Consider the following 461,373-nt stretch of genomic DNA (forward strand, 5'->3'; position numbering starts at 1 on the left):
AACTGCTTCATCTTTTGATTTATAAAAAACAGTTGTCAAAACATCTATCACAAAATCAAAAGTCGAATAATCATCATTATGTAAAATAACTTTATACATTTTTGGTTTCATTAATTCTATATCGATATCATAATCTAATTCAGTATTAGCCATAAAATTCCTTTCTTTTTATAAGAGATTATTATATCAAAATTTCTGTTATAATTATAATAGAAAGAATATTTTGATTTTGATAATAATAAAAGGGATAAACAATGTTAGGTGCAATAATAGGTGATATATGTGGTTCAGTTTATGAGTTTGATCCAATTGAAGTAAGAGATTTTTCTCTTATGAAAGATGGTGTTGATTTTACTGATGATTCTGTTTTAACAGTAGCTGTTGCTGATGCAATTTTGTATAATAAAGATTTTGCCGAAACAATTAAAAGATATGCACAGAGATATCCAGGAAGAGGTTATGGCGGAAGATTTTATGATTGGATAGATTCAGAATCATTAGAACCTTATGGAAGTTATGGAAATGGTAGTGCAATGAGAGTATCTTCTGTTGGATTTTATTATGATTCAATTGATGAAGTTTTAGAAAAAGCAAAAGAAAGTGCAGAAGTTACTCATAACCATAAGGAAGGTATAAAAGGTGCTCAAGCAGTTGCATTAGCAATTTTTTTAGCTAGAACAAATCATACAAAAGAAGAGATTAAAAATGAAATAGAAACAAGATTTAATTATGATTTAAGTAGAACACTTGGAGAAATAGAGAAAACTTATCATTTTAATGAAACTTGTCAAGGTAGTGTGCCTGAAGCAATAACAGCATTTTTGGAATCAACTGATTTTGAAAGTGCTATTAAAAATGCTATTTGGTTAAAAGGTGATGCCGATACACAAGCTTGTATGGCAGGAGCAATAGCTGAAGCTTTTTACAAAGAGATACCTCAATATTTAAAAGATAAAGCTTTTGAAATAATCCCCGAAGAGTTTAAAAAAATCATAGATGAATTTTATATTGCAATAAACAGTAATAATAGCATCTATAAGGATACAATAAAACAAATAGAAGTTCATTTTCATAAATTAATTAATGAGAGAATGAATGAGTTTGGTATAAAAAATGATATTGAATTACCTGAGTTAAATTCTAAGCAAATAAATTTATCAAAAAATATCTATTTTCCTATTTATGGAATGTATGGTGGTTTTTCTTATAGATTAGAGTTAAAAAAGGATAATTTAGAATTAATCTCTGAAAGTTGGTCGAGAATTGCAGGTGGTTCAGGCGAAAGACATATAATTAATAAAAATGGTTATGAATTAGTAGATGAGGGATTTGTTTAAAAAATAAAGGAATAAATATGGAAAAATTTGATTTTAAAGGTTTTAGAAAATATGGTGAGAATATTAATTTTCCCTCGATTACTACATACATTTCATTATTAAAAAGAGGATTAGAAATAGTAGATAAATTGGGACTTGATTTAAAACAAATTGATACAGGTTACTTTAAAGATAAGTTTAAGAAATATATGAACGAAAATAAGTTACATCAAGATTTATATAATGATTTTAAATCTGCATATAGAAAATATTTAATGTTTGAAAATGAAGAAATATCAAAAGATAATGAAATGAAAAAGGGAAATAAAATGCAAAACAAAAATCAATCACTAAATCAAATTTTATATGGACCTCCAGGGACTGGAAAAACATATAATACAATAAATAGAGCATTATCAATTATAGAAAATAAAACTTTAGATGATTTAGAAAATGAAAATAGAGAAGAGTTAAAAAAGAGATTTGATGAATATAAAAAAGCAGGGCAAATTGAATTTGTAACTTTTCATCAAAGTTATGGATATGAAGAATTTGTAGAGGGGATTAAGGCTGAAAGTGATGAAAACGGGAATTTAAGTTATCGTGTTGAAGATGGGATTTTTAAGAAATTGTCAAAAAAAGCAAAAGAAAATTTTGAAAATTCAAAACTAAAACAAAATCAATCAAATAGAAAGCTTTTTTTTAAATCAGTATTTCAAAAAGTAATATTAGATCCTTTAAAAATACAAAACAAATTAAAGATTTCCCTAACAAAAACATTTTTTTACATTTATAAAGTAAATAATAATACTATATATTTAGAAACATCTAATGGAAATAAAAATCTCCATTTAGCAATAAGTACATTAGAAGAAATGTATGAAGAAGAGAAAAATAATTGAATTAAGGGTGGATTAGAAATATACTATAATGCAACTTTAAAATTACTTCTTGAAAATTCAAACGAATTTAAATATGTAAATCAATTAAATTTGAAAAACTACATTCTAATAATAGACGAAATAAATCGTGGAAATATCTCAAAAATATTTGGAGAACTTATTACACTTATTGAATTGAGCAAAAGAATTGGAGCAGGTGAAGAGATAAAAGTTAGACTTCCATATTCAAATGAAGAGTTTGGAGTGCCAAAAAATTTATATATTTTAGGAACTATGAATACCGCTGATAGAAGTATTGCTCTGCTTGATACGGCACTTAGAAGAAGATTTGAATTTATTGAGATGATGCCAAAAGCTGAACTTTTAGAAGATATTAAAATTCAACAACATGATATTGATATTAAAAAGATGTTTGAAACTATAAATGAAAGAATTGAATATCTTTACGATAGAGACCACACCATTGGTCATTCTTATTTTATGAGTTTAGAAGATAATCAAACGATAGAAGAATTAACAAATATTTTTAAAAACAAAATTATCCCACTTTTACAAGAATATTTTTATGATGACTTTGAAAAAATTATGATGGTTTTAGGTAAAGGATTTGTAGATAAAAAAGAACTAGATTCTAATATTTTTGATTACAAGAAAGATGATTATTTGGATGATGAAAAATTCATATATGAAATTAAAGAAAATTTTGATTTTAGTGATTTTAGAAAATGATTTTAAAAGAGTTTGAATTTATTCAGTGTAAAGATAAAAATCAAAAAAATTTTATAAAAAAATCTACTTTTGAAGAGTTAGAAAAGTTTATTTTAGAAAATGAAGCAAGTGCTAATTATTTAAAAATTACTATGAAAAAAGGCTTTGGAAAAGTATTACAAGCTCAAAATTTCGTAGGTTTAATTCAAACAAAAGATGGCACTACGATTGAAATTCTTCCAAAAATCAAAAATAAAAGTGATGAAGAATTAAAAAAAATTGCTTTTAAAAATGCTAAAAACTTTGAAAAATTCTCCTTTTAAATCTTTTAATATGGCACAATTAAAAGCTAATAAAATGCCTCTTTTAGAAATTTTTATCTCAATGTTTTTAGATGAATTAGATAAACTTATAAAAAGAGGAATAAAAAGTGATTATATTCAAAAAGAGGAAAATTTAAAATTTCTAAAAGGTAAATTAAAATTAAAAGAGCAAATTAAGAAAAATTTTATTCATAAAGAGAGATTTTTTGTAGAATATGATGAATTTATGAGTGATAGGATTGAAAATAGAATCATAAAAACTACACTAAAATATCTTTATAAAAAGTCTAACTTAAATAAAAACCAAAAAAGAATTAGAGAGTTTTTGTTTGTTTTTGATGAGATAAAAAAGTGTAAAAATATAAAAATAGCTTTTGATAATATTAAATTAAATAGACAAATGAAAGATTATGAAAATATTATTTTATGGGCAAAAATATTTTTATTTGGAAATAGCTTTACACCTTACAAAGGAAATAGTGTTGCTTTTGCACTTCTTTTTGATATGAATCAACTTTTTGAAAGTTATGTTTATCATTATCTGAAAAATAAGATGAAAATCAAAAATATAAAAGCACAAGATAAAACTCATCATCTTGCATATTTGAATGGAGAAGATAAAAAGTTTCAGTTAAAACCGGATATTGTATTAGATAATGGGAAAGTTATACTTGATACAAAATGGAAAATTTTGAGTGAAGAAAAAATTCATAATGGAATTAATCAAGCAGATATGTATCAACTTTATGCTTATGGAACAAAATATCAAAATTGCGAAACTCTGTTTTTGATTTATCCAAAAGATAATGATATTGAAAGTAGTTATTATGAATTTTTTAAAAATAAAAGCTTAAATTTAAAAATATGTTTTTTTGATTTGTATGGAGATAATAATAAGTTAGAAAAAGAGATATTATTTTAACATCTCTTCCATTTCTTCTTCGCTAATAGTTTTAACTCCTAAATTTATAGCTTTATCATATTTACTTCCAGCATCTTCTCCATAAATTACAAAGTCAGTTTTTTTGCTAACTGATGAGGTAACTTTGGCACCTAAATTTTCGAGTATTTTTTTAATTTCACCTCTTGGTTTGCTCATCGAACCAGTTAAAACGATAGTTTTATTGGTAAATGGTGATTTTTTTATCTCTTTGATTTCTGGATTTTTTGGGTTTATTATCTCTTTTAGTTTTATAATTTTATCTTTATTAACTCTTATAAATTCAAGTAATGAATTTGCCATTTCCTCACCAAATCCATCAATTTCAAGAAGATTTTCTTTGTTAACATCTAAGAAATTTACTCCAAATTTCTCACAAAGTTTTTTACTTGCGACTTCTCCAATATGTTCAATTCCTAAACCATTTATAAATCGCCAGCATTCAGCTCCCTTAGAATTTTCGATAGAAGTAAGTAAATTTTGTGCTTTTTTCTCTTTGAATCCTTCTAATTTAAGAAGTTTATCCATTGTTAAAGAGTATAAATCCACAACATCTGTAATTAATTTTTCATTTACTAAAAGTTCAACTATTTTTCCTCCAAGACCATCAATATTCATACAATTTTTGCTTGCAAAATAGATTATAGCATTAATCACTCTTGCAGGACATGATAAATTTTGACACTTGATGAGAGCCCCTTCATCCAAAACTTCACTTCCACATACAGGGCAGTGAGTAGGGCGAGGGATTTTATTATCACTATGATGAGATACCACTTTTGTAATTTTAGGAATAACATCTCCACTTCTTATAATTATTATTTCATCGTTTATTCTTAAATCCATTCTTTCAATTTCATCAAAATTATGAAGAGTTGCTCTTGTAACTATAGCGCCATCAATTAGGGCAGGTTTTACAACTGCTACTGGTGTAATAACTCCCGTTCTTCCTACTTGTAAAATAACATTTTCTAATATAGTTTTTTTCTCAATAGCTGGGAATTTAAAAGCTACCATCCATTTTGGATATTTTACTGTATATCCCAAAATATCGTGTTTTGAAATATCATCAATTTTGATTACCATTCCGTCTAACATCATTTCAAAATCTTGGCGAAACTCTATAAATTCATTATATCTTTGTATAATCTCTTTTTTTGTTTCTACTAATGCTCTTTTAGGTGGTTCATTAAATCCTAATTTGTAGATAAAATTCATCATTTCATAATAACTATTATAATTTAATGAATTAACTCCAACGCCCCACGGATAAAACTCTAAATTTCTTTTAGCTGTAATTTTATTATCAAGTTGTCTAAGACTTCCAGCAGCTGCATTTCTTGGATTTGAAAATGCATCTTCGCCGTTTTTTAGTCTTTCTTCGTTTATTTTCTCAAATTCTTTTTTTTTGATGACAATTTCACCTCTAATTTCTATGAGTTCATTATAATTAATTGTTTTAGGAATAGAATTTATTACAAAAGCATTATTTGTAATGTTTTCTCCAATTTCTCCATTTCCTCTAGTAATTGCTTGTTTTAATTTTCCATTTTCATATATTAGATTTAAACTTGCACCATCAAATTTCGGCTCTATATAAAATTTATCTATCTGAATGGTTTTTTGAATTCTATTTATCCATTCATTTAATTCTTGTTCATTAAAAATATCTTCCATTGACCACATACGGCTTAAATGTTTAGCTTTTTGGAATTTATCTAATACTTTATAACCTATTTGCCCAGTAGGTGAAGTAGTGTCGATTTCGTTTGGATGAGCTTTTTCATATTTCAAAATTTCATGATAAAGTTTATCATATTCTTCATCCGTTGCAGTTGGATTATCAAGCACATAATATTCATAAGCATATTTTTTTAGAAGTTTTACTTTATCTTTATAGTCATTTAAAGTCATTATAAATCCTATTTTTAATTTTATTATAATAAATTATAACAAATTTTATAAATTTTTGATACAATTACTTAAAAACTAAATAAAAGGATTGAAAATGGGAATGAGTAGTACAGAATTAATTATTATTTTAGTGATTGTAGTTTTACTTTTTGGAGCGAAAAAAATACCAGAACTTGCAAAAGGAATAGGAAGTGGTATTAAAAATTTCAAAGAAGAAATGAAAACAGTAGATACTGAAGAAGATAAAAAAGAAGTTGAAAATAAAGCTACTGAAATAAAAGTAGATAAAGAAACTGAAACTAAAAAAGAAGCATAATGCTTGATGAAATAAGACCTCATATTGCTGAGCTAAGAAATAGATTATTTAAAATAGTAATTTCATATGGAATTGCTTTTTTAATTATATTTATGAAGTGGCAACTTGTTTATGCTTGGATGAAAAAGCCTTTAGAACAGGCTTTTGACAAGCCTATGATATTTACATCATTAGCTGAACCATTTTTAACAGCTCTTAAAATTTCGCTTTATGCTGGATTTGTATTGGCTTTGCCTTTTATAATGTGGCAAGTGTGGAAATTTATAGCGCCTGCTTTATATGAAAATGAAAAAAAGATGGCAGTTCCATTTGTGTTTTGGTCAACTATAATGTTTTTAAGTGGAGTTGCATTTGCTTATTATGTAGTGTTTCCATTTGGTTCTAATGTTTTAATCAATTTTGGTGGAGTTCAATTTGTAGCTATGCTTAAGATGAGTGAATATATTGGATTTTTTGCTAAATTTATGTTTGGGTTTGGAATAGCTTTCGAACTTCCTGTATTTTCATATGCTTTAGCAAAATTTGATTTAATTACAGATAAAACTTTAATGGATGGATTTAGATATGCAATTGTTATTATTTTTATAGTTTCCGCTATTCTTACTCCACCAGATCCAATGACGCAACTTTTAATGGCAATTCCACTAATTATTTTATATGGAGTTTCTATTTTAGTAGTAAAATCTGTAAATCCTTATAAAGAAGAAAAGGAAGAAAAGGAAGAAAAAAACAAAGAGGAAAATCAATAAAAGGAAACAAAATGGTAAAAGTATGTGTACCTTTAGCAGAGGGTTTTGAAGATATTGAAGCAGTTACATTAATTGATGTAATGAGAAGAGGCGGTATTGAAGTTATCGTGGCTGGAGTTAATGGAAGTTTGATAACTTCTGCACATAATTTAAAAATCCAAACCGATACGACTATTGATAAAGTAAGTGCAGACGAGCTTGATTTGTTTGTTTTACCAGGAGGTTTACCAGGTGCGACTAATTTAGCAAAAAGCGAAGAAGTAAAATCTCTTCTTCAAGAAATGGATAGCAAAGGGAAATATGTAGGTGCTATTTGTGCTGGTCCGATTGCTTTAAAAGAAGCAGGAGTTTTAAAAGATAAATATACTGCATATCCAGGATGGGAAGATAATATAAGAAAAGAAGGATATGTAAGCGATAAAAAAGTAGTTGAAGATAAAAATGTTTTGACTTCAAAAGGTCCAGCGACTGCTATTTGTTTTGGGCTTGAAATTGTTAAAAAATTTGTAGGAATTGAAAAATATAATCAATTAAAAGCTGGATTATTAGTAGATTTTTGCTAAACTTTTTTTAGAGATACTACCATTTAAAATAAGGCACTGACTAAATAAACGAAACAACTACAAATTTTAACGAAAAAAAGCGTTAAAAAAAGTGTGCTTAAACCCAAAGGGCGCTTGCGTTGACACTTTTTAGTTTTTTGTAGTGTTAAAAAATTTGTTTTATTGTTGAGTGTTTTAGAAGTGTGCCTAAATTAATATTTTTATTTAGATGAATTTTGATATAATTACTTAAAAACTTTAAGGATTTATTTATGTTAAAACCATTACTTATTGAAATAGGGGTAGAAGAATTACCTGCTATTCCTTTTTTAAAAGAACTTCCAAATATTGAAAAAAAGTGGAATAATATTTTAGAACAAAATTCACTTGAATGTGAGTTTAATTTTTATTACACACCAAGAAGATTAGTTTTATGGCATAGAGAATTTCCAACAAAACAACAAGATAAAATAAAAGAAGTTTGGGGAGCACCTAAAGCAATAGCTGGGAAGAATCCAAAAGCAGTTGAGGGTTTTGCTAAAAAAAATGATATTAGCCTTGATGAAGTTACTTACAAAACAAAAGGTAATCAAGAATTTTTATATATTAAAAAAGAGATAAAAGGTAAAGTTTCAAAAAATTTACTTCCTAAAATGGTAGATGAATTTTTAGACTCATTAAATTTTGGTAAAACTATGAGATGGGGAGCTAATCCAAAAGAATTTATTCGACCTATTAGATGGATAAATGTTATTTTAAAAGATGAACCAATTTTATTTACTTCAAGTTATGGTGTTAATAGTGCTGATTTTACATTTGGTCATAGAAATTACAAAGATCCAATTTTTATTGATTTTGTAGGGACTTATTTTTGCGAGTTAGATAAAAATGGAGTTGTTTTATATCAAGATGAAAGAAGAAAAAAAATCTTAAATGAAATTAAAAAAATAGAGCAAAATAACAACCTTAAAGTTGAGATTGATGAAGAGTTACTTGAAGAAGTAGTTACTATTACTGAATATCCAACTCCTTTGCTTGGAAGTTTTGAAGAGAAATTTTTAGAATTACCACCAGAAGTGATTATTACCTCAATGAAAGAACATCAAAGATATTTTCCTGTTTATAAAGATAACAAACTTACTAATAATTTCATAGTCGTAAGTAATTCTAAAACAGATGATTATAGTCAAGTTGTTAGTGGGAATGAAAGAGTTTTACGAGCTAGACTTAGTGATGGACTATTTTTCTGGGAAAATGACTTAAAAAATGGATTTAATATTGAAGGTCTTAAAAATATTACTTATATGGATAAACTTGGAACTGTTTATGATAAAGAACTTAGAGAAGCAAAAATAGCTGAAATTTTAGCAGATAAATTTAAAGAAGATAAAGAATTAATCAATAGAGCCGTAATGCTTAGTAAAGCAGATTTACTTAGCGAAATGGTATTTGAATTTACAGAACTTCAAGGAATTATGGGGTATTATTATGCTCTAAAATTTAGAAAAGATGAAAAAGTAGCTATTGCTATAAAAGAGCAATATACAAACAGTGCAACTAATAAATTTAGTGCAATTGTTTCACTCGCTGTTAAATTTGATACTTTAATGAGTCTGTTTAGCATCGGGAATTTACCAAAAGGAAATAGAGACCCATTTGGTCTGAGACGTGCAGCAATTGCTATAATTAATTTGATAAAAGAACATAATCTAAGTCTAAATTTAAAAGAATTTATAGAAGAAATAAAAGGAAATTATGAAAAATTTAATACAAATTTAGTAATTGAATTTATTTTAGAAAGACTTTTCCAACTTTATAAAGATGTAAATCCAAGTGTAATTAAAGCAGTATTGGCAAGTGGTGATACAGATTTGATTGAAATTGATAAAAAAATAAAAGCTTTAAATGAAATTGTAAATTCTGATGATTTTTCTGAAGTATTTACTACATTTAAAAGAGTTGCAAATATTGTAAAAGATGAAAAAATTGGTGATGTAGATGAAAGTTTATTAGTTGAAAATGCAGAAAAAGAATTATATCAAGCATTTAAAGAAAAAAATTCTCTTGAATTAGATTATTTAGAAAAAATGGATGTTTTATTTAGTTTAAAACCAGAAATTGATAACTTTTTTGATAATGTAATGGTAAATGTAGATGATGAAAAATTAAAACAAAATAGAATAAATTTAATAGGAAATATCTATAAAGCATTTAGCAATATTGCAGATATTAAGGAAATTAGTATATGAAATTGATTATTAATGGAGAAGAGAGAAAATTTGACTCTTCTATTACTATTTTAGAAATTTTAGAAAAATTGGAGATTAGTAATAAAGCTATGGCAGTTGCTGTAAATATGGAAATAGTTAAAAAAGACAATTGGGATAAATTTGTTCCAAAAGAGAATGATAAGTTAGAAATACTACAATTTGTAGGAGGAGGTTAAAATGGCAAGTATTTGGGTGGATTATTTAGAAAGAAATTTTTTAGATAATGAATTTAAAGAGTTAGTAAATAGTGGTTTGATAAATGGAATTACTTCAAATCCAGCTATTTTTGCAAATGCGATTACAAAAAGTGATGCTTATAAAGAGGATATTGTAAAATTAAAAGGTAAAACTCCAGAAAAAATATATGAAGAGTTAGCCGTAACTGATATTCAAAAAGCCTGTGATGTTTTAGAAGATAAATATAAGACAAAAGATGATGGTTTTGCAAGTATTGAAGTTAATCCTAAACTAGCAAATGATTATAGAGGTACAGTAGATGAAGCTCTGAGACTTGTTGATGAAATCCAGAGAAATAATGTTATGATAAAAGTTCCAGCAACCAAAGAGGGGTATAAAGCTATGGCTGATTTATCTAAAAGAGGAATAAATATAAATGCTACACTTGTTTTTTCTCCAAATCAAGCTATGAAATGTGCTGAAGCTTTAAGTAATCTTCCAGCAAGTGCTGATGGGGTTATTTCAGTTTTTGTAAGCAGATTTGATAGAGCTTTGAATGATAAATTAGAAAAAGTTAATTTAAGTAAAGATAGAGTGGGATTTTTTAATGCTATTAAAATTTATAATCAAATAAATGAAAAAAAATTAGCAAATGTAAAAACTCTTTTTGCTTCAACTGGTGTAAAACAAAAGTATTTAAAACCTGATTATTATGTGACTCAACTAAATTTAGATAATTCAGTTTTAACTTTGCCTCTTGATGTAATTGAATTTATTAAAGATAAAGAATTAAGTCCTGCATTTGAATTTCAAACAAAACATATAGATGCCTTTTTTAGTTTCTTAACTCCTGCGAATATTTCTATGCAACAAACTTATGAAACTTTAATGAATGAAGGGTTAAAAGCTTTTGAAAATAGTTTTAAAAATATGTTAAATACTTTAAAGGTATAAAAATGAATGAAGAACAACTTAAATTACTTGAACAAGTAAAAGCCTTTCTGTATAAAATGATTGAAATGGAAGGAAGTGATTTATATGTAAAATCAGGAGGTTATATATCAGCAAGAATAAAAGGTGATATTCATAAGTTGTCAAATTTTACAATTACTAGAGCTACTGGAATGGAAATTTGTAGAGCATTACTCAGAGGTAGAACAGATGAATTTATAGAAAAAAAAGAAGTAGATTTTACTTTTAAACTTGATGAAAATTATAGATTTAGAGGAAATGCTTTTTTTCAATTAGATGGTCCAACAGTTGTATTGAGGGTAATTCCAGCAAAAATATCAACTCTTAGTGAACTTCAAATGCCTCAATCTTTATATAAATTAGTTAATAAAGAGAGGGGGCTTGTTTTAGTGACTGGAGTTACAGGTTCTGGAAAATCAACAACTTTGGCTGCGATGATAAATGAAATAAATCATAAAGATGCAAAACATATTATTACAATAGAAGATCCAATTGAATTTGTTCATAAAGAAGATAAATGTATAATTGAACAAAGAAGTATAGGCCAAGATACTTTAAGTTTTACAAATGCATTAAAAAGTGCTTTAAGAGAAGATCCAGATATTATATTAATTGGAGAAATGAGAGATATTGAAACTATTGAAATTGCTTTACATGCAGCTGAAACTGGTCATTTAGTTTTTTCAACACTTCATACTCTTGATGCAAAAGAAACAATAAATAGAATTATAGGTATGTTTCCATCCCAAGAACAAAACAGAATTAGACTTACATTAGCTGAAATTTTAGAAGGTGTAATTTCTCAAAGACTTATAAAAACGGTAGATAATCAAAGAATGGCAGCAATGGAAATTTTACTTAGAACATCAAGAATTAGTGAATTAATTAAGGGAAATAGAGATGCTGAGATTAAAGATGCACTTGAAGAAGGTCATGAAGCTTATGGAACTCAAACTTTTGATGATGCCTTAGTAGAATTAGTATTAAGTGGACGAGTTTCAAAAGAAGAAGCCATTAAAAATGCTTCAATACCTGATGATTTAGCACTTAAAATCAAAAAAGCTCAACTATTAAATATGAGCTCAGATGAAAAAGAAGAAGAAATTATTGGCTTAAAATTATAATAAATAATTAAAGAAGGTAGAAAAAATAGAAATTTATGATATAATTCTATTTCAAAAAACTTAAAGGATTGAATAATGTTAGAAGGTATTATTAGAGAGAGTACTGGCAAAAAAGCTACAAAAGCTTTAAGAAAGGATGGTTATCTAATTGCTAACATTTATGGTAAAAATAAAGAAAACATAAATGCAGCTTTTAAAGAAAACGAATTTATCAAAAGTGTAAGAGCAAAAGAAACACTTGCATTTGATGTAAAAGTTGGAGATGATACTTATAAAGTAGTAATTCAAGAATATCAAAAAGACCCTGTTACAAGTAGACTTGTTCATGTGGATTTACTTTTAGCTCAAGATGGTGTAAAAGCTTATTACCAAGTTCCTATTAAAGTAAGTGGAACTCCAAAAGGTCTTAAAAATAAAGGTGTTTTAATCTATCATAGAAGAAGAATTAAAGTTAAAACAACTGCTGAAAAACTTCCAAATGGTTTTGAACTTGATATAAATGATTTAGATGTTGGAGATAATATTTTAATTAGAGATATTAAATTCCCAGAAGGTGTTGAATGTTATATTAACTCATCAGTACCAGTAGTTGGTGTAATTAAAGCTAAATAATTTAGCTTTCTCCTTTTTAGGAGTTAAATTATAAGTGTAATAATATTAAATTTATAATTTAACTGCAAAGGCTTTCAATGACTCTTATAGTTGGACTTGGTAATATAGGCAAGGAATATGAAAATACAAGACATAATATAGGGTTTATGGCTATTGATAAAATTCTTCCAAATTTAAATAATTATACAACTATAAATAAATCAATTTTTAAAGGTCAACTTTTTAAAAATGGAAATTATCTTTTTTTAAAACCTTCTACTTATATGAATCTTTCAGGTGAAAGTGTAGCTGCTGTTAAAAATTTTTATAAAATTGATAATAATGATATTATTGTTGTTCATGATGATTTAGATTTAAAATTAGGAGCTCTTAGGTTTAAAAAAGGTGGCGGAAATGCCGGTCATAATGGACTTAAATCTATTGATTCATATATAGGAAATGATTATCATAGAATTAGAATTGGAATAGGAAGACCTGAAGGTGAAATAAAAGTTGTGGATTATGTTTTAGGAAAATTTAAAGAAGAGGAATTAGAAAAATTAGATATAACATTGGATAATGTTCAGAAGGCTATATTTGATTGGGATGAGAAAACCTCATCTAAATACTCTCTAAAGGGTTAATTTGATTTATTTTAGAACTTTAATTATTTTATATTTTAAAAATTTTTTTGTAATTATTCTTAGTCTAGTTTCTTTTTTTGTATTTATAGATTTTATGTTTAATAAAGATAAATTACCAGAGAGTTTCAACCTTCAGTTTTTGTATGCTTTTTATCAAGGAGGAAATGCAACATTATTGATTTATCCACTTAGTTTATTATTTGCAATGATTGTTACTATAATAGAGCTAGTAAAGAAAAATGAACTTATATCTCTATTATCATTGGGATATTCCTTAAAAAAACTGTATAAACCATTTTTTATATTTAGTTTTTTTTTAACTCTATTTTTTATAGGATTTCAGTTTACTAAATTTTCTCTTTTTGCAAATAGTGCAATGCATATCAAACAAAGTGATTTTTCAAATAAAACAAATAAAAATCTTTTTTTTAAATTTAAAGATAAAATTATTTATATAAAAAAAATAGATATTTATTTAAAATCTGCAGATGGTATTAAGTTTTTTAAAATGAGTAATGATAAAATTAAAAAATTATTTTTTGTAAAAAAAGCCTCTTTTAAAAATAATGAATGGCATTCTAATAATATTTTTGCTAAAGAAATAAAAAACAGTTATATAACTACAAAACATATAAAAGGAACTTTTTTAAAAGGGTTTAAACCTACTATTTTAAATAAGTTAGAAACTAAATCTAATATGACATTAAAAGAAGCAATAGATACTTTATATTTTTTAAAAAAAGAAGATATAAATACAAATTTTATTAAAGTTTATATTTATAATGCAATAATACCTCCTCTTTCTTTTTTACTTTTAATGACTATTTTATTTTTTAAAGCTCCAATTCATAGTAGAATTTCAAATATTAAAATTTATATTTTAATATCTTTGATGAGCTCTATATTATTATGGGGTTTATTTTTATTGGCAAAAAAGATAGCATTGAATGGAATTTTAACTCCAAATATACTTTTTTTTACTCCATTTTCATTACTTTTGCTCTTAGCTATTTATTATTTTAAAAAAATTTGATAAAATCCATATAAAAAAAGGAAATGTTTATGGATTTTAAATATTTAGCTGGGAAATATTCAACACCTTTATATATATATGATTTTAATTATTTTACAAAACAATATAAAAAATTAAAAGAGGCTTTTAAAGCTAGAAAAAGTTTAATAAGTTTTGCAGTAAAAGCAAATTCTAATCTTTCTGTAATAAAACACTTTGCATCTCTTGAAAGTGGTGCCGATTGTGTAAGTATTGGAGAAGTAAAAAGAGCGTTGTTTGCAGGAATTCCCAAATATAAAATTATTTTTTCAGGAGTTGGAAAAAGAGATGATGAAATCTTAGAAGCATTAAAACTTGATATTTTAATGATAAATCTTGAATCAATGACTGAAATGAAAAGAGTTGAAGAGATTGCTAAGAAATTAAATAAAATAGCAAGAATTTCAATAAGAGTAAATCCAAATATTGACCCTAAAACGCATCCATATATCTCAACAGGACTTCATGAAAATAAATTTGGAGTAGATATTGATACTGCTACAAAAATGTATCTACAAGCAAAAAAGAGTGAAAATTTAGATCCTATTGGGATTCATTTTCATATAGGAAGTCAACTTACGGAACTTAAGCCAATTAAAGAAGCTAGCGTGATTGTATCTGATTTAGTTAGAAAACTTCAAAAAGTTGACATCGATATTAAATTTTTTGATATAGGAGGAGGGCTTGGAATTTGCTATAATAATGAAACTTTAATAGAACCTTATGATTATGCTCAAGTTATTTTGGAAACTTTAAAAGGACTTGATGTTACGATTTGTATGGAACCAGGTAGATATCTTACAGGAAATGGTGGATATCTTCTCACAAAAGTTTTATATGAAAAAATCAATGGAGATAAAAGATTTGTAATTGTTGACGCTGCTATGAATGATTTAATTAGACCAAGTCTTTATAATGCTTATCATAGAATTGAAGTATTAAGTGAAAGTAGGGAAAAAAGTAGAGCTAATATAGTTGGTCCAGTTTGTGAAAGTGGCGATTTTTTTGCGAAAAACATAGAAGCTCCAGCAACTAATTCAAATGATTTGGTAGTGATTCATAGTGCAGGTGCTTATGGATTTGTAATGAGTAGCAATTATAATACAAGGCCACGTGCAGCAGAAGTTGCTATAATTGATGGGGAAGATAAACTTATTAGAAGAAGAGAAACATTTGAAGATTTAATAGCACTTGAGAAAGATTATTTATAAAGGCAAATAATGCTAAATGAACTTAGAAAAGAAATTGATAGGATAGATGAAGAATTATTAACACTTTTAAATAAAAGAATGGAAGTTGTTAGAAAAGTAGGGGAATATAAAAATTCTTCAAATGCTCCTATCTATAGACCTGAAAGAGAAAAAGAAATTATTAATAGACTTACAAAACTCAGTATGCATCAAAATGGACTTTTGAAAAGGGATGATATTGAAGCTATATTTCTAGAAGTATTTTCTACAAGTAGAAATTTAGAAAGAACTGAAAGAATTGCTTTTTTGGGGCCTATTGGAACATTTACTCATCAAGCAGCTGAGAGTAGATTTGGCGCTACTGGAAAATATTTGCCAGTTTTAAATATTGAAGCAGTCTTTAAAAGTGTTTCTTTTAAAGAGAGTAAATATGGAGTAATTCCAATTGAAAACAATACAGAAGGGATTGTAAGTATTACACTTGATAGTTTAAGAAAATATGATGTAAAAATTGTAAATGAAATTTTTATGGATATTCATCACTCTTTTGCATCTCTTGAAGAAGATATTACAAAAATAAAAAAAATATATTCTCACCCACAAGCTTATAATCAATGTAAAACATTTTTGGAAGAATATTCTTTAATGAATGCTAAATTTATTCCTACAGAATCAACTGCAAAAGCTGCTAAACTTGCCAAAGAAGATAAGGAAGCAGGAGCAATTTGTTCGCATATTGCAGCGAAATTATATAAATTACCACTTTTATTCGCAAAAATAGAAGATAATGAAGCAAATAAAACTAGATTTATTGTTATAAGTGATTATAAAACTGGGAAGAGTGGAAATGATAAAACCTCAATTATTGCAAAAACATCTCATAAAAGTGGAGCTTTGTTTGAATTATTAAAAAAGTTTAAAGATGCTGGAATTAATTTAACTAAAATAGAATCAAGGCCTCTAAAAGATGATAGTTTCCATTCACTTTTTTATATAGATTTTGAAGGTCATATTGACGATAAAAATGTTGCAAAAATAATAGATAAAGAAAATATAACTTGGCTTGGAAGTTATGCAAAGGGAGAATAAAAATGTTTAGTGAAAATTTAGAAAAACTTACAACTTATGAAGCAGGTAAGCCAATTGAATTAGTTGTAAGAGAATATGGAATTGAGCCCAAAGATATAATCAAACTTGCAAGTAATGAAAATCCGTATGGATGTAGTAAAAGAGTTCAAAAAGAGGTTGAAAAGATAGTAAATCAAATGAGTGTATATCCAGATGACTCAATGTATGAATTAAAAGATGCACTTTCGAACAAATTTGATGTTAATGAAAAAAATATTATAATTGGGGCAGGTTCAGACCAAGTTTTAGAATTTGCAATTCATGCAGTTGAACCTAAAAAAGTTTTGATGGCAAATACAACTTTTGCAATGTATGAAATTTATGCTAAACATGTTGGTGCTGAGATTTTAAGAACTAATTCAATTTTTCATAATTTAGATGAATTTAGAGATAAATTGAATGAAAATCCAGATATTATTTTTCTTTGTTTTCCAAATAATCCAGTTGGAGAATGCTTAGATTGGACGGAGATAGAAAAATTCCTAAAAGAAGTTGATGAAAATATATTAATTATTATCGATGGGGCGTATCAAGAATATGGTGCATTTAAAGATAGTAATAAAAAAATAGAACCAAAAGATATTTTAAAATATAAAAATGTTTTATATACTGGAACTTTCAGTAAAGCTTATGGTCTTGGCGGTATGAGAGTAGGGTATGGGATTGCAAATGAGCATATAATTTCAAATTTATATAAACTAAGGCCTCCGTTTAATATTACTACTTTATCATTAAAAGCTGCTATTATTGCACTTAGTGATGAAAAGTTTGTAGATTATAGTATAGAAAATAATTTTATTGAAATGAAAAGATATGAAAAGTTTTGTAAAGAAAAAAAATTAAAATATATTGAAAGTTATACAAATTTTATAACCATTTTTGTAGATAATTCTACAAAACTTAGTGATGACTTACTGAAAAAGGGTATAATAGTTAGAAATTTGGCCGGATATAAAATGAATGCTATAAGAATAACTATTGGCTCAAGTAAGCAAAACGACAAAGTATTTAAAATATTAAATGAAATGGTATAAGGAAATAAATGGATATTAATGCGCTTATAAAACAAATTATTGCACTTACAAAAAAATTAAATAAACAACAAAAAATAATTATTATAGTTACTATTGCTTTTGTTGTTGCATTAATATCATTTTTAATTGTTTATAATTCATCTTCTAAAACAAATGGGGATGATGGATATAGAGTTTTGTTCGAAAATCTTAAACCGAGTGATGCAGCACTTATAGTCCAAGATTTAGATAAAAATAATATTTCTTATAAAATACCAAGAGATGGAGTGATTGAAGTTCGAAAGGATAAAGTACAAAAAGTTAGACTTCAAATTGCAGCTTTAGGATTACCTAAAAATAGTAAAGTGGGATTTTCTTTATTTGATAAACAAGAATTTGGTGCTACTGATTTTGAACAAAACATTAAATATTTAAGGGCAATAGAAGGAGAACTTTCTTCTACAATTGAGTCAATTAATGCAATTAAAAGTGCAAAAGTAAACATAGCAAAGCCTAAAGAATCACTTTTTGTGTCACAAAAAGTTCCAGTTACAGCATCTGTAATGATTGAACTCAGACCAAATATGGTTTTAAGTCCAAAACAGGTAATTGGAATTAAAAATTTAGTAGCTGCTGCAATTCCTAGACTTAAGCCAGAAAATGTAAAAATTATAAATCAATATGGGGATTTGCTTGGTGAAAATGATGCATTAACTGCAAATAATGACCTTCTAAAAGCTGAACTTGTTTATAAAAAAAGATATGAAAAAGCATTAGAAGATAAAATAAAAGATATTTTAGCACCAATTGTAGGTGGATATAATAAGGTCGTTGCAAAAGTAGATGTTGATTTTGATTTCTCAAAAGTTAAAAGTAAAGCAGAAATTTTTTCTCCAGATAATGTAGTTAGAAGTGAACAAACAATGGAAGAAAAAAGAGAAGGATATTCTCCAAAACAAATTGGAGGGGTTCCAGGAGCTGTGAGTAATATAGGACCGGTTCAAGGACTTAAATCTGGACAATTAAAAGATAAATATAATAAATCTACAACAACTACTAACTATGAAATATCTAAGACAATTAAAGATATAACAGAAAATTTTGTCAAAATAAAAAGAATTACGGCAGCAGTTGTAGTTGATGGTAAATATGATATGAAAAAAGATACAAAAGGAAAAGAAAAGCTTACTTATATTCCTTTATCGCAAGAAAATTTGAGCTCAATTATAAATTTAGTAAAAAGTTCTATTGGATTTAATCCTAAAAGAGGAGATGATGTAAGTGTAAGTAATTTTCAATTTAATGTTTCTTCTATTACACATCAGACATTAACTCCAGTAAATAAGGTTACTATGATGATTTCCCAATATGTAGGGCCATTTGGGCCTATTCTAAAATATCTTTTTTTAATAATAATCTTATTTATTTTTTATAAAAAAGTTATTGCTCCTTTTAGTGAAAAAATGTTAGAAATTAAACCAGAAGAAGAAAAATTCACTAAAAAAGAAATTAATTTTGAAGAAGAAGAAGTTGAAGATACTTATGATAAATTAAAAGACTTAAAAAATAAAGTAGAACAACAATTAGGTATTAATAATGATATTAATCAAGAAGATTTAAAATATGATGTTTTACTTGAAAGAATTAAAAATATGGCAGAAGAAAAGACAGAAGAAATTTCAAATGTTTTAAAGTCTTTACTTAAAGAATCAGAAGAGCATAAAAAGGGGTAATAAATGGCATTAACACCACAACAACAAGCATATTTAGATGAATTAAATATGGCAGAAAAAATAGCTATTTTACTTATTCAATTAGGAGAAGATATAACGGCACAAATATTTACTTATTTGGATGTAGAAAGTATTACAGAAGTTTCAAAGTATATAGCTACTGCAGGAGCTGTAGATAAAGCAATTGCCAGTGCTGTTTTGGAAGAATTTTATGTAATATTTCAATCAAATCAATATATTTCAACTGGTGGTATGGAATATGCAAGAGAGATTCTTTATAAAGCTCTTGGACCAGAAGAAGCTAAAAAAGTATTGGATAGACTTTCTAAATCACTTCAAAGTGAGCAAAATTTTGGATTTTTGGAAAAAGTTAAGCCAGAACAACTTGCAGATTTTATTGTACACGAACATCCTCAAACAATTGCTTTAATTTTGGCTCATATGGATCCTACTAGCGCAGCTGAAACATTGGGATATTTTACTGATGACTTAAGGGCGGAAGTACTTATCAGAATGGCTAATCTTGGAGATATTTCACCTACTATTATTAAAAGAGTTAGTGCTATTTTAGAAAGTAAATTGGAATCACTTACAAGCTATAAAGTTGAAGTAGGTGGAACTAGATTTGTTGCTGAAATATTTAATAGATTAGGACAAAAATCAGCTAAAAGTACACTTTCATATATTGAACAAGTAAACGATACATTAGCAAATCAAATTAAAGAAATGATGTTTACCTTTGATGATATTATTAAGTTGGATAAAACAGCAATAGTTGAAATTTTAAAAGCTGCAGATAAAAAAGAATTAATGATTGCACTTAAAGGAGCAAATGAAGAGCTTAAACAAAAATTCTTAGAAAATATGTCAAGTAGAGCTTCTGAGGCCTTTGTAGAAGAGTTACAATTTTTGGGTCCTGTAAAAGTAAAAGATGTAGAAGCATCTCAAAGAAAAGTTATTGAAATAGTTCAACAACTTGCAGAAGAAGGTAAAGTATCTATTGGTGCCCAAGAGGAAGTAATTGAATAATGGGAAAAATTTTAAATGTAGAAGAAGGAACACATAAAGTTGAAACATACGCGTTAAAACCTCTTAATTTAGAAAAAAATTCTAAAAAAGATGAGACAGTAAAAGTTGAATCTATTGATATAAAAGATATTCCTGAAAATAATAGTAACAATAACGAATTAATTGAAAATTTATTAAAAAACAGTGATGAAGTTTCAAGTCAGCTTGCAAAAATGCAAATACAATTTGAAACTCAACAACAAGAATTTCAAAAACAATTAACTGAGGTAAAAAAATTATCATATAAAGACGGATATAACGAAGGTTATAATAAAGCTAAAAATGAAAATGAAGAAGAAATTAAAGCAAGGCTAGGTAAATTAATTGAATTAATATCTAAAGTTGAAAAAGTCTATGAGGAGTATCAAAATAAAGCAGAAAATATAGAAAAAGAGCTTGTAGGCGTTGCTATGGATATAGCTGAACAAGTAATTGCTAAAGAGCTTAGTAAATATTCAAAAGAGATAGCTCTAAATTTGACTAAAGAGCTTATAAATGATATAAAAGAGGCCACAAAAATAGAAATAAAAATAAATCCAATTGATTATGAATATGTTAAAGAAAATTTACAACTTGAAAAAGTAAAAATTACGCCAGATAATGCTATAAGTCCAGGTGGAGTTGTTATTTTAAGTGATACTGGTAATATTGAAGCTGAAATTGGTGATAGATTTAAAACAATAAAAGAAAATATTGTAAAAGGTTAGAATTTGAATATAAAAAATAAAAATATACAAGAATTAGAAAAATTAGCAAAGGAAATAAGAGAAAAAATTATTGATTTAGTATCAACAAATGGAGGTCATTTAAGCTCAACACTTGGAGCAGTAGATTTAATTATAGGAATGCATTATGTTTTTGACGTTCAGAAAGACCCTTTTATTTTTGATGTTTCTCATCAAGCTTATGCACATAAAATGCTAACTGATAGATGGGATAGATTTGATAGACTTCGTCAGATTGATGGAATTAGTGGTTATACTCGTCCAAATGAAAGTAAATATGATTATATTAGTGCAGGGCATTCTTCTACTTCTATTTCAGTTGCTGTTGGAGCTGCAAAAGCCATAAAATTAAAAAATGAAGATAGAATCCCAGTTGCTTTTATTGGTGATGGAAGTATGAGTGCTGGAATGGCTTGCGAAGCTATGAATGAATTAGGCTTTAGAAAATATCCGGTAGTTATAATTTTGAATGATAATGAAATGAGTATAGGTAAACCAACAGGTGCAATTAGTAAATATTTAACTAAGATGAAAGCTGGAAAATTTTATCAAGGTTTTAAAGACAAATTCAAAGGATTTTTAGAAACACTCCCACAAGATTTTAAATATGCTGCTAAAAAATTTGAAGAAATGCTTGCAATAAATGGAATATTTTTTGAAGAAATGGGACTTGAATATATTGGGCCAATTGATGGACATAATTTAGAAGAAATAATTGAAACATTAAAAATAGCAAAAAAGTTAAAAAAACCAGTTGTTGTTCATGCAAAAACAATTAAAGGAAAAGGTTACAGACAAGCAGAAGGACATTTTGAGCATTGGCATGGTGTAAGTCCATTTGATAAAGAAACATGCAAACCTTTGAAACCTTCGACTTTAAATGCAACAAAAGTATTTAGTAACTATTTACTTAAAAAAGCTGATGAAAATGAAAAAATAGTAGGAGTTACTGCTGCTATGCCAAGTGGAACTGGAATGAAGCCACTTTTGGAAAAATATCCTGATAGATTTTGGGATGTAGCAATTGCAGAACAACATGCAGTTACTTCTATGGCTCCACTAGCAAAAGAAGGATTTCGCCCTTTTGTAGCGATTTATTCTACATTTTTACAAAGAGGGTATGATCAAATTATTCATGATGTTTGTATAGATAAATATCCAGTTATTTTTGCTATTGATAGAGCAGGGCTTGTAGGACAAGATGGAGAAACTCATCAAGGACTTTTTGATATAGGATATCTTAAAATTATTCCAAATATTACAATTTTCGCTCCACGATGTTTCAAAACACTTGAATATGCTATGGATTTTGCAATAGAATTTACTAATAATGCAACAGCATTTCGTTATCCAAGAGGGGCTTTTTATGAAGTAGAAGCCGAGCCTTCGCCTTTTGAATATGGGAAAGGTGAGTTATTAAAAGACAGGTAATAATATTATGTTAATAGGATATGGGAATGGAGTTGGTAGAGCTTGGCAAGTTAGTAAATTATTAGAAAAAGATGGAATTAATTCAGGAGTAGTTGACCTGCGTTTTATAAAACCATTAGATGAAAAATTGCTTCAAAATATAAAAGCAAAAACTATTTTTGTATTTAGTGATAGTGCTAAAATAGGAGGGGTTGGAGAAACTTTGGAAGCTTTTTATAATGAAGTTCAAATAGATAAACGAATTATATCTTTCGAAATTGAAGATAGATTTATTCCACATGGTCAAACTAAAGATATTGAAAAAATGTTAAAGATTGATATAGAAAGTTTGGCTAAGAGAGTTAAAGAATTGAAAATTGATAATTGATAATTGATAATTGATAATTAATATTTTTTAATAATTCTCAATTTTATGATTATTGAGTATAATTTCAAAAAACTTTTAATAAAGGAAATAAATGTTAAGATTTGCACCAAGTCCAACAGGTGATATGCATATAGGAAATTTAAGAGTAGCTTTATTTAATTATATTGTAGCTAAACAAAGAAATGAAAAACTTTTAATAAGAATTGAAGATACAGATAATGAAAGAAATATCGAAGGTAAAGACCAAGCAATTTTAGATATTCTAAATGCTTTTAATATAAAATATGATCAAATTGTTTATCAAAGTAGTAATTTCAAAACTCATTGGAAATTTGCAACGGATTTATTAACAAATAAAAAAGCGTTCGTTTGTTTTTGTTCGGCTGAGGATATTGAAAAAGAGAGAATAAAAGCAAGCGCAGAAAAAAGACCTTATAGATATTCTGGTAAATGTGAAACTTTGAGTGATATTGAAGTTTTAGAGAGAGAAGATGAACCTTTTGTAGTTAGACTTAAAAAACCAGAAGAAGCTATTGAATTTGATGATTATGCAAAAGGACATTTAAAATTTGAACCTTTTGATATAGATAGCTTTGTAATTTTAAGACAAAATAAAATTCCAACTTATAATTTTGCTTGTGCAATAGATGATATGCTTTATGATATTTCTTTAATCATCAGAGGAGAAGATCATTTAAGTAATACTCCAAAACAAATAGCTATTCAAAAAGCAGTTGGATATGATAAAAAATTAGAATATGCACATCTTCCTATTATTTTAAACAGTGAAGGTAAGAAAATGAGTAAAAGAGATGAAGCATCAAGTGTTTTATGGCTTTTTGAAGAAGGATTTTTACCAGAGGCAATTGCAAATTATTTAGTTTTACTTGGAAATAAACCTCCCAAAGAAATTTTTACACTAGATGAAGCAATAGAATTTTTTGATTTGAAAAAACTTTCAAAAGCGCCAGCTAGGTTTGATATTGATAAACTTAGATTTATAAATAGAGAACATCTTAAACAAATAGATGATTTAGCTTCTTTACTTCAAATTCATAAATCACTTAATAATTTAGCAAAAGTTTATCTTGAAGAAGCATCTACTTTGAAAGAATTAAAATCTAAAATTGATGATGTTTTAACAAAAAGAACTTTAAATGAAGAATGGAAAGAAGAAATCAAACTTATCAAAACTGAAATTTTAAACAGTGATTTAGAAGAAGATTATAATGAGTTTAAAAATAGAGTTTCAAAAAATACAAACCTTAAAGGAAAAAAACTTTTTATGCCTTTAAGATTGCTTTTGACAAATAAAACTCATGGACCAAATATTAGTGATATTTATCCAGCAATTAAAGATATGTTAAAAGAATTAATTAAATAAAAGGAGAAAATTATGGCAAGTTGTGAATTACCAAGTGCAGGTCAAAAAAACGAAAAATTATGTAAAATGTTAGAAGATACAAAAATAATGGCTGTAGTAGGGCTTTCACCAAAACCTCATAGAGATAGCAATATAGTTGCAAAATATTTTCAAGATAAGGGAGTAAAAATCATTCCTGTGTATCCAAGAGAAGAAACTATTTTAGGAGAAAAAGTTTATAGAAGTTTAGATGAGATACCTGAGAAAGTGGATATGGTAGTTGTTTTTAGAAAAGCTGAGGATACCCCTCCTATTGCTAAAAAAGCTGCAAACATTAAAGCAAAATATTTTTGGATGCAAGAGAGTGTTATAAATGATGAAGCTATAAAAATAGCTGAAGATGGTGGGCTTGAAGCTGTTCAAAACAGATGTTCTATGGTAGAAGATAAAAGGTGTCAAAATGCTTAATTTAGAATCAATAAAAAAGGCACAAAAAAATATAAATAAGGTTGTTACAAAAACTCCTTTTGCTTATGCTCCAGTTTTATCTCAAATGATAGGTAATGAAATTTATCTAAAAAAAGAAAATCTTCAACACACAGGTTCTTTTAAACTTAGAGGTGCTTTTAATAAAATAGCAACTTTAAGTGAGGAAGAAAAATCAAAAGGTGTAATCGCTGCAAGTGCTGGAAATCATGCACAAGGGGTCGCATATAGTGCTAGTTATTTTGATATTCCTTCAACTATTGTTATGCCAGAAGCAACTCCCATGACAAAAGTGAGTGGAGTTAAAAGTCATGGTGGAGAAGTTGTATTAGCGGGAAATAATTATGATGAAGCGTATGCAGAGGCGGTAAAATTATCAGATGAAAAAAGTCTTACTTTTATTCATCCATTTGCTGATTATAAAGTTATGGCAGGACAAGGAACAATTGCACTTGAAATGTTAGAAGAACAACCAGATTTGGAAGTTATTATAGTTCCAATCGGTGGTGGTGGTTTGATTAGTGGAATAGCTACTGCTGCAAAAGCAATAAATCCAAAAATTAAAATTATTGGAGTAGTTTCAAGTGGAGCACCTGCAATGTATAATTCTTACAAAAGTGGAATTATACAGGATTCTACAAGTGTAAAAACAATAGCAGATGGAATTGCCGTTAGAGATTCTAATCCAATGACTTTTGAAATAATAAAAGATATAGTAGATGATATTGTAACTGTTAATGATGAAGAAATAGCAACTGCAATTCTATATTTAATGGAAAAACAAAAAATTGTAGTAGAAGGTGCTGGGGCAGTTGGAATAGCAGCACTTATGCATCATAAACTTAAATTTAATTCTCCTAAAAAAATCGGAGTAGTAGTAAGTGGTGGTAATATTGATGTTACAATGGTAAATATTATTATTGAAAAAGGTTTAATTAAATCTAATAGAAAAATGAAATTAATTGTAACTTTAATAGACAAGCCTGGAAGTTTAATGAAATTAACAGAGATTTTAAAAGATGTAAAAGCAAATATTGTTCAAGTTGGTTATGATAGAACTGATATTAATTTATCTTTTGGTGATGCAAATGTATCTGTAGCACTTGAAACTAGAGGAGCAGAACATCAAGAAGAAATAAAAAAAGCTTTATATAAAAATGGATTTAGATTTGTAATTGAGTGAAAATAATTGATAATGGAAAATAGAGAATTGAGAATTTGATATAATTAGAAATATAAAATAAAGGAGAATATTTTGAGTAAATATTATGAAACAGTTATAGGTTTAGAAGTTCATGTTCAATTAAATACAAAAAGTAAATTATTTTGTTCATGTCCAACAAGTTTTGGTGATGATGCTAATATTCATACTTGTCCAGTATGTTTAGCACTTCCTGGAGCATTACCAGTTATGAATAGAGAAGCTATGAAAAAAGCAGTTATGTTTGGTAAAGCTATAGGAGCAGTAATTAATAGAAAATCTATTTTTGCAAGAAAAAACTATTTTTATCCAGATTTACCAACAGGTTATCAAATTTCTCAATTTGAAGTTCCAATTGTAGGAAAAGGTGAGTTGGTAATTGATTTTGAAGATGGAACTAAAAAAACTATTGGTGTTACGAGAGCACATTTGGAAATGGATGCAGGAAAGAATATGCATGATGGTCCTATTTCTAAAGTTGATTTAAATAGAGCAAGTACTCCACTTTTGGAAATAGTTAGTGAACCAGATATGAGAAGTAGCGAAGAAGCTATTCTTTATCTTAAGAAACTTCACGCAATTGTTAGATATATCGGAATTAGTGATGCAAATATGCAAGAAGGGAGTTTTAGATGTGACGCAAATGTTTCAGTTAGACCAAAAGGTCAAAAAGAGTTTGGAACAAGAGTAGAAATCAAAAACTTAAACTCATTTAGACATATTGCAAAGGCAATTGAATATGAAGTTGAAAGACAAATTGAAGCTTATGAAGATGAAACTTATGAAGATGAAGTTTATCTAGAAACAAGACTTTTTGATGTAAATAATGGTATTACTAAATCTATGAGAGGTAAAGAAGATAGTGCTGATTATAGATATTTTCCAGATCCAGATTTATTACCTCTTGAAATTGATGATGAAAGTATGGCCGCCCCAATTCCAGAACTTCCAGATGAAAAAAAAGAAAGATTTATAAAAGATTATGGAATAAAAGAGTATGATGCATTAGTATTAACAAGTGAATTGGAGATGGCTAATTTTTATGAAGAAGTTGTTAAATGTAAAGTTAGCGGTAAAAATGCAGTAAATTATTTAACTACTGAATTATTAGGAAGACTTAAAAAAACTGGAATTTTTGATATTACAAAATCTCCAATTAGTGCCAAAACTTTAGGAAAAGTTATATCAAGAGTTGAAGATGGTACAATTAATGGAAGAGGTGCAAAAGATTTACTTGATTTACTTATGGAAAAAGTTATAGAAGTTGACGACGCAATTGAAAAACTTGGAATTAAACAAATGAATGATGAAGGTGCTTTAATTGCTGTTATTGATGAGATTTTAACTAAAAACGGCGATAAAGTAGAAGAATATAAATCAGGAAAAGATAAACTATTTGGATTTTTTGTTGGACAAGTCATGAAAGCTACAAAAGGTAGCGCGAATCCAGCAAGTGTAAATAAGATTTTAAAAGAGAAACTTTCTTGATTGCAAAATTTCTAATTTTTTTAGCTAGATATTTAAATACAAACGAAAGATATAAAAAAACTAAAAAGTTTTTTTATAATCTTTTAGAAAATGATTCTTATAAATATAAAAAAGTTTTTGATACTTTTATGATTTTTATGGTCTTAAGTAGTGTTTTTGTTTTGCTTTATGATGTAAAAAATAGTTTAGGAGAACTTCTTTATATTTATGATATTTATGTTGTAACTACTATTTTTATTGTTGAATATTTACTGAGAGTTTGGGTTTATAATGATAATCGTAAAATTATTTTAAATGAACTTGAAGAATCTACATTTCTTAATAGGAAATTTAATACAAAAAAAATACTTTTTAAACTTGTAAAGAAAAAATTTGAATATATTACAACTCCATTTGCTATTATTGATTTGTTGGCTATATTACCGGCATTTAGGGCTTTTAGAATTTTTAGAATTTTTATGCTTTTTAGACTTTTTAAAGTATTAAGATATACACAAAGTGTAAATAGTTTTCTTTCAATTGTAACTACAAAAAAATTTGAAATTTTAACACTACTTACGTTAGTTGCTTTTATTGTTTTTATTGGTGGGGCTGTTATTTATGTTTTCGAATATGGTAAAAATCCAAATATCCATAATTTTTTTGATGCTCTTTATTGGAGTTTAGTAACAATTGCTACTGTTGGTTATGGTGATATTACTCCTATTACATACCAAGGGCGTATATTAACTATGTTTTTAATTTTATCTGGTATTGGTTTTATCTCTTTTACTACTTCGATTATAGCATCTGCTTTTAGTGAAAAATTAAGGGAAATGAAGCTAAATAGAATTGAAACAGAAGCCCATAAATTAAAAGAATTTTATTTAATTTGTGGATATTCTAAAATCACAGAATTAGTTGCCGGGAATTTTAAAAAAAATAAAGAAAGGTTTATTATAGTTGATCTTGATGAAAAAAAAATATTAGAAGCAAGTGATAGAGGGTTTTTAGCTTTAAAAGCAGATGTTACACAAAAAAAGATTTTAGAAATATTTGACTTTAAACATGTAAAATATATAATGGTTTTAACAAATGATGATATTATAAATACATTTTTAACTTTATCTCTTCATTCATATGCACCTAGAACAAAAATGATATCTATTGCAAATGATGAAAGAAATAGAGAAAAAATTCAAAAAGCAGGTGCGAATATAGTTTTAAATCCAACAAAAGCATTGTCTTTATTTGTTAAAGAGTACATAGGTAATCCTGTCTCATTTAAAGTTATTACTACAATTTTTGAGAATAATTCAAAAACAGGTGTTGATGAAATTGAAGTTTTAGAAAATTCTTTTTTAGAAAATAAATTTATTGGTGAAATAGAATTAAAAAAACATAAATTAGTTTTAATTGGCGTAGTTAAAACAAATAAAAGTAAAAATCATCATCATACGATTGATGTAAAAGATAAATATTTTTATTTCAATCCTGACTCTGATGTTTTGCTTGAAAAAGGAGATGTTTTGTTGGTAATAGGTGATGATAGAAGTATAAAATATTTTAAATATAATTATGTAGAGAAACTATCATGAAAAAAGAGATACTTTTTGGATATGGGAAAAATGGTAAAGCTGTAGCTCATGAACTCGAAAGAAAAGATTTTACTATTGTTGTGTTTAATGAAGAAGAAAAAAAAGATGCTGGGAATGATGGATATTTAAATGTAGAATTATTATCTAACGATATATTAGATGAAGAATTAATTGAAATTGGTATAAAAGATACTGAAATAGCTATATGTGTTTTAGAAAATGAAGCAAGAAATCTATTTTTAAGTTTAAGTATTCGAAATTTAAATAAAAATATTAAAATTATTGCAAAATCAGAAGATAAAGAGTATGTCCATAGATATAGACTTGCTGGAGTAAATAAAATAATTTCTCCTTATGATATAATAGCTAAAAGAATAGATGTGATATTAAAAAAACCTGTAACAATTGATATAATTAATTCTATTGTATTTGAAGATACAGATTTATATTTTTCTCAGATCGATATTATTGATAATTCATTTTTAGATGGAAAGAAACTTAGTGAAATAGAACTAGAACAAGAGTATAATTTAGTAATAGTTGGAATTATAAATAAAGAAAAAAGTAATAGATTACAATTTTTAGGTAATTATGATCATAAACTCGATGGAGGTGATATATTAGTAGTTATTGGCCCTTCTTCTGAGTTAGAAAGAATAAAAAATGAAATGGAGGTATCTACGAAATGGCACTCTCAGTAATTGGAGCAGGTAAATGGGGTGAAGCACTATTTAGTGCTTTTAAAATAAATAATAAAGTAGAAATAACTTCAAGGACAAAAAGAGATATTGATGGATTTGTAAGTTTAGATGAAGCATTAACAAGTGAATATATAGTTATTTCTATTGCTACCCAAAGTTTAAAAGAATTTTTGAAAAAAATAGATTTAAAAAATAAAAAAATATTAGTAGCTTCAAAAGGAATTGATAAAGAAAATTTTAAATTTATAAATGAAATTTATGAAGAGTGTGTAGATAAAGATAATTTAGCATATATTGGAGGCCCGAGTTTTGCAAAAGAAGTAATGGAATATAAACCAACCGCACTTGTAATTGCAAGTTATAATATAAGTTTAGCAAAAGAGTTTAGTGAATTTTTCCCAAATTTTATAAAAACTTATATCAGTAAAGATGTAATGGGAGTGGAAATTGCAGGTGCATATAAAAATGTAATAGCTATTGCTAGTGGAATTTGTGAAGGTCTTAATTTAGGAAATAATGCAAAAGCATCTCTTTTAGCAAGAGGGCTTGTTGAAATGGATAGATTTAGCGCAGTTTTTGGTGGAGAAAAAGAGACTATTTTAGGACTTGCTGGAAGTGGAGATCTTTTTTTAACTGCTAATAGTGTGTTATCAAGAAATTATAGAGTAGGGCTTGGACTGGCAGTTGGTAAAAATTTAAATACTATTTTAGAAGAATTAGGTGAAGTTGCAGAAGGTGTTTGGACTAGTGATGCGATTTATAAATTAAGTAAAAAATTTAGTATTTATACTCCTATAGCAGATGAAGTTTATCATATATTAAATGGTAAAAATATAAAAGAAAGTTTAAAGGATTTATTAAAGTGAGATTAGATAAATATTTAATGGAAAAAGGCTTTTTTGAAAGTAGGAATAAAGCGGATGAGGCTATTAAAAATGAAAAAGTTAGAATTAATGGAAATTTAGTTAAAAAGTCATCTTATAAAGTAAATGAAAATGATAAAATTGAAATTTTAGGAGAAAGTTTTGTTAGTCGTGCAGCGTGGAAACTAAAAAATTATATTGATAAATATGATATAAATATTCAAGATAAATTGGCACTTGACATAGGAAGTAGCACTGGTGGATTTAGCGAAGTTTTACTCTCAAATGGAGTTAAAAAAGTTGTTTGTGTAGATGTTGGTAAAAATCAATTACATAGTAAAATTAGAAATAATGAAAAAAGTGAAGTTTATGAAAAAACTGATATAAGAGAATTTCAATATTCCCAAAAGTTTGATGTTATAGTAAGTGATGTGAGTTTTATATCACTTCTAAAAATTATAGATAAAATTAACGCGCTTGCAAAGAATGATATAATTTTGCTTTTTAAACCTCAATTTGAAGTTGGAAGATTAGCAAAAAGAGATAAAAAAGGTGTAGTAATAGATGAAAGAGCTATTTTTGGTGCGTTAGAAAATTTTAAGCTTCAATGTAAGATTTTAGGTTGGGAATTAATGAGAGAAGAAGAAAGCTCAGTTTTAGGAAAAGAAGGAAATAAAGAATATATTTTACATTTTAAAAAGGATAAAAAATGATGAATTTAATTTTATTAATTGTAGCACTATTTATTGCATATAAAGTATATGAAAATATAAATAAATTTGGATGTAAATGTGAAAATTGTGGTAAAAACATCAAATGTGATGATGAATTTTGTATTCATTGTGGTGCACCAAATAAGCATAAAGAAGCATATATGGATAATGGACAAAAGCAAAATAGTAATTTTAATTATGAAGAACCTGAACAAGAAAAAGTTCATTATAACTATTATGAAGTGGTGGATGATTTAGATGGTGTAATAGTTTCTCTTATGGCAAAAGTTGCAAAAGATAATGGAATTGTTAGTAAAAATGAAGCAAAATATATTTCCCAGAGATATTTGGAACTTGCAAGATTAACACACAAAACGACTGATGTAATTGATGTTTATGAAGAAATCTTTAATCGTGAAAAAGATAGAAAAGATAATATTAAAGAAATTGCTAATAAATTAAAAGATTTAGATGAATCGGCTAAAGCTTATGTTTTAAAAGTTTTAACTGAATTATCTGGAATTGATGGCGAAAATGAGATTTTAAAAGAGATAAAAGAGGCTATGAAATTTGAAATGAAAGCAACAAATAGTTATTATGAAATTTTAAATTCTAAACCTACTGATAATTGGGATACTATAAGACATAATTATAGAGAGTTAGTAAAGCAATATCATTATGATAAATTAGCAAGTAAAAATTTACCAAAAGATATGCTGACATATGCAGGGCAACGATTAAAAGAGATAAATGAAGCTTATGATTCTTTGAAGAATTTAAAAGAAAAATAAAATATTATTTTTCTAGATAAGCAATTGGGTCTTTGAAACCTGCTTTTTCAAAACCTTTAAGTCTTAGCCTACAACTATCACAAACCCCACAAGCTTTATCTTCATTTTGATAACAGCTCCAAGTTAGACTTAAATTTACTTTTTCTTTTATTGCTTTTTTTACAATATCTTCTTTTTTTAGATGAATTAGTGGAGTTTTTATTTCTATATTAGTCTCTTTTTTTGTTCCTAAATTTATACTTTCTTGCATACTTTTTATAAATTCATCAGTACAATCAGGATAACCACTACTATCTTCCTCAACAACACCTATAAACATAGCTTTTGCATTTTCTTTTTCAGCAATAGCTCCAGCAATTGATAAAAATATACCATTTCTAAATGGAACATAAGTTACAGGAACTCCATCTTCTAAACCAGTAGTTGGGACAGAAATATTTTTATCTGTCAAAGCACTTGCTCCAATTTGAGTAAAAAAATCTAAATCTATTACATATTTTTTAGTTATATTTAATTCATTACAAACATTATTATAAGATTTTAATTCTCTTTTTTCAGTTCTTTGTCCATAATTAAAATGAACTGCAATTACTTCATAACCCTGATTTTTTGCTATATAAGCTGTTGTGGTACTATCCATTCCACCACTTAAAATTACTACTGCTTTTTTCATTATCGTCCTTTATTTAACTTTTATATAGTGTAATTCTACCAATTTTTTATAAATTTTACTAATAATAAGACCTGCCGCACTACCTCCATGACCTCCATGTTCTATCATAGCTGTAACTACAAATTTCGGATGTCTGTATGGCCCATAAGTTGTAAGCCAAGCATGTGATCTTTTCCAATAAGCCAATTCATCTTCTTTTTTTCTTTTTTTTACATCTTGTGGTATTGAGTGAACTTGTGCGGTTCCTGTTTTACCAGCTATTTGAAAATATGGTATTTTTATATGATTTGTGGCAGTTCCTCCAGGAGAGTTACAAACTTCCCACATTCCTTTTCTAATGATAGGTAATAATTTTTTTTCTTTGTTAGTTAAAACATCTTTTTGTTTTGGCATAATTATTTTAGTATCAATACTTTTTATGATTTGAGGGATTGGTAATTTACCAGTTGCCATTAATGCAGTATTTACAGCTACTTGTAAAGGTGTAACTAAAACATATCCTTGACCAATTGCACTATTTAGTGTCTCACCAATAAACCAATTTTGATGATACCTTTTTAGCTTCCATTTTTTGTTAGGAATTATACCACTTCGTTCATTTGGTAAATCTATTCCAGTTTTTTTGCCAAATCCCATTTTTTTGAGATTTTCAGAAATATAATCAATTCCAAGTAATAATCCAATTTGATAAAAATATGTATCTGCACTTCTTTTTATAGCCTTAAATATATCAGTCCAACCATGACCTGCAGCTCTCCAATCTCTAAATTTTCTATTTCCTATTTCTATATATCCAGGGCACCATAATTTTTTGTATGGGCTTATTTTCCCACTTGCAATAGCAACGAGTCCAATAGCTGGTTTTACAACAGAACCAGGAGGATAAAGACCAGCTATAGCTTTATTTAGAAATGGTTTAAAATTGTTATGAATTAATTTTTGCCACTCTTTAACAGATATTCCTTTTACAAATAGATTATTATTATATGAAGGATAGTTTACCATAGAGATAATTCTTCCTTTTGTATCCATAACAATAATAGTTCCTTTTTTATGGGATTTTTTAAAAAGATTAAATATAAATTTTTGTAAATTTACATCAATATTTAATGTTAAATTATGTGTACTTGGTTTAACTTTATTTATTTTTTTTATTATTTTATTTTTTGCATTTACAATTACATTTATATAACCTAGCTTTCCTGTTAATTCTTTGTTATATTCTTTTTCAATACCACTTTTACCAGTTATTTTTATATATTTTAATTGGGGATTTTGATATATTTGTTTTTGATTTGCTTTTCCTACATAACCTAAGATATGGCTTAATATCTCTTTTTGAGGGTAAATCCTTAAATAATCAGACTCTATTTTTATATTTTTATTTTGTATTAAAATAGGAAAATATGAATAAATATCATTATATTTTATATAATCAATCATATTTATATATTGATGGTTATACCACGAATTTTGTTTTTTATAATCTTGAAAAATTTTATTTTTATCTATTTTTATATAATTATTTATAAAGTTAATAGTTTTATTTAATTCTACATCTTTTAAATGTGGCTTTATAAGTAAAGCAAATCTAAGTTCATTATATGCTATTGGATTATGGTTTGTATCATAAATAACTCCTCTAATAGGTTTTATGTGTATTTTTTTATGTATGTTATTATTTGCTAAATTTGTATATAATTTGTGATTTATTACAGATAAATCAGATACTCTTATTATAATTAATAAATATAATAAAAATATTATTGTTAATATTATTTTTTGTTTCATTTAAATACTTTAAGAATTAATAATTCAATTAAAATATAATAAAATATATAAGTCCAACTAAAAATAAATGGGGTAGAGCTAATCATCAAAAACGAAGATAAAAAGCTAAAAAAAAGGATGTAAATTAAGATTATAGAGACATACTCGATATATTGTTTATCTATTTTTAGTTCTAAAAAAGTATAAATATATTTTTTATAAATAATCGTAAATAATAGCAGTAGAAATAGGGGATAATTATGTGATATTTCTGTAAAAATTAAAAAATTTATCAAAAAAAATAGTCTAAATTTTAATGTGATTACAATACCTATAAACAAAGGAAATAGTATAAAACTACTACTAAACATAACAATTATAAAAGGAATTGTTATATCTATTAAATAGTTTTTATAAGTGATATTTCGTTGCAATTTGGAAAATGAGGGCATTTGATACAATCACTCCATACTTTTTGACTTGGTACTTCTTCTTTTGGAATTTCTTTAAATCCTAAACTCTCAAAAAACTCTTTTTGATAAGTAAGTGTTAATAACTTTGTTAAACCTAATTTTTTAGCTTCTTTTTCCAATTCTTTTACTATTTTTTTACCTAATCCTTGTTTTTGATAATTTTTATCAACTGCTAAACTTCTAATTTCTCCTAATTCTTGAGAATAGATATGAAGTGCTCCTATTGCAATAAATTTATCATCTTTTTTTATTGCAATATATGAACGAATATTAGTAGCTACCTCATCATTCTCTCTTTTTAAGATAATACCTTCTAAAACAAATGGTGTTAATAAATCTTGAATTTTATGTATATCTTTTAAAATAGGTTTAATTGTTTTCATTTAAAATCTCCAAATAGTGTAGAGTAAATTTTATCATTTGCTTCTTTGATTCCTCTTTTTTTAGGTTAGAGACAAATATCGAATTTGGATACTCTTTTTTCAATTTAGCAAGTTCATTTTGTTTAAGTTTATCACTTTTTGTAAAAATAGTTAAAATTTGTTGATCTGCTTTTTTTATAAAATTTAAATATTCATAAACTTGGTTATCTATTTCTAAACCAGGATGTCTTGCATCTCTTAGTTGAACAAATAGTTTTATATTAAACCTGTTTGCTATAAAACTATTTAAATTCTTTTGCCAATTTCCTTGTTCTTTTTTACTTACTTTTGCATATCCAAATCCTGGTAAATCTACAAAAATTGTTTTTGCATCATTTTCATATAAAACTTCAAAAAAGTTTATCAATTTAGTTTTTCCTGGAGTTGATGAAATTTTTGCTATTTTTTGATTAGTAAGAGAATTTAAAAAACTACTTTTTCCTACATTACTTCTACCCATAAATGCAACTTCATTGAAATTTGGATCAATTGAATCTTTTATGCTTTGTGCTGATTTTATAAATTTTACTGATTTTATTTTCAATCATTTACCTTTAATATAAATTTTACAGGTTTTGTTTTTTGACCAAAAACTTGTGATTCACCTGTTTTTTTATTTATGATTACTTTGTTCCCAAAAAGTTGTTGATTATCTTCAATTTTTGTAATATGAACATTTCCTTCAAAAATAAATATCTCTTTTGGCGCAATATAAGTAAAAATATCACTATTCCCTTTATATGTAGAATTTTTATCATGAATTAAAAATTTTACATTACCCGTGGCAATCATTTTATCTATTTTTTTATTTTTATTAAAATATACAGTTAATAAATTACTTAAAATATTGTCTTTTTCTTTTGTAACATTTACATCTGTTGTGAAATAAGATATATTTTTTATTTTATCATATTTGAAATTTTTTGAAGTTATTTCTAAGTTTGAGCTCCAACCATAGATAACTATTAAAAAAATTATTATTTTTTTTACCATTTAAAACCCTTAATTACATAATATATATTGTTGGCTGTTATTATATCATTTTTATATACCATATTTTTACCTTTTCCATCTATTTTTTTATTAAAAAAATTAAAATAGTTTGATGATGCAATTTTAGTTTTAGGATTATATATAGCTTTATTTGCATTATATATATAATTATCTGTTATATACGACATATTATAAAAATTATATATATTATAAAAATGCAACTTTTTCGATTTTAAATTTGAATTTTTATCTACTATATACATTATTAAATTATATACAGTATAATCATTGTTATTTATATAATCTAATTTACTAAAAGTTCCATTTTCATCTAAGTTTAATGTAAATTTTTCGAAATTTCCTTGTTCTATTTCTATATTAGGTAAATTGATTTTATTGACTGTATTTACTCCTTTTTGTTTAAAAAAGAAAGGAGTAGAAATAGCTGTAATTAAAGAAAATATAAACAATATTTCTTTTATACCCATAATTTCATAAACTCATCTTCAAGTTTTTCTTGTTTTAAAATCATTTCTATCATTTCAGCAACACATCCTTCACCACCATTTTTGTGGAGGGTATGCTTTACTAAATCTTGAATTATTGGGTTAGCATCATATGGACAATAACTCTCTTTTACTCTTTTTAATAGTGTATAATCATTCATATCATCACCTATAAAAGCTACATTGTTATATGAAATGTTATTTTCTTTTAATATTTTATCAAGCTCTATTTTTTTATCTTTGATACCCTGACGAATAAAAGTTACATCTAATTCTTTTGCTCTTTTATCTACAATATTACTTGTTCTTCCTGTAATAATCGCACTTTTTTTACCAAGCATATTCCAACTTTTTATCATTAAGCCATCTTTTATATTAAAACCTTTTATTTCTTTATCTTCATTTGAATAATAAATTGTTCCATCTGTTAAAGTCCCATCTACATCTAATACAATTAATTCTATCATAATATACCTTTTGTTGATGGTGTTTCATCTTCTCTAAAATATAAAGCTCTTCTTAAGGCTACCGCAAAAGATTTGAAAGCTGATTCAGCTATATGGTGTTTATTTCTTCCCCTTTTTAGAATTAAATGGCAACTAATTTTTGAATTAAATACTAAACTTTTAAAAAATTCTTCAAAGAGTTCCATATCAAAATCTTTTATAACTCCATCCATTGGCAGTTCATAAACTAAATAAGGTCTTCCACTTAAATCAATATCACATTCTACACCAGCTTCATCAAGAATGGCAACTGCATTTGAGTATCTTTCTACATTTGAAATAGGGAATATTTCTTTATATAGAGCTTGGCCTAAAACTATTCCTACATCTTCTACTGAATGATGATAATCTATATGAGTATCACCTTTACAATATATTTTCATATCAATTCCACTATGTTTTGATAATGCTTCAAGCATATGATCAAAAAATCCAATTCCAGTAGATATATCATATTTACCTTTTCCGTTTATATCTATTTTTATATCTATTTTTGTTTCTTTTGTTTCTCTTTTTAATTCAGTCATTTTATTTCCTTATTAAACTAATTAATTAGTTACTATAAATCCATTTAAATTATTTCTTATTTTAAAGTTATTGGCCTCATTTCTTGTTTTAAAGTTTCCTATATAAACTTTATAGATATTATTTTTAGTTCGTATATAACTATTAAATCTTTTATATCTATTTTTTGTTATTTTAGCTCCTTTTAAAGAATTAAATGCACCAATCTGAATTTTTATTGTATCATTTTTTTGTTTAGATATAGATAAATTTTTATGATGTTTTAATAAAATAGGAGTAGAAAGAACTATTACATTAACAGGAGCTGTTCCAGTTTCATTAATTCCTATTTTTTTCCCTGCTGCATAACTCAAATCAATAATTCTTTCTTTTACAAAAGGACCTCTATCATTAATTCTTACAATTACACTTTTATCATTATTTAAATTAATTACTTTTACTACTGTTCCAAGGGGCAATATTTTATTTGCAGCTGTATATCCATACATATTATAAATTTCACCATTGGCAGTTAATTTACCATGAAAATCAGGTCCATACCAACTAGCAATTCCTTTAAAAATTTCACCTGAGTAAGCAGGAGTAGGGTAATACCATTCACCTAAAACATAATAAGGCTTTTGTAGTTTTGTATTATAACTTTTTTGTGATTTATTATAAAGAGTGTAATTATTTGGCATATTGTGTAAATAAAAATTATCACTTTCATAACATCCTGTAAAAAAAATAAGTATTATAAGTAGTAAAAGGTTATTTTTTGTCATATTTTACCTCATTGTTATATAAGTTGGAATTGATAGTTTTTGATTTTTATATATTGTAAAATTTCTTAAATTATTTAATTTTCTTATTTTTGCAGTTTTTGTATGATATTTTCTTGCAATTTTATTAAGCGAATCACCTTTTTTTACTCTATAAGTTATAATTTTAGGTATTTTTATATTATGTCTTATTGGGATTACAAGTGTTTGATTAACTCTTAAAAAAGATGTTCTTAAATGATTAAAATCTTTTATTATTTTATAATTGAGTTTAAAATTTCTAGCAATTCTGTTAAGTGAATCACCTTTTTTAACTTTATAAATAATTTTTCTAGCAATTTTTTTGTTATTAAATGTCATTCTAAATAGTGCTAATTTATTATATGGAATATAAATATAGCTATCTTCATTTGGAGGTGTGAAGGCATATTTTAGATGAAGATTATTTTTTCTAAGTCTAGAATAACTAATATGTAAAAATTTAGAAATATATCCTAGAGATGTACCGGCTGGTACATTTACTTTTATAATATTTGACATACTTCCTCTATTTAATAAATAGTGATTTTGATATTGTACAAAATTATTGGAATTTAGTAAAAAACTCATAGCTACAATTTTACGAATATATTTTCTTGTTTCTTTTGGTAAGTATTGTCTTTTAAGACCTTTTTGAACTCTAAGTAAATTTTCTAAATTTAAATTTTGGGGATATAATCTGTTAGTTTTTTTAAAAGAATAATATAATTTAGAAAATTTTCTATGATTTCGTTGATATTCTTTAATAAAACTTCTTAATTCTTTTATTTTTTTATTTTTTCTACATTTATGTGATTTACAATATAAATCAAGTTTTGCTCTTGTTACTGCTTCAATTACTCTTGCTTCACCACAATTGTAAGACATAATTGCAAGATACCATTTTCCTGTTTGTTTTTTTAAAAAAGATAAATATTTTATAGCAGCTATTGTAGATTTTATAGGGTCTTTTCTTTCATCTACATATGTATTGATTTTCAGACCAAAATGTTTAGCAGTTTGGGGCATAAATTGCCATAAACCGATTGCTTTTTTATTACTTTTAGCATCAGATGAGAAATAACTCTCAGCCATTGCAACAAAAACTATATTTGATGGAATATGTGCTTTATTAATCTCTTTTTTTATAAGTGGAATATAAGAATATCCATTTTCCAAAATATTTAAAAAATATCTTTTTTTTCTTTTTGAATATATATTAAAAAGATAATTAGTTTTTTTATCTTTTATAAAAGAAGGATTGATATTTAAAGAATTTAATGCTATTAAATTAGGATTTGATATATCAGTAGTTAAAAATGCATAAAGATTACTAATAAAGATTATAAATATAATTATATATTTCATATATTAAAAAGTTCCTTTGCATTGTTTGTTGTAATTTCTTCTACTTTTTTAGCACTAATATTCCAAAGCTCAGCAATTTTATCTCTTACAAGTGTAGTGTAACTTGGCTCATTTCTCTCCCCTCTATGAGGATGTGGTGTTAAATATGGGCTATCTGTTTCTATTATAACACGATTTTTAGGAATTTTAGGAAAAACTTCCACTAATTTTCTTGCATTTTTAAATGTAATTACACCACCAATTCCAAAATAAAAATTATCTTTTAATTTTAAAAATTGCGCGTCTGCATTAAAACAGTGTAAAACTCCCTTTAGAGTAGGGTATTTTAAAACGTAGTTTTCTAAAATTTCAAAAGCATCTTGATTTGCCTCTCTTATATGAATAATTACAGGTTTATTATACTCTATAGCAATATCAAGTTGTTTTTTAAATAATTCTATTTGAATCTCTCTTGTTTCTTTTGTATAGTGATAATCTAGCCCAATTTCTCCAACTGCTACACATTTAAGGTTATTTATATAATCAGTTAAATATTTAATTTTAAAATTTTCTATATCACTTGGATGAACTCCCACTGCAAAATATATTTCTTCATATTTTTCGGATAATTCAACTGCTCTTTTTATATCTTTTGGCGAAGCTGCTGGAATTATAAATTTTTCAACTCCATTTACTTTTGCTCTTTTTATAACTTCATCTACATCTAAATAATATTTTTCATTATCTAAATGGCAGTGAGTATCTATAATCATTTATTATTATCCTTTTACAAATTGTAACACTTTAACTATAAATAAGAGTAAAAGTGTTTAATTTAGTAACTTTTTAAAAATCTTTTATATAATTGTATCAAAAAATCAAGGAGAATAAAAATGAAACCTATCACAAAAGAAGAATGTTTAGAATATCATGCCAAACCAATACCGGGGAAAATTAGTGTAGAGGTTACAAAACCAGTAAAAGATGCAAGAGATTTATCTATTGCATATACTCCAGGAGTTGCTGAGCCTTGTTTAGAAATCGAAAAAAATCCAGATTTAGCATATGAATATACTGCAAAAGGAAACTTAGTAGCAGTTATTTCAAATGGAACAGCAGTGTTAGGACTTGGAAATATAGGAGCATTAGCTGGAAAACCAGTTATGGAAGGAAAAGGAGTATTATTCAAAACCTTTGCTCATGTTAATAGTTTTGACCTTGAAATTGATTCAAATGATGTTGATGAAATAGTGAAATTTGTAAAACAAGTTTCTCCAACTTTTGGTGGAATTAATCTTGAAGATATTAAAGCACCAGAATGTTTTGATATTGAAAAAAAAGCTCAAGCAATTTGTGATATTCCAATTTTCCATGATGATCAACACGGAACTGCGATTATTTCAGCAGCAGCTGTCTTAAATGGATGTGAAATTAGTGGTAAAAAAATTGAAGATTTAAAAATAGTTATAATTGGTGCAGGAGCTGCAGGTTTAGCTGCTTGTGAAATGTATAAAAGCCTTGGAGCAAAAACAATTATTGTAAATGATAGTAAAGGTCCAATTACAACAAAAAGAAGCGATTTAAATAGATATAAACAACCTTGGGCTGTTGATATGAATATTAAAACACTTGCAGATGCAATGGTTGATGCAGATGTTATTATAGGAAATTCTGCTGCAAATTGTATCACACAAGATATGGTTCAAACACTTGCTCCAAATGCAATGTTATTTGTAATGGCAAATCCAGAGCCAGAAATCAAACCTGAACTAGCTCTTGAAGTTAGACCTGATTTAATGTTTGGAACAGGAAGAAGTGATTATCCAAATCAAATCAATAATGTATTAGGTTTCCCTTATATTTTTAGAGGTTCATTAGATGTAAGAGCAAAAGCGGTAAATATGGAAATGAAATTAGCTGCTTGTCACGCGTTGGCAGAAATTGCTAAAAAAGCAGTTCCTCAATATGTAAAAGATGCATATAATGGTAAAGAATTAAAATTTGGAAAAGAATATATCTTACCAACACCATTTGATAGAAGAGTATTTGTAGATGTTTCAGTAGCTGTTGCAAAAGCAGCAATGGATAGTGGAGTTGCAAGATTAAATATTAATATTGATGAATATAAACAACATTTAATTAATGAACTTAAAGAAAAAGAAGGAATTGACTATGAAGCTAAATAAGCTTCTTTCTTCTTTTTATATTTTACATCCAATCAATTAATTTTTCAACCTCAGTAACTACATATGTTTTAAAATAATTTTCAATAGGTTTACTTGGAACTATGGCTTTGGAAAATCCCATACTTTTAGCTTCTTTTAGGCGAATATCCAAACTTACAACATCTCTTATATCACCAACAAGACTTACTTCGCCGATAAAAACAGTTTCTTTGCTTATTTCTCTATCACGAAAAGATGATAAAATAGCAGCTATTACAGCTAAATCTCCAGCTGGTTCGTTTATTTTGATACCACCTGTAATATTTACAAATACATCGTATTGATTAAAAGGAAGATTCAGTTTTTTTTCTAAAAGAGCTAAAATCATATTTAAACGATTATTTTCATAACCGGTCGTGCTTCTTTTAGGATTTCCATAACTCTCAGCCACTAATGCTTGAACTTCAATTACAATAGGGCGGGTTCCTTCCATTATAACTGTTATAGCACTTCCAATTTGTGGCTTTTTAGAAAAGAAGGTTCTATTTTGGGCAGATTCAATTCCTGTTTTTGTCATTTCAAAAATCCCAATTTCACTAGTTGACCCAAATCTGTTTTTGAAACCTCTCAAAATTCTCAATTCTTTACTTGCATCACCCTCAAAATATAAAACGGTATCAACCATATGTTCCAAAATTCTTGGTCCTGCGATTGAACCTTCTTTTGTAATATGTCCAACGATAAAAATAGGAATTCTAAGCTCTTTTGCAAGTCTCATAAGCTCAAATGTAGTTTCACGCACTTGTGAAACACTACCTGGCGCGGAAGTTATATTGTTTGAATATATTGTTTGAATTGAATCGATTATAATTAATTCATATTCCTTTTTTATTTCAGAAATTATATTTTCTAAAATTATTTCAGGATATAAAAACAACTTTTTATTGTGAGATTTAAGTCGATTAGCTCGAAGTTTTATTTGTCCAGGACTCTCTTCTCCAGCGACATAAAGAACTTTTTTATTTATATTTGAGGCAATTTTTAGCATTAAAGTGGATTTTCCAACTCCAGGACTTCCACCGATTAAAACTAAACTTCCTGGAACTATTCCACCACCTAAAACTAAATCAAATTCTTCATTTCCACTACTGAATTTTTCGATTTCATCTTCTTTTATGTCATCAATAGCTATAACTTTTGAAATACTATTTGTTAGAGGGTTTGAAACTACTTTTTCATTTACTTCTACGAAACTATCCCATTCTCCACAACTTGGGCATTTACCCATCCATTTACCACTAGTATAACCACATGATTGGCATTCAAATGTTTGTTTTTTTTTAGCCATTATTTTGTTTGAAAATCCCGTTTAAAATAGTATCGATAAACTCTACTTTATCAAACTCTATCAAATCATTTGGTTGTTCCCCAACTCCTATATAAAATACAGGAAGTTGTAAATTCCACACAATACTAAAAAGTGAGCCACCTTTGGCAGTTCCATCAAGCTTAGTAATAATAATTCCATCAATTCCTACCATTTTATTAAAGGCTTTTGCTTGTTCTGTAGCACTATTTCCTTGTGTTCCATCAAGAATTAATATTTTTCTATGAGGTGCACCAGACATAGCTTTATCCATTATACGAACAATTTTTTTAAGTTCATTTGCTAAATTTGTTTGTGTGTGAAGTCGGCCAGCTGTGTCAATTATTACATTATCAAAGTCCTTTGATATAGCAGATGAGATTGTGTCATAAGCCACTGCACTTGCATCATGACCTTGTTTCGTAGCGACAATTGGAATATCTAATTTTGTGGCCCATCTACTTAATTGCTCAATTGCCGCAGCTCGAAATGTATCTCCAGCACCTAAAATGACTTTTTTACCTTCACTTTTGTATTTATTTGCAAGTTTAGCAATAGTTGTTGTTTTTCCTGCACCATTTACACCTATGATTAATTCTACAAATGGAGTAACTTCTGGTTTTTTATAATGTTTAATATTACCGAATATTTTTGAAAGTTCTTTTCTCAAATCTTCTCTTGCGACAATATCAGGAAGTCTATTTACTATTCCTTCGACTAAATCATATTCGATATCACTTTCAATTAATATCTCTTCAATTATATCTTTTGGATATTTTTCTTTTTTTTCAGGAATTACAGATTTAATAGCTTCTGTTGTTTTTGCTAAACTTTTTGTGATTTTTTGTTTTGTTTTTTTTAAAAATCCAAACATTTTAATCCTTTATTTCATATTTTAAGACTTCATTTGGTATAAAGCCTTCATATTTTTTTGTACTATTTTTATCTAAAATTATTATACTTGGAAATATATGTATTTTAAAATACTTTTTAATCCTATTATTTTTTATAGAGTGAAAATTAGTTTTATTTTTAGTTAATTCTTCTTTTTGTGCTATCGATAATTTATTGTTATCTGTAAAAAGAAGAATATTAGTTTGATTTGTTTCATAAAAAATAGTATTGTTTTTTTCTTTAAAAACTAAATTTGGAAATTCAACTATAATTTTTACTTTTTCTTTAACTTTAGGTTGAGTTTCTATTAAAGATACTGTTTCATTTTTCTCTGTATTTTTTTTCTTGGAAGTATTTTGATTACAGCTAATTAATAATAATGAAAAAATAAGTAAAATATATCTCAATTTAAGCCTTTTTTAAATATAATTATATCAAAAAAAGGAATAAATTGAATAAAGTAATGTTTAGAAAAGAGTGTATTAAGATTTTAAATAAAAAAAATAGATATGTTTTTGATAAAAAAATCCAGAGAGAACTTTTTAAAAAACTTTCTAATAAGAAATATAAAAATATATTATTATATTTATCAATGGGAAATGAAGTTAGCACAAAAAATTTAATAAATAAGTTAAAAAGGAAAAATAAACAAATTTTTGTTCCATTTATGCAAGATATAAGTTTTAAAATGGTAAAATACTCATTGCCTTTAGAAAAAAAGAAATTTAATATATACGAACCAAAAAATAAGAATAAAACAAAAAAAAGAATAGATATAGCAGTTGTTCCTATTATTGGAATGGATAATAATTTTAAAAGAGTTGGTTTTGGTAAAGGAATGTATGATAGATTTTTTGATAAATTGAAATATAAACCAGAAATTATTTTTGTTCAAATTTATCCTTGTATTACAAAAAGTATAGTGACGGATATATATGATATAAAAGCTAACTCTTATATAACTTATAATTTGGTTTGTGACAGGAGAAAAAATGATAATAGAAGTCTTGATAGGGTCGGGTGTATCCCTAATAGCAGGGTTTTTTATAGAAAAAAAACTCAATGATGCTAAATATGATGTTTATGTAGCACAAGCCGAGGCGAAAGCTAAAGTAATTGAGCATGAAGCCCAAATGTTACTAAAAAATGCTAAAAATGAAATAGTAGAAAAAGAATTAGAAATTAAAAAACAGTATGATTCTGAACTTATGAAAATACAAAATGAATTCGAAAAAAAAGGATTATTACTAGATCAAAAAGAGAAAGAATTAAACGAATTAATTCAAGAACAGATTATGAAAGAAAGAACACTAACAAGAGAATTTAAAAATCTTGAAAAAGAAAAAGTTCGTTTAGCAAAACAAAAAGAAAAATATAATGCTAAAATGAAAGAAGCTAAACGGTTGATAGAAAGAGGAGCAGGTCTTACAAAAGAAGAGGCTAAAAAAATAGTTTTAGAACAAGCCAAACAAGATGCAAGAGCTGATATGTCACATATAGTTAGAAAAGCTGTAAAAGAAGCTGAAAAAAATGCAAAAAAAGAAGCGAATTGGGTAATAGCTCAAGCAACTAGCAGATTTGCAGGAGAATTTGCAGGTGAAAGACTTATAAATGTAGTTCATATTCCAAATGATGAAATAAAAGGAAGAATTATTGGTCGTGATGGTAAAAATATCAAATCACTAGAATCAACATTAGGCGTTGATATTATTGTAGATGATACTCCAAATGCAATCACTATAAGTCATTTTAATATCTATAGAAGACAAGTTGCAGTTGAAGTTATTACAAGACTTGTGGAAGATGGAAGAATCCATCCTGCGAGAATTGAAGAAATTCATCAAAAAGTATTAGAAGAATTTGAAGAAAAAGTATTAGAAGAGGGTGAAAATGTAATTCTTGAGCTTGGTCTTGGAAATTGTGCTATCCATACTGAACTTATAAAATTAATTGGAAAACTAAAATATAGAGCAAGTTATGGCCAAAATGCCTTAGGTCATTCACTTGAAGTGGCTTATCTTGCTGGAACTATGGCTGCTGAAATGGGTGGAGATGAGTTGCTTGCAAGGCGAGCCGGAATTATGCATGATATCGGAAAAGCTTTGACTAATGATTATGAAGGAAGCCATGTAACTCTTGGTTATGATATTTGTAAAAGATATAATGAACCAAGTGAAGTATTAAATGCTATAAAAGCTCATCATGGAGAAGAAGAAGTTAAAAGTATTGAAGCAGCAGTTATTTGTACAGCAGATGCCTTGAGTGCGGCAAGACCAGGGGCTAGAAGAGAAGTTTTGGAAAGTTTCTTGAAAAGAGTGCAAGGAATTGAAGAAATAGCATCAAATTACGAAAATGTAAGACTTGCTTATGCGATTAATGCAGGTAGAGAAGTGAGAGTTATTGTAGAAGCTGATTTGGTAAATGATGATGAAGCAATTTTAATGAGTCAAGAAATAGCTAAAGAGATAGAACAACAAATTTCTTACCCAGGAGAAATTAAAGTAATGGTAATAAGAGAGGTTAGAGCAATTAGCTATGCAAGTTAAACCTTGTGGAGAGTATCAAACAAATTGCTATATTTATAAAGATATCATAATTGACCCAGGAGTGGGGGCTACTTCTTGGGTTAGTAAAATCGTAACTTCTCCCAAAGCTATACTTTTAACACACGGACATTTTGACCATGTTTGGAGTGTGGCTGAACTACAAAAAAAATATAAAATCCCTGTATATATCCATAAAAATGATAAATTTATGTTAAGTGAAGATATTTTTAATGTTGGAGTACCAAAAGCAAAAGCTGATATTTTGATAGATAAAGATGAAACTATATTAATTGATGATATTGAGGTTAGCTTTAAGCACTTCCCAGGACATACCCCTGGATGTATGACAATTGAAATCGATGAGTATATGTTTAGCGGGGATTTTATTTTTAATGGAAGTATAGGAAGAGTCGATTTTCCTTACTCTTCGCCAAGTGATATGAAAAAAAGTTTCGATAAATTTCTAAAAATCAATTATGATAAAATTGTTTTACCAGGACATGGAGATAAAACTACTATCAAAAAAGAACAAAATAACATAAAAAACTTTTGGTATGATAGAATTTAAAAAATTATTAAGGATTTTTAAATGTTAATGAGAATTGGAATATTAATTTTATCTTTTATGGTTGTTTCTCTATTTGGAATGGATAATAGTAGGGCTTTAAAATTAAAAATAGAAAAAATGAAAAAAGAGCAAAGAGTTGCTTTAGTTATTGGAAATGATAAATATTATTCAAAGACTTTACCTAACTTAAAAAATCCTATAAATGATGCAAGACTTATGAAAAAGATTTTAGAAGAGAGAAATTTTAAAGTCTATTATTTTGAAAACGCTACAAAAAAAGAGTTTGCAAAAGCACTTAAAAGATTTGGAAATAAGTTAAAGAAAGGTGGAGTTGGATTATTCTATTTTGCTGGTCATGGACTTCAAGTCGATGGATATAATTATTTAGTAGCATCGGATTCAGATATTGAAGATAAAAGTGATGTGGAGTTTGAAACTATAGCACTAAATCATATTACAAAAAAGATGCAAAATGCAGGAAATAGATTGAATATTGTTATTCTTGATGCTTGTAGAAGCGACCCATTTAGCAGAGGGGCAGGAGGGGGGTTAGCTCCTATATCAAATGCAAAAGGGATATTTGTAGCATATGCTACAGAAGCTGGAAAAGTAGCGAGTGATGGAGATGGAAAAAATGGAGTATTTACTAAATATCTTGCAAAAAACATACTAAAACCACTTTCTATTGAAGAAGTATTTAAAAAAACAAGAGAAGAAGTTTATAATAAAACAAATGGAAAACAAATACCAGGGGTTTATAATCAAATTTTTGGAGATTTTTATTTTACTCTTCCTAAAATAGATAATAAAATAAAAACAATTAAATATATCAAACAAAATGTTAAAATTCAACCTGATGCAGAAGCTTGGGCTTTAATTAAAAATAGTGATTCTATTGAAAACATAGAATATTTTATAAAGGAATTTCCTAATAGTAAATTTAGTTTTGCTGCAAAAGTGAAATTATCTAAGCTTAAAGCTGCTTTGAAAAAGAAAAATAATTCATTAAAAATTACAAAAAATAACTTTCCTTTAATATTAAATAAACATTATAAAGTTATAACCAAACCAATTCGAACATTTATTGGACATAAAAGTTATGTTTATTCAGTAGCCTTTTCACCAGATGGGAGATATATTGCTTCTGGAAGTTTTGATAAAACTATAAAACTATGGAATGTAAAAAGTGAAGAGAATATTCGAACATTTATTGGACATAAAGATTATGTTAAGTCAGTAGCCTTTTCAGCAGATGGGAGATATATTGCTTCTGGAAGTTGTGATAAAACCATAAAATTATGGGATGTAAAGACAGGTGAGATTATAAGAACTTTTAGAGGACATGAATCTGATATTAATTCAATAGCCTTTTCCCCTAATGGGAAATATATTGTTTCAGGAAGTAGTGATAAGACACTTAAACTTTGGGATGTAAATACGGGTGAATGTATCCGAACTTTTATAGGTCATACCAATACTGTTTGGTCAGTAGCCTTTTCACCAGATGGGGGATATATTGCTTCTGGAAGTTTTGATAAAACCATAAAACTATGGAATGTAAAAAGTGGAGAGAATATTCAAACTTTTTTTGGGCATACTCCTCGTTGTTACATTAATTCAGTAGCTTTTTCGCCGGATGGGAGATATATTGCTTCTGGAAGTTCAGATAAAACTATAAAACTATGGGATATAAAGACAGGTAAAAACATTCGAACATTTAGAGGTCATAAAAATTCTGTCTTTTCAGTAGCTTTTTCTCCAGATGGAAAATATATTGCTTCTGGAAGTTCAGATAATACTATAAAACTATGGGATATAAAGACAGGTAAAAACATTCGAACATTTAGAGGTCATAAAAATTCTGTCTTTTCAGTAGCTTTTTCTCCAGATGGAAAATATATTATTTCAGGAAGTCAAGATGAAACTATAAAACTTTGGAAAGTGGAGTAAATTTAATTTAAAAAAGGTTAAATATGAAAAAAATTATAATGTTAGGATTGTCGGTTTTTGCGTTAAATGCTTATGTTCCGGTAACTTTAGTAGGACAAGCAAATGGAAATGGAGAAAAAGCAAATAAAGAAGCTCTCTCAGACCTTTCAAATCAAGTATCAGTTACTGTAAAAAGTAGTTACAAAGAGCTTCAAAAAGCTATTAAAAATAGTTATGAAAGTTATAAACAAAATTTAATCGAAACATCTTCTAATCTTCCTTTGAAATCTGTAAGATTTAAATATGAAAATGGAAAAACTTTGGCTATTTTAAATTCTTCATTAGCTTTGTCTGTTTATAAAAATGAGTTAAATAGACTAAAAAAAGAAAGTGAAGAGATTCAAAAAGAGATTAAAAGTGCAAAATCAAACACTCAGAAATATACTCTTTACAAAAGACTTCTTGAAAATGTAGGAGAATTTAATAAAAATAAGATTGTAGCTTTAGTTTTAAATGGGGAAAATTTACCAACTATAAATATTTCAGAAGCCAAAATTAAAAATGAATTAGAAAAACTTTCTCAAAAAGTTGATTCTATTGATTTAGCAGCTGAAATTTTATCCAAGGGAATTAATGAAAATGATATTTATGTTTATCCAATAAAAACAAATTATTCAGACGAAGTTACTCAATTTGCAAGAGTTTTAAAAGATGAAATAAGTAAAAATATTCAAATAGTCAATAAACCAACTAATGCAAGATATTTTATTAGAGGAAATTATGAAATATTAAAAGGTAAAATTTTTATAACTATTAATTTGATGAATATAAAGAATGAAATTTTGAAGACAAATTCTGTTATGCTTGATAAAAAAGCGTATAATTTTATGAATTATAAACCAAAAACGATTAGTTTTGATGAAGCTATAAATAGTAATTTTGTAAAAAATGAATTTAGAGTTAAACTTGGGATAAAAGGATATTATTCTTCAAATGGTATTGATTTAACTGAGGGTGATGATGTTAATTTAGTTTTGAAAACAAATAAACCAATGTGTTATTATATTGTAGGGCATACTTTAAAATCAAAAGGTAAAAAATACTCTTATTTACTTCAACTTAAAGATGATAAAGGAAGAGAAGCATTTATAGATAGAATTACTGGAGAAGATGTTAATAAAAACTATGCATTAGGAAAAATGGAAGTTACCAAACCTTTTGGTCGAGAATCTCTTCAACTTTTTGCACAAACTTTACTAAAAGGAAAATGTCATATAAATATTCCAAAATGTGAGTGGAGGGGAGATTTATGCATTATTGATGGAAAACCATCGAAAGTAGTGGAAAAAACAAGGGCATTGATGCTTAAAAAACCTAAAAAAGCTCTGAAAGCAGAGGCTATGATAGATTTTACTTCATTTCCAAAAGAGAAATAATTTATAAAGTTTTTAAAAACTCTAAAATTCCTTTCATTATATCTATTGGAGTTGGAGGGCACCCCTCGATAAAGTAATCGATTTTAAAAGGTACATCTGCTTTTATTGCATAAGTTTTTTCAAAAACACTTAAATTTTTTACACAATCACCTACAGCAATTACCCATTTAGGATTAGGAATTTGATGATAAGCATCAATTACATGATGATACATATTTGCGGTAATTACTCCAGTTAAAATCATAACATCAGCATGTCTAGGTGATGCTACAAAATGAATACCTAATCTCTCAAGATCATAATAAGGATTACTTAAAGCACTACATTCAGCTTGACAAGCATTACAACCTCCGCTGTCAACCATTCTAAGAGCTAAACTTCCTGCAAAGTTTTTATTTATTTTATCTTTTATTGTTTTTTCAATTTCTTTAATTTCTTTATCAAATTCTAAATTTTCTGTAACTATTCCAGTTTTTACTCTTTTTTCCCAAAATCTTAACATTTTTTATCCTTATAAATCATTTCCTGCATAGCTTAAATCAAAGCTTTTATTTATTACAGGGAAATCTGCAATAATATCTTTATAAACTGTTGTATGAAATGCTTGCCAATTTACATGACTTGCATCACGAACATAAAATCTATCAATTAATCCATCTTTTATTTTCATAAACATAAAAAGTTCACCTATGCTACTTTCTACAAAACTAACAAATTCTCCATCTTTAAATTCACTAAATTTAATACTTTCATCACTAGAAGTTTTTAAATTTCTTATTATTTCTATAGAATTTAAAATTTCTTTAATTCTAAGTTTGAATCTTGCTGCTGCATCGCCTATTTCTTCAGTTTGTAAAGCAAATCCAAAATTTTTATACCATTCATTGTTTCTTCTATCAATCTCTAATCCACTAGCTCTTGCTCCAAGCCCTACAACAGAATATTTTATAGCCTTATCAATAGTTAAAATTCCAGTAGTATCAAGTCTATCCCAAATAGAAGGAATATCAAAAATCCAATTTTTAAAAAATCCAATTTCTTTTTCTAAATAATCTAAAAATTCAATCAATTCATCATAATTAATTTGTATATTTTCTTTGATTGCACCAAATCCAAATCTATGTCCTGTAATTTTGGCAAGCATTCTTTTTGTTTCTTCTGCCAATTTTGAAGCATAAGCAAGAGCTGTCCCAAATCCAGCATCATTTGGAATACCTCCAAGATCTGTAATATGATGAATAAGTCTTTCAATTTCTAAAAGAGTTGCATATTTTTGTTTCAGACTATTTGGAATTTCTATTTCGCAAGCTTGGGCTAATATTTCAAAAAGAGCTATTTGATAAGCGATAGATTCATTTCCGCTAATTCTCTCTACTATTGGTTTAATTTCAAGAGGGGATTTGTTTTCACACATTTTTTCAATTGCACGATATTTATAAAAATGTCTTACTTCAATATGAAGCATATTTTCACCTGCTTGTGAAAATTGAAAATGTCCTGGTTCAATAATTCCTCCATGAATTGGTCCAACTGGAACTATATAAACACCTTCTCCACCAATCTCTTCATATTTATAAGGAAGAAAATCAGTAAATTCAATTTCTTTTTTTGTAAATTCTTTTCTTAAAGGATAAATTTCTTTTGGAAATCTTTCATGTTTAACTGTAGGACGATTATCAAAACTGTTGGTAAAATTTATTCCAAATTCATCTCTTATTTTTCTTTCCATCCAAATGGCAGCTGGATAATCTTTGGTAATAGTTTCTATTTCTGGATTTTCTTTATTTATTTGATGTTTTACGATTTTTCCTTCAAAAACATCTTGAATTTCAAAAACATCTCCTAAATCTAATGCAAATCTTGCTATAAATCTTCTCATTTTAATCCTTTTGCTATTGTGTCAATATAATCAAATCCGAAAAGCAGGGCAACTAATGATACAAAAAATAGAATCAACATAATTTTTTCACTTGTATATACAACTTTTTCTTTATCATTTTCACTTTCATTTTCATTTTCATACATAGCTTTTTGGTAAACATCTACAAATTTATAAAAAATTATACTTAATAAAATTAGAATAAAAATAATTCCTATTATCATTAAGACAAAATAATCTGAATTTTTAGCAATATCTATCATTGATTTAAATCCAAATATTTCACTAAAAAACATAGGACTTGGTGGAAGAGAAACTACTCCAAGTAATAATGCAGATATTATTAAACTTACATATTTTGGTTTTATATTTTTTAAAACACCTTTGAAATTAAATTTACCATTTTGTTCTAAAATTCCACTTGATAAAAATAAACCTGGTTTAAAAAGAGCATGTGCTGCAAAATGTAAAAGAGCTGCAAAATATCCACCACTTACCCAAAAAAGTGTAATTATTGTCATATGCTCAATTCCTGAAAGTGAGAAAAGTCTTACAAAATCTTTTGCTTTGTAGATTAAAAAACTTACCATGAATAGAGTAAAAATCGAATAAGTATAAACAAATCCAATCAAATGAGAATAATTAATGTGCATTTCTATTTGAGAGAATCTAAAAAATCCTAAAATAATAGCAGATTCCAAAATCCCACTAAATAAAGCAGCAACTGGATAAATAGCACTTCTTTCAATATCTGCAAGCCATAAATTCATAGGGAAAAATCCCATTTTTACAAAAAGTCCGGTAGTTGCAATAAAAAATCCCATTTCAAATAAGAAGTGATTAATATGGGCTGTGTTTTGTGAAAGTGCTAAAAAATTCATAGCATTTGCTCCAAGAGTTGCTTTTGCACTTCCATACATCAAAATAATTCCAAACAAAACTAAAGCAATGGCAATAGCTCCAATAATTAGATATTTCCAAGCTTCTTTGTGTGCAGCTTCGGTAGGTTTAACCTTTATCATATAAACAGTTGAAAGTGTTGCAAATTCAAGTCCAATCCAAAAAAGACCCATATTATTTGCTAAAATTGAAATTGTTAATCCAAGCCAAAAAATTCCAAAGAATCTATAAAATCTTTTTATATTCTTTTCTTCTAAAGATATTCTTTTAGGAAGACTTATCATAATTATACTTACTCCAATCCCAACAATTGAAGAAATTAGCATTATGAAAGAATTTAATTTATCTACCATAAAATATGTATTATTAAATGGGTGAAAAATAATCCAAAGAGCAGGTATTATTACACTTGTTGCAATTATACTCATTAAAATCCTATTAATTTTTGTATAACTTAGTAAAAATATTAAAATAGGTGGTATGAAAATTAGATTCATGCTTTTTCTCCTTCATTTTTAAATAATAGATTTATGATAATAATTAACATCATTAAATCTACAAATATACCAAGTTCAATTAACATTGGCATTCCTTCAACAGCACTGATTCCAAGTAAAAATAGACTATTTTCAATAAATAAAAATCCAACAATTCTTGCAGATATATTTTTTTGTTCTATTATTAAAAGAAGTGATAAAAACATACTACTAATTGCAATTGCAACATAATTACTATTCATTCCAAAAGAGCTGAGCATTGGTGATACTAAATAAAAAGTAAATACCAAAATTATAGGAACTATAATAATTGAATATTGAATACTAAGGCTAGGAGGTGCTTTTCTGTCTATATTAAATTTTCTTGTAATATATTTTAAAATGTATGGAATTAATAAAAATTTAATAACTATAGTGATAATTCCTGTAATTACCATGGCTGTATCTTCAATTCTAAAACCCAAGATTATAGCAATGCTACCAAGCATTAAAGAATTTAAAGCATACCATAAAAATAATCGGTAAAGCCTTGTAGTAAATAACGCTGAAATTAAAATAGCTATAAAAAATCCAATAAGTGCATTTATCATTGAGCACCTCCTAAAATATAAAATGTAACCAAACTTAAAAATCCAAAAATTATAGCAATTCCAAGTAAATTTGGAACTTTAAAGAGTCTAAGTTTTGCACCATTTACTTCAACTAATGCAACTGCTAAAGATACTAGTAATAATTTTAAAATAAAAATTATTGCTGCTAAACACCAGCATAAATCAGCTCCAAATGGAATAAACAAAGTTACAAAAATAGATGCAAAAATAATAAATTTAAAACTTCCTGCCAATTCGATAAGTGCTAGATTGGAACCTGTAGCTTCTAAGATCATCGTTTCATGTATCATTGTAAGCTCTAAATGAGTATCTGGATTGTCTACAGGAATTCTACCATTTTCTGCAATTAATAAAATGAAGAAACTAATCCCTGCTAAAATAAAACTTGCACTATGTTCTACTGGAAAATGATTTACCAAATTTAAAGCACTTGCTCCAATATTTATATTTCCCCCAATTAAAGAGACTGAAAAAATAGTTAATATCATTGCTGGTTCTACCAATGCAGAGACAAAAGCCTCTCTACTTGAACCAATTCCTCCAAAACTACTTGCACTATCAAGTCCTATTAGCATTAAAAAGAATGCTGAAAGACTTAAAAGTCCTGTAATAGTAAAAGCATCCATAAAAGATATATAAAAACTTCCAGAAAAAATAGGAGGAAGTAAAAAAACAACTAGAACAATAGGAGATAAAATCAAAAATGGTGCAATTCTTGAGATAGATGATGCTTCTTTTGAATAAATTATTTCTTTACTAAATAGTTTTTTTAAATCTAAATATGGTTGAAATGGTGAAACTGGTCTTTTAAATAATAGAAACATTTTTATACTTTTGATAAGCCCTGTTAAAAATGGTGCAATTATAAAAATAAACAAAGTTGTTAAAATATATTGAGTCATTTTTTACCTCCTATTACTATAATTCTAATAAATATAGACATTACTATAAATTCAAGTAAAATACTTCCCCAATTACTTTGATGATCAAAAACCCTATAACTAAATAGAACTGTTGCCAATAAAACAAAAATTAAAGAAGCATATTTTTCTTTTTCAAAATTACTTAATTCATAAATAATATCACTTATTTTATCTGTTAAAATCTTTGTATTGTCATAAAGAGATTTTTCAAATAAAGGTTTTACATGCACTTCATAAAGAGAATCACTAAATTTAGTTTTATGTCCTGCTAGTGTTGTTTTATGGGAATGAACTTCTGGTTTATAAAGCCATTCAAAAAATCTTCTAATAGGCCCAGCAAATCCTGTAGCTGTATATTGACTTCTTGCATTTGTATTGTATCCACAAGTCCAAGTATGATAAATTCTTGTCTTTAGATTTAAAGATTTATATACAAAAACAATTAGTCCAGTAATTACAAGTAATGCGCTCAAAAGTAGGAGTGGGGCAACTGCTCCTCCATTTAATGAGTGCATTACAAAATAAGTTGGAAATAGTTTTGAATAAATATCAACTATAGGTAAAGAACTATTTATTAAATGAATAATGTTTGGTAAAAATAACATAAGAAATATAACAACACCTCCCATCAAAATTTGTCCAATTAACATGAGCTTATTAACTTCTTTAGCATGTTTCGCATTTGTACTTCTTTCAAGTCCTAAAAAAGTAATTCCAAAAGCTTTTACAAAACAAGCAATTGCAAGTCCTCCCGTTAAGGCAAGGGCAAATATTGCAAATGGAAAAGCAAGTTTTAATATAATATCATTAACACTATGTGAACTTAACATACTTTGAAAAATCATCCATTCACTCAAAAACCCATTGGTTGGTGGAAGTGCTGAAATAGAAATAGCTGCTATCAAAAATAGATAAGCAGTAATTGGCATTGCTTTTATTAGCCCTCCATATTTTTCCATATTTTTAGTGTGTGTTTGATGTAAAACTGAACCTGCAGTCATAAAAAGTAAACTTTTGAAACTCATATGATTAAATGTATGATAAACACCTGCTATAAATCCAAAAGCTGCAAGTGTATAAAGATGTAAGGTAGTAAAGATCATCCCCACACCAATACCAATTAATATAATTCCAATATTTTCAATAGAATGATTTGCAAGAAGTGCTTTGATATCATGTTCTGCTAGGGCATATAAAACACCAACTAAACTAGATATTGCACCAATTGTTAGAATAATAACTCCCCATTCAAGAGGCCAATTTGGTAATATAAATATAAATCTTAAAAAAGCATAAATCGCAACTTTTAGCATAACTCCACTCATAAGTGCAGAAACTGGACTTGGTGCTTCTGGATGGGCATAAGGAAGCCATACATGAAATGGTACAGCTCCCGCTTTACTTAGGAAACCAACTGTAATTAATACAAATAATAAAGTAGGGTATTTGAAATTACTTGCTAACTCTTTCATATTACTAAATGATGCAAACGCATTATCTGGTGAAAGAATTAAGAAAAAAAGTAAAATAAATACAAAACCAAAATGGGTCATAAAAAAGTAAAATCGTGCAGCTTTTATTGCTTTATCTGTTGGTTCTGTTAAAACCAATTGCCACGAAGTTAAACTCATAAGTTCCCAAAAAAACAGGAATACAACTACTTCATTTGAAACAACAACACCAATCATTGAAATAATAAATGTAAAATAGTGGATTAAAAAATGTGTTTTTCTTTTTATGTGAGATAAATATCCACTTGCATAAAAAATATTTGGAATTGCTCCGAGTAAAATTAAAAATACAAATAGCAGTGAAAGAGAGTCAAAATTGAACATAGTTAGCAACCTTTTATGATATTCGATAAACTTCAAAGAGTTTAAGGCTAGTTTAAGTTTAAAAACTTATGTCGAATTATAATACTTTTTTCTTAATAATAACTTAAAAATAGTTAAAAAAATTATTAATTTACTTTAAATAACAATATAAATTTATGATATAATTCCAGCAAAAAAAATATTTTTAAGGAGATAATTTGGAATTTGAATATTATGAAATTTTAAAAGTATCAAAAACTGCAACAAAAGCAGAAATAAAAAAAGCATATAGAAAAAAAGCTATGAAATATCATCCAGATAAAAATCCAGGAGATAAAGAAGCAGAAGAAATGTTTAAAAAAATCAATGAAGCTTATCAAGTTTTAAGTGATGATGAAAAAAGAACTGTTTATGATAGATATGGTAAAGCTGGACTTGATGGTCAAATGGGTGGAAGAAGTGGTGGATTTGGAGGTTTCGAAGGTTTTGGAGATATTTTTGAAGAAATGTTTGGATTTGGTGGAAGAAGCAAAAAACCACGAAGAGAAACTCCATATAATTTAGATGTTTTAATAGAAGTTAATCTTGAATTTAAAGAAGCTGTCTTTGGTGTAAAAAAAGAAGAAGAGTATGAATATTATACTGTTTGTAAAGCTTGTGATGGTAAGGGTGCTAAAAAATCACATAGTTGCCCAACTTGCGGAGGAGCTGGTCAAGTATTTATGAGTCATGGATTTATGAAAGTTGCTCAAACTTGTCCAAATTGTCAAGGTTCTGGAATAATCATCGATGAAGAGTGTGATGAATGTAAAGGTAGCGGATATAAAATAAATAAAGACAAAGTAGAACTTGATATTCCAACAGGTGTAGATGATGGTATGAGAATGAGAGTACCAAATAAAGGTAATGAAGATTTCGATGGAAGAAGAGGGGATCTATATATTCATATTACAGTAAGAGAGGATAAAGTTTTTAAAAGAAATGGAGATGATATTTATGTGGAAGTTCCTATTTTCTTTACAAGTGCAATTTTAGGGGATAATATAAAAATACCTACTTTAAGAATTGAAAAAGAACTTGATATTAAACCTTATACAAAAGATAATACAAAATATAGATTTAAAAATGAGGGAATTGCTAATGTTCATACAGGACGCAAAGGAAATCTAATAGCTGTTTTAAAAATTATTTATCCTGAAAAATTAACAGATGAACAAAAAGAACTTCTTGAAAAACTTCATAAAAGTTTTGGAAAAGAAATAAATGAACATAAATCTATTTTTGAAGAAGCAATAGAAAAAGTAAAAGGATGGTTTAAATAAGTATCTCTTTAATTTTCTTTCTTTCTGCTTCATTTGTAGCAATTTCTAACTCTTGTATAAATAGTTTTTCCTCTTTTTTAAGATAAGCTCGTAAAATTTCCTCAAATTCATCAAAAAAAGCAAATATATTAACATCTTTATCTATAGCGCCTTGTTTAATTTTAGTATTCATATGTAGCATAATTTTTCTAACAAGCATATTTTCTAATACAATTCTATCAACTTCTTTATTTATCTGATTAGTTAATCTGTTTTGTAATGCAAAATGATTATTTATCTCTTTTTCTAATTCATTAGAATATTCTAACAATTTATTAAAAGTTACATCTTGATTATCGAAATCAAAAGTTTCTCTTAATTTATCCATTTTTTCATAATAAATATCTTTTAAAATCTTATGATTATCCAAAATTTTTTGTATCATTGTTTACCTTTTTATTTATATTCTTTTCCAACATTGGAATAAATTCTGTTTTGTCTATCTTAACAGCACCCATTCTTTGCAGATGTTCACTTCCACTTTGACAATCAATCCAATTAATTCCATTATCTTGACACACTTCACAAAAATAAATAAGTGCCAATTTACTTGCATCACTTTTTTTGGCAAACATACTTTCACCTGAAAAATAATTTCCAATTCCAACACCATAAAATCCACCAACCAATTCATTTTGAAAATAACTTTCTACACTTAAAGCAAAGCCTAGTTTATGTAAATTTGTATAAGCTTCTATAAAGTCACTGCTAATCCAGCTATCTCCGTGATGAACAGGTCTTTTAATAGAAGCACAATTTTTGATAACTTTTTCAAAATTTGTATTAATTCTAAAATCCCAATTTTGACTTCTTAATTTTTGAAGTAGTTTTTTTGTTTTTTTTACTTGATTTGTATAAAGAATCATTCTGTCATCAATATTATACCAATGAAACATACTATCTTCTGCTTGATACCAAGGGAAAAATCCTTTACTATATCCATTTAAAAGCCTTTGTGGTACCAAATCAGCACTTGCTCCTACAAATCCATCTTCAAAAGGTTCATAAGGGTTTGGAAATGTATAATCATCTAAGTAATAAAGAGGAGGATTTTGTGAGAGTTGATACATTTTTATCCTTTAAATTATAATTACTGCAGCTATTGCAAAGCCACCATCGTGAGTAATAGAAACATCTATTTGTCTGTTTTTTAGTTTATTAGCTAAATTTTTATTTAATAGGTTTATAATAGGTTTTCCTTTTTTAGTTTTAATTATTTCTATATCCAAAAAAGAAAATTCTTTGCCAATTCCTGTGCCTATGGCTTTGGAAAATGCTTCTTTACTTGCCCATATTCCAGCAATAGAAGAGGACTTTTTAGCCCACTTTTGTTCACTTTGAGTCATAAATTTATTTTTTACTTTATTTTTAAATTTTTCTATACTTTTTTCAATTCTAAGAATTGAAACTATATCAATACCTATCATTGAATTACAAAAGCTGTAAAATAGACATGTTTTATTTCACCTTTTGCTAAAATTGCATTTATATTTTTTTTAAGTTCTTCTTTTAGTTTTTCTTTTCCTTTGGCAGTTGAAATTTCAGGAGTTGTTTTACTTGAAAGAATTCTAATTACTACATCTCTCACTGCTGGTTTAATTTTATCAAGTTCTGGTTGAGTATCAGGACTATCAATTTCTAAATTAATTGTACATTTCAAATATCTAGTATTATTTGTACTTTTTAGATTCACTGTAAATGGATCAAGTGGATAAATAGGACCAATTTCTAATGCTTCAGTATCTTTTTTTACAGAAGATGATTTTTGTTCTATTTTTTTATCTGATGATTGTTGTACTGTTTCATTTTGAGAAGTATTATCTGCAAGTAAGAAATAAGCAACCAAACCACCTATAATTAAAAGTAAAAGTAATAAAACTATAATAATAATTAAGATTAATTTATTCCCACTGTTTGATTTTTGTTCTTCTTTTTCTCCGTTTTGTTCTTCTTTTTTTTCTTCTGCCATTTTATATCCTTTTTTTTGATATAATTTTACCAAAAAAAGGTTAAACTTTGATAGAAAATTTCTTTTTTAGCATAGGAAGTATAGTTTTAAAGATGTTTGATCTGATAATTGGGACATTAGGACGATTTTCTGTTTTCCAATTAGAAGTATTAAGACTATTTTTTAAAAGACCATTTAGAATTAAAGAAATATTATCACAAATAGAAATTATTGGTATGAATGCTTTTTTAGTGATTTTCTTAACAGCTTTTTTTATGGGAATGGTTGAGGCAGTTGAATTATATAGTGCCTTTCATAAATTTGGAATAGAAAATTATATGGGATATACAATATTTATATCTATTTGTAAAGAATTAGGACCGGTATTTGCAACTCTTATGGTAATTAGTCGTTCAGTAAGTGCAATAGCTGCTGAGCTAGGAACAATGAAAGTAACAGAGCAAATTGATGCTCTAGATGTAATGGCTGTTAATTCAAAACAATATTTAATTGTACCAAGAATTTTAGGAATGATTATATCTCTTCCAATTTTAATTTTAATGTTTGATACTATTGCAAATATAGGTTCATATTTGATTTCTACTTATGTTTTAGATATAAATGCTACAAGTTATTTAAACACAATTAAACAATATGCTGAATTTAAAGATTTTACACAAGGTATTATTAAAGGAGTTGTTTTTGCATATTTAATTTCCACAATCGCTACATATGTAGGTTATAATACAACTGGAGGAGCAAAAGGTGTGGGTAGAAGTACAACTACTGCAGTTGTTTTAGCATCTATTACAGTTTTTATAGCTGATTATATAGTTGCATCTATGTTTCTATTTTTTGGTTGGAATTAAGAGTTTAGCATTGACCTAAAACACTCAATAATAAAACAAATTTTTTAACACTCTAAAAATCTAAAAAGTGTCAACGCAAGCGCCCTTCGGGTTTGAAGCACACTTTTTTAACGCTTTTTTTCGTTAAAATTTGTAGTTATTTCGTTTATTTAGTCAGTGCTATTTTTGTTATATTAGGTTATTTATTTAATTTAAGTTTATTTAAATAAAGCACTTCCAACTCTAATCATATTACTTCCACATTTAATAGCAAGTTCAAAATCACTACTCATTCCCATTGAGCAAACTTTTGCACCTTTATTTTGCAGTTTTTCAAAAATAGAATGAGTTAACTCAAAAGATTCTATAATCTCTTTTTCTTCTTGGGAATGAGCACCAATTGTCATAACCCCTTGAAGATTTATATTTGGACAAGTCTCCAATATTTCATTATAAGTATCAATTGCAAGTTCTGGTTGAAGTCCTTCTTTACTTTCTTCTTTTGCTGAATTAATTTCAAGTAAACATCTAATTGGTTTGGTTGCTCTTTTATTTATATCTTTTGCTAATTCCAATGAATTAATTGATTGAATCATAAAAGGATTTAGTTTTAAAAGTTTATTTATTTTATTTTTTTGTAAATTTCCAATAAAATGCCATTCCAGTGGTAAATTATTTAAATCATTTATTTTTTCTTCTAAAACTTGAACTCTATTTTCTCCAAATGCTCTTTGACCTTCATTATAAAGTTTTTTAACCGCATCAGAATTACTGTATTTACTTACAGCTACTATCTTTACTATTAAATGTTCATTTACTTCAAGTCTTGCTTTTTCTACTTTTTGAATTAACTCATTTAATGTCATAATTTTCCTTTTTAAAATATTCTATTGCTTTTTCTTTGTCTCTAATTATAGCTGTTTTTAACTCTTTTATATTATTAAATTTACGAATTTTTCTTAGGAAATCTAAAAATTCTAATTCAAATAATTCTCCATTATCAATTATCAATTCTCCATTATCAATTATATAGGTTTCTATTGAAAAATTATTATCTGTTGAACGTATCCCTATAAATGTAATAGAAGGCTCTTTATTTAATAAAGTTAAATATACTCCATTTTTGGGAATTGTATAATTATAAATAGGTTTGAGATTAATAGTAGGTAAAAGTTCATTTTTACCAATTCCTTGACCTTTTATTTGAGTTGCTTTTATTTTATATAAATGATTCAAAAATTTAGTTGCTTTTTTTATTTTTCCTTCTTTTATAAATTCTCTAATAATTCTAGAATGAACTCCGACATTATCTATTTTTATTTCATCTATAATTATTACATCAAAATATTTTTTTAATATTTCAGGAGTTCCAAGTCTATTTTTCCCAAATTTAAAATCATATCCAATTACAATGGTTGTTGGATTAAATTCTTTTTTTATTTTATTTATAAATTCTAAATAAGTTAACTGTTTTATTTCATCCAAATTATAAAAATCACAAGGTAATACGGTGTATTCACATTTTGTTTTAAAAGGTGTTAATGAAGAACTTTTTTCTATTATTAATATTTTATCACTTAAAGAAAAAAGTTTTTGATGGGCGTAATGCATCCCATCAAATCCTCCAATTGCTAATTTCATTATGCTCTAGCTGCTTTTGCCATATCCCACATCGGTAAGAAAATACCAAGAGCAAGTAATAATACTAATGCTCCAATAAATGCTATCATAATAGGTTCAATTGCATCTCCTAAACCATCAATTATTATATCAAATTGTGTCTTATAATAATCACTTGCATTTTCAAGCATTGTGTCCAAATTCCCGGCTTCTTCCCCAGCTGCTATCATTTGTAAAGTAACATTATCAAGTATATTGTTTTTTTCAAGAGAATTAGTTAAATTTTGCCCTTGATTTATACTTTTAATAACATTTTCTATTTTTGAATTTAATACACTATTATCTAGAATACCATTTGAAATAGTTAAAGCATCTATCATAGGGATTCCAGCCTTTGTAAGTTTTGTAAATACCAACAAAAATCTACTTAAAGATGCATATTCTACAATAGGACCAACAATTTTCATTTTTAGCATTAAACCATCAATTCCATATTTATATGTTTGATTAGTCCTATAGAAATATTTATGAGCAATAAAAATTATTATGAGTATAGCAAGTGTAAGAAGCCCATAATTACTTAAAACATATTCAGCACCTATAAGAATCCTTGTTGGTAAAGGTAACTCTGTATGTAATTGTGAGAATATATCTGCAAATTTTGGAACAACATACATTATTAAAACAGTAAAAGCACCCGCCATTGCTGTAAGTGTAATTAAAGGATAACGCATAGCACTTTTGAATTTTTGTCTATTCTCTTCTATATTTTCATAAATATCAGCCATATCTTCAAGAGCTTCACCTAATTCACCAGTTTTTTCTCCAAGCTTCACCATGGCAACCGCAAGATTACCTACATAAAATTCATATTCTTCAAAAGTATTTGATAATGATAAACCATTATCTACATCATTTGCTGCTTTTTCAAACATTTCTTTTACTAAAGGATCGATAGAATTTTTGGCTATATTATCCAATGAATCTTTAATAGAAATTGATGCTTTAGTTAAAGCACCAAGTTGCCTAATTGCACTAATAAACATAGGATAATTTAATTTCTTTCTAGTAAATGTAGCTTTTATAATTTTGCCTAATTCTTTCATTTTTTCTTCAAATGGAACATTTATTTCTTCAGCTTTTATTATAATTCCTCTGCCTTTAGCATTTAACTTTTTAATAGCTTCTACTTTATTTTCAGCTTTTAAAATAATTTCTTCTTTTTGACCTTTTTTTAATATACTAACTTTATAAATTCTCATAAATCCACCTTTGTAACTCTAAATATTTCTTCTAAAGTTGTTTCACCTTGTAGAGCTTTTATTAAACCATCTATAAACATAGGTTTATAACCTTTTTCTTTAGCTTTACTTTCTAATTCATTAATAGTTATATTTTTTGCTATAAGACTTGATAATTCTTCATCAATAGTAAAAATTTCGCTAATCAATGTTCTTCCTTTATATCCTGTATTATTGCAATAATCACATCCTTCACCTTTATAAAATGGTTTATTTTCTATTCCTGGTATTTTTTCTTTTAATGCTTCAATTAAAGCTGGATTTGGTTTTGTTTTTATTTTACAGTGTGGGCAAATTCTTCTGACAAGTCTTTGCGCTTCAATAGCAATTGTTGCAGCACCAACCATAAATGGGTCAGCTCCCATATCAATCATTCTACTAACGGCACTAACAGCATCATTTGTATGAAGTGTAGATAAAACCAAATGGCCTGTAAGAGCAGCTTTAATAGCAATTTCAAGTGTCTCAAGATCCCTAATTTCTCCAATCATAATAATATCTGGATCTTGTCTTAAAATACTTCTAAGCGCTGAGGCAAATGTAAGTCCTGCAGATTCATTTACATTTACTTGTTGAACAAGTTTTATTTGATATTCTACAGGATCTTCAACTGTAATAAGCTTTTCTTCTACACTTTTAATTCTATTTAGTGATGCATATAAAGTAGTCGATTTACCACTTCCTGTAGGACCTGTTACTAAAACAATTCCATTAGGAGCTTTTAAAGATTTTTTCCATTTTTCTAAATTTTCAGAATTGATTCCAATATCTTCGAGTTCTTTCATAATATTTCTTTTATCAAGAATTCTAATAACAATACTTTCACCTGTTGCTATAGGCAAAGTTGAAACTCTAAAATCAAAATGATTACCATTTAATTCCATACTAAAACGACCATCCTGAGGTTTTCTTTTTTCAGAAATATTTAAACCACTTAATAATTTTACCCTAGCAGCAATAGCTGGAAACAGTTCTTTTTCTATACTTATAACTTCTTGCAAAAATCCATCAATCCTACTTCTAATATTCAATGAATTTTCACCAGCTTCTATATGAATATCACTAGCATCTTTAGATATAGATAACACAACTATATATTTTATAAATTGCATAGTAGCTGATTCTTCATCATTTTCTTCCTCAGCATTACCTAAAATTTCTTTTTTCATTTGCTCAATTATAGTATGTGCTTTTTCTCTATTTTTTAATTGATTAATATGCTTTAATATTTCTTTTTGTGAAGAAATTAGAACTTTTATAGGTTTGTTAAAATATCTTCCAATAGTGTTTTGAGCCTCTATATCTAATGGATCAGCAAAAGCAACTTCAATATTTTTATGATTTTCTTTTACAGGAATTGCTTGATATTTTTCCAAAATTTTTGCTGGAATTTTTTTTAAAAGTAAAAAATCTGGTTCAATTCTGTGAATTATAGGAAAATTTAATTGTTTAGATAATACTTGCATTATTATTTCTTCATTAACTAAACCTTCTTCTATTAAAATTTTACCTATTCTTTTATGGTTTGGAGAAGATTTTTGTATTTCTATAGCTTTTTGTAAATCTTCTTTTGTTATTGTGTTTTCTTGAATAAGCAAATCCCCAAGTCGTGTTTTTTTTATCAACATGTTAAATTCCTATTTTACCAATAAATATGTTTAGATTTTTTATTATTGTTTATTATTGTTATCATTATTTTATTATTTTTAAAATTTTTTAAAGGTTGTAATATATAAGTAACATTTTTTAATTTTATTATAAATTCGTCATTTTCTTTAATATAATTATGTTTCGATATATTTTCAAAAACTTTTGATAAAAAATGATTTGATTTAGGAAGAGATAAATTTGATAAATTTGTTTTATCATATATGAATTGAATAAGCAATCTTTTTATTAAATATAAATTTGCAACATATGAAGCATTTGCTCTTCCTATTTTTGTCTTGCCCATAAGTTTAGAAATTCTAATAGCACTATTTAACATATCATCTTTTACACAAGATAAAGCTACTATTGATAAATATATTTCATCATTTTTAAATTTAGTAAATTTCCATCCCCCTTTTTTACATACAGTTTTATAATTTTTATTTTTATATAAAGTATAAATCTGATTTTTGGTTATTGCAAATGAAAATGATGAAAAAATAATCAATGATAAAAATAATTTTAACATAAAGTAACCTTTTATTTGATTTGATAGCGTTATTTTATCAAAAATATTGTTAATTTCTTTTAAATATACTATAATTCTAAAAAAATAAGGAGAAAAAATGTCAATTAACGTTTATTATGACAAAGATGCTGATTTAAATTTGATCAGAAGTAAAACTGTAGCAATGATAGGATTTGGTTCTCAAGGACATGCACATGCGGAAAATTTAAGAGATTCTGGTGTAAATGTAGTAGTTGGGCTTAGAAAAGGTGGAGGTAGTTGGAAAAAAGCTGAAGCTAAAGGTTTTGAAGTATTAACAGTTGCAGAGGCTACTAAAAGAGCTGAAGTAGTTATGATTTTATTACCAGATGAAAATCAAGCTGAAGTTTATGCTAATGAAATTGCCCCTAATTTACAAAAAGGTGCAACAATTGCGTTTGGACATGGATTTAACATTCATTATGGAAGAATTACTCCTAGAAGTGATATTAATACAACAATGATAGCTCCAAAAGCGCCAGGTCATACTGTAAGAAGTGAATTTGTAAGAGGTGGAGGAATTCCTGATTTAATCGCAGTTGGACAAAATCCAAGTGGAAATACAAAAGAATTAGCATTATCTTATGCAAGTGCAATCGGTGGTGGTAGAACTGCTATTATTGAAACTACTTTCAAAGATGAAACTGAAACAGACTTATTTGGAGAACAAGCTGTATTATGTGGTGGAGTTACTTCATTAATTCAAGCTGGATTTTCAACTTTAACAGAAGCTGGATATGCTCCTGAAATGGCATATTTTGAATGTATGCACGAACTTAAATTAATCGTTGATTTAATGTTTGAAGGTGGAATAGCTGATATGAGATATTCTATTTCTAATACTGCTGAATATGGTGATTATGTAAGTGGTCCAAAAGTAGTAAATGAAGAAAGCAAAAAAGCTATGAAACAAATTTTAAAAGAAATTCAAAATGGTGTATTTGCAAAAGACTTTATTTTAGAAGGTCAAGCAGGATATCCAAGAATGAAAGCTGAAAGAAATAATGCAAGAGCATCTTTGATTGAAAAAACGGGTGCTAAATTAAGAGCTATGATGCCTTGGATTGGTAAAAATAAAATTATTGACCAAAACAAAAACTAAAATAATAAGAAAACTAAAAACTTTTTTAAGTTTTTGTTTTTTTTAAAATAAAGCACTTTCTAAAGAACTTTATTTTAAAAAAATAAGAAGGATTTATAAAAATGGGGCAAATCATAACAGTTACAAGTGGAAAAGGTGGAGTAGGTAAATCAACAACTACTGCAAATATTTCTTCTGCATTAGCAAAAAATGGTAAAAAAGTTATCGCAATTGATTTTGATATAGGGCTTAGAAATCTTGATATGATTTTAGGTCTTGAAAATAGAATTGTTTATGATGTAGTTGATGTTATGGAAGGTAATTGTAATTTAGCACAAGCCATTATAAAAGATAAAAGAACTCCTAATCTTCATTTTATTCCAGCAAGCCAAACAAAAGATAAAAACATTTTAAATAAAGAAAAAGTAAAAAAATTATTAGATGATTTAAAAAATGAATTTGATTATATTATCATTGATTCTCCTGCAGGGATAGAAAGTGGATTTGAACATTCTATATTTTTGGCAGATAGAGCCATTGTAGTAACAACTCCTGAAATTAGTGCAGTGAGAGATGCTGATAGAGTTATAGGAATCATCGATGCTAAAAGTCAAAAAGCAATAGATGGCAAAGAAGTTGAAAAACATATTATTGTAAATAGATTAAAGCCTGAACTTGTAAAAAGAGGGGATATGCTAAGTGTAGAAGATGTACTTCATATTTTATCACTGCCTCTTATAGGAGTTGTGCCTGATACAGAAGAGATTGTAAGTTCAACTAACTTGGGCGAGCCTATTGTTCATAATGAAAAGTCAGTAGCTGGAGAAGCATTTAGACGAATTGCAAAAAGAATAGAAGGTGAAGAAGTTTCTTTACTTGATTTAGAAAGTAATAAGGGCTTTTTTGCAAAATTAAAAGGGATATTTAAATGAGTTTTTTTAGTAGTTTATTTGGAAAAAAGAAATCTGGTAATATTGCCAAAGAAAGACTTATGATGATGCTTGAATATGAAAGAGCATCTACAAAAATAGGTAATATCGATGAAATGAAAAAAGATATTATTGATGTAATTAGAAAATATGTAAAAGTAAAAGATGTAAATATTAAAAATCATTCAAATCAAGATTTTGAAGCATTAGAGTTGGAAATTATTTTAGATAAATGAAAAAAACAACAAAAAGAAAAACAACAAAAAGAAAAAGAAAAATTTTTAAAAATAAATTTATTTTATGGAGTGTAATTTCAATAGTTGGTTTAATTGTTATTGGAACTGCTTTTGTAACAGGATATATTGTAGCAAAAAACTCAATTAAACCAAAAATAGTTGTAAAAAAAGATACTGGAGCCCAAAAAGCTCTGAGGGAACTTCAAAAATTAGTTGATGAAAATTTAAATAAAAAGCCTTCTACTCCTGTAAAAAAAATGACACCTAAAAATATAAAAAAAACTAAATCTAAGACTGTAAGCAGTGAAGCTATAGACTACGCTCAAAATAGTAAATATAAAACTCAAAAAAGTGTAACACCTATTATTTATACAAATAAACCAAAACTTGTAATAATTATGGATGATATGTCTTTTGGCGCGCAAGTTAAAGGGTTGAAAAATTTACATATGATAATAACTCCATCTTTTTTCCCGCCTACATATAATCATCCTTATACAGCAGAGTATGCAAAAGAGTTTAAACATTATATGGTGCATTTCCCTATGCAAGCTACTAATCCAAATTTTCATGAAGAACCTAAAACTTTGCATACAGATAGTAGTTATAATTTTATAGTAAGTAGAGTAATTTTTATTAAAAGAAATTTTCCAAATGTAAAGTTTGTAAACAATCATACAGGAAGTAAATTTACAAGTGATTTAGCAAGTATGCAAAAACTTTATAAATCCTTAGATAAATACAATCTTACTTTTATAGATAGTGTTACTACCTCAAAAAGTAAAGCACCAATTGTAGCAAAAGAAAATCATAAAATTTTACTACAAAGAGATATATTCTTAGATAATATCCCAAATGTAACTTATATTAGAAATCAACTAAAAAAAGCAGTAAAAATAGCTAAACAAAGGGGATATGCAATTGCAATTTGTCATCCTCATAAGACAACATTTGAGGCATTAAAAACAAGTAAAAATATTTTAAAAGGTGTTCAATTGATTTATATTGGACAAATGTATAATTTTGCCAAAAAACATAACTTATCAAGATTATAATCTTTTTTATAAAGGAGATATAAATCTTCTATATACTCCAAAAGTTGCTATCGTAGGAACTAGAAGACCTTCAAAATACACAAAAGAAATGACTGCACTTTTATCAGCTAAATTGTCTAAAAAATATACAATTGTAAGCGGAGGTGCGTATGGAGTAGATGCCGTGTCTCATAAAAATGCTAGAAAAACAATTATGGTGAGCCCCGCTGGAATTGATACTATCTATCCAAAAATAAATAAAAATTTAATAGAAAATATTATTGATAATAATTTGATGATTAGTGAATATGAAGGTAGTTATATGCCAAAAGCTTATAATTTTATTTATCGAAACAGAATTGTAGTAAATATTAGTGATTTTGTAATTATCACAGAAGCTGATGAAAATAGTGGAAGTATGAGAAGTTTTGAGTGGGCACAAAAATATAATAAAAAAGTTTTTGTTTTACCCCATCGGATAAATGAAAGTAAAGGAAGCAATTATTTAGCAAGAACAAATCAAGCAGAAGTTATTTGGGATATAGAAGAATTTATTTTAAGCTTAGGAATTGAAGAAAAAGAGAATAATAAAATAATGGATTTTAACGAAGCACTTTTGGAATATGGAGATAAACTATATGAAATGGAATTGGAAGGAAATGTAGAAATAAAAAATAATAGAGTCTATTTCTAAACATTTTTTACTTTTAGTAAAATTTTTGAACTATTTTCCAAAATAGAAGCTTTTTTAGCTAATTCTTTCAAATCTCTATCATATATATATGCACCATAACCTTTTATAATAACAATTTCATCTTTTAAAATATTTTTTTGAACTACATTTTCAACTTCTTCAATAAAATGCTTACTATCATTTATTTCATAAATTTTTTTATTCCCAATAACAGTTTCACCATAAAAATCTAATGCTTTAAATTGTCTATGATATAAACTATAAGTAACTAAATTTATAGGAAAAATATGAGCTATAAATTTTGCAGTTGATATTTTTTGATAAATAAAAGAGTGTATATTCGCATCAGAGCTTGCTTCTTTCCAAGAAAGATCTTTTTTATAATGAATTTCTGTAAACATTTCTTCTTCTAAAAATAAGGCATCACTTTTAGTTATGAGAAATTTATCGTTTTCGGTTCTTATAGAAAATGAAGTTTGATAAATATGAAACATTCTTTTTTGTATAAGCGTTTTAAGTATTTTTTCATAATCTTTTTTTATCTCTTCTTTCACTAATTTGCCTTTTTTGATATAATTCTATCAAAAAAAGAGAATTATGGAGATAAAAACTAATATACCTCATATACCTGTTTTACTAAATGAAACATTATCACTGTTTAAAAATATGGAAGAAGGTTTTTTTATTGATTGCACTTGTGGATTTGGTGGACATAGTGAAGCTATTTTAAAAACATTTCCAAATATAAAATTAATTGCAATTGATCAAGATATAGAAGCACTAAACTTTGCTAAAAAAAGATTAGAGCCTTTTAAAGATAGAGTAGAATTTGTTCATTCAAGAAGTAGTGAAGCTTTGCTTAATTATAAAGATAGAAAAATAGTAGGAATTTTGGCAGATATTGGAGTTAGTTCTTATCAATTAGATGAGAGGAGTAGGGGATTCAATTTTGAGGGTGAAACACTCGATATGAGGATGAATCAATCACAAGAATTTAGCGCAACAGATGTAATAAATCAATATAGCATAAATGAACTTGAAAAAATATTTAAAGAGTATGGGGAAGAAAGATATGCTAAAAAAATAGCTTCTAAAATAGTAGAAAGAAGAAAAGATACTAAATTCACTTCATCAAAAGAGTTGGCAGAGTTTATAGCATCATTTACTCCAAGAAGAAAAATACATCCTGCAACGCAAGTTTTTCAAGCAATTAGAATTGAAGTTAATCAAGAATTAGCAGAACTTAAAAAACTTTTGGAAAATTCCTTAAAGATTACGACAAAAGGGACGATATTATCTATAATCACATTTCATTCATTAGAAGATAGAATTGTTAAACATACTTTTAGAAAATGGAGTAAAAATTGTATTTGTCCACCAGAAGCATTTAAATGCGAATGTGGAAATAATAATGCAAAAGTAAAACTCATAAATAAAAAGCCTTTTGTAGCTTCAAAAGAAGAACTTTTAAGTAATCCAAGGAGTAGAAGTGCAAAAGTAAGAGGTGTTAAATTTTTATAAAAATAAATTTTGTTGCAAAAAAAGGATTTTAATTGCAAAATATGGTAACTGAAAAAGAAGTTTTATTAGACTCTCTTGAAAATGTTTTTTTAGAAAAAGATCAAAATATAACCATTAGTTTAGCTCTTTCTTTAGGCGCAGTTATATTTTTTGTACTTTTTTTATTTGTTCCAAAAATATATTTATCAAACAATATCTATAAACAATCTACAACAATAGATAAATTACAAAAAGAATATCTTTCTTTATATAATGAAAATGAAATTTTAAAATCAAAAATAGATAAATTAAAATTTAAAAATGGAATAAATCATTGAAGTTTTTTCTTAAACATTCTGTACTTACGCACACACTTTTTTTCTTTTTAATTATACTTTCTATAATGTCTTATAATCGTATACCAAAAGAACTTTTCCCTACTTCATCATTTGATAAAATTGCTATAAGTGGGGCTTACGCAGGGGCAAGTAGTGATACACTAAATAAAATAGCAGTTAAACCTATTGAAGATGGAATTAAAAATTACAGTGATGTAGCAGACATTGAATCAACTATTTTAAATGGAAGTTTTAATATTATTGCAGATATAAAACCAAACAGTGATTTAAATTCACTTCAAAATGATTTTAAAACAGTGGTAGCTAATATCAAAAGAAATTTACCTAGCGATATGAATGAACCTAGTGTAACACTTGTAAAAAAAGCTTTTCCACTTATTACTGTTACAATTGCAGGAAATATTAATAAATTTAAGTTACTTGATATTGCCGATAAGTTAAAACAAAAACTTTTAGTTTTAAAAGATTTATCAGAGATTCAAATAGAAGGAAAAGGTGATAAAGAGTTAATAATTAATTTAAACAGTGATAAGATTCAAGCTCTTGGTCTAGATGAAACACAAGCGGCAAATGCTATTTCTAATCTCTCTTCTATTATGCCAATAGGAAAAATAGAAGGAGTTAATCAATATTATTTGTCTATGAAAAATATTAAAAATATAAATAATATTAAAAATATAATTTTGACTATAAATAATAAAAAAGTATATCTGAAAGATATAGCAAATATAAAATATGATATAGAGACTCCTAATACACTTGGTAAATTTAATGGAATTAAAGATGTCTCACTCAGTATAAAAAAAGGTGATACTGGCGATGCCATAGCTTTAACTAAACAGATTAGAAAAATAACAAAAAAGTTTGCTAAAAATTATCCTAATTTAAAATTTGGTTTTAGTATGGACACTTCTGTTTGGGTAAAAAATAGACTTAATACAGTTATTTCAAATATTGAATTTGGACTTATTTTAGTGTTTTTTGCAATGTGGATTTTTATAAATAAAAGAATATCATTTGTAGTAACAATCGGTATTCCGACTTCTTTTGCTATTGCTTTGATAGTTTTAGATTATATGCATTACAGCCTAAATTTATTGTCTATGCTTGGAGCTTTAATAGCACTTGGTATGATTGTAGATGAAGCCATTGTGGTAGCAGAAAATATACAACGACATATGGAAATGGGTAAAAACAGAATGGACGCGGCTATTGATGGAGCAAAAGAGGTCTTTTGGCCAGTTATAGCAAGTTCAATGACCACTATTTTTGCCTTTTTACCACTTTTAATGATTAAAGGTGAAATTGGTATTTTTATGAAGATAATTCCAATAATGATAAGTGTTTTGATTTTATCTTCAGTTATGGAAGCTTTTATATTTTTACCTTTACACTCAAAAGAGATATTAAAACCAGAAGAAGGGACTAAAGAAAAACTATGGGAAAAAGTTAATCTTTATTATGAAAAAGTATTGACTTTTCTTGTAAAATTTAAATGGATTAGTTTAGCTTTATTTTTATTGGGTATTCCAACATTAATTGTAATAGGAATGAAATACTCTAAATTTCAGCTTTTCCCTGATTTTGATACAACTCAAATATATGTAAATGGAAGTTTTGATAGTAATAATACAATCTATGATACATTTAAAAATGTTTCAAAAGTAGAAGCTTTACTTAAACAAAAACTAAATGGAAATAATATAAAATCATTTACTACAATTGTTGGAATGAAACTTAATGGAAAATCAAATATTAATGCAGTTGCTAATAATTTTCAAATATTTGTGGATTTGTATGACAGAAAACCAACTGATATTTACAATAAATATATAGCACCTATTCTAAATCCAGTAAAATCAAACTTAGATGATGTAAAAAGAGAAAAAAGTGCCCAAGAAATTGTAAAAGAGTTACAAAAAGAATATAAAAATTTACATTTAAATATCCCTGAACTTAATGTAAAAGTGCCAGGTGTTGGAATAGTAAAAAGTGATATTGTTATTATGATTACAAAAGATGATATGAAAAAAACTTCATATGCCTTGAAAAAACTAGAAGCTAAACTAAAAAATATAAAAGGTGTTTATAATATTTATGATGATGCAACTTTGGGAGCAAAACTTTTAAAAATCAAAATAAATAAATATGGGCAAGAGTTAGGGATTAATCAAGCTTATATAGTTTCAGCTTTACGACCATATTTTAGTGAAGGTGAATTTGGAAAAACGATTGATGATGATGTAATTAAAATTAAATTAAAAGATATAAATAGAGATAGTTTTAAATTTTTACAAAATTTTAGAATAAATATTCCAAATACAAATCAATATATTTTACTAAATAAAGTTACAAATTTTTATATAGAAAATAATTTTCAAAAACTAAATAAATATGATGGAGTTTTAGCTAAGAGTGTTTATGCAAATGTAAATCATAAATTAATTACAACTAATGAAGTTTATAAAAGACTTCAACCTGTTTTAAATGAACTTAAAAAAGAAGGGATCAAATACAGAATAGGTGGCGCTAAAAAAGTATCATCTGCATTTATGCAAGATATGAAATATTCTGGAATTTTAGCGTTAATTCTTATTTTTATTACACTTGTAGCTATGTTTGATTCTGTTGTTTTACCATTTATAGTGATTTCAGTTATTCCATTATCATTTTTAGGCGTAATTATTGGAAATTTTTTAGTAGGGATTAATTTTACGATGATTGGGATGATAGGTGTTGTAGGACTTTTTGGAGTGGCAGTTAATGATGGTATTATTATGATTGAATTTATAAAAGATGCAAAAAATATAAATGAACTCATCAATAAAGCAAAATTTAGAGTAAGACCAATATTTCTTACTTCAATCACTACTATTTTAGGACTTTTAACTTTAATGTTTTATCCTTTTGGTCAATCTGTAATTTTACAACCACTTGCTATTGCTATTGGTTTTGGAGTTGCTTTTTCAACTTTATTAAATCTCTTTTATTTACCTCTCTTTTTTGCTATACTTAAAAAAATAAAATAAAGGAGTTTCTTATGTTTGAAGGTATAGCACTTGCTTTAGTTAAGACATTAGCAAGTTATCTATTCGGGGGATATTTAAAAGCACATTATGGAAGTGTTGAGATTGAAGGTGCTCCAAGTTGGTATGGGCATGAGCCAAGTGAGGCAATTTGTGTATCTACTTATAATAATGGTGGTCTTGAAAAATTAGAACTTACTAAAAAAGAATCAAAAATCATACTTAATAAAAGAATAGGGCATATTATTGAAATTGTAATTTATCAAAATTTTAAAAAATTAAAACCAGATGAAGAAAAATTTTTAGAAAGTATTCAAAAAGATAAAAAATTACCACTTTTTGTAGATTCTAATATGAAATTTCAAAATATAAAAGTTGATAAAGACAAAAAAATGGTATTTGTTAGAAGTTGTTTGGATAAAGAATCTTTTATAAAATATGAAAAATTAAGAGTAAAAGAACTTCAAAAAAAAGTGACTTTTTATAAATCAGATAAAGCTTTTGATGAATTGAATGATAATAAAAAAAATTATAACAAACCAGATGAAGAAGATAAAGCTTTTGGTGAGTTAGCTAAATAGAAATGAAAGTATATTTTAAAACATTTGGATGTAGAACGAATATATATGATACAGAACTTATGCAAAGTTTAGTAAATAGTGAAGTTGTACATGATGAAACAAAAGCAGATATTATTGTAATTAATTCTTGTACTGTTACCAATTCAGCAGATTCAAATCTAAGAAATTATATTTCACAAGTTAATCGTAAAAATCCAAATGCTAAAGTTTTAGTAACTGGATGCTCAGCCCATTCTATTGGAGAAGAACTTTACAAAGATGAAAGAGTTTTTGGAGTTTTTGGGCATAGTGAAAAAGAAAAAATAAATGAAATCATTTCTAAAAATGAAAGATTTTATAAAATTAGTGATTTAAATTTTGTAAATGAAAATATAGTTACAGATATTACAGGTAAAACAAGGGCTTTTATAAAGATTCAAGAAGGTTGTGATTTTGATTGTGCTTATTGTATCATTCCAAAAGTTAGAGGAAATGCAAGAAGTATGACAGAAGACAAAATATTATCTCAAATTGAAATTTTAAGTAAAAATGGATTTAGTGAGTTTATTTTAACTGGAATTAATATGGGAAGTTATGGTAAAGATACAAATACAAGCTTAGCAAAACTTCTTAAAAAAATTTTTGCAATTCCAGCTGTTAAAAGAGTTAGACTTGGAAGTTTAGAGCCAAGTCAAATAGATGAAGAATTTATGGATATTATTCAAAATGAAAAGCTAGAGAGGCATCTACACATAGCTTTACAATATTCTGATGATGAAATGCTTAGAATTATGAAAAGAAGAAATAGAGTAAATAAAACGCTTTCTCTTTTTAATAAGTTAACAGATATGGGCTTTGCTTTGGGAACTGATTTTATTGTAGGACACCCTGGAGAAACAGAAGAAATTTTCGCTCGTGCTTATGAAACTTTAAAAAAATTTCCAATAACTCATATTCATACCTTTAGATATTCTCCTAGAGCTGGAACTTACTCAGCAACTTTGAAACAAAATGTCCCAGGTGATATTGCCAAAAAAAGACATAAAAAAGTAGAGGAATTAATTCAAGGTAAAAATTTAGAATTTAGAAAAAATAGTAAAGTCCCTTTGAAAGTATTAATTGAAGAAGAAAAAAATGGATATTATCAAGGATTTGACCAGTTTTTTAATAAAGTTTTGATAAAATCACGAGATAATTTAGTTCATCAATGGATAACAGTAGATGAATATGAAATAAAGGATAAAAATTATGCAGAAAAATAATAAATTATTAGTAACTATTTTACTTTTAATTACTGCTTTACTAGGTCTTGCAATGTTGCAACAAAAAGGTTTTACAATGACAAATCTCTTGAATGATATGTTATCTGGATTTATTGTATTTGGATTTTTTTTATTAATTGTGGCTCTAATAAGAAAATTTGCACCAACTAATCAAAATCAAAATATGCCAAATGGAAGTGTTCAAGCACAAATGGAAGAAGTTGATAAAGATTTTATAATTGATGCTCAAAAATCAAATATTACTTTTGATGATGTAGCTGGAATTAATGAAGTAAAAGAAGAACTTGTAGAAATAATCGATTTTTTACAAAATCCTGAAAAATATAGAGAGTTTGGTATAAAAATGCCAAAAGGTGTTTTACTTGTAGGTCCTCCAGGAGTTGGTAAAACTTTGATAGCAAAAGCAGTTGCAGGTGAAGCAGGGGTTCCATTTTTTTATCAAAGTGGAGCAGGATTTGTGCAAATGTTTGTAGGAATTGGAGCAAAAAGAGTAAAATCTTTGTTTGCAAAAGCTAAACAAAATGCTCCTGCTATTGTTTTTATAGATGAAATTGATGCTATTGGTAAAGCCAGAGGTGCTTTAAGAAATGATGAAAGAGAAGCTACACTTAATCAACTTCTTACTGAAATGGATGGGTTTGAAAAAAACGAAGGTGTTATTGTAATTGCGGCTACTAATAAAGTTGATTTACTTGATGATGCACTTTTAAGAGCTGGTAGATTTGATAGAAGAGTTTATGTAGAACTTCCTGGACTTGAAGATAGAGAAGAAATTTTAAAAATATATTTGAAAAATAAGCCATTCAAAGATGATGTAAAGAAAATAGCAAAAATGACGGTTGGATTTAGTGGAGCTGCCCTTGCTAGTTTGGTAAATGAAGCAAGTATTTATGCTCTTAATCATAATAAAAAAGAGTTAACAATTGATGACTTTTTGGCAGTAAAAGATAAAGTTTTAGCTGGTAAAAAGAAAATATTAAGTTACACAGAACAAGAAAAAAATATTCTCTCTTTTTATCAATCAGCAAAAGCTGTAACAGCAAATTGGCTTGAAGTTGATTTTGAAAAAATGAGTTTGGTAAAAGATGATTTTAAAGAAATTGATAGAGAATTAGTTTCTAAATCTGAAATAGAAGCAAAAATTCAAGTATATTTAAGTGGACTTGTATGTATAGAAGATATATTTAACGAAAAATATTCAAACGCAAGTAGTGATATTAAAAAAGCAAAAGAGTTAGCTACTAAAATGATAACAGAATACGGAATGGGCGATAAAATCATCTCTAATGAAATGGAAGTAGCAACTCTTTTGGAAGAAAGCTATAAAAGAGCTCAAATTTTATATGTATCACAAAAAGAAGTTATTTTAAAAGTTCAACAAAAATTACTTGAAAAAGAAGTAATTACAAAAGCTGAAGTAAAGGAACTTTTTAATGAGGTATTATAGTGGTTTTGGATTTTGGAATGAAAAAAAACTTTTTGAAAATTATTTAGAAGAGGATGAATTTGTTGTCGCTGGTTTTAGTTATGGAGCACAAAAGGCATTAATTGATGCAGTACATACCACTAAAAGAGTGGATAAACTTCAACTTCTTTCGCCTGCTTTTTTTCCTAAAAATTCAAAGTTTGCAAAGCTTCAAATAAATGCTTTTAAAAAAGATAAAAATAGTTATATTAAACATTTTCTAGAAAATGTAAAATATCCGACTGAAATCAATTTAGATATTTATTTGGATGAGCCTGAACTTTATCAACTTGAAGAGATGTTTGAATTTAATTGGGGACTAGTTGAATATGCAAAACAAAAAAATATAACTATTGAAGTTTATGTTGGAGAAAAAGATAAAATAATAGATATTGAAAATGCAGTTAAATTTTTTAAAAATTATGCAAAAGTATATTTTATAAAAGATGCTGGACATCTACTTTAAGGAGAAAAAATGATAGTATTATCGACACTTATTGCAGCAATTGCAAATATTTTAAATATGGTATTAGGACTTTACATATGGATTGTAATTATAGCTGCACTTATTACCTGGGTAAGACCTGATCCATACAATCCAATCGTACAAATTTTATATAAACTAACTGAACCAGTTTATGCACTTATTAGAAAATATATTCCTACAAACTTTGGAGGAATGGATATAGCACCTTTGATTTTAATTCTATTTTTAGAATTTTGTCAAATGTTTTTTGTTAAATTATTGTTTGAGCTAGCCAATAGTTTAGGATGAAATTTTTAACTTTTTTTTTTCCTTTATTTCTTCTTGCAATTCCTAATTTAAAGGATGTATTATCATATCCAAAAACTTTTGTTCGAGATTTCTATATTACAGAGTATTTAAAAGAAGTTAACTCTACTAAAGAAGCTGATAAGCTATATAAAGAAATTACATTTAAGAAAAAACATCACCTATATATTTTATCTAAAAAATTTGATAAATATAAAAAGATTTATAATTGTAAATATCCTACAAGATTTAATTTTAAAGATATTAATTCTTCTTGCATTGTTCAAAATGGATTTAGATTAAGAGATTTATCAAAAATGAAGGATGAGGATATTAAAACTCTTTTAAATAAACTTCCTAAATCAACAATAAAGACAGAAATTAATGCAATTTTTAATAAAAACTATATTAAAATTTTGAAAAATAAAAAAGCTTTTTTTGACCTTTTTATACAAGATCCAAAAGATATAGAAATTCCTGAAATTTATCTCAATAATTTAGCAATAGATAAAAATTTTTACTATTTTTTAAATATAGTTGTTAGAAATAGAAGTCTGACAAATTTGCATAAATCATTATTTAATATTAATTATAAGCTAGTTAATGATAAAAGTAAATTTTTATTAGCCTTAAATGCAATTAATTATAATTATATTAATTATGCTATTGATATTTTAAAAAGTATCAAAAAGAAAAATAACAAAACTATTTTTTGGCTATATCTTTTAACTAAAAACAAAATTTATGCTAATAAGTTACTTCAAAATAAGCGCATAGATTTTTATACATTATATATTTATGAAAAATTTAAAAAAAGTTATAAAATTGATAGTGTAAAAATTTTCAATAAAGCTAAAAAAAATTATAATATTGATAACCCTTTGGATGTTATTAGATTTAATATAGATTACTCTAAAGTTAAGGATTATTTTAAATTTGCTAAAAAACTTGATAATAATGAAGTACTTCCTTTGAAAGCATTGGTTTTAGATAAAGCATTTAATTATACAAAGAATTATTATATTATGCCTAAATATGATTTAGATGATTTAAATATTTCAAGTAAAGCTCTTTTTTATGCATTAGCAAGACAAGAAAGTAGATTTATTCCTGCTCAAATAAGTCATTCTTATGCAATTGGACTTATGCAAATGATGCCATTTTTGATTAGAAATTTTAAACCAAATGAAGATATTTCTAAATTTTTTGAAACTAAAATAAATGTAAAATATGCTAAAAAACATATTTTATGGCTTGCAAAAAGATTAAATAATCCACTGTTTATTTCTTATGCATATAATGGGGGAATTGGATTTACCCAAAGAAAAGTAGTTCCTTTTTTTAAATTCAAAGGTATCTACGAACCATTTTTAAGTATAGAAATGGTTCCATATACCGAAAGTAGAAAATATGGTAAAAAAGTTTTAACTAATTATGTTATTTATTATAATCAATTAGGAGGAAAAGTAACTCTTCATGAGTTACTTCATAAAGGTAATAAATAAATCGGTACTGACCTTTTTTTACTTTAAAATTTGCAATTGTTTCACTTTATTTAGTCAGTGCCAATAAATCTTATGTTATAATTTCAAAATATTAAAAATAAAGGAATTTTTATGGCAGAACAAAAACTTTCAAGTGGAAGATTCAAAGAAGTTCAAGATGAATTATTAGATAAATTTAATGCTTCTATATTTTTTGATAACAAACTTTATGAAGAAGATATTAAAGGAAGTTTAGCTCATGCTAAAATGCTTGCAAATCAAAGTATTTTAACTAAAAAAGAATTTGAAGATATTCAAAAAGGTTTAGCCCAAGTTAAAAAAGAGATTGAAGAAGGTAAATTTGTTTATGATATCAAAGATGAAGATATTCATATGGCGATTGAAAAAAGACTTACAGAGGTTATAGGTGACGCTGGTAAAAAGCTTCATACAGCAAGAAGTAGAAATGACCAAGTAGCAGTTGATTTTAGAATGTATGTTTTGAAACAAGATAAAATTATTGCTGCTAAAATAAAAGAATTAATTAATTCTTTTGTAAAAATTGCCGAGGAGCATAAAGAAACTATTTTACCAGGTATGACTCATCTTCAACATGCACAACCAATTAGTTTTGCATTTCATATGTTAGCTTATACAAGTATGTTCAAAAGGGATTATGAAAGATTTATATCAAGCTATGAGAGAAACAATCTTTCCCCTTTAGGATGTGCAGCACTTGCAGGAACACCTCATCCAATCGATAGAGCTCAAACTGCAAAAGAGTTAGGATTTAGAGAGCCTACAATTAATTGCTTAGATACTGTTAGTGATAGAGATTTTGCACTTGAAATCCTTTTTAATATTGCTACTTTATCAATGCATATGAGTAGAATTGCAGAAGAATTAATTCTATGGAGCACAAGTGAATTTAAATTTGTAACAATTAGTGATAAATATGCTACAGGAAGTTCAATTATGCCTCAGAAAAAAAATCCAGATGTTCCAGAACTTATAAGAGGAAAAACTGGTAGAACTTATGGTAATTTAATTGCACTTCTTACAGTAATGAAAGGTCTTCCACTTGCATATAATAAAGATACACAAGAAGATAAAGAAGGTGTCTTCGATAGTGTAGAAAATATTTTATTATCTATGGATATTTTAATAGCTCTCATGAATACTTTAACAATCAATAAAGATAGAATGCTAAAAGCTAGCAAAATAGGACACTTAACTGCTACTGATTTAGCTGATTATTTAGCGAAAAATGGTGTGCCATTTAGAGAAGCTCATCATATTACAGGTAGAGCTGTAGCTTTGGCAGAAGATAAGGGAGTTGATTTAAGTGAACTTAATTTAAAAGAACTTCAAAGTATTGATGAAAGAATTGGAAGAGATGCAGATATGAGTTTAATTAATTCATTAAATAGTAGAAACTCTTATGGAGCAACTGCACCAAGTCAAGTTGAAAAACAATTAAAATATTTTAAGGAATTTTTAAATGAAAATTAAGACAAGATATATTGATGAAATGAAATTTGAAATCATAAATGATAAAACTACTATGATTATCGATGCAAAAGAGATGAGTCCTGTAGAAGTTTTTACAGGTGCTATGATCAGTTGTAGTGGGGTGGATATAGTTCATTTAGCTACTAAACAAGGATATGAAATTAAAAAATGTGAAATTGAAGCAGATATCATTAAAAAAGAATCATATCCTCAAACATTTAAAGAAGTTACTTTTATTTATGATATTGAAAGCAATGCAGATGATGTAGTAGCAAAAAGATGGGTTTTAAGTTCACTTGAAACATATTGCTCAACTATAAATAATATCAGAAATACAGCGAAAATTTATTATACAATTAAACATAATTCAAATGTTATAGCATACAAAGAAGCGATTTTATCTGGGAATAGTACTGGTGGACATCAATTAGAAAATTTTGATGATGATTTAGAAGGAATGGGTTGCGCTTGTTGTAACCATTAATAAAGGAATAGAATGAAAAAAGTATTAATAGCAGGAATTTTAAGTATAAGTTTATTTGCACATGGAGAAAGTAATGATCCTGGAATGAAATTGTTAGCAAAAGGTGAAAATCAAAAGGCTTTACAAACTTTTGAGCAAGAATGTCAAAATGGAAATGGTTGGGATTGTGGAAATGCAGGGCTTATGTTGTATATGGGAATGGGTATAAAGAAAAATATAGCTAAATCTAAAAAATATTATAACAAAGGTTGTGAGCTTAATGATATAGGAAGTTGCGAAAATCTAGGCGAAATTGCTTATAAAGAACAAAATATGGTTTCTGCGAAAGGTTATTTCGAAAAAGTTTGTGGAATGAAGAAATATATCAAAAATTCTCTTGATGCAAAAACAATAGCAGAAAGCTGTAAAAAAGCTAAGTCTATTAAGTAAAAGAGTTAAAATAACTCTTTTACTATTTCAAATTTATTAGCAGTCATTATATGAATTTTGGGATGAATTTTAAGTAAATTTTGAAATAAATTTCTACTTAGCTCAAGTCCTACTTTATACTCTTCATCTTTTGAAATATTATGCGCTTTTATAAGTGCTTCTATCCAACTATCAGGAACATAAATACCAGGCACATGAGAAGATAAAAATTGAGCAGTTTTTAAATTTGTAATTGGGAAAAATCCTAAAACTATTTGAAAATTAGCTCTTTCATCACTAAATTCTCTTCTAACACTTCTTTTGATATCAAGTAATTGTTTAGCTATATCTATATCATAAACAGGTTGTGTAATAATAGCTGTAGCACAATTTTTTGCTTTATTAAATATCTTTTTTTCTATAGTTGCGAAATTTTTTGCATAAGAGTTGCTTACTGCAAAAGCCGTTATATTTTTAGGTTTTATTTTAAATTCTCTACCACTATAATCAATTCCATTGTTAAAGCCTCTAATAATTTGAAGTAATAAATTTGAATTTCCCTCTAATACAGATTTACTATTTGGCTGATCACTCATTTTAGCAGGGTCTCCAGTTAAGGCTAAAATATTTACCACATCCAAATCATTTGCTCCTAATAAATCACTTTGAAGTGCGATTTTATTTCTATCTCTCATACTCATTGTAGCAATTACTGGTAAATTAAATTTTTGTTGAAGTTTGAATGCTGCTATAATTGAATTATATTTCATTTGTGAAAGAGGGGAATCTGTAGTCGAAAATCCATCTACAAATTTATAAGCTTCTGTTTTTTTTATTTTATCTAAAACACCATTAAACGTAGGAAGTTTTGGAGGAGTTGTTTCAAGTGTAATATATTTTTCATCACTTATAACTTTTTGGCGTAAATTCATAAAATAACCTTTTTTCATAATTATATCAAAATAAAATATAACTTGTTAAAGCATCAGCTAATAAAAAATCATTAGAAAAAACTCTATTTTCTTTTAAAGATAGTTTTCCTTCTTCTATTAAATTAAAGCATTTTCTTTTTTCTTCTTCATTTAAAATATTAATATTAAATCCAACTATACTTCTTAGTCCCAAAAGGACTTTTTCTTCTTTTGTATCATAGTTGTTTAAAGTTTCTATCTCTTTAAAAGTAGGATTTTTTATATACTTTTCTGGTAATTTATGAGTATAATATCTATTTTCCCCATCATATCCAACCGCTCCAGCTCCTAATCCAATATAAGAATCAAGTTTCCAATATCCTAAATTATGTTTACAAACTTTACCAAAATTAGAGATTTCATATTGATTAAAATATTTTTTAATACTATTTATAAACCATATCTCAAGTGCTTCATCTTCTTTCCTTTTATCTGAAGTTTTATAAAATTCTGTATTTTTTTCTATAGTTAGGGAATAGGCACTAATATGAGATATTTCTAAATTAACTGCTATATCTAAATCATTTTTAAGTAAAGTTTTATTATCAAGTTTAGTAGCATAAATCAGATCTAAATTTACATTATCAAAGACTTTTAAACTATTTTCAATAGAAAGTAAAGCAGCTTTTGAAGAGTGATTTCTACCTAAAAATTTAAGTTTTTCATCATCAAAACTTTGCACACCAAAACTAATTCTATTTACGCCAAACTCTTTTAATCCTTTAAGCCATTCTATTTTTGTTGAATTTGGATTAGATTCTATAGTTATTTCTGTATTTTTATTAATATAAGAAGATATTAATTTAAATAATTTTTCATAAAATTCTAAATTCATTACACTTGGAGTTCCACCTCCTATAAAAACAGATTTAAATTTATTAGGTTTTTTTTCGTTTTTAAATTGAGTTTTAAGTGCACTAAAATAATCTTTTTTCAAATAATTTTTAGTAGTATATGAATTAAAAGCACAATAAAAACATTTAGAATCACAAAATGGAATATGTATATAAAGCAAATTTATCCTTTTTATATAATTTTATCAAATTTTTATGTTAAAATAATAAAAACACTAATAAAAAGGAGTGTAAATGTCAAATAATATTTCTATTAGTAAAAGGATTATTTTTTTATTGATTATTACTATTTTATTAGTTACTATTGGAGCTATTGTAATTTCTATTAATTCTATTAAAAGATTAACAAATGATGAAATAGAATCTTTTACAAAAACAATGATGGATGAAAAAAAAGATGATTTATTACATAAATCAGAAATTATTACAAAAGTCATAGAGGCAAGTTATAATAAAACTAAACCTGAAAATATGGAAAGAGATTTAAAAAATAAATTAGCACAGAAAGCTGATATTCTTTTTAATGTTATTAATACTTTCTACAAAAATAATAAAAATAAAATAAGTGATAAAGAATTAAAAAATAGAATTAAAGAATTAGTTAAAGCTGTAAGATATGGAAAAAATGGATATTTTTGGATAAATGATTTTAATTATAAAATGATTATGCATCCAATAGAACCATCTTTAACAGGTAGAGTTTTCATAAATACACCAAAAGTTCCATTTGTTCAGTTGGCAGTAGATGCTCTTAAAAAATGTAATTGTGATAGAACTTATATTAAATATAAATTTTATTCTCCAAAAACTAAAAAATATGAATTTAAAGTATCACTTGTTAGAGTTTTTAAACCTTATAATTGGATTTTAGGAACAGGAGCTTATGTAAGCGATGTTACACCCCAAGCAAAAAGAGAAGCGTTAGAAGCAGTTAAAAATACAAGATATGGAAAAAATGGATATTTTTGGATAAATGACATGCATTATAAAATGATAATGCACCCAATTAAACCACAATTTAATGGTAAAACTTTTATAAATACACCAAAAGTTCCATTTGTCGAGTTAGGAGTAGATGCTCTTAAAAAAACAAAGAAAGATTATGCTTTTATTACATACACTTTTTATAATCCTGCAACTAAAAAATATGAAAAAAAATTATCAATAGTTAGATTATTTAAACCATGGGGATTTGTAATTGGAACTGGAACATATTTAAGTGATATAGATAAAACAATTTCTAAAATAAAACAAAAAGCAGATAAAGAAATAAAAAATGCATTAACAAAAATTTTAATACTTACTCTTATACTTTCAGGAATTATTCTATTAATTGCAATATTTATTAGTAAAAATTTTATAGCCAAGCCAATTAAAGAATTAAAAAATATTGTAAAAGATTTATCACAAAGTAATAAAAAAAGAGTTAATAATATTGAGATAATGGAGATTTAACAAAAAGAGTAAATATTGATTCAAAAAATGAAATAGATTCTATGATTATCTATGTATTTCTATCAATAATAATTAAATATTAATTCAAATAATTTGTTAGTAATATATGAATTAAAAGCACAATAAAAACATTTAGAATCACAAAATGGGATATGTATATAAAGCAAATTTATCCTTTTTATATAATTTTATTAAATTTTTATGTTAAAATTACAGAAATGCAAAAAAGGAGTGTAGATGTTGAAAAATATTTCTATTAGTAAAAGGATTATACTTTTATTAATTAGTGCTATTTTATTAGTTAGTATTATATCAATTGTTATTTCTGTTAATTCTATCAAAAGATTAACAAATGATGAAATAGAATCTTTTACAAAAACAATGATGGCACAAAAGAAAACTGATTTATTATCTAAAACAGAAATTATTAAAAAAGTAGTTGAAGTAAGTTATAACAAAACTAAACCTGAAAATATGGAAAGAGATTTAAAAAATAAATTAACACAGAAAGCTGATATTCTTTTTAATGTTATTAATAATTTTTACAAAATTAATAAAGACAAAATGAGTGATATAGAATTAAAAAATAGAATTAAAGAGTTAGTAAAATCTGCAAGATATGGGAAAAGTGGATATTTTTGGATAAATGATTTTAATTATAAAATGATAATGCATCCAATTAAACCATCTTTAACTGGTAAAACTTTTATAAATACACCAAAAGTTCCATTTGTTCAATTAGGGGTAGATGCTCTTAAAAAATGTAATTGTGATAGAACTTATATTAAATATAAATTTTATTCTCCAAAAACTAAAAAATATGAATTTAAGGTTTCATTAGTTAGAGTTTTTAAACCTTATAATTGGATTTTAGGAACAGGGGCTTATGTAAGCGATGTTACACCTGAAGCAAAAAGAGAAGCATTAGAAGAAGTTAAAAATACAAGATATGGAAAAAATGGATATTTTTGGGTAAATGATATGCACTATAAAATGATAATGCATCCGATTAAACCATCTTTAGATGGTAAAGTTTTTATAAATACACCAAAAGTTCCATTTGTCGAGTTAGGAGTGGATGCTCTTAAAAAAACAAAGAAAGATTATGCTTTTATGACTTACAGTTTTTATAACCCTACAACTAAAAAATATGAAAAAAAATTATCAATAGTTAGATTATTCAAACCATGGGGATTTGTAATTGGAACTGGGGCATATTTAAGTGATATAGATAAAACAATTTCTAAAATAAAACAAAAAGCAGATAAAGAAATAAAAAGTACATTAACAAAAACTTTAATAATCACTCTTATACTTTCAGGAATTATTCTATTAATTGCACTATTTCTTAGTAAAAATTTTATAGTCAAACCAATTGAACAATTAAGAGATATTGTAAAAGATTTAGCTCAAGGTAATGGAGATTTAACAAAAAGAGTTAATATTGATTCAAAAGATGAAATAGGCGAAGTTGCTACTTATATGAATATATTTTTAAATAAACTTAGTTCTATGGTCTCAGAACTTAAAAATACAACTAATATTGCTAAAAATATAATTGATGAAGTTCAAAAAGGAAGTAATCTAACAAGAAATACAGTTGCTAGCCAAAATGAATTAATTATAAAAACAAAAGAGTATATTAAATATATAGAAACTGATTTAGCAATAGCAGAAGAAAGTGTAATTACAACAGCAGAAGATATGAATATAGTATACAATACACTTAGAAAAACTACTAAAACATTAAATAATGTTGTTAGTAAAATAAGCGAATCATCAAATAATGAAATGGGATTAGCTAGCAAGGTTAATACACTTGCAGAACAAACTAATCAAATAAAAGACATTATTGGTATTATTAAAGAAATAGCAGACCAAACAAATTTACTTGCACTTAATGCAGCTATTGAAGCAGCAAGAGCCGGTGAGCATGGAAGAGGTTTTGCTGTTGTGGCAGATGAAGTTAGAAAATTAGCTGAACGAACTCAAAAAAGTTTAGGGGAAATTGAAGCTGCTACAAATATAATTGTTCAAGGTGTAATAGAAGCTCAAACAGAAATAGAAGATAATGCACAAGAGTCTCAATCAATATCATCTACAACAGAATCATTGGTAACCCAAACAAATGATTCTATGAAAAATTTAGAACATACGATAGAACTTTCTAAAAAAGCAGCAAGTGAAACTACAAAAATTGATACAAATGTAAGATTTTTAGTTGAAACAAGTGATGGTTTGACTAAAGAAGCAAAAATCACAGATAAAGTAAGTAGTGAGCTTAATAATATTTCCACTAAATTAGAAACAATATCTGATAAATTAAATCAAGAGATTAATAAATTTAAGATTTAATTCTTCTTTCCCTTTTTTCTCCTTCAATTTTTGTTATAATTTCATTAAAAAAGGAAGAAAATGGCTAAAAAAATTTACAGACCTAATGTAGCCGCTATAATTCTTTCTCCAAAATATCCTGAAAGTGTAGAAGTTTTAATCGCAAACAGAGTTGATTTAGATAATGTTTGGCAACTTCCTCAAGGTGGAATAGATAAAGGAGAAACTCCAAGAGAAGCCCTTCTTAGAGAATTAAAAGAAGAAATAGGAACTAACGATATTGAAGTACTAGCGACAATTCCAAATTGGGTAAGTTATGATTTTCCTCCAAAAGTAGCGGAAAAAATGCAACCTTATTGTGGGCAAAGACAAAAATATTTTTTGGTAAAACTTAAGCCAAATGCAAACATTAATTTAAATACAGAACTACCGGAATTCAAAGCATATCAATTTGTTAAAATGAGAGATTTTTATAAATATATAAATAATTTTAAAAGACCTGTTTATAAAGGGGTGTTAAAATATTTTAGAGAACAAGGATATATATAATGCTGGTAGTTCAGAAATATGGTGGAACAAGTGTAGGTGATTTAGATAGAATCCAAAATGTAGCTAATAAAGTTGCCAAAACAGCTGATGAGGGTAATGATGTAGTTGTAATAGTCTCAGCTATGAGTGGTGAAACTAATAAATTGATTGATTATGCTTGTCATTTTAGTAAAAGACCTCCTCAAAGAGAACTAGATTTATTAGTAAGTTCGGGAGAGAGAGTAACTTCCGCACTTTTGAGTATAGCTCTTCAAGAGATGGGTTATAAAGCTATTGCAATGACAGGAAGACAAGCAGGAATTAAAACTGATTCAAATCATACAAAAGCAAGAATTTCCTCAATCAATCCAATTCCTATGCAAAAAGAGATTAAAAAAGGTAAAATAATTGTAGTGGCTGGTTTTCAAGGTATTAATGAAAATGGAGATGTTACAACACTTGGAAGAGGTGGAAGTGATTTAACTGCAGTAGCTATTGCCGGAGCATTAAAAGCTGATGTTTGTGAAATTTATACAGATGTTGATGGTATTTATACAACTGATCCAAGAATTGAACCAAAGGCAAAAAGACTAGATAAAATTAGTTATGATGAAATGCTAGAACTTGCAAGTATGGGTGCAAAAGTTATGCAAAGTCGCTCAGTTGAACTTGCAAAAAAACTGAATGTAGATATTTTAGTAAAATCATCATTCAAAGATGAAGATAATAATGGAACTTTAATTACAAAAGAGGAAAATGTTATGGAAAAAGTATTGGTAAGTGGAATTGCACTTGACAAAAATCAAGTGAGAGTAACTATATTTGGACTTAAAGATAAGCCTGGAATTAATGCAGAACTTTTTAATAAATTAGCCAATAAAAATATAAATATAGATATGATAATACAAAATGTAGGATATGATAATAAAGCAAATGTAACTTTTACAGTTCCTGGGACAGAACTTGAATTTACAAAAGAAGTTATGAAAGATTTTGAAAATAGAAGTGATGAAATTACTTATGATGAAAATATTGCAAAAGTAAGTATTGTTGGCGTTGGTATGAAATCACATAGTGGAGTTGCTTCTAAAGCTTTTGATACTATGGCAAAAGAAAATATAAATATACAAATGATTTCTACAAGTGAGATTAAAATTTCAATGGTAGTTAATGAAAAATATGGTGAATTGGCAGTTAGAACTCTTCACGAAACTTATGGCTTGGACAAATAATTGAATCTACTTGAATGGACAAAAGAAACTATTAAAAGCGATAAGAGTTTTGATAGTTGGCTTGATGAAAGAGTGTTAGAATGGGTACCTTTATGCGATGATGCAATTACGGAGCTTATGCAAGGGACTCCATTTCTAGTTATAACAGATAGACAAAGAGATTGGTTTAGTCATTATATTATCAATAACATTAATAATGTTTCTAATAATCGTCCATTTGTGCCAGTATATCCTCTAATATCTTTTATTCCATATTCTCACAAAACTGATAAAATAGAATATCTTGATATGATAGAAGATATGCTTGATATTACATTTAATGGTAACTATAAATATTGGTATATTGGTAAAGAAGAAAGTAATATTTATAATTTAGTAAAAAGAAAAGAAGATTCTTTCGTCTGGCTTATGGATAGTGAAATTAGAAATAGTTTTTATATTAAAAGTTATGATGATAAATTAGACAGTAAACTTATGACTCTTTTAAAACTATTTAACAAAACAATAACTTCAAGTATATTTGGAGAAATTAAGCTTTGAATATAATTTATATATCTAATGATATTGAAAAAGCAAAAGAAGAAATTGCTTCTAAATATGAAAACCTTTATATTTTTGAAGATATTGATTTAAAGCTTGAGCTTGTAAAATCAATAAAAGAAGAAGCTTATCAAACTACTGGGCAAGATAAATATATTTTAATTAAAGCTATTAATTTTAGGATTGAATCTCAAAATGCTTTACTTAAAATATTGGAAGAAACCCCAGATAAAGTTAACTTTATTATTTTAACAACTTCAAAATATGCTTTACTTGACACTATTAGAAGTAGGATAAGTATAGAAACTGTAAATTATCCATTACCAAAAGTAGAATTTAATTTAAATATAAATAGATTAACTACAAAAGATATATATGAAACTTTAAAAAAATCACTTGATAAACAAGAACTTAAAAGTTTTATATATGAACTTTTCAAAAATATTCAAAATCCTGATGAAGAATTATTAGAAAATTTCGAATTGGCTATAAAACTAGTTGATTTAAATACAGATAGACAAGCTATTATTTCACTTTTATTACTTTCAATAAGGAATTTAAATGCAAATTTACAAACTTTCAAATGAGATAGATATTGTTAAATCTATGAATAAATTAAATGTTGATTCTGCTGGAATTACTATTATGAAAAAAAAGTCAAAACTTCATTTTTTTTACTTAAAAAACATATATTGTGGTGCAAGTAATATTCTAAAACAAGATGCTTTAAGTATAGGTGCAGAACTCATTGTACCTCATGGAGGAGTGGATTGTTCTGTGCAATATCATGATGCAATTTTGATATGCAATACAAAACAATTAGAAATTTTATCAAATAAAGAAAAATCTCAACCATTTAAATTAAAATTATTAGCAAAAATTTTATCTGAATTTAAACAAGAAAAAAAATTTCCATTAAAACTTATGGGTGTAATTAATGCAAATGATGATAGCTTTTTTAGTGGTAGTAGATTCAAAGGTGAATCAGCAGTTGATAAAATAGAAAAAATGATAGAAGAAGGTGCTGATATAATTGATATTGGAGGGGTTTCTTCTCGTCCTGGAAGTATTTATCCGGGAATTGAAGAAGAACTTAAAAGAGTAAAACCAATTATAGAAGAAATTTATAAAAGAAATTTATATCAAAAAGTTTCGTTTTCAATAGATAGTTTTGAGCCAAAAGTGATTGATTTTGCATTAAATCACGGATTTAATATAGCAAATGATATAACAGGCCTAGCAAACGAAGAAGTTGCAAAGGTAGTAGGGCAGTATAATGCTGGGGTGTGTATAATGCATATAAAAGGAATCCCTGAAAATATGCAAAATAATCCATATTATAAAAATGTAATTTTAGAAGTAGATACATATTTTCAAAAAAGAATAGAAACAGCTCTTAAACATAATATTGAAGATATAATTTTGGATATTGGAATAGGATTTGGTAAAAGATTGGAAGATAATTTAACTCTTATTAAACATTTAGAACATTTCAAAAGATTTGGATATGAACTTTTAGTAGGGGCTAGTAGAAAAAGTATGATAGACAAAATTATTCCAACTCCCGTAGAAAAAAGGCTTCCTGGAACTTTAGCTCTTCATTTAGAATCGGTTAAAAATGGGGCTACAATTATACGAGCACATGATGTGGCTGAGCATAAACAAGCTTTTGAAGTATATAAAGCTTTAGAAAATATAGATATATAAAAGGATAAAAATGATAAAAGAAAAATATATAGAGTTTAAAAGTGCCTTAGCAAATCAAGATACACAAAAAGCAGAAGAAAATTTTCAAGAAGGATTTAATAAATCAATAGAAATTTTTAATAAAAAAATTACTGATCAAGAAAGTATAATAATGGCTGAAGAAGAGGAGTTATATGCAACTCTATTTTTGTTTGATAATATGCTTGGACTGTGGTCTCAAAATTTAACAGAAGAAGCACTTCAAGTAGCTCAAGATATGTCAGTTTTAGTAGATAATCCCAAAATTAAAGAGATGTTTCTACTTTTTTCTTATGGAATGAATAAAAAAGAAATAGATGTAAATACATTCATAAATACATATGTTGATTTAGCTAAAGTAGATGAGGAATTTCCTATGTTTTTAGTTAATTTTAAAGACGGGGTTGAAAAATTAATTCCGGAAAGTATAAGGAAATAAAACTATGTTAAACAATATTTACAAACACTCACCAATAGAATCCCCATTATTCAATAAAAACAGTGAAAACTTCTTAGTAGAAGAAAAAGCATTATATGAATTTTCAAATAATGGAGAATGGCTAATTTTAAAAGTTAGAAAAAAAGATTTAACAACTTATGATTTAATAAAAATTTTATCAGAAAGAACTGGAGCTAAATCAAGAGATATCGGTTATGCAGGGCTTAAAGATAAATATGGATTAACTATACAATATATCTCAATTCCTAAAATATTTACAAAAGAAGTTGAAAAAATAAGACATCCAAAAATTAAAATTTTAGAAAAACATATACATAAAAATAAACTACAAATAGGACACTTAAAAGGAAATAGATTTTTTTTAAGACTAAAAAAAGTAAATCCAACAGATGCTAAAAAAATGGACAAAATATTAAAATCTTTTAAAAAATATGGGATTCCTAATTATTTTGGTTTTCAGAGATTTGGAAAAGATAATTCAGCAAAGCAGGGTAAAGATTTAATAGATGGAAATTTGGTAATTAAAAATAAAAAAATAGCTAAACTTCTTGTAAATGCTTATCAAAGTGAGCTTTTCAACAAATGGCTAACAGAAAGAATTAATTTATCTAATATTTTTGAAGAATTTACTCCCAAAGAACTTTCTAAAGAGTTTCCTAAAGATGTGATTGATTTTATCAAAAAACAAAAACATCCATTTAAACTTCTTCAAGGCGATTTGATGAGACATTACCCTCACGGAAGAGATTTTGAATTAAATTTAGATGAAATAGAAAGATTTGAGAAAAAAGATATAGCTCCAACTGGATTATTAAATGGTAAAAAAGTAAAAAGAGCATCTAAATACGCTGGGATTATAGAAGAAAAATATGCTAATTATATTCCTGGAAGAGATGGTGATAGAAGATATGCTTGGATTTTTCCTGAAGATATAGAAGGTAAATATAATGAAAAAGAGTGGCATTACAATTTGAATTTCTTTTTACCAAAAGGAAGTTATGCAACTGTATTTCTTGAACTTCTTTTAAATAGAGATGTATCGGATATGATGTAATGAAAAGAAAACTACCAAGAATTGCAACAATTGCGTCCAGCAGTGTAGCTTTTTTCTTAGCTATTACAAAAATTATCGTTGGATTTATGACAGGAAGTGTAGCCGTGATTGCAAGTGCAGTTGATTCTATTTTGGATATGTTTGTAAGTATTTTCAATATGATAGCTGTTCGTTTAAGTGAAAGCAGGGCAGATGAAAAATTTAATTATGGAAAAGGTAAAATAGAAGGGATGGCAGCCCTTTTTGAAGGACTTTTAATTATAGGAAGTGCTGGATTTATCATATATACAGCAATTAATAAATTTTTACACCATTCTACAATTACTAAAATTGATTTAGCCTTTTATATTATGATTTTATCTGTAACAGCTACATTTTTTTTAGTTCTGTTTTTAAATTATGTAGCTAAAAGAACTAATTCTTTAGTTATTAAATCAGATGCCTTGCATTATAAAACAGACTTAGTTTCAAATATTGCAATTATCTTAGTTTTAATAGCTGTTAAATTAACTGGTTATTATCAAATTGACTTTATAGTTTCAATCTTTATAGCTATTTATATTTTCAAAGAAGCATTAGACCTTGTAAAAGAAGGATTTCTAAATTTACTTGATATTAGTTTAGATTTTCAAACGGTTGAAAAAATAAAAACTATCATAAAAAAACAAACATTAGTTTTAGATTATCATTGTTTAAGAACTCGCCAAGCAGGAAATAGAAATTTTGTAGATATTCATTTAGTAATGACACCAGATATGAAACTTAAAATGGCACATACAATAATAGAACAAGTTGAAGGAAAAATAAGAAATATAAATAGTGACAAAATATGGGTAATAAATATTCATGCTGATCCTTATGATGATTCAGCTATAAATAAAATACAAGAAGAGTGTTAAGTAGAAAAATATATTTTAAAGAGAATATACATTATGTTAAGTAAAAATCATAACAATAATTAAGCTGATTTTAATGTTCATATCCAATTCGATACAATTATACATTTAGAACCAAAGAAAAACAAAGGCTCATTCCCTTCAAAAGAAGCGGCTTTTAAAGTCCTTTTTACTTCAACACAGGAGGTGCTGGAAAAATGGAAAAGCAATAGAATCAGGGATTGGTCGGAAATTTATCCTCAGCTTGTTATTTATTTCCAGGATATTTTTTAGTAAAATATATTTAAGGTTTTAGTCTATGGTTTGTATTTACACAGTTAATTTGATGAGCTCTATTTTTTAGCCATAGCTATAAAATCATCCCAATCTTTCCAAAATAGAGTTGTATTGTTCTCTTTATAATATTTTGGAATTTCAACATTTGGCACCACAGGGACAAAACTGGCATTTTTACTAAATATTTCTTGAGCTTTTTGTGATACTAAAAAATCGGCTGCTTTTTTAGTTTCTTCACTATACCCTTTTTTCATTATCATTACTTGTGTAAGATGAAGTGCTCCTTCTTTTGGCCAAGATATTGCTGTGCTATTATTTCTTGAAAACATAGCAAAAGGCAAAGATATAATTCCAATATCATATTGTTTGCTAGAAACTGCTTTATTTACATCTATTGGAGATCCTAAATATTCAACATCATTTTCAACAAAATCTTCACCTTTTTGCCCTAAAGTGTGTTTATAAAATTGTTTAAAAAGAATAGCTGGAAATGATGCTACATTTGTTGTAATGATTTTTCCTTTAAATCTAGGCTCTAACAGATCATTCCAAGCTTGTGGAGGATTTTTCATATCTTTGTTGTAAAATATAACGATTGGCATTACATAAATAGGTTTTAAAACCCATTTATCATCCAAAAGTTTTTTTGATTCTAAATTAGTATTTATGTCATATCTATACTCATTATCAAAAAGATTTGAATCATTTAAATAATCTCTCTCCCATAATATTTCGGGACACGTAGAAATCAGCATATCAGGAACTTCATCCATTTTTCCCTCTTTTATGTTTTTTAAATATATCAACTCATTAGAATGATAGTTACATACTTCTGAATTTGGACAAATTTTTTTCAATTCTGTAAATATATTTCTATATACATTCATAGGCGCCGATATATATATCTTATTTTTACTCATTTTATACTCCTATCTCATTTTCTAATATTTCAAGTGTTTTTTCATCTAATTTGCCACCGTGTCTTAAATTTTCTCTAAAAGTTTCAAGAATTCTATCTATCTTTTTAAAATATTTTAGATGTTCTCTTTCAATTTTATCTGATACTATAAGTTTAGACATTGAACCATTTTTCATAATAACTCTTTGCTTTGCTGTTATAATTAAGCTTGGATCATGTGAAGCCATTAAAACCATTTTACCCTCAGCTGCTAATATCTCAATCCCTTTTGTTTTATTAATTCCTGCATTTTCAATCTCATCAACCAAAACAATAGGAGCATTGCTAATAAGTGCCGTATCTGCTATCATCAAGGCTCTTGATTGTCCACCGCTTAAAGATGTCAGATTTGATGAAGCTGCTAGAGGTTCACCTGCTAAACTATTTGCCATCTCTAGTATTTTTTCTACAATATTTTTATCTTCAATTTTTCTACTTTTTGCATGCAATTTTATAAAACTACCCACATCCAAATCCATTATAAAGTGCATATTCTGGGATAAAGAAGCTGTTATCTGTATTCCCAAAGGATCTATCTTTTCTCCATTTACAAGTACTTTTCGCCCTGATGGTGAATCTCCATTTGCCAACTGTTCAACGTCAGATAATAATAAGCTTTTCCCAGACCCAGTAGGTCCTGCCAAAATAATAATATCACCCTTTTTGATTACCAATTCTTCTACAGCTTCTTTATTTCCATTTTTATCTACACCAGATATGATTTTTATCTCTTCTATTTTCATACTACTTCCTCTATATCCATTTTTATAACATTACCCATTTGATAATCGGCACCAAGTCTCGTCTCACCTTCGCAATATGAACATACTGCTGAGGGCATATCGTGTCTAAGTTCCATACCATTAAGTGATTGAGTTGATTTTGCATTTAAGACTAATCTTTTAAGATTTAATGCACCCATTCCTGTTAAACCATTTAGCTCAATTGCTTTTGCATGTGGATTAGCTTCCAAAACATTACTTCTAAAAACTTCTCTTTCTGCTTGAGAAACCATATCTCCTTTTGTGATTACAACAACATCTGCTGTTGTAAGCATAGGACCTATTTTTCTAGGCGTATCAATACCGCTAACACAATCAACAACTGCAATAGCCATACAATCTTTAATAGCAGGTGCACATCTATGACATAAACCAGCTGTTTCTACAATAGTTATATCTGCATTATGAGAAACACCAAATTCAAATATTTCTTCTGCATTTACTGCACCATAATGATCAGGACAAACATAATCACTAATTCCAACAACTACAGGAATATCTAATTTTTCTTTAAAAAGCTTTCCATCTGTTGTTTGATGACAATCAATTTTACCTATTGCAACTTTTATATTATCTTTTTTTAAAAGTTTAATTAGTTGAATCAACGCTAATGTTTTTCCAGAAGACGGTGGCCCTGCTACTGTTATAAATTTCATTTTTTATTTCTCCTTTTTTATTCTTTAATGATTATTTATTTTTTCAGAATCTAAATTAGATTGTGTTTCTAAATTTAAATTTTTAACTACTCTTATTAAAACTCCTATTCTAACAATAATTAAGCCAAGCTCTATTTCTGACAAAATCCAATTCTTGGATTAAAAGCAGACATAATATATCTTGTAAGCCCATAGATAAACCAAAATTCATCAACAATTATTAAACTTGTACCAGATGTTAATCTAAGAAAATCTAATATTTTAATAACACCTTTACCTATAATATTTGCTTTTTCAGCAATTTGATCTTCATTTTTTTCTGTCATTTTAAATTCTTTTACTATATTTCAAGAATTTTACAACAATAAAACATTTAAATCAACAATAAAACTAAACAATTTTTATCTTAATATAATGCACATTCTCGCTTAAAAATCTCAAAAATATCTAAAAACATCTCAAATTTATATAATATTGTGGTATAATTATTTATAATAATCCAAATTGCTAGTTAGAAAAAAAGTTTAATTTAATATATAATGCTCCATAAAAAGACTGTGGAGGTTTTTATGGAGCATAGAATTATAACATTTTTTTATTTAATCGATGAATATTTAAAAATAATGGGAATAAAAGATGATAGTAGAGCTAAAATATCAAATAGTAAAATATTGTTAAGAGGCTAGCTTTGAGTGTTTTTTAAAACTTGAGAATAAACAACAAAATTTGTTATTCAACTAGCAATTTGGGTTATAATATTATTTTTAATAATAAAAAAGGATGAAAATGCGAATAAAAATAAAAGATAGTGTAATGACAATTCCAGATAAACTAATAAAAGAGCTTTATAATCTTAATATAAACACTGCTAATGTAATAAATACCCTTTTGAATAAAGAAGTAGGAGATTCACTATGAAAAAAATATTATTAATATTATCTATACTTTTAACTATTTTATCAGCAGAGAAACTGGACAAAATAGTTATAGCTGGACCAGCTACAAATATTTCTTATCCAATATTTAGAATTATAGAAAGTGGCGCTCTTAAAAATATCGCTAAAAAAATCGAATTTAAATTATGGAAAAATCCTGACCAGCTAAGAGCAATGATTATTAATAAAGAGGTGGATTTTGTAGCAGTTCCGACTAATGTAGGGGCAATACTATACAATAAAAAACAGCCTATTAAACTATTAAATGTTTCTATATGGGGACTTTTATATGTTTTAGTTAGAAATAAAGAAATTAATTCTCTTAATAAACTTAAAGGAAAATCACTTGTTATTCCTTGGAGAGGAGATATGCCGGATATTGTAATTAGAAGTATTATGAAAAAAGAGGGACTAACTAAAAAAGATATTAATCTTATTTATGTTTCAAATCCTATAGATGCGGTTCATCAGCTTATATTAAGACGTCAGAATAATGCCCTGTTGGGTGAACCTGTTGTTTCAATGGTGCTTAGAAAAGCACATGAGCTTTATCGTGGTATTGATATACAAAAAGAGTGGGAAAGAACCTTTAAAACAGAGTCGAAAATACCACAAGCCGGGATGGCGGTTGTGGGGAAAATGCGTAATAATAAAAAAGTTGTAGAGAAGTTTGAAAAAGCTTATGAAAATGCAACGATTTGGTGTAAAGCCCATCCAAAAGAATCAGCTAAAATGATTGTAAAATATATAAAAATGTTTACTCCTGAAGCCATAGAAGATTCAATAACTAATGTAAAAATGAATGTTGTGCGTGCAAAAGATGCTAAAAATGATTTGAAATTATTTTTTAATCAACTAAAATCAGAAAATCCTAAAATAATTGGAGGGAAACTTCCTGATAAAGAATTTTATTATTGATTAATGCACTTAAAAAAATTATCAAAGATTTTCCAAAATTTTTGTGGAGTGGATGGGGGTCAATTGCTTCTATTTTGCTTTTTATTGCAGTTTGGGATATGGAAAGTCAGTTTTATGGAAATATGATCTTACCATCACCATTAAATAGTTTTCAAACAGTGCTTGATTTATTTAAAGATAAAGAATTTTTACAAAATTTATTAATTACTATAAATCGTGTAATTATTGGATTTAGTTTTTCTCTTTTAATTGGAACTATATTAGGATTATTAGCTGGTTTTTTTATAACTGCTTCAATTACTATCCGTCCAATTATCACTATTTTAATGGGAATGCCTCCAATTGTATGGATTGTGCTTGCTATGATTTGGTTTGGTATGGGTGATATGACAGTAGAATTTACGGTTTTTGTTGCATCTATGCCAATTGTTTTTATAGGAGCTTTGCAAGGTACTAAAACACTTGAAAACAAATTTAATGAAATGGCAGATACTTTTAAAGTTCCTAAATGGATGAAATTTACTGATATATATCTTCCTCATATTTTTTCTTACATTTTTCCAGCTTGGGTAAGTGCATTAGGAATAGCTTGGAAAGTTGTAATTATGGCAGAACTTTTAGCTACAAGTGATGGAATTGGTGCCGAACTTGCAATGGCAAGGAGTCAGCTTGATACTAACACAATATTTGCTTTAGTTGTTATTATAATAGGATTTTTGATGATTATGGAATATATCTTTCTTGAGCCTATAAAAAGAGAGGTAGAAAAATGGCGAGATTAAAAGTAGAAAATTTAACCTTTTCTTTTGAATATAAAACGATTCTTGAAGATATAAGTTTTGAAGTTAATAAAGGTGAGGTAGTTTCTATTGTAGGACCGAGTGGAGGAGGAAAAACAACACTTTTAAGGCTTTGTGCAAATCTTTTAGATAGACAAAAAGGAAAAATTGAAAATAGTTTTAAAACTCAATCAATTGCCTTTCAAGATCCATGTCTTTTACCATGGAAAAATGTTATAAACAATATTGCCTTTGGACTTAAAGCTCAAAGAATTCCTAAAAAAGAACAACTAAAAAGAGCTAAAGAAATTGCTTTAAAATTTGGCTTAGAAGAGGAAGATTTTGATAAATTTCCAAAAGAACTTAGTGGTGGAATGAGTCAACGAATTTCTTTTGCGAGGGCATTGGTAACAAAACCAGAACTTCTTTTTCTTGATGAACCATTTTCTGCTTTGGATATTGGATTAAAAGAAGAATTACAAAATCATGTTATAGAATTGGCAAAACAAAAAAAGACTACTATCTTTTTTATTACTCACGATATTATGGAAGCAGTGCGTCTTAGTGATAAGATTCTTGTACTTGAACCTGACCCAGGAAGAATAATCAAAACTTTTACATTTAATATTCCACAAAGTAAAAGAGATGATAGTTATATTTATAGTAAAACAACAAAACTTTTACAAGACCCTTATATTATTAAAACATTTGAATTGGAGTTAAAATAATGGTAGCAACTAAACATTACGAATCTTATCCAAAAGGAGATATTCCTTCTTATTTAGCATATGGATTTAGACCAGCATTTTTATTGATGCCTCTTTATATGATTATTTCTATCGTATTATGGGTATTATATTACAATGGATATATAACACTTGGATTTATCCAAGATGGTATTAGTTGGCATATTTATGAGATGCTTTTTGGCGTTGGGTTTTTAGGAATGGCAGCATTTGCATTAACCGGCACACCAGAACTTTATCCAGGAACAGTGCCAATTGTAGGTAAAACTCTGAGAAATTTATTTGGACTTTGGATTTTAGGTAGAGTAACATTTTGGACAATGAGTATCATAAGTGTATATCCTGCTGCAATTATTAATATTGTACTTTTTGCGTGGCTTACTGTTTTAATTGCAAAACCTATTTTTAAAGATCCTGCTAAAAGAAATGTTAGTATTGCTTATGCCTTTGTAGCTGTTCAAATAGTTCAAATTTGGTTTTTTCTTAGTGTTGCAGGGATTGTTTCAATTGCACCTTGGGAAGTATTAAAAATAGCTCTTGGAGTTTTTATGGTATTGATTGTACTTGCTATTCGTCGTGTAAATACAGAGACAATTAATGAAATTTTAGAACATGAAGGGGCTATGAAGAAGTATTTTTTGCTTGTCCTCCTGCTTATAATTTGACTATTTTTATGATTGCTCTTTTTACAACACTTGAATTTTTCTTTCCTCAAAATAGAGCTTTAGGATGGGTTGCATTAGGAACCGCTTGTGCATCACTTGCTATTTTAAATGATTTTATCAATTATGAAGAAACAAATATTCTTTTTAAAAAACTTATAATTTCTTTGGAGTTACTTCCTATACTTATTGCAATTGGTTATGCTCTAATTGGTTATAATTATCTTAGTGGATTAAAGCTATTTAACGGAGATCTTATTCATATGCTTACAGCTGGTGCGTGGACACTTGCTTTTTATATTGTAATGGTGGTAATTACAATTGTGCATACAGGAAGAGATATTGCAAAGAAAAGAGATTTTTGGATATGTTTTAGTGTGGGTTTAATAGTAATTGCTGCAATTCTTAGAACTTCAGCTGCTTTTTATCCTAATTATAGACTAACTATTTATCTTGTATCTACTTTTATTTGGATATCACCTTTTATAATTTATATTTGGCGTTATTATAAATGGTTACTTCAACCAAGAAAGGATGGGTTACCAGGATAATTTTTAATAAGTAGTCAGATAAAGGGTACAAATCAATAATTGGGAATTTTCTACCATATAAACTTAAAAATAGCTTAATTAATATATTTGAAAATAATAGGCTTCTATAATCCGCTACAATCCAAAAACTTAAAATTTTTTGACTCATATCATTCATAAACCCTTTTGTCTCATCTAAGGTAATTAAACGATGAATTTTTTTTGATGAACGAGTGAAATCATATTCTCCATAAAAATTAATAAAATTCCAATAAATAATTAAACTATTTTTAAGTGCATTAAGAATTTCTTCTTTTTCATTCTCATTTGATGATTGCTGTAATTTTTTTGTGATAAATCAATTACATATCCAGATTCTCTCTCATTTACATTGATTACTTGAGAATGAAAAAGTCTGTGTGATTCATCAATAAATGTGTAAGCTACAACACCTTTATCTATTCCAAAATATTTAAAAGAATACCCCGCATTAGTGGAATCAAGATTTTGTGCAATATTATATTTTTGTCCATCACTTGAAGTATGATTTATATCTTTATTAGCTCGCATAAGTTTTACAATTTCAAGCTTATCCATATAGGAAATTATCTTATCGTTTACTTCACTTGTATTTCCTTCACTCATATACCAACTTTTAATATTATCAAGTTTATTTTCACTAATACCTTTGGAAATTTTACTCATTTTTGGTAATGAAAGATTACTATTCTACAGTAAAATATTTATACAAACATAATCTATTTCAAAAAGCTACACTAATTCCTAGTGATGAATGGTTAGTAAAAATGATTGAAGAAAATAGTAATCAAAACAATATAAACAGAGTTAAAAATATAGTAAATAATAAAAAATAGAAAAATATAAATAATTTAGATTTTTATTCATTAAAATTATTATCTGTTTATACTAATTTACTTTATAATAAAAAAAAATTGATGAAAATATAAAAAGTAAAATAGAAAAAAGTGATAAAATTTTTGATATTTATCATTATAAATCTCCAAATAAAATACCACCTGAAAGACAATTTGAATTGGGCTATGCAAGAATAAATAATAATAATAATAATAATTATATGAAATTATCATTTTTAGGAGTATCTTATTTTCTTAATAATGATAATCAATAATATTTTGGGAAAAATGAATTGAAAATAGGATATTTATCTATTTTAGCAAATAATTCAAATATAAAATTAAATGATCTTACTTTATATGGTATGAAATCTTATATTCCATATGATACTTTAACAAATGATTTATCTTATCAATTTGAAGTTGTCCATAAAAAAAGATTATACAAAATCTTTTGACTATAAAAACACTTTTAAACTTGATGCTGGAGTTGGAATAGATTTTTTAATTGCTAAAGATATTAATCTATTTTTTATGCTAAATGATGAAGTTGGATACAATACCTAAGACCAAACTCACCTATTTTTTAATCCTAAAATTGATGGTATGATATATGAAATTTTTAATATGAAAACTTTTCTTTCTTATCAACCATTATTTATAGGAAATAATAAAGTTTATAATAAATATACTCTAAAACACAATATTTTTTTCAATCAAAACTTAACTATTTCAGCTAATATAGCAAAAATAAAAGGTAAAAAAGATTATACTAATTATGAATTTTCTTTGAAATATCTATTTTAATATAATTTTCTTCTATTTCTTAATTTTTTATGTTATATTATATAAAAAAGGATTAAAATAAAATGATAATGGCAATTACAACAAATGATGATAAAAATGTGGGAGAATTTAGCTCAGGTAAAATTTTATTGATTGATACAGATAAAAACACTCAAACAGAAGAAAGCTATATGAATGCTGTAAAATATGCAGATATTTTAGTTAGTTCTCATCTTGATGGATTTGACGCAGAAAATATTACAAAAAGTGGAGTTCATCCTGTTAAATTTCAAGGAACAATAGAAGAAGCGCTCGATTCGTTTACAGATTGTGGGCTTACAAGAACTATGCCAATTGGAGAAAGTGAAGGATGTAGTGGAAATTGTGGAATTTAATAAAATTTATATCTAATTTATTAAAGTTTTCTCATTTCAAAAAAATAAGAATATATTTTCAATTATAATAAATTAATATTTAGCGCTTTAATAATCAAATATATATCTGAGCCTATATCTAAATTTAATTTTTCATATGCGTTTGAAGTAATAATTACTATAAATTTTACTCCATTAACATTTACTTTTAAATCCATTAAATAATCTCTTTTTTCTATTTTTTCTATCTTTCCATTTATACAATTTTGAGCTGAATCTTCCTCATAGTTTACAGCAACTGTTATATTTTCAGGACGCACTGTAATTCTAACATCATCACCTATATTTGCTGTATCAGTAGAATATAATTTAAAATTATTTATTCCTAAAACAGTTAAATTTTTTTCTTTTCCAATTACTTTTCCATTTAAAATATTTGTTCCAACAAAATCAGCCACACACTCATTTTTTGGTTGGGAAAATATTTCTTCGGGAGTTCCTACTTGTAATATTTTTCCAAATTTTAGTAGTACTGTTTTATCTGCTAATGCCCAAACATCATCAAAATCATGTGTTACATGTAAAACTGTTATTTGATATTTTTTAGCAACATCTCTAAGCAACTTTCTCATTTCTTTTTTAATTTTATAATCAAGAGCACTAAAAGCTTCGTCCATTAGAAGAAGCTTAGGCTTTACAATCAAGGCTCTTGCTATGCTAGCTCTTTGCATCTCTCCACCACTTAATGTTAAAGGCTTTCTTTGTAATAAATGATCTATTTTTAAAAGTTTACTTATTTCGTTAATATCTTTATCGTTTTGAATTTTATTTTTATTATATTTTTTTAATCCATACATTATATTCTCATATACAGTCATATGAGGAAAAAGCATATAATCTTGATAGACAATGCTAATATGTCTTGATTCAATAGATTTATTAGTAATATTTTCATTATTTAAATAAATTTCACCTTTTTCAGGTTTATAAAATCCAGCAATTGTTTCAAGTAAAATAGACTTTCCACTTCCACTTGGCCCTATTATTGTAACATATTCACCTTTTTCAATATTTAAATCAATATTTTTAAGATAAAATTTTCCTAAAGTTATATTTATATCTTTAATCTCCAAAAACATTTTTTTTACCCTCCATATATTCAAAAAATAGTATAGCAATAAATGAAATAACAATAAGTACAATTCCACTTGTAATAGCCATACCTAAATTTCCATAAGAAATATTCAAAAACAGTGTTATAGGAAGTATTTCTGTTTTCATATAAGAGCCACCAGCTAAGATAAGAACAGCTCCAAAAGCACCCATTGATCTTGCAAAGGTAATTATAGTTGATGCATAGATTCCATTTCTTGCAAGAGGAACTGTTACATTTTTAAATGTTTCAAACTCTCCATATCCAAGACTTCTTGAAACAAATTCATATCGTCTATCAATAGCTTGAAAAGATGAATAGAGAATTCTAATTCCATAAGGTAAAGCTGTAAAAAATTGCGCTACTACAATGCCTGTTTTTGAAAAAACAATTTGTATTCCTAATTCATCAAAAAAAGTTCCAACAAAAGTTTTACTAAAAAGTAAGAGTAAAGCTAAACCTAAAACCAATTCAGGAAAAGCCATTGGCAAATTTATAATAGTTTTTAAAATAGATTTACCAAAAAAATCATATCTTGATAAGGCATAAGCAATAGGAATAGAAAAAAACAATACTAAAAAACTAGCTAAAGATGCTGTAAATAAAGATAATTTTATAGAATAAATCATTTCATCAGAAGATAATGCTTCAGCTACATCTTTAATACTTGGTACAAAAAACAAACTTAAAATTGTAATAAAAAGCAATAAAGTAATTAATAATGAGATAAAAATACTAAAAAATTTAAAAGAAAAAATTTTCATAGTTTAAATCCCCATTTCTTCCAAATTTTTTTTGCTTCATCAGATACTAAATATTTATTAAACATAAATGCAGCTTTTTTATTTTTACTCATTGTTCCAACTGCAGTTTCTATTGTTTTAATTATATTTTCATCTTTAGGAATATCTATGATGTCAAATTTCCCTTTTTTTTGTGTCCAAGTAGACATATCTTTCCATATAATAGCAACATCTACTTGATTCATAGCCATATAAATAAATAACTGATCTACTGTTCCAGCATAAACTATTATATTTTTTTTTACACTTTCAAAATTTTTATTTTTTTCTAACATCTTTACTGCAACTTTTCCAATTGGTATTGATTTTGGATTACCGATTGCAATTTTTAAATTTGATTTTGATAAATCATTAAGAGAATGTATCTCTTTTGGGTTCCCTTTTTGGACAATAAAAGCTGGAATATGCTTTGCTATTATTTTTACACTATTTCTATCTAAAAGACTTTTTTTTACTCCTTTTCTTATATAAAAAGCAGCCCCTGGTACAAATACATCACATCCTCTTATTTGTAAAGTTGGAAAAATTTCTCCTGCACCACCATAATGAACATCAATAGAAATATTATTTTTATTTTCAAATTTTTTTATAATTTCATTCATTGGCTTTATAAGCCCAGCTCCTGCACATAAAACTATATGTTTTTGGGCATAACTTTCCACAAATGATAAACTTAAAACTAATAATGCCATTAATATTTTTTTCATATTTTCTCCTTTTATTTTTTTGTAATTGAATTGTAACTTATAAAGTTAAAAGAAACTTAAATTTTCTTTTTTCTCGTATAATTTTAGGACTAAATTCAGAAAATAATTACAGAAAAGTCTTTATAAAAACAAATATCCACATTAATATCATAAATATCTCTTTATTTATATAAAAGTAGGGGCATCATTACTAAAAAGTATCAAATCCCCTGCTTTTGTATTTTCTGCTAATATTTTTTCAAGTTTAGACTTATCTCCTAAATATATTTTATTTGGTTTTTGAATATTTTCACATAATACATGACGATTTAAACTTCCTGTTACTATTACAATATCAAAAGTATCATTTATAGCTTTAGCGAGTTTTGTATTGAGTTCTTCATTTGCTTCTACAAGTCCTGGTGTAATTATAACTTTTCTACCATTATATTGTTTTGCTAAATTTACCCCTTCAAGCATACCTTCAATATTTCCATTAAAACTATCATCGATTATAAATTTTCCACCTACTTCAATTTTTTGAAGTCTATGAGGAATTGGTTGAATTTTTGCTATTTTTCTAATTAAATAATCTGTTTGGATATTTAACTCTTTCGCCATATAAAAAGCAAGTGAAATATTTATTGCATTAAAACTACCTAAAATCGGGGCTGTTAGATGTAAAGTTTGATCTTTATATTCCAAATCCCACTCTATTCCATTTAGAGTTGATTTTATATTTTTTATTTTATCTTTTATTTCTACACATTTATCTTCATTTACTTCATAAGTTATACTTTTTTTTAATTTTGGTGATAGTAAAATCTCTTTTTTTGTATTTATAATGTTTTCAATAGTTTTGAAATATTCAATATGTTGAGGGCCAATTTTACCAATAATAGCATATTCATTTTCTACAAACTCAGCTATTTCTTTTATATCACCCTTTTCTCTCGCCCCTGCTTCTACTATATAAATATCACAAATTGGTAAATTTGTATTTATATCCTGAACTATTCCTTTTAAAGTATTTACACTTCTTGGAGTTTTATAAGTATTAAATTTTTCGTGAGTTAATTGATAAAGAAAATTTTTTATACTTGTTTTTCCATAACTTGCTGTAATAGCTATAATTTTTGGATTTATTTGATTTAATTTAATTTTTGCTTCTTTTTTATACCCATTAAATAAAATCCATTCAATTATCTCACTACCAATACCTGCTAAGATAAGTGGTAAAAATATTCCATGTGGAGTATTGAAATAATAATCAAAAACATAACCGAGTAATGTAAGAAAAATTAATAATCCAAAGAATCTCTTGATTCTTGCAGTAAAAACCAATTTTTTATCAAGCTTTTTATTCCATACAAAAAGTGCCGGTAAATATCCAAAAAATAAATATATCCAAAAAAATTTCCCTGCTAAATAATAAGTAGCAACCGGTAAAATAAAATATAAAATATGCCATTGCCATTTGCTAAATTTAAAAATAACTCTCTTTAGTTTATAACTATACCATTGTAATACAATTGCCGAATAATACCCTATCGCTAAAATAGTAATAAAATTAATTAAATAATTTATATAATTCATTTTTTATATTCCCTTAGTAATTTATGATAAGTTGTAATTATATCAAACTTTGTAAAACTATGATAAAAAGCTTTTTTATAAGGCATAGCCATAAAAAGTAAAATAGCAAATAAATAAAAAATAATAACTGATTTAATATCTTTATTCCACAATTTCAAAGCAGTTCCAAAACTTTTTTTCATTCTATTTCCACTTAAATCAACACTATAAATTTCATCAAGCACCAAATGTGTAAAAGACCCTAAAAATATAAACATTCCAAAATACCAACTTACTAAATAGTTAAATTTAAAAACATAATAAAAAAGTAAACTAAAACTGAACCAAAAAATAAATCCTGCTGGAATTGAATGAAACATACCTCTATGAACTGTTAGCTTATTAAAAAAATTGAAAAGCAACATAACTCCCATAAAACTCAATATCCATATTAAAGCTAAATTAATAATAGGATACATTCCAATATATTTAAATAATATAAAAAATGAAATTAAATTTGCAAATAGATATTGCATAATTCTTGTAGGAGTTGAATTATCACTATCTATATCTGGTAAAATTCCCCCTACTATTCCTCCAACAAAAAGTAAAGTTGCATCTGATTTATCTACTAACCCACTATAATACATAGTCCCTGCCCCTACTGCACCAATAAATGCTGCTACATTAAAATGTGTTTGAAAATTTGCCATTTATTTCCCCTATTAAATTTTTTATATTTTTTGTAATTAAATTTTTGTTTTGTTTGTTTAAGAAAAAGTAGTGATCTCCACTTAACATAATAAGTTTACCATTTAATAATTCGGATATTTTTTGATTTGCTTTTGGTGATACTGCTTTGTCTTTATCTCCTCCAAAAACTATAGGTTTACCATTATAGTCATTAAAATATTTACTAAAATCTTCATTTACTACATTTTTAAAAGTTTGATACATATTTTCACTCATTTCTTTTGCATCAACACTCACAAAAAGTTTTCTTATTTTTCCCCCACCAAAAGGTTTTAGTAATTTAAATAGTTTTATTTTAACTTTTACTTTTAAAGATTTAGTCTCAATAATTCCAGCAGAACTAAGTAAAACAAGATATTTAGGATTTAAAAGAGTTGCTACTTTACCACCAAAACTATGCCCTACTATACAAAACTTCTCTATATTTAATTCTTTTAAAAATTCATCTATTTTATTGGCATATTTTTGTGTATTCCATACTTCATTTGTTTGACTTTTACCAAATCCAGGCATATCAATAAAAAGAAGTTTATTATTTTCAAATTCATCTTTGAAAACTTTCATAACTTCTTTATTACTCCCCCATCCATGCAAAAAAATAATTGGATTACCTTTATCTAAATTATAAAGTTCATAAGTAATTCCAAGCTTAAGAGCCACTATTTACCTTTAGCCATTTGAATTTTATTTATATAACTATAATCAATATCTATTCTTTTTTCAAATTTAAGTGAATTAGCTAACTTTTCTATAACCTCATCAAAATTTTCAAACAGATAATTCGCCATACTTCCTGGAATTGGATTTATTTCATTTAAATATATTTCTCCATTAAGTTCAAAAAAATCACATCTTATCAAGGCCCCTTCAAATAAATTTCCATAAATTTTACTAAAATTTTCTTTTATTTTTTCTTCTAAAATAGAATCAACTTTTTGAAATTCAGCTTCTTTTCTAGAAAAATCACAATATTTATCATCATAACTTAAGAAATCTTTTTTATTTACTTTTTCGACTTTAGAAAAAATCAATTTCCCTGCTTTGCATCCTGCAAGATTATACTCGCTAATTCCTTCTTTAAACTCTTCAATAATAGCTCCATCATCAAATTCAAAAGCTATATCAAGTCCATACAAATACTCTTCTTTATTCTTAGCAATAGTTACACCTATACTACTTCCAAGTCTTACAGGTTTTATAATTACAGGATAATTTTCTGGAATATAACTATTATTAGTCGCGTATCTATAATTTAAGACTTTAACGCCTATCTCTTTTGCATACATTTTTGTATAGAGCTTATTGTAACTTATTACGCTCGCTTCTACATTTGGAGTTATACATTTAATACCAAAAAACTGCATCATACCTGCAATTTTCCCATCTTCACCATCTCTTCCATGAATTAAATTTAAAACAACTCCATTTACATTAACGCTACCAAAAAGTTTTTTATAAGCAAATCCACCCTTTACAAAAGATAATTTTTTTACTTTTTTATATTCTAAACTAGCAAAATACTTACTTTTCATATTTTCTTTTTCTATCAAATAAAAATCTCTATCTTTATCTACAAATATAAAACTTAAATTATGTTTTTTTATTTTATCTTTTAATGTAATTGCACTAACTATTGAAATTTCATGTTCATAACTACTTCCACCAAATAAAATTATTAAATTCATTGCTATCCTTTTTTAAAAACTTGCTAATTTTTTAAGAGCCAATTTAACTGCCTCTTCTGTTGAAGTAACTTTTACATCTTTTAATGCTTTTATAATAGCATCCTTTTTAAATCCTAAATTCTCTAACGCAGTTATTGCATCTGGAATAGCACTATCTTCCGCGCTTATTTCACCTACACTAAATTCTCCAAGCTCCACAAGAATTCTACTTGCACTTTTGGGACCAATTCCTGGGACTTGTTTAAGTGCTGATATATTTTTAGTTTGAACTATACTTGCAAATGTTTGCGGAGTAAATGTCGAACATATTGCCAAAGCAACTTTGGGACCTACTCCATTAATTTTGATTAAAGTATCAAACATCTTTTTTTCAAATTCATTTACAAAACCATACAAAGTATAACTATCTTCTCTAATTATTTCAGTAATATATATAAATACATTATCTTTTAATTCAGAATATGTATTTACACTTACTCTAATTTCATAAATTACATTATTTACATCTATTAAAACACTATTTAATTTTTTTTTAAATATTTTTCCTCTAAGAGCTGCTATCATCTTTACTCCCTACTATTTTATATTCCATCTCTCCAAAATCTTTAAGCATAAATACTTTTGTATTTCTATCTTTTTCTTTTGTATCATATATTATTGTCATAGGAGGTTCAATCATATGAAATTCTATTCTATTGAATTCAGGAAAACCTGAATGAGAAACTACTTTTGCTAAAAATATACTATTTTGCATTCCCTCAAGTCCATTTTTAATAGATGCTATTTTTTCTTTTATTTCTTTTAGAGAATCTTCAATTTTTTTAGTTTGTTTTATAAAATCGTTATATTTTCTTAATTTTTGTAACCATACTGATTTAATAGGTATATTATTTTGTTTATATTCATTTATCTTCATTTTTAATTCATTAATTGAAAATTTATTTTTTAAAATTATTTGTCTATTTTCATCATATTTCTTTTTATATTGTCTAAATTTTATTTCAAGTTCTTTTATAGAATCTTCTTGTTTTTTAATATAATCAACTTTATTTTCCACTTTACCTTCATCAATTATAAATTTATTTTCACCACCTTTTAAAGTTTCAATTTCAATTAAATTTGATGATATTAAAGTAATATGCGAACCTAAAAGATCTACTTTTATCTCTTTTGCACTAACTTGACCACTAACTGCTTGTAAAATATGAACTTTCTCAGCTTCTATTTTCCCACCTTCAAGTCTATGGACTAAAACTTCTTTTCCTTTTAATAAACCTCTATGAACATTTATATCTGCATCAGTAGCAATTATTTTCGAGTTCCCATGTGTTTGACCTTCAATTACTAATTTTTTTGCTTTTATTTTAGTATTATTTCCTATATTACCTTTTACAACTAAATCTGTTGTTTCAACCACCATCCCATCGGCAATAGCCTCTTTCATAGCATCACTTTCATTTATCTCAAGTTTTATATCACTGTTTTGAGCCCCTCTAACATTCCCAGTTTTTAAAGATATTTGATTAACTTCCAGTTCATCTTTAACAAAAATAGTTCCATCCTTAACATAAACATATCCATTTTTATTTGCCATATATTTGATGGACTCATCATCTTCTTTTTTTAAAACATCATCATTATTACTATTAAAATTAGGAATTTGGCTTTCTTTCAATTCAGGAATTTTTATATATTTACCCCTACAATTTCTACCGTTTTTTCCTTCTTTTGGTTTTATTATTTCTATAATAACATCATCTTTTTTTATGGGATAAATAAACTCTTTTACAAATTTATCTTTTTTTTCTAAATTTTTATAATGTTCAATTAACTCCATTTTTATAGGATTAATAGGCGTAATAGCTTCACATAAAGTAACAGAAAAATCTTCTTCTATCATTCCAACTACTCTAATTTTTGTAATTAAATTTTTAATATCATTTACTAATTTTTCTTCAAAAGGTTTAAATTTAATTATCATTTGTGCTTTTAATTTCTTTTTATATAACTCATTTAATATAATAGATTCTAATTTATTAGAATAGTTAAGTAATGACTGAGGAGAAATTAGAAAAATAGCATGTGTTAAAGATCTATTAGCTTGAAATTTTCCTATTAACTCAAAATCATCCAAATATTCAAATTTTTTAATTTTTATTTCATACGATTGTTTAATCTCAAAATCTTCATTTAATAAAAGCCTGTTTTTTATAACTAAATCTTCAGTTTCGTCATCCATTAATACAAAATCACTATCTTTATGAAGTTTTATATATGTTTCAACACTAAAAATATCAAAATCTAAATTAGACAAAGCTAAATTATATTTTTTACTAACTTCTTCTAAACTGTTAGATACATTATTTGTTTTAACAATCTGTGTTGTAAATTTAATTTCTTTAGTTTCTTCTTTTTTATTTTTAAAAATACCAAACAATCCCATTTTTTTCCTTTTTATGCTACAATTTCATCTATGTTTAAAGCAATATTTACAAATAGTTTCGGAATTCTATTTTCAAGAATTCTTGGTTTTATCAGAGATTTATTAACAGCATCCATTCTTGGAGCAAATATATACAGTGATATTTTTTTCGTGGCATTTAAACTGCCAAATCTTTTTCGCCGTATTTTTGCAGAAGGTGCATTTACTCAAAGCTTTTTACCAGCTTTTAGTGCAGCTATTCATAAACCTTCTTTTTCATTTAATATTTTAAAAAAGTTTTTTATTATTATACTGTTATTATCCATAATTGTCACTATATTTGCCCCATATATTACAAATATTTTAGCATTTGGATTTAACAATAAAGCCAAAAATATAGCAGCCCCTTTAATTGCTATTAATTTTTATTATTTAGATTTCATATTTTTAGTTACTTTTTTAGCTAGTTTATTACAATATAAAAATCATTTTGCTACTACTGCTTTTTCGACTGGACTTTTAAATATAAGTTTAATTATATCATTACTTTTGTCATACAATAAAGAGCCTTTAATGATTATTTATTATATGAGCTTTGGAGTTTTAGTAGGAGGATTATTACAATTAATTGCACATTTAATTGCCGCTAAAAAATTTAAAATATTAAAACTTTTAGAGATTGGGTGTAAAAGTAAAAAAGAACCAGAACTAGGAGAAAAAAAATTCCAAAAAGCCTTTTTACCATCAGTTTTAGGAAATTCAACTGCCCATATTTCTGCTTTTTTGGATACTTGGCTTGCTACATTTTTAGTAAGTGGAAGTATTAGTTATTTGTATTATGCTAATCGTCTCTTTCAGCTTCCTTTAGCACTTTTTGCAATAGCTACAAGTGTTGCTGTATTTCCAAAGCTTTCAAAATATCTAAATAATAATGAAGAAAAAAAAGCCAATGAAATTATAAAAAAAAGCTTTTGGTTTTTAGCTATTATTTTATTAGTCGCTACTATAATTGCTTTTGTAGGTGCTAAATTAATTGTGCAATTACTATTCCAAAGAGGTGCATTTAATCATACTGATACAGTCAATACGGCTTTTGTATTACAAATGTATATTTTAGGACTTATTCCTTTTGGACTTTCTAAAATATTTTTAAGTTATTTATACTCTACTCATCGTCATATGAAAGCAGCTAAGATTTCTGCCATTTCTCTGGGATGGAATATAGTTTTTAGCTTAATCTTAATTTATCCAATGGGTGCAAGTGGATTAGCACTTGCAAGTACCTTTACAGGATATATTCTATTTTTCTTAAGCATTAAGGAATTTGGATTTGATAATTTTAAAAAATTGTTTACTTCACAATAAAAGTTAGGTACTGACTAAATAAAACGAAACAACTGTAAATTTTAACGAAAAAAAGCGTTAAAAAAAGTGTGCTTCAAACCCGAAGGGCGCTTACGCTCCCTTTTTAGCTTTTTGTAGTGTTAAGAAATTTGCATTATTGTTGAGAGTATTTTAAGTCAGTATTTAATTTTATCTTAATATTTTTGTTATAATTCCAAATATAAAAATTAGGAGTAAATTAAATGAAAATTTTCAATTCTCATACCAAACAAAAAGAAGAATTTAAACCAATAAAAGATAATAATGTAAAAATTTATGTATGTGGTCCAACAGTATATGATGATGCTCATTTAGGACATGCAAGAAGCTCAATAAGTTTCGATTTACTTCGAAGAACACTCGAAAAAACCGGTTACAATGTAACATTTGTAAAAAACTTTACTGATATTGATGATAAAATCATAAATAAAATGAATCAAACTGGTAAAACTCTCAAAGAAATTACAGAATTTTATATAAATAGCTATTTAAATGATATGGATAAATTAAATGTAAAAAGAGCAGATATTGAGCCAAAAGCAACTGAAAGTTTAGATGCTATGTTTGAACTCATTCAAATATTAAAAGATAAAAATTATACTTATGAAATAGAGGGTGATATCTATTTTGATACTTCAAAAGATAATGAATATTGTTCTTTATCTAATAAATGTCAAGAAAATACAGAAAGTAGAGTTTGTAATTTTGGTAAAAAAAATCCAGCAGATTTTGCTTTATGGAAAGCTTGTAAAGGCGAAGATGATGTATGTTTTGATTCTCCTTTTGGAAAAGGTCGTCCAGGATGGCATATAGAATGTAGTGCAATGATAAAAAAACATATAGCTTATGACGAGGAATTTGAAATTGATATTCATGGAGGTGGCGCAGACCTCTTTTTCCCTCATCACGAAAATGAAGAAGCTCAAAGCCATTCGGCTTATGACAATCATTTAGCTAAATATTGGATGCATAACGGATTTGTAAATATTAATGGTGAGAAAATGAGTAAATCACTTGGAAATAGCTTTTTTATCAAAGATGCACTAAAAATATATGATGGAGAAATTTTAAGATACTATTTAATGCAAACTTATTATAGAGATGGATTCAATTTTAGTGAAGAAGACCTTTTGGTAAGTAAAAAAAGACTTGATAAAATTTATAGACTTAAAAAAAGAGTTTATGAAATTATTAAATCCAATCAAGATAAAGAATTTGAAACTAAATTACTTGAAGCTATGAGTGATGATTTAAATATATCAAAAACGTTAGCCGTAATTGATGAGTTCATTTCTTACGCAAATGAAACACTAGATAAAAGTCCAAAAGATAAAGTTTTAAAACAAAAAATTAATTCTAATATAAAATATATTTCTGAATTATTAGGAATTGGTAGTAAAGATGCTTATCAATATTTTCAAATAGGAATCGATGAAGATACTAAAGAAAAAATAGAAAAATTAATTTCAAAAAGAAATGAAGCTAAAAAAGAAAAAAATTACGAAGAAGCTGATAAAATTAGAAATGAAATATTAAGTTTAGGGATAAAAATCCAAGATACACCAAATAAAACATTATGGGAGAAAGTATAATGTATGAAAAAATTAGACCAATTTTATTTAAAATGAATCCGGAAAGTGCTCATCATTTGGCTGAAATAGCTTTAAGCATGGCAAGACGATGTCCTCTATTTTTCAATTGGATGAGCGAAAAATATTTTGTAGAAAATGAAAAACTTCATCAAAAAATTTGGGGATTAGATTTCAAACATCCAATAGGAACTGCTGGAGGATTTGACAAAAATGCGACAATGATTCAAGCACTTCCGAGTTTAGGCTTTGCGTGGGGCGAACTAGGTGCAGTTACTCCAAAACCACAACCTGGAAACGAAAAACCTCGTGTTTGGAGACACATAAAAGAAGAATCACTTCAAAATGCTTTTGGATTCAATAATGAAGGAGTTGAAGTAATTTCTAAAAGACTTGATGAAATTTATCCATTTATTTTACCTCTTTGTATGAATATAGGTAAAAATAAAACTACTCCAGAATATAAAGCAATTGAAGATTATAAAATTTTAGTAAAAAAATTAAAAAATAGAGTTGATTTTTTTATAGTAAATGTATCAAGCCCAAATACTCCAAATTTGAGGGATTTATTAAATGAAGAATTTGTTTCTAATCTATTTATTGAACTTAAAAAAATCACAAACAAACCTATTCTAATGAAATTAAGTCCTGATATGGATATTGAATTTGCAATCCAAATCGCCAAAATTGCAGTCCAAAATGGAGCAGATGGAATAGTTGCTACAAATACAACTGTTGATTATAATTTGGTTAAAAATCCCCAAAACAGAGGTGGGCTCAGTGGAAAAGTTTTAAAAGAAAAAGCTTATAAAATGTTTGCAAGCCTTGCAAAAGAATTATTTGGCAAAACTATTTTAATAAGTGTTGGTGGAATTGATAGCGCTGAAGAAGCTTATAAAAGAATCAAAGCGGGGGCTAGTTTGCTTCAAATATTTACTGCTTTTATTTATCATGGGCCTGAACTATTAAAAACAATAAATGAAGGTATCCTTGAACTTATGAAAAAAGATGGATATAATCATATTTCAGAGGCTATTGGGAGTGATCTGAATAAAATATAAATTTGTAAAAAATTAAAAATTTTTGTAAAATTCGAATAAAGATATTAAAAAGGATATATATATGAATATAATAACTGGAAAAGTTTGGAAATTTGGAGATAACATAGATACAGATGTAATTATCCCAGCAAGATATTTGAATACATCTGACCCACATGAATTAGCAAAACATGTAATGGAAGATGTAGATCCAGAATTTTCTAAAAAAGTTCAACCAGGAGATATTATAATAGGAGGTTGGAATTTTGGTAGTGGAAGTAGTCGTGAACATGCTCCAATTGCTCTAAAAGCAGCAGGAATAAGTGCAGTAATAGCTAAAAGTTTTGCAAGAATTTTTTATAGAAATTCTTTTAATATGGGACTTCCTATTTTTGAACTTTTTGAAAGTGATGAAATAAATGAAGGCGATTTAATAAAAATTGACCTTGATAATGGAGAAATTCATAATTTTGAAACTGGAAAAACTTATAAATTTACTCCAATCCCGGAATTTATGCAAGAATTAATCGCAGCAGATGGACTTATAAATTATGCAAAAGAAGAGATAAAGGAAAAATAGATGAGTAATAAATATAAAATAGCTTTAATCAAAGGTGATGGAATTGGCCCTGAAATTGTAGATGAAGCTGTTAAAGTTTTAGACGCAATAGCGAGTGTAGAAAATATATCATTTGCATATAACGAATATTTAATGGGTGGATGTGCAGTAGATGTATTTGATAATCCATTACCTGCTGATACAATTAGTGGTGCTCTAAATAGTGATGCAGTTTTATTTGGTGCTATTGGTGGACCACAATATGATTCTTTGCCATCAGAAAAAAGACCTGAAATGGGGTTGTTAAAATTAAGAAAAGCTCTAAATGTATTTGCCAACATTAGACCAGCAGTTATTTTTGATGAATTAACAGAAGCTTCAACTCTAAAAGAAGAAGTAGTTAAAGGTGTAAATCTTTTAGTTGTTAGAGAACTAACTGGTGGAATTTATTTTGGAGAACCAAGAGAAAAAAAAGAAGATGTAGCATATAATACAATGATTTACACAAGAGATGAAATCAAAAGAATTGCAAAAGTAGCATTTGAACAAGCTATGCAAAGAGATAAAAAAATAACTTCAGTTGATAAAGCGAATGTTTTAGAAGTATCTAAATTATGGAGAGAAGTAGTTATTGAAATGTCAAAAGATTATCCGGAAGTAAGATTAGAGCATATGTATGTAGATAATGCAGCTATGCAACTTATTAGAAATCCAAAACAATTTGATGTTATTTTAACAGGGAATATTTTTGGAGATATTTTGAGTGATGCGGCAAGTATGATAATTGGAAGTATAGGTTTACTTCCTAGCTCAAGCATTGGTGGAAAAGTTGGGCTATATGAGCCAATTCATGGAAGCGCTCCTGATATCGCAGGTCAAGGAATTGCAAATCCAATCGCAACTATTATGAGTGCAAGTATGATGCTTCGAGATTTAGGGGAATTAAAAGCAGCTGATAGAATAGATAATGCTATAAAAGATGTTTTAAAAGAAGGATATAGAACTCATGATTTAGCTAACTTCGATGCAAAAGAAGTAGTTAGTACAGAAGAAATGGGAAGCTTGATAGCTGAATATGCAACAAAATAAAACTTATGCCAAAATTTTAGAATCACAAGGCTTTTTCACAGAAGCTTTTGTGATTTATAAAAAACTTCTTAAACAAAATCCAGAAGATGGAGAAATAAAAACTGCACTTAAAAGATTAAAAAAAATTAGAACAAAATTTAATGGAACCGATAATAATATAAAAGAATTTTTTATACAAATGAATGAAAATAAGTTTAATGAATTTGAAAAATGGCTTATAAAAGGCTTTTAAAGGAATAAAATGAATGATTTAAAAGATGTAATTTTACAAACTCTTGAAGAAATAGATGAAAATGATGAAATTACAGAGACTTCTACAGCCAATTCAATTGATAAAGATTTTTTATTTAATTTAAAAGAAAAATTGTTGGTTTTATTCGAAGGACTTCAATCTCCAAATATAGTAGAATTAGATAAAAAACTTGATTTAACACTTAATTTCCTTGAATTTACTCTTGCCCAAATTGAAAAAAAATTGAATGAGTGAATTAGAAGAAATAACAAACTTCCTTAAACCTTACACAAAAAGAGCCTATTTAGTAGGTGGTGCAGTTCGTGATATTTTACTGAATAAAACTCCTATGGATTTTGATATAGAGATATATGATATTGAGCCTAACCAATTTGAAAGCCTTATGCAAAAGCTTGGTGCCAAAGGAGTAGGAAAAAGTTTTTTTGTTTACAAATACAAAAACTTCGATTTATCTCTTCCAAGAATTGAAAATAAAGTTGCTAAAGGGCATAAAGGATTCAATGTTAAAGTATGTCAAGATGAAAAAAAAGCAAGTCTAAGAAGAGACTTTACAATAAATTCAATTATGATAAATATTTTTACAAATAAAATTTTAGATTTTTATGGCGGACGAAATGATATAAAAAGCAAAATTATTCGTCACATTGATGATATTAAATTTAAAGAAGATTCTTTAAGAGTTTTAAGGGCTATGCAATTTGCAAGTAGACTAAAATTTAAAATTGCCCCTGAGACTATTGAATTATGCAAAGAAATTAATTTAAATGATTTAAGTCATGACAGAATATACAAAGAGTTTGAAAAAATGTTTTATTCTAAATATCTATATTATGGTTTTTACTATTTTATAAAACTAGATATTGCAAAAAAAGTTTTTAATTTAGACATACCACCTACTCTATTTTGTAAACTAAGTAAAATATATAAAATAAATCCTCATCCAAGCTATTTTTTATATTATTTAAAAAATTATAAAAAATTTAATTTTGACTTTTTTCCAAAAAATATAAAACGACCTGCTTTAATGAAAAAGAAACCAAAAAAAATAAGTAATCGTTTTTTAATAGCTCTTTCGCTAAAATATTCTCTTAAGACTTGGTCTATTTTAAACAATAATTGCTGTAAAGAATGGTTAATTGAAAATAATTTATATGAAAAAAAATATAAACCCCAAAAAATAGACCCAAAAAATCCCAAAAAATCAATTTTAGAAGAGATAAAAAAGAAAAAGTTTGATATAATAAACTAAAAAATATGACACTGACTTAAAACACTGGGCAATACAGTTGTTTTATTTATTTAGTCAGTATCAAACAAGGACGAAAGTTGAAATATATTCTTTTAATAGATACAAAAGATGAAACAGGTTTAATTTATAAAATTTCAAAAGCTTTATTTGATAATAATATAAATATTACAAATGAACAAGAATTTGTAGATAATGAAAATTCTAAATTTTTTTATAGAAGTGAAATAAGTGGAGAAATAGATATAATCTCTCTAAAAAATAACCTTCAAAATATTTTACCATTAGCAAACATAAAAATAACTAAAAAGGAAACCAAAAATGTAGTGCTTTTGGCTACAAAAGAAGCTCATGCATTAGGCGATATCTTAATCAAACAATATGGAAAAGATTTAGATATAAATATTCAATGTGTCATAGCAAATAGAGAAAATTTAAAAAATTTAGTTGAAAGATTTGGAATCCCATTTTATTATATAAATGCTGATAATTTAGATAGAATTGAGCATGAAAATAAAATGATAGAAGTAATTGATAAATATAATCCAGATTTAATAGTTTTAGCTAAATATATGAGAATTTTAACTCCAAATTTTGTAAGCAAATATCCAAATAAGATTATAAATATTCATCACTCTTTCTTACCAGCTTTTATTGGTGCAAATCCTTATAAACAAGCATATAACAGAGGTGTTAAAATAATTGGTGCAACTGCACATTTTGTAAATAATGACTTGGATGATGGGCCAATAATAGAACAAGATATTACAAGAGTAAATCACGAAATGAGTTGGGAAGAAATGAGAAACAAAGGGCGTGATGTAGAAAAAAATGTATTAAGCAGAGCTTTAAAACTAGCGTTAGAAGACAGGATATTTGTATATGGCAATAAAACAATCATTCTCTAAAGAGGAGATAAAAACTAAAATCATAAAAGATAGATTATCTCATATTTTTAAAGAAAATCAAAAAAGTATTGCTAAAATTTTAGCTTATCTTATTAAAAGGCATAAAAAAAATGTTTAATATAGTTTTATTTAATCCACAAATTCCTCATAATACAGGGGCTATTGGACGCCTTTGTGTAAATAGTAATGTAAATTTACATCTTATAAAACCTCTTGGTTTTGATATAGGTGAAAAAGCAGTTAAAAGAGCTGGGCTTGATTATTGGCATAAAGTTAATTTAACAGTTTGGGAAAATTATGAAGATTTTTTTGCAAATGTGGATATAAGTAGATGTTTTTTCTCTACTACTAAAAGCAAAAAGCCCTACTTTAAAGCAAAATTCAAAAAGGGTGATTACATAATTTTTGGAAGTGAGACAAGTGGTATTCCAATGGAAATAATGAAAAAAAATGAAAATAATATGATAACTATTCCAATGGGAAAAGAAGGAAGAAGTTTAAATCTTGCTATTAGTGCTGGAATAGTTTTATATGATGCCATCAGACAAAATTTCAATGAATTTGATTGTGCTAATTGCGAAGAAAACTAATGACAAATGAAAAATTTAGAGGCGAAATAGATACTTTAAAAAAGTTTTTTGAACTTTACTGCCATGACAAACATCAAGATAGGATTATGCATGAAGGAAATTATAATATTCCTTATAATAACGAATATTTCAAACTAAATATTACTCTTTGTGATGAATGTAATTCTCTTTTATCTGTAAGTATTAGAAATTTACAAAACTGCCCACATGAAATAAAACCAAGATGTAGAAAATGTCCTAATCCTTGTTATGAAAAAGAAGATTGGAAAGCAGTTGCTAAAATTATGAAATATAGTGGAATGAAATTAGGTCTTGGAAAAGCTGGAAAAAGATTAAAAAAGTTTTTTAGAATAAAGTAAAGATTTTTATTTTTTATAGGCAATGACCTAAAACATTCAACAAGAGGGCAAATTTTTTCGTTTATTTAGTCATTACCTTTTCATATATTCAACAATCATTCCGTGAAAACGAGCATAACATAAATTTAAATCATTCTCATTTTCTTTGGCTATTTTATCAAAATTATCTTCAATACCACTTTGTAAAAAATATTGAATATCCTCATATTCAAAAAATTCCATACCTTTATTTGTTAATAGTTTTTGAGTATATTTATCAACTACCATAGTTTCTCTAAAACAAACATAGCACAAAATTGCATCTGCACTTTCAAATCCTATTCCTTTTTGAGATAAAAGCCATTCACGAGTTACATTTTCTTGAAAATTTTCAAAATCTCCAAACTCATCCACTATATTTTTTGCTAAAAGTTTTAATCTTTTTGATTTTTGATTTTTAAATCCACTTGGTGCAATTTTATCAGATAAAACTCTTTCATCAATTTGAATTAAATATTCCAAACTAACTTCATCTAAATTATTCATAGATTTGTGTGCATTTTGCCATTTTGTATTTTGAGTCAAAATCGTACTTATCAAACACCACAAAGTTCCTGCATTTGGCCACCAATACTTTGGAGAATTGATAAGTAAATTTTTATCTCTTAAAAACAGATATAAATCAAGTGATGTCATTTTTTTCCTTTTTTAAATTCGAATAATATAGACAACTAAAATAAATAAACGAAACAACTGTAAATTTTAACGAAAAAAAGCGTTAAAAAAAGTGTGCTTCAAACCCGAAGGGCGCTTGCGTTGACACTTTTTAGCTTTTTGGAGTGTTAAGAAATTTGCATTATTGTTAAGTGTTTTATTGAGTTGGCTATATTTAAACAATAAATTTTATAACCTAAAAGCCTTTTGAGAAATAAACTCTTCTTCAAAATCATAAGCCTTAATTTTAAAAGCATCTACACATTTTTTACCATCAAAATCAAAAACAACTGCTTGAAATATCTTTTTACACTCATCAACTACATCATATTTTTTACTAAACCCAGTTTTACATCTCTGTAAAGGTTCTTTTTCACTCATTCCAATTACATTATCAAAACACCCAGTAAGACCGATATCTGTTAAATATCCAGCACCTTTGTCAATTACTAAATCATCAGTCCCAATATGAGTATGAGTTCCAACAATTGCTGAAATTTTATTTTTAAGCATTAAAAACATAGCCCTCTTCTCTGCAGTGGCTTCAGCATGGAAATCTATAAAGATAACATAATCTTCTAACTCTTGAATATAGCTCTCTATAATTCTAAAAGGATTATTAAATCTAGGCATTGTAAAATCACCCATAAGAGAAATTATGGCTAATTTTTTTTCAACACTCACAAAAATTCCTTTTCCTGGTAACTCTTCATACATATTAAGTGGCCTTAAAATTGGCTCATTTTCAAGTAAATCAAAAATCTCTTTTTTATCAAAAGAGTGATTCCCCCCAGTCATCACATCAATTCCACTATTTTTAATCTCTCTATAATTTTTGGGAGTCATTCCAAACCCATGAGAAGCATTTTCATAATTAGCAACTACAAAATCAACACTATATTTTTCTTTAATCTTTGGTAAATGGTGTTTTACCATAACTCGCCCAGGTTTTCCTATAATATCACCAATAAATAATAATCTCAAAATTTACCTTTTTTTGATATAATTGTAACAAATTTTATAAAGGATACTTAAGTGGATTTTACAAAAATAGCAAAAGAAGTATTAAAAATTGAAGCTGATGCTTTAATGCAAGCCCAAATTGATAATGATTTTTTAAAAGCGATTGATATTATATTTAATACAAAAGGTAAATTAATAATTACAGGAGTTGGGAAATCAGGACTTATTGGAGCAAAAATGGCTGCCACTTTTGCAAGTACTGGAACACCAAGCTTTTTTATTCATCCCACAGAAGCACTTCATGGTGATTTGGGAATGATAAGAAAAGGTGACTCTGTTTTAGCTATTTCTTATTCAGGAGAAAGTGAGGAACTTGCCAAAATTTTACCACATATAAAAAGATTAGATATTCCTCTAATTGGTATGAGTAGAGACAAAACTTCAACACTCGGAAAATATTCAGATGCATTCATTCCTACAATTATTGAAAAAGAAGCGTGTCCCTTGGGAATAGCACCTACGACTTCTACAACTTTAACTTTAGCTTTGGGAGATGCTTTAGCCGTATGTTTAATGAAAAAAAGAAACTTTACAAGGGAAGATTTTGCATCATTTCATCCAGGTGGAAGCTTAGGAAAACAACTTTTTATAAAAATAAAAGATTTAATGAAAAAAGATTTTCCAACGGCTGATAGAAATATTTCTTTAAAAGAAGCTATTATAAAAATGACTGAAGGTAAAATTGGTCATCTATTATTTATAGAAGATGGAAAAACTATTGCCATTTTAAGTGATGGGGATTTAAGACGAGCTATGATGAGTGATAATTTTGATTTAAATAAACAAGCTTTTGAATTTGCTACTAAAAATCCAAAAACAGTAGATGAAAATTTACTTGCAAGTGATGTTTTAACCTTTATGGAAAAAAATAAAATACAATTACTTCCAGTAGTTGAAAATAACAAAACAGTTGGAGTAATTCATATACATCAATTAATTGAAGCTGGAATTAAATAAGGAAAAAAATGAGACTAAATAAATTTATAGCACACCATACAAAATATTCTAGACGTGATGCAGACAAGTTAATTTTTGATGGAAAAATCAAAGTAAATGGAGTTTTATGCATAAACCCTGCAACTGATATAGCGTCAGGTGACCAAGTAGAGGTAAACAATACTCTAGTTACTCAGAAAAAAAATTATACTTTTATTGTTTATAACAAACCAAAAGGTGAACTTGTAACTAAAAGAGATGATAGAGGTAGAAAAATAATATACCATTCACTCCCAACAAGATTTAATGGTATGAGATATGTTGGAAGACTAGATTATGCAAGTGAAGGTGTTTTAATTTTAGGAGATGCGATTGATATAGTGGATATTTTATCAACTTCAGACTTACCAAGAGTTTACAAAGTAAAAATCAAAGGTAATATCACAGAAAATATAATAAATGCAATGAAAAGAGGGATTGAGCTTAACAATAAAAGAGGAGCTCACAGTGAGAGTAAATTTAATCAATTAGAACTTCAACCTTTTATAAATTTTGAAATTATTAAAAATTCACCAACCTACTCTACTTTAAAAGTAGCTATAGCCGAAGGTAAAAACAGAGAACTTAGAAGATTTTTTGCCAATTTCGATAGAGAAGTTGCAGACTTAAAAAGACTTTCTTATGGATGGGTAAGTTTAAATAATCTAAAAGAAGGAAAATGGAGATATTTTACTCCTGATGAATATAATCTTTTACACGATTATTTGAAAATGCTAAAAAAAGAAGAAAGAAAAGAGCATTATAAACAAATCGATTTAGAAAGAGAGGGAGTAACTGAAGAATGTGTGGAATAGTAGGATATATAGGTAAAAACAATATAAAAGAGCAATTGTTAGATGGTTTAAAAGAGCTTGAGTATCGTGGATATGATAGTGCTGGATTTTCGATTATGAAAGATGGGGAATTATATTCATACAAATCAGTAGGAAAAATAAAAAATTTAGTAGAAAAATCAAAAAAATTCGAGATTGATGGATTTGGACTTGGAATCGCTCATACTAGATGGGCAACACACGGAAAACCTACTGAAATTAATGCACATCCACACTTTGCAGAATTTAGCTCAGTCGTGCACAATGGAATTATTGAAAATTACCAATCAATTAAACAACAACTTGAAAAAAAAGGAATAAATTTCTTATCTCAAACAGATACTGAAGTAATTGTTAAGCTTTTTGAAGATAAACTTGAAAATGATGCTTTTGAAGCATTTAAAAATACAATAAAAGAGTTAAAAGGTGCCTATGCAACTCTACTTCTAACAAAAAAAGAGCCAGAAACTATATTTTTTGCAAAAGTAGGAAGTCCTCTGTTAATTGCCAAAAATGATGAAGAAATATTTTTTGCTTCAAGTGACGCGCCAGTTGTAGGAAAAGCCAAAAAAGTAATATATCTTGAAGATGGAGATTATGGATATATAAAAAATAATCAAATTCATCTTTTTAGAAATGATAAAGAACTTCAATTAAATTGGAGTGATTTACCAAAAAATAGAGAATTCGCCCAAAAAGAAGGGTTTAGATTTTTTATGGAAAAAGAAATTTATGAGCAATCTCATGTGATAATTGATACAATGATGGGAAGAGCTTATGAAAATGGAATTAAATTTGAAGAGTTGGACAAAAACTTTTTAGATGGTATTACAAATATTACAATTTGTGCATGTGGAACAAGTTATCATGCAGGAATGGTAGGAAGTTATTTGCTTCAAAGAAATGCAAAAATAAAAACTACATTAGAAATTGGAAGCGAATTTAGATATAAAACACCACTTTTAACAAAAGATACACTTTTTCTTGTAATCTCTCAAAGTGGTGAAACTGCAGATACATTAGAAGCGTTAAAAATGGCTAAAAAAGCTGGACTTAAAACATTAGCTATTTGTAATGTAGATAATTCTTCAATCGTTAGACTTGCTGATAAAACAATCCTTACAAGAGCAGGAATTGAAAAAGGAGTAGCATCAACAAAAGCATTTGCTACACAAGTTATGGTTTTATGGATGTTATCAGACTTTTTTGGTGGAATAAATGAATACAAAACATTTATGAAAATTTCTAAAGCTTGTGAAGTTACAGAAAAACTACACGAAAAGATAAAAAGATTAAGTAAAAGATATTTAAATGGACACGGATTTTTCTATATTGGTAGGGATGTTTTTTATCCATTAGCGCTTGAAGGTGCTTTGAAACTAAAAGAGATTAGCTATTTACACGCCGAAGGTTATCCTGCTGGAGAGATGAAACACGGACCTATTGCCTTGGCTGATCCAGAGCTTTATACAATTGCACTTTTAAGTAAAAATTTACTTTTTGATAAAACAAAATCAAATATTGAAGAACTTTCAAGTAGAGATAGTACTATTCTTACAATTTCTTGTGAAGAGATAGAAACAACCGATGATTTTATAAAAATAAATGAAAGTAATCACTATATGATAGAATTTTATGAAATGATGATAATTACACAACTTATTGCTATGGAAATAAGCGTTCGTCTAGGAAATGATATAGATATGCCAAGAAACTTAGCAAAAAGTGTTACGGTAGAATAAGGAAAAATAATGGCAAAAAAAGAAGAATTAAAAGACGAAGAACCTATGAAATTAGGTGCAGGATTTGGAATTAAAATTTTAATAGTTGCAGCTAGTTTAATAGCTATTATAATTGGAGTTCCATATTTTTTGATGAAATAAACAAATTTTATGGTATAATTTTATTTCAAAATTCTCATCTGTCAATTTCCTTAGAAAAGGTTGCACGAAAGTGTTGAGGGACAGAGAGGAAAAAACCTAAACTAAAAAGATAAAACACAAGGAGAACTTATGGCATGTAATGTAACAATGAAAGACCTATTAGAAAGTGGAGTTCATTTCGGACACCAAAAAAGAAGATGGAATCCAAAAATGAAAAAATTTATTTTTGGTGTTAGAAAAAACATCTATATTATAGATTTACAAAAAACTTTGAGATATTTCAAATATACTTATAATATTGTTAGAGATTTTGCAGCAGAAGGAAAAACAATTCTTTTCGTTGGAACAAAAAAACAAGCAATTAATGTAATCAAAGATGAAGCAATTAGATGTGGAATGCCTTATGTAAATCACAGATGGCTTGGTGGTATGATGACTAACTTTAATACAGTTAAAAAATCAATCAGAAAACTTGATATCATTGAAAAAATGGAAGAAACTGGACAAATTAATTTATTAACTAAAAAAGAAAGATTAATTCTAAGTAGAACAAAAGCTAAACTTGAAAAATATATTGGTGGGGTTAGACATTTAACAACTACTCCTGATGTATTATTCGTAATTGATGCAGTAAAAGAAAAAATTGCTATTCTTGAAGCAAAAAGATTAAGAATTCCAGTTGTAGCACCACTTGATACAAACTGTGATCCTGATATAATTGATTATCCAATTCCAGGAAACGATGATGCTATTAGAAGTGTTCATTTATTTGCAAAAACAATGGCAGATGCTATCATTGAAGGTAAAGAATTAGCTGCAGAGGAAAGTGGTGAAGAAATTGATTTACCTATTTCAGAAGAAGAAGTTGCAGAAGTTGCAAAAGAAACAAAAGAAGAAGCTGTAGCTGAAACAAAAACAGAAACAGAAATCGCTGAAGAAGTAGCAGAAATTAAAGAATAATTAGAAGGAGTAAAAATGGCAAATATTACAGCTAAAATGGTAAAAGATTTAAGAGAAAAAACAAGTGCTGGAATGATGGATTGTAAAAAAGCATTAGTTGAAGCTAATGGTGATGAAGAAAAAGCAGTTGAACTTCTTAGAAAAAATGGTCTTGCAAATGCAGACAAAAAAGGAAGTAGAAATGCAGCAGAAGGTGTTGTAAATGTTGAAATCAGTGATGATTATAAAACTGCTACTATTTCTGAAATTAACTGTGAAACTGACTTTGTTGCTAAAAATTCAGACTTCCAAAAATTTGTTACACAAACTACTGAACATATTCAAAAAACAGAACCAGTTGATGTAGATGCTTTATTAAATGGTGAATTCAAAGGTGCTAAATTTGAAGAAGAACTTAAAACTACTATCTCTAAAATTGGGGAAAATATTGTTGTTAGAAGATTTACAACAATCAAAGCTGATAAAAATGGTGTTTTAAATGGTTATGTTCATATGGGTGGTAAAGTTGGTGTTGTTGTAGCAGCGGCTTGTGATAAGCCTGAAACTGCAGATGCTATCAAAGATGTTCTTAAAGATATTGCTATGCACGCAGCAGCTATGAATCCTAAATATTTGAATCCTGAAGCAATTCCAGCTGAAGATATTAAAAAAGAAGTTGAAATAGCGAAAGCACAACTTGAAAAAGAAGGAAAACCTGCAAAAGTAATTGACCACATTATCCCTGGTAAAATTGCAAAATTTGAAAAAGATAATTGTCTTACAAAACAAGAATATGTAAAAGCAGAAAAAAAAGAAAATGTTGAAACTTTCTTAAATAATATGGCTAAAAAAGCTGGCGGTGAAGCTAAACTTGTTGAATATATTAGATATGAAATGGGTGAAGGTCTTACTAAAAATGGATGCACTCTTGCAGAGGAAGTAGCTGCATCTCTTGCTTAATCGAGGTCTTTCCTTGATTAAGACAATTAATTTATCTCACGAATTTGATTATCCTCTTTTCAAAAATATTTCTTTAGAAGTAAAAGCTAAAGAAAAAGTAGCAATACTTGGCGTAAGTGGTAGTGGGAAGTCAACATTGCTTCATATTTTATCTACATTTCTAAAACCAAATAGTGGTGAAGTTTATCTATTTAATGAAAATATTTATTCTCTAAAAGAGAAAGAATTACTTGAATTAAGAAAAAATAAAACTGGTATTATTTTTCAATTTCATTATCTTTTTAATGGATTTTCAGCTCTTGATAATCTAAAAGTAGCTGAGATTTTAGCTAACACACAAATCAATGAAAATCTTTTAAAAAGATTAAATATAAATGATGTAATACATCAAAATATACAAACCTTAAGTGGTGGACAACAACAAAGAGTAAGTATAGCAAGAGTGCTTACTAAAAAACCAAAAATTATATTTGCAGATGAACCAACTGGAAATTTAGATAGAGAAAGTGCATTTGAAGTTATGGATATATTAGAAGAATATTGCAATAACAACAACGCTTGCTTAATAATGGTCACACATGATGAAGAAATAGCCAAAAAATGTGATACACTTTATAAATTACAAGATTATGGACTATACACAATTACTAAATGACAAAAATGTCATAACATTTTTTCTTTTATTTATCAGATGGAGTGCTTTAATAGCTTTTTTACCAGTCTTTAATTTTAAAACAATTCCTAACATGATTAAAGCTGCTTTTGTATTTTGGTTTACAATTATAACTTTTCCATTAGTTCCACTTATTACATTTGAGCCTACTCTAAACAATATAATTTTATCTATTATTAACGAAATTACATTTGGCTTTTTTACAGGAATTGCTTTACAAGTAATCTTTATGATTTTACAATTTGCAGGTGAGCTTATATCTTTTGTTATGGGACTTACAATGGCTACAATAGTTGATCCTAATAGTGGAATCCAAACTCCTGTAATATCACAATTTTTTAATCTATTAGCAGTTGTTATATTTTTAGCTGCAGATGGACATTATTTGATGCTTGAGCTGATAGCAAAATCTCTACATTCTATGCCTTTTGGACAATTTTTCGATATGAAAAGTATGGGGGAATATTTAATGTATGAAATGAATCATTTTTTTATACTAGGATTTTCTCTAGCTTTTCCAATACTCGCAGTATCATTTTTAAGTGATATAATTTTTGGAATGATTATGAAAAGTATGCCTCAATTTAACTTACTTGTAATAGGATTTCCTATTAAAATTGCAATTAGTTTTATGATTATAATTGCAATTTTAAGCAGTATGATATTTATGTTTAAAAAAGAAGTTTTTGATGTTATAAATATATTATCATCCTTCATTTAAATAATAAAATTAATTATTTAGCCTTCCACAACTTTTCAAAGATAGGAATAAATCTTCTTGTAAAAGTTCTATCATCATTTATATATAAAAGTTCATAATTTTTATGAAAAGCAGAATAAGTATAGTTAGCACTTCCAAAAGCCACTACTCTTTTATCAATTATTAATAATTTTATATGCATAATACCTTTATACTTTCCAATTGCCCTACCACTTAATAAATGAACTTTAATATTTCTTAATTTTTTTAATCTTGGAACTATACTAAAATATTTTTGATTATTATTTGAACTTCTATCGGCAACTATTCTAATGCTAATACCTTTTTTGGCAGCTATTTTTAAGGCTTTAAAAAAGACTTTATTGGTAAAAGCATACATTGCTATATCTATATTTTTATGAGCATGAGATATTAAATAAGAAATCTTTTTTTGAGCTTTTTTACCATCATTAGGCATAAAATATATTTTATCTTCCGCATTTAAAAATATTATACAAACAATTAAAATAAATATTTGTTTCATTGCTATCCTTTTTGGTATAATTATACTAAAAAATGGGAGAATATAATGAAAACAGCCCTATTATTTAGTGATAATGCTACCATAAAAAAACTTTTTTCTTTAAGTTTAGAAAAAATGGGTATGCAACTTATAGAAGGTGATATTAATAATCCACAAGAAGACGCTAATATTATATTTATAGATAATTCAATATATTCTGATGAATTAATACAAAAGCTACCTCATTCAACAAAAAAAGTACTTATTTTAGGGAAAAATGAAGAAAAAAAATCTGGTTTTGATGAATATATGAATAAACCATTTTTACCTACTGATTTAATAGAATTAATTAAAAAGACTGAAGAACAATCTAAAAATACACAAGAAGATATACAAAAAGATATCTTGGATAATAATGAAAATCTAGATCTAGATATAGATGATGAACTGTTTTCTGATTCAGATGATGAAATTTTCTCAGATGATTCTAATTTAGATGAAGATTTAAATGATATTGAATTAAATGAAGATTTAAATATTGAAAATGATGATGACTTAAAAATTGATAACATTGATGATTCTGATCTCTCTTTGGATGAGAATAATGTTCAAGCCGAAACAAATAATGATAATGAAATAGAAAATTTGGATGATGATGAAGATATAACTATTGATGATTCTGATTTGTCTTTGGATGAAGACAATGAGCAAGATAAATCAAATAATGATAATGAAATAGAAAATTTAGATGATGATGAAGATATAACTATTGATGATGCTGATTTGTCTTTGGATGAAAATAATAATCAAGAACAATCAAATAATGATGATGAAATAGAAAATTTAGATGATGATGAAGATATAACTATTGATGATGCTGATTTGTCTTTGGATGAAAATAATAATCAAGACGAATCAAATAATGATAATGAAATAGATTTAGACAATACAAACTTAGATGAAGATGATAAAACAAAGGATAAAAATATGGATTTAGATAAACTTGATAATGAACTTGAAGATATGGATGAAAAAAGTGTCGCTGAAGCAATTGGGGAAAATATAGAAGATATGGGTGAAAAAAATGATAATTTAGATAAGTTAGCCAACGAAGAAGCTGAAAATCTATCAGAAAATGAAGAAGAAAATAAAAATTTAACTGAAATACCAGAAAAAAACAAAGAAAGTGAAGAACCAAAGCAAAATTCAAATAACAATAAAGAAGCTGAAAATACAGTAAATTCATTATTAAATTTAAATCTGGAAGCGCTTAAAAACTCAGGTGCTACACTGACAATTACTATCAAATTTGATAAAGAATAAAAATGGGTAGCTTAGTTGTTTTATCCGGACCAAGTGGAAGTGGAAAAACTTCAATTGCTAGAGAAGTTTGCAAGAAAATTGGAAAAGATAAAACTATATTTTCTATCTCCTCCACAACAAGACTCCCAAGAAAAGGTGAAAAAAATGGAACTGATTACTATTTTGTTACAAAAGAAGAGTTTCTAAAAGACATAGAAAAAGGCTACTTTCTAGAATGGGCAGAAGTTCATGGAAACTATTATGGAACAAGTATAAAACCTATTGAAAAAGCAATGAAAGAAGGAAAAATTGTATTTTTAGATATTGATGTTCAAGGGTTTGAATCTGTTAAAAAAATATATTCTAATGTTATAACATCAGTTTTTATAACTACAAAAACTAAACAAATTTTAATTGAAAGACTTAAAAATAGAGGAACAGAAACTGAAGAAAGTTTAAAAATAAGACTTATAAATGCATTAAATGAAATGAAAAAAATAGATGAATATGATTTTTTATTAATTAATGACATCTTAGAAAACAGCATAGAAAAACTTGAAGCAATTGCAAAAGTATCATTAATAAAAGCAGATAAACAAAATTTAGATATATTTATAAAGGAATGGAATGAAACAAAAGATAATTAATATTATTAAAAATCATATAGATGATGAAATTATTTTACAAAAACCTAAAAAAGAAGAATTTGGGCATTTTGCAGTACCTGTATTTAAATATGCTAAACAAGAAAAAAGAAATCCAATGGAATATGCAACTGAACTAGCAACTTCATTTGAAAAATATGGTGAATTTGAAAGTGTAGAAGCAATTGGTGGTTTTGTTAATTTCAAACTTAGTGATTCTATGATGAATGAAATGGCAAATAGAGTCTTAGAAGAAAAAAATAATTTTGGAAAAGATGAAAAGAAAGAAACTATTTTACTTGAATATATTTCTGCAAATCCCACAGGACCTATGCATATAGGACATGCAAGAGGTGCAATATATGGAGATGCCTTGCTTAGAATAGGAAGACATTTAGGATATAAAATAGTTAGTGAATATTATGTAAATGATGCAGGAAATCAAATCAGACTTTTAGGTGTATCTTTATATTTAAGTGCAAGAGAAATCCTTTCTTATGATGTAAAATGGCCGGAAGAATTTTATAAAGGCGAATATATTAAAGAGTTAGCGTCAAAAGCAATCGATAAATTTGGAAAAGAATATTTTAATGATGAAAATAATATAGAAAATTTATCAACTTGGGCAAAAAATGAAATGCTAAAAGTCATCAAACAAGATATAGCAAATCTAAAAGTAACTCCTTTTGATAATTGGGTAAGTGAAAAAAAACTTTACAATAAATGGGATGAAGTTTTGAATAAACTGAAAAAAGCAAATGCAATTTATGAAAAAGATAATAAAATTTGGTTAAAAAGCACAGTTTATAAAGACGGTAAAGATAGAGTAGTAGTTAGAGATGATGGACGGCCTACATATCTTGCAGGAGATATTATTTATCATTTTGATAAGTTCAAAAGAAATTTTGATAAATACATCAACATTTGGGGTGCTGATCACCACGGATATATCGCAAGAGTCAAAGCTGCTATTGAATTTCTAGGATATGATTCTAAAAAACTTGAAATACTTTTAGCTCAAATGGTAGCACTTTTAAAAAGTGGAGAACCATATAAAATGAGTAAAAGAGCTGGAAATTTCATACTTGCAAGTGATGTAGTAGAAGATATTGGTGCAGATGCACTTCGTTTTATATTTCTAACAAAAAAAGCTGATAATGCACTTGAATTCGATGTAGATGATTTAAACAAAACTGATTCAAGCAATCCTGTATTTTATGTAAATTATGCTTATGCAAGAATTAATTCTATATTTGATAAATTAAATAAAACTTTTGATGATGTGAAAGAAGTTAAACTAGATAATTTAGAAAAAGCTGAAAAAGAGTTACTTTTTTTTGCCCTGCAACTTCCTTATGAACTTGAAGATTCATTCAAAAATAGAGAACCACACAGAGTTACAAACTTTTTAATAAATCTAGCTTCAAAACTCCACAGCTTTTATAATTCAAACAAAGTAGCTGGAGATGAAAGAGAAGCAATTAGATTAAAAATCTTAGCAAGCGTAGCTACAATCATCAAAACTGGTACGAATATTTTAGGAATTGAACTAAAGAACAGAATGTAATGCAAAAAGCACTGATTAGTGAATGTATGCTTGGAGTAAGTTGCAGATATGACGGAAAATCTAAACCATTAGATAAAAATATATTAGAGAAATTAAATCAAAAATATATTTTAATTCCTTTTTGTCCCGAAGCTTACACTCTCCCTACTCCAAGACCTGCAGCAAGATTTATAGGAGATAAATTAATTGATATAAATGGAGTTGATAAAACTGAAGCTTTTTTTAAAGGTGCGAAAAAAGCACTGAAAATTTGTCAAAACGAGAATATTAAAATATTTATAGGAAAAGAAAAATCTCCTAGTTGTGGGATAAAACAAACATCAGCTTATATAAATGGCTGTGAATGCAAATGCAACACTTACGGCCTTACAAGTAAAATTTTGAAAAAAAATGGAATTGAATTGATTAGCGAATGGGAATTATAATAATTGAGAATTGAGAATGAAAAAATGTTAATTTTAAAAAAAATTTTTAATTAAAATACTTCCCCATACAAAAACAGCAAATAAAATAGAGATAAGAACTGCTGAACTACCAGCATCTTTTGCTCTTTTTGCCATTTCATGATATTCCAAAGTTACCAAATCAACAACTCTTTCAATCGCTCCATTTAGTGCTTCCACTATCAAAATCAAAACTAAACTAAAAAACATAAAAAGTTTTTCAATAAAACTAACATCAATAAAATATAAAATAGTAATAAAAACAGTAAAAGCAATAATTTCCAATTTAAATGAAGTTTCATTTTTAAGTAAATCTTTTAGCCCATCAATTGCATAACTTGAGTTTTTGAAAATTGAATATTTTGGCTGATTTCTCATTTTTCTATCTTTCTATCATCTATAATTTCTACATCTATTACATCATCTTCACTATCAAATGGATTTTTATCTTGATTCTCTCTTTTTGGCAAAAATTGTCTTGCTACAAAAGCACCAAACTCATCAAATTGCATCAAAACCCCTAAAATATCACTAAAAACCCCTGGTAAAATAAGTAAAAAGGCCCCAATTAATTTAAACAACCCAATACTCATAAATTCTTCTTGTGATATCTCTTTTTTCATAACTTTTTGCATAGAATCAACCAGTGAAAAATGTAAAGTCCTTAAGATAAAAACACCTATAAATCCACTAAATAAAATTTCAATAAAAGTCCCAAATGGAGAGACTATAGATGTAAATTCATAAGTTACAAAAATTTCAATAAAAAGATAAGCTAAAAAATAAATCATATTATCTCCATTAATTTTTCATATACTTCATCACTTTTTATTTCAAATTTTTCCAATATTTTTCTATCTCTAATCTCAACAATACCATCTTTTAACTTTTTACCAATTACAACAGCATAAGGAAAACCAATAAGTTCAAAATCTTTGATTTTTGGTCCAAATCTTTCTTTTCTATCATCAAGAAGTATTTTTATTCCTACATTTTGTAATTTAGAATACAATTCTTCCCCAAATTCCACCTGTTCAGCTTTTTTAACATCTCCAATAATTATATCTACTACAAACGGCGCTATCTCTTTTGGCCAAATCATACCAAATTCATCATGATTTTGCTCAATTGCTGCTGCTACTAATCTACTAACCCCTATTCCATAACATCCCATAATAAAAGCTTTTGCTTTTCCTTGTTCATCCAAAAAAGTTGCATTCATAGGTTTTGAATAAACATCTCCAAGTTTGAAAATATGCCCAACTTCTATACCTTTTGTAAGTTTCAATCTTCCTCCACATTTAGGACATCTATCACCTTCTTTAACAGCTGCTATGTCTCCATATCGTGTAACATTTCCAAGTATATTAGCTTCTTTTAAACTTGCACCTTTGATATGATAAGGCTCGATATTTGCACCAGCTACCAATTCATCAGCACCTCTTAAATCATCATCAATAATATAATCTACTTTACTATCAAGTCCAAATGGTCCCACATATCCAGCAACTAACCCACTATTTTTAATCTCTTCTTCACTTGCATCTACTAAATCATCTGCAAATATTGCATTCTTTGCTTTTGTAACTTCTAGTTCGTCATCACCTCTTACGAAAAATACAACTATTTTTTCTTCATCTGCGAAAATTGCCTTTTTTATAACTGCTTTGATTATAAAATGTTTATCGACTCCCAAAAATTTAGAAACTTCTTCTATAGTTTTAATATTTGGAGTTTCGATTTGCTCTATCTCTTCTGTTTTTATAGGATTTTCTTTTTTAGGATTTCTTCTGCTTGCAACTTCTAAATTGGCAGCATAATCACAACTCTCACAAACAGCTAATGTATCTTCCCCACTATCAGCTAATACCATAAATTCTTTACTTCCAGTCCCACCAATAGCTCCACTATCAGCCATAACTGCTCTAAATTCAACTCCAAGTTTTGTAAAAATTTTTCTATAAGTCTCTTCCATTAGATTAAATTCTCTATCTAAATCTTTATCATTACTATGGAAAGAATAAGCATCTTTCATTACAAATTCTCTACCTCTAAGAAGTCCAAATCTAGGTCTTGCTTCATCTCTAAATTTTGTATTAATTTGATATAGATTTACAGGAAGTTGTTTATAACTTTTAATTGTATTTCGAACAATATCCACGAAACTTTCTTCATTTGTCGGACTTAAAACATAACATTGATTTTTTCTATCTTTGATTCTAAGCATTTCATCGCCCATTTTATCAATTCTTCCACTTTCAGCCCACAACTCACAAGGTGTTACAAATCCAGCAGTAACTTCATTTGCTCCTGCTTCATCCATCTCTTCTTTTACAATTTTTCTAATATTATCAAATGTCATCTTTCCAAGTGGTAAAAAATCGTATATTCCAGCTGCTATTTGTTTAATAAATCCAGCTTTTACTAAATATTTATGGCTTGGTAAACTGGCATCTTTTGGGTCTTCTTTTGTTGTATAAGTAAATAGTCTTGAAAATCTCATAATTATCCTTTAATCTGTAAATTTACCTGATTTTATTCTTTGCACTTCCATAAGCTCTATCTCTCTTGCACCACTAACTACTATTTCATCTTCTGGCACAAAACTTAAATCTTCATTTCTACCTTCATAATCTATTGCATTTAAAATAACTTTCATAGCATTAAGTCTAGCTTTAAATTTATCATCACTTCTAATAACAGTCCAAGGAGCATAAATTGTATGTGTATTTTTGAGCATTTCATATTTCATTGTTGTAAATTCATCCCATTTATCTTGAGCTTGAAGGTCAATTTCACTTAATTTCCATTGTCTAAGTGGATCTCTTTGTCTTTTAGCAAATCTTTTTGCTTGTTCTTCTTTTGAAATTGATAGATAAATTTTTACTAAAACAGTTCCGTTTCTAACAAGTGATTTTTCATATTCTACTACATCTTTTTTAAAGTTTTCATATTCTTCTTCTGTGCAAAATCCAAATACAGGCTCAACCATTGCACGATTATACCAACTTCTATCAAAAAGTACTATTTCTCCACCTCTTGGAAGTTGTTCTGTATATCTTTGAAAATACCATTGAGTTCTTTGTACATCACTAGGTTTTCCAAGAGCAACTACTCTATAATGTTTTTCATTCATATATCTTGTAACTCTTCTAATAGTTCCACCTTTTCCAGCTGCGTCTCTTCCTTCAAACAAAACTACCATTCTTTTTGAATTATTTTCTAAATAACTTTGCATTTTAATAAGTTCAGCTTGATAAGGTTTTAAAGCTTTTTCTGAAGAATACTTTTTTACTGCTTTTTTTTCTTCATCTTTTAGATTAGCATACTCATTCATCATATCTTCAAATTTCATTTTTTTATTCCCAACCATTACATATTCTGGATTATTAAATTCATTTAAATCAATTTCTCTCATTTCTTACCTTTATATTTTCTAAATTATGGTAAAATTATACCAAAAAAAGGTTACAAATTGGTTATTGCTCTTTATAATATAAAAGGAGGTGTAGGAAAAACATCAACTACAATAAATCTAGCTTTCAATGCCTCGAAAAATAATAAAGTATTAGTATGGGATTTGGACCCACAAGGAGCATCAACTTTTTATTTAGAAAGAAAAGTCAAAAATAAAAATTTAGTTTCAAAAATAACCAAAAAAGGTCTTGAAAAATATATAAAACATACAAATTTTGAAAATATTGACATAATTCCTGCAGATTTGAGTTCTAAAAGATTTAGATAAATATTTGGAAGATGATAAACTTTTGACAAAATTATTAAAAAGCATAACAGGATATAAATATATTTTTATTGATTCCCCGCCTACTTTATCTCCTATTTCACAAAATATATTTAAAGCTAGTGATGTGATAATTATTCCAACAATTCCAACAATTCTTTCTATTAGAACATATAACCAAATTGTAAATTATTTCAAAGCCTATACTTCCAAAAGAAAAGTGTTTACATTTCTTTCAATGGTGGATAAAAGAAAAAAAATGCATCTTGAAATAAGTGAAAAAATATTAAATTTACCTAAAAAACAAATTCTAAAAACTCCGATTTATAATTCTGTAATTGTAGAGAAAATGGGAGAAGAACTCGCACCTGTAGAAGTATTTGCTCCATTTAGTGAAGTTTCAAAAGCATATCAAATGTTATGGAAAGAGATAGAAACTAAAATCAATTAAATTTTCTTATAAAAAATCCCATTTTTATAATCTTTTTCTATTTTTTTATAACTATCAACAACCCCATTCATCGCAATATAGATTCCATTTTTGCTATTTTCTATAAATCCAATAGCTAAAAATAGATTTGCAGTAGCTTCTACTGAATTTATCTCATAAGGTTTCATCGCTCCACAAAAAACAATCTTTTTATCTTTAATTTCTGAAATAAATTTAGCTGATTTTTTCATCGTATCTGTTCCGTGAATTATAATTATTTTATCTTCTTTTATATTTTGTATCGTTTTTTGTAATAATTTTCTATCGTTTTTCGTAAATTCGAGTGAATCTTTCGAGATAATTTGAGTAATTTTATATTTTTGATTAAAAAGCGAGTTTTTTAAAATCTCTGATAATGCTTCATAATCCAAAGGCACTTCAAGAGTGCCTTTTACTCTATTATATCTTTTATTGAATGTTCCACCTGTATTGATAAAATGAATCATTTTTTTATATTTCTATAATCCTCATAAGTTCCCATAAAATCAGTAATCCCTCCATCTGGATTGATTTCTATGATTCTATTTGCAAAAGCATCTATAAAATCTCTATCATGAGAAACTACAATTGCTTGGCCATCATAATTGAAAATAGCTTCACCAAGAGCAATAATAGCTTCTAGATCTAAATGGTTCGTAGGCTCATCTAAGATCAATACATTTGGACCTATTAGCATTAGTTTTGAGAGCATCATTCTATGTTTTTCTCCACCACTACATTTTTCAATTGATTTTTCTTGTTCCTCTCCATTAAAAAGCATTCTTCCAAGTGCATTTCTAATATCACCTATTTCAGAATCTTTTTTGAATCCTCTAAGCCAATCATAAAGTTTTTCATCTCCTGTAATTATATCAGTTGTATTTTGTGGAAAGTAACCAATATCTGATTTTGCACCCCATATAACTTTACCCTCGTCAGGTTTTAGATTTTCTACTAAAATCTCACAAAGTGTAGTTTTCCCTATCCCATTTGGTCCAATTAATGCTATTTTATCACCTTTGTTCATCACAAAACTAATATCATTTAAAACTTTATGGCTATCAAAACTTTTAGAAATATGCTCTACAAAAAGAATTTCTTTTCCTATTTCTCTATTTTGTTTGAAAACAATACTTGGTTCTCTCCTACTTGAAAGCTCAATCGGTTTTAAATCAAGTTTATCAAGTTGTTTTTGTCTAGAAGTTGCTTGTTTTGCTTTTGAAGCATTTGCACTAAATCTTCGGATAAACTCTTCAAGTTGTTTTTTTTGTGCTTCTTTTTTATCTCTATCTGCAACTGCTTGTTTTTGCAACACAGTAGAAGACATATACCAATCATCATAATTTCCAGCAAATTCTCTCAGTTTTTTGAAATCCAAATCTATAATATTAGTTACAACTTCGTTCAAAAAATGTCTATCATGAGAGATTACAATCATTGTTCCTTCATGTCTTTTGAGTTGACTTTCAAGCCATGAAATAGTTTCCATATCTAAGTTATTTGTAGGTTCATCTAAAAATAAGATATCTGGTTTGGGAAATAATACTTGAGCAAGTAAAACTTTGAATTTATCTGCATTTGGAACTTCACTCATAAGTTTTAGATGTTCATCTTTGGAAAATCCCAAATCTTCTAGAATTTTAGTGATTTTAATATCATATTCGTAAGTAGGGTCTTCTTCTACTTTTATCATTTCAAGTTCACCAATTCTATTATTGATTTCATCGGTAAATTCTTCTGACATATATAATTTTTCTTGCTCTTTGATAGCATCAAAAAGTTTTTTATTTCCATATAAAACTGCATCAAAAAGAGTGAAATCTTCAAAAGCATATTGATTTTGACCTAAAACACCTACTTTCAAAGCACTATTTATAATTATTTCACCATCTGTAGCATCTTCTAAACCAGAAAGTATCTTCAAAAATGTTGACTTACCAGCACCATTTGCACCAATAAGTCCATATCTTTTACCTTTGTCAAGAGTTAAATTAACATCCTCGAACAAAACCCTACTTCCATAAGATTTTTTTAAATTTTGCACTTTTACCATAAAAAATTCCTTTTTTATGAAATTATAACAAAATTACCAGTTTAATTTATGATAAATTTGTTTATTTAAATGATCATGATTTGTCTTATTAGTATCAACTGTATTTTTATTAACATCATTATGAGAATTATCAACGCTAACTCCCATCCATTCTTTTGGTGCTTTATTTATAATTATATTTACACAAGGATGAGTTGAACAATCAGTATTTGATGCACTTGGGTCTTTATAAGCTTTCCCTGTTTTTGAATACCAAAGCCATGAAGCTATTCCTAAATGTAATGTTGCCTTATATGGTCTTGATGATATATTAGTATTTATATTAATATCTTGAATTCCATTTGTTATAGAATCCTCATTTAGATTAGTTACATTTATTGGATCTTTTGTATATGTTGAATTCACATCTCCATATGTTTTATTATGATCATTATTAGTTATCCAATTATTGTCATGATAATAGACAAAAAGAACAGGAATAACTACATTATTGGTATATAAAGATACACTTTTTGTAGTTACTTTAGCATATCTAAAAATAATATTTTGATCTATAGTTTTGGACCCATTAACATCATCTTCATCTGTTACATTTAAATCATTTAGTGTTAAATTGAAATCATTTACAGGTTTTGAAACTTTTCTATCAAAGTTTATTTTTAAATTCAAACTCAATATACCATTTGAGAAATTACCTTCACCTATTGTAAATGATATATTTTTATCTGTAATATTATTTTCTCCATACTCAGTTAAAACCTTCGATAAATTTTGTATATTAGTTGGAGAAAAAAGAATGGAAATATTGATATCTTTTGCATATAATCCAGCTCTATAATTTGTTGTAGTTTCATCTACTTTATTTTGTGCAGTAATCGTAGCTTTAAGATTTCCACTCATATTTAAATCTTTTGAAAGATATGTATAATTACCTTCATTGAAATTACTTACATTAATCTCTGTTACATCAAAATGATCTGGAATTACTCTAAAAAACCCTGAACTACCAGAATTAATAAATCTTTCGCTATCTGGTGTGTCATCTGCATCAACTTTTGCAAATTCACTACCATTTATTTCTGAAAGTGTTAGATTGATATCACCAACTTCTGGATATTTAAGATAATTAATATTGGCAACTCCATTTTCAAAATTAAAGCTATAATCTAAACTACCAATATTAGCACTACTATTAGCATCTTTTACACTTAAATTTAAATTACTAATTGATTCATTATAATTATCTACTCTATTACTATTTTCATCTACTGCATTCATGGAAATAAAAGAGATATTGTTATCTGCTTTATTAATTCCAGTTCCACTTATTCCAAAATGGTCTGGTCTAATTGCAAAGTTATCTGAACTATAAAATTTTCTAATACAAGGACCTGTATCTGTCGAAGTTGAACATTCTTTATAGTTATCATAAACATCCTTACAATAATCATATGGATATAAAGTATAATCATTTCCATCATAACTAGAGCATACTTTGAATTGCACATACACATCTCGATATGCTTTTGAGATATTAAAATTATGATTTGTTGTAGCAGGACTTGAAGCATCAAAAGGTTCATAATCAGTTATATTATTTTCATTATTATCATTATCAACTAATGCATATCTAATATCTATACCTCTTTTTGTTTTAATAGCATCATTATTTTTATTAATTGAAGCAATTATTAAACTAAAATTTTGATTAACAATTTTTGTGGTTATATTTCTATCACTTATACCATGATCTGTATCATTATTCCAAGCATCAAAAAAACCATGTGGTAATTCTCCTCCTCCAGAGCTAGAATTTTGACATTGACCAACAATTAAATCATAATGTCTTCCCTCTTCATCTTCATAATGTGCTAAATAAAGAGAACTCTCATACCATTTACAAAAATCAAAACCAAATAATGAATATGTATATGTTTGTTGATAATTGCTTTCATCTGTTGGACCATAATTGTAATTATTATCACCCAATTTATAAGTAACAATTCTATCATTGAATAAAGAAGCATCTATTCCTAATCCACTTACATTAACTAATCCACTATTTGATTGATCTGCATTTCTTACTTTATTTTCATCTTGATCTACTACTTCATTTCTATTAAACATGCTAAGAGAAAAAATTGATTTTTTATGTGCTTCATCTATACTTACATTACTTAAATTTTCATCTGATTTGATAGGAACTTCTATCTCAGAAAACATACTAATAGAAAACCCTGGACATTGTCCAAAATCAAAATTCATACCTGAAACTTTTGGAGTATCATAACATAAAGGACACTCACCATAACCCAAGTCATCAGCATTAGTATCATAATAAAAATAGTGCTTACTACCTTTAATACTTATATCACCTTCACTTGTTAAAGCTCCATGAAGTGTAAATCTGGATCCAGGTAAAGTAGTTTCTCCTTTTACATAAACAAATCCATTTAATTCTGTATCAGAACCACTAACATCAAAATCTCCACCTACATAAATAAATAAATTACTTGCTTTAGTATTTTCATCATTTATATTCATTCCACTTCCACTAGATTCTAAATTATTCTTGACAAATATACGAACAATTCCATTTTTTGGTAAAATAATTTTACTATTACTACCAGTAAAGGTAAGTTCGTCAAAATAATAATCTCCTGGCTCATCAAAAATAACTGTAGTATGACTACCACTAAATTTATAACTTCCAACTGTCATATATTTTATATTATTATCATCATAACTATTTGTAGGAGTTAGATGTATTGTTTTATTACTTCCAGTATAATGCTCATCATCACTACTTGTTAACAAAATATGATCATATTTATTTTTTGGTGGATCTATTCTACTACAATTTTGTAAATTAGAATCATCCTCATTTACTGAACATTGTAATTTATTCTGATTGTCATTATAAATTTGTGCAGAAATACTTGCAGAATTATAAACTTTGTGATTTGATCCTACAACTTTTATAGTTTTATATGAAGTTAAAGCACTTGGAAAAATTCCACATGTATAATTATTATCATAATCAACACCAAAAAGTAAACTAATCCCTATACTCATCATTAAAAATATTTTTTTCATCTTCCCCCCCCCCTTTTTTAAATTTGTTAAATTACCAATTTAATTTATGATAAATTTGTTTATTTGAATTGTTGATATCTTTCCTCTTTATTTTTATAGTATTGTTACTAACATTGTTTTCTGCATTTGGGACTCCAACTCCTGCCCAATCTTTTGATAATTTATTTATAATTATATTCGAACAAGGATGAGTTGAACAATCAGTGTTTGATGCACTTGGTTCTATATAAGCTTCCCCTGTTTTTGAATACCAAAGCCATGGATCTATTCCTAAATGTAATGTTTCTTTATATGGTCTTGATGTTACATTAGCAAGGTTTAGATCAATATTTTGAGTTCCTTTTGTAATATTATTTTCATTTAAAGTAACAGAAGTTCCTTTTGGATATGTATCATTCACATCCCCATATGTTTTATTAATATGATTTTCATTAATTACCCAATCATTATTATAATAGTAGTAATAATGAACAGGAACAACAACATCATTACCATATGTAGATACATCTTCTGCTTCTGCTTTACCATATCTAAAAGTTAAAGGTTGGTTTTTAAGATTATTTGAGACATCATTACCATTTGTAACATTATCATCATTTGTTACATTTAAATCATTTAATGTTAGATTGAAATCATTTACTGCTTTTGAAACTTTTCTATCAAAGTTTATTTTTAAACTCAAATTAAATTCCCCATTTGAGAAATTACCTTCACCTATCGTAAATGATATGTTTTTATCTATTAAAATATTATTTTCTCCATATTGAGTTAAGATTTTATCTGAAACATTATTTTCCGAAGTTGTAAATGGAATTGAAATATTTACATCTTTTGCATATAATCCAGCTCTATAATTTATTGTAGTTTCATTTGCTTCATTTTCTGCCGTAATTGTAGCATTAAGCTCTCCACTCATATTCAAATCATTAGAAAGATATGTATAACTACCTCCCTCGAAATTGCTTACATTAACATTTGTTATAGCAAAATGGTCTGGAATAACTCTAAATTTATTTGAAACATTAGATTCTATCAATCTTTGATCATCTGGTGTATCATCTTCATCTACTTGTGCAAATTCACTACCATTTATTTCTGAAATATTTAAATCAATTGTTCCAACTTCTGGATATTTAAGATAATCAATGGTAGCATTTCCATCTTTAAAACTAAAGCTATGATTTACTTCTGGAACATATGCACTTGAATTATTATCTATTGCATATAAAATTAATACATTACTTGATTTATTATAATCTTTTACTGGCTTACCATTTTCACCCACTGCAGTTATAGAAATAGTTGACATATTATTATCTGCTTTGTAAATAGAATTATTAGGCACATTTATTTCAAAATGGTCTGGTCTAATTGCAAAATTATCTGTGCTATAAAATTTTCTGATACATGGATCATCCCAAAATCCCCTCTTTTCTTTTACATCTGAACATTCATCCTCATTACCATTATGATCTACACAATCATCATAATCAAATAAAGTATAATCACTTCCATCATATTTAGAACATACTTTAAATTGCACATATACATCTTTATATGCTTTTGATATATTAAAATCAGGAGTTATATAAGCATCTTTAGAAGCATCAAAAGTTCCATAATCAGTTATATTATTTTCATTATTATCATTATCAACTAATGCATATTTAATATCTATATCATTATTCCACCCTTCAGTTGGCTGCGTATCAACTTCACCATCTTTAATTGAAGCTATTGTTAAATTAAAATCTTGATTAACAATTTTTGTTGTTATATGTCTATCATTTATACCATACTTTGCATCATTCCAATTCCAAGCATCAAAATATCCAATATGTGGTAATTCATTAGAGCCAGAACTAGAACAAGGCTTAAGTATTATAGTTTGATTAACATCATTTTTATCAGTATAATGAGCTATATACTCTAAACTATTACCCCAATTTAAAAAATCAAAACCCATTAATGCATTAGAATATAATTGTTTATAATTATTATCACTTGTTGGACCATAATCTCCTAATTGATATTGTATTGTTTTTGTATTAAATAAAGAAGTGTCCATACCAAATGCATTTAAATCTGCGAATCCATTATTTGATTGTGTTGCATTTCCTACATAGTTTCCATCTTGATCTATTACTTCATTGTTTTTAAACATATCAAAAGAAAAAATATTTTTATGCAATTCATCTATAGTTACATTCTTTAAAGCTTCACTAGCTTTAATTGGAACAGTAACTGTTGGAAGGAAACTAAAACCAAAAAAATGAAATCCACCCTCAATAGGCGGATCATAACAAATAGGGTCATCATCTGCATACAGACTTGAACCCACCAATCCCGATATAAAAAACATCGTAACAATAAAATGTGATAAACCACTTTTCATTATTTTTTTCATAATAACTCCTAATAAAATAATATATTATATTATATCACAAAAAAATAATATTCGGAAATAATTTGGAAATTTATTCATTTTGTATTCATTTTATAACGAGATAAATAGTAGAATAATTCAAAATTTAAAAAATTATCCTTGCTTTTTGTATCCCAAATGGGATATAATAAAACAAAAAAGGATTGAGAATGAAAACTCAAACAAGTATAAGAGTAGAAAAAGAGTATTTTCAAGAAGCAAAAGAAATTTTAGGAAGTTTAGGGTTAAGCTATTCAGAAGCAGTTAATATTTTTACTGCAATGATAGTTAAATACAAAGGATTACCTTTTGAAGTAAAAATTCCAAATAAAACTACACAAAAAGCTATTAAAGAAACAAGAGCTGGTAAAAATGTAAAAAAAATAAATTTAAATGAACTTAAAAGAATAAATAATGCTTAAACTTAAAAGACATAAGCAGTTTATAAAAGATATAAATAAAATAAAAATGACAGATACTCAATTTCAAAAATTTATTAATTACATCTCTTTACTGGTAAATAATAAAGAATTACCACCAGAAGCAAAAGACCATTTTCTAACTGGTGAATGGACTGATACAAAAGAGTTTCATTTAGGAGGCGACTTATTAGTTATCTACATCAAAATAAATAAAGAAATAACACTTATTAGAATAGAAACTCACTCACAGCTTTTTAAATAATGGTGCTGGGGGGGGGGAAGTTGAACCCCCCACGAGTTGCCTCACAAGCCCCTCAAGCCTGCGTATCTACCATTCCACTACAATCGCTCCTTTGAAATTATATATTGCATATTACAATACACAAAATAGATATTTTCAGAAGATTTTTAAAATTTATTCATTTTTATGCTACAATTATGTATTACAACAATACAAAGGATAAGTATGTTAAGCGTAGGACTTGATAAGCAAATAGAAAATAATAGAATTAAAGATAAAAAGGATGCAATAGAATATTTTATAAATAATCCAATTGATACTAAAATAGAAGAGCTTAAAGCTATACAAAAGGTTAAAAATGATAAGAATATTTATAAATATAATGGTGCGATTGGGGGGAGTTGAACCCCCACGAGTTGCCTCACAAGCCCCTCAAGCCTGCGTGTCTACCATTCCACCACAATCGCTTAAATAATCTCTAATAATTTATTATATTGAAAGATTTCGGAAGTATTTCCCAGAAGGGAAAGAGATTATCCAATAAATGGATTTGAGTAAAGAGCAATCAAAGCTAATACAAGTGTATAGATAACTTGTGCTTCAATCATCGCTAATGCGATAAACATTGTTCCCATTAGTTTCCCACCCATACCTGGGTTTCTAGCTGTTCCTGCAATTGTAGCTGCTGCAGTATGACCCATACCGATAGCACCACCAAGTGCTGCAATACCTAAACCAACTACTGCTGCTAAAACAGAGTAAGCTTTTACCATTTCACCATCTGCTGCAAATGCCATACCAGCGAATGCAACTAATAAAAATAGAACTTTTTTCATAAGTTTCTCCTAATATAAATTTTTGTGATACTTTCAATCACTTTCAAAGTCCGTTCGGCTTGCGTATCCCTACTTAACACTTTGTAATGGAATTATACAAAAAAAATTTATAATTTGCAATTTTTTATTTACTCATCAATATATTAATACAAAAATCCAAACAAATAAAGAGGAATTATATTTTCATTACCAAATTCAATATTATCTTTTACTAAAAAACTATTTTAAAAAGTATTTAACATAGATTGCCTTTTTTAATAAGCAAAAAGGATTAAACATTAAATCTAAAGTGCATAACATCACCATTTTGCACGATATATTCTTTTCCTTCAAGTCTCATTTTTCCGGCTTCTTTAGCGCCTTGTTCTCCACTACACTCTACAAAGTCTTCATAGCTAATCACTTCGGCTCTAATAAATCCTTTTTCGAAATCCCCATGAATCACACCAGCAGCTTGTGGAGCAGTCCAACCATTTACGATAGTCCAGCTTCTCACTTCCACTTTTCCAGCTGTAAAATAGTTGATTAGATTTAGTTTTGCAAATGCTTTTCTGATGATTTGCTCTAACCCACTCTCATCTGCACCTACATCATTTAAAAACTCTTTTTTCTCTTCTTCACTCATATCAATCATATCTTCTTCGAATTTAGCACAAAGTTTAACCACATCTCTGTTTCTTTCTTTTGCATACTCTTTTAACTTCTTAACATATTCATTATCTTCAGAAAGTCCCTCTTCATCTACATTTGCCGCATACATTACTTCTTTGTCAGTTAAGAAATTCATATCTCTTTTTATTGACATAAATTCATCACTATCATCAGTATAGCTGCTTACAGGATTATCTTCAAGTAAAAATTCATAAAGTTTTTCAGCTACTTCAAGCTCTTTGCCTGCATCTTTACTTCCTCTTGCTTGTTTTTTCAGTCTTTCTATTTTCTTTTCTAATTGTTGAATATCTGCATATAAAAGCTCTTGTTCTATAATTTCTACATCTCTAATAGGATCAACTGAATTTTCTACATGAATTACATTTGCATCATCAAAACATCTAACCATATGCAAAATCAAATCAGTTTCTCTAATGTTTGCTAGAAATTGATTTCCAAGCCCTTCCCCTTTGCTCGCACCCTTTACAAGTCCAGCAATATCTACAAATTCAATAGTTGAATATTGAATTCTTTCAGGTTTTACAATTTTTGCTAAAGCATCAATTCTTTTGTCTGGAACTGGAACTATCGCACTATTTGGCTCAATCGTACAAAATGGAAAATTTTGTGCATTTGCATTTTGTGTTTTTGTCAGTGCATTAAAAGTTGTACTTTTTCCTACATTTGGAAGACCTACTATACCTACTTTCATTATTATCCTTTAAAATTTTTTGGAATTTCTAAATTAAATGGAATTATATCTTAAATAAGTTGAATTTTAAAATATTCTTATTAGCTAATATCAATAAAAATAAAAGAAACATTGATAGTTTTCATTATTTATTTTTCAAATACTCTCGTGACATATTGACATTTAGGCAATATTCACCTATAATTTCAAAAAATAAGGTATTATTATGACACAGCAACAAATGAGTAAATTATTAGATATATCAGATAGAACACTTAGAGATTGGAAAAAAAGTAGGCAACGATTATATGAATTATTAGAATCAATAGATTACCGTGAAGCAAAAAGAAAAATAAATGCTGTAGATACTAATGATGTAATAGATTTTGATCCTACTGATTATTCTCATAATCTTTTTTGGCAAACAAATCAAAAAAGTAAACAAAAGGTTTACTCCATTATTTCTAAATATTTATCCAGTATGGATCCTAATGATATAAAAATATTATGCAAACAATTTGGTAAAAATTTAGTAAAAAGTGTATTAAGAGATAAATATAAAAAAATGTATGCAAAAGGTTTTATATCTACTAATGGTATGGATATTCCTCTAAGTGGAACTTTTGAAAAGAATGAAATGTATAGAAGACTAATAGGTATAATAAATGACTGCTAATGTTAAAAATACTTTAGATAAAATATGTAATAATGAAATATTTGATGATGAGCTCTATTTTACTGGAGGTACAGCTTTAGCTTATTATTTAAATCATAGAATATCAGAAGATATTGATATAGCCTCTCCAAAAACTTTACCATATAAAAAAATAATACCTGCAATAACAACTCTTGGTGGTATTAAACTACAAGATGAAAATGTTACTGCTTTAAGAATAGCTGGGCTATTTCCAGATGAATATATGATAAAGTTTATACTAAATAATGTAAAACTAGAATTTTTTCAAGCAAATAGACCTATCCAAAAAGATATTTTATCAAATGCATCTTTTTCAAATTATAAAGATTCAAATTTAAAAATACTTGATGTTAAGTCAATTGCTAAACTAAAAATAGTTGCTTTGATTATGAGAAATAAATTAAGAGATTTATTTGATTTTGGAGCAATGATAGAACATAATATTCTTTCAAACGATGAAATAGTAAATTTATTCTCAAAAATTGATAATAAAATAACTTCAATTGAAAATATTATTGATTTTATTAAATCTAAAAAAGAATCAAAAGATGATGAAGCTGTTTACCTAAGTGAAACAAATAGGATAGATTTAAATTTTCAAGAGATTAAAGAACAAGTAATTAAAAAACTCTACTATTGATAATTGCATTCTTTTCTCTTAGACAAAATAAGGAAAAAACCTTATTTATTTTTGAAGCTCATATAAAAATCTTAGAGTCATATTTACTCCAGCTCCAGTCGCTCCATGAGGATTGTATCCCCACTCTTTTTCTACAAAAGCAGGACCTGCTATATCAATATGAGTCCATTTATCTTTGTTTTCTTCTTCCACAAATTCACTCAAAAATAGCCCTGCTGTAATAGCTCCACCATATCTACTTGAAGCAATATTACAAATATCCGCTACATTACTTTTTAGAAGTTTTGGTAAATATCTATTAAAAGCAAGTGGAGTATAAAGTTCAGATACTTTCTCACCCATTTTTACAATCATTTCTTTTGTTTTATCATTAAATCCCATCACTCCACTTGTATATTCTCCAAGTGCAACTACACAAGCCCCTGTCAAAGTAGCATAATCAAACATATAATCAAAATCTTTGATATTTTCTTGTGCATAACATAAACAATCAGCTAAAACTAATCTTCCTTCTGCATCTGTATTTCTTACCTCGATACTTTTTCCATTTTTAGCAATTAAAACATCATCTGGTTTATAAGCATTTCCACCTATCATATTTTCAGCCGCACCTATAACTCCGTGAACTTCAATGTCAAGTCCTAGTTTTTTAACCGCATTCATAATTCCAAGAACTGCACTTGCCCCACTTTTATCACTTTTCATAGTTACCATATATTCAGCTGGTTTCAAACTAAGACCACCACTATCATAAGTTAGACCTTTACCAATCAATACAATTTTTCTTGTAGCTTTTTGGGGTTTATACGCTAAATGAATAAGTCTTGGAGTATGATTTGATGCTTTTGCTACTGCATAAAACGCACCATATCCTTCTTTTTTAAGATATTTTTCATCATAAATATTACATTCATATCCATTTTCTTTTGCAATTTTTTGGGCATAATCAGCCATAACTTCTGGATATACCTCATCTGGCATAGAGTTAACTATATCTCTTGTAAGATTTATACTCTCAGCTCTAATTTCAGCTACTTTTAGAGCTTCTTTTAGAAGTTCTTCATCTCCTGCAATCATCACTTTTTTTAGATGTTTTGCTTTTTTTGTTTTATATTTATCAAATTCATAATCACCTAAAATAAGCCCTTCTAAAAAGTTTTCTAAAATATCCCTGTTTTTTGTTTTTGGTGCTCTAATTTTGAAACATTTTGTTTTTTCTTTTAGAACTTTTGCAATTTTTGATGAAGCAATTTTGATATTTTCTTCATTTAAACTCTCAATTGCAATTATAAATTTTTTTCTTTCAGGTAAAAATAGAGTCTCTTCATTCTCACATTTAAACCCAAACTCACTATATCTATCTTTTTTACCAACTATAATTTCTGCTTCAAAACTATTTTCTTTTTTATAATTTTTTACTATTTCAAATTTCATTTTCTTCCTTTTTGTTAAAATACCACATAATTCCAAATACAAGTGCTAAAAACAGTACTGAAATATACCAATGATCTTTAGCCCATGTAATTAATTGTAAAATCTCTTTTCCATAAATATAAGCAGGTATTATAGTGACACTTGACCATACAAATGCACTAAAAAAATTTATTATAGCAAATTTTTTCTTATCATATCCACTTAAACCAACTGCTAGAGGAATGATTGAACGCATTCCATAGATAAATCTTTGAAAAAATATAAGCCACATTCCATATTTGCTAAGAAGTAGCCTTGCACGAGCAAACTTTCTTCTATGCTGTGCAAACTCACGATGAACATAACTTTTATTATATTTTCCCACATAAAACCAAAGCTGATCTCCTGCAAATCCTCCAAGACCTGCCACTACAATAGACATCGGCACATTCATATGCCCTGTATGAGATAATACCCCTGCCATCACAAGACCCGTCTCACCTTCTGCCATCGACCAAAAAAATAGGATTATATATCCGTAATCTTTTAGCCATTCTACTAATGTTGCTTCCAAATTTTTACCTTAAATTAAATTTACTCATCATCAAACTTCAAAATATCTTTTGCTTGAATCATATCTTTATCACCTCTTCCACTTAAATTGATAATAATTATTTCATCTTTTTTGATATCCATTTTTTTAAGATACGCAACTGCGTGAGAACTTTCAAATGCTGGAATAATTCCTTCTGTTTGAGAAAGCCACACAAAAGCATCAAGCGCTTCTTTGTCTGTGATACTATCATATTTTATACTTTTATTTTCGAAATGAAAAGCATGTTCAGGTCCTATTCCAGGATAATCAAGCCCTGCTGAAATAGAATAAGCTTCATGAATTTGTCCATCATCATCTTGGAGTAAATAACTCATTTGTCCATGTAATACTCCAGCACTTCCCTTTTGAAGACTTGCTCCATGAAAATCAGTATCAAGCCCTTTCCCTCCTGCTTCTATTCCAATACATTGCACCCCTTCATCTTCTAAAAAGTGAGAAAAAAGCCCTATTGCATTACTTCCACCACCAATACAAGCTATAACTTTATCAGGAAGTCTTCCTTCCGCTTCTAAAATCTGTTTTCTTGCTTCATAGCCTATAATTGCTTGGAAGTCTCTAACCATCATAGGATATGGATGAGGTCCGGCAACTGTTCCTATTACATAATAAGTATCTCTAGCATTTGTAACCCAATAACGAATTGCATCATTCATAGCGTCTTTCAGCGTTTTACTTCCACTCTCAACTGGATGAACTCTAGCTCCAAGCAATTTCATTCTAAACACATTAAGTTCTTGTCTTTTCACATCTTTTGCACCCATAAACACATCACATTCAAGTCCAAAAAGTGCTGCAGCTGTAGCAGTTGCAACTCCGTGTTGACCAGCTCCCGTCTCGGCTATTACTTTTGTTTTTCCCATTTTTTTAGCAAGTAAGCATTGAGCAATTGTATTGTTTACTTTATGAGCTCCGGTATGATTCAAATCTTCTCTTTTTAGATAAACTTTTGCTCCAAGTTCTTTACTAATATTTTCACAAAACCATAGAGGAGAAGGACGCCCAATATATTGCTTGAAATAATAATCCATCTCTTTCCAAAACCCTTCATCAAATCTATACTTATTGTAAGCAACTTTGAGTTCTTCTAATACTGGCATTAGTGTCTCAGGCACATATTGCCCTCCAAATTTTTCAAAATGTCCATTATCATCTGGATCATATATAGCTTTTGGAATATACATCTTTTAATCCTTTAAAATAGAAAATATCGGGCTTTGTAATTTTTTAGCCCCTTCTAAAAATTCAAGTTCAATAATAAAACAGCTTTCCACTACTTCAGCTCCTGCTTTTTTGATTAAACTCTCAGCTGCTTTTGCAGTTCCACCTGTTGCAATTAAATCATCAATCAATAAAACTTTGGGATTTTTAACATCTCTAAAAGCATCGATATGAATCTCAACCTCATCAAAACCATATTCAAGAGCATATTTTTCAGCAATTGTAGTATATGGAAGTTTCCCTTTTTTTCTAACTGGCACAAAACCTACATTAAGTGCATAAGACAGGGCAGAGCCAAAAATAAAACCACGACTTTCAATCCCTGCTACAAAATCAATGTTTTTATTTTCATATCTAACTTTTAAAAATTCTATTAAACTTTTAAAAGCTTTAGAATCATTCAGTAATGTTGTAATATCTTTAAACATTATCCCTTTTTGAGGAAAATCAGGAACGGTTCTAATTGAATTATTTAAAATTTCTTTAATATCCATAATAAGACCTTTAAATTTTTGTATAATTATAGCAAAAAAAGGTATATTAAATGATTAAAGCTTTAAGAGGTATGAAAGATATTATTGAAGATAGTGATAAATTTACTCATTTTATAAAAAAAGCTTCTGAGGTTTCTGAAAATTTTTGTTTTGAATATATAGAAACTCCACTTTTGGAAGAAACAAGATTATTCAAAAGAAGTGTAGGTGAAAGTAGCGATATTGTAAATAAAGAAATGTATCAATTCACTGATAAAGGTGGAAATGATGTTTGCCTAAGACCTGAAGGTACTGCTGGAGTTGTGCGAGCATATATGGAACATAAATTTGACAAAATGGCTACTCCTAAACAGTGGTATTATTATGGTCCTATGTTTAGATATGAAAGACCACAAAAAGGAAGACTTAGAGAATTCCATCAGTTTGGAGTGGAAAGTTTTGGTGAAGCAAGTGTTTATGAAGACATAAAAGTTATTTTGTTAGCAAGTAAAATTTTGGATAGTTTTAAGATAAATTATACTCTAAAAATTAATTCATTAGGTTGTAGTGAATGTCGTCCTACTTATATGAAAGATTTAGTCTCATTTCTAGAAGAAAAAAAAGATAATCTTTGTGAAGATTGTCAAAGAAGAATTATTCAAAATCCTCTAAGAGTATTGGATTGTAAAAATGAAAATTGTCAAAATGAGCTTCAAACTGCTCCAAAAATAACTCATAATTTATGTGAAAATTGTAATAAAGATTTTGAAAAATTACAAAATGAACTTAAGAAATTAAATATAGAATATGAAGTAGATACAAATTTAGTAAGAGGACTTGATTATTACAATAAAACTGCCTTTGAATTTGTAAGCACAGAAATTGGCGCTCAAAGTGCTATTTGTGGGGGTGGAAGATATGATAAACTAGTCGAAATGCTTGATGGAAAACCTGTACCAGCGGTTGGGTTTGCTATGGGAATAGAGAGACTTCTACCTCTTGTAAATATAGAAAATCAAAGAAACGGTATTTATTTAGGAATAATGACGGAAGATGCAAGAGATATGGCTTTAGCTAAATTTAATGAATTAACAAAAGATAACAAAGTTTATTTCGAAAATAGAGTTAGAAAACTAAATCAACATCTAAAAAAAGCAGATAAATTAAATCTTAAAAAAGTAATGATTATTGGAGAAGATGAACTTAAAAACGAAACATTTTGGGAAAAAGAGTTGTAAAGGCAAATAAATGGATTATGGTATAAATATGTGGGGACTTAATAACTTTTTTATAGATAATGATAAAGTTGCTATAAATTATGGAAATGAACCAACTCTTATAGAAATAGTAAAAGAAATCGAAAGTAAAGGATATGAGGGGCCTATTTTACTTAGATTTCCTCATCTTATTAAAAAACAGATAAATACTTTATATTCAAACTTTAACCGCGCTATTAAGGAGTTTAAGTATGAAGGAGAGTTTAAAGCAGTTTTCCCTCTAAAAGTAAATCAATTCCCATCATTTGTAGAGCCACTTAGTAAAATTACATCAAAATATAATTATGGATTAGAAGCTGGAAGTAAAGCAGAACTTATTTTGGCTATGACTTATAATAATATAGACTCCCCTATTACGGTAAATGGTTTTAAAGATAAAGAAATGATAAGACTTTGCTTTATCGCTGGGAAAATGGGATATGACATTACCGTAACGATCGAAGGACTTAACGAGCTTGATTCTATAATTGAAGTAGCAAAAGAGTTTGGAAAAAATTTAGTCCATATTGGGATTAGAATTAGACTTCATTCAGGCGGTAGTGGATTATGGGCAAAAAGTGGAGGAATTGAATCAAAATTTGGTCTAAGTGCTACTGAAATTATAGAAGCGACTGAGAGACTAAAAAAAGAAAATATAATAGACAAACTTAGAATGATTCATTTTCATATAGGAAGCCAAATAAATGATATAGCACCGGTCAAAAAAGCTCTTAGGGAAGCCGGAAATATTTATGCAGATTTAATAAAATTAGGTGCACATAATCTAAAAGCTATTAATTTAGGTGGTGGTTTGGCAATAGAATATTCTCAAAATCAAGAAATTAGAGATAAAAACTACTCAATTAATGAGTTTGCAAATGATGTTGTATTTTTACTAAAAGAAGTTACTACTAAAAAACAAGTCCCTATGCCAAATATTTTTACAGAATCAGGACGATTTATTGCAGCAACAAGTGCTGTTTTGATAACTCCTATAATCGAGCTTTTTAGCTCTGAATATACTTCAAAAGCCTTGAAATTAAAAGAAACAAATCCACCATTAATTGATGAATTAAATGATTTATATAAAAATATCAATGAAAATAATTATATAGAGTATTTTCATGATGCACTTGACCATTTAGAGAGTTTACTCACTCTTTTTGATTTAGGTTATATTGATTTGATTGATAGAAGTAATGCTGAGGTTTTAGTACATTTAACCATCAAAAAGGCGGTGATTTTTGCATCACATAAAGGCTTTAAACATAATGAACTTAAAAAAATAAATGATAGAATTCAAGAAAAATATTTAGCAAACTTCTCTATTTTCCAAAGCCTGCCAGATTTTTGGGGACTTGGACAAAGATTTCCCGTAATGCCAATAACTCATCTAAATAAAACTCCTACAAGAAGTGCTACTATTTGGGATATTACTTGTGATAGTGATGGTGAAATTCCTTTTAGCAAACAAAATCCACTCTATTTACATGATGTTGAATTAGACAAAGAAGAGTATTATTTGGGATTTTTCTTAATTGGTGCTTATCAAGAGATTTTGGGAATGAGACATAACCTATTTACTTATCCAAATGAAGCAAATATAGAGTTTGATGATGATGGAAATTATAAAATAACAGAATTATATTCAACTCAAAGCATAAATGATATTTTAATTGATTTAGATTATGATATAGATGAAATTCATAGAAAACTTAAAACTTTAATAGATAATCAAGATTTAAAAGAAGAAGAGAAAAAAGAACTTCTTGGAAAACTTTTAATTCATCTAAATGATACAGTTTATTTGAAAAAATAGAAGTTAATAAGGACTAACAGCATCCAAAAATTTAGCAAACCAATTTTTACTGGTTGCTTGTTCAACATCTCCTTCTGTTTTATATTCGATTTTTGCATCTGCAATATATTTAGAATCTATAGTATTTGTTGCATCAATATCATTTGCACGAATTACACCACAAACTCTAATTATATTTTTTTCACCATCAATCATTACTTGACGGCTTCCAGCAATAAAATAATTTCCATTTTTTAAAACTTTTATAATCCTTGCTGTTACACTTGCAGTAAATGAATCATCTCTTGTATTACTTCCTTGTCCTTGATAACTTCTATTAGTTGTATTATCAGTCAACGAATTTAGTCCAGGATGAATTCCTGCCATTCCTGCTACATGATTAATTCCAGCAGCTAACAAATTAACTCCTCCCATTGGAGTAGTTGTGGCTTCACTTGTCTGTTTTTTACCACTAGAAGTAGATTTTACTTTGAAATTGATTAAAACTGTTACAATATCATTTATTCTCATAGCTTTTTTATCAGAAAAAAGATTATCACCATTATTAAAAAGAGAACCTATATTATGAGATACTTCTATATCTTTTGATGGCATTTGCTCTACATATTTGGGAGGCGTCATATCTATATCAGGGTCCATTGGGTGATGAGAACAACCAATAAAAAATAATGGAAGTAAAAACAGATATTTTTTCATTAAAAAAGCCTTTTTAGATTTTTAAGCAAATTATATTCCTTTTAATTCTAAAACTGCTTTTTTAATATCTTCTTGTCTCATAAAATGTTCACCTACCAAAAATGCATCAACTCCATAATTATGAAGTTTTTTGAGCATTTCAAACTTATCAATTCCACTTTCAGCTACTTTTATACAATTTTGGGGAAGAAGTGGCATAAGTTCATGACTGAGTTCCATATTCATTTCAAATGTTTTCAAATTTCTATGATTAAATCCTATAATTTGGGCATCTACAAAAAGAGCTTTTTCTAAATCCTCTTTATCGTGAATTTCAAATAAAACTTCTAAACCTAAATTTTTTGCAAAATTATATAGTTCTTGTAGTTTTTCTTTAGACATAGCTTTTGCAATCAATAAGATAAAATCAGCTCCAACATTATAAGCCTCGGCTATTTGATAAACATCGATTATAAAATCTTTTCTAAGAAGTGGTATTTTTGAGAATTTTGAAATTTCTTTTAAATACTCTAAACTTCCTTGAAAGAAAAAAGGCTCAGTCAAAATACTCATAGCATCAGCTACTTCATTATACTCTTTTGCTATTTTTATCGGATCAAAGTCTTCTCTAATAACCCCTTTGCTTGGACTTGCTTTTTTCACTTCAGCAATTATTCTATATGGATTATCATTTGTTGATTTTAAAAATCTTTTTACATCTTTAATATCTCTTTTGACACTTAAAAGCTCATCAATAGATTTATCTTTTTTTAGATTTTCTTTTGTTTTTTTTATAATTTTTTCTAGAATACTCATAACATCTCCTAATTAATTTCTTATGTTTTAATATATCTTCATCATTACTTCTAATATTTTTTATTATATTATATGCTTTTTGACAATTATGGAGTTTATAATATCCCCATGCAAGTGAATCTAAAAAAGCTTCATCATTTGGTGCTTTTACAACTGCTTCTTTTACAAGTTCAAGCCCTTTTTTAGGATTTATATCATAATCAATAAGAATATAACCTAAATAATTTAAATATTTTGGACTTCTATCTTTTCTTATCAAAAAAGATAAATTATTTACTAAGTTTTTTATATTTACAAATCCTTTTGGAGATTTTGCAAATTTTGTAACTGCATATAAAAAGAAATATTCATTATTATTTGTTAATTTATATATTTGATATGCATATTTATAATTTTGTGTAGCTTTAAAAGCCTCTTCATTTACCGCTATAAGTAAATTATTATTAAGTCTATTTTCTTTTATAAAATTAATAGCTTTTTTGTATTTTCCTTGTTCAATATATAAAAATACGATTTTTCTTGCATAATTTTTTTCATTTGTTGCATAAAAGAGTTTTTTATAAATAGCTATTAAGTTATCATAATCATACAAAGATGCGTAAATATCTGCAAGTCTATTACAAATTAATTCATCACATCCATATAATCTAATATGAGTTTGATAATATGAAATAGCCTCATTTGGTTTTTTTAAATATTTAAAAAAAATATCTCCCATTTGTGCTAAAATTTTAGAAGAATGATTTATCGAATATGCACTTTTTAAATAGAGAATGGCCTTTTTATATTTTTTTTGAGTAATATAAATATATGCAATAATTTTGTACATTTCAATACTTCTATTTTCTTTCAAAGTCTCTTTTGCTATACTTAAAGCTAAATTTGTCTTTTTTAGTTTTAAATAAGATAATATTTGATATTTAACTACTTTTATTTTATAATTTGGATATTTTTTTATAAATCTATTTACTTTTTGAATCACTTCGTTATATTTTTTATCAAAAAACTTTATTTTAATACTTTCTTCTAAATATACATATTTATTAGTTTTTTTATATAATTTTTGTAAAATCTTAATAGCTTTATTTGAATTATCTTGTTGGGCTAAAATAGCTTTTATAATGAGTTCATCTTCATTCGCGATAACTTTTTTACCAATCTCAGGCTGATGCTCGGCACAACCAACCATAAATAGTGTTATAAAAATTAAAATTATTCTATGATACCAGGACATTCTTTTTTTACCTCTTTTATATTAGTTTTGAAAAAATCCCAAAATGGAAATGTTCTACACTGCGTTGGTCTAACATCATAAATAGTACATCTATTTGTTTTTTCATCAAAAAACAAACAAGCATAATTATCTTTTGAAATTAGTTTCTCTTTTATAGAAAATTTATATCCAACTTTTATTAAAAATTTTTGTTTAAATTCCTCAAGTGGAATATTTAAAAAATTTGCTATTTTTTGCATTTCAATTGGTGTTACCCATATATAACCACTTTCTCCTGTGCAACATTTTCCAGCACACGCTTCGCAAGCTTTTGGATTAAAACCAAAATTGAATCCTTCTTTTCTTATAATTTCATTCATTCTTTTATACTCTTTGTATTTGCTTTTTTATAAACTTCTTTTGCTTCTTTGCTAAATTCATCATCATCAAAATTAAAAATTGGTGTATGGAATTTTATCATACTTTTTGCATGTCTTTTCGCTCTTATCATTACTAAATTGGCAAATTTTTTAGTTTTAGGATAAATAAATTTTACATCTATAATTTTAAGAGGTTTTGGTAACATTTTAGTAACTTCATCAAACCTACTTGCTTCATAACAAAATATAAACTCACCTCGCTCTGTTAAAATAGAATTTACCTTTTGGAAAAACTCTTTCATTGGTAAATTTTCATCATATCTTGATATTTGCTTAATTTCATTATCACTTTTTTTATTTGATGGATAAAATGGTGGATTTGAAATAACATATTCAAACCTTTTATTAAATTCATAACTTAAAAAATTGTTGTGAATAATTTCTAAATTAATTTTATTATAGTTAGCATTTTTTTCTATAAACTTAGCCATTATTTCTTGAATTTCAATTACTGTAAGGTTAATTTGAAAATCTCTCGCAACTAAAAGGCCTAAAACTCCACAACCTGAACCAACTTCTAAAACATTTTTTTTGATAGAAAAATTACTAATAAAATCATATAAAAAGAGAGTATCACTATTATAACAATAACCATTTTTTGGTTGATACAAGATCATAGACTAATTTTTCCTTTTTTTGGTATAATTATATCAAAAAAGGTATATTTATGATAATAATTCCGGCAAGACTTTCCTCTTCAAGACTTCCGAATAAAGTTTTAGCTGATATAAATGGAATTCCTATGGTAATAAGAACGGCCTTAACTGCTCAAAAAGTTGATAATACAGTTATCGCTACTGATAGTGAAGAAGTTATAAAAGTAGCAAAGAAATATAATATTAAAGCTATTTTAACAGATAAAAAGCATAAATCAGGAAGTGACAGAATAAAAGAAGCAAGTGATATTTTGAAATTAAATCAAAATGAATTAATTATAAACTTACAAGGTGATGAGCCTTTTATTGAAAAAGAAATTTTAGAAAAAGTAAAAACTACTCTTGAAGAAATTGAAAATAAAAACTTTGTAATGGCAAGCTGTTATAAGCAAATAAATGAAATCCAGGCAGAAGACCCAAACATAGTAAAAGTAGTAATAGATAAAAATTATGATGCAATCTATTTTTCAAGAAGTAAAATTCCATATAATAGAGATAATTTTGTTCATATTTACAAAGGACATATCGGAATTTATGGCTTTAACAAAAAAAGTTTAGATAAATTTTGTGAAATTTCTGCTGAAATTGAAGATATTGAAAAATTAGAGCAATTAAGAGTCATATATCATTCTTATAAAATCAAAATGATAGAAGTAAAGACCAATAGTATTGGTATAGATACTATTGAAGATTTACAAAAAGCAAGAAGTATAAAATGAAAAAAATTGCAATTAGTATAGGTGACCTAAACGGAATCGGCCTTGAAATAGCACTAAAATCACATAATGAAATTAAAAAGTTAGTAAAACCTATTTATTGTATAAATGAATATATGTTAAATCAAGGCGCTAAACTTTTAAATAGAAAAATACCAGAAGATTTTGAAATATACCCAACTGCAGGGAAATTTGAAATAAAAATAGGTAAAAACAATTCAAAAGCTGGACTTTATAGTTTTAATTCATTTATAGATGCTATAAATTTAGCAAAAAAGAATAGTGTTGATGGCATTTGCACATTACCAATTAATAAAGAAAGTTGGAGCAAAGCTAATATAAAATATCACGGACATACAGAAGTATTAAGAGATATCTTCAAAAAACATGCCATAATGATGCTTGGTTGCTCTGAAATGTTTGTTTCTTTATTTACAGAACATATTCCTATAAAAGATGTTGCTAAAAATATTACAAAAGAGAAATTAATTTCATTTTTTATTGATTTTTATAACGAAGTCAAAAGTAATAAAATAGGAGTTTTAGCACTGAATCCTCATGCAGGTGATGGAGGAATTTTAGGAGATGAAGAAATAAAAGAGATAAATCCAGCTATCAAAGAAGCCAATAAAATTCTAAAAAAAGATATTTTTGTAGGAGCTTTTGTTCCAGATACATATTTTGTAAATCCATATCAATATAGTATTGCAATGTATCATGACCAAGGGCTTATTCCATTAAAAGTAAAATATTTTGATAAAAGTATAAATGTTAGTCTAAATTTACCAATTTTAAGGACATCAGTTGACCACGGGACTGCTTTTGATATAGCATATCAAAACAAAGCAAAAACCCAAAGTTATATAGAAGCTATAAAATACCACATAGGAGAAAACAGATGAGAAAAACACTCTTTTTTTTAATTACTCTATTTGTAATTACAGGTTGTGAAACAAAAGTTACTAGTGTATTACATCAAAATGAAACGCAAATAACTATTATGAAAAATACTCAAAGAGGTCAAATAATAAATTCACTAGATACTATAGCTATGATAAATGCAACATATTTAAATCCTATAATGAAAGCAGATGACAAAGATGCTAAAAAATATGAAATATTTGTAGTTGGTGTTTTTAATGGTGACGATATAAAAGGTTATGAAAAAGGTGGAATACATAATCCAAATTACACTTTAACTATGAATAATTCAAATTATGAAAAATCGAAAAAAGCTGGTGTCGAAAAAATGCAACTTACAAATTATCCGTTTTATAATCCATGGATGAAATATTATATAGTTTATTTTCCAAAAGTTGAAAGTAATATTATGACTTTAACTTATGCAAATAAAACATTTGGGAAAACAACACTTACTTTCAAAAAATCAATCAATCAAAAGTAACTTTGTTTCTCCCACTCTCTTTTGAAACATATAATAATTTATCAACTCTTGAAGTAAAAGTTTCTACAGTATCATCTTTTATAACTTCAGTAACTCCAAAACTACAAGTAATATTAATTCCTCCAATTTCATTATCTTCTATAATTTTTCTTAATTTCTCAGCTAATAAAACAGCAGAATTCAAATCTGTATAAGGACAAACTATCATAAATTCTTCCCCACCCCATCTACCAAAAAAATCACTTTTTCTAATATTATCCTTAATTAATTGAGTAAGTTCTATCAATACTTTATCTCCAATTTTATGTCCATAAGTATCATTAACTATTTTAAAATGGTCTATATCAAAAAATATTAAACTTAAATCTGTATTATATCTTTTTGCAACTTCTATCTCTTTTGCTAAAATTTCATCAATTTTTCTTCTATTATATATTTTAGTAAGTCCATCTTTCATTGATAATTCACGAAGCTGTTTTTCTAATTTTTTTCTTTTTTTAATATTAAAATATGCATAAATTCCCCAACCTCCAATTAAAAATAAAAATCCAGCTCCTATAAAAATAAACTGATTTATCTTTCTTTTAGAATAACCTTTTTGAATATTTACTGCTATCCATTTATTATAAATTTCCTCTTTTTTACTTTCTGGCATATTATCTATTATCTTATTTATTAAAGGAACTAATATTTTATAATCTTTTCTTATCATTATTTTCATATTAAATTTTAACGGAGTTTTTCCTGCAATTTTCAAATTTGCAAAACTGTATTTTGAAATATTATAAGCTAAAACAGGTAAAATATCTACTGCCGCGTAAGCTCTGTTTTCACTAACTAATTTTAAAGCTTCTTTTGTATTTTTAGTTTCAATAAGTTCTAAATTTGGATAATATTTTTTAAGAAATTTTTCAGCTGAATAATTTTTTCCTACTGCTATTTTTTTACCATATAAACTTTTCATATTTGCAATAAACCCTACATCATTTCTTGTAGCAATAGCTATTGGAAATGATGCATAAGTTTTTGTAAAAACAGCATATTTTCCTCTATCAGATGTATTTGTTGTAGAAATAGTCAAATCTGCTTGTTTTGTTTTTATAGCATTCAATACTTTTGGCCACTCTTTTACTTGAATACATTCACTTTTAAAGTGTAACTTATTTTTAATATATTTCCAATAATCAACAGCTATTCCAGAGATTTTTCCATTTTTCATAGTATTAAAAGGAGCCCAACTAACTGTAGTAATACATTTTAAAATATGAGTATTTATAAATTGTTGCTCTTTTTTTGTAAGTATATATGGGGAATAGATATTATTAAATATATTTTTATGATAATTTAATTTAAATAAAATATTATAAACAGTAACTATTTGTTCTATTTTTTCATTATCAAATAAAAAAGTTTTACTCAACATTTTTTTTAAAATTTTTGCTTCATATTTCAACTTATCTATACTAAAATTTTGAGTATTATATTTTGATTTTATAATTTTTATAGTTTCATCAGGATGCTTAAAAGCATAAATATATCCTTTTTTAGTAGCGTTAATTACTTTTAAAGCCCTATCTATATGATTTTCCAACTCTTTTTTACTTGTAAACAAAATATCTCCATAAAAATCAAATCCATAATCTTTTGGATTAAAAATTTTATATGGAATTTTTAACTGTTTTATTTTATAAAGTTCATTTGAAATATATATAGAAAAAACACCTTTTTTATCAATATTAAAATAATTTTCTTTTTTAAAATTAAACTTTTTTACATCATCTACACTTGAAAGCATACCTAAAATAGCTGGATTTTTATATGCAAATTGATCTAATACTATATTATATTTTAGAATATCTTTTAATGTCTTTATGTTTGGTAAATTTACAGCAACTAAAACATATGGAGATTCATCAAAAATTAGCATCAAAAGTTCAATATTTTTACCTTCCATAATCTCCATAACCAAACTACTATCACCTACTCCATAAGTTGCAGGAGTATTCAAAATTTTTTTTATTACATCTATATTTTTAGAAAGTTCTAATAAATTAACATTAAGTCCCTCTTCTTTATAAAAACCTTTCTCTTTTGCCATTATAAAACCAGCAAATTCAAACTGATATTTCCAATTAAGTTGAATATTTACTTTTTCATTTGCATAAACAAATATTATTAAAAATAAAATTATTAACTTTTTCATAATTTGCCTTTTTTATTTAATTATAGCATTCTTTTGAAATTTTGTATCATTAAGTCTAATAATATCATCTTTTTTTAGTTCATTTAACAACACTCTTTTACCATTTTTAGTAATTTCAACAAAGCCTTTTTTCTCTTTTTTCTCTGGATTATTCAGTATATATTGATTTTTCAGATTATTTAATACATTCTCTTTTTTATTTATAATATAACTTATTTGTTGCTGAAAATTTTTCTGCATAACATTTAACATAATAATATTTCTATCTATTATAGAACTAATTTTATTCTTAAATTGCATTTTTATCAGTCTTAATTCTTCAAATTTATTTTTAAATTCATTTTCTATAGAATTAATTTGATAAAGTTTTTTGATATTTATTAATTCTTGCTCTTTTTTATTCAAAATATGAAAAATTTTATGATTAAATTGATTTTTCAAATCACCTAGCATAAAAAAATGTTCATTTATATCTGGAAGTAATATTTCCATCGCATTTGATGGAGTTGAAGCTCTTTTGTCAGCTACATAATCACTTATCAAAACATCGACTTCATGACCAATAGCAGAAATTATTGGAGTTTTTGCTTCAAAAATGGCATTAGCAACCTCAACCGTATTAAAAGTCCATAAATCTTCTAAACTCCCACCACCTCTTGCTATAACTATAACATCATAATTCTCTTTATCTGCTTTTTTTATATTTTCAACTACATTGAATTTCGCATTTTCTCCTTGCATAAGAGAATTATATAAATAAAATTTAACTAAAGGCCATCTTTTTGATGCAATTTTTAACATATCTGAAAGTGCCGCACTTGGAATTGCAGTAATTATTGCTACTTTATTAGGATATTTTGGAAATGATTTTTTATTTTCCTCATTAAAATAGCCTTTTTGCAAAAGTTCTTTTTTTAACTGCTCATACGCAAATTGTAAATCTCCAACTCCTGCTGGTGTAATTTTGGAAGCAATCAGTTTATATTCCCCTCTTGGAGTATAGACACTAAGAGCCCCATAAATCACTACTTTTTGACCAGCTTCAAGTTTGAATTTTAGTCTATTTGCATTACTTTTCCACATTGCACAATTTAAAATACTATTTTCATCTTTTATACTAAAATAAATATGCCCCGTATGATGATAAGTTACTTGTGAAATCTCTGCTTCTACTTCTATAAGTTCGAAATGACTTTCAACTATTGCTTTTATTTGGATATTTAACTGGGTTACACTAAGTCTCATACGATTACTCTTTTTATATTTGGTTTTAGTTTTGTTAAAATATCATAAGTTATTGTATATGGATAATTTTTAGCAAATTTTCTAATGTCATCAAAAATACAAACTTTTTTATATTCGCCAATCACACTCATACTATCCATTGAAATTTTACCAACTGCTTTTGTTTCTTTTAGCATTAATTCTTTATCAAAATACAAAATTCCATCACTATAACCTAAATCAATTAAAGTAATTTTTGTATCTTTTTCAAAGATATACTTTTTATTATATCCAACATATTGATTTTTTTTAATTTCCATAACTTTGATAGCTTCACCCCATAAACTAGTAACTGGCCTTAAATTTTCATTTTTTATTCCTCCATAAAGAGCGATTCCAGGACGAACATAATCAAACAAATCATTTTGTGGCAACTTAAAAATAGCATCAGAATTTGCTATATGAAATTTAGGTATTTCATAATTATTTAGTTTACAAAATTTTACTACCCTATTTTTTAACTCTTTAAATCTTTGTAATTGAATAAATGTATCACACCCAACCTCATCACTGCAACAAAAATGAGAAAAAACACCTTTAACTTCGAATTTTTTAAAAGCTATTTCCAAAATTTCATTTAAATCTTCCAAAGATAAAGCATTTCTATGTATTCCTGTATCAAATTTTAGATGAATTTTTTTGTGTTTACATCTTTTAAGAGCCTTTAAATCGCTAATCGTATAACTAATATTCATTCCATTATAAGTAAGTTCTGGAAAAAAAACTAAAATTTCTTCAAAAAATGGCTGAATTAATTTTGCTTCAATATTATTTCGAACACAAACCCTTTTTATACCAGCTTCTTGTAATATTTTAGCAATTTGTAAAATTCCATGACCATAAGCATTATCTTTAATTACAGCAAAAATTTCTTTATTTGAAGTTTTTTGAATTATATTTATATTATGAAGTAAGTTATTTTTATTAATTTCAATAAACGCCAAGTTATTTACCTTTTTTATGAAATTATAGCAAAAAATTTATAATTGAAAATTTATAATTGAAAATTGAGAATTACAGTGCAAATTAACAAAACAAAATTTATAAATGAAAATGAAAATTTATTGGAAAGTAATTAGGTGGCTCCCCGAACTGGATTCGAACCAGTGACCAAGTGATTAACAGTCACCTACTCTACCGCTGAGCCATCGGGGATTAGTTACAAACTTCAATCTCGTTTGTGGAGTGAAATAATACAAAATAAAAGCTTAAAATAAGCTTAAATTTTAAATTATTTAGAAAATTCTATCTATTTCTATACGCTGTTCTATACACTGACCTAAAACACTCAACAATAAAATAAGCAAAAAAATTAACCACATTTATTATCAATTCTCAATTTTTAATTATCAATTATTAAATCTCCATCATTCTATCAAGTGCTAATTTTGCATCTTTAGCAACTTCTTTATCTACAATAATTTCATTATAAGGATTACCTTCATCAATTGCTTTTACAAGATTATAAAGTTCTTCTAATGATGTTTCGTTCATACTTGGACATTCTGGCTTTGTAGAAGACAATACAAAGGTATTTGGATGTTTTAATCTTTTGATAAAATTATATTCAGTCCCTACTGCTACTTTTTGTTCAGGTGGTAAATTTTCTATAAATTGTAAAAGTTGAGAAGTAGAACCTATAAAATCACATTTTTCACAAACTTCTGGCTTTGCTTCTGGATGAGCTGCTATTAAAATATCTGGATATTTTTCTTTATAAAATTCTATATCACTAACTTCAAAAAGTTGATGAACACTACAAAACCCGTCAAAACAAATAATATCTGCTTCTTCAAAATTATCTTCACCTACTATTGAAGCTTTTTTATTTAACATTTTTGCTATATTTGTCCCTAAATTTTGATCTGGCAAGAAAAATACTTTTTTATTTTGAGATAATACCCATTCTACAATATTTTTAGCATTTGCACTTGTACAAGTAAGCCCTCCTAGACGTGCTACTTTTGCTTTAATTAAAGCTGTAGAATTTACATAAACAACTGGTATAAAATCTACATTTTTTACTTGTAATTCTTTTACTGCTCTATCAAATCCTTCCTCTATAGCCATTCTTGCCATCGAGCAACTACCAAGTTTTGGCATATAAACTTTTAACTTAGGATTAATTGCTTTTGTTGATTCTCCCATAAAAGTTACACCACAAAAAATAAATTTTCCTTTTACATCTTTACTTTTTCTAGCAAGTTCTAAACTATCTCCCACTAAATCAGCACATTTAAAGACTTCATCTTTTTGATAATAATGAGCAGCTATTGTAATATTATTTTTTTCTTTTAATCTTAAAATTTCATTTATCAATTTTAATCCTTTTTTCATTTGAGTTATTATAGCAAATTTTTATTTAATTAAAAATTTAGAATTGAAAATTTAGAATTAATTATCCATTATCAATTTTCAATTATTCATTATTTTGATATACTTTCACAAAAAAAAGGCATAAAATGGAAAATTTACTATTTTATATTATTGCATATCTTACTGGTGGTATTCCGTTTGGATATTTAGTTCTTAAATACAAATATGGAATTGATGTAAGAAAAGAAGGAAGTGGAAATATTGGTGCAACAAATGTTTTAAGAGTTCTAAAAGAAAAAAAACCAGAAATTGCTAAAAAAGTTGCTTTAATGGCTTTGATTTTTGATGCTTTAAAGGGTGCTATTATAATTTTGATAGCTAAATTCTTTGGAATGAGCTTGGAAACACAATATGCTATTGCTGTTTTTGCTGTAATTGGACACTGTTTTTCTCCATTTTTAGGTTTTGAAGGTGGAAAAGGTGTGGCTACCACTGCTGGAGTTATGCTTGTTTTACTTCCAATCGAAGCTATTATAGGACTTATTGTTTGGGGAATTATGGCAAAAGTTACTAAAATATCATCATTATCATCTTTAACAGGTATTATAATTGGAATTGCATCAAGTTATATAATTCATCCTAATTTATTTGAAGGAAGTCATGCACCACTTGTGATTATTGCCTTGCTTGTAATTTATAAACATATTCCAAATATAGTAAGACTTATACAAGGAAAAGAAAGTAAAGTTGCATGATAAGTATAACCATTAAAAAGTTAGAATTTGAAACAATTATCGGCATTTTAGATTTCGAAAGAGTTACTCCTCAAAAAGTAATTATTAATTGTAAAATCAAATATAAATATGAAAATGAATACTTAGATTATGCAAAAGTTACAAATATTATCAAAGATATTCTTAATACAAAAAAGTTTGAAGTAATTGAAGAAAGCTTGAATTTTATTTGTAGTTATTTAAAAAATGAATATCCCTCTATAAAAACAATAAAACTTGAAATATTAAAACCCAATATTTTAGAAGATTGTATAGTTGGAGCTAAAATAATTAAAAAATATTAAATTTTTCTTAAATTTTGGGTATAATTCTCAAAAAACTTTAAGGAGAACTATTTTGAGATTTTTAGTTGCCGAAAGTGATTTGACTCTAAACCAAATGATTCAAAAAGCTCTTAATAATAACGGATATAAAACAGATGAAGCTTTAAGCATAGCAGATGCAAAATATTATACAAATATTAGAAATTATGATTTAATTATAGTTGATTACTCTTTTGGTAAAAAAAATATTTTTAATTTTATAAAAGAAATTAGAACAAATTTTACAATTACAAAAATAATAGTAATCAGTGATGAAAATGATATTCAAACAGAAATAGATGTTCTTAAAATAGGTGCTGATGATTACATAAAAAAACCTCTACACTTTGAACTCTTAATCGCAAGAATAGAATCTAAAATAAGATTTGGTAACTTTAAACAAATTCAAATAAAAGATTTAATAATTTCTCCAAATGAAGAAAAAGTTCTTTTTAAGTCAAAAGTTATTGAATTAAAAGGAAAACCATTTGAAGTATTTACTCATCTAGCAAAACATCCAAACCAAATAATTTCAAAAGAACAACTTTTAGATGCTATATGGGAAGAGCCAGAACTTGTTACACCAAATGTAATAGAAGTTGCAATTAATCAAATAAGACAAAAAATCGACAAACCATTAGGTATTACAACAGTTGAAACAGTTAGAAGAAGAGGCTATAAATTTTCATATTCTTCTTGATATTTATTAAATTTTATGGTATAACCCCCGAACAAAATAAAAGGAGTGAGAAATGTCACTATTAATTACAGAAGAATGTATAGCTTGTGATGCTTGTATTGATGAATGTCCGAATGAGGCTATTGAAGCTGATGATCCTATTTATATGATTGACCCAGATAAATGCACAGAATGTATAGAAGAAGGAGGTGAGCCTTCTTGTGTCCCTGCTTGTCCAGTTGATTGTATTATTCCTGATCCTGATAATGTAGAAAATGCAAAAGAACTTAAACTAAAAGCAAAACATATTAATAAAGAAGATTAATTTCTTCAATTCTTTCTTTCTTTTTTGGTATAATTATTCTTATTAAATAAAGGATTTTTTATGGCAAAAATAACTGCTGTTATTGATATAGGTTCAAATTCTGCAAGAATGGCTGTTTTCAAAAAAACAAGTCATTTTGGTTTTGTTTTATTAAAAGAAGTAAAAAGTAGAGTTAGAATTAGTGAAGGTGCTTATGAAAACAGTGGAAATTTACAACCAAATGCAATAAATAGAGCTATAAATACACTTAAAGAATTTAAACTTATAGCCCAGTCTCTAAAAGCTAGAAAAATTTTAGCAGTAGCTACTTCAGCAGTTCGTGATGCTCCAAACAAAAATCAATTTCTAAATTTAGTAAAAAAAGAAACTGGCTTACAAATAAAAGTAATTGATGGAAAAAAAGAGGCTTTTTTTGGAGCAGTAGCGGCTAGTAATCTACTCCCACAAAAAAGTGGAATTACAATTGATATCGGTGGTGGAAGTACTGAATTTGCATTAATTGAAAACAAAAAAATAATAGATAAAATTTCATTAAAACTGGGAACTGTTAGGCTAAAAGAGTTATTCTTTGATAAAAATAATATTGAAGGCGCTAAAAAATATATACAAACAGAGCTTTCTAAACTTCCCAATAACTTTAGAGATAATACAATTTTTGGAATTGGTGGGACAATAAGAGCTTTAAGCAAAGTGATTATGAAAAAAAACGAATATCCTATTGATATATTACATGGATTTACTTATAAAACAGATAAAGAAGAAAAATTTATAAATGAAGTGATTAAATCAGATTATAAAGATCTTAAAAATTTAGAATTTAAAGAAGAAAGATTTGATGTAATTAGAGAAGGTACATTGATTTTAAAAGAATCAATAAAATATATAAAAGCCACTAAAATAGTAACAAGTGGAGTTGGTGTTAGAGAAGGTGTTTTTTTGGCCGATATGCTTAGAAATTCAAACTATATGTTTTCATCAAATTTCAATCCAAGTGTTAAAAGTATTGAAGATACATATCAGATTGATAAAAAAATTTCTATTTATGAAACAAATCTTGCATTAAAACTTTTCGACATTTTAAAACCTATTCATAACTTAGATGAAAAATACAAAACTTACTTGAAATATGCTATTAAACTTTCTAGTGCAGGTAATTATATAGATTTTTATTCAAACCACAAACATACAAATTATATTTTATTAAATGCTTTACATTATGGATTTACGCATGAAGATAGAGTTTTAATCTCTAAAATAATTAGATATTACAGAAAAAAAAGAATAAAAAAAGAATACATCCAAAGATACAAAGAATTAGCACCAAATAAAGATATATTAGAAAATTTATGTAAAATATTTTTTATTACAAAAACACTAAATTCAAATCTTTCAAATCCTAAACTTGAACTAAATTTACAAAATAAAAAGCTTATCGTTAAAGGTGAAAATTTATATTTAGCAAAAGAAAATATGAATAAAAAAGAATGTAAAGTAGTTTTTGAATAATTATAGTGAGATTTATTTAAATAATTTATCTTATTATTTCTTAACACTTCAAAAAGCTAAAAAGTGTCAGCGCAAGCGCCCTATAGGTTTAAGTACACTTTTTTAACGCTTTTTTTCGTTAAAATTTGCAGTTATTTCGTTTATTTAGTCATTACCTTAATATAATCTTTTAAGTTGGATTTGGTATTACTTAAAAAGATGTACCTATAGAAAACTCAAATTTTCTTAAATCATCACCCTCTTTTGAACCTACAGGTAATGCATAAGTAAGATCTAATGGTCCAACCGGAGTTATCCAATCAAAAGATATCCCATAAGAACTTCTTGTAATATCAAATGAAGTTTTACCAATACTTCCATTATCAACAAATGCACTTAACCACATTTTCTTTTTTAAACTAACTGGAACTGATGCTTCTATACTATTTGAAAACATTCTATCCCCACCAATATTATCTCCATCACTATCTTTTGGAGAAATACTTCCCGTCTCATAACCTCTTACACTTCCAAGTCCACCAAGATAATATCTTTCACTAATTGGAGTATAACCTACTTCTTTTAGATAACCAAATCTAAATTTATATTTCAAAATAGTCATAATTTCAAATTTATCTTCTAATGAATAGAAAAATTTACCATAAATACTGTTTTTAAAGAAATTTTGTGTTCCACCAAGTCCTGCATAAGTCAAACTAATACCTGCATCGATACCGTGTTGAGGGAAAAATCTATCATCAGTTGAATTATAAGCAATTCCTGGAGTTAGATAACTTTTTGTAGAATTTTCTCTATAATCATCTTCTACTGTATCTTCAATATCACTCAAATGAAGTTTTTCATATCCATATGTCAAAAAGGCTCTACTATGTCTTGTAATTCCTCTACCACTTGTTACTGATATACCTTTTTTTGCACTAGTATATGAAGTTGCTTCAAATTTGGTGTTATAAATATTAGTTGAAAGTGAATATTTACTATCATGAACAGCAGGATTTGAAAGATTTATGTTATATGTAGTTGATAATGATGATTTATCTATTGAAAAATTCACTGATTGTCCACTACCAAAAACATTTCTCTAAGTCATACCTAAATTAACACCAAATTTAGAATAAGAGTTATAACTGATCCCTGCTTTTAAACTTCCAGTAAGACCTTCTTTTACATTTATAATAATTTTCATATGAGAATCATCTATTTTAACTTCTTTTAATTTAACATCATCAAAATATCCACTTCTTTTAAGTGCATTAATACTATCTTCTTTATCTGTAAGTGAATATAAATATCCAGGAGCTAAATAAACATTTCTTCTAATAACTCTATCTAATGTTTTAGTATCTCCACTGATTATTACATCACTAATATAAACTTTATTTCCAGGAATAACTTTGTAAATAACATCTACAGTTGAACCATGTTTTTTAATGTTAGGATAAACAACAGCATAAGCATATCCCTTATCTGCAACAGCCCTTTTTAACATTTTTATATCTTTTTTAACTCTCTTAATGTTAAAATAATATCCTTTTAATAAAAGTAAGTCATTTTGATATTTTTTAGTATCAATTATACCACTTGGTATATCTATTTTTATAGATGAAACTTCATATTGATTTCCCTCATGAATTTTATATTCAAGTTCAGCTTTATTATTATCAAAATTTGCTAAAAACAATGGATGAGACACTTTAACATCCAAATATCCTTTTGATAAATAATATTCTCTAAGAGTTTGGGGATCTCGTAACAAACCTTGAAGTGAAAAATCTCCCGCTTTCCTAAAAGGAAGCCATCCTAAAATATCTCTATCTACATCTTTAATATTATCTTTTATATCGCTAATAGACTCTTTTTTTACACCATAAAATTTTAATTTATCAATTACAATTGAATGACCTTTATTTAAAGTTATGGTTAATACTATTCCATTTCCTTTCTTTTTTGTATCAAAAAAGACAACTGTATTAAATCTACCTTTTGCATCATAATAACTTGTAATCAAATTTTTAAGTTTTTTTAATTTTGCTTCAGAAAAAATTTCCCCTCTTTTTATTTTAGTTTTAAGTATTTTTTTTAAATCTTCACTCATATTTTCATATTTTATATTCAAAATTTCAGGTTTTTCTATAAATTCAAACTTTAAAGTTCCATTTTCAAAATTAGCTTTAATATTTTTAAAATATCCATAAGAATAAAAATTTTTAATTGTTTTATCTACTTTTTGATAATCTATATAATCATCTTTATGTAAAAGTGAGATTTGCTTTGCACTAATAACAGATAAATGTTTTAAACCTGTAAATTCAACTTTATCTATTTGGTTATTCGTTGCAAAAAGCATTAATGGTGCTAAAAATAGTATTTTCTTCATAATAATAATTTCTCCTACTTAGTTAGTAATCATAATTAATTACTTTTTATCAAGAATTATATCAAAATTTGCTATAATCCTAATTAAAAATCATCTTTTTTAGATATTTGAAGGAAAATTTATGATTTTAGGTATTATTGGACTAGGTCTAATGGGAGGAAGCTTTGCTTTAAGTTGCAAACAAAATTATAATTTTACAAAGATAGTAGGAGTTGACCATAATAAAGAGCATTGTAAAATTGCCTTAGAATTGAATTTAATTGATGAAATTATAGAATTTGATGAACTAAGTAAATGTGATGTAATAGTCATTTCTGTTCCTATTTGTGCAATTATTTGTACGCTAAAAAAATTATCAAAAATGAATTTAAAAGAAAATGTAACAATTATAGATTTTGGATCAACAAAAGAAGAAATAAGTAAAAAATGCCCTACAAATATCAGAAAAAATTTCATTCCATCTCATCCAATGGCTGGAACTGAATACTCAGGACCGGAGGCTGCTTTACCTAACTTATTTGAAAATAAAGTAATGGTTGTTTGTAATATAGAAGAAAGTGGAGAATATCAAGTTAATTTAGCTTTAGATATTTATAAAAGTATAAAAATGAATATCAAAATTATGAATGCACACGAACACGACAGACATGCAGCTTTTATATCTCATATGCCTCATATCGTAAGCTATTCATTGACTAACTCTGTTTTAAAACAAGAAGATAAAGATCATATAGTAACACTTGCTGCTGGTGGATTTAGAAGTATGGCCCGCTTAGCTAAAAGTAATCCAGCTATGTGGAAAGATATATTTGAAAGTAATGAAAAAAACTTACTGAATGCAATTGATGCTTTTAGTAAAGAATTAAAGTTAGCAAAAGAATTAATTGAAAAAAAAGAGTATGATGAATTATATAAATGGATGAAAGAAGGTAATAAATTACATGAAATTTTGTAAAAAGGATATATTATGATAATTTTTATGCTTAAGTTACATTTAATCGAATTTATAAAAAGCCATAAAGATTTAATAAATAAAATTTTTTAAAGGAAGCAAATGTTATTAAAATATAAAAATGATTTTCCAAAAATAGATAAAACTGCTTGGATAGCACCAAGTGCTGATGTTGTAGGTGATGTAGAGATTGGAGAAGATAGTTCAATTTGGTTTGGATGTGTAGTAAGAGGAGATGTTCATTTTATAAAAATAGGTAAAAGAACTTCAATACAAGATATGTCAATGATTCATGTAACACACTTCAAAAAAGAAAAAATTATAGGAGATGGAAATCCAACAATTGTTGGAGATGATGTAACAATTGCTCATAAAGTTATGCTCCACGGATGTGAGATTAAAAATGCTTGTTTAATAGGAATGAGTGCAACTATTTTAGATGGTGCGGTAATTTCAGAAGAGAGTATAGTTGGGGCTGGAAGTTTAGTAACTAAAAATAAAAAATTTCCACCAAGAAGTCTAATTATAGGAAGCCCTGCAAAAGTTATTCGAAAATTAACTGATGAAGAAGTAGCAGGAATTTATGCAAATGCAAAACATTATGTAACATATAAGAATAATTATATAAATACAATTCAGTAAGGAACTAAATGATAAAAAAATTAGATTTACAAGATTATATAAACTCTTTAAAATCACTTTTTGCAAGAAGTAAAGATTTTATTTTAGAGGGAGATATAAATGTTCATTATAAATATATTCAAAAACTTCAAAAATATGATTATATTTCGCCAACCCAGACAATTAAATTAGATGAACAATTAATTAGAATTAAAAAACAGGGAATCTTATCCCATAAAGAAATTTTTGAATTTATTAAAATTATAAACTATTTTAAATATTTAAAATCTAGAAAATGGAGTGATTTAGAAGAGTGGTTTAGTAAAATATTAATCCCAGAAGAAATTGAAAATATAGTAAAAAAATATGACAAAAAAGGGAATTTAACAGGAATTGAAGAGCTTGAAAATATCAATCAATTAATTTCGCAAAATAGAAGTAATATTCGTCAATCTTTATATAAAGTTGTAAACTATTCCAAACTTAGTAGCTATTTAGTGGATAGACAAATTCATCTTGTAAATGATGAAGAGTGTGTAATGCTTAGAGGTGGATTTAATAGAGTTTTAAAAGGTGAAATAGTTGGAAGAAGTTCAAATGGATATTTTTATGTATTTCCAAACGAAATTTCAAGATTCAAAGATAAAGAAAGTGAATTATTAAGTAAAAAAGAAGAAATAGAATATCAATATGCAAAAGAATTTAGTGGAATTTTTACCAAATGGAATAAATTCTTAAGTTTTATAAATAAAGAATTTGATAGATTTGATTCATATAATGCCAGAATTAATTTAGCAAAAGGAAAAAATCTAGAATTTATCCTACCTAAAAAAGATAAAAAAATAGTCCTTAAAAATTTCTGTCACCCTGCTCTAAAAAACTGTAAAAGTGTTGATTTGGAATACAATAAAAATATTTTACTTATAACAGGAGTAAATGCTGGTGGTAAAACGATGCTTTTAAAATCCATCTTGACATCTGCTTTTATGGCTAAATATTTACTTCCTATGAAAGCACATCCAAATTCACATATAGGACATTTTAAAAATATCATAGCAATCATTGATGACCCACAAAGTGTAAAAAATGACATTTCTACATTTGCGGGAAGAATCAAAGAATTTGCTAAATTATTTAATTCTAAAGATGCTTTAATCGGAGTGGATGAGATAGAGCTTGGAACTGATGCAAATGAAGCAGCAAGTCTATTTAAAGTAATTATTCAAGAACTAATCAATCAAAAAATTGTAATTACAACTCACCACAAAAGATTAGCTTCACTTCTAGCAAATGATGAAAGAGTAGAACTTTTAGCGGCTATTTATGATGAAGAAAAACAAAAACCAACATATGAATTCATTCAAGGGACTATCGGAAGAAGTTATGCTTTTGAAACTGCTTTGAAATATGGAATTCCTGCAAGAATTGTGGATAAAGCTAAAAAAGATTATGGAGATGATTTAGAAAATTTAAATTTATTAATTGAAAAAACATCCAAACTTGAACTTGACCTTAAACTTAAAAACAGAAAAATTAATGAAAAACTTGAAGATATTCAAAAAACAGAAGAATCTCTAAAATATCAAAAAGAAGAGTTTAATAAAAATATAGAGCAAGAAAAACTTAAGCTATTAAAAGAGTATAATGAAGCTATAAAAGTAGCCAAAGAAGCTCAAAAAGCAAAAACACAAAAAGAGTTTCATCAAAAACTAAATGAAGCAAACTCTAAAAAATCTCAAATTAAAATCAAAAAAGAAAAGACAAATGAAAAAATAGAAATTGGAAATAATGTAAAATATTTCAATTCCAAAGGAATAGTAGTTTCAATATCTAATAAAAATGCGATTATTGATGTGGATGGTAAAAAAATAACTGCGCCACTTAATGCACTAAAAAAATATATTAAAACTAAAAAAGTTAGAAAAGTATCATTTAACAAACCAAGACCTTCCAAAATAGATATAAAACTTGACTTACATGGAATGAGATATGAAGAAGCTATGGAAAAAGCAGATAAATTTATAAATGATGCACTTTTGGCAGGTCTAAATGAAATAATGATTTATCATGGAATGGGAAAAGGTATTTTAGCAGCCGGAATTAAAAATCTCCTTAAAAGTCATCCATTGGTTAAAGAATTTTTCCCAGCACCACCAAATATGGGTGGATATGGAGCAACTGTTATTAAATTATAAAATTTTTACTCAAAATTTGATTTTTTATGATATACTTCTATCACTAAAGAAAGAAACTTCGGTTTCTGTGTTTAGAATTTATTATAAAGAGAATTAGAACATGAACATTTATGTTGGAAATTTGGCTTACAGCCTAACAGAAGATGATTTAGCAAACGAATTTGCTAAATTCGGTGAAGTAACTAGTGCAAAAATTATCGTTGACAGAGAAAATAACGATAGAAGTAAAGGTTTTGGATTTATCGAAATGAGTGATGACGCAGCTGCTCAAAAAGCAATTGAAGAACTTAACGGTAAAGAATTAGACGGAAGAAACTTAAGAGTTAACGAAGCTAAACCAAGACAACCAAGATATTAATATCATTAATACTAATATCCTTTTGGGATATTTAGTATTTTTGGATTAATTGAAGATAATTCCCCATTTTTCATAATCTCATCGTACCATTTTCCCAATTGACTACTTGCTATAAATAACCAATCAATTAATTCATCTGTTGACTTATCTTTTTTACGAGCACTTTCTAATACCTCTTCAACTAATTTTGCAAATATATTTACCCTATTTAATTTTAAAAACGCAGTAGCAGATTTTAGAGAATGAAAAATTCTAAAAAGATCATTTATAGAATTTTCATAATCATCATTTAATCTTTCAATCACTAAATCAATATCATCTATTATATAATCCCATTGATTCAAAAATTCTTCTACTATGTCTGAATCATTTTCTTCATTTAATTTATTTAAAATTCCCATATTCTATTCTTCAATTCTAATCAGATTAACAGGTTTTTTGACAAATTTTAATTTTTCTATCTCTTCTATTGAATTTTGAATATCTTTTTCGATTGCTTGATGAGTTGAAAGAAGTATTTTTACAAATTTATTTCCTTGTTTTTGAAGAAAATTATTAATTGATATACTATTTTTTGCAAAAATTGATGCTACTTTTTCAAGTACTCCAACCTCATCACTTACTGCAATTCTTAAATAATATTTACTTTTAATCTCATTTCTATCTCTTAATTTAAAATCCCCATTTTCTAATGGTTTTTCATATCCAAGCATAGGTGCATTACTTCCTCTTACAATTGAAATAATATCACTAATTACAGCACTTGCAGTTGCATCACCACCAGCACCTGCTCCATAATATAAAGTTTCCCCTACTTTATCACCAACTACACTAATAGCATTCATAACACCTTCAACTTTTGAAATCATTTGTTTATTTGGTACAAGTGTTGGATGAACTCTAAGCTCTATAAAATCTCCATCTTTTTTTGCAATTCCTAAAAGTTTAATTTCATAACCAAACTCTTTTGCAAAATCCATATCCATGGTATCTATATTTTCAATACCTTCTATTAAAATATCATCTGGTTTCGCGTCAATATTATAAGCAATACTTGCTAAAATAAGCAGTTTATGTGCTGCGTCAAATCCACCCACATCAAAAGTAGGATCAGCTTCAGCATAACCAAGTTTTTGTGCTACTTTTAAAATCTCATCATATTTTGCACCTTCTTTCATTTCAGTTAACATATAGTTACAAGTTCCATTTATAATTCCTTTGATTGATTCTATATGATTAGCACTAAGTCCTTCTCTAAGAGCCTTAATTATAGGAATTCCTCCTGCTACACTTGCTTCATATTCAAAAGGTTTATTAGTCATTCTTTGAAGCTCAAATCTATGATAAGCAAGAAGAGCTTTATTTGCAGTTACTACAGATTTTCCATTTTCAATAGCACTTTTAACTACTTTATAAGCTTCCTCTACTCCACCCATAAGTTCAACTACAACATCAATCTCAGGATCAGTTGTAACATCTAAATAATTATCACTCAGTTTAATATTTACATCTCTTTTTTTATTAAGATTTCTAACTATTCCAGTTTTTACGACTATCTCTTTACCACTTCTTGCACGAATTATATCTTTATTATCTTCCAAAATTTTAACTACACTTTGTCCAACTGTTCCAACTCCAACTATTCCTATTTTTATCATAAATCTACCTTTTTCTTTTTTATGCTATAATTATATCAAAAAAGGATAATAATATAATGAAAAAATATTTAGTAGGATTAGGAATTCTGGGATTACTTTTTACAGGATGTACACAAGAACAAAAAAACAGAATTTCAAGAGGTGTCCAAAATTGGACTGGTGTAAATGGAGTTTTAGATATTTATAATGGAGGAAAACTTGTAAGAAGATTTATCAAAATAAATAAATTAACTACTGCAACTGCAACAAGTGGAACAGAATCAAGAGCTTATAGATATGGATATGGATATATAGACTCAAATTTGAATTATAAAGTAGATAAAGATGAAAAAAAAGTATATTTTGAAATAAGTAACTATTCTACTCAATATATATTTTATGAAAATCCTACAAAATAAGAATAAATATGACAATGATAGAACTTTTTACAAAACTTTTAGAATTTAAATCAATTACACCAAATGATGATGGTGCTATGGAGTTTATAAAAGAATATTTAAATGAATACGAACAAATAGAAATAAATAAAAATGGTGTTAAAAATCTATTTTTATACAAAAAATTTAGTGAAGGCGAACATTTATGTTTTGCTGGACATATTGATGTTGTTCCTCCTGGAGAGGGTTGGGAGACTGATCCTTTTACTCCAACTATAAAAGATGATATAATTTATGCAAGAGGAGCGCAAGATATGAAAAGTGGAGTAGCTGCTTTTTTATATGCTCTTAAACATACGAAAAACTTCAATGGAACTCTTAGCACTATTATTACAAGTGATGAAGAAGGAGATGCTAAATTTGGAACTATTGAAGTTTTAAAATATTTAAAAGAGAAAAAGTTTTTACCTGATTATGCAATTGTGGCAGAACCGACTTGCGAAAAAGAGTTTGGAGATGCTATAAAAATAGGTAGAAGAGGAAGTATAAACGGAGTTTTAAAAGTTACAGGGAAACAAGGGCACGCAGCTTATCCAGAAAAATCAATAAATCCTATTCATCAAGTTGCAAAAGTTTTAGATAAAATTGCTGGAGTTGATTTGGATAATGGAGATGAGTATTTTTCACCAAGCCAATTTGTAATTACAGATATTCGCTCAGGAATGGAAGTTACAAATGTAACCCCAGGAGAGCTGAAAATGATGTTTAATGTTAGAAATAATACTCACACTTCAAAAGAAGATATCAAAAATTTTGTACAGAAATATTTTAAAGATATGAATTATATATTAGAACTAAATCAAAGTGCAAAACCATTTGTTACAAATCCAGCTTCTAAAATAGTTCAACTATTAAATAAAGCTATTACAGAAAAAACAAATATAAAGCCAAAACATTCAACTGCTGGTGGAACAAGTGATGCTAGATTTTTAGCAGAATTTGGAGTCAAAACCGTGGAATTTGGTGTTGTAAATGATTCAATTCATGCTCCAAATGAAAATACAAAACTAAAATATGTAGAGAAATTAACAAAAATTTTTCAACATACGATAAATGAATTTTGATATAATTAGATTAAAAAAGGAAATGAAATGAAAAAATTATTAATTGCAACTGCTTTAACAACAAGTATATTATGTGCCGAAAATTTTACAAATTTACAAACTACAAATTCAACACTTTTTGTAAATGCACAAGCACAAATATTACCATCTCAACCAATTTATGTAAGAGGTGGATATTTAATAAACAAAAATAAACATAATTTTGCATATGCTGGAATAAAAAGTGAAGGAAATTTATTAGGAGATGATTCTTCTATTGTAGCTTCACTTTTTATAGATGGAGTTTATACAAAAGATAATAGTGCTATACCAATCGGTATAGGAGCATCAACTTATTTACCATTTTTCCAAGTGCCTACTTTTATAAGAGGTGAAATAGAATATGCTCCATCAATTTTAAGCTTTAATAAAGCAAATAGATTTTTAAAAGGTACTGCTGAAATAGGAGTACAATTTATTAAAAATGCAGAAGCTTTTGTGGGATATAGAAATATTTCTTTTAATCATCTTTATAACAATGCAATATATGTAGGAGTTGGATTTAATTTCTAATCCCTCTCCTTTTAAATAATTAACATCGCATCTCCATAACTATAAAATCTATATTTTTTATTTATAGCTACTTCATAAAGGTCTAATGCTTTTTCTCTACTAATAAACGCACTTACAAGCATAATCAGAGTTGATTTTGGAAGATGAAAATTAGTAAGTAAATTATTTACTCTAATTGGCTTGTTTTGTGGATGAAGAAACAGATCGCATTCACCAAAAAGTTTTTTTTCTCTTGCATAATATTCAATAGTTCTTGTGGCCGTTGTCCCAACTGCCGTAATTTGAGTATCACTATCCAAAATTTTAGCAGTAAGCTCAGGAATGTCAAAAAATTCAGAATGCATAGGATGTTCAAGTATATTTTCAACTTCAACTGGCTTAAATGTTCCAGCTCCTACATGCAAAGTTAAAAAACTTTTATTTTTTATTTTTTCTAAAAGTTCATCTGTAAAATGTAGCGATGCAGTAGGTGCCGCTACAGCTCCAGGATTTTGGGCAAAAACAGTTTGATATTCATTAACATCGAGTTGTTCATCTTCACGATTTATGTATGGTGGAAGTGGAATATGACCTATTTCATTCAAAATTTCAACCAATTCTAAAAAATCAATTTTTTTATCATTTTGATAAAATTCAACTAACCTACTTCCATCTTCATTAAGCCCTCTTACAACTGCTTTTAAATTTTTTTCAAAAAACAGTTCAGTATCAACTTTTACTTTCCCTCGAATATAAACTAAAAACTTATCTTTAAATGGACGATTTAAAAGAAGTTCCATCTTTCCACCTGTCTTTTTTTGTCCAAAAATACGAGCTTTTACCACTTTTGTATCGTTAAAAATAAAATGAGAATCCCCTATAAAATCTAATATTTTATCGAAAGTTGTATGAGTTATCTTATCATTTTTTCTATCATAAACTAATAATTTTGCTTTATCCCGTGGAATTGCAGGATAAGCCGCAATTAATTCTTTTGGCAATGTATAATTATAACTTTCTACTAATAAATTTTTATCCATTAAATAGCCATTAGTGCTTTTTTAAGCTCATCAACTTTAGTTGAAAATTCTAAAGCAGTTTCTTTGTCAATAAGCCCTTCTTTTACAAATTTAACTAAAACCTGAGTTTGTGTCTGCATTCCTGTTTGGGTTTGATTAAGTTGCATTTGAGAATATAATTGATTAATCTTATTTTCTCTAATTAAGTTTGAAACAGCTGGGTTATTTAGAAAAATTTCATGAACAGCAACTCTTCCTCCTCCAATTTTTGGCAAAAGTGCTTGAGCAATAACTCCTACTAATCCCATTGAAAGTTGTGATCTAATTTGCCCTTGTTCTCCTGCAGGAAAAACATCAATAATTCTGTTTAGTGTTTGAACAGCACTATTTGTATGAAGTGTTCCAAACACAATATGCCCTGTTTCTGCTGCTGTAATAGCTGCACCAATAGTCTCTCTATCTCTCATTTCTCCAACCAATATAACATCCGGGTCTTCTCTAAGTGCATATTTGATCGCATTAGCAAATGATTTGGTATCTTTTCCAACTGTTCTTTGAGAAATTAAAGATTTTTTATGTTGATGAACAAATTCTACTGGATCTTCCATTGTAATAATATGTTTATGATATGTTTCATTTATCTCATTAACCATAGCAGCTAATGTTGTTGATTTCCCGCTTCCTGTAGGACCGGTAACTAAAATCAACCCTTTTTCTCTTCTTGTAAGTTGTTTAAAAATATCAGGAGCATTTATTTCATCTAAACTAAGAGGTCTTTCTGGAATAATTCTAAAAGCTGCTGCTAAACTTCCTCGTTGATAGTAATAATTTGCCCTAAATCTTGCTGTTCTAGGTATTTCAAAAGCAAAATCAAGCTCTAATTTCTCTTCAAGATAAGCTTTATCTTTTTCCGTTAATACGGAATAACAAAGTTTTAATGTATCATCTGATTCTAAATTTGGTAAATTTAGAGCTTGAAGCCTTCCGTCAATTCTAAGCTCTGGTGGAGCACCTACAACAAGATGTAAATCTGAAGCTTTATATTGAACAATTTGTTTAAGAAGTGTTTCTAATGTATAATTTAATGCCATTTTTTATCCTTCTATAATTTTTGGAACTATGAAATAATTTCCTTCAGTTTTTGGTGCATTATCTAAAATTGTTTTTATAGCATTATTATTTACTGGAATATCTTCTCTCATTGGAGTTGCTAAATTTAATACATTAAAAGTTGCTTCTGCATTATTAGTATTAACTTCTTGTAAAATTTCTACAAATTCTACAATTTGATTTAAATCATCAATCATTCCATCTCTATTTTCTACTTTCATCATTGATAATTTTTCAAGTTTTGCCAAAAGTTTATCATCTATTTTCATTATTTTATCCTTTTTGATATAATCATTTAATTATTTTACCAAAAAAGGAAGAAAATGAACAGAGAAAATAGCAAAAAACTATTTAAAAATGCACAAAAATATATAGTTGGAGGTGTAAATTCACCAGTTAGGGCATTTCAAAGTGTTGGTGGAACACCTGTTTTTATAAAAAAAGGTAAAGGTGCATACATTACAGATGTTGATAATAATAAATATTTAGATTATATTCAAAGTTGGGGGCCATTAATTTTTGGCCATTGTGATAAAGATATTGAAGAAGCTATAATTGAAACTGTAAAAAATGGAACAAGTTTTGGAGCTCCTACTGAAGTTGAAACTACACTTGCGAAAGAAGTTTTAGAACTTTTCCCTCATTTAGATAAAATAAGATTTGTAAGTAGCGGTACAGAAGCTACAATGAGTGCAATTAGAGTTGCAAGAGGAGTAAGTGGAAAAGATGATATTATCAAATTCAAAGGTGGTTATCACGGGCATAGCGATAGTCTTTTAGTTAGTGCTGGAAGTGGCGCGGTAACTTTTGGAAGTCCAAGTAGCCCAGGAGTTCCAACTGATTTGACAAAACATACACTTTTGGCTGATTATAATGATATCCAATCAGTTAAAAAATGTTTTGAAGCTGGAAATGTAGGTTGTGTAATTATTGAACCAATTGCTGGAAATATGGCTTTATTACCAGCTGACAAAGAGTTTTTACTTGAACTAAGAGAATTATGTACAAAAAACAGTGCTATTTTAATTTTTGATGAGGTTATGAGTGGATTTAGAGCAAATCTTAAAGGAAGTTATGGACTTTTAGATATAGAAGCTGATATGGTGACTTTTGGTAAAGTTATTGGCGGAGGTATGCCTGTGGGTGCATTTGCTGGAAAAGCTGAAATTATGAAACAATTAAGCCCAGAAGGACCAATCTATCAAGCAGGAACTTTAAGTGGAAATCCTGTTGCTATGAGTGCAGGTCTTGCAAGTCTTAAAAAATTAAAATCAAACCCATTAATTTATGATGATTTAGAAATAAAAGCAAATGTTTTGATGAAAGGTTTTAAAGATATTTGTGAAGAAAACAGTATTCCTTTTCATTATAATGTAAGAGGAAGTATGTTTGGATTCTTTTTTAATGACAAACAACCTAAAAATTTTGATGATGTTTGTAATGGTGATGAAAAAAGATATGCAAAATTCCAAACAGAGATGTTAAATAAGGGCTTCTATTTTGCACCAAGTGCTTACGAAACTGGATTTATCTGTGTAGCTATGAGTGATTTTGATATAGATAAAACATTAGCAGCATTTAGAGAAGTTGCAAAGAGTTTATGATGGAAAAAGAACCTAAATTTAAACCAATTATAGAGGGTGCAAACAAGCTTTCTCTTGGTATTTCAATAGTTGTTGCTATTTTACTTGGAGTTGGTCTAGGTAAACTTATGCAACATTTTTTTGGTGGTTCTATTTGGTGGCTTTGGCTTGGAATTTTATGGGGAGTTGCAGCTGCTATATTAAATATTTATAAAATGTATAAAATAGTCAAAAAAGACCTTGATTCAATAAAAGATGACCCAAAATATGCTCATCAATCTTATACTGATAAATATAAAGATGATGGACTTGATAAATATGGGAAATAGAAGATTAAAATATCTTCTTGACTTTCCATCATTAAATATCTAAAAAACTAATTTAAATTATCAATTTTTCTATTATCCATTATTCTTAAAAAATTCTATTCTTATTTCATTTGCTTTTTTAATTAATTCTAACTTTTTATTTTCTTCTTTAGTAGTATTTAATCCAAATTTTTTCATAAGTTTTATACAATTATAATAATCTCTTGCTTCTCCTAACAGTTTTTGGATTTTTTTTAAAAAATTAACTAATTTTTCTTCTTTTTTACTTTCTGAGAATACATATCTACATCTTTTTATAAAAATTCTCATTTTATGCAACTCTTTATCACTCATTGATAAAAAAATTTTTTTTAATCTTTTTAAACACTTTTTTTTTGATACAAGATATTTATTATTTTCTATATTTACTATTTTACTTTCAAATCCATCTAAAAATTCAATAAATTTAACAACTTCTTTTTCTCTATGTTTATGTAAATATTTTAAAATTTCTAAATCTTCACATTTTTCAATCAACACATCATAATCTCTTATTTTATTAGATTTTTTAATCAGAAGTTTTAATCCTAAGTCATCTTTTGCATTATAATTTAAAATTGATAATTTAGATCTACAAGCAACTCTTAAATCGTGAAGAATATCTACATCATTGCTATTTTTTTTATATTTTTCAATTAGATTCAGAATTTTCTTCATGATAATACCTTTGAAACAAAAATTTAACTTTCTGTTCTAACAATCAAACTATCCGGCAAATTAAATTTTTTAATAATTTCTTCTTCTTTTTCTCTCATTTCTCCATTATCTATCTCATGGTCATATCCTGTTAAATGTAAAAGTCCATGAATTAAAAGTAATTTAAATTCATCTGCCTTTGAATGACCTAATTCATTTGCTTTTTCTATAACTTTATCAGCAGAGATTATAATACTTCCAATAGGCATATGCTCACATGCCACATCAAGAGGAAAGCTCAAAACATCCGTCGGTTTATCGATGTTTCGATACTCTTTATTAAGTTCTTGAATAGTTTTATTATCAACTACAATTAACTCAAACTCTTTATCTGTTATAAATTTTGCTATTTTTTCAAACTCTTCTAAATTGATTTCTAAATTAGTTTGATTGTTAAAGTCTATCATATTAGTTTCCTTTTTTATGCTCCACAACCTGCACTTCCACCTCTCCAATATTTTTTTTCTAATTCTAAAAATTTAGCTTTTTCATCTTCACTCATAATTCTTTCAGAATATTCAAAATCCAAACCTAAATTTTTAAGTGGAAGTTTTATTGAATTAATCAATTGATCTTTTATTGGAATATTATCAAATGGCCATGCAAAAGTTGCTTTGACTTTATTATCTTCAAAATCTATATCTTCTAGCATCCCTAAAGTCACTAAACTTGTTGAAATTGCAGGATGTTGAATACTCTCTATTGTTTGAATAATTTTAAAAAAATCCATATCTATCTCCTTATTTTTTAATTAAATATTTTTTACTTATATCTTTTATTTCTTGATATACTTTATCAAAATCACTACTGTAAACCCTCGTTTCACTAAGAGTTGTCATCATATTTGTATCTCTAATAAATCTTGGAACTAATTGCATATGAATATGCTCTGGTATTCCTGCACCTCCGGCAATTCCTAAGTTAAATCCCATATTCAAACCCTCAGCACCCCATTCCTTTAAGATTTTTACACCTTTTTGCGACATAATTGCTAAATGAGATATTTCTTTTTCGCTTAAATCTTCCAAATTTGATGTATGAATATTAGGAATAATCATAAAATGCCCTGGATTATAGGGAAATTTATTCATTACAAAAAAACAAATCTCATCTCTATAAAAGATATAATTTTCATCATCTTTGTTTGAATCTCTAATATCACAAAAAACACATCCGTTTCTTTTAGTATTATGATATTCTCTTCTCCAAGGTGCATAAAGTCTATTCATATTTATACAAGTCCTAATTCATCTAAAATCGGTAAAATTTCTTTATCATAAATTTCTCTTAATTTATTTGGAATTAAAGCCATAGCATCTTCATCGTGTTTCCATTCTTCTATTTTTTCCAAAATTGCACTTTTCTTAAGTTCATCCAATGTTGGATGCTCTTTTATCTTTTTTTGTAATCTTTCAATGTCTTCTAATTTTAATTCTCTTTTATTCATTCTTTATCCTTTTATATTTTTGATATAATTTTACCAAAAAAAGGATAACTTTTTGAAAAATTTAAAAAGTTTGAATGAATTAATTGAAAATCTTCAAGAATTACCCACTATTGGTAAAAAATCTGCCACTCGTATGGCTATGTTTTTAGTAAAAAATAAATTTACAGCTATGAAAATAGCAAATTCGATTGAAACTGCAATTACAGCAATAGGCGAATGCAAAGAGTGTGGAAATCTAAGTGAGCATGAACTTTGTGATATTTGTATGAGCCAAAGAGAAAATAAACTTTGCATTGTAGGACATTCAAAAGATATAATTTTACTAGAAGAAAATAATATTTTTAAGGGCTATTATTTTGTAATGCCAGAACTCGATAACGAAAAAATAGAAAAATTACTCAAAATGATTGTTAACAAAAAAATTGAAGAAATAATATTTGGATATACCCATTCAATAGAAAATGAAGCTAAAATAATGTATTTAGAAGAAAGACTAAAAGATAAAAAGTTGAAATTCACCAAAATAGCCCAAGGAATTCCTATGGGTGTAAATTTTGAGAATGTAGATATTACATCACTTTATAAAGCTTTTAGTGGAAGAGTTTCTATATAGGTACCAACCAAATATATAAAAAATTATAAACATTGACCTAAAACACTCAACAATAAAACAAATTTTTTAACACTACAAAAAGCTAAAAAGTGTCAACGCAAGCGCCCTTCGGGTTTGAAGCACACTTTTTTTAACGCTTTTTTTCATTAAAATTTGTAGTTATTTCGTTTATTTAGTCAATATTTTTTATCCTACATTTTTAAATTTGCTCAATGCCTGATATAAATTCACAATCCAAATTCACTTACTTTAAAACTTTTAGAAAAATCAATATAAATTAATTTATCAAACTCCACTTCCAAACCTGCTAAATATTTAGTAGCTAGCATAGCCTCAACACTTCCCACAAGCCCTACCATTGCAGGCATAACTCCTGCAACTTTATAATTATTACTAATATTAAAAATATCTAAATTTTTTTCTTTAAACAAACATACTTGCCCTATCCAGCCTTCAACTGAACTATAAAGCCAAGGAATATTGCTATTTTTGGCAAATTTATCTATTTTTTCCCTTACTTCAAAATTATCGGTACAATCAATAATCAAATTTATTTCTTTATCAAAACTATCAAATTTATCGATAAAACATTCTATATTAGTTTCACATCTATCTATTTTTTGAGCTAAAACTTTAGCTTTCTTTTCTCCTATATCACTTTTAGTAAATTGAAATTGACGATGAATATTATGAATTTCAATTTCATCAAAATCCATAATATATATGTTTTTAAGACCAATACAGCTAAGCTCAGTAGCAACTACATTTCCAAGTCCACCCGCTCCCACTATCAAAACAGACTTATTTTTGAACTCTTTTTGATTATCACCAATTAATTCTATTTGTCTTCTAAACATTTAATTCCTTCATAAGCGGTATTCATCATTTTATCAATTTCTTCATAATTTATAACATACGGAGGCATAAAATAGATTACATTTCCAAGCGGCCGGAGTAAAACTCCATTTTTAAGTCCATATTTATAGACTTCAAGTCCTGCTCTTTTCTCAAATGGATAATCAATCATTTCAATTGCTGTTATCATTCCTGTTTGACGGATTTCTTTTACATTTTTTAAACTTTTAAATTTTTGTAAATTACTCCAAATATATTTTGCTTTTTTTTGATTTTCACCAATTACATCATTTTTCTCAAACAAATCTAATGTAGCATTTGCAGCACTTATTGCTAAAGGATTTGCTGTATAAGAATGGGAATGCAAAAAAGCTTTTAATTTTGCATAATCACAATAAAATTCTTGGTAAATTTCATCAGTAGTTAATACACAGCTAAGTGACATATATCCACCAGTCAAACCTTTACTTAAACATAAAAAATCTGGTTTAATTCCAGCTTGGAAATGAGCAAACATACTCCCTGTTCTACCAAATCCAACGGCAATTTCATCAAGAATTAATTTTACATCAAATTCATCACAGAGTTCTCTTAATCCTTTTACAAACAAAGGTGAATGCATTTTCATATCTCCTGCACATTGAACTAATGGCTCAATTATCAAACTACTCACTTGTTTATGATATTTTTCAAAATATTTTCTGTCTTTACTCAAAGCTTTTTTTGCTTCTTCATCACTTTGATTCTCTGGAATTGGTAAATGAATTGATTTTATAAGTAAAGGTGCATAAGTTTTTTTATAAAGTTCTACATCTCCCACACTTAAAGCACCTATTGTTTCTCCATGATATGAATTTTTAAGTGAAAAAAATAGTTCTCTTTTTTCACCTTTATTTAAATAATAATGAAAAGACATCTTAAGTGCAATTTCGACTGCACTACTTCCATTATCAGCATAAAAAACTTTATCAAGTTTTGTAAGTTTACATAATCTCTCACTAAGCCTCACGGCTCCTTCATGTGTAAAGCCCGCAAATATTACATGTTCAAGGACATCAATTTGTTTTTTAACCGCTTCATTTATGTATTCATTTGAATGACCAAATATATTTACCCACCAGCTTGAAATAGCATCAATATATCTATTTCCTTCAAAATCTTCAAGATAAACTCCTTTTCCTTTTTTAATAGGAATGAGCGGTAAAAACTCATGATCTTTCATTTGTGTACAAGGATGCCAGTTAAATTTCAAATCTTTTTGCATAAATTCACTGTTTTTCATCTTTTACCCTTTATTTTGGTCTCTTTTTTTAATATAATATCAAAAAACTAAAACAAAAGGTTTAATTTCATGATAACTTTTATGCAAACTCATAGAAAATGGTTAATAATTACAATATGGATAGCAACTTTTGCTTTCGTTGGCGCAGGATTTGTAGGATGGGGAGCTTATAGCTATGGTAAAAAAGAAGATACAGTAGCAAAAGTAAAAGATACACAAATAAGTGTAAAAGATGTGCAAACAATTTATAATCGACTTTTTAACCAATTAAATAAAGCAATGGGTGGAAAACTAGATGAAGCAACTGCAAAACAATTTGGATTACAAAAAGCTGCATTTCAAAGAGCTTTAACAAGGGCTATTTTAATTCAATTTGCAAAAGATAACGGAATTTATATAACAAAAGAAGAATTAGCAAAAAATATTGAATTGACCTCTATATTTCAAACTAATAAAAAATTTAATAAAAAATTATACAAAAAATTTCTAGCACAAGTTAATCTAACACCAAAAGAATATGAAGCAAGTATAAGAAAAGATTTAATCTTAAACAAAATTTTATCTGCATTATCTACTCCTGCTCATAAAGTTACACTTGATACAATAGCAAGTGCCATATTTATGGAAGATAAAGTAAATGCACAAATTATAAATACACCTGGAGTAAGTATAAGCGAAAATGAACTTAAAACTTTTTGGCAAAAAAACAAAAACAATTATAAATCACAAACAACTTATGATATAGGCTATTATTATGTACCTTTAAATGCAAAAGTAACTACAGTTGAATTACATAACTATTATACTGAACATAAAGAAAATTATACAGATGAAAATGGAAAAATATTATCTTTTGATCAAGCTAAAAATAGAGTTAAACTAGATTTATTGGCAAGCAAAACAAAAAGAGATGCTATTATCACTATGAAAAAATTAAAAAAAAGTGAAATTAAATTTAATATTTCTAAAAACACTCCTATGTTAAATAACTATCTTAATACAAACTTAATGAAAAAATTAATTCAAACAAAATTTTTAAAACCTGTATTAACTAAAAAAGGATGGTTAATTGCAAAACTTATAAATACAAACAAACCTGAAGTATTAAGTTATGAAAAAGCAAAAGAATTAGCTAAAGCTAATTTAATAATTCAAAAAAGAAGAAAAGCTTTAATTAAATTAGCTCAAAATGAACTTAAAACATTCAAAGGAGTTAATTTAGGATTTATTGGAAGAGAAGATATGCAAAAAATTGCAAAAAAATTAAATATTACTATAGATGAAGCTGGAGTATTCGAACAAACTTTATTTAATTCTAAAACAGCAACAGGATATGCCTTATTACCAACAAACAATCCGAGAAAAGCTATAATATTTAAAATTACGGCACAAAAATTGCTTAATATAGCAAAATATAAAAAGTATATAAAAAATGTGGAAAATTCTACAAAGCAACTAAAACAAAATACTTTAGAACAAAATTTGATTCAAAAACTAATGAAGCTATATGAATCAGATATAAAAATGTATATGAAAATTTAAAAGGATTAAGTGTTGAAAACAATTTTAGGAATTGATATCGGTTCTTCAAAAACAGTTGCACTAATTGCAGATATAGCAGATGAAGCTACTATTACTGGAGTTGGAATAACAAAAAGTAAGGGTATCAAAAAAGGCATAATTACAAATATTGACCAAGCAGCTACTTCTATAAAACAAGCTGTGAATGATGCAAAAAGAATTGCAGGTGTTAATGTAAATAAAACAATTGTTTCTATCTCTACTGCTTACACAAAAAGCACAAAAAGTCATGGAATAGTAAATATTCCAACAAATGAAATTACTATATCTGAAATAAACAGAGCTATCCAAACTGCTCTTCATAATGCAACCATTCCTCATGAATATGAAATCATACAAGCTTTACCTTATAATTTCAAAGTTGACGATATATCTGATATTGAAGATCCTGAAGGGATGAGTGGAAGCAGACTTGAAGTATCTGTTCATATTACAATGTCTCAAAAATCGGGAATTGAAAATACTAAAAAAATGCTTAAAATTGCTGGTCTTGAAATCGAAAATATAGTTTTAACCTCTTTTGCATCAGCAATTGCAACTTTAAATGAAGATGAAGAACAACAAGGAGTCGCATTAGTTGATATTGGAGCTACTACAAGTGATCTAATAATTTTCAAAGAAAATAGTGTTAGATATACAGATTTTATAGGTATTGGGAGTTATCATATTACAAATGATTTAGCAATGGCACTTCATACTCCAATAAAAGAAGCTGAACTTATAAAATTAAATATAAACAAATATTCTGATGAAGAAATAATAGAAATTCCTTTAATTGGAGATGAAAATAATACAAAAGCTGCAAATATTTCACTTATAAAAGAAGTAATGTCAGCTAGAATTAATGAAACACTTATTATTTTAAATGATTTAGTTGAAAAAAGTAGATTAAAAGCTCAATTAACTGGTGTTGTTTTAACAGGAGGATTTGCAAATTTAGTAAATTTAAGAGAAATAGCTATTCCTATTTTTGGAAATATGTCAGTTAGAATTGCGAAACCAAAAGAAATAAATGGATTGTTTGATAATTTAAAAGCCCCTGAATTTAGCACATCTATTGGACTTGTTATATATGCATTAGGAAATCATTCTTCTTATGAAATAGATTCTAATAGAAAATTTAGATCAAAATATTCTTCAAATTCAAATATCAATACCCCTATGGAAAATGATAATGACAATATATTTAATGACAAAGAAAAACCAACAGATAAAGAAAAAATTGTAAATTTAATGGATAGAAAAAACAAAAACAATGCATCTATATTCGAAAAATTTAAAATTTGGTTAAATGGAATTTTTTAAAACAAAAAAAGGAGTTAAAAATGGATAATGGTTACAAATTAATAGAAGAAAATGAATATTTGGAAAATGCTAAAATAAAAGTAGTTGGTGTTGGTGGTGGTGGTGGTAATATGCTTAATTATATGATAAATAAAGGCATAAAAGACATCGAAATGATATGTGCAAATACAGATGCACAAGCCCTGCAAGCTAATAAAGCTCCTATCAAAATCCAATTGGGAAAAGAAGTAACAAAAGGTCTAGGGGCTGGAATGAACCCTGAAATTGGTAAAGCTTCTGCTGAAGAAAGTTATGATGAAATTAAAAGAGTTCTAGAAGGTGCTGATTTAGTTTTCATTTCTGCTGGAATGGGTGGTGGAACCGGAACCGGAGCTGCACCTATTATTGCAAGAATTGCAAAAGAAGTTGGCGCTTTAACAATTGGAGTTGTTACAAAACCATTCAAAAGAGAAGGTGCTAAAAGATTAAAACTTGCTGAAAATGGTTTCAATACTTTAAAAGAAGAATGTGATTCAATAGTTACAATTTTAAACCAAAAACTTCTTTCTATAATAGATAGAAGAGCAAGTAGAAAAGATGCTTATAAAATGGTTGATAATGTATTATTCCAAGCTGTAAGTGGGATTACAAATATTATTATTGCTGAAGGTGATGTAAATACTGACTTTGCTGATTTACAAGCTGTAATGAGTCATAAAGGTATGGCACTTATGGGTATAGGTCACAAATCTGGTGAAAATTCTGCTTATGAAGCATTAACAGAAGCTATAGAATCACCTTTGCTTGATGATGTAGATATTATGAGTGCAAGAGGATTACTCATCAATACAACTACAAATGAAAATTATCCATTGGTTGATTTTGATGAAGCAATGAGCTCTGTTTTAGGTAATTTAATAGAAAATGAAGATGTAACTATTATCCAAGGGGAAGCTTACGATAATTCACTTGCAGATGATGAAATGGAAATTACAATTATAGCAACTGGATTTGATGATAATGAAAAAGCAGTAAACTTGACAAACAAACCTAGTACTGAAATTCCACAACATATAGATATAAATTCATTAGCAAAAAAAGTAGCTGGTGGAAATGATTTTGGATTGGAATTAAATGGCGAAGATATAGATATACCTACTTATATGAGACATAGTAAAGATTAATTTATTTAAATAATCTTCTTTTTTTTCTCTTTTTTAACTCCACTCCTCATGGCTCAGTTGGATAGAGCGTCACCCTGCGGAGGTGAAGGCCACAGGTTCAAATCCTGTTGGGGAGACCATTAAACTACCATAAACAAGGGATAAACCCCTAAAATAAGACAAAATAATCGCAGAGACTTTTGCATTTTATCACTTTAAACAGGACACTTTCAGGACATTTTCAGGCACACTTTTGACACAGTTAAGGCACATTTTTAACACAACTAATTAAATTTTAAAATAACTAAAGGTGTCGAATTCGACCCCTTTAAACCACTCGAAATCGAGGGGGTTGGAATTTAGAACTTAATTAGCAAACTCCACTCTACAAACATAACCACTTCCGTTTAGATTGTGGGTAACACTTTTAATAGAATAATCCCCATCATCTTCGGCAAAATCTTTAAGTTTTAATGTAGTTCCTGCAATTATATTCATCCCAGCAATAGCTAAACTTCCACTAACAATACCAGTATTTAGAAAACTCAAAACTCCATTTACTCTTTGTTTCGCTTCGTTTTTATCTTTAAAATAATCATTTAACACAAATTGTGGCTCTTCACTCCCAGATTCTACACTCTCTACTTTATTTGTCTTTGTATCGTGATAGAGTGCCTTAGCACTTTTATATAAAGTTTTATTTGCATATTTAATAGAATAACTACTTACATTTTTTCTATCTATTCCAAAGACAATATCATCATCCTTGTTTTTCTTAATAAAGATAAGTGCATTATTTTTAATATTAAAAGTTGCATTATACATTTTAGATAATCTATTAAGTAAATGTAGATCACCTTCATTTGTTTGAGATAAATGTTTAAAAAACACATTATCAAAATTACACTTATAACTTAGAGAGTTTCTACCTGCTATTTTTTTAACTAAATCAGGTAGAATAATGTTTTCATAACTTAAATTCCTTTTCTTTTTTATATTACCGTTAAAATTCACACTTGTAGCACTAACACTCAAAGAGTTTTGATTTTTAGAAGTAATTTGAACGGAAAATTTACCACAATAATAAAGTCCACTTTCTTTATATCCGAGCCATACTTTTATTTCATCTTTATAATTAGGGCGTTTATAAAGATTATCAAAATTTAAAGTTAAACTATCTGCTTTATCATCTGCTTCATCTTTAAAAGTTAAACTTACTAAATGCTTTTTTATATTATCAGTTACATTTTTTTCATTTACTTCTATTTTAAATTCTGGTGTTAATTCCATAAACTTACCTCTTTTATTATTTTTTCATCTGTACTTTTCGGTTCAGGTAAATAAACAATATCATCAATATCTAAAATTATCTTATTTATTAAATGTTTATTTAATTCTAATATTTTTTCAAAATCTTCAAGAGTTCCTAAGTTTTCATAAACAACTTGATCAAGTCTTTTATTTTCTGTTATTTTAATTTCAATCATAATAAGCCAGCAATTTAATTTTAAAATCATTTTTGACATAAGCTCCATTACTTAAAAACATACTTCTTGCTTCTGTTATAGATTCAATAACAACTTTTAAACTCTCTCCACTTCCAAGAGTTAATCTCACAGGCTTTTTTTTCTTAGCTATATCTTCAAGTTTTTTTAAAGATGAATTACTTTTTTTAATAAGTTTTCCCGAAATACTAAATTCTTCTTCATATCCTTTAATTGCTTGTAAAGTTGGGTTATTCCCTACTCTTTCTCTCTTAGCGTAATTAAATGTTATTGTTCTATTTAATTTCTCAAATTCTGTTTTATTTACTTCAAAAGTAAATCCACCTAAATCACATAGCATCGCTTAAGCTCCTTTGTTTATGATCGAAATTTATCTCTTCAATAACTTTTTTAATCTCTTCTTTTAGTTCTTCAGCGTTTGCTATTTTCCCATCTTTAGTTTCTACTTTTATACCACCAAAATTAAAATTATAGATAATATCTGGCTGAGCTGGTGGAATATTCTGTTTAGTTCCAACTGTTGCAGATTGTATATATTGAGCTTTTAAAGGAGACAATGCTTGTGCTGTAATAGGATTAGCAGTTGCTATAGTTGCCCCAACTGCTGTAGCTGCAATAATAGGTTTTACTTTATCTATTACAGGTTTTATATTTAGTTTTTTAGTTCCTTCCTTATCATCACTACCAAATCCAAAAAAACTTTTTATTTTACTACCAATAGAAGTTATCCATTTAAGTTTTGCACTAATCCATCCAATTAGTTTTTGCCAATATTTTTGTATTGTATTTATAGGAGATAAAAATATATTTGTTATAAAACTTGTCCCTTTTGCAAATCCACTTTTTAAATTATTCCAAAAATTAGAAAAGAAATTTGTGATAGTATCCCAGTTATTAGCAATTATTCCTATTGGAGTAAAAGAGAAAATCTTTTTTACAAAACTCCAAATAGCACTTACTCCATCTCTAAACCATTCAAATTTATGATACATATAAACAACACCAGCAACTAAAGCCATTATTGAGACTATAATTACCCCTATTGGATTAGCTTCTAATGCTAAATTAAATAATTTTACTGCAACAGCTGCTACTTTTGTAGCAAAAGTATATGCCTTAGTAGCATATTCTGCACCTTTTAAAATAGCAACTTTAAGACCTAATGCTCCACTCACAAAACTAAGCCCAGTTACAAAAGCACTTAATGCAATTCCAACAGTTCCTAAAACAACTGCTAATGCACCAAAAGCTGCTACTGCATAGAAAATATATTTTACAAAAGAGTTTGAATTTGCAACTTTATCAAACCATATTGTAAGTTTTCCTATTGCATCACTTGCGAAATTAACTGCTGGGGCTAAAAATTTCCCAAAAGTATCTGCAAGATTAGATATTCTTTGATGAAGAATTACAAATTCTTGTCCTTTATTCCTTGCTTTAGCCATATTTTTAACATTTTCTAAAGTTGCCTTACTTAAATCTTTTTGAGCTTTTGTTAAATCACCTGTTTTGTTATAAAGAGAAGTAATAATTTTAACCGCTTCTTCATTTCCAAAGGCCTGTTTTAATTTATTCATTTCATTTGCATCAAGTGTTTTCCCAAATTTTTCCTTAACTTTTTTTAATATATTTACCATTGGCAAAAGTTTTCCTGTGCTATCAGTAAAAACAAGTCCTAATTTTTTTTGTGCATTTACTGCATTACCCAAAAAGGCTCTATAAGCAGTTCCAGCTTCAGCTGCACTTGAGAAAGCACTTTTTGCATTACCTATAACTGCAAGTTCTTCAGAAAGACTTACTCCAAAACTTTTAGCAATTGATCCAATATTACTAATCCCTTGTTCTAAATCACTCCCATCTGTTCTAAACGCTTTAACTGCTGCACCAATATTTGCAGAAAATCTCTTACCAAAAGTAAGATCAGTTTCATTTGATTTTTTAAAAATACCATATCCAAGGGCAAAAAGTTTTGTCATCTCTTCTGTGCTACTTTTTGTAGCTTGTGCAGTTATAGCAGCAAATTTAGTATATTTCGCAACTCCTTCATCACTTAAAGAAGCAATACCACTTTTTATATCATAACTTGCTTTAATAAAATCAGGGGCTGTAATTCCAGCAAATTGATTACTCATCTCTTTTGCAGCTTTAGTAATCTTTTTAATACCATCTGGTTTAATTCCTAAACTTGCTATATCACCTTGGGCTTTTTCAACTTCTTGGTAACTAGTAACCATATCTTTTATAGGAGAAATAATCATTTTCCCCATTGCAGCAGAAGCAATAGAAACTTTTCCCATAGTAGTACCGAGTTTTCTAAGTCTATTATTTACCTCGTCAATTGCTTCTTCGGCTTGTTTAATTTGATTTTTTAGATTAAGTTTTTTTGAATTTAATTTATCTATTAGATTTGAAGTTCTATTTATTTCATTTTCAGTTTTACTAAATTCTTTTTTTGTTTTTTCAATCTCTTCATTGATTCCAATCTTTTTCTTATTAAGAGTTTCTATTTTTGTATCTACATTTTTTATTTCTTTTTCAAAAGTTTCAGCAGAAATTTTACCTTTTTTAAAGTCTCTTTCTAAAGTAAGCTTTTCTTTGTTAAGAGTTTTAATCTCGTTATCAACATCTTTTAAAGCATTTCTTGCTTTTTGTACTTTACCTTTAAGAGATTCAAATTTATCATTAAGTTTTAATTTAATTGAGCCAAGTGTTTCAAGTTTTTTATCAATATTATTTATATCTTTTGTTACTTTATCAAGTTTTACATTTTTAAATTTACCACTAAGAGCAGAAACATTCTCACTCATTTTAGAAAGAGGCTTACTAAACATATCTACTGCACTTATTGCCACTCCAAGTGTCATTAGTTTTTCCAAAATTTCTCCCTTTTATGTTATAATAATATAAAAAAGGTTTATAATGAATTTGATTTTTAAAACACTTTTTATATTCTTATATATTCTTTTTTCAATAGTTATGGCAGGAGTTGTAGGTATAGTTCTACATCTCCCTGATACTTTGCCTACTTATTTGTTTCTTTTAGGGATTTTTCTTCTGCTTCCAATATTTCCAAAGCTTTTAAAAAATAGACTTTAATTTTCTTAATTCTCATTTTTAAAATATCACTATAACTAAACTTTAATTTTGTCATTAAAATAACTATTATTTCTTCAAAAGGGAGCAAATTAACCCCCTCTACATTAAAAAATCACTAACCTCTTGCACGATAGCCATATAATTTTTACCTGGCATTTCTCTAAAATCCTCTGCAGTTAAAGGATGAGAAACAATAAGTTTTTCAGCAAGTTCTGTAATTACTTTTCCCATTTCTCTTTTGTTACCACCATTTGATGCAATTTCTCCGACAAAATCTTCCATATCTGCACCAAGAGGCTCTCTAAACTCAAGTTCTTTAACTTCTTTTCCATCTATTTCTACTGTTTTTGGTAAAACTACTTTAAATTTATCCATCACTTACCTTTTTACATTAAATTTTTTCTAAGTTCTTCTAAAATATCTACCCCATCTATTACAGCAACTAGGTTGTCAACATCTATCATAACACCTTGTTTACCATCTATTTCTAAAGTATATTGTCTAATGCTTACATGAATTGTTCTTTTAGCAGTTTCGCCACCTTTTAAAGAATTATCATTTACATTTATATCTCCAGCTATTGTTGCGACTACACCCTTTTTAACTCCACCTTGAACTATATGAGATTTACAAATAAAAACAACAGGTGTTCCTTTTTTCATATTTGCAGCCATTGCAGCATAAACAATAGGAGAATATTCATTTAAGTTTATTTCAGTTTCCATTTTTTCTAAAATTCCAGTTTGAATATCTCTTTCAATTCCCCCAACATTTACGCTTTCAAGTTTTTGTTTAATTTCAGGAAGTTTTACTTCTTCCACAACTCCTAAATGCCCAACTCCATCAATGAACACATTTACATCACTAATTTTTTCTGGTGTTCTTACAGCCATAATCTACTCCTTATATTGAATTTACCCATTCTACAAATGCAGAATTCCAGTCATCACTAAATACTAAGTCAAAGTCTAACTCTCTAATTGCTGGCATATTTGCAGTTTTAAGTACAAAAGTAAATTTACCAGCAGTTACATCACTTCTATTTGGATCTAAATAAACTTCATAACCAAGTGCAATTCCTGCACCTTTCAGTTTATTGAAAAAATCTATACAAGTCTGTTTTACATATTGAAGTTGGTCAGCGCTTCTATCTCTTGCCCATTTATTCGCTTTAATTATTGCATCAAGCCAACGATAAAAAGTTCTAACTCTTTCTAAACTTTGCCAAATAGGATCAATATCTCTTGTCTCAAACCCATAAGCACGCCAACCAATATCTTGAACAATTGAACCAACACCATTTTGTCTAAGTCTTCTTGCTTCACAATCAACACCATCAAAGTATTCGATAATTCTTTCACTACCACTAACACCTTTTACGATTCTATTTGAATGACTTCTTGCATAACCAAATTCATCAAATCCATTATCTCCACCAGCGTCCCAATAAGCGATATGTCCAGCTATTAAGGCACTTGTAGGATAAAGTTTTCCTTCTGCTTTACTCTTTCCATTATAAAGTAGCATATATCTACTTCCAAAGTTATTTACAAAAGAATTAGCACCTGCTTCATCAGGAGCATTTACATCCACTATCGCTGTTCCTTTAAATAAACTTGCAATAGAATCCATTTTAGCCGCTACATCTACATCATAAGAATATTCAGGACAAATAATTAAATCTGGTCTTGTCAAAATATTCTCATCTTGTGGAGCTGTTTTTAATACATCAAGTCCTGCTAAAACGCTATCTTTTGTAGTATCATTTCCGTCAGAATCTTGTGTATAAGCTACAAATTTAACGACTATTTTAGTATGCACACCTTGTAAGGCAATAGCATTTGCAGTTTTGTATGCTAAATCATCTTCTGTAGCACCTAAGCCTTTTAAATAATCTTTTATATCATCAGCATTGTTAAATACTTTAAACTCTCCATCACTATCTCCAAAAGGCACAACTATTCCAATTGGAGTACTACTGTCAACTATAACAGGTCTTGCTGCTTCTACGCTAATCCCCCCGTTAATTCCGAAATTCAAATCCATTTTTTCTCCTTATTTTAGATTCCATACCTTAATTTATGGTATGTTTTAATTGCTAACATCATCATTTTTGTTCTAAAACTTTTTTCTATTTCAAATAAAATTTTACTTCCTACTTCATCAGCCTCCTTATATTGTTCTTTATCACAAAGATAATCGTGAACCACAAAAAAGGGAGCGAATTTTGGTTGATACTTATCTACAAAAACCCTTAAAAATCTATTTTTTAAAGTCAAACCGTCTGTTACAAAACCCGCAGGAATTTTATATCCCGCTATTTCATAATCTTTATATAATTCAAAGTTTTTATCTGGACGAGGTTTTAAAATAGGATATTCCATTAAAGAGCCTCTATTTCAGTTTTTAAATTATTTAAATCATCAATACTTGTAACTGCTTCTATTTTATTTTTATATTCATCATATTTTTTTCTTAATTCAGTAGTCATTAGATTAAATTGAATATACATACTTTCTACATCTTGTGGAGTAAAATATTTATTGCCACTTTTAGTAGAAACTAATAGCCCAAATTTATACCAACTAACTTCATTATCTACTACTTCTACTTGAAAATCTGTTGATAAATCAGGCTTTGTATCAGAAGTTTTACCACCATTGAAAGTTATATAATAAATTCCATTATCTAAAATAATATCCATTGAATTATAAGTTGTAGAAGTAGCGTAATCTTTTGCTTTTTGCATTGCAGTTACTGCTAAATTATAATTAGCATTACCATTCCTTTGAGCTATATCATCTGTTTTGATAATATCATCGCCAAAAATAAACCCACTTGTTATTTTAAATTGAATTTTAGTTTTGAGTGAATTTAAAACTTGTTTTTTGGTCTTACTAAATTCTTCTTTACTTAATATATCTAAAAGTTCTTGTGGCTCTTGTCCTTTTTCATATTCAATAAACCCACTTGGTATTCTATAACCACTACCTTGTTTTAATTTATTATTTTCTATTTTATAAAAGTGTTTTAATTTATTTGTTAGCATTATGATTTACCCCCAAAGATTAGTATGTTTGCTATAGATATATCATCAAAATATGGAGAAGTATCTGCTGAACCATTCATATTTGATTGGATTTTAAATCCTGATTTGGTCTTCCCATCTGCTCCTCCCCCTCTAAGTCCTATTTCTCTTGTTCTGGGGTCATCACTATCTTCATAATCTTCACCATAAGCAACCACAATATAATTTGAATTATTCATATCTACTGAAAAACTAAGACTATACTTCCCAGTATCATCTCTAGTAACACTATCTATATTAAAACTATCTCTAATACTTCCATCTGAACCATCAAAATTAACCCAAGCAGTGCATTGATTTTTTATAGTAGAACCATCGCATTTTTTTATTGAATTGTTATCAAATTTAACAGGTTCACTTCCTCTAACTAAATCAGCATCTAAACCACTACCTGTTCCATCAACATTTTTAAGTTTATTTAAAATTAAACTATCATCAACATCTGCTAAATTTTTAACATCATCTTTCGTAGCAATTACAACTGTATCACTAATTACAGCTGTAACATCTTGTGCATTACTTACAACCGTATAAATATCAGTAACATTTTCTATTTTTACAACTCCATCAGACGGAATAAAATCAGGATTATCCGAATGTGTTACTGCATATAATATCTCTCCTAAATCTGGGTCATCTGCATATATTCCTATCTCTCTTGTAAAAAATCCATCAGTTAAACCTGTATTTGTTAAAACAAACCTTAAAACAGCAGTTCCATCACCTGTAACACTTAAATTATTGATAGGTAAATCAATCTTTTTAGAGACTAAGTCATCTAAATTTTCAGGATTAGTAGAACTATCCCAAACACCATCACCCAAAGCAACCTTTGTAAATTGCAATGTAGTTCCAGTTAAACTTTTCGATAAAAGATTTCGCCCTTTATCAGTTAACACTGTTCCATTAAAATCAGCCATTTTTAACTCCTATTGTGTTTTTGTAAATTATCCTGCTAACTCCTCCAAAAAAATTAGTAGAATTAGCAATATTTAAAGTAGGAATATTTACCCCAACTTTTATCTTATAAGTTTTTCTAAAACCATTTCCTAAATAATTAAAACTCTCTTTAATTAAAGGTTTTATTTTTAGATATACTTTATAGTTAAACCCTTCTTTATAAACATTAGCTCTGTAAATTGTGCTATTTATTTCTTTATCAATCCCTACGCTGTCTAATTTACTTCTTTCATTCTTAACAAAATTAAGTAAATTGACACCTTTAACCCAGTCTTCTTCTTTTTTAACTCCACTTACTTTAATTTTAAAATGATAAGGTTCTCCGTCATAATTAAACCATTCTTGAAGTTTAGCTTCGACACCTATAGCTTCAAAAACTTTTTTCACTGCCCCAACAGTTCCAAGTTTTGGATAATTGTGTTGTGCAAAAGTTACAAGTTTCCTTAAATCATTCTCAAAATCTCTAAATTTCCCAGCTTCATATTCATCAACCATTAAATTTAAGAATTTTTCATCAGTTTTTAGTGCATTATTAAAGTCTTTTACCTTTTGGATTTGTTCTTTAATATCACTTAATCTCTCACACCCTACTAAATCAAGTGCATTTATTTTTTCATCTATATTAGTTGGTAAAATTGTTTTACAACTCATTTGATACCTTATAAGAGATATTTACATTATTTAAAATTGCAATTGAATAATCATCTATTACAATATTTGCAGTAGGAGCAGTTAAATTTACATCTATTACATTTTCAATCATCAGTAAATTGATAATTCTTGCAATACTTACATCTTCTCCTATTTTAAACTTAATAGTGTTAAAATTATTAACTGCATTTGTATAAATACTACTTGCATCTACCCCACTTTTTATAGTGATTTCTCCTGTAATATCAAAACTTATTTCATTAGCCTTTTTTACTTGCACTAAATCAGTCAAAGGTCTTACTTCATCTGCATTTAAACTGTTTTCTATTCTTTCTTGCATAACATTATCAGCAACAGATGAATAATAAACAACATCCACAACTCCTGCAGATGGACTTAAAACTTTTACATCTTCAATTCTTTCATCACTTTTTAATGTAAAACTTTTATAAGTTAAACTACTTCCAGCAGTACTCTTATCTGCTAAACTTACTCTTATTCTCTCTTTAAGTTCTTCATCACTTTCAGGGTTACTTCCATTTATAAAATCATTTAATTGTTTTACTTTCACATAAGGAAGTGGAGAAACTTGAATTTCTATTTTAACTTTACTACTTATTGTTTCTTCTTGAAGTTCAATAACTCCATTTACACTTGTTTCCCCTGCTTTAATAGTTACATCATCTAAAAGTTTTGCAAAATGACTTCCTGTTTCATCTACTAATTCAAACTTTGCAGGAATTAAAACATCATAAGCCAAAATTGAAGTCAAACTAAAAGTCATATCAGCATAAGGTTTACTTCCAGGAAGTCTATAAATTCCGTATAAAGTTTCTGCTAAATTATCTAAATCATTATTTTGTGCAGTAGATAGAAAAAACCCTTTAGCTAAAATATTAAATAATGCTTTTAAATTTAATTCTCTATCACTAAATGCTCTTAATACAAGCATTACATTGTCGCCTTCTGCAGGTCTATAATCAGGTAAAATAGACTTAACAACACTAAGATTTTCATTTAAAATTTCATCATAACTTAATGTTTGAACTACATCAGGCAGGGTCAATTTCTATCCTTAATTTAAAATTTTTATCATTTAAAGCAATCACATCTACTTTTTTGCATTTAACTCTATCTATCCACTCGTCAATAGCTTCAAAAGTATATGAAATGGCTTTTAATCTTACTTCATCACTAAGAGTTCTATCTCTTAATTTGTATAGATCACTCCCATATTCAGGGTTCATAGGAATTGTTCCTTTTTTGGTAATCAAAACTCTTCTGATTTCTTCATCTATTCCTATGATATATCCATCAAAAGTTGCACTTCCTATTACTTCAATATCCATTATCTAGCCTCCGCAGTTGCACCATCAGTTGTGTCATGAGTATGATTAGTCAAATCACCTTTAACATCACTAATAACACCGCTAACTTCTAAATCACCATTCAATTTTGCTTTACCACTTCCACTGCTTCCACCAGCCATAGTTAAGTTTCCATTTAATAATAAATTCCCGTTTATCGTAACATCACCATTATTTATAGTTTTACTTGTAATTGTGCTGGTATCACAAGTGATATTTGTTGTAGTACAATTTACATTTGCATTATCACAAGTAACATTTATATCTTTTGGAGCATTGATATTTATATTTTTACCATCACTTTCAATTCTGACACCTTTTGCAAATTCGATAACTACATTTTCATCATTTGCACCATTTGGTTCTTTACAACCTTTATTGTAGATACTTGGAAGTATTAACCCACCATTTCCATTTCCAAAAGGAGCTAATACTGCCACTTGTTGTCCAACTCTTATAGGCATCCAAACTTTTACAAAATCATTAGCCCATAAAAACACAGGTAAAAAGTCTGTAACTCTTTCTAAAATATTAACTCTTGCTAGAGCTAAACCTTCAGCACTTTTTACCTCTGTAATAGTTCCAATTTGGACGATATTGTTTATCCTTCTTTTAAGTTCTTCAGTCATTGTTACCCTTAAATTGTCTTTTTAGAAACTTTAAAATCTCATATTGCCCACCTTTTATATCTTGTATATCCTTGTCAAAATTTTTAATAGTAATTTCAAACTCTTTTCTAGTTACAAATTTTTCTTCCACAGAAAGTAAATCAATATGATGAGCTGTAGTTTGTTCTAAAACAGTTATTTTTTGCTTATATGTATTAAGTTCTTGAACTTCTCTTTTTAATGCGTGCATATCTTGTTCAGTTAAAACAACTTTTTCACTTATCCCATCAAGTTTATTAAACATAGCTTTTTGTGCTTTCAAAAGTTCCCCGACTTGATACCTTATTAAAAACCAAGCTCCACCAAGAGAGGCTATAAAAGTTGAAATATATAAAACATCTTTATCTATATTCATTTTAAGCCTTTTACCATCGCTTCTGTTTTTTGTTTACTCCCTTCACTACTTCCAAAAAAATAAGAAAATATTTGAGTGGTTATACTACTTAAAACTCCTAAAATATAAAGAACAATATCCTTTTGAGTTCCTTCAAAAGTCCCTTTTGTAAATAAATAAAATAGAGTAAATGTTAAAATAACTGTTATCCCTGCTAAAATATCTGGAAATAATTTATTGAAAATTGGTGTTTTATCATTTGCATTCAAAGATACAAAAGTTTCTCTTGCATTTTGAGTATCTTGTAAATACATTTGTGTTTTTTGTAAAATTAATTCTTTATTTTTAATTTCAAAATCTTTTAACTTTTTAACATCATCAGGGCTTAGCTCTTTCTTAGTAGATAAATCTATCCCAGTTTTATCTTTTATAGCTTTGATAGCTTTATCTTTTCCAATACCAATAAAATTTCCTAATAAATTCATCCCTGCATTTGCTAACATTCCAACTAATGGTATCAACCTAATCTCCTTATAATTTCAGCTAATTCTTTAGCTCTGTTTGGTGTTTGTCTCGCCCATTTACTATCAAGCATCTCTTCACTTGCCATTCTGTAATCACTCTCTTTTAATGCACTCCACATATTTTTAAACTTCAAAACTCCACCAACTCCAAGTTGATAGCTCATATTTGCTATTACAACTTTTGCATTTTGTGGAAGTTTTTCATAAAAAGGCTCTAATTCAATAAGTTTTTTTATTTTATTATTTAATCTATGTTTTAAAAGTAACTCCGCTTCTTCTTCATTTAAAGGCAATTTAGTTCCATAACCAATAGTAGGAATACCTAAACTATCTTTATAAGACATTCCATTAAAACCTTCATGCTTTTTTATTAGATCTACTAAATTCATTTATATCTCCCATTTTGAAGTCCAATAAGTAACTTCTATTTCTATTTTCCCAAGACCAACTAAATATTCTTCGTAACTAAGTTCAATATCATTACTTTTAAAACTTACATAATCTCCGATAAGTGTTTGTTCTTCTAAATCTTTAATAACATTTAAAATATCTTGTAGTTTTTCTCTTAAATATAAAGTCGTTGCTTCTTCATTTCCTACTAAAAGGTCAATTTCAATTTTTAAAGAGTGCTTACTACTTCCACTAACTTCTTCACTTTCTACATTATCCGATGTATCTCTTACAACTACAACAGGATAAGATGCTATTTCTTGTGGATTTATTACCCATTCAAAAAACTTTTTTACAAATCCACCATTATCAATATCAAGTGTTTTAAGTCCATTTTTTAGATTATTTATTATTTCTTGTCTTTTCATAATCGTAGTATAGGAAAATAAATTTTTTTAAGGTAGTTGACTAGATTAAAATCTTGTAGAACTTTCTTTTGAAAGGAATAGTTTAGTAGTAAGTTCATCTTTAAAAGATTTTTTTGTTATATACCAAGTGGTATTTCTAAAAATCAAACTATCACCAGTTTTTATATCTTTTATATCTTCTTTTTTAGCAATAATTGCAGGAGAATATCCTAAATAACCATCATCAAGTAGATATTCACTTTTTTCATAGAAAATAACGGGAAAGGTTGCCCCATTATATTCAGCATTTTCGGCAAATTCATCAAGATTAAAAATTATTTCTAAATCTTCTTTAAAAAAATCTTTTAAACTCAATTATTTAGCCTTAATTAATTCAATAATTTCAGCTTTTTTCATTTTAGACTCTAACTCAATACCTTTTTGTTTTGCAATTTCTTCAAGCTCTTTAACTGTAAGTTTTTCTAAATCTAAAGTATTTTTCTCTTGACCTTCAAATTCTACTTTATTACTTCTTAGCGCTTGTCCTGCTAAAATCATTCTATTACCTAAATCATTACCAACTTCAATAATAGAACCTTTATCATATTTTTTGCCTTTATAAACCACAGCTCTTTTAATTTTTACAAACATTTTTTATCCTTATTTATTTAGAATGATTCTAATATTACTTGCACTATCTTTTGTTGTAACTGCATGTCCAGCAGGATTATACGCTCCAGAATTTGAATCAAGAGCCAAAATTCTATCATCTGGATTCCAGTATAATTTATCCCCAACTTTAATATCATCATCACTTTTTGCAGGAGCTTCCACAATTTTATCATTTAAATAAACAGTAATTGTATCTCCTGCTAATCCACTAGTACCTGCAACAGCAATCATTTCAGCACCAAAATCAATAATATCCCCTACTTCTACATTTTCAGATAGAGTAAAAGGTACTCTATCATCTTCCATTATAATATATGCTTCTTTACTCATTTTTATTCTCCTTTATTTTTGTAAAGACCTCTAAAGTCTTCTGCATTTACACCAAAATCGAACACCATTTCATATTCTATCCCATTTATATTGCTTTTATTTACTTCTTCTACGATAGGTCTTCTGTTTGTTCCTTGTAGATACCCTACTTTAATCGTTTTTCTTGCTGCTGCTAAATACCAAGCTTTTGCATCTTCAATTTCCATATCGCTAATTAAATTAAATGCACCTTTAAATGGATTAGCAACTCCAGCATTTCCTGCTTCAACTTTTGCAGTAGAATGTAAAAGTTCAAGAGCAGCTACTTCAATTTCTGGTGGAACTAATAGGAATTTTGGCAATATTCTTAATTGTTTTCCGTCAAAATCTTTTTGTCTCATCATTCTTGTTCTTGCTGCTGCTAAACTATCTGTAGCAAGTGCAGAACCGCTATCATCATAATTATTATGAGATGCATCAAAAATAGCTTTCCCGTCATTCATTGTATAATTAGCAAATTCGCCTCTTCCTTGTAATAAATCATAAACTAATCTATTTTGAAAAACTGCTACTTGTTCTACCATATCTTGTAAATCATCAGTGAACATACCTAAATCATCGTTTATAAGCATTTGTCTGCTAAATGCAAATCTTGCACCATAAGAATGAATTTGCCAAGTATTCCCAGCTTCACCTTTTTCGATATATTCAGTTTTTCCTAACTCTTGCACTTTTTTAAAGTTTGCTCCAAAACTTCCTTTTCTAACTTCTTGTCTCGGTTTAAAATCTTTAAAATCAACTGCTTGTGTCCAATCTCTAAAAGTTACAGGAGCACTTTGAAAACTATTTTGAATAACTTTATTTTGAACATTAGATAAAATTAAAGGAAAATCACTCGTTGTCATTGCTCTCACTAATTCGTGTTCGCTTGCTTCAAGTCCTAAACCTGCAACTTTTCTAACCATATTTTGAACAGACATACCTCTAAACATATCAGCGTCTTTGTGTTTCTCTTTTAGATTAAATCCACTTCTTAGTAATAGCCCATCTGCCATTGCTCTAACTTTTTCATTTCCGTTTTCATCACCATTTTTACCAGGATAAACTTTTGGTTGTTCTGCACTTCTTTCATCAAGTAAATTTCTCATAAAATCTTCTTTTGTTTTTGTTTTATCATCCAAAAATCTTTTAACTGTTTCTTTATCTGTTCCATAAGAAATAGCAATATCTTGAATATCACCTCTTCTTTGAAGTTCATTCATTTCAGTTTCTCTTGTTTCAACATTTTTTTCTTGAGTTCTTAATTTCTCTAACTCTTTTTCTTGTTCTGCACTTCTCTCTTTAAGAGCTGCTAACTCTTTTAATCTTTTTTGCATTTCTTCTTTAGTCAACAAATCATTCTCCTTAGTTTTACTTCTTCCTACTGTTGCACCTTTATCAAATCCAACACCAACTGCACTAACTTCGACCAATTCAAATTGAGTTACCCTAATTAAAGGGGGCTCATTTGTTTTTTCAATAGTTTCAATTCCTCTAACTTTATATCCAACAGATACATCAGATAAAATTCCTTCTCTGTATTTGTTAAATACTTCTACTGCATCAGCAGTGCTACCAAAAATAACATCTGCTTTTAGCTCACCGTTATCCACACGAACATTTTCAATTTTCCCAATAGCACTATCAACACTTCTATTGTGGTCCTTGAAAAATGTTTTTAAATTGCTAAAATCAGCACCATCTACATCAAGTTCTTCAACATATTGCACTTCACCACAACAATATCTCTCACCCTTATTATCTTTTGAAATAAGAATAAAAGGTACTTTTCTTTGCTTTTCATCAATCAGTTTTATTTGGGGAGATGCTCTTCTTTGTATCTCACTTCCAACAATTTTATTTTTTAGGTTCATTTAATGCTCCTTCTCCTAAATATTTTTTAATCATTTCATTTTCCTTTTTTTGTTGAATTAAAACCTCTTCAAAATCTTTACCTCTACTTGCAACCACCTCACTTTTTGTAGTAAGTCCAAGAGCCAACTCCATTTGAATAGATTTCATATCTTTTAATGGATCAACCCATTCTCGAGAAGGTGTTACCCATTTCGCTTTTAAAAATTTAGACTTATTTTTGAAGTACTCCACAGAATTAATAGTTTTAACTCTTCCAGCCATTATCATTGCATCAAGCCAACTCTCAAAAATAGGATTAAGTACATAATCGATTAAATGTTGTTGTTCGTAGTCAAATCTTTTATTATCCTGGATAAGACTTGCTCTTGCAGATGAATAATTTACCTTGCTATAATCTCTAAATGCTAATTCATAGCTTATATTCCTTGCAACTGCAATCATTCTAACAACCGTAGAAACAAATCCTGCATAGGTATTATCCATACTTCCATTGTGGTCAATTTTACTTATTTTTTGCCCTTTTTTAAGATAATGTACCATTACACCATTTATTACTTGTAAATCTTCAAGTTCATCATCCTGTGTAAGACCATTTTGAAATCCAGGGGCTTCATCTTGTTCTACAACATATGCAATATTCGCCCTTGCTCTTGCAGCTTGAATTGTAGAAGATTGGAAAGCAGAAAAGTTTTTAATATCTAAAATTGATTGTTTATATTCGCTAATTCCTCTATATTGGGTAGCTCTTTCTAATCTTACATAATTAATTACATCTCTTGCAGGTAGTTTAATCTCTTCATAAACAGTTTGATAATCTCTATTATTTATAATATTGTAAAAAATAGGTTTTCCATTATCATCAATTTCTATTCCGTCAATAATATTATCAAGTGTTGCATATTTTTGAATTCTATCCGCTTCTATAAGTTGAATTTTAAGAGGAAAATTTTTATCTTTTGTAAGTTTTTTATAAATTAAGATTTCTCCATCAACCATTCTTTGTTCTAAAATAAGTCTTTGTAAATCTCCAAAGTTAATTCGACCAGTAACATCACAGTTGCTAGATTTTTCCCATTCTCTCCATAATCTTTCTATTTCATCATCAAATTTAGAAATTCCAGTTTTACTTTGAAATTTAATACCTCTTCCTACAACATTATTGACAATAGTTTTATCAATATTCGCCATAATAGGATTATTTTCGTGCAACCATCTCGCTCTTGCTCTTAATCTATCTCTATCAGGAGTAGCGGTTACTTCAAAGGCAGAGTCTGCATTCCAAAAATCTTTATTTGCTTTGGTTATTCTTCCACCCTCGTAAAATTTTCGTTTTTTAAAGCCAAAAACATTTTTAAATTTAGCAAAAAGAGACACGGATATTTCTCCTTATAGGTTTTGTGTTACTTCCTAAAACATAATTTCTTCCATAAGATTCTATTTTATGGATTAATTCTTCTTCTCTTTTATAAAGAAATTGAATACTTTGATAAGTTATTTTTCTACCCTCAATCTCATAAGAACTAACTGCTCCGCTCTCTAATTTAGCAATAGCAGTTTGTAATCTATCAAGCTTATTTCCAAGAGTTTCAGCCAAAACATAACCTTTTTTTATCAAATTATAAATAAATAAAATTTTTTAAGGTAGTTGACTAGATTTAATATTTCTTAAAAAAGCCATTTTGGAGTATTTCTTTTTTATATTTTCCAAATGTTTCACTCTCTTTTAATAATTCTTCAACTATTTTTGTATAAGAAACACCTTTATCTTCTGCAATTTTCCTTAAAATATCAAAACTTAATTCTGTAATAGTTGGATGAATTGTAGTTTTTTTATAAAAAGTATCTTTTTTTGTTCTACTCATTTTATTGCTCCTTAAAAGTCATCTAAATAATTTTCACTTGTTGTGTTTTGAGTTCTAGACCTTTGAGAATTTATTTTCTTTCTAATTTGTGTTTGTGTTTTTCTCAAAAATCTAATTCCCAAAAGTTCACCTAAAAAAGTATTATAAACACCGCAATCCCATAAGTGATTATCGGCTCTACTATTTACTTTTTCCCACTTGTAAATTTCTCGCCCTCTTTTATTTACTTCAACTATTTTATGCTCACTTGTATATTGTTTTGCAAAAGTTTTATTTATATTTTTATGGATTGTAACAGTGTTATCATCTCTTATTTCCCCCTCTTTTTCTTTAAGTTTTAAACTTCTTGTAATTGAGTTATAAAGCATATCTTTAAAATAATCAGTATTAAGAACATAGACTTTAAGCCCAGTAGCAATACTTACCCCATCTCTTTTTCTCATTGCTTCACTTGTAATCCAAGGATTAGTCATTGTATCTTTACCTTTTACAGGTATGCAAATATCACTATTCATTGCACAAAATTCATAAACTTCTGCTGTATTAAATCCACTATCTATTCCACAAACTTTTACAAAATATTTATTTCCATTTTTATCTACATAATAAGTTCTGAAAATATCCTCAATATCACTCCAATTTTCAACTCTTCCAACTCTTAGTACATGTTTTTTATTTCCATACTGTAATGCTCTAACTTCATACCAAAAATGGTCTTTTTGTACATCCACCGCCATAACTAAAAAAACTGTATCATCAGGAACTAATCCCTCATTTAAGTTTATTTGTAATTCATATATCTTTTCAAAATCTTGCTCTTTTTGAGATTTTTCAAATACTTTTGCATTCCTTGTATTCTCCCAAACTTTCATATATTCATCATTTCCATATTTATCTTGTTGTCTTAATGCACTTAAATATTCTTTAAATATTGCATTCCAACTAAGCCAACCAACTGGAGAATAAAAACTCGGTAATCTATAACCTTTTTTAGTAGATTTTGGATTATGAGCTATCCATTTACCTTGTTTAAGCATTTCTGTTTTATTCCACTCTTCAATTAATTCTCCACATTTAGAACATTTATATTTAACATTTCCTTTAAGTTCATAAGTTTCATCATCATATTCATAGATAAAATTCTCTTTTTCAAAAATAATAAACTCCCCACATTTAGGACAAGGCACATAAAAATGCCTTTTATCACTTTCATTAAATTCTTTTTCTATATTACTTGCTCCTTTAACTGTCGGAGTAGAATTTATATAAATTTTTCTATTAGCAAAAGCATCAGTTCTTTTTTTTAAAAGTTCAACAGGGTTACCTTCTCCACCAACATCAAGTGGCCATCTATCCACATCATCACCCACAACTATTCTTCTACTTACACTTGCAAAAGTTGATTTAGTTTGCGCCCAACCAATCTTCCAGTTTCCACCTGGAAAAACAAGTTCAGTCGTGGTGGACCCACTGCTACTTCCTGCAGCTCTTTTTATTTTTTCTGATAATCTCATAACCTCAATTGACGGCCATATTTTAGTTTTTGAGTGAGTTCTAGCTATATCTTCTGTATGTAGGACCTGCAACATTGGACACGGATGTAAATCAGCATAATAAAATAAAACATTATTTCCTAATTCTGTATTGTGAGTAGGAACCATAAATTTTCCAGCAAGGAAAAGATGATTTTCTGAATTAACTCCAATACATCTTACAGGAACAGAATTAATTTTTTTAATATCAACAACTCTTCTTCGATAAGTTTCTGTAATTCTTACATTTCCTCCATTTTTTGACTTTAAATTATTGCTTTTTCTTTGCAAAAGTGAAACAATTCCATCTTCTTTATAAGCCAAAAATCTAACTACATAAATAATATTTGTTGAAACTTTTATTAAATGGTTTCCCAAATAACTGTCTTTATGTTTTTTTGTCACTTTTTTAGATTTATAACCTAAACTTGCCGCAAGTTCAAAAACATAATCAGCAATTTTTTCATCAATATTGTAAAACTCCACATAACCATTTTTATTTATATGACCATCACTATCAATTAATCCTGCTAATAAATATCTTCTTTGTATTTCAGAAGCTCTTAAATAAAAATCAGGTAATCTTTTATAAGGAGCAATTTTATATTCTTTCATCAATTTATAATATGATTTTTCTACAATTACATCATCTATTTTTGTTCCGTATTGATAATAAGCACTCCTTTGATTATGACATTTTCTACATCTTCCATTTATTGTTCTAACTTCTGAAAGTTTATGTCCTCTTTTGCAATATCCCTCTTTTTTATAAGGTTTAAAAATAATCTCTGTTGCATTTCCTTTTGAATGTTTATCAGTTACTTCACAGTAAACTCCAAATTCTTTTAAAATTTTTGCAACTTCATCAGCATCTTTATTCTCTATAGTTATTCTATTAGAATATCTATTACCATCTCCAAGCCATAGCCCAATTAAATAAGGATGAACAGGCAATATTTTTTCTTCTAATTTTAAAGGTTTTGTAACGGGAATTGCATATCTATTTCTCTTACCTTGTTTAAAATCTTTTATCATTTCCCCAGTAGTAGTAACTTGTTCTTCATATCTTTTAAATGTTTTTCCTACATACCTATGAACAAACCATCTATGAAACAAATCTGCAATTATTTTATTACCATCACTAAAAGTAATCTCATAACAATCTCTATTGTAAAAAATAGGAGTTACATAATTTACATCACATACATTTCCATTTTCATCAAAAACTTTATCACCAACTTTTATATCTCCCATTGTAGTCCAACCATCTATGGTAGGGATAGGAGTATCTAAACTTAATGGGGCTCCAATTTGTGTCCCTTTGATAAAAACTACTTCTTTAGTAGGACTTTGAGGAGACAACTCATCCATAATTTCTTTTAAATATGGTGTTCTATTAGTTCTCCAAATACCAGGTTCTGCACTTCCCTCACTTGGTAGCACACGATATTCATCCGCCCATTCACTGATAGTCAATATTTCATCAGGTTTTATTCCATTCAAAAATCCTTTTTCAAACGGCACTTTCAATATCCTTAGTAATATCCTCTAAAATTTTATTAACTTCATCTTCTAAACGACTTCTTATTGTATGTACATCATTCAAATTTGCAAGTTCATCAGATAATCTTATAGGAATTGTTTTTAAATTATCTTTTAATTTTTTCCCTATTTCAAAACCTTTTCGTTCGACTTCATCTCTATCAATCAAAAGTCCTTTTTCTTTTTGGAGCTTAAATTCTTTTAGTTCAGCACTTGCTAATTTATCTCTTAAGTCTGGTGGTAACTCTGTTCTATCAATTTCGTCAAGAATTTCAGTAGATACATCTATTTTCCCGTGTTCTATAAGCCATTTAATTGCCTTACTTATTGGAAATGTTCGCCTTTTACCTTGCATATCATAAGGTAATCCGTCATTTATCCAATTACTTATAGTCATTTTTGAGACTTGCAAAATAGGTAAATCTTTTAAAATACCTACAGAAACTAAAATATCATTGTCATCAGTTAAATCAAGTGTAATTTTTCCAGCCATTTTTTACCTTTTAAATTTATTCCTCTTTCATTATAAGCGGATTTTGCATTGTGTAATTGTGTAAACCTTAAAAAAATAAGTTATATGTATCGTTTTTGCGGTCGCAAGTGCCCGCGACCGATTTCAAGGGCTTACAGTACCTTAAATTTATTTAATCTTTCCCAAATAATAATCCAAGTTATGCTCAAACTCTTTCTCAAAAGTCTTCTGTGCTTCATCAAATCCTTTCTTCATTACATCTTTATTAAACATTTGTGGAATAGATAATGAATAAAGAGCACTTAGTTTTCTCTTCTCTTTCTTTCTCATAAACACTCTCATACTTCCATTCTTACCCTTAGCTAAGAACGCACCTGTAATTAACTTTCTTCCCTCACCTTTCTTAATTAAAACACTCACACCTTTTTTAGTTTGTCTCGCTCCAAACTTTGCAAGGTTACTTTGTCTTGATGCAATATTAATTTTATATTTAGAATTATCTTCTTTTTTTATTTTAATATAGTTTTTTAAATCCTTAGATTTAATATTGTAAGTTTTCCTAACTTCCTGTGTAGTAACTGTTTTAAATTTTGTAACAGTTCTTCTGGTCGTTCTCTTTACAATATTTTCAAGCATCTTTTCATTAATCGTGTTTTTAAACTCTTCCAAGCCCTTAAAATCTACCTTCAATTCCACTATATCTCCCTAAAATCTAAATAAGAATATCTATTCAAAAATAGTTTCTTCTTAATGTTATAAACATCAGTTTTAAAGCCTTTTACATCTTCAACTACTCTCATACCTCTTTCATCTACATACTCAAAATCTGCTATATAATGAATAGCTCTTATTGTAATTCCTTTATATTTAAAATTCTCTTGTAGCATAAACTTTGGTTGAAGTTTTAAATCTTTAATCTTCCCAGCTTTTATCAAAAGAAGAAGCTCAAAATATCTTGATGCCTCTTTTTTACTATCAAATTTCAATCCATCAAATTCTACTTTTTTTGCATTATATTTATGTTTTTTAGGCCACATTGTTATCTTCCTTTGTTATCAAATCAAAAGGGAATTTATTTGTCATTCTTCTAAACTCGATTAAACCTTTTTTATCTGGAAATATATCTGCAACTAAGCTACTTGCATATTCAATACTATTTTTTACAAATTCATCTTCATTATTATTTCTCATTTCTTGTGCAATCAATGTTGTTAACTTTTCAATATCATCAGTCAATATAATCTCTTTTGTTAAATTCAATCTCTTAAACCAAGCTAATATTACAACTGCTACAAGTGCCATATCCCAAGTTTGAGATATATCATCTGGCACTCTTTTTAAAATAAAATCTCTTATCCTTTCATTTGCAAATATTCTTCTAATTCTAAATAGTTTTTTATATACTTGCTTAAATATTAAATCAGCTTCTGTCATATCTTTTAGATCTAATTCTTTTTTGCCTTGTCTTTCCCATAGCTCATTCAAAAATGAATATGAAAGAAGCAAAAGTCCTCTTTCTCTTTTTTGTTTTTTAGTCATTTCCAATCCTTATAACTTTTTATACTCTTCATAATTTCTTGAGATCCACTTATAATTTTTCATATCGGTGATAGTGTCTTCTAATGATATTCCCAACTCTTTCAATAACTTTTCATCAGTTGTTTTTTCTATTATTTGTTTTGTAGCTACCATTCTACATTCTTTCATTTCTGCCATTGCCATAGCAACATCTCTTTCACGAATTATCTTTTGGAATAGAAATTCCCATTTATTTTTAATACAAGTAAAGTTATCTCCATAAAGTTTTTTTCTTTGTTTTATTATTTCTATGTTTACACTCATTTTAAATCCTCCATTTTTAATTCTCTTTTAATTCTTTCTTGTTCTAAAATCAATTCTTGATAATCTTTTGAAATTGCTTCAAATGCTTGTTTAGCTATTTCTCTAATGCTCCAATGAGCTGATTTAGATAATCTTAATTCTAAAAAGTGCAATAGACTTCTTAAATTAAAAGTTAATTGCATTTTATATATAAATGCTTGTGGAAGTGCCATTGCTAAGTTATCCATATCGTGTTTAGATATTTTTCCTTTTTCATTTCTATAACTATCAATTAACTTAATACAAGCTTGTCTATAATTTTCTAAAAAATTATCAATATTTTCATCATTATTAACTTTTGAATATTCAATATCAATAATATCAAGTGCATATCTGCTGCTTGTTACTGTTTGACTAACTGCAACTCTGTGTCTGCTCTCTTCTAATAATGCTTTAGTAGTCATCTTTACATTAAAAACTATTAAAGAATGCTCTAAAACCGACTGATGATTTTGATGAAATCCTACTCTCTTAATTAACTCATAATCTTTTTGACCAATGGTGTTACTATATAAGTCTATTTCCATCTTTATATCCCCACATACTGGACAATATAATTCTTCTCCTATATTAGCTGATAATTGTTCAAAACAAACTGGGCATATTAAATCAACTTTACTATCACTCAAATGATGATTGTCGTGTGAGTATCTTATTCCTTTGGCAATAAGCCAAAGAGGAGTAATATAAGTTAATTCTACTAATTGTTTACTCATTGTTCGTCTCCTTTTGTATTTATTTCTAATAAGTCATTACTTAGTCCAAACGCAATGTTATTATTCAAACCAATATATTGATTTCTATTTCTATAATATCTATTTTCAAGTTTCAATTTTTTTACTTCATTTTTTAGTTTTTTAATTTCATTATCTTTTTTGATAATGTTATTATTAGCTAAACTTATTTTTAAATCATAAGTATCAAATTCACTTTCAAGTCCCATATTTATATCTTTTATTTCTGTTATTCTTTTCACCAGTTTTGACATTTCAAATTCATTTTTAAAGAATTTATCTCGCATATCATCAACAGTTTTCTTTAACTCTTCTTTCAATTTTTCCATTTTGCTTGCTCTTACTAATCCTAATTTATACAAAACCATATCAATCATTTTTTTCCTTTTACAATCTTTTCTAATACATCATTTATCTTAACTAAAAACTTTATTTTCTTTTTATTTATACTAAGATTAATATTTTCTCTCTTCGGGGTAAATAATGTAACATTAAAAAAAGTAGTCCAACCACTAATACTTCCTAATATCCCAGAAATTTTATTGATACCTAATTTATTATCTTTTATAAAATAATAATATTCCACGCATAACTCATCTATATCTATTTGCAAATCATTCACAAAATTAATAAAAGCTCTATTTATTTGCTCTCCTCTAAACAAAATAGGATTACTTTTATAAATACCTCTTTGAGTAAAAAAAATATTTTTAGTCATTCCTGCTAAGTTATAATCTACAAAATCACTTTTATTGCATTTAACTGCTTCAATTGGTATAATTATTTTTTTAGAATTGAAGTCTATTTTTTTAATGTCAATAAATTTTAAGACTTCTTTTCTTCTTTTGTTTAGCTCTTCTAACTTTTTAAGCATCTTCATATCCTTTTTAAAATGTTTTGAAACTTCCAACAATTAAGTTTCGTTTTACTTGTTCTTTGTCGGTTTCTTTGTTCTCTATCGCAAGATTATTACTTTTTAGTATCTTTGTATCATTCACACTACTTTTAATCGTTACGGCTCTTGTTTCGTCTGTTAATCCAATTAGTATATTTGTTTTTGCTTTTACTGGATTTTTTCTATAATTTTGATAAAGTTTTATAAAATCTTTTTTTACCCAATCTAACTGTTCATAGTTTTTGCTACATAGCTCACTCCATTTACCACCTGTAATTGCTGTTATTGTTCCATTTGTAGCTATGTTTTGAAATTCTACATTTTGGTATCTTCCATATTTTTCTATTGCTTCTATCACTAAATTCCACTCATTTTGGGCTTCTACTTCCAAATTCTCTTTACTTACAAGTGCATTTAGTATATGTGCAGGTTTTGGCATATAGCTGTAACTCCATTCACTCATTACTTTTTTAACAGACTTTACAAACTTTTCATTACTCATATTTTGTAAAACTGCATAATATCCCATTATTGCATTCTCGCTTAAAGGCTTTGGTGCATACATATCGCTTAACATCATTAAATAACTATTAAAAATATTCATATCTAACATTTTAAAATCCTCCTTGTTGCTGCATTAATTTTATTTTTTTCATTGCTGCTTGTGCATTTCTTGCTGTTTCCTGTCCTACTTTGCTAAATCCACTTAAATCCATTCCATTACTTCCATTTGCTACGATTACTTGTTGTTTCTTATCTTCCTCTAACTCCCTTTTAATCCATCCAACTTTTACACCTGCCCACTCTTTACCTGCTTGAATTTCAAATATCTCTTCTGCATTTAATTTCATAGCACTTTTAATTCTCACATACTCGCTTAAAATATTATTTAATCCCATTGTAGTTTTAAAAGGCTTACCAAGTTCTTTTCTGTATTCGATTAACTTTTGTGCAAAATCTTCATCTACTCCTAAATTATTTAAAAGTTCAGAAGTTTGAGAATTAAAAAGTGTAAATTCTTTTTTTATATATTTTTTTTCTTTATTAGTTTTACTTCTTAATTCAGTTTTACTAATAGGATTAGTATTACTATGTTTCGCACTTTTTCCATTAATGCAATTATTGCGATAATGGTTTTTTTGCGATAATGGATTTTCTCCATCTTCGCATTTTTTGCGATTATGGTTATCAAATAAAGATAATATTGTTTCACCTGTAAATTTACCTGTTTTATCTTGTCCTCTTGATTTTTCTATCCAACCATTTTTAATTAATTCTTTCCAATATTTGTTTAAAGAATTATTAGAACCTATTTTTAATTGTTTTGATATATCAGTATTATTTATTTTCCAAGTATGTGGTTTAGAAGCTAAATAGCAATAAAGTCTAAAGGCTCCATTTGATATTTCATTATCAGCTATTAGCTCATTTGGAATAGTTGAATAATTTTTTGTTAGATTTTTTAAAATCATTTTTTAATCCTCCAATAAAATTTCATCAGTTGAAATATTTAAAGACTTTGCTATTCTCCTAATCCATACAGCGGGTATTCTTCTGTTTGGAGCAGATAGATATTGAAAGAATAAATCATCTCTAATACCAGCATCTTTTAAAATACTTTTTGTGGTTTGTTTTTGTTGTTTTAAAACTTTTTTTAAATTTCTTTTTATATTTATATTTTCATTCAAATAAAACTCCTTAAATAGTTTATATTCGTAATTTTAGCATTTTGCTAACTATATGTCAAGTAAAAGTTAGCATTTTGTTACTTAACATTATGCTAAACTTTCATATATAAAAACCGATTATTCAATAAAGGAGTAAATATGACATTCGCAAAAAAATTAGAAAAGGCATTAAAAAATATGAATAAAACACAAAAAGATTTAGCAGAGTATTTAGAAGTTCCAGCAGGTACTATCTCAACTTGGAAAAAAAGAGATTCTATTGGGAAAAAATATTTAAATGAAGTAGCCAATTTTTTAAATGTTCCAACTGATTATCTTTTAGGATATGACAACACAATCCCTTTAACCCATTACATACCAGTTATTGGCGAAGCAAGTTGCGGAGTTCCTACAAATCAATTTTTTTATGAAGATTACGACAAAATACCTGTTCCAACAGAGTTGTATCGTGAGGGTAGATATGCAGTAAAAGCTATAGGAGATAGTATGAATCCAAAAATCCAGGAAGGAAATATAGTTTTATGTGATACACAAGCATATATTGATAATAATAACATCGTTCATTACACTTTAAATAGGGAGAGTGGGCTTAAAAAGATACTTATGGACAAAGACAATAAACCTATAATGCTAGTGCCTTTAAATGATAGATATGCACCTATTCCAATCGGCAAAGATGATGATCTAAAAATGGCAAGATGTTTTAAAGTTATTACGGATTTGTGAAATGAATTTAAATATGAAAAATCTTTACAACTTTTCAAAAGATGATAAAACTTTTAAAAATGATTTTGATTTCGATAAATTTCATCCAGAAGGAGAAGAATATAAATATAAAATTTATTTAAATTCAGAAGAAATAACAAAAACTTTAATAAGTTGGTATAAAATAGAATTTAATCATTTTCATTTAGGATATATTGGATTTAAAGAAGATTTCCAGCATAAAGGTATTTTAAAAAATTATATTCATCCACATTGTATAGAATTTATGAAAAAACAAAATATTGAAATTATTACTTTAAAACCCTTAGTAAATGCCTTTGTTGTTTGGGTATTACTAGGATTTAAACCTATGAAAAAACCTGAAGAAATTGAAATGAAAAGGTTAATTAAAGAGTCTTTATTAGAAAACGATATAATATCAAAAGAAAATTTTGATAAAATACAATTAAAAGAAATAGTTGAAAAGTATAAGGAAGTATTAAAAGGTGAAAATTTCCCTCCTAAACTAGAAAAAATGTATTATACGAATTTTAGAAAGGTTATAAAATGAGAAGAGTAATTTTAACACATCCAAAAGCAACTTTATTAGATGTAATTGTAGATGGCTTTGGAAATATCTACAAAAAAGAATGTTTTGATGGAATTTATTTAGAAATTATAAAAGAGGCTATAAAAGGGGAATATGAACTCGAATTTGAAGATGGCCTTTTTAAGATTGATGAAAAAGATACTTTAAAAAATATTGAAAAATTAAAAGAAAACCCATTATATAGAGGGAAAATAGAAATCAAAAAAATAACTCCTAAAGATATTTTAGAATATACAAATCAAAAAGAAGCTCCAATTGATTTAGATAAAATTTGTGAGTTTTTTAATATAGAAGTTAATAAAATAGAAAAAATTAATTTTGATGGATTTAGTAAATATGAAAATAAAAAATATTACATTCATTATAAAAGTGGTATAACTTCTCCTTTTAGAGAAAGATTTACAATTGCTCACGAACTTGGGCATATATTTTTACATTTTTCAGAAAATAAAACATTTTTCAAAGATGAAAGTTTAAATAAAAAATTAAAACAAAACAATATAAAGATAGCAGCAAGAGGACTGAATAATAAAACATATTACAATTTGGAGAGAGAAGCTAATAATTTTGCTGCAAATTTACTAATGCCTTCTAATTTATTGAAAAAATATATTTCTTCATATATTTATGATTTTACAATAGATGATTTATCAGAAACTTTTCAAGTATCAAGAGAAGCTATTATAGTTAGATTAAAAATATTAGGAGTAATCCCTAATTATTAAAACCCACAAATTTTTTTAATATTATCTAATGTAGTTTTATATTCTTTTAATTTAGCCCTTCCCCAACAACATTTAAAGTATTTATAATACCATCCTTATACTTATAAATATCATTCAAAGAATCTAATAAATATTTTTCACTTTCTTTATCGCCCGTTCTTATTTCAAGATATTTATTTGAATAATTAAAATGTAATCTTACAAGCCACTTTCTATTATTATCATCTAATAAAATACCAAAATAACTTTTTGTATCTCTTTGTGCTATTCTATTTAAATCAATCTTTTCAGCAAATATAGATTTTACAATAAAATATCCTTCTAATTCCTCATCGGTAGTTACTATTCCATTATCTTTTGTTTCTTCGATTTGCTCCTCAATATTTTCATTTTCTATATTATTTTCATTATTTAACTTATCTTTTAAAGCATTTATTTTATCGTTTACTAAATCAGTAATTGTTTCATTCATAGCTTGTTTTACATAGCCTCTAAACTCTTCAATTACTTGCTGTCTAAGGTGTTTATTAATTAATTTACTGGCAAAAATTCTTATAAAATCTTCACTTGGTTCTTTCATTTCTTCTCTTAAAATACTTTTGACACCATTGACATATTTTTTTCTTCCTGCCATACTAAGTATATTTTCAACATTAAAGTTTTCTGATTTAAATTTTTCAAGTTCTTTAAAATCTCTATCTTTTAAATTTAATAAATCTATCGTTAAAAATGGACCTTTATCCATTACATTTGGTTTTTCTAAATCAGAATAAAATCTATATTCAATACCATTTGTTAAAACAGCAAACTTACTTTCTGTAACTGTAAAATATCTTTCTAATTGTGTTTTATGTCTATCTAATGTTTCAGTATGTGTTTTTGCTTCTATCAAAATTAATGGTTTATCTTTTACCATAATTGCATAATCTACTTTTTCATTTTTCTTTCTTCCTATGTCTGCTGTAAATTCAGGAACTACAACAGTTGGATCAAAGACATCATATCCCAAAACATTTAAGAAAGGTAAAATATAAGAAGTCTTAGTAGCTTCCTCTGTCAATATTTTATCTTGTGTATTTTTTATTTTATCTCCCAGATTATTTAATGCTATTTCAAAGTCCATACTAACCCCTTTTTATCTTTTTTAACATTATATCTAAATTTAATTAGCATTTTGCTAAATATCTCTTGACATTAAGTTAGCATTTTGCTAAAATTACAACATCGAAACAGATAATTGAAAACTTGTTGTTAAAAACCTCTAATAGTTAGTTGATTAGTGTGGGGAGAAAGGAAAAAAAAATGAAATGTCCAACTATTTCTGCGGATTGTTTGAAGAAGTGGATTGTTGAAGTTCTTTTAAGTCTTGAACATCAAGATTAAGAAATTCGGCTGCTTTAATTAACCATTCTTTTTCTTCATCAGGAGAAAAAGGCATATTTTTTACTTCAAATGCAGTTTTTATAAAAGCTCTTAACATTTGAAAATAATCAATTCCTTGTTCCATGTTACCTCCTTTATAAAATTAAATTTCCCCACACTAACCAGCTAATTATAGCTAAAAGACAATTAGAACACCTATGTTAGTTGATTAGTGTGGGGAAAAATGTATAAATTTTATAACCGTGTTGCATACTCCTCCTTTTGATTTTAATGAATATAAATATAGATATTTTACTCCTTTATATTCCCTGCACTCGTCAGCTAATTAAAAAATAAAATAAAAGGATTAAAATGAAAATGGAAACAAAATTTAATATTGGAGACAGTATATATTTTATGACAAGTGAAGAACATAGTAAAGACTTAACTATTCATAATTATAAAATTGTCAGTATAACGTTTTATGATAATAAAAATTATACTTATCTTATTAAAGATAATGAAAATGCAAGAGAGCCTATAGAAATAAGAGAAAATGGAATATATTCAACTTTCGATGAAGTATTAGAAGTATTAAAAAATAAGGAAGCACAATGAATAAAGATACAGTTAATAGAATTTTAAATAAAAAAAATAAAGCAATCTTAACAGCTAAAAAAATACTTGGTGAAGAAAAGTTAAAAGAGCTTATAAAAGTTGGAATTATCCCAATCGAATGGGAAGTTTATAAAAGCAATACAAAAAGAAGATGTGATGCCTTAAAAAAAATCAGAGAGATTGTAACTTCTCCCACTCTGATAAATCCACCGGAAGAGAAGTTGATAAATTGATTTCAAAAGGTAAATCATAATCTATATCAAGATAATAAACATCATCAGAAGCGGATAGAGGAGAATTATAGTAACCGAGTTTATCCCAAGTTCCATCTTCTAAATGAACAGATAATAACCAACCGTTGGATGTTGAAGATATTTTAAAATATCCATCATCAAATTTCCAAATATACATAAATTTCCTTTTTTAGGAATTATAACAAAATAAGGAGCAATAAAATGAATGGAACAATTTTAGAAAGTGATTTAGATGAATGGATGGAAAAAAGGAAAGCACAATGATAGAGGCAATATTTTTAGGAATTTTACCCATACTATTTTTATTAAGTTTAAAAATATATGAATGGTATCAAATCAAAAAAAACAGAGATTGGCATTAAGGAGAAATAAAGTGAAAGTAACAATTTGTGATATTTGCAAAACAAGAGTTAGTAAAGTTTTTAAAGTAAAAACGCCAAGTGGTAAAAAGTTAGATATTTGTAGTAGATGTTTAACTGTTGGCAGGAATAAAGGAAGATTTGTATATAGAATTGTAGTTTATTCGGAACGAGCAAAAGGTATTGAAGATGTTTATCTTGAAGATAGCGAAAATAATATAAATGATTTGTTAGAAAATATAAAAGAAACTTATGATAAAAAAGATATTAGCTATTATATAGAAATTGAAAAATACCAACAAATTAAAGGTAAAAAATGACTACACAAGAAGTAGAAAAATTAGTAATAGAAACTATAAAAGAAATCTTGGAGGAGGAAAAATGAAAACAAAAGATGCATTAAGAATAGCGTTAAGGTATTTAAACAGAGGAATAAATAAAAAAAGTTGTGAGAGTGTAAAAAAAAGAGATACTGCCGCGTATCTTTTTTTGAAAGAAATATATTTAAAGGAATTGAGTAATGGAAAACTTGGTGCCAGGATAAAGGGATGACTTTTAGCAAAAACCCTTACTACGACGGAAGCAATCCATACGAAACAGAATTTGAATTGGAAATTGATAGTGATGAAGTTTTTGAAGCAGTAAAACAAGAAATAAAAAATGGAGCAGATGAAATACCAGAAACTGTAGCCATAGTTATAATTAATGACAGCCCAAATTTCTTTATTGATAGAGAAATAGTTACTGATGTTAATCCATATTATTATCTAACAAATGAGCAAATTAGAGAACTTAAAAATTTAATCGAAAAAGGCGAAGAATGAAGTTACCAGCAATAAAAAATACAAAACTTGAAGTTCTTACAAAAGAAGAAATTACACCTCTTCTAAATGCAAAGATAGCAGAATATACTGAAAGAAACTTACCAATCGAACAATCCCTTGCAGACTATATAGCATTTGGCATTCAAAATATAGATAATAGAGTAGAACAGTTAAAAAACTATAAAAAGATGTTAGATGAAGAGATAAAAGAATTAAGCACACAAAAACAAAATATAAGCGAAGAAGTTGCTGAATATGTAGAAACTAATTTGGGTGTGGAAAAATTAAAAGGGGCAATCGTTAGCTCTGTAACAATCAAACCTGCTGGAGAAAGGAAAACTAAGAAGTTTATTCTTGATGTAGATAAAGATGAGTTAGTTAAGTCTAAAATGGCCCATTATGAAGAAGTTGTTACCCCTACTTTAAAACAAGTAAAAATAAATAAAAGGAGAAATTGAGAATGGCTGAAGAACAAAATAATGAGATAAAACCTTTTGAAGGTATTGCGTTACTTAATTATTTACAAGTAAATTTAAAAGTACCTAAGAATCAATATAATAAATTTGGAGGATATAAATATAGAGCACTTGAAGATATAGATGAAGCACTCAAACCTTTATTACAAATGACAGGTGCTGCAAAAACAAGAACAGCTGAAATAGTGTTAATTGGCAATAGATATTATGTAAAAGTTACTTCAAGCCTTTATGATTATAAAGGTAATTTAGTAGCTGAAACAGTCGGTTATGCAAGAGAGGCTGAAAACAAAAAAGGAATGGATGTATCTCAAATAACTGGGGCAAGCATTAGCTATGCGGCAAAATATGCTGAAGCGGCAATGTTTTGCTTAGATGATACACAAGACGCAGACGCAACCAATACGCATAATGAAGAAGATAATAATTCTAAACCTAAAAATATTCAACAAAAACAAACAAACAATAACAATGGTAATGCTGTAATTAGAAATAGATTTTTAGAAACTATTATTAAACTTGATTTACCAAAAGAAGATATTTCATATTTTTCAACCTGGATGAATGCACTAAATTATCAATTACGAAATGATGATGTAAAGATAGAGCTACTAAACAATCAAAATAAACTAAAAGGACTTATAAAAGATTATTTAGAAACTAAACAAACAGTTAAGGCTGCTAGTTAATGAAAATATCAAGAAACTTTAATCGTTTTTACCACTCTGTAATTAAAGAATTTTACGATAAAACACCTTTAAGACTTAAAACTGAATTAGGTGTACTTTATATGAAACAAATTACATACAATGGATTTAAACAAGTTTTGAAATTTATAAATCTTGATTACCCAAGAGATGAGAAAGGTTATCCTTTATCCACAAAAGATATAGGAAATGAGAAGTTAGTCCAGCATATAGAGTTTTTAATTAAACTTGCTGGAGAAAATGGAATTGAGTTTAGTTTTGTAGAACAAGAATGGGAAATACTTTTAAGGAGGAGTTATGGTTAAACAAACATCAAGAATTGCTTACAATGAGCATAGAAAAAATGGTAAAGCATCATCACAAAGAATGAGAATATATGAGTATATAAAAAAAGTAAAACAACCTATAACAAGAAAACAAATTGAAATTGGAATGGATATAGAAATAAATGCAGTATGTGGAAGAGTTAATGAGTTATTAAGATATGGGGCAATAGAAATAGCATTTAAAGATAAATGCCCTATTACAAGAAAAAAAGTTGAATTTTTAAAAGTAAAAGGAAGTAAAATTGATAGAAAAGTTTGTTAAAAATATTACACAAGAAGAGCAAGAAGAATTATGTTTTATAAAAAGTATAGCTGGTGATTATTATGCCACATTTATTAAGTTTTTTTCGAAAAATGCACCAATTGGTAAAATTTTAGATTACACCAAAAGTAGAATAATAGTTTTAAATAAATTTGGAGAACTTCAACCATTTCCAATGAGCTTACTTGATGAAGTTATCGAAGTATTTGACAATAAGTTTGTGGAAGAGATTGATGAAAAATATGGCGATCTATTTAAAAATGATTTACCATTATTCTTTATGCCAAAACCAAATTTAGTTGAAGTTATGAAAGAAGTTGAAAATGTATATCAAGCTGCTTTATTGTATAGAGCGAGATATAAAGAAACATTGAAAGAGTTTTATATAAAGGGACAAAATGTATAACAAAGTAATTTTAATCGGAAATCTTAGTCGAGATGTAGAGCTTAGATATACTCCAAGCGGTACTGCTGTAGCAAAATTTGGCTTAGCTACTAATAGAACTTACAATGATGCTGTTACAAAAGAAAAAAAACAAGAAGTTATGTTTATTGATATAACTATGTTTGGAAGAAGTGCCGAAACAGCTAATCAATGGCTAAAAAAAGGTAAAAAAGTTTTAATCGAAGGTAGATTGGTATTGGACCAATGGACTGATAACAGTGGACAAAAAAGAAGTAAACACTCTGTAATCGCTGAAAAAATGCAATTTATGGATAATAAAAATGAAAATAGTGGGAGTAATCAAAATAATAAGCAAAGTTATAATAAGCCACAACAACCAACTAAACCGCGACAAGAACCACAAATACCGTCAATTGATATAGACGATGAAGATATTCCGTTTTAATGGATAAAAAATTTATCCGTGATATTTGAAAATTTGTTGTTAATTTGACACCAAAAAGAGTGCTGGTCTTTTCGATGTCTTTAAATTTAGTGTTTGAATATATGTAAAGTATATTCAAATGCAAGTATGCTATAAGCTACTGCGGTTAAGAAATGGTTTATATCCATTTATACCCCCTAATTTCTTGCTAGCCCAAGCCCTGCCTACTAATAAAGAATAAAAGTTTTCACCATTTTTAGAGCAAAAAAAAAGCCCCACACCCAAAAATGGATATGGAGCTTATTAGAAGGTATTGCGAATTAAACCATTTACAATACTTTACATATGCTTATGAGCCAGCACTCTCATAAACTTATTAAACACTAAATTTAAAATGTCATTGCATTTATCTCCTTTATGAGATGTAAAATAATAACATAACTATCATAGTTAAACAAAATTTTATATAACAAAAAGGAGAAATCAGTAACAAATCGTAACAAATCATCTTACAGAAAAGGAAAGATGCATCAAATTTATATATAATTGTAAAACAATTCTTGACAAACGATTATAAATATAGCATAAACAAACACATTAAGGAGAAACAATGAATAACGAAAACATAGTCAAAAAAGTTTGTAAGGAACTTGGAATGACATATAAGCAACTTGGCACGGCGATTGGGTATAGTGAAAGTGCTATTAAAATGGCTGCTTCAACAGGCAAAGTTAGTGAACCACTTCAAAAAGCAATTGAACTTTATATTGAAACATTACAATTAAAACAAAAATTAGAAAAAGCTACTCAAATTAAAAGAACCCTCAAAGAATGGCTATCTGAATAAAGGTATAGGAGATAACTCCCATACCTTTAAAAGGTCATAATTTATCTTATTTATTATAATAAAATTATATATTTTATACTTTATCACTTGACATAGTTATATTTATTGACTATAATTCTATTCGAAAAGTCAAAATTTATACCAAAGGGGTAAAGATGAAGTTAGTAGAAGTAAAATTTAATCAAGATATAATTGATGTAATTGAGGATGGTAAACATTGGGTATCAATAAAAATAATTTGTAAAAATTTAGGTATTGATTTTAAATTTCAACATCAAAAACTAAAAAGCAATCCAGCATTTGGAGCAAGACTCGTAAAAGCACAAACAGCAGGAGGAATGCAAGAAGTTTTCTGTATTCCATTTGAAAAACTTAACGGGTGGCTATTCTCAATCAATCCAAATCGTGTAAATCCAGCAATCAAAGATAAACTAATCAAATATCAAGAAGAGTGTTTTGAAGTCCTATACAATCACTTCAACAAAAAACAAAACTACAGAAGCAGAGAAACAGAAGTAAAACTACTTGAAAAAGAAAGTTTAATTCAGCAACTAAAAGATAAAAACTACCAACTTAAAAATAAAAAAGCAAATTTAGTAAGAGCGTTGAATACTTTGACAAAAGAACAAGACCAAGAAAAAATCTCTCAAAAAGAAGCTCTATTAATAAATAACTCATTAGAAATAATTTATCAAGTGGGCGAAATGTATAACGGACTGAAAAAAACAAGAGATGAACTAGATGAGAGATTAAGCAGAATTGAAATTTTTAAACAAAATATAGAAAGAGTGATGCTAAAACCAAGACTTGTTGGAATAAACAAAAATGGAGAAAAGGAATATGTTGAAATTCCTCTCTCAAAATTAACAAAATAAAAAGGAGAAATTATGGATTTAGAAGCTAAAAATATGTTGTTAAAAATCCAATATGAGATAGAACTTTTAAAAGATTTTGTTATCCCAAATGAAATCTCTTTGAGTTCTTTAGCAGAAATATTATGTGTAAAATCGGAAACATTAAGAAAATATGTAACTCGAAATTTACTTGAAGGTAGGGACTATTTCAAAAAAAATGGTAGAATATATGTTGCAAAAGTCTCTGCGATGAAAATCAAGGAGAAATACAATGCGAAAAGATTATTACATTAGGAATAATATTATTTATGTTCAAGGTATGGTAGAAGGTGAAAGATACAGAATTAGCACTAAACTACCAAATACTAAAAAGAATATAAATTATATTAAAAAATATGCAAGAGATGAGTTGTTAAAGTTAGTTAATAAGCCAAAACCAAAACCTAAAACACATCTAAAAGATTTTGGTTTGCTAGTAGTAGAGAGTATTGAATATAAAGTTGAGAAAGCAACTTACAGAAATTATCAATCTCTTTTTAGACTTCATATTTTACCATATTTTGAGAATTTTGAGTTAAAAGATATAAAAGTTATTGATGTCGAAAACTGGCAAAGTAAACTTTTAGAACATTTATCTACAAGTAGAGTTCAAAAAGCAAGAATTTTACTTAAAAAGATACTCAAAAAAGCATATCAAAACGATTTAATAGAAAAGAATCCTTTTGAATTTGCTGAAGTGGTAAAAATGAAAAACAAAAAAAGAGAAATATATAGTCTAGAAGAAATGAAACTTATGCTTGATAATGCTACTGGCTGGCTAAAAACTTTCTTAATTGTAGCATTTGGAACAGGAATGAGAACTGGGGAAATAATAGCATTAAAATGGTATGATATTGATTTTGAAAATAATCTAATACAAGTTAGAAGAAGTATGAGAGATGGATTTTTAAAAGAGACTACAAAAACAGGTAATGATAGAACAATTACAATGCTTGAATTTGTAAAAGAAGAACTTTTAAATGCTCCAAGAAAAAATGAATTCTTATTTGTAAGCAAGTATGGTAAGCCTTTTAGTTATTCAGCTTCGATTATAGATTATCATTTTAAGCCATTACTCAAAAAGATAAATATAAAATACAAAAGTCTCTATGCTACAAGACACACATTTGCAACTTTAATGATTAGAGAAGGTATTGATATAAAATGGGTGCAAAATATGTTAGGTCATAGCACGGCTAAAATGACCTTAAATGTTTATGCACAATATACAAAAGTAACACCTAAAACTCTTAGAATTGCAAACAATATTATGGTAAGTTAAGGCACACTCTTGACACACTTGCTTTTTTAGAAAAACAAAACCCCTTATTAAAGAGGTTAAAAAGCATTATGTATAATCGGTGAAGGTCACAGGTTCGACTCCTGTTGGGGAGACCAAATTAATTAATAATTTATAATTGAAAATTGATAATGAAATAACAAATATTCATAAACTTAACTTATTAAAAATTCTCAATTCTCCATTTTCCATTCTCAATTATTTTTATAACATTGTCTATACATATCTTCTTTAGGATTATAAACTTTTGTTTTAACTCCCATTACACCTAAAATAGTACTAAAAGTATTATCGTGTGAATAAGGTTTATTTGCTAAATTCTTAGCACAAGTTTTATTTATATCATAATCATTTCCAAACCAAGCAACTGCTGCTGGATGTTTTTGAACATCTGGAGCTATCCAATATGGAAGTCCATGAAGATAAATACCATTTTCTCCTAAACTTTCACCATGGTCAGCAACATAAAACATTCCAACTGCATATTTATTTTGATTTTTTTTCAAAAATTTAATAACTTCATCTAAAAAATGATCTGTGTAAAGTATTGTCCCATCATAAGAATTTGTAATTTGTTTTCTTGTACAATCTTGTAACTGATTTGTTTTACAAATTGGCTCCCATTTTTGATAAGATTTTGGATATCTCTCAAAATATTTAGGCCCATGACTTCCTTTAGTATGAAGAACTATGAAAATTGGTTTTGAATTATTAACATCATCAACTTCTTTTTGTAATCCTTTAAGTAAAATATCATCATAACATCCTCCTTCATTACAAAATTTAGGATTATCATCATGATTATAATCTTCATATCCTTTAATTCTACTTGCTACTTTTTTAGAACCGGAATCATTATCTCTCCATAAAACATTCACTCCTGCATGACCTAAAACATCTATTACAGATTCAGTTGATTTTGCTTTTGCATCTGAATAATTACTTCTATCATAAGGAGAAAACATACAAGGTACACTTACTGCCGTTTCAGTCCCACAAGAATGTAAATTTGGATAATCTATCAAATCTTTAATTTTTAATAAATTCGGTGTTGTATCTCTTTTATATCCATTTAATGCAAAATGATCATATCTTCCAGCTTCACCCAAAACAAATATAAAAAGTTTTTGTTTTTTTGTTGTTGGCTCAATTGTAGCATCAAGTCCTATTTTCTTAAATGGTAAAGGTTTTCTAAGATAAGTTTCATTTACATATTTTCCAAGATTATAAATATAATAAGTTGGATTTGTATAATCTCTTAACACTTTATGTTCTCTAAAAAATGAAATAAATATTTTAGAAAATAGGAAAAATGTTACAACAATCACCACAAAACTAATAAATATATATTTAAATCTCGCAATTAATTCATTTTTTATACTTCTTTTTTTTATCTTTACAAAATATAAAACAATAGAAGGAATAACTCCTAAAATAAATATTTGTATAATTAAATTTAAATTCAGTAATCCCCCCATTTCTTTAGTGTCAGTTTCTAGCATATTTTGTATCATTTTATCATTAAGTAAAGTTCCATAATTATACATAAAATAGTTTGCAGCTGCACTTGCTATAAAAATAAAGATTAAAAATGGTTTGATAATCCATCTATTTGAAATAAGAGTAAATACCAAAACTATTACAGATAATAAAACTACACCTAAAGCTATTAAAAAAGGAACATTATGAAAATGTTCATAACTTCTCGTAAAAAAAGTCCAATTATCAAATAAAACTAAATAAATAGCACTAAATAAAATTACTTGTGTTTGCGTAAACTCTCTCTTAAAAAAATTTCTCATCATTTTCATCCTTCACTTTCTTGTTTTTGGGCTTCTTTTTCAACTTCTAAAACAAATCTATCAACTAACTCATTTTCAGGTAATTTTGCAATTATCTCACCTTTTTTCATAATAAGACCACTACCTTTTCCATAAGCAATAGCCACATCAGCCTCTTTTGCTTCACCAATAGCATTTACCACACATCCCATTACACTTACATTAAGTGGAGTTTTGATATGTTTTGTTCTCTCTTCAATCTCAGCTACTGCTTTTGGCAAATTAACTTCAATTCTTCCACAAGTCGGACAAGAAATTATATTTAGTCCATCTTTTATAAGCCCTAAATCTTTTAGAATTGCTTTACCTACTTTTATCTCTTCTTCAAGCTCTCCTGTAATAGAGATTCTCATAGTATCCCCTATTCCATCAAGCAATAAACTTCCAAGAGCAATACTACTTTTAATTGTTGCATGAAATTTTGTCCCAGCTTCTGTAACTCCTAAATGAAAAGGATAATCAACCAAAGGTCTTAGCATTCTATATGCTTCTACAGTTCTAAAAATATCGCTAGCTTTTAAACTAACTTTTATATCTGTAAAATCTAAATCTTCTAAAAATTTAATATGAAAAAGTGCTGATTCTACCATCGCTTTTGGAGTTTGTCCATATTTATTTTCAAGATGATCTTCTAAACTTCCAGAATTTACTCCTATTCTTATAGGAATATTCCTCTCTTTACAAGCATTCACAACTGCTTTTATTTTATCTTTACTTCCTATATTTCCAGGATTAATTCTCAAGCAATCCACAACTTCAGCGGCCATAAGTCCTAATTTATAATTAAAATGAATATCAGCAATCAAAGGCAAGCTTGTTCTCTCTTTTATAGTTTTTAGTGCTTTTGCATCTTCTTCATCCAAAACCGCCACTCTCACCATATCAGCACCAGCAAAATGGAGTCTATTTATCTGTTCTACTGTCGCTTCAATATCTTTTGTTTTTGAAAATGTCATTGATTGCACACTAATAGGAGCATCTCCTCCTACCTCAACATTACCTACTTTTATTTTTTTTGTTGGATATCTTTTTATCATTTTAAACCTTTATTGTATCAAGTATCTCTAATCCAAAGCCTTTAAGACCATAAAAATTATTTATATCACTTTTTGAAATCAAATACAATTTTTTTATACCCAAGTTTTTCAAAATTTGAGCCCCTATTCCAAACTCTTTTTGTTTATCTTCTGCACTACTTGAAATAAATACAATTACTCCTGAATTGTATTTAATATATTCGCTAACTTTATTAAAGTTATCTAAATTTTCTATAAAATCCACACTATTCATAACTGGATAAAATTTTATATTTGTAGTAGATTTTGGCTCATTTGCTAACACATAATGAATATTATTTTGATGGTCTTTGAAAGTTATTTTCTTAAATTTTATACCTGAAATTTCCACATCTTTTTCATCAATTTTTTCAATAAGTGATTCAAATTGTAATCTATATTCTACAATATCAGAAATATAAACCATATGGAGATTATGTTTTTTAGCAAATTCATCTAAATCATCTCTTCTTGCCATTGTTCCATCATCTTTCATAATCTCACAAATTACAGCAGTTGGTAAAACTCCTGCAAGTTTACAAATATCCACACTTCCCTCAGTATGTCCCGTTCTAACTAATGTTCCACCTTTTTTAGCAATTAATGGGAAAATATGTCCAGGACGAACTAAATCTGAAGGTTTTGTAGTTGGATTTGCAAGAAATTTTATTGTTGAATTTCTTTCGTATGCACTAATTCCTGTTTTACACTCTTTTGCATCTACACTAATTGTAAAAGCAGTTTCATAGCTTGAAGTATTTGAATTTACCATTGGTTGCAAATCAAGTTTCTTAGCAATTTCTTTATCAACGGCTACACAAATAAGCCCTCTTGCTTCTTTTGCAAGGAAATTTACCTTTTCAGGTGTAGAAAAAACTCCTGCATAAACTAAATCACCCTCATTTTCTCTATCTTCATCATCAACCATTATAATAATATTACCTTTTTGTATCTCTTCAATCGCTTTTTTTACTCTATCAATCGCATTCATAAAATTCTCCTATTTTTTTGAAATTATATCATCTTTATTATTTTTGAAATAAAACTTACTAAGTCCATAAGCAAAAATAAGTGCAAACACAATCCTAACCATCAAAACAACTGTAAAATCAGCTCCAAAAATTACAAATAACAGTGTATCTTCTACCACGGCATGACAAATCATCAAAAAAATTGCTATAAAAAACAGATCTTGTTTTTTTAGTTGTGAAGATTCCGTAATTAAAATACCTGCCCCATAAGTAATACCCAAAAAAAGCCCAACTATTATAGAAAAACTTTTACTTATATTTTTTTTACTATTTTTTATAAACTTTAAATTTTTTATAAAATTCATAATAAAAATTAAAGTAGTAATAAGAATAATTATTTTGATTGATAATATAACTGCATTTTCAAATGAATTAAATAACAAACTACTTAATGAATGATACTCTGTTTTATGGAATACATCAGTAGTAGAGATTGCACTACTAAAAAGAAATTTAGGTAATAAAGATGTCGTGAAAGCCGCAATTAATCCCACAAAAAATCGTAAACTATATGAAAATAAAGTACTAATACCTAATTTTTTCATAATAGCACTCTCTACGACTAAAGAGTGACAAATTCCCAAAAATACAGCTAATACACTCCACTGAACTACACTCATATGCAAAGGTGCTGCAAATGCCACTGCTGCATACAAATTCAAAAACATACCACTTATAATAGACAATGAAGCCTCCGGTGGTAAGCCCAAAAATGATGTAAATGGTTTTACTAAAAAAGATACATACGATAAAGTATTGTAATAATATAAAATATCAGCAAGTATATAAATAGGTATTACTAATTTTATAATAATCCAAGAAGATTTTATCGATGAATTTAGTGAAAATTTAAAAAATTCCATAAAAAACCTTTTTAAAAGAATTATAACAAAATTTTATATTATAAAATACAAAATTTTTAATTTCATATTATGTACAAATTTTAATCAATTATTAATACAAAATTATCTTAAAAAATGTTATAATTTTACTTACTGAAATAAAAAACAAGGAGAAAACATGAAAAAGTTATTTGCTTTTTTAGTAGTGTTAGGAATGTTTTTAACTTCAGCAAATGCTGATGATTTATTAAAAACAGTTCAAAACAGAGGTGTATTAAAAGCTGGTGTAAAATATGATTTCCCACCATTTGGATTCATTAATGCAAAAGGACAAGTTGTTGGATTTGATATCGATTTAGTTAAATATATAGCTAATAAATTAGGTGTGAAACCTGAATTTACTCAAGTAACTTCAAAAACAAGAATCGCAATGGTTCAAAGTGGAACAGTTGATATTGCAGCTGCAAGTATGACTCATAAAGTAAAAAGAGATTTACCAATCGATTTTACAATCAGTTACTTCTTTGATGGTCAATCATTATTAATTCCTGCAAACAGCAGTGTAAAATCTTATAAAGATTTATCAGGAAAAAGAGTTGCAGTAATTCAAGGTGCTACAAGTGGAGACAACCTAAAAAGAGTTAATCCAAATGTAAAACTTGTATATCTTCAAGAATATCCACAAGATGTAATGGCTTTAAGAAGAGGAAAAGTTGTAGCAGTTTCAACTGACTATACTTGGTGTATGGCTCAAGCTAAAGCTTCTCATGGAAAACTTAAAGTTGTTGGTGGAACATTTTCAAGTGAACCTTACGGAATGGGTATAAGAGAAAATCAATCAAATTTCAGAGATGCAGTTAACTTTGCACTTCAAGATGCTGTAAGCGATGGTACTTATGCAAAACTTTACAAAAAATGGTTTGAAGTAGAACCAAACAAACTTCCAGAAGTTTGGCCAAAATAATTTTCCCCTTTTCGGGAAATAAAGGAATAAAATGGGATATGAATTTGATTGGAGTGTTCTTCTTGAGTATAAAGGTTTACTTATTACGGGACTACTTACCACTATTAAACTTTCAGTTATTGGTATATTTTTAAGTTTTATCATAGGTTCATTAATTGGAATTGGAAGAGCTTCAAAAAATTTTTGGCTTTCACTATTTTCTAGTTATTATGTTGAAAGTTTTAGAAATATTCCACTAATTGTTCAAATGTTTTTTATTTATTTTACATTTACATTAACAAATGTTTTTCCATTTTTAAATACATGGGGAGATTATTTACATTTAAATGATACAAATGCTTTTTTTTCTGCATTAATTGCTCTTGTTTTATATACAAGTGCTTATATAGCAGAAGTTGTAAAAGCTGGTATAAATGCAGTTGCCAATGGACAAAAAGAAGCAGCACAGTCTCTTGGAATGAACTCTTTTCAAGTGATGTGGTTTATTATATATCCTCAGGCAATAAAAATTATTATACCGCCTATTACAAATCAATTTTTAAATTTGATCAAAAATTCATCATTAGCTATGACATTAGGAGTTGCTGAACTTACATTTGCAACACAACAAATTGATTCAGAAACATTTAGAGGGTTTGAAGCAGCCACTGCTGTAACAATTTTATATATGATATTAACTCTTTTTACTTCATTTGTAATGAATTTAATAGATATGAAGTTTTCAAAAGGAGTAAAAAATGTTTAAACACATAGAAAATTATTTTTCAAAACATAGAATTCAATTTTTTATATTTAATACAATATTAATTGTATCTATTTTAAAAACTATTCAAGTTTTTATTTATCCAGATACTCATTTTAATGAAATTTTTACAAAAGATAATATGAGATTTTTATTTTTTGGAAGACCTGGAGAAATAGGAGGATTAGCTCTTACATTTGTATTAGCAATAGTATCTATTTTTTTAAGTTTTTTCATAGGCTCACTTTTAGGTATTATGAGATGGAGCTCTGTAAAAATTATAAAAATTCCAGCTGTATTATATATAGAAATTATTCGTTCTATTCCATTACTAATGGTTATTTTTTGGGTATTTTTTGCTATTCCAGTTTTTTCTATGATGTTTTTTCACACGCAGGCCCATGTATCTCCAACAGTAGCAGCGATTATAGCTTTTACTGTTTTTACAAGTGCTTATGTAGCTGAAATTATTAGAGCTGGAATTAATTCTATCCCCAAAGGGCAATTTGAAGCAGCTAAATCTCTTGGAATGAATAGTACACAAATATTTATTTTAATCATTTTACCTCAAGCATATAGAAAAATGATTCCGGCACTTATTTCGCAATTTATCTCACTATTTAAAGATACATCATTAGCATATACAATTGGCGTTATAGAATTTTTTAGAGCTGCAACGATTATAAATAATAGACTTTATTTAAGTTTTGAAATATTTACTTTTGTAGCATTTGTATATTTTTGTATTGCTTTTAGTATGGGTAAATTCTCAGAACATTTAGAAAAAAAAGTTGAAAAACAACTTAATGCATAAGGAACATTAATGAAAAAAAATATTATAAATAAAAATATTATAGAAATGAAAGATATAAATAAATGGTATGGAGAATATCATGCGTTAAGAAATGTAAATTTCAATGTAAAACAAGGTGAAGTTGTAGTTATTTGTGGGCCAAGTGGTAGTGGTAAATCTACACTTATTAGATGTATCAATAGACTTGAAGAGATAGAAGAAGGCCAATTAATAGTTGATGGACAAGATTTATATGATAAAAAAACAAATGTAAATAAAGTTCGTCAAGAAGTTGGAATGGTATTTCAACATTTCAACCTTTTTCCACATTTAAGCGTATTAGAAAATATTACAATAGCACCGGTTAAAGTAAAGAAAAAAAGTAAAAAAGATGCAAAAGATATAGCAATGCAACTATTGCAAAGAGTTAAAATTCCACATCACGCACACAAATATCCAAGTGAAATAAGTGGTGGTCAAAAACAAAGAGTTGCCATAGCTAGGACTTTGGCAATGGAACCTAAAATAATTTTATTTGATGAACCCACTTCTGCACTTGACCCTGAAATGATTGGTGAAGTATTAGATGTTATGAAAGAACTTGCAAAAGATAACTATACTATCGTTTGTGTAACTCACGAAATGGGATTTGCAAGAGAAGTTGGAGATAGAATAGTTTTTATGGATGCAGGAAAAATACTAGAAGAAGATACTCCTGAAGAGTTTTTCAATAATCCAAAAACTGACAGAGCAAAAAAATTTCTAAGTGAAATTTTACACCATTAATAAAAAAACAAAAAGGAAAACAGATGAAAAAATTACTCATAACAGTTTTAGCACTAACAAGCTTAGTATTTGCTGCTGATTTTAATGTATGGAAACATTCAACACTTCACTCTATAACACAAAAAGGTGAAGTTAGAGTTTGTACAGAGCCTGGTTATGTTCCATTTGAAATGAGAGATAAACACAACAGAATCATAGGACTTGATATTGATATTGCTAAAAAAATGGCAAAAGATATGAATGTTAAATTAAAACTTGTTCCAACTGCATGGGATGGAATTATATCTGCTTTACTTACAGGAAAATGTGATATGATTATGTCAGGTATGACAATTACTCAACAAAGAAATTTAAAAGTTAGCTTTACTAACCCATACTTTTTAGTTGGTCAAACAATGCTTGTTAATAAAAAACATAAAAATGTAAAATCTTATAAAGATTTAGATAAGCCAGGTATGATTATTACTACAAAACTTGGTGTAACAGGAGAAATAGCTGCAAGAAAAATGTTCAAAAAAGCTACAATAAAAACTTTTGATAGTGAAAGTGCTGCCGTTCAAGAAGTATTAAATAACAGAGCAGATGCATTTATTTATGACAAACCATATAATGAACTATTTATGGCTGGAAAAGGAAAAGGAAGACTTATTTTCCTAAATCAAGATTTGACTTATGAACCTCTTGGTATTGCTATTAATCATGGAGACCCTGATTTCTTAAACTGGCTAAACAACTTTTTAAAACAAATTAAAAATGATGGTACATATAAACATATCTACAAAAAATGGCTTAAAAATACAGATTGGTTAAAAAGAGTTCAATGAAAAAATCTTTTACCAAAAGTAAAAAGATTGGACTTTTAATAGCCTTTCTTTTTTATCTTTTAGTCGGACTGTTTTTATATCATGCTGTTAGCAAAATAAACTATAGTTGGAAATGGAATATGATGCCAAAATATTTCATATATCATCAAAAAACACCTCTAACATCTCCTTGTGACGGAACATTACATATTTTACAAAATAAAGCAAAAATAGTATGTGAGGATAAAAGCATAAAAACTTTTGATATTTCAGGTTATAAATTAGAATTTAAAAATAATGATTATTTATATCAAGATGATGAATTTGCTTACAAAACTAAACTAAAACCTGGACCATTTATTATGGGTATGTGGGTTACAATAAAATTATCCGTAATAGCAATGCTAATTGCATTAATTCTAGGATTTATTATTTCTATAATGAGACTTAGTGGAATAACTGGACTTGATTATATAGGAAGTATTTATATCACAATTATCAGAGGTACACCATTACTTGTTCAACTTTTTATTTTTTATTTCATAATAGCAACAATATTTGATTTACCAAGATTTTGGGCAGGTGTTATCAGTTTAGCTATATTTTATGGATCTTATATTGCTGAAATTTTAAGAGGAGCTATTCAATCTGTTGATAAAGGCCAACATGAAGCTGCCAAATCATTAGGACTTAATTCTGTAGATAGAATGAGATTAATTATATTACCACAAGCTCTAAAAAAAGCATTACCTGCACTAATAGGAGAGCTTATATCATTAATCAAAGATAGTTCATTGGTATCTGTTATATCTATTACAGATTTAACAAAAGTAGGTAGAGAGATTGTAGCAAATACATTTTCTCCATTTGAAACATGGATTACTGTTGCATTATTATATTTAATGCTTACATCTATACTTTCATTTATGGGACATAAAATAGAAAAAAGAATGAAAGAAAAAGGTGGTATGTATTAATTTCGTAAATAAAAAAAATGCAGATTTTTTACTTCTAATTGTAGCAATAGGATGGGGAAGTACTTTTATACTAGTAAAAAAAGCATTAGCTGATTTACCAGCTTTTTCTTTTTTATTTATTAGATTTTTTTTATCATTTTTACTAATGTATATACTATTTTATAAAAAAATATCAATTGATAAAGAATCGATAATCGCGGCTTTTGTATTAGGATTTTTTAACTTTGTAGCATATGCATTTCAAACTATAGGCTTATATTATTTACCTTCAAATATAGTTGCCTTTTTGACTGGACTTTTTGTTGTATTTACTCCCATTATTGCTTTTTTTATATTCAAAAAATCAATATCAATCTATGCAATTATTGGAGTTATATTATCATTTACAGGTATATATTTTTTAACAACAGGAAAAATTGCCTTTTCATTACCTATTATTTTAGTTATTATATGTGCTATTTCTTATGCTTTTCATGTAAATTTCACAGATATATACTCAAAAAAATATAATATTTTTACTCTTGTTACTTTCCAATTTTTGACTGTAGCTTTATTTAGTTTAATTTTTATACCATTTGAAAATACATCAAATATTCATTTTTCATTTACAGTTATTCTTGCTATTATAATTACTGTATTGGTAGCAACTGTTTTTGCTTTTTTTGTACAAACTTTTGCACAAAAATTTACAACTCCCACTAAAACAGCTATTATTTTTGCTATGGAACCAGTAACTGCTTCAATATTTGGATATTTATATGGAGAAACTTTAACTATAAAACAAATAATAGGTGGTTTATTAGTAATCTTAGCTATCATTATTACAGAGGCTGGGGCAAATATTATAAAACAAATTACAAAAAACTCTTGACAAACTTTTATTTTTTTTTGTATAATTCTATTCACTTAATGGGGTATCGCCAAGCGGTAAGGCACATGGTTTTGATCCATGCATCCGGAGGTTCGAATCCTTCTACCCCAGCCACTTAAGTTTCTTTTTTAATTTCCCTAAATACATAAATAGTTGCTGATATAATTACAAATACCAAAAGTGTAATACTTACATAAATAACATCTTTATGGTCTGCTTTTTCTCCCAACACATAGCCTATCAAAAGTATAGAATTTACCCAAATTAAATTTGCAGTAAATGTTAAAGGTATAAAATATTTAAGTGACATATGAGAAATTCCAGCAGGAAGTGAAATGTATTGGCCAAATCCAGGAGTCAAAGGCACTAAAAAAACAGAAATTTTTCCATGCTTTTCAAAAAATTTAGTAACTTTTTTGATTATAGGTTTGTCTCTATATTTTCTAACCAAATATTTTGCAAAGTGATAATTAAACAAAGCACCACTTAAACTTCCCAAACTTGCAAATAACATAACTAAAACATAACTTTTTTCCCCAACTGAAGCTAAATAGCCATTTGGAATTAATATAAGTTCACTTGGAACTGGAATAAAAGTCCCTACTAAAAACATATAGATATATACACCAATATAGCCTATATCATCAGCAAAGCCAACTATAAAATTAATAATATTATCCATTTTTTACCTTTATATAAATTATAATTATTATAATAACAAAAACAAATGCAATAATTGTGATTTCTTTCAAATATTTATGAATTAATTCTTGATTTGCTCCTAAAAAATAACCTAAAAAAGTTAAAATCAATATCCAAATACCCGCTCCTAATGTCGTATAAATAGTAAATTTCATTGGATTCATTTTTGCAAGTCCTGCTGGAAAAGAGATATATTGTCTAATACCTGGAATGAGTCTTCCAGTAAAAGTAGAAATATGTCCATGCTTTTCAAAAAACATTTCCAATTTATTTACTTTTTCATTTGATATAATTTTATACAAAAATTTTCTTCCAAAATTACTAGCTAACAAATAATTAAACCAAGCTCCACTCAAACTACCAATAATTCCACAAAATAGAACTAAATATAAATTCATATCCCCTTTATAAGCTAAATATCCAGCAGGTATCATCACAACTTCGCTTGGAAAAGGAAAAAAACTACTTTCTAAAAACATAAGTAAAAATATACCAATATAACCAAAACTACCAATTGTAGAGACTAAATAATTAACTATTTCTTGTAACAAAAAAATCCTTTATATTTATAATTATAACAAAACTTACTCCAATAAAAGAGAATATAAAAGCATCTTTTTCTGAATAAAATTGCCAAATATTTCCAATAACAATAGCTCCAAGAGAAGAAAAAATAGCTACTCCTGCATATAAAAATCCAAAAACACTACTTTTATTAACTGCATTTTGTGAGATATAACTTCTAATTGCATTTAAACTTGAAACAATAAAAACTCCAAGTAAAATAAAACTTGTAATCACAAATCCATAAAAAAGTGCAATAAGTGAAAGTAAAGCAAATATAAAACTAATATTTAAAATTTTTTTAGCCCCTATTTTATCAATTTTTAAACCTATAAAATAACTAAGTGTTGTTTGAGTTAAATTAAGCAATACAACTAACAAAGGAATATAAGCTATACTAATTCCACTCTCCTTTGCTTTGATTATATAAAAATTATCACTCATCATAAAAAACATTATTCCAAAATAAGTTAAAAGAATTGGCAACAGACTATAATCATCTTTTAAATTAATTTTTATTTCTTTTTCCTTTTTTTTATAAGGCACATCATTTACGAAAAACAATAAAACTAAAACGGCAATAATACCAGGAATTAAAGTTGCCAAAAAGATATTTTGAAAAACATATAATTCTTTGCCTAAGTAAAAAAGGACAAAAAAAACTATCAAAGCCCCTACCACTTCTCCTGCAATATCCATCATTTTATGAAAGCCAAAATTTTTACCACTTTCATCTTTTGGTGCATAATAAGAAATTAAAGTATCTTTTGTAGCACTTCTAACTGCTTTTCCCATTCTCTCAAGTGCTCTTAAAGTCGCAACACTTTGCCACGAAGTAGCAAAATATAATAATGGCTTTGTAACAGCAGAAATAAAATATCCTATAACTAAAAATAGTTTCACTTTTTGATATTTATCACTCAAATATCCAAATACAAATCTAAAAGCATACGAAACAAATGTCGCAATGGCAATTACATATCCTAACTTATCAACCCCTTGACCAAGAATATAAACTATATAAATTGGCAAAATTGTAGTTACCATAGCACTTGCCATATCTGTAAAAAAACTTACAAATCCCATAGCTATTATGTTTTTATTAATCATTAAAACCCTTTTTTATTATAAATTTTATAAAAAATATATCCAATAATTGTTACAATTATAATACTTATACCAAAATATTTTCCATATATCTCAAACGCATCACCTAAATAATAACCCCCAAGTAAAAATGCTGGTGCCCAAAAAGCCGCAGTCAATATATTTACTAAAATAAATTTATCTATTTTAATACCATTTGCCCCTGCTAAAAATGGAGTTATCCATCTAGTAAAACCATTTGACCTACCAATAAAAAGAGCTTTAAATAAATTATCATCAAGTAATTCTTTCATTTTATTATATTTTTTTTCATCTATTTTTAATTTTTTAGAATGTTTTCTCAAAAATTCCTCTCCCACCTTTTTACCAATATAATAACCAATAATATCCCCTAATAATATTCCAATATAAGTTACTATTATTAAAATATTTATATTTACAACACCTTTAAAAGAAAGTATTCCAAAAAATATAGTTAAACTTTCTGATGGAAAAATCATACCTGTAAAAGGAAGTGATTCTAATACAGAAGCGATAAATAAAACCCCTACAATTACAAAAAAAATAGTATCTGGAGGATAAGAAAGAATCCAATTAAAAAATTCTTGTGTTAAATTATCTAAATTCATATAATATTCTCACTTACTTTTAATTTTAATAAATATATAACTATAACTTCTACACTAGATATAATAATACTTAATTATATCAAAATGCCAATGAACTCCTACATAAATTCTTGCGATTCCACATCAATTAAAACAATTGATTATGAATTATGCTATATATTTTAATAAAAATATAAAAAATCTGGGCATTTATAACAAGAAAGATTTAAATCAAAGAAAAAATAATAAAAGAATTTTTATATACAAAATCGGATAATGATACTATGTTTATAGAGACACCAAGTGTAGAAGATAGACCGAATAAACAAAAACTATATAAAGCATATAAGATTAGTTATTCAATTTTAGACAACAGTTTTAACAATCCACTTATCAAATCAATTGGTTCTGGTGGACATCCTTTTATCCATAAATCCACTGGCAATTTATCTTTTATGCCACCCATACAGGCATAACTATCTTTAAAATCTCCACCATCCATCGCACAGTCTCCAACAGCTATAATAAACTTTGGATTTGGAGTTAGCTCATAAGCATTCATTAAAGCTGGATACATACTTCTCGTGAGTGCTCCTGTTATCATCAAAGCGTCTGCAAACTTTGGTGAAGGCACAAAAGAGATACCAAATCTTTCTAAACTATAATAAGGATTAGAAAGCGCATTTATCTCAACTTCACAGGCATTACAACTTCCTGTATCAATTTCCCTTATAGAAAAACTTCTTTTGAAAATTTTATCTACTCTTTGCTTTAATTTTAACCCTAAAACTTCTATATTTTCTTCTTTTAGTTCCAATTTTTCGCTAAGAAGTTTATCACGAAATCTTATCTTAAATAAATCTATCATAAGTCATTTCCTGCATAGCTTAAATTTAAACTTTTATTGACCAATGGAAAATCTCCTATGACATCTCCCAAAACGGCAAACTGAATACTTTGCCAATTCATAAAACTAGGATCCCTTGGTTTAAATCTAACTACTTTTTTATTTTCTATCTTCACAAAATGGATAATATTTCCACGATTACTCTGAGCATATCCAAACCCTTCACCATCTTTTATTTCATATTTTATTTTTAGTCTTGGTTTATCAACTTGAGATATATAATCTGTGCAAATTTTTATGATTTTAAAACTGTTTTGTATATCACTCAATTTTACCTGCACTCTTGCATTTACATCACCCTCGTCTAAAACAAGCGTTTCAAAATCAAGTTTATCATAAATCAAATATGGATGAGTTTTTCTAAAATCACTAAATCTTCCACTTGCACTTGCCGTAAAGCCAACACAAGAAAGATCTTTTACCGTTTCATTTTTAATTCTTCCTGTCGTTTCAAGCCTTTCTAATATACTTGAAGAGTTTTTCATAATCTTTTTGTATTTATTGAATGTAGCATTTACCCCTTCAACTGTATTCATAATCTCTTTTACATGTGGTTTTATATTTTTAGATACACCGCCAATTACTACAAAATCTTTGAAAAATCTATTGCCACTAAGAAGCTTTATCAGTCGCATAATATCTTCTTTTAAGGCACTAACTCCACTTGCTCCAAAAGAGTATCCTGCATCTTGAAAAATTCCCGCAAAATCAGATAAATTACAAGAAATACGCTCCAATTCTGCTCCTATAACTCTACAATACTGAGCAAAACTTGGAACTTTAACATCACAAATCTTTTCAACTGCCATAGCAAAACTAAGAGCATAAGAAAGGGCATTGTCTCCTGAAATCTTTTGAGAAATTCTTAAAACATCATCAATATCTTTTCCCGCGCAAAGTTTTTCTATACCTCTGTGTTTCCAAAAATGTCTTATTTCAAGCTGAAGTATAGGTTCACCAGACATAGCAAATCTAAAATGTCCAGGTTCTATGACCCCTGCATGAATAGGACCTACTGGAATTGTATAAACACCCTCACTTTTTATATCTTTATATTCATAAGTGCCAAAGTTTTTACTTTTAGTGATATCATGAATCATCGGATGAAAAGCAATAGGATAGTTTTCAGGATGCAATGACAAAGCTCTAAAATCCGGATGATTTAATGGTTTTAATCCAAAAAGATCATATATCTCCCGCTCAAACCAATTTAATGCAGGAATATCATTTGTGAAACTTTCAAATTCATCTTTTACAACTTGCTCCACTATGAAAAAATAATCTTTTTTAGGATAAGAATAGAGATATTTTATAACAAATTCATCTTTTTCCTTGAGTGCTACAACACTGCTTAAGTCACAATCCAAGTCCCTAAAAAGGTATAATGATATAGATTTTAACTGTTTTGTTTTTATGGTTACAAAATTTCTATCTTCAATGAACTCATCACAAAAATAATGGATTGAGTCAAATATCTCTTTCATTAAAGGGCTCCTTTGTTACTTAAAATATTTACAGCATTATTTAGCAAAATTTTCATATTTTCTGGCATAGTAATGCCAAGATATATCATAATAGCTAAAAGTATCGCCATAGGAATCAACATTTTGTAATCCTCTTTTTTCTTTTCATCACTTTTTCCCATTAGCATAAAGCTAAAAAGATATATAAAACCACCAAATATCATCACTAAAAAAAGTAAAATAACAACTGTCTGCCAATACATATGGGCATCTAATGCAGAAGTTAAAATCAAAAATTCACTAACAAATATATTAAATGGAGGAATTCCTGTAATTCCAAGAACTCCAAGAGTTATAAATATGGCAGTTAGTGGCATACTTTTATATAAACCTTTGATTTTTGCAATCTCTCTTGTGTGAAAATTCACCAAAATCGATCCTACACTAGAAAACATCAACCCTTTTGCAAAAACATGGTTAATTAGATGTAATAATCCTGCAAAAATCCCAAGCCTATTTCCTATACCAAAAGCAAAAGCCATAAGCCCCATATGCTCCATAGAGGAAAATGCTAGAAGTCTTTTATAATCTTTTTGTCCTATTATCGCAATAGCAGCTATAAAGATTGAAAGCATACCGACAATAAGCAAAAGAATAGATGTAAAATGTACCAAACCAGCACTATCAACGATAATTTTAAGTCTTAAAATCACATACAATGCAGAGCTAAGTAAAACTCCACTCATAAGAGCACTTATAGGAGTGGGCGCTTGAGAATGTGCATCAGGAAGCCAAGAGTGCATAGGAGCAAGTCCAGCTTTTGTACCAAAGCCAACCAAGAAAAAAGCAAATGATATCTTTAAAAGTATAGGGTCAAGATTATGAGAAATTTTTATAATATTTATCCAATTTAAAGAGTTCATCCCCTCACCCAATGTGTGATAAGTAGCAAAGTAGAGTGTAACTACTCCCAAAAGCCCCAAAGCTATACCAAATGAACAAATTATTATATATTGCCACGAAGCTTTAACTGCTTCTTTGGTGTTATAAAAACCTATCAAAAAAGTAGTAGAAAGTGTTGTTCCTTCTATCGCTATCCATACAATTCCAAAATTATTTGAAAGTAAAACTACACTCATGCAAAATATAAATAAATTCTTCCACATGTAAAAGCTTTTAACCTTTTTTGCATTCAAGCCGTGCTCTTGCTCCTTTTTCATATACCCGATAGAGTAAATCGCTACACAAAAAACAAGTAAAAACAGTGAAGTTAAAATTAAAACATTAAGAGAATCAAGAAAAAAATAATCTTTAGCTTCCAATATTATTTTGTGATCTATCACTTTTGGTATATAACTAAAAGTTCCTACAAAAAGGATACCAGTTATAAAAACTTGTGCTATATAGATAAATCTAAGCGGAAGAAACTTTAAGATTGCTGTCCAGATTAATTGGGTTGATAGTATATATTCCATGCTTTACTCCTTAAAATCACTAACGCTTGTTTTATCCATATCATCTATATCGTGGTTGATATGATGAATGATAAGTGAAGCCATAGTAGCACCAACTATAACATCAAAAAATATACCGATTTCCACTATCAAAGGCATACCATAAGTCACAGAAGTGGCAACTAACATAATGCCATTTTCCAAAGTCAAAAATCCTATAAGTTGCGTGATAGGCTTTTGCCTTGAAACCATAATAAATGCACCTATAAAGATAATTGATAATGAAATGGGAAATATCTCTTTAGCTATCACACTTCCTCCAAGATTTATGTATCTTGTTAGTAAAAATGTAAACATTATAATTGCAGAAATAACCATCAAAGAGTTTGTTATATTTATAAATGTTTTTATCTCCCTTTTAATTTTCATCTCATCTATCGTTTTAAAAAGAGCATAAGGTATAATCAAACACTTGATAACAAGCGTTAAAAATGAACTAACATATAAATCAAAAGAAGAGCTGTAAATCCCTATACTAAGTATAGAAATAGCAACAAAAAATGACTGAATTGCATATACTTTAATTGAAAAGTATAATCTATCACTCGTAATTTGCAAAATTGCTAAAACCAAAACAAAAGCACCAATTAATTCTATAAAATTTGAAAACATTAAAACACCACCTTATAACCTATATGTAACCATCGAAATCAATGCTAAAACAAAACCAAACATCATGGCATCTGAAATCCTAAAATATCTTAACTTTGCGAGTGTCAGCTCACCTATAGCTATGATAATTGCCAATATACCCATCTTTAAAAAATAAACAAAAATACTAAATCCTAAGCCCCAGATACTGTTTATATCATAAAATCCAAGAGGCATAAAAATATTTGAAAAAAGAGTAAGAAGAATCGTTGTTTTTACAAAAGAGCCTATCTCCAAAAGCGCTAAATTTCTACCACTTGCATCCAATATCATAGCTTCGTGAATCATGGTTAATTCAAGATGAGTTTCAGGGTTATCTATAGGAATTCTACCAGATTCTGCCAAAGTGACAAAATACAAAGCCATCAAAGCCAAAGTAGAAGAGACCGGATATTTAAAAAATATATCTCCATGCATCGAATTAAATATATGACTGATATTTGTCGAATTACTTTGAAGTGCAAAAGTAAAAATTACCATTATAAGTGCTGGTTCTGCCAAAGATCCTACAGTCATCTCACGGCTACTTCCAAGTCCTCCAAAGCCTGAGCCCTGATCAAACCCAAAGAGTGCCAAGAAAAAAGTTCCAAGTGCCAAAATATAAACCATAGCTATAATATCACCGGTAAATGAGAGTAAAGTGTTACCATTAAAAACTGGTAAAAATGCAGCCACAGTTATAGGAACAGCTGCTACTATATAAGGAGCAATTTTTGATATATATGAAGAATCCTTTGAAAGTACTACTTCTTTTTTCATTAATTTTGCCAGATTAAAATATGGTTGAAAAAGCGAAGGACCGGCTGAGCCTCTTATAAGAGATTTTGTTTTTTGCATAAGACCGGCTATAAAAGGTGAAATCAGTAAAATGATAAAAAATTGCAACAAAGCCATAAAAGTAGTTTTCATTTATTTTACCCCTCCTTTAATCGCATATACCAAAAAGGCAACAGCAGTGATAAATATGTATAAAAGATATATATGAATTGAGCCGTTTTCAATTTTACTCATCAAATAAGAACTGCTTTTTACAAAAATTTTAAGTATTAGATTATAAATACTCTCTATACCATCATGTGAGTGTGCTTGGTACTCAAGAGTTGGAAAAAAATATTTTTTCTTTCCTGAGAGTGGATAAACTTTTTCTTTTGGATGATAAAAAAATGCAAATATCTTTCTAATCGGTTGCGAAAATCCACTTGCAGTATATTGGTTATGAGCATCATTGTTTAGTTGCCCACATACCCAAGTGGAACACATTCTGGTTTTTGTATTTCCAAATTTTTTGACTAAAGCATACAAAATAAATATACCAATTACAAATCCAATTGCTAGTCCAAGGGTACTTAAATGTCCAAAGGAAAAATCTGGAGTTGAAATCATAAATGCATGAGAAGTTGTGCTATTTGATACATCAACACCTAACAAAAGTAAAGTAATAGGAGCCACAAGTCCTACTACTATATTTGGGAAAAGTCCAAACACTGCACAAAGAATTGCTAAAAACCCCATACCCCATAACATATATTTCCCAACTTCATTTGCCTCTTTAGCCCCTACACTTCTTGGCTTTCCTAGAAATGAAATTCCTATTACTTTTACAAAGCAAGCAGCTGCAAATGCACCGGTTAGTGCCAACATAGATGCAAAAAGAGGTACAAAAATATGTATAATATTTATGTCTATTTTATTGTTTAAAAGTAGTGATTGATATGTGAGCCATTCACTAACAAATCCATTAAATGGCGGAAGTGCCGAAATCGAGATAGAACCTATAATAAAAAACAGTGTAGTATATGGCATTAGTTTTATAAGACCTCCATATTTTTCCATGTCTTTCGTATGAGTTTTAAGAAATGTCGCACCTGAACCTAGAAAAAGTAAGCTTTTAAAAATCGCATGATTATATGTATGAAATAGAGCTGCAAGCAATCCAAATGAAGCAAGAATAGGCATATGATTTGAGTAAAAAAGCATAGCACTTCCCAATCCCATCAAAATAATACCAATATTCTCTATACTATGATATGCAAGTAGCCTCTTTAAATCGTGTTGAGCTAAGGCATACATAACACCAAACAGAGCAGACAGGGCACCTAAAAGTAAAACTATAAAACCATACCACCAAGGAATAGCATCTAAAAAGTAAAAATAAAATCTAATCATCATATAAATTGCTGTTTTTATCATGACTCCACTCATCAAAGCCGAAACATTTGAAGGTGCAACAGGATGAGCTTTTGGAAGCCAAACATGAAGCGGAAACATTCCTGCTTTTGTTCCAAAGCCTATCAATACGCATAAAAATACCCAAAATTTTGTACTATCATCCAACCTTACATGTATCCAATTTTCAAAAGAAAAAGAGCCTGTTTTTAGATACATCAATATGAAAGCCACCATGATAAAAGCAGTTCCAAGATGTGTCATAAAGATATATAAAAACCCACCTTGTCTATTTTCTTCATTTTCATAATTGTAAATTACCAAAAAGAAAGAAAGAGTCGACATAATCTCCCAAAAAATTAAAAATGAAACTGCATTAAAACTAGTAACAACAAAAAGCATAGATGCAACAAATGAACTAAACAAAAAAGCAAATAATCTCTTATGATGATAATCTTCATCAAACACATAATTTAATGAATATGTAGAAACGCTAAGAGTTATAGTTGAGATTATCATAACAAAAAGCAAAGATAAAGGATCGAGCTTTATGGAAAAATCCAAATAAGGCAAGGTTGAGTGAAACATTAAAACACTATTGTATTTATGCTCTATTAATAAAACAGCAGAAAAAATCAATAATGCCAGACTAGAAAATGCTTGTATGATAAAAGCAAATTTGGGCTTAACGAAAAAAAATATAGGTAAAACCATTAAAACGATATAAATCAAGATCCTCCCCCTCTAATATTAAATGAAATCTGTATAAACAGAAAAATCAAGTAATAAAAAACTTAGTGTAATTATACTACAATTTTATTTGAAATTAAAATTTAGTCTAAAAATAATAGCAGGGTAAGAAAATTACTTTTAACTTAATCAGTTGAAAATTTTGACTTAATTATTGAAAGTTTTATCTTAAAACTTATTTGCTAAATTAATAGCACTACTCCAAGCAAAATGGAGATTATATCCACCTCTATCTCCATCAATATCTAAAATCTCACCTAAAAAATATAAATTTTTCATTTTTTTACTCTCCATATTTTCATTAATTTCAGATAAACTAATTCCACCACTCATAACCTCAGCAAATTTTTCTTCTTTTGTTGCCACTATTTCAATTTTAAAGTTTTTCAGATTATATATTGTTGTATTTAATTTGTTTGATTTTATAAAAGGTATCAGTTTTGATGGAATTATTCCTCTTAAATCATCTCTTAAAAGCACTAGTTTTTTCAATTTTTCTTTTGAATATTTAGGGAAAAAATCTACTACAATTTCTAAAAATTCATATTCAGTTAATCTTTTTGCAACTCCTACTGAAATATCCAAAACAGAAAGCCCACTTATTCCATAATTTGTAAAAAGTAAATCTCCATTTGTTGATTTTATTTCAATCCCATTTGAAAAAAGAGTAAGTTTGGATTTTATTTTAACCCCTGCACATTTTTGAAAATTCTTTCTTGTTTTTAACTGCACTAAGCTTGGATAGAGAGGATAAATGGTATGAAATTTAAAGTTTTCTAATATTTTACTACTTCCAAATCCTGCGTTACTTCCAGTAGCTATAATCAATTTATCAGCTTTAAAATTACCTTTGTTTGTAAAAACTTCCAAATTTTTAACTTTATTAACTTCACATTCAGTTATTATTTTTACACCAGCTTTTTTAGCTTCTATTTCCAAAATATCAGCCACGGCATTTGCTTCTAAACTCATAGGAAAACATCTACCATCTTCCAAAGAGACAAAAGGTATTCCTAATTTTAAAAAAGTTTTTTCAACTTCTTTATAATTTACAATAAATTTTTCTATGAGTTCAGGATTATTTGAATGAAAATTATTTGTGGATATATTTAAATTTGTAATATTACATCTACCGTTCCCTGTAGTTCGTAGTTTTCTAGCTACTTTTTTATCTTTTTCAAGAAGTGTAACTTTATAACCTTTCCTAGATAAAAGAATAGAAGCGAGTAAGCCACTCGCCCCTGCTCCAATAATTACAATCATAATTCAGTTTTTAGAACTGCTCCATGACTTGCGTTTGAAACTAACAATCTATATTGTTTTAGCCATCTTCCTTTTATTTCTTTATCTTTTGGTTTAAATTCAGCTCTTCTTTTAACTATTTCTTCATCAGATAATTTTACTTCAATTTTGAATTCATCTGTATTGATATAAATTTCATCTCCATCTTTTAGAAGTCCTATCATTCCACCTTCTGCTGCTTCTGGTGAAATATGCCCGATACTAAGCCCTCTTGTAGCTCCACTAAATCTACCATCAGTAATAAGTGCAACATCAGCTCCAAGTCCCATTCCCATAATTAAACTAGTAGGTGCTAACATTTCTTGCATTCCAGGACCGCCTTTTGGACCTTCATATCGGATTACAACTACATCACCTTTTTTAACTTTTCCATTCATAATCCCGTCAAGTGATTCTTGTTGAGAATCAAAACAAACTGCATGTCCTGTAAACTCTCTGCTTCCTGTAATTCCCGCAGTTTTGATTACACAACCTTCTTCGGCTAAATTTCCAAATAAAACAGCAAGTCCACCAACTTTACTAAATGGCTTATCAAGTGGATGGATGATTGAAGCATCTAAAACCTTTGCATCTTTTATTCTTTGGGCAATAGTTCCACCTTCAATAACTAGATTATCAAGATATAAAACAGTATCACTTCTTCCTGAAATTTCTTTCATAACTGCACTCATTCCACCAGCTTTATTGATATCTTCCATATGAACTGTTTGAAGTGATGGAGAAATTTTTGTAATATGACTTACATGTTTTGCAATTTCATTAATTTTTGAAATATCAAAATCAACTCCTGCTTCATTTGCAATAGCTAACATATGTAAAACAGTATTACTACTTCCACCCATTGCCATATCTACTACAAATGCGTTATGAATAGCTTTTTCATTTATAATATTTTTAATTCTAAATTTTTCTGTAAGTTTTTCATCTTTTGCAATTTCACAAATTCTTCTTGCTGCTTTTCTTAATAACTCTTCTCTCTCAGGTGTAAGAGCTACAATAGTTCCGTTTCCTTTTAGTGCAATTCCCATAGCTTCAATTAATGTATTCATTGAATTTGCGGTAAACATACCACTACAACTTCCTGCACCTGGACAAGCAACACATTCAAGCTCTTTTAGCTCTGCTTCGCTCATTTCACCTTTTTCAAATTTACCAAGTCCTTCAAATACAGTTGCTAAATCAACAGGAGTTCCATCACTCAAATGTCCAGCAGCCATAGGTCCACCAGTTACAAATATAGTTGGAACATTTACTCTAAGTGCACCCATTAACATACCTGGTGTAATTTTATCACAGTTTGGAAGAGCTATCATAGCATCAAGTTTATTTGCATTCATTACAGTTTCCACTGAATTTGCTATAATTTCTCTACTTGGTAATGAATAAAGCATTCCATCATGTCCCATAGCAATTCCATCACCTACACCAATTGTATTAAATTCAAATGGAACACATCCATTTTTTTTAATTTCATCTTTTATAATTTCAGCATATTTATTTAAAAAGAAATGTCCTGGAATAATTTCTATAAAACTATTTGCTACACCAATAAATGGTTTATCAAAATCTTCATCTTTAAGTCCAATTGCTCTAAATAGACTTCTATGTGGAGCTCTTGCAAACCCTTTTTTTACTTCATCACTTCTCATAAATTTCTCCTTGTATATATTTTCAGCTTATTTTATCACTTTATTGCTAAAATTACAATAAATTATCTAAATTGTTTTATAATATTTTGTAAAATTCTTACATAAACTTCTCTAAGCTGGGAATATAAGATTAAAGTTGTAGCAGCAATTTCAGCTGTAAATTTTTTATTTTCTTTTCTATATTTATATCTAACTTCTCTAAATTTTTTATAAGCTGGGTTTCTATTTAAATTTCTCATATAAACTTCTAATGATTGTTGTGGACTTTTAAATATTCTAACTGTATGAGTTTTATTGGCATCTCTATTTTTAGGAACTAATCCTCTACCAGTATAAGTCCATTGACCAAAAAGATTATTTGCTTTTTTTGCAAAATAGCTTTTTCCCCATGCACTCTCAACTGCACCTTGAGCTAATACAAGTCTAGGAGGAATTACATCAATTTTTTTAAAAAATTCTTCTTTATTATAAAGATTATGAATTTTATATTTTTTAGCAAATTTTGATAAAACTATTAAACTATCAAAATCTAACATATAAAAAGGTTTATGAAAAATAGACCGAGCTAAATATCTTTCTTGTAATATTTTTTGATTCTCTTTTTCAATCATAGGAATAAGTATTCTTTTGAATTCTTTTTTTTGTTTTTGCAAAGGTAATTTATAATAATACTCAGGTAATCCTGCAAACAAAAAACTAAAAGTAAAAATAAGTAATAATTTTCTCAAAACAAATTCTCCTGTTGTAATGCTTTAACTTTATAACTTTTCCTATGAATATCACTAAATCCGTGTTTTTTCATCTCTTCAATGTGTTGTTTTGTGATATAACCTTTATGTTTTGCAAAACTATAATTTGGATAAATATCAGCTATACTTTTCATAAATCTATCTCGTGTAACTTTTGCAAGAATAGAAGCTGCACTAATCTGTGGTACTTTATCATCACCTTTTATCATCGTTTCCAAAATATCAACTCCAAATTTAGAATTACCATCAAAAATATATCTATTTGATTTTAATGAATTCACTATTTTTTTTAAACAATAATTAATTGCAAAACTAAGTCCCTTTTCATCTATAATTGTATTAGAAACTTCAACTATTTTATATTCACTTTTTTGAATAATTTTATCAAACAAAATTTCTCGTTTTTTCTCTGTTAATTTCTTTGAATCTCTAAGACCTTCAATTTTTTCTTTTAAAATAACACCAGCCATAACCAAAGGACCAGCAATTGGCCCCCGTCCAGCTTCATCTATTCCACAAATGCCCATATCCAAAACGGTTTTACCTCCACTTTTATATCTTTATAAATTAATTCATACTCATTTGAAATTGTAACTACCTCAATTTTATCATATTTTATTTTTTTAGGCAATTTTTTTAGTTTTTCAAGTAACTTTTCTTCATCAATAAAAGAATAAACTAAAATAATTTTATCTTTTTCTGGCAGATAAAAATTGACATTATCTAAATAATAAATCTCCTCATCAAGTTCTAAAAATATCATATTTTCAAGTAGTGCAGTTACATTTTTATCATAAGTTAAAGCAGTTTTATATCCAAAATTATAACTAAACAACTTTTTAGGGGCATTTAATGAATTAAATCTATCTACAAAAAATATAACTTTATCTTTTTGAAGTCTTTCTAACTCATTATAAAATTTATCTTTTGAAAGTTTTTTTGTTTTTTTTAGAATTTGATATATTTGATAAAGAGAAAACTTCTCTCCAATATTAGAAAAACAAAATTTTAAAATATCATAATCATAATCCATAAGTTTGAGATTTGTTTGCAATTTTTTAGCCTTAAAAAAATCATCCAAAAAAAGTAGCTCTGCACTATTTCCATCATTCAAAAAATAGTTAAATGTATGAGTAATACTTTGATGCCTATCAAATGAAAAATACTCCTCAAAATCTAAATTTTTAAGTGCTATCTTTTTAAATCCCCTAACAAACATATCTTTTGAAGAAGTTATAAAAACACGAGTATTTGGAAGAGGGAAAAACCGATTATAATTTTCAATAATAACTAAATCATATCCTTTTAAATCTATCTTTTTTCCTCTTGGATCCTCTAAATCAATATAGATAAACTTACCTTTGAAATTTTTTAAAAATTCCAAAATTAAAAATGTTTTTCCTACACCTTTTGGACCTATAATAAGACTGTTTCTATATTCTAATTTCACTTTTCTTTCATATATGGTAACTTTTGGAAATTTAAAATCTTCTGGATTTAAATTCATTTTTTACTCCATATAACTAAAAATGCTATAAAAACTATAATTGCTTCATATAAAAATAAATTCTTACCATATAAATATCCACTAATAAATGAACCTAAAAATGCTGCTAAGCCATATCCTATTCCTGCATAAAATTGTTGAGCTAGCGTTTGATTTTTATATTTACTTGAAATATACATAAGTGCAGCCGTATGAAAAATAGCAAAAGAAAAAAGATGTAAAGTCTGAGAAAAAGCTATCAAAAGAATATTTCCTGCAAATAAATATAGAATAAACCATCTAATTGATGTCATAAAAAGAGAAATCTTGATGTAAAAAAGAGAGTTATTTTTATTTAAAAATTTATATTGATATATAAATATCACTATTTCAGCCACTACTCCTATAGTCCAAAGCCATCCATTTATTTCTTTTGGAATACCATTTGATAAATTGTAAATTGTAAAAAAGTTATAAAATCCCCCAAATGAAATTTGAAGTAAAATTAAAGCTATCCAAAACTGCCATTCTTTTAAAAAATCTATTTTTTCATAATATTTTGATATACTAAAATTTGGATTTATAAAATAAAAAGCAAAATAAGAAGTAATTAAATTTAAAATTAAAAAAAGCCATATGAAATTTACATTAAAATAACTTAATCCCAAAGCAACTGCTACAAACCCCACACTACCCCAAAGTCTTGTTTTTCCATAATGGGCTCCAAGTTTATTTATAGCTAAAGATTCAATATATGGAAAATTAATCGACCAAACAACTCCTAAAATAGTAAATCCAATCAAATAAATAAAAAAATTATTTATAAAAAATATAATTGGAATGAGCGCTGAAATAACTATACTTATTTTAAAAATAGTTGTAGTAATTGCCTTTTTTTGAAAAAAAAATGGCGTAATAAAACGACTAATTGGAAGAGCAGAAAATAAAATTCCTATCTCCTCAGGAGGATATCCTAAATTTTTAAGATAATTTGGAAAAAATATTACATAAATTCCTATTGTTGCAAAATAAAAAAAATAATAAAAGCTAAGATTTAATTTCATTAAAAAACTTTTATAATTGTTTTATTTCATTTATATAATTTTGAATTTGTTCTTGTGTAGTTTTATATTCATACTTTCTATGTTTGGCAGACCAAACAGAATCAGGAAACCAAGCGTCATTTTTATACCTAGGTATTATATGAATATGAAGATGTGGAACATAATTACCAAGACTAGCAATATTAACTTTATCTGGTTTTATATGTTTAAGCATAGCTTTTTCGATTTTATAAATAGCTTTTGAAAGTTCTAAACTCTCATCTAAACTCAAATCACTAAATTCAGCAATATGCTTATTTAAAATAATTCTTGTAAAGGCTGGAATTTCATCTACTAAAATAACTCTAAAAAGTTCATTTTTATAAATTACATTTTCATCTTTAGCAAGGCATAAAGGGCAATTCATTAATTCCCTCTACTTCCTGGTTTGATAGCTTCACTACCATCTTTACACATTGGACAATTTTCTGGGTCATATGTTTCAAATACAAAATCACCTAATGCAAAAAATGGTAAATCTTTTGGCAATTTACACTCTTCTTTTGCTTGTAACTTACTTCCACTTCTTTTACAAAGTCCTCTATTTGCAATAGCAGAAAATCCCACAACTTCTGCCCCTCTTTTTTCTATCTCAGCAGCTGCTTCTAAGGCACTTCCACCAGTTGTAATTATGTCTTCACAAATTAAAACTTTTTCGCCTTCTTTTACTTCAAAACCTCTTCTTAAAGTCATTTTTCCATCTACTCTTTCAGTAAATATAAATCTTGTTTCTAAATGTCTTGCAAGTTCATATCCAGCAAGAAGCCCACCAATTGCCGGAGAACAAACAGTATCAATCTCTAGTCCACTTTCTTTGATCTGTTTTGCTAATTCACTAAGAAGAGTTTGGGCAACTTTTGGATTTTCTAATACTTTTGCACTTTGAAGATAATTTGTACTATGTTTTCCACTACTAAGTTTAAAATGTCCTGTTAAAAGAGCATTATTATCTTCATAAATTTTTCTCACATCAATCATAATAATCCTTAAACTTTCATAATTTCAGCAGTTTTTTTAGCTACTATTTCTTCAATTTTTACAACATAAGAATCTGTAATTTTTTGGGTTTCATCTAATCCATCTTTTTCTTCATCTTCTGTAATTTCTTTATCTTTATGAAGTTTTTTAACTTTATCATTTGCTTCTCTTCTAACATTTCTAATAGCAATTTTTGCTTTTTCTGTAAATTCTTTTGCTTTTTTAGCTTGTTTTTTTCTTTCTTCTTCTGTCATTGGTGGAAAAAATAGTTTAATAACTTCACCATCATTATTTGGATTAACACCAATATTTGCTACTTGAATAGCATGTTCTATATCTTTTAGTAAATTTTTTTCCCACGGATTAATTGTAATAGTTGTAGCATCTGTTGCTAAGACAGAACCTACTTGATTAAGAGGAGTTGGAGTTCCATAATAATCTATTTTTACATTTTCAACTACTACTGTTGAAACTTTTCCAGTTCTTAGTGTATTTAAATCATGTCTTAAAGCCTCTATTGATTTATCCATATGCTCTTTTGTATAATCATATATTTCATTTAATGTCATATTCTCTCCTTCAATTTTTTGTTATCATTTTAATATAAATTTCATTATTATACCTAAAAATTACCCTATTTCTAAACTTTTGAAGTTTAAAATTTGGCGAATATTGCAAATATCCATTTTTAGTTTTAATCCACTTCCAACCAAGTTTAGTAATATAAACTTCTATTTTTTTATAAGGTACAATTGCAGATATTTTTTTAATTATATTTTTATCTCTAATTAATTTAAAACTTTTTACTTTCATTTCTTTAATATTTAATCTTTTAGAAATATCCACATCACCCGTAAGTGCAATTCTAGGAACATCTACGAAAGAAGTATTTTTATTAATTCCACCTTCATTTTGATTGTAAATATATTTAAATCCAAAATTAAGCAATACTTTTTGAACTCGTTTGTTATACTCACCATAAGGATAAGCATAACTATCTGGAGAATATCCCATATTTTTGGTAAATAAGTTAAAAGATTTATTTGTGTCTTTCATAATCTCTTTGTTTGTTAAAGTAGTTAAATGTGGATGAGCATAAGAATGGAGCTCTACATCTCCATATTTTCGAACTTCTCTAATCATTTTCCAAGTCATAAAATCACCAAAATGTCTATCAGTACCTTCTACATATACAAATAGTGTAAAAGGATAATGAAATTTCTTAAATATAGGAAAACCATTTTTATAAAAAGATTTGAAGCTATCATCTATTTGAAAAGATACATATTTATCTACATTTTTACCATCTTTTGCCATTTTTAGCAAAGTTTTAGAATTTACCACTTTATAATTATGTTTTTTTAAATAATTAAAATTTTTAAGGAGTTCTTTCGTAGAAGTGTTTGTATAAAGATGTCTAAAATCATTAAAACGATGATATAAAAATATATGTCCATCTGCCCACAAAAAAAGGGGTAAAAAGAAAAAAATTAATCTCATTTAATAGGTGCTGATGGAACAGTAGGAACTTTTGGAGCAACTGGAGTGATTTTTATATTATCAGTTACTGACGCAGATTTTTGAGAGTTATAGATATAAACTAATGTTAATGTATTTATAACAAAAAGTAATCCTAGTGTAAATGTGGCTTTTTGTAAAAAACTAACAGGTCCTTTTGCACCAAAAAGTGAATCATTACTTCCACTATATGCACCAAGTCCAATTGATGAAGATTTTTGCATTAAAACTGCAAGTGTTATTAAAACTGCAAGTGTTATTTGAATTATAATTAATGTAGATGTCATTAATATCCTTTTTTTGATAAAATTATATCAAAAAAAAGAGAATTTATGAATATAAAAAAAGAATTTTCCAAATATGCAAATGAATATCAAAAATTAAATATTATTCAAAAAAAAATTATTCAAAAAATTGCTCCTTTATTAGAAAATAAAAATATTTTAGATCTAGGCTGTGGAAATGGAAGTTTACTTGAATTTGAAAAACCTAAAAATTATATAGGAATTGATTTTAGTAATGAAATGTTAAAATTAAATCCTGCAAACAATTTATATAATTTTGATTTTAACACTCAAAAATGTTGGAATTTTATAAATAAACAAAATTTTAATATTTTAGTTTCTCTCTCAGCTTTACAATGGGCAAATAATTTAGAATTTATTTTTAATAATATAAAAAACTTAAATAAAGAGTATATTTTGACAATTTTTACATCAGATACATTTAAAACTTTACACAAAACAGCAAATATAACTTCTCCAATTCATACAAAAGAAAAAATTATTCAAACATCACAAATTTTAAATCCTAAAATAGAAATCATTAATTATCACTTAGAATTTAAAAATCCACTTGAAATGCTTAGATATATCAAAAAAAGTGGAGTTAGCGCTGGAGTTAAAAAACTTTCATACAAAGAAGTGATGAAAGTTATACAAAATTATCCTCTTAATTATCTTGAATTTGAAATTATAATTTTAAAACCCAAAAATATGATATAATTAATATAAAAAGGTTCAATACATATGAAATTTAAAGACTTAAAATTATCAAAAGAGATTCTAAAAGCAGTTGAAGAAATGGGCTATACCCAAACTACACCTATTCAAGAAAAAGCAATTCCAGTTATCTTAGAAAGAAAAGATGTTTTAGCTGGAGCTCAAACAGGAACAGGAAAAACGGCAGGTTTTACTTTACCAATATTACAACTTTTATCCCAAACAACACCAGTTATGAAAAAATTCCATGTTAGAGTATTAGTTTTAACTCCAACAAGAGAATTAGCTATACAAGTTGGAGAAAACATCAAAAGTTATGGGAAATATTTACCTTTCAAATCAACAGTCGTTTTTGGTGGAGTTGGAATAAATCCACAAAAAGCACATTTAAGAAGAGGAGTTGATATTTTGACAGCTACTCCTGGAAGATTATTAGATTTAGTTGGACAAAAAGCAGTTGACTTATCATCAGTAGAATTTTTTGTTTTAGATGAAGCAGATAGAATGCTTGATATGGGATTTATTCACGATATTAAAAAAGTTCTAAAATTATTACCAAAAGATAAACAAACACTTCTATTTTCTGCAACTTTTTCAGCAAATATTAAAAAATTAGCAAATGAATTATTGAATAAACCAGCTTTAATAGAAGTTGCAAAAAGCAATAGCTCAGCACAAACAATCAATCAAATCGTTCATTTTGTGGATAAAAAAAGAAAAAGAGAATTGCTCTCACATTTAATCCGAAAAAACAACTGGAAGCAAGTATTAGTATTTACAAGAACAAAACATGGAGCAAATAGACTATCTAAACAATTAATCGAAGATGGAATAACTTCATCAGCTATTCATGGAAACAAAAGTCAAGGTGCAAGAACAAAAGCTTTGAGTGAGTTTAAAAGCGGAATGATTCGAGTTTTAGTTGCCACAGATATAGCCGCAAGAGGAATTGATATTGCAGTACTTCCTCATGTTGTAAATTTTGAGCTTCCAAATGTATCAGAAGATTATGTGCATAGAATTGGGAGAACAGGACGGGCAGGAAATTTAGGAGAAGCTATTTCATTAGTTTGTATTGATGAAAAAGATTATTTAAAAGACATTGAAAAACTTATAAAAAAAGATATTCCAAAAATAGAAATAGAAGGATTTAAACCAGATCCAACTATAAAAGCAGAAAATCCGGACCCTAGAAAAAACAATTCAAGAGGAAATGGAAATAGACAAAAGAAAAATTTTACTTCTCATAACAAAAGAAGATAAATTCTTCTTTTAAAATCCAAAAATATGTGGAAAAAACACCATTCCAGCTAATACAGACATTTGAATCAAAATAAACGGAATTACACCTTTATAAATGTCAATCGTTGTAACCTCTTTTGGCGCTACTCCTCGAAGATAGAACAAACTAAATCCAAAAGGTGGAGTTAAAAATGATGATTGTAAATTCATAGCAATTAATATTGCAAACCAAATAGGATTGATACCTAAATCACTTGCAGCTGGTAATAAAATAGGAATAACAATATAACTTATTTCTATAAAATCTATAAAAAATCCCAAAAAGAAAATAATTGCCATTACCAAAAATATAAATAGCATTTGCGCATGCGGCAAGGAAGTTAGAAAATTTTCGATAATTTCATCAGCCCCACTATAAGTAAATACCATACTAAAAGCAGTTGCACCTATTAAAATAGCAAATACCATAGCTGTAATTTTTACTGCATCTAAACTCGCTTCTTCTACTAGTTTAAAACTCAAGCTCCTATAAAAAAATGCCAAAACAAGTGCACCCACGGCACCTACACTAGCACTTTCAGTAGCAGTAGCAATTCCTGCAAAAATACTTCCTAAAACTAAAACAATTAAAACAAGTGGAGGAATTAAGGCTATAAAAATTTCTTTAAAATTAATTTTCACACTTGGCATTGCTGGGGCTATATCTTTTTTGATATTTGCAATAACTAAAATATAGACAATATAAGCTCCCACCAAAACAACACTCGGAATTACAGCTGCTTTAAACAAATCCCCAACTGGCTCATTAAAAACATCAGCTAAAATAATTAAAACTATACTTGGTGGAATAATCTGTCCAAGTGTTCCACTCGCACAAATAGTTCCAGTAGCTATTCCTTTATTATATCCATGTTTAAGCATAACCGGCAAGGCAATAACTCCCATAGCAACTACACTCGCTCCTACAACCCCCGTACTCGCGGCAAGCATTGTTCCAATAATTATCGTAGAAACTGCTAATCCACCTCTAACTTTTCCAAACAAAGTTCCCATACTTTCGAGAAGTCTCGCGGCTATTCCACTTTTTTCTAAAACAACTCCCATAAAAATAAACAGAGGAATTGCAATTAATATTTTATTTCCAATAATTGCATAGATTCTAAAAGGCATCATTGAAAACATACTTAAAAATTCAGCACTCCAATCAGCGAAATGAACTACTCCATCTTGTGCTAATTCAAAATAACTTGCAATTGCACCAAAAATAAGTGCAACCGCGCCAAATGTAAAAGCAACATCAAATCCTATAAGTAACATAAAAAACGCAGCTACAAACATTATTAAACCAGTCATACTTCAACATCCTCTTTTACTTTTTTATTTTCTCTAAATATTATTATATTTTTCGTAATATATCCAATCGAAGTAATTATCAAATATATAAAACTTAAAGGAATCATACTTTTTATAATCCATCTATGAGTTAATCCTCCTGGATCATCACTAATTTCATTCGTTACATAGCTATCCATTACAAAATCATAACTAACATAAACAATAAAAATACTTATGGGAATTATAAAAAGAATAGTTCCAAGAATATTTATAACTGCCTGAGTTTTAGGTGAAAATTTATTGTATAAAAAATCAACTCTTACATGAGCTTCTTCTCTAAGTGCATAACTTATACCAAAAAGTATCATAACACCAAAAATATGCCATTCAAGCTCTTGCAAAGCAATACTACCACCATGAAAAAAATATCTACTAACAACATCATAAAAAACATTCATAATCAGTAAAATCATTATAATTGATAATATTTTACCTGTTATGGTGTTTAATTTTTCAAAAAAATTATCTAAGATTTTTACCATTCTTTACCTTTTCAGCAGGAGGGGTTATTTCCCTTCTACCTCTTTTGAAGTTTGTAAATATTTATAAATACTCATCATACTCCAAGGTCTTGCTTTTTTAATCCAAGCTTTTTGATTTGCCCAAATTTCTGCAAACAATTTATTTTTATTTGCATATCCTTGTAATAAATTTTGTGTAGCATTATACATAGCTTTTAATACAGGTTTTGGAAAAGTTTTTACTTTAATATCTGGATTATCTTTTTTCATTTTTGCCCAAGCATTTGCACTATCTGCAAAGTTTTCCATATACATATCAGCCGCACTTGCTTTCATAGCAGTAACAAGCATTTCTTTATAATTAGCTGGTAGTTTGTTCCAAGCTCTTTTATTTACCAAAAATTGCATTTCACTTGCAGGTTCGTGCCATCCTGTATAATAATATTTTGCAACTTTATTAAATCCCATTTTGATGTCCATTCCTGGTCCCACCCATTCAAGTGCATCAATTACACCTCTATCAAGTGAAGTGTATAGTTCACCTCCTGGAATATTTACAACTTTAACTCCAAGTTTTGACATAACTTCGCCAGCAAGTCCAGGGATTCTCATTTTTAGACCTTTTAAATCAGCCAAAGAATTAATTGGTTTTCTAAACCATCCACCCATTTGAACACCTGTATTTCCACCAGGAAAAGATAAAACTCCAAATTTGTCATATACTTTTTTCATATATTCCATACCATCTGGTTTTCCATCATGATTTTCATCCGCATAATAAAACCAAGCATATTGTTCTGCTACTGTCATACCAAATGGAACCGTAGTAAACCAAATTGTATTTATATCTTTTCCTTTCCAATAATAACTTCCAGAATGTCCCATTTGATAAGCACCTTGTTTTACCATATCCAAAACTCCAAGAGGTGCTTTTGTTTTTTCTGACCCTTCTACTTTGATAATAAATTTACCATTACTCATCTTCTTAACCATTTCAGCCATTTTGATTGGTGGAGAAGCAAGTGGTGTTAAAGTTGATGGCCAACTCATAGCAAGTCTCCATCTAACTGTTTTAGCTTGCACGCTTGAAGCTAGAAGCATACTCGAAACAACTGCAATACCTGAAAGTTTTAATACTTTTTTAAGCATAAAGACTCCTTTTTAATTTTTCATAATTTTAACATTTTTTAAATTCGTTATAAGATAATTAGAAAAGATTAGAATTAATTTGTAACTTTATGAAACTATTTTTTCTATAATTGTTATTTTTTATGTGTATAATTTGCTGACCAATAGCTACAATAGCACTATTTTCTTTTATATCTAACACCTCAGCATCCAAAAACAATTTATCATTTATTAAATTTTCTTTTGAAAAATCACTAATAACAGTTCCATTTTTAAGTTCAATTATTCTATTTGCAAGTTTATAAATTTCACTTAAATCATGACTTATCAAAATAGTCGTAATTTTAAACTCTTTATGAAGTCTTAAAATTTCATTTTGGAGATTAATTCGCATCTCCAAATCAAGAGCAGAAAGTGGTTCATCCAAAAGTAAAATTTCAGGTCTTTTCATCAAAGCTCTGCACAAACTAACTCTTTGCTTTTGACCTCCACTTAAAGTTTTTGGGTAACGATTTTTTAGTGGGATTAGTTCCGTAACTTCCAAAAGTCTATTTGCTAAATTTTTATCATTATTTACAAACAATAGATTTTCTTCCACATTCATATTCTCAAAAAGTGCATAATCTTGAAATAAAAATCCGATTTTTCTTTTTTGAGGTGGTAAATTAATTTTATCATTTAACCAAACTTCATTATCTACTTTTATTTCACCCTCAGCATTTTCTAACCCTGATAAAATTCTTAAAAATGTAGTTTTTCCACTTCCACTTTTTCCTTTAATCGCTAAAAATTCACCTTTTTTAATCTCTAAATTTACATCTAAAAGCATATTTTCAACTACTCCATAAAGTGGCTTTTTTACTTTAATTTTTATCAAAATTTAACCTTTTGTTTATTATTAAATATATAAACACCAACTAAAACTATAAAACTTAAAAATACCATAATTGCACTATAAATATGAGCTTTTTCATAATCCATATTTTCAACCAAATCATAAATAGCTACACTTGCTACTTCTGTTTTTCCTGGGATTGAGCCTCCCACCATCAATACAACTCCAAACTCTCCCACAGTATGAGCAAAAGTAATTACAATAGCTGTCATTATAGAAGGCTTTATATTTGGAAGTGCTACTTTTAGAAGTGTAACAAGTTTACTTTTTCCTGCTATATAACTTGCTTCTATCATAGATTTATTAAGACTTTCAAATCCATTTTGCAAAGGTTGCACCATAAAAGGAAAAGAGTATAAACAACTAGCAATTACAAGTCCATTAAAATTAAAAATTAATTTCATATTAAAATATTCTTCGAAAAATAAACCAATTGGAGAATTATAAGAAAGACCCCACAAAATATAAAATCCTAAAACAGATGGAGGTAAAACTATTGGCATAGCTGTTAAAGCTTCTAAAACTGGCTTAAATCTAGATTTTGTTTGTGAAAGATACCAAGCAAACGGAACTGCTATTATAAATAAAATAGTAGCAGTTGTAAATGCTAATTTAAATGATAAAATAAATGGAATCCAATTAATACTTAATAAACTATTCATATCCATATTTTTTGAATACTGTTTTTGCTTTTTTACTCAAAATAAAATTATAAAATTTTCTAGCTTCTGAGCTATCTTTTATAATTACAATTCCTTGATTTATTGGAGTATATAAGTTTTTATTTATGTTTATATAATTGGCTTTGTATTTTTTCATTTTAGGTGAAAACATTGAAGATTTTGCTACAAATCCCACATCAGCCGCATTTTTTACATAAGAAACTACCTGATTTACAGTCTCGGCATATACTAACTTATTTTTAACTTTATTATACAATTTAGCATTTTTTAAAATTTCAATTGCAGCTTTTCCGTAAGGTGCTGTTTTAACATTCGCAACTGCTATTGTTTGAACATTTTTTAAATCATTTAAATTTGTAAGTTTTTTTCTAATACTAAAAAGCACTAAAGCGCCTTTGGCATATATTTTTGGTTTAGTTATAGCTAATTTTTTTGAATATAAATAGCTTGGATATTTCATATTCGCTGATAAAAACAAATCAAATGGCGCTCCATTTTGAATTTGCGCTGTTAATTTTCCACTACTTGAAATTATAAATTTAACATTTATCTTTGGATAAAGTTTCTTAAATTCCTGTTTTAAAGCTGGCAAAGTATAAACAGTATTTCCAGCAGCTGCTACTAATATAGTTTTTGCAAAAACTATATCTAACATAAATAAACTCACTAATAGTAATTTTTTCATTTTTCAACCTTTATTATTTTTTAAATTATCAACCATCAATTTTCAATTACTCTAAAACATCTGTCAAAATAGTGGTTTTAAATTCCAAACTAAACCCAAAAGGAGTTTTAAGCATTAAAATAAGTCTTTTATTTCCACTTTTTGATTTTGATTTTTTATAAATATCCATTAATGTTTTTTCATAATCTTTATCAATATCCACTGAATAATAATAATCTTCCATTTTTAGAATTTTATTGACTTGAACTTCTTCACCCTTTGCTTCAGACAAAGTCATAACTTTTTTACAACTGATTCTTGTAAAATCTCCTACTTTTTCTATATAACATTTTACTGCAACAGGTTCATCTTTTGGCCAATTTTCAAAAACTTCAAGTTTATCTTTGAATACCATAAATTCTACTTCACCATGATAATCCATAAGTGTAATTATACCAAATTTATTTCCACTTTTTTTTGCTAAACGAGTTTTAATATTTTCAATTTTTCCTACAAACAGAGCATCTGATTTGTTAAGTTCTTCAATCTCACTTGAATAATTCAATTTTATATTTTCCATTTCTTTTTGATAATGGTCTAATGGATGCCCACTTACATAAAATCCTAATGATTCATATTCATTATCAAGTACTTCTTTATCACTCCATTCAGCCAAATTTTTAATATTTAATTTTTCATTTACAAAATCATCAAAATCTGCAAACAGTGAATTTTCTTTTCTTTTTTCTCCATCTTCTACACGTCTTTTGAAATCCAAAATTTCTTCTATCTGAGAAAATATAGCATTTCTACTAAATCCAAGTCCATCCATTGCACCTGATTTGCTTAAAACTTCCAAAACTCTTTTGTTTACCTTAGAAGTATCTACTTTTAAAATAAAATCTTCTAAATCTGCAAAAGGACGACTTTGCATAATTGATTCAATTGCTTTACTTCCAATACCTTTAATAGCACCAAGGCCAAAAAGTATTTCATTTTTTATCGGTGTAAAATCATCATTTGATTGATGAACACTTGGTGGAAGCAGTTCAAGACCTAATCTTTTAACTTCATTTATATATCGAACAATCTTATTTGTATTATCTTTCTCACTTGAAAGAAGAGCTGAGAAAAATTCAGCTGGATAATAGACTTTAAGATATGTTGTTTGATAAGTAATCATGGCATATGCAGCTGAATGAGATTTATTAAATCCATATCCAGCAAACTTTTCAATTAAATTAAAAAGCTCAATTGCATCTTCTTTTTTAAGACCTTTTTTAGCAGCACCTTCGGCAAATTCTCCTGCTTTTTGTTTCATATATTCTATGTTTTTTTTACCCATAGCACGACGAATAATATCAGCTTCACCAAGAGAAAATCCACCAATAGCCTGCACTATTTGCATAACTTGTTCTTGATATACAATAACCCCATAAGTTGGCTTTAAAATAGGTTCTAAAATAGGCGCAAAATCATCAAAAAAGTAACTAACTTTTTCACTTCCATTTTTTCTTTTGACGAAATCATTAGTCATTCCTGCGTCCATTGGACCTGGTCTATAAAGTGCCAAAACAGCAATCAAATCTTCAAAACAATTTGGTTTAAGTCTCTTATTCAAATCTTGCATTCCATCAGATTCTACCTGGAATAATCCAAGTGTATTTCCACTTGAAATTAATTCAAAGATTTTAGAATCATCCGTTTCCATTGTAGTAAAATCAATCTCTTTATTATAATTTTGTTTGATAAATTTAAGAGCATTATCAATTACAGTTAATGTTTTTAGTCCCAAAAAGTCAAACTTGATTAAATCCACATCTTCAAGAAAATTTAGAGAATATTGAGTTACAAAATTTTCATCTTGACGATAAAGCGGAGTTTTTTCCCAAAGTTTATTATCACTTATTACAACACCAGCTGCGTGCATTCCAGTATTTCTTTTGATACCTTCAAGATTAAGTCCAAATTCATATAATCTTTTATAAACTGGCTCTTCTTCTACAAGTTCTTTTATTTTCTCTTCTTCCTCTATCGCTTCACTCAATTTAATTCCCAATTTATCCGGAATTAATTTTACAAATTGGTCCGCAATAGAATAATTAATTCCAAAAATTCTAGCTACATCTCTTAAAACACCTTTTGCAAGAAGTGAACCAAATGTAATAACTTGAGCTACATTTTCTTTACCATATTTTTCCCTAACATACTCAATAATATCCCCTCTTTTATCTTGACAAAAATCCATATCAATATCGGGCATACTTACCCGTTCAGGATTTAAAAATCTTTCAAAAATAAGTCCATATTTAAGTGGATCTATATTTGTAATCCACAAAGAATATGCAACCAAACTTCCAGCTGCACTCCCTCTTCCTGGGCCAACTGGAATATGAGGAATTCTTGCGTTACATTCACGAACAAAATCCCAAACAATTAGCATATATCCAGGGAATTTCATTTGATTTATAATTCCTATTTCATACTCTAATCTATCACGATATTCTTGATGTCTCTCTTTTGGAATATAAACTAATCTTTTTTCCAAACCTTCACGACATTTATAACTAAAATATTCGGCATCATTATCAAATTCAAGCCCTTCTTCCTTAGCATATTCTTTTGTAAATTTAAATTTAGGTGGAGTTGGATCTCCAAGATCTAGCTTAAGTTCTATTTTGTCAGCTAATTTAGTAGTGTTTTCCAAAGCTTCAGGTAAATCTGTAAAAAGAGAATTCATCTCCTCTTTTGTTTTAAAATAACTTTTTTTAGATAACTCTCTATGTAAATCATCAAATTGTTTGTTTGCAGCAATGCATTCAAGTGCATCAGAATATATATAATCTAATTCATCCAAATGCCACACATCACTTGTAGCAATAAGTGGAATATCAAATTCTTTACTTAAAGTTTTAATATCATTTTCTATAAATTTTTCTTCTTTAAATCCATCTCTTCTAATTTCTAAATATAAATCATTAAATTCACTTTTATAAATTTTCAAAACTTCTTGTGCTTTTTCAAACCCTTTGGCACCATTTAAGAAGTTATCCTGATTTAATAAATTCAGATGAAAACCTACTTCACTTTCTAAATAATTTATGATTACAACTATTCCATCTTTATGAGTGATTAACTCTTCCCAAGGAATAATTGGATATTCATTGTTTTTATAGTGATATAAATATGATATTGAAGAAAGATACATTAAGTTATCATATCCAGCTCTATTTTTTACAATTAATTTAACTCTAAATTTTTCATTTTTGATATAAGCATCAATTCCAATAATTGGTTTAAGATTTTTAGCTTGTTTATAAAAGTCAACAGCACTAAACATATTTCCAAGTTCTGTAATAGCTAATGCTTTAAATTGATACTCCTCAGCTCTTTTTATAAGCTCTTTTAACTTTATAGATGAATGCAGTAAAGAATAATCTGTATGCACATTAAAATGAACAAAATCTAACACTTGATTGTAACCCTGTTTCTATGAATTTTACTTTCATATAGTGCTTCGTCAGCTCTTTTTAGAATAGTATCTCTTGTATCACCTTTTTTATGACAAGTAATTCCTAAAGAAGTTGTTAACGAAATAATATTATCTTTATATTTTAATTTTGTAGATGAGATTTTTCCTATAATTTTATTAGCAATTCTTTCTATATTTTTTTGATCTATTCTATTAAATAAGATTATAAATTCATCTCCTCCAAATCTATAAATTTTATCACTTTCTCTAATTAATTTTTTGATTAGTTGTACAAATTTTATTAAAACAAAATCTCCTATTAAATGTCCATAAGTGTCATTTATTTCCTTAAAATGGTCCAAATCAACCACCATTATAAAAAAATCTAATTTTTTATCATTTCCAGCTTCTAATATTTTATTTAAATGATCTTCCAATGCTTTTCTATTATAAGATTTTGTAAGTGAATCAATATGTAAATCTTTATAAGCTTTTTCAAGTTCTTTATTTAAGTTATCTATTTTACCTTTATATGAATCTAATTTATCTATTAAATTTTTTTCAAATTCTTTAACAAGTTTTATTGTTTCTTCATGTGTATCAGTAATTTCAACATTTTCGACTAAATTTTTAGAATGATTTTCTATTTCTTTATTTTGTTGTGAAATAAAAGCTGTAGTTTCTTTTGTTGTATTTAAAAGTTTTTCATTTATACCATCTCTTAAAGTAAGTTTAGAATCTAATTCTAACCCTTCTTCCTTTGCTAAATCATTAAAAATATTTTTATAATAAAGAGGATATGCTTCTTTTTCTGCCTTCTCTAACTCTTTTAATGTTTTTTTTACAATTTTTTCTATCATAAATAATCCTTTTTATAATTATCTAAAAATTCAACTGTATTAAAATAAATTTCATTATTATTTATTTTTACCTTATGTTTTTCATAAGTATTCCAAACTTTTAGATAATTATTTTTACCTCTTTTTTTTAATTCCAAACTTACAGCTGCATTTATAAAACCTCTAATAATATTAGAATCTGAATGATTTGATTTTCTCATAGGATGCCAAATTTTTTCTAATACCTCGTGAGCTTCGAAAAATTCTTTTTTTTCGATTAACTCACAAAACTCTTTAAATACTTTATCCAAGAACTTTTACTTTTTTTGAATTTATATTACAAACATTAGGAATTTTACCTTTTAATTTTAGTTTTTTATTATCAAGTGTTCCAATTCCTCTTTTTAAAATAGCTTTTGCTATCTTTTTTGCTTTTTTTAATGAATGCATATAACAACTTCCACATTGATACACATTAGCTTCTGGAATATTTTTTGTTTTTATAATATCTTTCATAGATTTTTCCCAAGCTTTGATAACTTCTTTGTCTTTTGGCGTTCCAATTACACTCATATAAAACCCAGTTCTACACCCCATCGGAGAAATATCTATAATTTCATAACCTTTTAGATGGTCTCTCATAAATCCAGCAAATAGATGCTCTAATGTGTGAATCCCTTCACTTGAAAGAATCTCTTTGTTTGGTTCTACAAATCTCAAATCATAAACTGTAATTGTATCTCCTGATGGAGTTTTCATCGTTTTTGCAACTCTCACAGCTGGTGCATTCATTATTGTATGGTCAACCATAAAACTATCTAACATTGGCATATTTTATCCTTTTATTTTTTTTCACAATATCTTTTTTTTAGACATTTATAACTATCTATTCTTCTATCTCTTAAAAAAGGCCAAATTTTGCGGACTTCTTTTGAAGAATTTAAATCTATTTCAACTTCTAGTATCTCTTCTTTCATTCCTGCATGTGCCAAAAACTCGCCTTGAGGACCTAAAACAAAACTATTCCCCCAAAATTTAATACCTTCTAAAACTCCACTTTCATCTTTTTCACTTCCTACTCGATTAACTGTAATGACAGAAAGTCCATTTGCAACCGCATGACCTCTTTGCACACTTATCCAAGCATCAAGCATTTTTTGTTTTTCTTTGGGAGTATTCTCTTTTTCACAAAGTTCATCTACTCTTGTTTTTGGACATTCAAGCCAACCTATTGCAGTTGGATAAATTAAAACCTCAGCACCTTTTAATGCCATAATTCTAGCGGCTTCTGGATACCATTGATCCCAACAGACTAAAACTCCTAGTCGTCCAACACTTGTATCAATTGGTTCAAACCCCAAATCACCTGGTGTAAAATAAAATTTTTCATAAAACCCAGGGTCATCTGGAATATGCATTTTTCTATATTTTCCAGCTATCCAACCTTTATCAAACACATAAGCAGTGTTATGATAAATTCCATCAGCTCTTTTTTCAAATAATGAAGTAACTAATACTATATCAAATTTTCTACTAATTTTAGCCCAAAATTTTATATCTTTTTTATAATCGTCAGCATAATCAAAAAATTTAGTATCTTCTGATTTACAAAAATACTCATTTTGATGAAGTTCTTGTAAAACAATTAATTCTGAATTAGTTTTACTAATCATTTCAACTGTTTTATTTACAGTTTTTTCTTTACTTCCATAATATTTTTGCTGAATCAGTGCTACTTTCATTCAACATCCTTAGAAACTAAACAATTGATCGAAATCTTTAGCATCTTTTTTAGGTTCTTCTTGTTCTTCTTTTTCTACAAGTTCAATTCTATATTTTGTAAGCATACTTGCGAGAGTTATATTAATCCCATTTTTACCAATTGCTTTTGCTTTTTGATCAGATTTTATTGAAACTTTAGCTATTGGCATTTCATCTTCATTTTTTGCTTCTTCTACTGTTACTCTATCAACAATTGCTGGAGATAAAGCACGAGCAATAAACATTTCAGGTGCAACATTATATTCAATTACATCTATATTTTCACCATTTAGCTCTCTTGAAACAGAATTAATTCTAACTCCTTTTGCTCCAATAATTGTTCCAATTGCATCAATATTTGGAGATAATGAACTAACTGCTAATTTTGCTCTAACTCCTGGAATTCTTGAAATAGAATGAATTTTAATAAGCCCTTCTTTTGCTTCTGGAACTGCCAATTTAATAAGTTCTTCTAAAAATTTAGGAGTAGTTCTACTTATTTCAATAGTAATACCTTTATTTTTGTCCATATTTACATATTTAATAACTGATTTCAATAAATCACCTACTTTAAAATTTTCACCTTTGATTCTATTTCTTTTTGGTAAAACTCCTTTTACCTCTCCTATTTCAATATAAGTATTTTCATCTTTATCCACCCTAACTACAACACCTGTAATTAATTCTCCTAATCTATCTTTATATTTACCATAAATTCCTTGTTCCATAAGTCTTAGTATTTGGAAATCAAGTTCTCTTTGTAAATTAGATGCTCCTGCTCTTCCTAATTTTTCAAAATCAAGTTCAAATTCAACTTTATCACCAATTTTTAAATTTTTATCAATATCATGAGCTTCATCAAGATAAATAAAATTTTCTCCATCTTCATAAGCTCTCTCATCTTTATCTTCAACTACCTCTGCTATTTGATATACATGAAGTTTTTTATTTTCTTTATCAAAATTAACAACAATATTTACATTTCCAAGCATTTTTTGTGCAGTTTTTAAAAGAGCTATTTTAAAAGCTTCTACCACATCTTCAAACTTCAAGCCTTTCTCATTTGCTAATGCATTAAGAATATCTAGTGTTTTATCCAATTTTCTACCTTTTTAATTACTTTTTTATAATTTTACACTAAAATTTTGATAAAATAAATATCAATTTTAATAAATTCACAATAAAGGCATAAAATGGAACTAAAATTAGTAACAACAGACAATAAAATAAAAACAGTAGATTTGGAAAAATTTTTATCAAAAGTTAAAAAAGACTCATTTTTTTATTTCTCAAAAGAAACATCTTATAAAGATTTACAAGATTTGATTGATTTAATTGAAAAAGAAGGTTATTCTGTATATTTCAGAGAAGTTAAATATACACTTGAAGATGATGGTTATATGTACGAAATGCATATATTATAAGGTTAAAGATGAAAAAGCTTTATATAGAAACATTAGGGTGTCTGATGAATATAAAAGATTCAGACCATATTATTGCTGAACTAAGTGATGAATATGAATTAACTTCAAATCTAAAAGAAGCTGATTTAATCATACTCAATACTTGTTCAGTTAGAGAAAAACCTGTCGCTAAACTTTTTAGCGAAATTGGTGTTTTTAATAAAAAAAGAAAAAAAGATTCAAAAATTGGTATTTGTGGATGTACCGCATCACATATGGGTAAAGAAATTATAAAAAGAGCTCCAACGGTTGATTTTGTTATAGGTTCAAGAAATGTGAGTAGAATAAAAGAAGCTATAAATATCCCAAAAACTGTAATTACTGATATTAATTATGATGAGACAACTTATCTTTTCAAAGAATTTAGAACAAATAAATTTAAAGATTATGTCAATATTACTCTTGGTTGTGATAAAAAATGCTCATTTTGTATCGTTCCTAAAACAAGAGGAAAAGAAATATCAATTCCAACAGATATAATTATAAATCAAATCCAAAAACTTGTGGATAATGGAGTAAAAGAAGTTACACTCCTTGGTCAAAATGTAAATGGATATGGAAAAAGATTTTCTGTAGTTCATAAAAAAATAAATTTTACAACATTACTTCAAGAAATTAGTAAAATAGAAAAACTTGAAAGAATTAGATTTACCTCACCTCATCCATTACACGCAGATGATGAATTTATAGAAGAATTTGCATCAAATCCTAAGATTTGTAAACATATGCATTTCCCAGTTCAAAGTGGAAGTACTAGAATTCTTAAAAAAATGAGAAGAGGATATACAAGAGAATGGTATTTAGATAGAATCAATAAGCTAAGAAAAATTCCTAATATTGTAATTTCAACAGATATAATAGTTGGATTTCCAGGTGAAACAGATGAAGATTTTGAAAATACACTAGATTTAGTAAAAAAAGCAGAATTTGAGCAAATGTTTAGTTTTTTATATTCTCCAAGACCTCACACAGAAGCAGCCAACTATACAGATACAGTTGATAAAGAAGTAGCTAAAAAAAGACTTTATAAACTTCAAGCGTTGCAAAAAAAGATTGTAGAAAAAAAATCAGAAGAAAAAGTAGGTAAAACAATGAAAGTTTTAATTGAAAAATATGAAAATGGCATTGTAAGTGGTAAAAGTGACAACTTTTATACTGTAAAAGCAAAAGGAGATGATAGTTTACTTGGTAAAATTATAGATATTAAAATAAAAGAACCTCATTTGAGTTCACTAACTGGTGAGATATGAAAAAAATAATACTATTTTTAATATTGGTTTTTACTATTTTTTTATACTATTTTTTTAATACAAGTTATAGAATTTCACTTGAAGCTAAAGCTTATTATGAGTTTGGAGAGTATGCTAAAGCAAAGGAATTAGCAGGGGAAGCTTACAAAAAAAATAGATATAATACAATGGCTTTTACAGTTTTAACTCAATCAAAAATTGCTGAAATTTGGCAAAATTATATCAAAGAAAGTAACGAATATCTTTTTGATATAGAATCCATTTCAAATAAAGAAGTAATTACAAAAACTGATAAAACTAAAATTAAAATGATGCTAGAAGTTATAATAGGTGAATTTAATAACCTTCCAAGCTCTAAATTATTAGATGAAGGGTTAAAACAAAAAGCTAAACAAAACTATACAAAGGCGGTGAAATTATATAATGGAATTTTTAATAGTAGAAGCTAAAACTTATTTAAAAACTATAGAAAATACAAAAAGTCAAACTACTTATAAAACATATAATACCGTTTTAAATGATGCTATTAAATATATAGAAATTGATAACAATCATTTAAGCATAAGTGGATATAGAATGAAAATAGCTTCTCAAAATAGAAAAACTATTGCAAAAAAAGTTTCTATTTTAAGAAGCTTTTTTAAATATTTAGAAAATAAAGGATATAATTTTAGAATTATAGGAGACGACCAAATTTCTGTTCCAAAAACTTTGCCTAAACCTGTATCAATGACAAATATAAAAGAAACTCTAAAAATTGCCGATTTAGTTGAATATACAACTATTATAACTGTATTTGGATTGGGTCTTAGGATTAGCGAAGCCAGAAATATATTACTCACAAATATAAATAAAAAATGGATAACAGTTATTGGTAAAGGTAATAAAACAAGAAATATACCATTAGAAAAACATATAAAAGATACAATTAATAAATATATAAAAATTTATTCTCCTAAAAAGTATCTATTTGAAAAAAATGGAGTTAAAATGAGTGATGCACAAATTAGATATATAATAGAAAAATCTTTTAAAAAAATAGGTATAAAAATAACACCTCATCAATTACGACATTCATTTGCTACTGAAATGTTAAATAACGGTGCAAGAATTAATGATGTAAGCGAACTTTTAGGACATGAATTTATCTCAACTACACAAATATACACAAAATTAAATTCTTCAACTAAACTTAAAAACTATATAAAGGCGCATCCATTATGTTCTCATTAATTAAATCATTTATAAAAAAAACATTTATAGCATATTATAAAGAAAATGATATATTTTATATTCAAAAAATTATAGTTAAAAAAAACAAAATTATAGAAGAATATGACAAAACTTTTGAAAATGAAAAAGAATTTTTAAATTTTATAAAAATGTCTTTAATGGAAAATACTCAGACTTATATATCAACACTTATAATGAATTATAATCAAGGTTGTTTAGATAGTTGCTCTCATAAAAGATATAAAGAATTCGGAATACATATTGAAAACATAAAAATTTTATGTGTAAATAATAAATTTTCTATATTTATTGGGATTTTTGAGTTACAAGAATTTAAAAAGAAAATAGAACAATATGATGTTGATTTAATATATTCTCCCTATTTAATAATAGAAGCTAATAAAGAAAAAACTATAAATACTTTATATGCATTAATTACACAAGAAAATATTGTATTAAGTATTTATAAAAAAGAATCTCCTTTATATAGTGCCATATATGAATTCAAACAAGAAGAAACTGAAAATAAAACAGATAATAATGAAAATGATAGTAATATGTTTAATGATGAAATTAGCATAGATGATGTTGAAGAAATAGATGACTTAGATGACTTAGATAATTTAGAAGAAAATATTGAAGAAAAAGATTTAGATAAATTAGATGACTTAAAAAATGATGAAAATAATGAAGATTTTACAAATATAAAAGAAGAAACTGAAATAACAAATTTTATAAAAGATTCAATAAAAGATTATTATGAAAATTACAGTGATGATTTTCTAGAAAATATTTATCTATTAAAAACTTATGAGTTTGATACAAAATTTTTAAAAGAAATAGGAGATGAATTGTTAGTAAATGTAGAAGTAAAAAAAATAGATATATTAAATGATATAAATTTATTAGCAAGGAAAGATATAGATGTATAGTTTTACAAAGCCTAAAATAAAACCTTTTTTTAGTGAAGACACTAAATTATGGTTAATATTTATAAGTGCTGTAACAGGTTTAATAATAGGCTTTAGCATGTTTTTGGCAATACAAGCTTATATTGATATAAAAAATGCAAAAAAATTACAATCTCAGATAATACAAAACAATATTATTATCAAAAAATTTGAAAAAAAGATAGATTTTATTAATAAAGAAAAAACTCTATATACAAATATTACTGTTAATAATCAATTATTAAAAGATGGTGTTAAAAATTTACTTGATTTAATCCCTGATCCTATAACTCTTACAAACATAAAAATAGAAAAAAATTCTTTAATAATTTATGGAATAACACCAACAAAAAATGTTTATAATATTTTATTATTACCACCATTAAAATCAATATTTACCCAAACTTTAACAAATTTTTATCAAATGGACAATGGTTGGTATAGATTTGAATCAATTAATACTTTAAAAGAGGAAGAATGAAATTAAAATTACCTAAATTACCAAGAGTAGAAATGTTTGGAATAGATATTGTAAAAAACTTTTTACTATTTTTTATATTTTTTATTATATTTATGATATTACTAGTGTTTTTAATTGCCCCAACAATCAAAAAATTCAAAGAAGTAAAACATAACTATTATATTACAAAAATAAAAGCAGATAAAATTCAAAATAAATTAGATAAATTAACAATTCAATATAAAGAATTATACAAAAAAAATCATAAAATAATATTGGCTTTTAAAATGGATTTTAATAAAGAAAGTTTTAAAATATTTAGCTCAAAATATATGAAAATAACAGATATTCAAGATAAAAATAGTTCTATATATGAAAAAGAATTTACTAAAAAATCTTATATTGTTTCTACTACTCTAAATTCTCCTACTAGCTTTTATAAATTTATAAATGATATAAAAAATACAAATAATGTTTTAAAAGTATATTACCCTGTAGTTTTTAAATCAAAGAATGGAGATATTAAACTTTTATATAAACTTGAAAGTTTTAAAAAAGTGAAATAAAAAGCTATGAAATATAATAAAAAACTCCTCCCATAAAAACAGCCCATAGAATTGGTAAAGTCTTTTGTAACTTTTCATTTTTTAAATTAAAAAGCATATTTGTAACCCAAAATGGAACTATATTCAGAGCTAAGATAAAAACATATTTTCCAAAATAATCTAATGTCGGATAAATAAAAATATCAAATTTAATCAGTGGCAAAAAAATAATTAAAAAACTTATATATAAAACTGATTTTTCTTTCATTCAATTCCTTTTTTTATGAAATTATACTATAATAAAAATAAAAAGGTAATAGATGAAATTACACTTAATTTCCCTTGGATGTGTAAAAAATTTAATAGATAGTGAAGTTATGCTTGGTAAATTAAAAGAGTATGAATTAACTGATAATATAAATGAAGCTGATGTAATTATCATCAACACTTGTGGATTTATAGAAAGTGCAAAAGAAGAAAGTATCAATACTATTTTTGAAGCTAATGAAAAAAGAAAAGAAAACTCTACTTTAGTAGTTACTGGATGCCTCAGTGCTAGATATAAAGAACTACTTCAAAAAGAAATCCCAGAAGTTGATATTTGGACAGGGGTCGGAGAATATGCCAAAATTGATGAATTAATAAAACAAAAAAAATCACTTTTTAGTGATGAAGTTTATCTGATTCATAATGAAGATAGAGTTATTACAAATTCGAATTATCACGCTTATATAAAACTTAGTGAAGGGTGCAATCAAAAATGTTCATTTTGTGCAATTCCATCATTTAAAGGTAAACTAAATTCTAGAGAAATCCCTGAAATTATAAATGAAATCAAAAGATTAAAAGATAAAGGATTTATTGATTTTTCACTTGCAAGTCAAGATTCATCTTCTTATCTTAGAGATAAAGGAATTCGAGATGGACTTGAGAGACTTATTGACGAAATTGATAAAATAGATGGAATTAATGTTAGAATCTTATATTTATATCCATCAACTACCACTAAAAGATTAATTAATAAAATATTATCATCAAAAACTGTTCAAAACTATTTCGATATGCCAATTCAACATATTAGCGATAAAATGCTTAAAATTATGAAAAGAGGAAGTAGTGTAAGAAAATTAAAAGAATTGCTACTTCTTATGAGAACAGAATTTTCATTTGTTAGAACTTCAGTTATAGTTGGTCATCCTGGAGAAAATGATGAAGATTTTGAAATAGTTAAAGATTTTTTGAAAGAGTATCAATTTGATAGAGTAAATATATTTGAATATTCTGATGAAGAAGGGACAGCGGCATATCTAAGAAAAGATAAAATCGCTCCTGAGATTAGAGAAAAAAGAATGAAAGAGATTGAAAAAGTAGTAAAAAAGGCAACTCAAAAAAGATTAAAATTATATTTAAATCAAACTTGTGAATGTTTTTTAGACGGAATGACAGACGATGAATTATTTTATTCAGTTCGCCCTAAACTTTGGACACCAGAAGTTGATGGAGATATTTTAATAAATGAAAGTGAAATAGAAAAGTTAAATATTGGACAAAAATATAATGTTTTAGTTACTGAGTTAGCAGGAGAACAATTAATTGGAAAAATTAGATCATTTCATAATAATAAGTGATAAAAAATGCAACTACAAATTAACGAATTACAAAACATAGAATTTAAACAATCTTGGAGAGATGAGTATATCAAATGGATTAGTGCATTTGGTAATACTGAAGGTGGAAAACTTTATATTAGTGTGGATGACAATAGAAATATTATTGGTATTAAGAATACCAAAAAACTACTTGAAGATATACCAAACAAAGTACGAGATATATTAGGAATAATGATAGATGTCAATCTAAAATTAGATGAAGGTAAAGAGTATCTTGAAATCATTATAGACAAATATCCATATCCTATAAGCTATAAAGGTTCATATTATTATAGAAGTGGAAGTACAACTCAAGAGCTAAAGGGTGTGGCTCTTGATAAGTTTTTACTTAGAAAACAGGGTAAAACTTGGGATAGTGTGCCAGTGCCCTATTTTGGAAATAAAGATTTAGACCCTTATGCTTTTAAACTTTTTCGCCAAAAAGCTGAAAGAAAACAACGAATTGAGCCTGAACTTTTGCAAGAAAGTGATGATATGTTAATAGATAAATTAAAATTAAGAGAAGGAGATTATTTCAAACGAGCTACTGCCCTATTATTTGCAAAAGAGCCTATGAAATATGTTATGGGAAGTATGATTAAAATAGGATATTTCAAATCAAATACTGATTTAGTTTATCAAGATATAATAGAAGGAAATTTATTTGAACAAGTAGATAAAACTATGGAACTTATTTTTACAAAATATCTCAGTGCTTTAATCAGCTATGATGGTATTCAAAGGGTTGAGAGTTTTCCTATCTCAGAATTAGCTTTTAGGGAAGCTCTAATTAATGCAGTTGTTCATAAAGATTACAGTTCTCAAAACAGCATACAAATAAGTGTATATGATGATAAACTTCTTATGTGGAATGCAGGAGATTTACCACCACATTGGACAATAGACACTTTGTTGCAAAAACATACATCTCAGCCACACAATCCTTTTATTGCTTATCCATTCTTTCTAGCAGGATATATAGAATCTTGGGGAAGAGGAATAGAAAAAATCATAGAAGAATCACAAAAATTCAATGAAATTACTCCAGAATTTAGATGGGAAAATGGTTTATGGGTAGAGTTTTATTTTAACAATAATAAAATTTCACCTAATGGGTTGGGTGAAAGGTTGGGTGAAAATCAACAAAAGATTATCAAGCTTATGCAAAATAATCCAAAAGTTTCAATCACAGCACTTGCAAAAGAACTGAATATAAGTACAACAGCAATAGAAAAACATATTAAAAAACTTAAAAAACAAAATATTATCCAGCGAATTGGTAGTGCAAAAGGCGGATATTGGAAGATTTTAAAATGAAATTCCAAAATAATCTACTAGCCTTTTCGGCAGGAGTTGATAGCACAGGCCCTTTTTTTTACTCTTTTAGAACAAAATATTACTTTTGATATAGCAATTGTAAATTATCATAAAAGAAAACAAGCTCATAAAGAAGTAGAATATGCTAAAAATTTAGCAAAAAAATATAATAAAAAAATATTTATAAAAGAGTGTTTTTTAGAAAATAGTAATTTTGAAATGAACGCAAGAAATTGTAGATACAGTTTTTTTGAAGAATTAATAAAAAAATATAATTATCAAACTCTTTTTATAGCTCATCAATTAAATGATAAAATGGAATGGTTCTTGATGCAATTAAGTAAAGGTGCTGGACTTAAAGAAATTATCTCGATGCCTTATGAAGAAAAACGAAAATTTTATACCATAAAAAGACCATTAATTGAACTAAGTAGAGATGAAATTTTAGAATATCTTCATAAAAATAATATAAAACATTTCATAGATGAGAGTAATGAGGATACTAAATATAAAAGAAACTATTTTAGAAAAGAATTTGCTTCCAAATTTGTAAAAGAGTTTAAAGATGGTATTAAAAGAAGTTTTGAATATTTAGAAACTGATAAAGAATTATTATTTCAAAAAGATTGGACAAAAGAAAAAGAACTCTACAAATTTAAAATTTCAAATCCACAAATTGATATCAAAAAAATTGATCTAATTTTAAAAGAGCTTGGATATATTCTATCAAAGCCCCAACGAGATGAAATAATTAAAACCAATTTTAGTTTAGTAGTTGGTGGAAAAATTGCTATTGATTCAAATGAAAAAGATATCTTTATAAGCCCATTTGTTGGGGCTAAAATGAATAAAAAATTCAAAGAAAAAATGAGACTTAGTAAAATACCACCAAAAGTTAGAGGGTATATTTTTACAACTTCACCGCCTCTTTCATAAGCTTTGCTACTTCATCTCTATTTATTTTAAAATCTACAAATTTTTCAAATTGCAAAACACCTTGATAAACAAGCATATCACTTCCATCTTTTAGTTTTAAACCATACTTTTCTGCCATTTTTTGAAAAGGAGTTTCGTGATAGATTACATCAACTGCATATTTTGCTTCCGTGAATAACTTCTCTAAAATATCTTTTGGTGCTGGCAAATTATCATCTTTAAGCCCTGCACTTGTAGTATTTATAATTAAATCATATTTTTTAGTTTCAAAATTATCCCATGTAAAACTATTATAATCTTGAAAAGATTTTAATCTCCCTTCACTTCTATTTAAAATAGTTGGATTTTTAAACATTTTACTTATAGCCTTAGCTGTCCCACCAGCTCCTATAATCAAAACAGATTCATAATTAAAATATTTTATACTTTCCATAAAACCCTCAGCATCCGTATTATATCCTACAATTTTATCATCTTCCAAAACTAAACAATTAACTGCTTTTATATCATTTGCAATTCCTCTAACCTCATCAGCTAATTTATAAGCCCACTCTTTATGAGGCACTGTTACGCTCGCCCCACTTATCTTTAATTTTTTAAAAACATCAATTATTTTACTACCATCTTCAAGTAAAGTTCTTGTATAACAGTAATTATTTAATCCATAAAATTTAAAACATTTATTATACATTCTTGGACTTTTTGAATGAAATACGGGACTCCCAAATATTGTAAAAAGTTTCATTTATTTACCTTGTTAAGAAGAAATAAAATTCTTCACCTTCAAAATCAAATCGAACTTCTACACCTTTTTTCTCTTTTACTAAAGCAAATAAAGAATCTATATCATCAAATATTTTAGGTAAAGTTAAATCAATCATTTTATCTTGTTTTGAAATATTAGCTTTTACATTACCTACAATAATATTAGCAAATTCCCCTACTATATCAACAAATTCTTCCTTTGTTTTAGCTTCCTCTCCAAGTAAAATTTTAGATACACTTTTTGTAAGATTTTCACTAAAAATTAAAACAAGCATTCCATCTAAATCACCATAAAATCCTACACTACTTGCTATATAATTATTTTCTTTATGATTAAATTCTAACGCTTTTATACCTGGTTTATCTTTTTTGGCTTTTACTCCTGTCATAAGTTCAATTGATTCAATAGTAGCATTTATAAAATAAGGTAATAAATTAATTGTATCTTTTGTAAGAGATTTTCTGTTTTTTTTCATAGTTTCAGTTACGCTTAACACTGCCTCTTTTACTTCTTCACTTTCATTAAATCCATCAATATCTTTAAAAAACATATATCCACTATCTTCCATATCCATTAAAATATTTTTATTTATTTCTTTTGTATCTAACGCAATAACACAAAGTAATGCCCCATATTCAGCAGATTCTACTGCCAATTTTGATAAATATCTAATAGCATGAATATTTATTCCTTTTACATAAGTAGCATCAAATACAAAAACTTTAAAACCTATAATCAAACTTCTTCTAAAATATTCTATATCAAATGATGTGGTAAATTCTGCATCTAAAAATCCATCCAAATAAAAAAATATCATATTATCTTTTGTAAAAGACATTACACGATTCGAAATTTTAGAAATTATACTTTTTTCTATAAAAAGATCATTAGGATTTGAGCTCTTTTTTGTTTGAAGTTCTTCTTTAGAATTTAAAACTATTGGAGTATATCCCCTTTTAATTAAATAATAAAGGATCATATTTTTATTTTCAACATTATCACTATACAAATATATATTTTTATTAAATGTATCGTTATTGTCTTGACAAAATACATTAGCAACTTCTGTGCTCTCTATAATATTAAAAAATTTTTCTTTTAATTTTAAAAATACACTTTCAACATTTTTATTAGGTGAAATAATAAAAGATTCTATATTTTTTTTATATAAATTTTCAAACACATCATTCAAAAATCTTACTGCATTTAAATTTAGACTGACTACACTACTACATACTAATTCTAATGATTTTATTTTTTTTCTTTCAAAGTTATTTATATCAGTTGGAGTAATAAGCATATTTACATTATTACCATCTAGAAAACCTTGTGGCTTAACAATAACTGCTGAATTTTTAAATGTTTTTGGAATATATGTATTTGTTGCCATTATTCTGCTACCAATTCTTTTAATGTTGCGACTAACGCACCAAGCTTATTTCTAACTTCCAAAGCCTCAAGTTCTGGTTTAGAATCAGCCACAATTCCTGCACCTGCTTGAAAAATTATTTCATCACCTTTTTTCATAGCAGTTCTAATTGTTATAGCACTATCCATATTACCATTAAATCCAAAATATCCTATACTTCCAGCATAATATCCTCTTTTGATACCTTCATATTCAGCAATTAATTCCATAGCTCTAATTTTTGGACTTCCAGTCATTGTTCCAGCTGTAAAAGTAGCTTTAAATAGATCAAACATATCATATTTTTCATCAAGTTCACCTACCACATCACTTACCATATGCATAACATGCGAATATTTTTCTACTCTCATTAAATCTTCCACTTTCACTGTTCCGGCTTTCGCAACACGACCTACATCATTTCTACCTAAATCTACAAGCATAATATGTTCTGCTATTTCTTTTTCATCATGAGTTATTTCATTTTCAAGTTCAATATCTCTTTTTAAATTTTTACCTCTTTTTCTTGTCCCAGCTATTGGTCTAAGTAAAATAACATTATCAGTAAGTCTTATCATTACTTCTGGTGAAGAGCCAATTATACTAAAATCATCAAATTCTAAAAAATATAGATAAGGGCTTGGATTTTTACTTCTTAATTTTCTATAAAATGTCCAATCATCAAGTTTAGCCTTCACTTTTAATCTATTTGAAAGAACTATTTGAAAAATATCCCCACTTTTTATCATCTCTTTTGCGTTTAAAACCATTTGTTTAAATTTATCTTCACTAAATACAAATTTAGGTTCATTTAATAATTTTGCAGATTTTAATGGTCGATGTTTATAAGTAGAATTAATTAAGCTCTCAATTATATTTATTTCACATTCATATTTTGCTTCATTAACAATAAAAGTTGCCTCAGTTGTTTTATGAGAATATCCAAAAATCATTTTGGGTCGTATCATATACAAATCTGGAATATCAGTTTGATCATCTAAATTATTCATATAAGTTTTTAAAACAGGTTCAAATACTTTCACCATATCATAACCAACATAACCGATAAATCCATCAATAAATCCAATATCTACTTCATCGGATAACTTTTTATATTTTTGAAAATCTATTTTTTCATAATAATCTTTTAAAAATTTAAAAGGCTCTATATCTAAAATTTCACTGTTTTTACCATTAAAATATTCTGTTTTTTCATTTTTATAAACAATTCTTTCTTTTTCCCCAATCACAATATATGTATAATTTCCATTACTATTATTCACCATACTTTCAAAAAGAAAAATCCTTTCATTAGAAAATTTTTCTTTTAATTTATTAAAAATAGCAACTGGAGAAAATTCATCAATTATAAATTTTTTATATTTCATTTTAACTTCTTAATAAATGCTGCTGCTGTAATTTTAGCTTTAACTTTTGATAACTCTTTTTGGGCTTCTTTTTTTGTAAAAGGCCCAACTAAAACTCTTTTTATTTGTTTTCCTTTAATATTAGCTTTTACTATTTTATAATTAAAATTATTTTGTTTAATCAATTTTAAAAATCTTTTAGAAGGCTCACCTCTTGTAACAGCTGCTACTTGAATATAGTAATTTTTAACTATTTTTATAGAAATATTTTGCTTCTTTTGTTTAGATTTAAGTTCTTTTTTTATAGTTTTTTTAGCTTCTATATTTTGAGTTTCTATTTTTACAGGTTCTGGTTTTTTGAATTCAGTTATATTATTTTCTTGCTTTGGCTGTGAAACTTTTTTTTCTGATTTAAATTTTATATTATCTATTTTATCACTTCTTTCTACAGGAATAGAATTAAAAAGCTCTGTATCTGCTTTTTGAGTTTTTGTAGTAGGTTCAGGTGGTAAAATCACTTGTGTATTATCTTTTGAAGTTCCAAAAGCAAATTTAGCAATTACTATACCTATTACAAATATTACAAATATAAGACCACCAATAATTAAATATTTTTTCATATTATTATTGTCATTTGTTATATTTCCCATTAAATCATTTTTTTCTTCCATTTTTTATCCTTTTTACATATGTTTAGCCCAAGATGAGCCTCTTTCTTTTTGATACACTTCATATGGTAAATTTAAAATATTAAATTCCTTTGGAAAATCTTGACTTGGAAACATCTTCCACTGTTTTGGTAATTTTTGAGATAATTTTTGAGATAATAAATTTGCCAATTGATAAGCTTCAGATAAATTTGTATGCCCTTTATGCACATAAAGATGCAAATGCCCTTCTGTTTTAGATTTATAGGCAGTAAAATTTAAAAATCCTTCATCTCTAAGCATTAATTGAGCTCTATGCCAAAATCTCTCAGGATCTCTTCCATTATATACAAATACAATATTTTCTACATATTCCCCTCTTATATTTTTTCTAATTAAATCGTGAGCAATTATTTCCTTTCTTTCATCATGTAAATTCATTACTTGCAATGTTAAAGTTTTATCAATTCTTTCATATTTATCAAAAAATGTTTTACCTTTATATATAATCTTTTCCTGAATTTTTCCAGTATATCTAAAATAATGAGTTTTATCAATTTTTATCATACTTATATCAACTGTATACATTTTATTTCCTTTTTAATTATTTATAAAATAATAATAGTTATCTTACAAATAACTAAGAGAAAAATCTCTTAGTATGTAGATTGCGTATAAATTACAAATTTCCCGGCTAATTCTTTTAATTCTTCCGCAATTTTTGCTTGTTTTTCATGATTATCAATATCATCTAAAACATCACAAATTCTATTTGCAATAATTTCAAACTCAGCTTCTTTCATTCCTCTTGCAGTAAGTGCTGGACTTCCTATTCTAACTCCACTTGTTACAAATGGACTTCTTTTTTCACCAGGAACTGTATTTTTGTTTACAGTAATTCCAGCTCTTCCAAGTGCCTCTTCTGCATCTTTTCCACTAAATTCTTTATCTAGAAAACTTACTAATACTAAATGATTGTCAGTTCCATCAGAAACTATTTTGTATCCTCTTTTCATCATAATATCAGCTAAAACTCTAATATTTGCTTTTACTTGTTTAGCATATGTTTTCCATTCTGGTGATAAATTTTCTTTGAATCCAACAGCTTTTGCAGCAATTACATGAACTAAAGGCCCACCTTGTAATCCTGGGAAAATAGCACTATTAATTTTTTTAGCATATTCTGCATTATTTGTGAAAATAGCTCCACCTCTTGGACCTCTTAAAGTTTTATGAGTTGTAGTAGTTACAATATCACAATAAGGGAATGGATGCATATGTTCACCTGCAACAACAAGCCCTGCAATATGAGCAATATCAGCCATTAAAATAGCTCCAACTGCGTCCGCAATTTTTCTAAATGCAGAAAAGTCAATTTCTCTTGCATAAGCACTTGCACCACAAACGATGATTTTTGGTTTTACAATTTTAGCAATATCCATTACTCTATCATAATCAATTCTTCCACTTGTTTCATCAATTCCATATGAAAATGAATGATAGTTTTTACCAGAAAAACTAACTTTAGCTCCATGAGTTAAATGCCCACCATTACTTAAATCCATACCTAAAATTTTATCTCCTGCTTTAAGTAAAGCTGCATAAACCGCCCCATTTGCTTGACTTCCAGAATGTGGTTGAACATTTGCAAATTCACATCCCATGAGCTCTTTTGCTCTATCAATTGCTAATTGCTCAACTAAATCTGCGTTTTCACATCCACCATAATATCTTTTATATGGATAACCTTCCGCATATTTGTTTGTAAATACACTACCCATTGCTTGCATTACGGCTGGACTTGTAAAGTTTTCACTTGCTATCATTTCTAAATAGTTTGTTTGTCTCACTAACTCTTTTTCGATAATATCGAATACTTCTGGGTCATTATTTTGTAAATAATTCATTTATTCTCCTTTATTTGTTTGTTTTTCTTCTTTTTTAATTGGTTTCATTGTTGGAAAAAGAATTACATCTTTGATAGAATGTTGATTTGTAAGTAACATAACAAGTCTATCAATTCCTATTCCTTCCCCTGCAGTTGGTGCCATACCATAGCTTAAAGCTTTGATATAATCTTCATCCATTTCAGTAGCTTCATCATCACCCAAATTTTTATTTTCAATTTGTTTTTTAAATCTTTCATATTGATCAATTGGGTCATTTAATTCGCTAAATCCGTTTGCAATTTCTCTTCCAGCTATAAAAAATTCAAATCTATCTGCTAATTCTGGATATTCATCATTTCTTCTTGCAAGTGGAGAAATATCTATTGGAAATTCTGAAATAAATGTAGGATTAATCAATTTTTCTTCTACAAATTCGTCAAAAAGTTCTCCCCACATTTTTCCAACACTATTGATATGTTTTGCAACCTCAACATCTGCTTTTTCTTTTAGATACTCTTTCATTTTATCTACATTATCTAAAATATCTTCTGGAACCCCTCCAATATTCATTAAGGCATTTTTATAAGGAACAACTTTCACATCACTAAAATCAATTTCTAATTCATCAAAAGGAATTTTAGTAGGAAGACCTAAATTTTCAAGTAAATAATTAAATAATTCAGTTGTTATTTCAACCAAATCTTCATAAGTTTTATAAGCCCAATAAAATTCAATCATTGTAAATTCTGGATTGTGAGTATAATCGATTCCTTCATTTCTAAAATTTCTATTTATTTCAAATACTGCTTCAAATCCACCTACAATTAATCTTTTTAAATAAAGCTCTGGTGCAATTCTAAGATTCATATCAATATCAAGTGCATTATGATGAGTAAAAAATGGCTTAGCATTAGCCCCACCTACAACTGTATGAAGCATAGGAGTTTCAACTTCTAAAAATCCTTTATCTTCAAAAAATCTTCTAATTAATGACACAATTTTACTTCTTGTTTTCATTACCTGTTTTACTTCGTCATTCATAATCATATCAAGATATCTTTGTCTATATCTTGCTTCTATGTCACTTAGTCCATGATATTTTTCTGGAAGTGGCGCTACTGATTTTGTTAATATTTTAAATTTATTTACATGTTGAGTTAACTCACCTGTTTTAGTAACAAAAGGATAACCACAAGAATATACAATATCTCCAACTTCAAGCGTTTTTTTAAGAATTGTATTATAATATCCTTCTGGTAAATTATCTCTTGAAAGATATAATTGAACTATTCCAGAATCATCTTCAATTTTTACAAATGCAGCTTTCCCCATCCATCTAAGAAATTTAACTCTTCCAGCTACACATAAATTTCTATCCTCATCTCTTTGATTTTCAAGTTCTTTTACATATTCACTGTTTTTAAGAAACTCTTCTATAGAAATTTTTTCTTCTATTTTATTATCATATGGATTTAATCCATTAACTCTCAGTTTCTCTGCTTTTTCAACTCTTTGAGCCACATATTTATCACTAAACAATTATTCTCCTTTATCTGTTGTTATATTTTTTTCAATAGTTTTAGATATTTTATCTTTTGTTTGTTCTATTGTCTTTGTTATATTATTACCAATTTTATCATTTATTTGTTGTTTTACATCATCTATTTTTTGTTTTACATTGTCAACTTGTTTTTTTACCTCTTCTGGTTTAATATTCATCAAAAATTCACCAGTTTTGATAAGATATGGATAAGTCACACTATTTTTAGACCATTTTTCAAGTTGATTATGCATAGCTTCGATTTTTGAAAGCATTGTAACAATAACAGCCACTATAATAAAAAATTTACCTGCTGAAAAAATAAGTCCACCTACCCTATCTAAAATCCCAAGTTGGGCTACTTTTATTATCTTTGAAATAATCATACCCAAAACAACAACTAAAAGCCAAGTTAAAACAAAAACAGCTACAAATCCAACGACATTAATTGCTGATTCATTTGGAATTTGAAAAATAGAAGAGTTTATAAATTTTCCAGCACTTTCATAATAAACACTTCCTAAATACACCCCTAAAACAATTCCTATAAGTCCTGAAATTTCTTTTATGATACCATTAAAAAACCCTTTTATTGCTAAAATTATCGTAATAGAAAGGATAATTACATCGAAAGTATTAAAATCCATATGAAAACCTTTATTTTTTTTGCTATTATACCAATAAATTTAATCGAAAAAAAGGTAAATCAATGAGATTAACAAAAAAAGAAGCTTTAAATTTACTAAAAAATGAAAAATTAATCACTTTACAAAAAATGGCATATAATAAAAAAAAAGAATTGCATCCAGATAACATCACAACTTTTGTAGTTGATAGAAATATTAATTATACAAATGTATGTTGGGTTGATTGTAAATTTTGTGCATTTTACAGACATAAAAAAGATGAAGATGCATACATTTTACCATTTGAGACAATTGATAAAAAAATAGAAGAACTCATTAAAATTGGTGGAACTCAAATACTATTTCAAGGAGGAGTCCATCCAAATTTAAAAATAGATTTTTATGAAGAATTAGTAGAGCATATTCATAATAAATTTCCAAATATAACAATTCACGGATTTTCTGCACCAGAAATCGATTTCATTGCTAAAATTTCAAAAATATCAATAGAAGAAGTTTTAATTAGATTAAAAGAAAAAGGACTCTCTTCAATTCCAGGTGCTGGAGCTGAAATTTTAAGTGATAGAGTTAGAGACATAATTGCCCCTAAAAAAATAGATGTAGATGAATGGCTAAATGTTCATAGACTTGCTCATAAAAATGGAATAAAATCAACTGCTACTATGATGTTTGGAACAGTAGAAACAGAAGAAGAAATAATCGAACATTTTGATTTAGTTAGAAAACTTCAAGATGAAACTAGTGGTTTTAGAGCTTTTATTATGTGGAGTTTTCAACCATACAATACTAAACTATATAAAGAAGGAATTGTAAAATACAAAACTTCACCAAATAGATATTTAAGGTATTTGGCAGTTGCAAGACTTTTTCTTGATAATGTTCCAAATATTCAATCAAGTTGGGTAACTCAAGGAAGTTATATAGGTCAACTAGCACTTCTTTATGGAGCTAATGATTTAGGAAGTACTATGATGGAAGAAAATGTAGTAGCAAGTGCTGGAGCTACAAATTCAATGGCACAAAGTGAAATGATAAGACTTATAAAAGATATAGGAGAAATTCCAGCACAAAGAAATACAGCTTATGAAATAGTTAAAAATTTTGAGTAAAATTATTTCCAATGAGCTTCTACTCTATTTTTTCCATTCTTTTTAGCTAAATATAAAGCATCATCACTATATTTCAATATTTTATCAAAATCATCTTTACATTCAATCAATCCACAAGCAACACCAAAACTACAATTAAAATATCCTACTTCTTCTATTTCAATAGAATTTATTACTTCTCTTAGTTTTTCTGCTATTTTTTTTGCTTTATCAAGCTTCAATGATTGAAGTAAAACTACAAATTCTTCTCCACCCCATCTTATAAAAAAATCATTTTCTCTTAAATGATTTTGGATTGCACTTGATAATTTTTTTAAAACTTCATCACCTTTTAAATGTCCATAAGTATCATTTATTTTTTTGAAATCATCAATATCCAACATAATTAAACAAATATATGTATTCTTTAAACTATCAATAATTCTATCAAATTTTTTTCTATTATAAGCACCTGTAAGTTCATCTCTTAAAGATTTATCTTCAATTTCATCCACTTTTACCTTAAAATCTGTAATATCTGTGCAATTCACTAAAATATAATTGTCAACTTTTCTTATTTTTAATTCATAAAATTTATTATTATAAGATACACATATCATCTTTTCTGAATCATCTATATTTTTGAAATATTCTTCTTTTAATGTCTTATCATTTTTTATTTTAGATTTAATAATATCAAAAACAGTTTTATAATTTTCAGTATTGTGTTTTTGCATAATATTTTTAGCTACTTTATTATAAAAAATAACATTATAATCTTCATCTAATAATATAAGTCCATCCGTTTGATAATCAAAAACTATTTTCATGAGTTTCGTATAATTTTTTAATTCTTGTTTTAAAACTAAATTATCTGCAGTTTTATTTAATTTTTTTAATATTTTTTCTTTATCAATTGGTTTTAAAATATAAGCATCTACTCCAATTTCAATAGCCTCTTTTAAATACCCACTATCCCCAAAAGCTGTAGTAAAAATAATAGGAACAGTTTCATTTATTTTACGAATTTCTTTTGCCATTTCTATTCCACTCATTTTAGGCATTTGAATATCTGAAATAACTATATCAATATGATTATTTTTAAATATCTTTAAGCCTTCTTCTCCATTAAAAGCACTATAAATATTTTTAGCATACTTTTTAAAAATCGAAGTAAAAATATTATTTACCGCTTCATCATCTTCTACATATAAAATATTTAATTTTTTTAAATTTTTTGTTACTTTTATCATTTTTTTAGCCTTATTGTAAACTTAGTACCATTTTTTATGTTTTTAACTTCTATCTTTCCACTCATTCTTTTAATTATTTCATTACTCATGTAAAGACCAAGTCCTGTTCCTTGGGTTTCTTTTGTAGTAAAATATGGCTCAAATATTTTTTCTATTATATCTTTATTAATACCACCACCATTATCTTCAATAGTTATAACTACCTCATCATTCAATTCATAATCACTTATTTTAATAACACCTTTTATATCTCTTTTAATAATAGCATCTTTTGCATTTGATATTAAATTTAAAATAACCTGTTTAAATTCATTTTTAAACCCTACTATTTTTATAGGTTTTAAATCTGTAACTAATTCTATATTATGAGCTTTTAATTGAGACTTTTGCATATCTAAAACTCTATTTATTTCTTCATTTATATAAAATTCTATTTTTTCTTTATCTTTTTTAAAGAAATTTCTAAAATCATCTATCGTATGAGACATAAATTTAATTGTTTCCATATTTTTAGTACTAAATTCTTCTATCTTTTTAATAGCTGTTTCATCACAGCCATCTTCTAACATTTCTGGTAAAAACTGAATATTTAAAGCTAATGCATTTAATGGCTGTCTCCATTGATGAGCAATCATTCCTATCATTTCACCCATTGCTGCAAGCTTTGATTGTTGTTGCAGGATTTTTAAATTTCTAGTATTTTCTTCTACTGCTTGTTTTACTTTTTCTTCAAGTCCTCTATTTATCTCTTTTATTTTTTTTGAATATCGATTAAGTTCTCTATTTTTTTTAGCTAAAACAATTAAAAACAGATTAATTAAAATAAAAATAAAAATTATAGTCCAAATTTGCCATTTGTATAATTCATAAATAGAAGTCGGTTTATTTACATATTTTATAGGTAAATTATCAATTTTAATACTACTTTCATCAATTCCAAATTTTCTAATATTTTTAACATTTATAAAAAGTTTACTAACATCATCTAATTGAAAACCTATATCTTTCATAGGAATTCCATTTAGATATTGAAATAATTTTTTCATATTTAATCTTGATTGTGTTTTAGCATCATTACAAACTCCACCAACTACATTACTATTACTACCCAAACTCCATACACCATTATGAACTAATATAGGATTTTTATACACTTTTGAAATTAATTGTTCTCCTAAATATGTTGGTAAAACATCTTTATATTTTATAATTCCTGAAATTGTTAAACCCATTAAAACAGAATTTTTATCGTAATTTTTTAATTTATCTAATATTTTATCTGTCTTAGATTCATTAATATATACAAATTTTATATCTTTTATATTTTTAAAAGCATTCATATATTGTTTTATTGTTTTATTCCCTGAAATAGAGTTATCAGATAAAACATAAACTGTTTGTAAATTTGGCATAAGCTTTTTTGCAAATTTTAATTGTAAAAGAGGTTCTTTTTTTTCAAAAACACCAGCATAAATATTTTTATCAAGTTTATTATATAGGCTTAAATTATTAACTCCTTGGAAAAATACTTTAGCTTTTTTAAATAGATTATTATTTTTATAAATTCGCACAAAATTTAATGCATTATCATCTGTTGTAATCAAAATATCAAAGTTTATATTTTTATATTTTTTTGTTAAATAATCAAAATAATTTTTATCCCTTTCTTTATTCGGAGGAAATCTCTTTGTATCCATAAACTCTACAAAAATATATTTATTTTTTATATTACTATTTTTTAAATATTCAACAATTGTATTTGATTGAATTTCTGTCCACTTAAGACTTGACGAATATGAATTTAAAACCAAAATATTTAGCCCAAAACTATAAACTGCAATTAACAAAATAACTATTTTTTTCATTACAAACCTTTTATATCTTTTCTGAGTTTATTAAATTCCCATTCTTTTTTATTTAATTTTATCATATTCTTATCAATATTCACAACAAGTAACTCTTCTTTGTTTGATAATTTATCAATAATATTGCCATCTGGACCACTCAAAAAACTTTCACCATAAAATTTCCAATTATCCCACTTTCCAATTCTATTTGCTCTTAAAACATAACAATTATTCAAAAATGCAAAAGTTGTAAGCATACTTTGCCATCTCTTTTGAGAATTAAAAGCACCTATACTTGGCACTACGACCAACTCTACATTTTTATCTCTAAAATATTTCCAAAATTCATCAAAATGTGCTTCAAATCCTGGTAAAACTGCAACTTTTATATTGTCTATTTTAAAAATTAAAGGTTTACTCTCTTTTGTATTAAAAAACTTTTTCTCATTCCAATGCTCATAAGGCATTAAAAGTTGTTGATGATAAACTTTTGTACTTTTAGCAGAAAATTTATAAAAACTTTTATAAATATTTTTTTTATCAACCGTTACAAGCGGTGCTATAATAGTAATATTATATCTATTGGCCAATCTTTTAAAAAGTCCCAATTGATGCTTGCTTTGCTGGGCTATAAAGTTAATTGGAGCTTTTTCTAAATCCTTGAAAAACAGATTCAATACATATTCTCCAATTACTACAAGCTTAACACCTTTACTTCTTAAAATAGATAAAAAATAATTAACTTTTGCTTTTTCATAAGGAAGAGTAGCTGTTTGAATAACTGCTACTTTCATTCCTTAATTTCCTCATATTCAAGTTTTGCTTCTTCTAATATTTTAGTAGCCTCTTCTAAAATTTTTATACCTTTTTTATAATATTCCATTCCCTGATACAAAGTAAGTTCTGGATCGTTAAGTTTATCAAGTAATTCTTTTGCTTCTTTTAATTTTTTTTCATAATCTTTCATTTAAAATCCCTTAAAACTTCTAATATAATCTCTTTATCAATATCTTTTTTTATTTTATAATTTCCTATTGCCTTTGGTAATACAAATTTAATAGAATTATTCATAGTTTTTTTATCGGCAAAAAAATGTTCATAAAACTCCTCTTCATCTTTTATTTTGAAAGTAGTTGGTAAATTATAATTTTCAATACACTCTTTTATAGTTTGTTCTTCTTGTTTTGTCAAATATCCAAGTTTAACGGCTAATCTATTTGCTATTATCATACCAATCGCAACGGCTTCCCCATGGATATATACAGAATAATTAGTCAAATTTTCAATTACATGACCAAATGTATGTCCATAATTTAGAACACTTCTAATTCCTCTTTCTTTTTCATCTTGATTAACTACACTACTTTTAATTTCAATCGAATTTCTAATAATATCTTCTACACTTTCTTTATTATCTTTTAAATTTTCGAAAAAAACAGCGTCAAACATTATTGCCATTTTAATTACCTCGGCCATACCTGCTGAAAATTCTCTTTTTGGCAAAGTTGAAAGAAAGTAAGTGTCAATATAAACAGCTTCTGGTTGATAAAAACTCCCTATTAAATTTTTACCATATTTATTGTTTATTCCAGTTTTGCCTCCAACTGAGCTATCCACCATTGATAAAAGTGTAGTTGGCACTTGAATAAATTTAATTCCTCTTAAAAAAATACTAGCCATAAATCCAGTCATATCTCCAATAACTCCACCGCCAAAAGCAATTAAAGTAGAATTTCTATCCAGTTTTGCATCAAAAAGTCTATCAAACCCATACGAAAAACTTTCCATATTTTTATACTCTTCCCCATCAGGCAGGGTTACAATATGTAATTCATCACATTTTAAATGATCCAATAAATATTTCATATGCAAACCACTCACAGTAGGATTCGTAATTACCGTTACTTTTCCTTTTACTTCTATAGTTTCTAAATCTTTTATATAAACATTATATTCTTTATTTGGTGTTATTACATTAACTATCATTTTTTATCCTTTTGTTGGTATCATAAATTGATTAAATTTATCCATTAAAATTTGAATCCTATTTGCATTTGGGAAAATAATACTCAAAAATTTGTTTCTTGGAATTTTATTGTTAAATGGTACAAAAAAGCAAATATTTTTCATTTTTTTAAATTCAAAATATGGATTTTTATCATTTATAATAAATTCTACATTTTTATAATAATACATTTTAGCTAAATTTTCATAATATTTAACAATTTCTTTTTTTTCTTTATTTACATTATCAGGATCCATTTCAAAGAATTTAATTGGATAGTCAAGTTGACTTGAAATATCAAATACAACAGGAGAAATTTCAGTTAATACTTCATCATCTCTTAATATAACTCCTGTTTTTTTACACATTTTTATACTTTCATCTCCAATTTTTAAAAAAGGCTTTTTAATCTTTAATAAAAAATTGATATTTTTATAATAAAATTTATTGTTTATAATAAACATACCTATTCTAAATTTCAAAAAATCATCTAACATTATTTCTTCAATATCATCTCTTCTATAATCCACAAAAATTTCAATTTCATCAAATTTTTCAAGTTTTCTATAAATATGTAAATCTGGATTTGTCACTCTAATAATTAACTTTTTAGATTTTAATTTTCTTTGTAAATAAATAGCAGATTTTAAAAGTTTAGAAACTTCTCTTTTAGACATTGTTTTCTTATCAATTAAAAGATAAATTTGATTTCCATAAGGTTCAGGGAAAAGCCCAACATCTTTTTTAATACTCTTAAATACATCTTTTAAAATTTGTGCTTGTCCTACAATTAATAATTTATCATAAGGATGAATTGTAGTCATTTTATTAGGTAAAATTAATTTCTCATTTCTATAAATTGCTACTATTCTCCATTTTGTAGCATTTTCTTTATTTAAAAGTTCTACATTTCTATATATAAAAGCACTTGAAACCGGAACTTGAATTTGCATAACTTCTTCTTTTCCAAGTCCTATAGTTCGTGCAAATACAGGAACGTCAGGTAATAAATCAATTAAAGTAGAATTAATTATATCTGGTAGTTTAACAACATTAATATTTTCATTTTCTATTTCTACATCCCAAAAATCTACAAATTCTATATATATATTTTCTTTAATAAAAAAATCTAATGATTTAATAGCATTTAATGCAAATAATCTATTCTTGATAACCACTATAATTTTAGAATATCCTCTATTTCTAAAAAAAGCTAAATTTGAAATAGAAGTAAATTGAATTTTATAAAAATTAATTTCATTAACCATTAAAGTTTTATCAATATCAGTTTCACTTTGATAAATAATATCAAATTCAGCTACATTTAAATAATTTTCTACTATGGATTTTATAAATTTTTTGGCTTCTTTACCTTCTGCTAAAATTAATACTCTATTCAAATAAAACCTTTTTTGATACAATTATACCAAAAAAAGAAGGTTTTTTATGGACTTCAAAATAGACAATACAAACGGCAAAGCAAGAGCTTGTACAATTAAAACAAACCATAGCACAATTCAAACACCGATATTTATGCCCGTTGGAACAAATGCAAGTATAAAATCACTTGATATGATTGATATGCTTAACTTAAATACAAAAATAATTTTGGCTAATACTTATCATTTATATCTTCGTCCAGGTGATGAAAATATACAAAAACTCGGAGGAGTTCATAAATTTACTAACTATCCAAACTCATTTTTAACTGATAGCGGTGGATTTCAAGCCTTTTCATTAAGTAAAAATATGAAACAAAATGAAGATGGAATTGGATTTAGAAGTCACATAGATGGAAGTAAACATTTTTTTACTCCAGAAAAAGTAATTGATATTGAATATAACTTAAATAGCGATATTATGATGGTTTTAGATGATTTAATTGCCTTACCAAACACAAAAGAGAGAATTGAATTATCTATTCAAAGAACAACTGAGTGGGCAAAAAGAAGTCTAATTCATCATATCAATAAAGGTAAAAAAAACAATATATTTGCAATTATTCAAGGTGGAACAAATTTTAAATATAGAGAGCAAAGTGCAAGTGAATTAGTTGGACTAGAGTATCAAAATCATTCATTTGATGGATTTGCTATTGGAGGACTTAGTGTTGGTGAAGAAAATAATTTAATGTATGATACAATTGAAGCAACTACTCCATTTATACCAGAAAACAAACCTCGCTATTTAATGGGAGTGGGAACTCCTGAAGATATAATTGAAGCAATTGATAGAGGTGTGGATATGTTTGACTGTGTTATGCCTACAAGAAATGCAAGAAATGGAACACTTTTTACCTCTTTTGGAAAAGTAAATATAAAAGCAGCGAAATATAAACTTGATGAAAATCCAATTGATAATGAATGTAATTGTTATACTTGTCAAAACTATTCAAGAGCATATTTAAACCACCTATTTAAAGCAAAGGAACTTACTTATTTTAGACTTGCAAGTATTCATAATTTACATTACTATTTAGATTTAGTTTCTTGTGCAAGAGAAGCTATTTTAGGAAACAAATTTAAAGAATTTAAAGAAGAATTTTATGGAAAAAGAAGTTAAATTAAAATTTATATTTTTTTATTTTTGTTATTAAATTGTAATCTATTTATAGCATAATCCTTTTGAAAAAGGAGAATTTTATGCTAAAACATTTAGATATTATAATAGGGTTTTTAATTTTTTCTTTTATTTTGATTTTTAAAATAGATTTTTATAAAGTTATTTTATATATATTAGAACTTATTGTATTAATTGAAGTAATTCAAATGATTATTATATTTTTCAAAAATGAAAGAATCAGAATTAGATATATGATTGATGCATCTATAATATATTTTACAAGAGAATTATTAATAACCGTTACAAAACACGGAAAATATGAATTAATTTTAGAATATGTATTATTGATTGGAATTTTTTTCTTTTTTAGATTTTTATCTTTAAAAGTAACATACAAATAAACATATAAAATAAATTTAAAACATACTAATATTTTTAATTATTTCAATGTTATTATTTTTCACAATAACAGCATCGATTTGATAAGCACTATTTATTTTATGTTTTTTAAGATATAAATTCATAGTTTTTATTATTTTTTGTAATTTTTTAGGAGTTATATTATAAATTGGTTCAAAAGTATTTCCACTTTTGACTTCTACAAAATGAAAAACATTATCTTTGAAAGCTATAATATCAATTTCACCAAAACGAGAATAAAAATTTCTGTCAACTATTTTATATTGATTTTGTTCTAAAAATTTAGTTACTTTATCTTCTGCTAAATTCCCTATTTCACGAGAATTCATTTAATATCTTTTTATATTCCTCTGGGATTGTTGTAACTTTCCATTTCTTTACATAAACTAATTTTATTTGAGCTTCAAAAATTAATTTATCATCTTTATAAATTGATTGAGTAATCAAAACTATTGATTTTTTGATAGAATTAATTTTGGTTTTAACTTCTACTAAATCTCCAAGTTTTGCAGGAGAAAAAAAAATAGCTTTTAAATCTCTTACTACAAACCCATCATCACTAAAATTTATACCATTTTTGAAAAAAATTTCACTTCTTGCTCTTTCACAAAAAGCTATATATTTTGTGTGATATACAACCGCGCCGGCATCTGTATCTTCATAATAAATTCGTATATTCACCTGTTCTTTCCTTATTTTTAGACCGCCCTAAAGATTAACTTAATTCAAATAGCTTTCTAATCTTTTTTTTAATATTATATCAGATTGAGAGATAATTCCATCCCAATTTGAAATATATTTTTGCTATTTTTTTGAAATATCCTTATAAACTAAATAAATAAGTTTTTTTAATAAATTATCATTCTTAAATCCTCTTTTTTAAGACTGTATTTTTCTCATCTTTACATTTTTTACTTAACTCTTTAAAATCTTTTCTTTATATTATTAACTGAGCTTACGCATATAAAAACTTAAAGATATAATTATTAAGTAGGATTTTCAAATAATATTCAATTATAGGAGAGAGAATTGCAATTAACATTAGAAAAGAAAGCAAAAAGAAGAAAGTAATATATAGATTTATACACATATTTTTTTATAGCCCAAAATTAGTATGCAACAGCAATAGGTTTATCAAAAATGACAAAAGGAGAAATAAGTCACGATAAAATAACAAGATTTTTAAATAAAAATGAGTTTAGCTCAAAAAATTTATGGAAAAAAGTTAAAAAAATAGTAAGAAAAATTGAAATGTGCATAACATCAGTTATTTAATACACTAATATCTTTCTTTATTTCTTTCCTTTATGTAAAATATTTTATTTTCTATCTTATACAAATTATAAAGCATTCCTAAAAATTTTAGAAAAGTTATTTATATTACAAATATCATAGAATCAATTCATAGATAATTTAGAACACTTATAAAAACAAAAGGAATATTTCCCAGTGATGAAAGCTTACTTAAATTACTTTTTATGGGTATCCAAAATACTTAAAAGAAATAAACTATGCTAATTAAAAATTGGGCACTCACAATTTTTCAACTAGCTATTTATTTTGAAAGTAGATTAAATAATGTCTAAAATTTATGATATAATTTTAGATATTATCTCAATGATAGATGAGATATAATTTCGGAAAAAGAGGCATTATGAGTAGTAAAGCAAAAGACAGAAGTTTAAATGAGTGGTTTACTGAAATAAAGAAGGGGGCTATTAAATTACCCCGGTTCCAAAGATATGAGGCATGGGACAGACATCGAATTGCAAGCTTACTTAAAACAATTATTCATGATTTACCTCTTGGAATAACATTGATATTGGAAGTTGATAAGGAACAATTTCAATCAAGATACCTTGAAACAGCGGTGCCTGAAGACACAACAGCAAGAGTCACAGAACATTTGCTTGATGGTCAACAACGTCTAACATCATTATGGCGTTCTCTTTACAATAATTATAATGATACTACATACCTTATTTATGTTCCAGAATTAGACAGCTATTATGAAAAGCCATGGGCAGATGAATGGGATGTATATATAAGGTCAAGATATATTAAGAATGGAAAACTATATCCCCTATGGACTGATATACCTGCAGACTGTTTACATAGAGGATGTATTCCTACTGATTTATTAAAACCGATTGATATGGTTAATGAGATTGATGAATGGATAAAAAAAGCTACACAAAGTTTTGAACCTAAAGAAGGTGAAAAAGACTTTATGATAAAGTTTAAACAGTACCAAACTAAAAAAGACAAAATCAAATCCATCATTAATCAACTCAGAGAAAATATCAAACATTATAATCTACCATATTTAGCACTTCCATCTGAAACAAATAAAGATACTGCTCTACAAGTCTTTATTAATATGAATACAAATAGTAAACCTTTATCTCGATACGATGTAATTGTAGCTGAAATCGAAGCAGTTAGAGGTGAATCTTTACATGACCTACAAACAAATCTTGATAGGGCTTACCCAAAAGTAAAAAACTATGAGGAATTAAACAAACTTATTCTCAATGTATCCGCATTACTTCAAGACAAACTTCCTAATGAACGTGGTGCTATAGAGATGGATAAATCTATTATGCTTGATAACTGGCATAAACTAGAAGATGGTCTAAATAAGATGGCTAATTTTATTGAAGACGAAGGGATTTTGGATGCATCAAGACTTCCAACTAATGCAGTTTTAGCAGTGATAGCAACCCTTTTTTCCGATATGCCTGAGAAAGGTGATATAAAAGGAAAAGCAGATGTAATCATCAAACGCTACATGTGGTCAGCATTTTTTACTGATAGATATGAAAATTCTGCTGCAACTCATGCCTATGCTGACTATCAAGAACTAAAAAATATTATATTTAGCCTTAAAGAAAACAAAATAATTGATATCAGTATCGTGCCTATATTCAATAGGGAAAGGTACCCTTTAGCTGATATAGAAGAGTTATTAGAAACAAAATGGCCGAAGAGAGCTATAATACGAGCAAAAGCCATTTTAGCTATTTCTACCTATCTGGGTGCTCTTGATTTTGCAGATGGTAAATCATTAAGTAGAGAAACTATTCAAGAACGAGACTATCATCACCTTTACCCTGATTCATTATTAAAAGAAGCTGGTATAGAATCCTACCTTGCACTAAATTGTGCACTAATTACAGATGTAACTAATAGAAATCTCATTAGAAGGAAAGACCCATCAATGTATGTTGATGAACGTATTAATTGGGCAGACGAGAATACTATTCATCATAGAATACAAACACATGTCATTCCAGTTCAAGAACTAATGAATGGTGATTATACAAATGTAGAAGGTGAAGAAAAGCATAAGAAACTACGACAAGACTTTAGTGCATTTTTAGAGGAACGTGCAAAACTCATCTATAGTGCTGTAGATTTACTGACAAATGGTAATTTTATTGATTATGCAAAGATAGTAGAAAGAAGAAATACTATTTTTGATAACTAATTTATATTTTTGCTTACATTGGGTATGCCCATATTGTGTCAAAAGTTTTAGTTTTTTTCACTAAAAGTTAAAAGGTTATTGTGCAAATATACTTATTTTAGTATGTTTTACCTAAAAATATAAGCATATCTGTATCTTCATAATAAATTCTTACTTTCATTTATCAGTAAATTTACCATAATTCAAATATTTTTCATATCTTTTTTTAATCATTTCATCAATAGTTAAATTTTTAAGTTCATTTACACTTTTTAAAAAATACTCTTTTAGCGAATTAGCTGCTCTTTTGTAATCTCTATGAGCACCTTCTAATGGCTCTTCAATAATATCATCAATTAATCCTAATTCTTTTAAATCTTTAGCTGATATCTTAAGTGCTTTTGTAGCAATTTCTGCTTTGCTTCCATTATCCCATAAAATTGCAGCACAACCTTCAGGAGATATGACACTAAAAACAGAATATTTCATCATAGCAACCTTGTCAGCAACTCCAATAGCTAATGCCCCACCACTTCCGCCTTCTCCTATAATTACCGAAATAGTAGGGACTTTTAATTTTGCAAGTTCAAGTAAATTTCTTGCAATTGCTTCACTTTGGCCTCTCTCTTCTGCACCAATTCCTGGAAATGCTCCTGGCGTATCTATTAAAAACAGAACTGGAATGTTAAATTTTTGGGCAAGTTTTGTAATTCTTAAGGCTTTTCTATATCCTTCTGGATTTGGCATACCAAAATTTCTTGCAATTTTATCTTTTGTTCCTCTTCCTTTCTCTTCACCAATTACAATTGATTTTTGCCCATCAATATATCCTATAAAAGCAACCATTGCTTTATCATCAGCAAAATGTCTATCTCCATGAATCTCATAAGCATCACTCATTATTTCATTTATATAATCAATTGCATGAGGTCTATCTTGATGACGAGCAAGTTGTAATTTTTGGTATGGAGTTAAATTTTTATAAGTTTTATTAATCTCATCTTTTAATTCTTTTTCATATAAAGAAATAGCAGATTCATCATTTTTAATCTTTGCAACTTCTAAATCTTTACCTATTTCTTCTATTTTTTTTTCAAAATCTAAATAAAAAGCCATTTTATTCCTTTTTTGTGATAAGCCAATATATAAAAATTCACTTAAATATTTATATAATTACTTTTCCCCAAAGGGAAAAAATTAAACTTTTTTGAAAACTATAACTCCATTTGTTCCACCAAATCCAAAAGAATTTTTCATTACATATTTTACATCTACTTTTCTTGGTTCATTTGGAATATAATCTAAATCACAATCTTCTCCACCATCTACAAAATTAATAGTAGGAGGTAAAATACCTTTATCCATGGCCATTAGTGAAATTACACTTTCAATTGCACCTGCAGCACCTAAACAATGACCTGTTGAACCTTTTGTTGAGCTAACTAATGGAATATGGTCAGCTAAAAGTTGTTTAATAGCTATTGTTTCATTTTTATCATTTGTTGCTGTTGATGTTCCATGTGCATTTACATAATCAATATTTGGTTTTCCAGCCATTTCCCAAGCCATTTTCATAGCTCTAAACGGACCATCAAGTGTAGGAGTTGTAATATGATTAGCATCTCCACTTTCACCTACTCCAACTATTTCACCATAAATTTTAGCACCTCTTGCTACTGCATCTTCATATTTTTCTAATACAAGTGCTCCTGCACCTTCTCCCATAATAAATCCATCTCTATCTTTATCAAAAGGACGACTTGCATGTGCAGGGTCATCATTTCTTGTTGATAATGCTTTCATATTAGCAAACCCTGCAATTCCAATAGGAGAAATAGCAGCTTCACCACCAACTACAAGCATTTTATCAGCCATTCCACATTTCATAGTTTTATAAGCATCTGTTATAGCATGAGTTCCAGCTGCACAAGCTGTTACACTACCAATATTAGGACCTTTCAAACCATATTCAATAGCAACAAATCCAGCAAGCATATTAACTAATGCAGAAGGTATAAAAAATGGTGATACTCTTCTTGGTCCTCTTGTTTCAATAATTACAGAATTTTTTTCAATTGCAGGAAGTCCACCTATTCCACTTGCACAAGATACTCCAAAACTTTCATAATCGTCTTTTTCAAATCCTGCTTCGCTCATTGCTTCTTTTGCTGCTTTAAGACCTAATTGAATAAATCTATCCGCTTTTTTTATATCTTTTTTATTCATAACAGTTGCAGGATCAAAATCTTTAATCTCAGCTGCTATTTGAACTGAATAATTACTCGCATCAAAACTTGAAATTGTGTCAACACCAGTTTTCCCAGCCAAAATATTATTAAAAGTTGTTTCTTTATCAAGACCAACAGCAGTTATCATACCCATACCAGTTACTACTATTCTACTCATTGTTTTCCTTTATTTATATTTATAAATAACTACAACATATAAAACTATAATTTTATTTGTTATAGTTATTTTCCCCAAAAGGGGTAAAGATTAAGCTTTTGCTTTTTCGATATAGTCAACTACATCTTTTACAGTTTTAATATTTTCTGCATCTTCATCAGGAATTTCAATTTCAAATTTTTCTTCTAATGCCATTACTAATTCAACAACATCTAAACTATCAGCACCTAAATCTTCTACGAAATCTGATTCTACTGTTACCTCATCAGGATTTACATTTAATTGTTCTACAACTACTTCTTTTACTTCATCAAAAATTGCCATTTTGTCTCCTTGGTTTTTATATTATTGAAATTATAACAAAAAAATTTAAAAAATCCACTTTTAAATTATTTTTACATATAAAGTCCACCATTTACTTTAATAGTTTCACCTGTAATATAGCTACTTTCATCACTCAAAAGAAAAGCAACAACACTTGCAACTTCTTTTGGATTTGCAAATCTTTTCAGAGGAATTCTATCTAACATTACACTTTTTACCTTTTCATTTAAATCTTTTGTCATATCAGTTTCTATAAATCCAGGAGTTACTGAGTTAAATCTAATATTTCTAGCACTTCCCTCAAGAGCAAATGTTTTAGTCATAGAAATAACCCCACCTTTACTTGCCACATAATTAGCTTGACCCATATTTCCCATTTGGGCCACTACACTTGCCACATTTACAACTGCGCCAAATCTTTTTTTACTCATAACTTTTACCGCTTCTCGACAACCAACAAATGTAGAAGTTAAATTTGCATCAATTACTTTTTTGAAATCATCTACACTCATTCTCATAGCAAGTTTATCATTTGTAATACCTGCATTATTTACAAGATAGCTTAATTGTCCATCACTATCAACAATTGTTTTAACAGCATCTACAAAAGCATTTTCATCTGTAACATCAAATCCGATTACAGCAGCAACTCCACCATTTTCTTCAATCTCTTTTTTAATTGCATCAGCCGCGTCAGCACCACTTCTATAATTAATCCAAACTTTCAAACCTTGATTTGCTAAATATTTTGCAATTTGGGCTCCAATTCCTCTACTTGCACCTGTAACTAATACATTTTTACCACTAAATTTCATAAATATCCTTTTTTTATTTTAATTATATAATAAAAAATGATAAAATTCTACGAAAAAAAGGATATTTACTTTGTTATATTACATTTATCAACATTTTGGAATAAATATTTTTCATTATATTTCAGTTAGAGCATTTATAGGGTTTCTTACATCATTCTTATTAACTATATTTATAATGCCTAAATTTATAACTTGGGCAAAACAAAAAGCAACTCAACCAATCTATGAATTAGCTCCTAAATCACATCAAGAAAAAGTAAAAACACCAACGATGGGTGGAGTTGTATTTTTAGGTGCCTCATTTTTTGCTTTACTTCTTGCAATGAAATTTCATTTTTATACATTTATTGTTATTTTAACGATGATTCTTTTTATGAGTATAGGTTTTATAGATGATAAAGCAAAAATTTTAGGTAATTCAAATCATGCAGGTTTAACTGCTAAACAAAAATTTATTTTACAATGGATATTTGCTTTTATAATAGCTGGTCTTTTATATTTTAGTGGATTCAATCGTGAACTTTATATTCCCTTTCATAAAGAAGCATTATTTGATATGGGAATATTTGCAATTCCTTTTTGGGCCTTAGTAATAGTTGCTACTTCAAATAGTGTAAATTTAACTGATGGGCTTGATGGACTTGCAACTGTACCATCAATATTTGCATTTTTCTCATTATCAATAATTCTCTATTTAATGGGAAATGTTATGTTTAGTAATTATCTATTTTTACCTCATTTAAATGTTGGAGAACTTACAATATTTGCTACTACTTTAATAGGTGCTTTAACTGGATTCTTGTGGTATAATTCTCATCCAGCTGAAGTTTTTATGGGTGATAGTGGAAGTCTAACAATTGGTGCTTTAATAGGAATATTAGCTATATTTGCTAAAAGTGAATTTTTATTAATTTTTATAGCTTTTATTCCTTTGATTGAATCATTATCTGTGATTTTACAAGTAGGAAGTTTCAAACTTAGAGGAAAAAGAATATTCAAAATGGCACCAATTCATCATCATTTTGAGCTAAAAGGTTGGGCAGAAAACAAAGTAATAGTTAGATTTTGGATAATATCATTTATTGCCAATTTAATAGCAATAATTTCAATTAAAATAAGATAAAGGATAAAAATGAGTAATTTATATAATGAAAGTGAAAAACTAAAGGCTGAACTTAAAATATTCAAATTAAAAAGTTTAAAAGAGAAAATTATACTTTTTGGAGTAATTTTACTAATTTTAGCAGAACTTGTTGTAGTAGTTAATTTTCTTAAAAAATCAGGATTTTTGGGTGCTACTAAACCACATAATCCTTATGTAGCTGTAATTAATTTTAATAAAGAAATAACAGTTGATTACATAAACAAAGTTGAAAGTAAAATGCAAGCTTTAAAAAATGATAAAAACGCAAAAGAAGTTTTGATGGTTTTCAATACACCAGGAGGAAGTCCAAGTGCAAGTGATGAATTTAATGCTTATCTAAAAGATTATACAAAAACTAAAAAAGTAAATGTTTATGTAGAAAGTATGGCCGCAAGTGGTGGATATTATATAGTTAGTGCGATTAAACCAATTATAGCAAACAAAAATGCAGTAGTTGGAAGTATTGGAGTTATTATGCCTCACTATGTTATTGGTAAACTTGCCAAAAAATTAGGAATTGAATCTGATGATATAACCGTTGGAAAATATAAAAAACCTATTTCTTTATTTGAAAAAGCTTCAACTGAGCAAAAAAAATATCTATATTCTCATTTACTTAACCCAACTTATCAAAACTTCTTAAATGTAGTCGCAAATGATAGAAATATATCTATTAAAAAACTAAAAATTTATGCAGATGGAAAAATTTATATAGCAAATCAAGTTAAAGGAATTTTAGTTGATAAGATTTCAACACTAGTTCAAACTAAAATTAATATAAAAAAAGAAGTAGCTAAAAGATTCAAATTAAGACCTAAAGATATTAAATTTTATAGAGTTTCATTAAATGATAGAAAAATGCCATTTTTCAAAATAGAAGTTGAAAATTCCACGCTTAAAACATTAGTAAACGGATTAAACTTAAAATGAAAAAATCACTTTTTGGATATGGGGGAACTATAAAAGCTATTGCTAAAAGTGGTGGATGGAATATTTATGATGATAAATTTACAGATATTTCTTTTGATGAATATGGAAACAAATTAAATCCAAGTAATTTATTTGAGCCTAATAAATCAAAACTTGAAATAACAAGTCCTGGAATAAGTCCATCAAATATTCTTATAAAAAAAGCTAAAAATCTAATAAGTGATTATGATTATTTTTATAATCAATTTCCTTTTAGCATATGGATAAGTGGAACAAATGGTAAAACTACAACAACTCAAATGATAGAATCACTTTTAGAAAATTCTGAGGCGGGTGGAAATATTGGGCTACCCGTTGCCAAAATGAATGATAAAAAACAATTTTGGATACTTGAAACAAGTTCTTTTACGCTTCATTATACAAAAACAGCAAAACCAAATATTTATATTTTACTTCCAATAACACCTGATCATATTTCGTGGCATGGAAGTTTTGAAAAGTATGAAAAAGATAAACTTTCAGTAATGCAAAGGATGGATGAAAGAGATATAGCAATTATTCCTGATAAATATAATAGCTACCCTACTTCTGCTTTTAAAATAACTTATAATAATTCTGATGATTTGATTAACTATTTTGAATTTAAAGAAACAAATTTTGATGAACCTTTTAGACTAGATGAGGTTTTAGCAAAAGCAGTTTATAAAATTCTATTTTTTGAAGAAAAAAGTTTAAAAAATTTTAAAATAGATGCTCATAAAATTGAAGAATTTAGAGATAATAAAAATCGTTTATGGGTAGATGATAGTAAAGCTACAAATATAGATGCTTCAATTAATGCTATTAAAAAATATAAAAATAAAAAGATTCATTTAATATTGGGAGGAGACAGCAAAGGTCAAAATTTAACCCCTCTTTTTGAAGAACTTAAAAATTATAATGTAACTTTATATTTAATAGGAAAGGATGCTCCTCTTTTTGAAGAAAAAGCTAAAAAATATAATATGAATTATCTTATTTCTAATACTTTAGAAAACAGCATAAAATTAATTGATAAAAATTTTCAAAGTGGAGTAGCTCTTTTAAGTCCTGCAAGTGCAAGCTTAGATCAATTTAACTCATACAAACAAAGAGGAGAAAAATTTAAAAAGTTAGTACTTAATTTAAGTTAGTTTTAAGGATGTTTTGAATATAATTTCAGTCCGCAAACAAGCCCAGATAGCTCAGTCGGTAGAGCAAAGGACTGAAAATCCTTGTGTCGACGGTTCGATTCCGCCTCTGGGCACCACTTGTTTGGCCAGATAGCTCAGTCGGTAGAGCAAAGGACTGAAAATCCTTGTGTCCCCGGTTCGATTCCGGGTCTGGCCACCACTTTATGAAACTTTCAAAAACAAAATTCCAATAAATTGATCTAATCAAAGGTATTTTAATGATTTACATACTTTCTAAACTTTTTACTTATCTTATTTTACCACCAGGAATTTTTATAATTTTACTTATTTTAGCAGCGTTTAAAAAACTAAAAACTCTTTTTTTAATATCTGGATTACTTTTTTATTTTATATCTACTGACTATGGTGCAAATCTTTTAAATAAACCATTAGAAAAAGATTATAAAAACCAAAAAAATATCAATTATGAAAGTGTAGTAGTTTTATCAGGTGGAAGCAATAAAAATGATACAATAAAAACTGCTCCTGATGCTTTTAAAAGATTAGTTTATGGGCTAAAAATAGCTTCTACTCATCATTTACCACTTATTTTTACTGGACGAGGTTTAAATGATTATACTGAAACAGACGCTGCAAAAGAAGATATAAACAATTTAAAAAAAGCGTTTAATTTTAATATAAAAGTTTATTATGAAAACAAAGCCAAAGATACTGTAGAAAATGCAAAATTTACAAAAAAATTAATTCGCAAAAATGGATTATCAAATAATATATGTTTAGTAACATCAGCTTATCATATGAAAAGAAGTGAAATAATTTTCAAACATTTTGGATTTAAAGTAACTCCTATGGCAACTGGATTTAATGTAAAAGAAAATCAAAATTTTAGTCTATTTCCAAAAGAAGAAAATTTCCATAAAAGTTATCAAGCAATACACGAATATTTTGGAATTTTAAGCCTACTTTTAAGAGGTTATAAAATTAATTAACTTATAAAAGCTCTAACTAAATAAACTAAACAACTACAAATAAACTATTCTAAACTCACTTCCTTTACCATATTCACTAATAACTTCCAATTTAAAGTTATGTAGCTTAATAATATTTTTGACAATAGAAAGTCCAAGTCCTAATGAATTATTCCAACTATTATCATTAACACGATAAAATTTTTCTGTAATTTTATCTATATCATTTTTTTTAATTCCAATCCCTTTATCAATTACGCTTATATGATTTTTAGTAACTTTTACAATGACTTTATCTTTTGAATATTTTATAGCATTTTCTATCAAATTGGTTAAAACTACTGCAAAAAGCATCTTATCTATTAAAATTTTACTATTTTCACCTTCTAAAATAATTTCTTTGTTTGGATAAATATCTTTAATATCTTCTATAATTTCTTTACTAAATTCATATAAATTTACACTCACAAAAGCTATTTTTTGAGTATTTTCTTCAAGTTTTATAGAGAGTCTTAAAGTATCTATCAATGAAGATAGTTTATCCCCATTTCTTTTTATTTTTTCTAAAAATTTTTTTCTAATAACAGATGAAACATCATTTTTAAGTAAAGTTTCACTATAACCATTAATTACAGCTATTGGATTTTTAAATTCGTGCGAAATTGCTGAAATTATTTCCTCTTTTTGAATATTTGACAATTCTAATTTTGCAATGGTAGATATATATTCCCTTTCATGTTTTGTTAGAATAGCAGAAATTTTACTAAGTAAAGTAGTAATTTTAGAAAATTCTTCTGAAAAATTTGATTCTATCTTATTTTCTTTTTTCTTTTTTGTAAGTTTAGTCAAAAATATCAAAATTTTATTGACTTCACCTTCTAAATTTTTATTTATTTTTCTTATGAAATAAAAAAGAATTCCTACAAAGAAAAACAAAACAACACCATTAATGACAATAAATTCAGTAAATTCTATTTGAAAATATTTTATTTTTTGATTAAGAATATTTTGAGTTAAAGCAGATATACCTATATTTGCAAAATATAGGTGTTTCATATAAAAATAACTCTCAACTCCAACTACAATTAAAAGCAATAAAAAAACAACAATTAAAACTTTTAAATATATATTGGAAAGTTTTAGCAAAACATATATCCTTCGCCTCTTATAGTTTTTATATATTGTTTTTCATTAAATGGATCAATCTTTTCTTTCAATCTTTTAACTGCTACATTTACAGTTTTTACCTGTTTATCAAAACTATCTTTCCATACATTTTCAAGAAGAATTTCTCTTGTCATAACTTTATTCGCATTTTTGATAAATTCTAAAAGTAAATCTTTTTCTAAATGCGTTAAATCAATAAGATAATCATCTATTTTTACTTCTCTTGTATCAAGATTAAAAATAATATCACGATGTTTTATAATTTTCAATTCTTTTTTAGTTCTTTTGATAACTGCTTTTACACGAACTTTTAACTCTTCTAAACTAAAAGGCTTAGTAATATAATCATCCGCCCCTCTTCCAAATCCTTGTAAAATATCCTCTTCTTTGTCTTTTGCAGTTAAATAGATTACAGGTTGATTATACCCCTTATCTCTTAATGTTTGAATAAAAATACTACCTTCAGTTCCAGGAAGATTTCTATCCATAATAATTAAATCAATCTCTTCTTTATCTAGAAGTTTTTGAACTGAATTTGTAGAAGTAAAAGTAAAAACCTTATAATCATTTAAAGTAAATTTAATTAAATCTAAAATATCTTCTTCATCTTCAACAATTAATATTTTATGCATTATGTAAATTTCCACCTAATTTATAAAACATAAGTAAATTTGCAATTTCAATAGTTCTATCTGCTATTTTTTCCATTTTTCTAACTGTTTTTAAAACTTTATTCAAAGTCCCATAATCACCTTGATTATTTTTTAATAATTCCTCTTCAATCGCATCATATAAATCATCTGTTTTATGCTCTTCTACTATAACTTCTTCAAATTTATCATTTAATTCATCTACATCTTCAATATCAAGCATTTCATAAGTTAATTTTAAACATTTTAAAGTTGCCTCTTGTAATGGAATTAAATATTCATCAATCATATCTTTTTCAATTAAATTGCAAACAGATAAAAATCCTTTTATAAAACTTCTTGTGTTTGTAGATGCTCTTAAAAGTTCACTTGTTGTTTTTAAATAAGCTACTAATCTTCTTAAATCTCTTGCTTCTGGAGAATACAAAGCTAAACTTTTAATAATTAAATTATCAATTTCATCAGCTTTTAAAATAGAATTATTTACATATACTTTTGCTTCATCAAATTCACTTGTATCACAATCTTTAAGTGCTGTTAAAATAATTTCATTTGCTTTCAATAAATTCTTATGAAATTCTCTAAGTTCATCTTTTATTTCTATTAAATATTTTTCTGCTAACATTTTTTCCCCTTATCCGAATCTACCGGTAATATAATCTTCTGTTTGTTTTTTCTTAGGATTCAAGAAAATTTGTTCAGTTTCTCCAAACTCAACTAAATCTCCTAAATACATAAAGGCTGTATAATCACTAATTCTACTTGCTTGTTGCATATTATGAGTTACAATAGCAATACTTATTCTTTCTTTAAGCTCAACTATAAGTTCTTCAATAGCTGCTGTTGAGATTGGATCTAGAGCACTTGTTGGCTCATCAAAAAGTAAAACTTCTGGCTCAACTGCAATAGCTCTTGCAATGCAAAGTCTTTGTTGTTGTCCTCCACTCATTCCAAGAGCAGATTCTTTAAGTCTATCTTTTACTTCATTCCATACAGCAGCTTCTTTAAGAGCTTTTTCAACCCTTCCTCCAAGCTCAGATTTGTTTTTAATACCTGCAAGTTTAAGTCCATAAGCAACATTATCGAAAATACTCATAGGAAATGGAGTTGGTTTTTGGAAAATCATACCAACTCTTCTTCTTAAATCAATTAGTTCTATCTCTTTTTTATACATTAAAATATTTTCCATTTTTCTATTTTTTATATCTTTTAATAAAATTTTACCCCCATATTGATTACCAGGATATAAATCATGAATTCTATTTAAAGATCTTAACAGAGTTGATTTACCACAACCACTTGGTCCGATTAATGCAGTAATTTTATTCTCTTCAATATTTAAATTTATATTTTTCAAAGTTGCTTCAGGTGCTTTTGGATAAGTAAAATAAAAATCCTTCATTTCCATTATATTTTTCATCATCTATTCCTTATTTTTTTTCTCTAATTACATATCTACCAAGTAAGTTTATAATCAAAACAAACAATGTCAATAAAAAGGCCCCTGCCCACGCGATTCTTACTAAATTTACATCTGGCATAGTTGCAAGACTATAAATAGCAACTGTCAAACTTGGAAACTCATAATTCATATTCATCGTAAAATATTGACTATTTCCACTTGTAAAAAGCAAAGGTGCTGTTTCTCCTGCAATTCTTGCAAATGCAAGTAAAATACCAGTTGTAATACCGATTTTGGCTGCTTTTATTATTATATCAAAAATCACTTTATGTTTAGGTGCTCCCAAAGCAATTCCAGCTTCTCTAAGCTCTTTTGGTACAAGTCCTAACATATCATCAGTAGTTCGAACAACAATAGGAATCATCATAATAGCTAAAGCTATACTTCCAGCCCATCCATTCGCATGACCTACTGGATTTACAACAACAGCATAAACAAAAACACCTATTACGATTGAAGGTGCACTCATCATTACATCACTTAAATTTCTAATAAACTCAGCATATTTACTTCCATTTGAGTATTCTTGAAGATAAATTCCTGCCATCATTCCAATAGGAACACCTATCACAACTGCAACAATAGCTAACATAAATTGACCTATCAAAAGGTTTCTAAGTCCATTATCAACTAAATCATTAGCAAATATATGCCAATCAATTGCACCAATACCTTTGATAGTAAGAGTTACTAGAATCCAAAAAAGAAATATTAGCCCCACAACAGCAGCTAATGTTGAAAGTATTAAAATTAATTTATTTATAAAAAATCTCATTTTTTATTCCTTAAAAAATAGAATTTAGCAAAACTTATAATAACAAAACTAAACACAAACAAAACAACTGCTAAATAAAATAGTGCTGCCATACTCATTCCACTACTTTCTGCAAATGAATTTGCTAAAACTACTGGAATCGAAACTGTCGGGTCTGTAATAACTTTTGGAAATGTAAAAACACCACCTATTACAAATGCAACTGCCATTGTTTCACCTAAGGCTCTACCAAGTGCCAAAATAATACTTCCAATAATTCCACTTTTTGCATAAGGGAAAATAACATCTTTTATTACTTCAAATTTAGTCGCTCCCATCGCATATGCTGATTCTTTCAAAACAGCGGGAGTTGTATTCATACTATCTCTTGTAAGACTTGCCATAAAAGGAATAATCATAACTCCTAATACAAGTCCAGCTACCAATAATGAAACAGATTGACCACCAATATATTCGCTAACAAGTGGACCAAAATAAAAAAGCCCCCATATTCCATAAATAATACTCGGAATCGCAGCAAGAAGCTCAATGGCAATTCCTACTGGTTTTGCTAATAATGGGGGAGCAATTTCACTTAAAAATATAGCAATTCCCATAGCAATAGGAACTGCAAAAAGCATCGCTATAATAGTAGAAAAAATAGTTCCTACAATAGGCACTAATCCACCATAAACTTCTTTTGTATTAGCACTACTTTCATCATCTTCATCGCTCGAAGCATCTATTGCATTATCAACATTATCATTATCTCCTAATCCTAACTGGGCATCTACATCATCACTTCCTAAATTATCATCATTAGTCACAATAGGTTGCTCTGTTTTTACTTCTTTAACATTTTTTTTATCTACTTTTGGAGTATCTACTTGAACAGTTACACCCCATCTTGGATCTGTTAAAAATTTCAGTCCAAACTCATCAATTGCAGGTTTTGCATAAATAAACAACACTACAAAAATAGAAGTTAAAAGTAAAAGAATCAATGTTGCACTTGTAAAAGATAGTTTTTTAAAAACTGATTCCATTAGCTGCCTTTAATTTTTTTGAGAGAATTATACAATAGTTTTGATTACAAAATGATTACAAAAAGAAAAAATCTTTTTGTGAAGATTCTCAAAACTGACCTAAAATACTCAACAATAAAACAAATTTTTTAACACTCAAAAAAGCTAAAAAGTGTCAACGCAAGCGCCCTTTGGGTTTGAAGCACACTTTTTTTAACGCTTTTTCTCGTTAAAATTTGTAGTTGTTTCGTTTATTTAATCAGTTTTAATTTTCATTATTTAACTGGAGCGATACCTTTATCTGCCCAATATTTTCTAATTTTAGCTTTTACAGAAGTTGGAAGTGGAATATATCCAAGTCTGCTTGCAGCTTCATCATGTTTAAATCCATAATTGAAAAATTCTGTAACTCTTTTTGCAACTTTTGGATTGTCATAATGAACTAAATCAAATGTAGCTGTAATAATTGGGTATCCATGTTTTGGATATGCAATTAACGCATAGAAATCATTTCTAGGACTTAACGCAGAATAAGCGGCACCTTTTGCAAATTCTTTTGGAGTTGGAGCTACAAAACTACCATCTTTTCCTTGAACAGATGCCATATTTAAATGATTTGCAACTGCATCAGCATAATCAACATAACCTATTGAATAGTTATTTTTCTTAATTTGAGCACTTACACCAAAGTTACCTTTACCAGCACTTCCTCTTCCTTGCATATCAGTTGGCCAGTTAGTAATAGCTTTTTTAACTCCATAATGATGGAACCATACTGAACTCATTTTTGCTAAATAGTATGTGAAGTTATAAGTTGTTCCTGATTTATCACTTCTGTGAACAAAGAATATTTTTTTATGTGGTAAGTTAACACCTGGGTTAGCTGCTTTTAATACTGGATTATCCCAATATACAATTGTTCCAAGAACGATTCCTGAAATTGCAGTTTCACTTAATCTCAATCTATTTACACCTGGCACATTATAAGCCATTGAAATACCACCAACTACTGTTGGGAATTGTGCTAAATGATTTTTTCTTAAATCTCTTGGGGTTAAAGGTTTATCACTTCCCCCAAAATCAACATGTCTGGCTTTAATTTCTTTAAGACCTGTTCCAGAACCTGTTCCTGTATAATTTACTTGATTTGAAGTTTGAGCATAAAAAGTTTTTATCCATGCTTTATTTACTGGTAATTGAAAACTTGAACCTGTTCCGTTGATTGTCCATGCAAATGAACTAACTGCTGCTAAACTTAATCCTGCGATTATTTTTTTCATTTTTCTTCCTTTTTTTAATTTGTTGATGAAATTATAAAAGTAAATAATTACAAAATGGTAACAAATGAAAAATTTAGAAAAAAAGATGATTATTACAACATCATCCCTTTTATAACAAAGAAAATCAAAGCAGAGAAAAATCCAGCAACAGGAACTGTAATAATCCAAGCAGCTATTATTTTTTTAAGCATATCTCTTTTTACATATTCAGTTTTTAGCTCTTTTTTAAGTATTTTTCTAAGTCTTTTAATTATTCTTTCTTGTGATTCAATATGCTCATATAATGAAACTATTTTTTCATAATCTTCTTTTGTTTTAGTAGATTGTTTTTGAATATTTTCAAGTTCTATAACCATAATTTTTAGATGTTCTTCCTCTTTTTCAAGTTCTTTTTTTGTTTCTTCTTCTTTATTTACCTCTAACTTCATAAATTCTCTTAAAAATCCTACTCCAAAAACTGCACCAATTGCTATGTGAGTAGAACTTACTGGAAGTCCAAGTTGTGAAGCAAAAATAACCGTAATAGCAGCTGCAAGTGCAATAGCAAATGCTCTAATTTGGTCAAGTTCTGTGATTTCACTACCAACTGTTTTAATAAGTTTTGGCCCATAAAGTGCAAGTCCGACAGAAATACCAACACCTCCAATTGCCATAACCCAAATAGGAATACCAGATTTTTCACTAATTCCACCATTTACAACAGCATCATTAATAGCTGATAATGGACCAACTGCATTAGCAACATCGTTTGCACCATGAGCAAAACTAAGCAAAGCTGCTGCAAAAATCAAAGGAATTGTAAATAAAGAATTAATTGCAACTCTTGAATTATCTAAATTATTAGCTTTTTTTGTAATATTTAATTTTACCAAAATGAAAATAATAATTGCTACAATAATTCCAAAAATAGAAGCTATTTCAAATGTAGGTGCTTTAGTTTGAGGTAAAAAAGTTAGAAAACTAGTAACATCTGTCCATATATGTTTAAAACCTTTAAGTGTAATATAAGTAGTGAAAGCCCATGCCATAATTGCTACAAAAAGTGGTACCCATTTTTTAGCTGCAGCTACCTTATCATCTTTAAAAACAACCGTTTTTTTAATAGTAAATAAAAATCCTGCTGCAATTAATCCACCAAGAATCGGTGAAATAATCCACGAAGCTACAATTTTACCCATTGTAATCCAATGAACTATTCCAAATCCTCCAGCTGCAATTCCAGCTCCCATGACACCTCCAACAATTGAATGTGTTGTAGAAACAGGCGCTTTGAAATAAGTAGCTAAGTTAAGCCACAAAGCAGCCGCTAAAAGTGCTGACATCATTGCCCAAATAAAAATATCAACATTTGAAAATGTATTTAAATCAATAATCCCTTTTCTAATTGTATTCGTTACATCTGCCCCAGCAATCAAAGCTCCACTTACTTCAAAAATAGCTGCTATCAAAATAGCGCCACCCATCGTTAAAGCCTTACTTCCAACAGCAGGTCCTACATTATTAGCTACATCATTTGCCCCAATATTCATAGCCATATATGCACCAAAAACTGTTGCCACTGCTAAAAATATACTATTATTCATACCTCCTTTTGTAGAAAGAGTATAAATCATAACCACAATTACAAATAAAATACCAACTCCCAGTCTCATAAAATCAATACCAGAGGATTTACGCGCCGCTTTTTCTAACTTTTTTACAGTATTTACTTCCATACATTTCCTTTATCATAAACTTATTACAAAATAGTAACAAAAAATTTTATAAAAATCACTTAAAAAATAAAATAATTATCTAATTAGTCTAAATTGCAAATTTTTGATACAATTTCTTTAAAAAAAGGCTGTTTGATGAATAATGAAATTTTAATTGAACTTATAACTTTTTTAGTAATTGCTTTTAGAATTTACATATTAAGTAGTATGCAAGTAAAAAGTGTTCTTGATAAAATGTTTGTTTTATATTCACTTAAAAATAATTCCCCATTTTTAGGCTATAGTATAATGTTTTATATTGAAATAATTTTGGTTGCAGAATATTATATTTTAGGAGTTTTAGATGTGGGATTGCTTTTTTTAGCTGCCATTGATATTTTCATTCAATATAAAAATATTTTTATTCATTTAGTTACAAATGACAAAGAAGTATATTTGGAAACTATAATTAAATCAAATTTCAAAACACTTACAAGAGATGAATATCATAAAATTGGGGATGAGCTTAAAAAACCTCAACCAGTTTGGAAACTATATTCTACAGAGCTCATTGTGTTTGCTTTTGTAGTTTGGACTATTTCAATGGGGAATGGATTTAATGGATAAAATTAAAATCTTTGGTGCAAGAGAAAATAATCTAAAAAACATATCACTTGAAATTCCTAAAAACAAATTAGTAGTAATTACGGGACTTAGTGGAAGTGGTAAAAGTACACTAGCCTTTTCTACACTGTATGCAGAAGGTCAAAGAAGATATATCGAAAGTTTAAGCTCATATGCAAGGCAATTTCTTCAAAAAACAGGGAAACCACAAGTAGATAAAATAGAAGGTCTAACTCCAGCAATAGCAATAGATCAAAAAACAACTTCCAAAAATCCTCGCTCAACTGTAGGAACTATTACAGAAATTTATGACTATTTAAGACTACTTTATGCAAGAGTTGGAGTGCAACATTGTCATTTATGTGGTGGTGAAATTACTCAAATGAGTGCAAGTGATATCATAAATGAAGTGCTAAAACTTCCAGCGAGTTCAAAACTTATAATTTATGCACCCTTGATAAAAGAAAAAAAAGGAAGTTTTGAAAGTTTAATCCAAGATTTAAGAAATAACGGTTATATAAGAGCTTTTATAGATGGAAGAGTGGTAAGACTTGATGAAGAGATAGAACTTTCTAAAACAAAAAAACATACAATTAAAGCTGTAATTGACAGAGTTATTGTGAAAGTTGAGAACTCTTCAAGAATTGCTGAAGCAGTAGAAAAAGCTCTAAATTTAGCTTATGGAGAAGTTGAAATCGAAATAATGAACTATGAAGAAGTAAATACTTCAAAGCTAATTCACTATTCTGAACATTTAGCCTGTTTCAAAGATAAAATATCATTTGAGCCATTAGAACCACTTAGTTTTTCATTCAATTCTCCAAAAGGTGCTTGCGAAGAGTGTAACGGACTTGGAATTAGCTATTCATTAGATTTAGAAAAGCTTATAAAAGATAAACCTTTAAACAAAGGTGCAATTCCACTTATTTGGGGATTTAACAAAAAATATTATCAAGATTTTTTCAAAGCTTTATGCAATAAATTCAATATTGATATGAATAAAAAATTTAATGAAATTGATGAAAAAGCACAAAATATTATTTTAAATGGAACCAATAATGACATATCTTTTAAATATGGAAAAAATATAATTAGAAAACCGTGGATTGGTGTAAAAAAATTAGCTTTTGATTTATCAAAAGAAGATGATTTAACAAATATTATGACAGAAAAAATTTGTCCTAAATGTAATGGATTTAGACTAAAATCTGAACATTTAGCAGTAAAAGTAGCAGGGAAAAGTATATCTGAGATAATTTCTATGCCAATTCGCGAGTGTTATGAGTTTTTTGATAATGATGAAAATTTCCAATACTTTACAAATCAACAAAAATTAATTGCTTCTTCTATTCTCAAAGAGATAAAAGAAAGACTCTATTTTTTAGTAGATGTAGGACTTGGATATCTTACACTTCATCGAGATGCAAGAACAATAAGTGGAGGTGAGGCTCAAAGGATTAGAATTGCTTCACAAATAGGAAGTGGGCTTACAGGAGTTTTATATGTTTTGGATGAACCAAGTATCGGTCTTCACGAAAGAGACACTTCAAAACTCATAAAAACTTTAAAAAACTTACGAGACAAAGGAAATTCTATAATCGTAGTCGAACACGATAGAGAAACTATACTTGCAGCTGACTGGATTGTAGATATTGGACCAGGAGCTGGAAAATATGGTGGTGAAGTTGTATTTAATGGTACAAAAGATGAACTTATAAAATCAAATACTTTAACAGCTAAATATTTACGAAAAGAACTTGATATAAATTATCAAAAAAACCGCCCACAAAACAAATGGCTAACTATAAAAAATGTAAATATTCATAATATAAAAAAACTTTCAGTTAAAATTCCTCTTGAAAATTTCGTTTGTGTTACGGGAGTTAGTGGAAGTGGGAAAAGTAGTTTAATCTTGCAAACCTTGCTTCCAACTGCAAGAGAGATTCTAAATCACGCTCATAAAATTGAAACCATAAAAGGCGTTAAAATTGAAGGCCTAAAAGAACTTGATAAAGTGATATATCTTGACCAAAGCCCCATAGGAAAAACTCCAAGAAGTAACCCAGCAACTTACACTGGACTTATGGATGAAATAAGAGGTCTTTTTGCTAAAACAAAAGAAGCACAAATCAGAGGCTATGCAATTGGTAGATTTAGTTTTAATGTAAAAGGTGGAAGATGTGAAGCTTGCAAAGGTGAAGGAGAAATCAAAATAGAAATGCACTTTTTACCAGATGTTTTAGTAAAATGTGAAAAATGCAACGGTACAAGATATAATTCTCAAACATTAGAAATAAAATACAAAGATAAAAATATAGCCGAAGTTTTAGCAATGAGTGTAGATGAAGCTTATGAATTTTTTGAAAAAATACCAAAAATCAAGCAAAAACTAAAAACGCTAAAAGATGTAGGACTTGGATATATCACTCTTGGACAAAATGCCACAACGCTAAGTGGTGGAGAAGCTCAAAGAATAAAATTAGCCAAAGAACTTAGTAAAAGAGATACTGGAAAAACATTATATGTATTAGATGAACCAACTACAGGACTTCACTTTGATGACATCGATAAATTAGTAAAAGTTATGCAACATTTAGTGGATTTAGGAAATAGTGTAATTGTGATTGAACATAATTTAGATTTCGTAAAAAGTGCTGATTATATCATCGATATGGGACCAGATGGAGGAAATGCTGGTGGAAAAGTAGTAGCCACTGGAAATATAGATAAACTTATAAAAAGTGATACTTATACTGCTAAATTTCTCAAAAAAGAGTTGGAAAGTTAAAACAGATCAGCATGACCAAAAAACACATCATGTTCATCATTTTTTCTCATATCTTCTAAAATATTTTTAGCTTTTTGTTTTGTTTCTTTATCAAAATAAATAAGCATATTTCTTGAAAATACAAAATCAAATTTTCCTAAACTTTTAAAAGAATCATCAAAAATATTTGCTACTTCAAAAGAAACTAATGATTTAATATTTTCTTTTAAAATATATTTATCATTTTCAATCTTAAAATATTCATTTAAAATTTCAGAAGATAAATTTCTAATACTTTTTTTGCTATAAATAGCTTCTTTTGCTTTTTCTATAGCTTCTGCATTTATATCAATACCTACAATATGAAAATTTGAAGCACTTACACCACTTTCTAACAAAGCAATAGCAATAGAATATGATTCTTCACCTGTTGCACACGGTGCACATAAAATTCTAATATTAGAATTTTCTTGTTTTACAAGTTTTACTAATTCTTCAATCTGCTTCATTTCTCTATAAAAAAATGTTTCATTTGTTGTAAGAGTATTAATTAGTTCTTGTTTTAATATTTTATCAGTTTGAATTATTTTTAATAATTGAGAAAATGAGCTGATTTTTCTTTGTCTACAAAATGAAACAACTTTACTTTTTAAAATATTTAGTTGTTTATCAAATGTAATACCTGTTTCTCTATAAAAATATTCTGCTATTAGAGTTACATCATTAAAATCTTCTTTAAATTTTATTGTTGACTCTTCATGTTCTTCATTCTTAGGCTTTCTTTTTCTAAAAAAACTAAACATTATTCGCTAAATTCCTTTATTATTTTAATAATTTCTTGTAAATCATACACTTCAATATTAGGTACTAATAATCTAGCTCGACTAGGCATACCATCAACTATGGCACTTTCTTGGCTTTCAGTAATACAACAAACAAAATTTTTACTTAAATTGATACAAGCATCTACTCCATCATCTCCTATTCCTGTTAAAATTACTGATAATATTTCAAATTCAGAAGAAAACTTAGTAAATGAATTAAAAACTATATTTATATTTGGATTATAATCATATTCCAAAGAAGATTTAGAAATAAAAACAAAATCATTATTCTCTTTTTTTAAAATTGTTTCACCTTCACAAACATAAATTTTTGAACTTTCTAAATGAGTTTTTTTATTTATAATTAAAACATTATTAGATGTGTAACTTTGAAGATTTTTAGCAAAGCTTTCTAAAAAGCCATTAACCATATGCTGAGCAATAACTATAGATGTATTATTAAGATTAGGCAAAGATTTAATAATTTTTATTATTTGCCCAGGACCTCCAGTAGAGGCTCCTATAAGAACAATTTTTTTAGGTTCGGAATGTTTCAAGTTGATTATTTAGTTCATTTGTAAGTTCATTAAGATGTTCAGCTGCTGATGCTATCTCTTCTACACTTCTTGCATTTGTGGATGATATTTCATTTATTTCTGTAATTTTATTTACAATTAATTCTATATTTTTACCAGTATGCTCAACATCCTCTACCATTTTATTTGTAGTATCTACAGAATTATCTACCATTATAACTGCTGAAGAAATTTTTTCTTCAGTTTCATTTGCAATATCTCCCAGCTTTTTAATTTCTTCAGAATTTTTATTCATTTGTGTTGATGCATTTAAAACAGACTGTATTACTAAACTTATAGTTGCATCAATTTCTGATAGTGATTTTTGCGTTTTTTCTGCAAGTTTTCTAACTTCATCTGCAACTACAGCAAATCCTCTACCATGTTCCCCTGCTCGTGCTGCTTCTATAGCTGCATTTAATGCCAATAGATTTGTTTGCTCTGCAATCTCAGAAATAATATTAAGTATATTTTTAACTTCATTTGCACTATTTGAAAGCTCATCCATATTAGATGCAAGTTCTGCTTCTTTTTGGGCTGATTCTTGTACTTGTGATGATAGGTTTATTATATCATCTTTGGCAGTTATTAAATTTTCATTAGCTTTTAAAATTTCTTCTTTTGACTGTTGTGTAATAGAAATTGTATTATATGTTTCATCTTTAATATTATTTGCTTGTTTTACTGTTTCATTAACAATCGCTACAGAAGATTCAACATTCTTTCCAACATTCATTGAAGTTGTTGATAATTCATGAGAAATTGAAGCGTTTTCATGACTTGTCTGTTTTACTGAATTTATAGCAGATTGAACTTTTTCTATAAATAAGTTTATATAATTTGAAACAATAGCTATTTCATCTTTAGCTTTTACATTTAATCTTTTTGTTAAATCTCCATCGCCTTCTGATAAATCTTTTGTTAAATCTTCTAATAATTTTAATGGTTTAATTAAAGAATTTATAAGTATATAACTACTTAAAAAAATAATAATAAGTGTAATTAAAATACCTGTAATTATAGAAATGACTTTTATATGTTCGTTTTGAGTTATAATTTCATTTTCAATTATAGTTTGCTCTTTTTGAGTTGAAAGTTTTATATTTTCAACTGATTTATTAATATATGTCTCAATTGCATTTGATTTGTTTATAATCTCATCTGTATTTTCATTGATTTTAATTATATTATTTACTTCTTTTTTATAATTTTTTATTAAATCAATTATTTTTTGTAATTCTTTTTTTCTTTTAGGGCTTTTGATATTTTCTTTAATATATTTTAATTTTTGATTTAATTCATTAAATATTTTTTGAACTTTTTTTATATGTATCTCATTATCTGCAATTAAATATTTAGCTACATAAACTTTTGCTAATAAAATAACTTTAATACTTTCTTCAGCTGCTTCATAAGTTTCTAAATGATTAGATTTTTTTCCTTCTTTCTTAAGTATTGTTAAAAGTTGTATAATTTTTTTATCATAAACATCCAACCTACTTATTATATCATCTCTTTGTTTGTATAATTTTACTACTTTATAAAAGTTATTGTGATATAGAGTTAATTTTTTATCTATATTTTCAACTTTAGTTTTTTGAGTTGGTGATTTAATTTCTTTTAATGCTTTTTTTGAAAGAGATTCTACTTTTTTATAAGCTTTTCTAAAATTGGTTATATCTTCTTTTGCTTTTGTTTTTAAAAAGTCTTTAACTTCTAAACTAATCACAAGTAAATTTGTTTCAATATTACAAACTAACACGCTATCATTGGCTTTTTCTTTATATTTTGTAAAATTTTGAGACGACTGATTAAGTTTAAGAATACTAAATGTAACTAATCCTATTACTAATAGAATTATAACGGTAAATGCCCACGTAAATTTGGCTTTGATAGTCATACTATACTCCTTTGATTTTATACAACACAATTATAATATATTACCCCCTCCCCCGTCAAAGTTTTGAAGTAAATTGAGGCAATATTAAAAATATGTTACATTTTGTAAATTTAAAAATTATAAATTTCTTTTAACTTTTCTTTGTCTATTACTTTTAATTTAGAGTGTTGATTTTCTATAATTCCTAATTCTTTGAATTTTTTAAGTTTTCTTGATAATGTTTCAGGTTTTATGTTTAATAAAGTAGCAATAGAATGTTGTTTTAGTGTTTCAAAAACTTCTGTTTCTTCATAAATAAATTTTGCAATTTTTGTTTGAGTATCAAGAATTAAATTCGAATGAATAACATTTTCCAAAAAATTCATTTTTTTAAGAAGTGATTGCATTATTTTAAAACAAATATCTGCTTTTTGCATACTTTCTTTAAATTTTTTAAAGTTTATTTTTAAAATAACTCCATCTTCAGTCATTGCACAATTTGCAGGAAATACCATTCCCAAAAGATTAGCTCTTTCTGCTATCATGGAAGGTGCAATAAATCTATGTATTATTATTTCATTATTTTTACTGTCAAATTTATATATTTTAACTGCACCTTTAATTACAATATGAAGATAATCAGAAGGATCATTTTCATAAAAAACTATCTCATCTTTATTTAACTGAGTAATCTTTGAAAACTTTTCTATCTCTTTTAGAGATTCATCATCAATATTTTCAAACAAAAATATATTTTTTAAATCCATAAATAAATGCCTTTTTGATGACATTATACTAAAAAATTATATTTTTGCACCTATTTGAGAAAAAAATCCAGCAGTTACTGTATCCATCGTAGCAATATGATTATTTAACCATGGTAAAAATGTAGTATCAAAATATTTTTCTAAGTTTTCATATTCATTTAAATGATTTTTTATTTTCTCTAATTCATTTAAAATTTTATTATGTTCCATTTTATGAGGTATCTTTGCAAAAAATTCATATTTTTCCATTAACTTTTGTTCAAAAGAAAAATGATTTTCAACATCTTTTACAAACTCATCATAGACATTATCTAAATTTTCTCTATTTTTAATAGCAATAAGTAATCTTTCTAAAACTTCGGCTTCTTTATTATGAACTTCATTCATTGGTTCAAAACTAACTTGTGATAATTCCATTTAGTATTCCTTTTTTTGTAGTTGTGGGAAGAGTTTAAAAGTAGAAAAAAAAAGAAAAAGCTTACTCAGCTAATTCTTTTCCAAAATCATTTGTTATATCACTAATTACACCCAAATTAAAGTGTTCATGTAAAAAGCTATAGATATCGTCATTCATAAATTGAGGTGCTCTTGCTCCAAGATAAATATCTTTAATTCCAAGATTAAGCAATGCAAGTAAAATAATTACTGCTTTTTGTTCCATCCACATTAAAGCAATTGAAATTGGTAATTCATTTACATCTTTTACACCTAATGCATCTGCAACTGCTAATGCAATATGAACTGCACCATTACTATCATTACATTGACCTAAATCTAAATATCTTGGGATCTCTGTTCCTGGAACTGTTCCAAAATCAATATCATTAAATCTAAATTTACCACAACTTGAAGTAATAATTACATGGTCAGCTGGAACTTTTTGAGCTAATTCTCTGAAATAATCTCTTCCGTGTCCTGGTGCATCACATCCTGCTATTACCCAGAATCTTTTGATTTTTCCAGTTTTAACTGCATCAAGAATTGCAGGGGCAAGTGTTAAGATTGTTTCATAATGATGACCTGTAACAATTGTTTCATCACTATCGAATCCAGTTACATCTGGTAAAGATAAAGTTTGATCAATTAATGGGTCAAAATTATCATTTTCAATTTTTATAGCTCCATTGATACCAGTAATTTTGTAAGTATAAAGTCTATCAATATAATTAGCAACTTTTTTTGATTTTTCTGGTGGAACAATACAGTTTGTATTTACAACACAAGTTCCATTCCATTTAGTAAATACATCAGTTTGATCAAACCAAGCTTTACCAATATTACCTTTTAAGTTTTTAAATTTTCTAAGTGCTGGATAACCATGAGCCGGTAGCATTTCAGAGTGAGTATAAATATTTATTTTATCTGCTAATCCTCTTTCTTCTATTCTTTCAAGTAATTTTTCTAACATATCTAAGTTATGCCCAGAAATTAAAATACCTTTCCCTTCTGCTTTATTTTGAGTAACAGTTACAGGAGTTGGAACACCCAATGCTTTTGTATGATTTGAACTTAATAAATCCATAACTTTTGCACCTGCTGCACCTACTTTCATAAGTTGAGCAATATGTTCATCAAAATTAAAGTTTACATTTGTTAAAGTAAAATATAAAGTTTCACTCATTGTATCATCAACTTCGATTAAAGTTTTTAAATCATCACTATTTGGATTCATATCAAGTAATTCTCTTGCATGTTCTCTATACGCTGCTAAACCTTTAAGTCCAAATATCATCATATCTTGAAGTCTTGATGTTGTAGCAGTTTTACCACATGTTCCTATATCTTGTCCATGAGCTCCACACCCTTCTGCCATACTCATTTCACATTGATAACAAAACATTTTTGGATGACAATCTTTTTGAGATGCACCTTTTGCTGCTGCTTCATTTCCTGTTAAAAAATCTAATAATCCCATAATTTCTCCTTGGTTTTTTGTTTTTTATTTGAAAGAATTATAGTATTAAAATAGATAAAAGTCATTGATTTTAATCAATAGGATAAAAGTTTTTTATAAAAATTGGCTATAAATTCATCATTTTTCAAAAATCCAACTAAATTTTCAAGTTCAGTTTTATGATTTTTTTCAAAATCTAATTGCATAGAAGTTTTAGAATCATAAGGAATATTTTTAGCTTGTTTTATAATTTTCTCTATTTCTTTTGTTTCATCTAATTCAATTCTTGAATTTTTAGCCAAACTTATCATTCTTCTTACAAATTCAATAACCTCATCTTCCTTGTTTTCAATCACCCAACCTATTGACTTTTTGTAATATGAAGTGAGAGTTGCAAATGTAGCAATAAAAAGATATTTTTTCCAAACATCAATATCTATATTTTCACTCGATTTTACTTTCAAAGTAGTTTTATTAAATAATTTATCTAATTTCTTATCTTTTTCATAACATAAATAAAATAATTTTGATTTTTTTTCAATTGCATTAATATCAACTTTATGAGAAAGTATATAAATACACCCTTTTTTGAGGTTAAATTTTTTTAATTTTTCAAAATGACCTACTCCATTTAATAGTGGCAAAACAGTTGTATTTTTATTTGAATAAGTTTTTATTATTTCTAAAACATCATCTAAATTATAAGCTTTTAGGGCTAAAATTATAACATCATAAATCCCATTCAATTTAGTTTTCACACAAACAGAGTATTCCTTATCCACATCTTTTATTTTTAATCCTTTTTTTTGAATAAATTCATTTGTTTTAGGAGTTGCGAAAAGTGTAACATCTATTCCATCTTTGGCTAAATTTCCTGCTAAATATCCACCAACACCACCTGCACCAATTATTAAAACCCTCATTTTTTCTCCAATATAACCTTAGTTTCTAATCCATCATCTACATTTTTCATAATTAATTGTCCATTAAAACCATTTTTAATAATCATTTCAGACATATAAAGTCCAAGTCCAACACCTTGATCTGCAAATTTTGTAGAAAAATATGGCTCAGTTAAACGATGTATGATTTTTTCATCAACTCCACCTGCATTATCTCTAAAAGTAATAATAACTTGATTTTCTCTCTCTTCAGTAGAAATAATAACTTTTCTATTTTTAATTTTTTTCTCTTCAAAAGCATCTTTTGAATTATTAAATATATTTACAAAAATTTGTTCTAAATCTGGTTCGACCCCAAAAAGTTTAATATCTTTTATATTCTTCTGAATTTCTATTTCATTTGCTTTATAACTTGCTTTTACAAATTTAATACTATCATTTAAAGCTTCAACTAAATTAAACTCTTTTTTTGTTTTATCCGGTTTCAAAAACCCAGTAAAATCATTGATAGTTTGACTCATTCCTTGAATTAATTTATTTGTATTTTTTTCAAATTCTTGCATCTTTTCATTTGTTAATTCTTTAGACTCATAATCTAAAACTAAATTAAAAATATATAAGCTCAAAGCATTTAAAGGTTGTCTCCATTGATGAGCAATATTTCCTATCATTTCACCTAAAGCAACTGATTTTGATTGTTGTGCAAGCATTATTTCTTGTTCTTTATGTTTCGTAATATCCACAAACATAGATACTCTATATTTTTTATTATTTTCTATAAAAAATGTTCTTGTTACTAAACAAACTATTTCTGAGCCATCTTTTCTTTTTCTTACTATTTCAAATGGCTCTAATACTTCATAAGTTTCTTTTAATATATTTTCTTCATTTTTTTGTACAAAATCTAAAAGATTTTTACCAATTACTTCTTCTTTTTTATATCCAAATATACTTTCAGTTCTTTTATTTACATCCACAATCATTAAATTATCATCAGCAATTACCACTGCTTCCATTACATTATCAACTATTTTCTTCATTTTTTCTTTTTCTTCTTCTATCTTTTTTATTGATAATTTAATTCTTTTCTTTAAATAATAATTTTGATAACTAATAGATAAAAATATAACTACAATAAAAAATATAACAATTAATATTACAGTTATATATTTTTTATAATTTATTGCTGGTTTTACATTTATAACCCATTTTTCATAAATTACTCTTTTCATATTAGGAGTAATAGAATTCAAACTTTTATCCAAAATATTTCTTAAAATAGGCTTATCATTTCTAACCGCTATTCTTAAATTATATTTAAAATCTGTATAGCCATTTATAATTAAATTGTCTAAACTATATTTTCTTTTGTAATATTCAAAAACAGGGATTGTTGCTATCGTAAAATACGCTTTTCCCTTATGGACCAAATCAAAAGCTTCTACATACCCTCTTGTTTGAATAATTTTTATATTTGGATACAACTTTTTCATCTTAGCAATAAGCCCTGAAGCTTGCTTTCTACTCATTATTTTATCTACAATTTCATTTAAATTATTGATAATTGGCTTATCATTCGTTGTAATTACTGCTAATTTATAATTTAAATATGGTTTTGTAAAAACAGCATACTTTTTTCTTTTATCTGTCATTATAGCAGATGGTAAAATCTCACATTTTTTCTCTTTTAAAAATTGTTGAGACTCTAGCCAAGAAGAAGTTTTAATAAATTGAAGTTTTAAATGTAATTTATCTGATAAAATTTTTAAAATATCAATGGAGATACCTTCTGGATTTCCTTTCTCATCACGAAATTCGATAGGAGCCCAATTAGGATTTATACATACTTTTATAGTGTTATTATTTTTAAGATAGTTTTTTTCTTCATTTGTTAAGTTATTTGCAAATACAATAGAAAAAAAAAGTAAAAAGATAGTAAATTTTTTCAAATTTATACCTTAAAACTTATCTAAAAATCTTTTAATATTTTTAGCAGCTTGTCTGATTCTTTTTTCATTTTCAATAAGTGCAATTCTTACATATCCTTCACCATAAGCACCAAAACCAACACCAGGACTAACTGCAACTTTTGCTTCAGTAAGAAGTCTTTTTGAAAATTCTAAACTTCCCATAAATTGACATTTTTCAGGAATTTTTGCCCAACAAAACATAGTTGCATTATTTTTATTTATATGCCATCCAGCATTTTCAAAACTCTCTATTACAACATCTCTTCTTTGTCTATAATTTTCTGTAATCTCTTTTACACACTCTTGCGGTCCATTAAGAGCAACTGTAGCAGCTACTTGAATTGGAGTAAACATTCCATAATCAATCCAAGATTTATATTTTTGAACTGCACCAATTAATGTTTTATTTCCTACTATAAATCCTACTCTCCATCCTGCCATATTATAACTTTTTGAAAGTGTAAAACTCTCAACTGCCACATCTCTAGCACCTTTTGCTTCGAAAATAGAAGGAGTTTTATATCCATCATAAGTAATATCAGCATAAGCAATATCACTTATAATCCACAAATTATTATCTTTTGCAAACTTAACTGCTTTTACATAAAATTCTTTTGTAACAGTTACAGTTGTGGGGTTATGAGGAAAATTCAATACCAAAAATTTTGGTTTTGGCACAGATTTAATCATTGCAACTTCTAAATCATTGAAAAAAGCTTCTTCATCAAGTTCATATTTATCATTATATTTAAGTTTTGTTTTTCTTACACTTGCGCCTGCTAACATAAAAGCATAAGAGTGAATTGGATAAGTCGGATCTGGTACAATCGCTACATCACCTACGTTTGTAACAGCTTGTGCTAAATGCACATAACCTTCTTTACTTCCCATTGTTGCTACTGCTTCAGTTTCTGGGTCAAATGTAACATTATATTTGGTTGCATACCAATTAGTTATAGCTTCTCTTAATTTATAAATACCTTTACTAACACTATATCCATGAGTTTTTGGCTTTTGCACTGATTCGATTAATTTATTAACTATATGTTTTGGAGTTGGACCATCTGGATTTCCCATTGAAAAATCAATAACATCTTCTCCTGCCCGTCTAGCTTGCATTTTCAAATCATTTACTACTGCAAAAATATAGTTTGGTAATCTTTCAATTCTTTCAAATTCATTCATATTATTTTCCTTTTATTATTATTCCTCTTTTAAAATTTTCTGGCGAATATATATCTGTAATTTTTATATATTCACAGGCCGGAGGAATTTGTAAAGTTGTAAAATTTACAACAATGTTTTTTCTAAATACATTAATAAAATTCATATTTTTATCATAAAACCAAACTGATGGATGCCAAGTATCTATTCTAGATGTTTTTATAGTTATTTTTGAAAACTTATCATTTTTTAACCAATATATTCCATTGGGATTGACAAAACTTTGCCTTTTATTTGTTAAATTTTTGACTTCTTTAATAAAACCATTTGAACAATCAAGCTTATAATTAAAAACTTCTTCATATCTTGAAATATCTAAAATTTTACAACCTCTTGAATTTAATTCATTAATTAATGACACAGGGTCAATAAAATGCTCACTTTTCATTTCTAAAGTTACATTATACATATTATCCGTTTTAGATATCTCAACTGGATAAAAATAGTAATACCCCAGATTAGTCAAACTATTATTTAAGATTTTTTGATTTAAAATAGGATTACCATTTTGAAATTCAAATTGTGTATCAATAATTTTAGCTTTATCAAAAAATAGTTCAATCAAACCATTATTTTTTAATTTTTTTACAATTGTAGTAATATTATAATTATTTTTAGGAAAAATTTTATCAATTAATTTTTGATATTTTTGATAATTATTTTCTCCCATAAGATTTTCTATCTTAGAAGTATTAGTTATAGCAAATGAATAAATTGATACTAAAAATAATAAAAATATTTTCCTCATCTAAAATTCTCTACTTTTTTATTAGTTATATTCATTTCCCCATTATTTAAAATAACTCTTGTAATTCTCTTTGAATTAGGGAAAATAGTTTCTCCATTATAAAATAATTTTACCATTCCATGTCCAAATTTAATAAACATTTTTTTACTTGCATTTAATTCAATAGGAGTACTTGTTAAAAATTCCTTACTTTTATTTAAATCTAAATAATATATTTTAAACCAAACTAATTGAAGTGGGTTTATCGTAAGATTTGTATCAATATATTTTTTAGAACTATTTTTTTCAACATTAATCATATTATTAGTTAATTTTGTTTTATTTTTCTCACTTTTATTTTCTTCAAAAGTTAAATTATTTGTAACATTACTATCATTTTTTTCTATTATCTTCTCAACTTTTAAAGTCTCTAAATTCGTATTATTATTTTCTGTTTGAATTTTTTCATTATGCTTCATATAATACAAAAGAATTCCGATAATGATAATTAAAATAAATACAAAAAAATAACCTTTATAACTTTTGTTATTTTTATCTAATTCTTCTATAATTTGCTGCTTTCCTGTTTTTTTAGAATCATCAGCAATAAAATAATAATTATTTGCTTTTTCTTCTAATTCACTAAAATCAACATCCTTAAATTCAGATTTCAAAATTTTTAAAAAACCTTTAAATTTTAATTTATCTATTTTATCAAATTTCTCTACTATTAATTTTTGTAAAAAAACTGGAGAAATAGATGTTCTTTTACTAATTTCTTCTATTTTATATTTTTTTAATAATTCATCCATTAAAAATCCTATCCATTAAAATACCACTTGCTACACTTACATTTAAAGAATCAAAATTTCTTTTCATTTCAATAGAAGCTATTTCGTCAAGTTTTGATTTAACTTTTTTAGTAAGTCCCTCACCTTCATTACCCATAATTAATGCCATTTTTTCAGTTTTTTCAATATCTTTATTTCCATCCATATCTGCACCAATGATTTTAAATTTATTTGTTTTTAAATCATTTATAACATCTAATATATTTTTAATAACTATTATAGGCATATCAATAGCAGCTCCTGCGCTCATTCTGATAACATTTTCCCATTTAAGTTCATTAATCCCAGTAATAATAACAGTATCAATTCCCAAACTATAAGCTGTTCTTATAATAGCTCCGATATTACCCATATCTGTAATATTATCTAAAATTAGTACTGATTTTAAATCTTTAATATTTTTGGAATCTTTTGGAGTGAAGTTTATATCAAGAAAATAGCCCTGATGATTTCCACCTCTTGCTAAACTTTGAGCTTTTTTATTATCTGTTACTTTTATAGGTATATTTGATTTTTGAAGTTCTCTAAACTCTTTTGCATCCAATTTTTTTGAGAGAATAATTTCATTTATTATCTCTTTGTGATTTTTTAAAAGATAATAAAAAATCCTTTTACCATAAACTATCATAAAATATACCTTTAATTTGTTTTAATGGTATTATTTTATCATAATTATTATAAATTTATGATAATTTTATAAGCTCATTATAGATTTCTTTGGTAGATTTGTCTGAAATTTGACTTAAAAGTTTAGCTTTTTCTTTTGGAGATAGTTTTAGAGATAAAATATCATCATAATTAAAAGTTATTGTATCATTTTTGATACCTTTATCAAATACAACAACCCATTCACCTTTTGTATTTGATAACTCTATATTTTTTACAAAATCTTTGATAAAAGTTTGATGTTTTTTGGTAAGTTCTTTTGCAAAAAAAACTATTCTATCAGGAATTAATTCTTTCAATTCACTCAAAAATTTTTCTATTCTATGTGGTGATTCATACAAAACAGCAATTTTATCGTGTGAAATAACTTCTTTTAACTTTTTTTCTCGAATATTACCTTTATGTGGTAAAAATCCAAAAAATGTAAATTCACCTTCAAATCCACTTGCCACAAGTGCTGTCAAAACTGCATTAGCCCCTGGAATCACATCATATTCAATATTATTAGTTTGTGCATATTGAATAAGTTTACTTCCAGGGTCACTAATACCTGGCATTCCAGCATCACTAACATAAACAACATTTTTTTCAAAAATAAAAATATCAATTTTTTTAATTATTTCAGTTTCATTATGAGAATGCATTGAATAAAAAGTTTTGTTTGAATAATCAATTTGAAGTAAATTTAGAAGTCTTTTAGTTACGCGAGTATCTTCACAAAAAATAACATCTGCTTCAAGAAGAGCTTTTTGGGCCCTTTTTGAAATATCAGACAAGTTTCCAATAGGAGTTGGAACGAGAGTAAGCAATTATTTAAGACCTGTATTTTTTCTTAAATTTATCTACTCTACCACCTGCACTAATTTGTTTTTCATTTCCTGTATAGAATGGATGACATTTGTCGCAAAGTTCGATTCTCATTGATTCTCTATTTGTATAAATATCAAATTCATTTCCACATGCACAAGTAACATGACATGGAATGTATTCTGGATGGATATCTTTTTTCATTTTCTGTCCTTCTTTTATTTTTAGTGCGGTATTTTATCAAAATTTTAAAATAAAATCAAATTTCTACTCTACAATGACTTTTTGGAGTTTCCCAAAATTCTATTGCCGTAGCTTCTACCCCTATTTTGGACATTTTTTTACGAACAATTTCCAAAATCCAAGCAGAAATATTTTCACTTGTAGGTATAAAATCGACTATAACCATACCTTCATATTTTTCAATTAACTCTTTTTTATCAAGATATTTCAAATCACAAATCCAATATCCTTCTTTAAAATAGAAAAATTTACTTTCATCCATTTTTTCATTTATAGAATAATGAGACATTAAATCACTAAAAAGTGGATCATTCCTATCTATTATAAATTTATGGTCAAGCACACTATCAAGCCACTCTTTAAACCAGTTAAGATGTTTAAAATCAGTTACCATTCCATTTTCTAATGTTTCACTTGTCAAATATAGTTTGATTTTTCCCTGATGCCCATGCAAATGACGACAAGCTAGACAACTATCTAAGCTATATTCTTTATTAAGCTCTTGCGACCAAACTCTGTGACCATAACAAAAATCAAATTGTTTATCTATACTCCATTTCATTTTAACCCCTATACTTTGGTGGTATAAGTTCTGGATTTGTTAGAAATTCACCTGTTGAATAAATAGAAGTAGTAGCAGCTCTATTATCACAAGCACCTCTAAAAGCTGTACATCCGTGTTTCATATTAAAAAGTGCTATATAAACAGAGTCTGTTTTGAAGTTTTCTTCTATTTTTTTACCTATATATCTTGTTAAATCTTCTTGAAGCCACCCTCTTCTAGCACACCAATTTACAAATCTATTTATTTTAGATATTCCACCTAAATACTTTTCGGGAATATACCCAATTACTATAAATGAATCATTATCATAATAATCTTCTCCAAATCTTATAAAATGATGTGAGCAAACTGCATTTAGATCAGTTTTTACAAACACTGGATTATGATTATCTTTATCATTTGGAAAAACTGCCATTCTTGGAGGTTTATTCCATCTTCCACTCATTAACTCATAATTATCTTCTGGATATGCACCTGTAAACATTTTTGCAATTCTTCCAAATGTTCCAATATTCCCATATTCTATATTTTCATAAACATTTGCATCATCCAAATTAATTTTTAGTGATTCTAAAACTTCTTTCATTTTATAAGTTGCAGTAAGTCTTAAAATATAATGAGCTTCATCACTAATAGTTTGATTAGTTTCATAAATATTTTGATTAACTTTAAAAGGTTTTATATTTTTATATTCTTCATAATATTTTTCAAAATTTTTAATATCATATTTTAAAGCATATCTTTTTTTAATAAACTCTTTCATTTTTATCCTTTCTACATTTACATTATTTCTTTATACCATAATTCTCAGGTTTTACATCTGTAAAATTATAATTTCTTAAATTATTTCTAAGGTTTTCTAACTCTTCATAATATTTGTCATATCCATAAGGTAAAAAATATTTGTAATATTGATGCTCATAATCTAATCTCTTTTTATGTTTTATTGGACAAAAATATAATTCTGTTCTACTTGCTATTTCACTAGAATATGCCATAAGTCCATTGAAATAACTACAATAAACACAACCAAGTTTATCAATTGGATGAAGATATTCTAAATTTTGTCTATCATAAAAAATATAATTGTTTCTCTTCACTAATGGAATTTTATAAACTCTAAAATTTATATTTTGATAAATCCATAAAAACAGATCTAAAATAATTACAGGAATTACCATTGCATAAATTATAGGCGAAGTTAATAAAGTTCCAAGAGGAATAGTTTTGAAATATTCTATAAATTCCTTAAAAGTCCATTTTTTATGAAATACTTTATTTTCTATTTTTTTATCAAGTTCAATTCTTAATTTCTTTTTAAGTTCATCCATTTCTTGTAAAATTTCATTTATTTTACTCATTTTTTTGTCCTTTTTTATTATTTTTTATTTTTATTGTTACAATTGTTCCTTTACCTAAAATTGAATCAAATTTAATTTTACCACCTATTGTATCAAGTGCTTTTTGAACAATTGAAAGTCCAAGTCCAAAGCCTTTAATATCCCTATTTCTGGAAATATCACTTCTATAAAATCTATCTGTTAAATATTTTAAATCCTCTTTTTTAATACCAATTCCTGTATCCATTACTTCAAATATTATATTTCCATCATCTTTATATAGAGAAATTTTAATAACTCCACTTTCTTTTGAATATTTAATAGCATTATCAATAATATTTATAAAAATAGCATTTATTAAAAAAGGATTTGATTTTATTTCAATGGGCTCTGTTTTTTCAAATTCAATTTTAAGATTTTTATACTTTGCTTTAAATGAAAGCTTTGAGACTACTTTTAATAAAAGTTCATCTAAATTTATATTCTCTTTTTGTTCCACTTCACTATCTATTTTTGAAAACATCAACATCTCTTCAACCATATCTACCATATAATCAATCTCTTTTAGAGAACTTTTTAATACATTCTTATAATATTCTTTATCTCTATCTTTTCTAAGGGCTAATTCCATTTCTCCTTTTAAAACAGTTAATGGAGTTCTAAGCTCATGCGAAACATCAGAATTAAATCTATGAATCATATCAATACCATTTCTAAGACGAATTACCATCGAATTAAAAGATAAAACTAACTCTTTTATTTCATCATTTTGAGATGGAATTGGAATAATTCTATCCAAATCCCCTACACTTATCTCATTAGCAGCTTTTGTAATTTCTCTTATTGGATTTAATACTCTATCCAAAATCATATTTGTACCAAGTAAAAGTAAAATAAGTAAAATAGGATTTAAAATAATCATTTTTATAAAAATATCTTGAAGTTTTAAATCAACTCTATATACTGGTGTTGCTACTACAATATAGCCTTTTACTGGTGCTATTATTTTTGTAATATGGATAGCAATTTTTCCATATTTTTTATTATGTGCTATCAAAAATTCTTGATTTGTTTTAATATAATTACCTAAATTTATATCCATAAAAGTAACACTTTTTGCAATAATATGCATATTTTTAGCACCAAAAACTGATATCATTACAGGACTTATTGGATAATCTAGTCTTGGAGGAATAGTTACTACTTTATTTATTGATGGAGGAGTAAAATTATCTTTTACATTGTTAGAAACTAGAACTAATGAATTTTTAATTTTATTGTAAAAAGAATATTTTAACATTTGATAAAATATTGTATTAAAAATAATCAATATTAACGCTATAAAAGTTCCAAGCCACCATAAAACTATGGTTTTTAAATTCTCTTTATTCAATAAAATACCCCATATTTCTTTTTGATTTAATTAAATATTTACCAAGTTTATTTCTAAGTCTATAAATAATTACTTGAATAACATTACTATTCACAAATTCCTCACTATTCCAAAGCTGATCTTGAATCATTTCAACTGAAACTAAACTTCCACGATTTGCCAATAAAAATTCTAAAAATTCAAATTCTTTTGCTGTTAAATTTACAATTTCTCCATTTTTTTTAACAAGTTTAGAATCAAAATCAACTTCAATATCATTAATGACTATTTTATCACTACCTTTCAAGGCACTTCTTCTATAAATTGCATTAATTCTTGCAATTAATTCATCAAAATTAAATGGTTTAGTTAGATAATCATCAGCACCTTCATTTAATCCTTCCAACTTATTTTCAATAGCATCTTTTGCAGTAAGCATTAAGACAGGAGTTTTTATATCCTTATCTCTTAACTGTTTTAAAATTTCAATTCCGCTTCTTTCGGGCAACATCCAATCTAAAATAATAATATCATAACGATTAACCTGGGCTAAATATTCTCCATCTTCTCCATTTGTAGCAGTGTCAACTATCATTCCTTCTTCTTCAAGTCCTCTTTGTAAGAGTGATAAAATTGCTTCATCATCTTCTATTACTAATAATTTCATCTTAACTCCTCTAAAATTGTTTCAATGATAATTATATCATCCTTAGCTTTCGCTTTTATAAATTTTTTGTCATTTTCATAAATTATTGTAATATTTTCCCCATAATTTGAAATAGTTATGATACCTTTTTTACTTGCTAATACTTTGATCTTCATTTTTTCTAAAAAGTTACTTGTTACTTTATCAATTTTTCCAAACCTATCAATTAATTCTTTTTGAATATTATAAATATCTTCAAACTCTTTTACCATAGAAAGTCTTCTATAAATTTCAATTCTAACTCTTTCATCTTCCACAAGTTCTGGGGAAATATAGGCATTTATATTTAGTTTTATTTCTACTTCTTTCCCTGTTTTAGCTTCACCACTTAAATTTTTTAAAGCATCTTCAAGAAGTTTAATATACATTGAATATCCAACATTTTTAATTTGTCCTGATTGAGCTTCACCAATAATATTTCCACCACCTCTTATCTCTAAATCATGCATTGCGAGAACCGCGCCACTTCCTAAAAATGAATTTTCTTCAAGTGCTAAAAGTCTTTTTTTTGCATCTTCACTTATTTCTTCTTTATCTTTTACTATAAAATAAGCATAACCTTCTTTATCTCCTCGCCCCACTCTACCTCGAATTTGATGTAAATCTGCTATCCCAAATCTATCAGCATTTTCTACAATTACCGTATTTACATTTGGTATGTGAATTCCACTTTCAAGAATTGTAGTAGCTATAATTAAATCATATTTTTTATTTACAAAATCGATCATACTTTTTTCTATTTGCGCAGGAGTTAGTTTAGCATGTAAAACTAAAATCCTTAAATTTGGAATCAATCTTTGAAGTTTATCTTTTTTAATTTCAATTCCAGCTATATTATTATAAATATAAAAAATTTGTCCACCTCTTCTAACTTCTCTAAAAATCACTTCTTTGATAAACTCATCTGAATACTCTTTTACAAATGTTCTTGTTTCTTGTTTTGTCTTTGGTGGAGTATTAAGTGCTGAAAATCCTTTTATTTTCGAAAGTGCTAAATTTAAACTTCTTGGAATTGGAGTTGCACTCATACTAAGCAGATGAACATTTTCAACCATATTTTTTAGTTTTTCTTTTTGTTTAACTCCAAATTTATGCTCTTCATCAATAATAACTAAACCTAAATTTTTATACTCCAAATTAAAAGCAGAATGCGTTGCTAAAACTATATCAATTATGCCTTCTTTAAGGCTTGCTTCAATTAATTTCTTCTCTTTAGATGTTGTAAATCTATCAACTTTAGCTATATTTACACTGTATTTAGCAAATCTTTTTTTGAATGTTTCATAGTGTTGAGAAACTAAAATAGTAGTAGGTGCCACCATAGCTACTTGATAACCACTTTTAACTGCTATGAATGAAGCCACCATTGCAATTTCAGTTTTACCAAATCCCACATCACCACTAAGAAGTCTATCCATTACCCTGGTTTTCATCTCTTCCATCAAATCTTGGACTGCTTTTTTTTGATCAGGAGTATAACTAAACCCAGCATCAAGTGTAAATTCCTCAACTCCATCAAATTTCATAGGTTTTGGAGATATTGTCTCACGAAGGGCTGAAAGTTTAATAATATCTGCGGCTATTGCAAATATTTTCTCTTTTACTTTTTCTTTGTTTTTACCAAATGTTGATTTACCCATTTTATCCAGAGTTGGAGTAACTCCACCAGGGGCGATATATCTATCAATTAAATTTAAATTTTCGATAGGAAGTAAAAGTTTATCATCATTTGCATATCTAATTTCTGCAAACTCTCCAGTTTTACCTAAAACTTGAAGCTGAACAAGTCCCATAAATTTACCAATTCCATGGGCTTCGTGAACTACAAAATCTCCCTTTTTCAAATCATCAATTAAAATTATAGGAGTTTTTTTCTTTTTGGATTTGAACTCATTTAATGAAATAATTATTTTCTCAGGACACTGAACATTTAATACAATATCACTTTTTGTAAATGGATAATTTATATTTTTTTCTTTTAGTAAAACTTCATTTTTAGCTAAAATTTCTATATTCTTTTTGGGATTTAATTCTATAAATTCTTTTATATTTTTTGGTTTAAAATCTTTACATTTACTTTCTTTTATAATATAAGTTTCAAATTCAAAAAGCTCATTAAAAAGTTTAAAATCTTCTATCTCCCCAGTCATATCATAAAGAAAATTAAATTTTTTAGTAAGTGGCTCTTTTTCTAAAAACCAAAATCCAAGTGAATAAATATCTTTATAAAAAACATCAAACTTACTCTCATCTATTTTTTTATTTATTTTTTCATACTCTTTTGAATCTAAACTAGCAATAGCTGGAAATATTTCTATACTTTCAATTTCATCTTTACTAATTTGACTAAACTCATCAAAACTTCTAATATTTTCTATTTCTGTATCAAACAAAGATATTCTATAAGGAATATCTGAATTAATAGGATAAATATCAATAATATCACCTCTAAAACTAACTTCTCCTTTTTCTTGAATAATACTAACCACTTCATAACCATATAAAACTAACTTTTCTTTTAGTGCATTTAAATTAATTGTATCAGCAAATTCAAGTTTTATAGAAGAGAAATATTTTTTAGTCGGTAGTTTTCTAAGTACTGTATTTATTGGAGAAATTAAAAGAGCATTTGAATTATAGTATTTAAAAAGAGCCGAATTTAGTTCAAAAAGTTCCTCTTTGAAACTTCTCATATCATCACCCGAGTTTGCTCTAAAATCAGGTAATATAACATAAGGTATATTCAAATATTTAGCAACTTCACCTACTAACAAAGCCTCTTTGTAATTTTTTGTAATTACATTATCAGCTTTACTGTTTTTTAAAAATTCAAGACTTTTTGCTTGCATCTTTTTTCTTTAATGTTGAATTCCCCTCAAATATTCCACCTTTTTCAATAATTAAATCTTTTATAATTATTTCACCATTTAACACTCCACCATTTATAATTTCTAAAACATCACACTCAATTTTACCTTCAAACTTACCATTTAAAATAAATTTAGAACAAACTATTTCACCTTTAACTAAACCGCTTTTACCTACACTAATTTGAGTAGAAGAATTAACCGTTCCCTCAATTTCACCTTCAATATGTAGTTTAGCCATTAAATTAAAATCACCTTTTAATTTTGCACCTTGTGAAATTATCGTTGTAGAAGTTTCTTTTGCCATTGTATTGCCTTTATTAAAGATTGCCATTTTACTTTTTGCTCCTTTTTAAATATCTCATTATAATTTTTTAAATTCCATTTTACAAAATATTTTGGATTTAAAGCCATACCAACATATCTTATTTCATAATGTAAATGTGGCCCATTACTAAGCCCACTACTCCCTGTATATCCAATCAAATCACCCTTTTTTATAAATTTTCCACTTTTTACTATGATTTTACTTAAATGCCCAAAAAGTGTTTTAAAACCAAAATTATGATCTAAAATAATTAAATTTCCATATCCACTTGTTGTATGATAATGTGCATATTCAACTATTGCATCAGCCGTCGCATAAATAGGTGTACCTCTTTTTGCTCTTAGATCAATTCCTGTATGAAACTCTCTTTTATGTAAAATTGGATGCATTCTCCAACCAAAAGGTGAAGTCACTCCTTCAAATTTCACAGGATATCCATTTGGAATATTTTGTAAAATATATTTTTTATCAACTGCATCTATTTTTGCTAAATCAAGCTTTTCATTTGCAGTTATATTTTTTGGTGGTGTAATTTGTAAAATAGCATCTATATCACTAATTTTATCATTTACTTCATCTAAAAATTTTTGTTTTTGAGTTATGTTTTGTTCTAAAATTAAAATTTTATTTTGTAAATTATTTTGTTTTTTTAAAAGAATTGTTATTTTTTGTTCTCTTTGAATTAAAAATTTTGTTTTTTCTTTAACTAAATTATTTAAATACGTAATCATTAAAAAACCACTAATAAATAATATTATTAACAATGTAATAAAAAAAGTTATAAATTTTTTTATTAACTGGGTAATTGTATATTGTTTACTACCATGTAAAGTTGTAATTGTTATTAAAGTACTATTTCTCATAATCTCTTAAAAATTTCTCCACTACTGAAAAACTCCCAAACACAAGTGTTAAATAATTTTCTAATTTTTTAAATTCTTCTGTTTTTATTTCTAATTTTTTTGCTGTTTTTATAACTTCATTTTTATCTGCAATTCTATCATTTTTTACATCAATTATAAGCAATTTATTTATAATTGGTTTTAAAATAGATAAAATTTCTTCATAATCTTTATCTTTATAGGTATTATAAACTAAATTTATTTTTTGATTTTTAAATTCATTTAAAATAACTCGTGCAGCCAATGGATTATGACCAACATCTATATATAAATTCTTATCTATTTTTTGAAGTCTTCCTTTTAATTCAATTCCTTTTAAATACTTTAAATTAAATCCTAAATTTTCTCTTTTGATAAAGGATAAAGCAAGTGCTAAATTATCAGCTAAATAAGAAGGAAAATTATTGCTTCTTATAAAATTTTGGATTTGATTTAATTCATTTTCATTTAAAAACTGAGAAAAACTTGGATAGTGTGATGCGATTTGCATAACTTCTGGATGAATTTGTTTACCTATAATTGCATTAGTTCTTATTGAATTTAATTTAGTAGTAGCTATCTCTTCAATAGTACTACCTAAAAATGATTGATGGTCAATATCAATAGGAGTAACTAAAGTCATATATCTATCAAATACACTTGTAGCATCATATTCTCCACCAAGTCCTGCTTCTAAAACAACATAATCAAAATTTTCAAAACATTTCATAGCAAGAAGTGTAGTATATTCAAAATAACTAAGTCTATCTAAATAATATTTTGGAATTAATTGTTGTAATTCTTGATGAGTTTTTTCTAATATTTTATCATTTGTATCTTTTCCATTTATCCAAATTCTTTCATTGAATTTCATAATATGTGGAGATATATAATGACCAACATTAAACCCCATTTTATAAAGATAAAAAGCCAAAAATCTGCCAGTGCTTCCTTTTCCATTCGTTCCAATAATATGAACTATTTTTTTAGGAAGATTAAAATTATCTTTTATTTCATTCCAACACTTAGGCATTCTATCATAATCAATTTCTTTATAAAAAAGAGGTTTTTTATTTAAAAATTTAGTTAACTTCAACTCTGTTTCTTCCCCCATTTTTAGCTTTATACAATCTTTCATCTGCTAATTTTACTGAATCTTGTATAGAACTAACCTCTTTTCTTTCGGCTACTCCTGCACTAATCGTAATTTTTATTCTTGTTTTTTTATACATAAATTTAGTTTTTTCTATAATTTTTCTAATTTTATCAGCAAATTTATAAGCACCTTCTTTTTCAGTTTCAGGAGCTATTATTATAAATTCTTCTCCCCCAAAACGACCTACTATATCAATATCTCTTGAATATCTATTCAAAATAAGTCCTATACTTTTTAAAATAACATCACCTGCTTCATGTCCATAAGTATCATTTACGTTTTTGAAATAGTCAATATCAAAAAATATCACACTATAATTTCTTGTAAATCGTTTATAAAATTCTTCTTGTTTTTTAAGTTCATCATTTAAAGCTTTTTTATTTAACATATTTGTTAAAGCATCAGTTTTAGCTTCTTTTTTCACTTTTTTCAATTTATCCTCAAGAATATCTATTTTTTTTCTCAAAAATTCTATTTCTTCATTCTCTTTTTCTAAATCATTAGTGAATTTTTTTATTTCTTCATCCAATCCAACTGTAATTGTAACTAATTTTTCTTTTACTACTTCAAATTTATCACTTGTATCAATTTTTTCTAAATCTTTCGAAATTATTTTTATCTCTTCTTTTGAAACATTACTATTTTTAAGAAAAGAAATTATTTTTCTTGATAAAGTTTCTGTAATCTTATCTATATCTATAAATTTCTTCTTAAGTTCATCTTTATCTTTTTTAATTCTTTTTTTAGTTAAAGTTTTTATTTCATCAGCCATATTTGAAGCTGTTATTAAAGAAGAATCTTTTTTTAATTGTTTATTTAAAATAGCAAGTTCATCATCCATAAAATTTGCATAACTTGGAGTTAAAGAAAAAATAATAGCATCTACTAGTTCACTAAAGTCTTCATCTTTTGCTAAACATTCCTCCAACTTAGGAAGCATTTCTAAAACATCATCATCATTCAAATGACATCTTTTTTTATACATTTGAAAATTTTTATCATCATAAGCAGTCATAAATTCTAACCATTCATTTCTAAGTTTTGCTATTTCATCTGGTTTTAAATAAGGTTTTAGAAAATCAATATGTTTAGATGCAATATATTTAGCTTTACTTGGAAACATATCTATAACTTGCAATACTCTTTTTGTGTAAGTAAAAAGTTCATTTGCAAATTCTTTCGTTTCATCTATATTTTCTCTATTTAAATTATTTATAAGAAATAACACCAACTCGCTTAAAGTATTAATTCTATAATTTGAAAGCATTTTTTGATATTTTTTATCAAGTTTTTGGATTAAATTAGCAACTTTATTACAATCTTCAAAAATAATATTAGCTTTTTTTGCTTCTTTACAAAATACTTCTTGGTATTCATCAGGTGTAAAAATATAATTTTTATCTTTAAAATTTGCTAATGCTTTTTTACTAATTTGTTCTATTGTTGTCATTCATTTCCTTTGCTGCAATTTTAAATTCAATAATTTGAAGTGCTTGAATAAAAGCCTGTTTAATAGCATTGTGTTTTGTATTATCATCTATAATTGAATTTGCAGTCGTTGCAAAATCATAACTTCCACTTGCACTATATGTAGTAATCACATTATGGACATCAGTAACATACGCAGTAACACTAGCACTTGCTCTATATAAAATAGGATAACCATTTGCATCATATCCTATTGCTGAAATTGATGTAGAATTAACTTTTAATTTAATATTAGACGAGCTATTTTTATCATTTAAATTAGCATCATAATCATTTACAACAGATTCATTTAAAGCATCTTTTAAATAAATAGAATCACTAGGATTTTTCACATCTATTTCTACATTTGTAGATATTTTATTACCAAGTAAAGGAGTGGTATAATCTGTTGTAGGTTTATAACCACATCCTGCTAAAAACAGTAATATTAAAAAACTTAAAGTAATATTTTGTTTCAATTCTACCCTTTTACTACAATATTTACTAATCTATTTGGAACTACAATCTCTTTAATTATAGTTTTTTCTTCTAACTGACTCGCAATAGCTTGTTTAGCCACTTCTAAAATTTCTTCTTTTGAAGAAGTAGCAGGAACTGAAATTTCTGCTCTTTTTTTACCATTTATAGTAACCGCCATATTGATTTCATCTTCTTTTAGCGCATCCACGTCAACTTCTAATTTTCCAAAATTATTTTTACCAAATAAATCATCGGCTAATTCATTAGAAATATGAGGAACAATAGGTTCTAAAATATTTGTAATAATCCAATATCCTTCTGTATAAATATCTTGATTTTCTATTTTATTAAGTTCGTTTAATGCTTCCATACAAGCTGCAATTAATGTATTAAAAGCAAATGTTTTTTCATAAACTTCTTTTGATTTTCCAAGTGCTTCGTAAACTTTTTTTCTAGCACTTTTTTCTACTTTTGAAAGTTTTATCGGATCAATTATTGGCTTTTTGTCTATTTTTTTAACTTTTTTACTATTTATATAAAGTCTATTTAAAAATCTAAATGCACCTTCCACTGCTTTATCATTCCATTCAAGTTCTTTTTCAGGTGGAGCTGCAAAAAGAGTAAAAAGTCTTGCAGTATCAGCTCCATATTTATTTATGAGTTCATCAGGATCAACAGTATTACCTTTACTTTTACTCATTTTAGAACCATCTTTTAAAACCATTCCTTGTGTTAAAAGATTTTTAAAAGGCTCATTTACACTTACATAACCTAAATCTCTGAGTGCCTTTGTAAAAAATCTAGCATACAATAAATGTAAAATTGCATGTTCAATCCCACCAATATATTGATCTACACTCATCCAATATTTTTCATCTTCAGCCCTAAAAGGTACATCAGAAGTTTCATGAAAATCAGTTACATATCTAAATTGATACCAACTTGATTGTACAAATGTATCCATTGTATCAGTTTCACGAATTGCATCACCTCCACATTTAGGACATTTTGTATATTTCCAAATTGGATGATTTTCAAGTGGATTTCCTTCACCTGTAATTTCTACATCATCAGGAAGAGTAATTGGTAAATTTTCAATATTTTCTGGAACTATTCCACATTTTTCACATTTAACAAATGGAATAGGAGCACCCCAATATCTTTGTCTGCTAATTCCCCAATCTCTTAGTTTATAATTTACTTTTTCTTCACCAATTCCAAGTTCTTCAAATTTAGCAATAATTTTCTTTTTAGCTTCTTTTGAAGATAATTTTGTAAATTCTTCAGAATCAACCATTATCCCTTGTTCTGTGTAAGGTAAAATTAATTCTCTATTTTTAGGTTCAATTACATGTTTTATAGGTAAATTATATTTAGTTGCAAACTCAAAATCTCTATCATCATGTGCAGGAACTGCCATAACCGCGCCACTTCCATATTCAACTAAAACAAAGTTTGCTACCCACACCGGAATTTTTTCATTTGTTAGTGGATGAATTACATCTATACCTAAATAAACACCCTCTTTTTCTTTTGCAGCTCTATCTTTTGGTAAAACAGCTTGCATTTGTAAAATTTTATTTTTTGTTTTTTCATCTAATAAATTATTATTTATCATATAATTTACAATTTCATGTTCTGGTGCAAGTGCTGAATAAGTAACTCCATAAACAGTTTCTGCACGTGTAGTAAATACTGAAAATTTTTCAAATTTACTGTTTAATTTAGTTTTACTTTCATCACTTAATTCAAAACTAAATTCAAGACCTGTACTTCTTCCTATCCAATTTTTTTGCATAGTTAAAACTTTTTTGGGCCACCCATTTTCCAATTCTTTCATATCATCAAGTAATTCCTGAGCATATTTTGTAATAGCAATATAATATCCTGGCATCTCTTTTTGGATAATAGGATTATCACATCTCCAACAACACCCATCAACTACTTGTTCATTTGCTAAAACTGTATGACAAGTTTCACACCAATTTACAGTTTGACTTTTTTGATATAAAAGCCCTTTTTCAAACATTTTAATTAAAAATTCTTGTTCCCATCTTGTATAATCTGGATTAGAGGTTGCAAATTCTCTAGTTTTAGAAAAACTAAGTCCTAAGCTTGCAAGTTCTTTTCTCATATAATCTATATTTTCATAAGTCCATTTTTTTGGATGAAGTTTGTTTTTAATAGCGGCATTTTCTGCTGGCATACCAAAACTATCCCAACCTATTGGATGTAAAACATTAAAGCCTTGTTGTCTATAATATCTGGCTAAAGCATCACCTATTGAATAGTTTCTAACATGTCCCATATGAATTCTTCCACTTGGATATGGAAACATACTTAAAATATATTTTTTATTTAAAGTTTTATCTTCTTTTGGTTCAAATTCACCAGACTCATTCCAAATCTTTTGCCATTTTTTTTCTATTTCACCTGGATTATATTGCATCTAATTTTCTCCTTAAAAGTTAAAATTCTTCTCTTGTTTTAGCTAATTCAATTGAAGCAAATACAAAAGCTACTATATTTGCAATAAATGCACCTATTGATAAAGAAAGTGCTATATGTGAATTATGTAATACTATTTCATAATAAGCAGCTGGAATTAAATGTAAATCAGCTACTAAACTTGCAGCAAAAAGTTCTGCAGCAAGTAGATTTTTTACCCCAATTTTTAAAATAGTTGAAATTAAATTCAAACAAAGTGCTGCAAAAAGTAACACACTACTTGTAGAATCATATAAATATCCAGCTATTGATGTAAGTGACATCAATGAAAAAAATACATATATTACCTTACCCCAATCCATTATAAAACTCCTTGCCCATATTGATTTCTAAGTTGTTCTTTTTCTCTTTTTATTTTTTCTTTTTTAGCTAATTGTTTTCTAAAATCATCTACTTTAAAAGTTAACCAAATTAAAAGTGGTGAAGCTATAAAAATAGATGAATAAGTTCCTGCAATTATTCCAACTAAAAGTGTAAAACTAAAAGGTTTTATAATCTCTCCACCAAACATATAAAGAGTTAAAACAACCAAAAATGTTGTAAATGAGGTTAAAACTGTTCTAGAAAGTGTTTGAGAAACAGCAGAGTTAATTAATTTTGCTAAATCTCTCTCTTTTGTAGTAACAATTTCTTCTCTAATTCTATCAAATACAACTATTGTATCATTCAAAGAATATCCTAAAATTGTAAGAAGTGCTGCTAAAACATCTAAATTTACATCTACATTAAATAAAGAAACAAACCCAATTGAGATAATAATATCATGAAAAAGTGCAATTACAGATGCAACAGCAAATTTCCATTCAAATCTAAATGCTACATAAATCAAAACACCGATTATTGCAAAAACAAGTGCTTTAATCCCATTATCTCTAAGTTCACTCCCTACTTGTGCACCAATAATATCAACTCTTCTAATTTTAAATTGACCTAATGGTTTTAAAATCTTAGAAACTTTATCACCTAAATCCTTTGTTACAGAATTTTTAGCAGTAACAGGAAATTTAACAATAACTTCCTCAGCACTTCCAAAATTTGTAACAGATACACCTTCAAATTTTTTGGATAACAATTTTCTAATATCTTTAATAGGAGCTGTTTTTTCAAACTGCACTTGAACAACTGTTCCACCTCTAAAATCAATTCCCCAATTAAAGCCTTTTGTAAAAGCTAAAATAATAGAAGAAATAATAAAAATTAAAGAAATAGAAATAAACAGATTCCTTTTTGACATAAAATTATAAATTTTACCACTACTAAACCATTCCATAATTACCCCTTCATTCCAAAACTTTTAGGAGTAAGTTTCATTCTATTTTCTAAAAACTCCCAAATTCCATGTGTTCCAAGAATTGCTGTAAGCATACTAGCTAAAATTCCTATTGCCATTGTAATTGCAAAACCTTTAATAGTTCCAGTTCCATAAGCAAAAAGTGCAAAAGCTGCAATTAAAGTCGTAATATTTGCATCAATAATCGCACTCATGGCATTTGAATATCCACCTTCTATTGATTTTTGTATAGATTTACCTTCTCTAATAAGCTCTCTAATTCTTTCATTAATAATAACATTTGCATCAACTGCCATACCTACAGTCAAAACAATACCTGCCATACCTGGAAGTGTAAGAGTTGCACCAAAAAGTGCCATAATTGCAATAATTAAAAATAAGTTAACAACTAATGCCATATTTGCAACAATCCCAGCTGTTCTATAATACCAAACCATAAATATAACAACCAAAACAAATCCACTAATAAGTGCTATTAAACTAGCTTTTATACTATCAGCTCCTAAACTTGGTCCTACACTTCTTTTTTCAAGTAAAACAATAGGTGCTGGCAAAGCTCCACTTCTTAAAGCAATTGCTAAATCATGTGCTTCTTTTACATCACTCACTGTAATTTGTCCACTTCCTCCACCAATTCTTTCTTTAATAACAGGTGCAGATAAAACTTTGTTATCAATTACAATTGCCAAAAAATCACCTACATGTTTTCCAGTCCAATCACCAAATATTTTAGCACCTTGACTATTAAGTGTAAAATTAATTACAGGTTGATTATTTTGATTAAAGGCAACTCTTGCATCTGTTATCATACTTCCATCTAAGATAGGAAGTTCTTTTACAATATAAGTTTTTGTAGTTCCTTTTTCAGGTAATATTTTATCTCCATACTCGGCTGCTTCTTCATTTGTAGTTGGATTATGTGCTGTATCAACTTGCATAAGTTCCAAATGAGCTGCTGTTGAGATTAATCTTTTAGCTCTATCTTCCTCAGCTTTTGTTTTAATTCCTGGAAGTTCTACTACTATTTTATCTTTTCCTTGTTTTGTAACACTTGGTTCACTAAGTCCAAAAGCATTAAGTCTGCTTCTAATAGTTTTAACTGCTATATTTATAGCATCTATTTTTGTTCTTTGTATTTCTTTTGGAGTAATATTAAGAGAATAAACTACTTCATCTTTTTTTGTTTGTTTATTTATTTGAAAACCTTGAAAAATTTTAAGTTCTTCATCCATTTTTTTCATATCATCTTTATCTAAAAGTGTAAATTTAACTCCATTTTTTAAAACCCTAATATCATCTGTATATAATTCTTTTTTTTGTGAAATATATCTAATTGTAGCTGCTGTTGTTTTAAGATTTGCTTTTATAGCTTCATCATATTTAACACCTAAAAGTAGATATAGCCCACCTTGTAAGTCAAGTCCTAATTTTATCTTTGGACCTTCACTTTGAGTAAAACTTGGGATAGAAAAAACTACCCCAAAAATGAAAGCCAAAGTAAAGATTATTAATCTATAACTTATTTTTTTCATTTATTTACCTTTAACCTCATCAACTTTTCTTGCTACTGCATCTTTTGTAAGTTTAACTTCTACATTATCGTTGATTTTAGCTTTGATAAATTCTTCTTCATTTTTAATCACTTCTGCTATAATTCCACCAGTTGTAACTATTTTGTCACCTTTTTTTAATTCATTAACCATAGCTTTGTGTTTTTTTGCTGATCTTTGTTGTGGTAAAATTACCAAAAAATAGAAAATAGCAAATAAAATTATAAGTGGTAATAATGAAGATAAAATCCCCGGTTGTCCAGCTGTACCTGCTGCATAAAGTGGTGTCATCGTAATCCTTTAAAATAATTTATCTCACTAAGGAGAGTTTATGAAACAATATTTTAACATATATTTATTAAAAGAGAGTTTAATTGTATCGATTTTTTTATCACTTCCTTTGTATTTGATACATTTTGGCATAGATTTTAAACTAATAAACACAATTATTATCATATTTGCACTCTTTTTATTTTTCAAAGCTAATATCAAAAGTTATCCTTTAATTGGATTTTTCACTTCAATTTTTTGGCTTTGGTGGATAGCCATGAGTTTTCGATATTATAATCTAACATATCTTATTCCGTTTGTTATTATTGGAATTGGTCTTTTTTATGGAGTTATATTTTGGCTTTTTACATTTTTAAGATATAAACTAATAATAATTTTCATTTTTGTTTTTGGACTAAGTTATATTTCACCTTTTGGATTTAATTGGTTTAGATATGATGTTTTACTTCCTCATACCTATTTTTATAATAAAACTCCTATACATCCAGCACCACTTAAAATAAAAATAGTAAATACACATATTTCTCAAAATCTAAAATGGACAAAAAAGTATATTTATAAAGAAATTAATAATAATCTTATAGAAATAAATAAAGCTATAAAAGAAAAATATGAAGTTGTAATCTTACCTGAAACTGTTTTTGCCCTGCCTCTGAATCTATATCCAGAATTAATACAAAAGCTTAATAAATTATCAAAAAATATTACAATAGTTACAGGAGCACTAAGTTATCAAAATAAAGCTTATTATAATTCAACTTATGTTTTTACTAATGGTAATTTTAAAATTTATAATAAACATATTTTAGTTCCTTTTGGCGAATATATTCCTATACCTTGTTGTAAAAAGTTATTAAATAAAATATTTTTTGATGGTGCTGAGGATTACAAAGCAAGTCCAAATTTTGCAAGTTACGAAATAAAAGGAGTAAAATTCCTAAATGCTATCTGTTATGAAGCTACAATCGAAAAACTTTATCAAGAAAAAGGAAAATATATCATTGCTATGAGTAATGATGATTGGTTTTTACCAAGTATTGAACCGACTTTGCAAAAACTTTTGATAGAATACTATTCACTTAAATATAATAAATATGTTTATCATTCAAGGAATTTATAATGAATCTCTTTATAACTGCAAACAATACAGATATGGGAAAAACTTATACCACTTTAAAACTAATTGAATCTCTAGGTAAAGAGTTTAGAATTGGAGTATTTAAACCAATCGAAACTGGTGTAAAAGAGTATCCACTCGATGGTAAAAAACTTTTAGAAGCTACTCAAAAAGTCAACCCTGAATTTAATGATATTACATTAGAAGACATAGTTCCTATTCAATTTAAACTCCCCGCCGCTCCTATTGTGTGTGGTAAAGTAAAGTTTGATAAAATCGATAAAGCATACAATAAATTAAAAAAACGATGTGATATTTTATTAATTGAAGGAGCTGGTGGGATTTCAGTCCCAATTACAAATAATTTCATAATGAAAGATTTTATTAGCTATTTTAATGCCAAAAGTTTATTGGTTATTGGTGGAAAATTGGGATGTATAAACGATTTAGCTTTAAATCTAAATTTTTTTACTCCTGATATTTGGACTATAAATGTTTTAAATGACGACTTTTTTATAACAACTTATCCATATCTAAAACAAAAATATAAAAAAGTCTTAATTATTCAAAATAATTTAGATAAAATAATAAAAAAGATAAAGGACTTAAATGATAGAAAATGAACATAATATAGAACTTAATACTCATAAAAAAATAAATCAAGCTTTATGTGGTAAATTAATTGCTCACACTGAAAAATATGCAAAAGTAAAATTCGAAGCTACTAAAGAAATGGCTGTAGATGAATTCGGACTTATTCATGGTGGATTTACATTTGGAGCAGCTGATTTTTGTGCAATGGCTACTGTAAATCATCCTAATGTTGTATTAACTAATTCTAAATCAAAATTTTTGGCTCCTGTAAAAGTCGGAGATATTGTTGTTTTTGAAAGTGAAATGATATTTGATGATGATAAAAAACAAGAAATTAATGTAGTTGGAAAAATTGATGATATAAAAGTATATGAAGGAATTTTTGGAACTGTAGTTTTGAAAAAGCATGTATTAAAACTTAAAATAAGTGATTAATTATAATAAAAGAAAAAGATAATGTTAAAGTTAATATTTTTTATATTATTTTTGAGTGTGAACTCTCTTTTTGCCAAAAATAATTCTTGGATTGATTTTCATTCTAAATTAAATAACCCTCTAACAAAACAAGAATTTTTATTTAAAATGGAAGATTTCAAATCTAATTATAATTATTCAAATTTTATAAATAAATTAAGTAATAAATATTTTAACATTTCTTATGAACAGCTAATACCTATACAACTTCCTAATTATCATCAAAAAACTAAAAAAGAATTTGCAAAATATAAACATTATGGACAAGTTATTTCAACTTATATAAGTATCAAACAAAAAGCTAATAATAACAATATGAGTAAAAAATATCAATGTTCTGAACTAGTTAATAGATTTTATAGAAAAGTTTTTCACATAAAGACTATTCAAAGAAATGGAATTGCTACGGCTAAAGAATATAATAATCTAATAGGTCATTTTGATTCAAAAAAAATAAAAATAATTTATTATCAAGTTTCTAATATTAATATTAAAGTAAAACCAAGAGCTAGTTTTGCACTTAAAAATATTTATGATATAAAAAGAAAAGGAAATAATTATATTTATTCTAAAAATTTTAATAAAATTTTTGAAAATCATCCACCTACAAATGGAACTATTTTATCTTTTGCTAATAATTTTCATTCTAAAACTAATATATATTTTGGACATACTTGTATTGTAAAAGAAGTTATAAAAATAAAAAATGGATATAAAATATATTGTTTTGAACAAAATGTAATTAGAAAAAAAAATCATACAATTTCTATAAATAGACCTATAACTTTTTTACAAAAAAATGGTCATTGGATAGAAATAGGAAGTGGTATATTAGGTCCTCATATAGGAAGAATAGGACCTCTAATTGGATGGAGTATTCCTTATTATATTAATAATACATATATAATTGATCAAACAAACTTTATAACTTTAATTACAAAATTAATTAATTCAAAATATTTAAATTTAAATGAATATCAAAATAAAATATTAAAACCATTTCAAGATAAAAACTCTTCATCTTATGTAATAAGGGAATTATTTAATAAAATAATTAATAATATTATAACTGCATATAAAATAAAAAATGAAAGTTTTTTTGATAAACTAATTTCTTGGTTTTAAAGTTTAAATTTTTCTTTTATTTCATTAAAAAGAGTTTCATCAAATGGTGGAACTTCTTTTTTGTAAGTGTAAAGATGGAGTTTATCAATATATTCTTTACTTCCTTCTTTATCTCTTATAATTTCAATTAATTGATAAGCAGTTTTTTTAGAATCACTTAAATCAAAGACATATTTCTCTTTTTTTGACCATTTTTTATAAATAAAATAAATTATTCCAATAATGACAAAAATAGAAAATAATAAAACTGCAATAAAAATATAAAAAGAGTAATCATTAACTTCAACTATAGGTTTTATATCTCTTAATTTATCCAAAAAGTCTCCTTAGTTTCAAAACATCTTCATCTGTATAAATTTTTTGAAATTTGATGTTTGAAGTTTTTAATAATTTAAATAAATTACTATCATTTTCTAAAAGTTTTGCTCTATAACTTTTATCAAATTGAGCAGTTTTTACCTGATTTGTAATAGGATCAATTATATTATAACCATTTAAAAGTTCTGGATTTTCTTCTAATCTATCACGAACAATAACTGAATAAGTATCATATTTTTTACCAAGTTTTTTGAGAATATCACTATATTCAAAAAAATCACTAACAATTATTAAAACTGAATTTTTGGGTAAATGTAAAAGTAAATTATAAATTTTTTCAAATTCAAGCTTAGCTTTCACATCTTCATCAAATTTACTCAAATTTCCCAAAAGTGCTTTATAACTTTTTGTTGGTTTTGAAAATAGATTATTTTTTGAAAACAGTTGCAAAGTTACTCTATCATCACTCCTAACACCACTAAATCCTAAAGTAGAAATAACTTCAATCATTTTTTCACTTTTCAACATTTTTGAGCCAAAAAAAGTTCTATAATCAAAAAGCCCAACTATTACAATATTAAGTTCTTTTTCTTCTGTAAAAACTTTAATATAAGGCTTTTGCTTTTTAGCAGTGATATTATAATCAATTCTTTTGACATTATCCCCAATTTGATATTCTCTAAGTTCTTCAAAATCAATACCTTCTGAATGTTTAGTGGAATAACGATTTCCAGCAAAGAGAGAAAAAGATTTTTTTCTTGAATTTATAATTATTTCTTTCATCTATAAACCTTTACAATTTCTGAATAAGTTGCATTTTTAGCATCTGAAGAAATAATTTGATTTACTTCACTTCCAGCATACATAAAAATCATATTTTCATTTAAATTTTCATCTTTTTTAATTTCAACTTCTAATTTTCCTATTTTTGTCTCTAAAATATATTTTCCTTCTAAATTTTTAGCATAAGCAAAATTATCTCTTTTAAATTGTGAATTTAATGAGTTTCTATTTTTAGCAGTTACAAGCCACATCCCATTTGGATATTCTATTTTTTCATCAATAAATTTAGCACTTTTTTGAATTTTATTTATTTCTCTTTTTGGTTTATAAATTTCATTAATATATTCATCTTCACTTTTTAGTCCACTAAAATTAAATCTTTTAAACATCTCTTTTGTAAATTCATATTCACTAATTCCAAAATCTTCTTCAACTGGTTCATTTTTAAATACAAACTCGTGGAAATAACTACTTTTTATATCTTTTTTAGCATAAAAATCCTTAGTAGGAATAAAAACATCAGCCCTTTTAGCTGTTTCATCTAAAAATTTGCCAAAAACAATAACTTTTTTATTTTCTGGAATTTTGAAATTTGGCAAGCTAATTAGTGGATTTGAAGCTTGAATAAAAACTATATCTATTTTGTTCCAATCAATTTCAAAAAGAGGCATTTTGTTTTTGTGAGAAACATCAAAAGGATTATATAAGTCCTCCATAGAACCACCTAAATATGCAATATTTACTTTTTCATTTTGAAGTGCAAAAATAGTTTGTGTAGTTTTATCACCCCATTTTGCCTTGCTAACTCCAAGTCCCAAAAATATAATAGCACCTTCATTTAACATTTTTTCTAATTCATCTACTTCTTTAATTCCAGTTTTCTTAAGATATTCTTTATTTTTTGTAATTAAATATTTAGCTAAAAAAATATCGCTATTTGGATTTATTTGATAAAAAATATTACTATTTTTAGCAGTTTTTGTCTTTCTTACATCTATACAAACTTTTTTACTATTTTTTATAAGAAGAATTAAATGTGTGTTTGTTTCATAACTATTTCTACCCCAAAATATAATATTCTTTGCTTTTTTGATTTTGTCGGTTGTAATAATCTGTGATTTTAATCCAGAATCAATTATTCCTTTTTCCCCAAGTCCATCACAACTACTTCCAACTGCAAATGTTGCACCTAATTTTTCAAAAAAAAGCTTAGTAATATTTTGCATAATTCCCATATTTCCACTACCTTTTAGAAACAAAATTCTATTAGACTTTGTGAATTTAAGTAGTTTTTCAACTTCATCTAAATTAAATTCAATATTATGTTTTGGATATTTAAAATAATTATTTAATTTTGGGCATAAAAAATTATTAGTAATACCCTCATTTGTAGGAATAAATTTATTCCCCTCTTTTTTCATTATACACATATCCCAACAATCAAGAGGACAAACAAGCATCTATTTCACCGGCACAGTAGATACGATTTGTTCAATTATATTATCAGCACTTATTTCATCCGCCTCTGCTTCATAACTTAATACCAATCTATGACGAAACACATCTTTTACCATACTTGCTATATCAACAGGTGTTACATAATCTCTGCCACTCATAAAAGCAACTGCTTTACTTGCTTTATACAGACTTATTCCACTTCTTGGACTTGCTCCAAAATCAATATATTTATGTTTAATTCTTGTAGCATTTACTAAATCCACAATATATTTTGTAAGTTCATCATCAATATGCACATTTTTTACTTGCTCTTGCATATTGAAAATATTATCTTTTTTACAAATTGCTTCTACTTTTCCAAATTTCTCATCTGCACTTCTTTTGATTACTTCAAATTCTTCTTCTGGAGTATTGTATCCGATTACAACTTTTAACATAAATCTATCAAGCTGTGCTTCTGGAAGATTGTAAGTTCCTTCTTGTTCCACTGGATTTTGTGTAGCCATAACTAAAAAAGGCATATCAAGTTTATAATTTTCATCAGCAATTGTAATTTGCTTTTCTGCCATTGCTTCAAGAAGCGCTGATTGAACCTTAGCTGGGGCTCTATTTATTTCATCTGCTAAAACTAAATTTGCAAAAATAGGTCCCTTTTTTACTCTAAATTCTCCACTTTTAATATCATAAATTTCTGTTCCTATTATATCTGTTGGAAGTAAATCTGGAGTAAACTGAATTCTCTTAAAATCTAAATTTAAAACCTTTGCTAAAGTATTTACCGTTAAAGTTTTAGCAAGTCCTGGTACACCTTCAAGCAAAATATGTCCATTTGTAAGAAGTCCAATAAGCAAGGCATCTATCATTTTATCTTGCCCTACTATTACTTTTTTTATCTCTTTTTTAATACTCTTTATCATAAAAGCTCCTATTTAATTATATTTAAAATTATAAAGAATTTTTATGAATATAAAATTAATTATAAAATGTAAAAATCCCCTTTCCACTTCTTTTTGAAAAATACATAGCTTCATCAGCTTTTTTTATAAGTTCTTTTATATTATTTGCATTATTTGGATAAATAGCAATACCAATACTTACACCTACTTCAACTAAAATATTATTTTTTATACTAATTGGTTTTGATATCTCTTTTATAATTTTACTTGCAACTGTCTTAATATTATCATTATTTATATTTTCTGCCATTATTACAAATTCATCACCACCAAGCCTTACAATAATATCACTTTTTCTAAATAATTCTTTTAACCTATTCGATACTTCGATTAAAACTATATCTCCAGCTTCATGTCCATAAGTATCATTTATAGCCTTAAATCCATCTAAATCCATAAAAAACAGAGTCAACTTTGTTCTATTTCTATCGATCCTTGCTTTTATAGTTGGGAATACTTCAATTAAAAATCCTCTATTATAAAGATCAGTTAATTTGTCTTTTGTAGATTTTGAAAAGAGAAATTTTTGCTCTTTATGAAATAAAAACAGAGTATAAAATAAAAATATAACTAATAAAATATCTATAAGTAATTGATATAAAAATTGAATCCACAAAGAGTGTTGTAATTTATCTATAATCTCATTATTTAATTTAGACATACTCAATCCAACTTTATTTAACATATTAATTTTAATAGTAATAGTATTATAAAAATATAAGGAATTTATGCCAAAATTTTGTTGTTTATTAAGAGCAATTTGCTCTATTTTTTTTACTTTTTGAAACACTTTACTATTTTGTAAATTATAAAATTTATTTTTTATTTTTTTATTAGTCAATTCCATTGATTCTTTAAAAAGAATCTTTTGTTCCGCTAGTAAATTTACATATAAAATATATAATTGTTTACTCCAACTATTTTGTGAAAAAATTCCTGATAAAACAGCTCTTTCTCTTCCAGTTCTCTCTTTTGCCATTTCAAAATTTCTATATGAGGAAAAACCCCTTATTAATTTGTCATTATTAGCAATTAATAAAATTTTTCCCATACTATCAAGCAAATTTTCGTTCATTTTACTATAAAAGTCTATCTCTTTTTCTAAATTTATTTTGTTATTTATAACTTCTTTTCTTATTGTCTTCAATTTATTTAAATATAATTTTACTTTTTGTATAGGAACTTTACTACAATAATGACTTGCATTCAAAAATTTATTTATGGCTTTATTTGTTAACTTTATTTTTTTTAAATATAAAATTTTAAATTCTTTAGAATATCTACCTAAATACCCCGCTCCTGTTCCTCTTTCTTGTTGTGATCTATGTAAAAATTCACTTATTATTTTTGAAAAATTATTTACTTTTTTCATACTATTTAAATTGCTATTTTTATTATATAAATAAATAGAAGTTGTAATTATTTGAATAAAAACCATTATAATTAAAACGAAAGCACTTATTTCTATAAGCTTATTTTTATTTTTTCGTTTCATCTTCTATAATTTCACCTTTTATTTTTGTAGTTGCTAAATTTACATTTACTATTTTTACATTCACTTTTTCAAAAAGTTCTACTTTTTTTCTATTTAAAAAGATTCTAGCGCCTACTATTTCATCCTCTATTTTTGCAATTGGAGGCTCTTTTGTATCTACTACAACTGCTTTAACAACTTGTCCTATTCTTTCATTTGCCCATCTTGCAAATTTTCTATCATAAAAATCCCATTCTATTTTCATAGCTTCTCTTTCTAATTCAGAAATTTTTACAACCAAGCTTTCTATATTTCTTAATATAAATTCTCTAAACTTTTGATTATTATGTATGATTGATTTAAGTAATCTATGTAAAGTCAAATCTGAATATCTTCTAATTGGTGAAGTAAAATGTGTATATTTTTCAAATCCAAGTGCAAAATGACCACTATTATAAGCCTCATATTTTGCTTGTTGTTGAGTTTTAATTATCATTTTATCTACATATTTTTCTATTCCTAATTCTTTTGATTTTTTTTGAATTTCTTTTAAAGTTTCAATAATATTGTCTTTATGATTTACATCTATTCCAAATGGTAATAAATTATTTAATAATGTTTGAAGATCTTTTCTTTGTGGCTCATTATGAACCCTAAAAATACCAAAATCAATCATACTAGCTGCTGCTTTATTTGCTAAAAGCATACAATCTTCAATTAATCCATGAGACGAAGTTTCACTTTCTATTTGAACTTTTTGAAGTTTTCCATCTTCATCTAAACTCATTTTAATTTCATCACTGAAAAATTCAAGTCCCTTTTGAAGTCTTTCTTGTTTTAGTTGTTTTGTAATTTCAAATAAAGGGAAAAGCCATTCTAAAATTTCTTTATCAATTTCATCTTTTTGAATATCTCCATCTAAAAATTCATCAATAGTATCATATGAATATTTTCTTTTTGAATTAATTACACACTCAATTAATTCTTCATCTATCACATTATTATTTTCATCAAATATTATTTTAAAAGTTAAAGCCAATCTATCCTCATTTTCTTTAAGAGAGCATATATTTTCACTTAAAGCTCTAGGTAACATTGGTATAGATTTATGAGGAAAATAAATACTAAAACCTCTCTTCATAGCTTCTTTATCTATTGCTCCATTTAAATAGACATATTCACTAACATCTGCAATTGCTACATATAAAGTTCTATTTTTAGTATCGTAATAAATTGCATCATCATGGTCTTTTGCAGTCTCTGGATCTATTGTACAAAAAGAAAGATCAGTTAAATCTTCTCTTGCATATAGACTTTTATCTACATAATTTCCAAAACTTTGTGCTTCATTTATAGCTTTTTTAGGAAACTCCTCATATCTATCATATAAAGCAAGAGAAATTTTTTCATCAACTTGTGCGTCATCTAAAACACCTAACACTTCTTCAATCTCATAAGTATAAGCATTAAGTTTAAAAACTGCATTTTGAGGAAGTTTTTTGAGTTGTTTTGGTTTTATATTTGTTTTTATCTCTTTACCTGTTTTAATATTTATTATAACTGGATTTGGTTCTAATGAGAGATATCCAACTATTGTCTCAAAAGCCTTTTTAAGAAGCAATATTACTTTTGCTTTTGGGCGAGAATTTCTATTAAAATATCTTTTTGCTAAGACTAAATCACCCTTTTTTGCTCCATTCAAATCTTCTGGTTCAATTAATAAATCTTTTTTACCAGTGTGGGGAGCAAGAAACCCTACTCCTTTTGAATTTATGTCAATAGTTCCTATTATATAATCACTTGTTAATTTTAAAGTTTTTTTACCATTCAAAGCTTTTATAGATATTAAATAATCAACTAAATCTTTATAATTTTTTGGGATATCTTTACGATAAATTCCTTTTGTAAGTTGAGTTATAAATTGAATCATTTAACAGTGCTAATCGCTTCATTTAAGGCATCTATATTTAAATTATATTTTTCAGCGATTTTCATACCTTTAGCTATATTTTCATCACTTAAAGGGTTAAATAAATCAACTGCCGTGTAAGTTACTGCTAACGCGGCTGAATATTCAATATAATCTCCAGCATTTTTTAAATCATCTGCAAATTTAATAGCATTTACAAGTTCATTATCAAATTTCCAATAACTAAATATTTCAGCTGTTACTTCTAATGTATCAGTATTTAAATATTCTCTTTCAAGCTCGCTTCTATTTCCATTAGCTAGTCTTTTTTGAAATTCCTCTGCTAATCCTTCTGTAACAAGAATAGAAGAAATAATTATTGCCCCAATTTCAATTAAAAATGATGCAGTTGAAAGAATATCAAGTTTACTTCTATCTCTTTTATACCAATTAACAACTAAGGCATTTTGAAGTTGTGAAACTAATACAAATTTACTTTCACTTATACCATAAGCACTTAAATCTATCTTCATAGAACTTTTAACAGCTGATGCAACGGCAAAACCTTTAACTGTACTCATTCCAAAAAGACTAATAGCTTGATCAACATTTTTAATTTGACGACTAAATCCATATAATGGAGAATTTGCTGCTTTTAATAAATTTGCAGTTAACATTGGATCTTCTTTCACTACTTTTACCAAATCTCCTATACTAGCTTCTGGATCTGATGTTATTTTTTGAATCTCTATTACACTTTTGGGAAGTGGTGGAAGAGATTTAATTTTCTTTAATATATTTTTATTCACTTAATACTCCTTAAATATTCTTTTATTTTTTGATTTTGACCATAAATTTCTAAATAAGCATTTAATAATTTTTTAGCTGTATTTATTTCTCCCAATTTTACCAAACTTTTAGCATAAAGCAACCAACTTTCTGCATTTTCTGCATTTATATTATTAGCCTTTTTAGCCCATTCAATACAATTATTATAATTTTTTTGATTAAAATATATATTGGCAATTTTTATAGCAGTTGTATATTCTGGAAATAATTTATAATTATTCAATAAATCTTCTAATGAATATTTTTCTTTGCTGACTTTAATTATTATTTTAGGCTCTATTTTAGGCTCTATTTTAGGCTCTATTTTATTTTTCTTAGTTTTATTTGTTTCTTTTTTAACTTGTTTTTTTAAAGATTTATTAATAAGAGTTGTGTTTACATCTGCTATGGGGGTACTATTTTTCTCTGGTGTTACTTCAGGAGTTATATTTACATCTGGCACAATAGGATTTAAAGTTAATTTATCAATTTTCTTTTTAGAAATAATTATATTTGTATTTATTTTTGTAGAAATATTTGTTTCAGACTTAATTATTTTATTTTTTACATGTTTTTTATTTTTATAAAATTGAAATCCATTATTATTATATAAAAGATAAAAGATAAAAGATAATATTATTAATATAAAAAAATATAAAAAATATTTTTTTATATTTCTTTTATAATATATTTTTTCTAATTCATCATAATTATGCATGAATTTCCTTTATAAATATATTAGCCATTTCTATATATTTATTATCTATTCTATTTTTATGCACTTTAGCTGGATATCTTTTATAAAAATAATTTATAATATCAAAAGTCCTATAGACAAGCTGATTAATCTCTCTTAAATTACCATTTGTAAACTTATAAATAAATTTATAAGTTGATTTTCTAAACATTCTATCTATTTCTTCAAATCCATTGTGAGTAAGTTTAGAAGAAATAAAAAAAACCATTTCATCATATTTACAAGGAGTAGTATTTAAAATATAATTAATCCGCGAGCTAAAATGTTTTTTTGCAAATATTTCTTTTGCTTTTTTTTCATGTGTAGCCAAAATTATTGTATAATTTTTATTATCTGCAAACATTCTTAATGTTTCAATTCTTTCTAAACTGAGTGTCTGTGCTTCATCTATAAATACAACTCTATGTCTTTCACTATCTAATAATAATAGTTCACTTAATGCATCTTCTTCTTCGATAGGATTATAAATAAAATACAAATCACTATCTATATTTTTTTCTTTTAATGAGGTATATACTTTATTCATCAAAAAGCTTTTTCCATTCCCTGCTTCTCCATATAAAAGTATCATTTTTTCTTTTTCATTAATAGCATACATCATATCTACTTCTAATCTTTTAGACAAAGGGGCATAAAGAGAGATATCAATCTTATCTCTAAAAAGCTCTTTTGCTTTATAAAACATATGTTAATATCCTAAATCTTTAATAGTCACTTTTTTATTTTGTCTAACAATATGAGGTGTTACTACAAATACTAATTCTACTTTATCAGAAACTTTATTTTTATAAGAAAATAAATATTTAACAACTGGTATCTCTTTTAATAAAGGCACTCCATTTTCTTGAAATGAATTTTGATTTGTTATAAGTCCTCCCAAAACCAATGTATCTCCATCTTTTATTCTAACAACTGTGCTCATTTTATTTTCACTAGTATCTGGCGGTAAATCTTTTCTATTAGTATCCTTTAATTGTGTCTGGTCTCTAAAAGCTGAAACAGTAGGATTAATTCTCAATATAATATTCCCCTTTTCACTTATTTCAGGAGTAATATCTAATAATATACCAATAAATTCACTTTTATTAGAATATTCTGCCGGCTGTGGATTACCATTTTTATCTGTATATGAAGCCTTTGTTAAAGCATTATAATTAATTGTATCACCAACACTAATTATTGCCTTTTGATTATTAAGTGCCACTATTTTTGGATTTGATAATGAACTAACATTTCCTTGTTGAGATAAAAAATTTAAAAGACCCGCTGCATTAAATAGTGTTTTATGAATTATTGAATCAACTCCTGTTATATTTACTGGAGCACTCAAAGAAGAAGATGAAGAACCTAAACTTAGTCCTAATTTAGACCAATTAATTCCAGTTTGATTACTTTTACTTAAATGAACTTCATAAATTCTAACATCTATCATAATTTGTTCATGTAATCTTTCATTTAATTTATTTATATAATTTCCAATTTTTGATAATTGTTTTTTAGTAGCAGTTACAGTTACTAATCCTGCATTCTTATCTATAATAGGAAGAGGCGCTTTATATTCACCATCTGAATTTAAAATATTATTTAAATTTGCTGCAAGACCAGACCAAAAATCGAATGTATATGCTGAATTTACTGAATTTGTATCACTACTATCTGAACTACTTGAACTATCTGAACTACTACTTCCTGCTGAAGAAGCAGAAAAATTAGAATTACCTGTTCTTGTAGAAGGAATATAATCAATATTAAAAGTTTTCGTTTTAATATATGAAATATGAAGTATATTATTTTTTATATTATAGAAAAAATTATTATTACTGATCAATAAGTCCAAAATTTGTAAAAAACTATAATTTTTTACAGAAACTCCACTTACTTTTAATTCTTTTGATTTTGATTTAGCTATTGAATCATCATATACTACATTTACATTACAACTATTAACTGCTATCTCTTTTAATATGGAACTTAAAGATACTTTTGCATCATTAGATATTGAAAAAGTAAACAATTTAGAACCACAAACTCCTGCCCACACTATATTTGTTAAGAAAATAATTAATAAAAAATATTTTTTCATTTTAATACCTTTAATTTAAATTTATTTGTTTTCATATTTCTCTGTAATATCTCTATTTTCTTTTTATGTTTGAACAAAATAGCTCCTTTTGTAATTTTAATTAATTTATAATTTTCTAAACTTTCACCTATTTTTAACCATTTTTTTTCATTTTTTTTCATATATTTGAAATTTAATAACACTTTATTATTTAAAATAGCTAATACCTCTAATTTAGGTTCTATTTGAGTAACAAAATGTTGATTGATAATATTTTTATTTCCTCTAATAATTTTTTTATCTACTACTTTATGTGATATATGAAAAGGATTATAAAGAGGAGTATTCAATTTCAAAGAATAATTCAACATATCATTTACATAATTTTCATATAATTTATAACTAACATTAGCAAAAGCTATATTAAAAGTCAATAAAAATAAAAATATTTTTTTCATAATTGGGCTCCATATATATTAATAGTTACAGAAGTTATCATTCCATCTGTTTTTAAAGACACTATTTTAACTAAATCTTTTCTAGATTCAAAAGTATTTATAAGTTTTACAACATTTGGGAAACTCCCTGCGACTTTTAATGTTACTTGCATTTTTAAGTTTACTAACTTATTATTATTTTTTTTATCATTTAAAAAAAGATTATTATCCAATTTTAATAATAATAAATTATTATTTTTTACATATTTAGGAATTGTATTATAGATATCCGCCCATCTATTTAAATTAAAAATTAAAAATTTAACTTTATTTATTAAAATATGCATTATAGTTTCAGCTTTTGTTAGTTCTTCTATCTTTACTTTTAATTCTCTTCTATCTTTTTTAATTTTTATAATAGAATTTTTCACTCTTATAATATTCATTTCTTTAGAATTTATTTTACTATTTAATTGTCTGTTTTTATTTAAAGAAGTATTAAACATATTATTTGTGACAGGAAATATAAAATAATAAACAATAAAAGCTATTATAATTAATGGTAAAAGAAAAGTTAATTTTTGCTCATTTTCTTTTTGAATTGCAAAGAAAGTATCTAATTGGTCTAATATTTTCATAAGTCCACCTTTACATTTATAACAGATGTATAATTTTGATTATTTTTATCTTTTATCACACCACTTGTTTCTACGTCAAGGTGTTCTTTTTTTACTAAATTATTTACAAAATTAGTAATATAAGCTTCATTTTTAGAAAAAACATTTAACTCTAATATACCTTTTTCAAAATTAATATTTTTAGTATAAATTTTATTTTTTTTCATATATAATGCTATTTTTGTCATTAAAGAAGATATAGGCACATAGTCTTTTTTATCTTTATGTAAAGTAGTTATAATTTTTTTTACACTTTCAATATATATTTTTTTATTTTCAGCTATTTTTTTCTCAATTTTATAAGATTTTAATATATTGTTGAAATTAGCATTTAATACATTAAAATTAGAAGTTAAATGATTTAATTTTACTTCTAATCTACTGTTTTCATAATTTTTAATAGTTGAATAAATACATTGAAATGCTGGATATAATAAACAAATAATAAGTGATACTATACTTATTGAAATAAATTGTCCACTTTTTCTAAAAAAGAAAGTAGGAGGTCGCTTTTTAAGTGTAAAATTATATAATTGATACTCTTCTTTATATGCATATTGAGTAGATAAAATATTTAAAAATGATAGCTGATCTATTTTAACATTATTAGGATTATACTTAGTATCAAATTTTAATTCATTTGCTTCTATTCCACCTAAATAAATATTTGTAAAATCAATTACTCCTGGAATAGCTCCATTTTCTGTCGAAATAAAAACTCTATCTATAGTTGATAATGCAAATTTTCTTTGTAAGGAACTAAATTGATTTATTATCATCATAAAAAGATTACTAAATGTTTCTGATAATTCATTAAATAAAATTTCTTCAGAATCATCATAGTGATCTAAATTCAAACCTTTTTTTGTTAATAAATCAACAAATATTTCATAAGTAAAATTTTTTATATCTATTTCACTTTCTTCTTTTAATTTTTTATATAAACTTTTCATACCTTGATTTAAAAGAACAGTTTGTAAAAATGTTCCATCAGCATATAAAGTTATTAAGGAAAAATCTTTTGTAAAATATATAAAAATATCTTTTTTAGGTTTTAATATCTTTTTTTTATATAAAGATTCAAATAAAAATCCACTATAACCTAAATAATCAATATAATTATACTCATTATTTATAGGTTCAAAATATTCTTTTATGACATCTTCTTGCACAATAATAACTTCAGCTATCATATTTTTTTCATCTGCAACAGAACTACTTAATTTATATTTAAAGATATACTTTTCAGATTCATCAAGTTCTAATTCTTCATAAGCTTTAGTTTCTATATAATCATATATCTCAATTTTATTAATTAAATTTTTAGGAATTTTCATTTCATAAGTAGTAATATATTTCATAGGAATATAAGTAGATATTAAAGTATCTTTAGAAATATTTTCTTTGAGAGTTTTTTTTCTAATAATATTCTCTTCTAAAATAAATACTTTATTAAAATCACAAGGATCAATCGTTGCTATTTTATTTAAATTATAAGAATATTTTTTTATTTTATTTAGTTTCATTAGTTTTAACCTTTTATTCTATATATCCTATCTCTTCAAGCATTTTTTTATTTTTAGTCCAATTAGAAATAGTTTTAACATATAGCTCTAAATATATTTTTTTATCACTAAATATTTCAAGCAATTTTCTTGCAGCTATTCCTATTTCTTTTATTTTCTTACCTTTTTTACCAATAACCATTGATTTTTGAGAATCTTTTTGAACTACAATCATTGCATATACTTTATCAAACTTATCCTTTTCTAAAATCTTTTCAATAATTATATCAGATTCATAAGGAATTTCATCATTTAATTTGTCAAAAAGTGCTTCTCTTATTAATTCTTTATAAATATCTTTAATATTTTCAGTCGAAATTATTTCTGGGTCATAAAAATATGGATGAGTTGGAAGATATTTAATAATTGTTTCAAGAAGTTTATCTCTATTAATATTATTTGTAGAAGAAATAGGAATTAATTCAAGATAAGATTTGTTTTCTAATGCTTCATATTCTTCTATTTTTTTATCTATTTTTTCAACTTCGAGCATATCTATTTTTGTTAGAACCAATAAATGAGGAATATTTTTTTTATTTAACTCTAAAAACTTTTGATATCCTTTAGTATCTTTTCTTGCATCGGCGATATAAAGAATTAAATCACTATCACTTAAAGCTTTTAAAGCTTCATTTAACATATATTTATTCAGTAATTTTTCTTTTTCATGAATACCTGGAGTATCAATTAAAATAATTTGATTATCTTTATACATTACAATTGCAGTAAGTCTTTTTCTTGTGGCATTTGCTTTTCTTGAAGTCATTGCAATTTTTTCACCAACAAGCCAATTAATTAGTGTAGATTTACCTGCATTAGGCTCACCTAATACTCCAACAAATCCACTCTTTTCATTATTATCTTCATCTGCAATTATAAATTTTTCCAAAATAATCCTTTATAAAATATATTTAGTACTATCCTCACTCTCTACAATACTACCAAGTTTTTCTTGAACATACTTATCTGTTATTTCATAAATTTCACCCTTATGCTCATCAGCTTCAAAATTTATCTCTTCTAAAACTTTTTCTGTAATTGTATGAAGTCTTCTAGCCCCTATATCTTCTGTTTTTTCATTAGCTAAAAATGCATTTTTTGCCATTGCTTTTAATGCTTCTTCACTAAATTTAAGCTCAACACCTTCAACTTCAAGAAGTTTTTGATATTGTTTAATAATAGAATGTTTAGGTTCTGTTAAAATTCTATATAATGCTTCTTCATCAAGGGAACTTAATTCAACTCTTAGTGGAAATCTTCCTTGAAGTTCAGGAATTAAGTCACTTGGTTTACTTACATGAAATGCACCTGCTGCGATAAATAAAATATGGTCTGTATTTATATTTCCATATTTTGTATTAACTGTACTTCCCTCTACAATTGGAAGTAAATCTCTTTGCACACCCTCTTTACTTGGATCTTGTCTTTGACTAGATGTAGCTGCTACTTTATCAAGTTCATCAATAAAAACAATTCCATTTTTAGCTCTTTTTAAAGCTTCTTGTTTGATTTGCTCACTATTTATAACTTTTTCACTTGCAATATCTTTTAGAAGTTCTTTTGCTTCTTTTACAGTTACTTCTTTTTCTTCTTTTTTACCTAAAACATTGAAAACTTTTGACAAACTCTCTTGTGCTTTTAAAATTTCAGGTGGTAAATTTGGATTTTCTTCTGGTTTTTCTTGTGTTTCTATTTTTATTTTTAAATGATCAATTTCACCACTTTTCACTTTTTCTTTCATTTTATTAAATGAAGTTTCATATTCAGCTTTTTTAGTTTCACTTGCATTTACTGGAAGTTTTGGTAAAAGTTTAGTAGTAATTTCATCTAAAATAAATTCTTCAATTTTTTCTTTATTATTTTCTTTCATTTCATCTTTTACTAAATTCATAGAATTATAAACCAAATCTCTAATCATGCTTTCTACATCTCTTCCTACAAATCCAACTTCTGTATATTTACTTGCTTCCACTTTTACAAAAGGCACTTTAATCATTTTTGCAATTCTTCTTGCAATTTCAGTTTTACCAACTCCAGTGCTACCTATCATAAGAATGTTTTTTGGCATAATATCATCTTGCCACTCTTTATCAAGCTTTATTCTTCTATCCCTATTTCTAAGTGCAATCGCTATTGTTTTTTTAGCATCTTTTTGACCTATAATATATTGGTCTAAATATTTTACTACTTCTTTTGGTGTCATAGTCATATTAATCCTTCAATTCTAAAATTTTTATATTTTTATTCGTATAAATACATAAATCACTTGCAATTTTTAATGATTCTTCTACTAATTCTCTTGGAGCTAAATTACTATGCTTATTTAAGGCTCTTGCTGCCGAAATAGCAAAATTTCCTCCACTTCCAATAGCTGCAATTTCTCCATCTTCTGGCTCTACTACATCACCTGTTCCACTTAAAATATAGATATGCTCTTTATTCAAAACAATCATCATAGCTTCTAATTGTCTTAAATGTTTATCTTTTCTCCACTCTTTTCCAAACTCAATAACTGCTTTTAACAAATCACCTTTTCTATTTTTAAGATGCCCTTCAAACATATCAAAAAGTAAAAAAGCATCTGCAGTACTTCCTGCAAACCCACTTAAAACCTTTCCATTATACAAAGTTCTAATTTTTGTAGCATTTCCTTTCAATACAGTATTACCGAAAGTGACTTGCCCATCCCCTCCAATTACAGCTTGTCCATTTTTTTTGCAAGCAAGTATTGTTGTAGCTTTAAACATCTATTTTCCTTCTACATTTATTTTAAGTTTTGCATGAATTGAATGACCAAGTTTTATATCCACTATATGTTCACCCACACTTTTTATATTTTTTGTATCTATCTGTTTTTTGTCCATTTCAATCTTTGTTTGTTCTTTTAGAGCCTCAGCAATATCTTCTTTTGTTACGGCTCCATATAAATGACCATTATTACCAAGTTTTTTTGTAATGTTTATAGTTAATTTTTCTAAAACTTCTTTTTCTTTTGTAAGTTCTGCAATTTCGAGAGCTTCAATTTCAGCATTTTTCTTTTGTTCTACTTCCCACTCTTTCATTACATCTTTTGTAGCAAGTTTAGCAAATCCTTTTGCTATTAAAAAATTTCTTCCATATCCCTCTTTAACCTCTTTTATCTCACCTCTTTTTCCAAGTGATTTTACATCTTTTATAAGTAAAATTTTCATTATTTTCCTTTGTTTAATATATTACAGATTTTATCTAATGTGTAATTCTATCAAAATTTATAATTAATTGTGATAAAATTGTGATAAAATTGTGATAAAATTCTCTATAAAAAAACATACAAAATAGATTATTTACTATCTATTGATAAAAAAAGAGGAAATTATGATATTAATTGTTAAACAAAAAACAAATGAAATTATAGGGGCTGATAAAGACTTTTTAAAATCCAATTCCATAGAAGAATTAAATCAAAAATTTTCAGACAATATTGATAATTTAGACAAACTAAAAAATGAAACAGAATATGCTAATTATAAGATTGAGTCCATACCTATAAAAGATTATAAAATATTATTTTTTTTAAAAGAGGCTAAATTAAACAATAATATAAATGATGATATAAAAATTAACATCGATCATCTTCTAAATAAACCTTTATTAGATAATTCTAGCAATAAACAATCTATTGATACTAGTGATAAACAACCTATATTAGAATTAGATAATATTATTTCCACTGAAAAACAAAATCTTCAAATTAATCAAAATATAGATAATAATAATAATGATATAAAAATTAACATCGATCATCTTCTAAACGAACCTTTATTAGATAATTCTAGCAATAAACAATCTATTGATACTAGTGATAAACAACCTATATTAGAATTAGATAATATTATTCCTAGTGATAAACAAAATCTTCAAATTAATCAAAATATAGATAATGATATATCACCTATAAATTCAATAAAATTTAATGATAAAAAAGAAAAAAAACCTATTGTTAATATAAATTTTGATGTAGAATCAATTAAATTAAAAAAGGAAAAAAACAATAATACAAAAGATAAAAGATTAAATATAAAGTTAAGTTTAGGAGTAAATAATTTAGAACAAAAAAAAGATAATTTATTAGATAAAAAAATTGAAGAAATTAAAAAAATTATTAATAATGAACTACAAATAGGAAGTAAAGAGCTAAACATAGATGATCAAACTATACAAAAATTTTTTAAAAAATTTATAGAACAATTAAAAAATGAAAAAACTATTATTTATAATGCTTTAAATAAAAAAGATTACAAAATATTACATGAATCTTTTCATAAACTAAAAGGAATTCTTTTAAATCTTAGAGTAAATCAATTAGGAAAAATTTTTACTAATCTTGATAATATGGCTATACAAAATAAAAATATTCATAAAATAGAAGAATCTGTAAATAAAATATATAAAATATTTGATACATTTTTCAAAAATGAAGAAAAATTAAAAATTAATACAAATATTTCCAAAAAAGATTTGAAAATAAAACTAATTTCTTTAAATGAAGTTCTAAATGAATTAAAAAATGAAAATTTAGAAAAAATAAAATTAACAATAAATTCAATTTATGAAAAATTTCCTTTATTAGAATTAAAAGAAATTATAGAAAGTAAAAATATATATGAAATAAAAGAAAAAATAAAAAAACTTCAAGACATAATAAACAAAGAAATATTATAATGAAAATCTTAGATATGCTAGGAGAATTAAGATGAAAAATTTAAAAATACAAACACTATTTAAAATTACAGGTACTATTCCTGCTTCTATTTTATTGATAGTGTCAGCTATTATTTTATATATCAATGTAGTAAAATATCAAAATACACAAAATTTACAAAAAAAAATAAAAATTGTAAATACACTTGATAATATCGTAATAGCTATTAGTAAAGAAAGAAAAAATAGTGTTGATTTTGTCATTGAACATAAAAATTCTACTCTTTTAAAAACAAATTTATTACAAAAAAGAAAAAAATTGGATTTAGCTATTAATAAATTAAAAAAAATTTTAAATAAATATCCAAAATTTAAAACTTCTCAAATAGAAACTATTATAACTTTATTAAATAATAGAAATATAGTTAGAAAAAAAATAGATCTTATTAAAATAGATATTAATAAATGTTTTTTCAATTATTATGCAAAAATTATAAAAAAAATTTTTCAATATGAAGCAAATATATCAGACATAAAAAATAAAAATTATTATATTGATACAAATGTTATAAATACACATCTTAAAAGTTTATTTATACAATCATCTGATATAAAAAAAGCTATCGAATTTTCAAATATTCAAAGAGCTTATTTATTATGTACTATTGCTACAAATAAACCATTACCTAAAAATATATATATTACAATATTTTTTAAATATTTTTATAATAATAATTCATTACCATTAAATTTTTTGAAAGAAAACCAAAATATTTACTCTATTTTGCTATCAAAACAATATAATGAACATTTAAATAAAATATACAAAAATATAGAAACTTTACAATCTACTATTATAAATTATTATACAAATCATAAATTTAATGGATATCCAATTAATAGTAATGAACTATATACCAATTTTACAAATAGAATTTCTGATTTAGTAAAAATAAATAATATTCTATATAAAAATATTAATATAGAAATTCATAATATAGAAAAAACATCTATGAATATGTTAATTGTAAGTATAGCTCTGTTAATTTTATCCATTATACTAATAATTATAGGTTTTATAACAGAAAGACTAACTCAAAACCAATTTATAGGCTTAAACGAATTGGTAGAAAAATTAATACCTCTAGCAAAAGATGATGATGATATAGTTATTGAAAAGCCTAAATCAACAAAAGATGCTTATAGAATTATTAACTTAGCGATACAAAATGCAATAAAAATTAGCGAAAAAGCTCAGGAAGTTTCTAAAGCTAAATCTTTATTCCTTGCAAATATGTCACATGAGATTAGAACACCTTTAAATGGTATTTTAGGGTTTTTAGAACTTCTTAAAACAACTAATTTAAATCCAGAGCAACTTGAATACATAAATATAGTAACAACATCAGCAAACTCTTTACTTGAAATTATTAACAATATTTTAGATATTTCAAAAATAGAAAGTGCTAAAGTAGAATTGGAATTAATAGCATTCAAACCTATCAATGAATTGGAAGAAACTATAGAAATATTTGCTGCCCAAGCAAGTGATAAAAATCTTTATTTAGCATCTTATATTGATCCTAGTATTCCAAAAATATTAAAAGGCGATATTGTAAAATTAAAAGAAATTATTACAAATTTTTTAAGTAATGCTATAAAATTCACACATAAAGGAGGTATCTCTTTTAAAGTAGAAAACAGAGGAATCAAAAATAATAAAGTAAAATTATATTTTGAAGTTACCGATACAGGAATTGGTATTACAGAAAAACAAGAAGAAAAAATATTTGAAGCATTTTCACAAGCTGATATTTCTATTACAAGAAAATATGGGGGAACCGGTCTTGGACTAGCTATTATTTCAAAATACGTTGAAATGATGGGAGGAAAAATTAAAGTCTATAGTAAAATTCATGAAGGAACAAAATTCTTTTTTGAAATTAAAATGGAAATATTAGAAAATAATCCTACCATTAAGCCAAATTTATATAATGAATTATATATTGCTGTAAAAAAATCAGAAAATTATAATGTAAAAAAAGATTTTTTTACAAAATGTTTAACTTATAATGGTGTTAAAATTTTATATTTTAATACATTAAATGAACTAAAACAAATAATTGAGGATAACGATATAAACAGTATAATTTTTTTGTATGAAGAAATTAATAATAATTATAAAGATTATATCAATGAAAAAAATTTAAAATATATAATTTTCGCAAGTTTAGAATATAAATCTAAAATAAAAGATTTAGATTATACACCTACTTATATTGTATGGGATCCTGTTAATACAAAAAAAATATCTAAAATGCTTAAAACAATAGATAACTCTAGATCAAATAAGCATACTGAAATTGAAAAAATTGAAAAAATTGAAAAAATTGAAAAAAATAATAAATTTGGACTAGAAGTATTGATAGTAGAAGATAATCAAATCAATCAAAAATTAATAAAAATTACACTTGAACAAATGAATATAAAAACAACCCTTGCTAATAATGGTCTTGAAGCATTCAACAAATATAAAGCAACACCAGAACAATATAATTTAATCTTTATGGATATTCATATGCCTATAATGGATGGTATAGAAGCTACCCATAAAATACTAAATTTTGAAAAAGATAAAAATATTAAACATACTCCTATTGTTGCTCTTAGCGCAAATGCTTTAAAAGGTGACAGAGAAAAATTTTTAGCTAAAGGAATGGATGAATATCTTACAAAACCTATAAGTAAAAAAGCATTAATTGAAGTAATTAAAAAATTTATAGAAGAAAAACAAGAAAACAAATTAAAATTAGAATCAGTTTCTAAAAATAATTCTTTAAAAGAAAATAATAATATATTAATTGCAATTAAAAATAATTTTGAAAGCAAAATTTTAGAAAATTATCTTAAAGAATTTAAATATAATAATATCCATATAGTAAATAACTTAAATGAATTAAAAAATAATATTGATAGCTCAAAACATAATATATTATTTGTTGATAAAGAATTTTTAGAATATGAAATAAATAATATAGCAAAAGACATAAAAAGCCAATTAAAAGAAATAGAAATAATTGGTTATCAAATAAATGGAGATTCAATAGATAAAACTATTGATGAATTTACAGAAGAAAAATTATTAAAAGTACTTGATTATTAAAGAAGAGTAATTTAATCTTATTTTAAGTTTCGATTGCTATAATAATCAAAAGTAACTTACTTAATAACTATATTTAGTTACTTAATAAAAGATAAAAGGAAAGTAATATGCCTAAAATTAATAGATATGTTGACATAGACAATGTAGAAAGAGAAGCAAAAAAAGATTATATTGATAGACACTCACCATTTATTTATTGTGAAGATTCTGCAAAAGCAGGAGAAAAATTTACAGTAAAAGTAAAAGTTGGAAACGAATATACTCATCCAGATGATTTTGATCATTATATTCAATATGTTCAATTATTTAATGGAGAAACTCTACTTGGACAAGCTACTTTTCCAGCAGGAACATTAGCTAATCAAAAAAGTCATGTTGAAGTTGATTTTCATATCATTCCAACAAAAAAAATGAAACTTGTAGCTATGGCATACTGTACAAAACACGGATTATGGGAAAGTGATCCAAAAGTTGTAGAAATTACAGAATAATTAATTTTGTAATTTATACTCTCGCTTTCTTTGGCGAGATGTAGATATATTTAACTCTTCTCTATATTTAGAAACTGTTCTTCTAACTATTTTCGTTCCAAATTTTTCATTAACTTTTGCAGTTATTTTTTCATCATTTAATGGAGATTCTTTATTTTCATTTTTAATCAAAGTTTTTATATAGTTTTTAATTTCCCTACTTGAAGTATTTTCATCTATTGCTTTTGAAAAAAATTGTTTTATTGGAATAAGACCTTTATCACATAAAATATATTTATTTGAAATAGCTCTGGAAACAGTGGAAGTTGCATATCCAAGCTCATCAGCAACATCTTGCATTCTCATAGGTTTAACCACTCCTCCTAAAAAAAAGTTATATTGCAATTCTACAATCATTAAAGCAATTTTATATAGTGTTGATTTTCTAAGCTCCAGTGCTTCAATCAAAGTTTTTGCTTCTTTTAATTTTTCTTTTGCAAATTTATCTGCATTTTTAGCTTCTTTTATAGAAATTTCTGGATAATATTCTTCATTTAGCTTTATATCCAAATTTCCATCTTTATTTAAAATAATAATATCAGGAACTATAAATTCATTATTCATATATTTTGCAGCTGGGACAATATTAAATTGTTGAATTAAATGAAGAGCTTCTTTAAAAAGCGGCTCTTTTTGATAATTTTCAATATATTCAAAATTTTCTATGATTTCTTTTGTAAAAAGATATAAAGTTTCATCTATTTCCAAATTATCAAGCTGGAATAAAAAAGCTTCTTTCATGTCTTTTGCTCCAACCCCAACAGGTTCTAAATAAGAAAATCTTTCTCTAATTTTTTCTACTTTATTTATATCTACATTCATTTCTATTGCTATTAACTTCTCATCTCCTTCAAAATACCCTTCATTTGTAATATCTTCCAAAAGTTGAATAGCTATCTCTTTTGATTTTGTAGTTGGAAAAAAGTGAGAAATTAATATTTGATTTTTCAAATCTTCATATAAAGATTTATTATTTAAAAGATTATTTTCAATAGTATCAGTACTTGAATTCTGGACATAATTACTAAAAGTTATAAATTTTTTATATCTAACATTTATAAATGGATTTTCTTTTTCTACATTCTTTACCATTTCATCAATTTCTTCAAATGATGATTTTAAAATAGGTAAAAATCCAAGAAGTTTATTTGAAAGTTTATTTTTGTTAGATGCCCTTAATTTCAATATACAAAATCCTCCCCTAAATAATATTTTTTCACATTTTTATCATTTACTATTTGCTTAGGATTTCCACTAAATAAGATTTCCCCATCTTTTAACACATAAGCTCTATCACATATATCAAGTGTCTCTTTTACATTATGGTCAGTTATTAAAACACCAATATTATCATTTTTCAAAAGTCTAACTAATGTTTTTATATCATTTACATTAACAGGGTCAACTCCAGCAAAAGGCTCATCTAAAAATAAAAATTTTGGATTTGGCACAAGAGCCCTTGCTATCTCAACTCTTCTTCGCTCCCCTCCACTAAGATTAATTCCTTTTCTTTTTCTAATATTTTCAATATTAAATTTTTCAAGTAAATATTCTACCCTTTTCTTACCTTCCTCGCTATCTTTTCCATAAATTAATTCACTTGCTACATATAAATTATCTTCTACACTCAAATCCCTGAAAATAGAAGCTTCTTGTGGGAGATACCCTATTCCTTTTATAGCTTTTTTATGAAGTGGAAGTTTTGTAATATCTTCATTATCAAATATAATTTGTCCACCATCAGGCACTACAAGTCCACAAATAAGGTAAAAAGTAGTGGTTTTTCCAGCTCCATTAGGTCCAAAAAGACCTACAACTTCACCAGAATTAATTTCTAAACTAACACCTTTTATAATAGGAGTCTTTTTTATAATCTTTTTTAATTTTCTGGCCTCTAATTTATGCACTCAAAAATCCTTTTATTATCAATTAATTCTATTTTTATTTTCAAATAATCAAAACCAAACTTTTTTAAATTTTTTTCAAGCTCTTCTCCCCATTCTATAAAATGGTATCCTTGTTTTTCAAGCTCTTCAAGCATTCCAAGTCTTAAAAAATCGTGAGAAGTTTTATTATACAAATCATAATGAAAAATCTTATCATCATAAATATTTTGAATAGAAAAAGTTGGACTTGTCACATTTTCTGTAATTTGCATACTTTTGACAAATTCTTTAACAAATGTAGTTTTCCCACTTCCAAGTGTTCCACTTAAAATAATAATATTTTTATTACTATTTTTAACACATTCTATTACTTTTTGTAAATCATCTATCTCTTTTACTTCTATTTTATTCATAATATGCAACAGAACTTTTCCCAAATTTTCTTGTTTTTATTTGTTTATATTTCCCTATCATTTCAGGAAATTCTATTCCAGTTTGATACTCTATTATTATTTTTTCTACATTAATCTTAGGAAGTTTAGCTATAGTTTCAATTACCTTGTCATAAATTTCTGCATTTCCTTCTCTCATAGCAAATGGAGGGTCAAAATAGAAAAATGCTTTTTCTTTATTTCTTTGAAGTTTATTAACAACATCTAAAATAGTATCAAAACTATCTCCCAAAATAACTTCACTATTATCCTTTTCTTTACACGCTTTTATATTTTCATTCAAAACTCTAAAAGAATTTCTATCTTTTTCTAAAAAATATGCAAATTTTGCACCTCTACTTAACGCTTCAAGCCCTACACTTCCAGTACCAGCAAACACCTCTACAAAAACAGTATCAACTACTTCAAACTGAAGTATATTAAATACAGATTCTTTTAAAATATTTTTACTACTTCTTGTTGTCTCTTTACTTGCCATATAAAGTTTTTTACCTCTATGTTTTCCGGCTATTATTTGAATATTACTTTTTATCATACTCTTCCTTTATTAAATTTTTTAATTTCATACTAAATTCATTTATTAAAATATCAAGCTTTTCTTCCAAATTATTACTTTTTTTATTTTTTTCTTTTTCCATTAAATCATCAAAAATATCCATCTCTATTTCAAATTTTCCTTCTAAATTTTTAATTTCTTTATTATTATCTTTTTTTTGCCAAATTTTTTCTAATTGCAACAAAAGTTGAGAATGCGAAAAAGGCTTTTTGATATCTTTTCCTATAATTATATCTCCTTTTTCATCACTTACAACAAGACCATCTTCCCAAATATAATCTTTCAAAAATTCTTCTAATGCTTTTTGTAGTAAAAGCGATTTACACTCGATTCTAAATCTCAAAATAACTCACTTACTTTCATAATTTCTTGAAGTTTTTCTTTGGCAAGGCCAGAATCAATTAAATACTCTGTCATTTCAATTCCTTCTTTTAAATCACCGACTTTATCATCTACCAAAAATGCTGCAGCTGCATTTAAAACAACAACATCTCTTCTTGGACCTTTTTCCCCATCAAAAATAGACAGTGTAATTTTAGCATTTTCTTTGGCATCTCCTCCAATTAAATCTGATTTTTTACCTTTTATATTATAATTTTGAGGATTAATTTCCATATTTTTTAGTCTATCTCCATCATAAAAAGCTGCTTTTGTAGGTTTTTCTATACTTATTTCATCCATTCCATCTAAACTACTTACAACCATTGCTTTTTTTGAATCCAACATAATTAAAGCTTCTGCTATTTTTTCTACATAATTAGGACTAAACACTCCAATTAATTGTTTTTGAACTCCTGCTGGATTTGTAAGTGGACCTAAAATATTAAAAATAGTTCTATGAGGCAAACTTTTTCTGATTGGCATAATATATTTCATAGCTGGATGATGATTTTGTGCAAAAATAAAACAAAATCCTGTATCTTCAAGCATTTTTACTTGTTCTGCTGGCTTTAAATATAAATTAATTCCCAAAGCTTCAAGCATATCAGCACTTCCACTTTTACTTGTAATACTTCTATTTCCGTGTTTTGCTACATAACTACCTCCACTTGATAAGACAAGTGAAACAGTTGTTGAAATATTAAAAGTATTACTTTTATCTCCACCAGTCCCACAATTATCTATAAGTTTTTCTTGTAAATCTTTTGGTACTGGAAGTTTAATAGAGTGTTCTCTCATAACTTTCGCTGCAGCTGCAATCTCTACAGCACTCTCTTCATTTTTGTATAAATAAACTAAAAACTCTTTTGCCGCGTCAATACTCATTTTTTCTTCAAATAAAAGTTTAAATTTTTCTATCGCTTCTTCGTATGTCATAATTACTCCTTAAATTAAAATAATTGTTTAAAATTATCTATAACTAAACTATCTAATTCTTTATCTGATATATTAGCAAGATCACTTTTATCATAAATATATAACAAATTTATTTTATTGTTTTTTATCTCTAAATATGAAATAAGACGATAACCTCCACTTTTACCAGCTTGTTTATCACTGTTTTTAATTCTTACTTTATAAATATTTTGATGTAATCTAACACCTAAATCATCTAAACATTTAACTTCATTTGTAAAAAAATGATCTATATCATTATTAATATTTCTAAATCTTTTTTTTAATTTTTTAACAGCTTTTAAATAAGTTGGTAATTCTATTATTTCAAATTTTTCTAATTTCATATTTCAATATTAACAAATTTATTTGTTTTTTTACCTTGATTGGTTTTTAATTCATAAAATGCTTGCTTAATATCATCATTAAACTCATCTTTTGTCATTTGTGTATCTGTTTTTGTTATAGTTTTTATAGATACACCATCATCCTTAAAAACATTTAAAATAGACAATATTTTTTGTGCTATATTTTCATCTTCTATTTGTAATTGTATAGTTTGCATTTTTTTCTCCTTTAAATTAAAATAATATCCACAACTTCACCTTCTTTTACTTTGCCTTTTGTTTCATCAATAATCGCTAATGCATCACTTTTTGCCATTGATAAAAAATTAGAAGTTTGTTGTGAAAAACTATTTTTTATAAAAATTTTACTATCATTATATTCTATATTTACTCTCACGAAATCCACTCTACCCTCTTTTGAGCGAATATTCTCTTTTGTAATCGCTTGAATTACTCTATTTTCCCACTCTTTAAATCCTGCCATTTTCTTAATAAAAGGATATAAAAACTCATGAAAATTAACTAATAAAGCAACTGGATATCCAGGTAATCCAAAAAACAATTTTTCATTTTTAGTTGCAAAAATCAAAGGTCTTCCAGGGCGAATATTTGTCATTGTAAATTTAGTATCAAATTCCAAATTTTGGGCAATATCTTTTACAAAATCATATTTTCCTTTACTTGAACCTCCACTGCTTAATAAAATATCATTATTATTTAGAGCAGTTTGAAAAATCTCAATCATTTCTTCTATTTTATCATTTACTTTTCCATAATATGTAATATCTGCTATATCTTTTAAGAGACCAAGTAAAATATAATAATTAGAATTTTTAACCCCTGCCGTGTCGGCTTGTTCAAATGGTTCTTTTACCTCATCACCAGTTACAATAATTCCAATTTTTGGTTTTTGATAAACTTCAATCTGATAATAACCAATATTTGCTAAAAGCGAAACTTTTTTATAATCTAAAAATTCTCCTTTTTGCAAAATAATTTCATCTTTTTTCATTTCCTCACCAGCAAAATTGATTAAGCTATGTTTTTCAACTGGCTTTTTTATTGTAATTTCATCTCCATTTTTTTCTACATCTTCAATTCTAACGACCGCATTCGCACCTTTTGGCATAACTGCACCAGTCATTATGAAAATTGCACCATCTTTTAACTCTTTTTGCTTACTTCCCGCTGCTGCTTCATCTGTAATTTTTAAAGTTATTGGAAATTCTAAATTATCAATATTTATAGCAAAACCATCAACGGCACTTTTATCACTTTCTGGTATGTCAAATTTTGCTTTTATATCTTCAAATAAAATTCTTCCATAAGCTTCATTTAAAGTTACAATTTCAAAAGATTTTTTAAATATATTCTCTTCAATTATATTTTTAGCATCTCTTCTTGTTTTTTTCATTGGATTTCTCCATTTACCGCTTCCAAAAGTCCACCGTGAGCTCTTTTAATTAACTCTTCTTTGGCTATTTTTTCACCAATTAAAAATCTTGGCAACCAAATATCAAATGATATTCTTTTAAAAAACAGAGCTGCTGCTGGAACTGCTACAATTGGGGTATCATTTATCCATCCCATTGTTAACATATTTCCTGGTTGAATTGGATTACCTCTAATAAATCCTTCAACTCCTGCATCTTTAACCGCTTTGTAAGTTACATCATCTGGATCCACACTTGTCCCACCTGTTAAAACTACTAAATCATATTTTTTAGAAAACTCTAAAATTTTGTCTTTTATTTTATCTTGAACATCTGGTAAAACTACTTTTTCTTCTATTTCACAAAGCAACTCTTTTAGTTTTGGTCTAAGCTTTTCTTCAAATTTATCTTTAATTCTACCTTTATAAACTTCATTTCCGGTAATTATAAGTCCTGCTTTTTTTTCTTTAAAAGGAACTACTTTTATAATTCCACCTTCTGCAATCTTTTTTGCTTTTTCAATATCACTTTTTGGTGCAACTAGTGAAATAATTCTAATTGCTGCTAGTTTATCACCTTTTTTAACTACTGTATTATTATAAATTGTTGGACAACTAGGCTCCCCAACTGAATTAAATTCATTTAGTTTTTCTACATCAATTTTACAAACTCCAAAACTATCTGAAAAAATTGTAATTTTTCCTTCTTTTGGCTCTTTTGAAAGATATGTATTAACTCCTGCAAGAGCATTTGAAAGAAGTATAGCTGCATCATTTTCGTGAATTTCATCTTCTTTTATTTCAAATACATAAATATGCTCTTTTCCTACATTTTTTAGAGTTTCTATATCTTCTTCTCTAATTATATGTCCTTTTTTAAAAATTCTTCCTTTAAATTTAGTCCCATCTACTTTTGTAATATCATGTAATAAAACTTCTCCAACTGCATTTTCTACTTTAATAATTTTTGCCATTATATTTCCTTTACATACTCATCTTTTAGTGATTTTGATACCGTTTTTGTTGTTGGTATTTTTAATACTTGAAACTTTTTAATTCTTTCAAGATATGTAATTTCAATAATATCTCCAACTTTTACGACTTTTGCAGGCTTTACTGCTTTATCATTAATTTTAACTACTCTACTTTTACACATATCTTCTGCTAAACTTCTTCTTTTTACAATATTTACTGTATTTAAAAATTTATCTATTCTCAAAGTAAAACCTTTTTTAGTTTAATTATAACATTTTTTGATATAATTTTGAAAAAAAGGATGATAATGAACAAAAAAGAAGTAAAAAAAGTTGTTTTAGCTTATAGTGGTGGGCTTGATACAAGTATTATTCTTAAATGGTTACAAGATGAATATAACGCAGAAGTAGTAACATTTACAGCTGATATTGGTCAAGGTGAAGAAGTTGAACCAGCTAGAGAAAAAGCTATAAAAATGGGAATTAAACCTGAAAATATCTTTGTTTTAGATATTCAAGAAGAGTTTGTAAAAGATTATGTTTTTCCAATGTTCAGAGCAAACACAATCTATGAAGGTGAATATCTTTTAGGAACTTCAATTGCAAGACCTCTAATTGCTAAAAAACAGATAGAAATTGCTGAGAAAGTTGGAGCTGACGCGGTAGCACATGGTGCTACTGGAAAAGGAAATGACCAAGTTAGATTTGAAATCGGATATTTAAGCCTAAATCCAGATATTACAGTTATTGCTCCATGGAGAGAATGGGATTTAAATAGTAGAGAAAAACTTTTAAAATATGCTGAAAAAAATGGAATTCCTATCGAAAAACATGGACATAAATCTCCATATTCAATGGATGCAAATTTACTTCATATCTCTTATGAAGGTGGAATTTTGGAAGACCCTTGGGCTGAACCTGAAGAAAGTATGTGGAGATGGTCAGTAAGTCCAGAAAAAGCACCAAATACACCAGAATACATAGAAATTGGTTTTGAAAAAGGTGACGCAGTTGCTATTAATGGAAAGTCACTAACTCCTGCTGTAATTTTAAGAACATTAAACGAATATGGAAATAAAAACGGAATCGGAAGAATTGATATCGTTGAAAATAGATTTGTTGGAATGAAAAGTAGAGGTTGTTATGAAACACCAGGTGGAACAATTTTACTAAAAGCTCACAGAGCGATTGAATCAATTACACTTGATAGAGAAGAATCTCATCTAAAAGATAGCATTATGCCAAAATATGCAGAACTTATCTATAATGGATTTTGGTTCGCACCAGAAAGAGAAGCACTTCAAGCATTAATTGATAATACTCAAAAAAATGTAAATGGAGTTGTTAGACTTAAACTTTACAAAGGAAATGTAGAAGTTGTAGGAAGAAAAAGTCCAAATACACTATTTAGCCCAGAATTCTGCACATTCGAAGAAGATGAAGTCTATAATCAAAAAGATGCAGGAGGTTTCATCAAACTAAATGCACTTAGATTTATTATAGAAGGTCATAACAGAAGAAATAGAGGTTAATTTCCTCTGTTTTTAAAACAACTTTCCAAGTTTCCTAAATCCATACCAAAAAAGAACAACTCCAATAATAAAAACTCCAGCAAAATCAGGCCAAATATCCATAAAACTTGAACCTCTAAAAAATATTGATTCACATCCATCAATATAATATCTAAGAGGTGAAAAAATAGTTATTTCTTGAAAAGCAGGAAGCATTGAATTAATTGGAGTCCACGCACCACTTAAAAAGAGTATTGGCATCATAAGCATTACTGTATATTGAGAAACTTCCATTACACTATTTGACACGGCTGCTATAAAAAGAGCTATACCACTAACAGAGAGCATAAATAAAAATGTAAGAAGAATAAAAAGCCAAAAGTTACCATTCATAGGAACATGAAAAAACAAAAATAAAACCACACCAACACTCACAATTGTCCCTGTCATTAGAATAATAATTTGAGAAATAACTTTAGCTAAAATTATTATTTTTGAATCAACTGGCATTAAAAGCATAATATCCCAAGTTCCTCTCTCTTTCTCTTTTACAAATACAATAGCCGTGAGTATAAGTCCTAACATCATAATAACACTCATAAGTTCACTTAAACTCATAAACCATTTAGAATTAGCATTTTGATTAAATAAAATATGACTTTTGATTTTTACAGGTAAATTTAATTTTTCAAACTTTAACAAAATATTTTGTAAATAAATAATAGTAATTTGAGCTTGCGATGCCGTAGTAGCATCAATTAAAACATTTATCTGTTTTGTTTTTTCAAATTTTTTATCAAAACTAAATCCTACCATTATCTCTTTATTAAAAATAGCTTTTTTAAGTGCTTTTTCATTTAAATAAGGCTTTGGTGGCTTAAATTCAGGCATATGAAAATGAGAAAGTATCTTAGTAGTTAAACCTGAATTTGTTTTATCAACATAACCAATAGCAACATTTTGAGGAGTTACTTTTATACCCTCACCTGCTGTATAAATATCAAAAGTAAATGAATAAATTACAAATACTACAAGTCCTGTATTCCTTAAAAATACCATTAATTCTTTCATTATAATTGTTAGAAAAGCTTTCATTTTAACCTCTTTTTAAGCAGTAAACTTCCAAGTAAAATAAGTGATACTCCATAAATAAACAAAATCCCTAAATAGAGTAAATTAGTTGAACTACTAAAGCCACTTCCTATCAAAAATGTATCATAAATAATATGATTGTAATACATTACAGGCAATAAATGTGCTTCTATATAACTCTCTTTATCCATTGACGAAATAGGCATTAAAATACCTGAATATAAAAATCCTGGAATAACAGTTACAAGTATTGTAATAACAAGTGCAGTTACTTGAGTTGAAGTTACCACAGAGACTAAAAGACCTATTCCTAAGCTAACAAGAATATAACTTTCAGTAGCTATGAAATATAACCAAAAACTCCCTCGAAATGGTAAATCAAAAATATATAAAGCTACTAATAAAAGTATAAAAACATTTACAGAATGAAGTAAAAAAGGAGGGGTGAGTTTCGCTATTAGAAATTCACTTTTTTTAATAGAAGAAGAGTAAAAATTAAAAATAGTGCCTACTTCTTTTTCTTTTACAATTAAAAGAGCAGCAAGAATTGCAGGCGCAATTAAAAGAGCTAAACCAATAATTCCAGGCACTATTGCCCAACTATCTTTCATAGATTGATTAAAAAGAGTTCTTTGATTAATTTTTATCATATTTTGACTTATAAGCATATTAGTACTTGCTTTATTTAAAAGAGTATTTATTACATATCCTTGCATAGTTGTAGCACGAATAGGAAACGCCCCATCTATAAAAACTCCAATTTCTGGCTTTTGATTCTTAAAAAGTTTTTTTTCAAAACATGCAGGAATATCTATTATAATATCAGTTTTTCCCTTTTTTATCATTTTAAGAGCTTTATTATCACTTATATTCAAAACTTTTGTATCATAATATTTTGAATGCTCAAACGCATTTATAATTTCAAGTGATGTTTTTGAATTATCATTATCTAAAATAATCGTTCTTGAATGAGTTACTTCCATTTTTATTCCATATCCAAATAAAAGAACTATCATAAGTGGCATTAAATAAACCATAAAAATCATTTTACTTCTAAAGAGATCAAGAAACTCTTTTTTGATATATGCTTTAATTATATTAATTTTCATTTTATAAGCCTTATAAATATTTCCTCGAAATTTTTTGCATCTGGAAACTCTTTATGTAAATTTTCAACCCTGTCATCTGCTATTTTTTTACCAGCTTTTAGTAAAACTACTCTATCACAATATTCTGCTTCACTCATATAGTGAGTAGTAATCAAAATAGCCATATCCATTTTTTCTTTTAATTCTTTCATCAATTTCCAAAATTGACTTCTTGCTATCGTATCAACCCCACTTGTAGGCTCATCTAAAAACAAAACAACAGGATCGTGTAAAATGGCAGCCGCTATTGAAAATCTTTGATTAATTCCAAGAGGAAGCTCCTTTGGAAATTTATCCATATAATTCTCAAATCCAAGAAGCTTCGCATACTCTTTTATTTTTTTATTCGCTTCTAAAATAGAAATTTTATGCATACTTGCAAAATAGTGCATATTTTCTCTAACCGTCATATCATCATACAATGCAAACTTTTGAGATACATATCCAATTTTACTTTTTAGCTCTAATCTATCTTTGTATGATTTTATCTCTTTATCTAAAAGTGTTAGTTTTCCACCATCCATCGGATACAATCCTAAAAGCATCTTAATAAAAGTAGTTTTCCCAGCTCCATTCGCTCCAAGAAGTCCTAAAATTTCACCTCTTCTTAGTTCCATATCAATAGAATCATCTGCAATAAACTTTCCAAAAATTTTAGTCAATTTTTCAGACTTCATCACAACTTCATTTGAAGAATTATCTATCTTATTTTTAATTTCTATATCAATTAATTCTTCATCTTTTTTCAAAGCATTTACAAAAAACAGAGCTTCCAAATCTGGCTTTGCTTTTGGTAATTCTAGACTATTTAGTGAATAAGTTCTTTTATTAAAACTAACACATTTTTCACATTTCATCTCACCTTGATAAGTATAAGACTCAACTGTTTTAATAAGTTCATCAGTTTTCCCACTTGCTATTATTTGCCCTTCATCAAACAACATAACTCTATCCATTTTTTGAGCTTCTTGCATATAGGCCGTAGAAATAAGTGCTGTTATGTTATCTTTTTGCCTCATTTCATTTACAATATCCCAAAGCTCAATCCTACTAACAGGATCGACTCCTGTAGTTGGTTCATCTAAGATAAGGAGTTTAGGCCGATGAAGAAGTGTCAAAACAAGTGAAAGCTTTTGCCTCATACCTCCACTTAAATTACCAGCTAATCTATCTTGAAATTTTTCAAGTCCTGCCATATTTAGAAGTCTGTTTTCATATTCTATATCTTTTTTAACTCCCCTAATATCTCGAAAAAAATCAAAATGCTCTTTTATAGTCATAAAATCATACAAAACTAGACCTAAACCTTGTGGCATAAGTCCTATATTTTTCTTAAATTTTTCAGCCTCTTTTGGAGAATGATAAGGCTTATTATCATATAAAATCTCACCTTCAAAAGTAATTACTCCACTAATTGCATGCAAAAGTGAGCTTTTTCCAGCTCCATCAGCACCAATAAGTCCGATAATTTCTCCATTTTCTGCTTTAAAAGATGCATTTTTTATACCATAAATATTTTTATATTTAACCGATACATTTTTTACTTCAATCATAACAGAGGTAAATTCTCCATACTTTTTGGTAATTCTTTTGAGCTATCTGTTGAAATAATTCCAATTGCTGGAAGTCCTAGTTTTAAAAGTGGATTATTAACAAGTGGTTTAAGATGCACTTCATAAACTCTTGTAATTCTATCACTTCTGACTGCTACCTCTTTTGGAGTAAATTCTGCTTTTTGTGCAATACTTACAACTTTTGCAAAAATTGGACTATTTAAATCATTATCCAAAAATATTTCAGCCTTATCTCCTACTTTTATTTTTCCATTATTAATCTCATCTACAAAAACAGATAAATAGTAACTTTTTGGATTTATTAAAGTAGCTATAACTCCACCAGCACCTATAACTTCTCCAACATTTGCTATTTTTGTATCTACAAATCCATCAATTGGTGATTTAATTGTAAGTTCATTTATCATGACTTCAATTTGTGCTTTTTGTGCTTGTAGTGCTTTAATCACTTTTGCTAATGCTTTTAGACTTTCAAGCTTAGTTTCAGATAAATTTAAATCTTTTTGTGTTACTTTTATAGCGTCTTTTAGTTGTTTTTGAGTTTGATATAATGCTTTTAATTTGTTTTTATCTGTTGTTAATTGAAGTTCAGCTATTTCAAGTTTGTGATGTTCAGCCAATTTTTTTTGCACTAATCTTTTAGTTCTTAATGTATCTTTTTTATCTTGTTTGATTATGGCAATTAAAGAATTTATATTATAATTTAACTCTTTTAATTTACTTTCATTTACATTTATAGCAATTTTAGCTTTTTGGATAGTTATATTTAACTCTTTTTTAGTTGTGTTTAGTTCTATCTCTTTTGCATCGATTTGATAAGATAAAGCAACTTTTTGTTTTTGATACTCAACTGAATTTAAAACTGCAATAACTTCATCTTTTTGAACTTTATCTCCATCATCAATTGTGATTTTTTCGATTCTTCCTGGATATTTTGTATTTAAATTGATTAAATCCCCGTTGATTCTACCAATTCCTTCAATTAAATATGGCGGAAGCTCTTTTGGATTTAACTTTTGATATATTGCAAAAGCCCCTACTACTGTTAAAGCAACTATAATAAATATCAATATTTTAGTTTTCATTATTCCCTCCATTTAGTTTTAATGTTAATTTTGTAAAAAATAGTTGAGATTCAACAAAAGATTTATTAGCTCTCGCTTGGGCAAGTTTTGAAATAGAATCATCTAAATCACTCGTAGAAACAAGCCCTTCTTTAAATTTATCTTTCATATAATGAAAATAACTTTCTCTTGCTTTTACTTCTTTGGTTGCTGCTTTTAATTCAGATTTCAAAGCATTTAAACTAAATTCATCATTTTTATATTCTGTTTTTATATTATTTAAATAATCATTATAATAAGTTATAGTTGAAAGTTTTTGAATCTTTGCCATTTCTATAGTTGCCATGTCACTTCCACCACTAAAAATATTATAATTAATTCCTAATGCAATATAACTTTTATCTCTGTTTTGATAATCATTTTTATCTATTATTGCGTTTGTTCCTTCTCTTTTAAGTCCTGCTTGAAGTCCAATTTGAGGATAAAACTTACTTTTAGCTAATTTTATATCTTTATCAGCTATTTTAAGAGCTGTTTTTATAGCTTTAACATCTGCTCTATTTTCAAAATTTGGAGTTTTTATTTTAAAATTTTGCAAATCTGAAATTGATACTATTTTTTTGTTTAAAATATATGAAAGTGAATTTAGTAATGAATTAATTTGTGATTTTGTGTTACTAATCTCTGCTTCTATTTCATACTTTTTTGCTTTTATATCTTCTAATGATGAAATATTTAATAAGCCCTCTTTAAAAAGGGCTTTACTCAAATCAACTGCACTAATTACTGCTTCTTTTGCCTTTTGTAATGCTTTTAATTTCTCTTTTAAAGCATAAATATTTGCATAAATTTGCCCACTTTGAAGAGTTAAAATTCTTTTGATATTTTTTAAATTTAATTCTTCTTTTGCTTTTTGAAGTTTGGCTTTTTCTATATTTGAAGTTATAGCAAACCCGCTAAAAAGTGGATAAGAATATTTAAACTCAAAACTATAATTATCTTTATTTCCTACTTTCATCGAAGTCATACCAGGAATTTTAGTTTTCATTATTGGATTATCTTTTAGATGACTATAATTATATGAGGCATCTAAACTTCCATAATTCAGGCCTTTTTGTGCTTTAATTTTGTGAGAGTATATTTCTATTTTTTGTTTTTGCATTTTTATTTTTAGTGAATTATCTATCAAATTAGATATTTGAGTAAAATCTTCAGCCATCATAAAAACAGGAAGTAAAAAAAATATTTTTTTCATAACGGGCTCCATTTTTGCTAATTATACCAACTATTTAGTTTGAATGTCAAGAAAGTTATAAATAATTCTTATCCACCCATCTACTAAAAAAATACAATGTCCAAATATGTTGTTTATATCTTTTATGCCCTGATTTTACGATATCTTTCAGATAATTTTCATTAAATAATTTTGTTTTTTGATTGATAGTTAAAATATAACTAAACTCATTTTCTTCTTTTAACCACTCTAAAAATGGATAAGCAAAACCTTTTTTTCTTCTATTTACGATTACTTCAGGAATATGTTTAAGAGCTACTTTTTTAATAAGTGATTTTTTTCGTCCTCTTATATTTTCTGGTAAATTAAAGACAAATTCAACCAACTCTTTATCAAGAAAAGGGCTTCTTGCTTCAATTGAATGGGCCATAAACATTTTATCAAGTTTCATAAGCAAAACTTCACCAAGCCAAACTTTCAAATCAAAATAAGTAAAATCAAATGAGTTATTAAAAGGTAAAAATCTTTGATAATCTATATCAATAATTCCCGATTTTTTACCCTTACTTTTTCCTTTTGTTTTGAGAACTCTATCAATTTGTCTTTGAAAAAACACTTCATTAATTCCACGAAAAACTGGTTCATTTGAAAAATATCTCCTAAAAACTTCCCACTCTTTTATATCTTCATAATTCCTTTGCATATATCTACTAAGCCACATTTTATTGGGTAAATTAGAGTTATTAAACTCTATAAATTCTTCATATCTTCTATATCCTAAAAAAAGTTCATCACTTCCTTCGCCACTCATCACCACTTTTAAAGGAATATTTTTAGCCAAATGAAAGGCTGGAATATAAGCACTATCTGCAATCGGCTCATCAATTATATTTACCACTTTTTCCAAATTCTCAAAAAAGTCAGATTTTGTCATATTGATTTCATTATGCTCTGAATTTATACTGTTTGCTACTATTTTTGCATATTTTCTCTCATCATAACTTTCATATCCATCATAACCTACCGAAAAAGTTTGAATTTTTTTAGGCATCAAAGTTGCAATCAAACTGCTATCAATTCCACCACTGAGCAAACTTCCAATCTCTACTTGGCTTTGCATTCGTTTATTTATAGAATTTTTAAGTAGTCTTTCTACCTCTTCCACTGCTTCACTTTCTGTAATATCTTTTATTTCTTCTCTTTTAAAATCATAATATTTGTGAATCTCTCCATCATAATAACATCCTGCTGGAAGTTTATAAATCCCTTGATAAATTGTATTCGGTGCAATTGATGAGTTTAAACTCAAATATTCAGCAAGGGCAGAAAAATTAATCTCTGGAGTATATCCTAAAAGTAAAATAATAGCTTTTATTTCACTTGCAAAATATTTATCACTAAAATATAATGGTTTTTTACCAAAGATATCTCGAAAAAGATATAACTTTTTATCGTAAATAGCAATTGCAAACATACCATCAAGTTTTTTGACAAATTCCACTCCATATTTCAAATAAAGTCTGTAAATTGCTTCTATTTCACTATCTGCATACTCTTTATAATTATAAATTTCACCATTAAAAACAATCATAATTCCATCTTTTAAAAATGGTTGAGTATTTTGATCGAGATTTTCTATAGCTAGGTGGGAAAATCCAAAATTTATATTCTCAAAAGTTTTGATATTTATATCATTATCACCACGATGAAGTAATAAATTTAAAGAATTTCTAAATTTGTCGATAGAAGTATCAAAGGCACCTAAAATTGCACACATATTTCCTCTTTTTAGATGAAATTATAACAAGTTTGGAATATGTTTTGCTTAAAAAAATAAAAAAGGACAAGTATGAAAAAAATTGCTTTAATTACAACTTTAATGGTTGGTAGTTTATTTGCTCAAACACAGCCGCAAACAACTACAGCCGCTGCTTCTAATAACAAATCTACAAAAGCGGTTAGTAATGTTGTTTCAAATATTACTATAAAACAAGCTCCAGATAATGTTAAAAATACTATAAAACAGGGTTCAAAAATAGGATGTAACATCTCCAAAACTCCAGGACTTAAAAATAATTGTATTTTAACAGTAGAAGCAAATGGAATAGGTGTTGCTCCAAGTAGTTCTGTTTCACCTGCACAAGCTACAGCAATGGCAAGACGAGCTGCAATAATAGATGGATATAAAGCACTAACTGAAAAGCTATATGGTATCAAAGTAAATGGAAGAGAAACAGTAAAAAATATGATTTTACAAAACTCTACTTTGCGTTCAAAAATCGCAGGAATTATTAGAGGTGCTATTATTGAAGACGAAGATTATAAAAATGGAATGTATAAAGTTGTAATGAGTTTAAAATTGAATGTTAAAAATTGGAATCAATATTTAAAAAACAATCCTCCGTACGCTAATTAATTTAGTTTATCGGCTAAATATTTAGCCGAGCTAAAACACCATTGGAAATTATAACCGCCAAGTTCTCCCGTAACATCCAAAACTTCACCTATAAAATATAAATCTTTTACAAATTTACTCTCAAAATCAATTAATTCTTCTAAATTAATTCCGCCTTTTGTAACTTCTGCTCGATTAAATCCAAAATTTCCAGCAGGTGAAAAAGTGTAATTTTGCAGTTTTTGTATAATAACTCCTAAATTTTGATTTTTATCTTCTATATTTTGTGATTTTAAAAATTCAGTCATAAATCTTTTTGGTAAATTTAGTAAATTTGATGGGGATTTATTTGATTTTATATTTTTGTATTTAGGTAAAAAGTTTATTTTTATATTTCCTTTTTCCCAGTAAAGTGACGCATTTAAAATAGCTGGACCAGTAATTCCTCTGTGTGAAAAAAGAATATTATTTATGAATTTTTTATTATTAACTTCTATTTCACTAAAAACAGAAACTCCACTTAAACTTTTCATCCAAAATTCATCTTTTTGCAGAGTCATTCCAACAAGTGCTGGCTTTAGAGTAATTATTGTATGCCCAAAATTCTCAGCAATTTTATATCCGATATCACTTGCTCCTAAACTTTTGAAACTAACTCCACCCGTAGCAACAACTACTTTTTTAGCTTCAATAATTCCTTTTGAAGTATGTATTAAAAAATTATCTTTTTTTTCTACTTTTAGAACATCAGCTATAAACTTTTTTTGATTAAGTTTATCTATAATATACTCACTAGTCTTAGCAAAATATTGATTATTTTTTATTTTTTGATATGGAATATTGGAAAAAAAGTTAATTACATCTTGGTTTGTATAATAATTTAAAATTTTAGAAATAAACTTTTTATCTCCTACATAATTATCAGCACTTACAAACTCATTTGTAAAATTGCATTTCCCACCACCACTTACTTTTATTTTTTGTGGTATAGGATTTTTATCAATTAAAATATACTCTTTTTGAAGATGGCGAGCAAGAAAAAGCCCACTAGCTCCTCCCCCAAGAATAGCTATTTCAGTTTTTTTCATTTTTCAAAAGATATAAATAAACTAAAGATAAAACTGGTACAAGTGTAAGTCCAAAAAAGTATGAAGCAAAATCAAATTGATTATTTTTTTGAAGCCATAAAAATCCTAACACTAAAACCACATAACCTAAAATTCTAATTAAATTAAAACCACCTTTGAAACTCATCAAAAATGCTTTATACCAAGGTAATTTTTTTAATTTTGATTTTTCAGGATTCCCAGAAGTTATAAGCTCAATTTTTTGTTTTAGATAAAAATTATTTGGCTTTTGTTTGCTCCAAATTAAACCTTTATTTAAATCTTTGAAACTATCTATGAACCATTTATAATCAATTTCATCATAAAGATTATATTTGTCTTCATACTCTTTTAAGATGTCTTTTGTGCTATTTGAAACACTTTTTTCTACTAAATTTTTATACCCTACAAAACTTCCAAGTATAATTAAACTTGCACTAAAAAATGCTATTTGAGTATTTAAAAACCAACTAAAATTACGCTCCATTGCACAAAACAAAACTACACCAATATCAACAGCAATAAAAATTCTAACTAACTTCAAAAGTTTATTCAAACATAAACCCTTTTGTAGTAAAAAATTTAGTGTTTGCTACAATTTTTTCTTTTATCAAGTCATTTTCAAGCATCTCATAAAAAACTTTTTTACTTTCATCATCTAAAATATTTTCAATATCACCTTCACTAAAAGGTCTTTTTGATAATGTTTTAGCAAGTTCTTCTTTTGTAAAACTCTCTTTTTTATTGGCTAAATTTTTTCTACTTGCTATAAAAATATGTTGATTTTTGATCTCTTTACTTAGTTCAAAAAGTTTCTCATATTCAACTGGTAAAACATCATAAGCAGGTGGTCTATCAATCGTAGAAATATCTACTCTTGCAATTTTTATTTCTTTTAAAACTTCATTTAAAGCTTTAAATTCTTCTATTTTATCGTTAATACCTTTAACGACTAAAACTTCAATAATCAAATCACCTTCATAAATTTTAGAAAATTCTTTAATTCCTTTTATAATATTTTCTATTTTAATCCCTTCAAGTGCTCTATCTATTTTTTTGAATGTTTTAGGATTTACAGAATCAAGTGATAATTTCACAATATCAAGTTTTTTTAGAGCTTTTTGGACATTAGGCTTATCAATATTCGATGAATTTGAAAGAATTAAACTTTTTTTATCTTTTTTAATTTTATTAAGTTCATCAATTAATTCATCTAAATATGGATAAAGAGTTGGCTCTCCATTTGCTGTAATTGTAATTACATCAGAATTATATTTTTCAATTGCCTCTAAAACATCATTTATTACATCTTTTACTTTTGGAGGATTTTCAATCGTATCAGTTTTTTTAGCTTTTTCAAGTTCACAATAAATACAATCAAAATTACAACATTTTTTTTCAGGAGACAAATCTATCCCCAAGCTCATTCCAAATCTTCTAGAAGAAATTGGACCAAATATATATTTCATACTATTCCTTAATGTTTTTCGTGTGATTTATGCATATAATAAAGAGACAGGGCTAATGCAAAAATACTTCCCGCTAAATATAACATATCAAGAGGTGTTGCAAAATCCATATGAATAACTTTTTTGAAAAAGCTAACAATTAATACCATTACAATTACATTTCCAAGTTTGCTTTTAAGTTCATCTAGATCATGAATTGCTAAAATTTTACTCCCTGCTTCACTCTCTTTTGCATCATCTATTTCACTAATAAAAAGTTCATAAATACCAAAAGCAAAAATAAGTAAAACAACAGCTATTAAATACAAATCAACTGCACCAATAACACCACTAACTAATGAATCATGGAAATCTTTCAAATGTATATGATTTATAAATACATCCCATGTAGCAACTACCATATCCCAAATATCTACACTCGCTACAATAAACAAAGCAGTCGCCCCAAAAAGTGCAAAAATAACTGGTAAAATAACCATAAAACGGCTGTTCCACAAAGCACCTTCAAAAACTCTTTCTACAATATTTCTCATTTATTACCTTCCATTTCTATCCATTTTTTAGCAATTCTAACTGCATTTGTAGCAGCACCTACTCTAATTTGATCAGCAACAACCCATAAATGTAGAATCTTATCATCAAATAAATCTTTTCTAATTCTTCCTACAAAAGTTGTATCAGTGTCAGTTGCAATTATTGGCATTGGATAAATATTATTTTTCACATCATCCATAACTTCAACATCTTCAAAAGCATCCAAAACTTCTCTTGCTTTTGTCACATTTACTTCTTTTTCACAATGTACACAAACATCTTCACTATGACTTCTAAGTATTGGGACTCTTACACAAGTTGCACTTAATGCTATATTTGAATGCATAATTTTGTTAGTTTCATTTACCATTTTCATCTCTTCTTTTGTGTATCCATTATCAGTAAAGCTATCAATATGAGGAATTACATTCAAAGCTATTTGATGAACAAAAGCTTTTCTATTTTTCACTTCCTCTTTAAGTTTAAAATTGAAAACAGCTCTATTTTGCTCCATTAATTCTTCCATTCCTTTTTTACCAGCACCACTAGTTGCTTGATAAGTCGCTACATCTACTCTTTTAATCCCAAATTCATCATAAAGTGGTTTAAGCGCTAATACCATTTGAATAGTTGAACAATTTGGATTTGCAATAATTCCTGTTTTTTTCCATAAAGCTATATCTTCTGGATTAATTTCTGGAACTACTAACGGAACATCATCATTCATTCTAAAATGACTTGTATTATCAATCACAACTGCACCTGCTTTTGCAGCACACTTAGCAAATTTAGCGCTTATACTTCCACCTGCACTAAAAAATGCAATTTCAATATCTTCTTCTTCAAATACATCACAAGTAAGCTCTTTTACTTCATAAGTTTTACCAGCAAATTCCACATCTTTTCCTGCGCTTCTTTTGCTTGCAAGCGGAACCATTTTATCTACTGGAATATTATATTCTGCTATTACTCTAAAAAGCTCTTCTCCAACTGCACCTGTTGCTCCCACTACTGCTACATTATAACCCATATTTTCTCCTTATTTTCTACTTTCTAAAAACAAATCTTTTACTTTTATCTCTTTATCACTCAAAATCGCTGCTCTTTCAATTACTGAAATAAGCTCTCTTACATTACCTGGCCATTCATAATCAAGAAGTTCATTTATAGCATTTTTGCTTAAACTTTTTTCTTCTAAAGAATATTCATTTATTACTTTTTTAAGTACCATTTCTGTTATCGGAATTATATCATCTTTTCTCTCATGTAAAGAAGGAATATTGATAGGAATTGTGTTTAAACGATAGAATAAATCTTCTCTAAATTTACCCTCAGATATAAAATTTTTAAGATTTTTATTTGTAGCACTTATAATTCTAATATCTAATTTTATAGGTTTAGTGCCACCTAATCTAAACATCTCTTTTTCTTGTAAAACTCTTAATAGTTTAGCTTGCAAATGATAAGGCATCTCTGCTATTTCATCCAAAAACAAAGTCCCACCATTTGCACTTTCAAAAAGACCTATTTTTTGAGCAACTGCATCTGTAAAAGCACCTTTTTCATATCCAAAAAGTTCACTTTCTACCAAAGTTTCTGGAATTGCACTCATATTAATTGCAACAAAAGGTTTATCTATTTTGTTTGAATTGTTATGGATAAACTTTGCAAACTCCTCTTTTCCTACTCCACTTTCTCCCAAAAGCAATACACTTGCATTTGTAACGGCCACTTTACTTGCTATTTCTAACACTTGTTTAATAGCAGGAGATTGGGCTATAAATTTATTTGGAATTTCTACTCTTTTTGTATTTTTTGTTTTTTCTCTGACAACCCTACTTCTCTCAATAGCTTCAATTAATTCCTCAACCTCAAAAGGTTTAGTAAGAAAATCTTTCACACCAAGTCTTATAGAATCAATAGCTTTATTTAAAGTAGCATTTCCAGTCATCATAATTACTTCATATTTCCCATTTAGCTCTTTTACAAATTCAATCCCATCCATTCGTGGCATTGTAATATCAGTAATTATTAAATCATATGAATCATCAAGCTTTTTAAGAGCATCAATAGCATTTCTAAAAGCTACTATTTCATAATCATCACTAAGCGCTAATTCTAGAGATTTTCTCATATTTATATCATCTTCAACTATTGCGATTTTCACAATTTTTCCCTTTTCAATCTTTATATTTATTATAAATTTCTAATACTTCATCTTTATTATCTAAAAATATTTGTCCAAAAAATGGATTAAATTGTTGTCCCAATTCTTCTTCAATTAAATTAAAAGCTTTTTCAACTGGCCATGCTTTTTTGTATGGTCTAACAGAAGTTAAAGCATCAAAAACATCAGCAATTGCCACAATTTGACCTTTGATATCAATTTCATCACCTTTTAATCCATAAGGATATCCTCTACCATTGAATTTTTCGTGATGAGTTATAGCTACTTCAGCTCCTGCTTTTAAATATTTATTATTTGGAAAATCTTTTAACATATCATAACCAATTATTGTATGAGTTTTCATAATTTCAAATTCTTCATCCGTTAATTTTCCTGGTTTCAACAAAATATTATCAGCTATTCCAATTTTACCTATATCATGAAGTGGTGCAGCATAAAAAAGTAAATCTTTAGTCTCTTCATCTAGTCCAGCTTTTTGGGCAATAATATTTGAGTAAAAAGCTACTCTTTTTGTATGTAAATGTGTATCTTCATCTCTATATTCAGCAACATTCGATAAAGCTGACAATGTCTCGTATTCAGCAGCCATAAGTTTTTTTGTAGCTTCTTTTACCTCTTTTTCTAATGTATGAGAATAATCTTTCAAAATTTTATTTGATTTAATTACTTTTTCACTATTTTCAACTCTAATAATTATTTCAGCCGTATCTATTGGTTTAGACAAGAATTCATTTGCTCCAACTTTTAAAGCTTCCAATTTAGTTTCATTACTATTTACAGCTGTTACCATTATACATATAATTTCTTTATCTTTTTCTTTTATTTTTTTAATAAGTTCAACACCATTCATCTCAGGCATCATATAATCTATAAAAGCCAAATCATATTGATTGGTTTCTAAAGATTTTAATGCTTCTAATGGATTTAAAAAACTATAAGTTTCATATCCTTTTTCTTTTAAAACCTCTTCTAATAAAATTACATTAATCTCATTATCATCTACTATTAAAATTTTCACCCTAATACCTTTCTATATTTATCTAAAACTTTTTGCATTTCTAAAAGCTCGTTTTTATAATCAATCTCTTTCTCTTCTCTTGCACTTTCTTCAATAATTTTGGCTATTTGGGCTAATTTATCAAATTTTATCGTTGCAGTTCCACCTTTGATTTTATGAGCTACTTTAGAAATAGTATCAAAATCACCACTATTTATAGCTTCTTCTAAATTTTTCATATCAGTTTTAATATTTTTAAAGAAAGTTTCTAATATTTTATCAAAAACAACTTCAGGAAGTCCTATTGATTTTGCAACTTCTTGTTTATTATATTCTAAACTATTTTCTTCTTCTACTTCTTCAACAATTTTCTCTTTTGATTCTTCAACTTCTTTTTTATTTTTTAGAAATTTATTTAATATTCTAAGTAATTCATTAGAATCAATAGGTTTAGCTAAATATCCATCAGCAACTTCTAAAAATTTCTCTTTATCTCCTTCCATTGAATTAGCTGTAAGCATAACAATTGGGGTAGCTTCTAAAGAATTTTCTTTTTCGTAATCTTTTATTTTTTTAGTTGCTTCTATTCCATCCATATTTGGCATATTCATATCCATAAAAACTAAATCAAACTTATCATTTTTAAATTTATCAATAGCTTCTATTCCATCATTAACTATTTCATATGTTATCTCTTTTTCATCCAATAAAGCACTTAAAAGTTGTTGATTTACCAAATTATCTTCTGCTATCAATACTTTTGCCTCAAACTTATTAAGCACAGATTTATTAGTACCTTTATTTGTAATTGATTTTTTATTATCTAAGAAATTAACAACACTATCTAAAATTTTTGAATTATTAAAGTTTTTTGATATATCTTTACCTACAACAACAAAATACTCTTCATAATCACTAAACTTTTCTAATAATGTTTTATCTTTTGTAAAAATCAAATCATTATCATTTATTTTATCTAATTTTTCTACAACTAAAACTTCTTTAACTATATTTTGTAAATAGTCTTTGATTTCATCACATCTATCACAATTAATAATTTTTACAACAATTGTTTCTAATGCAATCATTAACTCATTTTTTTTATTAGATTTCTTCAAATCTATACAGAAATAAAAAATACTTCCTTTTCTTTCTTCACTCTCAACTTTTAACTTAGAGCCCATTTTTTCAACTATTTTAGAACTTATATTTAGACCAAGTCCCGTCCCACCAAATTTTCTCGTAATTGAATTATCTGCTTGTGAAAAAGCTTCAAATATTGTGACTTGTTTATCTTTTGGGATTCCTATACCAGTATCTTTTACATAAAAACACAAAGTTAAATTGTCTTTTGTTTCTTTTTCTTTTTTTATTTCCAATTCAACTTTTCCATTTTCCGGAGTAAATTTAATAGCATTATTGATCAAGTTTGAAATAACTTGTTTTATTTTATATTCATCACTTATTACATTTATAGGAGAATTTATATCAATATTTACTTTATAATCTATATTCTTTTCTAATGCTTTAGCTCTAAAAAGTTGTGCTGTTTGCTTAAATGCAATTGCAGGATTGAACTCTTTTTCTTCAAGAGTTATATTTCCGGATTCTATCTTGGAAATATCTAAAATATCATTTATTATAGTAAGTAATCCCTTTCCACTTGAATCTATAATACCTAAATATCTTTTTTCTTTTCCTTTAATATTATTAGATTTAGAAAGTAACTCAGTAAATCCTAAAATACCATTTAAAGGTGTTCTTATCTCATGACTTATATTTGACAAAAATAGCATTTTTGCTTGTTCTGCATCTTTTGCTTTTTGCATAGCATGAATAATATCTGTAATATCTTGCCTTATAGCTATGAATTCTTGAATATTACCATTATTATCTTTAATAGGCGCTACAATTACTTTTATATAATAATCAGTTCCATTTTTATGCATATTTTTAAGCTCACCTTGCCAAATATTACCTGAAAGGATTGTTTTCCATAAACCTTTATATACTTCTTGTGACACATCAGGATGACGAACTATATTATGAGGTTTTCCGATTAGCTCTTCTTTACTATATCCACTAATTTTACAAAATTTTTCATTAACATAAGTTATAATTCCTTTTATATCAGTTTTTGATACAATCGAACTTCTATCTATAAAACCTATATATTGATTTAAATAATTATTTAATTTTTCTATCTCTTCTTTATCTTTTTCAAGTTGTGTAACATCTGCCATAGTAATAACTATATTTTCACTTCTTTTTAGTTTCTCAGCTGAAATTTTAAAAATATAGATTTTATCATTCTTTTTTATTTTCACTTCATGTAAAATATCAGGATTTTCTACCAAATATTGAACCCAATTTTTATTTTCAAAATCATAAATAAAGCCTTCCTCTTTTATAAAACAGTCACATACACAAGAATGAACTTTCATAAATTCTTCTAAATTATTAAAATCATCAAAAAATTCAAAAAACAATTTATTTACACTTTTTAAAGTTCTACCATCATTTACAATAATAATTGTATCTAATGAATCTAATGTATCAATATAAAAATTCTTCTCATATTCTGATTTTTTTAATAATTTTTCTATTTCTAGTTGATTATTTTTAATATTTTTTATTGTTTCATTAAAAATAGTTCTTATATCTTCAGCCTCTTTAACTAAAAGATGATCTTTTATTTCATAAAATTTTTTTCCTGCAACAATAAGTTTCATACTATTTATTAATTTATTAGTAGGTTTAATAAGTAATTTGTCATATAATAAGTTTAATATGAGTAATATCAAAATTATAAACAATATTACAATAATAAATTTATTTCTAATTTTAGAAAAAATTGTTTTATTCAATTTAGTCATATTATAATACAAAACTACATCAAAATTATAATTCTTAACTAAAAAATGTTTAACATAATAAATATCTCCATTTATACCTATTTTTTGAACTTTATCACTAATAGAAGTAGTAAACAGTTTTTTTTTATCTCCTTTGACAAAAATAGTTTTTTTACCATCTTTTATTAAAAGTCCATCTAGAGTAAATAAATTAGTTGTTCTCAACTCTTTAATCAATATATCTTTAAGATCTTGTAGATGTTTATATTTATCAAATGAAGCAAAATAAATAAACTTATAAGTTAAATCCAAATGATTTTGAATATATTTTTCATATTTATTTAAATTATGGGTTATTCTATCACAATTAATTTCTTTTTGTTGATTATAAAAAATATAAAAAGTAATAATAGAACTAACTATTAAAATAAGAATAAAAAGAGTAAAAAGAATTTGAATAAAAGAAAATTTTTTTTTCATTATCAAGACCTTTAAAAAATTATATTATAAGTATATCAAAAATTATTTACTTTTTTCTTGCATTATCATAATTCCATTTTTCAAAATTATATTAAACCTTTTAGGTGGAAATGAGAGTTTTGTACGATTTTGTAGAATAAAATTATTGATTTTATCATTGTTATAAATAATTACTCCATTTTTTGAAAGAACATCTACGATATTATCAGATTCATATTTAAAAATATCTTTTATAGTTTTATGTTTTGGATAATAAATAATAGTTTTTATAGTTTTTAATTTTGGATTAGTTAAAGCTTTTGAATACTCTATTTTATAGCTAAATAGTTTATAATTATGAGTTACGAATTGAAAAGAAAGATAATAATCAGTAGCAAAAAGAAAAATGGGAAAAAAAAGAATTTTCCACATTTTATTCAGAAATTAGCGGATCTTGAATAGGTTCAGCTGGAGTGTTCTCTGCTTCAATTTCTTCTTCATCTTTTTCGACAGGGGTTTTTGCAATTGAAACAACTTTGTCACCTTTATCAACCTTAATAATAGTTACTCCACTTGCATTTTTACCAGTTTTTCTAATTGAAGTCATATCAACTCTAATCATTTTACCTTTACTTGTAAGAAGCATCAAATCAAAATCTTCTTCTGTTGTAAGCATTCCTACTAAATCACCAGTTTTTTGAGTAAGTTTCATAGCGATTACACCGCTTCCACCTCTATTGGTAAGTCTGTAAGCACTAACTTCTGTTCTTTTACCAAAACCTTTTTCACTTACACTCAAAACTTCTTGATTTTCATCTGCAACTGCAAATGCACCTACAACTTCATCATCCTCTTTTTTGAATTTAATTCCTCTAACACCTCTTGCAGTTCTACCCATTTCACGAGCTTTTTCTTTCTCAAATCTAATAGCCTGACCTTTTTTAGTTATTATTAGAATTTCTTTATCTTCTGAATAAATAACTTTTGCAGTTACCAATTCATCATTTTCATCAAAAGTGATAGCTCTTACTCCACCATTTCTAATATTTTTAAATTCGCTTAAATTAGTTCTTTTAACAACTCCATTTTTAGTAAAAAATGCTAATGATTTATTTTCATCAAAATCAGTTGTTTTGATGATTGTCATTATTTTTTCATCTAGTTCAAGTTTGATTAAATTAACAATCGCTTTACCTTTGGCAGTTCTGCTTCCTTCTGGAATTTTATAAACTTTTAGCCAATGTAATTGTCCTCTATCTGTAATTATCATCAAAGTATCGTGTGAATTACAAACATAAAAACTTTCAATAAAATCATCTTCATAAGTAGTCAAAGCAGTTTTACCTTTTCCACCTCTATTTTGTCTTTCATAAGTTTTAAGAGGTACTCTTTTTACATAACCTCTATGAGTAATTGTTACGATTACTTCTTCTCTTGGGATTAAATCTTCACTATCAATTTCATCATAATCATCAATAATTTCAGTCACTCTTGGAGTATTATATTTTTCTTGAATCTCTTTAAATTCATCTTTTATAATACCTTCAAGTTTTTCTTCACTTTTTAGAATTGAAGTTAAATATTCGATTTTTTCCATAAGTTCTTTATACTCATTTTCAAGTTTTTCAACTTCTAATGAAGTAAGTCTTGAAAGTTTCATATCAAGAATTGCACCTGCTTGAATATCACTTAAAACAAATTTTTCAATCAATTTTTCTTTTGCATCTGCTGTATTAGCAGAAGTCTTAATAGTTTGCACTACTTCATCAATATTTGCCAAAGCAATTTTGAGACCTTCTAAAATATGAGCTCTTGCTTTTGCTTTTGTAAGTTCATAAATAGTTCTTCTAATTACAACAGTTTTTCTATGTCTCAAAAATAGTTCTAACAATTCAAAAATATTAAATAATTTAGGTTCTTTATTGTTGATAGCAAGCATATTGATACCAAAACTTGTTTGCATTGCTGTTTGTTTATATAGATTATTTAAAACAACTTCTGTAATTGTTCCTCTTTTAAGCTCAATCACAACTCTTATTCCATCTCTATCTGATTCATCTCTAATTTCAGAAATACCTTCAATTAATTTATCTTTTGCAAGTTGTGATATTTTTTCTATAAGTTTAGCTTTGTTTACTTGATAAGGAAGTTCATCAATTACGATAATATCTTTCCCTTTTGTTTCGATATGAACTTTTGCTCTAATTTTGATACTTCCTCTACCACTTTTAAATCCTGAAACAATTCCTTTTTTACCAAAAATAGTTCCACCAGTTGGAAAATCTGGACCTTTTACAATCTCAAGTATATCATCAATTGTTGCATCTTTGTTTTCAAGCATATAAATAAGCGCCTCTATTAATTCACTTAAATTGTGTGGAGGAATATTTGTAGCCATCCCAACAGCAATACCACTACTTCCATTTAATAAAAGATTTGGAAATCTTGTAGGTAAAACATCAGGCTCTTTCTCAGTAGCATCATAGTTTGGCACGAAATCAACTGTATCTTTTTCGATATCTTTTATTAATTCCTCACTAAGTTTAGTAAGTCTGGCTTCTGTATATCTCATAGCAGCTGCATTATCTCCATCAATAGACCCAAAGTTTCCTTGACCATCTATTAATGGAACTCTCATTGAAAAATCTTGCGCCATTCTTACAAGTGCATCATAAACTGCTGTATCTCCATGTGGATGATATTTACCGATTACATCCCCAACGATTCTTGCTGATTTTTTGTAAGAACTTCCAGCAGTGATTCCCATTTTGTGCATTGAATATAAAATTCTTCTATGAACTGGTTTTAGACCATCTCTTGCATCAGGTAAAGCTCTACCCACAATTACACTCATAGAATAATCTAAATAACTTTGTTTTAGACTATCTTCAATATTTACTTCTTTAATATTTCCCATAAAATTCCTTTTTGCAAACTTTTATATTTATAATATTACCAAAATTACCATCTTTTATCTACTAAAACAACACAAAATAATACATTTATTCCATATTTCTTCAAAGTTTGCTTTGCTTCATTCAAAGTTGTACCAGTTGTTACTACATCATCTACCAAAATTACATCAATATTCTTTTCGCCTTTGTACTCGAAATTTCTAGGATTATTTAGTCTAAACTTCAAATCTTTTCCAGCATACTGAACTTGATTTTTTGAAAGTAATTTTTTATATTGTGGAGTTATATATTTTGATTTTAAAGCATTATTTAAAATAGCCGTGTGAGAATAGCCTTTTTTAACTTTATCATCAATTGAAAGTGAAATTATATTTTCTTTGTAAACTTTACTAAACTCTGCAAATGAATTTTTTGCTAAAATTTTAAATATTCTACTTCCAAATGGATGATATTTATATTTTAAAAGAGTTTCAATATTTTCATAAGAATAAAAAGAGAGAATATCATCTCTTTTTTGAATCGTTGGAGTTAATAAGTTTTTTTGACATTTTTCGCAAATTATTTCAAGTGAAAAAGAGTTGCAAGTTAGACAAAACATCTGTTTCACTCATCAAACTCTTCATCATCTTTTGGGGGAGCAGTTACCAAAAGCCAAATGGCAATTCCAGCTCCAAGAGTAAAAAGCGCCGCTCCTGAATATTGAATAGGTAAATTTCCAGCTTTACCTCCTCCCATCATCATACCAATAGCAAAAAACATACAAATAGCTGCTAATATACCCATTTTTTCTTTAAATGTTAATTTTCTTTCTACTTTTTTTTCCTGTTTTTTCTCTTGCATCAAATCACCTCTTCATTATATTTTTTCTTATAATATCTTAAAACTGCCATTTTTACAATATCATTGAACACAAACCAAGTTAAAGCATAAGTCCACATAAATATTGCCCATTTCCAACCAATAGGAGTCATAAGTCCAAATCCATATACTGCAATTACTGTCCCAATAATTCTTGTAGAAAATGTCGCTGTAAATAAAATCCAACTAGGCCAAGGTCTTTTGAAAAACCAATCACCAATTCTTGTATTGTAAATAGTACCATGACCTGCAATTATAAGTTTTGCAAAAAATATAGCTTGCACAAAACTTACCCAACTTTGATTATCTTTCATATTTACCCAACTTGGAACATCTGGCAAAAATGAAACTGACTCTGGATGTGCTTTTAGATAAATCATTGTAATATAAAAAATCGTAAAACTACTCAAAACTCCAGCAAATCCAAGCCAACTTGACATCACAAATATATCTCTAAATTTCCAGCGAACTGGCTTTTTATCTACTTTTGTATTATCATAAGCAATTGTCATAATTGGAATATCGTTTAATAAGGCTAAAATAATAATCATTATAGCAGTTACTGGATAAAAGTTGAAAACAACGATAGCTAAACTCATAAATAGTACGATTCTTATAGTTTCAGCAATTCTAAAAATAACATAACTTTTCATTCTTTCAAAAATAATTCTTGCTTGAACTATTGCGTCAGTTATTACTTTTAGCCCAGGATTTAATAAAACAATATCAGCAGCCGCTCTTGCCGCGTCAGTCGCACCACTTACCGCAATTCCACAATCTGCTTTTTTAAGTGCAGGTGCGTCATTTACTCCATCTCCAGTCATACCTATAATATGATTTGCTTTTTGAAGTTTATCCACTATAAAATATTTATCTTCTGGAAAAACCTCAGCAAATCCGTTTGCCCCCTCAATAATCTCTATAATTTCAGATTCATGTTTTTTAACACTTCCTACAGCAAGAGGAGTTTCTTCTAACTCTTTTTTAACCTCTTTTACAATAGCATCAACTTTTTCTTTTACTTCATCTTCACTTAAATTTGAAACATTTTTTACAATTGCTTCTCCTAATATTTTAGATAAATAAATAAACTCTTTTGTACTTTGTCCTTTTAAATCTTTAATATTTTGAATATTGTCACCAATTCCCAAAATACTGGAAATATATTTAGCAACTGCTATATTATCTCCTGTTACCATTTTAACTTCTACACCATGAGCATTTGCAAGCTCTATTGATTCTTTACTATCAACTCTTGGTGGGTCAAAAAGTGGAACAAGTCCTACAAAATGATAGTCATTTTCATTTGCTTTTTTGTACGCAACTCCTAAAGTTCTAAATCCTTTTTCGGCATAATTTTCCACCATTTTAAAGGCTTCATTTTTATCAAATTCTTTTTGATTGGATAAATTAATTATGATTTGAGGAGCACCTTTTGCATAAACAACTCCATCTGCATATTTAGCTTCAGTTCTTTTTCTAACTGGATCAAATGGAATAAATTTACTCATTTTATGATGAGTTAAAAGTTCTTTATTTAAATTATTTTTATTTATATAATCAAAAATTGGAGCTTCTATAGGATCACTATTTTCTATTTTACTTGCAAGTGCCGCATAAATCATTAAAGTTTTTTCATCATAAGACTTTTCAACAAAAGGCTTAGCTAAACTCATTTTATTTTGAGTTAAAGTTCCTGTCTTATCACTACATAAAATATCCATTCCAGCAAGTTCTTCAATAGCTGCAAGTCTTGATACAATAGCTTGTTTTTTTGCTAATACTCCAGCACCAAGTGCCATAGTAACAGTCAAAACTGCTGGCATTGCTACTGGAATTGCTGAAATTGTTAAAACTAATGAAAAAATTAAAATATCAAAGAAATTTTCTCCTCTATAAAGAGCTATACCAATAATTATGGCAATTACAATTAATGTTGATATTATTAAAAAATTACCAACTTTTATAACCATTTTTTGGAAATGACTTTTTTCTTCATTTTCTGCTTTTGCTACAAGTCCAACTGTTTTACCAAAATAAGTATTAACCCCTGTTTTGGTAACCTTGGCTAACATCTCACCTTGTTTTACAATAGCATTTGCATAAACTTCTTCATATATTTTTTTATCAACTGGAAGACTTTCTCCAGTAAGAGCTGACATATCTACTTGAAGAAAATCACTTCCACTTAAAAGCTTAACATCAGCAGGAACTATATCTCCAATTTTTACTTTAATAATATCATCTGGGACTAACTCTTTTGACAAAACTTGTTTAAAAACTCCATCTCTTAAAACTAAAGCTTTGGGTGCTAATTTCTTTTTCAGAACTGAAATAGCATTTAAAGCTTTGCTTTCTTGATAAAGATCTACAAAAGCATTTATAAATAACATAATGATAATAATAGTAAAATCTTCCCATCTGTGCGCAATAGCAGATAAAATACCAGCTATTTCTATCATCCACGGAATTGGCCCCCAAAATCGCCTAAAAATTCTATGAAGAGTAGATTCTTCTTTTACAGATATTTCATTATAGCCATATTTCTGAAGCCTTTCTTCTACTTCTTTAGTTGTTAAACCTTTAATATTTCCATTCATTTATATCCCCTTCTTTATTCATATCTTATTATACCCTCAATTATATCATAATATATTACACCTTAATCAATCTTCAACACACTCAAAAACGCCTCTTGTGGAATATTTACTTTTCCTACTGACTTCATTCTTTTTTTACCAGCTTTTTGTTTTTCAAGTAGCTTTCTTTTTCTACTAATATCTCCACCATAACATTTAGCCGTTACATCTTTTCTAAGTGCTTTTACCGTTTGACGAGCAATAATATTATTTCCAATACTTGCTTGAATAGCCACTTCAAAAAGTTGTCTCGGAATGAGTTCTTTCATCACTTTTATAAGTTCCCTACCTTTATTTAAAGCTTTGTTTCTATCTACAATTAAAGTAAGAGCATCGACAGCTTCACCTGCAACTTTAATATCAAGTTTTACCAAATCACCCTCTTTATAACCAATCATTTCATAATCAAAACTTGCATAACCTTTTGTAATTGATTTTAATTTATCATAAAAATCTGTAACAATTTCATTCATTGGAATTTCATATTCAAGTAAAACTCTTTCTCCTAAATAGTCCATTTTTTTCTGCATTCCTCTTTTATGATTCAAAAAAGTTATCATATTTCCTACAAATTCATCTGGCACTAAAATAGTCGCTTTTACATAAGGTTCATAAAGTTTATCGATTTTACTAACATCAGGAAGTTCACTCGGATTTGAAACTACTATTTTTTCTCCATCAGTTTTCAAAACTTCATAAGTTACACTTGGAGCGGTTGCAATTAATTCAAGTCCAAATTCTCTCTCCAATCTTTCTTTTACAACTTCCATATGAAGCATTCCCAAAAATCCAACTCTAAATCCAAATCCCAACGCTTTCGAAGTTTCCGGCTCGTAAGTGATAGATGAATCATTTAATTTTAGTTTATCAAGTGCATCTCTTAAATCATCAAATTTATCTGTTTCAATAGGATAAATACCTGCAAATACAAAAGATTTAACTTCTTCGAAATCATCAGCAGGCTTGCTTGCTGGATTTCTAAAATCTGTAATTGTATCTCCCACCCTGATATCTGCTACATTTTTAAGTCCTAAAACGACAACTCCAATTTCACCTGTTTTTATTGATTTTGTAGCTATTTTTCTTTTGGGATGTGGATAATAAAGTTCATTTACTTTATGACTTTTTTCCGTTCCCATTACCAAAACATCTTGATTTGTTTTAATCTCTCCATCAAAAACCCTAACAAGTGCCAAAGCTCCTAAATAGTTATCAAACCAACTATCATAAATAAATGCTTTTAATGGTGCATTTTCATCTCCATTTGGAGCTGGAACTCTTTCTATAATTGCCTCAAGAAGCTCTGTAATTCCTTCACCAGTTTTTGCACTAGCCAAAATAGCACCACTCGCATCAATTCCCAAAGATTCTTCTATTTCAACTGCTACTCTATCGACATCTGCACTTGGCAGGTCAATTTTATTAATTACCGGAATTATTTCTAATTCATTATCAAGCGCTAAATAAACATTTGCTATAGTTTGGGCTTCTACACCTTGAGAAGCATCTACAACAAGCAATGCACCTTCACTTGATTTAAGTGATTTACTAACTTCATAACTAAAATCCACATGCCCTGGGGTATCAATCAAATTTAAAACATAACCTTTATAATGAAGTCTAACTGATTGAGCTTTAATCGTAATTCCTCTCTCTTTTTCGATATCCATATTATCAAGCATTTGAGCTGATAATTCTCTATCTGTTACTTCTCCACATTCCTGAATAAGTCTATCGGCCAAAGTGCTTTTTCCGTGGTCGATATGAGCTATTATTGAAAAGTTTCTAATTTTCTCTTGCATAAAATTTTCCTTTATAATTTATATATTTGAAATTATAACATTAAAAGTAGTATAATTTCATTAAAAAAGGACTAAAATGAACAGTATAGGTAAAAAGAAAATTTTGAGACTTTATATAGATTCACTCGATAAATACGATCATACTCCATTATGGGAAGTTGTTTTACAAAAAGCAAAAGAAGAAAGTTTAGCAGGGGCGACTATATTTAAAGGAATTGCAGGAATGGGACCTCACTCAAAAATTCATACATTTTCACTTCTTTCAATGAGCGAAAATTTACCTATTATTGTAGAAATAATCGATAATGAAGAAAAAATAGTAAATTTTGCAAAAACTTTAGAGAAAATAGTAGATGAAGGACTTGTAACTTTGACAGATACAGAAGTTATTCAATATAAACATAAGGAAAGTAAATGAATTTGACACTTTTAGCAATAATAGGTGCTGGTGGATTTTTTGGTGCTATTAGTCGGTTTTTACTGGCTGGATTTATGCAAAAAACATTTTCTTCTACACTTTTTCCTATTGGTACTTTAACAGTTAATATTGTAGGAAGTTTCATAATTGGACTAATGGTTGTAGTATTTGAAAACATCTCAGCACCTGAATATAAAGCACTTATAATGACCGGATTTTTAGGAGCACTTACAACTTTTTCAACTTTTTCACTTGAAAGTGTTACAATGCTACAAGAAGGTGATTATTACAGATTTTCTTTAAATATAGTTTTAAATGTAACTTTAAGTATAATTGCTACAATCATAGCAATTACTATTATGAGAAAATTATACGCATAATTATGAACATAAAAAAGCTTAGTTTAGAAGAATTAGAAGAACTTTTTTATGAAGTAAAAGAGGAAATACAACAAAGAAAAGAGAAAAAATTTTTCTTCTTTTCTACTCCTAAATGCTACTATCCCAAACACGGACCTGCTTATGTAGCAAGACTTTATTTTGATGGAGAATATATTCAAAGAGATTTCTTACCTTCAAATGGCAAAGAGTGGTGTAAAAAACAAAAACTTTACAAAGAAAGCTGGGAAGTGGAACTTATGGAGCTTGAAGTAATCGAAGTTAGAATTGAATACGCTTCACTTGACAAACGAGAATGGTATCAAGTCGTGAATGGAGAGCTTATTAGACTAAATGATATGGCCGAAGCCAAAGAAAAGATAAGGGTTTAAATGTATAAAAATATTTATATAGTTGTAGCAAATAAAGACGAGAATGAAAGTTATAAAGCTATAATTAATTATATAATTCAAAAATACAATATAACCCCTACTATTTTACACTTCAATGAAATATTAAAAAATGATAGTGATTATTCAACAAATATTTATATGTTATATTTATCGGACGAGAATATTAAACTTTTTTTAAACAATAATCTAAAATTTAATATAAATATTGCCATATTACCAGAGCCTACTTGTAAATATATTACAAAACTTTATGAAATTTCAGAAGATATTTATCAAGCAATTGATGATGCATTAAATGAAGAATTACTAAAAAAAATAGATATTTTAAAAGCTAATAATATAATTGTTTTTGATAGAGCTATTATTGGGGATATGCATGTAATAAATAAAATTACTCTTGATAAAATTTCTTTTTTTAAAAAAATTCAACTTTTTTTTCACAACCTTAAACATTTACAATTCAAAAGCTATACTTTAAGCCTCTCAGAAGATAAAAAAATTCAAACCGTTGCAACTGGTATAACAATATTAAAATATCCTTTAAATAAAAGTGAAAAGGCATCATCACTAAATAATGGTAAATTAAATGCTTTTATTTTAGCACCTACTTCTTTACTCGCTTATTTTAAATATCTTATATTTATATTTATATATCAAAAAATTCTTATAAATAATTTACCAAGTAGTATAGGATATATTAAATGTTCACAATTAACTATTAATTCATCTGAACCCATTGAAGCTATAATTGATGAAAATTTAATTTCTACTCAAAAATTAGAATTTATTGTTTACAAAGAAGCACTTAATTTACACATTAATAAAAACTTAACAGAAGTAGATTGCGAATCATCCAATCAAGATATAATAGATATCAAAACACTTCCATCTCAAAAAGATCTTCAAGATATTTTACTAAAAGGAAAATTACCTTTTCTCAAAAGAGCCAGTGAAGATGAATTCAAAGACCTTTTTACAAATCTTAGAAACAGTGCAAAGATTTCATCCATATTTATAACGCTTATGATTTTAAGCACATTACTTGCTACTACTGGATTATTTGAAAATTCAACGCCGGTTATAATTGGTGCTATGATTTTAGCACCACTTATAGCACCGATAGTTTCCCTTTCTATGGGAATGATAAGAAATGATAACTCACTTACAATCAATAGTTCAAAAACTCTTTTTTATGGGATAGTAACAGCTATTGTTTTTTCTGCCCTTTTTACATATTTAATGCCACTAAAAGAAATAACTCCTCAAATGGCAAGTAGGCTTCACCCTAATTTATTGGATTTAATGGTGGCTGTTTTTTCAGGAATTGCAGCTGCTTATGCCTCATCAAAAGAAGAAATAGCGCAATCACTTGCCGGCGTAGCTATCGCTGTTGCTTTAATTCCTCCATTAAGTATTACAGGAATAGGAATAGGTATGCTTAATTATCAAGTTATTTATGGTTCATTTTTATTATTTTTAACCAACTTGATCGGAATCATTTTGAGTGCATCATTAACTTTTATAATACTTGGCTATTCACCTATCAAAAGAGCTACAAAAGCTGTTATTTATACATCAATAATGTTTATTATAATTTCTATTCCGCTCTATTTTTCTTTTATTAATTTAGTTAAAAAAAACAACTATTTTAATCAACTAAAACCTTTTAAATATATAACACTTAATAAAAACAGACTTGAACTTCAAATTTTAGATATTAAAAAAAGTAATAAAAATCTTATAATTAATATTAATGTTTTATCTTCAAAAATAGTAACAGATAAAGAGTTACATAAATTGCAACAGATTTTATCACATAAACTAAATAAACCTGTTATTTTAAAAGCAAATACAGAAGTAATAATAAAGTAAATTTTATTTTAGATGGAGCTAAAAAATGGCTATAGAATTTTTGAAAGATTAATTAATAATATTTAAATTACTTAAATACTATCTTATCTAATCTTAAAATGCCTAAAATGCATTTTTTTAATATTAAATTTTAAATTCATTAAGAAACTAACTAAAATATAAGCTATTCCAGTTGGCACAATTACATTATAATCATATGTAATTTCAAGAGCCATTACAATAGCCGTAAGAGGTAATTTCATATTAACTCCGACAAATATTGCAGATCCAATAGCGGCAAAATAAAAAGGTGCTATTTCAAAAACAGTAAAATAATTAATAATTTCAGCATACTCATACCCAATAAGGGCACCTAAACTCATTAAAGTCACAAACATTCCACCTACAGCATTTACATAAATAGAAACACTCATTGCAATCATTCTAAGACAAATAATTAAAAATAATAATAATATGGGAATATGTAAATTATTATTTATCAGCATTATTACAAGTTTATGACCACTAAATGCTCCATAAGGAGAAATTAATAAAATTGTTCCTATAGTAAAACCACCTATAATAGATAATATCCAATTTTTATGAATTAAAAAATGACTTTTAAAAAAATTATTAAAAAAATTAAAAAATTTATCTTTTAAAGTTAGATATAAAAAATTAAAAAAAGCAATAAAAGGTATAAATAAAATACCACTAATTATATATTTAGACTCTGAAAATTTACCAGCTACATACTTAAAAGAAATAGGCTCTAAAAAATTAACTGCTATAGAAAAAGAAATTATACTAGCAAATATTATATAACTTAAAAAATCTTTTATAAATACACAAGCTATATTTTCAATAGCAAACGTTATTCCTGTTATTGGAGATACAAATATTGCAGAAAGTCCACTGCTAGCCCCTATACTTAAAGAAATATTTAATAAATTGTTAGGTAACTTAAAAATAGAATGAAATTTATTTGCAATCATAGCCCCAATTGCTACTGATGGACCTTCATCTGCAACTGCAAAACCACTAGCAAGAGAAATAGATGAAGCTATAATTTTAAAAAAAATACTTTTCCATGTACCAATAAATTTATTTTCCTCAACTGCTTTTGCAATTTCTAATACTCCATATTCTCTAACATTTTCATCTAATTTAATTAAATAATTAACAATAAAAATAGCAACAGTTGGAACTAAATATATATACCAAATAGGTAAATGCTTAATTGTTTCAATAGGGTCACCAAAAAATAAAAGATGTTTTAAAAGTTCTATTGATAAACCATAAATAACAATAAAAATTCCGGTAACACTTCCCACTACAAAAGAAAAAATAATTAATGTTAAGACATTAGCCATAATGATTTAATTCCTCCAATTAAAAATAAAAATGAAATAGCCCCAATTATAAGCCCAATAATTGTTATTATAACACAAGAACCAAATAAAAAAGACCTAAAGATAAAAAAACTTCGATAAATGTACTAAACATAAAAAATATTCCTTAATTTTTCCTAAAATTTCAAATAATTTTTACTGCTGTTAAAATAAATATCAAAACATACCACCATAAAAGTTGTTTTTTATGATTTTTTGCTTCAATTTTATGATAAGTTTTAATACCAAAAAATGTCCCTATCATTGAAAAAGCAGCTACTAAAAATCCAAGTTTATAATCAACCAACCCATAACTTGATAAAGAAATAAATCCACTTGTAGCAGAAAATACTACAAAAAATAGACTTAAACTAACTGCTTTTTTAAGGTCATATCTAAGCATCCCAACTAAAATAGGTGTAATCATTACAGCCCCACCAACTCCAACACTAATAGCAATACTTCCAACAAAAATACCAATTATAAATAGTAAAAATCTATTATTTATTTCATTATCTTCCGCGCTTTGATGAGGTGCATAAAAAAACTTAATAATTGCAAATGCTAAAATAGCCAAAAACATAAACCCTAAAAATTTACTTGAAAGATGACTAACTATAAATCCACTCATAGTGGCCCCCACAGCTCCACCTACTCCTAAAAAAACCCCTTCATTAAACTTCAAAAATCCTTTTTTATAATTTAAAAAACTTCCAAACATACTACTAACCATCATCTGAGTTACACTTACTCCAATTGCAGTTTTGATATCAAGTCCTAAATATAATAAAACAGGAACTAAAATAGTTCCACCCCCTATTCCAAAAAATCCACTAAAAAATCCGGTGAATATTCCTGCTATTATAAATTCTATTATCATTTTATACCTTTAAATAAATAAAATTACTCTTAACTTTAGCAAATTATACCACTTTTTGATATAATTCAAAAAAAAGGATTAAGTTTATGAATATTATTTTGACAGATGCAATCAAAAACTATATAGAAAGTATAGAAGCTAATATTTCTAAATGTAAAGCAAATCCTAAAAAAGGATATGTTGCAAAAATATCTATAAATGGTGATGAAAATATGGATATTTTTGTAGTAGTTCCTAAAATAAAACTTGATTATATAGCCCAGCTTTGGTTTGGAGATAAATCTGATTATAATAAAGAAGATTTAACTAAAGAAATAATAAATCAAATAGTTGGAAATGCCAAAATAATCGCATCTAAAAAAGAAATTAATTTTGATATTTCAACTCCTAAATATTTAGGAGAATACAAAAAAATAGATTATGATAATATATTAAAATATAAATTTAAAAATAGATGTTTTTATATTTTAATGAAGGAACATTAATTGTCAGAAGAAAATACACAAAATAATCCAAGAAAAACAGACAAAATTCTCCCTGATTATTCAGGATTATTAGATATGGAGGTTATTTTCGAATCAGACCTTGGAAGAGTTGATAAAACCCTTAGAGAGATTTTAAAACTTGAAAAAGGAAGTGTTATTGATTTGGAAAAAGCAGCAGGAGAAAGTGTAGATGTGTATGTAAATACCAGGATTATAGGGAAAGGGGAAGTTATGGTATATGAAAAAAATTTAGCAATAAGACTTAATGAAGTATTAGACAATAATGCAATACTTTATTATTTATCAAAGGAAAATTCATGGGTAGATTTATAGTTTTAATATTTCTTTTTATATTTGCAAATGCAAGTTCAATCCTGAATATAAGTTATTTCCCATTAAATAACAAAATAGATATACTTTTTTCACTTGATAAACCTTTTAATGGTAAAATTATATCTTTATCGCAAAATAGTTATAAAATCACAAATATAAATTTAGATAGAATAGAACAAAAAAAATTCAAAAACTCTCTTAATATAATCATTTCACCACTTGATGAAAATAGTATAAATTTAAAATTAAACTATAAAAATCCTTTAAATATAAAAGCCTCTATTACAGCCAAAGGATATGGACTTAGAATTAGAATATTAGGATTAAAAAATGCACAACAAGCTGCATTAAAAACTCAAAATATAAACAAGCAAAATATAAACAATTTAGGTGTAAATAATAGTTTTAATTATATAAATTATATAATGGTTATTGCAATTTTAATTTTTTTGATTATAATACTTATTTATGTCAAGAAAAAAACACTAAATAAATTACCAAAATCATTGCAACAAGATAATTATAAAGTTTTATATCAAAAAATGATAGACCCTAAAAATAGGCTTGTAATGATAGAAGTTTTTGATAAAAGATATCTTCTATTATTAGGAGATAAAAATAATATTTTACTTGATAATTTTTCAAAAGAGGCGCAACAAGATTTAAAAGATATATCAACACAAAACGAATTTGGAAAACTTTTAGATGAAAAACTTGATGATAATACAATAAATTTTATAAAAAATGCGAGTAAATTAAAGGAAAATGATGAATTTTGAATATGATGTGATAGTAATTGGTGGTGGACATGCTGGAATAGAAGCGTGTTTAAGTAGTGCTAGAATGGGTAAAAAAACACTACTTCTTACTATGTTAGTAGAACAAATTGGAGCTGCTAGTTGTAATCCAGCCATAGGAGGTCTTGCAAAAGGACATTTAGTTAAAGAAATAGATGCTATGGGTGGTGAAATGGCAAAAATCACCGATAAAGCTGGAATTCAATTTAGAATCTTAAATGAAAACCGTGGACCTGCTGTGAGAGGAAGTAGAGCTCAAATAGATATGGATGAATATAGAGTAGTTGCAAGAAATACAATTTTAAATACTCCAAATTTAGATGTTCGTCAAGAAATAGCAGAAGAAATTTTAGCCAAAAATGGTAAGGTTACAGAAGTTATTACAGAGCTAAAAAACACTTATAAAGCAAAAAAAGTGATTTTAACTGCTGGGACTTTTATGAAAGGTCTTATGCACTTTGGCCAAACGAAAATAAAAGGTGGAAGATTCAACGAAAGAAGTGCTGAAAAACTAAGTGATAGTTTAAGAAATTTAGGGTTTAAACTTGAAAGGCTAAAAACTGGAACTACTGCAAGAATTGATACAAAAAGTATTAATTTTGATGAAATGGAGATTCAAGCAGGTGATGAAAATCCTATTCCATTTAGTTTCACAACTAACAAAGAGGAGCTTAAAAATAGAAAACAACTTCCTTGTTATATCACTTATACAAATGAAACTACTCATCAAATTATTAAAGATAACTTTTATAGAGCACCACTTTTTACAGGTCAAATAGAAGGAATTGGTCCAAGATATTGTCCAAGTATAGAAGATAAAATCAACAAATTTGCTGATAAAGATAGACATCATGTATTTGTAGAACCTCAAACAATAGATGCAACAGAATATTATATTAATGGACTTTCAACATCACTTCCTATGGATGTACAAGAAGATTTCATTCATTCAATCAAAGGGCTTGAAAATGCAAAAATAGTAAGATATGGCTATGCAATTGAATATGACTTTATCCAACCAACAAATCTAAAACATTCACTTGAAACTAAACAAATCAAGGGATTATATTTTGCAGGTCAAGTAAATGGAACTACTGGATATGAAGAAGCGGCCGCTCAAGGATTTATGGCGGGAATTAATGCCGGTTTAAGTTTAGAAAAAAAAGAGCCATTAATTTTAAGAAGAGATGAGAGTTATATCGGAGTTTTAATAGATGATTTAGTTACAAAAGGAACAAAAGAGCCTTATAGAATGTTTACAAGTCGTGCTGAATTTAGACTTCTTCTAAGAGAAAGTAATGCTCATTTAAGACTTTCTAAATATGGATATGAATTAGGCTTAGTTAGTGATAAATTTATGAATAGAGTTAAAAAAGTCGGAGAAGAAATAGAAAAAGGAATGTTTGTTTTACACTCTTCATTTTTAACACCAAGTAAAGAAAATAATCAATTCTTAGCAAGTATCGATGAAGGATATATTACAGATAAAGTTAGCAAACAAGTAATTGCTGCAAGACATAGTTTTACCAAAGAAAAACTTTTAAAATTAGCACCAGAATTAGAAGAATTTAGCGATGAATCAATCGAACAAATTTTAATAGAAGCAAAATACTACTATTACATCAAAAAACAACAAAATCAAGTTGATAAAATGAAACATATGTTAAAAGTAAAAGTTCCAGAAAATTTTGAATACAAAGGAATTCCCGGTCTTAGCATAGAAATAATAGAAAAACTAACAGCCATTAAACCAGGTACCCTATTTCAAGCAAGTGAAATTAGTGGTGTAACTCCTGCAGCTATTGATATCGTGCATATGTGGATAAAAATGAGAGAAAAAGGACAAAAATGACTTATATTTATGTAGATACAAAAAAAGATTATATAAATAAAATAGATGAAGCTTTAAATAAAGCAATTAATTTAGGACTTGAAAATTTTAGATTTTTAGTAAATGATATAAGAAGTATAGATTATTTAAGAGAAAAAGGGTATAAATCAGTAAATTTAGACTCTTTTGAAGATGTTTTTAATATAGCTACACATGATGATAAATTATATTATCAAACTAATGAAAATGATGAATTTGTAAAAATTCAGTATTCAAATTCTGAAAAAATATAAAAATTAAGGAAAATAAAAAATGATAAAAACAAAAGAAGAATTTAAAGAATTAATAACAAGTATAGAGGATTTCGAAGGATACAAAAAGCCATTAGCTTTTGGTGTAGCTAGAGTAGATTATGGTCAAGTTCATACTGATAAAGTGCTTCAAGCCGTATATCCACTAATTAATTGGAATGAAAATTTTGGAAGTGGAGCTGTAATTATTAGAGCTTTAATCGAAAATGGAATTGCTGTTGGCTTTAACGAAAGTGAAATAGTAGCAACTTTAAATGCCAATATTGTAAATGATATTTTAGATATGTTTAATCCATTTTTGCTAGAAGCAAAAGCAGATAAAAATTCACACAAAAACATTCAACTATTTTTAACTTTACAAAAACTTTTTGAAGAATATGATTATAATAACTATAAAGTCACTATTCTTTTTAGTGATGATGCACCAAAAAGTGTAGAAAGTGTATATCTAAAACTTTATGCACTTTCACTTGGAAAAGCAAAACTTAGAGGAATTAATTTAAATGGTGCTTTTGGAGTTTTACCAAACTTAGCATGGACTGGAAATATTCCAATTGAGTTGGATTATCTAAGAGAAAATGAAATTGAACTTAAACTTAGAAATGAATATCCTAGAATCGACTTTGTAGATAAATTCCCAAGATTCCTGCAACATATTATCCCAGCTGATAACACAAGAATCTTAGACACTTCAAAAGTTAGATTTGGTGCACAACTTGCCGCGGGAACTACTGTAATGCCAGGGGCTAGTTACATTAATTTCAATGCAGGAACTGAAGGTGCTGTTATGGTAGAAGGTCGAATTTCATCAAGTGCAGTTGTTAAAAAAGGTGCTGATGTTGGTGGAGGTGCATCAATTTTAGGAGTATTATCTGGAACAAACGGAAACCCTGTAACAATTGGGGAAAATACGCTTCTTGGTGCAAACTCAGTAACTGGAATTCCATTAGGGGACGGATGCATCGTAGATGCTGGAATAGCAGTTTTAGAAGGAACAAAAATTACAATCAGTCAAAAAGAAAGAGCAAAAATAAAAGAAGTAAATCCAGAATTTGATGATTCAAAAGAAATTTATAAAGGACTTGAACTTGCAGGACTAAGTGGAATTCATTATAGATTTAATACAACAAATGGAAAAATGGTAGCATTTAGAAGTGTTAGAGAAGTGAAGTTAAATGAAGAACTTCATTGATTTTTGATATAATTCATAATTAAAAATTAAAAAGGCTTTATTATCAGATTAGATATTTATTTAAAAGAAAAAATTAATTCAAGTAGAAATCAAATAACAAACTTAATTAAGAGTGGTTTTGTAAAAGTAAATAATAAACCTATTATAAAGCCCTCTTTTAAAGTTAGTCAAAATGATAAAATAGAATATGAAATCCAAACTTTAGAAGAGCCAAAAGATTATAAAGTAGATTTTGATGTAGATATTATTTATGAAGATGATGAAATTTTAGTAGTAAATAAACCTCCATATTTAGTAGTTCACCCTGCTCCTAGTGTAAAAGAAGCTACTCTTGTGGATTGGCTAAAATCAAAAAATATCCGTCTTTCCACTATTTCTGGCGAAGAAAGACACGGAATAGTCCATAGAATTGACAAAGAAACTAGTGGTGCTTTAGTTATAGCTAAAACAAATGAAGCACATCAATTTTTGAGTGAGCAATTAAGTGATAAAAGTATGGGAAGATATTATTTAGGTATAATTGATTTACCATTAAAAGAAGATATAGAAATTGATAGACCAATAGGTAGAAATCCTAAAAATAGATTAAAAAATACCATTATTCATAATGGTAAAATAGCAAAAACAAGGTTTATAAAACTGTGTGGAGAGAAAGAAGAATTAATAGCTTGTAAACTATTTACAGGAAGAACTCATCAAATAAGAGTTCATTTAAATTCTATAAACAGACACATTATTGGGGATGAATTATATGGTGCGAAGGAAAGTTCGGATAGAATTTTGCTTCATGCTTATATATTATATCTTATACATCCAAAAACAAAAAAATTGATGCAATTTACTGCACCACTTTTTGATGATATGAAAGAAAAAATAAATCAAATTTGCAAGGAAGAAATAAATGAAAAACTTAATGAAAACTACATTATCTCTAGGTTCGCTAATTTTACTAATTACAGGTTGTACTCCTAATCAGCCAATTAAAAGTTCACCAAATATTAAACAAGTAGGATATGTACACTCTTTATCTGATAGAAATGCCATTGCTTTAGAATGGGGAATAGTAAATAGAGAAAACATTGCAGGATATTATATTCAAAGAAGTAAAGATAAAAAACACTATGAAACAATTGAAAAAATAAAAAATAGATATCAAACTCACTGGAGTGATACTGATGTAAAACCAAATCATACATATTTCTATAAAATATCAACTTACAATCAAAAAGGTATCCCATCTTTTGCAAAATTTATTCAAGCTCACACATTAGGACCAATAGAACCTATTCCTTTTATAGCTAATGCAAACTTAAAAGCAAAAGGAATGATAAAAATCGTATTTAGACCAAATCCAAATGAAAGAATTGAAAAATATAAAATTCAAAGATTTAATGATAAAAATGGTGAGTGGAAAACAATAGATACCATAAAACCAAGATTAAGTGCTGAATATATAGATAAAGGATTAGTTGATGGTAAAATTTATCAATATAGAATTATTTCTATAAGTTATGATGGATTAGATTCACTTCCTTCAAAAGTTTTAACAGCCAAAACTTTACAAAAACCTGCGATCATAATTCAAGCAATTGCCACAAATGATTTACCAAAACAAATACATCTAAATTGGAATAGAGTAAAAACAGCCATAAAATATAATATTTACGAGGCAAATTTTCCAACAGGTAATTTTGAATTAAAAGCATCTACAACAAATAATTTTTATAATGATAAAATAAACAAAAACGGAGCAGTTAGATATTATAAGATTACATCTGTTGATAAATATGGTATAGAATCAATGATGCCCCAAAATCCAGTAATGGGCTCAACTCTGTCAATTCCAGCAAAACCAATTGTTTCAATTGTAAGAGGTAATAACTCTATTAAATTTGTATTATCTTCACCAGATGGAAGAGCTGTAAAATATCTAGTTAAAAAAGATGATGGAGATAAAATATTAAAAATTCATAATGTTCATAATGGATGGACTGATACAAACATAAAACCTAAAAAAGATTATACATATAAAATTTATTCAATAGACAAAAATGGGCTTATATCAAATCCAAACGAAGTTGAGGTTAGTTTTTAATGCCTCATTTGTTTATAGATAAATTTAAAAATATTAAATTCCCTGTAAAAAGTGGGGATGTTGAATTTTTATTTAAAGTAGATAATTTAATCGCTTGTAAAATAGATAATAAAACTTTTTTTATCAATGTTAGAAAAAAAGGTGATAAATATTTAGTTAAATATGACAAAATCACTCGTCCTATTTCTTCATTACTAAAAAAAGCATATAAAGAATTTGTAAATTTAACAGATGCTAAAATTATAACTTCAAATGTGGAAGGAATTAGAGATAAAATTCCAAATAGTGAAGAATATATGCTTACAATCAATAATAAATTTGATTTCAATAAAGAAATAATTGTAGAAATTGGATTTGGAAGTGGAACTCATTTGCTTCATTTGGCTAAAACTTACCCTGATAAAACAATTATAGGAATAGAAATTCACAAACCTTCAATTGAGCAAATTTTAAGAAGAATAAAACATGAAAATATTACGAATATTAGAGTTATTGATTATGATGGAAGATTAGTTTTAAGTAAAATTGATTCAAATAAAGTTCATTCTATTTATGTTCATTTTCCAGTTCCTTGGGATAAAAAACCTCATAGAAGAGTAATTAGTAAATATTTTATAAATGAAGCTATAAGAGTGCTTAAAAAAGATGGATTTTTACACTTAAGAACTGATAGCGATAACTATTTTGAATATAGTTTCAATAAATTTATGAATTTAAATCAAAATGAACTTAAAATTTATAAAAATAGAAATCTAGAAGTAGTAAGTAAATATGAATCTAGATGGAAAAGATTGGAGAAAAATATTTATGATATTTTTCTTATAAATAATGATATTTCCAAAGATTTAAACGAAGAATTTGATTTTAGTTTCGGGTGTTTAGATGCTACAAAAGCTGAAAAAAAGGCATATATTTTTGATGAATTTGTAATACATTTTGAAAGAATTGAAAAAATTGATGAAGAAAATTATTTACTAAAAGTAACAATGGGTGCTTTTGAAAGACCTGAACATTTATATATAATCGCTGGTAAAAAAAGTTACTATTTCAACAAACCAATTAAACACAAACTAAATCAAAAAGTACATAATACATTAAAAGGTATATTGAAATGTCAAAAGTCATAACAGCTAAAAATCTAAAACTTGGATATAAAAATGAAGATATTATAAAAGATTCTTCATTTTCCATAAATACTGGTGAATTTGTATTTCTAACAGGTGCAAGTGGAACTGGTAAAACTACAATATTAAAGCATTTATATGGGGAACTAAAACCAAAAGATGGATTTTTACAAATTGGTAATTTTAATATGAATAAAATATCACATTCTCAATTATTATATTTAAGAAGATTTATAGGAATTGTATTTCAAGATTACAAATTAATAAAAGATTGGACTATTGAAAAAAATGTGAAATTACCACTAATTATAGCTGGTATGAAAGAAGAAAAAACACAAAAAAAAGTAGATAAACTTTTGGCAAAAGTTAAATTAAGTCATAAAGCTGAGCATTATCCATATGAATTAAGCGGTGGTGAACAACAAAGAGCAGCAGTTATTAGAGCAATAATCAATGAACCTGTGATAATATTAGCAGATGAACCAACAGGAAATTTGGACGATTTTTCTGCAAAAATAGTAATGGATTTATTTGCATACGCAAATCAACTTGGAATAACAATTTTAATCGCTACTCACCATTTACCTAAAGACTTTCATATTAAATATAGGAATATTCACATAGAAGGGAAAAAAATTTATGAATTATCTTAAGAACCATTTGTCTCTAATTTTAGCACTTATTTCAATACTTTTTAGTATAGAAGTATATTTTATTTTCAATAAAATTGTAGCTAATTACTCTCAAAAAATAGCAAATAATTATACTATAATTGTAGTTAGCAATAAACCTCTAAAAAATTTAAACTTAAAAAAAATATCTGAAATAGAGTCAATTAATATAGAAAATTCACTCCAAAATTTGAAACAAAATCTTCAAGGATTTGATATTAATAAATTAAAATCTGAACTTCCTTACTTTTATAAACTTCATTTTTCTAAATTTCCTACTCCAAATGAGATCAAACAATTAACAATAAAACTAAAAGACATTCCATCAATCAAAAAAATTGAAACTTTTAGAGCTAATCAAAACAGAATTTATAATCTTTTAGTTCTTACAAAAACAATTTCAATTATTTTTATGACAATTATTTTATTTATTTCATTTTTATTAATTCTAAAACAGATGGAAGTTTGGAAATTAGAACATAATGAAAGAATGTACATTATGGATCTATTTGGTGCTCCTTTTTTATTGAAAAGTGGTGTCTTACTAAGACTTGCAATAGTTGATTCTATAATCTCTGTCGTAATTATAGGTATCATTCTTCTATTTATATTAAATTCTAATATATATCAAAATCTTCTAAATCAACTAGGCATAACAATAAATGTAAATATTATAAAAAACTTAGCTCTATTTTTCGGTATTAGTATAATTCTTTCTATAATTTCTACAATGATTGTAATTTTTTCTAAAAAGAGTAAAAATTGATAAAAATTATTTTTATTTTCCTTTCTTTAACTCTATATGCCTCAAACATAAAAACAAAAATAATAAAAACAAAATCCAATATTGTTTTTACAAAAAATAGAATATCAAATATGAATTCAACGCTAGATAAATTAGTAAAACAAATAAATCAGCAAACAGATATTTTAAATAATATAAATAATAAAATATCTAAATTAAACAATAAAATTAATTTATTAAAAGAAACTCTTAATAATAACAATAAAAATTTACAAAAATTACAAAATCAAAAAACAGAGCTTGAACAACAAAAAGAAAAATTACAAAAAGAAGTCATTGAATTTATTTCAAATAATTATACAGCCCAAAAACAAGAAATTTCTTCTGTAGATGATTTAATCAATAGTGAAATTTTACTTACTGTTAGTAAAATAAGTGGTAAAAAAATGTCATCTATAGCTTCATTATATTCACAAATTAATTCAAAAATAACAAATATTACAAAACTTATAGATATGATTAAAAATTCAGCTACTCTTTTAGAAAAGAAAAAACAAGAATTAGCTAAATTAAAACAACAACAATATCAAAAATTGAGTATATTAAATACAAAAAAATTTACTTATAAAAAAAAATTACATAAATTAATTTATGAACAAAACAGAATGCAAAATCAACTTGCAAAACTAAATATTATTCAAAAAGAAACTGCAAAAAAAGCAAGAGAAGCAGCAAAAAGAAGAGCAGAAATAGCATACAATAAAAAAATTAAATATAATAGAAAAACTAAATATAATAGTGCCGCTGATAAAGTAAAAGTAAAAGATTATGGAAATGTTTATATGAAAACAAGAACTGCAAGATATAGAGGAACTAAAACAATTCCACCTGTAAAAAATGCTAAAATTATTAAAAAATTTGGTGCTTACATAGACCCGATTTATCATATTTCACTTTATAATGATTCTATCACTTTACAAACGAAGCCAAATGCAAAAGTTCGAGCTATATTTAAGGGGAGAGTTGTATTTGTAAGCAATCAAAACAACAACAAAATGATAGTAATAGAACATAGAAATCATTTACATTCTGTTTATGCAAAACTTAATAGAATATCCCCTTTTATCAAAAAAGGTTATAGAGTTAGAAAGAACGACATAATCGCAAAAACAGATGGAAAATTAGAATTTGAAGTAACTTATAAAACTTATCCAATTAATCCATTGAAAGTTATAAATTTAAAATAAAAGGAATTTAATGAAAGAAATATTATTTGACACGATTTCAATTATAACTATTCTAAACCCTTTGGCGGCAGCAGCTATTATGCTCTCCCTTGTAAAATACTCTGAAATAAAAGAAGTATCATTTAAAGCAAGTTTATCTGTTTTTATAGCTTCTGTTGTTACAATGTTAGCGGGTGGATTAATACTTAAATTTTTTGGTGTTAATATTCCTTCTATAAAAGCAATTGGTGGAGTTGTTTTATTGATAATTTCACTCAATATGGTGCAAGGTAAATCAATCGTAGCAACAAATTCTACAGAAGATGAGCATGAAGCAGCTAAAGATTTAGATAACATATCTATCATTCCGTTAGCTATTCCAATTTTATTTGGACCTGGACTAATCACAACTATTATAGTTTTAAACGCAAAAGAACATACTATTACTGGAAAATCAATATTATTTATTTCTATTTTATTATCTTCAATTATTACTTATATAATTTTAAGGAATTCTTCTTCTATATCAAAATTTTTAGGTATAAATGGACTTAAAATACTAACTAGAGTTATGGGACTTCTTATTGGAGCAATTGCATTTCTATTTTTAGTAGGAGGAGTTAAAGCTTTATGGCTAATGAGTTAGCCTTCACTATTTATAAGCTCAAATTCTCTCTTTTCTTCATTATATTGGAAAACATCCCCTGTCTCAATTACATAATACCATCCGATTACATTTAACTTTCCACTTTTCAATCTCTCTTCCACACACGGATAAGTAGTAAGATTTTCAATCTGTTTTAAGATATTTAATTGCTCTGTTTGAAATTCTTTCTCTTCTTTTGATAAATTTTTAGCTAAAACTCTGTTTTTTACCTCATCTGCCAATTCAAGCCAAGCTTTTACATTTGGCATTTTATTTAATTTTTCTTCTGGATAATACAATGCTTTACAACCACCACAATTGCTATGCCCACAAACAACAATATTATCTACTTCAAGTTTATTTACCGCATATTCTATAATAGAAGCTGTACATTTAAACCCCTCATTTGTAGCTCTATGAGGTGGCACCATATTTCCTATGTTTCTAATTACAAAAAGCTCACCTGGTAATGTTTTTGTGATTAAATTGGGAACTACTCTTGAATCACTACAACCAATATAAAGTGTATGAGGGTCTTGATGTTCTGCTATTTCATCAAAAATATCTTTATGCTCTTCCAAAAATTCATCTTTAAATTTTACAACTCCATCTAATAATCTTTTCATTTTAGCTCCTTTTTATTATTTTTTTCGCATTCACTATTTAAAATATTATTACACATTTCATCAAAAATATATTTATGAGCAAAAAAGAATGAATACCAATAAATAAAAGACATTGATCTTGTAGGTAAAAAATATGCAGTAAGAGCAAAAATATATTCATCATTTTCTTTTATAATTTTTCCTTGTAACCACCCAACTCCTGGCATTTTCATAGTTGATTTAAAACGAATTAATTTTTCACTTGGAGTATTTTTAAGTGCTGTAACAACCCAAAAATCAAATGTATCTCCTACTCTAACATTATCAGGCTTTACAACTCTTTTACCAAGTCCTCTACCTCCAAGAAATCTATCAATTAAAGCTCGAGTTTTCCACATCCACATAGGAGAAAAATATCCACATTTTCTATAATTTAAACTTTTTAGATTATAAAACACCTTATCAACTTCATTAGCTGAAATTTTTCTTTTTACTTTTTCTTTAAGTAAATTTCCTTGTTTTAAAGCAGTTGAAAATTGTTTTACTCTAAATATATTAAATACTGAATATTCATATGGTACATTCCATTTACACTCAATTTCACAATTTTCCATTCTTTTAACTGCAATTTGTATAGCTGTTTTATAATCAGTTGGATTAGGTACTAATTTCGTATCTCTATATTTTCCTATTAAAGCATCACTATAAACACTCTCAACTAATGGTTTTATCATATGAGATTCTATTCCACTGATTCTTGACATTATAAAAGCTAAAAAAGATGGATTATTTATTATATTATTTATAAATTTAGGTAATTTAATAAGTTTTATATTTTTATGTAAAATTTCTTTTGCATAAATTTGCACCATTTGAGTATATGTTAAAGCGTCATTATTACCTATTTCTATTATTTTATTATAATATTCTTTATTATCTATAACTTTTACAAGTGCATCTAAAATATCATCAATAAATGTTATATTTGCTTTTCCTTCATTCTTAATTTCAGGTAAAACAGGCATAATATTAGCAGCGGATTTAATAAGTTCAAAGCTCATAGACCCAGCGCCAACAATAATCCCTGCTCTCATTTCAGTTACATTTTTATGATATTTTCTTAGATAATCAGCTGTTTCTTGTCTTGAAATAAGATGTCTTGATACATTTTTATCATTTCTATCACCAAATCCTCCTAAATAAATTATCTGTTTTACTCCAGCTTTTGTGGACGCCATAGCTACAAGAGATGCTAAATCATTATCTTTTTTTCTATAATTTTGTTTAGTTTCACTTAAAGAATGAATTAGATAAAAAGCTACTTCAACTCCTTTTAAATTCTCCACTATCTCATCAAAATAAGAAATAGATAATTCTTGTTCTACTACACAAATATTTGGTTTTACCCCTATAAAAAAGGGGTTATTCGTATTAGTATATTCCAAACTTCTAATATTTCTAGCAAAAAGTGTAAGTTTATAATCTTCATTATATAAAGTTCTTGTAAGTCTTTTACCTATATATCCATTTGAACCAAAAATAGCTATTTTCATTATTTTCCCTTTAATATATTTTTATAATTTTTATAAATTGGTTCATCTACAAAAAATCCATCTATTGTAAACACTCCTTCTTTTTCAAACTTTTCAACAATCATTTTTGCATATTCTATATCTATTTTAAAAACCTCATTTGCTATCTCAACTTGCTTAGGTGTTATACACCCAATTCCAGCAAATCCATAAGATTTTTGAATTTCACACCAATTTTTAAATCCATCTAAATCTTTATATTTTTGATAAACAAACCCCACAGGAGTAATTCCTAAATACCTACTATTCAAACTAAAATCAATCAAAATTTTATGAATTAATTGATTATCTTCTCTTATTAAAGAGTGATTTAAATTAAGCTCATTAAATAGATCTAAAATACCTAAATAAAAGCCTTTAATTTGTGAATATCTAAACTTTTTTAGATTAAAAAACATTTCTTTAGTCTCTACTGAAAGATGAATATCATTATTAGTCATTTCAAAAACTTTTTCTAACTCCTGTGTAGAATTGATTTTTGGAACTCTAAAAGCTACATCAAACTCATTTAAAGTTTCAATCTCTTTAAATCCAGTTTCATAAAGAGAATTAATTCTAACTACTATTTTTTTATTTGTTCCTTTTTTTAAAACTTTTACTATATTCTTAAGTGCTATCTCCTTTTTATCTTTTGGCACTCCATCTTCGAGATTTAGCATTATAGTGGCATTAATTTCATCTATTTTTGAAAGATGTTTTTCATTATGAGCCGAAACCATTAAATAATTCATATTCATTTTTTACCTTTATGCAAATAATTATAGATAGATTTTATCTCATCATCTACTAAATATCCATACTTTGGCATAGCAGAATAATTTAAAGTTTTAAATTTTCCTTTTTTTAAAACTTTAGAATATTTAACTTTATTATAAAATATTTCATAACTTACTTTTGTAATATTTGGTGCGATTAATTTCTCTTTTTCACCTGTTTTATCATCTACATAAGTTGCAATCAATTTACCTTTTCCACCTTTTCCATGACATTTAGCACAACTAATTCCTCTTGGATTATTATAAAGCATTTCGCCATACTCCAAATTAGAAATAAAACTCTCTGCCAACAAAAAAATTGGTAAAATCAAAAAAATTAGTTTCATTACTTCCCTTTTATGGTAAAATTTCAATATTATAACTTAAAGGACTAACTATGACAATACTGGACGGTAAAAAGTTATCAGAAAAAATCAAAAATGAAGTAAAAATTGAAGCTGAAAATCTAAAAAAAGAAGGAATTACTCCTGGACTTGCTGTTATTTTAGTAGGAGAAGATCCTGCAAGCCAAGTTTATGTAAAAATGAAAGCAAAATCTTGCAAAGATAGTGGAATTTATAGTGTTGTTCACGAATTCCCTGCAACTATCACACAAAAAGAATTATTGGATACAATTGAAAGAATAAATCAAAATCCAAATATTCAAGGACTACTAATTCAACTTCCACTTCCAAAACACATCGACCCTACAATCGTTCTTGAAGCAGTGGCACCCGAAAAAGATGTAGATGGATTTCATCCATACAATGTAGGAAGATTAGTTGCAGGACTTGATAGTTTTGCACCTTGTACTCCATTAGGTGTTATGGAAATGTTCAAAGAATATAATATTGATGTAAAAGGACTTGATGCATGCGTAGTAGGTGCAAGTAATATCGTAGGTAAACCTATGCAAGCATTGCTTTTAAATAAATTTGCAACTGTTGATATTTGTCATATTTACACAAAAAATTTAGCAGAACATACAAAAAGAGCTGATATTGTTATAGTTGGAGTTGGAAAACCTAACTTAATTACAACTGACATGATAAAAGATGGAGCAATTGTTGTAGATATTGGAATTAACAGATTAGAAAGTGGAAAATTAGTTGGTGATGTTGATTTTGAAAATGTATCTAAAAAAGCTAGTTTCATAACACCAGTTCCAGGTGGAGTGGGACCTATGACAATCGCAATGCTTCTTAAAAATACGATTAAAGCTACTAAGGCTACTAAATGAAAAAGAAATTAATTAATTTTTACCACTGGTCAAATACATGGACTGGAACTATTGTTTTAGTTCTTATTTTTATGTTTTTTATAGCACAAGCTTTTTTGATTCCAAGTGGAAGTATGAAAAATACTCTTCTTATTCATGATGCACTTTTTGCTAAAAAATTTGCTTATGGAGTGCCAATTCCTCATATTCCTTGGCTTGAAATCCCAATTTTACCTGATTTTAGAGGAGATGGACATTTGATTGATGGCCCTAAACCCAAAAGAGGAGATATTGTAATTTTTAGATATCCAAAAAGTATAAAAATGCATTTCGTAAAAAGATGTGTAGCTAGAGGTGGGGATAAACTTTTTGTAAAAAATAAACTATTATATTTAAGAATTGCAAATAATGATGAAAAAACAGTAGCATTTGCTAAAAAAATGAAAGCAAAAATAGTAGAAGTAAATGGAGAAAAATTTGCTCTAAATCCATATATGACAATGCATCCTGGTGTTCATCATGACCCAAAAGTAAATGAAATAATGGAATTTGATGCACCTGTATTTAATTATGGTCCGATTATTGTTCCAAAAAATCAATTTTTTATGATGGGGGATAATAGAGACCACAGTGATGATAGTAGATTTTGGGGAACAGTTAAATACAAATACATCGTTGGAAAACCTTGGTTTATCTATATGAGTTGGGATAAAAACTACAAAATTAGATGGAATCGTGTAGGAAAAACTATGGATGAACTTGAAGAAGATCTAAGAAATAAAACACTTACAGTCGCTAAAATAGATAAAGATGAAAAATGATTGATATTATAAATTTTACTGCAATGGCTTTAGCTTTAGGTATTGCTGTTATTGGACATGAAATTATGCATGGATTTGTAGCGAAACTTTTCGGAGATTTAACTGCTACAAATGCAGGAAGATTAAGTATAAATCCACTTAAACATATTGATATAGTTGGGACTATAATTTTCCCAATTTTTTTATTTCTTTCTCAAAAAATGATGGGAGTAACTAGTCCAATCATTTTTGGTTGGGCAAAACCGGTTCCAGTGAATATGTTTACAATTATTAAAAATGGCGGTTTTTTAGCAGGAACTGCCGTAAGTTTAGCAGGTGTTACTTATAACTTTATTCTAGCAATTATTGCTTCATTTTTTATACATTTTGAACCAGCTTCATTAATTAGTACTTTTATATTTTATACATTATATTATACAATAGTAATTAATATTATTTTAATGGTATTTAATTTACTTCCAATTCCACCACTTGATGGTGCAAATGCTCTTCGTTTTACGGCTAATTACTTCGGAAATAGAAGTATTGGTGAATTTTTTGATAAAATTGGAAATTATGGAATGTTTATAGTTTTAATTTTACTATTTACTCCCTTATCAAATTATATTTTCGAGCCTGCTATGGAGTTAATTCACTATTTAATAAAATAAAGCTTTTTGCTTTATTTATAAACATCCTTTTTTATGATAAAATAATCATAGTTTTTTTAGTTTACTTTGCTATAATTATAAAAAATTAAAGGAGAAAAAATGAATATTAGTAAAATAAAAGTAGGAAGTAACCCTGATAAAGTAAATGCTCTAATCGAAATCCCGGTAGGAAGCAATATTAAATATGAAATAGATAAAGAAAGTGGTGCTATTGTATTTGATAGAATTATGTATTCAAGTTATCATTATCCAGCAAATTATGGATTTGTACCAAACACACTTGCAAAAGATGGAGACCCAGCGGATATTTTAGTGTTAACTGACTATGCGTTAGTTCCTGGATGTGTAATTGCAGTTAGACTTATTGGAATGCTTGTAATGGAAGATGAAAATGGAATGGATGAAAAATTACTTGCAGTGCCTGTTACAAAACTTGACCCAACTTATGAAAACATCAAATCTTACAAAGATTTACCAAAATTAACTCTTGATAGAATTAAAAACTTTTTTGAAACATACAAAGCACTTGAACCTAATAAATGGGTAAAAGTTCAAGATTTCGTAGGTGTTGAAGAAGCTACTAAAATGTTGCAAGATTCTATCGATTCTTATAAAGGTTAAAAATATGTTTGGAAAAAAATTAAAAGAATATGATTTAAAAGATATCGAAAAAGCACAATATGCAAAAATAACAACAAATAAAGGTACTATTTGGGTAAAATTATTCCCAGATGCTGTAGCTAATACTGTTGCAAATTTTGCTCATTTAGCTGAGACTGGATTTTACAACGGGCTTAAATTTCACAGAGTAATCCCTGGATTTATGGCTCAAGGTGGATGTCCTAACACAAGAGAAGGAGCTTCTGGAATGCCTGGGACTGGTGGACCTGATTGGGCTATTAAATGCGAAACTACTTCTGCTAAACAAATAAACAAAAGAGGAAGTATATCAATGGCTCATGCTGGTAAAAACACAGGTGGAAGTCAATTTTTTATCTGTTTTGTTGACTGTCCTCATTTAGATGGTGTTCATACTGTTTTTGGTGGAATTGAAGAAAACGATACTGAAAGTTTCAAAGTATTAGATTCACTTGCACAAAATGACGATATCGAAAAAATAGAAATTTTTGAAAAAAGAGATTAATTTCTCTTTTCCCCTCTCATCATCAAATACCAAATCACAAAAATAGGTACTACAAAATTAATAATAGTTACTAAAACAAGTAATTTTCCAAGTTGTGAATAATCGGCATGTGAAACAACTGCTCCATTTTGTACCACTTCCCTACTAACTACAAAAATTTTATTTAAATATTTAGTAAATAATCCACCAGCTGTTAAAGCCAAATTCATCATACTTGCCATCAAAGCAAACCAAGTAGCTCTTTTACCCTCCGGTGCATAAATAGCAATTAATGTAAGAAGAGGAATCATACTAAGTTCGGCAAATGGGGACTCAGCTGCTGTATCAATTAAAGCAATAGTTTTAGCTCCAAATCCAAAAACATGCTCGGTCCATTGATTCAATCCAAAATACATTCCAACTATTGGCAAAGTTAAAATCGTTCCAACAACTGTAAGCATAATCAAAGTCCAACCAATTGGCTTTTTCGTTATCCAATCACTCAAAAACCACATACCTAAAATAGCAAGCCCTGCTCCAATTTGTGAAAGTGTCCCAAAAAATGCCTTATTAAAATGTAATACATCAATCTCCCACCAAGTAACCCCTGGCCCAACTCCTGGCATCGCACGATATACAAAAATTACAATCGCTGCAATTATAATTTTTCTTTTTGTTTTTTCATCCAAATCATTAATAACATCTTTTATCATATAGCTAATTACTAAAAAGCTCACAACAAAAACTATCTCTTGTGAATATTCAAAATTATTATATCCCATAAACACTACAAAAACTGCAAAAGCTAATCCCCCACATAAAATTTTACAATCAATAGGAGTAGATTTTACTTTATCAAGTTTAACGATGCTAACTCCAATAATTGAAAGAAGTGGCACAAATAGAGAAATCTCAAATATAGTTTCATAAGAAAAAATCTGGGCAAGCCATCCACCAAGCCCAGCAACTATAAATCCAGATATAGTTAAAGCGAGTCTTCCTAAAACCTGCACCATTGCAAGCTCTCGTTCCACTATTTCTTGTGGCTTAGTTCTATCTACCACTTCTGTACTCATCGTATCAGCTACCACATCCTGTAAAACAAATCCAATAACTCCAATTACAGAAGCTAAGATATAAACATATTCAGTAGAAGCAAAATGAACCCAAGATTTATTTCCAGCTAATCCTATCATTAAAATTGTGCTAATAGTAATAAGCCCTGCACCGATATAGACATAAACTCTTCGTTGTGAACCAAAAATTGGTACACTATCGACTAACTGTCCAAATACCATTTTTATAGTCCAAGGTATGCTAAGCCAAACACCTAAACTAACAAGTGCCTCAGCAGTTAAATTTAAATGTTCTTTTACCCAAAAAGTTTCGGCAATACCTGAAAATCCACTTGCACCATATGAAAAATATATCATAAGAAGCGGTAAATATCTAAGTTTAAATGATTTTATTGGATTTAAAAAAGCGGCTTTCAAAGCATTCATATTAAGCCTTTGTAGTATTTATTTCCCAAAAAAGGGAAAAAAGTAATTATCTATGTAGAGGTCTAACTTTGTCAAATGGAGATTCTACAACATTTTTTCTATCTACGATATAAGGAATAAATGCTGCTGCTCTTGCTCTTTTTACTGCTTTTGATAAAGCTTCTTGATGTTTTTTACAAGTTCCAGTAAGTCTGCTTGGCATAATTTTAAATCTTTCACTAACACCAAGTTTTAAAGTTTCTAAGTCTTTATATGAAATAAAATCAATTTTCATATCACAAAATTTACATCTTTTTTTCCCGTATTTTTTTCTTTCTTGCATTTTTTTTCCTTTTAGAATGGTATATCTTCTTCGTCTATATCAATTGACGGTATTTGTGGCTCTTGTTGTGCAGGTGCCGGTTGTTGTTGTGTTTGTGGTTGTGGTTGGTTATTATAATTTTTATTATTATTTTGATAATTTCCACTATTATAATTACCTGCTCCACTATTTTCATTTTTATTATCCATAAATTGCATTCTTTCAGCGATTATTGAATGTTTACTTCTTTTTTGTCCATCATTTCCAGTCCATTGATCTAATACCAATCTTCCTTCAATTAAAACTTTTTTACCTTTTTTTAGCCATTGGTTAGCTGTTTCGGCACTTCTTCCAAACATAGTTATATCAATAAACATAACTTCTTGTTTTTTTTCTTTTGTAACAGTATCATTGTAAGTTCTATTAGTTGCTAAACCGAATTTAGCTACAGCAGTACCACTTGGAGTATATCTAAGCTCTACATCTCGAGTAAGATTCCCTATTAAAATAACTTTATTATACATTTATTTTACTTCTTTTACAGATTTTTCCCACTGAGTTATTTCTTTTTTATTTTCATATTTTACAGTTAAAAATCTAATTACATTTTCATTAATTCTTAAATTTCTTTCAATTTCTTTAATTGCACTACCTGGTGCTGTGAAATAACTAATTGTATAGTATCCTCTTTTGTTTTTTTGGATTTCATAAGCTAAATCTCTCATACCAATATTATCAACTTTTGCAATTTCTCCACCGTTGGCAGTAATAACTGCGTTTACAGTTTCAACTTGTTTACTGTTTTCTTCATCTGTTAATGTTGGTTTAAGAACAAATAGTAGTTCATAATGTTTCATTGTCTTCCTTTTGGTTTTTTAGCCCTTACCTACAAATTATAAGCAATTAATTACTTAAATTCATAAGAGCAAGGATTTTGGAACAAAATTATATCATAATAAAAACTATAATTCAATAAAATTTCAGGAGATTTAAAAATAAAATAATAATCTGAATTGTGATTTGAAATAAAAAAAGGGGTTAGAAGAAGGAAGGGGGGATAAACCTTCTTCTAAAAATGAAAAATAAAATGGGGAAAGATATTAAATAATATATATAAATATAGCAGATAAACTGCTTTTAATATCAAAATGGTGGTCGCTACTGGACTCGAACCAGTGACAACCTGCTTGTAAGGCAGGGACTCTACCAACTGAGCTAAGCGACCATTTGGCGTCCCCTAGGAGATTTGAACTCCTGTCGCCGCCGTGAAAGGGCAGTGTCCTAGACCCCTAGACGAAGGGGACACTCATATTTTATAATAATAAATATTCTACTCTAAAATCTATTTTAGTTAATGAAAAAATAAATTAAAAAGGGAAATTTTTTAGTGGTGACCCGTGTTGGATTCGAACCAACGGCCCATTCCTTAAAAGGGAATTGCTCTACCTACTGAGCTAACGGGTCAATTAAGTGGCGGAGCTGACGGGATTCGAACCCGCTACCCTCGGCGTGACAGGCCGATACTCTAACCAGATGAGCTACAACTCCACTTGATTGACTTTTTATAAATGGTGGTCGCTATTAGACTCGAACTAATGACAACCTGCTTGTAAGGCAGGGACTCTACCAACTGAGCTAAGCGACCAATGAAATGGTGATCCCTACGGGATTCGAACCCGTATCGCCGCCGTGAAAGGGCAGTGTCCTAACCGTTAGACGAAGGGACCAACCTGTTGTCTTAGGACTATTATATTCATCTTTCGATGTTTCACTATTAAAATGGTGACCCGTGTTGGATTCGAACCAACGGCCCATTCCTTAAAAGGGAATTGCTCTACCTACTGAGCTAACGGGTCAATTAAGTGGCGGAGCTGACGGGATTCGAACCCGCTACCCTCGGCGTGACAGGCCGATACTCTAACCAGATGAGCTACAACTCCACTTGATTGACTTTTTATAAATGGTGGTCGCTACTGGACTCGAACCAGTGGCAACCTGCTTGTAAGGCAGGGACTCTACCAACTGAGCTAAGCGACCAATGAAATGGTGATCCCTACGGGATTCGAACCCGTATCGCCGCCGTGAAAGGGCAGTGTCCTAACCGTTAGACGAAGGGACCAACCTGTTGTCTTAGGACTATTATATTCATCTTTCGATGTTTCACTATTAAAATGGTGACCCGTGTTGGATTCGAACCAACGGCCCATTCCTTAAAAGGGAATTGCTCTACCTACTGAGCTAACGGGTCAAAAACAAAAAATGCTTCTAAAGCCTCTGTTTTTGTGGAATGAAATTTTAGTAGAAAAAACTTCTTTTGTCAAGGGTTTTTATATTAAATTAGAAAAATTTAAAAAAATTCTTATTGCATTCATCATTGTTTTATATTGAACTTCTTCCCTACTTCCACTTAACTGAAGCCTTTCTACAACAAATTTTCCAAATTTATCACCAACACCAATAAAAACTGTCCCTACTGGTTTTGTAATTGTTCCTCCACTAGGACCTGCAATTCCACTCACAGCTATTGCATAATCACTCTCACTAATTTCTAATATACCAAGAAGCATTTGTTGAACTGTTTCTTCACTAACTGCCCCAAATTTTTCCAAAACCCTCTCATCAACTCCAAGCCATTTAGATTTAATCTCATTTGCATAACTAACCACACTTCCATCAAAGACATTACTACTTCCTGAAATTTTTGTTAAGAAACTTGCTATCAATCCTCCTGTACAACTTTCAGCAAATGTTATTTTTTTATTATTAGATTCTAATCTCTCTTTTAGATATTCAAAAATATTATTACTAATTATTATATGTGGAATAAACCCTCTTAATTGTTTCAATAACATTTCATTTAAATTAGAAATAACTATTTCACACCATCCACCTTCATTTTCGTAAATAGTATAACTCATATTAAATGATTCAAAAATAGGTTTTACAAAAAGTTCAGCAGTATCTTTATCATAATTAAAAATATGCAATTTATAATATTCACTATCTTTTAATAAAATAGCAGGTAAATAATCTATATATTTTAATACATTAATAACAGTATTGTTTAATTCTATTAGAAAACTATTCTTTTCATATAAAATACTTTTGGATGGAATTAATTGAGCCTCTTTTACTTCTAAAGAATCATCATTTAATGTAGCTACTATTTTACTTATAGTCGAATATAATTTTTCATTAGAAACAATTAATAATTGACTGTTTTCTTTTATAATTTTTTCTATATCAAATTCTAAATTTTCATAAAAATAAATTTTATCTGTTTTATACTCTTTTAAAATATAAGTTTGTAAAAAATCTTTATATTGAAATTCTTTACCTATAAAAATTAGTGCCATTATTATTCCTTTTATTGTATAATATATAATATAGTATAATACCAAAAAAGGATTAAAAATGAAATATAAAAATCTTGAAAATGAACTACCAGAAAAAAAGTTACCCCAAAAAGAAGTATTCAAAAAAAATGGGAAAATGAAAGATAAATTTTATGAAAAAGAGCTTTTAAAATTACAAATTCAACTAGTAAAATTACAAAATCATGTAAAAAAAACAGGAGAAAGAATTGTAATTTTATTTGAGGGAATAGATACAGCTGGAAAAGATGGAACAATTAAAAGAATTACTGAATATTTAAATCCAAGAAGTGCAAGAGTTGTCGCGCTTGATAAACCAAGTGATAGAGAAAAAACAGAATGGTATTTTCAAAGATATACAGAGCATTTCCCAGCAGGTGGAGAAATAGTTTTGTTTGATAGAAGTTGGTATAATCGTGCTGGAGTTGAAAAAGTATTTGGATTTTGCACTCATGAAGAATATTTGATATTTATAAGACAATGCCCTAGATTTGAAGAAATGATAGTAGATGATAATATTAAATTTTTTAAATATTGGCTTGATATTACAAAAGAAGAGCAAGCTAGACGCTTAAAATCAAGAGAAACAGACCCACTAAAAATGTGGAAATTAAGTCCCATTGATTTAAAAGGACATAAACATTATGAGGATTATCAAAAAGCAAAAGAAGATATGTTTCTAGCCACTCATACAGCTTATGCGCCATGGATTACAGTAGATGCCAATGATAAAAAAAGAGCAAGATTAAATATAATTAGAGATATATTATCTCAAATTGAATATGAAGGAAAAGATGAAAATATTATTCCTGATAGTGAAATTGTTTCAATGTATCATTTGGGTAAAAATAGAGAATAGAAAAGATTGTTACTTTATTACACAATATTATATTATTTTTTATCTAATATTGTGTAATTACTTACTCATTATTTTTTTATTTCAATATAATTATAAACAAAACATATAGAACAAAAAATAAAATGTTATTATTTAGTAGTTATGTGTTTATAAATATTTTAATTTTAAGGAGATTTATATGGAACAAATTAAATTAGGTAATCCTGCAGCAGTTGGTCTTGCAGGTTTTGGAATGACAACATTTTTATTACAATGTCATAATTTAGGATGGATAGGTACAGGTCCAGTTTTATGGCTTGGTTTATTTTATGGTGGTTTAGCTCAATTTATTGCTGGTTTTTTAGAATTTAAAGTAGGAAATAATTTCGGATTTAGTGCATTTGTTTCTTATGGTGCATTTTGGATGGCTTTAGCTGCATTTTTGATTTTTGGAACAAGTCCAGAAATTGTTAAAAGTTATCCTTTACTAAAATTAACAACTCCTGAGGTAGCATATTTTCTATTAGCTTGGACAATATATACAGGAATTATGTTTATAGGTTCTATGAAAGCAAATGGAGCATTAGCAATAGTATTCTTAACACTTTTTTTAGGATTTCTAGGTTTAACAATAAAAGAATTTACTGGTAGTGCTACTATTGGAACAATTGCAGCATGGGATTTATTATTATGTGCCTTTTCTGCATGGTATTTGATGGCTCATATAATTTTTGCTGATTTAGGTATTAATTTACCAGTTGGAAAAGCTTGGTTATAATATATTATAAATAAAATCTACTCCTTCCCTCTTCTTTGGGACCATTTTTACTCCTATATAGCTACTCCTATTAAATATTTTAATTTTAAATTGCACAAAAGAATTTTTTTTATTACAATTGCAAATTGAAAAGTCAAATTACCAATAAGTTAGGAGTAGCGTATGATTTTAGAATCAATCAAATATATGATCCTTGGTATGGGTATCGTTTTTATATTTTTGTTAGTCTTAGTACTTGTACTTAATTTACAGCATAAGCTTGTTGAAAAATATTTTCCTCAAAAAGAGAAACCTTCTCAATCACCAGTATCTTCAAGAAAAGACAAATTAAAAAAAATTGCTGCCATTGGCGCTGCAATTCACCACATGAAAAATCATAAAAAATAAAAGAGGTAAAAATGAAGAAAAAATATATAGATATAATGGATACAACTTTCCGTGATGGTTTTCAGTCTGTATTTGGTGGGAGAGTTTTGATGAAAGATTTTTTACCAGCATTAGATACTGCAAAAGAGATTGGACTAAATCATTTTGAATTTGGAGGAGGAGCTAGATTTCAAAGCCTTTTTTTCTATTTAAGAGAAAATGCTTTTGAGATGATGGATACTTTTAGAAAAAAAGTAGGACCTGATACAAATCTACAAGTTTTAGCAAGAGGTATCAATACAGTTATGCTTGATACTGGAAGCAGAGAAATGATTGATCTTTTTACAAAAATGTTTGCAAAACATAGTACAACAACTGTTAGAAATTTTGATGCGTTAAATGATGTGAATAACCTTGAATATTCATCAAAATGTATCAAAAAATATGGTATGAAAAATGAAATAGTTATTACTATAATGGATTTACCTCCTGGATGCAAAGGTGCTCATACACCAGAATTTTATGAAAAAACATTGAGAGAAATTTTAGATAGAGGAATAGAGTTTGATTCTTTAGCTTTTAAAGATGCAAGTGGAACAAGTTCTCCTCAAAAAATCTATGAAACTATAAAAATGGCAAGAAAAATTTTAGGTGAAGATGAACATATTAGACTTCACACTCACGAAACAGCAGGCGTTAGTGTTGCTTGTTATTTAGCAGCCCTTGAAGCTGGAGTAGATGGAATTGATTTAGCCGCTGCTCCTGTTAGTGGAGGAACAAGTCAACCAGATATCATAACTATGCTTCACGCAACAAAAAGAAAACCATTTGATTTAGGTGGACTTGATATGGAAAAAGTTCTTAAATATGAAGAAGTTTTAAAAGATTGTCTAAAAGATTATTTTATTCCACCAGAAGCCACACAAGTTAGTCCAATGATTCCTTTTTCTCCTATGCCAGGAGGAGCGCTTACAGCAAATACTCAAATGATGAGAGATAATAATATATTACATAAATATCCAGATGTTATAAAAGCCATGAGAGAAGTTGTAGAAAAAGGTGGATTTGGTACAAGTGTTACTCCAGTTAGCCAATTCTATTGGCAACAAGCATTTAATAATGTTATGTTTGGCCCTTGGAAAAAAATTGCGCCAGGGTATGGAAGAATGATTCTTGGGTATTTTGGAAAAACACCAGTTAAGCCAAATTCTTCTATTATTGAACTTGCAAGTAAACAGCTTAATTTACCTGTAACAAAAGAAAATCCACTTGATATTGCAGATAAGAATGAAACAAAATCTATTGCATATTGGAAGAAAAAACTTGAAGATGAAAATATAGAAACTACTGAAGAGAATATATTTATTTGTGCTGCATGTGGTGATAAAGGTATTTCATTTTTAAAAGGTGAAAGTCCATTAATGATAAGAAAAAAAGAAGATGAGGAGAAAAAAGAGATGAGTAAAACAAATGGAATCTATACAGTTACTGTTGATGGGGAAAAATTTGTTGTAGAAGTTGCTGAAGGTGGTGAAGTTGAAGTTAAACCTCAAGCAGATGCAAAAAAAGAGATAGTAAAAAAAGAAAGTAAAGGAAAAGTAGCGACTGAAACAACTGAAATAAACTCAGTAGTCCCTGGAACTGTTTGGAAAATTTTGGTAAATCCAGGTGATAAAGTAAAAGCTGGAGATAAAATAATGATACTTGAATCTATGAAAATGGAGATAGATATTCCAGCTCCACAAGATGGAGTAATTGCTCATATTGCTGTAAAAGTTAATGATACTGTCCAAGAGGGACAAGTTTTAGCTTCAATGGAGTAAGAAAATGAAAAATAAATTTATAACATTTTTTCTTGCACTATCAATCTTTATAGTACCCTTAGCTGCTGTAGTAACAGTTGATCATATATCATCTAAAAAAAATATAAAAGTTGAAAAAAAAGAAGTCCAAAACAAAGGAATGGAAGAACTTCTTGTTAATTTTTATAAACAGACTGGAATATATGCTTTTTTAAATCCAAAGGATGGAGTAAAAAATGCAAAAGGTGATGAAATAACAAAATTTCAACAAAGTTATGGTCGTATCATAATGATAGGTATTTCATTTGTACTTTTTTATCTAGCTATAGCAAAAGGATTTGAACCACTACTTTTAATACCTATTGCTTTTGGTGGACTTTTAGCAAATATTCCTCTTGCTAACATTATTGGAGATGGAGGATTTATAGGAGAATTTTTTAAAGCTGGTATTTCAAATGAGCTTTTCCCTATAATAATTTTTATGGGTGTTGGTGCAATGACCGATTTTGGACCGCTTCTAGCAAATCCAAAAACTGCACTTCTTGGAGCAGCTGCTCAATTTGGTATTTTTGGAACTCTTGTAGGAGCTGTAGCGTTAAGTCAAATGGGTATATTTGGTTTTAGTTTACAACAATCAGCTGCAATTTCTATTATTGGTGGAGCTGATGGTCCTACAACCATTTTTATTGCAAGTAAATTAGCCCCTGATTTATTGGGAGCAATGGCAGTAGCAGCATATAGCTATATGGCACTTGTACCTATAATTCAACCTCCAATTATGAAAGCTTTAACAACTGAAAAAGAAAGAAAAATAAAAATGACTACAAGAAGAAAGGTAAAAAAAATTGAAAAAATTTTATTTCCTCTTACTGTTTTAATACTTGCAATTTTGATTTTACCAGAATCTTCACCTCTTATTGGAGCTTTAACATTTGGAAACTTTGTAAGAGAATCTGGAGTTGTAGATAGACTTTCAAAAACTCTTCAAAATGAGCTTATAAATATTGTTACTATCTTTTTAGGACTTGCAGTTGGTTCAAAACTAGCTGCAGAATATTTTTTGGTTCCAGAATTTTTAGGAATACTACTTTTAGGACTTGTAGCATTTTCAATAGGAACTGCAGCTGGAATAATTATGGCTAAAATAATGAATAAATTCTCAAAAGAACCTATAAATCCTTTAATTGGTGCAGCGGGCGTTAGTGCTGTACCAATGGCTGCAAGAGTTACTAATAAAGTAGGAATAGAAGCTGATCCAACAAATGTATTATTGATGCATGCAATGGGACCAAATGTTGCAGGAGTAATTGGATCTGCAGTTGCAGCAGGTGTTCTTCTTTCTATATTTTAAAATAATTTGTTACAATTTTACACAAAATAAAATAAAATAAAATACATTTTGTGTAAATTCTCTACTTTAATAGATTTTTTTACTAAAATAAAACAAAAAAGGATATAAATATGACAAGTAAAAATTTTTACCCTCATAAAGAAATTTTTAAAAATCCAGATTTTAAAAATATGTGTGAATATGAAGATAAAGTAAAAGACTTTGAAAAAGATTATGAAGGTACATGGGCCGAACTTGCAAAAACAAAATTAACTTGGTTTAAAGAGTTTGATAAAACTTTAGACGAGAGTAATGCTCCATTTTATAAATGGTTTGTAGGTGGAAAATTAAATGTAAGTTATCAATGTATTGATAGACATTTAGAAGACAAAAAAAATCAAGCAGCTATTATTTGGGAAGCTGATGATGGAAGTAAAAAATCATATACTTATTTAGACTTATATAAAGAAACAAATAAATTTGCAAATTTACTAAAAAGTTTTGGAGTTAAAAAAGGCGATAGAGTTGTAATGTATATGCCAATGATTCCAGAAGCAGCGTTTGCTATGCTTGCTTGTGCTAGAATTGGTGCAATTCATAGTGTAGTTTTCGGTGGATTTAGTGCAGAAGCACTTAAAGATAGAATTTTAGATGCCGAAGCAAAAGTGGTAATCACAGCTGATGGTGCATATAGAAAAGGTAAACCTTATATGCTAAAACCAGTCGTAGATAAAGCTCTTGAAGGTGTAGAATGCGTAGAAAAAGTAATAGTAGTTGAAAGAAATAATGAAGATATTGAATGGAATAAAAAAGATGTAAGCTATAACGAATTGATTCAATCTCAATCTTCTGAATGTCCAGCAGAAGTGATGGATAGTGAAGATCCACTATTTTTACTTTATACATCAGGAAGTACTGGAAAACCAAAAGGAGTACAACATTCAACTGCCGGATATATTCTTTGGGCTCAATTAACAATGGAATGGGTATTTGATCTAAAAGCAAATGATACTTTTTGGTGCACAGCAGATATTGGATGGATTACAGGACATACTTATATCGTTTATGGACCACTTGCAGCTGGTGGAACAACACTTATGTTTGAAGGTGTTTTGACTTACCCTGATAGCGGAAGAGGTTGGAAAATGATAGAAGAACATAGAGTAAATCAATTCTACACAGCTCCAACAGCAATTAGATTACTTCATAAAATGGGAGCAGATGAGCCTAAAAAATATGATTTAAGTTCACTTAGAATCTTAGGAACTGTTGGTGAACCGATCGATCCACCAGCATGGAAATGGTATTATGAAGTAGTAGGACAAAATAGATGCTCAATCGTAGATACTTGGTGGCAAACAGAAACAGGTGGACATATGATTACTCCTCTTCCAGCAGCTACTTCTATTAAACCAGGATGTGCTACATTTGCATTACCAGGAATTATTGCTGAAATAATTGATGAAAATGGAAATAAAATGGCAGCAGATGAAAAAGGACTTCTTTGTATCACAAAACCATGGCCAAGTATGATAAGAACTATTTGGGGAGATAGCGAAAGATTTGTAGATAGTTACTTTTCAACTGCTAAAAAAGATGGAAAACCGGTATATTTTAGTGGTGATGGTGCTATTTATGATGAAGATGGATATATTTGGATTACGGGAAGAGTTGATGATGTAATCAATGTATCAGGTCATAGAATGGGAACAGCTGAGATTGAATCTGCTGTTCAAAAACACCAAGATATAGCAGAAGTTGCTGTAGTTGGAAAACCAGATGAAATTACAGGTGAATCTATTTTTGCTTATGTTGTCCTAAAAAACAGTGAAAATTTAGGTGAAGAAGTTGAACTATTTAAAGAACTAAATGAAATTGTAAAAACAGAAATAGGAAATATTGCAAAAGTTAGTGATATTGTATTTGTTCCAGGACTTCCAAAAACAAGAAGTGGTAAAGTTATGAGAAGAATTCTAAGAGCCATCGCAAAAGGTGAAGAAATCAAACAAGACACTTCTACACTAGAAGACCCAAGTGTAGTAGAAGCTATAATAAAAGCTGTTAAATAAATTAAAGAGTTTTTCTCTTTAATTATATTCTTTATAAAACACTCACTTGATTTCTACCATTATATTTTGATTTATAAAGAGCATCATCCACTCTTTTTATAAAAGTTTCAATATTATCTTCATTTATTAATTGTGTTACACCTATACTAATTGTTATTTGCTTTAATGGAGATATTTGTAACTCTTCAATATGCTTTCTAATTCTCGCAGCAGATATAGAAGCTTCAATTACTGGAGTCTCTGGCATAATAATCATAAACTCTTCTCCACCACATCTACAAAACAGATCTGTATTTCTTAATAAATTTTTAACAGCTTTTGTTACTTCTTTAAGTACAATATCACCTACATCATGTCCATAAGTATCATTTACCTTTTTGAAGAAATCCAAATCAAACATTACTAAAGATAAAGGAGTTTTGTATCTTTTTGCTCTACTTATCTCTTTTTCAATATTTTCATTAAAATATTTTCTATTTCCAATTCCTGTTAATTCATCAGTTATCGATAATTGTTCTAATTCTTTTTGATAAAGTTCTATTTGTGTTATATCAGATAATACTACAGTATAAAGTTCATCATCTTCATTATTAAGTTTTTGTACTTTTACTGAAAAATAATATGTTTTATCATTAAGTAAAATTTTTATTTTATGTTCTATATTTTGATTATTAAATACATATTTCGCCCAATGTTGATTATTAATTTCCTTACTTAAATAACCCTCTTCTTCCATAAACAAATCACAAATACAATAATGAATTATAAGAAATTCCTGTAAATTTTTAATTTTAAAAAATTCAAAAAATGCTTTATTTGCATCCATAACTCTATTTAAATTTGTTATTATTATAATATCTCTAGTAGAATTTAATATCTCTTCAAAATATCTTCTTTGATTTTCTATTTTAGATTTATTTTTATATAATATAAATAAAATAATTCCTAAAACAAATAATATACAAAAAGAACAAATCATTATATCATCTATAAAGTCATTGATTTCTTTATTATTCAAATTTTTATTATTTTCAAATATAATATAATATCCTACATTTTCACCATCAATATCTTTTAATGGATATGTAATAGTTAGATAACCTTTATATGTTTTATAATTTTTATTATTTACAAAATAATTTACACCTTTTTCTTTTACTAACTTTACTATTTTTTTATCTAGATTAAAATTTACAACATAATAATCAATAAAAGTGTATTTAATATTATGTGTAAGTTGTGATTTATATTTTTTATCCATTAATGTCAATATTTCAATTCCATTATTTTTTAATTGTTTTGCTTTTAACAGCTCCATTTTATTTTTGATATACCATATTGTAGAAAATAAAGCTAAAAAGCCAACTATACTTAATAATGCAATCATTAATATATTGCTTTTGGTTTTTTTAGTTTTATAAATTGGATTTTGCATATAAACATCCTTTTGAAATATTAAACTTTACTTTTATATTTTATATTCTAACAAAAGCTTCTTTCAAAACTCTTACAAAATGGTATAATCTTATAAAGAGTTTATACAAAAGAGGTATTTTTGACACTAAAACTAAAATTTATACTTTTAAAAATCATTATCTCTATTTTAATAGCTATCCCTATACTTTTTATAATAAATAATAAAAAGCATCTTTTAAAAGAAAATTTCGAATTAAAAGAGATGAACCTTTTTTATAATTTTTCTATCAACACAGAAAAATTTTTAAATGAAATTCTAAAGATTTACCACTCAAAAGAAAAAGAAATTATAGATTTACATTATAAAACATTACAATATTTCAAAACTCATCCATTAGATTCAAACTTATCTATTTTGCAATCAAAAATAAAAACTCATATTTTTATCACTGATGATAATTTAACTATCGTAAATACTACTTTTAAATATGACAAAGATTTTTCTCTAAAATTTGCAAAAAAGTTTTTTGAATCTCATAGAGGAAAAGTAGTTTTTTCTCCTCCGATTTGTGAACCAGCTAGTGGTGAGTTTATGAGTTTTAGTGATTCTTTTATTCCTCTACACAAAAATAGCAAAAAAGTTTTACAACTTGGATTTATTTATAACCAACCAAAATTATTAAAAATAAAAAAGAAACTAAAAAAAACATTGAAAAAGGAAACTTTTATAAAAAATCTTCAAACTTTTTTTATTCAACCAAATGTAAAACTTGCTCAAGAATGTAATATTCTAAAACCATTAGGTAGAAAATTTTCATTAAAAGAGATGATAAAAAATAATAAAATAGGTTTCGAAATTTTTAGAAAATTGCAAAAAGAAAATCCTTTAATAATTAAAAAGCCTCATAATATCAAAGAAATGTATATGCTTCAAAAAGGAATGTTTTCAAATGATAGTTTTATAATTTACAAAATTAGTTTTGATGAAAGTAAGATAATAAAACAAGAAAAAGAGTATAAAATTTTATTAGATATAATACTTTTTATATTAATTCTCTTTATATTGATAGAATTTTATTTTATCAGTAAACTTATAATTTATCCTATTCTAAATATAGAAGAAAAAGTAAAAGAAAATGAAAAAATAAAAAATGAAAATATTTTAAAAAGAAATGATGAAATAGGAGTTTTAGCTAAAAGTCATAATAAAAGTTTAGATGAAATTTATTCATTAATCGATTCAAAAACAAAATTTCTAAATTTCGTAGCACACGAACTCAAAACTCCTCTTGCAAATATAACACTAAACAATGATTTAAGGGATAAAATAAAAGGTGATGATAAATATTCACAGAGAATTAAATTATCACTTAAAACTTTACAAAACTCTTATGAAGATATTATATATTATCTTAGACTTAATAAAAATGGATATAAAAAAGAAAATATTAAATTTTCTAAAATTTTAAAAAATAGAATAGAGTTTTTTTCAGCTATTGCAAAAAATGAAAATAAAATAATAAAATTAATCACAAAAAATGAATTTGATATTTTTATTAGCGAATTTGAATTAATTAGATTAATTGATAACAATATTTCAAATGCTATTAAATATAGCACGGATGAAAATATAGAAATAGTAATAGAAGGTAAAAAAGTAGCATTTATAAATAGTGGAAATTTAAAAGATAATCAAAAAATATTTGAAGAATTTTATCGAGAAGATACTATTAAAGGTGGATTTGGAATTGGTTTAACTATCATAAAAGAAATTTGTAAAAAATATAATATAAAAATAGATATAGAAAATAAAAATAATAGAGTAAAATTTATTTATACTTTTAAAGGATAAAAGTGAAAATAGCAGTTTTAGAAGATGACAAATCTTTAAATGAGACAATTACAGAAACTTTAGAAGTTTTAGGATATGAAGTAGATAGCTTTTTTAATGGAAATGATATAATATCTCAAAAATATGATTTATATCTTTTAGATATAAATGTTCCTGGAATTAATGGATTAGAACTTCTAGAATATTTAAGATTTGATAAAGTTATAATAATGAGTAGTGATATAAATGAAATAAACATAAATAAAGCTTATAAAAATGGAGCTATTGACTTTATAAAAAAACCATTTTTTATGGCTGAAATAGAAGCAAAACTATCAAGATTTTTTCCAAAACAAATAGTAATTGGAGATTATATTTACGATAAAGATAAAAAAATTTTAATAAAAGATAACAAAGAAATAAAACTATCAAAAAAAGAATGGGAATTTATAGAACTATTTTCAGATAACAAAAATAGAGTAATAAGTTATGATGAAATAATAGAATCTATTTATGAAAAAGAGGTATCTTATACAGCTATTCAGACTGCTATTAGTAGAATAAAAAATAAAAGCGCACTAGAAATAGAAAACCTACCCAAAGAAGGATATATTTTAAAATCATAAAAAAGTATTATTTAATTTTTAAACTATCGAATATAAAATTGATAAAATCTTCGAAAAGTTCACTTTTTGTTTTATTTTTGTGATAAATTAAATACATATTTCTTTTAAAAATCAGATTTTTTATTTTAATTTCATAAAGTTTTTTTTCTTTTAACTCTTTTTTTACTACCTCTTTAGATACGCAAGTTATAGTATCTGGATTATTTATTAGAATTGTTTTAGCTTCTTCAAATTCATTATACTCCATAAAAATATCAATATCAAAGACTCCTTTTATATGATTTAGAAATATTTCTCTCGTACCTGAGCCCTCTTCTCTTAAAAGCCATTTTTTATTTTTTAACTCATCTATAAAAAGTTCTTTTTGTTTTTGTGCTGATACAATAATTAATTCATCTTCTTTTATTTTAACTTTTATAATATCTTTATCATCAACTTCATTTTCAATAAGTCCCAAATCAATTTTACCATTTTTGATATTTTCTATGATTTTTGTTGAATTTTGGATATCTTTTTTAATCAAAATATTTCTATTTTTTGATAAATAATCAAAAATAATCTGTGGTAAAATATATGTTCCAAGAGTTTTACTTGTGGCAACATATATAGTTCCTGCAATTTTTTCTTTTAAAAATTGATATTGGATATTTATAAGCTGATTATAAGGATTTATTGTCATTTTTTTAAACTCTCTACCTCTTTCGTTTAAAACAAGTTTTTTACCTATTCTATCAAATAACGGTTCTTTAAGTTTATTTTCTAAAGATTTTATAGATTGAGAGATAGCTGATTGCGTAATGGATAATTTTTTTGATATTTCCAAAATATTTTGAGTTTCAGATAATTCCAAAAAAATTTTAAGCTCTTTTAAAGTCATTTATTTCCTTATAAGTTTTATTTAATATTATATCAAAAAAATTTAATTTTACTTAATTAACCTTTATTACTATAATTTCAGAAAATTAAAAAGGAGATACAACAATGTTATCAAAAGAAAACAGAGCAAATACTCTAAATGGCCTTTTACTTGTAGCTTTATTTGCACTTGCTGCAATTCAAATATCAAATTTACCAGTCATTAAATCATTGAGATTTAGTCCATTAATTATTGGTATCGTAATAGGAATCATTTATGCAAACACATTAAGACATAAACTTCCTAAAGAATGGGTACCGGGTATTTTATTTTCTACCAAAAATATTTTAAGATTTGCCATTATTTTATATGGATTTAGAATTACTTTTCAAAATATTTTTGCAGTAGGTATGTCAGGACTTATTGTATCAATTACTATTGTATTTGGGACATTTACCATAGGATATTTAATAGGTACTAAAATTTTCAAACTTGATAGAGATACAGCTATTTTAACAACTGTTGGAAGTTCAATTTGTGGTGCAGCAGCCGTTTTAGCAACAGAACCTGTAATAAATGCAAAACCATACAAAAGTGCAGTAGCAGTTGGAACAGTTGTGATTTTTGGAACACTTGCGATGTTTTTATATCCGTTGGCTTATAAAGCTGGATTAGTACCTCTTTCGCCCGAAGGTATGGGAATTTATATAGGTGGAACAATTCATGAAGTAGCTAATGTAGTAGGTGCTGGAAGTGCTATAAGCCCTGAAGTTGCACAAACCGCAATTATCGTAAAAATGATAAGAGTTATGATGATCGCACCATTTTTAATTATACTTGGTATTTGGTTATCAGCCAAAGGTGATAATAATGTAAAAAAAGGAATTACAATACCTTGGTTTGCTGTATTTTTTATGCTAGTGGCAGGATTTAATTCTTTTGATTTGTTACCAACAAAAATGGTCGGTATAATAAATTCTTTTGATACATTTTTACTTACAATGGCTATGACAGCTCTTGGAATGGAAACAACTGTTGAAAAGTTTAAAAATGTTGGAATGAGACCGATTTATTTAGCATTTATTCTGTTTATTTGGTTAATATTTGGTGGATATTTTATAACAAAATTAGCTCTAAATTTTTAGAGCTTAAAATTTCTATTATCAAAACTTTTTTCTCCTCCTCTTTTATGCTACAATTTCATTAAAAAGGCTTATTTTGGCACTAATAAATATGCACGAAATTTCAAAACAATATGAAGCCCAAAAAATTTTATGTAATGTTGATTTTCATTTAGAAAATGGCGAAAGAGTTGCTATTGTTGGACAAAATGGAAGTGGAAAGTCCACACTTTTAAAATTAATTGATAAAACAATAGAAGCAGATGATGGAGAAATTATTCGTCAAAATGGTATAAAAATCAAAAGATTAAGACAGATGCCTGTATTTGAAAAAGATATGAGTGTAAAAAAAGCGATTGAAAATGAACTTTCAGAATTTAGAGAAGCATACCAAAAATATAATACATTAATTAAAGAACTTGAAAATGACTTTGAAAATAAAACTCTCCAAGAAGAACTTCATAAAATTACTACATTTTTAGATTTGCACAATGCTTGGAATTTAGATGATAGAATTGAAAGAATTATGCAAGAATTTGACCTCAAAAAATATGAAGATAGAGATGTTAATTTCCTAAGTGGTGGGGAGCAAAGAAGAGTAGCCCTCGCTAGCCTACTACTTCAAAAGCCAGATATTCTACTTTTGGATGAACCTACAAACCATTTAGATGTTTATATGGTAGAGTTTTTAGAAGATATTTTACTAAAAGAAAAATATACTTTTATCGTAATTTCACATGACAGATATTTTATCGATAGACTTGCCACAAGGGTAGTTGAGATTGAAGAGTGCCACCTTAGAAGTTTTAACGGTGGATATAAAAGCTATTTAGAACAAAAACAACAAATGCTTCATAATATTCAAAAAGGACACGAACATTTAATTAAACTACTTAGAAAAGAAGAAGAATGGCTTCATCAAGGAGTAAAAGCAAGACTAAAAAGAA

The 461,373-nt window shown here is 27.0% G+C and carries 497 protein-coding genes, 17 tRNA genes and 7 pseudogenes (2 of these 521 cut by a window edge); 223 read left to right on the forward strand and 298 right to left on the reverse strand.

Going from position 1 to position 461,373, the window contains the following annotated elements:
* A protein-coding gene (locus ACZ5OA_RS04210; protein WP_464908278.1) for an ATP-dependent Clp protease adaptor ClpS crosses the window boundary here: on the reverse strand, nt 1-153 show its 5' portion. Its footprint begins 144 nt before the window's first position; 153 of the gene's 297 nt are visible here — the first part of the coding sequence; it begins with the start codon at nt 151-153; the stop codon falls past the left edge of the window.
* Between the two features lie 101 nt (nt 154-254).
* On the opposite strand from ACZ5OA_RS04210, the gene ACZ5OA_RS04215 reads away from it, so the two are divergent.
* The 5 genes and pseudogenes from ACZ5OA_RS04215 to ACZ5OA_RS04235 all read left to right on the forward strand — a co-directional run bounded on the left by ACZ5OA_RS04215 (nt 255) and on the right by ACZ5OA_RS04235 (nt 4,171).
* Nucleotides 255-1,337, forward strand: a complete 1,083-nt coding sequence (locus ACZ5OA_RS04215) for an ADP-ribosylglycohydrolase family protein (RefSeq protein WP_464908279.1) — start codon at nt 255-257, stop codon at nt 1,335-1,337.
* A gap of 17 nt (nt 1,338-1,354) precedes the next feature.
* A complete protein-coding gene (locus tag ACZ5OA_RS04220) occupies nt 1,355-2,218 on the forward strand; it encodes a hypothetical protein (RefSeq protein WP_464908280.1) in 864 nt (287 codons plus the stop codon).
* A 90-nt stretch (nt 2,219-2,308) separates the two neighbouring features.
* Nucleotides 2,309-2,947, forward strand: a pseudogene (locus ACZ5OA_RS04225) (McrB family protein); the annotation flags it as partial.
* On the forward strand, nt 2,944-3,249 hold the full coding sequence (locus tag ACZ5OA_RS04230; protein ID WP_464908281.1) for a 5-methylcytosine restriction system specificity protein McrC: 306 nt from the start codon (nt 2,944-2,946) through the stop codon (nt 3,247-3,249). The pseudogene ACZ5OA_RS04225 and the gene ACZ5OA_RS04230, both read left to right, overlap by 4 nt.
* 10 nt (nt 3,250-3,259) lie before the next feature.
* Complete coding sequence (locus ACZ5OA_RS04235; protein ID WP_464908282.1) at nt 3,260-4,171, forward strand: 5-methylcytosine restriction system specificity protein McrC; 912 nt, start codon at nt 3,260-3,262, stop codon at nt 4,169-4,171.
* On the opposite strand, the gene ligA is transcribed toward ACZ5OA_RS04235, so the two are convergent.
* The gene (gene ligA, locus ACZ5OA_RS04240; RefSeq protein ID WP_464908283.1) at nt 4,163-6,103 is read right to left on the reverse strand and encodes an NAD-dependent DNA ligase LigA; all 1,941 of its coding nucleotides are present in this window, start codon (nt 6,101-6,103) and stop codon (nt 4,163-4,165) included. The genes ACZ5OA_RS04235 and ligA overlap by 9 nt on opposite strands.
* 94 nt (nt 6,104-6,197) lie before the next feature.
* On the opposite strand from ligA, the gene tatA reads away from it, so the two are divergent.
* The 26 genes and pseudogenes from tatA (at nt 6,198) to ACZ5OA_RS04370 (ending at nt 32,377) form a co-directional block, all read left to right on the forward strand.
* The gene (gene tatA, locus ACZ5OA_RS04245; protein ID WP_464908284.1) at nt 6,198-6,419 is read left to right on the forward strand and encodes a twin-arginine translocase TatA/TatE family subunit; all 222 of its coding nucleotides are present in this window, start codon (nt 6,198-6,200) and stop codon (nt 6,417-6,419) included.
* Nucleotides 6,419-7,168 carry a twin-arginine translocase subunit TatC gene (gene tatC, locus ACZ5OA_RS04250; RefSeq protein WP_464908285.1) on the forward strand — a complete coding sequence of 250 codons (750 nt, stop codon included), beginning with the start codon at nt 6,419-6,421 and terminating at the stop codon, nt 7,166-7,168. Before tatA ends, tatC begins: the two co-directional genes overlap by 1 nt.
* 11 nt (nt 7,169-7,179) lie before the next feature.
* Nucleotides 7,180-7,731 (forward strand): DJ-1 family glyoxalase III, encoded by a 552-nt coding sequence (locus ACZ5OA_RS04255; RefSeq protein WP_464908286.1) that lies wholly within the window; start codon nt 7,180-7,182, stop codon nt 7,729-7,731.
* Between the two features lie 251 nt (nt 7,732-7,982).
* Entirely contained in the window at nt 7,983-9,959 is a 1,977-nt protein-coding gene (gene glyS / locus ACZ5OA_RS04260) for a glycine--tRNA ligase subunit beta (RefSeq protein WP_464908287.1), read from the forward strand.
* Complete coding sequence (gene thiS / locus ACZ5OA_RS04265; protein WP_464908288.1) at nt 9,956-10,156, forward strand: sulfur carrier protein ThiS; 201 nt, start codon at nt 9,956-9,958, stop codon at nt 10,154-10,156. Before glyS ends, thiS begins: the two co-directional genes overlap by 4 nt.
* Before the next feature lies 1 nt (nt 10,157).
* Complete coding sequence (locus ACZ5OA_RS04270) at nt 10,158-11,111, forward strand: transaldolase (RefSeq protein WP_464908289.1); 954 nt, start codon at nt 10,158-10,160, stop codon at nt 11,109-11,111.
* Nucleotides 11,112-11,113: 2 nt separating this feature from the next.
* On the forward strand, nt 11,114-12,253 hold the full coding sequence (locus ACZ5OA_RS04275) for a type IV pilus twitching motility protein PilT (RefSeq protein ID WP_464908290.1): 1,140 nt from the start codon (nt 11,114-11,116) through the stop codon (nt 12,251-12,253).
* A 75-nt stretch (nt 12,254-12,328) separates the two neighbouring features.
* Nucleotides 12,329-12,865 (forward strand): 50S ribosomal protein L25/general stress protein Ctc, encoded by a 537-nt coding sequence (locus ACZ5OA_RS04280; RefSeq protein ID WP_464908291.1) that lies wholly within the window; start codon nt 12,329-12,331, stop codon nt 12,863-12,865.
* 77 nt (nt 12,866-12,942) lie between these two features.
* Nucleotides 12,943-13,488 carry an aminoacyl-tRNA hydrolase gene (gene pth / locus ACZ5OA_RS04285; protein WP_464908292.1) on the forward strand — a complete coding sequence of 182 codons (546 nt, stop codon included), beginning with the start codon at nt 12,943-12,945 and terminating at the stop codon, nt 13,486-13,488.
* Between the two features lies 1 nt (nt 13,489).
* Nucleotides 13,490-14,521 (forward strand): LptF/LptG family permease, encoded by a 1,032-nt coding sequence (locus tag ACZ5OA_RS04290; protein ID WP_464908293.1) that lies wholly within the window; start codon nt 13,490-13,492, stop codon nt 14,519-14,521.
* A 23-nt stretch (nt 14,522-14,544) separates the two neighbouring features.
* On the forward strand, nt 14,545-15,750 hold the full coding sequence (lysA, locus tag ACZ5OA_RS04295; protein ID WP_464908294.1) for a diaminopimelate decarboxylase: 1,206 nt from the start codon (nt 14,545-14,547) through the stop codon (nt 15,748-15,750).
* A 9-nt stretch (nt 15,751-15,759) separates the two neighbouring features.
* Nucleotides 15,760-16,818 (forward strand): prephenate dehydratase, encoded by a 1,059-nt coding sequence (gene pheA, locus ACZ5OA_RS04300; protein WP_464908295.1) that lies wholly within the window; start codon nt 15,760-15,762, stop codon nt 16,816-16,818.
* A gap of 2 nt (nt 16,819-16,820) precedes the next feature.
* Nucleotides 16,821-17,891 carry a histidinol-phosphate transaminase gene (gene hisC, locus ACZ5OA_RS04305; protein WP_464908296.1) on the forward strand — a complete coding sequence of 357 codons (1,071 nt, stop codon included), beginning with the start codon at nt 16,821-16,823 and terminating at the stop codon, nt 17,889-17,891.
* Nucleotides 17,892-17,899: 8 nt separating this feature from the next.
* On the forward strand, nt 17,900-19,603 hold the full coding sequence (fliF, locus tag ACZ5OA_RS04310) for a flagellar basal-body MS-ring/collar protein FliF (protein ID WP_464908297.1): 1,704 nt from the start codon (nt 17,900-17,902) through the stop codon (nt 19,601-19,603).
* 3 nt (nt 19,604-19,606) lie between these two features.
* Complete coding sequence (gene fliG / locus ACZ5OA_RS04315) at nt 19,607-20,632, forward strand: flagellar motor switch protein FliG (RefSeq protein WP_464908298.1); 1,026 nt, start codon at nt 19,607-19,609, stop codon at nt 20,630-20,632.
* Nucleotides 20,632-21,378: a flagellar assembly protein FliH gene (gene fliH / locus ACZ5OA_RS04320; RefSeq protein ID WP_464908299.1), complete on the forward strand. Its 747-nt coding sequence runs from the start codon at nt 20,632-20,634 to the stop codon at nt 21,376-21,378. The genes fliG and fliH overlap by 1 nt, the downstream gene beginning before the upstream one ends.
* A 3-nt stretch (nt 21,379-21,381) precedes the next feature.
* Nucleotides 21,382-23,194, forward strand: a pseudogene (dxs, locus tag ACZ5OA_RS04325) (1-deoxy-D-xylulose-5-phosphate synthase).
* Between the two features lie 91 nt (nt 23,195-23,285).
* Nucleotides 23,286-24,578, forward strand: a complete 1,293-nt coding sequence (gltX, locus tag ACZ5OA_RS04330) for a glutamate--tRNA ligase (RefSeq protein WP_464908300.1) — start codon at nt 23,286-23,288, stop codon at nt 24,576-24,578.
* A gap of 12 nt (nt 24,579-24,590) precedes the next feature.
* Nucleotides 24,591-25,025: a CoA-binding protein gene (locus ACZ5OA_RS04335; RefSeq protein ID WP_464906654.1), complete on the forward strand. Its 435-nt coding sequence runs from the start codon at nt 24,591-24,593 to the stop codon at nt 25,023-25,025.
* Entirely contained in the window at nt 25,018-26,226 is a 1,209-nt protein-coding gene (gene ilvA, locus ACZ5OA_RS04340) for a threonine ammonia-lyase (protein ID WP_464906655.1), read from the forward strand. Before ACZ5OA_RS04335 ends, ilvA begins: the two co-directional genes overlap by 8 nt.
* 72 nt (nt 26,227-26,298) lie before the next feature.
* Nucleotides 26,299-27,732 (forward strand): Asp-tRNA(Asn)/Glu-tRNA(Gln) amidotransferase subunit GatB, encoded by a 1,434-nt coding sequence (gene gatB / locus ACZ5OA_RS04345; RefSeq protein WP_464906656.1) that lies wholly within the window; start codon nt 26,299-26,301, stop codon nt 27,730-27,732.
* Complete coding sequence (locus tag ACZ5OA_RS04350) at nt 27,729-29,309, forward strand: NAD-binding protein (protein ID WP_464906657.1); 1,581 nt, start codon at nt 27,729-27,731, stop codon at nt 29,307-29,309. The genes gatB and ACZ5OA_RS04350 overlap by 4 nt, the downstream gene beginning before the upstream one ends.
* Complete coding sequence (locus tag ACZ5OA_RS04355; protein WP_464906658.1) at nt 29,306-30,010, forward strand: potassium channel family protein; 705 nt, start codon at nt 29,306-29,308, stop codon at nt 30,008-30,010. The genes ACZ5OA_RS04350 and ACZ5OA_RS04355 overlap by 4 nt, the downstream gene beginning before the upstream one ends.
* Nucleotides 29,995-30,876 (forward strand): NAD(P)H-dependent glycerol-3-phosphate dehydrogenase, encoded by an 882-nt coding sequence (locus tag ACZ5OA_RS04360; RefSeq protein ID WP_464906659.1) that lies wholly within the window; start codon nt 29,995-29,997, stop codon nt 30,874-30,876. The genes ACZ5OA_RS04355 and ACZ5OA_RS04360 overlap by 16 nt, the downstream gene beginning before the upstream one ends.
* Nucleotides 30,873-31,586, forward strand: a complete 714-nt coding sequence (tlyA, locus tag ACZ5OA_RS04365; protein ID WP_464906660.1) for a 23S rRNA (cytidine-2'-O)-methyltransferase TlyA — start codon at nt 30,873-30,875, stop codon at nt 31,584-31,586. The genes ACZ5OA_RS04360 and tlyA overlap by 4 nt, the downstream gene beginning before the upstream one ends.
* On the forward strand, nt 31,583-32,377 hold the full coding sequence (locus ACZ5OA_RS04370; RefSeq protein ID WP_464906661.1) for a DnaJ domain-containing protein: 795 nt from the start codon (nt 31,583-31,585) through the stop codon (nt 32,375-32,377). Before tlyA ends, ACZ5OA_RS04370 begins: the two co-directional genes overlap by 4 nt.
* 4 nt (nt 32,378-32,381) lie before the next feature.
* Here ACZ5OA_RS04370 and queC read toward each other — a convergent pair whose 3' ends face one another.
* The 11 genes from queC to ACZ5OA_RS04425 all read right to left on the reverse strand — a co-directional run bounded on the left by queC (nt 32,382) and on the right by ACZ5OA_RS04425 (nt 41,144).
* The gene (gene queC, locus ACZ5OA_RS04375) at nt 32,382-33,050 is read right to left on the reverse strand and encodes a 7-cyano-7-deazaguanine synthase QueC (protein ID WP_464906662.1); all 669 of its coding nucleotides are present in this window, start codon (nt 33,048-33,050) and stop codon (nt 32,382-32,384) included.
* A 9-nt stretch (nt 33,051-33,059) separates the two neighbouring features.
* Nucleotides 33,060-34,841, reverse strand: a complete 1,782-nt coding sequence (mrdA, locus tag ACZ5OA_RS04380) for a penicillin-binding protein 2 (RefSeq protein WP_464906663.1) — start codon at nt 34,839-34,841, stop codon at nt 33,060-33,062.
* A 379-nt stretch (nt 34,842-35,220) separates the two neighbouring features.
* Complete coding sequence (locus ACZ5OA_RS04385; protein WP_464906664.1) at nt 35,221-35,676, reverse strand: N-acetyltransferase; 456 nt, start codon at nt 35,674-35,676, stop codon at nt 35,221-35,223.
* Nucleotides 35,663-36,259, reverse strand: a complete 597-nt coding sequence (gene yihA, locus ACZ5OA_RS04390) for a ribosome biogenesis GTP-binding protein YihA/YsxC (protein WP_464906665.1) — start codon at nt 36,257-36,259, stop codon at nt 35,663-35,665. Before yihA ends, ACZ5OA_RS04385 begins: the two co-directional genes overlap by 14 nt.
* Nucleotides 36,256-36,708 (reverse strand): LptA/OstA family protein, encoded by a 453-nt coding sequence (locus ACZ5OA_RS04395; RefSeq protein ID WP_464906666.1) that lies wholly within the window; start codon nt 36,706-36,708, stop codon nt 36,256-36,258. The genes yihA and ACZ5OA_RS04395 overlap by 4 nt, the downstream gene beginning before the upstream one ends.
* Nucleotides 36,702-37,196, reverse strand: coding sequence for a hypothetical protein (locus ACZ5OA_RS04400; protein ID WP_464906667.1), 495 nt, complete (start codon nt 37,194-37,196; stop codon nt 36,702-36,704). Before ACZ5OA_RS04400 ends, ACZ5OA_RS04395 begins: the two co-directional genes overlap by 7 nt.
* Nucleotides 37,187-37,681, reverse strand: a complete 495-nt coding sequence (locus ACZ5OA_RS04405) for a KdsC family phosphatase (protein WP_464906668.1) — start codon at nt 37,679-37,681, stop codon at nt 37,187-37,189. The genes ACZ5OA_RS04400 and ACZ5OA_RS04405 overlap by 10 nt, the downstream gene beginning before the upstream one ends.
* Nucleotides 37,678-38,247 (reverse strand): imidazoleglycerol-phosphate dehydratase HisB, encoded by a 570-nt coding sequence (hisB, locus tag ACZ5OA_RS04410; RefSeq protein ID WP_464906669.1) that lies wholly within the window; start codon nt 38,245-38,247, stop codon nt 37,678-37,680. Before hisB ends, ACZ5OA_RS04405 begins: the two co-directional genes overlap by 4 nt.
* A gap of 21 nt (nt 38,248-38,268) precedes the next feature.
* Entirely contained in the window at nt 38,269-39,009 is a 741-nt protein-coding gene (locus ACZ5OA_RS04415; RefSeq protein ID WP_464906670.1) for a septal ring lytic transglycosylase RlpA family protein, read from the reverse strand.
* Between the two features lie 3 nt (nt 39,010-39,012).
* On the reverse strand, nt 39,013-40,392 hold the full coding sequence (locus ACZ5OA_RS04420; RefSeq protein ID WP_464906671.1) for a LysM peptidoglycan-binding domain-containing protein: 1,380 nt from the start codon (nt 40,390-40,392) through the stop codon (nt 39,013-39,015).
* Nucleotides 40,389-41,144 (reverse strand): TatD family hydrolase, encoded by a 756-nt coding sequence (locus ACZ5OA_RS04425; protein ID WP_464906672.1) that lies wholly within the window; start codon nt 41,142-41,144, stop codon nt 40,389-40,391. Before ACZ5OA_RS04425 ends, ACZ5OA_RS04420 begins: the two co-directional genes overlap by 4 nt.
* A gap of 120 nt (nt 41,145-41,264) precedes the next feature.
* Here ACZ5OA_RS04425 and ACZ5OA_RS04430 point away from each other — a divergent pair, with 120 nt between their 5' ends.
* Nucleotides 41,265-42,557, forward strand: a complete 1,293-nt coding sequence (locus ACZ5OA_RS04430; RefSeq protein ID WP_464906673.1) for a malic enzyme-like NAD(P)-binding protein — start codon at nt 41,265-41,267, stop codon at nt 42,555-42,557.
* 22 nt (nt 42,558-42,579) lie between these two features.
* On the opposite strand, the gene radA is transcribed toward ACZ5OA_RS04430, so the two are convergent.
* From radA to ACZ5OA_RS04445, 3 genes are read right to left on the reverse strand one after another with little or no spacing between them, the layout of a single operon-like run.
* Nucleotides 42,580-43,884, reverse strand: a complete 1,305-nt coding sequence (gene radA / locus ACZ5OA_RS04435; protein WP_464906674.1) for a DNA repair protein RadA — start codon at nt 43,882-43,884, stop codon at nt 42,580-42,582.
* Nucleotides 43,877-44,776, reverse strand: a complete 900-nt coding sequence (gene ftsY / locus ACZ5OA_RS04440) for a signal recognition particle-docking protein FtsY (protein ID WP_464906675.1) — start codon at nt 44,774-44,776, stop codon at nt 43,877-43,879. The genes radA and ftsY overlap by 8 nt, the downstream gene beginning before the upstream one ends.
* A gap of 1 nt (nt 44,777) precedes the next feature.
* A complete protein-coding gene (locus tag ACZ5OA_RS04445) occupies nt 44,778-45,203 on the reverse strand; it encodes a hypothetical protein (RefSeq protein ID WP_464906676.1) in 426 nt (141 codons plus the stop codon).
* 44 nt (nt 45,204-45,247) lie between these two features.
* On the opposite strand from ACZ5OA_RS04445, the gene ACZ5OA_RS04450 reads away from it, so the two are divergent.
* From ACZ5OA_RS04450 to ACZ5OA_RS04470, 5 genes are read left to right on the forward strand one after another with little or no spacing between them, the layout of a single operon-like run.
* A complete protein-coding gene (locus ACZ5OA_RS04450) occupies nt 45,248-45,862 on the forward strand; it encodes a 5-formyltetrahydrofolate cyclo-ligase (protein WP_464906677.1) in 615 nt (204 codons plus the stop codon).
* Entirely contained in the window at nt 45,789-47,342 is a 1,554-nt protein-coding gene (gene rny / locus ACZ5OA_RS04455) for a ribonuclease Y (protein WP_464906678.1), read from the forward strand. Before ACZ5OA_RS04450 ends, rny begins: the two co-directional genes overlap by 74 nt.
* Nucleotides 47,332-47,910 (forward strand): MBL fold metallo-hydrolase, encoded by a 579-nt coding sequence (locus ACZ5OA_RS04460; protein ID WP_464906679.1) that lies wholly within the window; start codon nt 47,332-47,334, stop codon nt 47,908-47,910. Before rny ends, ACZ5OA_RS04460 begins: the two co-directional genes overlap by 11 nt.
* 21 nt (nt 47,911-47,931) lie before the next feature.
* Nucleotides 47,932-49,860, forward strand: coding sequence for a caspase family protein (locus ACZ5OA_RS04465; RefSeq protein WP_464906680.1), 1,929 nt, complete (start codon nt 47,932-47,934; stop codon nt 49,858-49,860).
* 23 nt (nt 49,861-49,883) lie between these two features.
* Nucleotides 49,884-51,275 carry a hypothetical protein gene (locus ACZ5OA_RS04470; RefSeq protein WP_464906681.1) on the forward strand — a complete coding sequence of 464 codons (1,392 nt, stop codon included), beginning with the start codon at nt 49,884-49,886 and terminating at the stop codon, nt 51,273-51,275.
* Nucleotide 51,276: 1 nt separating this feature from the next.
* Here ACZ5OA_RS04470 and ACZ5OA_RS04475 read toward each other — a convergent pair whose 3' ends face one another.
* The 6 genes from ACZ5OA_RS04475 to ACZ5OA_RS04500 form a co-directional block, all read right to left on the reverse strand.
* Nucleotides 51,277-51,777 (reverse strand): NADH-quinone oxidoreductase subunit B family protein, encoded by a 501-nt coding sequence (locus ACZ5OA_RS04475; RefSeq protein WP_464906682.1) that lies wholly within the window; start codon nt 51,775-51,777, stop codon nt 51,277-51,279.
* 9 nt (nt 51,778-51,786) lie between these two features.
* Nucleotides 51,787-53,154 carry a hydrogenase large subunit gene (locus ACZ5OA_RS04480; protein WP_464906683.1) on the reverse strand — a complete coding sequence of 456 codons (1,368 nt, stop codon included), beginning with the start codon at nt 53,152-53,154 and terminating at the stop codon, nt 51,787-51,789.
* Complete coding sequence (locus ACZ5OA_RS04485) at nt 53,151-54,482, reverse strand: proton-conducting transporter transmembrane domain-containing protein (RefSeq protein ID WP_464906684.1); 1,332 nt, start codon at nt 54,480-54,482, stop codon at nt 53,151-53,153. The genes ACZ5OA_RS04480 and ACZ5OA_RS04485 overlap by 4 nt, the downstream gene beginning before the upstream one ends.
* Before the next feature lie 65 nt (nt 54,483-54,547).
* Nucleotides 54,548-55,141 (reverse strand): hydrogenase, encoded by a 594-nt coding sequence (locus ACZ5OA_RS04490; RefSeq protein ID WP_464906685.1) that lies wholly within the window; start codon nt 55,139-55,141, stop codon nt 54,548-54,550.
* Nucleotides 55,138-56,064, reverse strand: a complete 927-nt coding sequence (locus ACZ5OA_RS04495; protein ID WP_464906686.1) for a respiratory chain complex I subunit 1 family protein — start codon at nt 56,062-56,064, stop codon at nt 55,138-55,140. The genes ACZ5OA_RS04490 and ACZ5OA_RS04495 overlap by 4 nt, the downstream gene beginning before the upstream one ends.
* Complete coding sequence (locus ACZ5OA_RS04500) at nt 56,061-57,920, reverse strand: proton-conducting transporter transmembrane domain-containing protein (RefSeq protein ID WP_464906687.1); 1,860 nt, start codon at nt 57,918-57,920, stop codon at nt 56,061-56,063. The genes ACZ5OA_RS04495 and ACZ5OA_RS04500 overlap by 4 nt, the downstream gene beginning before the upstream one ends.
* 197 nt (nt 57,921-58,117) lie before the next feature.
* Here ACZ5OA_RS04500 and dnaJ point away from each other — a divergent pair, with 197 nt between their 5' ends.
* Nucleotides 58,118-59,221 (forward strand): molecular chaperone DnaJ, encoded by a 1,104-nt coding sequence (gene dnaJ, locus ACZ5OA_RS04505; RefSeq protein WP_464906688.1) that lies wholly within the window; start codon nt 58,118-58,120, stop codon nt 59,219-59,221.
* Here dnaJ and ACZ5OA_RS04510 read toward each other — a convergent pair.
* From ACZ5OA_RS04510 to fliL, 4 genes are read right to left on the reverse strand one after another with little or no spacing between them, the layout of a single operon-like run.
* Nucleotides 59,214-59,645 carry a hypothetical protein gene (locus ACZ5OA_RS04510; protein ID WP_464906689.1) on the reverse strand — a complete coding sequence of 144 codons (432 nt, stop codon included), beginning with the start codon at nt 59,643-59,645 and terminating at the stop codon, nt 59,214-59,216. The genes dnaJ and ACZ5OA_RS04510 overlap by 8 nt on opposite strands.
* Nucleotides 59,623-60,330, reverse strand: coding sequence for a leucyl/phenylalanyl-tRNA--protein transferase (gene aat / locus ACZ5OA_RS04515; RefSeq protein ID WP_464906690.1), 708 nt, complete (start codon nt 60,328-60,330; stop codon nt 59,623-59,625). Before aat ends, ACZ5OA_RS04510 begins: the two co-directional genes overlap by 23 nt.
* A gap of 9 nt (nt 60,331-60,339) precedes the next feature.
* Nucleotides 60,340-60,687, reverse strand: coding sequence for a holo-ACP synthase (gene acpS / locus ACZ5OA_RS04520; protein ID WP_464906691.1), 348 nt, complete (start codon nt 60,685-60,687; stop codon nt 60,340-60,342).
* On the reverse strand, nt 60,684-61,229 hold the full coding sequence (gene fliL, locus ACZ5OA_RS04525; RefSeq protein WP_464906692.1) for a flagellar basal body-associated protein FliL: 546 nt from the start codon (nt 61,227-61,229) through the stop codon (nt 60,684-60,686). The genes acpS and fliL overlap by 4 nt, the downstream gene beginning before the upstream one ends.
* A 47-nt stretch (nt 61,230-61,276) precedes the next feature.
* Here fliL and ACZ5OA_RS04530 point away from each other — a divergent pair, with 47 nt between their 5' ends.
* Nucleotides 61,277-62,077, forward strand: a complete 801-nt coding sequence (locus ACZ5OA_RS04530; protein ID WP_464906693.1) for an MlaE family ABC transporter permease — start codon at nt 61,277-61,279, stop codon at nt 62,075-62,077.
* Between the two features lie 197 nt (nt 62,078-62,274).
* Here ACZ5OA_RS04530 and ACZ5OA_RS04535 read toward each other — a convergent pair whose 3' ends face one another.
* From ACZ5OA_RS04535 to ACZ5OA_RS04555, 5 genes are read right to left on the reverse strand one after another with little or no spacing between them, the layout of a single operon-like run.
* Nucleotides 62,275-62,922, reverse strand: coding sequence for a YggS family pyridoxal phosphate-dependent enzyme (locus ACZ5OA_RS04535; protein ID WP_464906694.1), 648 nt, complete (start codon nt 62,920-62,922; stop codon nt 62,275-62,277).
* Entirely contained in the window at nt 62,909-63,697 is a 789-nt protein-coding gene (locus ACZ5OA_RS04540) for a riboflavin kinase (protein WP_464906695.1), read from the reverse strand. Before ACZ5OA_RS04540 ends, ACZ5OA_RS04535 begins: the two co-directional genes overlap by 14 nt.
* A complete protein-coding gene (locus tag ACZ5OA_RS04545) occupies nt 63,697-64,938 on the reverse strand; it encodes a type II secretion system F family protein (protein ID WP_464906696.1) in 1,242 nt (413 codons plus the stop codon). Before ACZ5OA_RS04545 ends, ACZ5OA_RS04540 begins: the two co-directional genes overlap by 1 nt.
* Nucleotides 64,935-66,605, reverse strand: coding sequence for a GspE/PulE family protein (locus ACZ5OA_RS04550; protein ID WP_464906697.1), 1,671 nt, complete (start codon nt 66,603-66,605; stop codon nt 64,935-64,937). Before ACZ5OA_RS04550 ends, ACZ5OA_RS04545 begins: the two co-directional genes overlap by 4 nt.
* A 14-nt stretch (nt 66,606-66,619) precedes the next feature.
* Nucleotides 66,620-67,156, reverse strand: coding sequence for a hypothetical protein (locus ACZ5OA_RS04555; protein WP_464906698.1), 537 nt, complete (start codon nt 67,154-67,156; stop codon nt 66,620-66,622).
* Between the two features lie 97 nt (nt 67,157-67,253).
* Between ACZ5OA_RS04555 and ilvC the strand changes: the two genes are divergently transcribed.
* The 5 genes from ilvC to ACZ5OA_RS04580 all read left to right on the forward strand — a co-directional run bounded on the left by ilvC (nt 67,254) and on the right by ACZ5OA_RS04580 (nt 71,148).
* Complete coding sequence (gene ilvC / locus ACZ5OA_RS04560; RefSeq protein WP_464906699.1) at nt 67,254-68,276, forward strand: ketol-acid reductoisomerase; 1,023 nt, start codon at nt 67,254-67,256, stop codon at nt 68,274-68,276.
* Between the two features lie 101 nt (nt 68,277-68,377).
* On the forward strand, nt 68,378-69,187 hold the full coding sequence (gene minD / locus ACZ5OA_RS04565) for a septum site-determining protein MinD (protein WP_464906700.1): 810 nt from the start codon (nt 68,378-68,380) through the stop codon (nt 69,185-69,187).
* Nucleotides 69,184-69,420, forward strand: a complete 237-nt coding sequence (gene minE, locus ACZ5OA_RS04570) for a cell division topological specificity factor MinE (protein ID WP_464906701.1) — start codon at nt 69,184-69,186, stop codon at nt 69,418-69,420. The genes minD and minE overlap by 4 nt, the downstream gene beginning before the upstream one ends.
* On the forward strand, nt 69,417-70,475 hold the full coding sequence (locus ACZ5OA_RS04575; protein ID WP_464906702.1) for a divergent polysaccharide deacetylase family protein: 1,059 nt from the start codon (nt 69,417-69,419) through the stop codon (nt 70,473-70,475). Before minE ends, ACZ5OA_RS04575 begins: the two co-directional genes overlap by 4 nt.
* Complete coding sequence (locus ACZ5OA_RS04580; protein WP_464906703.1) at nt 70,444-71,148, forward strand: DNA-processing protein DprA; 705 nt, start codon at nt 70,444-70,446, stop codon at nt 71,146-71,148. Before ACZ5OA_RS04575 ends, ACZ5OA_RS04580 begins: the two co-directional genes overlap by 32 nt.
* On the opposite strand, the gene ACZ5OA_RS04585 is transcribed toward ACZ5OA_RS04580, so the two are convergent.
* The gene (locus tag ACZ5OA_RS04585) at nt 71,145-71,702 is read right to left on the reverse strand and encodes a class II aldolase/adducin family protein (protein WP_464906704.1); all 558 of its coding nucleotides are present in this window, start codon (nt 71,700-71,702) and stop codon (nt 71,145-71,147) included. The two genes, ACZ5OA_RS04580 and ACZ5OA_RS04585, sit on opposite strands and share 4 nt — an antisense overlap.
* A 43-nt stretch (nt 71,703-71,745) precedes the next feature.
* On the opposite strand from ACZ5OA_RS04585, the gene rsmH reads away from it, so the two are divergent.
* The 12 genes from rsmH to ACZ5OA_RS04645 all read left to right on the forward strand — a co-directional run bounded on the left by rsmH (nt 71,746) and on the right by ACZ5OA_RS04645 (nt 84,022).
* Nucleotides 71,746-72,669 carry a 16S rRNA (cytosine(1402)-N(4))-methyltransferase RsmH gene (gene rsmH, locus ACZ5OA_RS04590; protein WP_464906705.1) on the forward strand — a complete coding sequence of 308 codons (924 nt, stop codon included), beginning with the start codon at nt 71,746-71,748 and terminating at the stop codon, nt 72,667-72,669.
* A 41-nt stretch (nt 72,670-72,710) separates the two neighbouring features.
* Complete coding sequence (locus ACZ5OA_RS04595; protein ID WP_464908323.1) at nt 72,711-72,986, forward strand: hypothetical protein; 276 nt, start codon at nt 72,711-72,713, stop codon at nt 72,984-72,986.
* Nucleotides 72,983-76,036, forward strand: coding sequence for an efflux RND transporter permease subunit (locus ACZ5OA_RS04600; RefSeq protein WP_464906706.1), 3,054 nt, complete (start codon nt 72,983-72,985; stop codon nt 76,034-76,036). The genes ACZ5OA_RS04595 and ACZ5OA_RS04600 overlap by 4 nt, the downstream gene beginning before the upstream one ends.
* 11 nt (nt 76,037-76,047) lie before the next feature.
* On the forward strand, nt 76,048-76,614 hold the full coding sequence (locus tag ACZ5OA_RS04605) for a hypothetical protein (RefSeq protein WP_464906707.1): 567 nt from the start codon (nt 76,048-76,050) through the stop codon (nt 76,612-76,614).
* Between the two features lie 2 nt (nt 76,615-76,616).
* Nucleotides 76,617-77,855, forward strand: coding sequence for a tRNA (N(6)-L-threonylcarbamoyladenosine(37)-C(2))-methylthiotransferase MtaB (gene mtaB / locus ACZ5OA_RS04610; RefSeq protein ID WP_464906708.1), 1,239 nt, complete (start codon nt 76,617-76,619; stop codon nt 77,853-77,855).
* Nucleotides 77,842-79,323 carry an AAA family ATPase gene (locus ACZ5OA_RS04615; protein WP_464906709.1) on the forward strand — a complete coding sequence of 494 codons (1,482 nt, stop codon included), beginning with the start codon at nt 77,842-77,844 and terminating at the stop codon, nt 79,321-79,323. Before mtaB ends, ACZ5OA_RS04615 begins: the two co-directional genes overlap by 14 nt.
* Nucleotides 79,310-79,807, forward strand: coding sequence for a pimelyl-ACP methyl ester esterase BioV (bioV, locus tag ACZ5OA_RS04620; protein WP_464906710.1), 498 nt, complete (start codon nt 79,310-79,312; stop codon nt 79,805-79,807). The genes ACZ5OA_RS04615 and bioV overlap by 14 nt, the downstream gene beginning before the upstream one ends.
* 12 nt (nt 79,808-79,819) lie before the next feature.
* Nucleotides 79,820-80,116 carry a YggT family protein gene (locus ACZ5OA_RS04625; RefSeq protein ID WP_464908324.1) on the forward strand — a complete coding sequence of 99 codons (297 nt, stop codon included), beginning with the start codon at nt 79,820-79,822 and terminating at the stop codon, nt 80,114-80,116.
* Entirely contained in the window at nt 80,113-81,618 is a 1,506-nt protein-coding gene (locus ACZ5OA_RS04630) for a transglycosylase SLT domain-containing protein (RefSeq protein WP_464906711.1), read from the forward strand. Before ACZ5OA_RS04625 ends, ACZ5OA_RS04630 begins: the two co-directional genes overlap by 4 nt.
* 111 nt (nt 81,619-81,729) lie before the next feature.
* The gene (argH, locus tag ACZ5OA_RS04635) at nt 81,730-83,109 is read left to right on the forward strand and encodes an argininosuccinate lyase (protein ID WP_464906712.1); all 1,380 of its coding nucleotides are present in this window, start codon (nt 81,730-81,732) and stop codon (nt 83,107-83,109) included.
* Nucleotides 83,099-83,593, forward strand: coding sequence for an OsmC family protein (locus ACZ5OA_RS04640; protein ID WP_464906713.1), 495 nt, complete (start codon nt 83,099-83,101; stop codon nt 83,591-83,593). Before argH ends, ACZ5OA_RS04640 begins: the two co-directional genes overlap by 11 nt.
* Nucleotides 83,594-83,605: 12 nt before the next feature.
* Nucleotides 83,606-84,022: a sel1 repeat family protein gene (locus tag ACZ5OA_RS04645; protein WP_464906714.1), complete on the forward strand. Its 417-nt coding sequence runs from the start codon at nt 83,606-83,608 to the stop codon at nt 84,020-84,022.
* 5 nt (nt 84,023-84,027) lie between these two features.
* Here ACZ5OA_RS04645 and ACZ5OA_RS04650 read toward each other — a convergent pair whose 3' ends face one another.
* Both ACZ5OA_RS04650 and hemW read right to left on the reverse strand, forming a co-directional pair.
* A complete protein-coding gene (locus ACZ5OA_RS04650) occupies nt 84,028-84,933 on the reverse strand; it encodes a methylenetetrahydrofolate reductase (protein WP_464906715.1) in 906 nt (301 codons plus the stop codon).
* A 25-nt stretch (nt 84,934-84,958) separates the two neighbouring features.
* A complete protein-coding gene (gene hemW / locus ACZ5OA_RS04655) occupies nt 84,959-85,987 on the reverse strand; it encodes a radical SAM family heme chaperone HemW (RefSeq protein ID WP_464906716.1) in 1,029 nt (342 codons plus the stop codon).
* A gap of 73 nt (nt 85,988-86,060) precedes the next feature.
* Here hemW and ACZ5OA_RS04660 point away from each other — a divergent pair, with 73 nt between their 5' ends.
* The 10 genes and pseudogenes from ACZ5OA_RS04660 (at nt 86,061) to ACZ5OA_RS04705 (ending at nt 96,053) form a co-directional block, all read left to right on the forward strand.
* On the forward strand, nt 86,061-87,281 hold the full coding sequence (locus tag ACZ5OA_RS04660) for a cache domain-containing protein (protein WP_464906717.1): 1,221 nt from the start codon (nt 86,061-86,063) through the stop codon (nt 87,279-87,281).
* Between the two features lie 237 nt (nt 87,282-87,518).
* Nucleotides 87,519-89,381: pseudogene (locus ACZ5OA_RS04665) on the forward strand (methyl-accepting chemotaxis protein); the annotation flags it as partial.
* A gap of 315 nt (nt 89,382-89,696) precedes the next feature.
* On the forward strand, nt 89,697-90,164 hold the full coding sequence (locus ACZ5OA_RS04670; protein WP_464906718.1) for an RNA pyrophosphohydrolase: 468 nt from the start codon (nt 89,697-89,699) through the stop codon (nt 90,162-90,164).
* The gene (locus tag ACZ5OA_RS04675) at nt 90,164-91,375 is read left to right on the forward strand and encodes an aspartate kinase (protein ID WP_464906719.1); all 1,212 of its coding nucleotides are present in this window, start codon (nt 90,164-90,166) and stop codon (nt 91,373-91,375) included. The genes ACZ5OA_RS04670 and ACZ5OA_RS04675 overlap by 1 nt, the downstream gene beginning before the upstream one ends.
* Nucleotides 91,376-91,915, forward strand: a complete 540-nt coding sequence (locus ACZ5OA_RS04680; RefSeq protein WP_464906720.1) for a HobA family DNA replication regulator — start codon at nt 91,376-91,378, stop codon at nt 91,913-91,915.
* On the forward strand, nt 91,912-92,502 hold the full coding sequence (locus tag ACZ5OA_RS04685; RefSeq protein WP_464906721.1) for a DNA polymerase III subunit delta': 591 nt from the start codon (nt 91,912-91,914) through the stop codon (nt 92,500-92,502). The genes ACZ5OA_RS04680 and ACZ5OA_RS04685 overlap by 4 nt, the downstream gene beginning before the upstream one ends.
* Nucleotides 92,477-93,622, forward strand: coding sequence for a dihydropteroate synthase (folP, locus tag ACZ5OA_RS04690; RefSeq protein WP_464906722.1), 1,146 nt, complete (start codon nt 92,477-92,479; stop codon nt 93,620-93,622). The genes ACZ5OA_RS04685 and folP overlap by 26 nt, the downstream gene beginning before the upstream one ends.
* Before the next feature lie 10 nt (nt 93,623-93,632).
* Complete coding sequence (locus tag ACZ5OA_RS04695; RefSeq protein ID WP_464906723.1) at nt 93,633-94,079, forward strand: DNA polymerase III subunit alpha; 447 nt, start codon at nt 93,633-93,635, stop codon at nt 94,077-94,079.
* Between the two features lie 4 nt (nt 94,080-94,083).
* Nucleotides 94,084-95,154, forward strand: a complete 1,071-nt coding sequence (locus tag ACZ5OA_RS04700) for a tRNA pseudouridine(13) synthase TruD (RefSeq protein WP_464906724.1) — start codon at nt 94,084-94,086, stop codon at nt 95,152-95,154.
* Nucleotides 95,154-96,053: a cation diffusion facilitator family transporter gene (locus ACZ5OA_RS04705; RefSeq protein ID WP_464906725.1), complete on the forward strand. Its 900-nt coding sequence runs from the start codon at nt 95,154-95,156 to the stop codon at nt 96,051-96,053. Before ACZ5OA_RS04700 ends, ACZ5OA_RS04705 begins: the two co-directional genes overlap by 1 nt.
* Before the next feature lie 329 nt (nt 96,054-96,382).
* Here the strand turns inward: ACZ5OA_RS04705 and ACZ5OA_RS04710 are convergent, their stop codons facing one another.
* From ACZ5OA_RS04710 to ACZ5OA_RS04725, 4 genes are all read right to left on the reverse strand, one after another.
* Nucleotides 96,383-97,246, reverse strand: coding sequence for an ABC transporter substrate-binding protein (locus tag ACZ5OA_RS04710; RefSeq protein WP_464906726.1), 864 nt, complete (start codon nt 97,244-97,246; stop codon nt 96,383-96,385).
* Nucleotide 97,247: 1 nt separating this feature from the next.
* On the reverse strand, nt 97,248-98,027 hold the full coding sequence (locus ACZ5OA_RS04715) for an ATP-binding cassette domain-containing protein (protein WP_464906727.1): 780 nt from the start codon (nt 98,025-98,027) through the stop codon (nt 97,248-97,250).
* Nucleotides 98,024-98,722: a GTP-binding protein gene (locus tag ACZ5OA_RS04720; RefSeq protein ID WP_464906728.1), complete on the reverse strand. Its 699-nt coding sequence runs from the start codon at nt 98,720-98,722 to the stop codon at nt 98,024-98,026. The genes ACZ5OA_RS04715 and ACZ5OA_RS04720 overlap by 4 nt, the downstream gene beginning before the upstream one ends.
* A 131-nt stretch (nt 98,723-98,853) precedes the next feature.
* On the reverse strand, nt 98,854-99,048 hold the full coding sequence (locus ACZ5OA_RS04725) for a hypothetical protein (RefSeq protein ID WP_464906729.1): 195 nt from the start codon (nt 99,046-99,048) through the stop codon (nt 98,854-98,856).
* 460 nt (nt 99,049-99,508) lie between these two features.
* On the opposite strand from ACZ5OA_RS04725, the gene ACZ5OA_RS04730 reads away from it, so the two are divergent.
* The 6 genes from ACZ5OA_RS04730 to ACZ5OA_RS04755 are packed head-to-tail and all read left to right on the forward strand — an operon-like array spanning nt 99,509 to nt 103,313.
* Entirely contained in the window at nt 99,509-99,640 is a 132-nt protein-coding gene (locus ACZ5OA_RS04730; protein ID WP_464906730.1) for a hypothetical protein, read from the forward strand.
* A complete protein-coding gene (locus ACZ5OA_RS04735; protein WP_464906731.1) occupies nt 99,637-100,575 on the forward strand; it encodes an ABC transporter substrate-binding protein in 939 nt (312 codons plus the stop codon). Before ACZ5OA_RS04730 ends, ACZ5OA_RS04735 begins: the two co-directional genes overlap by 4 nt.
* Complete coding sequence (locus tag ACZ5OA_RS04740; protein ID WP_464908325.1) at nt 100,575-101,357, forward strand: ABC transporter permease; 783 nt, start codon at nt 100,575-100,577, stop codon at nt 101,355-101,357. The genes ACZ5OA_RS04735 and ACZ5OA_RS04740 overlap by 1 nt, the downstream gene beginning before the upstream one ends.
* Entirely contained in the window at nt 101,345-102,082 is a 738-nt protein-coding gene (locus ACZ5OA_RS04745) for an ABC transporter ATP-binding protein (RefSeq protein ID WP_464906732.1), read from the forward strand. Before ACZ5OA_RS04740 ends, ACZ5OA_RS04745 begins: the two co-directional genes overlap by 13 nt.
* Nucleotides 102,082-102,765, forward strand: a complete 684-nt coding sequence (locus tag ACZ5OA_RS04750; protein WP_464906733.1) for an NnrS family protein — start codon at nt 102,082-102,084, stop codon at nt 102,763-102,765. Before ACZ5OA_RS04745 ends, ACZ5OA_RS04750 begins: the two co-directional genes overlap by 1 nt.
* A gap of 8 nt (nt 102,766-102,773) precedes the next feature.
* Entirely contained in the window at nt 102,774-103,313 is a 540-nt protein-coding gene (locus tag ACZ5OA_RS04755) for an NnrS family protein (protein ID WP_464906734.1), read from the forward strand.
* Between the two features lie 258 nt (nt 103,314-103,571).
* On the opposite strand, the gene ACZ5OA_RS04760 is transcribed toward ACZ5OA_RS04755, so the two are convergent.
* Complete coding sequence (locus tag ACZ5OA_RS04760; RefSeq protein ID WP_464906735.1) at nt 103,572-103,997, reverse strand: Tn3 family transposase; 426 nt, start codon at nt 103,995-103,997, stop codon at nt 103,572-103,574.
* 8 nt (nt 103,998-104,005) lie between these two features.
* Between ACZ5OA_RS04760 and ACZ5OA_RS04765 the strand changes: the two genes are divergently transcribed.
* The 4 genes from ACZ5OA_RS04765 to ACZ5OA_RS04780 all read left to right on the forward strand — a co-directional run bounded on the left by ACZ5OA_RS04765 (nt 104,006) and on the right by ACZ5OA_RS04780 (nt 105,348).
* Nucleotides 104,006-104,167, forward strand: a complete 162-nt coding sequence (locus tag ACZ5OA_RS04765; RefSeq protein ID WP_464906736.1) for a hypothetical protein — start codon at nt 104,006-104,008, stop codon at nt 104,165-104,167.
* Nucleotides 104,168-104,460: 293 nt separating this feature from the next.
* Entirely contained in the window at nt 104,461-104,625 is a 165-nt protein-coding gene (locus tag ACZ5OA_RS04770; RefSeq protein WP_464906737.1) for a hypothetical protein, read from the forward strand.
* A 148-nt stretch (nt 104,626-104,773) separates the two neighbouring features.
* Entirely contained in the window at nt 104,774-104,974 is a 201-nt protein-coding gene (locus tag ACZ5OA_RS04775; protein WP_464906738.1) for a hypothetical protein, read from the forward strand.
* A 62-nt stretch (nt 104,975-105,036) separates the two neighbouring features.
* Nucleotides 105,037-105,348 carry a hypothetical protein gene (locus ACZ5OA_RS04780; protein ID WP_464906739.1) on the forward strand — a complete coding sequence of 104 codons (312 nt, stop codon included), beginning with the start codon at nt 105,037-105,039 and terminating at the stop codon, nt 105,346-105,348.
* A gap of 62 nt (nt 105,349-105,410) precedes the next feature.
* Here ACZ5OA_RS04780 and ACZ5OA_RS04785 read toward each other — a convergent pair whose 3' ends face one another.
* From ACZ5OA_RS04785 to ACZ5OA_RS04825, 9 genes are all read right to left on the reverse strand, one after another.
* On the reverse strand, nt 105,411-106,466 hold the full coding sequence (locus tag ACZ5OA_RS04785; RefSeq protein WP_464906740.1) for an ATP-binding cassette domain-containing protein: 1,056 nt from the start codon (nt 106,464-106,466) through the stop codon (nt 105,411-105,413).
* Entirely contained in the window at nt 106,450-107,244 is a 795-nt protein-coding gene (locus ACZ5OA_RS04790; protein WP_464906741.1) for an ABC transporter permease, read from the reverse strand. The genes ACZ5OA_RS04785 and ACZ5OA_RS04790 overlap by 17 nt, the downstream gene beginning before the upstream one ends.
* A complete protein-coding gene (gene modA / locus ACZ5OA_RS04795) occupies nt 107,241-107,990 on the reverse strand; it encodes a molybdate ABC transporter substrate-binding protein (RefSeq protein WP_464906742.1) in 750 nt (249 codons plus the stop codon). The genes ACZ5OA_RS04790 and modA (ACZ5OA_RS04795) overlap by 4 nt, the downstream gene beginning before the upstream one ends.
* A 165-nt stretch (nt 107,991-108,155) precedes the next feature.
* Complete coding sequence (locus ACZ5OA_RS04800) at nt 108,156-109,565, reverse strand: Mur ligase family protein (RefSeq protein ID WP_464906743.1); 1,410 nt, start codon at nt 109,563-109,565, stop codon at nt 108,156-108,158.
* Nucleotides 109,562-110,257 (reverse strand): metal-dependent hydrolase, encoded by a 696-nt coding sequence (locus ACZ5OA_RS04805; protein ID WP_464906744.1) that lies wholly within the window; start codon nt 110,255-110,257, stop codon nt 109,562-109,564. Before ACZ5OA_RS04805 ends, ACZ5OA_RS04800 begins: the two co-directional genes overlap by 4 nt.
* Nucleotides 110,232-110,957, reverse strand: a complete 726-nt coding sequence (locus tag ACZ5OA_RS04810) for an alpha/beta fold hydrolase (protein ID WP_464906745.1) — start codon at nt 110,955-110,957, stop codon at nt 110,232-110,234. Before ACZ5OA_RS04810 ends, ACZ5OA_RS04805 begins: the two co-directional genes overlap by 26 nt.
* Nucleotides 110,957-111,982 (reverse strand): D-alanine--D-alanine ligase, encoded by a 1,026-nt coding sequence (locus tag ACZ5OA_RS04815; RefSeq protein WP_464906746.1) that lies wholly within the window; start codon nt 111,980-111,982, stop codon nt 110,957-110,959. Before ACZ5OA_RS04815 ends, ACZ5OA_RS04810 begins: the two co-directional genes overlap by 1 nt.
* Before the next feature lie 12 nt (nt 111,983-111,994).
* Complete coding sequence (gene ruvA, locus ACZ5OA_RS04820; protein ID WP_464906747.1) at nt 111,995-112,546, reverse strand: Holliday junction branch migration protein RuvA; 552 nt, start codon at nt 112,544-112,546, stop codon at nt 111,995-111,997.
* Nucleotides 112,530-114,425 carry a flagellar assembly protein A gene (locus ACZ5OA_RS04825; RefSeq protein ID WP_464906748.1) on the reverse strand — a complete coding sequence of 632 codons (1,896 nt, stop codon included), beginning with the start codon at nt 114,423-114,425 and terminating at the stop codon, nt 112,530-112,532. The genes ruvA and ACZ5OA_RS04825 overlap by 17 nt, the downstream gene beginning before the upstream one ends.
* Before the next feature lie 30 nt (nt 114,426-114,455).
* Between ACZ5OA_RS04825 and murJ the strand changes: the two genes are divergently transcribed.
* From murJ to ACZ5OA_RS04880, 11 genes are all read left to right on the forward strand, one after another.
* On the forward strand, nt 114,456-115,769 hold the full coding sequence (murJ, locus tag ACZ5OA_RS04830) for a murein biosynthesis integral membrane protein MurJ (RefSeq protein WP_464906749.1): 1,314 nt from the start codon (nt 114,456-114,458) through the stop codon (nt 115,767-115,769).
* A 221-nt stretch (nt 115,770-115,990) separates the two neighbouring features.
* Entirely contained in the window at nt 115,991-117,379 is a 1,389-nt protein-coding gene (gene cysS, locus ACZ5OA_RS04835; protein ID WP_464906750.1) for a cysteine--tRNA ligase, read from the forward strand.
* Nucleotides 117,379-118,437 (forward strand): quinone-dependent dihydroorotate dehydrogenase, encoded by a 1,059-nt coding sequence (locus tag ACZ5OA_RS04840; RefSeq protein WP_464906751.1) that lies wholly within the window; start codon nt 117,379-117,381, stop codon nt 118,435-118,437. Before cysS ends, ACZ5OA_RS04840 begins: the two co-directional genes overlap by 1 nt.
* A gap of 61 nt (nt 118,438-118,498) precedes the next feature.
* A complete protein-coding gene (gene leuD / locus ACZ5OA_RS04845) occupies nt 118,499-118,996 on the forward strand; it encodes a 3-isopropylmalate dehydratase small subunit (RefSeq protein WP_464906752.1) in 498 nt (165 codons plus the stop codon).
* On the forward strand, nt 118,997-120,064 hold the full coding sequence (gene leuB, locus ACZ5OA_RS04850) for a 3-isopropylmalate dehydrogenase (protein ID WP_464906753.1): 1,068 nt from the start codon (nt 118,997-118,999) through the stop codon (nt 120,062-120,064).
* A complete protein-coding gene (locus tag ACZ5OA_RS04855; protein WP_464906754.1) occupies nt 120,051-120,296 on the forward strand; it encodes a tetratricopeptide repeat-containing protein in 246 nt (81 codons plus the stop codon). Before leuB ends, ACZ5OA_RS04855 begins: the two co-directional genes overlap by 14 nt.
* A 9-nt stretch (nt 120,297-120,305) precedes the next feature.
* Nucleotides 120,306-120,551, forward strand: a complete 246-nt coding sequence (locus ACZ5OA_RS04860) for a CiaD-like domain-containing protein (RefSeq protein WP_464906755.1) — start codon at nt 120,306-120,308, stop codon at nt 120,549-120,551.
* Nucleotides 120,544-121,566, forward strand: a complete 1,023-nt coding sequence (locus ACZ5OA_RS04865; RefSeq protein ID WP_464906756.1) for a tRNA nucleotidyltransferase/poly(A) polymerase family protein — start codon at nt 120,544-120,546, stop codon at nt 121,564-121,566. Before ACZ5OA_RS04860 ends, ACZ5OA_RS04865 begins: the two co-directional genes overlap by 8 nt.
* 77 nt (nt 121,567-121,643) lie before the next feature.
* Nucleotides 121,644-122,471, forward strand: a complete 828-nt coding sequence (gene purU / locus ACZ5OA_RS04870) for a formyltetrahydrofolate deformylase (protein ID WP_464906757.1) — start codon at nt 121,644-121,646, stop codon at nt 122,469-122,471.
* A gap of 110 nt (nt 122,472-122,581) precedes the next feature.
* Entirely contained in the window at nt 122,582-123,061 is a 480-nt protein-coding gene (locus ACZ5OA_RS04875; RefSeq protein ID WP_464906758.1) for a tRNA (cytidine(34)-2'-O)-methyltransferase, read from the forward strand.
* Entirely contained in the window at nt 123,061-123,420 is a 360-nt protein-coding gene (locus ACZ5OA_RS04880; protein WP_464906759.1) for a nitrous oxide-stimulated promoter family protein, read from the forward strand. Before ACZ5OA_RS04875 ends, ACZ5OA_RS04880 begins: the two co-directional genes overlap by 1 nt.
* 72 nt (nt 123,421-123,492) lie before the next feature.
* Here the strand turns inward: ACZ5OA_RS04880 and ACZ5OA_RS04885 are convergent, their stop codons facing one another.
* Complete coding sequence (locus ACZ5OA_RS04885; RefSeq protein WP_464906760.1) at nt 123,493-124,095, reverse strand: 3-methyladenine DNA glycosylase; 603 nt, start codon at nt 124,093-124,095, stop codon at nt 123,493-123,495.
* A gap of 207 nt (nt 124,096-124,302) precedes the next feature.
* Complete coding sequence (locus ACZ5OA_RS04890; protein ID WP_464906761.1) at nt 124,303-125,097, reverse strand: TIGR00282 family metallophosphoesterase; 795 nt, start codon at nt 125,095-125,097, stop codon at nt 124,303-124,305.
* A gap of 51 nt (nt 125,098-125,148) precedes the next feature.
* Here ACZ5OA_RS04890 and ACZ5OA_RS04895 point away from each other — a divergent pair, with 51 nt between their 5' ends.
* The 8 genes from ACZ5OA_RS04895 to fliR all read left to right on the forward strand — a co-directional run bounded on the left by ACZ5OA_RS04895 (nt 125,149) and on the right by fliR (nt 132,120).
* Nucleotides 125,149-126,093 (forward strand): KpsF/GutQ family sugar-phosphate isomerase, encoded by a 945-nt coding sequence (locus ACZ5OA_RS04895; RefSeq protein ID WP_464906762.1) that lies wholly within the window; start codon nt 125,149-125,151, stop codon nt 126,091-126,093.
* A gap of 8 nt (nt 126,094-126,101) precedes the next feature.
* Nucleotides 126,102-126,926 carry a pseudouridine synthase gene (locus tag ACZ5OA_RS04900; protein WP_464906763.1) on the forward strand — a complete coding sequence of 275 codons (825 nt, stop codon included), beginning with the start codon at nt 126,102-126,104 and terminating at the stop codon, nt 126,924-126,926.
* Complete coding sequence (gene glmS, locus ACZ5OA_RS04905; protein WP_464906764.1) at nt 126,914-128,686, forward strand: glutamine--fructose-6-phosphate transaminase (isomerizing); 1,773 nt, start codon at nt 126,914-126,916, stop codon at nt 128,684-128,686. The genes ACZ5OA_RS04900 and glmS overlap by 13 nt, the downstream gene beginning before the upstream one ends.
* A gap of 9 nt (nt 128,687-128,695) precedes the next feature.
* On the forward strand, nt 128,696-128,827 hold the full coding sequence (locus ACZ5OA_RS04910) for a hypothetical protein (protein WP_464906765.1): 132 nt from the start codon (nt 128,696-128,698) through the stop codon (nt 128,825-128,827).
* 129 nt (nt 128,828-128,956) lie between these two features.
* Nucleotides 128,957-129,787, forward strand: a complete 831-nt coding sequence (gene rpsB, locus ACZ5OA_RS04915) for a 30S ribosomal protein S2 (RefSeq protein WP_464906766.1) — start codon at nt 128,957-128,959, stop codon at nt 129,785-129,787.
* Nucleotides 129,788-129,802: 15 nt separating this feature from the next.
* Nucleotides 129,803-130,726, forward strand: a complete 924-nt coding sequence (tsf, locus tag ACZ5OA_RS04920) for a translation elongation factor Ts (RefSeq protein WP_464906767.1) — start codon at nt 129,803-129,805, stop codon at nt 130,724-130,726.
* A 13-nt stretch (nt 130,727-130,739) separates the two neighbouring features.
* Nucleotides 130,740-131,381: an ABC transporter ATP-binding protein gene (locus ACZ5OA_RS04925; protein ID WP_464906768.1), complete on the forward strand. Its 642-nt coding sequence runs from the start codon at nt 130,740-130,742 to the stop codon at nt 131,379-131,381.
* Entirely contained in the window at nt 131,356-132,120 is a 765-nt protein-coding gene (gene fliR / locus ACZ5OA_RS04930; protein ID WP_464906769.1) for a flagellar biosynthetic protein FliR, read from the forward strand. Before ACZ5OA_RS04925 ends, fliR begins: the two co-directional genes overlap by 26 nt.
* A 13-nt stretch (nt 132,121-132,133) precedes the next feature.
* On the opposite strand, the gene ACZ5OA_RS04935 is transcribed toward fliR, so the two are convergent.
* A complete protein-coding gene (locus ACZ5OA_RS04935; RefSeq protein ID WP_464906770.1) occupies nt 132,134-132,643 on the reverse strand; it encodes a phospholipase D-like domain-containing protein in 510 nt (169 codons plus the stop codon).
* A 45-nt stretch (nt 132,644-132,688) separates the two neighbouring features.
* On the opposite strand from ACZ5OA_RS04935, the gene ACZ5OA_RS04940 reads away from it, so the two are divergent.
* Genes ACZ5OA_RS04940 through ACZ5OA_RS04955 form a run of 4 tightly spaced genes read left to right on the forward strand, consistent with a single transcriptional unit; the run spans nt 132,689 to nt 136,560 of the window.
* A complete protein-coding gene (locus tag ACZ5OA_RS04940) occupies nt 132,689-133,945 on the forward strand; it encodes a hypothetical protein (protein ID WP_464906771.1) in 1,257 nt (418 codons plus the stop codon).
* A 2-nt stretch (nt 133,946-133,947) separates the two neighbouring features.
* Nucleotides 133,948-134,571, forward strand: coding sequence for a guanylate kinase (gene gmk, locus ACZ5OA_RS04945; RefSeq protein ID WP_464906772.1), 624 nt, complete (start codon nt 133,948-133,950; stop codon nt 134,569-134,571).
* A complete protein-coding gene (gene argS / locus ACZ5OA_RS04950; RefSeq protein WP_464906773.1) occupies nt 134,552-136,135 on the forward strand; it encodes an arginine--tRNA ligase in 1,584 nt (527 codons plus the stop codon). Before gmk ends, argS begins: the two co-directional genes overlap by 20 nt.
* Nucleotides 136,135-136,560, forward strand: a complete 426-nt coding sequence (locus ACZ5OA_RS04955; protein WP_464906774.1) for a 2-thiouracil desulfurase family protein — start codon at nt 136,135-136,137, stop codon at nt 136,558-136,560. Before argS ends, ACZ5OA_RS04955 begins: the two co-directional genes overlap by 1 nt.
* A 33-nt stretch (nt 136,561-136,593) precedes the next feature.
* On the opposite strand, the gene ACZ5OA_RS04960 is transcribed toward ACZ5OA_RS04955, so the two are convergent.
* Genes ACZ5OA_RS04960 through ppk2 (ACZ5OA_RS04975) form a run of 4 tightly spaced genes read right to left on the reverse strand, consistent with a single transcriptional unit; the run spans nt 136,594 to nt 139,996 of the window.
* Entirely contained in the window at nt 136,594-136,956 is a 363-nt protein-coding gene (locus ACZ5OA_RS04960) for a diacylglycerol kinase (RefSeq protein WP_464906775.1), read from the reverse strand.
* Nucleotides 136,953-137,369 (reverse strand): FxsA family protein, encoded by a 417-nt coding sequence (locus tag ACZ5OA_RS04965; protein WP_464906776.1) that lies wholly within the window; start codon nt 137,367-137,369, stop codon nt 136,953-136,955. The genes ACZ5OA_RS04960 and ACZ5OA_RS04965 overlap by 4 nt, the downstream gene beginning before the upstream one ends.
* Nucleotides 137,366-139,081 (reverse strand): proline--tRNA ligase, encoded by a 1,716-nt coding sequence (locus ACZ5OA_RS04970; protein WP_464906777.1) that lies wholly within the window; start codon nt 139,079-139,081, stop codon nt 137,366-137,368. Before ACZ5OA_RS04970 ends, ACZ5OA_RS04965 begins: the two co-directional genes overlap by 4 nt.
* Nucleotides 139,082-139,090: 9 nt before the next feature.
* Complete coding sequence (ppk2, locus tag ACZ5OA_RS04975; RefSeq protein ID WP_464906778.1) at nt 139,091-139,996, reverse strand: polyphosphate kinase 2; 906 nt, start codon at nt 139,994-139,996, stop codon at nt 139,091-139,093.
* 57 nt (nt 139,997-140,053) lie between these two features.
* On the opposite strand from ppk2 (ACZ5OA_RS04975), the gene ACZ5OA_RS04980 reads away from it, so the two are divergent.
* Together ACZ5OA_RS04980 and ACZ5OA_RS04985 are read left to right on the forward strand one after the other, a co-directional pair.
* Entirely contained in the window at nt 140,054-140,323 is a 270-nt protein-coding gene (locus ACZ5OA_RS04980) for a ParA family protein (protein ID WP_464906779.1), read from the forward strand.
* 4 nt (nt 140,324-140,327) lie between these two features.
* On the forward strand, nt 140,328-140,771 hold the full coding sequence (locus tag ACZ5OA_RS04985; protein WP_464906780.1) for a ParA family protein: 444 nt from the start codon (nt 140,328-140,330) through the stop codon (nt 140,769-140,771).
* Here the strand turns inward: ACZ5OA_RS04985 and ACZ5OA_RS04990 are convergent.
* From ACZ5OA_RS04990 to ACZ5OA_RS05005, 4 genes are read right to left on the reverse strand one after another with little or no spacing between them, the layout of a single operon-like run.
* Nucleotides 140,768-141,256, reverse strand: a complete 489-nt coding sequence (locus ACZ5OA_RS04990) for an asparaginase domain-containing protein (protein WP_464906781.1) — start codon at nt 141,254-141,256, stop codon at nt 140,768-140,770. The genes ACZ5OA_RS04985 and ACZ5OA_RS04990 overlap by 4 nt on opposite strands.
* Nucleotides 141,253-142,842 carry an ABC-F family ATP-binding cassette domain-containing protein gene (locus ACZ5OA_RS04995; RefSeq protein ID WP_464906782.1) on the reverse strand — a complete coding sequence of 530 codons (1,590 nt, stop codon included), beginning with the start codon at nt 142,840-142,842 and terminating at the stop codon, nt 141,253-141,255. Before ACZ5OA_RS04995 ends, ACZ5OA_RS04990 begins: the two co-directional genes overlap by 4 nt.
* A 33-nt stretch (nt 142,843-142,875) precedes the next feature.
* The gene (locus ACZ5OA_RS05000) at nt 142,876-145,938 is read right to left on the reverse strand and encodes a hypothetical protein (RefSeq protein ID WP_464906783.1); all 3,063 of its coding nucleotides are present in this window, start codon (nt 145,936-145,938) and stop codon (nt 142,876-142,878) included.
* Nucleotides 145,939-145,969: 31 nt separating this feature from the next.
* A complete protein-coding gene (locus ACZ5OA_RS05005; RefSeq protein ID WP_464906784.1) occupies nt 145,970-148,345 on the reverse strand; it encodes a DUF6701 domain-containing protein in 2,376 nt (791 codons plus the stop codon).
* A gap of 188 nt (nt 148,346-148,533) precedes the next feature.
* Between ACZ5OA_RS05005 and ACZ5OA_RS05010 the strand changes: the two genes are divergently transcribed.
* The 3 genes from ACZ5OA_RS05010 (at nt 148,534) to ACZ5OA_RS05020 (ending at nt 149,431) form a co-directional block, all read left to right on the forward strand.
* Nucleotides 148,534-148,785, forward strand: a complete 252-nt coding sequence (locus ACZ5OA_RS05010; RefSeq protein ID WP_464906785.1) for a type II toxin-antitoxin system RelB/DinJ family antitoxin — start codon at nt 148,534-148,536, stop codon at nt 148,783-148,785.
* Complete coding sequence (locus ACZ5OA_RS05015) at nt 148,778-149,047, forward strand: type II toxin-antitoxin system RelE/ParE family toxin (RefSeq protein ID WP_464906786.1); 270 nt, start codon at nt 148,778-148,780, stop codon at nt 149,045-149,047. The genes ACZ5OA_RS05010 and ACZ5OA_RS05015 overlap by 8 nt, the downstream gene beginning before the upstream one ends.
* A gap of 204 nt (nt 149,048-149,251) precedes the next feature.
* Complete coding sequence (locus ACZ5OA_RS05020) at nt 149,252-149,431, forward strand: hypothetical protein (RefSeq protein WP_464906787.1); 180 nt, start codon at nt 149,252-149,254, stop codon at nt 149,429-149,431.
* Here ACZ5OA_RS05020 and ACZ5OA_RS05025 read toward each other — a convergent pair.
* The 3 genes from ACZ5OA_RS05025 to ychF all read right to left on the reverse strand — a co-directional run bounded on the left by ACZ5OA_RS05025 (nt 149,410) and on the right by ychF (nt 151,231).
* Nucleotides 149,410-149,493 (reverse strand) — tRNA-Leu (locus ACZ5OA_RS05025). The two genes, ACZ5OA_RS05020 and ACZ5OA_RS05025, sit on opposite strands and share 22 nt — an antisense overlap.
* Nucleotides 149,494-149,559: 66 nt before the next feature.
* Nucleotides 149,560-149,862 (reverse strand): F0F1 ATP synthase subunit C, encoded by a 303-nt coding sequence (locus ACZ5OA_RS05030; RefSeq protein ID WP_464906788.1) that lies wholly within the window; start codon nt 149,860-149,862, stop codon nt 149,560-149,562.
* Between the two features lie 271 nt (nt 149,863-150,133).
* Nucleotides 150,134-151,231, reverse strand: coding sequence for a redox-regulated ATPase YchF (gene ychF, locus ACZ5OA_RS05035; protein ID WP_464908326.1), 1,098 nt, complete (start codon nt 151,229-151,231; stop codon nt 150,134-150,136).
* A 199-nt stretch (nt 151,232-151,430) separates the two neighbouring features.
* On the opposite strand from ychF, the gene ACZ5OA_RS05040 reads away from it, so the two are divergent.
* Nucleotides 151,431-151,880 (forward strand): hypothetical protein, encoded by a 450-nt coding sequence (locus ACZ5OA_RS05040; RefSeq protein WP_464906789.1) that lies wholly within the window; start codon nt 151,431-151,433, stop codon nt 151,878-151,880.
* A complete protein-coding gene (locus ACZ5OA_RS05045; protein WP_464906790.1) occupies nt 151,870-152,541 on the forward strand; it encodes a nucleotidyl transferase AbiEii/AbiGii toxin family protein in 672 nt (223 codons plus the stop codon). Before ACZ5OA_RS05040 ends, ACZ5OA_RS05045 begins: the two co-directional genes overlap by 11 nt.
* Before the next feature lie 45 nt (nt 152,542-152,586).
* On the opposite strand, the gene ACZ5OA_RS05050 is transcribed toward ACZ5OA_RS05045, so the two are convergent.
* From ACZ5OA_RS05050 to ACZ5OA_RS05065, 4 genes are read right to left on the reverse strand one after another with little or no spacing between them, the layout of a single operon-like run.
* The gene (locus tag ACZ5OA_RS05050) at nt 152,587-153,975 is read right to left on the reverse strand and encodes a leucyl aminopeptidase (protein WP_464906791.1); all 1,389 of its coding nucleotides are present in this window, start codon (nt 153,973-153,975) and stop codon (nt 152,587-152,589) included.
* The gene (locus ACZ5OA_RS05055) at nt 153,965-154,528 is read right to left on the reverse strand and encodes a DedA family protein (RefSeq protein ID WP_464906792.1); all 564 of its coding nucleotides are present in this window, start codon (nt 154,526-154,528) and stop codon (nt 153,965-153,967) included. Before ACZ5OA_RS05055 ends, ACZ5OA_RS05050 begins: the two co-directional genes overlap by 11 nt.
* Before the next feature lie 20 nt (nt 154,529-154,548).
* Complete coding sequence (gene trpB / locus ACZ5OA_RS05060; protein ID WP_464906793.1) at nt 154,549-155,751, reverse strand: tryptophan synthase subunit beta; 1,203 nt, start codon at nt 155,749-155,751, stop codon at nt 154,549-154,551.
* A gap of 3 nt (nt 155,752-155,754) precedes the next feature.
* Nucleotides 155,755-156,282 (reverse strand): adenine phosphoribosyltransferase, encoded by a 528-nt coding sequence (locus ACZ5OA_RS05065; protein WP_464906794.1) that lies wholly within the window; start codon nt 156,280-156,282, stop codon nt 155,755-155,757.
* 50 nt (nt 156,283-156,332) lie between these two features.
* On the opposite strand from ACZ5OA_RS05065, the gene hisS reads away from it, so the two are divergent.
* On the forward strand, nt 156,333-157,499 hold the full coding sequence (gene hisS / locus ACZ5OA_RS05070; RefSeq protein ID WP_464906795.1) for a histidine--tRNA ligase: 1,167 nt from the start codon (nt 156,333-156,335) through the stop codon (nt 157,497-157,499).
* Nucleotides 157,500-157,509: 10 nt separating this feature from the next.
* Nucleotides 157,510-159,336 carry a biosynthetic arginine decarboxylase gene (gene speA / locus ACZ5OA_RS05075; RefSeq protein ID WP_464906796.1) on the forward strand — a complete coding sequence of 609 codons (1,827 nt, stop codon included), beginning with the start codon at nt 157,510-157,512 and terminating at the stop codon, nt 159,334-159,336.
* A 3-nt stretch (nt 159,337-159,339) separates the two neighbouring features.
* Here speA and ACZ5OA_RS05080 read toward each other — a convergent pair whose 3' ends face one another.
* The 5 genes from ACZ5OA_RS05080 to ACZ5OA_RS05100 are packed head-to-tail and all read right to left on the reverse strand — an operon-like array spanning nt 159,340 to nt 163,097.
* Nucleotides 159,340-160,032: a flagellar basal body L-ring protein FlgH gene (locus tag ACZ5OA_RS05080; protein WP_464906797.1), complete on the reverse strand. Its 693-nt coding sequence runs from the start codon at nt 160,030-160,032 to the stop codon at nt 159,340-159,342.
* 30 nt (nt 160,033-160,062) lie between these two features.
* Nucleotides 160,063-160,827: an indole-3-glycerol phosphate synthase TrpC gene (gene trpC, locus ACZ5OA_RS05085; RefSeq protein ID WP_464906798.1), complete on the reverse strand. Its 765-nt coding sequence runs from the start codon at nt 160,825-160,827 to the stop codon at nt 160,063-160,065.
* Entirely contained in the window at nt 160,772-162,061 is a 1,290-nt protein-coding gene (locus tag ACZ5OA_RS05090) for a tetratricopeptide repeat protein (protein WP_464906799.1), read from the reverse strand. Before ACZ5OA_RS05090 ends, trpC begins: the two co-directional genes overlap by 56 nt.
* Entirely contained in the window at nt 162,040-162,420 is a 381-nt protein-coding gene (locus ACZ5OA_RS05095; protein ID WP_464906800.1) for a YkgJ family cysteine cluster protein, read from the reverse strand. Before ACZ5OA_RS05095 ends, ACZ5OA_RS05090 begins: the two co-directional genes overlap by 22 nt.
* Nucleotides 162,417-163,097 carry a tRNA1(Val) (adenine(37)-N6)-methyltransferase gene (locus tag ACZ5OA_RS05100; RefSeq protein ID WP_464906801.1) on the reverse strand — a complete coding sequence of 227 codons (681 nt, stop codon included), beginning with the start codon at nt 163,095-163,097 and terminating at the stop codon, nt 162,417-162,419. Before ACZ5OA_RS05100 ends, ACZ5OA_RS05095 begins: the two co-directional genes overlap by 4 nt.
* Nucleotides 163,098-163,147: 50 nt before the next feature.
* Between ACZ5OA_RS05100 and kdsB the strand changes: the two genes are divergently transcribed.
* Genes kdsB through ACZ5OA_RS05115 form a run of 3 tightly spaced genes read left to right on the forward strand, consistent with a single transcriptional unit; the run spans nt 163,148 to nt 165,257 of the window.
* The gene (kdsB, locus tag ACZ5OA_RS05105) at nt 163,148-163,855 is read left to right on the forward strand and encodes a 3-deoxy-manno-octulosonate cytidylyltransferase (RefSeq protein WP_464906802.1); all 708 of its coding nucleotides are present in this window, start codon (nt 163,148-163,150) and stop codon (nt 163,853-163,855) included.
* Nucleotides 163,852-164,754 carry a 4-hydroxythreonine-4-phosphate dehydrogenase gene (pdxA, locus tag ACZ5OA_RS05110; RefSeq protein WP_464906803.1) on the forward strand — a complete coding sequence of 301 codons (903 nt, stop codon included), beginning with the start codon at nt 163,852-163,854 and terminating at the stop codon, nt 164,752-164,754. Before kdsB ends, pdxA begins: the two co-directional genes overlap by 4 nt.
* Nucleotides 164,751-165,257 (forward strand): hypothetical protein, encoded by a 507-nt coding sequence (locus tag ACZ5OA_RS05115; protein ID WP_464906804.1) that lies wholly within the window; start codon nt 164,751-164,753, stop codon nt 165,255-165,257. Before pdxA ends, ACZ5OA_RS05115 begins: the two co-directional genes overlap by 4 nt.
* Here ACZ5OA_RS05115 and ACZ5OA_RS05120 read toward each other — a convergent pair.
* From ACZ5OA_RS05120 to nadA, 5 genes are all read right to left on the reverse strand, one after another.
* Nucleotides 165,244-167,460 carry a transporter substrate-binding domain-containing diguanylate cyclase gene (locus ACZ5OA_RS05120; protein WP_464906805.1) on the reverse strand — a complete coding sequence of 739 codons (2,217 nt, stop codon included), beginning with the start codon at nt 167,458-167,460 and terminating at the stop codon, nt 165,244-165,246. The genes ACZ5OA_RS05115 and ACZ5OA_RS05120 overlap by 14 nt on opposite strands.
* 12 nt (nt 167,461-167,472) lie before the next feature.
* Complete coding sequence (gene xseA, locus ACZ5OA_RS05125) at nt 167,473-168,705, reverse strand: exodeoxyribonuclease VII large subunit (RefSeq protein WP_464906806.1); 1,233 nt, start codon at nt 168,703-168,705, stop codon at nt 167,473-167,475.
* Nucleotides 168,702-169,688, reverse strand: a complete 987-nt coding sequence (locus ACZ5OA_RS05130; protein WP_464906807.1) for an alanine racemase — start codon at nt 169,686-169,688, stop codon at nt 168,702-168,704. Before ACZ5OA_RS05130 ends, xseA begins: the two co-directional genes overlap by 4 nt.
* Nucleotides 169,689-169,824: 136 nt before the next feature.
* Nucleotides 169,825-169,899: transfer RNA gene (locus ACZ5OA_RS05135), tRNA-Asn, on the reverse strand.
* Nucleotides 169,900-170,100: 201 nt separating this feature from the next.
* Nucleotides 170,101-171,063 (reverse strand): quinolinate synthase NadA, encoded by a 963-nt coding sequence (gene nadA, locus ACZ5OA_RS05140; RefSeq protein WP_464906808.1) that lies wholly within the window; start codon nt 171,061-171,063, stop codon nt 170,101-170,103.
* 143 nt (nt 171,064-171,206) lie between these two features.
* Here nadA and plsY point away from each other — a divergent pair, with 143 nt between their 5' ends.
* From plsY to ACZ5OA_RS05165, 5 genes are read left to right on the forward strand one after another with little or no spacing between them, the layout of a single operon-like run.
* Nucleotides 171,207-171,815: a glycerol-3-phosphate 1-O-acyltransferase PlsY gene (gene plsY / locus ACZ5OA_RS05145; protein WP_464906809.1), complete on the forward strand. Its 609-nt coding sequence runs from the start codon at nt 171,207-171,209 to the stop codon at nt 171,813-171,815.
* The gene (locus ACZ5OA_RS05150; RefSeq protein ID WP_464906810.1) at nt 171,812-172,138 is read left to right on the forward strand and encodes a dihydroneopterin aldolase; all 327 of its coding nucleotides are present in this window, start codon (nt 171,812-171,814) and stop codon (nt 172,136-172,138) included. The genes plsY and ACZ5OA_RS05150 overlap by 4 nt, the downstream gene beginning before the upstream one ends.
* 52 nt (nt 172,139-172,190) lie before the next feature.
* Complete coding sequence (hsrA, locus tag ACZ5OA_RS05155) at nt 172,191-172,856, forward strand: homeostatic response regulator transcription factor HsrA (RefSeq protein WP_464906811.1); 666 nt, start codon at nt 172,191-172,193, stop codon at nt 172,854-172,856.
* A 52-nt stretch (nt 172,857-172,908) separates the two neighbouring features.
* Nucleotides 172,909-173,160, forward strand: coding sequence for a YfhL family 4Fe-4S dicluster ferredoxin (locus ACZ5OA_RS05160; protein ID WP_464906812.1), 252 nt, complete (start codon nt 172,909-172,911; stop codon nt 173,158-173,160).
* 60 nt (nt 173,161-173,220) lie between these two features.
* On the forward strand, nt 173,221-174,666 hold the full coding sequence (locus tag ACZ5OA_RS05165) for a Ppx/GppA phosphatase family protein (protein WP_464906813.1): 1,446 nt from the start codon (nt 173,221-173,223) through the stop codon (nt 174,664-174,666).
* A 190-nt stretch (nt 174,667-174,856) separates the two neighbouring features.
* On the opposite strand, the pseudogene ACZ5OA_RS05170 reads toward ACZ5OA_RS05165, so the two are convergent.
* Both ACZ5OA_RS05170 and bamA read right to left on the reverse strand, forming a co-directional pair.
* Nucleotides 174,857-175,732 (reverse strand): annotated as a pseudogene (locus tag ACZ5OA_RS05170) (BamA/TamA family outer membrane protein); the annotation flags it as partial.
* A 15-nt stretch (nt 175,733-175,747) separates the two neighbouring features.
* Nucleotides 175,748-177,043 carry an outer membrane protein assembly factor BamA gene (gene bamA / locus ACZ5OA_RS05175; protein ID WP_464906814.1) on the reverse strand — a complete coding sequence of 432 codons (1,296 nt, stop codon included), beginning with the start codon at nt 177,041-177,043 and terminating at the stop codon, nt 175,748-175,750.
* Nucleotides 177,044-177,164: 121 nt separating this feature from the next.
* Here bamA and ACZ5OA_RS05180 point away from each other — a divergent pair, with 121 nt between their 5' ends.
* The 4 genes from ACZ5OA_RS05180 (at nt 177,165) to ACZ5OA_RS05195 (ending at nt 181,169) form a co-directional block, all read left to right on the forward strand.
* Complete coding sequence (locus ACZ5OA_RS05180; protein ID WP_464906815.1) at nt 177,165-177,998, forward strand: prephenate dehydrogenase; 834 nt, start codon at nt 177,165-177,167, stop codon at nt 177,996-177,998.
* Nucleotides 177,999-178,097: 99 nt separating this feature from the next.
* Nucleotides 178,098-178,637, forward strand: a complete 540-nt coding sequence (locus ACZ5OA_RS05185; RefSeq protein WP_464906816.1) for a gamma carbonic anhydrase family protein — start codon at nt 178,098-178,100, stop codon at nt 178,635-178,637.
* Between the two features lie 8 nt (nt 178,638-178,645).
* Nucleotides 178,646-180,811 (forward strand): endonuclease MutS2, encoded by a 2,166-nt coding sequence (locus ACZ5OA_RS05190; protein ID WP_464906817.1) that lies wholly within the window; start codon nt 178,646-178,648, stop codon nt 180,809-180,811.
* A gap of 100 nt (nt 180,812-180,911) precedes the next feature.
* Nucleotides 180,912-181,169 (forward strand): RNA recognition motif domain-containing protein, encoded by a 258-nt coding sequence (locus ACZ5OA_RS05195; RefSeq protein ID WP_464906818.1) that lies wholly within the window; start codon nt 180,912-180,914, stop codon nt 181,167-181,169.
* Nucleotides 181,170-181,180: 11 nt separating this feature from the next.
* On the opposite strand, the gene ACZ5OA_RS05200 is transcribed toward ACZ5OA_RS05195, so the two are convergent.
* Both ACZ5OA_RS05200 and ACZ5OA_RS05205 read right to left on the reverse strand, forming a co-directional pair.
* Entirely contained in the window at nt 181,181-181,570 is a 390-nt protein-coding gene (locus ACZ5OA_RS05200; protein ID WP_464906819.1) for an Hpt domain-containing protein, read from the reverse strand.
* A 3-nt stretch (nt 181,571-181,573) separates the two neighbouring features.
* Nucleotides 181,574-182,827 (reverse strand): homoserine dehydrogenase, encoded by a 1,254-nt coding sequence (locus ACZ5OA_RS05205; RefSeq protein WP_464906820.1) that lies wholly within the window; start codon nt 182,825-182,827, stop codon nt 181,574-181,576.
* A gap of 56 nt (nt 182,828-182,883) precedes the next feature.
* On the opposite strand from ACZ5OA_RS05205, the gene ACZ5OA_RS05210 reads away from it, so the two are divergent.
* From ACZ5OA_RS05210 to ACZ5OA_RS05220, 3 genes are read left to right on the forward strand one after another with little or no spacing between them, the layout of a single operon-like run.
* Nucleotides 182,884-183,225, forward strand: coding sequence for a hypothetical protein (locus ACZ5OA_RS05210; protein ID WP_464906821.1), 342 nt, complete (start codon nt 182,884-182,886; stop codon nt 183,223-183,225).
* Nucleotides 183,226-183,233: 8 nt separating this feature from the next.
* Nucleotides 183,234-184,328, forward strand: coding sequence for a succinyl-diaminopimelate desuccinylase (dapE, locus tag ACZ5OA_RS05215; protein ID WP_464906822.1), 1,095 nt, complete (start codon nt 183,234-183,236; stop codon nt 184,326-184,328).
* Nucleotides 184,329-184,355: 27 nt separating this feature from the next.
* A complete protein-coding gene (locus tag ACZ5OA_RS05220) occupies nt 184,356-184,880 on the forward strand; it encodes a hypothetical protein (protein ID WP_464906823.1) in 525 nt (174 codons plus the stop codon).
* A gap of 11 nt (nt 184,881-184,891) precedes the next feature.
* Here ACZ5OA_RS05220 and queA read toward each other — a convergent pair whose 3' ends face one another.
* Genes queA through gatC form a run of 3 tightly spaced genes read right to left on the reverse strand, consistent with a single transcriptional unit; the run spans nt 184,892 to nt 187,257 of the window.
* Nucleotides 184,892-185,899, reverse strand: a complete 1,008-nt coding sequence (queA, locus tag ACZ5OA_RS05225; protein WP_464906824.1) for a tRNA preQ1(34) S-adenosylmethionine ribosyltransferase-isomerase QueA — start codon at nt 185,897-185,899, stop codon at nt 184,892-184,894.
* Nucleotides 185,899-186,969 carry a type IV pilus twitching motility protein PilT gene (locus ACZ5OA_RS05230; RefSeq protein ID WP_464906825.1) on the reverse strand — a complete coding sequence of 357 codons (1,071 nt, stop codon included), beginning with the start codon at nt 186,967-186,969 and terminating at the stop codon, nt 185,899-185,901. Before ACZ5OA_RS05230 ends, queA begins: the two co-directional genes overlap by 1 nt.
* 3 nt (nt 186,970-186,972) lie before the next feature.
* On the reverse strand, nt 186,973-187,257 hold the full coding sequence (gene gatC, locus ACZ5OA_RS05235; protein ID WP_464906826.1) for an Asp-tRNA(Asn)/Glu-tRNA(Gln) amidotransferase subunit GatC: 285 nt from the start codon (nt 187,255-187,257) through the stop codon (nt 186,973-186,975).
* A gap of 54 nt (nt 187,258-187,311) precedes the next feature.
* Between gatC and hemL the strand changes: the two genes are divergently transcribed.
* Both hemL and ACZ5OA_RS05245 read left to right on the forward strand, forming a co-directional pair.
* Nucleotides 187,312-188,592: a glutamate-1-semialdehyde 2,1-aminomutase gene (gene hemL, locus ACZ5OA_RS05240; protein ID WP_464906827.1), complete on the forward strand. Its 1,281-nt coding sequence runs from the start codon at nt 187,312-187,314 to the stop codon at nt 188,590-188,592.
* Nucleotides 188,592-188,900 (forward strand): AtpZ/AtpI family protein, encoded by a 309-nt coding sequence (locus ACZ5OA_RS05245; protein WP_464906828.1) that lies wholly within the window; start codon nt 188,592-188,594, stop codon nt 188,898-188,900. Before hemL ends, ACZ5OA_RS05245 begins: the two co-directional genes overlap by 1 nt.
* Nucleotides 188,901-188,972: 72 nt before the next feature.
* Here ACZ5OA_RS05245 and ACZ5OA_RS05250 read toward each other — a convergent pair whose 3' ends face one another.
* The 5 genes from ACZ5OA_RS05250 to ACZ5OA_RS05270 are packed head-to-tail and all read right to left on the reverse strand — an operon-like array spanning nt 188,973 to nt 191,082.
* Entirely contained in the window at nt 188,973-189,596 is a 624-nt protein-coding gene (locus tag ACZ5OA_RS05250) for a CHAD domain-containing protein (protein ID WP_464906829.1), read from the reverse strand.
* A 23-nt stretch (nt 189,597-189,619) separates the two neighbouring features.
* Nucleotides 189,620-190,042: an rRNA maturation RNase YbeY gene (gene ybeY, locus ACZ5OA_RS05255; RefSeq protein WP_464906830.1), complete on the reverse strand. Its 423-nt coding sequence runs from the start codon at nt 190,040-190,042 to the stop codon at nt 189,620-189,622.
* Nucleotides 190,043-190,056: 14 nt separating this feature from the next.
* Entirely contained in the window at nt 190,057-190,365 is a 309-nt protein-coding gene (locus tag ACZ5OA_RS05260) for an iron-sulfur cluster assembly protein (RefSeq protein WP_464906831.1), read from the reverse strand.
* A 10-nt stretch (nt 190,366-190,375) separates the two neighbouring features.
* Entirely contained in the window at nt 190,376-190,864 is a 489-nt protein-coding gene (locus ACZ5OA_RS05265) for an HIT family protein (RefSeq protein ID WP_464906832.1), read from the reverse strand.
* Nucleotides 190,865-190,866: 2 nt separating this feature from the next.
* A complete protein-coding gene (locus tag ACZ5OA_RS05270) occupies nt 190,867-191,082 on the reverse strand; it encodes a hypothetical protein (RefSeq protein ID WP_464906833.1) in 216 nt (71 codons plus the stop codon).
* A 52-nt stretch (nt 191,083-191,134) separates the two neighbouring features.
* On the opposite strand from ACZ5OA_RS05270, the gene recR reads away from it, so the two are divergent.
* Nucleotides 191,135-191,695, forward strand: a complete 561-nt coding sequence (gene recR, locus ACZ5OA_RS05275; RefSeq protein ID WP_464906834.1) for a recombination mediator RecR — start codon at nt 191,135-191,137, stop codon at nt 191,693-191,695.
* A 227-nt stretch (nt 191,696-191,922) separates the two neighbouring features.
* On the opposite strand, the gene ACZ5OA_RS05280 is transcribed toward recR, so the two are convergent.
* Together ACZ5OA_RS05280 and ACZ5OA_RS05285 are read right to left on the reverse strand one after the other, a co-directional pair.
* Nucleotides 191,923-192,552 carry a HesA/MoeB/ThiF family protein gene (locus ACZ5OA_RS05280; RefSeq protein ID WP_464906835.1) on the reverse strand — a complete coding sequence of 210 codons (630 nt, stop codon included), beginning with the start codon at nt 192,550-192,552 and terminating at the stop codon, nt 191,923-191,925.
* Nucleotides 192,534-193,832: an adenosylmethionine--8-amino-7-oxononanoate transaminase gene (locus ACZ5OA_RS05285; protein ID WP_464906836.1), complete on the reverse strand. Its 1,299-nt coding sequence runs from the start codon at nt 193,830-193,832 to the stop codon at nt 192,534-192,536. Before ACZ5OA_RS05285 ends, ACZ5OA_RS05280 begins: the two co-directional genes overlap by 19 nt.
* A 69-nt stretch (nt 193,833-193,901) precedes the next feature.
* On the opposite strand from ACZ5OA_RS05285, the gene ACZ5OA_RS05290 reads away from it, so the two are divergent.
* From ACZ5OA_RS05290 to ACZ5OA_RS05305, 4 genes are all read left to right on the forward strand, one after another.
* Nucleotides 193,902-195,374 carry a SurA N-terminal domain-containing protein gene (locus ACZ5OA_RS05290; RefSeq protein ID WP_464906837.1) on the forward strand — a complete coding sequence of 491 codons (1,473 nt, stop codon included), beginning with the start codon at nt 193,902-193,904 and terminating at the stop codon, nt 195,372-195,374.
* 9 nt (nt 195,375-195,383) lie between these two features.
* The gene (gene ftsA / locus ACZ5OA_RS05295; protein ID WP_464906838.1) at nt 195,384-196,718 is read left to right on the forward strand and encodes a cell division protein FtsA; all 1,335 of its coding nucleotides are present in this window, start codon (nt 195,384-195,386) and stop codon (nt 196,716-196,718) included.
* A 20-nt stretch (nt 196,719-196,738) separates the two neighbouring features.
* A complete protein-coding gene (ftsZ, locus tag ACZ5OA_RS05300) occupies nt 196,739-197,881 on the forward strand; it encodes a cell division protein FtsZ (protein WP_464906839.1) in 1,143 nt (380 codons plus the stop codon).
* Nucleotides 197,882-197,923: 42 nt separating this feature from the next.
* Nucleotides 197,924-198,000 (forward strand) — tRNA-Arg (locus ACZ5OA_RS05305).
* A 226-nt stretch (nt 198,001-198,226) separates the two neighbouring features.
* Here ACZ5OA_RS05305 and ACZ5OA_RS05310 read toward each other — a convergent pair.
* The 38 genes and pseudogenes from ACZ5OA_RS05310 to ACZ5OA_RS05495 form a co-directional block, all read right to left on the reverse strand.
* Entirely contained in the window at nt 198,227-199,150 is a 924-nt protein-coding gene (locus ACZ5OA_RS05310; RefSeq protein ID WP_464906840.1) for a phage late control D family protein, read from the reverse strand.
* Nucleotides 199,141-199,347, reverse strand: a complete 207-nt coding sequence (locus ACZ5OA_RS05315; RefSeq protein WP_464906841.1) for a tail protein X — start codon at nt 199,345-199,347, stop codon at nt 199,141-199,143. The genes ACZ5OA_RS05310 and ACZ5OA_RS05315 overlap by 10 nt, the downstream gene beginning before the upstream one ends.
* Nucleotides 199,340-199,705, reverse strand: coding sequence for a phage tail protein (locus ACZ5OA_RS05320; RefSeq protein ID WP_464906842.1), 366 nt, complete (start codon nt 199,703-199,705; stop codon nt 199,340-199,342). Before ACZ5OA_RS05320 ends, ACZ5OA_RS05315 begins: the two co-directional genes overlap by 8 nt.
* Nucleotides 199,695-202,241 (reverse strand): phage tail tape measure protein, encoded by a 2,547-nt coding sequence (locus ACZ5OA_RS05325; RefSeq protein ID WP_464906843.1) that lies wholly within the window; start codon nt 202,239-202,241, stop codon nt 199,695-199,697. The genes ACZ5OA_RS05320 and ACZ5OA_RS05325 overlap by 11 nt, the downstream gene beginning before the upstream one ends.
* Nucleotides 202,242-202,560: 319 nt before the next feature.
* Nucleotides 202,561-202,836, reverse strand: coding sequence for a phage tail assembly protein (locus tag ACZ5OA_RS05330; RefSeq protein ID WP_464906844.1), 276 nt, complete (start codon nt 202,834-202,836; stop codon nt 202,561-202,563).
* A gap of 11 nt (nt 202,837-202,847) precedes the next feature.
* A complete protein-coding gene (locus ACZ5OA_RS05335; RefSeq protein WP_464906845.1) occupies nt 202,848-203,354 on the reverse strand; it encodes a phage major tail tube protein in 507 nt (168 codons plus the stop codon).
* 10 nt (nt 203,355-203,364) lie between these two features.
* Nucleotides 203,365-204,507: a phage tail sheath C-terminal domain-containing protein gene (locus tag ACZ5OA_RS05340; protein ID WP_464906846.1), complete on the reverse strand. Its 1,143-nt coding sequence runs from the start codon at nt 204,505-204,507 to the stop codon at nt 203,365-203,367.
* Between the two features lie 14 nt (nt 204,508-204,521).
* Nucleotides 204,522-204,845, reverse strand: a complete 324-nt coding sequence (locus tag ACZ5OA_RS05345; protein ID WP_464906847.1) for a DUF1353 domain-containing protein — start codon at nt 204,843-204,845, stop codon at nt 204,522-204,524.
* Nucleotides 204,845-205,510 (reverse strand): hypothetical protein, encoded by a 666-nt coding sequence (locus ACZ5OA_RS05350; protein WP_464906848.1) that lies wholly within the window; start codon nt 205,508-205,510, stop codon nt 204,845-204,847. The genes ACZ5OA_RS05345 and ACZ5OA_RS05350 overlap by 1 nt, the downstream gene beginning before the upstream one ends.
* Nucleotides 205,510-206,469 carry a phage tail-collar fiber domain-containing protein gene (locus tag ACZ5OA_RS05355; RefSeq protein ID WP_464906849.1) on the reverse strand — a complete coding sequence of 320 codons (960 nt, stop codon included), beginning with the start codon at nt 206,467-206,469 and terminating at the stop codon, nt 205,510-205,512. The genes ACZ5OA_RS05350 and ACZ5OA_RS05355 overlap by 1 nt, the downstream gene beginning before the upstream one ends.
* The gene (locus tag ACZ5OA_RS05360) at nt 206,462-207,160 is read right to left on the reverse strand and encodes a phage tail protein (RefSeq protein ID WP_464906850.1); all 699 of its coding nucleotides are present in this window, start codon (nt 207,158-207,160) and stop codon (nt 206,462-206,464) included. The genes ACZ5OA_RS05355 and ACZ5OA_RS05360 overlap by 8 nt, the downstream gene beginning before the upstream one ends.
* On the reverse strand, nt 207,150-208,226 hold the full coding sequence (locus ACZ5OA_RS05365) for a hypothetical protein (RefSeq protein WP_464906851.1): 1,077 nt from the start codon (nt 208,224-208,226) through the stop codon (nt 207,150-207,152). The genes ACZ5OA_RS05360 and ACZ5OA_RS05365 overlap by 11 nt, the downstream gene beginning before the upstream one ends.
* Nucleotides 208,213-208,509: a GPW/gp25 family protein gene (locus ACZ5OA_RS05370; protein WP_464906852.1), complete on the reverse strand. Its 297-nt coding sequence runs from the start codon at nt 208,507-208,509 to the stop codon at nt 208,213-208,215. Before ACZ5OA_RS05370 ends, ACZ5OA_RS05365 begins: the two co-directional genes overlap by 14 nt.
* Nucleotides 208,509-209,156, reverse strand: coding sequence for a phage baseplate assembly protein V (locus ACZ5OA_RS05375; RefSeq protein ID WP_464906853.1), 648 nt, complete (start codon nt 209,154-209,156; stop codon nt 208,509-208,511). The genes ACZ5OA_RS05370 and ACZ5OA_RS05375 overlap by 1 nt, the downstream gene beginning before the upstream one ends.
* Complete coding sequence (locus ACZ5OA_RS05380; RefSeq protein WP_464906854.1) at nt 209,149-209,550, reverse strand: hypothetical protein; 402 nt, start codon at nt 209,548-209,550, stop codon at nt 209,149-209,151. The genes ACZ5OA_RS05375 and ACZ5OA_RS05380 overlap by 8 nt, the downstream gene beginning before the upstream one ends.
* Complete coding sequence (locus ACZ5OA_RS05385; RefSeq protein ID WP_464906855.1) at nt 209,547-210,050, reverse strand: hypothetical protein; 504 nt, start codon at nt 210,048-210,050, stop codon at nt 209,547-209,549. Before ACZ5OA_RS05385 ends, ACZ5OA_RS05380 begins: the two co-directional genes overlap by 4 nt.
* Nucleotides 210,047-210,442, reverse strand: a complete 396-nt coding sequence (locus tag ACZ5OA_RS05390) for a glycoside hydrolase family protein (RefSeq protein WP_464906856.1) — start codon at nt 210,440-210,442, stop codon at nt 210,047-210,049. Before ACZ5OA_RS05390 ends, ACZ5OA_RS05385 begins: the two co-directional genes overlap by 4 nt.
* Entirely contained in the window at nt 210,443-210,871 is a 429-nt protein-coding gene (locus ACZ5OA_RS05395) for a hypothetical protein (RefSeq protein WP_464906857.1), read from the reverse strand.
* A 45-nt stretch (nt 210,872-210,916) separates the two neighbouring features.
* The gene (locus tag ACZ5OA_RS05400; RefSeq protein WP_464906858.1) at nt 210,917-211,225 is read right to left on the reverse strand and encodes a hypothetical protein; all 309 of its coding nucleotides are present in this window, start codon (nt 211,223-211,225) and stop codon (nt 210,917-210,919) included.
* The gene (locus ACZ5OA_RS05405; protein ID WP_464906859.1) at nt 211,226-211,501 is read right to left on the reverse strand and encodes a Rho termination factor N-terminal domain-containing protein; all 276 of its coding nucleotides are present in this window, start codon (nt 211,499-211,501) and stop codon (nt 211,226-211,228) included.
* Between the two features lie 9 nt (nt 211,502-211,510).
* Nucleotides 211,511-211,852, reverse strand: coding sequence for a DUF2190 family protein (locus ACZ5OA_RS05410; RefSeq protein WP_464906860.1), 342 nt, complete (start codon nt 211,850-211,852; stop codon nt 211,511-211,513).
* 2 nt (nt 211,853-211,854) lie between these two features.
* Nucleotides 211,855-213,744 carry a phage major capsid protein gene (locus ACZ5OA_RS05415; RefSeq protein WP_464906861.1) on the reverse strand — a complete coding sequence of 630 codons (1,890 nt, stop codon included), beginning with the start codon at nt 213,742-213,744 and terminating at the stop codon, nt 211,855-211,857.
* Nucleotides 213,728-215,119, reverse strand: coding sequence for a phage portal protein (locus ACZ5OA_RS05420; RefSeq protein WP_464906862.1), 1,392 nt, complete (start codon nt 215,117-215,119; stop codon nt 213,728-213,730). Before ACZ5OA_RS05420 ends, ACZ5OA_RS05415 begins: the two co-directional genes overlap by 17 nt.
* Entirely contained in the window at nt 215,103-215,339 is a 237-nt protein-coding gene (locus ACZ5OA_RS05425; RefSeq protein WP_464906863.1) for a hypothetical protein, read from the reverse strand. The genes ACZ5OA_RS05420 and ACZ5OA_RS05425 overlap by 17 nt, the downstream gene beginning before the upstream one ends.
* A 61-nt stretch (nt 215,340-215,400) precedes the next feature.
* Nucleotides 215,401-215,607, reverse strand: a complete 207-nt coding sequence (locus tag ACZ5OA_RS05430; RefSeq protein WP_464906864.1) for a hypothetical protein — start codon at nt 215,605-215,607, stop codon at nt 215,401-215,403.
* Nucleotides 215,608-215,618: 11 nt separating this feature from the next.
* On the reverse strand, nt 215,619-218,393 hold the full coding sequence (locus ACZ5OA_RS05435) for a terminase gpA endonuclease subunit (RefSeq protein WP_464908327.1): 2,775 nt from the start codon (nt 218,391-218,393) through the stop codon (nt 215,619-215,621).
* Between the two features lie 51 nt (nt 218,394-218,444).
* Nucleotides 218,445-218,663, reverse strand: a pseudogene (locus tag ACZ5OA_RS05440) (phage terminase large subunit family protein); the annotation flags it as partial.
* Nucleotides 218,653-219,174, reverse strand: coding sequence for a hypothetical protein (locus ACZ5OA_RS05445; protein ID WP_464906865.1), 522 nt, complete (start codon nt 219,172-219,174; stop codon nt 218,653-218,655). The gene ACZ5OA_RS05445 and the pseudogene ACZ5OA_RS05440, both read right to left, overlap by 11 nt.
* A 147-nt stretch (nt 219,175-219,321) precedes the next feature.
* The gene (locus ACZ5OA_RS05450; RefSeq protein WP_464906866.1) at nt 219,322-219,849 is read right to left on the reverse strand and encodes a phage tail protein; all 528 of its coding nucleotides are present in this window, start codon (nt 219,847-219,849) and stop codon (nt 219,322-219,324) included.
* On the reverse strand, nt 219,849-220,190 hold the full coding sequence (locus ACZ5OA_RS05455; protein WP_464906867.1) for a DUF1064 domain-containing protein: 342 nt from the start codon (nt 220,188-220,190) through the stop codon (nt 219,849-219,851). The genes ACZ5OA_RS05450 and ACZ5OA_RS05455 overlap by 1 nt, the downstream gene beginning before the upstream one ends.
* Nucleotides 220,180-220,692 carry a hypothetical protein gene (locus tag ACZ5OA_RS05460; protein WP_464906868.1) on the reverse strand — a complete coding sequence of 171 codons (513 nt, stop codon included), beginning with the start codon at nt 220,690-220,692 and terminating at the stop codon, nt 220,180-220,182. Before ACZ5OA_RS05460 ends, ACZ5OA_RS05455 begins: the two co-directional genes overlap by 11 nt.
* 9 nt (nt 220,693-220,701) lie before the next feature.
* On the reverse strand, nt 220,702-220,995 hold the full coding sequence (locus ACZ5OA_RS05465) for a DUF6378 domain-containing protein (RefSeq protein ID WP_464906869.1): 294 nt from the start codon (nt 220,993-220,995) through the stop codon (nt 220,702-220,704).
* Complete coding sequence (locus tag ACZ5OA_RS05470; protein ID WP_464906870.1) at nt 220,992-221,750, reverse strand: FAD-dependent thymidylate synthase; 759 nt, start codon at nt 221,748-221,750, stop codon at nt 220,992-220,994. The genes ACZ5OA_RS05465 and ACZ5OA_RS05470 overlap by 4 nt, the downstream gene beginning before the upstream one ends.
* Nucleotides 221,747-222,145: a hypothetical protein gene (locus ACZ5OA_RS05475; RefSeq protein WP_464906871.1), complete on the reverse strand. Its 399-nt coding sequence runs from the start codon at nt 222,143-222,145 to the stop codon at nt 221,747-221,749. Before ACZ5OA_RS05475 ends, ACZ5OA_RS05470 begins: the two co-directional genes overlap by 4 nt.
* Nucleotides 222,142-222,642, reverse strand: coding sequence for a hypothetical protein (locus ACZ5OA_RS05480; RefSeq protein ID WP_464906872.1), 501 nt, complete (start codon nt 222,640-222,642; stop codon nt 222,142-222,144). The genes ACZ5OA_RS05475 and ACZ5OA_RS05480 overlap by 4 nt, the downstream gene beginning before the upstream one ends.
* Before the next feature lie 13 nt (nt 222,643-222,655).
* Nucleotides 222,656-223,276, reverse strand: coding sequence for a DUF6475 domain-containing protein (locus ACZ5OA_RS05485; RefSeq protein ID WP_464906873.1), 621 nt, complete (start codon nt 223,274-223,276; stop codon nt 222,656-222,658).
* Nucleotide 223,277: 1 nt separating this feature from the next.
* Nucleotides 223,278-224,135 (reverse strand): hypothetical protein, encoded by an 858-nt coding sequence (locus ACZ5OA_RS05490; protein ID WP_464906874.1) that lies wholly within the window; start codon nt 224,133-224,135, stop codon nt 223,278-223,280.
* Nucleotides 224,136-224,138: 3 nt separating this feature from the next.
* Nucleotides 224,139-224,351, reverse strand: a complete 213-nt coding sequence (locus ACZ5OA_RS05495) for a hypothetical protein (protein ID WP_464906875.1) — start codon at nt 224,349-224,351, stop codon at nt 224,139-224,141.
* 138 nt (nt 224,352-224,489) lie between these two features.
* Between ACZ5OA_RS05495 and ACZ5OA_RS05500 the strand changes: the two genes are divergently transcribed.
* The 3 genes from ACZ5OA_RS05500 to ACZ5OA_RS05510 are packed head-to-tail and all read left to right on the forward strand — an operon-like array spanning nt 224,490 to nt 226,391.
* Nucleotides 224,490-225,077 carry a helix-turn-helix domain-containing protein gene (locus ACZ5OA_RS05500; RefSeq protein WP_464906876.1) on the forward strand — a complete coding sequence of 196 codons (588 nt, stop codon included), beginning with the start codon at nt 224,490-224,492 and terminating at the stop codon, nt 225,075-225,077.
* A 13-nt stretch (nt 225,078-225,090) separates the two neighbouring features.
* Complete coding sequence (locus ACZ5OA_RS05505; RefSeq protein ID WP_464906877.1) at nt 225,091-225,627, forward strand: hypothetical protein; 537 nt, start codon at nt 225,091-225,093, stop codon at nt 225,625-225,627.
* A complete protein-coding gene (locus ACZ5OA_RS05510; RefSeq protein ID WP_464906878.1) occupies nt 225,624-226,391 on the forward strand; it encodes an ImmA/IrrE family metallo-endopeptidase in 768 nt (255 codons plus the stop codon). The genes ACZ5OA_RS05505 and ACZ5OA_RS05510 overlap by 4 nt, the downstream gene beginning before the upstream one ends.
* Nucleotides 226,392-226,437: 46 nt before the next feature.
* Here the strand turns inward: ACZ5OA_RS05510 and ACZ5OA_RS05515 are convergent, their stop codons facing one another.
* Nucleotides 226,438-227,514, reverse strand: coding sequence for a type I restriction endonuclease (locus ACZ5OA_RS05515; RefSeq protein ID WP_464906879.1), 1,077 nt, complete (start codon nt 227,512-227,514; stop codon nt 226,438-226,440).
* A 192-nt stretch (nt 227,515-227,706) separates the two neighbouring features.
* Nucleotides 227,707-227,898 (reverse strand): hypothetical protein, encoded by a 192-nt coding sequence (locus tag ACZ5OA_RS05520; RefSeq protein ID WP_464906880.1) that lies wholly within the window; start codon nt 227,896-227,898, stop codon nt 227,707-227,709.
* 227 nt (nt 227,899-228,125) lie between these two features.
* Here ACZ5OA_RS05520 and ACZ5OA_RS05525 point away from each other — a divergent pair, with 227 nt between their 5' ends.
* From ACZ5OA_RS05525 to ACZ5OA_RS05595, 15 genes are all read left to right on the forward strand, one after another.
* Nucleotides 228,126-228,371 (forward strand): hypothetical protein, encoded by a 246-nt coding sequence (locus ACZ5OA_RS05525; RefSeq protein WP_464906881.1) that lies wholly within the window; start codon nt 228,126-228,128, stop codon nt 228,369-228,371.
* Nucleotides 228,368-228,604 carry a hypothetical protein gene (locus tag ACZ5OA_RS05530; protein ID WP_464906882.1) on the forward strand — a complete coding sequence of 79 codons (237 nt, stop codon included), beginning with the start codon at nt 228,368-228,370 and terminating at the stop codon, nt 228,602-228,604. The genes ACZ5OA_RS05525 and ACZ5OA_RS05530 overlap by 4 nt, the downstream gene beginning before the upstream one ends.
* 394 nt (nt 228,605-228,998) lie before the next feature.
* Nucleotides 228,999-229,304, forward strand: coding sequence for a hypothetical protein (locus ACZ5OA_RS05535; RefSeq protein WP_464906883.1), 306 nt, complete (start codon nt 228,999-229,001; stop codon nt 229,302-229,304).
* Between the two features lie 61 nt (nt 229,305-229,365).
* Entirely contained in the window at nt 229,366-229,536 is a 171-nt protein-coding gene (locus ACZ5OA_RS05540) for a hypothetical protein (RefSeq protein WP_464906884.1), read from the forward strand.
* Nucleotides 229,533-229,808: a hypothetical protein gene (locus ACZ5OA_RS05545; RefSeq protein ID WP_464906885.1), complete on the forward strand. Its 276-nt coding sequence runs from the start codon at nt 229,533-229,535 to the stop codon at nt 229,806-229,808. Before ACZ5OA_RS05540 ends, ACZ5OA_RS05545 begins: the two co-directional genes overlap by 4 nt.
* Complete coding sequence (locus ACZ5OA_RS05550; RefSeq protein ID WP_464906886.1) at nt 229,805-230,266, forward strand: hypothetical protein; 462 nt, start codon at nt 229,805-229,807, stop codon at nt 230,264-230,266. Before ACZ5OA_RS05545 ends, ACZ5OA_RS05550 begins: the two co-directional genes overlap by 4 nt.
* 2 nt (nt 230,267-230,268) lie before the next feature.
* Nucleotides 230,269-230,973, forward strand: a complete 705-nt coding sequence (locus ACZ5OA_RS05555) for an ERF family protein (protein WP_464906887.1) — start codon at nt 230,269-230,271, stop codon at nt 230,971-230,973.
* Nucleotides 230,973-231,296, forward strand: coding sequence for a hypothetical protein (locus ACZ5OA_RS05560; protein ID WP_464906888.1), 324 nt, complete (start codon nt 230,973-230,975; stop codon nt 231,294-231,296). Before ACZ5OA_RS05555 ends, ACZ5OA_RS05560 begins: the two co-directional genes overlap by 1 nt.
* Entirely contained in the window at nt 231,289-231,579 is a 291-nt protein-coding gene (locus ACZ5OA_RS05565; RefSeq protein ID WP_464906889.1) for a hypothetical protein, read from the forward strand. The genes ACZ5OA_RS05560 and ACZ5OA_RS05565 overlap by 8 nt, the downstream gene beginning before the upstream one ends.
* Complete coding sequence (locus ACZ5OA_RS05570) at nt 231,560-231,985, forward strand: hypothetical protein (protein WP_464906890.1); 426 nt, start codon at nt 231,560-231,562, stop codon at nt 231,983-231,985. The genes ACZ5OA_RS05565 and ACZ5OA_RS05570 overlap by 20 nt, the downstream gene beginning before the upstream one ends.
* A complete protein-coding gene (gene ssb, locus ACZ5OA_RS05575; protein ID WP_464906891.1) occupies nt 231,978-232,430 on the forward strand; it encodes a single-stranded DNA-binding protein in 453 nt (150 codons plus the stop codon). The genes ACZ5OA_RS05570 and ssb (ACZ5OA_RS05575) overlap by 8 nt, the downstream gene beginning before the upstream one ends.
* Nucleotides 232,431-233,019: 589 nt before the next feature.
* Complete coding sequence (locus ACZ5OA_RS05580) at nt 233,020-233,256, forward strand: transcriptional regulator (protein WP_464906892.1); 237 nt, start codon at nt 233,020-233,022, stop codon at nt 233,254-233,256.
* 155 nt (nt 233,257-233,411) lie between these two features.
* Nucleotides 233,412-234,131, forward strand: a complete 720-nt coding sequence (locus ACZ5OA_RS05585; RefSeq protein ID WP_464906893.1) for a phage antirepressor N-terminal domain-containing protein — start codon at nt 233,412-233,414, stop codon at nt 234,129-234,131.
* A 12-nt stretch (nt 234,132-234,143) separates the two neighbouring features.
* Nucleotides 234,144-234,404 (forward strand): hypothetical protein, encoded by a 261-nt coding sequence (locus ACZ5OA_RS05590; RefSeq protein WP_464906894.1) that lies wholly within the window; start codon nt 234,144-234,146, stop codon nt 234,402-234,404.
* Entirely contained in the window at nt 234,382-235,431 is a 1,050-nt protein-coding gene (locus tag ACZ5OA_RS05595; RefSeq protein WP_464906895.1) for a tyrosine-type recombinase/integrase, read from the forward strand. The genes ACZ5OA_RS05590 and ACZ5OA_RS05595 overlap by 23 nt, the downstream gene beginning before the upstream one ends.
* A 212-nt stretch (nt 235,432-235,643) precedes the next feature.
* Here ACZ5OA_RS05595 and ACZ5OA_RS05600 read toward each other — a convergent pair whose 3' ends face one another.
* Genes ACZ5OA_RS05600 through ACZ5OA_RS05615 form a run of 4 tightly spaced genes read right to left on the reverse strand, consistent with a single transcriptional unit; the run spans nt 235,644 to nt 240,239 of the window.
* On the reverse strand, nt 235,644-237,254 hold the full coding sequence (locus ACZ5OA_RS05600; RefSeq protein WP_464906896.1) for a phosphoethanolamine transferase: 1,611 nt from the start codon (nt 237,252-237,254) through the stop codon (nt 235,644-235,646).
* 2 nt (nt 237,255-237,256) lie between these two features.
* Entirely contained in the window at nt 237,257-238,327 is a 1,071-nt protein-coding gene (ispG, locus tag ACZ5OA_RS05605; RefSeq protein ID WP_464906897.1) for a flavodoxin-dependent (E)-4-hydroxy-3-methylbut-2-enyl-diphosphate synthase, read from the reverse strand.
* A gap of 1 nt (nt 238,328) precedes the next feature.
* On the reverse strand, nt 238,329-239,336 hold the full coding sequence (locus tag ACZ5OA_RS05610; RefSeq protein ID WP_464906898.1) for a bifunctional 3,4-dihydroxy-2-butanone 4-phosphate synthase/GTP cyclohydrolase II: 1,008 nt from the start codon (nt 239,334-239,336) through the stop codon (nt 238,329-238,331).
* 9 nt (nt 239,337-239,345) lie between these two features.
* The gene (locus ACZ5OA_RS05615; RefSeq protein WP_464906899.1) at nt 239,346-240,239 is read right to left on the reverse strand and encodes a nucleoside recognition protein; all 894 of its coding nucleotides are present in this window, start codon (nt 240,237-240,239) and stop codon (nt 239,346-239,348) included.
* Between the two features lie 157 nt (nt 240,240-240,396).
* Between ACZ5OA_RS05615 and ACZ5OA_RS05620 the strand changes: the two genes are divergently transcribed.
* From ACZ5OA_RS05620 to ACZ5OA_RS05655, 8 genes are all read left to right on the forward strand, one after another.
* Nucleotides 240,397-241,182, forward strand: coding sequence for a transporter substrate-binding domain-containing protein (locus ACZ5OA_RS05620; RefSeq protein ID WP_464906900.1), 786 nt, complete (start codon nt 240,397-240,399; stop codon nt 241,180-241,182).
* 31 nt (nt 241,183-241,213) lie between these two features.
* Complete coding sequence (locus ACZ5OA_RS05625; RefSeq protein WP_464906901.1) at nt 241,214-241,927, forward strand: amino acid ABC transporter permease; 714 nt, start codon at nt 241,214-241,216, stop codon at nt 241,925-241,927.
* Nucleotides 241,920-242,738, forward strand: a complete 819-nt coding sequence (locus tag ACZ5OA_RS05630) for an amino acid ABC transporter permease (protein WP_464906902.1) — start codon at nt 241,920-241,922, stop codon at nt 242,736-242,738. Before ACZ5OA_RS05625 ends, ACZ5OA_RS05630 begins: the two co-directional genes overlap by 8 nt.
* A gap of 9 nt (nt 242,739-242,747) precedes the next feature.
* Nucleotides 242,748-243,503 carry an amino acid ABC transporter ATP-binding protein gene (locus tag ACZ5OA_RS05635; protein WP_464906903.1) on the forward strand — a complete coding sequence of 252 codons (756 nt, stop codon included), beginning with the start codon at nt 242,748-242,750 and terminating at the stop codon, nt 243,501-243,503.
* Between the two features lie 23 nt (nt 243,504-243,526).
* A complete protein-coding gene (locus ACZ5OA_RS05640; RefSeq protein WP_464906904.1) occupies nt 243,527-244,327 on the forward strand; it encodes a transporter substrate-binding domain-containing protein in 801 nt (266 codons plus the stop codon).
* Complete coding sequence (locus tag ACZ5OA_RS05645; RefSeq protein ID WP_464906905.1) at nt 244,324-245,283, forward strand: amino acid ABC transporter permease; 960 nt, start codon at nt 244,324-244,326, stop codon at nt 245,281-245,283. Before ACZ5OA_RS05640 ends, ACZ5OA_RS05645 begins: the two co-directional genes overlap by 4 nt.
* Nucleotides 245,270-246,154: a DMT family transporter gene (locus tag ACZ5OA_RS05650; RefSeq protein ID WP_464906906.1), complete on the forward strand. Its 885-nt coding sequence runs from the start codon at nt 245,270-245,272 to the stop codon at nt 246,152-246,154. The genes ACZ5OA_RS05645 and ACZ5OA_RS05650 overlap by 14 nt, the downstream gene beginning before the upstream one ends.
* Nucleotides 246,155-246,193: 39 nt before the next feature.
* A tRNA-Gln gene (locus ACZ5OA_RS05655) sits at nt 246,194-246,268 on the forward strand.
* Nucleotide 246,269: 1 nt separating this feature from the next.
* Here ACZ5OA_RS05655 and ACZ5OA_RS05660 read toward each other — a convergent pair.
* From ACZ5OA_RS05660 to secG, 21 genes are all read right to left on the reverse strand, one after another.
* Nucleotides 246,270-246,836 (reverse strand): DedA family protein, encoded by a 567-nt coding sequence (locus ACZ5OA_RS05660; protein ID WP_464906907.1) that lies wholly within the window; start codon nt 246,834-246,836, stop codon nt 246,270-246,272.
* Nucleotides 246,829-247,407 (reverse strand): DedA family protein, encoded by a 579-nt coding sequence (locus tag ACZ5OA_RS05665; protein WP_464906908.1) that lies wholly within the window; start codon nt 247,405-247,407, stop codon nt 246,829-246,831. The genes ACZ5OA_RS05660 and ACZ5OA_RS05665 overlap by 8 nt, the downstream gene beginning before the upstream one ends.
* On the reverse strand, nt 247,388-248,530 hold the full coding sequence (locus ACZ5OA_RS05670; protein ID WP_464906909.1) for an MFS transporter: 1,143 nt from the start codon (nt 248,528-248,530) through the stop codon (nt 247,388-247,390). The genes ACZ5OA_RS05665 and ACZ5OA_RS05670 overlap by 20 nt, the downstream gene beginning before the upstream one ends.
* Complete coding sequence (locus ACZ5OA_RS05675) at nt 248,530-249,156, reverse strand: DedA family protein (RefSeq protein ID WP_464906910.1); 627 nt, start codon at nt 249,154-249,156, stop codon at nt 248,530-248,532. Before ACZ5OA_RS05675 ends, ACZ5OA_RS05670 begins: the two co-directional genes overlap by 1 nt.
* A gap of 334 nt (nt 249,157-249,490) precedes the next feature.
* Nucleotides 249,491-250,003 carry an NADH-quinone oxidoreductase subunit B family protein gene (locus tag ACZ5OA_RS05680; protein WP_464906911.1) on the reverse strand — a complete coding sequence of 171 codons (513 nt, stop codon included), beginning with the start codon at nt 250,001-250,003 and terminating at the stop codon, nt 249,491-249,493.
* Nucleotides 250,000-251,526, reverse strand: coding sequence for a hydrogenase large subunit (locus ACZ5OA_RS05685; RefSeq protein ID WP_464906912.1), 1,527 nt, complete (start codon nt 251,524-251,526; stop codon nt 250,000-250,002). The genes ACZ5OA_RS05680 and ACZ5OA_RS05685 overlap by 4 nt, the downstream gene beginning before the upstream one ends.
* A complete protein-coding gene (locus ACZ5OA_RS05690) occupies nt 251,526-252,671 on the reverse strand; it encodes a proton-conducting transporter transmembrane domain-containing protein (RefSeq protein WP_464906913.1) in 1,146 nt (381 codons plus the stop codon). The genes ACZ5OA_RS05685 and ACZ5OA_RS05690 overlap by 1 nt, the downstream gene beginning before the upstream one ends.
* Before the next feature lie 312 nt (nt 252,672-252,983).
* Nucleotides 252,984-253,631 (reverse strand): hydrogenase, encoded by a 648-nt coding sequence (locus ACZ5OA_RS05695; RefSeq protein ID WP_464906914.1) that lies wholly within the window; start codon nt 253,629-253,631, stop codon nt 252,984-252,986.
* A gap of 12 nt (nt 253,632-253,643) precedes the next feature.
* The gene (locus ACZ5OA_RS05700; RefSeq protein WP_464906915.1) at nt 253,644-254,579 is read right to left on the reverse strand and encodes a respiratory chain complex I subunit 1 family protein; all 936 of its coding nucleotides are present in this window, start codon (nt 254,577-254,579) and stop codon (nt 253,644-253,646) included.
* Nucleotides 254,580-256,550, reverse strand: a complete 1,971-nt coding sequence (gene hyfB / locus ACZ5OA_RS05705; RefSeq protein WP_464908328.1) for a hydrogenase 4 subunit B — start codon at nt 256,548-256,550, stop codon at nt 254,580-254,582. It abuts the gene before it with no gap.
* Nucleotides 256,551-256,754: 204 nt separating this feature from the next.
* A complete protein-coding gene (locus tag ACZ5OA_RS05710; protein ID WP_464906916.1) occupies nt 256,755-257,849 on the reverse strand; it encodes an aminoacetone oxidase family FAD-binding enzyme in 1,095 nt (364 codons plus the stop codon).
* Entirely contained in the window at nt 257,846-259,537 is a 1,692-nt protein-coding gene (ilvD, locus tag ACZ5OA_RS05715) for a dihydroxy-acid dehydratase (RefSeq protein ID WP_464906917.1), read from the reverse strand. The genes ACZ5OA_RS05710 and ilvD overlap by 4 nt, the downstream gene beginning before the upstream one ends.
* Before the next feature lie 62 nt (nt 259,538-259,599).
* The gene (locus ACZ5OA_RS05720; protein WP_464906918.1) at nt 259,600-260,265 is read right to left on the reverse strand and encodes a glucosaminidase domain-containing protein; all 666 of its coding nucleotides are present in this window, start codon (nt 260,263-260,265) and stop codon (nt 259,600-259,602) included.
* Entirely contained in the window at nt 260,262-260,813 is a 552-nt protein-coding gene (locus ACZ5OA_RS05725; protein WP_464908329.1) for a ribonuclease HII, read from the reverse strand. The genes ACZ5OA_RS05720 and ACZ5OA_RS05725 overlap by 4 nt, the downstream gene beginning before the upstream one ends.
* A complete protein-coding gene (locus ACZ5OA_RS05730; protein ID WP_464906919.1) occupies nt 260,795-261,793 on the reverse strand; it encodes an AAA family ATPase in 999 nt (332 codons plus the stop codon). The genes ACZ5OA_RS05725 and ACZ5OA_RS05730 overlap by 19 nt, the downstream gene beginning before the upstream one ends.
* Nucleotides 261,790-262,836 (reverse strand): MFS transporter, encoded by a 1,047-nt coding sequence (locus ACZ5OA_RS05735; RefSeq protein ID WP_464906920.1) that lies wholly within the window; start codon nt 262,834-262,836, stop codon nt 261,790-261,792. The genes ACZ5OA_RS05730 and ACZ5OA_RS05735 overlap by 4 nt, the downstream gene beginning before the upstream one ends.
* A gap of 10 nt (nt 262,837-262,846) precedes the next feature.
* On the reverse strand, nt 262,847-263,242 hold the full coding sequence (locus ACZ5OA_RS05740; protein ID WP_464906921.1) for an HIT family protein: 396 nt from the start codon (nt 263,240-263,242) through the stop codon (nt 262,847-262,849).
* Complete coding sequence (pyrE, locus tag ACZ5OA_RS05745; protein ID WP_464908330.1) at nt 263,242-263,850, reverse strand: orotate phosphoribosyltransferase; 609 nt, start codon at nt 263,848-263,850, stop codon at nt 263,242-263,244. The genes ACZ5OA_RS05740 and pyrE overlap by 1 nt, the downstream gene beginning before the upstream one ends.
* Before the next feature lie 11 nt (nt 263,851-263,861).
* A complete protein-coding gene (gene frr, locus ACZ5OA_RS05750; protein WP_464906922.1) occupies nt 263,862-264,422 on the reverse strand; it encodes a ribosome recycling factor in 561 nt (186 codons plus the stop codon).
* 10 nt (nt 264,423-264,432) lie between these two features.
* Nucleotides 264,433-265,353, reverse strand: coding sequence for a polysaccharide deacetylase family protein (locus tag ACZ5OA_RS05755; protein WP_464906923.1), 921 nt, complete (start codon nt 265,351-265,353; stop codon nt 264,433-264,435).
* Nucleotides 265,350-265,658, reverse strand: coding sequence for a preprotein translocase subunit SecG (gene secG, locus ACZ5OA_RS05760; RefSeq protein WP_464906924.1), 309 nt, complete (start codon nt 265,656-265,658; stop codon nt 265,350-265,352). The genes ACZ5OA_RS05755 and secG overlap by 4 nt, the downstream gene beginning before the upstream one ends.
* A gap of 45 nt (nt 265,659-265,703) precedes the next feature.
* On the opposite strand from secG, the gene ACZ5OA_RS05765 reads away from it, so the two are divergent.
* Both ACZ5OA_RS05765 and ACZ5OA_RS05770 read left to right on the forward strand, forming a co-directional pair.
* Entirely contained in the window at nt 265,704-266,375 is a 672-nt protein-coding gene (locus ACZ5OA_RS05765; protein ID WP_464906925.1) for a methyltransferase domain-containing protein, read from the forward strand.
* A 24-nt stretch (nt 266,376-266,399) separates the two neighbouring features.
* Complete coding sequence (locus tag ACZ5OA_RS05770) at nt 266,400-267,635, forward strand: DEAD/DEAH box helicase (RefSeq protein WP_464906926.1); 1,236 nt, start codon at nt 266,400-266,402, stop codon at nt 267,633-267,635.
* Between the two features lie 9 nt (nt 267,636-267,644).
* Here the strand turns inward: ACZ5OA_RS05770 and ACZ5OA_RS05775 are convergent, their stop codons facing one another.
* The 12 genes from ACZ5OA_RS05775 to nusA are packed head-to-tail and all read right to left on the reverse strand — an operon-like array spanning nt 267,645 to nt 280,012.
* Nucleotides 267,645-268,967, reverse strand: a complete 1,323-nt coding sequence (locus ACZ5OA_RS05775; RefSeq protein ID WP_464906927.1) for a TRAP transporter large permease — start codon at nt 268,965-268,967, stop codon at nt 267,645-267,647.
* Complete coding sequence (locus ACZ5OA_RS05780) at nt 268,964-269,491, reverse strand: TRAP transporter small permease subunit (RefSeq protein WP_464906928.1); 528 nt, start codon at nt 269,489-269,491, stop codon at nt 268,964-268,966. Before ACZ5OA_RS05780 ends, ACZ5OA_RS05775 begins: the two co-directional genes overlap by 4 nt.
* 24 nt (nt 269,492-269,515) lie before the next feature.
* Nucleotides 269,516-270,619, reverse strand: a complete 1,104-nt coding sequence (locus ACZ5OA_RS05785; protein ID WP_464906929.1) for a TRAP transporter substrate-binding protein — start codon at nt 270,617-270,619, stop codon at nt 269,516-269,518.
* Between the two features lie 58 nt (nt 270,620-270,677).
* Complete coding sequence (locus ACZ5OA_RS05790; RefSeq protein WP_464906930.1) at nt 270,678-271,475, reverse strand: ABC transporter ATP-binding protein; 798 nt, start codon at nt 271,473-271,475, stop codon at nt 270,678-270,680.
* Entirely contained in the window at nt 271,472-272,155 is a 684-nt protein-coding gene (gene modB, locus ACZ5OA_RS05795; RefSeq protein WP_464906931.1) for a molybdate ABC transporter permease subunit, read from the reverse strand. The genes ACZ5OA_RS05790 and modB overlap by 4 nt, the downstream gene beginning before the upstream one ends.
* Nucleotides 272,148-272,861: a molybdate ABC transporter substrate-binding protein gene (gene modA / locus ACZ5OA_RS05800; protein WP_464906932.1), complete on the reverse strand. Its 714-nt coding sequence runs from the start codon at nt 272,859-272,861 to the stop codon at nt 272,148-272,150. Before modA (ACZ5OA_RS05800) ends, modB begins: the two co-directional genes overlap by 8 nt.
* Before the next feature lie 46 nt (nt 272,862-272,907).
* Nucleotides 272,908-276,312, reverse strand: coding sequence for a DNA polymerase III subunit alpha (gene dnaE / locus ACZ5OA_RS05805; RefSeq protein ID WP_464906933.1), 3,405 nt, complete (start codon nt 276,310-276,312; stop codon nt 272,908-272,910).
* Nucleotides 276,306-277,172 carry a GGDEF domain-containing protein gene (locus ACZ5OA_RS05810; protein WP_464906934.1) on the reverse strand — a complete coding sequence of 289 codons (867 nt, stop codon included), beginning with the start codon at nt 277,170-277,172 and terminating at the stop codon, nt 276,306-276,308. Before ACZ5OA_RS05810 ends, dnaE begins: the two co-directional genes overlap by 7 nt.
* Nucleotides 277,169-277,462: a DUF309 domain-containing protein gene (locus ACZ5OA_RS05815; RefSeq protein WP_464906935.1), complete on the reverse strand. Its 294-nt coding sequence runs from the start codon at nt 277,460-277,462 to the stop codon at nt 277,169-277,171. The genes ACZ5OA_RS05810 and ACZ5OA_RS05815 overlap by 4 nt, the downstream gene beginning before the upstream one ends.
* Complete coding sequence (gene luxS / locus ACZ5OA_RS05820) at nt 277,455-277,982, reverse strand: S-ribosylhomocysteine lyase (RefSeq protein WP_464906936.1); 528 nt, start codon at nt 277,980-277,982, stop codon at nt 277,455-277,457. Before luxS ends, ACZ5OA_RS05815 begins: the two co-directional genes overlap by 8 nt.
* Nucleotides 277,983-277,993: 11 nt before the next feature.
* Nucleotides 277,994-278,893: a carbon-nitrogen hydrolase gene (locus tag ACZ5OA_RS05825; protein ID WP_464906937.1), complete on the reverse strand. Its 900-nt coding sequence runs from the start codon at nt 278,891-278,893 to the stop codon at nt 277,994-277,996.
* A gap of 9 nt (nt 278,894-278,902) precedes the next feature.
* Complete coding sequence (nusA, locus tag ACZ5OA_RS05830; RefSeq protein WP_464906938.1) at nt 278,903-280,012, reverse strand: transcription termination factor NusA; 1,110 nt, start codon at nt 280,010-280,012, stop codon at nt 278,903-278,905.
* 93 nt (nt 280,013-280,105) lie between these two features.
* Here nusA and ACZ5OA_RS05835 point away from each other — a divergent pair, with 93 nt between their 5' ends.
* From ACZ5OA_RS05835 to ACZ5OA_RS05865, 7 genes are read left to right on the forward strand one after another with little or no spacing between them, the layout of a single operon-like run.
* A complete protein-coding gene (locus ACZ5OA_RS05835; RefSeq protein ID WP_464906939.1) occupies nt 280,106-280,336 on the forward strand; it encodes an HP0268 family nuclease in 231 nt (76 codons plus the stop codon).
* A gap of 8 nt (nt 280,337-280,344) precedes the next feature.
* Nucleotides 280,345-281,625: a tRNA (N6-isopentenyl adenosine(37)-C2)-methylthiotransferase MiaB gene (miaB, locus tag ACZ5OA_RS05840; protein WP_464906940.1), complete on the forward strand. Its 1,281-nt coding sequence runs from the start codon at nt 280,345-280,347 to the stop codon at nt 281,623-281,625.
* Nucleotides 281,622-282,074 carry a hypothetical protein gene (locus tag ACZ5OA_RS05845; RefSeq protein WP_464906941.1) on the forward strand — a complete coding sequence of 151 codons (453 nt, stop codon included), beginning with the start codon at nt 281,622-281,624 and terminating at the stop codon, nt 282,072-282,074. The genes miaB and ACZ5OA_RS05845 overlap by 4 nt, the downstream gene beginning before the upstream one ends.
* A complete protein-coding gene (locus ACZ5OA_RS05850; protein WP_464906942.1) occupies nt 282,049-282,858 on the forward strand; it encodes a tyrosine-type recombinase/integrase in 810 nt (269 codons plus the stop codon). The genes ACZ5OA_RS05845 and ACZ5OA_RS05850 overlap by 26 nt, the downstream gene beginning before the upstream one ends.
* Nucleotides 282,846-283,790, forward strand: coding sequence for a hypothetical protein (locus ACZ5OA_RS05855; protein ID WP_464906943.1), 945 nt, complete (start codon nt 282,846-282,848; stop codon nt 283,788-283,790). The genes ACZ5OA_RS05850 and ACZ5OA_RS05855 overlap by 13 nt, the downstream gene beginning before the upstream one ends.
* Nucleotides 283,783-284,289 carry a hypothetical protein gene (locus ACZ5OA_RS05860; RefSeq protein ID WP_464906944.1) on the forward strand — a complete coding sequence of 169 codons (507 nt, stop codon included), beginning with the start codon at nt 283,783-283,785 and terminating at the stop codon, nt 284,287-284,289. Before ACZ5OA_RS05855 ends, ACZ5OA_RS05860 begins: the two co-directional genes overlap by 8 nt.
* Complete coding sequence (locus ACZ5OA_RS05865) at nt 284,286-284,834, forward strand: hypothetical protein (RefSeq protein WP_464906945.1); 549 nt, start codon at nt 284,286-284,288, stop codon at nt 284,832-284,834. The genes ACZ5OA_RS05860 and ACZ5OA_RS05865 overlap by 4 nt, the downstream gene beginning before the upstream one ends.
* Before the next feature lie 4 nt (nt 284,835-284,838).
* Here ACZ5OA_RS05865 and ACZ5OA_RS05870 read toward each other — a convergent pair whose 3' ends face one another.
* The gene (locus ACZ5OA_RS05870; protein ID WP_464906946.1) at nt 284,839-285,081 is read right to left on the reverse strand and encodes a hypothetical protein; all 243 of its coding nucleotides are present in this window, start codon (nt 285,079-285,081) and stop codon (nt 284,839-284,841) included.
* 52 nt (nt 285,082-285,133) lie between these two features.
* Between ACZ5OA_RS05870 and rimO the strand changes: the two genes are divergently transcribed.
* Genes rimO through tilS form a run of 3 tightly spaced genes read left to right on the forward strand, consistent with a single transcriptional unit; the run spans nt 285,134 to nt 288,715 of the window.
* Entirely contained in the window at nt 285,134-286,441 is a 1,308-nt protein-coding gene (rimO, locus tag ACZ5OA_RS05875; protein WP_464906947.1) for a 30S ribosomal protein S12 methylthiotransferase RimO, read from the forward strand.
* Between the two features lie 6 nt (nt 286,442-286,447).
* Complete coding sequence (locus ACZ5OA_RS05880) at nt 286,448-287,779, forward strand: ATP-binding protein (protein WP_464906948.1); 1,332 nt, start codon at nt 286,448-286,450, stop codon at nt 287,777-287,779.
* A 36-nt stretch (nt 287,780-287,815) separates the two neighbouring features.
* Nucleotides 287,816-288,715: a tRNA lysidine(34) synthetase TilS gene (gene tilS / locus ACZ5OA_RS05885; protein WP_464906949.1), complete on the forward strand. Its 900-nt coding sequence runs from the start codon at nt 287,816-287,818 to the stop codon at nt 288,713-288,715.
* Here tilS and ACZ5OA_RS05890 read toward each other — a convergent pair.
* The 8 genes from ACZ5OA_RS05890 to ACZ5OA_RS05925 all read right to left on the reverse strand — a co-directional run bounded on the left by ACZ5OA_RS05890 (nt 288,690) and on the right by ACZ5OA_RS05925 (nt 296,979).
* Nucleotides 288,690-289,460, reverse strand: coding sequence for a shikimate dehydrogenase (locus ACZ5OA_RS05890; protein WP_464906950.1), 771 nt, complete (start codon nt 289,458-289,460; stop codon nt 288,690-288,692). The genes tilS and ACZ5OA_RS05890 overlap by 26 nt on opposite strands.
* A 4-nt stretch (nt 289,461-289,464) precedes the next feature.
* Nucleotides 289,465-290,871: a chemotaxis protein CheX gene (locus ACZ5OA_RS05895; protein WP_464906951.1), complete on the reverse strand. Its 1,407-nt coding sequence runs from the start codon at nt 290,869-290,871 to the stop codon at nt 289,465-289,467.
* Complete coding sequence (locus ACZ5OA_RS05900) at nt 290,871-292,277, reverse strand: anthranilate synthase component I family protein (protein ID WP_464906952.1); 1,407 nt, start codon at nt 292,275-292,277, stop codon at nt 290,871-290,873. The genes ACZ5OA_RS05895 and ACZ5OA_RS05900 overlap by 1 nt, the downstream gene beginning before the upstream one ends.
* Nucleotides 292,274-292,927, reverse strand: coding sequence for an SPOR domain-containing protein (locus ACZ5OA_RS05905; RefSeq protein ID WP_464906953.1), 654 nt, complete (start codon nt 292,925-292,927; stop codon nt 292,274-292,276). The genes ACZ5OA_RS05900 and ACZ5OA_RS05905 overlap by 4 nt, the downstream gene beginning before the upstream one ends.
* A gap of 12 nt (nt 292,928-292,939) precedes the next feature.
* Nucleotides 292,940-293,491: a DUF1882 domain-containing protein gene (locus tag ACZ5OA_RS05910; protein ID WP_464906954.1), complete on the reverse strand. Its 552-nt coding sequence runs from the start codon at nt 293,489-293,491 to the stop codon at nt 292,940-292,942.
* A 68-nt stretch (nt 293,492-293,559) separates the two neighbouring features.
* Complete coding sequence (locus ACZ5OA_RS05915) at nt 293,560-294,810, reverse strand: serine hydroxymethyltransferase (RefSeq protein ID WP_464906955.1); 1,251 nt, start codon at nt 294,808-294,810, stop codon at nt 293,560-293,562.
* Nucleotides 294,811-296,331 (reverse strand): lysine--tRNA ligase, encoded by a 1,521-nt coding sequence (lysS, locus tag ACZ5OA_RS05920; RefSeq protein ID WP_464906956.1) that lies wholly within the window; start codon nt 296,329-296,331, stop codon nt 294,811-294,813.
* A complete protein-coding gene (locus tag ACZ5OA_RS05925; protein ID WP_464906957.1) occupies nt 296,332-296,979 on the reverse strand; it encodes a CvpA family protein in 648 nt (215 codons plus the stop codon).
* A gap of 62 nt (nt 296,980-297,041) precedes the next feature.
* Here ACZ5OA_RS05925 and ACZ5OA_RS05930 point away from each other — a divergent pair, with 62 nt between their 5' ends.
* Complete coding sequence (locus ACZ5OA_RS05930; protein WP_464906958.1) at nt 297,042-298,088, forward strand: dehypoxanthine futalosine cyclase; 1,047 nt, start codon at nt 297,042-297,044, stop codon at nt 298,086-298,088.
* Between the two features lie 2 nt (nt 298,089-298,090).
* Here the strand turns inward: ACZ5OA_RS05930 and ACZ5OA_RS05935 are convergent, their stop codons facing one another.
* The 6 genes from ACZ5OA_RS05935 to ACZ5OA_RS05960 are packed head-to-tail and all read right to left on the reverse strand — an operon-like array spanning nt 298,091 to nt 304,572.
* On the reverse strand, nt 298,091-299,320 hold the full coding sequence (locus ACZ5OA_RS05935) for a GGDEF domain-containing response regulator (protein WP_464906959.1): 1,230 nt from the start codon (nt 299,318-299,320) through the stop codon (nt 298,091-298,093).
* Nucleotides 299,317-301,185, reverse strand: a complete 1,869-nt coding sequence (locus ACZ5OA_RS05940; protein WP_464906960.1) for an ATP-binding protein — start codon at nt 301,183-301,185, stop codon at nt 299,317-299,319. Before ACZ5OA_RS05940 ends, ACZ5OA_RS05935 begins: the two co-directional genes overlap by 4 nt.
* A complete protein-coding gene (locus ACZ5OA_RS05945; protein WP_464906961.1) occupies nt 301,185-301,961 on the reverse strand; it encodes a carbon-nitrogen hydrolase family protein in 777 nt (258 codons plus the stop codon). Before ACZ5OA_RS05945 ends, ACZ5OA_RS05940 begins: the two co-directional genes overlap by 1 nt.
* Nucleotides 301,958-302,134: an exodeoxyribonuclease VII small subunit gene (gene xseB / locus ACZ5OA_RS05950; protein ID WP_464906962.1), complete on the reverse strand. Its 177-nt coding sequence runs from the start codon at nt 302,132-302,134 to the stop codon at nt 301,958-301,960. Before xseB ends, ACZ5OA_RS05945 begins: the two co-directional genes overlap by 4 nt.
* Nucleotides 302,131-303,153, reverse strand: coding sequence for a 3-dehydroquinate synthase (gene aroB, locus ACZ5OA_RS05955; RefSeq protein ID WP_464906963.1), 1,023 nt, complete (start codon nt 303,151-303,153; stop codon nt 302,131-302,133). Before aroB ends, xseB begins: the two co-directional genes overlap by 4 nt.
* A gap of 3 nt (nt 303,154-303,156) precedes the next feature.
* Nucleotides 303,157-304,572 (reverse strand): TrkA C-terminal domain-containing protein, encoded by a 1,416-nt coding sequence (locus tag ACZ5OA_RS05960; RefSeq protein ID WP_464906964.1) that lies wholly within the window; start codon nt 304,570-304,572, stop codon nt 303,157-303,159.
* A gap of 46 nt (nt 304,573-304,618) precedes the next feature.
* Here ACZ5OA_RS05960 and tgt point away from each other — a divergent pair, with 46 nt between their 5' ends.
* Entirely contained in the window at nt 304,619-305,734 is a 1,116-nt protein-coding gene (gene tgt, locus ACZ5OA_RS05965; RefSeq protein WP_464906965.1) for a tRNA guanosine(34) transglycosylase Tgt, read from the forward strand.
* Between the two features lie 80 nt (nt 305,735-305,814).
* A complete protein-coding gene (locus tag ACZ5OA_RS05970) occupies nt 305,815-306,135 on the forward strand; it encodes a phosphate-starvation-inducible PsiE family protein (protein WP_464906966.1) in 321 nt (106 codons plus the stop codon).
* Nucleotides 306,136-306,150: 15 nt separating this feature from the next.
* On the opposite strand, the gene ACZ5OA_RS05975 is transcribed toward ACZ5OA_RS05970, so the two are convergent.
* Both ACZ5OA_RS05975 and ACZ5OA_RS05980 read right to left on the reverse strand, forming a co-directional pair.
* The gene (locus ACZ5OA_RS05975; protein WP_464906967.1) at nt 306,151-306,483 is read right to left on the reverse strand and encodes a YraN family protein; all 333 of its coding nucleotides are present in this window, start codon (nt 306,481-306,483) and stop codon (nt 306,151-306,153) included.
* Nucleotides 306,470-306,835 carry a YbgC/FadM family acyl-CoA thioesterase gene (locus tag ACZ5OA_RS05980; RefSeq protein WP_464906968.1) on the reverse strand — a complete coding sequence of 122 codons (366 nt, stop codon included), beginning with the start codon at nt 306,833-306,835 and terminating at the stop codon, nt 306,470-306,472. The genes ACZ5OA_RS05975 and ACZ5OA_RS05980 overlap by 14 nt, the downstream gene beginning before the upstream one ends.
* 432 nt (nt 306,836-307,267) lie before the next feature.
* Between ACZ5OA_RS05980 and ACZ5OA_RS05985 the strand changes: the two are divergent.
* The 3 genes and pseudogenes from ACZ5OA_RS05985 to ACZ5OA_RS05995 form a co-directional block, all read left to right on the forward strand.
* Nucleotides 307,268-307,405, forward strand: a pseudogene (locus ACZ5OA_RS05985) (IS701 family transposase); the annotation flags it as partial.
* 101 nt (nt 307,406-307,506) lie between these two features.
* Nucleotides 307,507-307,740 (forward strand): annotated as a pseudogene (locus tag ACZ5OA_RS05990) (transposase); the annotation flags it as partial.
* A 68-nt stretch (nt 307,741-307,808) separates the two neighbouring features.
* Nucleotides 307,809-309,644, forward strand: coding sequence for a GmrSD restriction endonuclease domain-containing protein (locus tag ACZ5OA_RS05995; RefSeq protein WP_464906969.1), 1,836 nt, complete (start codon nt 307,809-307,811; stop codon nt 309,642-309,644).
* 156 nt (nt 309,645-309,800) lie between these two features.
* Here the strand turns inward: ACZ5OA_RS05995 and accA are convergent, their stop codons facing one another.
* The 4 genes from accA to fabG form a co-directional block, all read right to left on the reverse strand.
* Nucleotides 309,801-310,739 carry an acetyl-CoA carboxylase carboxyl transferase subunit alpha gene (gene accA, locus ACZ5OA_RS06000; RefSeq protein ID WP_464906970.1) on the reverse strand — a complete coding sequence of 313 codons (939 nt, stop codon included), beginning with the start codon at nt 310,737-310,739 and terminating at the stop codon, nt 309,801-309,803.
* An 81-nt stretch (nt 310,740-310,820) separates the two neighbouring features.
* Complete coding sequence (locus ACZ5OA_RS06005) at nt 310,821-312,029, reverse strand: beta-ketoacyl-ACP synthase II (RefSeq protein WP_464906971.1); 1,209 nt, start codon at nt 312,027-312,029, stop codon at nt 310,821-310,823.
* Between the two features lie 90 nt (nt 312,030-312,119).
* Nucleotides 312,120-312,353 carry an acyl carrier protein gene (acpP, locus tag ACZ5OA_RS06010; protein WP_464906972.1) on the reverse strand — a complete coding sequence of 78 codons (234 nt, stop codon included), beginning with the start codon at nt 312,351-312,353 and terminating at the stop codon, nt 312,120-312,122.
* A 71-nt stretch (nt 312,354-312,424) separates the two neighbouring features.
* Nucleotides 312,425-313,168: a 3-oxoacyl-ACP reductase FabG gene (gene fabG / locus ACZ5OA_RS06015; RefSeq protein ID WP_464906973.1), complete on the reverse strand. Its 744-nt coding sequence runs from the start codon at nt 313,166-313,168 to the stop codon at nt 312,425-312,427.
* Between the two features lie 70 nt (nt 313,169-313,238).
* Here fabG and mraY point away from each other — a divergent pair, with 70 nt between their 5' ends.
* From mraY to ACZ5OA_RS06045, 6 genes are all read left to right on the forward strand, one after another.
* Entirely contained in the window at nt 313,239-314,291 is a 1,053-nt protein-coding gene (mraY, locus tag ACZ5OA_RS06020; RefSeq protein WP_464906974.1) for a phospho-N-acetylmuramoyl-pentapeptide-transferase, read from the forward strand.
* Nucleotides 314,292-314,300: 9 nt separating this feature from the next.
* Nucleotides 314,301-315,242, forward strand: a complete 942-nt coding sequence (gene sppA / locus ACZ5OA_RS06025) for a signal peptide peptidase SppA (protein ID WP_464906975.1) — start codon at nt 314,301-314,303, stop codon at nt 315,240-315,242.
* Nucleotides 315,239-316,414 (forward strand): UDP-N-acetylmuramoyl-L-alanine--D-glutamate ligase, encoded by a 1,176-nt coding sequence (gene murD, locus ACZ5OA_RS06030; protein ID WP_464906976.1) that lies wholly within the window; start codon nt 315,239-315,241, stop codon nt 316,412-316,414. The genes sppA and murD overlap by 4 nt, the downstream gene beginning before the upstream one ends.
* Nucleotides 316,415-316,454: 40 nt before the next feature.
* Nucleotides 316,455-316,530: transfer RNA gene (locus tag ACZ5OA_RS06035), tRNA-Phe, on the forward strand.
* A gap of 7 nt (nt 316,531-316,537) precedes the next feature.
* Nucleotides 316,538-316,613: transfer RNA gene (locus ACZ5OA_RS06040), tRNA-Phe, on the forward strand.
* Between the two features lie 58 nt (nt 316,614-316,671).
* A complete protein-coding gene (locus tag ACZ5OA_RS06045; protein WP_464906977.1) occupies nt 316,672-317,403 on the forward strand; it encodes a YdcF family protein in 732 nt (243 codons plus the stop codon).
* Between the two features lie 33 nt (nt 317,404-317,436).
* Here ACZ5OA_RS06045 and ACZ5OA_RS06050 read toward each other — a convergent pair whose 3' ends face one another.
* The 8 genes from ACZ5OA_RS06050 to ACZ5OA_RS06085 form a co-directional block, all read right to left on the reverse strand.
* The gene (locus tag ACZ5OA_RS06050) at nt 317,437-318,528 is read right to left on the reverse strand and encodes a sensor histidine kinase (protein ID WP_464906978.1); all 1,092 of its coding nucleotides are present in this window, start codon (nt 318,526-318,528) and stop codon (nt 317,437-317,439) included.
* Nucleotides 318,522-319,181 carry a response regulator transcription factor gene (locus ACZ5OA_RS06055; protein WP_464906979.1) on the reverse strand — a complete coding sequence of 220 codons (660 nt, stop codon included), beginning with the start codon at nt 319,179-319,181 and terminating at the stop codon, nt 318,522-318,524. The genes ACZ5OA_RS06050 and ACZ5OA_RS06055 overlap by 7 nt, the downstream gene beginning before the upstream one ends.
* Nucleotides 319,174-319,824 (reverse strand): PhoU domain-containing protein, encoded by a 651-nt coding sequence (locus ACZ5OA_RS06060; protein WP_464906980.1) that lies wholly within the window; start codon nt 319,822-319,824, stop codon nt 319,174-319,176. The genes ACZ5OA_RS06055 and ACZ5OA_RS06060 overlap by 8 nt, the downstream gene beginning before the upstream one ends.
* Nucleotides 319,825-319,833: 9 nt before the next feature.
* Nucleotides 319,834-320,619, reverse strand: coding sequence for a phosphate ABC transporter ATP-binding protein PstB (pstB, locus tag ACZ5OA_RS06065; RefSeq protein ID WP_464906981.1), 786 nt, complete (start codon nt 320,617-320,619; stop codon nt 319,834-319,836).
* Between the two features lie 10 nt (nt 320,620-320,629).
* On the reverse strand, nt 320,630-321,436 hold the full coding sequence (gene pstA, locus ACZ5OA_RS06070) for a phosphate ABC transporter permease PstA (protein WP_464906982.1): 807 nt from the start codon (nt 321,434-321,436) through the stop codon (nt 320,630-320,632).
* Nucleotides 321,433-322,461 (reverse strand): phosphate ABC transporter permease subunit PstC, encoded by a 1,029-nt coding sequence (gene pstC, locus ACZ5OA_RS06075; RefSeq protein ID WP_464906983.1) that lies wholly within the window; start codon nt 322,459-322,461, stop codon nt 321,433-321,435. Before pstC ends, pstA begins: the two co-directional genes overlap by 4 nt.
* 254 nt (nt 322,462-322,715) lie before the next feature.
* Nucleotides 322,716-323,720: a phosphate ABC transporter substrate-binding protein PstS gene (gene pstS, locus ACZ5OA_RS06080; RefSeq protein ID WP_464906984.1), complete on the reverse strand. Its 1,005-nt coding sequence runs from the start codon at nt 323,718-323,720 to the stop codon at nt 322,716-322,718.
* 92 nt (nt 323,721-323,812) lie between these two features.
* Nucleotides 323,813-325,435 (reverse strand): inorganic phosphate transporter, encoded by a 1,623-nt coding sequence (locus tag ACZ5OA_RS06085; RefSeq protein WP_464906985.1) that lies wholly within the window; start codon nt 325,433-325,435, stop codon nt 323,813-323,815.
* A 135-nt stretch (nt 325,436-325,570) separates the two neighbouring features.
* Between ACZ5OA_RS06085 and ACZ5OA_RS06090 the strand changes: the two genes are divergently transcribed.
* Together ACZ5OA_RS06090 and uvrA are read left to right on the forward strand one after the other, a co-directional pair.
* Nucleotides 325,571-326,041 (forward strand): excinuclease ABC subunit A, encoded by a 471-nt coding sequence (locus ACZ5OA_RS06090; RefSeq protein ID WP_464906986.1) that lies wholly within the window; start codon nt 325,571-325,573, stop codon nt 326,039-326,041.
* Entirely contained in the window at nt 326,034-328,826 is a 2,793-nt protein-coding gene (gene uvrA, locus ACZ5OA_RS06095) for an excinuclease ABC subunit UvrA (protein WP_464906987.1), read from the forward strand. The genes ACZ5OA_RS06090 and uvrA overlap by 8 nt, the downstream gene beginning before the upstream one ends.
* Here the strand turns inward: uvrA and ACZ5OA_RS06100 are convergent.
* The 30 genes from ACZ5OA_RS06100 to yajC form a co-directional block, all read right to left on the reverse strand.
* Complete coding sequence (locus ACZ5OA_RS06100; RefSeq protein WP_464906988.1) at nt 328,823-329,608, reverse strand: CheR family methyltransferase; 786 nt, start codon at nt 329,606-329,608, stop codon at nt 328,823-328,825. The genes uvrA and ACZ5OA_RS06100 overlap by 4 nt on opposite strands.
* Nucleotides 329,608-330,186 (reverse strand): chemotaxis protein CheB, encoded by a 579-nt coding sequence (locus ACZ5OA_RS06105; RefSeq protein ID WP_464906989.1) that lies wholly within the window; start codon nt 330,184-330,186, stop codon nt 329,608-329,610. Before ACZ5OA_RS06105 ends, ACZ5OA_RS06100 begins: the two co-directional genes overlap by 1 nt.
* On the reverse strand, nt 330,167-332,104 hold the full coding sequence (locus tag ACZ5OA_RS06110) for a methyl-accepting chemotaxis protein (protein WP_464906990.1): 1,938 nt from the start codon (nt 332,102-332,104) through the stop codon (nt 330,167-330,169). Before ACZ5OA_RS06110 ends, ACZ5OA_RS06105 begins: the two co-directional genes overlap by 20 nt.
* A 110-nt stretch (nt 332,105-332,214) precedes the next feature.
* Entirely contained in the window at nt 332,215-332,850 is a 636-nt protein-coding gene (locus ACZ5OA_RS06115) for a Crp/Fnr family transcriptional regulator (RefSeq protein WP_464906991.1), read from the reverse strand.
* A gap of 36 nt (nt 332,851-332,886) precedes the next feature.
* Nucleotides 332,887-333,267, reverse strand: a complete 381-nt coding sequence (locus tag ACZ5OA_RS06120; RefSeq protein WP_464906992.1) for a bacteriohemerythrin — start codon at nt 333,265-333,267, stop codon at nt 332,887-332,889.
* 61 nt (nt 333,268-333,328) lie between these two features.
* Nucleotides 333,329-334,690, reverse strand: coding sequence for a hydroxylamine reductase (gene hcp / locus ACZ5OA_RS06125; protein WP_464908331.1), 1,362 nt, complete (start codon nt 334,688-334,690; stop codon nt 333,329-333,331).
* A 149-nt stretch (nt 334,691-334,839) separates the two neighbouring features.
* Complete coding sequence (locus tag ACZ5OA_RS06130) at nt 334,840-335,667, reverse strand: ketopantoate reductase family protein (RefSeq protein ID WP_464906993.1); 828 nt, start codon at nt 335,665-335,667, stop codon at nt 334,840-334,842.
* A complete protein-coding gene (locus ACZ5OA_RS06135) occupies nt 335,664-337,595 on the reverse strand; it encodes a transporter substrate-binding domain-containing protein (protein WP_464906994.1) in 1,932 nt (643 codons plus the stop codon). Before ACZ5OA_RS06135 ends, ACZ5OA_RS06130 begins: the two co-directional genes overlap by 4 nt.
* A 9-nt stretch (nt 337,596-337,604) precedes the next feature.
* Nucleotides 337,605-338,801: an LL-diaminopimelate aminotransferase gene (locus ACZ5OA_RS06140; RefSeq protein ID WP_464906995.1), complete on the reverse strand. Its 1,197-nt coding sequence runs from the start codon at nt 338,799-338,801 to the stop codon at nt 337,605-337,607.
* 1 nt (nt 338,802) lies between these two features.
* Entirely contained in the window at nt 338,803-339,588 is a 786-nt protein-coding gene (locus ACZ5OA_RS06145; protein ID WP_464906996.1) for a hypothetical protein, read from the reverse strand.
* Entirely contained in the window at nt 339,585-340,379 is a 795-nt protein-coding gene (locus tag ACZ5OA_RS06150) for a hypothetical protein (protein WP_464906997.1), read from the reverse strand. The genes ACZ5OA_RS06145 and ACZ5OA_RS06150 overlap by 4 nt, the downstream gene beginning before the upstream one ends.
* Entirely contained in the window at nt 340,372-341,046 is a 675-nt protein-coding gene (gene rlmB / locus ACZ5OA_RS06155) for a 23S rRNA (guanosine(2251)-2'-O)-methyltransferase RlmB (RefSeq protein ID WP_464906998.1), read from the reverse strand. Before rlmB ends, ACZ5OA_RS06150 begins: the two co-directional genes overlap by 8 nt.
* 55 nt (nt 341,047-341,101) lie before the next feature.
* Nucleotides 341,102-341,893, reverse strand: coding sequence for a 16S rRNA (cytidine(1402)-2'-O)-methyltransferase (rsmI, locus tag ACZ5OA_RS06160; protein WP_464906999.1), 792 nt, complete (start codon nt 341,891-341,893; stop codon nt 341,102-341,104).
* 4 nt (nt 341,894-341,897) lie between these two features.
* Nucleotides 341,898-342,095, reverse strand: a complete 198-nt coding sequence (gene rpmE, locus ACZ5OA_RS06165) for a 50S ribosomal protein L31 (protein ID WP_464907000.1) — start codon at nt 342,093-342,095, stop codon at nt 341,898-341,900.
* 55 nt (nt 342,096-342,150) lie between these two features.
* The gene (locus tag ACZ5OA_RS06170) at nt 342,151-342,696 is read right to left on the reverse strand and encodes a 6-carboxytetrahydropterin synthase (protein WP_464907001.1); all 546 of its coding nucleotides are present in this window, start codon (nt 342,694-342,696) and stop codon (nt 342,151-342,153) included.
* A gap of 1 nt (nt 342,697) precedes the next feature.
* Complete coding sequence (locus ACZ5OA_RS06175; RefSeq protein WP_464907002.1) at nt 342,698-343,462, reverse strand: GTP cyclohydrolase I; 765 nt, start codon at nt 343,460-343,462, stop codon at nt 342,698-342,700.
* A 22-nt stretch (nt 343,463-343,484) separates the two neighbouring features.
* The gene (locus ACZ5OA_RS06180; RefSeq protein WP_464907003.1) at nt 343,485-344,060 is read right to left on the reverse strand and encodes a hypothetical protein; all 576 of its coding nucleotides are present in this window, start codon (nt 344,058-344,060) and stop codon (nt 343,485-343,487) included.
* On the reverse strand, nt 344,053-345,432 hold the full coding sequence (locus ACZ5OA_RS06185) for a sensor histidine kinase (RefSeq protein ID WP_464907004.1): 1,380 nt from the start codon (nt 345,430-345,432) through the stop codon (nt 344,053-344,055). The genes ACZ5OA_RS06180 and ACZ5OA_RS06185 overlap by 8 nt, the downstream gene beginning before the upstream one ends.
* Entirely contained in the window at nt 345,425-346,078 is a 654-nt protein-coding gene (locus tag ACZ5OA_RS06190) for a response regulator transcription factor (protein WP_464907005.1), read from the reverse strand. The genes ACZ5OA_RS06185 and ACZ5OA_RS06190 overlap by 8 nt, the downstream gene beginning before the upstream one ends.
* On the reverse strand, nt 346,075-348,966 hold the full coding sequence (locus tag ACZ5OA_RS06195; RefSeq protein WP_464907006.1) for a DEAD/DEAH box helicase: 2,892 nt from the start codon (nt 348,964-348,966) through the stop codon (nt 346,075-346,077). Before ACZ5OA_RS06195 ends, ACZ5OA_RS06190 begins: the two co-directional genes overlap by 4 nt.
* The gene (locus ACZ5OA_RS06200) at nt 348,947-349,291 is read right to left on the reverse strand and encodes a bactofilin family protein (RefSeq protein ID WP_464907007.1); all 345 of its coding nucleotides are present in this window, start codon (nt 349,289-349,291) and stop codon (nt 348,947-348,949) included. The genes ACZ5OA_RS06195 and ACZ5OA_RS06200 overlap by 20 nt, the downstream gene beginning before the upstream one ends.
* Entirely contained in the window at nt 349,264-350,043 is a 780-nt protein-coding gene (locus ACZ5OA_RS06205) for a M23 family metallopeptidase (RefSeq protein ID WP_464907008.1), read from the reverse strand. The genes ACZ5OA_RS06200 and ACZ5OA_RS06205 overlap by 28 nt, the downstream gene beginning before the upstream one ends.
* Before the next feature lie 121 nt (nt 350,044-350,164).
* A complete protein-coding gene (locus ACZ5OA_RS06210; RefSeq protein ID WP_464907009.1) occupies nt 350,165-351,307 on the reverse strand; it encodes a bifunctional folylpolyglutamate synthase/dihydrofolate synthase in 1,143 nt (380 codons plus the stop codon).
* Complete coding sequence (locus tag ACZ5OA_RS06215; RefSeq protein WP_464907010.1) at nt 351,276-352,799, reverse strand: GGDEF domain-containing protein; 1,524 nt, start codon at nt 352,797-352,799, stop codon at nt 351,276-351,278. The genes ACZ5OA_RS06210 and ACZ5OA_RS06215 overlap by 32 nt, the downstream gene beginning before the upstream one ends.
* Nucleotides 352,777-353,295: an LPS-assembly lipoprotein LptE gene (locus ACZ5OA_RS06220; RefSeq protein WP_464907011.1), complete on the reverse strand. Its 519-nt coding sequence runs from the start codon at nt 353,293-353,295 to the stop codon at nt 352,777-352,779. The genes ACZ5OA_RS06215 and ACZ5OA_RS06220 overlap by 23 nt, the downstream gene beginning before the upstream one ends.
* A gap of 2 nt (nt 353,296-353,297) precedes the next feature.
* Nucleotides 353,298-355,745: a leucine--tRNA ligase gene (gene leuS / locus ACZ5OA_RS06225; protein WP_464907012.1), complete on the reverse strand. Its 2,448-nt coding sequence runs from the start codon at nt 355,743-355,745 to the stop codon at nt 353,298-353,300.
* A gap of 19 nt (nt 355,746-355,764) precedes the next feature.
* Nucleotides 355,765-356,106: a DUF6394 family protein gene (locus ACZ5OA_RS06230; RefSeq protein WP_464907013.1), complete on the reverse strand. Its 342-nt coding sequence runs from the start codon at nt 356,104-356,106 to the stop codon at nt 355,765-355,767.
* The gene (secF, locus tag ACZ5OA_RS06235) at nt 356,106-357,074 is read right to left on the reverse strand and encodes a protein translocase subunit SecF (protein ID WP_464907014.1); all 969 of its coding nucleotides are present in this window, start codon (nt 357,072-357,074) and stop codon (nt 356,106-356,108) included. Before secF ends, ACZ5OA_RS06230 begins: the two co-directional genes overlap by 1 nt.
* 2 nt (nt 357,075-357,076) lie before the next feature.
* On the reverse strand, nt 357,077-358,627 hold the full coding sequence (gene secD, locus ACZ5OA_RS06240) for a protein translocase subunit SecD (protein WP_464907015.1): 1,551 nt from the start codon (nt 358,625-358,627) through the stop codon (nt 357,077-357,079).
* Nucleotides 358,628-358,936, reverse strand: a complete 309-nt coding sequence (gene yajC / locus ACZ5OA_RS06245) for a preprotein translocase subunit YajC (protein ID WP_464907016.1) — start codon at nt 358,934-358,936, stop codon at nt 358,628-358,630. It abuts the gene before it with no gap.
* Nucleotides 358,937-358,976: 40 nt separating this feature from the next.
* Between yajC and lnt the strand changes: the two genes are divergently transcribed.
* Genes lnt through ACZ5OA_RS06265 form a run of 4 tightly spaced genes read left to right on the forward strand, consistent with a single transcriptional unit; the run spans nt 358,977 to nt 362,246 of the window.
* Nucleotides 358,977-360,056, forward strand: a complete 1,080-nt coding sequence (lnt, locus tag ACZ5OA_RS06250; protein ID WP_464907017.1) for an apolipoprotein N-acyltransferase — start codon at nt 358,977-358,979, stop codon at nt 360,054-360,056.
* Nucleotides 360,056-360,676 carry a dethiobiotin synthase gene (bioD, locus tag ACZ5OA_RS06255; RefSeq protein ID WP_464907018.1) on the forward strand — a complete coding sequence of 207 codons (621 nt, stop codon included), beginning with the start codon at nt 360,056-360,058 and terminating at the stop codon, nt 360,674-360,676. Before lnt ends, bioD begins: the two co-directional genes overlap by 1 nt.
* Nucleotides 360,663-361,082 (forward strand): hotdog domain-containing protein, encoded by a 420-nt coding sequence (locus ACZ5OA_RS06260; RefSeq protein ID WP_464907019.1) that lies wholly within the window; start codon nt 360,663-360,665, stop codon nt 361,080-361,082. Before bioD ends, ACZ5OA_RS06260 begins: the two co-directional genes overlap by 14 nt.
* Nucleotides 361,083-361,103: 21 nt before the next feature.
* Nucleotides 361,104-362,246 (forward strand): hypothetical protein, encoded by a 1,143-nt coding sequence (locus ACZ5OA_RS06265; protein ID WP_464907020.1) that lies wholly within the window; start codon nt 361,104-361,106, stop codon nt 362,244-362,246.
* Here ACZ5OA_RS06265 and ACZ5OA_RS06270 read toward each other — a convergent pair.
* Genes ACZ5OA_RS06270 through rplI form a run of 17 tightly spaced genes read right to left on the reverse strand, consistent with a single transcriptional unit; the run spans nt 362,243 to nt 378,661 of the window.
* A complete protein-coding gene (locus tag ACZ5OA_RS06270) occupies nt 362,243-362,563 on the reverse strand; it encodes a hypothetical protein (RefSeq protein ID WP_464907021.1) in 321 nt (106 codons plus the stop codon). The two genes, ACZ5OA_RS06265 and ACZ5OA_RS06270, sit on opposite strands and share 4 nt — an antisense overlap.
* Nucleotides 362,556-363,347, reverse strand: a complete 792-nt coding sequence (locus ACZ5OA_RS06275; protein WP_464907022.1) for a DUF58 domain-containing protein — start codon at nt 363,345-363,347, stop codon at nt 362,556-362,558. Before ACZ5OA_RS06275 ends, ACZ5OA_RS06270 begins: the two co-directional genes overlap by 8 nt.
* Nucleotides 363,344-364,777, reverse strand: coding sequence for a molybdopterin-dependent oxidoreductase (locus ACZ5OA_RS06280; protein WP_464907023.1), 1,434 nt, complete (start codon nt 364,775-364,777; stop codon nt 363,344-363,346). The genes ACZ5OA_RS06275 and ACZ5OA_RS06280 overlap by 4 nt, the downstream gene beginning before the upstream one ends.
* 30 nt (nt 364,778-364,807) lie before the next feature.
* A complete protein-coding gene (locus ACZ5OA_RS06285; RefSeq protein WP_464907024.1) occupies nt 364,808-365,722 on the reverse strand; it encodes an AAA family ATPase in 915 nt (304 codons plus the stop codon).
* Between the two features lie 55 nt (nt 365,723-365,777).
* Nucleotides 365,778-367,256 (reverse strand): diguanylate cyclase, encoded by a 1,479-nt coding sequence (locus ACZ5OA_RS06290; RefSeq protein ID WP_464907025.1) that lies wholly within the window; start codon nt 367,254-367,256, stop codon nt 365,778-365,780.
* Entirely contained in the window at nt 367,240-369,165 is a 1,926-nt protein-coding gene (locus ACZ5OA_RS06295; protein WP_464907026.1) for a ribonuclease R family protein, read from the reverse strand. Before ACZ5OA_RS06295 ends, ACZ5OA_RS06290 begins: the two co-directional genes overlap by 17 nt.
* Nucleotides 369,162-369,953 (reverse strand): HDOD domain-containing protein, encoded by a 792-nt coding sequence (locus ACZ5OA_RS06300; RefSeq protein ID WP_464907027.1) that lies wholly within the window; start codon nt 369,951-369,953, stop codon nt 369,162-369,164. The genes ACZ5OA_RS06295 and ACZ5OA_RS06300 overlap by 4 nt, the downstream gene beginning before the upstream one ends.
* Entirely contained in the window at nt 369,950-370,690 is a 741-nt protein-coding gene (locus ACZ5OA_RS06305) for a tetratricopeptide repeat protein (RefSeq protein WP_464907028.1), read from the reverse strand. Before ACZ5OA_RS06305 ends, ACZ5OA_RS06300 begins: the two co-directional genes overlap by 4 nt.
* The gene (locus ACZ5OA_RS06310; RefSeq protein ID WP_464907029.1) at nt 370,683-371,414 is read right to left on the reverse strand and encodes an AAA family ATPase; all 732 of its coding nucleotides are present in this window, start codon (nt 371,412-371,414) and stop codon (nt 370,683-370,685) included. Before ACZ5OA_RS06310 ends, ACZ5OA_RS06305 begins: the two co-directional genes overlap by 8 nt.
* 3 nt (nt 371,415-371,417) lie before the next feature.
* Nucleotides 371,418-372,812: a type II secretion system protein GspD gene (locus ACZ5OA_RS06315; protein WP_464907030.1), complete on the reverse strand. Its 1,395-nt coding sequence runs from the start codon at nt 372,810-372,812 to the stop codon at nt 371,418-371,420.
* Nucleotides 372,809-373,249: a hypothetical protein gene (locus tag ACZ5OA_RS06320; protein ID WP_464907031.1), complete on the reverse strand. Its 441-nt coding sequence runs from the start codon at nt 373,247-373,249 to the stop codon at nt 372,809-372,811. The genes ACZ5OA_RS06315 and ACZ5OA_RS06320 overlap by 4 nt, the downstream gene beginning before the upstream one ends.
* On the reverse strand, nt 373,246-373,866 hold the full coding sequence (locus tag ACZ5OA_RS06325) for a hypothetical protein (RefSeq protein WP_464907032.1): 621 nt from the start codon (nt 373,864-373,866) through the stop codon (nt 373,246-373,248). The genes ACZ5OA_RS06320 and ACZ5OA_RS06325 overlap by 4 nt, the downstream gene beginning before the upstream one ends.
* On the reverse strand, nt 373,863-375,431 hold the full coding sequence (locus ACZ5OA_RS06330; RefSeq protein ID WP_464907033.1) for a hypothetical protein: 1,569 nt from the start codon (nt 375,429-375,431) through the stop codon (nt 373,863-373,865). Before ACZ5OA_RS06330 ends, ACZ5OA_RS06325 begins: the two co-directional genes overlap by 4 nt.
* 13 nt (nt 375,432-375,444) lie before the next feature.
* Nucleotides 375,445-376,359: a GTPase Era gene (gene era / locus ACZ5OA_RS06335; RefSeq protein ID WP_464907034.1), complete on the reverse strand. Its 915-nt coding sequence runs from the start codon at nt 376,357-376,359 to the stop codon at nt 375,445-375,447.
* A gap of 9 nt (nt 376,360-376,368) precedes the next feature.
* Nucleotides 376,369-377,679: an HslU--HslV peptidase ATPase subunit gene (gene hslU / locus ACZ5OA_RS06340; protein ID WP_464907035.1), complete on the reverse strand. Its 1,311-nt coding sequence runs from the start codon at nt 377,677-377,679 to the stop codon at nt 376,369-376,371.
* 1 nt (nt 377,680) lies between these two features.
* A complete protein-coding gene (gene hslV / locus ACZ5OA_RS06345; protein WP_464907036.1) occupies nt 377,681-378,217 on the reverse strand; it encodes an ATP-dependent protease subunit HslV in 537 nt (178 codons plus the stop codon).
* A complete protein-coding gene (gene rplI / locus ACZ5OA_RS06350; RefSeq protein ID WP_464907037.1) occupies nt 378,218-378,661 on the reverse strand; it encodes a 50S ribosomal protein L9 in 444 nt (147 codons plus the stop codon). It lies immediately after the preceding gene.
* A gap of 163 nt (nt 378,662-378,824) precedes the next feature.
* Here rplI and ACZ5OA_RS06355 point away from each other — a divergent pair, with 163 nt between their 5' ends.
* The 3 genes from ACZ5OA_RS06355 (at nt 378,825) to ACZ5OA_RS06365 (ending at nt 383,804) form a co-directional block, all read left to right on the forward strand.
* Nucleotides 378,825-380,171: a hypothetical protein gene (locus ACZ5OA_RS06355; protein WP_464907038.1), complete on the forward strand. Its 1,347-nt coding sequence runs from the start codon at nt 378,825-378,827 to the stop codon at nt 380,169-380,171.
* 31 nt (nt 380,172-380,202) lie between these two features.
* The gene (locus ACZ5OA_RS06360; protein WP_464907039.1) at nt 380,203-383,313 is read left to right on the forward strand and encodes an ATP-binding protein; all 3,111 of its coding nucleotides are present in this window, start codon (nt 380,203-380,205) and stop codon (nt 383,311-383,313) included.
* Nucleotides 383,314-383,420: 107 nt separating this feature from the next.
* Nucleotides 383,421-383,804 carry a class II SORL domain-containing protein gene (locus ACZ5OA_RS06365; protein ID WP_464907040.1) on the forward strand — a complete coding sequence of 128 codons (384 nt, stop codon included), beginning with the start codon at nt 383,421-383,423 and terminating at the stop codon, nt 383,802-383,804.
* Here ACZ5OA_RS06365 and ACZ5OA_RS06370 read toward each other — a convergent pair whose 3' ends face one another.
* Genes ACZ5OA_RS06370 through ACZ5OA_RS06420 form a run of 11 tightly spaced genes read right to left on the reverse strand, consistent with a single transcriptional unit; the run spans nt 383,805 to nt 391,070 of the window.
* Nucleotides 383,805-385,028, reverse strand: coding sequence for an RNA polymerase factor sigma-54 (locus tag ACZ5OA_RS06370; RefSeq protein WP_464907041.1), 1,224 nt, complete (start codon nt 385,026-385,028; stop codon nt 383,805-383,807).
* Complete coding sequence (lptB, locus tag ACZ5OA_RS06375) at nt 385,025-385,750, reverse strand: LPS export ABC transporter ATP-binding protein (protein WP_464907042.1); 726 nt, start codon at nt 385,748-385,750, stop codon at nt 385,025-385,027. The genes ACZ5OA_RS06370 and lptB overlap by 4 nt, the downstream gene beginning before the upstream one ends.
* Entirely contained in the window at nt 385,738-386,142 is a 405-nt protein-coding gene (tsaE, locus tag ACZ5OA_RS06380) for a tRNA (adenosine(37)-N6)-threonylcarbamoyltransferase complex ATPase subunit type 1 TsaE (protein ID WP_464907043.1), read from the reverse strand. Before tsaE ends, lptB begins: the two co-directional genes overlap by 13 nt.
* Nucleotides 386,135-386,716, reverse strand: a complete 582-nt coding sequence (gene rsmD / locus ACZ5OA_RS06385; RefSeq protein WP_464907044.1) for a 16S rRNA (guanine(966)-N(2))-methyltransferase RsmD — start codon at nt 386,714-386,716, stop codon at nt 386,135-386,137. Before rsmD ends, tsaE begins: the two co-directional genes overlap by 8 nt.
* Complete coding sequence (locus ACZ5OA_RS06390) at nt 386,703-387,080, reverse strand: hypothetical protein (RefSeq protein ID WP_464907045.1); 378 nt, start codon at nt 387,078-387,080, stop codon at nt 386,703-386,705. Before ACZ5OA_RS06390 ends, rsmD begins: the two co-directional genes overlap by 14 nt.
* Nucleotides 387,077-388,054, reverse strand: coding sequence for an anthranilate phosphoribosyltransferase (trpD, locus tag ACZ5OA_RS06395; protein WP_464907046.1), 978 nt, complete (start codon nt 388,052-388,054; stop codon nt 387,077-387,079). The genes ACZ5OA_RS06390 and trpD overlap by 4 nt, the downstream gene beginning before the upstream one ends.
* A gap of 14 nt (nt 388,055-388,068) precedes the next feature.
* Complete coding sequence (locus tag ACZ5OA_RS06400; RefSeq protein ID WP_464907047.1) at nt 388,069-388,419, reverse strand: type II toxin-antitoxin system RelE/ParE family toxin; 351 nt, start codon at nt 388,417-388,419, stop codon at nt 388,069-388,071.
* Entirely contained in the window at nt 388,416-388,637 is a 222-nt protein-coding gene (locus ACZ5OA_RS06405; protein ID WP_464907048.1) for a hypothetical protein, read from the reverse strand. Before ACZ5OA_RS06405 ends, ACZ5OA_RS06400 begins: the two co-directional genes overlap by 4 nt.
* A gap of 11 nt (nt 388,638-388,648) precedes the next feature.
* Nucleotides 388,649-389,833, reverse strand: a complete 1,185-nt coding sequence (locus ACZ5OA_RS06410) for a molybdopterin molybdotransferase MoeA (RefSeq protein ID WP_464907049.1) — start codon at nt 389,831-389,833, stop codon at nt 388,649-388,651.
* The gene (locus tag ACZ5OA_RS06415; protein WP_464907050.1) at nt 389,830-390,825 is read right to left on the reverse strand and encodes a molybdopterin-binding protein; all 996 of its coding nucleotides are present in this window, start codon (nt 390,823-390,825) and stop codon (nt 389,830-389,832) included. Before ACZ5OA_RS06415 ends, ACZ5OA_RS06410 begins: the two co-directional genes overlap by 4 nt.
* A complete protein-coding gene (locus ACZ5OA_RS06420; protein ID WP_464907051.1) occupies nt 390,825-391,070 on the reverse strand; it encodes an RNA-binding S4 domain-containing protein in 246 nt (81 codons plus the stop codon). The genes ACZ5OA_RS06415 and ACZ5OA_RS06420 overlap by 1 nt, the downstream gene beginning before the upstream one ends.
* A 63-nt stretch (nt 391,071-391,133) precedes the next feature.
* On the opposite strand from ACZ5OA_RS06420, the gene ACZ5OA_RS06425 reads away from it, so the two are divergent.
* Entirely contained in the window at nt 391,134-392,357 is a 1,224-nt protein-coding gene (locus ACZ5OA_RS06425; protein WP_464907052.1) for an argininosuccinate synthase, read from the forward strand.
* Nucleotides 392,358-392,369: 12 nt separating this feature from the next.
* Here ACZ5OA_RS06425 and ACZ5OA_RS06430 read toward each other — a convergent pair whose 3' ends face one another.
* The 6 genes from ACZ5OA_RS06430 to asnB are packed head-to-tail and all read right to left on the reverse strand — an operon-like array spanning nt 392,370 to nt 400,225.
* Nucleotides 392,370-393,431, reverse strand: a complete 1,062-nt coding sequence (locus ACZ5OA_RS06430; protein WP_464907053.1) for an ABC transporter permease — start codon at nt 393,429-393,431, stop codon at nt 392,370-392,372.
* Complete coding sequence (locus ACZ5OA_RS06435) at nt 393,428-394,537, reverse strand: ABC transporter permease (protein ID WP_464907054.1); 1,110 nt, start codon at nt 394,535-394,537, stop codon at nt 393,428-393,430. The genes ACZ5OA_RS06430 and ACZ5OA_RS06435 overlap by 4 nt, the downstream gene beginning before the upstream one ends.
* On the reverse strand, nt 394,534-396,129 hold the full coding sequence (locus ACZ5OA_RS06440; RefSeq protein ID WP_464907055.1) for an ATP-binding cassette domain-containing protein: 1,596 nt from the start codon (nt 396,127-396,129) through the stop codon (nt 394,534-394,536). Before ACZ5OA_RS06440 ends, ACZ5OA_RS06435 begins: the two co-directional genes overlap by 4 nt.
* Nucleotides 396,126-397,235, reverse strand: a complete 1,110-nt coding sequence (locus ACZ5OA_RS06445; RefSeq protein ID WP_464907056.1) for an HlyD family secretion protein — start codon at nt 397,233-397,235, stop codon at nt 396,126-396,128. Before ACZ5OA_RS06445 ends, ACZ5OA_RS06440 begins: the two co-directional genes overlap by 4 nt.
* Complete coding sequence (locus ACZ5OA_RS06450; RefSeq protein ID WP_464907057.1) at nt 397,225-398,469, reverse strand: TolC family protein; 1,245 nt, start codon at nt 398,467-398,469, stop codon at nt 397,225-397,227. Before ACZ5OA_RS06450 ends, ACZ5OA_RS06445 begins: the two co-directional genes overlap by 11 nt.
* Nucleotides 398,470-398,524: 55 nt before the next feature.
* Nucleotides 398,525-400,225, reverse strand: a complete 1,701-nt coding sequence (gene asnB / locus ACZ5OA_RS06455; protein WP_464907058.1) for an asparagine synthase (glutamine-hydrolyzing) — start codon at nt 400,223-400,225, stop codon at nt 398,525-398,527.
* A 72-nt stretch (nt 400,226-400,297) separates the two neighbouring features.
* Here asnB and ACZ5OA_RS06460 point away from each other — a divergent pair, with 72 nt between their 5' ends.
* The gene (locus ACZ5OA_RS06460) at nt 400,298-400,864 is read left to right on the forward strand and encodes a hypothetical protein (protein WP_464907059.1); all 567 of its coding nucleotides are present in this window, start codon (nt 400,298-400,300) and stop codon (nt 400,862-400,864) included.
* Here the strand turns inward: ACZ5OA_RS06460 and ACZ5OA_RS06465 are convergent.
* The 14 genes from ACZ5OA_RS06465 to lepA all read right to left on the reverse strand — a co-directional run bounded on the left by ACZ5OA_RS06465 (nt 400,861) and on the right by lepA (nt 418,665).
* Nucleotides 400,861-401,931: a BaiN/RdsA family NAD(P)/FAD-dependent oxidoreductase gene (locus ACZ5OA_RS06465; protein WP_464907060.1), complete on the reverse strand. Its 1,071-nt coding sequence runs from the start codon at nt 401,929-401,931 to the stop codon at nt 400,861-400,863. The genes ACZ5OA_RS06460 and ACZ5OA_RS06465 overlap by 4 nt on opposite strands.
* Nucleotides 401,918-402,505, reverse strand: a complete 588-nt coding sequence (locus tag ACZ5OA_RS06470; RefSeq protein WP_464907061.1) for a hypothetical protein — start codon at nt 402,503-402,505, stop codon at nt 401,918-401,920. Before ACZ5OA_RS06470 ends, ACZ5OA_RS06465 begins: the two co-directional genes overlap by 14 nt.
* On the reverse strand, nt 402,498-403,418 hold the full coding sequence (locus tag ACZ5OA_RS06475) for a radical SAM protein (RefSeq protein ID WP_464907062.1): 921 nt from the start codon (nt 403,416-403,418) through the stop codon (nt 402,498-402,500). The genes ACZ5OA_RS06470 and ACZ5OA_RS06475 overlap by 8 nt, the downstream gene beginning before the upstream one ends.
* Nucleotides 403,419-403,426: 8 nt before the next feature.
* Complete coding sequence (locus ACZ5OA_RS06480) at nt 403,427-403,951, reverse strand: YqhA family protein (protein WP_464907063.1); 525 nt, start codon at nt 403,949-403,951, stop codon at nt 403,427-403,429.
* Nucleotides 403,948-404,982 (reverse strand): aspartate-semialdehyde dehydrogenase, encoded by a 1,035-nt coding sequence (locus tag ACZ5OA_RS06485; protein ID WP_464907064.1) that lies wholly within the window; start codon nt 404,980-404,982, stop codon nt 403,948-403,950. The genes ACZ5OA_RS06480 and ACZ5OA_RS06485 overlap by 4 nt, the downstream gene beginning before the upstream one ends.
* 9 nt (nt 404,983-404,991) lie before the next feature.
* On the reverse strand, nt 404,992-406,119 hold the full coding sequence (locus ACZ5OA_RS06490; protein WP_464907065.1) for a sigma-54-dependent transcriptional regulator: 1,128 nt from the start codon (nt 406,117-406,119) through the stop codon (nt 404,992-404,994).
* 13 nt (nt 406,120-406,132) lie between these two features.
* A complete protein-coding gene (locus tag ACZ5OA_RS06495; RefSeq protein ID WP_464907066.1) occupies nt 406,133-407,158 on the reverse strand; it encodes an HD domain-containing phosphohydrolase in 1,026 nt (341 codons plus the stop codon).
* Complete coding sequence (locus tag ACZ5OA_RS06500) at nt 407,155-410,472, reverse strand: ATP-binding protein (protein WP_464907067.1); 3,318 nt, start codon at nt 410,470-410,472, stop codon at nt 407,155-407,157. Before ACZ5OA_RS06500 ends, ACZ5OA_RS06495 begins: the two co-directional genes overlap by 4 nt.
* Before the next feature lie 42 nt (nt 410,473-410,514).
* Entirely contained in the window at nt 410,515-410,883 is a 369-nt protein-coding gene (locus tag ACZ5OA_RS06505; protein ID WP_464907068.1) for a hypothetical protein, read from the reverse strand.
* A 1-nt stretch (nt 410,884) separates the two neighbouring features.
* Nucleotides 410,885-413,368: a DNA topoisomerase (ATP-hydrolyzing) subunit A gene (gene gyrA / locus ACZ5OA_RS06510; protein WP_464907069.1), complete on the reverse strand. Its 2,484-nt coding sequence runs from the start codon at nt 413,366-413,368 to the stop codon at nt 410,885-410,887.
* Nucleotides 413,369-413,412: 44 nt separating this feature from the next.
* Nucleotides 413,413-413,964: a ComF family protein gene (locus ACZ5OA_RS06515; protein ID WP_464907070.1), complete on the reverse strand. Its 552-nt coding sequence runs from the start codon at nt 413,962-413,964 to the stop codon at nt 413,413-413,415.
* A gap of 5 nt (nt 413,965-413,969) precedes the next feature.
* Nucleotides 413,970-414,206: a hypothetical protein gene (locus tag ACZ5OA_RS06520; protein WP_464907071.1), complete on the reverse strand. Its 237-nt coding sequence runs from the start codon at nt 414,204-414,206 to the stop codon at nt 413,970-413,972.
* The gene (locus tag ACZ5OA_RS06525; RefSeq protein WP_464907072.1) at nt 414,206-416,824 is read right to left on the reverse strand and encodes a plasma-membrane proton-efflux P-type ATPase; all 2,619 of its coding nucleotides are present in this window, start codon (nt 416,822-416,824) and stop codon (nt 414,206-414,208) included. The genes ACZ5OA_RS06520 and ACZ5OA_RS06525 overlap by 1 nt, the downstream gene beginning before the upstream one ends.
* A 62-nt stretch (nt 416,825-416,886) precedes the next feature.
* Complete coding sequence (gene lepA / locus ACZ5OA_RS06530; protein WP_464907073.1) at nt 416,887-418,665, reverse strand: translation elongation factor 4; 1,779 nt, start codon at nt 418,663-418,665, stop codon at nt 416,887-416,889.
* A 76-nt stretch (nt 418,666-418,741) separates the two neighbouring features.
* Between lepA and ACZ5OA_RS06535 the strand changes: the two genes are divergently transcribed.
* Genes ACZ5OA_RS06535 through ACZ5OA_RS06550 form a run of 4 tightly spaced genes read left to right on the forward strand, consistent with a single transcriptional unit; the run spans nt 418,742 to nt 421,745 of the window.
* Nucleotides 418,742-419,083, forward strand: a complete 342-nt coding sequence (locus ACZ5OA_RS06535; RefSeq protein WP_464907074.1) for a DUF190 domain-containing protein — start codon at nt 418,742-418,744, stop codon at nt 419,081-419,083.
* A complete protein-coding gene (crcB, locus tag ACZ5OA_RS06540; RefSeq protein WP_464907075.1) occupies nt 419,080-419,463 on the forward strand; it encodes a fluoride efflux transporter CrcB in 384 nt (127 codons plus the stop codon). The genes ACZ5OA_RS06535 and crcB overlap by 4 nt, the downstream gene beginning before the upstream one ends.
* Before the next feature lie 2 nt (nt 419,464-419,465).
* On the forward strand, nt 419,466-419,852 hold the full coding sequence (locus tag ACZ5OA_RS06545; protein WP_464907076.1) for a hypothetical protein: 387 nt from the start codon (nt 419,466-419,468) through the stop codon (nt 419,850-419,852).
* On the forward strand, nt 419,853-421,745 hold the full coding sequence (locus ACZ5OA_RS06550) for a TIGR00341 family protein (RefSeq protein ID WP_464907077.1): 1,893 nt from the start codon (nt 419,853-419,855) through the stop codon (nt 421,743-421,745).
* Nucleotides 421,746-421,828: 83 nt separating this feature from the next.
* Here ACZ5OA_RS06550 and ACZ5OA_RS06555 read toward each other — a convergent pair whose 3' ends face one another.
* Nucleotides 421,829-423,097 carry a chloride channel protein gene (locus tag ACZ5OA_RS06555; protein WP_464907078.1) on the reverse strand — a complete coding sequence of 423 codons (1,269 nt, stop codon included), beginning with the start codon at nt 423,095-423,097 and terminating at the stop codon, nt 421,829-421,831.
* A 163-nt stretch (nt 423,098-423,260) separates the two neighbouring features.
* A complete protein-coding gene (locus tag ACZ5OA_RS06560) occupies nt 423,261-423,995 on the reverse strand; it encodes a sulfite exporter TauE/SafE family protein (RefSeq protein ID WP_464907079.1) in 735 nt (244 codons plus the stop codon).
* 86 nt (nt 423,996-424,081) lie between these two features.
* On the opposite strand from ACZ5OA_RS06560, the gene ACZ5OA_RS06565 reads away from it, so the two are divergent.
* Genes ACZ5OA_RS06565 through ACZ5OA_RS06625 form a run of 13 tightly spaced genes read left to right on the forward strand, consistent with a single transcriptional unit; the run spans nt 424,082 to nt 435,451 of the window.
* Nucleotides 424,082-424,480, forward strand: coding sequence for a hypothetical protein (locus ACZ5OA_RS06565; protein WP_464907080.1), 399 nt, complete (start codon nt 424,082-424,084; stop codon nt 424,478-424,480).
* Nucleotides 424,481-424,813: a flagellar motor switch protein FliN gene (fliN, locus tag ACZ5OA_RS06570; RefSeq protein ID WP_464907081.1), complete on the forward strand. Its 333-nt coding sequence runs from the start codon at nt 424,481-424,483 to the stop codon at nt 424,811-424,813.
* Entirely contained in the window at nt 424,798-425,592 is a 795-nt protein-coding gene (locus ACZ5OA_RS06575) for a flagellar biosynthetic protein FliO (protein ID WP_464907082.1), read from the forward strand. Before fliN ends, ACZ5OA_RS06575 begins: the two co-directional genes overlap by 16 nt.
* Nucleotides 425,582-427,462 carry a tRNA uridine-5-carboxymethylaminomethyl(34) synthesis enzyme MnmG gene (mnmG, locus tag ACZ5OA_RS06580; protein WP_464907083.1) on the forward strand — a complete coding sequence of 627 codons (1,881 nt, stop codon included), beginning with the start codon at nt 425,582-425,584 and terminating at the stop codon, nt 427,460-427,462. The genes ACZ5OA_RS06575 and mnmG overlap by 11 nt, the downstream gene beginning before the upstream one ends.
* On the forward strand, nt 427,459-427,734 hold the full coding sequence (locus tag ACZ5OA_RS06585; protein ID WP_464907084.1) for a hypothetical protein: 276 nt from the start codon (nt 427,459-427,461) through the stop codon (nt 427,732-427,734). Before mnmG ends, ACZ5OA_RS06585 begins: the two co-directional genes overlap by 4 nt.
* A 19-nt stretch (nt 427,735-427,753) precedes the next feature.
* Entirely contained in the window at nt 427,754-428,944 is a 1,191-nt protein-coding gene (locus ACZ5OA_RS06590) for a tetrahydrodipicolinate N-succinyltransferase N-terminal domain-containing protein (RefSeq protein ID WP_464907085.1), read from the forward strand.
* 39 nt (nt 428,945-428,983) lie between these two features.
* On the forward strand, nt 428,984-429,916 hold the full coding sequence (locus ACZ5OA_RS06595; RefSeq protein WP_464908332.1) for an RluA family pseudouridine synthase: 933 nt from the start codon (nt 428,984-428,986) through the stop codon (nt 429,914-429,916).
* Nucleotides 429,846-431,039, forward strand: a complete 1,194-nt coding sequence (locus ACZ5OA_RS06600; protein WP_464907086.1) for a fibronectin type III domain-containing protein — start codon at nt 429,846-429,848, stop codon at nt 431,037-431,039. Before ACZ5OA_RS06595 ends, ACZ5OA_RS06600 begins: the two co-directional genes overlap by 71 nt.
* On the forward strand, nt 431,039-432,166 hold the full coding sequence (gene trmB / locus ACZ5OA_RS06605) for a tRNA (guanosine(46)-N7)-methyltransferase TrmB (protein WP_464907087.1): 1,128 nt from the start codon (nt 431,039-431,041) through the stop codon (nt 432,164-432,166). The genes ACZ5OA_RS06600 and trmB overlap by 1 nt, the downstream gene beginning before the upstream one ends.
* Nucleotides 432,151-432,816, forward strand: coding sequence for a cell division ATP-binding protein FtsE (locus ACZ5OA_RS06610; RefSeq protein WP_464907088.1), 666 nt, complete (start codon nt 432,151-432,153; stop codon nt 432,814-432,816). The genes trmB and ACZ5OA_RS06610 overlap by 16 nt, the downstream gene beginning before the upstream one ends.
* Entirely contained in the window at nt 432,803-433,600 is a 798-nt protein-coding gene (locus ACZ5OA_RS06615; RefSeq protein WP_464907089.1) for a hypothetical protein, read from the forward strand. Before ACZ5OA_RS06610 ends, ACZ5OA_RS06615 begins: the two co-directional genes overlap by 14 nt.
* Nucleotides 433,597-434,826 carry a murein hydrolase activator EnvC family protein gene (locus ACZ5OA_RS06620; protein ID WP_464907090.1) on the forward strand — a complete coding sequence of 410 codons (1,230 nt, stop codon included), beginning with the start codon at nt 433,597-433,599 and terminating at the stop codon, nt 434,824-434,826. Before ACZ5OA_RS06615 ends, ACZ5OA_RS06620 begins: the two co-directional genes overlap by 4 nt.
* 10 nt (nt 434,827-434,836) lie before the next feature.
* Entirely contained in the window at nt 434,837-435,451 is a 615-nt protein-coding gene (locus ACZ5OA_RS06625; protein WP_464907091.1) for a MarC family protein, read from the forward strand.
* Here ACZ5OA_RS06625 and ACZ5OA_RS06630 read toward each other — a convergent pair.
* The 4 genes from ACZ5OA_RS06630 to ACZ5OA_RS06645 are packed head-to-tail and all read right to left on the reverse strand — an operon-like array spanning nt 435,448 to nt 438,750.
* On the reverse strand, nt 435,448-436,077 hold the full coding sequence (locus ACZ5OA_RS06630; protein WP_464907092.1) for a carbonic anhydrase: 630 nt from the start codon (nt 436,075-436,077) through the stop codon (nt 435,448-435,450). The two genes, ACZ5OA_RS06625 and ACZ5OA_RS06630, sit on opposite strands and share 4 nt — an antisense overlap.
* Nucleotides 436,074-437,609 carry a DUF2867 domain-containing protein gene (locus ACZ5OA_RS06635; protein WP_464907093.1) on the reverse strand — a complete coding sequence of 512 codons (1,536 nt, stop codon included), beginning with the start codon at nt 437,607-437,609 and terminating at the stop codon, nt 436,074-436,076. The genes ACZ5OA_RS06630 and ACZ5OA_RS06635 overlap by 4 nt, the downstream gene beginning before the upstream one ends.
* Nucleotides 437,609-438,385: an HpcH/HpaI aldolase/citrate lyase family protein gene (locus ACZ5OA_RS06640; RefSeq protein WP_464907094.1), complete on the reverse strand. Its 777-nt coding sequence runs from the start codon at nt 438,383-438,385 to the stop codon at nt 437,609-437,611. Before ACZ5OA_RS06640 ends, ACZ5OA_RS06635 begins: the two co-directional genes overlap by 1 nt.
* A complete protein-coding gene (locus ACZ5OA_RS06645) occupies nt 438,382-438,750 on the reverse strand; it encodes a c-type cytochrome (protein WP_464907095.1) in 369 nt (122 codons plus the stop codon). The genes ACZ5OA_RS06640 and ACZ5OA_RS06645 overlap by 4 nt, the downstream gene beginning before the upstream one ends.
* A 50-nt stretch (nt 438,751-438,800) precedes the next feature.
* On the opposite strand from ACZ5OA_RS06645, the gene folD reads away from it, so the two are divergent.
* The 5 genes from folD to ACZ5OA_RS06670 all read left to right on the forward strand — a co-directional run bounded on the left by folD (nt 438,801) and on the right by ACZ5OA_RS06670 (nt 442,237).
* Nucleotides 438,801-439,643 (forward strand): bifunctional methylenetetrahydrofolate dehydrogenase/methenyltetrahydrofolate cyclohydrolase FolD, encoded by an 843-nt coding sequence (gene folD / locus ACZ5OA_RS06650; RefSeq protein WP_464907096.1) that lies wholly within the window; start codon nt 438,801-438,803, stop codon nt 439,641-439,643.
* Complete coding sequence (gene lepB, locus ACZ5OA_RS06655) at nt 439,640-440,443, forward strand: signal peptidase I (RefSeq protein ID WP_464907097.1); 804 nt, start codon at nt 439,640-439,642, stop codon at nt 440,441-440,443. The genes folD and lepB overlap by 4 nt, the downstream gene beginning before the upstream one ends.
* Nucleotides 440,440-441,093 (forward strand): site-2 protease family protein, encoded by a 654-nt coding sequence (locus ACZ5OA_RS06660; RefSeq protein ID WP_464907098.1) that lies wholly within the window; start codon nt 440,440-440,442, stop codon nt 441,091-441,093. Before lepB ends, ACZ5OA_RS06660 begins: the two co-directional genes overlap by 4 nt.
* Nucleotides 441,094-441,192: 99 nt before the next feature.
* Nucleotides 441,193-441,714 (forward strand): inorganic diphosphatase, encoded by a 522-nt coding sequence (gene ppa / locus ACZ5OA_RS06665; protein WP_464907099.1) that lies wholly within the window; start codon nt 441,193-441,195, stop codon nt 441,712-441,714.
* Nucleotides 441,715-441,718: 4 nt separating this feature from the next.
* Nucleotides 441,719-442,237: a peptidylprolyl isomerase gene (locus ACZ5OA_RS06670; RefSeq protein ID WP_464907100.1), complete on the forward strand. Its 519-nt coding sequence runs from the start codon at nt 441,719-441,721 to the stop codon at nt 442,235-442,237.
* Here the strand turns inward: ACZ5OA_RS06670 and ACZ5OA_RS06675 are convergent.
* The 16 genes from ACZ5OA_RS06675 to ACZ5OA_RS06750 form a co-directional block, all read right to left on the reverse strand.
* The gene (locus ACZ5OA_RS06675; protein ID WP_464907101.1) at nt 442,234-443,718 is read right to left on the reverse strand and encodes an MFS transporter; all 1,485 of its coding nucleotides are present in this window, start codon (nt 443,716-443,718) and stop codon (nt 442,234-442,236) included. The two genes, ACZ5OA_RS06670 and ACZ5OA_RS06675, sit on opposite strands and share 4 nt — an antisense overlap.
* A 46-nt stretch (nt 443,719-443,764) precedes the next feature.
* Nucleotides 443,765-444,040 (reverse strand): 30S ribosomal protein S18, encoded by a 276-nt coding sequence (rpsR, locus tag ACZ5OA_RS06680; protein WP_464907102.1) that lies wholly within the window; start codon nt 444,038-444,040, stop codon nt 443,765-443,767.
* Nucleotides 444,041-444,051: 11 nt separating this feature from the next.
* Entirely contained in the window at nt 444,052-444,543 is a 492-nt protein-coding gene (gene ssb / locus ACZ5OA_RS06685; RefSeq protein WP_464907103.1) for a single-stranded DNA-binding protein, read from the reverse strand.
* Entirely contained in the window at nt 444,544-444,876 is a 333-nt protein-coding gene (gene rpsF, locus ACZ5OA_RS06690) for a 30S ribosomal protein S6 (protein ID WP_464907104.1), read from the reverse strand. It lies immediately after the preceding gene.
* A 292-nt stretch (nt 444,877-445,168) separates the two neighbouring features.
* A tRNA-Val gene (locus tag ACZ5OA_RS06695) sits at nt 445,169-445,244 on the reverse strand.
* Nucleotides 445,245-445,247: 3 nt separating this feature from the next.
* Nucleotides 445,248-445,323, reverse strand: a tRNA-Glu gene (locus ACZ5OA_RS06700).
* Between the two features lie 84 nt (nt 445,324-445,407).
* A tRNA-Lys gene (locus tag ACZ5OA_RS06705) sits at nt 445,408-445,483 on the reverse strand.
* 7 nt (nt 445,484-445,490) lie between these two features.
* Nucleotides 445,491-445,567: transfer RNA gene (locus ACZ5OA_RS06710), tRNA-Asp, on the reverse strand.
* Between the two features lie 21 nt (nt 445,568-445,588).
* A tRNA-Val gene (locus ACZ5OA_RS06715) sits at nt 445,589-445,664 on the reverse strand.
* A gap of 7 nt (nt 445,665-445,671) precedes the next feature.
* Nucleotides 445,672-445,746 (reverse strand) — tRNA-Glu (locus ACZ5OA_RS06720).
* Nucleotides 445,747-445,799: 53 nt separating this feature from the next.
* A tRNA-Lys gene (locus ACZ5OA_RS06725) sits at nt 445,800-445,875 on the reverse strand.
* Nucleotides 445,876-445,882: 7 nt separating this feature from the next.
* Nucleotides 445,883-445,959 (reverse strand) — tRNA-Asp (locus ACZ5OA_RS06730).
* A 21-nt stretch (nt 445,960-445,980) separates the two neighbouring features.
* A tRNA-Val gene (locus tag ACZ5OA_RS06735) sits at nt 445,981-446,056 on the reverse strand.
* A gap of 7 nt (nt 446,057-446,063) precedes the next feature.
* A tRNA-Glu gene (locus ACZ5OA_RS06740) sits at nt 446,064-446,138 on the reverse strand.
* A 53-nt stretch (nt 446,139-446,191) separates the two neighbouring features.
* Nucleotides 446,192-446,267, reverse strand: a tRNA-Lys gene (locus ACZ5OA_RS06745).
* A 79-nt stretch (nt 446,268-446,346) separates the two neighbouring features.
* Nucleotides 446,347-447,375, reverse strand: coding sequence for a CinA family protein (locus ACZ5OA_RS06750; protein WP_464907105.1), 1,029 nt, complete (start codon nt 447,373-447,375; stop codon nt 446,347-446,349).
* Between the two features lie 58 nt (nt 447,376-447,433).
* On the opposite strand from ACZ5OA_RS06750, the gene ppk2 (ACZ5OA_RS06755) reads away from it, so the two are divergent.
* The 6 genes from ppk2 (ACZ5OA_RS06755) to acs all read left to right on the forward strand — a co-directional run bounded on the left by ppk2 (ACZ5OA_RS06755) (nt 447,434) and on the right by acs (nt 454,576).
* Nucleotides 447,434-448,252 carry a polyphosphate kinase 2 gene (ppk2, locus tag ACZ5OA_RS06755; protein ID WP_464907106.1) on the forward strand — a complete coding sequence of 273 codons (819 nt, stop codon included), beginning with the start codon at nt 447,434-447,436 and terminating at the stop codon, nt 448,250-448,252.
* 178 nt (nt 448,253-448,430) lie between these two features.
* The gene (locus ACZ5OA_RS06760; protein ID WP_464907107.1) at nt 448,431-449,009 is read left to right on the forward strand and encodes an acetate uptake transporter; all 579 of its coding nucleotides are present in this window, start codon (nt 448,431-448,433) and stop codon (nt 449,007-449,009) included.
* 162 nt (nt 449,010-449,171) lie between these two features.
* A complete protein-coding gene (locus ACZ5OA_RS06765) occupies nt 449,172-449,396 on the forward strand; it encodes an OadG family protein (protein WP_464907108.1) in 225 nt (74 codons plus the stop codon).
* Nucleotides 449,397-449,407: 11 nt separating this feature from the next.
* The gene (locus ACZ5OA_RS06770) at nt 449,408-451,198 is read left to right on the forward strand and encodes a biotin/lipoyl-containing protein (protein ID WP_464907109.1); all 1,791 of its coding nucleotides are present in this window, start codon (nt 449,408-449,410) and stop codon (nt 451,196-451,198) included.
* Nucleotides 451,199-451,202: 4 nt separating this feature from the next.
* Nucleotides 451,203-452,528: a sodium ion-translocating decarboxylase subunit beta gene (locus ACZ5OA_RS06775; protein ID WP_464907110.1), complete on the forward strand. Its 1,326-nt coding sequence runs from the start codon at nt 451,203-451,205 to the stop codon at nt 452,526-452,528.
* Nucleotides 452,529-452,638: 110 nt separating this feature from the next.
* Nucleotides 452,639-454,576, forward strand: a complete 1,938-nt coding sequence (acs, locus tag ACZ5OA_RS06780) for an acetate--CoA ligase (protein ID WP_464907111.1) — start codon at nt 452,639-452,641, stop codon at nt 454,574-454,576.
* 31 nt (nt 454,577-454,607) lie between these two features.
* Here the strand turns inward: acs and ACZ5OA_RS06785 are convergent, their stop codons facing one another.
* Nucleotides 454,608-456,011, reverse strand: coding sequence for a GGDEF domain-containing protein (locus ACZ5OA_RS06785; protein WP_464907112.1), 1,404 nt, complete (start codon nt 456,009-456,011; stop codon nt 454,608-454,610).
* A 120-nt stretch (nt 456,012-456,131) separates the two neighbouring features.
* Between ACZ5OA_RS06785 and ACZ5OA_RS06790 the strand changes: the two genes are divergently transcribed.
* Together ACZ5OA_RS06790 and ACZ5OA_RS06795 are read left to right on the forward strand one after the other, a co-directional pair.
* Complete coding sequence (locus ACZ5OA_RS06790; RefSeq protein ID WP_464907113.1) at nt 456,132-457,844, forward strand: sensor histidine kinase; 1,713 nt, start codon at nt 456,132-456,134, stop codon at nt 457,842-457,844.
* A 2-nt stretch (nt 457,845-457,846) separates the two neighbouring features.
* Nucleotides 457,847-458,449 carry a response regulator transcription factor gene (locus ACZ5OA_RS06795; protein ID WP_464907114.1) on the forward strand — a complete coding sequence of 201 codons (603 nt, stop codon included), beginning with the start codon at nt 457,847-457,849 and terminating at the stop codon, nt 458,447-458,449.
* Nucleotides 458,450-458,456: 7 nt separating this feature from the next.
* Here ACZ5OA_RS06795 and ACZ5OA_RS06800 read toward each other — a convergent pair whose 3' ends face one another.
* Complete coding sequence (locus tag ACZ5OA_RS06800) at nt 458,457-459,326, reverse strand: LysR substrate-binding domain-containing protein (protein WP_464907115.1); 870 nt, start codon at nt 459,324-459,326, stop codon at nt 458,457-458,459.
* 104 nt (nt 459,327-459,430) lie between these two features.
* Here ACZ5OA_RS06800 and ACZ5OA_RS06805 point away from each other — a divergent pair, with 104 nt between their 5' ends.
* Nucleotides 459,431-460,450 carry a YeiH family protein gene (locus ACZ5OA_RS06805; RefSeq protein WP_464907116.1) on the forward strand — a complete coding sequence of 340 codons (1,020 nt, stop codon included), beginning with the start codon at nt 459,431-459,433 and terminating at the stop codon, nt 460,448-460,450.
* A 73-nt stretch (nt 460,451-460,523) separates the two neighbouring features.
* On the forward strand, nt 460,524-461,373 hold the beginning of the coding sequence (gene abc-f / locus ACZ5OA_RS06810) for a ribosomal protection-like ABC-F family protein (RefSeq protein ID WP_464907117.1). The gene runs 1,082 nt beyond the window's last position; 850 of the gene's 1,932 nt are visible here — the first part of the coding sequence; it begins with the start codon at nt 460,524-460,526; the stop codon falls past the right edge of the window.

The organism is Thioreductor micantisoli (assembly GCF_055392745.1).

Coding starts and splice junctions, on each gene's coding strand:
- ACZ5OA_RS04700 (WP_464906724.1), top strand. CDS start 94,084: ATGTTAAACAATATTTACAAACACTCACCAATAGAATCCCCATTATTC.
- ACZ5OA_RS05015 (WP_464906786.1), top strand. CDS start 148,778: ATGCTTAAACTTAAAAGACATAAGCAGTTTATAAAAGATATAAATAAA.
- ACZ5OA_RS06280 (WP_464907023.1), bottom strand. CDS start 364,777: ATGTGTATAATGAAAAAAGAGGGGAATAAATTTATTCCTACAAATGAG.
- ACZ5OA_RS04540 (WP_464906695.1), bottom strand. CDS start 63,697: ATGAAATTAGCAATTGGAGGATTTGATGGGATGCATTACGCCCATCAA.
- ACZ5OA_RS05270 (WP_464906833.1), bottom strand. CDS start 191,082: ATGAATAAAAGAGAATTAAAATTAGAAGACATTGAAAGATTACAAAAA.
- trpC (WP_464906798.1), bottom strand. CDS start 160,827: ATGAGTATTCTAGAAAAAATTATAAAAAAAACAAAAGAAAATCTAAAA.
- fliH (WP_464908299.1), top strand. CDS start 20,632: ATGGGAAAAATTTTAAATGTAGAAGAAGGAACACATAAAGTTGAAACA.
- ACZ5OA_RS05635 (WP_464906903.1), top strand. CDS start 242,748: ATGAAAAAAAATATTATAAATAAAAATATTATAGAAATGAAAGATATA.
- ACZ5OA_RS05660 (WP_464906907.1), bottom strand. CDS start 246,836: ATGGATAATATTATTAATTTTATAGTTGGCTTTGCTGATGATATAGGC.
- ACZ5OA_RS05930 (WP_464906958.1), top strand. CDS start 297,042: ATGAGATTAACAAAAAAAGAAGCTTTAAATTTACTAAAAAATGAAAAA.
- ACZ5OA_RS05595 (WP_464906895.1), top strand. CDS start 234,382: ATGCGAAAAGATTATTACATTAGGAATAATATTATTTATGTTCAAGGT.
- ACZ5OA_RS05900 (WP_464906952.1), bottom strand. CDS start 292,277: ATGAAATATAAAAAATTTATAATTGATGAATTTTCTCCAGTTGCTATT.
- ACZ5OA_RS05230 (WP_464906825.1), bottom strand. CDS start 186,969: ATGGCATTAAATTATACATTAGAAACACTTCTTAAACAAATTGTTCAA.
- ACZ5OA_RS05245 (WP_464906828.1), top strand. CDS start 188,592: ATGGAAAAAGAACCTAAATTTAAACCAATTATAGAGGGTGCAAACAAG.
- ACZ5OA_RS04335 (WP_464906654.1), top strand. CDS start 24,591: ATGGCAAGTTGTGAATTACCAAGTGCAGGTCAAAAAAACGAAAAATTA.
- hisB (WP_464906669.1), bottom strand. CDS start 38,247: ATGACTGAATTAAAAAGAGAAACAAAAGAAACAAAAATAGATATAAAA.
- ACZ5OA_RS04750 (WP_464906733.1), top strand. CDS start 102,082: ATGGTAGCAACTAAACATTACGAATCTTATCCAAAAGGAGATATTCCT.
- ACZ5OA_RS04465 (WP_464906680.1), top strand. CDS start 47,932: ATGTTAATGAGAATTGGAATATTAATTTTATCTTTTATGGTTGTTTCT.
- ACZ5OA_RS04745 (WP_464906732.1), top strand. CDS start 101,345: ATGGCGAGATTAAAAGTAGAAAATTTAACCTTTTCTTTTGAATATAAA.
- ACZ5OA_RS04910 (WP_464906765.1), top strand. CDS start 128,696: ATGGCAAAAAAAGAAGAATTAAAAGACGAAGAACCTATGAAATTAGGT.
- ACZ5OA_RS06290 (WP_464907025.1), bottom strand. CDS start 367,256: ATGAAACGAAAAAATAAAAATAAGCTTATAGAAATAAGTGCTTTCGTT.
- rimO (WP_464906947.1), top strand. CDS start 285,134: ATGAAATTACACTTAATTTCCCTTGGATGTGTAAAAAATTTAATAGAT.
- ACZ5OA_RS05780 (WP_464906928.1), bottom strand. CDS start 269,491: ATGGTAAAAATCTTAGATAATTTTTTTGAAAAATTAAACACCATAACA.
- ACZ5OA_RS05740 (WP_464906921.1), bottom strand. CDS start 263,242: ATGAATTGCCCTTTATGCCTTGCTAAAGATGAAAATGTAATTTATAAA.
- ACZ5OA_RS05030 (WP_464906788.1), bottom strand. CDS start 149,862: ATGAAAAAAGTTCTATTTTTATTAGTTGCATTCGCTGGTATGGCATTT.
- asnB (WP_464907058.1), bottom strand. CDS start 400,225: ATGTGTGCAATTTTAGGTGCCTTTGATACTTCTATCGACAAATTTAGA.
- glyS (WP_464908287.1), top strand. CDS start 7,983: ATGTTAAAACCATTACTTATTGAAATAGGGGTAGAAGAATTACCTGCT.
- ACZ5OA_RS05640 (WP_464906904.1), top strand. CDS start 243,527: ATGAAAAAATTACTCATAACAGTTTTAGCACTAACAAGCTTAGTATTT.
- ACZ5OA_RS04405 (WP_464906668.1), bottom strand. CDS start 37,681: ATGATAGAATTAATTGTATTAGATGTAGATGGGACTTTAACAGATGGA.
- ACZ5OA_RS04875 (WP_464906758.1), top strand. CDS start 122,582: ATGTTTAATATAGTTTTATTTAATCCACAAATTCCTCATAATACAGGG.
- accA (WP_464906970.1), bottom strand. CDS start 310,739: ATGGCTTTTTATTTAGATTTTGAAAAAAAAATAGAAGAAATAGGTAAA.
- ACZ5OA_RS06150 (WP_464906997.1), bottom strand. CDS start 340,379: ATGGATGAATTATTAAAAAAATATAAAATAGAAGAAATTAGTAAAAGA.
- ACZ5OA_RS05895 (WP_464906951.1), bottom strand. CDS start 290,871: ATGGCAACAAATACATATATTCCAAAAACATTTAAAAATTCAGCAGTT.
- ACZ5OA_RS05195 (WP_464906818.1), top strand. CDS start 180,912: ATGAACATTTATGTTGGAAATTTGGCTTACAGCCTAACAGAAGATGAT.
- ACZ5OA_RS05625 (WP_464906901.1), top strand. CDS start 241,214: ATGGGATATGAATTTGATTGGAGTGTTCTTCTTGAGTATAAAGGTTTA.
- ACZ5OA_RS06750 (WP_464907105.1), bottom strand. CDS start 447,375: ATGGCACTAATTTTTATAGGTAAAGAATTTCAATATAAAGATTTTTTA.
- miaB (WP_464906940.1), top strand. CDS start 280,345: ATGAAAAAGCTTTATATAGAAACATTAGGGTGTCTGATGAATATAAAA.
- gyrA (WP_464907069.1), bottom strand. CDS start 413,368: ATGGGAAATATTAAAGAAGTAAATATTGAAGATAGTCTAAAACAAAGT.
- ACZ5OA_RS05045 (WP_464906790.1), top strand. CDS start 151,870: ATGACTGCTAATGTTAAAAATACTTTAGATAAAATATGTAATAATGAA.
- ACZ5OA_RS06315 (WP_464907030.1), bottom strand. CDS start 372,812: ATGAAAAAATATTTTTTATTAATTATTTTCTTAACAAATATAGTGTGG.
- ACZ5OA_RS06805 (WP_464907116.1), top strand. CDS start 459,431: ATGTTATCAAAAGAAAACAGAGCAAATACTCTAAATGGCCTTTTACTT.
- ACZ5OA_RS05490 (WP_464906874.1), bottom strand. CDS start 224,135: ATGATTTTAAAAAATCTAACAAAAAATTATTCAACTATTCCAAATGAG.
- ACZ5OA_RS05515 (WP_464906879.1), bottom strand. CDS start 227,514: ATGGACTTTGAAATAGCATTAAATAATCTGGGAGATAAAATAAAAAAT.
- bioV (WP_464906710.1), top strand. CDS start 79,310: ATGAGGTATTATAGTGGTTTTGGATTTTGGAATGAAAAAAAACTTTTT.
- ilvD (WP_464906917.1), bottom strand. CDS start 259,537: ATGAGAAGTGATGAAGTAAAAAAAGGGTTTGCAAGAGCTCCACATAGA.
- ligA (WP_464908283.1), bottom strand. CDS start 6,103: ATGACTTTAAATGACTATAAAGATAAAGTAAAACTTCTAAAAAAATAT.
- ACZ5OA_RS04790 (WP_464906741.1), bottom strand. CDS start 107,244: ATGAAAATTTTTTCTTTTAAATTTTTTAGTATTTTTATCTCATTATTA.
- ACZ5OA_RS06440 (WP_464907055.1), bottom strand. CDS start 396,129: ATGATTGAAGTAAAAAATGTATCGGTTAAATATAAAAATATTTATGGT.
- ACZ5OA_RS06005 (WP_464906971.1), bottom strand. CDS start 312,029: ATGAGTAGAATAGTAGTAACTGGTATGGGTATGATAACTGCTGTTGGT.
- tatC (WP_464908285.1), top strand. CDS start 6,419: ATGCTTGATGAAATAAGACCTCATATTGCTGAGCTAAGAAATAGATTA.
- ACZ5OA_RS04780 (WP_464906739.1), top strand. CDS start 105,037: ATGATAATGGCAATTACAACAAATGATGATAAAAATGTGGGAGAATTT.
- ACZ5OA_RS05000 (WP_464906783.1), bottom strand. CDS start 145,938: ATGAAAAAAATATTTTTAATGATGAGTATAGGGATTAGTTTACTTTTT.
- ACZ5OA_RS06405 (WP_464907048.1), bottom strand. CDS start 388,637: ATGCAAACTATACAATTACAAATAGAAGATGAAAATATAGCACAAAAA.
- ACZ5OA_RS05455 (WP_464906867.1), bottom strand. CDS start 220,190: ATGTGGCCTAAAAAACATAAATATAATGCAAAAAAAGTAGAATTTGAT.
- pstA (WP_464906982.1), bottom strand. CDS start 321,436: ATGAGATTTTTTATAAATAAATTAATTTTAATACTTTCAACATTAGCT.
- ACZ5OA_RS04475 (WP_464906682.1), bottom strand. CDS start 51,777: ATGTTAAGATTTTGGGAAAAAAGAGTAAAAACTGGAATAGTTACAGAA.
- ACZ5OA_RS05675 (WP_464906910.1), bottom strand. CDS start 249,156: ATGAATTTAGATAATTTAACACAAGAATTTTTTAATTGGATTCTTTCT.
- secG (WP_464906924.1), bottom strand. CDS start 265,658: ATGACATCTACATTAATTATAATTCAAATAACACTTGCAGTTTTAATA.
- ACZ5OA_RS06175 (WP_464907002.1), bottom strand. CDS start 343,462: ATGAAAGAGTTTATTAAAAAAAGATATGCTTTAAAATATGATATTAAA.
- ACZ5OA_RS05005 (WP_464906784.1), bottom strand. CDS start 148,345: ATGAAAAAAATAATGAAAAGTGGTTTATCACATTTTATTGTTACGATG.
- ssb (WP_464906891.1), top strand. CDS start 231,978: ATGTATAACAAAGTAATTTTAATCGGAAATCTTAGTCGAGATGTAGAG.
- rpsB (WP_464906766.1), top strand. CDS start 128,957: ATGGCATGTAATGTAACAATGAAAGACCTATTAGAAAGTGGAGTTCAT.
- ACZ5OA_RS04885 (WP_464906760.1), bottom strand. CDS start 124,095: ATGACATCACTTGATTTATATCTGTTTTTAAGAGATAAAAATTTACTT.
- ACZ5OA_RS04355 (WP_464906658.1), top strand. CDS start 29,306: ATGAAAAAAGAGATACTTTTTGGATATGGGAAAAATGGTAAAGCTGTA.
- pdxA (WP_464906803.1), top strand. CDS start 163,852: ATGAAAAAAATTGCAATTAGTATAGGTGACCTAAACGGAATCGGCCTT.
- ppa (WP_464907099.1), top strand. CDS start 441,193: ATGAATATTAGTAAAATAAAAGTAGGAAGTAACCCTGATAAAGTAAAT.
- gltX (WP_464908300.1), top strand. CDS start 23,286: ATGTTAAGATTTGCACCAAGTCCAACAGGTGATATGCATATAGGAAAT.
- pheA (WP_464908295.1), top strand. CDS start 15,760: ATGCTAAATGAACTTAGAAAAGAAATTGATAGGATAGATGAAGAATTA.
- ACZ5OA_RS05350 (WP_464906848.1), bottom strand. CDS start 205,510: ATGCTAACAAATAAATTAAAACACTTTTATAAAATAGAAAATAATAAA.
- ACZ5OA_RS05020 (WP_464906787.1), top strand. CDS start 149,252: ATGTTAAGCGTAGGACTTGATAAGCAAATAGAAAATAATAGAATTAAA.
- ACZ5OA_RS05205 (WP_464906820.1), bottom strand. CDS start 182,827: ATGATAAAAATAGGAATAGTTGGAGTTGGAACAGTTGGACAAAGTGTA.
- ACZ5OA_RS05865 (WP_464906945.1), top strand. CDS start 284,286: ATGAAATTAAAATTACCTAAATTACCAAGAGTAGAAATGTTTGGAATA.
- ruvA (WP_464906747.1), bottom strand. CDS start 112,546: ATGATAGCAGCTCTTAGAGGAAAAATATTTAAAAAAAAATTAAATAGT.
- ACZ5OA_RS04470 (WP_464906681.1), top strand. CDS start 49,884: ATGAAAAAAATTATAATGTTAGGATTGTCGGTTTTTGCGTTAAATGCT.
- leuD (WP_464906752.1), top strand. CDS start 118,499: ATGAATATAATAACTGGAAAAGTTTGGAAATTTGGAGATAACATAGAT.
- ACZ5OA_RS05475 (WP_464906871.1), bottom strand. CDS start 222,145: ATGATTGATATGGTTTTGTATAAATTAGGATTAGTAAGAGCAAGCAAA.
- ACZ5OA_RS05100 (WP_464906801.1), bottom strand. CDS start 163,097: ATGATCTTGTATCAACCAAAAAATGGTTATTGTTATAATAGTGATACT.
- ACZ5OA_RS05545 (WP_464906885.1), top strand. CDS start 229,533: ATGACTTTTAGCAAAAACCCTTACTACGACGGAAGCAATCCATACGAA.
- fliG (WP_464908298.1), top strand. CDS start 19,607: ATGGCATTAACACCACAACAACAAGCATATTTAGATGAATTAAATATG.
- xseB (WP_464906962.1), bottom strand. CDS start 302,134: ATGAAAGATTATGAAAAAAAATTAAAAGAAGCAAAAGAATTACTTGAT.
- ACZ5OA_RS05415 (WP_464906861.1), bottom strand. CDS start 213,744: ATGAACCTAAAAAATAAAATTGTTGGAAGTGAGATACAAAGAAGAGCA.
- ACZ5OA_RS04765 (WP_464906736.1), top strand. CDS start 104,006: ATGAAAGATTACTATTCTACAGTAAAATATTTATACAAACATAATCTA.
- ACZ5OA_RS05630 (WP_464906902.1), top strand. CDS start 241,920: ATGTTTAAACACATAGAAAATTATTTTTCAAAACATAGAATTCAATTT.
- ACZ5OA_RS04605 (WP_464906707.1), top strand. CDS start 76,048: ATGTTTGAAGGTATAGCACTTGCTTTAGTTAAGACATTAGCAAGTTAT.
- ACZ5OA_RS04675 (WP_464906719.1), top strand. CDS start 90,164: ATGCTGGTAGTTCAGAAATATGGTGGAACAAGTGTAGGTGATTTAGAT.
- ACZ5OA_RS06645 (WP_464907095.1), bottom strand. CDS start 438,750: ATGAAACTAATTTTTTTGATTTTACCAATTTTTTTGTTGGCAGAGAGT.
- ACZ5OA_RS05090 (WP_464906799.1), bottom strand. CDS start 162,061: ATGTCCTGGTATCATAGAATAATTTTAATTTTTATAACACTATTTATG.
- ACZ5OA_RS05320 (WP_464906842.1), bottom strand. CDS start 199,705: ATGCTATGTGATTTAGGTGGATTTACTTTTGAAGTAAATAAAACAGAA.
- ACZ5OA_RS05445 (WP_464906865.1), bottom strand. CDS start 219,174: ATGGCTGGAAAAATTACACTTGATTTAACTGATGACAATGATATTTTA.
- ACZ5OA_RS05620 (WP_464906900.1), top strand. CDS start 240,397: ATGAAAAAGTTATTTGCTTTTTTAGTAGTGTTAGGAATGTTTTTAACT.
- ACZ5OA_RS05370 (WP_464906852.1), bottom strand. CDS start 208,509: ATGGATATTGAAGTAATAGGAAGTGCAACTTTTGATGGATATATCATA.
- uvrA (WP_464906987.1), top strand. CDS start 326,034: ATGGATAAAATTAAAATCTTTGGTGCAAGAGAAAATAATCTAAAAAAC.
- ACZ5OA_RS05115 (WP_464906804.1), top strand. CDS start 164,751: ATGAGAAAAACACTCTTTTTTTTAATTACTCTATTTGTAATTACAGGT.
- ACZ5OA_RS05095 (WP_464906800.1), bottom strand. CDS start 162,420: ATGAATGAAATTATAAGAAAAGAAGGATTCAATTTTGGTTTTAATCCA.
- folD (WP_464907096.1), top strand. CDS start 438,801: ATGACAATACTGGACGGTAAAAAGTTATCAGAAAAAATCAAAAATGAA.
- ACZ5OA_RS04965 (WP_464906776.1), bottom strand. CDS start 137,369: ATGATTTATTTTTTAGCTTATCTTTTTATTGAAATTTTTGTAACTTAT.
- ACZ5OA_RS05765 (WP_464906925.1), top strand. CDS start 265,704: ATGAATATAAAAAAAGAATTTTCCAAATATGCAAATGAATATCAAAAA.
- secD (WP_464907015.1), bottom strand. CDS start 358,627: ATGAAAAAAATAAGTTATAGATTAATAATCTTTACTTTGGCTTTCATT.
- ACZ5OA_RS05290 (WP_464906837.1), top strand. CDS start 193,902: ATGATAACTTTTATGCAAACTCATAGAAAATGGTTAATAATTACAATA.
- mrdA (WP_464906663.1), bottom strand. CDS start 34,841: ATGAAACAAAAAATAATATTAACAATAATATTTTTATTATATTTATTA.
- ACZ5OA_RS06525 (WP_464907072.1), bottom strand. CDS start 416,824: ATGAATGGAAATATTAAAGGTTTAACAACTAAAGAAGTAGAAGAAAGG.
- ACZ5OA_RS04650 (WP_464906715.1), bottom strand. CDS start 84,933: ATGAATTTACGCCAAAAAGTTATAAGTGATGAAAAATATATTACACTT.
- mnmG (WP_464907083.1), top strand. CDS start 425,582: ATGAATTTTGAATATGATGTGATAGTAATTGGTGGTGGACATGCTGGA.
- ACZ5OA_RS05390 (WP_464906856.1), bottom strand. CDS start 210,442: ATGAATTTAGTAGATCTAATAAAAAAGCATGAAGGTTTTAATGGAATG.
- ACZ5OA_RS05485 (WP_464906873.1), bottom strand. CDS start 223,276: ATGTTAGATATGAATATTTTTAATAGTTATTTAATGATGTTAAGCGAT.
- ACZ5OA_RS04720 (WP_464906728.1), bottom strand. CDS start 98,722: ATGAAATTTATAACAGTAGCAGGGCCACCGTCTTCTGGAAAAACATTA.
- ACZ5OA_RS06565 (WP_464907080.1), top strand. CDS start 424,082: ATGAATATTATTTTGACAGATGCAATCAAAAACTATATAGAAAGTATA.
- frr (WP_464906922.1), bottom strand. CDS start 264,422: ATGACATTAAATGAAATATATGATTATACAAAAGAGCATATGGATAAA.
- ACZ5OA_RS04400 (WP_464906667.1), bottom strand. CDS start 37,196: ATGGGTATAAAAGAAATATTGTTTATATTTTCTTTAATTACAGCTATT.
- ACZ5OA_RS05710 (WP_464906916.1), bottom strand. CDS start 257,849: ATGATTGTAATTATTGGAGCAGGGGCGAGTGGCTTACTCGCTTCTATT.
- ACZ5OA_RS06475 (WP_464907062.1), bottom strand. CDS start 403,418: ATGAAATATATATTTGGTCCAATTTCTTCTAGAAGATTTGGAATGAGC.
- ftsY (WP_464906675.1), bottom strand. CDS start 44,776: ATGTTTGGATTTTTAAAAAAAACAAAACAAAAAATCACAAAAAGTTTA.
- leuS (WP_464907012.1), bottom strand. CDS start 355,745: ATGCAATATAATCCAGGTGAAATAGAAAAAAAATGGCAAAAGATTTGG.
- pstS (WP_464906984.1), bottom strand. CDS start 323,720: ATGAAAAAAATAATCGCAGGATTAAGTTTAGCAGCAGTTAGTTCATTT.
- ACZ5OA_RS05735 (WP_464906920.1), bottom strand. CDS start 262,836: ATGAAATTAAATCTTAGCTTTTATTATTTTTTTTATTTTGCAACAATA.
- ACZ5OA_RS04970 (WP_464906777.1), bottom strand. CDS start 139,081: ATGAGATTTTCAAGACTATTTACTTATACAACAAAAGAAGACCCAAAA.
- ACZ5OA_RS05835 (WP_464906939.1), top strand. CDS start 280,106: ATGGAACTAAAATTAGTAACAACAGACAATAAAATAAAAACAGTAGAT.
- rpmE (WP_464907000.1), bottom strand. CDS start 342,095: ATGAAAAAAGATATCCATCCAGAATACATTCCATGTCATGTTACTTGT.
- ACZ5OA_RS06465 (WP_464907060.1), bottom strand. CDS start 401,931: ATGAAAAAAACTGAAATAGCTATTCTTGGGGGAGGAGCTAGTGGGCTT.
- fliF (WP_464908297.1), top strand. CDS start 17,900: ATGGATATTAATGCGCTTATAAAACAAATTATTGCACTTACAAAAAAA.
- ACZ5OA_RS04575 (WP_464906702.1), top strand. CDS start 69,417: ATGAAAAAAACAACAAAAAGAAAAACAACAAAAAGAAAAAGAAAAATT.
- ACZ5OA_RS05500 (WP_464906876.1), top strand. CDS start 224,490: ATGACATTCGCAAAAAAATTAGAAAAGGCATTAAAAAATATGAATAAA.
- ACZ5OA_RS04755 (WP_464906734.1), top strand. CDS start 102,774: ATGATTGCTCTTTTTACAACACTTGAATTTTTCTTTCCTCAAAATAGA.
- ACZ5OA_RS04785 (WP_464906740.1), bottom strand. CDS start 106,466: ATGTTTTTGGAGATTAAAGATATAAATATAACTTTAGGAAAATTTTAT.
- glmS (WP_464906764.1), top strand. CDS start 126,914: ATGTGTGGAATAGTAGGATATATAGGTAAAAACAATATAAAAGAGCAA.
- ACZ5OA_RS06320 (WP_464907031.1), bottom strand. CDS start 373,249: ATGAAAAAAATATTTTTATTTTTATTGACTTTTAATATAGCTTTTGCT.
- fabG (WP_464906973.1), bottom strand. CDS start 313,168: ATGAAATTTAGTGGTAAAAATGTATTAGTTACAGGTGCAAGTAGAGGA.
- ACZ5OA_RS06675 (WP_464907101.1), bottom strand. CDS start 443,718: ATGAATGCTTTGAAAGCCGCTTTTTTAAATCCAATAAAATCATTTAAA.
- ACZ5OA_RS05685 (WP_464906912.1), bottom strand. CDS start 251,526: ATGAAAGAGATATTTGACTCAATCCATTATTTTTGTGATGAGTTCATT.
- secF (WP_464907014.1), bottom strand. CDS start 357,074: ATGGAATGGTTTAGTAGTGGTAAAATTTATAATTTTATGTCAAAAAGG.
- kdsB (WP_464906802.1), top strand. CDS start 163,148: ATGATAATAATTCCGGCAAGACTTTCCTCTTCAAGACTTCCGAATAAA.
- ACZ5OA_RS06060 (WP_464906980.1), bottom strand. CDS start 319,824: ATGTTAGCAGAAAAATATTTAATAGAAATAAAAGATGAACTTAGAGAA.
- ACZ5OA_RS05190 (WP_464906817.1), top strand. CDS start 178,646: ATGATAAAAAAATTAGATTTACAAGATTATATAAACTCTTTAAAATCA.
- ACZ5OA_RS06585 (WP_464907084.1), top strand. CDS start 427,459: ATGACTTATATTTATGTAGATACAAAAAAAGATTATATAAATAAAATA.
- lepB (WP_464907097.1), top strand. CDS start 439,640: ATGAAAAAGAAATTAATTAATTTTTACCACTGGTCAAATACATGGACT.
- ACZ5OA_RS04215 (WP_464908279.1), top strand. CDS start 255: ATGTTAGGTGCAATAATAGGTGATATATGTGGTTCAGTTTATGAGTTT.
- ACZ5OA_RS05905 (WP_464906953.1), bottom strand. CDS start 292,927: ATGGAAGAAAAAAATGATTTAATGGGAAATATAACAAATGACAATAAT.
- rpsF (WP_464907104.1), bottom strand. CDS start 444,876: ATGAAACATTATGAACTACTATTTGTTCTTAAACCAACATTAACAGAT.
- folP (WP_464906722.1), top strand. CDS start 92,477: ATGCAAATTTACAAACTTTCAAATGAGATAGATATTGTTAAATCTATG.
- ACZ5OA_RS05120 (WP_464906805.1), bottom strand. CDS start 167,460: ATGAAAAAGTTAATAATTTTATTTTTAATAATATTTGTTTATGCAAAT.
- ACZ5OA_RS06415 (WP_464907050.1), bottom strand. CDS start 390,825: ATGGCAAAAATTATTAAAGTAGAAAATGCAGTTGGAGAAGTTTTATTA.
- ACZ5OA_RS06765 (WP_464907108.1), top strand. CDS start 449,172: ATGATTTTAGAATCAATCAAATATATGATCCTTGGTATGGGTATCGTT.
- yajC (WP_464907016.1), bottom strand. CDS start 358,936: ATGACACCACTTTATGCAGCAGGTACAGCTGGACAACCGGGGATTTTA.
- ACZ5OA_RS04775 (WP_464906738.1), top strand. CDS start 104,774: ATGATATATGAAATTTTTAATATGAAAACTTTTCTTTCTTATCAACCA.
- plsY (WP_464906809.1), top strand. CDS start 171,207: ATGGAAAATTTACTATTTTATATTATTGCATATCTTACTGGTGGTATT.
- ACZ5OA_RS05335 (WP_464906845.1), bottom strand. CDS start 203,354: ATGGCTGTAAGAACACCAGAAAAAATTAGTGATGTAAATGTGTTCATT.
- ACZ5OA_RS05915 (WP_464906955.1), bottom strand. CDS start 294,810: ATGAATTATTTACAAAATAATGACCCAGAAGTATTCGATATTATCGAA.
- ACZ5OA_RS04660 (WP_464906717.1), top strand. CDS start 86,061: ATGTCAAATAATATTTCTATTAGTAAAAGGATTATTTTTTTATTGATT.
- ACZ5OA_RS04860 (WP_464906755.1), top strand. CDS start 120,306: ATGAATGATTTAAAAGATGTAATTTTACAAACTCTTGAAGAAATAGAT.
- ACZ5OA_RS06365 (WP_464907040.1), top strand. CDS start 383,421: ATGCCTAAAATTAATAGATATGTTGACATAGACAATGTAGAAAGAGAA.
- ACZ5OA_RS06505 (WP_464907068.1), bottom strand. CDS start 410,883: ATGTGGAAAATTCTTTTTTTTCCCATTTTTCTTTTTGCTACTGATTAT.
- dapE (WP_464906822.1), top strand. CDS start 183,234: ATGACAATGATAGAACTTTTTACAAAACTTTTAGAATTTAAATCAATT.
- ACZ5OA_RS04490 (WP_464906685.1), bottom strand. CDS start 55,141: ATGATAAATGCACTTATTGGATTTTTTATAGCTATTTTAATTTCAGCG.
- ACZ5OA_RS06770 (WP_464907109.1), top strand. CDS start 449,408: ATGAAGAAAAAATATATAGATATAATGGATACAACTTTCCGTGATGGT.
- ACZ5OA_RS06760 (WP_464907107.1), top strand. CDS start 448,431: ATGGAACAAATTAAATTAGGTAATCCTGCAGCAGTTGGTCTTGCAGGT.
- rplI (WP_464907037.1), bottom strand. CDS start 378,661: ATGAAAATTTTACTTATAAAAGATGTAAAATCACTTGGAAAAAGAGGT.
- thiS (WP_464908288.1), top strand. CDS start 9,956: ATGAAATTGATTATTAATGGAGAAGAGAGAAAATTTGACTCTTCTATT.
- hemL (WP_464906827.1), top strand. CDS start 187,312: ATGAACAGAGAAAATAGCAAAAAACTATTTAAAAATGCACAAAAATAT.
- ACZ5OA_RS06785 (WP_464907112.1), bottom strand. CDS start 456,011: ATGCAAAATCCAATTTATAAAACTAAAAAAACCAAAAGCAATATATTA.
- ACZ5OA_RS04395 (WP_464906666.1), bottom strand. CDS start 36,708: ATGGTAAAAAAAATAATAATTTTTTTAATAGTTATCTATGGTTGGAGC.
- ACZ5OA_RS06045 (WP_464906977.1), top strand. CDS start 316,672: ATGATTTACATACTTTCTAAACTTTTTACTTATCTTATTTTACCACCA.
- ACZ5OA_RS06445 (WP_464907056.1), bottom strand. CDS start 397,235: ATGAAAACTAAAATATTGATATTTATTATAGTTGCTTTAACAGTAGTA.
- ACZ5OA_RS04800 (WP_464906743.1), bottom strand. CDS start 109,565: ATGAATTATATAAATTATTTAATTAATTTTATTACTATTTTAGCGATA.
- minD (WP_464906700.1), top strand. CDS start 68,378: ATGGGGCAAATCATAACAGTTACAAGTGGAAAAGGTGGAGTAGGTAAA.
- ACZ5OA_RS06190 (WP_464907005.1), bottom strand. CDS start 346,078: ATGAAATTATTAGTAATAGAAGATGATGAAGCAATTTTATCACTCTTA.
- ACZ5OA_RS04270 (WP_464908289.1), top strand. CDS start 10,158: ATGGCAAGTATTTGGGTGGATTATTTAGAAAGAAATTTTTTAGATAAT.
- ACZ5OA_RS05870 (WP_464906946.1), bottom strand. CDS start 285,081: ATGAAAGAAAAATCAGTTTTATATATAAGTTTTTTAATTATTTTTTTG.
- ACZ5OA_RS06615 (WP_464907089.1), top strand. CDS start 432,803: ATGAATTATCTTAAGAACCATTTGTCTCTAATTTTAGCACTTATTTCA.
- aroB (WP_464906963.1), bottom strand. CDS start 303,153: ATGATAGTTAATGTAATAACACCAAATAAAGAATATAATGTTTATATA.
- ACZ5OA_RS06435 (WP_464907054.1), bottom strand. CDS start 394,537: ATGAAAATTAATATAATTAAAGCATATATCAAAAAAGAGTTTCTTGAT.
- ACZ5OA_RS06545 (WP_464907076.1), top strand. CDS start 419,466: ATGAACATAAAAAAGCTTAGTTTAGAAGAATTAGAAGAACTTTTTTAT.
- ACZ5OA_RS06330 (WP_464907033.1), bottom strand. CDS start 375,431: ATGAAACTAAATAAAATAAAAAAATATTCTTATAATTTAAATAAAATA.
- crcB (WP_464907075.1), top strand. CDS start 419,080: ATGAATTTGACACTTTTAGCAATAATAGGTGCTGGTGGATTTTTTGGT.
- ACZ5OA_RS04370 (WP_464906661.1), top strand. CDS start 31,583: ATGATGAATTTAATTTTATTAATTGTAGCACTATTTATTGCATATAAA.
- ACZ5OA_RS06575 (WP_464907082.1), top strand. CDS start 424,798: ATGGGTAGATTTATAGTTTTAATATTTCTTTTTATATTTGCAAATGCA.
- ACZ5OA_RS06560 (WP_464907079.1), bottom strand. CDS start 423,995: ATGATAATAGAATTTATAATAGCAGGAATATTCACCGGATTTTTTAGT.
- ACZ5OA_RS04555 (WP_464906698.1), bottom strand. CDS start 67,156: ATGTTAAAATTATTTTTATCATTGATTATTTTTTCATCATTTTCATTT.
- ACZ5OA_RS06590 (WP_464907085.1), top strand. CDS start 427,754: ATGATAAAAACAAAAGAAGAATTTAAAGAATTAATAACAAGTATAGAG.
- ACZ5OA_RS05785 (WP_464906929.1), bottom strand. CDS start 270,619: ATGCTTAAAAAAGTATTAAAACTTTCAGGTATTGCAGTTGTTTCGAGT.
- ACZ5OA_RS05280 (WP_464906835.1), bottom strand. CDS start 192,552: ATGTTTAGAAGACAAATAGAATTAATTGGTGATAATCAAAAAGAGTTC.
- ACZ5OA_RS04840 (WP_464906751.1), top strand. CDS start 117,379: ATGTATGAAAAAATTAGACCAATTTTATTTAAAATGAATCCGGAAAGT.
- ACZ5OA_RS05560 (WP_464906888.1), top strand. CDS start 230,973: ATGAAAATATCAAGAAACTTTAATCGTTTTTACCACTCTGTAATTAAA.
- ACZ5OA_RS06600 (WP_464907086.1), top strand. CDS start 429,846: ATGAAAAACTTAATGAAAACTACATTATCTCTAGGTTCGCTAATTTTA.
- fliL (WP_464906692.1), bottom strand. CDS start 61,229: ATGGCAGAAGAAAAAAAAGAAGAACAAAACGGAGAAAAAGAAGAACAA.
- ACZ5OA_RS06310 (WP_464907029.1), bottom strand. CDS start 371,414: ATGTTTTATAAAGCAAAAGAGCTTTTTAGAGATAAGATTGATATCTCT.
- ACZ5OA_RS06055 (WP_464906979.1), bottom strand. CDS start 319,181: ATGCATAAAATATTAATTGTTGAAGATGAAGAAGATATTTTAGATTTA.
- ACZ5OA_RS05360 (WP_464906850.1), bottom strand. CDS start 207,160: ATGAGTTGTAAAACAATTTTACCAACTAATATAGATGAAAAAATAAAT.
- ACZ5OA_RS04430 (WP_464906673.1), top strand. CDS start 41,265: ATGAAACCTATCACAAAAGAAGAATGTTTAGAATATCATGCCAAACCA.
- ACZ5OA_RS05505 (WP_464906877.1), top strand. CDS start 225,091: ATGAAAAATCTTTACAACTTTTCAAAAGATGATAAAACTTTTAAAAAT.
- ACZ5OA_RS05430 (WP_464906864.1), bottom strand. CDS start 215,607: ATGAGTAGAACAAAAAAAGATACTTTTTATAAAAAAACTACAATTCAT.
- ACZ5OA_RS05725 (WP_464908329.1), bottom strand. CDS start 260,813: ATGGGCATTTGTGGAATAGATGAAGCTGGACGGGGGCCAATTGCTGGT.
- ACZ5OA_RS04695 (WP_464906723.1), top strand. CDS start 93,633: ATGATAAAAGAAAAATATATAGAGTTTAAAAGTGCCTTAGCAAATCAA.
- ACZ5OA_RS05855 (WP_464906943.1), top strand. CDS start 282,846: ATGTTCTCATTAATTAAATCATTTATAAAAAAAACATTTATAGCATAT.
- ACZ5OA_RS05850 (WP_464906942.1), top strand. CDS start 282,049: ATGGAATTTTTAATAGTAGAAGCTAAAACTTATTTAAAAACTATAGAA.
- ACZ5OA_RS06230 (WP_464907013.1), bottom strand. CDS start 356,106: ATGGATTGGGGTAAGGTAATATATGTATTTTTTTCATTGATGTCACTT.
- acs (WP_464907111.1), top strand. CDS start 452,639: ATGACAAGTAAAAATTTTTACCCTCATAAAGAAATTTTTAAAAATCCA.
- ACZ5OA_RS05180 (WP_464906815.1), top strand. CDS start 177,165: ATGATTTTAGGTATTATTGGACTAGGTCTAATGGGAGGAAGCTTTGCT.
- lepA (WP_464907073.1), bottom strand. CDS start 418,665: ATGCAAGAGAAAATTAGAAACTTTTCAATAATAGCTCATATCGACCAC.
- ACZ5OA_RS06400 (WP_464907047.1), bottom strand. CDS start 388,419: ATGAAATTAGAAAAATTTGAAATAATAGAATTACCAACTTATTTAAAA.
- ACZ5OA_RS05880 (WP_464906948.1), top strand. CDS start 286,448: ATGCAACTACAAATTAACGAATTACAAAACATAGAATTTAAACAATCT.
- ACZ5OA_RS04730 (WP_464906730.1), top strand. CDS start 99,509: ATGCGAATAAAAATAAAAGATAGTGTAATGACAATTCCAGATAAACTA.
- lnt (WP_464907017.1), top strand. CDS start 358,977: ATGAAACAATATTTTAACATATATTTATTAAAAGAGAGTTTAATTGTA.
- ACZ5OA_RS05615 (WP_464906899.1), bottom strand. CDS start 240,239: ATGGAATTTTTTAAATTTTCACTAAATTCATCGATAAAATCTTCTTGG.
- murD (WP_464906976.1), top strand. CDS start 315,239: ATGAAAAAATCACTTTTTGGATATGGGGGAACTATAAAAGCTATTGCT.
- ACZ5OA_RS05925 (WP_464906957.1), bottom strand. CDS start 296,979: ATGGATTTTAATACTTTCGATGTAATTATCCTTTCTATTACGATAATT.
- ACZ5OA_RS04235 (WP_464908282.1), top strand. CDS start 3,260: ATGGCACAATTAAAAGCTAATAAAATGCCTCTTTTAGAAATTTTTATC.
- queC (WP_464906662.1), bottom strand. CDS start 33,050: ATGAAAAAAGCAGTAGTAATTTTAAGTGGTGGAATGGATAGTACCACA.
- ACZ5OA_RS04815 (WP_464906746.1), bottom strand. CDS start 111,982: ATGAATTTAATAATTTTATTTGGTGGAAGTAGTTATGAACATGAAATT.
- ACZ5OA_RS06305 (WP_464907028.1), bottom strand. CDS start 370,690: ATGCATAATTATGATGAATTAGAAAAAATATATTATAAAAGAAATATA.
- ACZ5OA_RS04255 (WP_464908286.1), top strand. CDS start 7,180: ATGGTAAAAGTATGTGTACCTTTAGCAGAGGGTTTTGAAGATATTGAA.
- murJ (WP_464906749.1), top strand. CDS start 114,456: ATGTTTAAAGCAATATTTACAAATAGTTTCGGAATTCTATTTTCAAGA.
- ACZ5OA_RS05555 (WP_464906887.1), top strand. CDS start 230,269: ATGGCTGAAGAACAAAATAATGAGATAAAACCTTTTGAAGGTATTGCG.
- ACZ5OA_RS05330 (WP_464906844.1), bottom strand. CDS start 202,836: ATGGATAAATTTAAAGTAGTTTTACCAAAAACAGTAGAAATAGATGGA.
- ACZ5OA_RS04460 (WP_464906679.1), top strand. CDS start 47,332: ATGCAAGTTAAACCTTGTGGAGAGTATCAAACAAATTGCTATATTTAT.
- ACZ5OA_RS06180 (WP_464907003.1), bottom strand. CDS start 344,060: ATGAGTAAAATAAATGAAATTTTACAAGAAATGGATGAACTTAAAAAG.
- pstB (WP_464906981.1), bottom strand. CDS start 320,619: ATGAAAAATATAATGGAAATGAAGGATTTTTATTTTACTTATCCAAAA.
- ACZ5OA_RS05520 (WP_464906880.1), bottom strand. CDS start 227,898: ATGGAACAAGGAATTGATTATTTTCAAATGTTAAGAGCTTTTATAAAA.
- modB (WP_464906931.1), bottom strand. CDS start 272,155: ATGAATAGTTTATTAAGTATTAATTGGATTCCATTTATTTTATCATTT.
- ACZ5OA_RS05935 (WP_464906959.1), bottom strand. CDS start 299,320: ATGATAAAAGTAACAAAAAATTTAAAAAAATTAAATATTTTATATGTA.
- ACZ5OA_RS06550 (WP_464907077.1), top strand. CDS start 419,853: ATGTATAAAAATATTTATATAGTTGTAGCAAATAAAGACGAGAATGAA.
- ACZ5OA_RS04990 (WP_464906781.1), bottom strand. CDS start 141,256: ATGATTCATTTTATCAATACAGGTGGAACATTCAATAAAAGATATAAT.
- ACZ5OA_RS06630 (WP_464907092.1), bottom strand. CDS start 436,077: ATGAAAAGATTATTAGATGGAGTTGTAAAATTTAAAGATGAATTTTTG.
- ACZ5OA_RS06425 (WP_464907052.1), top strand. CDS start 391,134: ATGAACAAAAAAGAAGTAAAAAAAGTTGTTTTAGCTTATAGTGGTGGG.
- ACZ5OA_RS06635 (WP_464907093.1), bottom strand. CDS start 437,609: ATGAAAATAGCTATTTTTGGTTCAAATGGATATATAGGTAAAAGACTT.
- ACZ5OA_RS04645 (WP_464906714.1), top strand. CDS start 83,606: ATGAAAAAAGTATTAATAGCAGGAATTTTAAGTATAAGTTTATTTGCA.
- xseA (WP_464906806.1), bottom strand. CDS start 168,705: ATGAGACTTAGTGTAACCCAGTTAAATATCCAAATAAAAGCAATAGTT.
- ACZ5OA_RS05995 (WP_464906969.1), top strand. CDS start 307,809: ATGAGTAGTAAAGCAAAAGACAGAAGTTTAAATGAGTGGTTTACTGAA.
- pth (WP_464908292.1), top strand. CDS start 12,943: ATGACTCTTATAGTTGGACTTGGTAATATAGGCAAGGAATATGAAAAT.
- ACZ5OA_RS06625 (WP_464907091.1), top strand. CDS start 434,837: ATGAAAGAAATATTATTTGACACGATTTCAATTATAACTATTCTAAAC.
- ACZ5OA_RS06670 (WP_464907100.1), top strand. CDS start 441,719: ATGTTTGGAAAAAAATTAAAAGAATATGATTTAAAAGATATCGAAAAA.
- ACZ5OA_RS06115 (WP_464906991.1), bottom strand. CDS start 332,850: ATGGATTTAAAAAATATATTTTTGTTTGAAAATATTGATGATGAATCT.
- ACZ5OA_RS06110 (WP_464906990.1), bottom strand. CDS start 332,104: ATGACTATCAAAGCCAAATTTACGTGGGCATTTACCGTTATAATTCTA.
- ACZ5OA_RS05150 (WP_464906810.1), top strand. CDS start 171,812: ATGATAAGTATAACCATTAAAAAGTTAGAATTTGAAACAATTATCGGC.
- ACZ5OA_RS05410 (WP_464906860.1), bottom strand. CDS start 211,852: ATGAGTAAAGAAGCATATATTATAATGGAAGATGATAGAGTACCTTTT.
- ACZ5OA_RS04495 (WP_464906686.1), bottom strand. CDS start 56,064: ATGACTCAATATATTTTAACAACTTTGTTTATTTTTATAATTGCACCA.
- hslU (WP_464907035.1), bottom strand. CDS start 377,679: ATGACTATGACACCAAAAGAAGTAGTAAAATATTTAGACCAATATATT.
- ACZ5OA_RS06640 (WP_464907094.1), bottom strand. CDS start 438,385: ATGAATATGAATTATTTAATGGTTTCGGCTCATAATGAAAAACATCTT.
- ACZ5OA_RS05405 (WP_464906859.1), bottom strand. CDS start 211,501: ATGTTTGTAAAAATTAAAAGAGCTGTGGTTTATAAAGGCAAAAAATAT.
- ACZ5OA_RS05065 (WP_464906794.1), bottom strand. CDS start 156,282: ATGGATATTAAAGAAATTTTAAATAATTCAATTAGAACCGTTCCTGAT.
- ACZ5OA_RS04595 (WP_464908323.1), top strand. CDS start 72,711: ATGGTAACTGAAAAAGAAGTTTTATTAGACTCTCTTGAAAATGTTTTT.
- ACZ5OA_RS05375 (WP_464906853.1), bottom strand. CDS start 209,156: ATGACTGAAGAACTTAAAAGAAGGATAAACAATATCGTCCAAATTGGA.
- ACZ5OA_RS06140 (WP_464906995.1), bottom strand. CDS start 338,801: ATGAATGAATTTGAAAGAATTGAAAGATTACCAAACTATATTTTTGCA.
- hisS (WP_464906795.1), top strand. CDS start 156,333: ATGATTAAAGCTTTAAGAGGTATGAAAGATATTATTGAAGATAGTGAT.
- ACZ5OA_RS05860 (WP_464906944.1), top strand. CDS start 283,783: ATGTATAGTTTTACAAAGCCTAAAATAAAACCTTTTTTTAGTGAAGAC.
- ACZ5OA_RS05355 (WP_464906849.1), bottom strand. CDS start 206,469: ATGGCTGATTTTAATGGAACAGTGTTAACTGATAAAGGGCGAAATCTT.
- speA (WP_464906796.1), top strand. CDS start 157,510: ATGGATTATGGTATAAATATGTGGGGACTTAATAACTTTTTTATAGAT.
- ACZ5OA_RS04485 (WP_464906684.1), bottom strand. CDS start 54,482: ATGAGTATAATTGCAACAAGTGTAATAATACCTGCTCTTTGGATTATT.
- ACZ5OA_RS04670 (WP_464906718.1), top strand. CDS start 89,697: ATGGCTAAAAAAATTTACAGACCTAATGTAGCCGCTATAATTCTTTCT.
- ACZ5OA_RS05525 (WP_464906881.1), top strand. CDS start 228,126: ATGAAAATGGAAACAAAATTTAATATTGGAGACAGTATATATTTTATG.
- hcp (WP_464908331.1), bottom strand. CDS start 334,690: ATGTTTTGTTATCAATGTGAAATGAGTATGGCAGAAGGGTGTGGAGCT.
- ACZ5OA_RS04725 (WP_464906729.1), bottom strand. CDS start 99,048: ATGACAGAAAAAAATGAAGATCAAATTGCTGAAAAAGCAAATATTATA.
- ACZ5OA_RS06430 (WP_464907053.1), bottom strand. CDS start 393,431: ATGAAAGCTTTTCTAACAATTATAATGAAAGAATTAATGGTATTTTTA.
- ybeY (WP_464906830.1), bottom strand. CDS start 190,042: ATGATAGACTTTAACAATCAAACTAATTTAGAAATCAATTTAGAAGAG.
- ACZ5OA_RS04710 (WP_464906726.1), bottom strand. CDS start 97,246: ATGAGTAAAAATAAGATATATATATCGGCGCCTATGAATGTATATAGA.
- ACZ5OA_RS05945 (WP_464906961.1), bottom strand. CDS start 301,961: ATGAAAGTAGCAGTTATTCAAACAGCTACTCTTCCTTATGAAAAAGCA.
- ACZ5OA_RS06265 (WP_464907020.1), top strand. CDS start 361,104: ATGTTAAAGTTAATATTTTTTATATTATTTTTGAGTGTGAACTCTCTT.
- ACZ5OA_RS04510 (WP_464906689.1), bottom strand. CDS start 59,645: ATGATACAAAAAATTTTGGATAATCATAAGATTTTAAAAGATATTTAT.
- ACZ5OA_RS06260 (WP_464907019.1), top strand. CDS start 360,663: ATGATAGAAAATGAACATAATATAGAACTTAATACTCATAAAAAAATA.
- ACZ5OA_RS06215 (WP_464907010.1), bottom strand. CDS start 352,799: ATGACAACAATAGAACAAATTAGTAAAAAAGCATTAGCAAATTTTAAA.
- ACZ5OA_RS05690 (WP_464906913.1), bottom strand. CDS start 252,671: ATGTGGAAGAATTTATTTATATTTTGCATGAGTGTAGTTTTACTTTCA.
- sppA (WP_464906975.1), top strand. CDS start 314,301: ATGAGTAATTTATATAATGAAAGTGAAAAACTAAAGGCTGAACTTAAA.
- ACZ5OA_RS04425 (WP_464906672.1), bottom strand. CDS start 41,144: ATGATTATAGATACTCACTGCCATTTAGATAATGAAAAATATTATTTA.
- leuB (WP_464906753.1), top strand. CDS start 118,997: ATGAGTAATAAATATAAAATAGCTTTAATCAAAGGTGATGGAATTGGC.
- ACZ5OA_RS05050 (WP_464906791.1), bottom strand. CDS start 153,975: ATGAAATTTGAAATAGTAAAAAATTATAAAAAAGAAAATAGTTTTGAA.
- ACZ5OA_RS06500 (WP_464907067.1), bottom strand. CDS start 410,472: ATGAAAAAAAAATTTTCTTTTATTCAAATTCTTTTTACTCTTTTTATT.
- ACZ5OA_RS05470 (WP_464906870.1), bottom strand. CDS start 221,750: ATGAGTAAACAATTAGTAGAATTAACTTATATTACTCCTCTTTGGCTT.
- ACZ5OA_RS05185 (WP_464906816.1), top strand. CDS start 178,098: ATGTTATTAAAATATAAAAATGATTTTCCAAAAATAGATAAAACTGCT.
- ACZ5OA_RS05435 (WP_464908327.1), bottom strand. CDS start 218,393: ATGGGAGATATAAAAGTTGGTGATAAAGTTTTTGATGAAAATGGAAAT.
- ACZ5OA_RS05285 (WP_464906836.1), bottom strand. CDS start 193,832: ATGAAAAACAGTGAATTTATGCAAAAAGATTTGAAATTTAACTGGCAT.
- ACZ5OA_RS06360 (WP_464907039.1), top strand. CDS start 380,203: ATGAAAAATTTAAAAATACAAACACTATTTAAAATTACAGGTACTATT.
- ACZ5OA_RS05890 (WP_464906950.1), bottom strand. CDS start 289,460: ATGAAACTTTTTACAATATTTGGGAGTCCCGTATTTCATTCAAAAAGT.
- ACZ5OA_RS05585 (WP_464906893.1), top strand. CDS start 233,412: ATGAAGTTAGTAGAAGTAAAATTTAATCAAGATATAATTGATGTAATT.
- rny (WP_464906678.1), top strand. CDS start 45,789: ATGATAATAGAAGTCTTGATAGGGTCGGGTGTATCCCTAATAGCAGGG.
- ACZ5OA_RS05940 (WP_464906960.1), bottom strand. CDS start 301,185: ATGAAAAAAATAGTTATTTTGTTAATTGCAGTTTATAGTTTTGGGCTA.
- ACZ5OA_RS04535 (WP_464906694.1), bottom strand. CDS start 62,922: ATGACATTAAATGAGTTAATTCAAAAAGTAGAAAAAGCAAGACTTGAA.
- ACZ5OA_RS05970 (WP_464906966.1), top strand. CDS start 305,815: ATGCTAAAACATTTAGATATTATAATAGGGTTTTTAATTTTTTCTTTT.
- ACZ5OA_RS04500 (WP_464906687.1), bottom strand. CDS start 57,920: ATGTTCAATTTTGACTCTCTTTCACTGCTATTTGTATTTTTAATTTTA.
- ACZ5OA_RS05465 (WP_464906869.1), bottom strand. CDS start 220,995: ATGAGTGTAAACATAGAAATAATAAAACAAAGAAAAAAACTTTATGGA.
- ACZ5OA_RS05010 (WP_464906785.1), top strand. CDS start 148,534: ATGAAAACTCAAACAAGTATAAGAGTAGAAAAAGAGTATTTTCAAGAA.
- hisC (WP_464908296.1), top strand. CDS start 16,821: ATGTTTAGTGAAAATTTAGAAAAACTTACAACTTATGAAGCAGGTAAG.
- ACZ5OA_RS05700 (WP_464906915.1), bottom strand. CDS start 254,579: ATGAAAACTACTTTTATGGCTTTGTTGCAATTTTTTATCATTTTACTG.
- ACZ5OA_RS04615 (WP_464906709.1), top strand. CDS start 77,842: ATGCAGAAAAATAATAAATTATTAGTAACTATTTTACTTTTAATTACT.
- ACZ5OA_RS06100 (WP_464906988.1), bottom strand. CDS start 329,608: ATGTTTAGTTTTTTTAGAAAAAGAAAGCCTAAGAATGAAGAACATGAA.
- ACZ5OA_RS06515 (WP_464907070.1), bottom strand. CDS start 413,964: ATGTTTTGTCTAACTTGCAACTCTTTTTCACTTGAAATAATTTGCGAA.
- ACZ5OA_RS04360 (WP_464906659.1), top strand. CDS start 29,995: ATGGCACTCTCAGTAATTGGAGCAGGTAAATGGGGTGAAGCACTATTT.
- ACZ5OA_RS06205 (WP_464907008.1), bottom strand. CDS start 350,043: ATGATTACGTATTTAAATAATTTAGTTAAAGAAAAAACAAAATTTTTA.
- ftsZ (WP_464906839.1), top strand. CDS start 196,739: ATGGATAATGGTTACAAATTAATAGAAGAAAATGAATATTTGGAAAAT.
- radA (WP_464906674.1), bottom strand. CDS start 43,884: ATGGCTAAAAAAAAACAAACATTTGAATGCCAATCATGTGGTTATACT.
- ACZ5OA_RS06085 (WP_464906985.1), bottom strand. CDS start 325,435: ATGGAAGTAAATACTGTAAAAAAGTTAGAAAAAGCGGCGCGTAAATCC.
- ACZ5OA_RS04995 (WP_464906782.1), bottom strand. CDS start 142,842: ATGGTAAAAGTGCAAAATTTAAAAAAATCTTATGGAAGTAGGGTTTTG.
- ACZ5OA_RS06200 (WP_464907007.1), bottom strand. CDS start 349,291: ATGGCAAAAGAAACTTCTACAACGATAATTTCACAAGGTGCAAAATTA.
- ACZ5OA_RS05910 (WP_464906954.1), bottom strand. CDS start 293,491: ATGTATACAGTTGATATAAGTATGATAAAAATTGATAAAACTCATTAT.
- ispG (WP_464906897.1), bottom strand. CDS start 238,327: ATGATAAAAAGATATCCAACAAAAAAAATAAAAGTAGGTAATGTTGAG.
- ACZ5OA_RS04805 (WP_464906744.1), bottom strand. CDS start 110,257: ATGGCAAATTTTCAAACACATTTTAATGTAGCAGCATTTATTGGTGCA.
- ACZ5OA_RS05395 (WP_464906857.1), bottom strand. CDS start 210,871: ATGAAAAGACAAGAAATAATAAATAATCTAAAAAATGGACTTAAAACA.
- tatA (WP_464908284.1), top strand. CDS start 6,198: ATGGGAATGAGTAGTACAGAATTAATTATTATTTTAGTGATTGTAGTT.
- ACZ5OA_RS04550 (WP_464906697.1), bottom strand. CDS start 66,605: ATGTTGATAAAAAAAACACGACTTGGGGATTTGCTTATTCAAGAAAAC.
- ACZ5OA_RS05530 (WP_464906882.1), top strand. CDS start 228,368: ATGAATAAAGATACAGTTAATAGAATTTTAAATAAAAAAAATAAAGCA.
- ACZ5OA_RS06460 (WP_464907059.1), top strand. CDS start 400,298: ATGAAAAAAATTGCTTTAATTACAACTTTAATGGTTGGTAGTTTATTT.
- ppk2 (WP_464906778.1), bottom strand. CDS start 139,996: ATGAGAGAAATTGATTTAAATGAATTTAATAATCCAGAATATGTAATG.
- ACZ5OA_RS04630 (WP_464906711.1), top strand. CDS start 80,113: ATGAAATTTTTAACTTTTTTTTTTCCTTTATTTCTTCTTGCAATTCCT.
- ACZ5OA_RS06120 (WP_464906992.1), bottom strand. CDS start 333,267: ATGGAATTATCACAAGTTAGTTTTGAACCAATGAATGAAGTTCATAAT.
- ACZ5OA_RS04955 (WP_464906774.1), top strand. CDS start 136,135: ATGCAAAAAGCACTGATTAGTGAATGTATGCTTGGAGTAAGTTGCAGA.
- trmB (WP_464907087.1), top strand. CDS start 431,039: ATGCCTCATTTGTTTATAGATAAATTTAAAAATATTAAATTCCCTGTA.
- ACZ5OA_RS04705 (WP_464906725.1), top strand. CDS start 95,154: ATGAAAAGAAAACTACCAAGAATTGCAACAATTGCGTCCAGCAGTGTA.
- rpsR (WP_464907102.1), bottom strand. CDS start 444,040: ATGCAAGAAAGAAAAAAATACGGGAAAAAAAGATGTAAATTTTGTGAT.
- ACZ5OA_RS05345 (WP_464906847.1), bottom strand. CDS start 204,845: ATGGAATATCCTATTTTAAAACCTCGTCCAGATAAAAACTTTGAATTA.
- ACZ5OA_RS06295 (WP_464907026.1), bottom strand. CDS start 369,165: ATGATTCAATTTATAACTCAACTTACAAAAGGAATTTATCGTAAAGAT.
- ACZ5OA_RS06210 (WP_464907009.1), bottom strand. CDS start 351,307: ATGGGGGAAGAAACAGAGTTGAAGTTAACTAAATTTTTAAATAAAAAA.
- ACZ5OA_RS05540 (WP_464906884.1), top strand. CDS start 229,366: ATGAAAACAAAAGATGCATTAAGAATAGCGTTAAGGTATTTAAACAGA.
- ACZ5OA_RS06535 (WP_464907074.1), top strand. CDS start 418,742: ATGAACAGTATAGGTAAAAAGAAAATTTTGAGACTTTATATAGATTCA.
- ACZ5OA_RS05200 (WP_464906819.1), bottom strand. CDS start 181,570: ATGGGAATTTTAAATAAATTAAATGAAGAAAATGATTCAGACATAGTA.
- queA (WP_464906824.1), bottom strand. CDS start 185,899: ATGGATAAAAATTTATTAGTAGAAAGTTATAATTATACATTGCCAAAA.
- fliR (WP_464906769.1), top strand. CDS start 131,356: ATGGACTATACACAATTACTAAATGACAAAAATGTCATAACATTTTTT.
- ACZ5OA_RS05380 (WP_464906854.1), bottom strand. CDS start 209,550: ATGAATATAGATAAAGATGTTTTATATATTTCAACTTTTATAGCCTCT.
- ACZ5OA_RS04760 (WP_464906735.1), bottom strand. CDS start 103,997: ATGAGTAAAATTTCCAAAGGTATTAGTGAAAATAAACTTGATAATATT.
- ACZ5OA_RS05080 (WP_464906797.1), bottom strand. CDS start 160,032: ATGAAAAAATATCTGTTTTTACTTCCATTATTTTTTATTGGTTGTTCT.
- modA (WP_464906742.1), bottom strand. CDS start 107,990: ATGAAAAAAATATTAATGGCATTATTAGTTTTAAGTTTATCATTTGTG.
- ilvA (WP_464906655.1), top strand. CDS start 25,018: ATGCTTAATTTAGAATCAATAAAAAAGGCACAAAAAAATATAAATAAG.
- ACZ5OA_RS05165 (WP_464906813.1), top strand. CDS start 173,221: ATGGCAAAAATAACTGCTGTTATTGATATAGGTTCAAATTCTGCAAGA.
- ACZ5OA_RS05590 (WP_464906894.1), top strand. CDS start 234,144: ATGGATTTAGAAGCTAAAAATATGTTGTTAAAAATCCAATATGAGATA.
- ACZ5OA_RS06480 (WP_464907063.1), bottom strand. CDS start 403,951: ATGAGAAATATTGTAGAAAGAGTTTTTGAAGGTGCTTTGTGGAACAGC.
- ACZ5OA_RS06325 (WP_464907032.1), bottom strand. CDS start 373,866: ATGAAAATATTAGACCAATTAGATACTTTCTTTGCAATTCAAAAAGAA.
- ACZ5OA_RS05680 (WP_464906911.1), bottom strand. CDS start 250,003: ATGATAGATTTATTTAAGATAAGATTTCGTGATAAACTTCTTAGCGAA.
- ACZ5OA_RS06660 (WP_464907098.1), top strand. CDS start 440,440: ATGATTGATATTATAAATTTTACTGCAATGGCTTTAGCTTTAGGTATT.
- ACZ5OA_RS05670 (WP_464906909.1), bottom strand. CDS start 248,530: ATGATTAATAAAAACATAATAGCTATGGGATTTGTAAGTTTTTTTACA.
- ACZ5OA_RS05825 (WP_464906937.1), bottom strand. CDS start 278,893: ATGAAAGTAGCACTGATTCAGCAAAAATATTATGGAAGTAAAGAAAAA.
- hslV (WP_464907036.1), bottom strand. CDS start 378,217: ATGTTTAAAGCTACAACAATACTTGCTTGCAAAAAAAATGGACAAGCT.
- ACZ5OA_RS04480 (WP_464906683.1), bottom strand. CDS start 53,154: ATGAGAAGATTTATAGCAAGATTTGCATTAGATTTAGGAGATGTTTTT.
- ACZ5OA_RS05220 (WP_464906823.1), top strand. CDS start 184,356: ATGAAAAAATTATTAATTGCAACTGCTTTAACAACAAGTATATTATGT.
- ACZ5OA_RS05460 (WP_464906868.1), bottom strand. CDS start 220,692: ATGACTAAAAAACAAAAAAGAGAAAGAGGACTTTTGCTTCTTTCATAT.
- rsmD (WP_464907044.1), bottom strand. CDS start 386,716: ATGATAAAAAGTAATATTCAAATAATAGCCGGAAAACATAGAGGTAAA.
- ACZ5OA_RS05610 (WP_464906898.1), bottom strand. CDS start 239,336: ATGAATGCGATTGATAGAGTAAAAAAAGCGATTGAAGAGATACAAAAA.
- ACZ5OA_RS05260 (WP_464906831.1), bottom strand. CDS start 190,365: ATGGATTTTTTTAAAATTATTCAAACAATAGAGAGTATTCAACATCCT.
- ACZ5OA_RS04900 (WP_464906763.1), top strand. CDS start 126,102: ATGAGACTAAATAAATTTATAGCACACCATACAAAATATTCTAGACGT.
- ACZ5OA_RS04940 (WP_464906771.1), top strand. CDS start 132,689: ATGAAAACAGCCCTATTATTTAGTGATAATGCTACCATAAAAAAACTT.
- argS (WP_464906773.1), top strand. CDS start 134,552: ATGAAACAAAAGATAATTAATATTATTAAAAATCATATAGATGATGAA.
- ACZ5OA_RS06285 (WP_464907024.1), bottom strand. CDS start 365,722: ATGATAAAGAGTATTAAAAAAGAGATAAAAAAAGTAATAGTAGGGCAA.
- ACZ5OA_RS04880 (WP_464906759.1), top strand. CDS start 123,061: ATGACAAATGAAAAATTTAGAGGCGAAATAGATACTTTAAAAAAGTTT.
- mtaB (WP_464906708.1), top strand. CDS start 76,617: ATGAAAGTATATTTTAAAACATTTGGATGTAGAACGAATATATATGAT.
- bioD (WP_464907018.1), top strand. CDS start 360,056: ATGAATCTCTTTATAACTGCAAACAATACAGATATGGGAAAAACTTAT.
- ACZ5OA_RS06195 (WP_464907006.1), bottom strand. CDS start 348,966: ATGCAAGCAAAAAGTCTTGAATTTTTAAAAAACAGTAAAGCTGATAAT.
- acpS (WP_464906691.1), bottom strand. CDS start 60,687: ATGATAGGTATTGATATAGTTTCAATTCTTAGAATTGAAAAAAGTATA.
- tsf (WP_464906767.1), top strand. CDS start 129,803: ATGGCAAATATTACAGCTAAAATGGTAAAAGATTTAAGAGAAAAAACA.
- ACZ5OA_RS05250 (WP_464906829.1), bottom strand. CDS start 189,596: ATGAAGAAAATTCTGAATCTAATTGAAAAATATAAAAAAAATAGCAAT.
- ACZ5OA_RS06610 (WP_464907088.1), top strand. CDS start 432,151: ATGTCAAAAGTCATAACAGCTAAAAATCTAAAACTTGGATATAAAAAT.
- ACZ5OA_RS06775 (WP_464907110.1), top strand. CDS start 451,203: ATGAAAAATAAATTTATAACATTTTTTCTTGCACTATCAATCTTTATA.
- ACZ5OA_RS04280 (WP_464908291.1), top strand. CDS start 12,329: ATGTTAGAAGGTATTATTAGAGAGAGTACTGGCAAAAAAGCTACAAAA.
- ACZ5OA_RS05315 (WP_464906841.1), bottom strand. CDS start 199,347: ATGATTGAAATTAAAATAACAGAAAATAAAAGACTTGATCAAGTTGTT.
- aat (WP_464906690.1), bottom strand. CDS start 60,330: ATGTATCAACTCTCACAAAATCCTCCTCTTTATTACTTAGATGATTAT.
- hyfB (WP_464908328.1), bottom strand. CDS start 256,550: ATGGTTTTACCTATATTTTTTTTCGTTAAGCCCAAATTTGCTTTTATC.
- ACZ5OA_RS05695 (WP_464906914.1), bottom strand. CDS start 253,631: ATGTTTTCAAATTTTATAGAATTAATTGGTGCTTTTGTTTTGGTTTTA.
- acpP (WP_464906972.1), bottom strand. CDS start 312,353: ATGGCAATTTTTGATGAAGTAAAAGAAGTAGTTGTAGAACAATTAAAT.
- ACZ5OA_RS04220 (WP_464908280.1), top strand. CDS start 1,355: ATGGAAAAATTTGATTTTAAAGGTTTTAGAAAATATGGTGAGAATATT.
- ACZ5OA_RS04960 (WP_464906775.1), bottom strand. CDS start 136,956: ATGAGAAATCAGCCAAAATATTCAATTTTCAAAAACTCAAGTTATGCA.
- ACZ5OA_RS04935 (WP_464906770.1), bottom strand. CDS start 132,643: ATGAAACAAATATTTATTTTAATTGTTTGTATAATATTTTTAAATGCG.
- ACZ5OA_RS05565 (WP_464906889.1), top strand. CDS start 231,289: ATGGTTAAACAAACATCAAGAATTGCTTACAATGAGCATAGAAAAAAT.
- ACZ5OA_RS04420 (WP_464906671.1), bottom strand. CDS start 40,392: ATGAAATATATAATTATATTTATAATCTTTATTAGTAATCTTTATGCA.
- argH (WP_464906712.1), top strand. CDS start 81,730: ATGGCAGAACAAAAACTTTCAAGTGGAAGATTCAAAGAAGTTCAAGAT.
- ACZ5OA_RS06520 (WP_464907071.1), bottom strand. CDS start 414,206: ATGCAAGAGAAAAAACAGGAAAAAAAAGTAGAAAGAAAATTAACATTT.
- ACZ5OA_RS05810 (WP_464906934.1), bottom strand. CDS start 277,172: ATGATAGAAAAAATTGTAAAAAAAACATTAAAAGAGTTAGAGAAGGCA.
- minE (WP_464906701.1), top strand. CDS start 69,184: ATGAGTTTTTTTAGTAGTTTATTTGGAAAAAAGAAATCTGGTAATATT.
- ACZ5OA_RS05975 (WP_464906967.1), bottom strand. CDS start 306,483: ATGAATTCTCGTGAAATAGGGAATTTAGCAGAAGATAAAGTAACTAAA.
- ACZ5OA_RS06800 (WP_464907115.1), bottom strand. CDS start 459,326: ATGACTTTAAAAGAGCTTAAAATTTTTTTGGAATTATCTGAAACTCAA.
- ACZ5OA_RS05340 (WP_464906846.1), bottom strand. CDS start 204,507: ATGGATTTGAATTTCGGAATTAACGGGGGGATTAGCGTAGAAGCAGCA.
- ACZ5OA_RS04865 (WP_464906756.1), top strand. CDS start 120,544: ATGAGTGAATTAGAAGAAATAACAAACTTCCTTAAACCTTACACAAAA.
- ACZ5OA_RS06485 (WP_464907064.1), bottom strand. CDS start 404,982: ATGGGTTATAATGTAGCAGTAGTGGGAGCAACAGGTGCAGTTGGAGAA.
- trpD (WP_464907046.1), bottom strand. CDS start 388,054: ATGACATACGAAGAAGCGATAGAAAAATTTAAACTTTTATTTGAAGAA.
- tgt (WP_464906965.1), top strand. CDS start 304,619: ATGGACTTCAAAATAGACAATACAAACGGCAAAGCAAGAGCTTGTACA.
- ACZ5OA_RS05770 (WP_464906926.1), top strand. CDS start 266,400: ATGAAATTTAAAGACTTAAAATTATCAAAAGAGATTCTAAAAGCAGTT.
- bamA (WP_464906814.1), bottom strand. CDS start 177,043: ATGAAGAAAATACTATTTTTAGCACCATTAATGCTTTTTGCAACGAAT.
- ACZ5OA_RS05480 (WP_464906872.1), bottom strand. CDS start 222,642: ATGCTTAAAAAGTTAGAAGAGCTAAACAAAAGAAGAAAAGAAGTCTTA.
- ACZ5OA_RS05600 (WP_464906896.1), bottom strand. CDS start 237,254: ATGATGAGAAATTTTTTTAAGAGAGAGTTTACGCAAACACAAGTAATT.
- ACZ5OA_RS04640 (WP_464906713.1), top strand. CDS start 83,099: ATGAAAATTAAGACAAGATATATTGATGAAATGAAATTTGAAATCATA.
- modA (WP_464906932.1), bottom strand. CDS start 272,861: ATGAAAAAATTACTATTAGTGAGTTTATTTATGTTAGATATAGTTTTT.
- ACZ5OA_RS04545 (WP_464906696.1), bottom strand. CDS start 64,938: ATGAGAATTTATAAAGTTAGTATATTAAAAAAAGGTCAAAAAGAAGAA.
- ACZ5OA_RS06410 (WP_464907049.1), bottom strand. CDS start 389,833: ATGAAAAAAACAAGAAGAGATGCTAAAAATATAATTGAAGAGAATATA.
- ACZ5OA_RS06130 (WP_464906993.1), bottom strand. CDS start 335,667: ATGAGGGTTTTAATAATTGGTGCAGGTGGTGTTGGTGGATATTTAGCA.
- rlmB (WP_464906998.1), bottom strand. CDS start 341,046: ATGATAGTTTATGGTAAAAGGATTTTTTATTATCTTTTAAAAAATCAC.
- ACZ5OA_RS05730 (WP_464906919.1), bottom strand. CDS start 261,793: ATGAATTTAAATCCAGAAGATTTTAAATTTCCAAAAGTTACCATATAT.
- rsmH (WP_464906705.1), top strand. CDS start 71,746: ATGGAGATAAAAACTAATATACCTCATATACCTGTTTTACTAAATGAA.
- ACZ5OA_RS06555 (WP_464907078.1), bottom strand. CDS start 423,097: ATGGCTAATGTCTTAACATTAATTATTTTTTCTTTTGTAGTGGGAAGT.
- ACZ5OA_RS04385 (WP_464906664.1), bottom strand. CDS start 35,676: ATGAAAACAATTAAACCTATTTTAAAAGATATACATAAAATTCAAGAT.
- tsaE (WP_464907043.1), bottom strand. CDS start 386,142: ATGAATAAAATAGAAGTAAAAGAGATAGATGATTTACAAAAAGTAATA.
- ACZ5OA_RS05775 (WP_464906927.1), bottom strand. CDS start 268,967: ATGACTGGTTTAATAATGTTTGTAGCTGCGTTTTTTATGTTACTTATA.
- ACZ5OA_RS05580 (WP_464906892.1), top strand. CDS start 233,020: ATGAATAACGAAAACATAGTCAAAAAAGTTTGTAAGGAACTTGGAATG.
- ACZ5OA_RS04735 (WP_464906731.1), top strand. CDS start 99,637: ATGAAAAAAATATTATTAATATTATCTATACTTTTAACTATTTTATCA.
- ACZ5OA_RS05040 (WP_464906789.1), top strand. CDS start 151,431: ATGACACAGCAACAAATGAGTAAATTATTAGATATATCAGATAGAACA.
- gmk (WP_464906772.1), top strand. CDS start 133,948: ATGGGTAGCTTAGTTGTTTTATCCGGACCAAGTGGAAGTGGAAAAACT.
- ACZ5OA_RS04825 (WP_464906748.1), bottom strand. CDS start 114,425: ATGGGATTGTTTGGTATTTTTAAAAATAAAAAAGAAGAAACTAAAGAA.
- lysA (WP_464908294.1), top strand. CDS start 14,545: ATGTTTATGGATTTTAAATATTTAGCTGGGAAATATTCAACACCTTTA.
- ACZ5OA_RS05510 (WP_464906878.1), top strand. CDS start 225,624: ATGAGAAGAGTAATTTTAACACATCCAAAAGCAACTTTATTAGATGTA.
- ACZ5OA_RS04275 (WP_464908290.1), top strand. CDS start 11,114: ATGAATGAAGAACAACTTAAATTACTTGAACAAGTAAAAGCCTTTCTG.
- ACZ5OA_RS05160 (WP_464906812.1), top strand. CDS start 172,909: ATGTCACTATTAATTACAGAAGAATGTATAGCTTGTGATGCTTGTATT.
- ACZ5OA_RS06355 (WP_464907038.1), top strand. CDS start 378,825: ATGATATTAATTGTTAAACAAAAAACAAATGAAATTATAGGGGCTGAT.
- luxS (WP_464906936.1), bottom strand. CDS start 277,982: ATGCCAATGTTAGATAGTTTTATGGTTGACCATACAATAATGAATGCA.
- ACZ5OA_RS04415 (WP_464906670.1), bottom strand. CDS start 39,009: ATGACAAAAAATAACCTTTTACTACTTATAATACTTATTTTTTTTACA.
- gatC (WP_464906826.1), bottom strand. CDS start 187,257: ATGAAAATAGATGATAAACTTTTGGCAAAACTTGAAAAATTATCAATG.
- ACZ5OA_RS05845 (WP_464906941.1), top strand. CDS start 281,622: ATGAAAAAAATAATACTATTTTTAATATTGGTTTTTACTATTTTTTTA.
- ACZ5OA_RS06275 (WP_464907022.1), bottom strand. CDS start 363,347: ATGAAAGAAATAATTATAAATTCAAGAAAAAAATCTTTTTCTCTCTTT.
- ACZ5OA_RS04715 (WP_464906727.1), bottom strand. CDS start 98,027: ATGAAAATAGAAGAGATAAAAATCATATCTGGTGTAGATAAAAATGGA.
- pstC (WP_464906983.1), bottom strand. CDS start 322,461: ATGGAATCAGTTTTTAAAAAACTATCTTTTACAAGTGCAACATTGATT.
- ACZ5OA_RS05310 (WP_464906840.1), bottom strand. CDS start 199,150: ATGGAATTAACACCAGAATTTAAAATAGAAGTAAATGAAAAAAATGTA.
- ACZ5OA_RS06090 (WP_464906986.1), top strand. CDS start 325,571: ATGAATAATGAAATTTTAATTGAACTTATAACTTTTTTAGTAATTGCT.
- ACZ5OA_RS05755 (WP_464906923.1), bottom strand. CDS start 265,353: ATGAGATTAATTTTTTTCTTTTTACCCCTTTTTTTGTGGGCAGATGGA.
- ppk2 (WP_464907106.1), top strand. CDS start 447,434: ATGAAATATAAAAATCTTGAAAATGAACTACCAGAAAAAAAGTTACCC.
- ACZ5OA_RS05550 (WP_464906886.1), top strand. CDS start 229,805: ATGAAGTTACCAGCAATAAAAAATACAAAACTTGAAGTTCTTACAAAA.
- ACZ5OA_RS06450 (WP_464907057.1), bottom strand. CDS start 398,469: ATGAAAAAAATATTTTTTTTACTTCCTGTTTTTATGATGGCTGAAGAT.
- ACZ5OA_RS06145 (WP_464906996.1), bottom strand. CDS start 339,588: ATGAGGAAAATATTTTTATTATTTTTAGTATCAATTTATTCATTTGCT.
- ACZ5OA_RS04855 (WP_464906754.1), top strand. CDS start 120,051: ATGCAACAAAATAAAACTTATGCCAAAATTTTAGAATCACAAGGCTTT.
- ACZ5OA_RS06170 (WP_464907001.1), bottom strand. CDS start 342,696: ATGAAATGGAGTATAGATAAACAATTTGATTTTTGTTATGGTCACAGA.
- ACZ5OA_RS05210 (WP_464906821.1), top strand. CDS start 182,884: ATGAAAAAATATTTAGTAGGATTAGGAATTCTGGGATTACTTTTTACA.
- cysS (WP_464906750.1), top strand. CDS start 115,991: ATGAAAATTTTCAATTCTCATACCAAACAAAAAGAAGAATTTAAACCA.
- ssb (WP_464907103.1), bottom strand. CDS start 444,543: ATGTATAATAAAGTTATTTTAATAGGGAATCTTACTCGAGATGTAGAG.
- ACZ5OA_RS04230 (WP_464908281.1), top strand. CDS start 2,944: ATGATTTTAAAAGAGTTTGAATTTATTCAGTGTAAAGATAAAAATCAA.
- trpB (WP_464906793.1), bottom strand. CDS start 155,751: ATGTATATTCCAAAAGCTATATATGATCCAGATGATAATGGACATTTT.
- ilvC (WP_464906699.1), top strand. CDS start 67,254: ATGTCAATTAACGTTTATTATGACAAAGATGCTGATTTAAATTTGATC.
- ACZ5OA_RS05265 (WP_464906832.1), bottom strand. CDS start 190,864: ATGAATAGACTTTATGCACCTTGGAGAAGAGAATATCATAATACTAAA.
- ACZ5OA_RS05645 (WP_464906905.1), top strand. CDS start 244,324: ATGAAAAAATCTTTTACCAAAAGTAAAAAGATTGGACTTTTAATAGCC.